The sequence below is a fragment of the Paenibacillus sp. Negev47 genome (assembly GCF_058313655.1).
On the sequence record NZ_CM177754.1, the window covers coordinates 5,419,042 to 5,880,414 of the forward strand.

382 protein-coding genes, 6 rRNA genes, 4 pseudogenes, 3 riboswitches and 1 other annotated feature (2 of these 396 cut by a window edge) are annotated in these 461,373 nt (G+C 47.0%); of the genes and pseudogenes, 103 read left to right on the forward strand and 289 right to left on the reverse strand.

The features are described 5' to 3' along the window. The 3 genes in view from sigJ to AC4G47_RS24500 are tightly spaced (at most 58 nt apart) and all read right to left on the reverse strand, a layout consistent with a single transcriptional unit that may run on beyond the window. On the reverse strand, positions 1–735 hold the 5' portion of the coding sequence (sigJ, locus tag AC4G47_RS24490; RefSeq protein ID WP_491103165.1) for an RNA polymerase sigma factor SigJ. 177 nt of this gene lie to the left of the window's left edge; only the first 735 of its 912 coding nucleotides appear in the window; the start codon lies at positions 733–735; its stop codon lies beyond the left edge, outside the window. Then, positions 725–2,044 carry a phytoene desaturase family protein gene (locus tag AC4G47_RS24495; protein WP_491103166.1) on the reverse strand — a complete coding sequence of 440 codons (1,320 nt, stop codon included), beginning with the start codon at positions 2,042–2,044 and terminating at the stop codon, positions 725–727. The genes sigJ and AC4G47_RS24495 overlap by 11 nt, the downstream gene beginning before the upstream one ends. Positions 2,045–2,102: 58 nt before the next feature. Next, positions 2,103–2,999, reverse strand: coding sequence for a helix-turn-helix transcriptional regulator (locus AC4G47_RS24500; RefSeq protein WP_491103167.1), 897 nt, complete (start codon positions 2,997–2,999; stop codon positions 2,103–2,105). A 127-nt stretch (positions 3,000–3,126) separates the two neighbouring features. Between AC4G47_RS24500 and AC4G47_RS24505 the strand changes: the two genes are divergently transcribed. Both AC4G47_RS24505 and AC4G47_RS24510 read left to right on the forward strand, forming a co-directional pair. Then, positions 3,127–4,014, forward strand: a complete 888-nt coding sequence (locus tag AC4G47_RS24505) for a sugar phosphate isomerase/epimerase family protein (RefSeq protein WP_458125558.1) — start codon at positions 3,127–3,129, stop codon at positions 4,012–4,014. Between the two features lie 59 nt (positions 4,015–4,073). Continuing rightward, positions 4,074–5,129: a Gfo/Idh/MocA family protein gene (locus AC4G47_RS24510; protein WP_491103168.1), complete on the forward strand. Its 1,056-nt coding sequence runs from the start codon at positions 4,074–4,076 to the stop codon at positions 5,127–5,129. 278 nt (positions 5,130–5,407) lie between these two features. Here the strand turns inward: AC4G47_RS24510 and AC4G47_RS24515 are convergent, their stop codons facing one another. Next, a complete protein-coding gene (locus AC4G47_RS24515) occupies positions 5,408–6,727 on the reverse strand; it encodes a glycoside hydrolase family 125 protein (RefSeq protein WP_491103169.1) in 1,320 nt (439 codons plus the stop codon). Positions 6,728–6,956: 229 nt separating this feature from the next. Here AC4G47_RS24515 and AC4G47_RS24520 point away from each other — a divergent pair, with 229 nt between their 5' ends. After that, positions 6,957–8,018, forward strand: coding sequence for a LacI family DNA-binding transcriptional regulator (locus tag AC4G47_RS24520; RefSeq protein WP_491103170.1), 1,062 nt, complete (start codon positions 6,957–6,959; stop codon positions 8,016–8,018). Positions 8,019–8,227: 209 nt separating this feature from the next. On the opposite strand, the gene AC4G47_RS24525 is transcribed toward AC4G47_RS24520, so the two are convergent. The 4 genes from AC4G47_RS24525 to AC4G47_RS24540 form a co-directional block, all read right to left on the reverse strand. Beyond that, positions 8,228–9,838, reverse strand: a complete 1,611-nt coding sequence (locus AC4G47_RS24525) for a hypothetical protein (protein ID WP_491103171.1) — start codon at positions 9,836–9,838, stop codon at positions 8,228–8,230. Beyond that, complete coding sequence (locus tag AC4G47_RS24530) at positions 9,816–10,040, reverse strand: RNA polymerase sigma factor (protein ID WP_491103173.1); 225 nt, start codon at positions 10,038–10,040, stop codon at positions 9,816–9,818. The genes AC4G47_RS24525 and AC4G47_RS24530 overlap by 23 nt, the downstream gene beginning before the upstream one ends. Then, positions 9,974–10,390 (reverse strand): RNA polymerase sigma factor, encoded by a 417-nt coding sequence (locus AC4G47_RS24535; protein WP_491103174.1) that lies wholly within the window; start codon positions 10,388–10,390, stop codon positions 9,974–9,976. The genes AC4G47_RS24530 and AC4G47_RS24535 overlap by 67 nt, the downstream gene beginning before the upstream one ends. Before the next feature lie 201 nt (positions 10,391–10,591). After that, a complete protein-coding gene (locus AC4G47_RS24540; RefSeq protein ID WP_491103175.1) occupies positions 10,592–11,107 on the reverse strand; it encodes a mismatch-specific DNA-glycosylase in 516 nt (171 codons plus the stop codon). 120 nt (positions 11,108–11,227) lie between these two features. Between AC4G47_RS24540 and AC4G47_RS24545 the strand changes: the two genes are divergently transcribed. Beyond that, positions 11,228–12,148, forward strand: a complete 921-nt coding sequence (locus AC4G47_RS24545) for an AEC family transporter (RefSeq protein WP_145320844.1) — start codon at positions 11,228–11,230, stop codon at positions 12,146–12,148. Positions 12,149–12,211: 63 nt separating this feature from the next. Here the strand turns inward: AC4G47_RS24545 and AC4G47_RS24550 are convergent, their stop codons facing one another. After that, the gene (locus AC4G47_RS24550; protein WP_458125551.1) at positions 12,212–12,463 is read right to left on the reverse strand and encodes an RNA-binding protein; all 252 of its coding nucleotides are present in this window, start codon (positions 12,461–12,463) and stop codon (positions 12,212–12,214) included. Positions 12,464–12,740: 277 nt separating this feature from the next. Between AC4G47_RS24550 and AC4G47_RS24555 the strand changes: the two genes are divergently transcribed. Then, positions 12,741–13,133: a RidA family protein gene (locus tag AC4G47_RS24555; RefSeq protein WP_458125550.1), complete on the forward strand. Its 393-nt coding sequence runs from the start codon at positions 12,741–12,743 to the stop codon at positions 13,131–13,133. 124 nt (positions 13,134–13,257) lie between these two features. Here the strand turns inward: AC4G47_RS24555 and AC4G47_RS24560 are convergent, their stop codons facing one another. Both AC4G47_RS24560 and AC4G47_RS24565 read right to left on the reverse strand, forming a co-directional pair. Further along, the gene (locus AC4G47_RS24560; protein WP_491103177.1) at positions 13,258–13,890 is read right to left on the reverse strand and encodes a copper amine oxidase N-terminal domain-containing protein; all 633 of its coding nucleotides are present in this window, start codon (positions 13,888–13,890) and stop codon (positions 13,258–13,260) included. Between the two features lie 154 nt (positions 13,891–14,044). Continuing rightward, positions 14,045–14,854, reverse strand: coding sequence for a nucleotidyltransferase domain-containing protein (locus AC4G47_RS24565; RefSeq protein ID WP_491103179.1), 810 nt, complete (start codon positions 14,852–14,854; stop codon positions 14,045–14,047). A gap of 260 nt (positions 14,855–15,114) precedes the next feature. On the opposite strand from AC4G47_RS24565, the gene AC4G47_RS24570 reads away from it, so the two are divergent. Both AC4G47_RS24570 and AC4G47_RS24575 read left to right on the forward strand, forming a co-directional pair. Beyond that, positions 15,115–16,470: a helix-turn-helix transcriptional regulator gene (locus tag AC4G47_RS24570; protein WP_491103181.1), complete on the forward strand. Its 1,356-nt coding sequence runs from the start codon at positions 15,115–15,117 to the stop codon at positions 16,468–16,470. Further along, positions 16,418–17,302, forward strand: coding sequence for a WYL domain-containing protein (locus AC4G47_RS24575; protein ID WP_491103182.1), 885 nt, complete (start codon positions 16,418–16,420; stop codon positions 17,300–17,302). Before AC4G47_RS24570 ends, AC4G47_RS24575 begins: the two co-directional genes overlap by 53 nt. 132 nt (positions 17,303–17,434) lie before the next feature. Here AC4G47_RS24575 and AC4G47_RS24580 read toward each other — a convergent pair whose 3' ends face one another. The 6 genes from AC4G47_RS24580 to AC4G47_RS24605 form a co-directional block, all read right to left on the reverse strand. Next, positions 17,435–17,935, reverse strand: a complete 501-nt coding sequence (locus tag AC4G47_RS24580; protein WP_458125545.1) for an LURP-one-related/scramblase family protein — start codon at positions 17,933–17,935, stop codon at positions 17,435–17,437. A gap of 178 nt (positions 17,936–18,113) precedes the next feature. Next, positions 18,114–18,848 carry a hypothetical protein gene (locus AC4G47_RS24585; RefSeq protein WP_491103184.1) on the reverse strand — a complete coding sequence of 245 codons (735 nt, stop codon included), beginning with the start codon at positions 18,846–18,848 and terminating at the stop codon, positions 18,114–18,116. Then, on the reverse strand, positions 18,845–19,543 hold the full coding sequence (locus tag AC4G47_RS24590; RefSeq protein ID WP_458125543.1) for an ABC transporter ATP-binding protein: 699 nt from the start codon (positions 19,541–19,543) through the stop codon (positions 18,845–18,847). Before AC4G47_RS24590 ends, AC4G47_RS24585 begins: the two co-directional genes overlap by 4 nt. Then, positions 19,536–19,922, reverse strand: a complete 387-nt coding sequence (locus AC4G47_RS24595; protein ID WP_026081254.1) for a GntR family transcriptional regulator — start codon at positions 19,920–19,922, stop codon at positions 19,536–19,538. The genes AC4G47_RS24590 and AC4G47_RS24595 overlap by 8 nt, the downstream gene beginning before the upstream one ends. A 216-nt stretch (positions 19,923–20,138) precedes the next feature. After that, positions 20,139–21,002, reverse strand: a complete 864-nt coding sequence (locus tag AC4G47_RS24600; protein ID WP_491106783.1) for an aldo/keto reductase — start codon at positions 21,000–21,002, stop codon at positions 20,139–20,141. A gap of 109 nt (positions 21,003–21,111) precedes the next feature. Then, a complete protein-coding gene (locus AC4G47_RS24605; protein ID WP_491103185.1) occupies positions 21,112–21,525 on the reverse strand; it encodes an STM3941 family protein in 414 nt (137 codons plus the stop codon). 3 nt (positions 21,526–21,528) lie between these two features. On the opposite strand from AC4G47_RS24605, the gene AC4G47_RS24610 reads away from it, so the two are divergent. Both AC4G47_RS24610 and AC4G47_RS24615 read left to right on the forward strand, forming a co-directional pair. Then, a complete protein-coding gene (locus AC4G47_RS24610) occupies positions 21,529–23,538 on the forward strand; it encodes a S9 family peptidase (protein WP_491103186.1) in 2,010 nt (669 codons plus the stop codon). 415 nt (positions 23,539–23,953) lie between these two features. Further along, positions 23,954–25,162: a MalY/PatB family protein gene (locus tag AC4G47_RS24615; RefSeq protein ID WP_491103188.1), complete on the forward strand. Its 1,209-nt coding sequence runs from the start codon at positions 23,954–23,956 to the stop codon at positions 25,160–25,162. Positions 25,163–25,301: 139 nt separating this feature from the next. On the opposite strand, the gene AC4G47_RS24620 is transcribed toward AC4G47_RS24615, so the two are convergent. The 11 genes from AC4G47_RS24620 to AC4G47_RS24670 form a co-directional block, all read right to left on the reverse strand. Beyond that, positions 25,302–25,907 (reverse strand): ABC transporter ATP-binding protein, encoded by a 606-nt coding sequence (locus tag AC4G47_RS24620; RefSeq protein WP_491103189.1) that lies wholly within the window; start codon positions 25,905–25,907, stop codon positions 25,302–25,304. Further along, positions 25,897–26,853 carry an ABC transporter ATP-binding protein gene (locus AC4G47_RS24625; protein WP_491103191.1) on the reverse strand — a complete coding sequence of 319 codons (957 nt, stop codon included), beginning with the start codon at positions 26,851–26,853 and terminating at the stop codon, positions 25,897–25,899. The genes AC4G47_RS24620 and AC4G47_RS24625 overlap by 11 nt, the downstream gene beginning before the upstream one ends. Positions 26,854–26,855: 2 nt before the next feature. After that, entirely contained in the window at positions 26,856–27,833 is a 978-nt protein-coding gene (locus AC4G47_RS24630) for an ABC transporter permease (RefSeq protein ID WP_491103192.1), read from the reverse strand. Continuing rightward, positions 27,830–28,825, reverse strand: a complete 996-nt coding sequence (locus AC4G47_RS24635; RefSeq protein WP_491103193.1) for an ABC transporter permease — start codon at positions 28,823–28,825, stop codon at positions 27,830–27,832. The genes AC4G47_RS24630 and AC4G47_RS24635 overlap by 4 nt, the downstream gene beginning before the upstream one ends. A gap of 43 nt (positions 28,826–28,868) precedes the next feature. Then, positions 28,869–30,527 carry an ABC transporter substrate-binding protein gene (locus tag AC4G47_RS24640; protein WP_491103194.1) on the reverse strand — a complete coding sequence of 553 codons (1,659 nt, stop codon included), beginning with the start codon at positions 30,525–30,527 and terminating at the stop codon, positions 28,869–28,871. A 285-nt stretch (positions 30,528–30,812) separates the two neighbouring features. Continuing rightward, the gene (gene nikR / locus AC4G47_RS24645) at positions 30,813–31,283 is read right to left on the reverse strand and encodes a nickel-responsive transcriptional regulator NikR (protein WP_458125534.1); all 471 of its coding nucleotides are present in this window, start codon (positions 31,281–31,283) and stop codon (positions 30,813–30,815) included. A gap of 52 nt (positions 31,284–31,335) precedes the next feature. Beyond that, entirely contained in the window at positions 31,336–32,361 is a 1,026-nt protein-coding gene (locus tag AC4G47_RS24650) for an alpha/beta hydrolase (RefSeq protein ID WP_491103196.1), read from the reverse strand. A gap of 80 nt (positions 32,362–32,441) precedes the next feature. Next, a complete protein-coding gene (locus AC4G47_RS24655; protein ID WP_491103197.1) occupies positions 32,442–33,464 on the reverse strand; it encodes a hypothetical protein in 1,023 nt (340 codons plus the stop codon). 355 nt (positions 33,465–33,819) lie between these two features. Beyond that, complete coding sequence (locus tag AC4G47_RS24660) at positions 33,820–35,844, reverse strand: hypothetical protein (protein WP_491103198.1); 2,025 nt, start codon at positions 35,842–35,844, stop codon at positions 33,820–33,822. After that, positions 35,819–36,721, reverse strand: coding sequence for an ABC transporter ATP-binding protein (locus AC4G47_RS24665; protein ID WP_145320892.1), 903 nt, complete (start codon positions 36,719–36,721; stop codon positions 35,819–35,821). Before AC4G47_RS24665 ends, AC4G47_RS24660 begins: the two co-directional genes overlap by 26 nt. Next, positions 36,714–37,103 (reverse strand): GntR family transcriptional regulator, encoded by a 390-nt coding sequence (locus AC4G47_RS24670; protein WP_036606399.1) that lies wholly within the window; start codon positions 37,101–37,103, stop codon positions 36,714–36,716. The genes AC4G47_RS24665 and AC4G47_RS24670 overlap by 8 nt, the downstream gene beginning before the upstream one ends. A gap of 959 nt (positions 37,104–38,062) precedes the next feature. On the opposite strand from AC4G47_RS24670, the gene AC4G47_RS24675 reads away from it, so the two are divergent. Both AC4G47_RS24675 and AC4G47_RS24680 read left to right on the forward strand, forming a co-directional pair. Beyond that, the gene (locus tag AC4G47_RS24675; protein WP_491106784.1) at positions 38,063–38,857 is read left to right on the forward strand and encodes a futalosine hydrolase; all 795 of its coding nucleotides are present in this window, start codon (positions 38,063–38,065) and stop codon (positions 38,855–38,857) included. Further along, on the forward strand, positions 38,854–39,696 hold the full coding sequence (locus AC4G47_RS24680; protein WP_491103201.1) for a 1,4-dihydroxy-6-naphtoate synthase: 843 nt from the start codon (positions 38,854–38,856) through the stop codon (positions 39,694–39,696). Before AC4G47_RS24675 ends, AC4G47_RS24680 begins: the two co-directional genes overlap by 4 nt. A gap of 522 nt (positions 39,697–40,218) precedes the next feature. Here AC4G47_RS24680 and AC4G47_RS24685 read toward each other — a convergent pair. Both AC4G47_RS24685 and AC4G47_RS24690 read right to left on the reverse strand, forming a co-directional pair. Beyond that, positions 40,219–40,842, reverse strand: a complete 624-nt coding sequence (locus tag AC4G47_RS24685) for a pyroglutamyl-peptidase I (protein WP_491103202.1) — start codon at positions 40,840–40,842, stop codon at positions 40,219–40,221. 21 nt (positions 40,843–40,863) lie between these two features. Continuing rightward, entirely contained in the window at positions 40,864–41,865 is a 1,002-nt protein-coding gene (locus AC4G47_RS24690) for a Gfo/Idh/MocA family protein (protein WP_491103203.1), read from the reverse strand. A 222-nt stretch (positions 41,866–42,087) separates the two neighbouring features. On the opposite strand from AC4G47_RS24690, the gene AC4G47_RS24695 reads away from it, so the two are divergent. The 3 genes from AC4G47_RS24695 (at position 42,088) to AC4G47_RS24705 (ending at position 46,197) form a co-directional block, all read left to right on the forward strand. After that, complete coding sequence (locus tag AC4G47_RS24695) at positions 42,088–42,522, forward strand: MarR family winged helix-turn-helix transcriptional regulator (protein WP_491103205.1); 435 nt, start codon at positions 42,088–42,090, stop codon at positions 42,520–42,522. 65 nt (positions 42,523–42,587) lie between these two features. Then, entirely contained in the window at positions 42,588–44,372 is a 1,785-nt protein-coding gene (locus AC4G47_RS24700; protein ID WP_491103206.1) for an ABC transporter ATP-binding protein, read from the forward strand. Beyond that, complete coding sequence (locus AC4G47_RS24705; protein ID WP_491103207.1) at positions 44,356–46,197, forward strand: ABC transporter ATP-binding protein; 1,842 nt, start codon at positions 44,356–44,358, stop codon at positions 46,195–46,197. The genes AC4G47_RS24700 and AC4G47_RS24705 overlap by 17 nt, the downstream gene beginning before the upstream one ends. Positions 46,198–46,548: 351 nt before the next feature. Here the strand turns inward: AC4G47_RS24705 and AC4G47_RS24710 are convergent, their stop codons facing one another. Beyond that, complete coding sequence (locus AC4G47_RS24710; protein ID WP_491103208.1) at positions 46,549–48,120, reverse strand: ATP-binding protein; 1,572 nt, start codon at positions 48,118–48,120, stop codon at positions 46,549–46,551. A 257-nt stretch (positions 48,121–48,377) separates the two neighbouring features. On the opposite strand from AC4G47_RS24710, the gene AC4G47_RS24715 reads away from it, so the two are divergent. Then, on the forward strand, positions 48,378–48,713 hold the full coding sequence (locus AC4G47_RS24715) for a hypothetical protein (RefSeq protein WP_491103209.1): 336 nt from the start codon (positions 48,378–48,380) through the stop codon (positions 48,711–48,713). A 276-nt stretch (positions 48,714–48,989) separates the two neighbouring features. Here the strand turns inward: AC4G47_RS24715 and mglC are convergent, their stop codons facing one another. The 7 genes from mglC to AC4G47_RS24750 all read right to left on the reverse strand — a co-directional run bounded on the left by mglC (position 48,990) and on the right by AC4G47_RS24750 (position 58,632). After that, positions 48,990–50,009 carry a galactose/methyl galactoside ABC transporter permease MglC gene (gene mglC, locus AC4G47_RS24720; protein WP_491103210.1) on the reverse strand — a complete coding sequence of 340 codons (1,020 nt, stop codon included), beginning with the start codon at positions 50,007–50,009 and terminating at the stop codon, positions 48,990–48,992. 15 nt (positions 50,010–50,024) lie between these two features. Then, complete coding sequence (locus AC4G47_RS24725) at positions 50,025–51,530, reverse strand: sugar ABC transporter ATP-binding protein (protein WP_458125521.1); 1,506 nt, start codon at positions 51,528–51,530, stop codon at positions 50,025–50,027. 75 nt (positions 51,531–51,605) lie between these two features. Further along, complete coding sequence (locus tag AC4G47_RS24730) at positions 51,606–52,667, reverse strand: galactose ABC transporter substrate-binding protein (protein WP_458125520.1); 1,062 nt, start codon at positions 52,665–52,667, stop codon at positions 51,606–51,608. A gap of 150 nt (positions 52,668–52,817) precedes the next feature. Beyond that, positions 52,818–53,990 carry a substrate-binding domain-containing protein gene (locus tag AC4G47_RS24735; protein WP_491103211.1) on the reverse strand — a complete coding sequence of 391 codons (1,173 nt, stop codon included), beginning with the start codon at positions 53,988–53,990 and terminating at the stop codon, positions 52,818–52,820. Beyond that, entirely contained in the window at positions 53,968–55,764 is a 1,797-nt protein-coding gene (locus tag AC4G47_RS24740) for a histidine kinase (RefSeq protein ID WP_491106785.1), read from the reverse strand. Before AC4G47_RS24740 ends, AC4G47_RS24735 begins: the two co-directional genes overlap by 23 nt. 26 nt (positions 55,765–55,790) lie before the next feature. Beyond that, positions 55,791–57,398: a response regulator gene (locus tag AC4G47_RS24745; protein ID WP_491103212.1), complete on the reverse strand. Its 1,608-nt coding sequence runs from the start codon at positions 57,396–57,398 to the stop codon at positions 55,791–55,793. A gap of 343 nt (positions 57,399–57,741) precedes the next feature. After that, the gene (locus AC4G47_RS24750; RefSeq protein ID WP_491103214.1) at positions 57,742–58,632 is read right to left on the reverse strand and encodes a tyrosine-type recombinase/integrase; all 891 of its coding nucleotides are present in this window, start codon (positions 58,630–58,632) and stop codon (positions 57,742–57,744) included. A gap of 168 nt (positions 58,633–58,800) precedes the next feature. Here AC4G47_RS24750 and AC4G47_RS24755 point away from each other — a divergent pair, with 168 nt between their 5' ends. Together AC4G47_RS24755 and AC4G47_RS24760 are read left to right on the forward strand one after the other, a co-directional pair. Beyond that, positions 58,801–59,001, forward strand: coding sequence for a cold-shock protein (locus AC4G47_RS24755; RefSeq protein ID WP_017690333.1), 201 nt, complete (start codon positions 58,801–58,803; stop codon positions 58,999–59,001). A 99-nt stretch (positions 59,002–59,100) separates the two neighbouring features. After that, positions 59,101–59,373, forward strand: a complete 273-nt coding sequence (locus AC4G47_RS24760; RefSeq protein ID WP_036606368.1) for an HU family DNA-binding protein — start codon at positions 59,101–59,103, stop codon at positions 59,371–59,373. A gap of 328 nt (positions 59,374–59,701) precedes the next feature. On the opposite strand, the gene AC4G47_RS24765 is transcribed toward AC4G47_RS24760, so the two are convergent. Together AC4G47_RS24765 and AC4G47_RS24770 are read right to left on the reverse strand one after the other, a co-directional pair. Beyond that, positions 59,702–60,346 (reverse strand): CatB-related O-acetyltransferase, encoded by a 645-nt coding sequence (locus tag AC4G47_RS24765; protein WP_458125516.1) that lies wholly within the window; start codon positions 60,344–60,346, stop codon positions 59,702–59,704. Between the two features lie 34 nt (positions 60,347–60,380). Beyond that, positions 60,381–62,069 (reverse strand): methyl-accepting chemotaxis protein, encoded by a 1,689-nt coding sequence (locus tag AC4G47_RS24770; protein ID WP_491103215.1) that lies wholly within the window; start codon positions 62,067–62,069, stop codon positions 60,381–60,383. Positions 62,070–62,462: 393 nt separating this feature from the next. Here AC4G47_RS24770 and AC4G47_RS24775 point away from each other — a divergent pair, with 393 nt between their 5' ends. Beyond that, a complete protein-coding gene (locus AC4G47_RS24775; RefSeq protein WP_491103217.1) occupies positions 62,463–63,404 on the forward strand; it encodes an NADP-dependent oxidoreductase in 942 nt (313 codons plus the stop codon). A gap of 116 nt (positions 63,405–63,520) precedes the next feature. Here the strand turns inward: AC4G47_RS24775 and AC4G47_RS24780 are convergent, their stop codons facing one another. The 9 genes from AC4G47_RS24780 to AC4G47_RS24820 form a co-directional block, all read right to left on the reverse strand. Next, entirely contained in the window at positions 63,521–67,876 is a 4,356-nt protein-coding gene (locus tag AC4G47_RS24780; RefSeq protein WP_491103218.1) for an alpha/beta hydrolase fold domain-containing protein, read from the reverse strand. A gap of 29 nt (positions 67,877–67,905) precedes the next feature. Next, complete coding sequence (locus tag AC4G47_RS24785) at positions 67,906–69,456, reverse strand: extracellular solute-binding protein (protein WP_491103219.1); 1,551 nt, start codon at positions 69,454–69,456, stop codon at positions 67,906–67,908. A gap of 138 nt (positions 69,457–69,594) precedes the next feature. Further along, entirely contained in the window at positions 69,595–71,964 is a 2,370-nt protein-coding gene (locus AC4G47_RS24790) for a DUF4962 domain-containing protein (protein ID WP_491103220.1), read from the reverse strand. 36 nt (positions 71,965–72,000) lie between these two features. Next, positions 72,001–72,768, reverse strand: coding sequence for a glucose 1-dehydrogenase (locus tag AC4G47_RS24795; protein ID WP_491103221.1), 768 nt, complete (start codon positions 72,766–72,768; stop codon positions 72,001–72,003). A gap of 26 nt (positions 72,769–72,794) precedes the next feature. Beyond that, positions 72,795–74,630, reverse strand: coding sequence for a cache domain-containing sensor histidine kinase (locus tag AC4G47_RS24800; protein ID WP_491103223.1), 1,836 nt, complete (start codon positions 74,628–74,630; stop codon positions 72,795–72,797). Next, a complete protein-coding gene (locus AC4G47_RS24805) occupies positions 74,630–75,667 on the reverse strand; it encodes a response regulator transcription factor (protein WP_491103225.1) in 1,038 nt (345 codons plus the stop codon). The genes AC4G47_RS24800 and AC4G47_RS24805 overlap by 1 nt, the downstream gene beginning before the upstream one ends. A 41-nt stretch (positions 75,668–75,708) precedes the next feature. Further along, positions 75,709–76,587 carry a carbohydrate ABC transporter permease gene (locus tag AC4G47_RS24810; RefSeq protein ID WP_491103227.1) on the reverse strand — a complete coding sequence of 293 codons (879 nt, stop codon included), beginning with the start codon at positions 76,585–76,587 and terminating at the stop codon, positions 75,709–75,711. A gap of 11 nt (positions 76,588–76,598) precedes the next feature. Continuing rightward, positions 76,599–77,579 carry an ABC transporter permease gene (locus tag AC4G47_RS24815; RefSeq protein ID WP_491103228.1) on the reverse strand — a complete coding sequence of 327 codons (981 nt, stop codon included), beginning with the start codon at positions 77,577–77,579 and terminating at the stop codon, positions 76,599–76,601. Then, on the reverse strand, positions 77,576–77,785 hold the full coding sequence (locus tag AC4G47_RS24820) for a tautomerase family protein (protein ID WP_491103230.1): 210 nt from the start codon (positions 77,783–77,785) through the stop codon (positions 77,576–77,578). The genes AC4G47_RS24815 and AC4G47_RS24820 overlap by 4 nt, the downstream gene beginning before the upstream one ends. Positions 77,786–78,344: 559 nt before the next feature. On the opposite strand from AC4G47_RS24820, the gene AC4G47_RS24825 reads away from it, so the two are divergent. Next, positions 78,345–80,081: a methyl-accepting chemotaxis protein gene (locus tag AC4G47_RS24825; protein ID WP_491106786.1), complete on the forward strand. Its 1,737-nt coding sequence runs from the start codon at positions 78,345–78,347 to the stop codon at positions 80,079–80,081. 118 nt (positions 80,082–80,199) lie between these two features. Here the strand turns inward: AC4G47_RS24825 and AC4G47_RS24830 are convergent, their stop codons facing one another. Further along, positions 80,200–80,718 (reverse strand): hypothetical protein, encoded by a 519-nt coding sequence (locus AC4G47_RS24830; protein WP_491103231.1) that lies wholly within the window; start codon positions 80,716–80,718, stop codon positions 80,200–80,202. 105 nt (positions 80,719–80,823) lie between these two features. After that, the gene (locus AC4G47_RS24835; protein WP_491103233.1) at positions 80,824–81,186 is read right to left on the reverse strand and encodes a PIN domain-containing protein; all 363 of its coding nucleotides are present in this window, start codon (positions 81,184–81,186) and stop codon (positions 80,824–80,826) included. A gap of 304 nt (positions 81,187–81,490) precedes the next feature. On the opposite strand from AC4G47_RS24835, the gene AC4G47_RS24840 reads away from it, so the two are divergent. Continuing rightward, on the forward strand, positions 81,491–82,069 hold the full coding sequence (locus AC4G47_RS24840) for a TetR/AcrR family transcriptional regulator (RefSeq protein WP_491103235.1): 579 nt from the start codon (positions 81,491–81,493) through the stop codon (positions 82,067–82,069). A gap of 77 nt (positions 82,070–82,146) precedes the next feature. Further along, entirely contained in the window at positions 82,147–84,333 is a 2,187-nt protein-coding gene (locus AC4G47_RS24845; protein ID WP_491106787.1) for a YhgE/Pip family protein, read from the forward strand. A 209-nt stretch (positions 84,334–84,542) separates the two neighbouring features. On the opposite strand, the gene AC4G47_RS24850 is transcribed toward AC4G47_RS24845, so the two are convergent. From AC4G47_RS24850 to AC4G47_RS24935, 18 genes are all read right to left on the reverse strand, one after another. After that, positions 84,543–84,887, reverse strand: coding sequence for a DUF4190 domain-containing protein (locus AC4G47_RS24850; RefSeq protein ID WP_491103236.1), 345 nt, complete (start codon positions 84,885–84,887; stop codon positions 84,543–84,545). Positions 84,888–85,134: 247 nt separating this feature from the next. Then, positions 85,135–87,243 carry an RICIN domain-containing protein gene (locus tag AC4G47_RS24855; protein ID WP_491103237.1) on the reverse strand — a complete coding sequence of 703 codons (2,109 nt, stop codon included), beginning with the start codon at positions 87,241–87,243 and terminating at the stop codon, positions 85,135–85,137. Positions 87,244–87,658: 415 nt separating this feature from the next. Then, entirely contained in the window at positions 87,659–88,414 is a 756-nt protein-coding gene (locus AC4G47_RS24860) for an amino acid ABC transporter ATP-binding protein (protein WP_491103238.1), read from the reverse strand. Positions 88,415–88,447: 33 nt separating this feature from the next. After that, on the reverse strand, positions 88,448–89,107 hold the full coding sequence (locus AC4G47_RS24865) for an amino acid ABC transporter permease (RefSeq protein WP_491103239.1): 660 nt from the start codon (positions 89,105–89,107) through the stop codon (positions 88,448–88,450). A gap of 112 nt (positions 89,108–89,219) precedes the next feature. Then, entirely contained in the window at positions 89,220–89,990 is a 771-nt protein-coding gene (locus tag AC4G47_RS24870) for an amino acid ABC transporter substrate-binding protein (RefSeq protein ID WP_491103240.1), read from the reverse strand. Positions 89,991–90,122: 132 nt separating this feature from the next. Continuing rightward, positions 90,123–90,680: a DUF4825 domain-containing protein gene (locus tag AC4G47_RS24875; protein WP_491103242.1), complete on the reverse strand. Its 558-nt coding sequence runs from the start codon at positions 90,678–90,680 to the stop codon at positions 90,123–90,125. Next, a complete protein-coding gene (locus AC4G47_RS24880; protein WP_491103244.1) occupies positions 90,677–91,372 on the reverse strand; it encodes a permease prefix domain 1-containing protein in 696 nt (231 codons plus the stop codon). Before AC4G47_RS24880 ends, AC4G47_RS24875 begins: the two co-directional genes overlap by 4 nt. Continuing rightward, a complete protein-coding gene (locus AC4G47_RS24885; protein WP_491103245.1) occupies positions 91,369–91,728 on the reverse strand; it encodes a PadR family transcriptional regulator in 360 nt (119 codons plus the stop codon). Before AC4G47_RS24885 ends, AC4G47_RS24880 begins: the two co-directional genes overlap by 4 nt. A 226-nt stretch (positions 91,729–91,954) precedes the next feature. Further along, positions 91,955–93,460: an alpha-glucosidase/alpha-galactosidase gene (locus AC4G47_RS24890; RefSeq protein WP_491103247.1), complete on the reverse strand. Its 1,506-nt coding sequence runs from the start codon at positions 93,458–93,460 to the stop codon at positions 91,955–91,957. Between the two features lie 195 nt (positions 93,461–93,655). Beyond that, entirely contained in the window at positions 93,656–94,669 is a 1,014-nt protein-coding gene (locus AC4G47_RS24895) for an AraC family transcriptional regulator (RefSeq protein WP_491103249.1), read from the reverse strand. A 368-nt stretch (positions 94,670–95,037) separates the two neighbouring features. Beyond that, positions 95,038–97,374 (reverse strand): rhamnogalacturonan lyase, encoded by a 2,337-nt coding sequence (locus tag AC4G47_RS24900; RefSeq protein ID WP_491106788.1) that lies wholly within the window; start codon positions 97,372–97,374, stop codon positions 95,038–95,040. A gap of 531 nt (positions 97,375–97,905) precedes the next feature. Next, positions 97,906–100,350: a glycoside hydrolase family 6 protein gene (locus AC4G47_RS24905; protein ID WP_491103250.1), complete on the reverse strand. Its 2,445-nt coding sequence runs from the start codon at positions 100,348–100,350 to the stop codon at positions 97,906–97,908. A gap of 520 nt (positions 100,351–100,870) precedes the next feature. Continuing rightward, entirely contained in the window at positions 100,871–101,947 is a 1,077-nt protein-coding gene (locus AC4G47_RS24910) for an efflux RND transporter periplasmic adaptor subunit (RefSeq protein WP_491103252.1), read from the reverse strand. 28 nt (positions 101,948–101,975) lie between these two features. After that, on the reverse strand, positions 101,976–103,346 hold the full coding sequence (locus tag AC4G47_RS24915) for an ABC transporter permease (RefSeq protein WP_491103253.1): 1,371 nt from the start codon (positions 103,344–103,346) through the stop codon (positions 101,976–101,978). 18 nt (positions 103,347–103,364) lie between these two features. Further along, the gene (locus AC4G47_RS24920) at positions 103,365–104,048 is read right to left on the reverse strand and encodes an ABC transporter ATP-binding protein (RefSeq protein ID WP_491103255.1); all 684 of its coding nucleotides are present in this window, start codon (positions 104,046–104,048) and stop codon (positions 103,365–103,367) included. Positions 104,049–104,249: 201 nt separating this feature from the next. Continuing rightward, the gene (locus AC4G47_RS24925) at positions 104,250–105,407 is read right to left on the reverse strand and encodes a hypothetical protein (RefSeq protein ID WP_491103256.1); all 1,158 of its coding nucleotides are present in this window, start codon (positions 105,405–105,407) and stop codon (positions 104,250–104,252) included. After that, positions 105,404–106,870 carry a sensor histidine kinase gene (locus AC4G47_RS24930; protein WP_491103257.1) on the reverse strand — a complete coding sequence of 489 codons (1,467 nt, stop codon included), beginning with the start codon at positions 106,868–106,870 and terminating at the stop codon, positions 105,404–105,406. Before AC4G47_RS24930 ends, AC4G47_RS24925 begins: the two co-directional genes overlap by 4 nt. Continuing rightward, positions 106,867–107,580, reverse strand: coding sequence for a response regulator transcription factor (locus AC4G47_RS24935; protein ID WP_145320987.1), 714 nt, complete (start codon positions 107,578–107,580; stop codon positions 106,867–106,869). Before AC4G47_RS24935 ends, AC4G47_RS24930 begins: the two co-directional genes overlap by 4 nt. Positions 107,581–107,790: 210 nt before the next feature. Between AC4G47_RS24935 and AC4G47_RS24940 the strand changes: the two genes are divergently transcribed. Together AC4G47_RS24940 and AC4G47_RS24945 are read left to right on the forward strand one after the other, a co-directional pair. Beyond that, positions 107,791–108,267 (forward strand): RNA polymerase sigma factor, encoded by a 477-nt coding sequence (locus tag AC4G47_RS24940; protein WP_491103259.1) that lies wholly within the window; start codon positions 107,791–107,793, stop codon positions 108,265–108,267. A 222-nt stretch (positions 108,268–108,489) separates the two neighbouring features. Continuing rightward, positions 108,490–111,276, forward strand: a complete 2,787-nt coding sequence (locus AC4G47_RS24945) for a DUF5689 domain-containing protein (RefSeq protein WP_491106789.1) — start codon at positions 108,490–108,492, stop codon at positions 111,274–111,276. A 97-nt stretch (positions 111,277–111,373) separates the two neighbouring features. Here AC4G47_RS24945 and AC4G47_RS24950 read toward each other — a convergent pair whose 3' ends face one another. The 5 genes from AC4G47_RS24950 to AC4G47_RS24970 all read right to left on the reverse strand — a co-directional run bounded on the left by AC4G47_RS24950 (position 111,374) and on the right by AC4G47_RS24970 (position 115,332). Beyond that, positions 111,374–111,628, reverse strand: coding sequence for a hypothetical protein (locus tag AC4G47_RS24950; protein WP_491103260.1), 255 nt, complete (start codon positions 111,626–111,628; stop codon positions 111,374–111,376). 90 nt (positions 111,629–111,718) lie between these two features. Continuing rightward, complete coding sequence (phnE, locus tag AC4G47_RS24955; protein WP_491103262.1) at positions 111,719–112,525, reverse strand: phosphonate ABC transporter, permease protein PhnE; 807 nt, start codon at positions 112,523–112,525, stop codon at positions 111,719–111,721. Continuing rightward, the gene (gene phnE / locus AC4G47_RS24960) at positions 112,522–113,373 is read right to left on the reverse strand and encodes a phosphonate ABC transporter, permease protein PhnE (RefSeq protein ID WP_458125490.1); all 852 of its coding nucleotides are present in this window, start codon (positions 113,371–113,373) and stop codon (positions 112,522–112,524) included. The genes phnE (AC4G47_RS24955) and phnE (AC4G47_RS24960) overlap by 4 nt, the downstream gene beginning before the upstream one ends. After that, entirely contained in the window at positions 113,370–114,167 is a 798-nt protein-coding gene (gene phnC / locus AC4G47_RS24965) for a phosphonate ABC transporter ATP-binding protein (RefSeq protein WP_458125489.1), read from the reverse strand. Before phnC ends, phnE (AC4G47_RS24960) begins: the two co-directional genes overlap by 4 nt. A gap of 178 nt (positions 114,168–114,345) precedes the next feature. Continuing rightward, positions 114,346–115,332, reverse strand: a complete 987-nt coding sequence (locus AC4G47_RS24970; protein WP_458125488.1) for a phosphate/phosphite/phosphonate ABC transporter substrate-binding protein — start codon at positions 115,330–115,332, stop codon at positions 114,346–114,348. 273 nt (positions 115,333–115,605) lie between these two features. Here AC4G47_RS24970 and AC4G47_RS24975 point away from each other — a divergent pair, with 273 nt between their 5' ends. Next, complete coding sequence (locus AC4G47_RS24975) at positions 115,606–117,213, forward strand: bifunctional metallophosphatase/5'-nucleotidase (protein WP_491103265.1); 1,608 nt, start codon at positions 115,606–115,608, stop codon at positions 117,211–117,213. Positions 117,214–117,787: 574 nt separating this feature from the next. Here AC4G47_RS24975 and AC4G47_RS24980 read toward each other — a convergent pair. Continuing rightward, positions 117,788–119,131 carry a HAMP domain-containing sensor histidine kinase gene (locus AC4G47_RS24980; RefSeq protein WP_458125486.1) on the reverse strand — a complete coding sequence of 448 codons (1,344 nt, stop codon included), beginning with the start codon at positions 119,129–119,131 and terminating at the stop codon, positions 117,788–117,790. Continuing rightward, complete coding sequence (locus AC4G47_RS24985) at positions 119,124–119,816, reverse strand: response regulator transcription factor (protein WP_491103267.1); 693 nt, start codon at positions 119,814–119,816, stop codon at positions 119,124–119,126. Before AC4G47_RS24985 ends, AC4G47_RS24980 begins: the two co-directional genes overlap by 8 nt. A gap of 163 nt (positions 119,817–119,979) precedes the next feature. Here AC4G47_RS24985 and AC4G47_RS24990 point away from each other — a divergent pair, with 163 nt between their 5' ends. Next, on the forward strand, positions 119,980–120,729 hold the full coding sequence (locus AC4G47_RS24990) for a TVP38/TMEM64 family protein (protein ID WP_491103269.1): 750 nt from the start codon (positions 119,980–119,982) through the stop codon (positions 120,727–120,729). Between the two features lie 324 nt (positions 120,730–121,053). On the opposite strand, the gene AC4G47_RS24995 is transcribed toward AC4G47_RS24990, so the two are convergent. The 32 genes from AC4G47_RS24995 to AC4G47_RS25150 form a co-directional block, all read right to left on the reverse strand. After that, positions 121,054–121,314, reverse strand: a complete 261-nt coding sequence (locus AC4G47_RS24995) for a hypothetical protein (RefSeq protein ID WP_491103271.1) — start codon at positions 121,312–121,314, stop codon at positions 121,054–121,056. Positions 121,315–121,361: 47 nt separating this feature from the next. Further along, a complete protein-coding gene (locus tag AC4G47_RS25000) occupies positions 121,362–122,165 on the reverse strand; it encodes an undecaprenyl-diphosphate phosphatase (protein ID WP_491103272.1) in 804 nt (267 codons plus the stop codon). 177 nt (positions 122,166–122,342) lie between these two features. Then, positions 122,343–122,678 (reverse strand): hypothetical protein, encoded by a 336-nt coding sequence (locus tag AC4G47_RS25005; protein WP_458125480.1) that lies wholly within the window; start codon positions 122,676–122,678, stop codon positions 122,343–122,345. A gap of 244 nt (positions 122,679–122,922) precedes the next feature. Further along, entirely contained in the window at positions 122,923–124,761 is a 1,839-nt protein-coding gene (locus AC4G47_RS25010; RefSeq protein ID WP_491103273.1) for an ABC transporter ATP-binding protein, read from the reverse strand. Then, entirely contained in the window at positions 124,742–126,550 is a 1,809-nt protein-coding gene (locus tag AC4G47_RS25015; protein ID WP_491103274.1) for an ABC transporter ATP-binding protein, read from the reverse strand. The genes AC4G47_RS25010 and AC4G47_RS25015 overlap by 20 nt, the downstream gene beginning before the upstream one ends. Before the next feature lie 402 nt (positions 126,551–126,952). Further along, on the reverse strand, positions 126,953–127,519 hold the full coding sequence (locus AC4G47_RS25020; protein WP_491103276.1) for a hypothetical protein: 567 nt from the start codon (positions 127,517–127,519) through the stop codon (positions 126,953–126,955). A gap of 138 nt (positions 127,520–127,657) precedes the next feature. Beyond that, positions 127,658–128,761 (reverse strand): toxic anion resistance protein, encoded by a 1,104-nt coding sequence (locus tag AC4G47_RS25025; RefSeq protein ID WP_215077216.1) that lies wholly within the window; start codon positions 128,759–128,761, stop codon positions 127,658–127,660. A gap of 11 nt (positions 128,762–128,772) precedes the next feature. After that, a complete protein-coding gene (locus AC4G47_RS25030) occupies positions 128,773–129,525 on the reverse strand; it encodes a hypothetical protein (protein ID WP_491103277.1) in 753 nt (250 codons plus the stop codon). 306 nt (positions 129,526–129,831) lie between these two features. Then, on the reverse strand, positions 129,832–130,881 hold the full coding sequence (locus AC4G47_RS25035) for an ATP-grasp domain-containing protein (RefSeq protein WP_491103278.1): 1,050 nt from the start codon (positions 130,879–130,881) through the stop codon (positions 129,832–129,834). Further along, positions 130,881–131,729 carry an HAD family hydrolase gene (locus AC4G47_RS25040; RefSeq protein ID WP_491106790.1) on the reverse strand — a complete coding sequence of 283 codons (849 nt, stop codon included), beginning with the start codon at positions 131,727–131,729 and terminating at the stop codon, positions 130,881–130,883. Before AC4G47_RS25040 ends, AC4G47_RS25035 begins: the two co-directional genes overlap by 1 nt. After that, on the reverse strand, positions 131,729–132,880 hold the full coding sequence (locus AC4G47_RS25045) for a cysteine protease StiP family protein (protein ID WP_491103279.1): 1,152 nt from the start codon (positions 132,878–132,880) through the stop codon (positions 131,729–131,731). Before AC4G47_RS25045 ends, AC4G47_RS25040 begins: the two co-directional genes overlap by 1 nt. After that, complete coding sequence (locus AC4G47_RS25050; protein ID WP_491103280.1) at positions 132,877–134,310, reverse strand: phosphoribosyltransferase family protein; 1,434 nt, start codon at positions 134,308–134,310, stop codon at positions 132,877–132,879. Before AC4G47_RS25050 ends, AC4G47_RS25045 begins: the two co-directional genes overlap by 4 nt. Then, positions 134,240–135,460: an HpcH/HpaI aldolase/citrate lyase family protein gene (locus tag AC4G47_RS25055; RefSeq protein ID WP_491106791.1), complete on the reverse strand. Its 1,221-nt coding sequence runs from the start codon at positions 135,458–135,460 to the stop codon at positions 134,240–134,242. The genes AC4G47_RS25050 and AC4G47_RS25055 overlap by 71 nt, the downstream gene beginning before the upstream one ends. 119 nt (positions 135,461–135,579) lie before the next feature. Further along, positions 135,580–136,836 (reverse strand): TerD family protein, encoded by a 1,257-nt coding sequence (locus AC4G47_RS25060; protein ID WP_491103282.1) that lies wholly within the window; start codon positions 136,834–136,836, stop codon positions 135,580–135,582. Positions 136,837–136,862: 26 nt separating this feature from the next. Further along, a complete protein-coding gene (locus tag AC4G47_RS25065) occupies positions 136,863–137,444 on the reverse strand; it encodes a TerD family protein (protein ID WP_491103283.1) in 582 nt (193 codons plus the stop codon). Positions 137,445–137,537: 93 nt separating this feature from the next. Continuing rightward, positions 137,538–138,113: a TerD family protein gene (locus tag AC4G47_RS25070; RefSeq protein WP_076213449.1), complete on the reverse strand. Its 576-nt coding sequence runs from the start codon at positions 138,111–138,113 to the stop codon at positions 137,538–137,540. Positions 138,114–138,203: 90 nt separating this feature from the next. Then, the gene (locus AC4G47_RS25075; protein WP_491103285.1) at positions 138,204–138,797 is read right to left on the reverse strand and encodes a TerD family protein; all 594 of its coding nucleotides are present in this window, start codon (positions 138,795–138,797) and stop codon (positions 138,204–138,206) included. Between the two features lie 35 nt (positions 138,798–138,832). Continuing rightward, positions 138,833–139,279 (reverse strand): tellurite resistance TerB family protein, encoded by a 447-nt coding sequence (locus tag AC4G47_RS25080; RefSeq protein ID WP_491103286.1) that lies wholly within the window; start codon positions 139,277–139,279, stop codon positions 138,833–138,835. A gap of 326 nt (positions 139,280–139,605) precedes the next feature. Continuing rightward, complete coding sequence (locus AC4G47_RS25085) at positions 139,606–141,261, reverse strand: extracellular solute-binding protein (protein WP_491103288.1); 1,656 nt, start codon at positions 141,259–141,261, stop codon at positions 139,606–139,608. 60 nt (positions 141,262–141,321) lie between these two features. Next, complete coding sequence (locus tag AC4G47_RS25090) at positions 141,322–142,191, reverse strand: carbohydrate ABC transporter permease (protein ID WP_145321031.1); 870 nt, start codon at positions 142,189–142,191, stop codon at positions 141,322–141,324. A 14-nt stretch (positions 142,192–142,205) separates the two neighbouring features. Then, positions 142,206–143,123 (reverse strand): ABC transporter permease, encoded by a 918-nt coding sequence (locus AC4G47_RS25095; protein ID WP_047844113.1) that lies wholly within the window; start codon positions 143,121–143,123, stop codon positions 142,206–142,208. A gap of 278 nt (positions 143,124–143,401) precedes the next feature. Then, positions 143,402–144,466: a response regulator gene (locus AC4G47_RS25100; RefSeq protein ID WP_491103289.1), complete on the reverse strand. Its 1,065-nt coding sequence runs from the start codon at positions 144,464–144,466 to the stop codon at positions 143,402–143,404. Between the two features lie 14 nt (positions 144,467–144,480). Next, positions 144,481–146,289 (reverse strand): cache domain-containing sensor histidine kinase, encoded by a 1,809-nt coding sequence (locus AC4G47_RS25105; protein ID WP_491103290.1) that lies wholly within the window; start codon positions 146,287–146,289, stop codon positions 144,481–144,483. Positions 146,290–146,464: 175 nt separating this feature from the next. Then, positions 146,465–147,355 (reverse strand): hypothetical protein, encoded by an 891-nt coding sequence (locus AC4G47_RS25110; protein ID WP_491103291.1) that lies wholly within the window; start codon positions 147,353–147,355, stop codon positions 146,465–146,467. A gap of 224 nt (positions 147,356–147,579) precedes the next feature. Then, positions 147,580–148,311, reverse strand: coding sequence for a nuclease-related domain-containing protein (locus AC4G47_RS25115; protein ID WP_145146239.1), 732 nt, complete (start codon positions 148,309–148,311; stop codon positions 147,580–147,582). A 276-nt stretch (positions 148,312–148,587) separates the two neighbouring features. Then, on the reverse strand, positions 148,588–149,481 hold the full coding sequence (locus AC4G47_RS25120) for an NAD(P)-dependent oxidoreductase (protein ID WP_458125463.1): 894 nt from the start codon (positions 149,479–149,481) through the stop codon (positions 148,588–148,590). A gap of 113 nt (positions 149,482–149,594) precedes the next feature. Beyond that, positions 149,595–151,928 (reverse strand): helix-turn-helix domain-containing protein, encoded by a 2,334-nt coding sequence (locus AC4G47_RS25125; RefSeq protein ID WP_491103293.1) that lies wholly within the window; start codon positions 151,926–151,928, stop codon positions 149,595–149,597. A 54-nt stretch (positions 151,929–151,982) separates the two neighbouring features. Next, positions 151,983–154,073, reverse strand: a complete 2,091-nt coding sequence (locus AC4G47_RS25130; protein ID WP_491103294.1) for an alpha-amylase family protein — start codon at positions 154,071–154,073, stop codon at positions 151,983–151,985. Positions 154,074–154,083: 10 nt separating this feature from the next. Continuing rightward, complete coding sequence (locus AC4G47_RS25135) at positions 154,084–155,625, reverse strand: extracellular solute-binding protein (RefSeq protein ID WP_491103295.1); 1,542 nt, start codon at positions 155,623–155,625, stop codon at positions 154,084–154,086. A gap of 88 nt (positions 155,626–155,713) precedes the next feature. After that, the gene (locus AC4G47_RS25140; protein ID WP_076332971.1) at positions 155,714–156,595 is read right to left on the reverse strand and encodes a carbohydrate ABC transporter permease; all 882 of its coding nucleotides are present in this window, start codon (positions 156,593–156,595) and stop codon (positions 155,714–155,716) included. 40 nt (positions 156,596–156,635) lie between these two features. Beyond that, positions 156,636–157,589: an ABC transporter permease gene (locus AC4G47_RS25145; RefSeq protein WP_491103296.1), complete on the reverse strand. Its 954-nt coding sequence runs from the start codon at positions 157,587–157,589 to the stop codon at positions 156,636–156,638. Positions 157,590–157,593: 4 nt separating this feature from the next. Then, positions 157,594–159,609, reverse strand: a complete 2,016-nt coding sequence (locus tag AC4G47_RS25150; protein WP_491103297.1) for an alpha-amylase family protein — start codon at positions 159,607–159,609, stop codon at positions 157,594–157,596. Between the two features lie 277 nt (positions 159,610–159,886). Here AC4G47_RS25150 and AC4G47_RS25155 point away from each other — a divergent pair, with 277 nt between their 5' ends. Genes AC4G47_RS25155 through AC4G47_RS25165 form a run of 3 tightly spaced genes read left to right on the forward strand, consistent with a single transcriptional unit; the run spans position 159,887 to position 163,642 of the window. Next, positions 159,887–161,008, forward strand: a complete 1,122-nt coding sequence (locus AC4G47_RS25155; protein WP_491103299.1) for a GerAB/ArcD/ProY family transporter — start codon at positions 159,887–159,889, stop codon at positions 161,006–161,008. Continuing rightward, positions 160,980–162,482, forward strand: a complete 1,503-nt coding sequence (locus tag AC4G47_RS25160) for a spore germination protein (protein WP_491103300.1) — start codon at positions 160,980–160,982, stop codon at positions 162,480–162,482. Before AC4G47_RS25155 ends, AC4G47_RS25160 begins: the two co-directional genes overlap by 29 nt. Then, positions 162,479–163,642, forward strand: coding sequence for a Ger(x)C family spore germination protein (locus tag AC4G47_RS25165; protein WP_491103302.1), 1,164 nt, complete (start codon positions 162,479–162,481; stop codon positions 163,640–163,642). Before AC4G47_RS25160 ends, AC4G47_RS25165 begins: the two co-directional genes overlap by 4 nt. Positions 163,643–163,719: 77 nt before the next feature. Here AC4G47_RS25165 and AC4G47_RS25170 read toward each other — a convergent pair whose 3' ends face one another. Continuing rightward, entirely contained in the window at positions 163,720–164,082 is a 363-nt protein-coding gene (locus AC4G47_RS25170) for a hypothetical protein (protein ID WP_491103303.1), read from the reverse strand. Positions 164,083–164,225: 143 nt separating this feature from the next. Between AC4G47_RS25170 and AC4G47_RS25175 the strand changes: the two genes are divergently transcribed. Then, the gene (locus AC4G47_RS25175) at positions 164,226–164,759 is read left to right on the forward strand and encodes a hypothetical protein (RefSeq protein WP_491103304.1); all 534 of its coding nucleotides are present in this window, start codon (positions 164,226–164,228) and stop codon (positions 164,757–164,759) included. Between the two features lie 92 nt (positions 164,760–164,851). Here AC4G47_RS25175 and AC4G47_RS25180 read toward each other — a convergent pair whose 3' ends face one another. Continuing rightward, on the reverse strand, positions 164,852–165,148 hold the full coding sequence (locus AC4G47_RS25180; protein WP_458125451.1) for a WXG100 family type VII secretion target: 297 nt from the start codon (positions 165,146–165,148) through the stop codon (positions 164,852–164,854). A gap of 39 nt (positions 165,149–165,187) precedes the next feature. Then, on the reverse strand, positions 165,188–166,552 hold the full coding sequence (locus AC4G47_RS25185; RefSeq protein WP_491103305.1) for a lipase family protein: 1,365 nt from the start codon (positions 166,550–166,552) through the stop codon (positions 165,188–165,190). A gap of 148 nt (positions 166,553–166,700) precedes the next feature. On the opposite strand from AC4G47_RS25185, the gene AC4G47_RS25190 reads away from it, so the two are divergent. After that, positions 166,701–166,949, forward strand: coding sequence for a hypothetical protein (locus tag AC4G47_RS25190; protein ID WP_253505894.1), 249 nt, complete (start codon positions 166,701–166,703; stop codon positions 166,947–166,949). Positions 166,950–167,336: 387 nt separating this feature from the next. Here AC4G47_RS25190 and AC4G47_RS25195 read toward each other — a convergent pair whose 3' ends face one another. Both AC4G47_RS25195 and AC4G47_RS25200 read right to left on the reverse strand, forming a co-directional pair. Then, positions 167,337–167,618 (reverse strand): hypothetical protein, encoded by a 282-nt coding sequence (locus AC4G47_RS25195; protein WP_491103306.1) that lies wholly within the window; start codon positions 167,616–167,618, stop codon positions 167,337–167,339. A 165-nt stretch (positions 167,619–167,783) separates the two neighbouring features. Next, positions 167,784–169,082: a galactokinase gene (locus AC4G47_RS25200; protein ID WP_491103307.1), complete on the reverse strand. Its 1,299-nt coding sequence runs from the start codon at positions 169,080–169,082 to the stop codon at positions 167,784–167,786. Between the two features lie 275 nt (positions 169,083–169,357). Here AC4G47_RS25200 and AC4G47_RS25205 point away from each other — a divergent pair, with 275 nt between their 5' ends. The 4 genes from AC4G47_RS25205 to AC4G47_RS25220 are packed head-to-tail and all read left to right on the forward strand — an operon-like array spanning position 169,358 to position 173,069. Further along, on the forward strand, positions 169,358–170,614 hold the full coding sequence (locus AC4G47_RS25205; protein WP_491103308.1) for an MFS transporter: 1,257 nt from the start codon (positions 169,358–169,360) through the stop codon (positions 170,612–170,614). Positions 170,615–170,673: 59 nt separating this feature from the next. Continuing rightward, a complete protein-coding gene (locus AC4G47_RS25210) occupies positions 170,674–171,600 on the forward strand; it encodes a DUF2268 domain-containing putative Zn-dependent protease (RefSeq protein ID WP_491103309.1) in 927 nt (308 codons plus the stop codon). After that, on the forward strand, positions 171,575–172,342 hold the full coding sequence (locus tag AC4G47_RS25215) for a MerR family transcriptional regulator (RefSeq protein WP_491103310.1): 768 nt from the start codon (positions 171,575–171,577) through the stop codon (positions 172,340–172,342). Before AC4G47_RS25210 ends, AC4G47_RS25215 begins: the two co-directional genes overlap by 26 nt. A 55-nt stretch (positions 172,343–172,397) precedes the next feature. Then, positions 172,398–173,069, forward strand: a complete 672-nt coding sequence (locus tag AC4G47_RS25220) for a metal-dependent hydrolase (protein WP_491103311.1) — start codon at positions 172,398–172,400, stop codon at positions 173,067–173,069. Between the two features lie 102 nt (positions 173,070–173,171). Here the strand turns inward: AC4G47_RS25220 and AC4G47_RS25225 are convergent, their stop codons facing one another. From AC4G47_RS25225 to AC4G47_RS25245, 5 genes are all read right to left on the reverse strand, one after another. Then, positions 173,172–175,616, reverse strand: coding sequence for a DEAD/DEAH box helicase family protein (locus tag AC4G47_RS25225; RefSeq protein ID WP_491103312.1), 2,445 nt, complete (start codon positions 175,614–175,616; stop codon positions 173,172–173,174). Then, the gene (locus tag AC4G47_RS25230; RefSeq protein ID WP_491103314.1) at positions 175,600–175,926 is read right to left on the reverse strand and encodes a nucleoside triphosphate pyrophosphohydrolase; all 327 of its coding nucleotides are present in this window, start codon (positions 175,924–175,926) and stop codon (positions 175,600–175,602) included. The genes AC4G47_RS25225 and AC4G47_RS25230 overlap by 17 nt, the downstream gene beginning before the upstream one ends. Positions 175,927–176,112: 186 nt before the next feature. Beyond that, positions 176,113–176,424, reverse strand: a complete 312-nt coding sequence (locus AC4G47_RS25235; protein WP_491103316.1) for a hypothetical protein — start codon at positions 176,422–176,424, stop codon at positions 176,113–176,115. A gap of 12 nt (positions 176,425–176,436) precedes the next feature. Next, on the reverse strand, positions 176,437–177,552 hold the full coding sequence (locus AC4G47_RS25240; RefSeq protein ID WP_491103317.1) for a WXG100 family type VII secretion target: 1,116 nt from the start codon (positions 177,550–177,552) through the stop codon (positions 176,437–176,439). A gap of 171 nt (positions 177,553–177,723) precedes the next feature. Beyond that, positions 177,724–178,245: an SNARE domain-containing protein gene (locus tag AC4G47_RS25245; RefSeq protein WP_491103318.1), complete on the reverse strand. Its 522-nt coding sequence runs from the start codon at positions 178,243–178,245 to the stop codon at positions 177,724–177,726. 141 nt (positions 178,246–178,386) lie between these two features. Between AC4G47_RS25245 and AC4G47_RS25250 the strand changes: the two genes are divergently transcribed. Beyond that, on the forward strand, positions 178,387–178,728 hold the full coding sequence (locus AC4G47_RS25250; RefSeq protein WP_036606225.1) for a helix-turn-helix domain-containing protein: 342 nt from the start codon (positions 178,387–178,389) through the stop codon (positions 178,726–178,728). 74 nt (positions 178,729–178,802) lie between these two features. On the opposite strand, the pseudogene AC4G47_RS25255 reads toward AC4G47_RS25250, so the two are convergent. From AC4G47_RS25255 to AC4G47_RS25290, 8 genes and pseudogenes are all read right to left on the reverse strand, one after another. Continuing rightward, positions 178,803–179,936: pseudogene (locus AC4G47_RS25255) on the reverse strand (DUF2075 domain-containing protein); the annotation flags it as partial. Between the two features lie 16 nt (positions 179,937–179,952). Then, entirely contained in the window at positions 179,953–180,657 is a 705-nt protein-coding gene (locus AC4G47_RS25260; protein ID WP_491103321.1) for a hypothetical protein, read from the reverse strand. A gap of 37 nt (positions 180,658–180,694) precedes the next feature. Then, positions 180,695–181,516 (reverse strand): hypothetical protein, encoded by an 822-nt coding sequence (locus AC4G47_RS25265; RefSeq protein WP_491103323.1) that lies wholly within the window; start codon positions 181,514–181,516, stop codon positions 180,695–180,697. Between the two features lie 56 nt (positions 181,517–181,572). Further along, entirely contained in the window at positions 181,573–184,710 is a 3,138-nt protein-coding gene (locus AC4G47_RS25270) for a DUF3427 domain-containing protein (protein WP_491103324.1), read from the reverse strand. A gap of 262 nt (positions 184,711–184,972) precedes the next feature. After that, entirely contained in the window at positions 184,973–185,452 is a 480-nt protein-coding gene (locus tag AC4G47_RS25275) for a hypothetical protein (protein WP_491103326.1), read from the reverse strand. 82 nt (positions 185,453–185,534) lie between these two features. Then, a complete protein-coding gene (locus tag AC4G47_RS25280; protein ID WP_133386535.1) occupies positions 185,535–186,032 on the reverse strand; it encodes a hypothetical protein in 498 nt (165 codons plus the stop codon). Positions 186,033–186,433: 401 nt separating this feature from the next. Then, on the reverse strand, positions 186,434–186,910 hold the full coding sequence (locus AC4G47_RS25285; RefSeq protein WP_491103327.1) for a hypothetical protein: 477 nt from the start codon (positions 186,908–186,910) through the stop codon (positions 186,434–186,436). Next, entirely contained in the window at positions 186,910–188,100 is a 1,191-nt protein-coding gene (locus AC4G47_RS25290) for a WXG100 family type VII secretion target (protein ID WP_491103328.1), read from the reverse strand. Before AC4G47_RS25290 ends, AC4G47_RS25285 begins: the two co-directional genes overlap by 1 nt. 578 nt (positions 188,101–188,678) lie before the next feature. On the opposite strand from AC4G47_RS25290, the gene AC4G47_RS25295 reads away from it, so the two are divergent. The 3 genes from AC4G47_RS25295 to AC4G47_RS25305 are packed head-to-tail and all read left to right on the forward strand — an operon-like array spanning position 188,679 to position 191,724. Next, complete coding sequence (locus AC4G47_RS25295) at positions 188,679–189,776, forward strand: ABC transporter permease (RefSeq protein WP_491103329.1); 1,098 nt, start codon at positions 188,679–188,681, stop codon at positions 189,774–189,776. 5 nt (positions 189,777–189,781) lie between these two features. Further along, positions 189,782–191,029, forward strand: coding sequence for an FtsX-like permease family protein (locus tag AC4G47_RS25300; protein ID WP_491103331.1), 1,248 nt, complete (start codon positions 189,782–189,784; stop codon positions 191,027–191,029). After that, positions 191,029–191,724 carry an ABC transporter ATP-binding protein gene (locus AC4G47_RS25305; protein WP_491106792.1) on the forward strand — a complete coding sequence of 232 codons (696 nt, stop codon included), beginning with the start codon at positions 191,029–191,031 and terminating at the stop codon, positions 191,722–191,724. Before AC4G47_RS25300 ends, AC4G47_RS25305 begins: the two co-directional genes overlap by 1 nt. Positions 191,725–192,383: 659 nt before the next feature. Here AC4G47_RS25305 and AC4G47_RS25310 read toward each other — a convergent pair. The 3 genes from AC4G47_RS25310 to AC4G47_RS25320 all read right to left on the reverse strand — a co-directional run bounded on the left by AC4G47_RS25310 (position 192,384) and on the right by AC4G47_RS25320 (position 193,752). Then, positions 192,384–192,848, reverse strand: a complete 465-nt coding sequence (locus tag AC4G47_RS25310) for a VOC family protein (RefSeq protein WP_458125422.1) — start codon at positions 192,846–192,848, stop codon at positions 192,384–192,386. 61 nt (positions 192,849–192,909) lie between these two features. After that, a complete protein-coding gene (locus AC4G47_RS25315; protein ID WP_491103333.1) occupies positions 192,910–193,398 on the reverse strand; it encodes a GyrI-like domain-containing protein in 489 nt (162 codons plus the stop codon). After that, positions 193,399–193,752, reverse strand: coding sequence for a VOC family protein (locus AC4G47_RS25320; protein ID WP_491103334.1), 354 nt, complete (start codon positions 193,750–193,752; stop codon positions 193,399–193,401). A gap of 437 nt (positions 193,753–194,189) precedes the next feature. On the opposite strand from AC4G47_RS25320, the gene sstT reads away from it, so the two are divergent. After that, positions 194,190–195,419: a serine/threonine transporter SstT gene (gene sstT, locus AC4G47_RS25325; RefSeq protein ID WP_491103336.1), complete on the forward strand. Its 1,230-nt coding sequence runs from the start codon at positions 194,190–194,192 to the stop codon at positions 195,417–195,419. Between the two features lie 266 nt (positions 195,420–195,685). Here the strand turns inward: sstT and AC4G47_RS25330 are convergent, their stop codons facing one another. The 9 genes from AC4G47_RS25330 to AC4G47_RS25370 form a co-directional block, all read right to left on the reverse strand. Further along, positions 195,686–199,168 carry a glycoside hydrolase family 2 TIM barrel-domain containing protein gene (locus AC4G47_RS25330; protein ID WP_491103338.1) on the reverse strand — a complete coding sequence of 1,161 codons (3,483 nt, stop codon included), beginning with the start codon at positions 199,166–199,168 and terminating at the stop codon, positions 195,686–195,688. Positions 199,169–199,479: 311 nt separating this feature from the next. Further along, positions 199,480–201,450: an IucA/IucC family protein gene (locus AC4G47_RS25335; protein WP_491103340.1), complete on the reverse strand. Its 1,971-nt coding sequence runs from the start codon at positions 201,448–201,450 to the stop codon at positions 199,480–199,482. Next, positions 201,410–202,825 carry a type III PLP-dependent enzyme gene (locus AC4G47_RS25340; RefSeq protein ID WP_491103341.1) on the reverse strand — a complete coding sequence of 472 codons (1,416 nt, stop codon included), beginning with the start codon at positions 202,823–202,825 and terminating at the stop codon, positions 201,410–201,412. The genes AC4G47_RS25335 and AC4G47_RS25340 overlap by 41 nt, the downstream gene beginning before the upstream one ends. Beyond that, a complete protein-coding gene (locus tag AC4G47_RS25345; RefSeq protein ID WP_491103342.1) occupies positions 202,822–203,598 on the reverse strand; it encodes an HpcH/HpaI aldolase family protein in 777 nt (258 codons plus the stop codon). Before AC4G47_RS25345 ends, AC4G47_RS25340 begins: the two co-directional genes overlap by 4 nt. Beyond that, positions 203,595–205,475, reverse strand: coding sequence for an IucA/IucC family protein (locus AC4G47_RS25350; RefSeq protein ID WP_491103343.1), 1,881 nt, complete (start codon positions 205,473–205,475; stop codon positions 203,595–203,597). Before AC4G47_RS25350 ends, AC4G47_RS25345 begins: the two co-directional genes overlap by 4 nt. Next, positions 205,450–207,237, reverse strand: a complete 1,788-nt coding sequence (locus AC4G47_RS25355) for an IucA/IucC family protein (protein WP_491106793.1) — start codon at positions 207,235–207,237, stop codon at positions 205,450–205,452. Before AC4G47_RS25355 ends, AC4G47_RS25350 begins: the two co-directional genes overlap by 26 nt. Continuing rightward, the gene (locus AC4G47_RS25360) at positions 207,215–208,648 is read right to left on the reverse strand and encodes an MFS transporter (protein ID WP_491103345.1); all 1,434 of its coding nucleotides are present in this window, start codon (positions 208,646–208,648) and stop codon (positions 207,215–207,217) included. Before AC4G47_RS25360 ends, AC4G47_RS25355 begins: the two co-directional genes overlap by 23 nt. Continuing rightward, positions 208,642–209,997, reverse strand: coding sequence for a diaminobutyrate--2-oxoglutarate transaminase (locus AC4G47_RS25365; protein WP_491103346.1), 1,356 nt, complete (start codon positions 209,995–209,997; stop codon positions 208,642–208,644). The genes AC4G47_RS25360 and AC4G47_RS25365 overlap by 7 nt, the downstream gene beginning before the upstream one ends. Positions 209,998–210,065: 68 nt before the next feature. Further along, the gene (locus AC4G47_RS25370) at positions 210,066–211,091 is read right to left on the reverse strand and encodes an ATP-grasp domain-containing protein (RefSeq protein WP_458125410.1); all 1,026 of its coding nucleotides are present in this window, start codon (positions 211,089–211,091) and stop codon (positions 210,066–210,068) included. 800 nt (positions 211,092–211,891) lie between these two features. On the opposite strand from AC4G47_RS25370, the gene AC4G47_RS25375 reads away from it, so the two are divergent. Together AC4G47_RS25375 and AC4G47_RS25380 are read left to right on the forward strand one after the other, a co-directional pair. After that, a complete protein-coding gene (locus AC4G47_RS25375) occupies positions 211,892–212,470 on the forward strand; it encodes a hypothetical protein (RefSeq protein WP_491103348.1) in 579 nt (192 codons plus the stop codon). A gap of 265 nt (positions 212,471–212,735) precedes the next feature. Beyond that, complete coding sequence (locus tag AC4G47_RS25380) at positions 212,736–214,508, forward strand: alpha-glycosidase (protein WP_491103349.1); 1,773 nt, start codon at positions 212,736–212,738, stop codon at positions 214,506–214,508. Between the two features lie 83 nt (positions 214,509–214,591). On the opposite strand, the gene AC4G47_RS25385 is transcribed toward AC4G47_RS25380, so the two are convergent. Genes AC4G47_RS25385 through AC4G47_RS25395 form a run of 3 tightly spaced genes read right to left on the reverse strand, consistent with a single transcriptional unit; the run spans position 214,592 to position 218,816 of the window. Continuing rightward, positions 214,592–216,028 (reverse strand): ANL family adenylate-forming protein, encoded by a 1,437-nt coding sequence (locus AC4G47_RS25385; protein ID WP_491103350.1) that lies wholly within the window; start codon positions 216,026–216,028, stop codon positions 214,592–214,594. Further along, positions 216,022–217,440, reverse strand: coding sequence for a cysteine peptidase family C39 domain-containing protein (locus tag AC4G47_RS25390; protein ID WP_491103351.1), 1,419 nt, complete (start codon positions 217,438–217,440; stop codon positions 216,022–216,024). The genes AC4G47_RS25385 and AC4G47_RS25390 overlap by 7 nt, the downstream gene beginning before the upstream one ends. Further along, entirely contained in the window at positions 217,437–218,816 is a 1,380-nt protein-coding gene (locus AC4G47_RS25395; protein ID WP_491103353.1) for an alpha/beta hydrolase, read from the reverse strand. The genes AC4G47_RS25390 and AC4G47_RS25395 overlap by 4 nt, the downstream gene beginning before the upstream one ends. A 449-nt stretch (positions 218,817–219,265) precedes the next feature. Here AC4G47_RS25395 and AC4G47_RS25400 point away from each other — a divergent pair, with 449 nt between their 5' ends. Then, entirely contained in the window at positions 219,266–221,422 is a 2,157-nt protein-coding gene (locus AC4G47_RS25400; protein WP_491103354.1) for an alpha-amylase family glycosyl hydrolase, read from the forward strand. A gap of 94 nt (positions 221,423–221,516) precedes the next feature. On the opposite strand, the gene AC4G47_RS25405 is transcribed toward AC4G47_RS25400, so the two are convergent. From AC4G47_RS25405 to AC4G47_RS25420, 4 genes are all read right to left on the reverse strand, one after another. Further along, complete coding sequence (locus tag AC4G47_RS25405; protein ID WP_491103355.1) at positions 221,517–222,803, reverse strand: MFS transporter; 1,287 nt, start codon at positions 222,801–222,803, stop codon at positions 221,517–221,519. 148 nt (positions 222,804–222,951) lie between these two features. Continuing rightward, positions 222,952–223,788 (reverse strand): sugar ABC transporter permease, encoded by an 837-nt coding sequence (locus AC4G47_RS25410; RefSeq protein WP_458125402.1) that lies wholly within the window; start codon positions 223,786–223,788, stop codon positions 222,952–222,954. Beyond that, a complete protein-coding gene (locus tag AC4G47_RS25415; protein ID WP_491103356.1) occupies positions 223,785–225,140 on the reverse strand; it encodes a sugar ABC transporter permease in 1,356 nt (451 codons plus the stop codon). The genes AC4G47_RS25410 and AC4G47_RS25415 overlap by 4 nt, the downstream gene beginning before the upstream one ends. A 297-nt stretch (positions 225,141–225,437) precedes the next feature. Continuing rightward, the gene (locus tag AC4G47_RS25420) at positions 225,438–226,724 is read right to left on the reverse strand and encodes a sugar ABC transporter substrate-binding protein (RefSeq protein ID WP_458125400.1); all 1,287 of its coding nucleotides are present in this window, start codon (positions 226,722–226,724) and stop codon (positions 225,438–225,440) included. 446 nt (positions 226,725–227,170) lie between these two features. Between AC4G47_RS25420 and AC4G47_RS25425 the strand changes: the two genes are divergently transcribed. After that, entirely contained in the window at positions 227,171–228,205 is a 1,035-nt protein-coding gene (locus AC4G47_RS25425; RefSeq protein WP_491103358.1) for a LacI family DNA-binding transcriptional regulator, read from the forward strand. A gap of 163 nt (positions 228,206–228,368) precedes the next feature. On the opposite strand, the gene AC4G47_RS25430 is transcribed toward AC4G47_RS25425, so the two are convergent. Next, positions 228,369–229,127 (reverse strand): SDR family oxidoreductase, encoded by a 759-nt coding sequence (locus AC4G47_RS25430; RefSeq protein ID WP_491103360.1) that lies wholly within the window; start codon positions 229,125–229,127, stop codon positions 228,369–228,371. Between the two features lie 381 nt (positions 229,128–229,508). Between AC4G47_RS25430 and AC4G47_RS25435 the strand changes: the two genes are divergently transcribed. Further along, positions 229,509–230,108, forward strand: coding sequence for a TetR/AcrR family transcriptional regulator (locus tag AC4G47_RS25435; protein WP_491103362.1), 600 nt, complete (start codon positions 229,509–229,511; stop codon positions 230,106–230,108). Positions 230,109–230,357: 249 nt separating this feature from the next. On the opposite strand, the gene AC4G47_RS25440 is transcribed toward AC4G47_RS25435, so the two are convergent. From AC4G47_RS25440 to AC4G47_RS25465, 6 genes are all read right to left on the reverse strand, one after another. Further along, positions 230,358–231,119 (reverse strand): SH3 domain-containing protein, encoded by a 762-nt coding sequence (locus AC4G47_RS25440; protein ID WP_491103364.1) that lies wholly within the window; start codon positions 231,117–231,119, stop codon positions 230,358–230,360. Between the two features lie 278 nt (positions 231,120–231,397). Next, the gene (locus AC4G47_RS25445) at positions 231,398–232,537 is read right to left on the reverse strand and encodes a toxic anion resistance protein (protein WP_458125395.1); all 1,140 of its coding nucleotides are present in this window, start codon (positions 232,535–232,537) and stop codon (positions 231,398–231,400) included. 19 nt (positions 232,538–232,556) lie between these two features. Continuing rightward, complete coding sequence (locus tag AC4G47_RS25450) at positions 232,557–234,245, reverse strand: vWA domain-containing protein (RefSeq protein ID WP_491103366.1); 1,689 nt, start codon at positions 234,243–234,245, stop codon at positions 232,557–232,559. Between the two features lie 12 nt (positions 234,246–234,257). Beyond that, entirely contained in the window at positions 234,258–234,989 is a 732-nt protein-coding gene (locus AC4G47_RS25455; protein WP_491106794.1) for a hypothetical protein, read from the reverse strand. A 342-nt stretch (positions 234,990–235,331) separates the two neighbouring features. Further along, the gene (locus tag AC4G47_RS25460; protein WP_491103368.1) at positions 235,332–235,898 is read right to left on the reverse strand and encodes a Uma2 family endonuclease; all 567 of its coding nucleotides are present in this window, start codon (positions 235,896–235,898) and stop codon (positions 235,332–235,334) included. Between the two features lie 84 nt (positions 235,899–235,982). Continuing rightward, positions 235,983–238,304, reverse strand: a complete 2,322-nt coding sequence (locus tag AC4G47_RS25465; protein WP_491103370.1) for a beta-L-arabinofuranosidase domain-containing protein — start codon at positions 238,302–238,304, stop codon at positions 235,983–235,985. 367 nt (positions 238,305–238,671) lie between these two features. On the opposite strand from AC4G47_RS25465, the gene AC4G47_RS25470 reads away from it, so the two are divergent. Together AC4G47_RS25470 and AC4G47_RS25475 are read left to right on the forward strand one after the other, a co-directional pair. Next, complete coding sequence (locus AC4G47_RS25470; protein ID WP_491103371.1) at positions 238,672–239,436, forward strand: helix-turn-helix transcriptional regulator; 765 nt, start codon at positions 238,672–238,674, stop codon at positions 239,434–239,436. 279 nt (positions 239,437–239,715) lie between these two features. Beyond that, entirely contained in the window at positions 239,716–240,078 is a 363-nt protein-coding gene (locus AC4G47_RS25475) for a GNAT family N-acetyltransferase (protein WP_491106795.1), read from the forward strand. A 212-nt stretch (positions 240,079–240,290) separates the two neighbouring features. Here AC4G47_RS25475 and AC4G47_RS25480 read toward each other — a convergent pair whose 3' ends face one another. From AC4G47_RS25480 to AC4G47_RS25490, 3 genes are all read right to left on the reverse strand, one after another. Then, positions 240,291–241,643, reverse strand: coding sequence for an amino acid permease (locus AC4G47_RS25480; RefSeq protein WP_491103372.1), 1,353 nt, complete (start codon positions 241,641–241,643; stop codon positions 240,291–240,293). Between the two features lie 155 nt (positions 241,644–241,798). Further along, a complete protein-coding gene (locus AC4G47_RS25485) occupies positions 241,799–242,080 on the reverse strand; it encodes a hypothetical protein (RefSeq protein WP_491103373.1) in 282 nt (93 codons plus the stop codon). 153 nt (positions 242,081–242,233) lie between these two features. Continuing rightward, the gene (locus tag AC4G47_RS25490; protein ID WP_491103374.1) at positions 242,234–242,689 is read right to left on the reverse strand and encodes a GNAT family N-acetyltransferase; all 456 of its coding nucleotides are present in this window, start codon (positions 242,687–242,689) and stop codon (positions 242,234–242,236) included. 174 nt (positions 242,690–242,863) lie between these two features. Between AC4G47_RS25490 and AC4G47_RS25495 the strand changes: the two genes are divergently transcribed. Beyond that, complete coding sequence (locus tag AC4G47_RS25495) at positions 242,864–243,439, forward strand: GNAT family N-acetyltransferase (protein WP_491103375.1); 576 nt, start codon at positions 242,864–242,866, stop codon at positions 243,437–243,439. Further along, positions 243,436–243,783 (forward strand): DUF1801 domain-containing protein, encoded by a 348-nt coding sequence (locus AC4G47_RS25500; RefSeq protein WP_491103376.1) that lies wholly within the window; start codon positions 243,436–243,438, stop codon positions 243,781–243,783. The genes AC4G47_RS25495 and AC4G47_RS25500 overlap by 4 nt, the downstream gene beginning before the upstream one ends. Before the next feature lie 151 nt (positions 243,784–243,934). Here the strand turns inward: AC4G47_RS25500 and AC4G47_RS25505 are convergent, their stop codons facing one another. The 8 genes from AC4G47_RS25505 to AC4G47_RS25540 form a co-directional block, all read right to left on the reverse strand. Beyond that, on the reverse strand, positions 243,935–245,239 hold the full coding sequence (locus AC4G47_RS25505; RefSeq protein ID WP_491103378.1) for a DUF1963 domain-containing protein: 1,305 nt from the start codon (positions 245,237–245,239) through the stop codon (positions 243,935–243,937). A gap of 112 nt (positions 245,240–245,351) precedes the next feature. Continuing rightward, on the reverse strand, positions 245,352–246,530 hold the full coding sequence (locus AC4G47_RS25510) for an alanyl-tRNA editing protein (protein ID WP_491106796.1): 1,179 nt from the start codon (positions 246,528–246,530) through the stop codon (positions 245,352–245,354). 273 nt (positions 246,531–246,803) lie between these two features. Then, complete coding sequence (locus tag AC4G47_RS25515; RefSeq protein ID WP_145321180.1) at positions 246,804–247,556, reverse strand: iron ABC transporter ATP-binding protein; 753 nt, start codon at positions 247,554–247,556, stop codon at positions 246,804–246,806. Next, positions 247,553–248,617, reverse strand: coding sequence for an iron chelate uptake ABC transporter family permease subunit (locus AC4G47_RS25520; RefSeq protein WP_491103380.1), 1,065 nt, complete (start codon positions 248,615–248,617; stop codon positions 247,553–247,555). The genes AC4G47_RS25515 and AC4G47_RS25520 overlap by 4 nt, the downstream gene beginning before the upstream one ends. Next, positions 248,614–249,624 (reverse strand): ABC transporter permease, encoded by a 1,011-nt coding sequence (locus AC4G47_RS25525; protein ID WP_491106797.1) that lies wholly within the window; start codon positions 249,622–249,624, stop codon positions 248,614–248,616. The genes AC4G47_RS25520 and AC4G47_RS25525 overlap by 4 nt, the downstream gene beginning before the upstream one ends. A gap of 30 nt (positions 249,625–249,654) precedes the next feature. Further along, positions 249,655–250,686, reverse strand: coding sequence for a siderophore ABC transporter substrate-binding protein (locus AC4G47_RS25530; protein ID WP_491103382.1), 1,032 nt, complete (start codon positions 250,684–250,686; stop codon positions 249,655–249,657). A gap of 318 nt (positions 250,687–251,004) precedes the next feature. After that, complete coding sequence (gene dhaK / locus AC4G47_RS25535) at positions 251,005–252,774, reverse strand: dihydroxyacetone kinase subunit DhaK (RefSeq protein ID WP_491103384.1); 1,770 nt, start codon at positions 252,772–252,774, stop codon at positions 251,005–251,007. Then, on the reverse strand, positions 252,774–253,916 hold the full coding sequence (locus AC4G47_RS25540) for a glycerol dehydrogenase (RefSeq protein WP_491103386.1): 1,143 nt from the start codon (positions 253,914–253,916) through the stop codon (positions 252,774–252,776). Before AC4G47_RS25540 ends, dhaK begins: the two co-directional genes overlap by 1 nt. Before the next feature lie 305 nt (positions 253,917–254,221). Between AC4G47_RS25540 and AC4G47_RS25545 the strand changes: the two genes are divergently transcribed. Further along, positions 254,222–255,259, forward strand: a complete 1,038-nt coding sequence (locus AC4G47_RS25545; protein ID WP_491103387.1) for a PocR ligand-binding domain-containing protein — start codon at positions 254,222–254,224, stop codon at positions 255,257–255,259. Between the two features lie 86 nt (positions 255,260–255,345). Here the strand turns inward: AC4G47_RS25545 and AC4G47_RS25550 are convergent, their stop codons facing one another. Beyond that, positions 255,346–256,446: a threonine aldolase family protein gene (locus AC4G47_RS25550; RefSeq protein ID WP_491103388.1), complete on the reverse strand. Its 1,101-nt coding sequence runs from the start codon at positions 256,444–256,446 to the stop codon at positions 255,346–255,348. A gap of 53 nt (positions 256,447–256,499) precedes the next feature. Beyond that, on the reverse strand, positions 256,500–257,360 hold the full coding sequence (locus AC4G47_RS25555; protein WP_491103390.1) for a LysR family transcriptional regulator: 861 nt from the start codon (positions 257,358–257,360) through the stop codon (positions 256,500–256,502). A 138-nt stretch (positions 257,361–257,498) separates the two neighbouring features. Between AC4G47_RS25555 and AC4G47_RS25560 the strand changes: the two genes are divergently transcribed. From AC4G47_RS25560 to AC4G47_RS25570, 3 genes are all read left to right on the forward strand, one after another. Further along, positions 257,499–258,488, forward strand: a complete 990-nt coding sequence (locus tag AC4G47_RS25560; RefSeq protein WP_491103391.1) for a quinone oxidoreductase family protein — start codon at positions 257,499–257,501, stop codon at positions 258,486–258,488. Positions 258,489–258,627: 139 nt separating this feature from the next. Then, complete coding sequence (locus AC4G47_RS25565) at positions 258,628–258,810, forward strand: hypothetical protein (protein ID WP_458125377.1); 183 nt, start codon at positions 258,628–258,630, stop codon at positions 258,808–258,810. 190 nt (positions 258,811–259,000) lie between these two features. Then, positions 259,001–259,789, forward strand: a complete 789-nt coding sequence (locus AC4G47_RS25570; RefSeq protein WP_145321215.1) for a formate/nitrite transporter family protein — start codon at positions 259,001–259,003, stop codon at positions 259,787–259,789. 263 nt (positions 259,790–260,052) lie between these two features. Here AC4G47_RS25570 and AC4G47_RS25575 read toward each other — a convergent pair whose 3' ends face one another. The 6 genes and pseudogenes from AC4G47_RS25575 to nirB all read right to left on the reverse strand — a co-directional run bounded on the left by AC4G47_RS25575 (position 260,053) and on the right by nirB (position 271,239). Continuing rightward, positions 260,053–261,039 carry a WXG100 family type VII secretion target gene (locus AC4G47_RS25575; RefSeq protein WP_491103392.1) on the reverse strand — a complete coding sequence of 329 codons (987 nt, stop codon included), beginning with the start codon at positions 261,037–261,039 and terminating at the stop codon, positions 260,053–260,055. Between the two features lie 71 nt (positions 261,040–261,110). Beyond that, positions 261,111–261,394 (reverse strand): annotated as a pseudogene (locus AC4G47_RS25580) (GNAT family protein). 148 nt (positions 261,395–261,542) lie between these two features. Then, positions 261,543–263,108: a glycoside hydrolase family 30 protein gene (locus tag AC4G47_RS25585; RefSeq protein ID WP_491106798.1), complete on the reverse strand. Its 1,566-nt coding sequence runs from the start codon at positions 263,106–263,108 to the stop codon at positions 261,543–261,545. Between the two features lie 147 nt (positions 263,109–263,255). After that, positions 263,256–265,967 (reverse strand): glycoside hydrolase family 3 C-terminal domain-containing protein, encoded by a 2,712-nt coding sequence (locus tag AC4G47_RS25590; protein WP_491103393.1) that lies wholly within the window; start codon positions 265,965–265,967, stop codon positions 263,256–263,258. A gap of 941 nt (positions 265,968–266,908) precedes the next feature. Continuing rightward, on the reverse strand, positions 266,909–269,041 hold the full coding sequence (gene nasC, locus AC4G47_RS25595) for an assimilatory nitrate reductase catalytic subunit NasC (RefSeq protein WP_491103394.1): 2,133 nt from the start codon (positions 269,039–269,041) through the stop codon (positions 266,909–266,911). Between the two features lie 20 nt (positions 269,042–269,061). Next, the gene (gene nirB / locus AC4G47_RS25600) at positions 269,062–271,239 is read right to left on the reverse strand and encodes a nitrite reductase large subunit NirB (RefSeq protein WP_491103395.1); all 2,178 of its coding nucleotides are present in this window, start codon (positions 271,237–271,239) and stop codon (positions 269,062–269,064) included. 427 nt (positions 271,240–271,666) lie between these two features. On the opposite strand from nirB, the gene AC4G47_RS25605 reads away from it, so the two are divergent. Further along, positions 271,667–272,896 (forward strand): nitrate/nitrite transporter, encoded by a 1,230-nt coding sequence (locus AC4G47_RS25605; RefSeq protein WP_491106799.1) that lies wholly within the window; start codon positions 271,667–271,669, stop codon positions 272,894–272,896. Between the two features lie 123 nt (positions 272,897–273,019). Here the strand turns inward: AC4G47_RS25605 and fabF are convergent, their stop codons facing one another. Beyond that, on the reverse strand, positions 273,020–274,258 hold the full coding sequence (gene fabF / locus AC4G47_RS25610; protein WP_458125371.1) for a beta-ketoacyl-ACP synthase II: 1,239 nt from the start codon (positions 274,256–274,258) through the stop codon (positions 273,020–273,022). Positions 274,259–274,396: 138 nt separating this feature from the next. Here fabF and AC4G47_RS25615 point away from each other — a divergent pair, with 138 nt between their 5' ends. Beyond that, the gene (locus AC4G47_RS25615; RefSeq protein ID WP_491106801.1) at positions 274,397–275,260 is read left to right on the forward strand and encodes a helix-turn-helix transcriptional regulator; all 864 of its coding nucleotides are present in this window, start codon (positions 274,397–274,399) and stop codon (positions 275,258–275,260) included. Between the two features lie 774 nt (positions 275,261–276,034). Here AC4G47_RS25615 and AC4G47_RS25620 read toward each other — a convergent pair. The 9 genes from AC4G47_RS25620 to AC4G47_RS25660 all read right to left on the reverse strand — a co-directional run bounded on the left by AC4G47_RS25620 (position 276,035) and on the right by AC4G47_RS25660 (position 286,180). Further along, positions 276,035–276,871 carry a MetQ/NlpA family ABC transporter substrate-binding protein gene (locus AC4G47_RS25620; protein WP_491103397.1) on the reverse strand — a complete coding sequence of 279 codons (837 nt, stop codon included), beginning with the start codon at positions 276,869–276,871 and terminating at the stop codon, positions 276,035–276,037. A gap of 101 nt (positions 276,872–276,972) precedes the next feature. After that, positions 276,973–277,644, reverse strand: coding sequence for a methionine ABC transporter permease (locus AC4G47_RS25625; protein WP_458125368.1), 672 nt, complete (start codon positions 277,642–277,644; stop codon positions 276,973–276,975). Further along, positions 277,641–278,450, reverse strand: a complete 810-nt coding sequence (locus tag AC4G47_RS25630) for a methionine ABC transporter ATP-binding protein (RefSeq protein WP_491103398.1) — start codon at positions 278,448–278,450, stop codon at positions 277,641–277,643. The genes AC4G47_RS25625 and AC4G47_RS25630 overlap by 4 nt, the downstream gene beginning before the upstream one ends. 131 nt (positions 278,451–278,581) lie before the next feature. Next, entirely contained in the window at positions 278,582–280,885 is a 2,304-nt protein-coding gene (locus AC4G47_RS25635; protein ID WP_491103399.1) for an outer membrane protein assembly factor BamB family protein, read from the reverse strand. Positions 280,886–280,985: 100 nt separating this feature from the next. Next, positions 280,986–281,780, reverse strand: coding sequence for an energy-coupling factor transporter transmembrane component T family protein (locus AC4G47_RS25640; RefSeq protein WP_491103400.1), 795 nt, complete (start codon positions 281,778–281,780; stop codon positions 280,986–280,988). Continuing rightward, positions 281,755–283,332: an ABC transporter ATP-binding protein gene (locus AC4G47_RS25645; RefSeq protein ID WP_491103402.1), complete on the reverse strand. Its 1,578-nt coding sequence runs from the start codon at positions 283,330–283,332 to the stop codon at positions 281,755–281,757. Before AC4G47_RS25645 ends, AC4G47_RS25640 begins: the two co-directional genes overlap by 26 nt. After that, the gene (locus AC4G47_RS25650; RefSeq protein ID WP_338591077.1) at positions 283,333–283,926 is read right to left on the reverse strand and encodes an ECF transporter S component; all 594 of its coding nucleotides are present in this window, start codon (positions 283,924–283,926) and stop codon (positions 283,333–283,335) included. It lies immediately after the preceding gene. Positions 283,927–284,310: 384 nt separating this feature from the next. After that, complete coding sequence (locus AC4G47_RS25655) at positions 284,311–284,979, reverse strand: pectate lyase (RefSeq protein WP_458125363.1); 669 nt, start codon at positions 284,977–284,979, stop codon at positions 284,311–284,313. 325 nt (positions 284,980–285,304) lie between these two features. Further along, the gene (locus AC4G47_RS25660; RefSeq protein WP_264935381.1) at positions 285,305–286,180 is read right to left on the reverse strand and encodes a radical SAM/SPASM domain-containing protein; all 876 of its coding nucleotides are present in this window, start codon (positions 286,178–286,180) and stop codon (positions 285,305–285,307) included. A 281-nt stretch (positions 286,181–286,461) separates the two neighbouring features. Further along, positions 286,462–286,564: riboswitch (TPP riboswitch) on the forward strand. Between the two features lie 160 nt (positions 286,565–286,724). Between AC4G47_RS25660 and AC4G47_RS25665 the strand changes: the two genes are divergently transcribed. The 7 genes and pseudogenes from AC4G47_RS25665 (at position 286,725) to AC4G47_RS25695 (ending at position 292,992) form a co-directional block, all read left to right on the forward strand. Then, positions 286,725–287,492: an ABC transporter ATP-binding protein gene (locus tag AC4G47_RS25665; protein WP_491103404.1), complete on the forward strand. Its 768-nt coding sequence runs from the start codon at positions 286,725–286,727 to the stop codon at positions 287,490–287,492. Next, entirely contained in the window at positions 287,479–288,291 is an 813-nt protein-coding gene (locus tag AC4G47_RS25670; protein WP_458125360.1) for an ABC transporter permease, read from the forward strand. Before AC4G47_RS25665 ends, AC4G47_RS25670 begins: the two co-directional genes overlap by 14 nt. 163 nt (positions 288,292–288,454) lie before the next feature. After that, complete coding sequence (locus tag AC4G47_RS25675; protein WP_491103405.1) at positions 288,455–289,528, forward strand: ABC transporter substrate-binding protein; 1,074 nt, start codon at positions 288,455–288,457, stop codon at positions 289,526–289,528. A 114-nt stretch (positions 289,529–289,642) separates the two neighbouring features. Then, positions 289,643–290,464 (forward strand): annotated as a pseudogene (thiM, locus tag AC4G47_RS25680) (hydroxyethylthiazole kinase); the annotation flags it as partial. Continuing rightward, positions 290,461–291,273, forward strand: a complete 813-nt coding sequence (gene thiD / locus AC4G47_RS25685; protein WP_491103406.1) for a bifunctional hydroxymethylpyrimidine kinase/phosphomethylpyrimidine kinase — start codon at positions 290,461–290,463, stop codon at positions 291,271–291,273. The pseudogene thiM and the gene thiD, both read left to right, overlap by 4 nt. Continuing rightward, positions 291,273–291,938 (forward strand): thiamine phosphate synthase, encoded by a 666-nt coding sequence (thiE, locus tag AC4G47_RS25690; protein ID WP_491103408.1) that lies wholly within the window; start codon positions 291,273–291,275, stop codon positions 291,936–291,938. Before thiD ends, thiE begins: the two co-directional genes overlap by 1 nt. Positions 291,939–292,248: 310 nt before the next feature. Further along, positions 292,249–292,992 carry a MerR family transcriptional regulator gene (locus tag AC4G47_RS25695; protein WP_491103409.1) on the forward strand — a complete coding sequence of 248 codons (744 nt, stop codon included), beginning with the start codon at positions 292,249–292,251 and terminating at the stop codon, positions 292,990–292,992. 367 nt (positions 292,993–293,359) lie between these two features. Here AC4G47_RS25695 and AC4G47_RS25700 read toward each other — a convergent pair whose 3' ends face one another. The 9 genes from AC4G47_RS25700 to AC4G47_RS25740 form a co-directional block, all read right to left on the reverse strand. Next, entirely contained in the window at positions 293,360–293,842 is a 483-nt protein-coding gene (locus AC4G47_RS25700; RefSeq protein ID WP_491103410.1) for a hypothetical protein, read from the reverse strand. A 282-nt stretch (positions 293,843–294,124) separates the two neighbouring features. Then, on the reverse strand, positions 294,125–294,781 hold the full coding sequence (locus tag AC4G47_RS25705) for a deoxynucleoside kinase (RefSeq protein ID WP_458125353.1): 657 nt from the start codon (positions 294,779–294,781) through the stop codon (positions 294,125–294,127). Beyond that, a complete protein-coding gene (locus tag AC4G47_RS25710) occupies positions 294,778–295,401 on the reverse strand; it encodes a deoxynucleoside kinase (protein WP_458125352.1) in 624 nt (207 codons plus the stop codon). Before AC4G47_RS25710 ends, AC4G47_RS25705 begins: the two co-directional genes overlap by 4 nt. Positions 295,402–295,651: 250 nt before the next feature. After that, positions 295,652–295,768, reverse strand: a 5S ribosomal RNA gene (rrf, locus tag AC4G47_RS25715). A gap of 80 nt (positions 295,769–295,848) precedes the next feature. Continuing rightward, a 23S ribosomal RNA gene (locus tag AC4G47_RS25720) occupies positions 295,849–298,776 on the reverse strand. Between the two features lie 366 nt (positions 298,777–299,142). After that, positions 299,143–300,695, reverse strand: a 16S ribosomal RNA gene (locus AC4G47_RS25725). Together the 16S, 23S and 5S rRNA genes form the textbook arrangement of a ribosomal RNA operon. A 661-nt stretch (positions 300,696–301,356) precedes the next feature. Next, complete coding sequence (locus AC4G47_RS25730; RefSeq protein WP_491103412.1) at positions 301,357–302,532, reverse strand: YhgE/Pip domain-containing protein; 1,176 nt, start codon at positions 302,530–302,532, stop codon at positions 301,357–301,359. Between the two features lie 80 nt (positions 302,533–302,612). Beyond that, the gene (locus AC4G47_RS25735; protein WP_036605963.1) at positions 302,613–303,044 is read right to left on the reverse strand and encodes a MarR family winged helix-turn-helix transcriptional regulator; all 432 of its coding nucleotides are present in this window, start codon (positions 303,042–303,044) and stop codon (positions 302,613–302,615) included. Positions 303,045–303,209: 165 nt separating this feature from the next. After that, complete coding sequence (locus AC4G47_RS25740; RefSeq protein ID WP_090904771.1) at positions 303,210–303,377, reverse strand: DUF3934 family protein; 168 nt, start codon at positions 303,375–303,377, stop codon at positions 303,210–303,212. Positions 303,378–303,680: 303 nt separating this feature from the next. On the opposite strand from AC4G47_RS25740, the pseudogene AC4G47_RS25745 reads away from it, so the two are divergent. Continuing rightward, positions 303,681–303,809, forward strand: a pseudogene (locus AC4G47_RS25745) (family 1 glycosylhydrolase); the annotation flags it as partial. A gap of 88 nt (positions 303,810–303,897) precedes the next feature. Here the strand turns inward: AC4G47_RS25745 and AC4G47_RS25750 are convergent. The 3 genes from AC4G47_RS25750 to AC4G47_RS25760 all read right to left on the reverse strand — a co-directional run bounded on the left by AC4G47_RS25750 (position 303,898) and on the right by AC4G47_RS25760 (position 306,385). Beyond that, on the reverse strand, positions 303,898–305,118 hold the full coding sequence (locus tag AC4G47_RS25750; protein WP_458125350.1) for an MFS transporter: 1,221 nt from the start codon (positions 305,116–305,118) through the stop codon (positions 303,898–303,900). 32 nt (positions 305,119–305,150) lie between these two features. Next, on the reverse strand, positions 305,151–305,750 hold the full coding sequence (locus AC4G47_RS25755) for a TetR/AcrR family transcriptional regulator (protein ID WP_458127153.1): 600 nt from the start codon (positions 305,748–305,750) through the stop codon (positions 305,151–305,153). Between the two features lie 218 nt (positions 305,751–305,968). Continuing rightward, positions 305,969–306,385, reverse strand: coding sequence for a VOC family protein (locus AC4G47_RS25760; protein WP_491106802.1), 417 nt, complete (start codon positions 306,383–306,385; stop codon positions 305,969–305,971). A gap of 279 nt (positions 306,386–306,664) precedes the next feature. Between AC4G47_RS25760 and AC4G47_RS25765 the strand changes: the two genes are divergently transcribed. Further along, positions 306,665–307,420 carry a class I SAM-dependent methyltransferase gene (locus AC4G47_RS25765; RefSeq protein ID WP_491103413.1) on the forward strand — a complete coding sequence of 252 codons (756 nt, stop codon included), beginning with the start codon at positions 306,665–306,667 and terminating at the stop codon, positions 307,418–307,420. Positions 307,421–307,535: 115 nt separating this feature from the next. Here AC4G47_RS25765 and pbp4 read toward each other — a convergent pair whose 3' ends face one another. Then, positions 307,536–309,623 (reverse strand): penicillin-binding protein PBP4(5), encoded by a 2,088-nt coding sequence (gene pbp4 / locus AC4G47_RS25770; protein ID WP_491103414.1) that lies wholly within the window; start codon positions 309,621–309,623, stop codon positions 307,536–307,538. 177 nt (positions 309,624–309,800) lie between these two features. Here pbp4 and AC4G47_RS25775 point away from each other — a divergent pair, with 177 nt between their 5' ends. Then, on the forward strand, positions 309,801–310,205 hold the full coding sequence (locus AC4G47_RS25775) for a CBS domain-containing protein (protein ID WP_145326300.1): 405 nt from the start codon (positions 309,801–309,803) through the stop codon (positions 310,203–310,205). A gap of 181 nt (positions 310,206–310,386) precedes the next feature. Here the strand turns inward: AC4G47_RS25775 and AC4G47_RS25780 are convergent, their stop codons facing one another. Then, positions 310,387–310,836, reverse strand: coding sequence for a hypothetical protein (locus AC4G47_RS25780; protein WP_491103415.1), 450 nt, complete (start codon positions 310,834–310,836; stop codon positions 310,387–310,389). 268 nt (positions 310,837–311,104) lie between these two features. Here AC4G47_RS25780 and AC4G47_RS25785 point away from each other — a divergent pair, with 268 nt between their 5' ends. Next, a complete protein-coding gene (locus AC4G47_RS25785) occupies positions 311,105–311,707 on the forward strand; it encodes a hypothetical protein (RefSeq protein WP_491103416.1) in 603 nt (200 codons plus the stop codon). A 791-nt stretch (positions 311,708–312,498) separates the two neighbouring features. Here AC4G47_RS25785 and AC4G47_RS25790 read toward each other — a convergent pair. From AC4G47_RS25790 to AC4G47_RS25835, 10 genes are all read right to left on the reverse strand, one after another. Then, positions 312,499–313,071 carry a hypothetical protein gene (locus AC4G47_RS25790; RefSeq protein WP_491103417.1) on the reverse strand — a complete coding sequence of 191 codons (573 nt, stop codon included), beginning with the start codon at positions 313,069–313,071 and terminating at the stop codon, positions 312,499–312,501. Between the two features lie 17 nt (positions 313,072–313,088). Next, positions 313,089–313,853 carry a hypothetical protein gene (locus tag AC4G47_RS25795; RefSeq protein ID WP_491103418.1) on the reverse strand — a complete coding sequence of 255 codons (765 nt, stop codon included), beginning with the start codon at positions 313,851–313,853 and terminating at the stop codon, positions 313,089–313,091. Positions 313,854–313,894: 41 nt separating this feature from the next. Continuing rightward, on the reverse strand, positions 313,895–314,971 hold the full coding sequence (locus AC4G47_RS25800) for an Atu2307/SP_0267 family LLM class monooxygenase (protein WP_491103419.1): 1,077 nt from the start codon (positions 314,969–314,971) through the stop codon (positions 313,895–313,897). 94 nt (positions 314,972–315,065) lie between these two features. Beyond that, complete coding sequence (locus tag AC4G47_RS25805) at positions 315,066–316,019, reverse strand: aldo/keto reductase (RefSeq protein ID WP_491103420.1); 954 nt, start codon at positions 316,017–316,019, stop codon at positions 315,066–315,068. A 70-nt stretch (positions 316,020–316,089) separates the two neighbouring features. After that, entirely contained in the window at positions 316,090–317,286 is a 1,197-nt protein-coding gene (locus AC4G47_RS25810) for an MFS transporter (protein ID WP_491103421.1), read from the reverse strand. Between the two features lie 251 nt (positions 317,287–317,537). Next, positions 317,538–318,209 (reverse strand): TetR family transcriptional regulator, encoded by a 672-nt coding sequence (locus AC4G47_RS25815; RefSeq protein WP_491103422.1) that lies wholly within the window; start codon positions 318,207–318,209, stop codon positions 317,538–317,540. A gap of 101 nt (positions 318,210–318,310) precedes the next feature. Next, entirely contained in the window at positions 318,311–319,219 is a 909-nt protein-coding gene (locus AC4G47_RS25820) for an AAA family ATPase (RefSeq protein ID WP_029515791.1), read from the reverse strand. Positions 319,220–319,659: 440 nt separating this feature from the next. Beyond that, positions 319,660–320,649, reverse strand: a complete 990-nt coding sequence (locus AC4G47_RS25825; protein WP_458125343.1) for a phosphotransferase enzyme family protein — start codon at positions 320,647–320,649, stop codon at positions 319,660–319,662. A 371-nt stretch (positions 320,650–321,020) separates the two neighbouring features. Continuing rightward, complete coding sequence (locus tag AC4G47_RS25830) at positions 321,021–321,155, reverse strand: hypothetical protein (RefSeq protein WP_491103423.1); 135 nt, start codon at positions 321,153–321,155, stop codon at positions 321,021–321,023. A gap of 79 nt (positions 321,156–321,234) precedes the next feature. After that, complete coding sequence (locus AC4G47_RS25835) at positions 321,235–321,438, reverse strand: hypothetical protein (RefSeq protein WP_491103424.1); 204 nt, start codon at positions 321,436–321,438, stop codon at positions 321,235–321,237. Positions 321,439–321,612: 174 nt separating this feature from the next. On the opposite strand from AC4G47_RS25835, the gene AC4G47_RS25840 reads away from it, so the two are divergent. After that, the gene (locus AC4G47_RS25840) at positions 321,613–323,064 is read left to right on the forward strand and encodes a CAP domain-containing protein (RefSeq protein WP_491103425.1); all 1,452 of its coding nucleotides are present in this window, start codon (positions 321,613–321,615) and stop codon (positions 323,062–323,064) included. 146 nt (positions 323,065–323,210) lie between these two features. On the opposite strand, the gene AC4G47_RS25845 is transcribed toward AC4G47_RS25840, so the two are convergent. Both AC4G47_RS25845 and AC4G47_RS25850 read right to left on the reverse strand, forming a co-directional pair. After that, a complete protein-coding gene (locus AC4G47_RS25845; protein ID WP_458125340.1) occupies positions 323,211–323,597 on the reverse strand; it encodes an iron chaperone in 387 nt (128 codons plus the stop codon). A gap of 232 nt (positions 323,598–323,829) precedes the next feature. Continuing rightward, complete coding sequence (locus AC4G47_RS25850) at positions 323,830–324,492, reverse strand: M48 family metallopeptidase (protein WP_491103426.1); 663 nt, start codon at positions 324,490–324,492, stop codon at positions 323,830–323,832. A 152-nt stretch (positions 324,493–324,644) separates the two neighbouring features. On the opposite strand from AC4G47_RS25850, the gene AC4G47_RS25855 reads away from it, so the two are divergent. Then, positions 324,645–325,412 carry a GNAT family N-acetyltransferase gene (locus AC4G47_RS25855; RefSeq protein WP_491103427.1) on the forward strand — a complete coding sequence of 256 codons (768 nt, stop codon included), beginning with the start codon at positions 324,645–324,647 and terminating at the stop codon, positions 325,410–325,412. 112 nt (positions 325,413–325,524) lie between these two features. Here AC4G47_RS25855 and AC4G47_RS25860 read toward each other — a convergent pair whose 3' ends face one another. Further along, on the reverse strand, positions 325,525–327,903 hold the full coding sequence (locus AC4G47_RS25860) for a GH36-type glycosyl hydrolase domain-containing protein (RefSeq protein ID WP_491103428.1): 2,379 nt from the start codon (positions 327,901–327,903) through the stop codon (positions 325,525–325,527). A gap of 129 nt (positions 327,904–328,032) precedes the next feature. Further along, complete coding sequence (locus AC4G47_RS25865; protein ID WP_491103429.1) at positions 328,033–328,452, reverse strand: ester cyclase; 420 nt, start codon at positions 328,450–328,452, stop codon at positions 328,033–328,035. Positions 328,453–328,755: 303 nt separating this feature from the next. Between AC4G47_RS25865 and AC4G47_RS25870 the strand changes: the two genes are divergently transcribed. Further along, on the forward strand, positions 328,756–331,254 hold the full coding sequence (locus tag AC4G47_RS25870; protein ID WP_491103430.1) for a transglutaminase domain-containing protein: 2,499 nt from the start codon (positions 328,756–328,758) through the stop codon (positions 331,252–331,254). Between the two features lie 124 nt (positions 331,255–331,378). Here the strand turns inward: AC4G47_RS25870 and AC4G47_RS25875 are convergent, their stop codons facing one another. Continuing rightward, positions 331,379–332,281 (reverse strand): SDR family oxidoreductase, encoded by a 903-nt coding sequence (locus AC4G47_RS25875; RefSeq protein ID WP_336765351.1) that lies wholly within the window; start codon positions 332,279–332,281, stop codon positions 331,379–331,381. A gap of 214 nt (positions 332,282–332,495) precedes the next feature. Here AC4G47_RS25875 and AC4G47_RS25880 point away from each other — a divergent pair, with 214 nt between their 5' ends. Both AC4G47_RS25880 and AC4G47_RS25885 read left to right on the forward strand, forming a co-directional pair. Next, positions 332,496–332,771, forward strand: coding sequence for a MerR family transcriptional regulator (locus AC4G47_RS25880; RefSeq protein WP_491103431.1), 276 nt, complete (start codon positions 332,496–332,498; stop codon positions 332,769–332,771). Positions 332,772–332,895: 124 nt separating this feature from the next. Then, complete coding sequence (locus AC4G47_RS25885; RefSeq protein WP_491103432.1) at positions 332,896–333,144, forward strand: hypothetical protein; 249 nt, start codon at positions 332,896–332,898, stop codon at positions 333,142–333,144. Positions 333,145–333,466: 322 nt separating this feature from the next. On the opposite strand, the gene AC4G47_RS25890 is transcribed toward AC4G47_RS25885, so the two are convergent. The 4 genes from AC4G47_RS25890 to AC4G47_RS25905 are packed head-to-tail and all read right to left on the reverse strand — an operon-like array spanning position 333,467 to position 335,032. Further along, entirely contained in the window at positions 333,467–334,129 is a 663-nt protein-coding gene (locus AC4G47_RS25890; protein ID WP_491103433.1) for an alpha/beta hydrolase, read from the reverse strand. Between the two features lie 15 nt (positions 334,130–334,144). After that, entirely contained in the window at positions 334,145–334,306 is a 162-nt protein-coding gene (locus AC4G47_RS25895; protein WP_491106803.1) for a hypothetical protein, read from the reverse strand. Then, a complete protein-coding gene (locus AC4G47_RS25900) occupies positions 334,237–334,554 on the reverse strand; it encodes a hypothetical protein (protein ID WP_491103434.1) in 318 nt (105 codons plus the stop codon). The genes AC4G47_RS25895 and AC4G47_RS25900 overlap by 70 nt, the downstream gene beginning before the upstream one ends. Continuing rightward, complete coding sequence (locus AC4G47_RS25905) at positions 334,535–335,032, reverse strand: hypothetical protein (protein WP_491103435.1); 498 nt, start codon at positions 335,030–335,032, stop codon at positions 334,535–334,537. The genes AC4G47_RS25900 and AC4G47_RS25905 overlap by 20 nt, the downstream gene beginning before the upstream one ends. Positions 335,033–335,380: 348 nt before the next feature. On the opposite strand from AC4G47_RS25905, the gene AC4G47_RS25910 reads away from it, so the two are divergent. The 5 genes from AC4G47_RS25910 (at position 335,381) to AC4G47_RS25930 (ending at position 338,546) form a co-directional block, all read left to right on the forward strand. Continuing rightward, on the forward strand, positions 335,381–335,761 hold the full coding sequence (locus AC4G47_RS25910; protein ID WP_491103436.1) for a DUF6713 family protein: 381 nt from the start codon (positions 335,381–335,383) through the stop codon (positions 335,759–335,761). Positions 335,762–335,926: 165 nt separating this feature from the next. Then, positions 335,927–336,322 carry a hypothetical protein gene (locus tag AC4G47_RS25915; protein ID WP_145326262.1) on the forward strand — a complete coding sequence of 132 codons (396 nt, stop codon included), beginning with the start codon at positions 335,927–335,929 and terminating at the stop codon, positions 336,320–336,322. A gap of 237 nt (positions 336,323–336,559) precedes the next feature. Continuing rightward, entirely contained in the window at positions 336,560–337,021 is a 462-nt protein-coding gene (locus AC4G47_RS25920) for a hypothetical protein (protein WP_491103437.1), read from the forward strand. A gap of 138 nt (positions 337,022–337,159) precedes the next feature. Next, on the forward strand, positions 337,160–337,435 hold the full coding sequence (locus tag AC4G47_RS25925) for a hypothetical protein (protein ID WP_491103438.1): 276 nt from the start codon (positions 337,160–337,162) through the stop codon (positions 337,433–337,435). A 118-nt stretch (positions 337,436–337,553) separates the two neighbouring features. Beyond that, complete coding sequence (locus AC4G47_RS25930) at positions 337,554–338,546, forward strand: DUF4003 family protein (RefSeq protein ID WP_491103439.1); 993 nt, start codon at positions 337,554–337,556, stop codon at positions 338,544–338,546. A 192-nt stretch (positions 338,547–338,738) separates the two neighbouring features. Here AC4G47_RS25930 and AC4G47_RS25935 read toward each other — a convergent pair whose 3' ends face one another. From AC4G47_RS25935 to AC4G47_RS25955, 5 genes are all read right to left on the reverse strand, one after another. Then, positions 338,739–339,728 carry a phosphotransferase gene (locus tag AC4G47_RS25935; RefSeq protein WP_491103440.1) on the reverse strand — a complete coding sequence of 330 codons (990 nt, stop codon included), beginning with the start codon at positions 339,726–339,728 and terminating at the stop codon, positions 338,739–338,741. A 162-nt stretch (positions 339,729–339,890) separates the two neighbouring features. Next, positions 339,891–341,666, reverse strand: coding sequence for a SulP family inorganic anion transporter (locus AC4G47_RS25940; RefSeq protein WP_491103441.1), 1,776 nt, complete (start codon positions 341,664–341,666; stop codon positions 339,891–339,893). A gap of 166 nt (positions 341,667–341,832) precedes the next feature. Further along, positions 341,833–342,162: an ArsR/SmtB family transcription factor gene (locus AC4G47_RS25945; RefSeq protein ID WP_062836296.1), complete on the reverse strand. Its 330-nt coding sequence runs from the start codon at positions 342,160–342,162 to the stop codon at positions 341,833–341,835. A gap of 329 nt (positions 342,163–342,491) precedes the next feature. Further along, a complete protein-coding gene (gnpA, locus tag AC4G47_RS25950) occupies positions 342,492–344,672 on the reverse strand; it encodes a 1,3-beta-galactosyl-N-acetylhexosamine phosphorylase (RefSeq protein WP_491103444.1) in 2,181 nt (726 codons plus the stop codon). A gap of 13 nt (positions 344,673–344,685) precedes the next feature. Continuing rightward, the gene (locus AC4G47_RS25955) at positions 344,686–345,705 is read right to left on the reverse strand and encodes a glycoside hydrolase family 88/105 protein (protein WP_491103445.1); all 1,020 of its coding nucleotides are present in this window, start codon (positions 345,703–345,705) and stop codon (positions 344,686–344,688) included. A 170-nt stretch (positions 345,706–345,875) separates the two neighbouring features. Here AC4G47_RS25955 and AC4G47_RS25960 point away from each other — a divergent pair, with 170 nt between their 5' ends. Continuing rightward, on the forward strand, positions 345,876–346,820 hold the full coding sequence (locus tag AC4G47_RS25960; protein WP_491103447.1) for an AraC family transcriptional regulator: 945 nt from the start codon (positions 345,876–345,878) through the stop codon (positions 346,818–346,820). A gap of 166 nt (positions 346,821–346,986) precedes the next feature. Here AC4G47_RS25960 and AC4G47_RS25965 read toward each other — a convergent pair whose 3' ends face one another. The 6 genes from AC4G47_RS25965 to AC4G47_RS25990 all read right to left on the reverse strand — a co-directional run bounded on the left by AC4G47_RS25965 (position 346,987) and on the right by AC4G47_RS25990 (position 352,749). Further along, a complete protein-coding gene (locus AC4G47_RS25965; protein ID WP_491103449.1) occupies positions 346,987–348,159 on the reverse strand; it encodes a DUF4317 domain-containing protein in 1,173 nt (390 codons plus the stop codon). A gap of 221 nt (positions 348,160–348,380) precedes the next feature. Further along, complete coding sequence (locus AC4G47_RS25970) at positions 348,381–349,088, reverse strand: DNA alkylation repair protein (RefSeq protein WP_491103451.1); 708 nt, start codon at positions 349,086–349,088, stop codon at positions 348,381–348,383. Positions 349,089–349,193: 105 nt separating this feature from the next. Further along, positions 349,194–350,390, reverse strand: coding sequence for an Acg family FMN-binding oxidoreductase (locus AC4G47_RS25975; RefSeq protein ID WP_491103453.1), 1,197 nt, complete (start codon positions 350,388–350,390; stop codon positions 349,194–349,196). A 16-nt stretch (positions 350,391–350,406) separates the two neighbouring features. Beyond that, entirely contained in the window at positions 350,407–350,991 is a 585-nt protein-coding gene (locus tag AC4G47_RS25980; protein WP_458125322.1) for a TetR/AcrR family transcriptional regulator, read from the reverse strand. Between the two features lie 149 nt (positions 350,992–351,140). Next, positions 351,141–351,950, reverse strand: coding sequence for a CPBP family intramembrane glutamic endopeptidase (locus tag AC4G47_RS25985; RefSeq protein WP_491103455.1), 810 nt, complete (start codon positions 351,948–351,950; stop codon positions 351,141–351,143). A gap of 229 nt (positions 351,951–352,179) precedes the next feature. After that, positions 352,180–352,749 (reverse strand): SF0329 family protein, encoded by a 570-nt coding sequence (locus tag AC4G47_RS25990; RefSeq protein ID WP_491103456.1) that lies wholly within the window; start codon positions 352,747–352,749, stop codon positions 352,180–352,182. Between the two features lie 307 nt (positions 352,750–353,056). Between AC4G47_RS25990 and AC4G47_RS25995 the strand changes: the two genes are divergently transcribed. Continuing rightward, the gene (locus AC4G47_RS25995) at positions 353,057–354,112 is read left to right on the forward strand and encodes an ankyrin repeat domain-containing protein (protein ID WP_491103458.1); all 1,056 of its coding nucleotides are present in this window, start codon (positions 353,057–353,059) and stop codon (positions 354,110–354,112) included. 103 nt (positions 354,113–354,215) lie between these two features. Here the strand turns inward: AC4G47_RS25995 and AC4G47_RS26000 are convergent, their stop codons facing one another. Further along, positions 354,216–355,208, reverse strand: a complete 993-nt coding sequence (locus tag AC4G47_RS26000; protein WP_491103459.1) for a tRNA dihydrouridine synthase — start codon at positions 355,206–355,208, stop codon at positions 354,216–354,218. 380 nt (positions 355,209–355,588) lie between these two features. Between AC4G47_RS26000 and AC4G47_RS26005 the strand changes: the two genes are divergently transcribed. After that, on the forward strand, positions 355,589–355,795 hold the full coding sequence (locus AC4G47_RS26005; protein WP_491103461.1) for a DUF2536 family protein: 207 nt from the start codon (positions 355,589–355,591) through the stop codon (positions 355,793–355,795). Between the two features lie 88 nt (positions 355,796–355,883). Here AC4G47_RS26005 and AC4G47_RS26010 read toward each other — a convergent pair whose 3' ends face one another. Further along, on the reverse strand, positions 355,884–356,699 hold the full coding sequence (locus AC4G47_RS26010; RefSeq protein ID WP_491103462.1) for a VanW family protein: 816 nt from the start codon (positions 356,697–356,699) through the stop codon (positions 355,884–355,886). 200 nt (positions 356,700–356,899) lie between these two features. Here AC4G47_RS26010 and AC4G47_RS26015 point away from each other — a divergent pair, with 200 nt between their 5' ends. Further along, the gene (locus tag AC4G47_RS26015; RefSeq protein WP_491103463.1) at positions 356,900–358,762 is read left to right on the forward strand and encodes a leucine-rich repeat domain-containing protein; all 1,863 of its coding nucleotides are present in this window, start codon (positions 356,900–356,902) and stop codon (positions 358,760–358,762) included. 117 nt (positions 358,763–358,879) lie between these two features. On the opposite strand, the gene rlmD is transcribed toward AC4G47_RS26015, so the two are convergent. Together rlmD and AC4G47_RS26025 are read right to left on the reverse strand one after the other, a co-directional pair. Further along, complete coding sequence (gene rlmD / locus AC4G47_RS26020) at positions 358,880–360,472, reverse strand: 23S rRNA (uracil(1939)-C(5))-methyltransferase RlmD (RefSeq protein ID WP_491103464.1); 1,593 nt, start codon at positions 360,470–360,472, stop codon at positions 358,880–358,882. A 28-nt stretch (positions 360,473–360,500) separates the two neighbouring features. Continuing rightward, a complete protein-coding gene (locus tag AC4G47_RS26025; RefSeq protein ID WP_017690659.1) occupies positions 360,501–361,382 on the reverse strand; it encodes a diacylglycerol kinase in 882 nt (293 codons plus the stop codon). Positions 361,383–361,899: 517 nt separating this feature from the next. On the opposite strand from AC4G47_RS26025, the gene AC4G47_RS26030 reads away from it, so the two are divergent. Continuing rightward, positions 361,900–362,616 carry an NPP1 family protein gene (locus tag AC4G47_RS26030; protein WP_491103466.1) on the forward strand — a complete coding sequence of 239 codons (717 nt, stop codon included), beginning with the start codon at positions 361,900–361,902 and terminating at the stop codon, positions 362,614–362,616. 116 nt (positions 362,617–362,732) lie between these two features. On the opposite strand, the gene AC4G47_RS26035 is transcribed toward AC4G47_RS26030, so the two are convergent. Next, the gene (locus AC4G47_RS26035) at positions 362,733–363,659 is read right to left on the reverse strand and encodes a ketopantoate reductase family protein (protein ID WP_491103467.1); all 927 of its coding nucleotides are present in this window, start codon (positions 363,657–363,659) and stop codon (positions 362,733–362,735) included. Between the two features lie 180 nt (positions 363,660–363,839). Here AC4G47_RS26035 and AC4G47_RS26040 point away from each other — a divergent pair, with 180 nt between their 5' ends. Further along, positions 363,840–364,406 (forward strand): TetR/AcrR family transcriptional regulator, encoded by a 567-nt coding sequence (locus AC4G47_RS26040; protein WP_491103469.1) that lies wholly within the window; start codon positions 363,840–363,842, stop codon positions 364,404–364,406. Positions 364,407–364,428: 22 nt separating this feature from the next. Here the strand turns inward: AC4G47_RS26040 and bioC are convergent, their stop codons facing one another. The 8 genes from bioC to AC4G47_RS26080 form a co-directional block, all read right to left on the reverse strand. After that, positions 364,429–365,289, reverse strand: a complete 861-nt coding sequence (gene bioC / locus AC4G47_RS26045) for a malonyl-ACP O-methyltransferase BioC (RefSeq protein ID WP_491103470.1) — start codon at positions 365,287–365,289, stop codon at positions 364,429–364,431. Further along, positions 365,276–366,067: an alpha/beta fold hydrolase gene (locus AC4G47_RS26050; protein WP_491103471.1), complete on the reverse strand. Its 792-nt coding sequence runs from the start codon at positions 366,065–366,067 to the stop codon at positions 365,276–365,278. Before AC4G47_RS26050 ends, bioC begins: the two co-directional genes overlap by 14 nt. Before the next feature lie 4 nt (positions 366,068–366,071). Then, positions 366,072–367,241 carry an 8-amino-7-oxononanoate synthase gene (bioF, locus tag AC4G47_RS26055; RefSeq protein WP_491103473.1) on the reverse strand — a complete coding sequence of 390 codons (1,170 nt, stop codon included), beginning with the start codon at positions 367,239–367,241 and terminating at the stop codon, positions 366,072–366,074. A gap of 13 nt (positions 367,242–367,254) precedes the next feature. Then, positions 367,255–368,253 carry a biotin synthase BioB gene (bioB, locus tag AC4G47_RS26060; protein ID WP_491103475.1) on the reverse strand — a complete coding sequence of 333 codons (999 nt, stop codon included), beginning with the start codon at positions 368,251–368,253 and terminating at the stop codon, positions 367,255–367,257. A 6-nt stretch (positions 368,254–368,259) separates the two neighbouring features. After that, entirely contained in the window at positions 368,260–368,991 is a 732-nt protein-coding gene (bioD, locus tag AC4G47_RS26065; protein ID WP_491103476.1) for a dethiobiotin synthase, read from the reverse strand. After that, positions 368,988–370,346, reverse strand: coding sequence for an adenosylmethionine--8-amino-7-oxononanoate transaminase (gene bioA / locus AC4G47_RS26070; protein WP_491103477.1), 1,359 nt, complete (start codon positions 370,344–370,346; stop codon positions 368,988–368,990). Before bioA ends, bioD begins: the two co-directional genes overlap by 4 nt. A gap of 564 nt (positions 370,347–370,910) precedes the next feature. Next, positions 370,911–371,690 carry a sirohydrochlorin chelatase gene (locus tag AC4G47_RS26075; RefSeq protein WP_491103479.1) on the reverse strand — a complete coding sequence of 260 codons (780 nt, stop codon included), beginning with the start codon at positions 371,688–371,690 and terminating at the stop codon, positions 370,911–370,913. 1 nt (position 371,691) lies between these two features. Then, positions 371,692–371,982, reverse strand: coding sequence for a YerC/YecD family TrpR-related protein (locus AC4G47_RS26080; protein WP_017690665.1), 291 nt, complete (start codon positions 371,980–371,982; stop codon positions 371,692–371,694). Between the two features lie 456 nt (positions 371,983–372,438). On the opposite strand from AC4G47_RS26080, the gene AC4G47_RS26085 reads away from it, so the two are divergent. The 4 genes from AC4G47_RS26085 (at position 372,439) to AC4G47_RS26100 (ending at position 375,717) form a co-directional block, all read left to right on the forward strand. Then, the gene (locus AC4G47_RS26085; RefSeq protein ID WP_491103481.1) at positions 372,439–373,077 is read left to right on the forward strand and encodes a tyrosine protein kinase; all 639 of its coding nucleotides are present in this window, start codon (positions 372,439–372,441) and stop codon (positions 373,075–373,077) included. Positions 373,078–373,210: 133 nt separating this feature from the next. After that, on the forward strand, positions 373,211–374,299 hold the full coding sequence (locus AC4G47_RS26090; protein WP_491103482.1) for a DNA alkylation repair protein: 1,089 nt from the start codon (positions 373,211–373,213) through the stop codon (positions 374,297–374,299). A 247-nt stretch (positions 374,300–374,546) separates the two neighbouring features. Continuing rightward, positions 374,547–375,275 (forward strand): SDR family oxidoreductase, encoded by a 729-nt coding sequence (locus tag AC4G47_RS26095; RefSeq protein ID WP_491103483.1) that lies wholly within the window; start codon positions 374,547–374,549, stop codon positions 375,273–375,275. Then, positions 375,247–375,717 carry a MerR family transcriptional regulator gene (locus AC4G47_RS26100; protein ID WP_336765317.1) on the forward strand — a complete coding sequence of 157 codons (471 nt, stop codon included), beginning with the start codon at positions 375,247–375,249 and terminating at the stop codon, positions 375,715–375,717. Before AC4G47_RS26095 ends, AC4G47_RS26100 begins: the two co-directional genes overlap by 29 nt. A gap of 124 nt (positions 375,718–375,841) precedes the next feature. Here AC4G47_RS26100 and corA read toward each other — a convergent pair whose 3' ends face one another. The 4 genes from corA to AC4G47_RS26120 all read right to left on the reverse strand — a co-directional run bounded on the left by corA (position 375,842) and on the right by AC4G47_RS26120 (position 380,130). Continuing rightward, positions 375,842–376,801 carry a magnesium/cobalt transporter CorA gene (gene corA, locus AC4G47_RS26105; protein WP_491103484.1) on the reverse strand — a complete coding sequence of 320 codons (960 nt, stop codon included), beginning with the start codon at positions 376,799–376,801 and terminating at the stop codon, positions 375,842–375,844. 307 nt (positions 376,802–377,108) lie between these two features. Further along, complete coding sequence (locus tag AC4G47_RS26110; protein WP_491103485.1) at positions 377,109–378,098, reverse strand: inorganic phosphate transporter; 990 nt, start codon at positions 378,096–378,098, stop codon at positions 377,109–377,111. A 14-nt stretch (positions 378,099–378,112) separates the two neighbouring features. Then, positions 378,113–378,730, reverse strand: a complete 618-nt coding sequence (locus AC4G47_RS26115; RefSeq protein ID WP_076215091.1) for a DUF47 domain-containing protein — start codon at positions 378,728–378,730, stop codon at positions 378,113–378,115. A 326-nt stretch (positions 378,731–379,056) separates the two neighbouring features. Next, the gene (locus tag AC4G47_RS26120) at positions 379,057–380,130 is read right to left on the reverse strand and encodes a DUF3048 domain-containing protein (RefSeq protein WP_491103487.1); all 1,074 of its coding nucleotides are present in this window, start codon (positions 380,128–380,130) and stop codon (positions 379,057–379,059) included. Between the two features lie 336 nt (positions 380,131–380,466). Between AC4G47_RS26120 and AC4G47_RS26125 the strand changes: the two genes are divergently transcribed. Continuing rightward, positions 380,467–381,006, forward strand: coding sequence for a DoxX family protein (locus AC4G47_RS26125; RefSeq protein ID WP_491103488.1), 540 nt, complete (start codon positions 380,467–380,469; stop codon positions 381,004–381,006). Between the two features lie 157 nt (positions 381,007–381,163). Continuing rightward, positions 381,164–381,376, forward strand: a complete 213-nt coding sequence (locus AC4G47_RS26130; protein ID WP_491103489.1) for a hypothetical protein — start codon at positions 381,164–381,166, stop codon at positions 381,374–381,376. Positions 381,377–381,543: 167 nt separating this feature from the next. Here AC4G47_RS26130 and AC4G47_RS26135 read toward each other — a convergent pair whose 3' ends face one another. The 3 genes from AC4G47_RS26135 to AC4G47_RS26145 form a co-directional block, all read right to left on the reverse strand. Continuing rightward, positions 381,544–382,329 carry a DODA-type extradiol aromatic ring-opening family dioxygenase gene (locus tag AC4G47_RS26135; protein WP_491103490.1) on the reverse strand — a complete coding sequence of 262 codons (786 nt, stop codon included), beginning with the start codon at positions 382,327–382,329 and terminating at the stop codon, positions 381,544–381,546. 102 nt (positions 382,330–382,431) lie between these two features. Continuing rightward, complete coding sequence (locus tag AC4G47_RS26140; RefSeq protein ID WP_458125292.1) at positions 382,432–383,262, reverse strand: alpha/beta hydrolase; 831 nt, start codon at positions 383,260–383,262, stop codon at positions 382,432–382,434. Positions 383,263–383,514: 252 nt separating this feature from the next. Beyond that, positions 383,515–383,748 carry a hypothetical protein gene (locus tag AC4G47_RS26145; protein WP_458125291.1) on the reverse strand — a complete coding sequence of 78 codons (234 nt, stop codon included), beginning with the start codon at positions 383,746–383,748 and terminating at the stop codon, positions 383,515–383,517. A gap of 413 nt (positions 383,749–384,161) precedes the next feature. Between AC4G47_RS26145 and AC4G47_RS26150 the strand changes: the two genes are divergently transcribed. Beyond that, a complete protein-coding gene (locus AC4G47_RS26150) occupies positions 384,162–384,974 on the forward strand; it encodes a hypothetical protein (protein WP_491103493.1) in 813 nt (270 codons plus the stop codon). A gap of 26 nt (positions 384,975–385,000) precedes the next feature. Here the strand turns inward: AC4G47_RS26150 and AC4G47_RS26155 are convergent, their stop codons facing one another. Next, positions 385,001–385,906: an AraC family transcriptional regulator gene (locus tag AC4G47_RS26155; RefSeq protein WP_491103494.1), complete on the reverse strand. Its 906-nt coding sequence runs from the start codon at positions 385,904–385,906 to the stop codon at positions 385,001–385,003. A 314-nt stretch (positions 385,907–386,220) separates the two neighbouring features. Further along, complete coding sequence (locus tag AC4G47_RS26160) at positions 386,221–389,358, reverse strand: stalk domain-containing protein (protein WP_491103495.1); 3,138 nt, start codon at positions 389,356–389,358, stop codon at positions 386,221–386,223. Positions 389,359–389,673: 315 nt separating this feature from the next. Here AC4G47_RS26160 and AC4G47_RS26165 point away from each other — a divergent pair, with 315 nt between their 5' ends. After that, positions 389,674–390,642 carry a hypothetical protein gene (locus AC4G47_RS26165; RefSeq protein WP_491103497.1) on the forward strand — a complete coding sequence of 323 codons (969 nt, stop codon included), beginning with the start codon at positions 389,674–389,676 and terminating at the stop codon, positions 390,640–390,642. A 149-nt stretch (positions 390,643–390,791) separates the two neighbouring features. Here the strand turns inward: AC4G47_RS26165 and AC4G47_RS26170 are convergent, their stop codons facing one another. The 23 genes from AC4G47_RS26170 to AC4G47_RS26280 all read right to left on the reverse strand — a co-directional run bounded on the left by AC4G47_RS26170 (position 390,792) and on the right by AC4G47_RS26280 (position 418,243). Continuing rightward, complete coding sequence (locus AC4G47_RS26170) at positions 390,792–391,394, reverse strand: GNAT family N-acetyltransferase (RefSeq protein ID WP_491103498.1); 603 nt, start codon at positions 391,392–391,394, stop codon at positions 390,792–390,794. Beyond that, complete coding sequence (gene ilvA, locus AC4G47_RS26175; RefSeq protein ID WP_491103499.1) at positions 391,394–392,686, reverse strand: threonine ammonia-lyase IlvA; 1,293 nt, start codon at positions 392,684–392,686, stop codon at positions 391,394–391,396. The genes AC4G47_RS26170 and ilvA overlap by 1 nt, the downstream gene beginning before the upstream one ends. A gap of 292 nt (positions 392,687–392,978) precedes the next feature. Beyond that, a complete protein-coding gene (locus AC4G47_RS26180) occupies positions 392,979–393,869 on the reverse strand; it encodes an alpha/beta fold hydrolase (protein WP_491103501.1) in 891 nt (296 codons plus the stop codon). Positions 393,870–394,141: 272 nt separating this feature from the next. Continuing rightward, entirely contained in the window at positions 394,142–394,747 is a 606-nt protein-coding gene (locus tag AC4G47_RS26185; RefSeq protein WP_491106804.1) for an alpha/beta hydrolase, read from the reverse strand. Between the two features lie 14 nt (positions 394,748–394,761). Then, positions 394,762–395,712 (reverse strand): ring-cleaving dioxygenase, encoded by a 951-nt coding sequence (locus tag AC4G47_RS26190; protein ID WP_458125283.1) that lies wholly within the window; start codon positions 395,710–395,712, stop codon positions 394,762–394,764. A 388-nt stretch (positions 395,713–396,100) separates the two neighbouring features. Next, a complete protein-coding gene (locus AC4G47_RS26195) occupies positions 396,101–397,183 on the reverse strand; it encodes a hemolysin family protein (protein WP_491103502.1) in 1,083 nt (360 codons plus the stop codon). Positions 397,184–397,413: 230 nt separating this feature from the next. Then, a complete protein-coding gene (locus tag AC4G47_RS26200; protein ID WP_458125281.1) occupies positions 397,414–398,751 on the reverse strand; it encodes a hemolysin family protein in 1,338 nt (445 codons plus the stop codon). A 656-nt stretch (positions 398,752–399,407) separates the two neighbouring features. Beyond that, on the reverse strand, positions 399,408–400,673 hold the full coding sequence (gene purD, locus AC4G47_RS26205; protein WP_491103504.1) for a phosphoribosylamine--glycine ligase: 1,266 nt from the start codon (positions 400,671–400,673) through the stop codon (positions 399,408–399,410). 130 nt (positions 400,674–400,803) lie between these two features. Then, positions 400,804–402,351, reverse strand: coding sequence for a bifunctional phosphoribosylaminoimidazolecarboxamide formyltransferase/IMP cyclohydrolase (purH, locus tag AC4G47_RS26210; RefSeq protein WP_169482947.1), 1,548 nt, complete (start codon positions 402,349–402,351; stop codon positions 400,804–400,806). 295 nt (positions 402,352–402,646) lie between these two features. After that, positions 402,647–403,264 carry a phosphoribosylglycinamide formyltransferase gene (gene purN, locus AC4G47_RS26215; RefSeq protein WP_491103505.1) on the reverse strand — a complete coding sequence of 206 codons (618 nt, stop codon included), beginning with the start codon at positions 403,262–403,264 and terminating at the stop codon, positions 402,647–402,649. Next, positions 403,264–404,304 (reverse strand): phosphoribosylformylglycinamidine cyclo-ligase, encoded by a 1,041-nt coding sequence (gene purM / locus AC4G47_RS26220; protein WP_491103506.1) that lies wholly within the window; start codon positions 404,302–404,304, stop codon positions 403,264–403,266. The genes purN and purM overlap by 1 nt, the downstream gene beginning before the upstream one ends. 442 nt (positions 404,305–404,746) lie before the next feature. Beyond that, entirely contained in the window at positions 404,747–406,225 is a 1,479-nt protein-coding gene (gene purF, locus AC4G47_RS26225; RefSeq protein ID WP_145326169.1) for an amidophosphoribosyltransferase, read from the reverse strand. Then, positions 406,210–408,453: a phosphoribosylformylglycinamidine synthase subunit PurL gene (gene purL, locus AC4G47_RS26230; protein WP_491103509.1), complete on the reverse strand. Its 2,244-nt coding sequence runs from the start codon at positions 408,451–408,453 to the stop codon at positions 406,210–406,212. Before purL ends, purF begins: the two co-directional genes overlap by 16 nt. Next, complete coding sequence (gene purQ / locus AC4G47_RS26235; RefSeq protein ID WP_036606071.1) at positions 408,431–409,120, reverse strand: phosphoribosylformylglycinamidine synthase subunit PurQ; 690 nt, start codon at positions 409,118–409,120, stop codon at positions 408,431–408,433. The genes purL and purQ overlap by 23 nt, the downstream gene beginning before the upstream one ends. Before the next feature lie 4 nt (positions 409,121–409,124). After that, complete coding sequence (gene purS / locus AC4G47_RS26240) at positions 409,125–409,370, reverse strand: phosphoribosylformylglycinamidine synthase subunit PurS (protein WP_017690695.1); 246 nt, start codon at positions 409,368–409,370, stop codon at positions 409,125–409,127. Between the two features lie 596 nt (positions 409,371–409,966). Beyond that, complete coding sequence (locus tag AC4G47_RS26245; RefSeq protein WP_491103511.1) at positions 409,967–410,839, reverse strand: phosphoribosylaminoimidazolesuccinocarboxamide synthase; 873 nt, start codon at positions 410,837–410,839, stop codon at positions 409,967–409,969. A 379-nt stretch (positions 410,840–411,218) separates the two neighbouring features. Beyond that, complete coding sequence (gene purB / locus AC4G47_RS26250) at positions 411,219–412,517, reverse strand: adenylosuccinate lyase (protein WP_047840491.1); 1,299 nt, start codon at positions 412,515–412,517, stop codon at positions 411,219–411,221. Beyond that, a complete protein-coding gene (gene purK / locus AC4G47_RS26255; RefSeq protein ID WP_491103514.1) occupies positions 412,514–413,716 on the reverse strand; it encodes a 5-(carboxyamino)imidazole ribonucleotide synthase in 1,203 nt (400 codons plus the stop codon). Before purK ends, purB begins: the two co-directional genes overlap by 4 nt. Then, entirely contained in the window at positions 413,713–414,198 is a 486-nt protein-coding gene (purE, locus tag AC4G47_RS26260; protein ID WP_017690699.1) for a 5-(carboxyamino)imidazole ribonucleotide mutase, read from the reverse strand. Before purE ends, purK begins: the two co-directional genes overlap by 4 nt. 192 nt (positions 414,199–414,390) lie before the next feature. Further along, positions 414,391–414,492, reverse strand: a riboswitch (purine riboswitch). A gap of 271 nt (positions 414,493–414,763) precedes the next feature. Further along, entirely contained in the window at positions 414,764–415,198 is a 435-nt protein-coding gene (locus AC4G47_RS26265) for a universal stress protein (protein WP_105405782.1), read from the reverse strand. A 215-nt stretch (positions 415,199–415,413) separates the two neighbouring features. Next, on the reverse strand, positions 415,414–415,677 hold the full coding sequence (locus AC4G47_RS26270) for a DUF1294 domain-containing protein (protein WP_017690702.1): 264 nt from the start codon (positions 415,675–415,677) through the stop codon (positions 415,414–415,416). Positions 415,678–415,813: 136 nt separating this feature from the next. Beyond that, a complete protein-coding gene (locus AC4G47_RS26275) occupies positions 415,814–415,951 on the reverse strand; it encodes a hypothetical protein (protein ID WP_186327993.1) in 138 nt (45 codons plus the stop codon). Positions 415,952–416,113: 162 nt separating this feature from the next. Further along, positions 416,114–418,243: a DNA topoisomerase III gene (locus tag AC4G47_RS26280; RefSeq protein WP_491103516.1), complete on the reverse strand. Its 2,130-nt coding sequence runs from the start codon at positions 418,241–418,243 to the stop codon at positions 416,114–416,116. A 378-nt stretch (positions 418,244–418,621) separates the two neighbouring features. On the opposite strand from AC4G47_RS26280, the gene AC4G47_RS26285 reads away from it, so the two are divergent. Then, the gene (locus AC4G47_RS26285) at positions 418,622–420,556 is read left to right on the forward strand and encodes an amidase family protein (RefSeq protein ID WP_491103518.1); all 1,935 of its coding nucleotides are present in this window, start codon (positions 418,622–418,624) and stop codon (positions 420,554–420,556) included. 170 nt (positions 420,557–420,726) lie between these two features. Here the strand turns inward: AC4G47_RS26285 and AC4G47_RS26290 are convergent, their stop codons facing one another. From AC4G47_RS26290 to AC4G47_RS26345, 12 genes are all read right to left on the reverse strand, one after another. Further along, positions 420,727–421,728, reverse strand: a complete 1,002-nt coding sequence (locus AC4G47_RS26290) for a ketoacyl-ACP synthase III (RefSeq protein WP_491103519.1) — start codon at positions 421,726–421,728, stop codon at positions 420,727–420,729. Between the two features lie 294 nt (positions 421,729–422,022). Continuing rightward, positions 422,023–423,519, reverse strand: coding sequence for an alpha/beta hydrolase family protein (locus AC4G47_RS26295; RefSeq protein ID WP_491103520.1), 1,497 nt, complete (start codon positions 423,517–423,519; stop codon positions 422,023–422,025). A 384-nt stretch (positions 423,520–423,903) separates the two neighbouring features. Continuing rightward, a 5S ribosomal RNA gene (rrf, locus tag AC4G47_RS26300) occupies positions 423,904–424,020 on the reverse strand. A gap of 79 nt (positions 424,021–424,099) precedes the next feature. Further along, positions 424,100–427,027, reverse strand: a 23S ribosomal RNA gene (locus AC4G47_RS26305). 363 nt (positions 427,028–427,390) lie between these two features. Next, positions 427,391–428,943, reverse strand: a 16S ribosomal RNA gene (locus AC4G47_RS26310). Positions 428,944–429,726: 783 nt separating this feature from the next. Next, complete coding sequence (locus AC4G47_RS26315) at positions 429,727–431,103, reverse strand: NCS2 family permease (protein WP_458125269.1); 1,377 nt, start codon at positions 431,101–431,103, stop codon at positions 429,727–429,729. 173 nt (positions 431,104–431,276) lie between these two features. Beyond that, a riboswitch (purine riboswitch) is annotated at positions 431,277–431,376 on the reverse strand. A 406-nt stretch (positions 431,377–431,782) separates the two neighbouring features. Beyond that, the gene (locus AC4G47_RS26320) at positions 431,783–432,010 is read right to left on the reverse strand and encodes a hypothetical protein (protein WP_491103521.1); all 228 of its coding nucleotides are present in this window, start codon (positions 432,008–432,010) and stop codon (positions 431,783–431,785) included. Between the two features lie 200 nt (positions 432,011–432,210). After that, positions 432,211–433,749 (reverse strand): glutamine-hydrolyzing GMP synthase, encoded by a 1,539-nt coding sequence (gene guaA / locus AC4G47_RS26325; protein WP_458125267.1) that lies wholly within the window; start codon positions 433,747–433,749, stop codon positions 432,211–432,213. Between the two features lie 380 nt (positions 433,750–434,129). Further along, positions 434,130–436,415 carry a transglutaminase-like domain-containing protein gene (locus AC4G47_RS26330; protein WP_491103522.1) on the reverse strand — a complete coding sequence of 762 codons (2,286 nt, stop codon included), beginning with the start codon at positions 436,413–436,415 and terminating at the stop codon, positions 434,130–434,132. Next, the gene (locus AC4G47_RS26335; protein WP_491103524.1) at positions 436,402–437,649 is read right to left on the reverse strand and encodes a DUF58 domain-containing protein; all 1,248 of its coding nucleotides are present in this window, start codon (positions 437,647–437,649) and stop codon (positions 436,402–436,404) included. The genes AC4G47_RS26330 and AC4G47_RS26335 overlap by 14 nt, the downstream gene beginning before the upstream one ends. Next, on the reverse strand, positions 437,646–438,635 hold the full coding sequence (locus tag AC4G47_RS26340) for an AAA family ATPase (RefSeq protein ID WP_491103526.1): 990 nt from the start codon (positions 438,633–438,635) through the stop codon (positions 437,646–437,648). The genes AC4G47_RS26335 and AC4G47_RS26340 overlap by 4 nt, the downstream gene beginning before the upstream one ends. 102 nt (positions 438,636–438,737) lie before the next feature. Further along, positions 438,738–440,039, reverse strand: a complete 1,302-nt coding sequence (locus AC4G47_RS26345) for a polysaccharide deacetylase (protein ID WP_491103528.1) — start codon at positions 440,037–440,039, stop codon at positions 438,738–438,740. Positions 440,040–440,280: 241 nt separating this feature from the next. On the opposite strand from AC4G47_RS26345, the gene AC4G47_RS26350 reads away from it, so the two are divergent. The 6 genes from AC4G47_RS26350 (at position 440,281) to AC4G47_RS26375 (ending at position 446,393) form a co-directional block, all read left to right on the forward strand. Next, positions 440,281–440,925, forward strand: a complete 645-nt coding sequence (locus AC4G47_RS26350; protein ID WP_491103530.1) for a DedA family protein — start codon at positions 440,281–440,283, stop codon at positions 440,923–440,925. Between the two features lie 170 nt (positions 440,926–441,095). Next, positions 441,096–442,610, forward strand: coding sequence for a spore germination protein (locus tag AC4G47_RS26355; protein ID WP_491106805.1), 1,515 nt, complete (start codon positions 441,096–441,098; stop codon positions 442,608–442,610). A gap of 20 nt (positions 442,611–442,630) precedes the next feature. After that, the gene (locus AC4G47_RS26360) at positions 442,631–443,833 is read left to right on the forward strand and encodes a Ger(x)C family spore germination protein (protein WP_491103532.1); all 1,203 of its coding nucleotides are present in this window, start codon (positions 442,631–442,633) and stop codon (positions 443,831–443,833) included. Positions 443,834–443,840: 7 nt separating this feature from the next. After that, the gene (locus AC4G47_RS26365) at positions 443,841–444,077 is read left to right on the forward strand and encodes a hypothetical protein (RefSeq protein ID WP_491103534.1); all 237 of its coding nucleotides are present in this window, start codon (positions 443,841–443,843) and stop codon (positions 444,075–444,077) included. Between the two features lie 21 nt (positions 444,078–444,098). Further along, the gene (locus tag AC4G47_RS26370; protein ID WP_491103536.1) at positions 444,099–445,223 is read left to right on the forward strand and encodes a GerAB/ArcD/ProY family transporter; all 1,125 of its coding nucleotides are present in this window, start codon (positions 444,099–444,101) and stop codon (positions 445,221–445,223) included. A gap of 48 nt (positions 445,224–445,271) precedes the next feature. After that, positions 445,272–446,393, forward strand: a complete 1,122-nt coding sequence (locus tag AC4G47_RS26375) for a GerAB/ArcD/ProY family transporter (protein ID WP_491103537.1) — start codon at positions 445,272–445,274, stop codon at positions 446,391–446,393. 111 nt (positions 446,394–446,504) lie between these two features. On the opposite strand, the gene bcp is transcribed toward AC4G47_RS26375, so the two are convergent. From bcp to AC4G47_RS26395, 4 genes are read right to left on the reverse strand one after another with little or no spacing between them, the layout of a single operon-like run. Then, complete coding sequence (gene bcp, locus AC4G47_RS26380; protein WP_491103539.1) at positions 446,505–446,969, reverse strand: thioredoxin-dependent thiol peroxidase; 465 nt, start codon at positions 446,967–446,969, stop codon at positions 446,505–446,507. Positions 446,970–447,014: 45 nt separating this feature from the next. Further along, on the reverse strand, positions 447,015–447,800 hold the full coding sequence (locus AC4G47_RS26385; RefSeq protein ID WP_458125254.1) for an ABC transporter permease: 786 nt from the start codon (positions 447,798–447,800) through the stop codon (positions 447,015–447,017). Between the two features lie 5 nt (positions 447,801–447,805). After that, positions 447,806–448,600 (reverse strand): ABC transporter permease, encoded by a 795-nt coding sequence (locus AC4G47_RS26390; protein WP_036614077.1) that lies wholly within the window; start codon positions 448,598–448,600, stop codon positions 447,806–447,808. Between the two features lies 1 nt (position 448,601). Next, positions 448,602–449,648, reverse strand: coding sequence for an ABC transporter ATP-binding protein (locus AC4G47_RS26395; protein ID WP_458125253.1), 1,047 nt, complete (start codon positions 449,646–449,648; stop codon positions 448,602–448,604). 215 nt (positions 449,649–449,863) lie between these two features. Here AC4G47_RS26395 and AC4G47_RS26400 point away from each other — a divergent pair, with 215 nt between their 5' ends. Together AC4G47_RS26400 and AC4G47_RS26405 are read left to right on the forward strand one after the other, a co-directional pair. Next, complete coding sequence (locus AC4G47_RS26400; protein ID WP_491103542.1) at positions 449,864–450,907, forward strand: LCP family protein; 1,044 nt, start codon at positions 449,864–449,866, stop codon at positions 450,905–450,907. Between the two features lie 132 nt (positions 450,908–451,039). Further along, the gene (locus AC4G47_RS26405; RefSeq protein WP_491103543.1) at positions 451,040–452,359 is read left to right on the forward strand and encodes a glutamate-1-semialdehyde 2,1-aminomutase; all 1,320 of its coding nucleotides are present in this window, start codon (positions 451,040–451,042) and stop codon (positions 452,357–452,359) included. Between the two features lie 85 nt (positions 452,360–452,444). On the opposite strand, the gene AC4G47_RS26410 is transcribed toward AC4G47_RS26405, so the two are convergent. Further along, positions 452,445–453,845, reverse strand: coding sequence for an aminotransferase-like domain-containing protein (locus AC4G47_RS26410; RefSeq protein WP_491103544.1), 1,401 nt, complete (start codon positions 453,843–453,845; stop codon positions 452,445–452,447). 168 nt (positions 453,846–454,013) lie between these two features. Between AC4G47_RS26410 and AC4G47_RS26415 the strand changes: the two genes are divergently transcribed. The 5 genes from AC4G47_RS26415 to AC4G47_RS26435 all read left to right on the forward strand — a co-directional run bounded on the left by AC4G47_RS26415 (position 454,014) and on the right by AC4G47_RS26435 (position 460,411). Further along, on the forward strand, positions 454,014–454,949 hold the full coding sequence (locus AC4G47_RS26415; protein ID WP_491103545.1) for a DMT family transporter: 936 nt from the start codon (positions 454,014–454,016) through the stop codon (positions 454,947–454,949). Between the two features lie 27 nt (positions 454,950–454,976). Then, positions 454,977–455,291 (forward strand) — a binding site (T-box leader). Between the two features lie 337 nt (positions 455,292–455,628). Further along, entirely contained in the window at positions 455,629–456,624 is a 996-nt protein-coding gene (gene trpS / locus AC4G47_RS26420) for a tryptophan--tRNA ligase (RefSeq protein WP_491103547.1), read from the forward strand. Between the two features lie 73 nt (positions 456,625–456,697). After that, positions 456,698–457,804 carry a GerAB/ArcD/ProY family transporter gene (locus tag AC4G47_RS26425; protein ID WP_491103548.1) on the forward strand — a complete coding sequence of 369 codons (1,107 nt, stop codon included), beginning with the start codon at positions 456,698–456,700 and terminating at the stop codon, positions 457,802–457,804. After that, positions 457,785–459,254 (forward strand): spore germination protein, encoded by a 1,470-nt coding sequence (locus AC4G47_RS26430; protein ID WP_491103549.1) that lies wholly within the window; start codon positions 457,785–457,787, stop codon positions 459,252–459,254. The genes AC4G47_RS26425 and AC4G47_RS26430 overlap by 20 nt, the downstream gene beginning before the upstream one ends. Next, the gene (locus AC4G47_RS26435; protein ID WP_491103550.1) at positions 459,251–460,411 is read left to right on the forward strand and encodes a Ger(x)C family spore germination protein; all 1,161 of its coding nucleotides are present in this window, start codon (positions 459,251–459,253) and stop codon (positions 460,409–460,411) included. The genes AC4G47_RS26430 and AC4G47_RS26435 overlap by 4 nt, the downstream gene beginning before the upstream one ends. Before the next feature lie 82 nt (positions 460,412–460,493). Here the strand turns inward: AC4G47_RS26435 and AC4G47_RS26440 are convergent, their stop codons facing one another. Both AC4G47_RS26440 and AC4G47_RS26445 read right to left on the reverse strand, forming a co-directional pair. Then, positions 460,494–460,910 carry a sensory rhodopsin transducer gene (locus AC4G47_RS26440; RefSeq protein ID WP_458125244.1) on the reverse strand — a complete coding sequence of 139 codons (417 nt, stop codon included), beginning with the start codon at positions 460,908–460,910 and terminating at the stop codon, positions 460,494–460,496. 301 nt (positions 460,911–461,211) lie between these two features. Then, positions 461,212–461,373, reverse strand: the 3' end of a protein-coding gene (locus AC4G47_RS26445) for a rhamnogalacturonan acetylesterase (RefSeq protein WP_491106806.1). Its footprint extends 1,047 nt past the window's final position; only the last 162 of its 1,209 coding nucleotides appear in the window; the start codon falls outside the window, past its right edge; the stop codon is at positions 461,212–461,214.

Consider the following 461,373-nt stretch of genomic DNA (forward strand, 5'->3'; position numbering starts at 1 on the left):
TTTGGATACAAGCCCTTGAATGAACGCAAGAACTCGCTGGCTTGATGTAACCGGTTTAATTGCTGCCATGACTTTACCGCCACCATCACTATACAGCACGATATCGTCCGAAAGCATTCTGAAGAGCCCTTCCATATCACCAGTAGAGGTGGCCTGGAGGAAACGAAGTGCAAGCTGCTCGGACTGTGCGCTGGGGGTCAACTCGATTTCCGGCTCATCTTGGATTTTACGTTTGAGACGACTGTAAATCTTGCGGCATCCCAGCTCCGTCTTGTTCACGAAGTTTGCAATATCGCAATAATCAAATTCGAAGGCTTCTCGTAGAACGAATACCGCGCGCTCAATAGGAGTTAGCCGATCAAGCATGACAAGAAAGGCGTACGAGATCGTATCTTCCAGTTCAATCGTTTGGAGTGGGTCCTGTCCCGCTGCTGAAGCCGATCCTGGAGCGACCATATAGTCTTGCACTAGAGGTTCGGGCAGCCATGGCCCGATATATACCTCTCTTTTTTTACGTGTTGATTTCAAGTAATCTAGACAACGGTTCGTAACCATTTTGCATAAGTACGCTTTTAGGTTACGAACAGGGCCACCCTCTTTATGAATATCCTGCTGTTGTACCGTTATAAATGCATCCTGCACCAAATCCTCAGCATGAGTGACAGATCCTAACATACGATATGCGATGGAAAGAAGAAGAGGTCTGTACGTTCTGTATACCAAGTCAAGCTCCATGATACATCCCTTCCTTATCTTTTTCTCTACCTGCTATTATCATTTGAGCAGCCTCTTTCGCGCTCGCTAAGGATGCGTTAATCAACATCCCCTCAGCTCCTACCCAATCGCCAGCAACATAGAGTCCGGGTCTTCCTTTGACCGCAGGTCCAGGCCTGCCCGGGAGGCCGCCGTTCGCTGCGGTGACAATGCCATGCGAGACAATCATTCGCGGAAGGAAACGCTGCTGAACGACGTGCTTGCGCCACCCCGGCTGAATGAAATCAAGAAAGCCTTTAAGCTCGTGTTCATCCTGCCTGGGGTCCGAATGGATTGAAGCCGACAAATACTTCATGACATGCACAACCTCGTTTGCCGGGTTCTCTGATAAGGAAGCCGCGGCGGAATGGTTGGAGTAGTACCACGGGTAATCGGCGCCTAAAACAAATTTCGTCTTTGGTTGAGGCATCCCCGATACGACGAGATCCAGGCACGCGGCACGAACAGGAGTTAACTTTTTATAGGCTTCCGCTTCCATGGGTGTAAGAGCAGGATTGAGGAGAGCTAACGTATCCATTGGACCGGCAGTGGATATCACGTGACGAGTCGTCAACTGTGATCCATCTTTTAAGGTGACCATCATTTGCGGATAGCTTCCAGCAATGCCCAGTACAACCGAGCTCGTGCGGATTGACACGTTAGCCTGCTGAGCTTGTTCTGTCAGCCGGCTAACGAGGAATTGCCAGCCTTCATCTATATACAGCACCTGGCTCTGTTTGAGCTGTTCGATGACGGCACCGGCACTTAGCTGGTCGGGAGCATCGCAGTACGTGCTCAAACGAACGAGACCAAGCACGACACTGCGCACGCGTGGGCTGGAGATCTGGGCTTCCAAGTGAGCCTGCAGACTAACTTTACTTAGAGCAGATATGTCTGTCTTGCGCAGGGAACTGTAGAACCGAAGGAGTTGGGACTTCTCCTGCCACTTCAAGAACGATCCGAGCAAGAGCTGTGCTAGAGGAATTGCCCTATTCCCGCCGTTTGTTCCTTCGAACACCAATATGCCTGGCGGTTTCGGTACTGCTCCGGTAGGTGTGACACCTACCTCTTGCAGAATGGGAAGCGCACTCTTACTGAGCGCATGGGCTCCCAGGTTTACGCGTGCGGCTGCGATCTCAGTCGAAATTGCCCGACCTCCCGGATGTTTTCCTTTGTCGAGCAACAGTACACTCTGGCCCACCCGTGCCAGATATATCGAGGCAGTTAATCCGGCAATGCCTGCTCCCACGATGACAACATCCCATGTCGGCTTAGTGTGATTCTGTATCATGTATATCAATCCCTTCCGCTTGATGCATACATGACGATGAACGGAGCATTTTTGTGACTCAGCCTTCCTTCTTCAACCGCCCCTGGGAGGGAGTTATCCCCTTGTATTGCTTATACAGTTTCGTAAAATAATTGGCGTTATCACAGCCGACTCTGGCGGCGATCTCCGTAATGGTCAGACTGCTGCCTTGCAGTAGTTTTTCCGCCTCACTCATCCTGCACCCATTCACGTATTCCACGAAGGTACGTCCGGTCAGCTTTTTGAACATTTTGCAGAAATGATACGCATTCAGTCCCACATGACTAGCCGCTTCGGTTACAGACATCTTCCCTGTGGGGTTCGCTTCAATCTGTGCAATCAACTGCTTAAATCGTTCGCGATTGGGAAAATACGATCCGACCGATCTATCTGGCAACTGCTGTGGCATAAAGGTTCGAGCAAGCAGAGTGAACAAAGCATGCAGCTTGGACTTCACGACCAGCTGATAAGCCGGGGGCTGTGATGCCATTTCCTCTACAGCTTCATTCAGCAAAGAATAATAGCCTACACAGGCTACGTTTTCCTCTGCCGGTTTGACCGGAAATCTCACCCTGCCTTCCAGATACGGCGCGACATATTGCTCATGCACGGGATCATGGGTGAAATCATGAAACAGTGCACGGTTAACCACAACGGAATCATAATGCACATCCCCATCATCCAGAGCATATCCGACATGCAACGCACCTCCGGGAATGATGATGACCTCACCCGCTCGGACTACATAAGGTTTGCTATCGATATGAAACAGCGCACTGCCCCTTCGCATGACAATCAGTTCAAAATGTTCATGCCAATGCAAATACAGAATGCATTCTTCCGTTTTCATATCCGAACACCGGTTTCGGAACAACTGAAACGGGTGCGATTTATGATCAATTCGGGTTTTTTCGTGAAGCGCTTTCAGATCCAGCACGACTTCTTCCCCCTCTTCACAAGATCCGACTAATATTACACAAGATTGTTTAGAGCCATCCCGTTAATCCCCGTCTATAATGAGTGTCACGAAGTACTATAAGCCAATATTGGAGTGAATTACAACCATGAAAAATCCATTACGCATCGGTACCCTTGTAGGCGGGCAGGACGCCGTCCGAGTGATCCCGCAGATCATGCAACACGGTTTCGAATCATTCAATCTGACTTTCTGGCAAACGACAGGCGATCTGGATCTGACCGAGACAGCGAAGCGTGTTCGTGAAATCGTGGATGAACAGGGTATTGTCATCTCCGCGGTGAGTGTGTTTGGTAACCCGCTCACGGGAGCTGGGGGCAATGCCGATACACTGGCGAGCTGGGAGCGAGTCATCGACCACGCACAGCTCTTCGGTGCGGATATCGTCTCCGGGTTCACCGGACGTCTGACCGATCAACCCATTAACGAGTCCATCCCCCGTTTCAAGGAAGTATTTGGTGAACTGGCACGCCGGGCAGCAGACCGGGGTGTACGCATTGCTTTTGAAAACTGTGATATGGGTGGAACCTGGCAGACGGGCGACTGGAACATTGCCCATAACCCGACGGCCTGGGAGATGATGTTCGATGCTGTTCCGGATGAAAATGTGGGTCTGGAATGGGAGCCTTGCCATCAAATGTCCAGCCTGATCGATCCTCTTCCACAGCTGCGTAAATGGGCTCACAAAGTGTTCCACGTACATGGTAAAGATGCCACGATTGCCTGGGATATCGTCAAGGAATATGGTGTGCATGGACCACGTGAATTTGTCTGGCACCGCACTCCGGGCTTCGGGGATAGTAACTGGGCAGACATCATCACCATTCTGCGTCAGAACGGCTACCAGGGCACGATAGATATTGAAGGCTGGCATGATCCAGTCTACAAAGATGAACTCGAAATGACCGGACAGGTGCATGCTTTACGATATTTGAAACAATGCCGTGGTGGCGATTTTGTGCCAAACCCAGTGTAGGAAATCTCCCTGAACACCCCTAGTAATATAAACACAATCCATACGAAGGAGATGAGACGATGAGTCATGCTTATCAGGTAATTATCGCTGGCTGTGGCGCCATGGCAAATACGTGGGCAGACTATGCTTTGCGAAGACCGGATACGGAAATCGTTGGACTGGTTGATCTGTATGAACAGACAGCCACTGCTTTCGCTGCAAGACATGGTCTCACCTGTCCTACGTTCACCGATATCCGTGAGGCCATTCAAGCGACCGGTGCGAATATCGTATTCGATGTCACGATTCCGGCGAGTCATTACGGCATTGCCATGACAGCGCTGAAGGAAGGATGTCATGTCTTTGGCGAGAAACCCCTTGCGGAGTCCTTCTCCGAATGCATAGATATTGTGCAAACCGCTCACAGCACAGGACGCATTCAAGCCGTGATGCAAAATCGCCGGTTCGACCCGCGTATCCGCGCCTATCAGCATCTCATTTCCGGCGGAGCTATAGGGCAGGTAGGTTATGCAGGCGCTGACTTCTTCCTCGGACCACACTTCGGCGGATTCCGGGATCTGATGGATAGTCCACTGCTGCTCGATATGGCGATACATACGTTTGATCAGGCACGATACATTCTCGGAGCCAACCCGGTCTCGGTATACTGCCATGAATTCAACCCTCCAGGTTCCTGGTATCAGGGTAATGCAATGGCGTTATGTATATTTGAGATGTCTGACGGGTCCGTGTTCAACTATCGCGGATCATGGTGCGCAGAAGGTGTACCCACATCATGGGAAGCAAGCTGGCGCGTAACGGGTGAAAAAGGAACAGCCATCTGGGATGGTCATGATGACATCTATGCTGAGGTGGTTGCTGCGCAACACCTGGATGCCGACGGCAATCCATCCTTTTTCCAGCCAAGTGAGCGGATTGAAGCGGAACTGCCTGTCATGGACAAAACAGGACACCACGGCTGTCTCGAAGACATGTTCGCTGCGCTGGAATCCGGACGACTTCCTGAAACCGATTGCAGTGACAACCAGTTTAGCATGGCCATGGTCCTCGCATCCCTGGAAAGCGCTCGTACAGGGCAGAAAGTGTTCATCGCCGATCTGCTGAAAAACACATAGCGTAGCACATGTGTTTTTCATATTAAACAAAGCCCAAACTGCAAAAGTTTAGCAGTTTGGGCTTTGTTGTTTTTTTACTGCATCTGCATGTAATGAGACTAATTTTTACACGAAAACGGAGAGTGCAGAACCAATCTGAAGAAACGAAGTGTTCGCCTTTATCACCGGATTTCTACTTTGAAAAAAAGAAGATATGGAAATCCGGGGATAACAGCGATCAAAAGATGGTACTGCAATCGGAGTTCCCGAGTGTAACACGAGTTTTTTTATATATTTTTCTATAGAATTCCTTTTTTCATTGCCTTATACACCAGTTGCGAGAACAGGCTGTTGGACCAAGCAAACCATGGTCTGGTGAACGTGTTGGGATCATCGGCGTGAAAGCCCTCATGCATATATCCGGTACCTGCGTCCGTGTTTTCCAGCAGCTCAATCATGGCCAGCATTTCCTCGTCATTGTCTGCGGTTAAGCCCTGCATGGATAGCGCCATATGCCAGATGTATCCCGGAGGGGTATGCGGACTGCCAATGCCTTTGGCTACCTGCCCTTCATAGTAGAACGGATTCTCCTTGCTCAAAATGAATCGACGTGTGTTCTGATACACCATGTCTTCAATCGAAGCATACTCCATATACGGAATGGACATTAGCCCAGGCGTGCCCGCATCATCCATCAGACAAAAGTTACCGTAACCGTCCGTTTCATAGGTATAGATCTGTCCATACTCTGGATGACGGTAAGTACCGTACAGAGAAATGCCATGCCTTATTTCTTCTTCCAATCGAGCCATTCGACTCACCAGCTGTTCATCCCGGAACACCCACTTTGCGATCTCCCCCATCTGGCGCAAGGTTACCGCAGCGAACATGTTCGCCGGAATATTATAATGAAAATCACAGGCATCATCGCTCGGACGAAAGCCGGACCAGATCATCCCCGTATAATTCACCGGCATACCATGTCCTTCATTACGCAGCGTATCATGGGCTGGACAATTACGACGCATGAACCGGTAAGGTGAACGCTCTGCGTGATGTTGTTCTGTCTCCCATAGATGTAAGATATTCTCCATCACTTTCTTGAAGCGCTCGTCAAATATATCCGTCAGTTCCGTCTCCCGCCAATATGTATAAGCCAGCTTCATGGAGAAACAAAGGGAATCCAGCTCAAACTTTCGCTCCCACACCCAAGGTGACATCTCCGTCTCATCATTGGCATCCCAATGCCATCCATTCGCTGTTTCATTGAATGCATTGGCATAGATATCCATATCAGCGTAGAATGTATGCCGTTTGATCAGCCCTCCAATGATCCGTTGCAACTGTTCGTCTTCCTTTGCCAACGGAACGTAGTGCATCACCTGCTCCACTGAATCACGCAGCCACATTGCCGGGATATCTCCTGTAATCACAAAGGTTGTCCCATCATCGAGCAACTTCGTGGTCGTTTCCAGCGTATTGGGAAAGCAATTTCGAAACTGAGCCAACAATCTCGGCCTATGTTGCAAACGCTCGTCTGCCTCAGTCAGAATATCCTGCACAGCTTGCGGCAATTCCAGATGCGGCATGGGGATTTTCGGTAATCTGAACTGTTCCATGGATGTCATCTCCTTTGAATTGAGGTTTAGCACTATTGTTATTTTTGTTATGATAAATTATAATAACATTATTATTATTTGTAAGTGTACTGTGTCAGAAGATGATCGTCAATTCATAAAGGTCATCTCAATGAAAATCCAATTCACTATTTACATCTGCATTTTGCTTCATTCAATCAAATCGCTCATTGGATTTATGCAAATTGCTTACATACAAAGGAGTAATGATATGTCACGCAAAGTATCCATTCAGACGCTGGCTGACCAGCTCGGATTATCCAAATATGCCGTCTCCCGTGCACTCAGCGGCAAGACGGGCGTCAGTGAAGCGACACGCGCACGGGTACTGGAACTCGCTCGGGCTTTGGGCTATCGCCAAAGCACTCCAGGTGCTAGCAATAGTCCTGCTGCTGCAAACCATGCAGATCCGTCCGATCCACCGTTCGCTCTCATATGCATGAATCAGCTCAACCGTGGTGAACCCCACTACTGGCAGCGTGTTCTGTCAGGCATGATCTCCGCCTGTAATGATCGTGGTTGGCATCATGCGATTGTATCTCCCTCACTCGGAGTGACGGATGAGAACACCTCTCCCGAAAAAGCCATTGCTCCACATTTGGACTGGGAACGTTGTGCCGGCATTATTGTCATGGGCGCTTTTCCTCATACGGTTCTGCAACGACTCTCTCAGACCGGTCGGCCTATTATTCTGGTAGATCATCAGGAGCCACTGCTGAATTGTGATACGATCAGCCATGATAATCTGGAAGCTGGCATCACCGTGGCAAGATATTTAATGTCCATGAATTGCCGACGGATCGGCCTCATCACAGATGATGGTCGTGCTGCCAGCTTCGCGCAGCGGAAGATCGGCATTGAACTGGCTCTGAACCATTTTCATGTGGACACCAGTCACACCACCAGCTTCAGGGAATGGAATATTCCTTATGAGAACGGAGAATGGGTTAACCCATTGGCTACTACAATTCTAAATATGCCAGATGACGAACGTCCCGATGCCTGGATTGGTGTTAATGATGATATTGCCTTGCAGTGGATGCACAAATTACAGGAGATGGGCATCTCCACGCCAAAAGATTGCCTTGTCATCGGTATCGACAATGTACACTCTGCGGTCACGTCCTCCCCGCCCCTAACCACGGTTAATCTGTGCAAAGAGGAACTTGGGCAGCGAGCGGTGGAAGCTTTACAGCGCCGGATTGAACGCCCCGGGACGCCGAAAGAGACGGTTATGTTATCGACTACGTTGATTCCAAGGGAATCGGCTTAACTGGAAAGGATAAAAGCTCTCTTTGGATGGACATATTCATTGGATACTTGCTTTACCCGCTAAATCTAGTGCATACGAAAGAGGCCCCACTGTCATTATGCAGGGCCTTTTTCGTATACTTTATGTCTATCTACACATCCAGAATCCAATCTATTGATCCATACTTATGCCATCCATTCAAGGCTGAGGATTAAAAAAATGTACTAACGCTATTTCAGCCAAGGCAGACTACTGTACGACGGAAGATCCACTTCCCAATTCACATCCCGATACTCTCGATTAACCACCGTTCTTTTCAAAGTGAATTTTGTACCCTTTTCTTCGTTAAAACCCCGAATTTTCAATTGCAGTTCATCTTCAACGTATTCACCGTTATTATCAGGCTGATCCGTATAACCGATCACTTCAACAGGATATTCCTTTCCATCCGAATCTACTGCCACCCAGCGATCACCCATGAAAGCATTTCGGAACGTCCCACTCCCCTTCAGAACTAATGAATACCCTTCCTTTACATCAATCTGCGGAGGATCATACGATTCCATCACTGGCTCGTAATCAAAATCATAAAACAATATTTCATCTCCAAGCTGTTCAAATTGTGCAAAAGTATAAAAATTCGTGTCCTTACGCCTCTTCTCCAGATCAACTTCCACTGATTTCTCTTCCTTCACCGGCAGGGTGTAACCATCCAAAACAAAGCGAATGTTCTTGGCATCTAGCGATACTACAGACGGATCCCATGTATCTGACAATTTCAATGCTCCATCATTTCTCAATTCACGCTGATCATGGAGCCGAAACTTGGGTTCACGTGCACCTGGTCTATAACCGTTGAAAATTCGATATTCATTTGTTTCAGGAATCTCAAGATGGTAGATGATACTCATATAGCTCGCCCAATTCTCATCAACTTTGGCACGAAGCTGATCATCCAAACTCACATCCATATCAAGCCGAGTTCCGTTAGGAGTTCGAACAAGCTGTGTCATATCGAGCTTCATTCCTTCTGGCGTGGTATATGTGTTATTCATGGAATTTTCAACAGCCAATGATTTAGCTTTGGTCATATCAACGCTGAATTTAAAACTCCAATCCACTGTAACGTCTCTTTCCTCATATGACTCTGTCACAAAATTATAGAACAATCCTACTTTTAAATGTCCTAATTCTCCACGCACGAACACCTGATCAGGGATATCTTTGTGAAACTGAAATACAAATTTGTCAAGAGAGCCACTGCTTATTCTGGTATCCCTTGCAAGGGTCGCAACCTCTCTTCCTGTTTCATCAGTGACATGAATTCTTCCCATTTCAGGATATAAAATTGACATTCCGGTTCCATCAGGTGCTGTTTGTTGCAGCCTCATTACAATCTGAGAACGATCCACCAGCACATCTTCAATCTTGAGCTTGTATCCTTGATCTTCAATAAGTAAATTCGGATTCACCACTAGTCCATGGGGTTTAAGACGTTTGTAATCATCAGCCAAACTGGAATAGCGTAGCGCTTCCGGCACGGAAATATTAGGCAGTGGAACAAGATCTACAGCGCTCACTACCGGCTGCTCGGGTGCACCTGTCTGATCCCAAGCCAGCCATGCACCTCCAGAAAGGAGCACAGCCGCAGCCACAATCCCCGTACGGTATATCCATCTTGTCTTGGGTACCTTTCTCGACCATGGACTTTCAGCTTCGTCACGCTCCATGGACACGCCATCCAGCTTCTGCATGACCTTAAGCGTAAAATTCGCATCCGGCTCCTCACGGTACAGGTGATCCTCCCATAACCGATCTTCATCCCTTGAAATAGGCTTCATACGTAGCTAAACCTCCTTTGCGTTCCATTTGCTTCCTCAGCGTCTTTTTCCCCCGATACAGGGCGTTGCGCACTTTTGTTGGACTCATGCCTGTAATATCTGCAATCTCTTCATAGCTCAGTTCGTTCGTGTACTTCAGTAATAACACCAGGCGATACGATTCAGGTAACTGTTCGAGCTGGCGGTATATTTCACGCTGCATCTCTTTATGCAGCACACGTTTTCCGGTGTTTCATTACTGACAGGTTCGATCCCTTGATCGACCGGAGACATGACGGGTTTCTTTTCCCGCATAAAATCCCGCATTCGATTCACCGCAATGGTGTACACCCACGACGAGAAACTGCTTCCCTCCCGCCGCGACGGGAGATAGCGATAGATGCGAATAAACGTATCCTGAGCGAGATCCTGTGCATCCGGATGACTCGCGCCCATTCCGCGTATGATGCCGTAGACTTTATTTTTATATCGATCCACAAGCACGGAGAACAACTGCTTATCCCCTCCAATAATGCGCTGAATGAGCTCCTCCTCCGGTATCTGTTGAGTCATGTAATCCCCCTTCTCTACAGCTTCCATGCATGGTTCTGTACAATATAGACGGAAGAACCTCCCGAAACCTCTCACTTTATCCAAAAAAAAGAATTCGCCCTTATCGGCGAAGCCGAATGGGTGAACTCTGCATACACATATGTTAATTCCGCAGCATGATTCTCTCTATAGATGACCTTGAAGCTGCACTTGTTCTTGCCTTTAATCTTCCCTGTTCTTCTCTGCAACAAAATCAGCAAGCTGTGAATAGATCGCCACAATCTCATCCATGGACATACGCACGAGTCCACTGGACGATGGAGCGACGAACTCCTGGATCTCCTTGACGACCGGGGCGTCCTGGAATCCCCATTTCACTTTGGCACGCTTACTGTACTGGGTGTATACCCCTTTCCCGACAAAACAGGCGATGTCTGGTCGGTATTTCTCCAGCTTTTGCCGTAGAATCTGTCGTCCTTCTGCATACTCTTCCTTCGTAATATCCTCCATGCCTCTGGTGGGCCGGGCTACGATATTAGTAAATCCATATCCCAGCTTCAGCAGTTCGCCGTCCTCCTGTGCATCATATAAACGAGGGGTCAATCCCGACCGTTCAAGAATGCGCCAGAAACGGTTGCCCTTGTAGGCATAGTGGTGTCCGGTTTCACCTGACGTAATGCTCGGATTAAATCCGATAAACAGAATGGATAAACCAACATCCAGATGATCTGGAATCATAATGGGAGACCCCCTTATCTTTTTACTCAATTTACGCTTTCAACTGTGTATAAAATGATATAATAAGCAAAGCATTTTCGAAATCGGATTGAAATTTTCATGAAAAAGGAAGCTGAACTGATGATTGCAGACATCATGCTTGAAGTCGTCCTGCCCGTCTTTCTCCTGATCGCCGTCGGGTCCTGGATGCAAAAGGTGTTCAAGCTGGACTTGTACACACTCGCCAAAATCAATTTCTATTGTATTACCCCCGCAGCCGTCTTTATGAGCATGTATCACTCCGATATGTCGGGCGAACTGCTCGGGACCGTGACACTCTTTTACGCAATATATGTATTGATTCTTTATATTGTAGGTTCTATATTTGCGCGCTCACTTCGGATGAATAAAGGCATGAAGGCTGCCTTCAACAACAGTATTATGCTGGATAACGCAGGCAACTATGGACTGCCCATCAATGCACTGGTATTCCGCGGTGATCCACTGGCCTCTTCCATTCAGGCGCTGGTTATGTCTTTACAGGCATTGCTGACGTTCACCTATGGCGTGTTGTCCATTCAGGGCGCGAAGCTCAAAGGCAATTATCGTGCGGTAATTATTGGATTTCTTAAAATGCCCGTTCCGTATGCGCTCTTGCTGGGGATTCTGTTCCACATGTGGAAGGTTCCCTTGCCTACGTTCCTGTCCATGCCGCTGACCTATGCACAACAAAGTATGGTTGCCGTGGCGCTTCTGACACTCGGAGCACAGATTGTTAAATATCCGATCAGGCTATACCGTCTTGATGTGTATATTAGCACATTTTTGCGCCTTCTGATTGGCCCGGCTATCGGGATTTCGATTGTGCTACTGCTTGGATTGGAAGGTATCGCTGCACAGGCACTCATTATCGCTTCAGGTATGCCTACCGGTGTTAACGCATCCATCCTGGCGGAAGAATACGATAATGAGCCCGATTTTGCAGCCCAGACAGTACTGATCTCAACGTTGCTCAATATCATTACGATTACGGCACTGATCTCTTATGCCAAAACGTTCTGAACAAAAAAACAAGTCCATGACCCATGAACAGGGTTGTGGGCTTGTTTTTTTGAAGTGCTAAAACTATGATTCAAACGTCGTTCGTTCCGGGAACTTGCCGCCTTCCCTGAATAAACATCGTACCAGTCGCTGTGCGGCTCGGTTAAAGAAAAAACTCGGACTGACCCCATCCACCTGGACAGGTTCCAGTTCCCTCACACTTTCCTTGATCTTATTCATCTCAATGAGCCCCATCTTTCGCTCATTCGGTCCGAATCGATAAATAACCTTCTCATCGTCCTCTGTTTGTTTCACCAAAAGAATCATGGATGTCATACAGGTTACCCCCTATCGTTACGTTATGAGATACCAGTAATCGCTTGCCTACTATAATTATTACCCAGATTCTAGTGGAAGGATATAGGACTTAAGTTAGTTATACCAAAATTAAATATCCTGATTTAAAGATTCTCCAGAATGAGCCATAAGGCTTACAAACACCCTGTTTGTACTATCCTCCTGGATAGTCACTGTCATGAAAGTGCGTACTGCCCAAGTTATTTTTCTCCGTTTATACTAACCTTATCTTGAATTCCAAAGGAGAGAAACATCTATGTCTACAACTCAAATCTATAGCCACGGTGTCCCGTGGGAAGAAGCATTCAGTGTGGCTCAGGGATACAGCGTTAACGGTATGATCTACATTGCAGGACAATTTTCGCATGATATGCAGGGAACGTTCATCGGCGTGGATGATATTGAAGCACAAGTTCGCCAGACACTGGATAACTTGGATCGCGTGCTCGCAGCATTCGATGTGACCAAGTCGAACATTGCTGAACTGGAGATTTTCTTGGTTCACCCGCAGGAGCATCTTGAGCCATGTGTTGCTGTGTATAAAGAGTATATTGGTACTCATCGTCCGGCTGTTACGATGGTTGGCACATCGGGACTGGCCTTCCCTCATCAACTGATTGAGATTCGCGCTGTTGCACATACCAACTGATTCGGAAAATCCCTACCGCTCCAGCACAAAGCAAAACGATTTGATAAGGTACTCGCTTTAGCGAAGTTCATACACAAAAAAAAGAAGCAGGGTCGGATAATCTCCGAACCTGCTTCATCATTTATTATTCCTTTACTTTCACCGTTAGCGTATTACCGGATGAAGTGAGGGATGCTCCAAGCCCTTCTACCAAAACTCTGAGCGGAATGTACGTTGTTCCCTTAATTGCTTTGGGTGCTGCCTGTAGGGTGACCTCTTTCCCGTTCACCTTCACCTTTTTGCTGCCCAAGGTAAAAATTAGCTTGTACTTATCTTTGGTAACAGTAATGGTTTGGGTCTTACTGTCCCAAGACGTTTTGGCCTTCAACGCTTTGGCCATCTCACGCAGGGGTACGAGATTTGTGTTATTCATTACAATTGGAGACTCGGTAAAAATAACCTTGGAACCATTCACCTTCACCTGAACAGAAGACGTGATATATTCTGGTTTAGGAGTGGCTTTCTTTTGGGTTGCAGTTGAAGACTTGTTACTTTTCTTGGTACTTCCTGAACTGGATGAACTTGAAGAGGAAGATTTGGAACTTGAAGAAGAACCTCCGTTGTGATAGTGATATTCCCCTTGTTTCAGCCCCCATTTTGCACAGTTGGTGCGACAGGTGTGTCCTCCATTCGCATCTGTTCTTCCCGGATGGGCAGACGCAACAGTAGCAAAAATCATAAAAATGGCAAGCAAACTACTTATTACTTTGAACCGCATATGGATAACCTCCAGCAATTAGTTTCGCCAAAGTATCATACCATAATTAACCATACAATATAGGTGAATACATAAAATTATTTTCACATAACAGAATATAACCGCGTATATACTCGCTCTGACCCCAATGAAAGCTTTATCGCCATGCAACTTGCTACCTCTTATTCACCCAGCCCCATACCTCTTGCAATGCCAATCGAAAAATTCGGTCCAATTCTTCAAATTGAATTATTTGCTCATTCTCCATCTGGCCGGCCAGTCGTTCAAAATGCTCAATCTTCTCCGCCAAAAAAGCCTGTATTGCTGGAAGCTGCGGCTCCAGATCCAGTTCCTCGCCCGCCTTTTTCCGGCGCAGCAATTCATCAATCTCCGTATATAGCGGTGTAGTCGCAGGTACAAGTTCTTGCACCAGTTCTTCGAATGCCATCGGTGGCATCGCATCATAACGTTCGATCCAGCCACAAGCCAGTAAGGGGCGCAGCACGTAAAAATACTTTTTGATCTTCACCTGCTCACCTTGTAAATAATCCCGAAAATTGCCCTTTGCCATATTCAGATAATGATACATGCAGGATTTGGGCGAGAAGGTCAACGGTGACAGCGCACGGATATGCTGTGCCACGCTATACTGTTCATCATACTGAATGGGTGATTGCAGCCACTCCAGCAGTGGTGGATTGGATTTGCGAAACAGCTTCAACGCCTTGCGCAGATCCCAACCATTGATGTCGAGCTGATCACTGATTGGGCGTTCAATGACATCCCTGCGATCCTCAATGGACAAATACCATTCCAGCGGTCTTACATACAAGAAACGCACATCATAATCACTGTCCTGTGAAGGAAACCCCCACGCCCGACTGCCGGATTCACAGGCATAAATAATTCGCACCTGCTCCTCCTGTTCAATCTGCTTCAGCTGTTCTCTAATCGTATCTTTCATTTCTTGATGAATAAAGGTCATGTCCATTACCTCCTTTAGAAACAAATACATTACTTTATGTATCACTGATTCCTATTCCCTTTTCGCATTGTTCACCAGATCGATTAAACGTGTCCCTGCCTTGCTCATACCCTCATTATGACCCACGCATGGTACATACGAACATGGCAGAAGTATGGCGACGAATCAATTTCATCTAAATTATCATTTACCTGCATAAGTTTAAATGAAACCTGCCACTCATCCTGCTACAATGAAGGGATAACAAGGAGTGAACGTTCATGGCAAGAGAGAGTTTTGACAAAGAAATTCAGTTCTTACGCATGTTACCCCTAACAAGCGGTGCGTATAACCGTAAACAGTATGCCGAGCGGCTTGGCATATCCGTACATACCTTTGATAAAACCAATCGCAGATTAAAAGACATCATGCAGAGCGTCACTGATCCGCGTTCAGGTGCTGAAGCAAGCAGGGAAATGGCTGATCTCGTCCGCTTCCAGTACGGAGAATCCGCGGAACCTATGCTGCTCTTCCTCTTCCGCGCCAAGTCGATGAAAGAGACTGAAGTTCAGCGACTTTCTGTCCTTTTGCATACCTTACAAGATAAAGCCCTGACCGCGATGGAACTGCTGGACGCTTGCTGTGCTGATCTGCCGGAAGATCTGGTGTTACCTGACGAGAAAACCATTCGCTCTGATCTGAAGTATCTGGAAGAGGTTGGAGTTATACGAAAAGAACCTGGTGGCAGACCCTATCGGTATGCCTTGCAACAGGACGTCCTTACCGAATTAACGGTGGAGGAACAGCTGGAGTTATATGATTTTGTGGATATGATGGCGAACACTCAGGTTCCATCCGTACAAGGGTACTTATTACGGGATAGTCTGAAGAAAGTCATTACGGCAAGTTATCCGCAAGAAGAAGCTACCGAGCCCTATATCTATAAGTATCACTATTATTCTCGTATCCTGGATGAAGCTCACCTCTACACGCTGCTTGGTGCGATTCGCCAGCGTAAACGTGTGCAGTTCTTGTACTTTTCACCCAAAAAACCATCCAGCTACAGTTCACAGAATACGAATCCGCGCTTTGAACGGGAAGCAGGCGGACGATCCAACCGGATCGTGCCGCTTGAAGTGGTCTATGACCATCAGTATGGTCGTTGGTACGTGGTTGGATATCAGGGTCGCCGCGGCTTTGTGAAATTCCGCATGGAAGGTATCACACAGCTGGAGGAACAAGATTCAGTAGAAGAAGAATATATGCTCGAATTGAAGCAACAATGGACTGACATCAGTCGCTACAGTTGGCTCGTGGATACGGGCAATACCGTGACGGTTCAAGCTCGCTTTTTCCACCCGGAGCGTGGTCAGCGCAATTTCATCCTGGATCGGGTTCGTCTGCAAGGTCAATGGGGCAAGATTATCCCCGAAACAGACCATACCTTTCTCTACGAAATTCAGGTCAATGGTACCACCGAGATCAAACCGTGGTTGCGAAGTTTTGGTTCAAGCTGCGAAATAATCACCCCTCAGAGACTACGCCAGGAGATGATCAAGGAATGGAAGGAGATTGCGGAATATTATGAACCTGTTCGAGAAGATGTTCAATTACCAGATGATGACGCGATTGAATGAAACCGGACTGTTCACCTGGACCTCACAGGAAAGGGCCTGGCTTCGCATGATGCTGGATCACCCTGCTGCGAGAGAAGCGCTGAGCCCTGTAACGTTGGATAAAATGCACAACATGCTGCATGATGAGCAGGACCTGAACCTTCAGGATTACCTGACCGAGAAAGCCAAAAGCGAAGAAAACAGTGTCTCTCATCCACTACTTAGACAGTTACGGCTAATCATCCTCCATCACCAGGGATTTCGACTGATCGGTCGCGTCCGCAATGGACGCACCAGTCAGGATGAATTCGGCTTCCCGTATAAACTGGAGTATTCCATGGTCAAAAAAGAATGGTACGTGCTCTGGTACGCCCCTCGCTTCGACAAACTCATGTCCACCAAGCTGCACAGCATCGTTTCCGTGGAAGCCCAACCGGTTGACCCGGATACCGCTTCTGGCTACACTGCCCGAATTGCTGCGATTACGGAGAAGCGTAAAACGACCATCACCATCGAAGTATTACCCGAGTTCAATCAGGAGCTGTCCCGAATCCTCTATGCCTTCTCCTGCTTCGAGAAGCAGGTCGAGTATATGGAAGCCCAGCAGACGTATCGGATCGAGCTGACCGTCCCGCGGAATGAGATGGACTATGTCTTATCCAAGATGCGTTTTCTGGGTAAACGGGTTCGAATTGCTGACCACACGGTGCTGCGGGAGCGGATGTCCGAGACAGCTGCGAAGGCATTAGCCCGTTATGCGCAAGCTGAACCTGATCAGAATTCTGAACGCATGCGAGGCGTCATACCGCACCAGCATGACGATGAACCTCGCGTGAACGCGGATGGTCATTGATTTTATGAGAGTGCGTTAACCATGCCTATTGGTCAAAAGAAAACCCATCTACGCAAACAAGGTCTGGATGACATCATCCAGACCTTGTTCATCTATTCCTGTGAAACTGCCTGTGAACCCCATGATTCTGTACTACGTTCCACCACTGCTGGCAGCCGAATTCCGTCTTTTATTAATCGCGTGCACGCCCATGACCACTGCAATTAATTCATACGTATCCAGTTGTTCCGACTGGTTGTCTAATACGAATGCCCCGGAACTAAACCAGCCGCTGGTGCGACGGAAACTGGCCACGATGCGGCCACCACTGCCGCTTATATCATATTCCTGCGAAAATGCTGGAGCAGACACATCATACGTTCCGCGTGATCCTGCGTCATATTCATACTTTTTGCTAAAGAAATTGAACCTCGCCCGAAGCACACCCAGATGTCTCCCATCTGCTGCAGTGATGTCCCAACGATTGGTTAACATGCGGAATTTGCCGCTGCAAACCAATCCCGAGTTATCTGATACATCGAGCGAAGAGCCAAAGACACTTTTCAAATCCAGATGCCCTGCCTGTTCCTGATTCGGATTCATAATCTCGGTGTAACCCGCATTAAAAAAGTTATCCCTGAAGTATAATTCCATAACGATTTCTCCTTTCCCATTACATGTTCTTTTCGTTAAACATAACTCTGAATTCGCACTTCTACACCCATTTTATCTATATTTACGTGTAATTAATGGGATTGGATTCAAAAGGTGGATACTTCCAGAATGTAAAAAAACGAGCAACCTAGGCTGCTCGCATCATGTGACCCTTGGATCAGACTTCAACTTTTTTGTTGTTCAGGTAGATGGTTGCCCACACCAAGAGAACGGCTACGATGATTTCAAATATAGTACTTCCCCACATGCCATCTGACCATAATACGCCATTGGCCGTGATGGAGATCCCCGTGCTTTCTTCGGTAAACTGGAACACCTCGTTTGGATTAAAGCGCCCTGTCATAATAATATTCTCCAACCAGCCAATCAGATTAACGAGGACAAAGAATGCAACGATTCCGATCCATGGCCCAGTTTTCCAACGGAAGCTGCCTGCAATCGAGATCGAAAGGAAGATGATAACGGTCATGAATACTAAAACCCATGCACCAAACAGCAACAACGTAAGAACATCCGAAACATGTATGCCTGAAAAATAGGTAGCCAAGTTCAGTCCGAGCTTCATTGAGATATAGATGTAAGCATGAATTGCAGATACAATGACTAGCCCCAACCCGCAGAGGGCTCCAAAGATCAAAGGAGACAACACATGTGACAGGCCTGTTACGGGTAATAAGCGGCGATTATACGAGCGAATATTGGACGAATATGTTTTGATCATTTTCACATAAATAGCCACACCTACTCCAACATAACCCATGATGCCAATCACAAGCCCTGTGACCTCAGACATGAAAAGGGATATTGCCACTTGAGCAATAATCAATATGACTAGCCCCGCCAGCAGTACATTCCAATTTCTTCTAAAGTCATACTTCAATAATGTCATCATTCTGCATAGACCTCCTTGAACATCTCATCCACACTTTTTCCATACTTCAGACGGAGCGTTTCCACTTCTTCCCGCATCACTAATTGACCTTCACGAATGAAGACCACTTCATCAAAAATCCGTTCGATATCATTTACAAGATGCGTGGAGATGATGAGACTGCTGTCTTCATCATAGAATTTGACGATCGCATCCAGAATCTTGCCACGCGCAACCGGGTCTACTCCGCCAATAGGTTCATCCAGCAAATACAGACGAGCCTTACGAGATAGCGCCAGTGTTAGTTGTAGTCGTTCATTCATACCTTTGGACAGATGCCGTACCTGGTCACTCTCGACAAGGTTCATGAAGTCCAGCATTTCCCGTGCCTTCTCTTCATCAAAATCAGCATAGAAATCGCGGTAGTACGCAATCGCATCCCGCACTTTCATCCATTTCTCGGTCAATGGACGATCCGGCATGAATGAAACCAGCGCCTTCGTCTCCAAACCGACAGGCTTGCCTGTGACTTGAATCGTTCCGCTGCTAGGATGCAACAAACCTGCGACCAGCTTCATCAGGGTACTCTTTCCACTGCCATTGCTGCCCAGCAGACCTACGATGCGTCCTGGTGCAATATCCAGCGTAATGTTACTGAGTGCTTTCTTACTGCCATATGTCTTATTAATCTGATTCAGTTCAAGGATGTTACTCATGCGTTGTTCCTCCCTTTCCTTCCGCAACGGCATCGGCTACGATGGATAAGATATCCTGCTCTTCAATCCCCAGTTCCTGCATTCCGGTCAGAAAGCGTTCCAGCAATTCACCGGCCATCTCTTTTTTGATCGTCATAATCTTCCGCTCCTCACTGGTCACGTATCTGCCCAAGCCCCGTTTGGTTTCAACCACTTCTTCCCGCTCAAGCTCCTGAAATGTCCGTTGTACTGTATTGGGATTGATCTGTAGTTCAGCCGCCAGTTCACGAACTGAAGGAATTTTGTCACCTGCCTGAAGTGTTCCGGTCACAATCTGTCTTTTGATGTACTGCATGATCTGCAGATAAATCGGTAAGTTATTATCAAATTCCATAGTCACAAAGCTCTCGCTCCTCTCTGTACTTGTGTGTTAGTTACATAGTACACTAGTGAAATAGCATTGTAAAGCCCATTGTTTAAAAAATATTTGCTTAGGTCATGCGAAAGCTTCAGCGATCTGTTTATTTGAATAACTTTGTATATAAGCATGGACACAAAAAAGAGCAGATCGTGTAGACCTGCTCCGCATGACTTATTATTCGTATTTCGTCTTATTTTACACGATATCTAAAGGTACCTTGGCTTTAGGCGCAGGGAAAGCCTCATCCAATCGGGTTAACTCCTCTTGTGTCAAAACGATATTCACTGCTGCCGCATTGTCTGCCACATGGTTGAGCTGTACTGCCTTGGGAATCGCCAGCACATCTCCGTCCCTGATCACCCAGGCTAATGCGATCTGGGAAGTCGTGACTCCTCGCCCCTGTGCAATCTCCCGAATGACCGGATGCTCCAACAATTCATTTCGAAGTCTGCCACCCTGGGCCAGTGGACAATACGCCATGACCGGAACACGTCGTTCCCGCATCCACGGAAGTAGATCGTGTTCAATACCACGAGAAGCTGCATGGTACAGCACCTGATTCACCATGCAGTTCGAACCTTCCGGCAATCTCCATAACTCCTGCATATCCCTTGTATCCAGGTTTGAGACACCCCAACGCAGGATTTTACCGGATTGCTTCAATTGTTCCAAGGCCTGAACCGTCTCTTCGAGTGGTATTCCTCCACGCCAGTGGAGCAAGTACAGATCCAGACGATTTGTACCAAGACGCGTGAGACTACGCTCACAGGCCGTAATCATCTGCTTGCGATCCGCATGATGGGGATACACTTTGGATACGAGAAATACTTCGTCACGACAGCCCGAGATGGCCTTTCCCGTAACGACTTCCGCCCCGCCTTCTGCGTACATCTCCGCCGTATCAATCACGGTCATTCCCAGTTCAATACCGGAACGCAGTGCCCGTGCTTCTTCTTCCCGACTGGATTGCTTCTCTCCCATGTTCCATGTCCCTTGTCCTATCGCAGGCAGGGCAGTTCCATCTGGAAGCAGAATCGTGCGTGTCTGATCACCATGCATCATCTATATTCCTCCATTCTGAAGATTCTATGGACATTGCGACCTCTCTAACGACGACTATACGAATCATGAATCATGTTATCGCTCACATGTCTCCAGTGACTCATTATCATAATATACAATTGATCCAGTGGCAAAGTGAGACTACTTTGAGCAACACTAATCGTCGCATCGAAATATTGCTGTTGACCGTCATCAACTTGCGTTTCATCCCGTTCTGGCGATCCAAAAAAGCTTTCTCATCCCGCAATTTGATCCCAATCATTTTCTGTCCCATTAATTCATACATAAAAATATTCTCAACGTCTCTCCATGCCACTGCTCCTCCTGCAGTATAAGAAGATGAATCCACAAACCCGCGCTCATCGACTACAAAAGAAGGCTCCTTCTTAATCATCTTTACCAGACTGTAGCAGAAACATAGCCCTCCTTCATTACGCTTATTGTCCTGTCCCTTGCTTTCCGTTAATATAAATGGAAAGGTTAGGGAATTATCTGATTCTAATTCATGGTGGGAGGACAAACAATGAACACTCAGCGCGGCATAACATCGGAAGATCTTTATCAGATTACATGGGTTAACGATCCAACTCCGTCCCCTCTAGGCGGACAACTGGTATATGTAAGCCGGAAAACGAATGAAGCACGTGACGGTTATTGTTCTCACCTTAGACTCCTGCATCTGGACAGTCGAAAGGATAGACCTTTTACCTCTGGTGAGAAGGATCATTCCCCTGCCTGGTCGCCAGATGGGTCCCAGCTTGCCTTTTTAAGAGAGGTTGATGGGAAATCCCAAGTGTGGATCATCGCATCAGATGGCGGAGAAGCACAGCAAATCAGTCACCTGAAACATGGCGTCAGTTCCCTGCTCTGGTCACCAGATGGTCATACCATACTTGTGAAATCATCCGTGGATATGAGCGGACAAGAAGAATTAGAACATACAGATCCTGTAGAGGATAAACCTAAACTGCTGCAAGAACATGTCGTAGATCGGATTCGCATGAAGTCAGATGCCAGTGGATTATGGAACGGTAGACGTTCCCACCTCTTCGCTCTCGCACCGATCGATGCGGAACCACTTCCTATAACTACAGGTCATTATGACGTTGGTGATTACGCCTGGTCACCGGACGGAACATCCATCGCATGGATTGCGCAGATGCCCGAAGAAGGCGAGAATCATAACGATTACACCCTAACCAATCATGTGTACCTTGCCAAGGCAGACGGATCGGATGTGCAGCAGCTGACCCCGGAAGGATATACGTTCAGCCGGCTGGCCTATGCACCAGATGGACAATCTCTGGCACTGCTCGCCAGTGACCGTTCCTATGGAAATGCTACGCTTGTGAAGCTGTACACCCTTCCCATTTCAGGCGGTGAGCTCGTATGTCTGAGCACCGATTGGGACGTACAGTTGAATCACAGCATTGTCGGCGACATGCGATCACATCTGACAACCACAGGGCCTGTATTCAGTCGGGATGGTTCGTCCATCCTGTGTCTAGCAACCATACATGGTAGTGTCCGCATCGCCAGATTCGCACGAGACGGCAGCAATGCCGACTATATATGGCCTGACGAGCGGGAGATTTATCAGTTTGCGGAGTTGGACAACGGGCAAATCGTTGCTGCTGTAGCCGATACGCAAAATCCTGGTGATCTCTATGTATATGAGCAACCAGAAGATTCCGAAGTAGAGCCGATTCAGCTCACCCGCAGCAATCCGCAGCTTGAGGATGAGATCCATCTCAGCACGCCAGAGACCTTCTGGTTCAATTCCTCGGATGGCCTGCGGTTGCAAGGATGGATCATGAAACCTCATGGCATGGTCGACGGGGTCAAAATCCCGACCATTCTGGAGATTCATGGCGGCCCGCACATGATGTATGGTTTTACATTTATGCACGAGTTCCAGATGCTTGCGGCTCAAGGGTACGCTGTCGTTTACATTAATCCACGCGGGGGACTCGGATACGGACAGCAGTTTGTAGATGCCTGTCGTGGAGATTACGGCGGTGGCGATTATCGCGATCTTATGGAAAGTGTAGATCATGCCCTGTCCCAATATGAGTTCATTGATGAATCCAGATTGGGCGTAACCGGAGGCAGCTATGGCGGTTTCATGACCAACTGGATTGTTGGGCACACCGATCGTTTCAAGGCCGCTGTTACCCAGCGTTCCATCTCCAATTGGCTATCCTTCTACGGTGTAAGTGACATTGGATATTTCTTCACGGAAGACCAGATTGGCGGTAACGCGTGGGAAGACACGGAAAAACTGTGGAAGCACTCCCCGCTCGCTTATGTCGGCAACGTGAACACGCCGCTGCTCATTTTACATGGCGAACAGGATCTACGGTGTCCGATTGAACAGGCCGAGCAGTTGTTCATTGCACTGAAAAGACGCAAGCAGACCACAAGGCTCGTTCGTTTCCCAGGCGCCAACCACGAGTTGTCCCGTGGAGGTCACCCTCACTTGAGGGTACGCCGTCTGGAACATATTGCCGGATGGTTTAACGAGTACCTATAATGAACTGTTAGTTCAGAGTATGGAACCAGATATGGATTCAACCCTAAAAGCCGCCCGTTGAAATCTGTTACGATTTCAACGGGCGACTTTTGCTTTTCGCCTGCTATAGGGGTACGAGCCTAATCGGATAACAGTCCGTTGTTCCATCAAATGTTAGCAATATAATAGCATCTGGTGAGAGGTTATAAACGATAAATGGACAAAACAGGACCAGGGGCGTACAAAATTAGTCTTTGTTGTATTCCCGTTGCTCTTTCGCTCGTTAAGTTGTTCTTATATGCATAAAGTCCCGAATTTCGGATCATACATATGAAGCTAATCATGCACGTTCATGAGTTGCTAAATTAACCAATGTATTAGATAATGATTTGTCGATTGTGGTCGAGGAACGGAAATTCAAGGGGGGATTCATACGATGAACAACAACAACAACAACAACAATAACAGTACATTTGACCAGTCTATTAACCGGATTTCTACCGGATCTGAGAAATGGGATGCACTTGAGGATATCTTCGGCGCTGCTGATGCGCTTCCGATGTGGGTTGCCGATATGGATTTCGCTGCTCCACCATCCGTCATTCAGGCCCTGCAAACACGGATGGAGCACGGAATTTTTGGTTACACGGTGCGGACAGGGGCATATCATGCAGCCGTGGCAGGTTGGATGGAACGGCGCCACAACTGGAAAATTAACGATGACTGGATCGTATTCACTCCCGGTATTGTGCCTGCACTCAGCATTGCTGTACAACGGTTCACCGATCCGGGAGATGCCGTGGTTATCCAAACTCCGGTGTATGCTCCCTTCTATGAAGTGGTACGTGGTCAAGGCCGTGAACTGATCACGAACCCTTTGATAGAAAATGATGGTCATTACACGATGGATCTGGAACAACTGGAATCCAGCTTGCAGACGGGTCGGGTCAAAATGCTGATTCTGTGCAGTCCTCATAATCCGGTTGGACGTGTATGGACTCGTGAGGAACTTGAAGGGCTTACGTCACTGTGTCTGCAATATAACGTACTGATGGTTTCAGATGAAATCCATGCTGATCTTGTTCATCAGCGCGGAGCTCATACACCGCTGACCCTGATCTCGGACGCCGTCTCTGACCTAAGCATCATCTGTACGGCTCCAAGCAAAACGTTCAATATTCCTGGCCTCAGCACATCCAATATCATCATCCCTAATGCCAAGTTGCGTGAATCGTTCGCGCAGGGTGTGAAAACGATGGGACTTGCCAGTATCAGTACACTGGGAGCAGTCGCAACCGAAGCCGCATACAACGGTGCCGAGGACTGGCTGGATGAGTGTCTTGCATATATCCGTGGAAATATGGAGTATGTACAGCAGTATGTTGCGGAACACATGCCACAGATTAAAATGCATCTGCCCGAAGCGACCTATCTGCTATGGATGGATTTTCGGGAGCTGAATATCCCACATGCACAACTATGCAACATGCTTCTTCATGAAGCGGGGCTTGCTTTCAATGACGGAAGTTTCTTCGGAACAGAAGGAACAGGATTCATGCGCATTAATGTAGCCTGTCCACGTTCTACGGTTGAAGAGGCGATGCGGAGATTATCTGTGCTGGTGAACAAACTGTCGGACAATTAAGCTATACGTCATATCTATCTACAGTGCTCATGAATAGGAAAAAGTGTGCCCCCATAGTCATATCCATGTTTATATTCATGGTTAATGACTGCAGGGACACCCTTTTTTTTGTATTGAATGACTATATAGACTCAAAAAACTACAGTGACGTGGGCATCGGAATAATTCTGTCACACAGCCTGTCCAGTAAATCCCGATCATGGCTTATGATCAATAGCCCCAGATTACGCTGGCGAGCCACCTCCATCACGGTATGCCAGATCTGTGCCTGAGTGATCGCATCCAGCATCGTCGTCATCTCATCTGCGATCACGTAACGTGTCGCTGTGCCGAGTGCCCGCGCCACACAGAAACGTTGCAGCTCTCCACCGGATAATTCACCCGGCCTGCGGTCCAGCCAGGTTGGCTGGATACCCAAGGCTTCGAGCAAATGCTCATCCTGCACAGACGCCTCCTGGAGCACGCGACGCATTCGCCAGCGTGGGTTCACCGCCTTCTCCGGGTGCTGGAATACCAGCTGAACCGGACATGCTCCCGTGCGGGGGAGTGGTTGACCATCCAGTAGCACTTGTCCTGCCACAGGTTCGGCATATCCTGCAAGGATGCGTCCAAGGCTTGTTTTGCCACAGCCACTAGGTCCCCACAAGCCAACCGCTTCTCCCTGTTGTACCTGCATGTTCATCTGCTCGAATACCCATGATTTCTGATCGTAACGATAACTTGCCTCCCGTGCTTCAAGTGACATGGAAACACCTCACTTCTCCGCCCCGTACCTTACGAAGCTCTGGACGTTCCCGGGTACATGCAGCGGTTGCTGCGTTGCATCGGGGAGCAAATGAACAGCCTGCCGTAATCTCTTGACCCGCCAACGGCTGGGAGCCTGGAAGCGGCTGAAATCCATTCTGTGGCAGTGCATTCCAGAGCGCTTTCGTATATGGATGACGCAGACGTTCTCCATTCCCCGTAAAATCATCAATCTGCGCCGTCTCTACATTGGCCCCCGCGTAAAATACAGCGATGCGATCCGCTGCCGTCAGCGCTGTCGTGATATCATGAGTAATCCACAGAATGCCTGCACCTTGATCTGCGAGTTTGCGAAATTGCTTCATTGTCTCGGCCAGCACTTCAGGATGAATGCCTGGTGTCGGCTCATCAGCAATGATCAGCTTGGGCTGACCCGTGGTCGCTGTCGCCATCAGCACCCGCCTCGCCATACCTCCGGACAACTCAAAGGGGTATTTCCCGGCTGTTCCTTGAGGAAGACGATATCGCTCGGTCAGCTCCTGCTCCGTCTTTTTCAAGTGGGATCGAGTCATGAATCTGCGCTTCCGTCCCGAATCTCGGGTTACCGGCTGAACTTGTCTTCCCACCTTCATCAATGGGTCCAAATAACTGACGGATTGCGGGATTAACACTAGTTCTCCTCCACGCAATTGAAGTTGCCGCTCCATCGTCAAAGGTTTCTCCGCATAGCTAATGCTGCCTTCCATCTTGGCATTGGCAGGCAGAATGCCCATAATGGCCTGTGCCAGCACACTTTTGCCTGATCCGCTTGCACCTACAACAGCCACAATCTCTCCCTCATGTACGGAAAGATCCAGATTCTGAATGACATACGTCTGTTCATGCCCAAACCATCCACGAGCACGCCGAAATGACACCGAAACTCCCTCAATATCAAGCAGAGCCATATTTACCTCACCTCCCTCGAACTACCTGTACCCGTCAAAGTCTTCAGACTATTGCCCAATACATCAAACGCACGAACAACCAGCAACAGCGCGAGTCCCGGGAAAAAGGCAAGCCACCACATGCCAGCAGATAAATATCTCATCGACTCTGACAAAATAATTCCGATGGCCGGTTGTTGCGGGGACAACCCCAGCCCCAGAAACGTAATGGCTGCCTCATGCAGAATCGCATGAGGGAAAATTAACAGCACGCCCACGAACAGCTGCGGAACTAAATGCGGCAGCATATGCTGCATGGCAATGCGTAATCGGGACTGGCCCAACTTATGTGAAATCTGAATATATTCTGCGGATTTCAGTTGAATCATCTCCGCTCGGACAATCCGAGCCAGATTCGGCCAGTGCGTCAGCGCGATCGCTGCCGCCACTCCTGCCAGACCTCCACCGAATACAAAGGCCAGCATGACCAGCGATACCAGATGAGGCACACTCAGGAACAGATCGATGATCCATGAGATCACCCGGTCAGCAACCTTGCTGGAAGCCGCCCCCAGACCCAGCATTAGTGCGATCAGTCCACCACCACACGCTGCAAGCAATCCAACTTGAATGCTGGTTGCCAATCCTTTTAACGTGCGCATGAACATATCTCTTCCGAGCCAGTCAGTGCCAAATGGATGTTCCCAGGCAGGAGCCATATTCCGATCCATTAATGAGGTTAGGGTAGAACCAGCGAAAAGCAGCCTGCCCGTCAACCACACGATGACAATCCAGATCAATGCAAAGCTTCCCCAGATCACAGCCCTTTGGCGAGGATTGCGAAAAGGTTGGTTGCTGATACCCGCATAACCTTTTCTTGTTTGGCTTGTTAGTAACCCCGTATGAATGTTGAACCTTACCTCTTGATTCTCCGTTTTCACTTTCTGTACTTCGGCTGTTTCTGCCGTCTGCTCGGAGGCACGTTCGATCATCTGTTTCATGACATCAGTTCCTCCTTCATCCGTGGATCGATCATACGATACAGAATGTCAGCCACCATATTACCTGTAAAAACAAATACTGCACTGCACATTACAAGTCCGAGCAGCAGTGGAACGTCACCGCGCAACCCCGCCTGGACCGTTGCCTGACCAAGCCCAGGGTACGAGAATACCTGTTCAGCCAGTACGGCTCCCCCGAATAGTTCACTGAACGAAGCAAACTGCAGTGTGATAGCCGGCAAAACAACATGTCTGAATCCATGTCGACGAAACAGCTGAAACCCTCGCTCACCTCGTGCTCTCGCGAACAGAATATAATCCGACTCCAGCACATCCGTAAGCTTCTGCCGGGTATGCAAAGCGATCGAAGCTACCCCGGTCAGGCTGAGGGTCAACGCTGGCAAAATCATATGAACAGCCCGATCTCCCCATGTCACCTGATCAGCCGACATCCCTGCGGGTACTCCAAGGCCAACCGGAAGCCATCCGAGCCAAACCCCAAATACCATGAGCAACAACAACGCAATCCAGAATACCGGCGTGGAGGCCAGCGTATAACAATACCAGCAGATCAGGCGATCCAGCTTCGAATCCCGTCTCATGGCAGCAACTACGCCAAGGGTGAACCCAATGATACCTGACAGTATCCAGGCTACAGCCATAAGCGCTACAGAATTCATGAATCGCTCCTGAATGATATCTGCTACAGGTTGTCTGTAAATCATTGATGTTCCCAAATCTCCCTGAATCAGCGCTTGTCCCCAGGTTAGCAATCGTTCTGTAGGGGAATCATTCAATCCCCACCGTTCTTCGATAAGACTGCGCTGTTCGGCGCTTACCCGGATCATGTCTCCGCCAATGTAAGCCTCGATCGGGTCCACAGGAGAGAATTGCATTAATATAAAAGACAATACACTGACTCCAACCAATAGAGATAAGAGTCTCAACATTTTAAAACCAACAAATCTGGCCCATTCATCCCTGCCTGTCATCCCAATCTCTCCCCAATTCAGGCTAAAGCTACCGCTTCGTTACCTACTTCGTACTGTTATCCCACGACCATTCCTCCAGATTGGTTGTCACCGGCCAGCCGTGACCATGGGGATGGATCTGTTGCTCACCAATATTCAGGCCATTCGTAACCAGATACAGATGATCTATGTTCACGAGCCACGCCCATGGCGCATCCCCCTGATAACTGAAACCTGTTGTTCCATCCCATTCCGCTTTCTGCCAGAACGGCAATGCCTCTTCTTCACTGGTTGCCTGAAGGGCCTTCTCCATCCATGAATCCACGACAGGATTACTGTACAGTCCCACATTGTAATACCCTTCTCCCTTGTGGGTGCTGCTATAGAGGTTATAGGTCTCTATGGGGTCATGACTGCCCCAGCCAAATAATACAGCGTTGGAGTACGCCAACTTTTTCGTGTCTTCACGGCTTTTGCCTTCAACATTGATTTTGATTCCCGCTTGGGCAACCATATCCGCAGCAGCCAGCGCCAGAGATTGTCTTGTTAAATCACCTGCAAAATAAAGCAGATTGAATTCGGCCTTGATGCCGTTTTTCTCAACGATACCGTCACCGTCCGTATCTACCCAGCCGCCAGCCGCCAAAATCCGCTTTGCTTCTTCGAGGTTCGCATCCGTAAATACAGCTTCCGCATTGCTCCAAGGCAGATCATCACTGACGGAATAAGCTGGACGACCGTATCCCTCCAGTACACCCTCAACCAAAGCCTCGCGATCAATCACGTCATTTACCGCTTGGCGAATCGCCAGATCGGACGTCACATCATTTCCTGCGGGAAGACCCTCGCCCGATTTGGCACCAGCAGGCTGCAAGGGAAACATGATGCCCCGGTTATCTACGGTTTTCACGGCCTCCAATGTCATGCCATTCACCTGTTGCTTGCTAAACGCTGCCGGAATAGCAGCGATATCCACCGTACCTGCCTGCGCAGCGGCGTAGGCTGCATCTTCATCCAGATACAGGAACGTGAGTTTGCGGAACATGGACTTGTTTCCGTAATATTCTTCATTGGCCTCAACGATGGCCTGTTGTCCTTTGTCCCACTGAACCAGCTTGTACGGTCCCGAACCGACCGGATGTTCTGCATAATCGGCACCATAGGCGTGCTCAGGCACAATGCCAAGTGTCGTCAGCAGACTTATAAACGTGGACTGCGGCGTCTTCAGTGTAAAAACGACCGTTCTATCATCGGGTGCCTGCACATCAGCCAAATTGGTTAAATCAATCACAGATCCGCTCTTGGCAGCTGTATCAAACGTAAATTCAACATCCTCTGCTGTAAGTGGCTCGCCATCAGAGAACTTCACATCATCTCGAAGCGTAACTGTCCATTCCAGACCATCTTCACTAACAGAATAGGTAGTTGCCAGATCGTTAACCAGTTGCAGCTTGGCATCCCTCTTCAGCAAGGTACTCTGGAAAAGTGGCGAACCATATTGCCCCCATCCGGTTGTCGGATCAAATCCGCCTTCCGGCTCCGTGCCTACAGCAAGTACCAATTCGTCTTTGGTTGGGGTACTCCCCGGTTGCCCATTCTCTGTTGATGACGCTGGTGGCGCTGTCCCCTGTGCACAACCAGATAATCCAATGGAACATATAAGCAGAATGCCTAATCCTGTTATAGCTGTTCGTTTTCTCCATCTCCATGAAAATGTCCCCATTTTCGCCGTTCCCCCTCTACATGTGCACTGCACCTATTCATTTCGTGTTACTTTTTACGAAAATTGTAGCACAAATATCAAAACATATGTCAACAAAGTTAACTTCATAATCCATATATTTTCATATTTCAGATGAAAAACCTGATATTTATATCATTAAGGATTTCGATCATTCTCTAAAGTCAGGTATTATAACAAATAACAAAAAAAAGACGGTTGGTATCTAACCAACCGTCTTTTTTGATTACATTCGCTATTTTTTTGAAAATCGCACTCGTATTTTTCCTAATCTGCATGGCGATGATGATTGTGATTATGAGCATGAGCCAGTTTATTGAGTTCATCCACATAAGTCACGGACAGTTCCGCATACAATACACCTTTTTGCACCTGAATCTGTTGATGAAGATGACGCAGCCTTCCCAGGTTTCCCCGTACAGCAATAACTTCCAGACACTGGTCATGATTCAGATGCACATGCATATTGGAAATGATGTCATGATGCGCCTCATGCTGAAGCTCCATTAAGCGAATGGGAAGATCACTGATATGGTGATCATAGACCATTACAATGGTACCCGCCACATCCTGATCGGATTGCAGTACGGAAGGTTGAAGTAATGTTTTTCGAACAAGGTCACGAAAAGCCTCGGATCGGTTTTTGTATCCCTGTTCCTCAATATACTGGTCAAACTGCTCAATTAGAGGTGTAGGAAACGCTACCCCGAACCGCGTCAAATCTTCTTTATCTGCCATGCTTCTCCTCCTGCGCCCTCATTTGCTTCGAGTGTACCACAGTCTTGTCTGCTCATCGACTATACTGCTGCATAAAACGTACAGCCGAATGCATCGCCTGTTGTCCAGCTTCACTCTCCAGATCAAATTGATAATCATGTCCCAGCTTCTGTGGTGAGGTCGAGAAAAACAAGGTTTCCGCATCGACATCAAGTCGCTTCAAGACTTGTGCCAGTTCAACCGATTGACTGGTCAACGGGTCATCATTGCCTGAGGTAATAAATGCAGGCGGGTACTCTGTTGTGGCTTGAAGCACGGTCGACATTTCATCCAAACGTGGATAGTCTTCAAATGTTTTTATTCCTGTATATGACCAGAGAAAGGCCCGGATGAGCGGAAAACCTGTATTGGTTACGGTACTTAGATTATAGGGACCACAGAATAGAAGGACCCCACGTAACTCTTCCGGCTGGGCGGTTGGCGTTATATTCATCAGCTTAGCCAGAGATGGATTTGTCACCACCGCTGCGGTCTGACTTGCAATCTGGGCACCAGCCGAGTTGCCTGCGAGAAATATGTTTTCCGGGTCACCCTGAAACTCACTGGCATGGTTCTTCACGTAAGTCAAAGCCTGATTCGTCTGAATCACGGGAATGGGATATTTCGTATCCGGTGCGAGCGCATAATTCATACTGACGACAACATAACCCTGTTTGGCTAGTTGTACCGCATAATCTGCAATATCCTCTTTGTCACCCAAGACCCATCCACCGCCATGAACCCACAGCACTACAGGCAGAGGTTCCGATGTTACGGAAGGATAGTAGATATCCAGCGTACTATCATTACGACCTTCGTCTGCATAGGGTACATCCGCAATACGAGTTATCCCTTCCGAGATCCCAGTGTCCTTGCCGTTCGTGTCCGGACTAGCAATCTCAATGAATGATTTTAATAAAAATACCGTTATTTTCGGTGTCCATTGTGTACCAATTCCAATAAAACCTATGATCAAGATTAGTACAACGCTGGGAATCCAGTAACGTTTACGTTTTAAACCTCTCGTCCCCGCACGTTTCTTTTCCAACTTTGGCTGCAATAGCTTCACCTCATTTCATCATCCTTGAAGCGTCTTCACATATAAAGTGGTGTACGTTAGGGAGAGAACCGGGTTTCCTCTTATTTGGGTCTCTTCGCGATTTCCTGTCTGACTTTCACGTATGTAGTGGATACTTTTTGCTCCAGTGTGTGGATATTTTGTTTCGAACCTGCCCACTTCTCCGCTGCAGAAGCCAAGGCGTTCAATGAGCTGAGTACACGTGACGTTTGGCCCTGCTTTGTGCTCTGTTTGAACTGTTGCAGGGCGTTTGAATATCGTTCTTTCGCCAGACTCACCTGTTTTTTAGCCGTTTGAATCTGTTTCTTCAACGTGTCGGCCGCTGCTAGCATAGCGCGTAAACGTTTAACTTCAGCGGTCTTCCGTTTACGTGCTTCGGCAAGCTCCTTTTTCTTGATCCGAATGTCTTCTCTGGCAAGCTGCACAACCGGTTTCAACGTCTCTGCTTGCGTGCGGATGGCTGCACTCCATTCCTTATTTTTGATAGCTTTGGCTGCATCCAGCTGTCTATTGACTGAACTGTACAGGGCGAATAGCGGTTCATATCGGGCTTGGGTCTGCTTTACCTTTTCAGCTAGAGCTGCGACCTTCGCATCATCGGTTTGCCTTATTTCTACACGCAATCGCTCCAATTCCGCCGTATTGGCGGCATGAACTGTCTTTATTTTTTGTTCCCACGCCTGCTCTTGTGTCTTCCAGTTCCCTACTTTCTCGTACGCTTGCTTCAGCGTTAACTTGGTTTGTGCATCAGCCTTGTTCAGAACGGAGTCCCAAGCTTTCTGCGCTGTTACGCCAAGATCAATGCCCGCAGCCTCGGCTGCCGAAGCAAAATACACCGTACCTGCGCTGAACAGAATCACAAGCCCTAGAAGAAAGCGTGACCTCACTATAAGATGGGTGAATGATCGCAATTTGTTTCTTTGGACTTTACTTTGATCCATCTTGTGACTATGGCTGGCTGCTACTGGAGAAGTGGATGAGGATGGGATGAAGTCATGTCCTCCAGCTCGTGCTAATAGGGAAGAATGGCAACATGCTTTTCCCTCCTGATCATTTATCGTTTCCTTCCACACTTCTGTTTGCATGCATTCCTACACCCTTTCTTCAAAATAGTTGGAAGATATTAATTCGTCTGATCCTCTGTGCTGTGCATTTCGAGCAACTCCACCTCCATTTCCTCGCAGCAGAAACAGCCAACGATATTAGTGAACGACAAAAAAGCACCCGCAAGTCAGGCATGTGCCTGCTCTTACGGGTGCTTCCCTTATAAGCCGTTCCAATATGAGATTCGATTGATCTAGTCGCTCGAACCTTCCCTTTTTCTAATATATTCCATTCGCTGAATAAGGTCAAGTAGATCTGGTCTCAATGGTTGAATATCAAACCTTCGATCAACGGGAGAACCCTTCCCGCTTATAGTTAACAGCTTACAGCTCAGCTTTATTGATTGACCAAAATAGCTTTCATCTCCTCGGTCAGATCCTCTTCTTTCAGCATCATGTAGATGTTCTCGCCACGAGTTACATTCAACTTGATCTGATAGATGGTATCTTTCTCTGTTAGATAACCAGACCGTTGACGCTTGAGCAGATCGCTAATGATTTCTTTGTTTTGGGTTGCGACCTGTTTCTTGATACTTAGACTCCCATCGATATATTCTGGCTGCGGAGTCGCCCACTGAAGCGAACCTGGGCTGTTGATCTCCTGCTTCGCAAACTGTGCGGAGACAATTTCGTCTGCCTGAACAAGCAACTGATCGTATAATTTGTTCTCCTTCAGCCAAGCCAATACTCGATCATAGCTAGGTTTGATCTCGAAATTCCACATCTCTTTCGGTTGAAACGGATCTTTTGAAGGCGAATCCTGATTCATTTCCGCGTAGGCAAATGACTGCCACGGAGAGCGCTGTTCTTCATAGGTCTGGTCCAAAATGTCCTGTTTCAAGAGTTCCTTGAATTCACGGACTTGCTCTGGATTGCTAATATACACCTTTCGATAAGAACTAGTGGCAGAGCGTATGCCAAAACTTAATGCATCCTCTTCCAGCTTATACGTCTCAAAGGCGACTCTTTTATAATCTTGGGACTGTTTCAGAGCCATTAATTCCTGATGGAATTCCGCTTCTGGGATGTAGTATTTACGTTTCATCACCTTGCCGTTATCCAGCTTGTAGTTAATAAATACATACTCATCGTTACGCATACCTGGATTGACCGGATCATTCAGTAAAGGAAGATCGGAATCCACGATTTTTTGATGAAGAGCAACTACTGCTCCCATATATTCCGGATCATTAGAATAGAGGTGACCGTCATCCATCTTCTGATTGACACCGTTACTATAGATGTAACGCTCTCCGCCAAGCTTGATACTTTTAACCTTGTTCAATTCAGGCACTCGGGCAGCGTATCCATTCCAGTCGGCAATAGGTACGTACAATACCAGACCAGCGATGATACCATATAAAATCAGCTTGGGTAGCAGCCTGCTGCTCCAGATCAGCCACGTTTTGCGAATAATCATCTCGGCAACGATATAACCTACAACTCCACCAAGAATATATCCGAAGATTCCCCATCCGGCTGATCCTCTTGGAGCAATAATCGTGAAGTAAGCTCCGCCAATCAGAACCAACGTAAACATTAAACCGAATCGGAATATAGGTTTCACAAGAGTAAACGTAACTGCTTGCGTAGCAGATTCAACCTGTCTTCTCGCATAGAGCACATAAGTCAGAGGAATAAACAGGATTGCGAATATCGAATAGATTATAAGTTCTCCATTAGTGATAGGAGAATAACTGATTGAAGCCATGCGAAGAACAAGTGACATTTCCGCATTACGTCCCAATTCATCGTACGGATATCCAAGCAAGTAATGCTGGAGATGAAGTGACATAATGAACCACACAACAACAGGTAACAAGAGGAGCGCGTACACGGTGAGTCCCTGCAATACAGATTGACCAATACACATGCCGACCGCCACAGTTAGCATGAACATAAAGAGCGAGTAGATACTCATGCTCAAGCCCCACATCCAGATTGTACTGCCATCGAACAGAAAAGCCGGTTGATCCAGTACCGCCCACACCCAGCCGGTAATCGCAGTTGTAATCCAGATTGGAATCAGGATCATGGCATATCCGGTCAACAGATTAATCGTTAATAGATGTTTACGACGTAACGGCAAACTATGGAACAGATCCGAAGGTGCACCAGATTGAATGTACCGAAAAAGAAAGATTCCAGCCGCTACGGGCAGTGTGATAGCGAACAAAATCTGCACTTCACCATTGGCCTGAAACAAACTTGTAATCTGCTGTGGCACGTCCCTGTACTCGGTAGCGATATATAACGGAAGTGAGAACAACAATGTGATGAGATATAAAATGCCTATCCATCCATGCTGTCTGAAATTTTGGATCAGGATGCCCCGGTTACAGAACAATCGGTTGAATATCATACCCTGCGTCCTCCATTTCATAGATAAAGATTTCTTCGAGCGTCAGTGGCAAAACATCCAGCAGATACGGATCATGTATACGGAATTGATCCGTTACCTGTTGTCGGTTGCCTTTGACAATGTACAGGGATACGCTTCCCCGTTTCTCTTCATGCAAAATATCAATCTGCTCCTCCATGGCTTTGGCATGGTCCGGATGGCGGAAAGCAACCTGGATTTTATGCGTATCCGCCTTCAGATCATCGAGATCCTTCTCTACAATAATTCGGCCTTTATGCATAATCGCCACATGGTCACACAGATCTTCGATCTCACGCAAATTGTGGGACGAGATGACAATGGTTACTTGACGCTCAGCTGCTTCTTGGAACAGCAAGTTTTTAATCTGCTGGCGCATGACGGGATCAAGGCCATCGATCGGTTCATCCATCAGCAGCACTTCAGGCATACAGCTAAGTCCCAGCCATACGGCTGCCTGACGGCGCATGCCTTTGGACATGCGATGCAGCTTTCGTTTTACATCCAGTTTGAACACGGTAGCCAGTTGCTTGAACCGTTCCTCATTCCAGCGCGGATATACGGAACGATAAAATGCAGCCATCTGAGTAATTGAAGATTGCGGGAAAAAGTAGGGCGAATCTGCCATGAAAATTGTGCGGCCTTTGAGATCCATATTTTCATAAATTTCAGTATCCTCGATACGAACAGTTCCGCTGTCCTGACGGTAAATGCCTGCTATCATTTTGAGCAGCGATGTCTTGCCTGCCCCGTTGGAACCGAGCAAACCATAGATCGATCCCTTATGTATGTGCATCGTTACGCCATCCACTGCCTTCTCCTGTTCAAACGCTTTGACGACTTGATTCAGCTCAATCATGAGGCTCCTCCTTCTCTATACGGGCCATCGCTTCCTCAAACAAAAGCGTCATATCTGCCTTGGTCAAACCGGAATACGAAGCTTCCGCAATCAGCTTCACCAGAGACTCTCTGATCTCATCTCTCATAGCTTCATTCGGATGTTCCACAGACGATGATACGAAGCTCCCTTTTCCCTGCAAAGAATAAATGTAACCTTCACGCTCAAGCTCACGATATGCCTTCTGAATCGTATTCGGATTCACAGTCAGCTGCGTGGATAATGCACGAACGGAAGGAAGCTGCTCATCAGGTTTAAGAATTCCGTATACGATCATTTCTTTGACTTTGTCCACCAGTTGCTCGTAGATCGCCTTACGGCTGCGTACATCTAATTCGAACATCCCGCACCTCCTTTCGAAAAATGTGTTTATGAGTGTAGCCAACGTCAAGGTGTATTAACTGTACTACTATTATTAATACAGCAGAACAAGATTGTCAACAGTTGACTTTGACTTCTGGTTTTATTCGGAGTAGGTTAAAGAGAGACAGAACATATGGTTAATTAGACATATAAAGCTAGTTGGATTAGATATATTTCGGCTAAGGCCGGGGTATGATCAGGGTGGTATTCACATGAGATGTGGCAAAACGGGTTATTTAAAGCAATGCGGTTACTTGAAATGATACGTCTACCCAAAACCTTTGCTTTACCGCGGTTGACAGGATTACACACAAAGGTTGTTCAGGTCTTTCCCCTTCCGTTATGATGGAGATGAACTATTGTTCGATAATCACTGGCTTTAAGTTCGGGTTTGCATAAATGAGCTACTATGTAGGGATCGGGTGTAGACTCGGCCCGTTATTCATTTGGTTTGTTGGTAAAAAATCCGAAGGCCGATATATGATTAGTGTTGATTCGGTCGGGGCAGTCTTCAGCCTTTCCAATCGTTAATCTGTTCGTTTGAAGTGCAAGCTCTTACTGTCCGCACTGAGCATACATATTGTTGATATGTCTTTCAAAGGGTGGACACGGACATGAGAAATCAACTCGGAATTGGTATTCTACATATAGATTGTTTATAACTTTATAGCCATAAACAATCTATATATAGTGTTTTATTTTCTTGGATGGAGATAGCACCTTTTTAGAAAAAGTGTCCACTCTTTGAAAGACAAAATTGCGAGAAACGTCCTTTCCACGAGGACAATATATTCTCGAATTTAATTTATATACGTTTAAGGAGAATCCGAGATGAATGAACATAGACAGGATGCAGAGCAGAATAATAAATCAAACGCATCACTCCACACCAGTGACCAACAGGAAGAATTAAGCAGGGCAACGACTTCAGATACTAGTCTGGTCCAAGCAAGTTCGTCACAACGCGTGTTAATTGTCACCGCGGTTGATGCGGAGAAAGATGCGGTCCTCCGCGGTTTGGGAGATACGGCCGCGGAACGATTTGACGTCATTGCTGCGGGCGTTGGCCCAGCCTCGGCTGCAGCGGGAACAGCCGCTACATTGGCATATGCCGTAGCGGCTGCAAGCACGAGTGCATTGGCGCAGGGTGCCACCGCGCCAAGCACATCCGATGTGGCACAGACATCTGCCACATCTTCAAGGCCGGGGCCCCTTGCAGGAGCCGGATATTCACCAGCCTACATGCTGGTGATCAGTGCCGGCATCGGCGGTGGGTTCCCCGGCCGGGCAGACGTCGGCTCCCTCGTGGTAGCTGACGCCATGATTGCCGCCGATCTGGGCTCGCAGACGCCAGACGGCTTCCTAAGCGTGGACGAGCTCGGATTTGGCTCGTCCATTGTGGCGGCGGACGCGGAGCTTGCCGCTCGCCTGCGCCATGAGCTGCAGCGGGCTGGGCTCGCTGTCAGCGGAGGCACTGCGGTCACCGTATCCACGGCGACCGGAACCGCAGAGACGGCCGCGGAGCTATTGCGCCGCGTGCCGGATGCCGCCGCCGAAGGCATGGAAGGCTTCGGCGTGGCCACGGCTGCCCAGCAGTTCGGCGTGCCAGCACTCGAACTGCGGGCCATATCCAACGCGGTCGGTCCACGCGACCGCGACGCTTGGCGCATCAAGGATGCCCTCGATGCGCTTCAGGCTGCAAGTTCCATTTTACGGGAGGTTATTACATCATGAAAATTGCATTTTCCCCTTGTCCAAATGATACATTTATCTTTCACGCGTGGGTGCACGGATTGATTCCGGGCGCACCTGTGCTGGATGTCCGTTATGCTGATATAGATATTACCAATGGCCTGGCGGCGAATCCGGATGGACCAGATACACCTGAAGTGATGAAAATATCTTATGCAGCACTGCCATATGTGCTGTCTGAATATGCCCTGCTACCTGCTGGAGGTGCACTCGGCAGAGGATGTGGTCCGCTGGTTCTGACCGCTAACGGTACCACGGATCCCAGCTATCTGTCTGGACGGCGGGTTGCTGTGCCTAGCGAACGCTCAACAGCTTATCTATTATTCCGTCTGTGGGCAGCGCAAAACGTTCCTGGCGGCGTAGGCGAAATTGTTATCATGCCATTCGACCAGATCATGCCTGCTGTTCGGGACGGCAAGATCGATGCCGGACTTGTTATCCATGAAGCACGCTTCACGTACCAGAACTATGATCTCAAGCTGATGACAGATCTCGGTAACTGGTGGGAAAGCGATACGGGCCTTCCGATCCCGCTTGGAGCGATCATTGCACGCCGCAACATGGATGCTCACGCCCTCGCCGGATGGGCACGTGCCTCCGTTGAATATGCTTGGGCGCACCCGGATGAGTCGAGAGCATACGTTATGGAACATGCACAAGAAATGGATCCTGATGTAGCTGCACAGCATATCGGCCTGTACGTTAACGAATTCAGCGCCAACCTGGGTGATGATGGTTATGGTGCAATTACTGCTCTGCTTGGGCGTGCCATGAAAGAAGGACTTGTTCCCGAGTTCGATCTTGACCTGTTGCGAATCTAACATTTATTTATCTTTGAGCTATATCTATCTGAAAAACTTAAATCTAACGAACCCTATACACCTTATATAGCCGGATAACATGCTACGAAAATTCTAACGAATCTCAGACACTCTATTCAGCTAGAAATTGGTCATATCGCCGACAAACTCGCTTAACTCCACACAATAACGCTTCTACGATTCGTTAGAAATTGGTATGTGCGTATTTAGAGTCTAATTTTTAACTAGGCGAAATACTTGCATCAAGATACTTACTGCAAACTAGTGGCCTCACTAACCATTTTGGCTACACACGACACACGAAATAGAAAGAGCTGTTCCTAACGTCAGACTTATGACGATGGGACAGCTCTTTTTTACTTTATATTTCAACTTCATATTTATACTCATATCTATCACTTTACCCAACCCAAGATCGAAGCAGAAAGAAACCTATCCTACTGCTCTCCCTTTCACAACTGTGGTCTACGAATCCAACCGTCACCTATTCAGCACAACCTTGCCTACTCTCGCAACCATCCCCTACGAATCAGCCACAACCGTGCGGATCATGATTCGCAGCGCATCCAGCATCATGGGAATAGGCAGCGACGGAACGGAAGGCTGCAGCACAGCCATCTCTGTTGAGGCTGGAAAGTGTACAAATCCGGCACGGATCGGAAGCTGCCCTTCACGAATGTAATCCAGCACCCGGTACATCGTGTTATTGCATATATACGTGCCTGCTGTATTGGATACGGTAGCCGGAATTCCTGCTGCGGACATGTCATTCACCATGGCACGTATGGGCAAGGTGGAGAATAGGCCGTCCGGACTTCCTTCCACAATCGGCTCATCCACCGGGCGCTGTCCCTGGTTATCCGCGTAGGAGCCAGGAGGAATATCTTTGACATTAACGGCAATACGCTCCGGTGTGATGGACGTTCTGCCCTTGGCCAGCCCACAGGCGATGACCACATCGGGCCGATAGGCTTCCATCTCTGCGATCAGCAGATCTGCACATTCATTGAAGTGCACAGGCAACAGTACTGTTTTTAACTCAGCACCCTCCATCACTTCGTTCGCAAGAGCTTCCATTAACGCACCCGTCGGATTCACCGCATCCCCGCCAAACGGTTCAAACCCGGATATCAGAATCTTCACCATCACACGTCCACTCCTGTCTGTTTACTCCGATTTGTAACGCAATCCCCACTGGCCTCGAATCGTGTCCATCAGCTTCATGATTTCCAGGGATTCGTCCAGTTTAATGGTATGGCTCTCCGTCCGGCCTTCCAGGATACAGCGTCCCGCTTCTTCCGCCTCAAAAGCATAGCCAATACACGTTCGATCATCCGTGAATTTCTCGGGCTCATCCTGCCCGTTCACATGCAGATAGGCTTCTTTGCCCGCCAGGAATAAAGGTAAACGTATCTTGCCTTCCGTTCCGTATATGACCGCTTCATTGCTGAGGTTCAGACGAATAGCAGCACTCAGTGATGCAGAACGCCCCTCGGAATAGGACAACAACACCGAAAACTGCTCATCCACGCCCGTTTCACCGATATTTGCTGTACTCCATACATGCTGGGGCTGTTCGCCAAAGATCATCGAAGCAAAGGAGATCGGGTATACCCCTGCATCCAGCAATGCGCCCCCACCCAGATCCGGGTTAAGTAAACGCCCTTCCGGTTCCCAGCCGATACGGAATCCAAAGTCCGCTTGAACCAAACGAACTTCACCAATTCGGCCTTCTTCAATCCACGCTCTGGCTTGGGCAATTGGCGGCAGAAATCGTGTCCACATGCCCTCCATCAGAAATAGCTTGCGCTCCCGCGCAGTCTCCACCAGCTGCTCCAACTGACGCGCATTCATCGTAAATGGCTTCTCACAGAGAACCGCTTTCCCTGCCTCCAGACAAGCCATCACATTCTCTTTATGTACAGGATGAGGTGTTGCCACATAGATAATATCCACCTCAGGGTCTTGCAGCATTTCATCATACGAGCCGTAAGCGCGTGCAAAACCATATTCAGCTGCGAACTTCTCCGCGCTTCCCGCTGTCCGCGAACCTACCGCTGCCTTCTCCGCGTTCCCCGCATGCTCCAAATCCCTTGCGAACTGGGATGCAATCCATCCCGTGCCCATAATGCCCCAACGTACTTTGTTCCGTCCCACTAATTCTGTCATATTAAAGCCTCCCTACTGCTAATTGAGTTAAAAAGGTTATGATTCAGATCAGGCCAACATGGTATCCCCTTTATATTACCAAAAAGAAACGCTTACGTCAGAAAACGATTTCGTTCACATCCGAACAGGTATAAATACATCGTATTCGCTTGACGATATATCCAATCAAACTTATGATTTAGTTAGTCGACTAACTAAATGGATATGAACGGAGTGGAATATATGAACCCAGTCCAGAATGATCGGTTAATGGGACAATTATCCGAACTCGTGAAGCTGAAACGCTACAAGGTTCATGAGAAGCTCGTTAACCACCCCGAGTTATACCCAGGGCAGCCCCCGTTGCTGTTCCAACTAGAACGGGAAGATGGTCAATCCCAGAAAAAACTGGCCGAACAACTTCAGCGCAGTCCTGCAACGGTAACGGTGATGCTCAAGCGCATGGAAACATCCGGTTATGTGAGACGCGAAGCCGACCCGAAGGATCTCCGCAGTCTGCGGGTATACCTGACGGATCAGGGGCGCTCCGCGCTACAAGAATTGAGAGAAGTGGTTCAGGAGCTGGAACAGCAGGCCCAGAAAGATTTTACCCCGGAAGAATCCCGAATCATGTCTGCACTCGCACAGCGTATGCTCCAAAACCTGCGTGAAGCCTGAGGTGATGCAGATTCGCGACATTGCTAACAACAACTTTATGCAATTAAAACTGAGGTGATTTCCTATTGTGGACGTTAAAACGATTCTTGACCCCGTATAAGTCGGCGGCGATCCTCGCCCCGCTGCTCATGGTACTTGAGGTTGCCATGGACCTGCTCCAGCCCAAGCTGATGTCCAGTATTGTGGATGATGGTGTTCTTGCAGGCAACCTATCCCATATCGTAACTACAGGTCTGATCATGCTACTTGTTGCGTTAATCGGCTGGGTCGGCGGCGCAGGCTGTACACTCTATTCAAGCAAGGCTGCCGTTGGATACGGCACGGATCTGCGCCAAGAGCTGTTTGACCACATTCAGACCTTCTCCTTCCGAAATCTCGATACGTTCCAGGAAGGATCTCTGATTACTCGTCTGACCAGTGATATTACCCAGATGCAGACCTTTGTGCAGATGCTGCTGCGGATGTTTATCCGTTCGCCGATGCTGATCATCGGTAGTATCATCATGGCGTTTACGATCAGTGTGAAGCTGGCTTTGATTCTTATTGCGACTGTGCCGGTACTGTTTATTATTTTATTTATCCTGATAAAAGCTTCCTATCCGCTGTTCGCCAGCGTTCAGAGCAAGCTTGATCAGGTCAATGCCGTTCTTCAGGAGAATCTTGCCGGCATCCGTGTCGTCAAGGCATTTGCACGTGCGCGTCTGGAGAAAAAGCGGTTCAAACAATCCAATGAAGATTACACCTCAACCGCCGTGAAAGCCTGGCGTATTGTCACACTGAATGCACCCGTGCTCAGCCTTATGCTGAACGCTACCATTGTAGCGGTGTTATGGTTTGGAGGTTTTCAGGTAGTCGGAGGTGATATTGCCGCCGGGGATCTGATTGCTTTTATCAACTATGTCACGGTTGTACTCTCGTCCCTCACGTCGATTGGCATGATGATGATGAGCTTCTCCCGTGCCAAGGTATCTGCTGCCCGAATCAACGAGGTGCTACATACACAGCCGGATATTCAATCGGGAACGGATAAGTCCGAGAATGTACAGTCACTCCAGATTAACCTTGATCCTTCTCCATACCAACCGTCTCCCCTTCACTCAGACGCCATGGGTCAAGTGGAGTTCAGAGAGGTATATTTCCGTTATGACGGAGAACACACTCTCACCGGAATTAACCTGATCGCTCGTCCCGGTGAAAAAGTGGCTTTGCTCGGTTCAACAGGATCAGGTAAAACATCACTGGTGCAGCTAATTCCACGTTTATATGATGCTTCGCAGGGTGAAGTGCTCGTGAACGGAGTGGACGTCCGCCACTGGAATCTTCAGGATCTTCGCAGTCGTGTATCCATTGTGCTTCAGGAATCGATCCTGTTCAGCGGCAGTATCCGGGATAACATTTGCTTCGGCCGGCCCGGTGCAACGGATGCTGAATTGCGTGTTGCGGCACAAGCTGCGGTGGCGGATGATTTTATTATGAAACTGAAGGATGGCTATGACACGGAGCTGGGTCAGCGAGGGGTCAATCTGTCCGGTGGACAGAAACAGCGTATATCCATTGCACGCGCCCTGCTCATGCGGCCGGAAGTGCTGATTCTGGATGATAGCACCAGTGCGGTCGATCTACGTACGGAAGCCAGCATTCAGAAGGCTTTGCAGTCCTTGATGAAAAACAGCACGACCTTTTTGATTGCACAGCGAATCTCTTCCGTGAGGGATGCCGACTGCATATATGTCATTGATGAAGGGCAGATCGTTGCTAGCGGTACACATGATCATCTCATGGCTCATTCATCACACTATCAAGCCATCTATTATTCGCAGCAACGGAAGGAGGATGTTCAATTTGGATAAACCTGCATCTTCCTCCCCTCAGCAAACCGTCGTGCCTCCGATTGGAAGACCCGGACCAGCGGGCAGAGGACCTGTCCCCAAAGTCAGAGCCAAAAATGCTCGCCATGCCTTAATTCGGGTATGGTCCTACATGGGGCGTCATCGCAAAGGAGTTATTGCTGCATTGGTGCTGACTGCTCTCGGAACACTGCTCAATCTGGCAGGACCTTACCTTCTCGGGCGTGCCGTTAACGAACATATCGTTCCCAAAGTAACAGAGGGCTTGCTGAAGGAATGTCTCCTCTTGCTGAGTGTTTACGTCTTTGGCTCGCTCCTGATGTGGGCTCAATCCTATGTCATGATTGGTGTGTCCCAACTGACCGTCAAGGATCTGCGACATGCATTGTTCTCACGGCTACAAGAGCTGCCTGTCCACTTTTTTGATAAAAATCAAAGCGGGGACCTGATGAGCCGGGCCACCAATGATATCGATAATGTATCCACAACGCTGAATCAAAGTGTAACCCAATTGATGTCGAGTGCCATCCTGCTCGTCGGCTCCTTGTCGATCATGTTTGCGCTCGATGTTCGCCTTACATTGCTGAGTCTGGTGACGGTACCCTTAATCACCATCGCCACTCGCCTGATCGCTTCAAGAACACGCAAACACTTCACCGCCCAGCAGAAGTTACTTGGTGAACTTAATGGATATGCTCAGGAGACCATTGCTGGACAGAAAGTCGTGGCGGCCTATAACCGTCAGGATCAGGCACATCAACATTTTGAGAACTTGAACGAGAAACTGCGCACATCCAGCACACAAGCCCAGACCGTCTCGGGTCTGGTTGGCCCTACAATGAACGTGATGAATAATATCGGGTTTGCCATTCTCGCTTCCGTAGGAGGATGGATGGCTTATCATGATCTGACGTCTATCGGACTAATCGTCAGTTTTCTCGCTTACTCCCGCCAGATTGAACGGCCGCTCAACGATCTGGCCAATCAATACAATTTGATTCAAGCTGCCATTGCAGGTGCGGAACGCGTGTTTCACATTATGGATACACCTGGTGAGTATGGGGAGGAACAGAAGAAACAGTTGGATCAGATTCAGGGTAAAGTCATATTTGAAGACGTCTCCTTCGGGTACAGTGCCGAGAGAGACATTCTGAAGAAGGTCAGCTTTACCGCCAAACCTGGCGAGATGATTGCACTTGTTGGACCGACCGGTGCAGGTAAAACGACCATTATCAACTTGTTACCTCGTTTCTACGAGATTACAGGCGGACGGATCACCATTGATGGATGTGACATCTCGGAACTGGAAAAGGACCCGTTACGGCGGCAACTGGGCATTGTGCTTCAGGATGCCTACCTGTTCTCGGGTACCATTCGCGACAATCTTGCCTACGGCAAGCCGGATGCAACCGATGAACAGATCAGGCAAGCAGCTATACTTGCGAATGCACATTCGTTCATCCGCAAACTGTCACAGGGCTACGATACGCCCATCATTTCCGGGGGAAGCAATCTGAGTCAGGGACAGCGGCAACTGTTAACCATTGCCCGGGCAATTCTGGCTGATCCAGCCATTCTTATTCTGGATGAAGCAACAAGCAGTATCGATACTCGCACGGAGATGCAGATTCAGGAAGCGATGCGCACGTTGATGAAGAACCGTACCAGCTTTGTCATCGCCCACAGGCTTAGCACGATACGAGAAGCCGATCAGATTCTGGTCATTGATGATGGACAGATCGCTGAACGGGGAAGCCATGACGAGTTGATGCAGCAACAAGGATTCTACTATCAGTTACATCAAGGACAGCTAAATAAGTCGAACTAGAGATTCTTTACACAGACACTACGATGACAGAATAACCTTCCAATCGCTGTTATCCCCAGATTTTATCGATTCCCTTTTCACAAGGGGAAAATCCGGGGATAGCGTATGCTTCCGATGTAGCTTTCATCAGAAAGCTTTTAGGCGAACGCTCGCTTTTTCAGGTTTTTTCTGTCCTCTCCCGTTACGTGTAAATGATTAGTTCAACCAAATATAGCTTAATCTTATACGATGTGGATTCTATACTTTAAGTTAATCGAAATACTAAACGCCGCATGGGGTTCTCCAGAACCCATGCGGCGTTTTTTTTGATAAGTGATTTTGTTGCTGCTATTTCTGGGTCTGTTATACGAGTTACATCTCCATTGGCAGATGAAGTGTGAAGGTGGAACCAATCCCCAGTTCACTATGGACAGTAATTTTTCCGTTATGATCTTGGGCGATCTTCTGGCAGAGGGCCAGTCCAAGTCCTGTACCTTCTTCTTTAGTCGTATAAAACGGATTAAAGATCGTAGAAAGCGAATTTTCCGGAATGCCACTTCCCGTGTCTGTAACCGAGATGAGCACTGCGTCCCCGTCCTGTAACAGATCCATACGAACCTCACCGGGGTCTGTCATCGCTTCAAAAGCGTTACGAATCAGATTAATTAATACCTGCACAATCTTATCCCGATCCATATTGACCACGACTAGCTCACTAGTCATTTCGAGCGTAATTCGATGGCCTCGGGATGCCGCATCCGACTCGGTCAGCGACATGACTCGTTCAAGGCAGTGTCCGAGCTTTTCGGGCTTCATATGGTTGGCTTGTGGTTTGGAAAACTGTAAAAATTCAGCCGTCAGATCGGTTACCCTCGTTACCTCGCCCATAATCACTTCATACCAAGGCGCGATATTGTACGCTTGTCCACGTGACAGTTGCAGGAATCCCCGAATGGCGGTGAGGGGGTTCCGAATTTCGTGAGCCATACCAGCGGCCAATTCACCTACGGCCCTTAGCCTTTCGGAACGGAATACTTCTTCTTCATTTTTCAGCCATTTACTCCGCTGCTGTTGAAGCAATCTGTCCTCAGCAACCGTCATGAATTGCTGCAATGTCTCTGACATTTCCGGGTACAACGAGATGCTATAACTTACTTGCAACCCCTGAAGCCGATCTGATAGTAAGGACGTCATACGTTCTTCAATATTTTGTATTTCTGGCAAAACAACCGCAAAACGGTCCCCCGCATACCGGGATATACCATAGGCCTCCGGGAACTGATTGGTAATAATTTTGCCTGTACCCGTGATTACTGAACACCAGGGATCTTCTGACTCTTTCTTAAATCCGCTAAAATTATTGACATTCAAAAGAACAAGCAAAAAGGAACGTTGTTCCTCCACCGTCTTCCGCAGCACCTCCATATAACCTTCATAGTTCAATAGTCCGGTTAGTGGATCATGAAGGGTAAGAAACCGGTTTTTCTCTCGAAGTCTGCGCTTCTCAGCCTCACTGTTAATCAAGGTATGATACAAGAAAATAATCACAACCGTAGTTAACAGATCGAATAACGAAACCAGCAAAGTATATGTATCTATAGGCACGTAGGAGAGCCGAATCACAGTATATTGCAGCATGAACAGTAGTGAGATCGGTAATGTTTGTGCCACACGTTGTTTGTCCTGAATCATTGAAATGATCAGCATATAATACAGCATGTTGCACCAGTTCAGTTGACTGAAGTAATGAAATATTCCGAGAAAAATCCAATGAACATTTCGCAGCACAGGATATCTTTTCTCCCCATAGATACTTGCAACCAACAGGGCACCCGAAATCAACAATAATGCCAGATTAGGGGTAAGCTTTAGAACATAAGAGGACAGAATGACAAGCAGACAGCCCAGCGGGAATATCACCATTTTCATCGTGTAATTTAGCAAATAGCCTCGCCCCCTTTGACAAAACTCACATCTAACAACTTATGTACATGTATTATATCGATTATGATTAGCTGATGTTGTCGATTAATGGAGGTTCGTCAAATTCGCACGAATGTATAATTTATGAAGGCAATAGGACATATGCATGAATTGTAATCGACAAAAGTGAAACAATTCCTCTACGCATGGATCACTATTATGCTACAATACATTTATGGATTAATTTAGGATAAAATCTTGGTTATGGAGGAAGCTGTATGACAACACAACGAAAACCACTGGGCCTCGGAACGCTCTCTCTACTCGTACTGGCGATGGGATTCGCCTTTAACTACGGGTGGGGAAAAGCAGATTTTATGATCAGTCATTACCTATTCAACTTAATAAACATGCCTATTTATAGCAACGGAACTCAAGGACTTCACATTCCTTTTGTGGTAGCAGCCCTCTTCTGGATTCCGACTTTCTTGATCGCTAAAAAATATCGTGCGCACTTTGGTACAAGTGTATCTTATAACGTCGCCGGATTTATGCTGCTCTTATGCATCATTGGACCATTTATCCCCGCTATCGATTGGATGGTCAATGGTTAAACAACTAAAGCCAGCTCTCTATATCCGAGGGCTGGCTTCTTTGCTGCTCTTCCATATAAGATGAACAAATTATTTATACGATAACGTAGAGGACAGAAATAACCTGAAGAAGCGGAGCTAAAAGCTTTCTGAAAGAAAGCTACTTCGGAAGCATACACCTCGCCTTTATCCCCGGATTTTCACTTCTTTAGAAGGAAATCAAAAAAATCTGGGGATAACAGCGATCAGAAGGTTGTTCTGTCATCGGAGTGACTGGTGTAACCTTTTTAGGTCATCTTATTTCTTCGCCATATACTTACGGATATCAAAAGCCACCGCAGCAACAATGATCAATCCTTTGATAATCAGCTGCCAGTATGGACTTACACCGATAAACGTCAGACCATAGTTAATGACCCCGAAGATCAGCACCCCCGCCATAACACCAGGCACCGTTCCAATACCACCAGCCGTTGATACACCACCTACCACACATGCGGCTATGGCATCCAACTCATACATGTTACCGTAATTGTTCGTAGCTCCACCTGTCCGTGCAGCCTCAAGCACACCACCCAGACCATACAACGCACCCGCAATGGCATACAGGGCAACCAGATTACGTGCTACATGAATTCCGGATACATGCGCTGCCTGAATGTTGCCACCAATCGCGTACATGTTTTTGCCGAGACGTGTTTTGTTAAAGATCACCCAGCAGATTAACGCCACCGCAATAGCAATCAGGACGATATAAGGAATGGAATACCCACCGCCCAGATCAATGTATCCAGAACCAATGACGGTGAAGTCTGGTCTCAATCCTCCAATTGGCTGCGACTGATTGGGTTCCGTATCAAAATAAATCGAGTTTAGTCCATACACGGCAACCATCGTACCCAGCGTTGCGATAAAAGGAGGCACATGTAATTTGGCGACAATGAGTCCATTCACCAATCCCACGAACAGGCCAACTGTGATTCCAACCAGAATCGGCAATAACACTGGCAAATGTGGCAGATCAGGGAAGAAACGGTTGGCATACTCGTCAATCTGAAGCATCGATGCCGATACGACAGCCGTCAGCCCGACAACCCGACCAGCAGAGAGATCGACCCCTCCTGTAACCAGGATGAAGGCTGCACCGAGTGCAATAATGGCTCTTGTGGAGGACTGCTGTAATATATCCCGTAGTGTGGAAAAAGCAAGGAAGTTCGGATCAGCGATGGCAATGCCAATGATGAGCAGAATCAGTACGATAAAGATGGCGCGCTGTGTTACATATTGTTTCACTTGATTGATCACCTGTGTGTTCATCTGTTTCCCTCCTGACTAAGCCATCCGCTGCTGCGCGGCCAGCCTCATAATATCCTGCTCTGTTGCCTCGGCTCCGTCCACGATTCCGGTGAGACGCCCTTCGCTCATCACCATGATGCGATCCGACATGCCCAGAAGCTCAGGCATCTCTGAGCTAATCATGATAATGCTTTTGCCCTGACGAGCCAGTTCCGTAATAATGGTGTAAATCTCGAATTTGGCCCCTACATCGATTCCACGCGTCGGTTCATCCAGCAGCAGAATCTCCGGGTTGGTCAGCAACCAGCGGGCCAGTAGAACTTTCTGTTGATTACCACCAGACAGGTTTCGAATTAGCGTGTTAACCGAAGGCGTTTTGGTTCTAAACTTCTGTGTCTGCTCCCTTGCTTCCTCGCGGCCCATTTTCTCATTCAACAAACCTATGCGATTTTTGTAACGCCCAAGACTTGCGATAATTGTATTCTCATACACCGACAACACAGGGAATATCCCTGTCACCCTTCGTTCTTCCGTGAGCAAAGCAATGTTGTAACGCTTTGCGGCAGCGGGAGAATTAATCTTTACTTTGCGTCCATGGATCGAAATCTGACCTGAAGCGAGACCGCGCAGTCCGAACAAAGACTCAATCAATTCTGTCCGCTGTGCTCCAACCAGGCCGCCAATGCCGAGCACTTCGCCTTTTCGCAGCTCAAAGGATACATCCCGAAACGATTTCGACTGATTCGATGTCAGACCCTCTGCCTTCAGTATGACTTCACCGGGTACGTTCGTCCGTTCCGGGAATCGTTCGTCCATGTCACGACCCACCATGCGTGTGATGATCAGATCTGTTGTTAAATCAGCAGCATCCCACGTACCAACAACGAAGCCATCACGCATGATCGTGACTTCATCCGAGATCGTCAGGATCTCCTCCATCTTGTGGGAAATGTAGATAATGGACACGCCGCGACTGCGTAGTTCATTAATAATGGCGAAGAGCTGGTCCACTTCCTTGCCTGTCAGGGAAGAAGTTGGCTCATCCATGACGATGACTTTGGATTGAAAAGAGACCGCCTTGGCGATTTCCATCGATTGAATCTTGGAGACAGACAGTGTTCCGGCTTGAGCCTTCGGATCAATATCCAGGTTCAAGTCCTTGAAAAGAGCCAGTGTATCGGTATACATCCGTTTCTCGTCCACCAGTATTCCCCTCATCGGAAAACGACCCAGCCAGATATTCTCCATCACCGGACGATACGGGACCGGATTCAGCTCCTGATGAATCATGGATATCCCTTGCTGAAGTGCTGCTTTGGAATTGGGAATATCCACGTCCCTTCCTTCGATGCGTATCGTTCCTTCATCTGGTCGATACATGCCGAACAGACATTTCATCAGCGTGGATTTGCCCGCTCCATTCTCTCCCATCAAGGCGTGAACCGTTCCCGGCTTCACCTTCAACGTGACTTGACTTAGTGCCTGCACACCCGGAAACGCTTTGGAAACTCCATTCATCTCCAGCAGGTAAGGTGATTCCATCTTGTATCCTCCCCTTCCATATGACCGGCAAAAAAGGGACGCTACCCGAATGACGGACGTCCCTGTCTACTGCTGTTATTGGGCGTCGGCGATGTTGTCTTTCGTAATTTTTTTGTATGCAATCCAGACGTATTTCCCATCTGTAATATCATATTTGGTATTTTCCTTCGTTGGTGTCTCCCCTTTGGCAAGTACAGAAGCCAGAGCAACCGTGGCTGCACCCTGATTCTTGGCATCATTAAGTACCGTGCCCAGCATCGTACCATCCTGTAGAGCCTGAATGGCAGGGGCTGTTGCATCCACACCTACCACCGGCATTGATTTGCCATCCTTGAAGTATCCGGCTGCTTTCAATGCCTCAATGGCTCCAAGCGCCATGTCATCATTGTTCGCGAGAACGGCTTCGATCTTGTCGCCATGCGAAGCCAGGAACGCTTGCATTTTCTCCTGACCTTTCACGCGGTCCCACATCGCAGTATCTTCCGCCAGTGCTTCCACTTCGATACCGGCATCCTGGATCGCCTGAACCGAATATTTGGTTCGAAGCTCTGCATCCTGGTGGCCCGGTTCCCCTTTCAGCATGACGTATTGCAGTTTGCCATCACCGTTTTTGTCTGCTTCCGGATGTGCTTTCCAGTAATCCACAATCAGCTGTCCGGAGATCGTACCGGACTCTTCCGCTTTTGCTCCTACATAGTACACTTTATCCCATTTGTTCATGTCTTCCGCTACCGGCTCACGGTTGAGAAACACGACTGGAATGTTCGCTGCCTTGGCCTTGTCAATGATGACGCCTGCCGCCGTACGGTCTACCGGATTCACAGCCATTGCGTTATATTTCTTGGATACAAACAGATCGACTTTCTCATTCTGGGTGGGCTGTGCATTCTGACTATCCACGATATCCAGGGTCGCAATACCTTCCGCTGCTGCGTTCATCGCATTACGTACACCCGTCATGAACGTATCATCGAATTTGTAGATAGCGACACCAATCTTCGGTGTTTCCGTCCCGGCTGCTGTCTGACCTCCCGTATCTGTTCCCGTACTGCCACCTGCGCTGTCTCCGCCGCTGCTACAACCCGCCGCCACAACCATACATGCCGTAATCAACAGTGTCATCCACGTTTTCTTCATATCCTAATGACCTCCCCCAAGTTCATTCGGCTTCACCGATGTCTTTATTATGAAAGGGTTTACATTAAATTCGAATACAATATCTTCACCTGTTCTATCGAAATCTTCCTCAAGTTAAGAAATGGCTTCATTTCATCATTCCGCATTCGTTTATTGTACAAAAGGAAACAGCAGCTTCTGGTTATCCATCCAGAACATATTGTCTGTACTAACCAGCTTCGTCTCAAGTAGCACTCTCGCCTGCACCTGTTCATTGTTCAGCCGCGCAACGGCTTGATTCAATCCCAGATAACCTGCACTGTATCCATTCTGGACGATGAGATGCTCAAAGACCCCTTCCTGCAGCTGCTCCAATTGCTGTTGTTCACTGCCGAATCCAACAATCTTAACCTTATCCGCAGACTTGCGTCGATTCAGTTCATCCGCTGCTCCCAGAGAAGCCGGTTCTTGAAGGGCAATGAAGCCATCTACCTGCTGTTGGTCCAGCAGCTGCTTCGCCGCCTGCCAACACCCGTCCCGGGTATTGCATACCGATTTGGGTTCCACTTGGATGTCAGGATACTGTTCCAGGACTTCCATAACACCCTGCTCTCTGTGAATCAGACCGGAATTAAGAGGATCTGGACCCAATAAAGCCACATACCCTCGTCCTTCCAACAGCTCCGCCATGGCCTGCCCTGCTTGCCGTCCAGCCTCTACATTATCCATGGAGATGACGCTGGTGATGCCTTTCACGGGAAATTCATCGTTAAGCACAATGACGGGAACGATGGCTCCATCGGAATTCGTTGCCTGCGCCTCCTGAATAATGTCGCTGAGTGCCGTCTCGCTCAGGGGATCGACTAATAGAGCTGATGCTCCCTGCTTCAGAGCCAAGGCGGCGGCTTCCACCTGAGCCTGCTCCCGCGCACTGCGAGACAACGTTCGGCGGTCTGCATTGGCCTGCTTAAGCTGTATCTGACTGCCAACGGAGTCCGGAATGGAGGGCGTGTACACATTACCGTCGGAAGGGTAGGCTTCCACGGTCATTAGTTCTGCCCCGCTCTCTTTGGCAGCCGCTTCGGCACCAAGCCGGATGGCTTCCGCAAGTTCCCCTGTCCCAGCTGGCGTAATTAGCGCGATACGTGGCGGTAATGTACGATCATCGGGACCCGATATGCCACAGGCCGCGCATAGTAGCAGACAGCAGCTTGCAGCAGTCAGGATTACCAACCGACGTTTCCGAATTCGCCGGAAGCTCGCACCAATCTTTTTCAAAAACGCACGGATGTTCAATCTTTCAACGCTATGGGCATCGTTCCTATTCACTTGATTGACCGTCATCAGACTCGCCCTCCTTCTGCTGCAATTGAATGGGAATCCGCATCCAGACCGTGGTGCCTTCTTCCAACTCACTTGCAAATTCAAGGCCATATGCCTCCCCGTAATAGAGCCGAATTCGATCATGTACGTTGCGGACAGCTACGCCTGATCCTGCACCGCTTTTGACAACCGGACTGCCACTCAATAATCCCGACATCTGTTCTTCCGTCATGCCGACCCCATTATCTGTAATGCGAAACACCAGCTTGTTATCCTCACGATAGACATCGACCTTAATACATCCCTCATCCATGTGGTACTCGATGCCGTGAACAATAGCATTCTCAATCAAGGGCTGGAGCACCAGCTTCAATGTCAGGCAATCCAGAAGTGCATTATCGGCCTTAATCGTAAAGTTGAATTTACGCTTGAACCTCATCTGCTGAATCGTCAAATAATGCTGCGCATGCTCCAGCTCTTCCCTGATCGTTATAATTGTTTTGCCTTGACTCAGACTGATGCGGAACAGGCGCGAGAGTGACGTGATCATCGTAATCACTTCCTCATTACGGCTCATGCCTACCATGCGCACCACAGAATTAAGTGTATTGTATAGAAAATGTGGATTAATCTGAGCCTGCAAAGCCTCCAGCTCCAGACGCCGCTTTTGCTCCTGTTCATGGATGATCTCATCCATTAGGGTTCGGATTTTATTGACCATCAGGTTAAAGCGGCGGGATAGACGTTCCACCTCCAGCGGCCCTTCAATAGGCAACTCCACGTTAAAATCCCCACGCTCCACGGCCTTCATCTTGCGTTCCATTCGCCGGATTGGGCGAGTCAGACTGGAGGATAGAAACAGGGACACGATAATAACCAACACCAGGACAACGACCAGTACACGAATGAGATATCCGTTCACTTCCTGACGGGTGGTCATTATCTCATCCAGATAGGCGACACCAACGATTTTCCACCCAATATTGGCAACGGACTTCACGGTATTCAGCCTTTTCTGCCCATCTGCCTCATCTTCATAACTGCCGGTAGCCACCAAAGCCTGTTCGATATTCTCACTTTTGAGCCCCATATACATCAATTGCTGCTGCGGATGGTATACAATATTGCCTGCGCTCTCATCGATGATATAGACATATCCCCGTTGCCCCAGACTGACTCGGCGGCTCAGTTCATCCATCTGTTTGAAATTGATATCGACCAGCAGGATGACCTGTCGGTCCTGACCATTTTGCCGTATGGTTATGCCTTTGCTCATGGAAACGACCCATTTGTATGGGCCTGTGTACATGTTCTGAATATGAGGTAGCGAGAAACTAAGATGATCTGGCACGCGGAGCGCAGACTGAAACCACCCTTGTTGTGTCACATGGGCACTGGTTTTTAATTCAGCTGTAGGTCTGTTCTTCAGCAATTGCCCCTTGGAATCAAGCAGAGTTATGGAGATGATATCCTCACGACTGCTGAGCAGTGTGTCCAGCTGTTTGTCCACCTGCTCCCCTTCCCATGTCCCGTCACGCAGCATGTGTTCCTCAATGGCACGGTACAGATGAGACATACTGCGGACGTAATCCTCCAGATTATAGCTAACCTGATCCACAATCTGTCTCGTCGTCAGTTCCGCGCTTCGTTCGGCAGCCTGAGTGAACTTGTCATGCAGAAGCAACGCCATGATCGTCAGCACCAAGACGATGAAGACGGAGAAGGACCATGTAATAATAAACCGGATACTGCTGACCCTGGACGAACGCAGACGAGAGCGTAACTGAAGTCCCATAGACTTCACCCATATGACCAATGATCTCATCGGATCGAACCTTCACTTGCTGCCAGAGAAGCCTGTTTACGATATTCTTTGGGCGAGACACCGATATGTTTTTTGAAACAAAAACTGAAATAATTCGGTTCGGCGAAGCCAACCTGCTCCGCAATCTGAAACGACTTCAGCTCTGTCGAGCGAAGCAGTTCCCGGGCTGCCTCCATCCGGATCTGCATCAGGTATTGCAGGAAGGTGAGCTGTACTTCTTTTTTGAAAATGCCACAAAAATAACCAGAGCTGATGTGCAGATGTCCGCACACTTTCTGAATAGACAGGTCCGGGTCAGCATAATGCTCTTTCGTGAAGACTAACGCCTGCTCGACAATATCCTTATATACATGCTGGCGTCCGCTAGCAATGCGATGTTGTACAAGCAGACAGACCTCCCGCACCTTCCTCTGTGCCTCAGTAAGTCCCGGTAGTCGGAACAGATCCGCATATAACTGGAACCCTGCACCGAAGATATCTTCCATCTCTTCTCCTGATGCCTGCGCTGCCTTCCATACCGTCGTTAACACTTCAATCAGATACAGTTGAATATCATTTCGACTATGTTCGACGGTAATTTCCCGGAAAATGATCTCTAGCCCTTCCTCCAGCTCCGCCTGCGTACCTGCCTTCAGACAACGTGTCAGCGTCTGCTGCTTCAACTCATCAAACCGTAGCTTGCCAGCCGTCTGACGCTCCACATCCGCAATATATATAATAGAATCCGTTCCGGGTACAAGCCGGTAATCCAGTGCCAGCATGGCATCTTCATAGGCATGATTCACATCCGCAAGTGTATTCACGATCTGCCCAGATCCTACCGTCGCCGGGATGCGCAAATAGTGGTTGATGCTTCGCATGACATTTTCCAATGCCTTCTGTTGTCGCTTCGCTCCATCTGTACCGCCCCACCGATCCACATAGAGCAGGACGATCGTCTCCTGATGCATAAACGCATGACCAGCGTCGTGTTCCGCCCATACTTCTGCTGCAATGTTAAGTGCAGCAAACCGTTTCAGTTCAGCATCTTCGTCCATGTGCAGTGTCAACACAGATACGCCATAGCGTTCTCCTGTCAGATCCAACCCACATTGTTTGGCTTTACTGTGAATGTATGTGGAGGACTTCTGACGATGGAGCAAGGTCGCCATCAGATCTGCCTGTAATAGCGGCAAGCTGGTATGATAGTGCTCACGCAGCTGCTGTACATCTTCACGCTCGGCTACTTCTGCCGCCATCTGGGCACGCAGCCTTGTCAGCAATTCGGTGAGATGCCCTGCCGAGAATGGCTTCAGCAGATATTCATCCACACTTAGCGAGATGGCTTGCCGGGCATAATCAAATTCATCATATCCGGTCAAAATGACCACCTTCACGAGCGGGTTTCGCTTCCGCAATCTTTGTGCGAGTTCCAGACCATTCATGAACGGCATGCTGATATCGGTCACCACAATGTCCGGCTCTACCCGCTCCGCCATCTCCAATGCTTCCCGCCCATTTTCAGCCAAGCCGACAATCCGCAGATCGAGTGCTTCCCAATCGACCTCCACCACTAACCCTTCACGCACATCTTCTTCATCATCCACCAGCAGTACCCGGTACACGTGCGGATTCCTCCCTTTTATATGACGGGCCCTATCCCGATTAATAATATAGATCTCAGCCTTTTACATCATTTGATATTCATCGCTCATGGGATCTATGCAAAATGCTCATGTTGATACGTTCCAAGGTTGCCATCATAATATACAATATTATCGGGAATATGTAATCGCTTTCTTCATTAGAAGTAAGGCAACCCTGACGGGCAGTGCCTCTGTGACATGTTAAGGATAGTATATGAATGCTAAGGGTAGGTTAAAGTAATACAAACATGGTAAATTTCGAAGTACTTCTAAATAAGAGGAGTTTTGTTTCTACCTAAAATTTTGATCCTTCATTCTGGTTTCAATGATGATTCGCACTTAAGGCTTTAACATAAACCATTGTCGTATCGGGATTGGTGTGTCCCATGATTTCCGCCAGAAGGTGAAGCGGCGTATGCTCTGCCATGGCATAACCAAAACGATGGCGCAGGTCATGTGAACTCAGTCCTTCCAGCCCTGCTGCAATCATGACTTTTTTAATGAGGTGGCGCAGTGCTCTCTCCGTTAAACGATCATTTGTCTTCTCTGAGGGGAACAGGTAAGAACTGTCGTTAGCAAGTCCGGATAAGTACTGAGTCAATATTACGATACACTGCATATTTAAAGGGATCTTTCGTTGTCCATTGCGCTTGTCAGCTCTTACTGTCAGGTGACCACTCCGTTTACCAAGCTCGATATCATAAGGCGTGAGGTTGCATACCTCCATCGTGCGCAAGCCTGTGTGAAACATAAGGGTAAGAATGGTCTGGTCTCGAAGGGAGTTGATGCACTCCACCGCGGAGATGAATGCTTGTTCTTCTTCGACTGTCATTCGGCGTGGACTGACTTTGTCTTCCGGAATGAATTTCAATGCCTTGGAAGGATCACTGCTGAGCCTGGCTTCCAGGACAGCCCATTTGAAAAAACGCTTCAACGTAATCAATCTCCGGTTAATGGTAGCTGGCTTCAAAAGCATAACTTTGTGTGAATCTTCACGATAATTGACTAAAGTGGATGTGTTCACGTCTTCAATTCGCAATGTGAATTCTTCGCCGAGCGTGGTGCTTTCCTTATACCATTCGATAAAGTGCTTCAGATCACTTGCGTATTCCTTCACGGTTTTGGGATGCAAATCTCCCTCATTGGCAAGCACATATATGAATTCCTCTATCGTCGGTTTCCGCTGCACCGATATCACTGATGACTGATTCATTAGAAAATACCTCCAAATCTTGACTTATATTAGCGGACATGGTATTATCATATTAATCGATACATTAGCGGACATCAAGTCTGTGGTTTAAATGCACCAGGTGAGTGTCAATTTTAGTTTATACTCGTCATAATGATCGGCTAAAAACTTATTTTTTGGAGGAATCACATGCAAACAGGTACAGTGAAATGGTTCAACGCGGATAAAGGATTCGGCTTTATCGAAACTGAAGAAGGAACAGACGTATTCGTTCATTTCAGTGCAATTCAAGGTGAAGGTTACAAATCTTTGGACGAAGGTCAACGCGTTCAATTTGAAGTAACTCAAGGCAACCGTGGACCACAAGCTGAGAACGTTACTAAACTTTAATTATATGAAAGCTGCCTTATTAATAAGGCAGCTTTTTATTTACTCATATTTTGCACAGTAAAGATTTCACATCCCAAGAATGAAAGAGAGGTATTCCCCATGGATAAAGAACAATTGATCACAGAAGTAGCTAAGGCTGGTGGTTTCTCCAAAAAGAATGCTGAAAAGGCTGTAACCGTTGTACTGGACTCGATTCTCGAAGCTCTCAAAGAAGGTAAAGAAGTTCAACTGGTTGGATTCGGGAAATTTGAAGTGCAGAAGCGTGAGGCAAGAACCGGAAGAAGCCGGAAAACAGGCAAAGAAATTCAATTACCTGCAGGTAAAGTTCCTGTATTCACAGCAGGCTTAAGCATGAAAGAAGCTTTAAATTAAACAACGCAACAACCCATTGAAAAGAGGTTTTTATTCAAACACACAATGATAATATGGATGTAAATGTCGTCTTTTCTACCGTTGATGATATCATTAACTTTTATTCAGGTAAGCAGACGAACCCGGATCATACAGAAGATCACACTCACTCTAAGTCCCCATCATCAACAAAGTCTGATTGTATCCTACGACCACCCACCCGCTAAACTAACATTTCATCTTGGACAACAAGAGGCCCTGGTCCGCTCAAAACGGTCCAGGGCCTGATTTGCTTGAAAATGGCTCCTTCAGGAACCAGCCATTTTCTTGTCTTCTTTTCACACCTGTGCTACTTGCTGTTCAGAAGTTCGCGCAACGTCTGTGAATCATAGGAAGAGACAAGGCGTTCCAGATAAGTATCCAGCCATACCTCATCCTTCTCCCACCACTTTAGTTCGAGCAGCAGTGCAATTGTTTCTTCGTCAAAGCGCTTTTTGACAGTCTTGGCTGGATTTCCACCAACAATCGTATAAGGTTCAACGTCCTTAACAACGGTCGAATTGGAAGCGACAATGGCGCCATCTCCAATAGTGACACCAGGCATGATCGTCACATGTTGTCCAAGCCAGACATCATTCCCCAGTACCGTATCACCCTTATATGGAAGTTGCTCCAGTGTGGGTGTCACGCGCTCCCATCCTCCACCGAATATGTTGAAAGGATACGTGGTCATGCCCTCCATCCGGTGATTGGCGCCATTCATGATGAATGTCACTCCTTCTGCTATCGCACAGAAATTGCCGATGACCAAACGATCACCAATAAAGTCATAATGATGCTGTATCCTGTCATAGAATTGCTCTGGCGGATTCGTGTTATCGCTATAATACGTATAATCACCGATGTCCACGTTGGAACGAGGCGGCAGGTTTTGTATGTAACATACCGTGCGGATATTCTCGTTCGGGAAAAGTTTTGTTTTATCAGGGGCCATAGGCAGTCCCTCCTTTTCCCTATTGTAACAGATATTAAATTTTAAACGGACTAAGTGAGGTCTGCAGCTCTGTCGACACATCGGACAAAATAGCCGCAGATGCCTTGATCTGTTCTACCGACTTAAGCTGTTCATGGACAGATCCAGCTGCCTGTTGTGAATTGGTACTAGCCGTCTGCGCATGGCGAGCAATCTCATGTACGGAAGCAACGATCTGCTCCACGCCTGCGGACATCTCTTCACTCGTCGCAGCCATGTCCTCAATTTCTGTGGCTATGCGCAGGTTCGTATCCCGGATCAGGCTGAAGTTTTGTTCTGTTTCGCGGGTCAAACGTAGTCCTTCTTGTACTTCGTCCTTCACGCTCGACATGGCCGATAGGGATTGCTTCATGTCTTGTTCCATGGCTTGAACTAATTCTTCAATACGATCCGAAGAGTCTCCAGCTTGTTCAGCAAGCTTACGTACCTCCGTAGACACCACGGCGAATCCTCTGCCATGCTCCCCTGCTCTTGCCGCTTCAATGGATGCATTGAGCGCAAGCAGATTCGTTTGATTCGCGATCTCATGAATCGAGGTAACCATCTGGCTAATCTGTGCCGACTTCCCTTCCAGCATACGAATGACTTCATCCGTTGTGGTAACGGAGGATGCAATTGTAGACATCTGCTGAACGGTCAGCTGTACAGCTTCTCCTCCGGTTTCTGCCTGTTTGCGTGAATACAATGCTGAATCGGAGATGCTCGAGGCCTTGTCTGCCATACGTTGTACGCCTATAGCTACTTCTTCCATCGCCTGCAGATTCTCTTCCGCACTAATCGTCTGACTCTCGGCTCCTTGAGCCACTTGTTCAACGGAAGATGCAATCTGGGCCGATTCATTGGCTGTCTGGTCCGCAATCTTCAGTAGCAGCCCAGTCGAATGCTCTGCTCTCTCCGCAGCCTGAAGTCCACCTTGAATGATGACCTGCAGATTACTTCTCATCTCATTGTATCCCGTGCCCAGCAATCCGATCTCGTCTTGGACGTTGTCCACAACCGGCTGTGTGAAATCGCCCGTACCCGCACGCTTAATCGCCATGGATACCCGTTCGATTCGTACTCTTACCCTGCGAACATACAACAGAATCAGGGTAATCGCGACCAACATCGCGAGCAGGAATACAATCAGGAACGTCTTGAGGAACGAGGAAATAATCACGTCAATTAACGACTGAGAAGCGCCTACATAGAAAATTCCGATTATCTCTCCCGATGCATTCTTGATTGGTTCATAGGCCGTTTGATATTTCTGACCTACAACCACAGCTTCACCAAAGTACCTTTCCCCTTGCTGCAAAACGGTCTGAGCGACCTCTTCAGACACCTTCGTGCCTACAGCACGCTTTCCGTCCACCATGACATTCGTTGCGACACGTTCATCACCTCGGAAGATTGTCACGGTGTCACCAGAAGCTTCTCCAATCTCATCCACCAGTTCGAAGTTGCCTTCCAGCGCGGTATCTCCCTTGAATAATTGCCCGTCCTTAATGGCCCAGTCTCCTGGATACTTATATGAAATGATATGATTCGCCATCGCGAGATCTCGCTTCGCCTTCTCTGTAGCGAACGTCGTAATCCCCTGTCTCATCTCCAGGATTACACTTATCGCCACAGCTGAGGAGAAGACGATAAATATACTGACAACGATCAAACTAATTTTGGTACCGATGCTCATGCTTCGCATGTGTGTGAGCCACCCTTTTCCCTATGTAATTGTGGGGATATTCAAGCCGATTTCGATTCCGTTTCGAATATCACATATAGTCTTATCGGTAGGACAGATCACATAATTTATAATGACGCAGTGACTTTTATCACAAATCAACCCTCTTAAGATCTAATCTTTTACGTTTTCTCCGTAATCATGTGAGAATGTCCTTCGGTTTGGAAATTTATAGTGACAATCCGTATATAAATATCTATATTGTGTTGCCAACCACACAAAATGATGATATATTTTAGTTGCCGACAACATAAGTAAGAAAGTTTGGGCACAGTATGACATCTACAGACGAATAAAGACGAAAAGATATATTCATCTTCAACCTAATTCCTTAACGACTGGAGCGTGTAAATAATGCATACAACTAGTATGAAAGCTATCCAAGTTTATCAATACGGGGGCCCAGAGACATTACAGTTCGAACAGGAAGTCCATATGCCCCATCCAGCTGCCGGAGAAGTTCTGGTACGCATTCAGTATGCAGGAGCCATTCCGCTGGACTGGAAGATTCGTAATGGCTGGTTGCAGAACGTGTTTGTCAAAGAGCTGCCTTATACACCCGGAACGGCCATGTCAGGTATCGTTGAATCCGTGGGGCAAGGTGTCGGTACCTTCCAGCCAGGAGATCACGTCTTCGGTAATGTGAACGGAAGTTATGCTGAATATGGCATTGCTCCTGCTACGGATGTGGTGCATATGCCGGCCGACCTTCGTTTTGAGGATGCTGCAACCATCAAAGGCGGAGCCGAGTCCGCGTGGAAGGTACTGTTCACTGAAGGTGAGCTGGAAGCAGGGCAAACGGTACTGATCCATGCGGCTGCGGGTGGTGTCGGACAATTCGCCGTGCAGCTCGCAAAATGGAAAGGGGCTCATGTGATCGCAACAGCTTCAGGAGCCAATGTTGATTTTGTTGCTTCGCTGGGTGCTGATCAGGTGATCGATTACAAAACATCCGTGTTCGAAGAACTGGTAAGCCATGTTGATCTGGTTGTTGACGCTGTGGGTGGAGAGATCGAAGACCGCTCATGGGGTGTTCTGAAACGCGGAGGTAAATTGGTATCCCTGACTCAATTACCTTCCTCCAAAAAAGCTGAACAGTACGGAGTTACTGCCAAGTTCAATTCGAAATTCCCTACGTCAGAGGATCTGTCTACAATCGCCAAGCTTATGGCTAACGGTACCATCCATTCGGAGATCGACTCGGTCTTCCCTTTAAGTGCAGCGGATCAGGCGCATGCCAAAAGTGAATCCAGACATGGGCGGGGCAGGATTTTGCTGGACGTGCGATCGGTCTGATTGGCCCTCACTGGAATACATGGACGAAATTTAGACGATGGTATGGAACATGTGGGAAAAGCAGAACAAAAAGTAGCCCGTCAGGCCAGACACCTGACAGGCTATTTTTCCGAATGTTACAGTTCGGTTACGGTCACACCCGCCGCCTTGTAATAATCCTCATTCAAGTTGCTCAGTATATTGGCCTTCAGCAAAATGCCGACGCCGGCAAATAGACCGATCCCGTTCGTATTGCCTTCAATTCGGTTATTCTCAATCTGAACGTTCTCGGGGTCACCTTGGCCGACATTGCCCGCTCCGGCATCGCCGTTGTCGTGATCAAGCCGCACGGCCCAGTAACCGCTGGCAGTATTATTGCGGATCACATTGCCACGAATCACCGTGCCAGGTCCGTTCAGCACCTTAATTCCTGCCGCATCCGCGATTGTCGTTGTGTTCTCTATGAGATTATCCTCAATTAATGTATCTGGCGTACCCATGATCACCGAAATCCCGGTTTGGCTGTTCATGATGATATTGTCATGGATATAGTTTCCTTTGCCAGACTTGCTGTGGTTGCTGGGTGCTGAACCTCCTGTATTGCCGAGTCCAATCCCAGCACCTGCAAGTACATCCGTAATCACATTGCCTGAGATTTCATTGAAATATTCCAGTTCGCCATGGAGATCGATGGCATCCAGCTTTGTTCCGTTAAATGTATTGCCACGTAGCACGTTGTTGTGGGCCACAAACTGGATCAGCGCCCCGTGCCTGAGATAAGGACCCTCAAATGTGCTATCCTCCACCACGTTCCATAACGTATCGTTGTCAAAACCGAGCCGGTCCGTTTTGGCCGTCCCCTGAATGGAAATACCATAGCCTGAACCTCCAGGCCCCAGGTCGGTCGCGTTGCGGAACGTTGTATGCTTCACAACGACATCCCGGCTATGTTCAATACGGATAGCCATCCGTTTAAACTTTTCCACAATCACTCCATCAATTGTAATCTCATAGGATGGGGCCTCGCCGTAGTTGGCGATGTGGATCATGCTATCCGGTCCCCCGGCGGAGGGATTATTGGATTTGTGATCGGTTGTGTAACTGCCTGACCAGGATGAAGTAACCGTCATATTGGACACCAGAATGCTATGCTGAGCCGAGGCTTTCAGGACAGCGCTGCCCTTAACCTGATCCAGCGATGTCTTGAGTACGGTTCCTTCGCTGCTCTCTCCTCTAAGGTTTACCCCTGACTTAAGCATCAAGTTAGTGGTCTCATCCGGCCCGGATAACAAATTGTACACACCGTCGGGCAAAAACACTTCATCTCCTTCACTTGCCCCATTGATGGCGGCCTGTATAGCGGGTCGGTCATCGTTTGCATTGTCAGCCGGATCTGCCCCGTAATCCCGTACATCAATCACACGTCCGGTTACGGCATGTGGAGAATGGACCGCATGCGGCGTTCCATCTGCCTCGGTCAGGCCGGGAGCGATAAATGGCACCGTACCCTCCGGCGCTTGCGGCTCGACGTAGGGAATCAGGGCAACAGGGGTTCCGCCTCCTGCAAAGGGTGCATACAGATGGACATCGGTCAAACTTGTATAGATACTGGAATCCGAATTGCCGTGCCCGGTGATCCGGACATGACGTGCAGAAGTATCCAGGATATCAAACGCCTGCATATCTGTGGTATCCCCACTGCTTTCCCCGCTGAACACCTGTGTCCACAGCTCACCGTCAACAGATGTTTCCACCTCAAAGAAGGTCTGCCTCACATCCCCTTTGTAAAAGCCGATGCCAACATATCCGACTTGTTGTTCCTCACCCAGATCAAAGGCGATCCATTGCCCATCTCCGGCAGCTGACCAGCGTGTATAGCTGTTATTGTCGATTGTATTGGTCGCCAGATTGCCGTCGCTGCCGCTGGCCGAGACCGAAACAACCGACAGCGGCGATACGGGACTTGCAAGCGTGGTAAGATCGGTCCTTAACTCACTGCTCACGTTGCCTGCCTTGTCAATCGCCTTTACTTGAAACGTATAGGGCGTTCCGGCTGCAAGTCCGCTGTCCCGGAACGACAGCTTCTCCTGTTCGGCCAGCAACGTGCCATTCCGGTATATCCGGTATGCTTCTACAGCCGTATCGTCGCTTGCAGCATGCCATTTCAGATCCGCAAAATCGGTTCCCCAATTGCGTACCTCCAGCTCGGCTCCCGGCTCCCATTCCGGCGCCTTCGTATCGCTGCCAGCTTCAGTTAAAGCAATGACAGATAACTGTGGACGAGGATTGCTCGTTCCATTAGCTTCCTTGGTATACACGTTTACAGAGACACCTGTACCCGCGGCGTCTCCGAGCAGAAATGCCACCTGCGCGGAATCCGGACGACTCTTCACATAATCGGTCACATCGACTTCATAGACCGCCGGACTACCGCTGCGATCCGCCGTCACCTGGAATGTGCCTAGAAGCGCACTCTCGCTGAGGGTCGTGACGGGGGCATTTGACCAGGTTAACGATGATTCGTTCCAGTCGGTTGCATCCAAACCGTACAGGGACAGTTCCGTGTCTGTATTCGACGTGCCTTTTTTGGCGGCAATTTGCAGTCGGTATCGATCTCCTTCACTCTCATTTCCGGTCATATCGAACTTGAAATACACATATTTCTTGGTGGACGACGTGGAGGAAATGCTGAGCAATCCGGTGCTGGAGCCCGTGGCCTGATTGAAATTAAGATCCGGCTTGCCACTGTCTATTGCTGCATCATCACTTGGCAGCTTGCTGGCTATCACTTTCTCAATCATCGGTGGATCTTCTTCATCTTCTTCCTCGCCAGGTGTAGTGTCTTCCCGATCTCTTTTGAATATAATTGGCTCGGTTACGACCCGGTTCTTCACATGCTCATCAAGAAACGCCCACGCCTCTGCATTGGCAATCTCGGAAGCTGTTCCCGTAAATCCGTGTCCCTGACCGGGTACGATTTTCAGATCCACAACCGGTACACCCGCGGATTGAAGCTGGCTCGCCAATGTAACGCTGTCCGTATAGGGAATGGTGGCGTCGGCATCGCCATGCCGAATCCAGATCGGCGGATCATCTGGTGAAGCGTACGTGCCCGGCATCGCAAGTCTGGCCTGTTCCGGTACATCCAATGCTCTATTTCCGCCAAGCAGGGCAGTAACAGAGCTATAGTTATTGGCAAATGCAGTCGTAAAATCGGCTGGACCATACCAGTCGGCTACCGCCTGCACCTTGTCGGAATACTCAGGCCATCCACCGGAGCCTTCAAGATCAGGTACTTGTACGGTTGCTCCTGTATCCAGCTCCACGGTGTCGTCGGCAACCATGTCCCCTGTTGTTCCGAGCAAAGCAGCCAAATGGCCGCCTGCGGACGACCCCCAAACTCCGATACGGCTCGGGTCCAGATTGTACTGGGCCGCATTCGCCCGCAAATATCGGATGGCGAGCTTCACATCCTGAATCTGCGCAGGAAACGGCGCTTCAGGTGTCAGTCGGTAGTCCAGAGATACGCCGATGTAACCACGTTTGAGCACATAATTGCAGATTGAGCCAAGCGCCTGCTTCCGATCCCCGTGGTTCCAGCCACCACCATGGATGTAGACCATGACTGGCATCGGTTCAGACGCGGGCGTCTCGGGAACGGCAATGGATGAATACATCGCCCGTCCGCCGGCCATGCCAATCTCCACATCCTCATATAAGGTCACCCCCTGTGGAGGCGTAAATTCAATGTTCTCCTCTGCAGGTGGCACAGGAGATGGAGGCGGGGTTATTCCGGGAATCGCCTGACCGAAAATGGCGACATTGTCGATATACATGTTGGCCTGCATGGCATCTCCCGTCCGAAAACGAATTTTAACGGTGCTGTTATTGTTCGCTTCCGAACCCAACAACCAGCTTTTAAGCGTATTGCCTTCCTTGTTTTTCAGATCCGGGGTGCCTGGAGGAAGTTCGAAGGTCTCCAGCGTCGTCCAGGAAGTCCCACCGTCCTTGGACCATTCCATAATGATACTTCCGCTTATATAGGAAGAGGCACGGGTGTAATAGCTCAGCCGGATGTTTCCGTATCCCGTCAGGTCAAGCGGCAGCGCAAGTGCATCCGTTCCATCAATCTTGATCATATTGGGCAGCGATGGTGCGGTTGTCGAGGAAGACGTTTTGGCCTTGCTTCCTCCTTCTCCTTCCTGTATCCATGGAGCCTTCAGCGCAATTCCGCCAGTAGAGCCAAAATTGTCCGGGTCATCGAAGTTTTCCGCGTAAATTTCAAGTTCAGGGCCATCTGGTTCTGCAATATTCCCTACCTGTAGTGCGTTTAAGTTAGAATGAGGAACGGCGTCTTTCATGGCCCGGGCTTCCTGCACCGGAACGGCGGTACTGCTAATGAGTATAAGAGACATGGCAACAAGTACAACCCGCTTCTTCCACGTTTTGAACAAGACCTTCACCTGTATCCCCTCCATATTCACCTGACTCACTTAAACTGTTTCCCGGACACCCCTTGAATCTAGCGTCGGGGTGCGGAGACACCTTCGCCATTTTTGAATTTCTGCGTAGCTTCCTCAATTGCACGATCGCCACCTTTGGCTTTCCATTCCTCAACCACCTTAGGCCAGTCGGAAATCGGCTCTTTACCGTAAACCATCTTGATCATGTGCGTGAGCAGTACCTGGGGAGGTGTATCCGAATTGGGCGCAATATCGGGATTCTGTACAAAGGCTTCCAGACGCGGGTCAAAGGTGATGCCATCCCGGCCCTCTTTGGCCAAAATGGTGTCGTAAATGTTCATCAGCTTCCTGCCTTCCTCCGTCAGCGATAACGAGCCTTTGTTGTACGTTGTGTCCTGTACGAGCCACAAGAATGACTGGCGGTAACGCTCCTCGTCCACACCAGCGGAGTCCGTCGGGGCGGTGTACGCAATCTCGCCATTATCCTCCGTGTAGGTCTCCCCTTCCGTGCCGTACGTGAAAAATTTCTCCGCTTCATCTGATACCATCCAGTTAAAGAAACGGATGATTGAAGCCGGATCAGCCGCATCCTTATTAATAAAGTAGGCACGTGTCACCGGACCATACAGGTAATAACCACCCTTGCCGTCTGGACCGACGGGCGAAGGGATAATCTCGATTTCTGCATCCGGAACCGACGCTTTAATCTGCTTCTCCCACTGGATCAGTTCGTTTGCGTTCATGGACCACATGCCCGCCTTGCCGGAAAGAATCGTATTTTTGAATACCGTTGAATTGATGGTCGCGAACTCTTTGTTGATCAGCCCTTCGTCGTACATCGTCTTGTATACAGTCAGCGCTTGCTGCATATTCTCGTTATCCATGAATTTGGGTACAATCTGATCGCCCTGCTGCTCCATCATGGACAGGAACTGCTGCACGTCATAGGCTCCGAAGAACGTATCTGCATATTTGAAATCTTCGCGCCCCATATAGGGATTCTCCACCCCAAGTTTCTTGAAGGCGCGGAGAACCTCCAGTGTTTCCTCTACCGTTGTGGGCACCGGCAATCCGGTTTTCTCCAGCAAATCCTTGCGAATCCAGGTGGCCCGGCGGGATGGATTGGATAAATATTCAGGGATGGCGTAAATTTGGCCGTCATGGGTCACTTGATCCCAGGCTTCCTTCGGCACGGTCTTGAGCAAGTCTGGCCCATACTGCTTCAGCAGATCATCCAGCGGCTGGAATACACCAGCTTCGACCGAGCCGGCCATCTCCTTGCCGTTGACGCCACCATCGCCCTGTACAACATCAGGAATATCATTGGTGGCAAACATCTGGACCATTTTCTGCTCATATTCCTTATGAGGCACCAGGACGATTTTCAGATCGGTATTGGTCAGATCCTCCAGCTTTTTCACCCATTTATCCTGGTTGATGTCCGGCGACTTCTCCACATACGTATACGCCAGCGTACGTAGTGACATGGAGAATTTCGTTTTGCCGTCTCCCCCACCCTCACCAGATGCCGCTCCGCTCCCCTTGTTGCATCCCGTCATGACGGCTGCCGCCAGCAATAGCGCCATACCTGAGACCATCCACTTTTTCATGCTACCCCTCTTTTCATCCTGATTTAGATTTAGGTACCACTCATTGGTGAAGCGCTTTCAAATAGATGTTAAAACATCCCCACCGCCTGCAACAATGGGGATGTTTTAGATGAGATTGCGTTTTCTTTAGGTAGAGTACTAGTATGCTTTGGATACCTCAATCTTCTTCGTCACACCGTTGTCGGTAAAGTAGAGATGGATGCCATGATCCTGGTCATCAATGAAATAGGGCACATACTTCGGCTCCTCGCTCCGGTACGGCACAAGTAGCGTTACAATCCTGTGGCTTGAGGCAGGCCTTGTTTCCGCGCTCAGATGATAGTGCCTCGCCAGACCTTCGTACTCTACCGGGTCCACGCCTGCGAATTGATCCGTCTGGCTGAGCGACAGCTCGCCGGAGGAAGCGTAGACAAACGTACCCTCCAGCCCCGCCTTGCTTCCGTTTACACGGAAACTCTGTCCTTTCAGCTGTAACGGGTGCAATGCATGGAACAACCACTGAATGCTGTCCGGCTTTTCCAGGTCAATGTGATCCACAATGACAACGTATGACGATTGCAGAAAATGGATTTCTCGCACAACCCGCTGTACATGCGGTACAGTGCTGGCGTAGGCATCGGTCGCTACCGCACGTACATAACCATCGCCGTCCCGCCAATAGGCTTCTTCGATCTGCCCGGTTGCGGCCATGTTCAGCACCTTGTTGTTCTCGGCATACTGCCCTGCTCCGCCGATCAGCACATTGTTTTTGGAGCGTGTCTGCCTTCTCCATTCCCGGTGGAAAGAGCTGCCGTGGGCGATATAATAGCCGGTATCGGCCGCAAGCGGCTCGCCGAACGCATGCAGTGTGAAGCTGTTTTGATCCGCATGGCTATGGCTGATGGAACCATAACGGCTCGACTTGAGCAGCAGCATAATATGCTCTTTTGGATCATCCATCCGGTGATGCATGGCCACCCATCCCACATCCCGGAACCACTTGAGCGGTTCGATACCTTCAGGGGGCTCTTCCTCCACCTGCGGATAATCGTGGCGGTATACCAGATCGTCAAAACGAAAGTCCCACCAGCCGTAGTTATAGAAAGCGCCCTCGGTCCCTGGGTCGTTGCGCCGCACATTTTCAAAGTACCACTGGTACCAACCGTTGCCCGTCACACCGGCGAGCTGGCGGACAAGATAACCGGTTTTCAAGTTTACCGGATCGCCCAGGGTAGACTGATCACCGAAGCTGGCTCGCCGTGCATCAGGTGGGTACACATAGAGCGGAAAATCCCCGGTACGCTGGAAGAACGGACGACGGAAGAAGTCGATACCCGCATAGTTTCGCAACAAATTCATCGCCTCGGTCACATACGCCATGCCTGTCGTCCAGTACATTGGGCCCTCCGCCCAGCCGCCATCACTGCCTCCCCACGGAGAGTATAGACAGGCGTAATAGTCGACGGCATAATCCAGCCATTGCGCTGCTTGCTGTTCCTCATGCAACAAGGCAATACAGCAAGGTACTAGCACGGAGGACAATGAACGCACCGCATGGCTGTCGTAGGGCACATGATGGATCTTGGAGCGGACCATAACGTGCTGTGCCACCTGCTCCGTCCGGCGAAGCAAACTGCGTCTTACCACATCTCGCTCCTCGCTGTTCAACTCGTCATACAGCCAGTCGTAGCCCCAAGCCAGCCCGGCAGCAACCCGAAAGGCTGCCTCGTCGTTATAATCGCGGGATGTCGTTCCCTCTGTATCCCAACCCGCGACATGCAGCAGCCAGCTCTTCCCGGCTTCAAGCAGCCGCTCGTCACCAAGCACTCGTCCGGCGATACTGAGATGCCGAATCGCATATAATACTTCCTGACAGTCCATATACATTTGCCGCCATAACACAGCGACACGTTGGTTATCCGGATAAGGCAGCGGTTCGCTGATCAGTTCGCGGGCTGCCCACGGTTCCACGGAATTCGACATAAATGCATCCCAGCCGCAATACGTGGAGTCGGACGCCACACCTTCCGCAAGTGCCTTTAGCCCAGTCTCTCCAAGCCACAGCCGGGGATGGGTTGTATCTGTGGATGCGTAACGCTGCGACCGTGACGGTAATGGCGTCTCCGGCAAGCCAGCAGGCACCGTGAATCGTCGTACTTCACTCCATGCCGACTTTTCCCTCGGCTTGCCCTCCAAGGCATCAGCTTCAACTTCCGTTCCTTCCTGCACCGGATGCTCCAAAAGCAAGGCATAACGCCAGTAATAGTCCCCCTTTTCAAATACCCGGTCCGGCGTGAAAAAGTTATAGGGGAGTGGCGCAAACGTCATCGTCTCTTCTTCCTGAAAAGAAGGCCCTGCCGACACTTGCAGCATATAAGCATTCTCATCCTCCTGCTGTGCCGCCATCCATGTAAATCTCGGCGGATTCTCTTGCAGAACGGAGTGTTCGTCAGGTGCATAGTCAACATGGAACGGCCCGCTCATCGGTTGGTATAACGGTCTTTCTGCGGGCATCCGCTTAACTTTCATTGTATCGTCCCCTTCCTTTTCGCAAGTGGTGTGGCATCAACGCATATACATTCCGCCATTGATTTCAATCGTTTCTCCGGTTATAAAAGCGCCCAGCTCGGAGCAGAGATACAGCGCCGCCCCCGCCACATCATCCGGATTCCCTTCCCGTCCGAGGGGGATGCTACTTACGGCAGAAGATCGTCCTTCTTCCGAGGTAAACGTAGCATGGAACGCCGTCTGGCCGATGAAGCCCGGCGACAGGGCATTGACCGTAACACCGGCAGGAGCCAGTTCCTTGGCCAGGCCTTTGGTTAACGCAATGATTGCCGCTTTGGAGGCAGCATATATCGCCGCACCCGGACCGCCTCCATTATGAGCCGCTACCGAAGTCAAATTGATAATTCGGCCGCTTCCGCCCGCTTTCATGCCTGGAATGACCGCTTTAGAGACAAATACGGCGCTCTTCAGATTGACATCCATAATACGGCTGTAAAGCTCCTCGCTCATTCTTTCAATCGGGCTTCGCTCCACCAGATGACCTGCATTATTGACCAACAGCTCGATCGGTCCGCCGAAGCGGGAAGTGATATCCCCAATCATCGTTTCAATGGCGGCCGTATCCGTCACATCTGCCCGGAACGCCGCTGCTTCACCCCCGGAAGCACGGATCGCTGCCACGACCTCCTCGGCCCGCTCCATATTATGCAGGCCATTCACGGCCACCTTGGCCCCGCAGCGAGCCAATCCCCCAGCAATGGCAGCGCCAATGCCTCCACTTGAGCCCGTCACCAGCGCAATTTTGTTCTGCAAATTGATATTCATCTTCTATATTCCTCCCTTTAATCGTGTTAGATCCGCTTGCTGTGCTGATCTGCCGGAAGCGCCATCGTAATGGTGGTTCCCATGCCTTCCTCACTCTCAATCATCAAGCCATACGTTTCTCCAAACACAAGCTGAATCCGGCGATGGACATTCATGAGTCCAATACCCCCGCGATGATAGACAAAATCCTGATCCCCGCCTGCAAGGCGATTCAGTTCAAGACGGCGGCGCAGCTTCTCCAGCCGTCCCTCGTTCATGCCCATGCCATTATCCTGTACAATGACAAGAAAACGATCTTGAATCCGCCTTGCATCGATGCGGATGAAGTGGCCGGGCTCCATGCCCTGCGGAAACGCATGTTGGATCACATTTTCTACAAGCGGCTGTAGTGTCAGTCGAACCATTTTTTCAAGCAGCAGATCCGGCGCAATAATCACCTCAACCTCGAGTTCCCGACCCATGCGATGTTTCATGATCGAAAGGTAGGCCAGCACATGTTTCAGCTCATTGGCCACCGTAATTTCTTCCAGATTCGTCTGAATGGAATAACGGAGCATATGCGCCATGGATTCCACCATCTGCGTAATTTCTTCCGAATCCTGTACGACTGCGTAACATTTGATCGTCTCCAGTGTGTTATAGAGAAAATGCGGATTGATCTGCAATTGAAGTGCCTGAAATTCCGCACGGTGCCGTTCCAGCGCCTCCTGCTGAAGCTCGATCTCCGACTTCTGGCGGCGCAGTTCTGACTCGTATACACTCTCAATCATGTCCGACAAGCGGCTGACCATCAGATTATAACTGCGGATCAGCACACCAATTTCATCGCGCCTTTCCTTCATCTCCACCTTGTTCCAGATTCCCTTCTCGGTCTGTCTCATCCCGTTCATCAGCACCCGAATCGGCTCCACTTGAGATGCTCCAATCCGGTAGGCCACGATAAGTGCAGCGAGCAAAGTTCCGGCGCCAACCCATAGCGTAGCCGAGCGGATCGTCGCAATCGGCCGTTGTAACTCCGACAGCGGCACGGAAGCGACAAAGCGCCAGTCCGAATACTCAGAAAGCTCAGAAATGAACAGCCGCTTGGTGCCATCTATATTCAGCTCCAGTGATCCCGCATCCGTATGCATAAGCCTGCTTACGATGCTGGACGGCATGGCTGCCTGTGCCTCTTCCTGTCCGGGTGTGTAGATTACAGTTCCGTTCTGGTCCATCACATACTGATAGCCGCCCTGACCCAGGTCGAGTTCTCCCCAGATGTTGTCAAGTTCAAGCACATTAACCTCCATCGCCAGTACTCCGCTTGGCGTATAGGAGGACAATCCCCTGATCCGGCGGGCGATCGTAATCACATTTGCACTCTGTCCACCGCGAATACTGCGGGTAAGCAGCACCGATTCACCGTTTGCAGGCGTTGCGGACAGCAGTTCCTTATATTGTAGCGGCGCGTCGATATCCGGTATGCCGGCAGAATTTTGGCTGTCATCTACAACAACACGCCCATTTTCCCCGATAATATACAGGAACTTAATCTGCGGATATAACATAAAAACGGGCGGGAACACGTTCTTTTTAATCTGACGGCTGTACTCGTAATAGGCATAACTATCCTCCGGATTCATGTCGAGGAAATGCTTGACGCTTCCGTTCGAGAGAATGGAGTAGGTTGCCCGATCGTAATTTTGCAAATACAGATCTGTCTGGTACGCGGTGTTGCGCATCGTCTGGGCAATATTGTCCGCAAGCTGCTCATTCATCTCCGTAGAGGCGTAGGTATAGGTAAACAATCCAATGGCTGACAACGACAGTGTAATCACCACAGCAAAATGAAAGAACAGGCGGATCGCCAGGCTGCGCTTCATTATTCAATGCCCAACCGATTGCGGTACTCGGACGGCGTCAGTCCGGTGATTTTCTTGAACGTCTTCGTAAAATGGGGATGATCCGCATACCCCACCTCGTAGGAGATATCCGTAATCCGGTTTCCCGGCTGTTCCAGCATTCGCTTGGCCAGTTCCATTTTGCTGCGTATCCGGTATTGAATAAAGGTCTGACCTGTCGTCTGCTTGAACAGTTGGCTGAAATAGGACGGGTTAAGCCCCAGTTTGGCAGCGATCTCGTCCAGTGACACTTCGCGGCGCAAATGCTCCTCCAGATATGCTTTTGCTTCTTCTACCGGATGCTTCCGCTTGCCGCTGCGCCGCTCCTTGATCCTATTCATCAACAAGTCGACGGCACTGACCAGGGCATCGAAACACCTCTCAGGGGAAGCGCTTACAAGTGTGTCGTGAGACAGATTCACCATTCCGCTGCCACGTGCATTCATTCGGACCACAATCAGTTCCAGCAATTCCTGAAAAAGCTCTGCGGTCTGCTCAGGCATCAGGGAAAACGCCGGATACCTTCTTAACCATGCTTCCATCAGTTCCGCCACATCAGACTGTCTTAGCTCCCATATGGCATCTTCCAGACGCATCGCCCAATCATTCAGCTCCCTCACGGGAACAAGCGATACGGTAGGTTTGTCATCCTCCGATGCCCTCAATTTAAGAAGAAGCTCATGAAGCTCCTGTCGCCCTACAGGCTTCAACAGATAACGCTTTACACCATAATCCATACAGGCTCTTGCGTATTCAAAGTCTGAATAACCCGAGACAACAATAATGCGGATTGCACTGCCTTGCTCCGATAAGCGTCGGCACAATTCGATGCCGTCCATCGTGGGCATGCGAATATCCGTAAACAGGATGTGCGGCTGAAATGCCTCCACCACCTGAAGGGCCTCTTCCCCATGTGTAGCCTGCCGGATCTCACAGTCAAACAGTCCCGCTTGCTCGATCATTTTCGCCAGACCCATCCGAATCATCGGCTCATCATCCGTAATCAAGATTCTGAACATCGCCATCCCCCGTTTCCGCCAGATCTGTGTGCTTCTTGTACTTAAGATTTGACGGAACCAACCATGATTCCTTTTACAAAATGCCGTTGCAGGAAAGGGTAAATGATAATGATCGGTAAAGTAGCGATGATGATGGTCGCCATTTTGATGCCTTCCGGCGAGGTGTGTGCAAGAGTGCTGTAGACGGCGGAACCCGGATCGACGGAAATATCGTCGCTCTCAAACAGCTTCTTGAGCGTCACCTGGATCGGCCACCAGGCCGGATCATTCAGATAATAGAGCGCAGTGGAGTAAGCGTTCCAGTGCCCCACCGCATAGAAAATGCCGAGTGATGCCATTGCCGGTTTGGACAGCGGGATCACGATCCGCCAGATGATGCCGAATTCCCCGCAGCCATCGATGCGGGCGGCGTCAATCAATTCCCCCGGCAGCTGTGCGAAGAACGAGCGCATGACGAAAAAGTTAAATGCGTTAATGGCTCCCGGCACAATTAGAACCAGCGGATTGTTGACGAGATGAAGCTCCTTCATCAAGATAAAATTCGGAATCAAGGGTGCCGAGAATACGACGGTCACAAGGACAAACATGACGACCAGGGAGCGCCCTTTGTACTCTGGACGGGAAACCGGATAAGCCAGCGATGCCGTTGCGGCGAGATTGACCAACGTGCCGAACAGCGTCACGCCAACCGATACTGCGAATGCCCGCCAGAATGCTGCATCTCCGAATACATATTCATAGTTGATCCAGGTAAAAGCAACGGGCCAGAAGCTGACCTTACCGCCCATTATCGCTTCCGAGCTGCTGAGCGACTGGGCCAGGACATTAATGAATGGCAGAATCATCGTCAACGAAAGCAGCGTAAGAAACGCGAGATTTCCAATGCGGAATATACGGTAGCGGACACTGGGGGTACGCATGATCTCGCCTCCTAATACAGGCTTTCGCCGGTTGTTTTTTTGCTGATAAAATTACCGAATAAAATAAGCGCCAATCCGACTACAGACTTGAACAACCCGATGGCCGTTGTATAGCTGTACTGCTGCGAGAGCAACCCGGCTTTGTAAATATACGTATCCAGGATTTCACCAGACTCCAGATTGAGTGGATTCAGGAATACAAACACACGCTCAAAGCCCAGATCCAGAAACTTCCCGATGTGCAGCAGCAGCAGGATCATAATCGTTGGCAGCAATGATGGCAGCGTGATCGACCATATTTGCTTCAGACGCCCGGCTCCGTCCACCTCTGCCGCTTCATACAGATCGGGATTGATGCCCGCAATGGCAGCCAGAAAAATGATTGTGCCGTATCCGGAGTCGCGCCAGATCCCGGAACCAATCAAAATGGAACGAATGTACGAGTCTTCTCCAAGAAAGTAGATCGGCTGCATCCCCAAAAATCCGAGCCCCTTGTTCACCACCCCGGCATCCATCGAGAAAATGCCCATGAAGATACCACTAATGACGACCCAGGACAAAAAGTGAGGCATATATACGATCGTTTGCAGCATTCGCTTGAACACAATCATCCGCACTTCATTTAGCAGAATCGCCAGCACGATTGGTACCGGGAATGCAATCACCAGATCATATAGTCCAAGCAGAAGGGTGTTATTGAGAATTCGCAAAAAATCATAATGGCTGAACATCTTCTGGAAATGCTCCAGACCTACCCAATCACTTCCGGTGATGCCTTTAAAAATGTTGTAGTTCTGAAAGGCAATGACTGAACCGAACAGGGGCACGTACTTGAAGAGGAAAAAATACAGTATGCCCGGTACCGAGAGCAGATAAAGTATCCGGTATCGCCACATATAACGCCCCGCATCCCCGAGCCGAGCGCTCAGGCTGGACGAGTGGTGCACTTCGGTTGAGCTCCGGCTTGACGGAACCATGTCCGCGGGCTTCACGTCTTCTCCCCTCCCTGCTTCTGTGATTGCATGATTCTCAAATTATCAGGAACGTTCTCGTCCCATGGGATCTCATTGAAGGAAACGGAAATGTACTCCGGCTCACGGTCGATAATACGCGAGAGCTCGCGCGTGAACACCTCCACTATCTCCTGCTTTTGCTGATCCGTCCTGCCTTCATACAGCCTGATCGTAATTTCTGGCATCCGAGTTAAGCTCCCTTCACCACATAATGTAAACGCTTTAACGTCTTTATCTTATCCTTCCCTCTGAAGGGTAACAATGGACTGTCTTTTCATTCACTTGTGTTTTCTTTAGGTCGAAATAGGGGCTTGAAGATATACAGCAATTCATTGCATGGATAAGCTGGCCTGTCATCCGTTTCGCTGGAGTAAGCTATTGCACCATAAACGAGATAATGAAGGAAAAACGAAAAACCAGCCCAAGGAACCAGTACCTAAGAACCATTTTTAGTTGTAAAGCTAACATTAATATGACTTTATAACGATATATTTTAGGAAGTAACTTACCTGGATTTCCTATGCGTGAAGTAGAAAAACCTTTGTAGAAACATGAAGAAGAATCATGAATCGGAGATATGCCATTCGCAAAAATAGAAGAACCCAACATTTTAGAAACAGAACGATTTCGATTACCCACCATATTGACGTTAGATTACATAGTGTACTCAACGTCCAGGTCAAGTACATTTTCATATTTTAGAAGGAGTGAACAATCTTGTTTAATAAGCTTCGCTGGAGTACCATGCCTTTCTTTGTTAAAAATTTGGTGATCTCGTTCGGTAGCATCACCTTAATTGGTATTATCCTGATTACCGCGGCTTACCAGCTGCAAAAGAACATTCTGGTGGAACAGTTGCATGACCAAGCCACTGTCATCACCCAGAAATCGTATAACGATCTGGACATCGCCAAAGTCGCCCAAGCCGCCAGTGAAAAAAGCTACGCTGGTCCTGTACAGCAGGAGATGAAAGCCTATCTCGATTCCATCCATGAGTTCTATCCAAACATCGCACAAGCGTACATTTTCGGTGCAGAACTGGAGCAAGGAAACGGAACGTCCATCATCGCAATTCCAACCAACCTGCTGGAACCATTCGAGCAAGACAATCTGCCCGCAGGTGCCATGTACCCACTGCCCGAGAATAACGTTGTGGTGCTGGAACAGATGAAGAAGGACGGAAAGCCGGCCTTCAGTGATTTCTACACCGATGACTACGGAACTTGGACTACACTAATCTATCCGATTAATAACGCAGATGGCTCCATGTACGCTGCTCTTTTCTTCGATGTCGATGCAAGTGCCGTTCCAAAAGGTCTGAACAAACTGCTTACGTACGGATTAATGTTCCTTGTCGGTTTCCTGATCCTGTTCATGGTGTTGCAATTCATTTTGCTAAAAAGAACGTTGCTGCCGATTCGCAACCTGATGAAGGGAATCGAGGAAGTCAGCACAGGCAATCTGGATGTCACCATTGATACAGGACGAGATGATCTGGGTGTCATTAATGAGAAGTTCAATACAATGATCGAACGATTCAACACGACGATGTTCAAGGTGCAAGCCACATCTAACCACCTCTCGAACTCATCCAAACAACTATTGGAGATTTCAGCGAAAAATAATGATAATATTCAATCCATCAGCAACAACATTCGTGAAATATCCACCGGCATGGTATCTCAGGACAAAGCCTCGGTGGAGAGTGCTCGCGCGATGACTGAAATGTCAACGGTTGTCCAGACGATTGCCAGCAGTTCAGCTGATGTGGCAGATGAAGCACTAAGCATGGAGCAACGTTCCAGTGCCGGTAATGAAGTGATGCAGCAAGTCATTGAGCAGATGCGCCTCATCTCCGGTGCAGTGCAACATACATCCGAGTCCATTCAGTCTTTGGAAAATAACTCGAACCAAATTAGCAACATTGTCAATCTGATTACGGAGATTGCCGGACAAACCAATTTGCTGGCCCTCAACGCTTCGATCGAGGCCGCCCGCGCAGGTGAAGAAGGAAGAGGATTTGCCGTGGTTGCAGGCGAGGTACGTAATCTGGCAGAGCAATCTCAGGAATCAGCGAAGCAAATTCGACAGTTAATTGAGGAAATTCAGCGCGATATCATTCAGTCTTCCGAGGCCATGCAACTGGGTTCCAAGGAAGTAACCAAAGGCTTGGAAGTCACGCAAGAGACTGGCGTATTCTTCGAGAATATATTGACTGCTACGAATAAAGTGGCGAACCAAATTCAGGATATCTCCAGCTCTACCGAAGAAATCTCGGCAAGCACCCAAGAAATGTCTGCCACGGCCGATGAACTCTCTGCCAATGTCAGCAAGGCAGCCAATAGCAGTAAACAAATTGAGCAGTCCATTGAAGAGCAGGAAGCCTCCATGGCAGCCATTGTGAGTGCCTCCGACGAGCTCTCGGTTGTATCCGAGCAACTGCAAGAACTGATTTCGTTCTTTAAAGTACGAGCAGAATAGAATTAATAGGATACAGATAACAGTCATAGATACAGTAAAAACCAAGGCTCATGAGTAACTGAACTCAAAGCCTTGGTTTTTTTGTTGTTACCAGAGTAAGTTCTGTACTTTCCCGGTATCATTTTTTAAATGACAGTATTTCTTCTGCATTTATCATCATCTTCTTCTCGTCACTGTAGCCGGAATGTTCGGATCGAAATCCGGCATTAAGAACAAGATCGACCTCACCATTCGATATATGTCTAACCTGCTCAGGTGTGAGGGTTATTTCAACTTCTTCCGAACACCAACGACCTTTCGTTAATTCTGTTACCAATTCTTCACTGGTACTCGACCTCGGCGGGAGAATCGTCTTTCCATCCATTTGCAGATCGATATCAAGAAGCTGTTTCGAATGGAAAATATCGTGGTTGGCATCTTGTCCTATATATTTGATTTCCGGTTGAAAAGTGAAGGTATATTCACCTTGTTGTTGGACGTTTAATCGAAGTTCATATTCACCCAGTTGCCTGGTTGCCGTCATCGTCTGTCCTTCTCTTTGAATTCGGTCTGGTGCTGTACCGTTGCTATCCAATGAGGCATCTGAACAACCGAGTAGGACAAAACACATCATAATGATATAGGAGAAATATTTCAATGTCGGCCTCCTTTCATTCTGATTAAGAATTGGGTTCTTCATTTTTGGACGTAGAATCGTACCAACAAGTTACATTGTTCATAAAATATATAGAAAATTCTCCCCTTAAGAGAAAGCATATCTAAACAGCCCATAGTATAAAGGTCCAATCCCGATAACTAATGTTATCAACATCAAAACTCTTCTCATCATAATCGGTAATCCTCCCAAAATTTCTTTCCCTTCGTAATCCTTTAAAAGCATCGCGAATAATAAATCCCATAACAAAGCTGCCACGGTAATAAATTTCCACACTGCAGGATTTAGAATAGCCGTTTCCGTAACATATCCTAGCAGCCCTATCCATGTAATGACGGATACGACAAAATCTATTTTGCTAAGTTTTGACTTGTACTTCCCTTTTAAAAAATACGAGAGTGATGCTGTGCCCAGCAACCCAAGATAGATCGTCCATAAAACGTGTTCCATACATATTCCTCATTCTTTGTTGAGTTTTATATTTCACTGTTTCTTCGCTACCCCTTTGCTATTATAGCTATTCAACTCTATAACTGATATATTCAATATTTTCCACATTATAGTAAATACTCATTCGTACTTCTTCTACTCATTTATTGTTTTCATCTCTCAGCTCACACCATGACAAAGATCACATCCACCTCCCCTCCTCAAGTGCTACAGTTATCAACGACCAACTGACCATAATGGTAAATCGGTCACCAAAGGGTTACCTTACCATTAGCCTTTCAACCTATAAGGAGGTGTATATGTCATGAAAACGATAGATCGAAGGCAACAGGTGATGGATTCTGCCGAGAAATCCTTTGCCCTGTTTGGCTACAAAGCCACAACGATGGAGCAGGTTGCGAGACTTGCCAATGTAGGCAAGGGAACGATCTATACTTTTTTCGAGAATAAGGAAGAATTGTTCAGCGAGATTCTGCGCTCAATCATTGCGGATATGAGACAGATTACGGAGCAAACGGTGAAGGAAGAGAACTCCTTTCTGGATAATGTGCATATGAGTATGGATTCTTTGCTGGAGTACCGGGAGGAACATGAACTGTTGATCAAGCTCTTTCAGGAGGTTAACGAGTTCGGCACGCCGCAAGCCAAGGAAGGTTTGCAGAAAGTGGAGACAGCCATTCTCGAATATCTGGAGCGTCAGGTGAGCCGTGCCATGGAATTAGAGCAGATTCGCAGAGAAAATCCCAAGTTGGTTTCTTTTGTCCTGCTGAAGCTATATGTCACCTTAACTTCGGATTGGAACAAAGCGCATCCTACGCTGCACAAGGATCAGATCAAGGATTTTGTGGGTCTCTTTCTCAAGAATGGCTTATCCCCCACGTAGAGATCGGCGTCCCACTAGATTCAAAACATAATAGAGATAGAACGAACGGATTAGCGTAAGGATAGGGAGAGAACATGATGAAATCATTCCACATATTTGGGCAGGATCTGAAGTCCGCCTTCAAGAAACCAAAAGTATTTATTCCGATTCTCGTCGTACTGTTCATTCCGGTGCTGTATAGTGGCCTGTTCCTGAACGCATTCTGGGACCCCTATGGCAAAATGAATGAGTTACCTGTGGCCGTGGTCAACACGGATCAGGGCGCAGTCTACAACGAAAAATCACTGGAGGTCGGTCAGAATCTGGTCGATGAATTGAAAAAAAGTGATGATTTCAACTGGCAATTCGTCACTCGCGAACAAGCAGAACAAGGTATGGAAGACAACACATATTATATGACGATTGTTATTCCAGAGGACTTTTCCACCAAAGCAACAACCCTGATGGATGAGCACCCTGAGCCGGCAGACCTGATCTATGAACCCAATGAAGGATACAACTTCCTCGCGGGTCAGATCGGCGGCACGGCGGTCAAACAAATTCGTTCCAAAGTCGCTGCCAAAGTCACAGAATCATATACCGAAACGCTATTGGATCAGGTAGAGAAAATTTCAGGTGGTTTGGCGGATGCCGGGAATGGCGCAGGTCAGATTCATGATGGTGCGATCAAGCTGGATGAGGGTGCTGCTACATTAAAAGAGAACCTGTCCAAACTGGCAGCAGGCACCGACAAGCTGGAAATAGGCGTAGTTCCGTTAAAAGAAGGTACGTCTACTCTCGCCCAAGGCATAGGTGATCTTCATACTGGCGCGAGCGCCCTGTCCAGTGGGCTGTCCCAATTGGCAGCAGCAGCCACGAAGCTGAGTGATGGAGCAACTCAGGCTGAGACAGGTAGCAAACAGCTACAGGCTGGGCTTCAATCTGCTCAGGAAGGCGCAACTAGGCTGGATGCAGGACTGGCGGCTTCCGAGGAAGGCAGTGCGAAGCTGACTGCTGGGCTGCAAAACTCTGTCGAGGGCAGTGGCAAAGTAAGCGAAGGTGCCAAAGCGGTTGCACAAGGCCTTGCCCAATTAGCAGAAGCCAGTCCGGAACTAGCCGCAAGTCCGGCTGTACAGCAACTCCTGGCAGCCAGTCAGGCCGTAGCAGCAGGCAGTGAACAGGTGTATCAGGGCGGACAGCAATTGGTCGCAGGCAGTCAAAGCCTGTACGCTGCACAGCAACAACTGCATCAAGGCAGCAGCCAGTTGGTACAGGGTGAACAACAACTGGTACAAGGAGCAACGCAGTTATCGACTGGACAAGAAAAGCTTGCGACTGGTCTACAACAATTCAATTCCAAATTATCCGAAGCAGCCGCTGGAGGAGCCCAACTTGCGGATGGTTCAGATCAATTGAATGCTGGTGCAGACAAGTTGGTTGTCGGTGTAAGCCAGCTTACAGACGGCATCTCAACCCTTGCAAATGGTTCACATAAGCTGGATGACGGTGCTGGTCAGTTAAAAGAAGGTACGCTTAAGCTAACAGACGGCTCTGGCGAACTTGCCACCAAGCTGAATGAAGCGGCTGAGCAGACGGGTAGTGTGAAAAAGACCGATGAACTGGTAACCATGTATGCAGAGCCTGTTCAGGTCGATGAGCATAAATATAATGAGGTACCTAACTACGGTACAGGATTCTCGCCTTACTTCCTGTCACTCGGGCTGTTTGTCGGGGCATTGATTGCCACACTGGTTGTGCCAACACGAGGCAGCACGGTTAGCGAGGCAAGTGGCTGGAATCGTTTTGTAAGTAAAACGTTGGCTTTCACGCTGATGAGTGCTGTACAGTCCCTGCTTGCTTCATGGCTGGTCTTGTACGGCTTGGGTCTGGATGTTCAGAGCGTTCCATTGTTCCTCTTGTTCAGCTTTGTTACCAGTCTAAGCTTCATGTACATCATTCAGGCACTGGTGACTTGGCTGGAGAATCCGGGACGTTTCCTCGCGATTCTGATGCTGATCTTCCAGCTTACTACCAGCGCGGGCACTTTCCCGCTCGAACTAATTCCAAATTGGCTGAAAGTATTCAACCCTTGGCTGCCTATGACCTATTCGGTAACGGGATATAAAGCAGTCATCTCAAGTGGACAGTTCGGCGTAACCTGGAGCCAGATCGGCATTCTGTGTATCTTCGCCGTGATCGGTCTCGGGGGAACCTTAACGTATTTCCTGATGCATCGCACCACGGAGGACGAAAACGTCAGCAGTGAAGTCACACTTCACGCATAATACGGATACAGATAAATTTAAATAAGCAAAGGCATATCCCCTGTCCTGACTCGCTGAATGACAGCAAGTCTGGCGTAAAGGGATATGCCTTTGTTCTTTTGTTAGTTTCGATATTCGGATTAGTCGAGATTCTTCAAAATGTTTTGGTTTATAAATCTACTAAACTCACCTAGTGATTAATAGCATCGATATTATTCCTATTCCTTTTCCTAGTATGTAGAGTACATATCAGAACTCGAGATAGCGAAAGTAAATAACAGCACGAGCGCAATCAGTAATAAGTATAAAGCTACACTGATGATTCCACAGACAAGGCCAGCAATGGCTAATCCTCTCCCCTGCTCCATGCGGTTCTTAATTTCTTTGAGCGATACGGAGGCAATGATGATAGCAACAATACCAATCAATAATCCCACGTATGGAATCATGATGGACAGTATACCCAAGACAAGAGCTGCAATCGATTTGCTATTGGTTTTTGGTGCTACATAAGGTGGTGGTGGCAATGTGTCACTATAATAACGATCTACATTATTAATATCTCGTTGATCCAAAGTAATTCCTCCTTCTTTATTAAGTAACATCATTATAATGTTTCAATAGAAATATTTGTTCCATATTTTTCGAATTAATGAATCTGACTTCGTTATTGACTCTGTAGATATCGTGTAATGGTATCCATAACACCAAAAAAAACACGTAATGAGTATATATACTCAATACGTGTTTCGATCATCCATTTTTTTCAGTTCATCATAATAAATCACAGATTTAGTGCTTGTATCACCTCATCACATGTTCCTATTTGGAACCCCAGATCGATTGATTGTTGGAACCAATCAGTGAGAAAGTCATCACTTCGTTATGGCTAGATAACTCATTCTTCTGTTTGAAGAATATACCTTTGTACGTCACTCCGTTAATGACCATCGTGCAGTAATACGTACCGGCAGTATTCGACCATGTACCGGTTACCGCGCCAGATATCGTTCCGTTAGCATTCAGTGTTACACTTTGGGTGGGAATCATACCTACGTTGCTGGTGGACGCATCCAGCCCCATATTAACGAATTGGTACGTTCCCGTCATATCGGTTGCACTATACCCAGTGGGAGAGATTTTGCTTCCCAAAAATTCGTACACTGCTGTCACCGGCCATTTGTCGACGTTCAGGAATTGCTGATGCGCACGAACCTCATGATACTCAGATCCGTTATTGAATCGGGTATGGTAGATCAGGTACCTCGCCCCATCCGTGTCAACAAATGCGGAGTTGTGCCCTCCAGATTTGTAACCAAGCGGTATACCGGGCAGCGCATAGTTGCCGAACAACTTCACACCCCGAGTTGACTGATTAACCGAAGCAGATTCATATACAGCCTGATTTCCGGCGGCATCGGTATATGTTCCATCAATCGTGGTGGAGCGATACACGCGAAGATGATAACCGCCTTCACTGGACAGCCAGCCGTACGTTACATACAGATAGTAATAACCTGCATCCTTGTCATACACGATATAGGGAGCTTCTCCCGTTTTCCCATAACCTCCTGCAATACGCTTGCCAAAGTAACGGTCCGTATTGCCACTATCCGATCCCGGATATATCGGCTGGCCTGTGTCTGGATTGATTTGAAGGATATAGATTCCCCCTGACCAGGATCCGTAACTCATCCACAGTTTGCCGGAGCTGTCGTAAGTCAAGGTAGGATCGATCGCGTTGGGGAAAAGTGTATTATTAAATCCACCATTGTTCAAGAACCAGCCGCTCCGTGTGCCGGACAGATTCCCTTTGTCGATCAGCTCGGGAATGTTGGTATTCTGAACCCAGGTGTTCACGGTTTTGGTTCCAAGCGACGACGTGGTCGTGATCGGATTGCTTCCACTCGTGAATCCGGAGTAGACGATCGTATCAATGTATTCGTAAGGCCCCTTAACGGATTTGGATACGCCAAAACCGATGGCTGAGCGAATATAGGTGGACGATGTGGAGTAATACAACATATAGGCACCCTTGGAACCGTCCGCCCATGTATATGAAGCATTGTAGATCGGCGATGCTGGCGCCCATACCGCATGACCGCCGGAGCTGTCCTGATCATTATAACCGGCCCACGCGTAGGATACTGCCAGAGCTGATGTCAGCGCAGCCCCCGAACTTCGGGATGCATTGCCGGTGCCACCTGCTTTGACCAGTTCCCATTTCTGCATATCTCCACCCCAGTAATTCCATTGCTGTATACTTGCACCGGCTGTCGTACTGCCGTCAGCCACATCCAACGCACTGCTATATCCGGAAGCCTTGGTTAACAATGCAACCGTTCCGTCATCGTTTTGCTGAATTCGAAATAACTGCATGGTTCCACCCCAATACGCCCATTGCTCAATACTGGCACCGTCGGCTGCTGAACCGCCATTGACGTCGAGAGCGCTGTTGTAGGCCGAATTGGCGGTCAGAAGATAATAGTCCCCGTTGCCGTAGTGCATTATTCTGAACTTCTGCGCGTCCGATCCATTATAGGACCACTGACGAATGCTTGTGCCATCGGCAGACGAGCCATCGGAGACATCCAGATATAGGCCGCTGTTTTTATTTTTAATGTAATAGTAGCCTTCGAAGGTAGATGGTGCGTACAAGGTGCTGTTCGCATACCCTTGTGTTCCCTCGTATGACCAGTTTCTGAGATCTGTGCTGCTGGCCTGAGCCATATGCGAACCGTATATGTAGTACTTGTTCGTGGTTGAATCGTAATAAATGGACGGGTCGTGTACAGATACTCGTGTTGTATTCGAAGTGGTCGATGAACTTGCTGCGCCTAATGCATTTCCACTGCCTACGCTGGCGGCCAAAAGAACAAAAACGAGCAACATCATCCCCAGCTTGTTCCATAACTTGTGCACAATTTGCATGATCGGATCAATCTCCCTTCCTATTGGGTTACTTATATATCAAATTAAAATTATGTTTTGGTATACCAAAACTAGTTAAGCGCTTTCATGAATTAGAATGAATAATCCATCCTAATTCCCAAATTCACTCTTATGGAATGCGCTTTCATTATTTTAGAATGTATATTAGCCTCCTTTCATCGTGATAAGGTGTCTATCGATTAATAGCTTCCAAGCTGTATACACCTCATATTAATGGTATTCCTTTGTCGAAGTAAGGGTTTTTTTGTCGTTTGTAAAAATAAATAAATATGTAAATAACTTCTTTAAATATGAATAAACCCTTCCCATTCCAACTCTAGTTATCACCTCTTGATCCAAAAAAAGATACCCCAAACTTAAATGGGATATCTCTCTTTTTGGTTTCCTTTTCCGTCTATCCTTCCACTTCCACCCGCTGCAAAAATGTCCGAGTGCGTGCAAGCTTTGGATTGCCGAAGATCTGTTCTGGTGGACCTGCCTCTGCGATCTCGCCGTTATCCATGAAGAATACGCGATCCGCAACGTCACGGGCGAAGCCCATCTCATGCGTAACAATTATCATCGTCATATTTTCCTGTGCAAGTTGTTTGATTACGCGTAGTACTTCCCCGGTCAGCTCCGGGTCGAGTGCCGATGTTGGCTCATCGAACAGGAGAATGTCCGGCTGCATCATCAGTGCCCGCGCGATAGCAACACGCTGTTTCTGTCCACCGGACAGATTGGCCGGATAGACATCGGCCTTGTCCGACAGCCCTACTTTGCCGAGTAATTCCAGGCTACGGTACCGAATGACACTTGAGCTTTCTTTTTTCAAAGTCTTCGGTGCGAGTTCCAGATTATCCTGAACGGTCAGATGCGGGAACAAGTTGAAATGCTGGAATACCATACCCATGCGATCCGTCATCTTGCGTATATCCGCAGCACCCGCGTAACGGCCATTATCAACCAACGTCTGATCCTGAATGCGAATCGTTCCGCCCGAAATATCCTCCAGATGAATCAGGCTGCGCAGCATCGTACTTTTCCCCGAACCCGAAGGCCCAATCACCGCAATCACCTCGCCTGGTTCCACGTTGAAGGATACCTGCTTCAGTACATCAAGTGTACCGAATGATTTTCTCAACTGATTTACTTCTATTATATGTGTCATATGCAGACAGTCCTTTGATTGATCAGATTTAATTTATTCAAATGAAAACCGCTTCTCAAGTGCCTTGAACAACAGCGTAAGCACAAGTGTCATGAGCAGATACATCATCGCTGCCACGAAGAAAGGGATCAGCTGCAAGTCGCGATTCACCGCCGCTTGGGCGTAATACAACAGCTCAGGTACAGCCACGGCGTAGAGCAGTGCCGTATCCTTGATGAGCGTAATGGATTCATTGGCCGTTGCAGGCAATACTACACGAATCATCTGAGGAATGATGACTTTGGTCATCGTCTGCCATTTCGTTAGTCCAAGTACCTTTGCTGCCTCATGTTGCCCTTTATCAATGGACAGCAGTCCGCCCCTGAAGATTTCAGCAAAGTACGCCGCATAGTTCAGGATGAACGCAATTCCCGCTGCTACAAAGCGATCAAACACCAGATACTCTCCAATCACCGGAAGCAACGGTAAACCGAAGCAGAAGAATAGAATTTGGAGCAGTAGCGGTGTTCCTCGCATCACATATACATACGTATGGGCAATCCATGCTAGCGGTTTAATCTGGCTTCTCATGGCGAGCGTTACCGCAAATCCAAGCGGTACAGAGAGCACGATGGCGAGCAAGAACATGAAAATCGTGGTCTGTGCACCTTCTAGCATAGGTTTTAAAATGGTCGATAGATAATCCCAACTCATTATTTTGTCTCCTCTAATCTGTTAACCCCGCATTCCTCTGAGGCATAAATCGCTCCAGCATGGAATACGGGGTCCGTTTTGTTTCAAACTATATATCAGGTGTGTAACCTGCCTATTTCAGAACCTTGTCTTCACCCAACCATTGGGTGGAGATTTTAGCTGCTGTTCCATCTGCACTCAGCTCATCAAGTGCCTTTTGCAGCTGATTCAGAAGCTCTTCGTTGCCTTTTTTGATACCAATGCCGTATTGTTCCGGTGCAAGAGATTCATCCAGCAGTTTGAATGTTCCCTCTTCTTTGGACATGTAGTATCTCGCTACCACCTCATCGATGATGACCGCATCCAGACGTTTCGTCTTCAAGTCCGTCAGCGCAAGCACGTTATCCTTGAATTCGGAAGCTTTTACTTTATCCTTCAGGGGACTTGCTGCCAATGCATCTGCCGCTGAGGACAGCGCCTGCAATCCCACATTTTTGCCATCGAGTTCATCCAGCTTCGTAATTGGTGAGTCTGCCAATGTAATGGCTACCTGACTGTTTTCCAGATAAGGCTTCGTGAAGAGCACTTTTTCTTTGCGCTCATCCGTAATGGTGTACCCGTTCCAGATCATATCGATCCGGCCACTGTTCAGCTCTGATTCTTTGGAAGACCAGTCGATCGGTTGGAATGTGACTTCTTTACCCATTTTCTCCGCAGCGGCTCTAGCGTAATCAATATCAAAACCTACAATTTCATTCTGCTCATCCCGGAAGCCCATTGGAGCAAACTTATCATCAATTCCTACAACGATGGTGTTATCATCTTTGCTTGCGGAACTGGAACATCCCGCCACAATCAACACACATATACTAATGAATAATAGTAGAATCGCTTTTTTTCTCATCTCTCGAACCCCTCCATGTCTATAACCAAAACCCAAACGCTTTAGTTCGTTACCACGTTATCAGAGATTTATAATAACATAGCATGGGAGAAGAGTCGAGTGTCTTGCCTATTTCCTTCTATTTCATACAGCTTAATTGTCAACAATCTGTGAAAAAGCTTCTTTCACTTGTTCCGACTCTACTAGTCTATCGCGTACAGTTGAATTCCAAAGATCCGGCTTCTGGAGCTTCTTCAACTCCGTACCCGCCCATTGACGAGCAGCCTGACGAGACAAGGTATGACTAGTATTCTCAAACTGGTAAACGACCTGCTCCAGATTATCGATCATAACAAAGTTCGCAACCGCATTATATACGAGTATCCGTTCAAGTTCCTCTGTATCCATCTCACGAGTATCCAAGCTGTAATTCACTTGAGCCGTGAACGTCTCCGGATACAACTGGTAACCATTCAATCCTTCACGTAAAGGTAAAGCCTGATTCAGATGACTAAGATTCGAATTATCACCCATGTATGGACTACGATATTTCGCTAAAGCGGCAAAATCATGAGTCAGCGGATTCTGCTGCTCTGCCTCGTATTGAGCCTGCTTCGCCTCGATCTTCGGATTAACGATACCCTCAACAATCACTAAGCCAATGATCCCCAACACAACAAGTGTTATAATCCATATGTTTCTAATCCTCATAGCGCATCACTCACTTCATACTTGCTAACGATTCGATACGCCCGGTGCACCACCAAAGGAACAATAATGCTCAGTAACGGGATAGCAAAGGCAATGGCCATCACAGCAAACTGGTAGGGACCATTGACCTCAATCGGGCGATTAAACCAGATGTTGCTCCCGAATCGCAACGCCGCCTGCGTTCCCCACAGCATGATCATGAATGCCGCCCACAACCACCACACTCTGCGATTCCACTGCATTAATACATGGGTTCGAATAACCGTGGTTTTCTCCGAAGTCGCGGGATCGCTTGTCCTATGAGTCAACATATACAATACATACGTTCCACCCACAATGAGACTCACGACCATGAGCAACGTGTTCATGACGGAGCCTTGCATCAGCACTCTCATTGGAATGGTAACGATCCAGGCTATGAGGCTATAAATCAAGGTAGATTGCAACAACGCCGTCCAGTAAGGAATACGCTGTACCTTCCGATGGTCACTCATCACCTGATCCATACCAGCGATATGCTGAATGGCGATCTGGAACGCCTTCTCTTCGCTCATTCCCTGCGAGATATAATCGTCAATCCGCGCAGCGAGATTACTGTGAATCTCTTCTTTTAATTCTCGATTGTCCAATGTATCTTGTGCGTGAGCGAACAACCGATTCACATGACGGGTGATGCGAGCTTCCAATCTCATAGGTCTTCATCTCCTTTTTCTCCAGTGACAATCATGCAATCAATCAGTGCCTTGGCTGCCTGCCAAGCCTGAACCTGCTCTCTATATGCTTCGAGACCTTGCACGGTAATTCGGTAATATTTGCGTCGTCCTCCCTGCGTCTCTTCCCCCCAGTAAGACTCCACATATCCACTCTTCTCTAGCCTTTTCAAACTGGAATAAAGCGTAGGTTCCTTCAGTTCAAACTGTTCTCCGCTCTTGCGATAGATTTCCTTAATAATGCTGTAGCCATAGTTATCGGCTGGTATAAGTACACTTAGAATGATGGGATCAATGTTGCCCCGAATCAGATCACTATTAATCACTTGCGTATCCATCTGCGAGATTCACCGACTTTCTTCCGTCCTGCGTATACTATAAGACATATTACTATGTCTGTAAAGGTAATATGTGTTGTGTGGTAATGATGCATTGCAATGAGCAATATTCCTCTCTCGCTTTTCGTCTGGAAGATTTGGAGTCTGTGTTATCAGTGGTGTCGACGGAAAAATAAAAAAAACAAACAGGGCCCCTCCAATTTTGGAGAAGCCCTTACTCATTTTTCTATTGCTGTACTTTCTCGCGATCTTTCCCTTTATCGGATTCACCCGCATTTTTGTTGGCGGCATCCCGATCCTGCTGCATTTCTTCTACCGTCTTCACTTTGAGACGAGCAGCGCCCTCATATTCCTTCGTAGGAATCAGGTCACCTGCAGCAAGTCTCGCTTCTGCGGCAGCAATGGCTTCACCATACTGCGGTAACCATTGGGCCTGCGCAACCAGCATCTCGTCGACCATCTGCCAGATCTCTCTCGGATTACATACGGCACCCACGAGTGGATCCATCATGAACGCCTGACGAAGCAACTTGTCGTCTCCATGTACCGCTGCTTCAACTGCGAGCCGTTGCACGGAAATGCTCACATTACATACCGCAGCCGGACCAAGTGGCAGATCGCCTACGTGCGGCATGGAGATCCCGTTGCGGTCCACATATCCCGGCGCTTCAATAATCGCATCATCCGGCAGGTTCGAGATTACCCCATTATTAACGGTATTGAAGTGTCCGCGATAGACCCGTCCAGTCTCCAGCCCTTCGATAATATAGGAGCCGTGCTCCTCGCCCCGTTTTTCCGGAACGAATTGCATCGGTTCATCCTTCATCCAGTTCGGAAAATCGGTCTCGAACCAGTTGCGTCCCTCGGTACATACCCGCAAATACCCACCTGTTTCTCCGTTAATCCAATTGCCGAGGTCGATCCAGTCGTTGATCTCTTCCGGACGTTTGCGGTACCACGGCACATATTCACTCAGGTGACCATTCGATTCCGTGCTGTAGTATCCGAAGCGGCGTAGCATATCAATCCGCACTTTCTCGGTGCGGCTGTACTCTGGATGTTTCTCGAAGGCTTCGAGCAGATCACCTGTAAGGTCTTTGCCCTCATGAGACGCTTGAATATACCAAGTCTGATGATTGATGCCTGCACAGATAATATCCACTTCACTCTTTTTCAAGCCAAAAGCTTCCGCAATCTGATGATGACCATGCTGTACACCATGACACAGTCCGATCGTCCGCACACCGCCATACTTATTGCAGGCCCAAGTCAGCATTGCCATCGGATTAGAGTAGTTCAAGAGCAGCACATCCGGTGCACTCTGTTCACGAATATCTTTACAGATATCCAGCATCTCGGCGACTCCGCGTTGTCCATACATAATGCCGCCTGCACACAGCGTATCGCCAACACATTGGTCTACCCCATATTTCAGTGGAATATCCACATCGGTTGCAAATGCTTCCAGTCCCCCGACACGAATCGTACACAATACGTACTTCGCATCTTTCAACGCTTCTTTACGATCCGTGGTCGGCTGAATCTGAATATTTAATCCATTCTCACGGATATCCCGCTGACACAGCTCAGTCACCATGTCCAGATTGTGCTGGCTAATATCGCAGAACGCAATTTCAATGTTGTTAAACTCCGGTACCGTGAGCAAATCCCGTAGTAACCCTCTTGTAAATCCAATACTTCCTGCCCCGATAAACGCCACTTTAAACGACATGCTATATCCTCCCCTAATCCGAATTTCCCCTTCGGTTAATGACTCTCTTCATGAAATCATTGTACCAACGGCAAAAGGGGAAGCGTTATCAAAATCATGACCTGTTCAGCAGGGGGTTGTCAAAAATCCTAACTTTTTTCGCACCTATTCCAATCATTCAATACTCATTTATATTAAAAGAACTGCAATCGAGACTCATTCATCCCGCGGGTATTGACTAACATGTCGTTCCATAGAGGAGCGAAATTCAACCGGAGTCATGCCCGTCGTCTTCTTGAATAACATATGAAAATACTGACGACTGCCTACCCCAACATAATCGGAGATCTCCGAGATCGGAATATTCGTCTGCTGAAGCAACATCTTGGCTTTCTCCATTCGTAGCATCGTCAGGTAGTCGGTAGGTGTCCGCTGCGTATGCTGGCGAAAAATACGATGTAAATAGCCTGGATGCAGATTAACGACTGCTGCGATGTCCTTCATCTGAATGTTGCGATCCATATTGTGATGCATGAATTCAATGGTTCGTTTGACATACAGCTCCGCCTGATCTGGGGCACTCCGGCTCATTTCTCCGCGCAGACGTGCAACACGGACCAGCAATTGGATAAAGAGTGTACGTACCAGCATTCCCTGCTCGGGAGACGACAGATTCCGGGCTTCGCGCTGTTGCGCCCTCTCCTCTGTAGGAATAACTCCTATCGATACAGACGACCTTCCTTGCTCCAGCAGACCACGCTGGTCGAGTTCCAACACCAGACTTTTCATAATGTGATATACATCTTCCGGGTCAGGCAGGACCAGATATGGCGAAGTATTAGTCAGTAAAGCGTGGACTTCTTCCTCTTCCAGCGCGAGCTGGCGGATGGATAGCTGTCCGGGAGACGAGGTGGAGAATCCAAACTCCACATTGAGCATCCGGCAAGGCACGCCATCTTCCACAAGCAAACGATGAGGGACACCTGCATCGAGCATAATGAACTGTCCTTTTTTCAAAACGGCCTGCTCCGAGCTCCCATCCGACATCTGAACATCTACCCGGCACATTCCCGAAATAATGTACATGATCTCCGTGGAATCATGATGGTGATAGGACATACGGTAATCGTCCCATTGCTTGTAATAGTACGCATAGAAACGCGGTCCACAGTCCTCCGTTCGTAGTCCCTCCTGATACAGGCTTCCTGTCCAGCGCTTCATGACACTCATATCCATACCTCCATTCCTACAACGATCGATCCCTCACTTTTCTCCATTGTAGCAATTCTATCGGGTGGATATAAACTGTCCTGACTCAAATGATGATTGTAATATCTAATTAGACAAATGCTACCGAGCATCTAAACTTCAACGATGTAAAAGAATAACGTAACATGGATCGCTGGGAACACGCCAAGCTCGATCCGCAGATCCTAATGTGCAAAAAAGCTCTGAAACCTCCATGTGCCGAGACACATTGGGATTCCAGAGCTTCTAAGCTTCGATGCCAACTCTTAAAAATGACAACGCTGCTTTACATTACAGGTTGATCCGATGTTATGTTATGTTGTTTTGTTACTGTTGCTAACCCGGTCTGCTTACTTCCCGCCCTTACCTGGCGTATAGAACTTCGGCAGCGTTACTTTGGACCAGTCGATATCCGATGCCATGTAGAAGGACGGATAGGAAGGCTGGTTATATCCACTGTTCTGTCCAGCAATGCCCGCACGATACATCGCATCATGCATGAGCGTGTACAACTTGCGATCTGTCTTCTCGGTACTCATATAGATGCGGATAGCCGAACTGTCCGCAGTTCTTACCAGCATCTCTTCTCGCCAATCCCCGAACACATCAGCCACGAGAGCAGGTGTACCTTTGGTATGATTGTTGGTCAATGTGCCTGTCGCCGTCAGCAACGTGCCACGATTCCAATCCTTGATCGTAGGCGTGACGTCGATCGCACCATCTACGATCTGTGTCGTCATATCGGCAGCCCAACGGATATTCATATTCGTTCCCGGCATCTGATCACTGATTTTCTCACCCTTAGCTGTCCACAAGCCTACAGCCCATGCCTCCAGTCCACGACGAGTCGGATCTACATCCCCCACCATGCCGCGACCGGTATCTTTCCCTGTGTACCCACCATAGATTACTTCTCCGGTCTTCGCATCCCGTAGGGAATAGCCATATGGCGCCCAAGGGCCACCCTCGTGAACCATGAAAATCTCAAGTCCCGGACGATCCGGGTCGATATCCGCCACATGAAGAGCATCTCCATGACCCAGACGGGCAATCGTTCCCGGTGCAGCACTCTCGGCAGGCATCAGGTCTGTGGAGCTGTACAGCACACTGCCGTCATGATCAATCGTAGCGGAGCCATAGATGATCTCCTGTTTGCCATCGCCATCCACATCCGCCACACTGAAAGAGTGTGCACCCTGGGTAGTAATTGAGCCATATTGCGGATCAGTACCATCCACGCCGTGCGGTCCGTCATTGAACGGGTTCTTCATTGGCGTCCAGCCGCTGTCCACGTTCCATTCCTTTGTCAGCTTCTTGCCGTCCCAATTGTAGGCAACCATCGTCGAACGTGTGTAGTATCCGCGTGCAAAGATAGCAGACGGTTTCTTGCCGTCCAGATACGCCACGCCTGCCAGGAAACGGTCCACCCGATTGCCCGGTTCAATCCGTGCCATCGCATAATCGCCCCACATCAGGCCATCATCATGACGCTCAGGCTCATATGGAATGGTCTCCAATTCTTTGCCTGATTTGCCTTCAAATACCGTAACATACTCAGGCCCATCCACGATAAAACCTTCAAATTTGCGCAGCTCATTTCGGTTGCTGCGTTCTACCGCATATACGTCAATGAAGTAGTCGGCCAGACTCTCGGCATCCTGCTGAGATAATGGATAGTTATATTTTTTCTCAATCCCAAAAGCCTCTTCCAATGTCGCAGGCCAGTTCCCCTTCACAACTTCATCATGTTTATGCCAGTTCCTGAACATATCCACCACATGATCGTAGTAACCATCAGCACTTAAACGATAATCATCCTCGTTCGAGTACCCTGCCTTGCGATCCTGCTTGGGAAGCGTGATGTATTTCTCGGAGGTCACTTTTCCTTTTTTGTTGTATTGGATAATCTTCGTACCCGGAGCGGTCTTGAACATCATCTCGGCCTTGCCATCCCCGTCAAAATCGTAAACGAGCATCTGTGTATAATGAGCACCCGCCCGGATGTTAACCCCAAGATCGATCCGATACAGCAATTGTCCGTCCAGGGTGTAAGCATCAATGTAGGTTTTACCGGTGTACCCTTTTTGAGATACGTCCTTGGCGTTCGAAGGGTCCCATTTCACGAAAAACTCATACTGGCCATCCCCGTCTACATCGCCCACGCTCATGTCATTGGCGGAATACGTATAGGCTTCTCCCGCTGGCGTCACGCCATCAGCCGGTTTTTGCAATGGAATGTCCACGTAGCCGTTCGCCCAAGGTTTGACGGATGCACTGCGTTTGCTCTCCTTGCCCTTCTTGTTCACCGCTGCCACTTCATACCGAGACGATGATTTGCCTGTGGCATCTACATAGTTGGTGCTGTCGGTGACGGTTGCGATCTTTTTGCCATCACGATAGACATTAAAGTCCGTACCTGTCAGCCCTTTGTCGCTATACCCAGTGGCCTCGTCACCAAGCAATCTCCAACTGAGAAACACCCCTTCAGATGTTGAAGCAGCCACCAGCCCCCGATCCAGATATTCCAGTTGAATCTCTTTCACGTGACTGCCTCCCTTATGTGATTGCAGGCTGGCCTCCGTCGACCCAATACCGTTCAAAGCTGCTGCTCCCGTAACGCCAGCTGTTCCTCCAATGAGCAGAGCTACGCTGAGTGCCGAAGAGAGCACCTTGGCTGCAAGTGGCATACTTGCCTTCCTGCGACCTGATTGCCGACCTGACACCGATCCCTTATGTACCGGCGCTGTTGTTTTTGAGTTCATCCACCTTCACGCTCCTTGAGACAGAATAGGTGACGCATATTCACATCGATGATGATTGGAACTTCGATAATCCACACAGACCTCTTCAACGGAAGATTCCACCCCATAATGATTACGCTTACAAAATAAAAAAAGAGAAATCAGCTTGCCCGACTACCGGAGTGCGGTCCCCCTTCCATTCTCTTTCCAATCCGAGCGAGGCGATCTCGCCCATCGGGTACTATTATAGACATCCTGCCTGTCAGACCCTAGGCAAATATCCGTCTAAAACGATCAATAATCAGTGTTTTTAGGAGTCATTTGGGTAATAAGTACTTGCAGAATCGATTTCGTCCCCTTCACTACGTTCTCAGTTGATCAAGAATTTCAATCGTGAATGACTCTTGTAATGAATAGCAAAAAACCGCAATCCTCTAACATACGGAGGATTGCGGTTAAGACAATTACGAGTAAAGTTTAAGGCTCAATACCCCACACCAGGTTTCCACCTTGATAGAGTGTTACCTTGTTCCAATCCTGATAGGATGTTTTGGTTGGATCGAAGGAGTAGTCATTACTCTCGTCAAAGTTGGACCAGTCTGTTTTGTACATGCGAAGCTGGATGTCCCCAGTCTCTCCGCCAGCTTGAATACTGCCAGCGTCAGATGTGAAGCTCAACTCCACATACGAGTCTGTGAAGGTACGCTGGATATTGGCTCCGCCAACTTGAGCGTAATCGATGGCAGAATCCATCGCAGCCGAGCCTTCTTTAGAGAAGTAATAACGGATCTTCAAGTCACTCAGATTCACAGCGGTACTGCCTAGGTTTTTGATGTTGAAATACGGTTTGATCTGGCTATCCAGAGCATTGGTATCTCCGGCACGGTATTGCAGAACAAGATCACTGGTCGGCACAACGACACTTTGAGGTGTCGCGGAAGCTACAGCGGAATTGGCACTTTGACCTGCTGTATTCACCGCACTTACTACATAATGATACGTTGTTCCGTTCGTCAGGGAAGTGTTCGTGTAGGATGTACCACTCACATTCGCTGCAATCGTTGTGAACGGACCTGATGCACTGAGCGCCCGTTTCACATTATAGCTTGTCGCACCTGCAGAAGCAGTCCACGTCAGACTCACCTGAGCATTGCCTGCGGTTGCTGTAAGAGCAGTCGGTGCAGCTGGTGCAGTTACACCTGCAACCGGCGTAGCTGTTGCTGTTGCAGAGTTGACACTTTCACCTACTGCATTCGTTGCCGTGACCACATAATAATAGGTTGTGCCATTGATCAAGCCTGTATTGCTGTAAGACGTTCCACTCACATTGGCAGCAATCGTTGTGAACGGACCTGATGCACTCAATGCCCGCTTCACACTATAACTCGTTGCTCCTGCGGAAGCAGTCCACGTCAAGGAGACTTGGGCATTACCAGCAGAAGCCGTCACAGCTGCTGGTGCTGCCGGAGCTGTTGTGCCGCCCGGAGGATTACCTCCGCCGTCACTTGCAGGCAGCACAGGGAATGAGTTCTTTACCAATGTCACGAATTGATCATGGAACCAGTGACCCGACACCGGAGCATTAGGCAACGCGCCTGTTAATACGCCATCCCGAGTGGTGAAGGTCGGATCACACATCCGGTCGAAGCCTTTGCCTTCGTTGTTCGGAATTTCGGAGCTGGAGCCATCAGATTCACCCGGAGGTTTCACCCATACATAAGCGTCCAGGTGTGCAGGTCCCGGAGCTGCTTTAGGTGCTTCACCAATACCTGCTCCACTGTTGTTGCACCAGTTGCCACGATGGGCCCGTTTGTCGACCCTGCCAGAATTCACATAGGCATTGATATTACTTCCTGTCGCGGATGTTGGACGGTCTACCCCACCCCATCCATTACGGCTGGTATCGATCAGGAAGCCCGTGCTGCTTGGCCATCCTGCTTGTACAAATCCGGAATAGAGCGCTGCAGTGAAATCCGTCTCGTCAAAGTACGGGTTCCATTCATAATAATCGGAGGATCGGATTGGTTGTCCACCAATATTCAGATCCGGATTAGGCAGATTCGGTTCATGGGTAGGCGTCGTATTTGCAGTATTGGTGATAAAACCATCTGCACTCTGCAAGCCTGCTGCTGTATCATTTACCACGTCAGTATACAGGGCAATCGCACCGCTACGGTTGTTGTCCCATCCGAGCCAGCCGGAGTGGCCGATATCCAGGTAGTTGTACACATTGGGAATGGCATGCAGCTTGTCCAGTGCATACTTGACCCCAGCTTCATAGATGCCTGTTGAGCTGGCTTGAGCACAGGCGGGAGTACTCAGATTGGTCACAAGGTTAGGCAGACTGTCCGGCTCAATAATCGCCACAATGCGAATATCCTGATATTTCGGATCTGCGAAGATATCTGCAATGACATCAATATAATCCGTTTTGTACGTCTGCAGCGCAGCCTGTGTTAGTGGAAGTTCACCATTGGATGCAAGTGCATGACAATCCCGACCTGGCAGGTTATAGATAACGAATGAAGCGGTTATGGGTGTGCCAGGTTTCTTTTGAGCGAGAACGGCATCGAGATGCTGCTCTACGCTTTTGCGACCAGCGTTGTCGGCGCCGCCATAGATCGCAGCAATACGGTCAATCCACACTGCTGTTGGATACGATTTGACCGTCTCCATCTTTGCCTTCAGCGACGTATCATTGGTCAGCGCAATGGACGTATCCACGAGAGCCGAATAGTCCTGGTTCAGATAAGCCGTGGCTCCCACAAATGGATTATCCACATGTGCTTCAGCCGCCTGAGTCAGACCTGGAGACATTCCTGGGAAAATCCCCGCCGCGAGCAGCGTTGCTGCCAGCATTTGCTTTACACCTTTGCGTAGGATCTTCTTACCTCTCGATTTGGTTTTCAATTTAGTCTTCATAGTTCCACCTTTCCTTTAGTTAGATTGGGTTGTACTCATGTCTGATCCTCTGTGTCATTATGATGCTTAGCACGAAGAGAACGTTAGGATGAGTTGGTTGTATCGCCTCCAGGAGAATTGGTTGTGTAGCTGGAATCATGAGTGAACAAACAATGTGTGGGGTCGAACATGTGAGTATAATATGGTGGGTGTGGTTGAACGTGTGTTGGACATGAAGAAGTGTGAAAAAGGATTACGGGATACCCAACTCTCTAACTTGGTAAGCGCTTTCTTTAAGTGGTTTAAAAAAAGGTATTCGCCTACCCATCTACGATCATGATGTTCGGTGTTCACCTCCTTATGTACTGATTATACGACATGTAAATATTACTGTAAATTGAATTATATAAATTTAATTATATTTATTTCCATATTCTAAGCAGGAATCTGAACATCCCTTGCCCAAAACGACACAAAAGGCTCATCCTGGCACAATGCCACAATGAACCTGATGTTGAACAAGGTCGAACTGCCCACTCTTCTAAGGCAGAACAACGATATCTCCCGGTTTTAATCCACGAACCACTTCCGTCTTGTCCCCTGACTCCATTCCGGCTTGAATCGTCAATGGCTCTGTCTGTCCATTCCCTTTGTCCAACAATACATAGGGTTCAGTCTGATCCCGCATGATCGCCAAGCTGGACACAACCGTAACTTTGTCCTTCCGCGTCGTCTCGATATCCCCTTCCAGACTCACGCCTCCGTACATTCTGGCATCCGGCTTCAGATCAATGACCACGTCAAACTGGGAAGCCTGCTTGAGGTCCATATCCGTACTCTTCCGGGCGAATTTGGACACCTTGCTCACCTTCCCGGCGAATAGCAGGTCTTTCTGCGCTGTCATTCGCACCTTAACCGGCATTCCCACCTTGAGCCTGAACATTTCTTCCTCGCCAACAATCGTCATAAATTTCAGTTTGCTGATGTTCGTAATGGACCCCATAAGCTGTCCTTCCGTCACCGCACGTGTCTTACTGTCCTCTTCATTCATCTGAAATATACCGGAAGCCGAAGCATACACAACAGACTTGCTCATCACTGCCTGCTTTTTCTGTATCTCCTTCTCCTTAAGGACCAGCGCTTTTTGATTCAATTCATTCGTCAGGCGTTTGCCCTCCCGGTCTGCAAATGCCTTCTTGCGCTCTTCTTCCGTCACGCCAAGCGACTCGCTCATATTCGCCTGATCCAGGCTAACCTGATTCATCTTATTTTCCAGGTGAGCTTTCTCCAGATCGCTCTGCAACTGCTCTACTTCCGTTTGTAACGCGGACGTGTCGAGGGTAAACAGGACATCGCCTTTGTTCACCTGCTCACCACTTTTCACATGCCATTGCTTGATGTTGGATGCATACGGAGCGAAGATATCGGTCTGATCGGTGTATACGGATTTCCCTTTCACCTGAATCGTTTGAGTCATCGTTTCCTGTGTGACATCAAAGGTAATCGGGGGCGGGATTTCGACAGGTGCCTCCGGTTTTGGCTTGTACTTTTCATATAACCAGTACCCCACACCTGCCAAAAGTACCACCGTAATGATGATTTTAATCCATTTCTTCATGTGCCCATTTTCCCTTTCGCTGATAAAATTACATCGATTTGATCACCGTTAATGCATTGGTCCGGGATGCGCTGATTGCCGGATAGATCCCCGATACAATACCGACCAGCACAGCAAAAACGATGCCCAGCGGCAGAGCGGACTGCTGAATAACCACGGTCATCGGACCATTCACCTGGTCTGCCATCTGACTCGCGAGCAGACTGTTCACCCCGCCGAGGGCAGCAAAGGCAATCCCTACACCCGCCACGCCACCCATCAGTCCAAGCATGGCTGCTTCCGTAATAAACATCTGGCGGATCTGCCACAGATTCGCACCCAGCACCTTCATTACTCCAATTTGCTTACGCCGCTGATGCGTAGACATGATCATTGCCACAATAATGGACAACGAAGCCAGCAACATGATAAAACCACCGATGCCCAATGCTGCTTTTTGGTACATCGCCAGTTGGCCTGCCATCGCTTCCTCCTGGAACAGATTACTCTGTGTGTTTAACGTCAACTTTTGGATCTGTTCTTCAACCTGGGATACATAGCGTTTATCCTCTACCTTGACCAGAGCCGAGTTGAGATGCTTGGCCGCGGTACTGTCTGCCTGTTGTAACCCGAGCTCATCCTGCAAAGCGCGAGCTGTATCGAGCGGCAGATATACTTTTTTGTCACCCTGAGCAGTCATATCATCCATATTGGAAGGCTTCATTAATTCTCCAGATACACGTATGGAGCCGCTCATTTTGGTTTTGCCTGCATTCACAAAGTCTTCATATCGAAACTGAACATGCTGCTGGACGAGCTGATCCTGCTTCGATGCAATCGCCATATACTCTTCCAAAAGCGCATTGTTATATGGATCAGCATTCAATTGTTCGAATAACTTCTGAGTTACTTTGGGGTCTACGAGTCCGAATGCGGTCCCATAACTGGTCACCGCCATACGACCCTCTTCCGCACCACGTCCCTCAGCATACTTGTATCCAAACCCGCCCAGGGTCTCAAGCTGTGTACCAATGACTTCAACATAAGTACTGCGACCATCTGGAAGCACCATTTCCAGCGAATCCAGCTTTAACATGGGAGCCACGGCAGCCACATGGGGAAGCCTTTGGATAATCTGAATCTTTTCCAGCGTCAACGCGCCCCGTTCAAACTTCGATGTCTGACCGCTCCCCTTGCCGTTGCCCGTACGAATGCCTTCATTGGGCGTAATCGTAATCTCATCCATCTTGTAATTATCGTTTAATGTTCTCTCGCTATATGTCTGTACGGACTGCCCCACACTAAGTGCAATGATCATGGCGGCAGAGCCGATCGACAGACCCATCATACACAGCAGTGTGACCATCTTCCTGCGAATGATCTGTCCCCATGCCATACGCGCTACATCCCGTATTCTCACAATTCCTCTCCTTTTACCTCAAACTTCCCTTACAGCCTCTTCAACCAATATTCCATGTTGCAGGGTAAGCACGACCTGCATCTGCTCGGCGACCTCTGCTTCATGTGTCACAATGACGAAGGTTGTATTCATATCCCGGTTAAGCTGCTGCAAAATCGCAATAATCTCTTCCTCCGTCTCGGTATCCAAATTTCCCGTCGGCTCATCTGCGAAGATAACCGAGGGTTCGGTAATGAGCGAGCGTGCAATACTGACACGTTGTTGTTGACCGCCCGACAACTGAGACGGGAACAAGTTTGCTTTTTCACCCAGTCCAACCTGCTCCAACAGCTTTAGTGCTTTTGCTTTGCGTTTCGAAGGGCTTATGCCCATAAACACCAAAGGTAACTCTACATTTTCCCGGATCGTAAGGTTAGACAGCAGCTCATAGGATTGAAAAATAAACCCGATGTGACTGCGCCTGAACTCAGCCAGACGGTTCTCGCTGAAACGTACAATATCTTGTCCCGCGATTAGAATCTTGCCCTGATCCGGTTTCATCAGTCCCGCCATCAGATTCAGCAGTGTGGACTTGCCTGAACCTGAGCTGCCCAAAAGGGCGACCATCATGCCTTCACCTATCGACAGGTTGATATCATGAAGCACTGGAACAGTTCCCTGTGCATTACGGAACGAGTGGGATAATTGTTCAACTTGAAGCATTGCTGCATGTCTTCCTTTCTACTTGCTGAATATGTATAGATTCGCGTAGCTCATTCCCTTTTATTATAGGGTGGAGATGTATCCGGGCTGGCCGGAGTTGTATCCAACTTGTAAAATGTCATAACAAAAAGACCTTGTCCGCAAGTAGCTATCGCCAGCTCTATCCAGACCAAGGTCTTATATTCGTATACCTTTCGCGGCTTACCAAGCTCTGAAACTAAAGCGGTACATCTCACTTTTATCCGTTGTGCTGGCTACAGCAAATAGTTCATCCTCATTCCATTTCAGCTTGATGAAGTTATCCATATTGCGGTAGATTACCGTATCGGACGACAATTTGCCGTCATTCAGGTAAGCGATATGCATTTCATTCTTCTTATTCTCCATCGAGAGAACATAAGCGATCCGGGATTCATCTCCATCCAGGTCAAAGTTCCAGAATGTCCCCTTAACCAGCAGAGTGAGCTGATCTTGCTCGGCACGGTATTGATACAATCCCTGTACATTATCGACTTCTCCCTGAATGATCATATCCCCATTCTTCAGTGGCCTGAATTGCTGTATGTCATTCATCATCATATACGCCTTCACTTCACGATCCTTATCCAGAGATACGCGGTAGATTGCGAATGTGTCCTTCAACATAACCAATATATATACCTGTTTCCGATCCGGACTGACTTCGAACACATCCATAATAATGAACGTGTCGCTCGGATTATTCGCCTTACTTTTACCTGTCACCATGGTCATTAACTCTTTATGTGTGAATAACACACGTCTCTTGCCTGTACTCAGATCCGTCTGCCCGAATGTGAGATCATCCTGACCAATGTATGTGTCATTGCCAACATATTGTTTGTAATATGAGTTATCATTCCCAAGCTTGCGACGTTCTCCACTCTGGATATCATACTCGAACGTGGTCCTCTGTGTCTGACCCGCACGATATTGGGAGTAGATCAGCTTCTTTCGGTCTGGACTCAGCACAACCCCATAATCCGTATTGCCTCCGATATCTTTGACATGATTATCATCCAGATACAGCAGGGACAGTTTCAGGCCAGAATACGAAAGCTCCGGACCATTAACGACAAGCGTATTTCGATCAGCCACGTCAAAGTCATAAATAGCAAAATCATTCGGAATCTTGGTAGCTGACTCGATCTGGATTGTACTGCTCGGTGGCGGCGCCAGACGGCTGTTGAATTGCTCACTTGGCAAAATTACGGTTCGTGGCTTGAGATTTCCGATACTGAACAGGCTGCCAATCCCGAAGAATCCCCCGACAAATGCGATCAACAGCCCTGAAAGTATCAACCTGTCGCGATTATTACGCCAAAATCCAGGATGTCTCATGCGTTCATGTCCCCCGGAAGACTGATATATACTTGTGTCCCTTGACGTATGATACTCTTCATCTCCACTGTTCCTCCGTGACGTTCAACGATGTTCTTCACAATAGACAAGCCCAGTCCAGCACTTCCTTTCTCGGCTCTGTTCATTCCTTTATCCTGGTAAAAAGGTTCGAATACATGTTGGAGTGCATCTTCTCCAATCCCCTCCCCCTGATCACGAATTACGATAGCTATGACATCAGCCAACCGGAAGGATTGTACTTCAATAATCGAATTCACATCACTGTATTTGACCGAGTTGTCCAAGACGTTGAGGAATACCTCCTTAAGCTTGTCACGATCTCCCTGAAGATACAGATAATCTTCCAGCTCATAATGGATGCCTATATTGTACTTGCCTGCCTTAATCGACATGTCCTCACAAGCTTCGCGAATGATGTCCGATACATCTATACGTTCAAATCGGTACGCCTGAATGACCGCAGACGAGACCGACACCTCCAGAATATCCGCAACCATCGTGTTGAGACGCTGGCTTTCTTTGATAATATAATTCATGCCTTTGTCAAAGAAGTCCTGATCGGTAAATCCGTTATCCCGCAAAATCTGGGCATATCCCAGAATCGTCGTTAGTGGTGTCTTCAATTCATGCGTCACATTGTCAAAAAAGGCCTTACTTCGCGCCTGCACTTGCTTCCCTTCATCCCGTTCCCGTTCAATCAGATCAATCTGCTCCCGAACCCGATCAATCATGATAGTGAAGCTTGAAGCCAGTTCACCAATCTCATCCTTCGTTGTAATCTCAATATCTGCATTCAGACTCCCCTGAGCCACTTCCGCAGACCGTTTCGTGAGTACACGAATGGGTTGTGTGATTTTCCGGGAAATAAAGATCGAAGCGATAAACACAAATACGAAAATAGCAGCTGCAAACAGCTTGATCGTATTCTGGAAACGGAGGTTACGCTTGTACAGATCGGTGTAATCCTTCTCCAATTGCACAATGCCAATGAGCTGTTGATCTCTCTGGAGTGGGAAAGACAGACTGGCGGTGACTCGGCCGTTATCTACTACAGTGGTGTACGCAATGCGGGATTGCATGGCTTCTTTTACATCAGGGTTGTCAATTCGCTTAGTGACGTTAACCCCGCTACCAGCTGAGCCGTATGGAGAAGCATCCGGACGATACACCGTAATGTTCCCGCCAACGGCTGAACCAATCTGCTCCGCTAACTCGCGGTTTCCCGCTTCGAGCGAGTCTGTGCTCATACGTTTATTTTGAATCAGGAAGTACTGATTCAGTGCGATATCCAGGTTTTTCTTCGATTGCACCATGTCCTCGTGCACTTCCCGGTACATATTCTCTTGAGCTACCTTATTGGAGAGAATCAGCAGAGCCGAGAATCCGATAAAGACAATAACCGAGAACAGCACCACCATTTTGAACTGGATCGTCCACTTCATGTCTGAACCTGAATATTCAGCTTGTACCCCACACCAAATACGGTTTCGATCATCGAAATGCCTTGCACACCACTATCCAATTTCTTGCGAATCCGTTGTACATGAATGTCCACGGTTCGGGTATCCCCTGCAAAATCAAATCCCCACACCTTGTCCAGCAGTTCAGAACGGGTATGTACCTTACGGTGGTGGGTCACGAGAAATAACAACAGATCATATTCCTTATTTGTGAGTCCTGCCCGTTCCCCGTCCTTCCACACTTCCCGTTCATCCTTGCGGATCTCAATATGTTTGCCGAGCCTTACCACCTCATAGGACTGATTCTCCAGTGTCTCGCTGATGAGATCAATCCGGCGAAAGATAGCCCGAATGCGCGCAACCACCTCACGGATATCAAACGGCTTCGTGATATAGTCATCCGCCCCCAGTTCCATGCCAAGTACTTTATCCAGCATGTCTGACTTGGCGGTGATCATGATGACGGGTATCTTGGAGTTCACAGATAGTTGTCTGCACACATCAAAACCACTCATGTCTGGCAGCATCAGATCCAGCAGGATCAGATCCGGCTTCGAATCCCGAAGCAGATTCAGCCCCTCTTTACCCGTAGCTGCTTCCTTGATCCCGAATCCTTCTTTACGTAACGAATAGGACAAAATATCGCGAATGGACTCCTCGTCCTCAATAATTAAAATTTCTTTTTGTCTCATGATACCCTCGTAATCTCCCTGCTCTATGAATTTCATCTGCCTATATTTTGTATCCCAAGCCGTATGCTTGAATAGAGGGAAGCACGAAATGTTACAACTCCGATACAACTCTGAACCGTTTGGAAACAACCTCCTGATATACTTGGATGATAGAGACTCATACCAGACCGGACCCAAGCCTGATCTGTATCCAAGGGGGATTCACATCATATGAACAGCACACGAATTAATGAAGCTTATATCAACTATAAATCAGAAATCACAAGGTATCTATCCCATATCGTCAAACAACCGCAAGACGCAGAAGATCTGGCTCAGGATTGTTTCATTCGACTAATGAACGTTACCGTGGATATCCCTGAAGATCGGCTTCTCTATTATCTCAAACGCATTGCCCGTAACCTTGCGATGGACAGTTTCCGCAGGCGGACCCGTACACTGAGACGCGACAGTCGTCTGGAGGTACCTACCCATCACTTCGATACACCCCACCTTGAAATTAATGAAGGCATTCATGATCTTGTCTCCCATATTAACAACAGCGAACATCGTAAAATATTAGAGCTGCGTCTCATCGACGGATACTCCATCAAGGAGACAGCAGAGCTGGTAAATCGCAGTGAAGGTATGATTAAATCCTCTGTCTTCCATGCCGTCAATCGAATTCGGGCCAAAGTCATCTCATAAGAGATGGCTTTTTGTTTACGTAAAATCGATATGCGATGGCAGATTAATTAAATGAAGCCAGACCGAAATACCTATGGATATGTCAAAAGACCCCATTTTACAAATATCGAGTTAATTTTTACACATTGTTATGACTATGTGAGATTTTCATGTGGTAGAATATGGACGAACTCATGAATCAACTAATATTTGGGAGGGATTTGGTTGGGTAAATTAACAGGTATGCGAGGAGTATTTTTAAAATCACTCCTGGCATTGTCCATGGCTTTGCCGCTTCAGATCGGATTATGGAATGGAGATGCATCGGTTCATGCGGAAGGGCCGACAGACCCGGCACCGTTCATCCAGGCGAAGGTTGTGAACCAAAATGCAGGGAAGAAAGTACTGTTCGACAACTCTCACGGCCAGACGGCTGGAGCTGCAGACTGGGTCATTGATGGAGGTTTCTCCGACTTTGGTAATGCACTCGCGAATGATGGTTATTACGTCAAAGAACTTCGCAAGACGACACCATTTACCTATGATGATCTGAAAGAGTATAACGTATTCGTTATTGCAGAGCCTCAAATTCCTTTCAAAGCATCCGAACAGGCAGCACTGAAACAATATGTTGAAACTGGCGGCAGTATCTTCTTCGTTGGAGATCACTATAATGCCGACCGTAACAAAAACCGCTGGGATGGCTCTGAAGTCATCAACGGCTTCCGTCGGGGAGCTTTTGAAGATCCGGCCAAAGGTATGAGCACCGATGAGCGTAACTCGGAAGCCATGCAAAATGTAACTAGCACGGACTGGTTGTCCGATAACTTCGGCGTACGATTCCGCTATAACGCACTTGGCGATATCAACGCTAATATCGTCGTACCGGCAGATCAAGCCTTCGGCATCACAGAAGGCGTATCGGCTGTAGCCATGCACGCCGGTTCAACACTCGCGATCACCGATCCGGAAAAAGCAAAAGGCATTGTGTACCTGCCAAAAACCAATGCAAAATGGAATAACGCAGTGGACCAAGGCGTCTACAACGGTGGCGGGATCGAAGAAGGTCCTTACGTAGCCGTATCCAAGCTGGGTGCAGGTAAGGCTGCTTTCATCGGCGACTCCTCTCCAGTAGAAGATGCATCACCAAAATACTTGCGTGAAGAGACTGGCACACGCAAAACGACTTATGACGGTTTTAAAGAAGCCGATGATGCGGTGTTGCTCGTAAATACCGTGAACTGGCTCGCAACGCAAGAGAACTACACAAGCCTGACTGAAGTGAACGGACTTGAACTGGACACAGCTACAGCGCTGTTGCCATTCGAAGAGCCGGCTGCTTCCACAGAACCACAGGCTGAACCTTGGTCCGCACCTGCTGCCGGATACAAGTGGTACGATCGTTCCACGTTCAAAGCTGGTTCTTACGGTGGCCCTGCATCCAGTGCGAACGCTGCCTACAGCTTCGTCAAACAGGATACTCTTCCAAATGCAGAAGACTTCCAGGTTCGTGTGGTTGTGGAAAACATGCCACCCAACACAACCGTATCCGGTTATAGTGCCGGTATCTATCTGACTGGTGGAACACAGGTCGCCATGATCCAGAATGAAAGTGGCACTTGGCCGACTTCGTACGGGTATAGCTCCACATTCAGCGTAACCTCGGACAGCAAAGGTCGCGCGATCAAAGATCTGAACGTCCGCATCAAACCAGGTACAACTGGCGCTGCCAGCTTGCGTCTGCGTCTGAACGGTAGCAACCTGATCACCAATGCCGTGACCGTGGGCAATGTGCCAGCTGAACAGCTTCCGGAAGAAGAAGGCCCGATTCCAGCAGCTATTACCGTTGCTGAAGCACGCACCAAAGCGGTTGGCACTACCGTAACGATCGAAGGTGTTGTGACGACAGAGCCGGGTGCATTTGGTGGACAAGCCTTCTATCTTCAAGATGAAACTGCCGGAATCTACGTGTTCCAGCACACTAGCGGCTTCCATGCTGGTGACAAGGTTAAAGTAACGGCAGCAACAACCATCTATAACAGCGAGTTCGAGCTTACCGATATCGTTGCGATTGAGAAAACAGGTACTGCTTCCGTACCTGCTCCAATCGAAGTTACAGCAATTACAGATGCGAACCAGGGTCAACTGGTTCAATTGAAGGATGTAACGATCGAGAATATCATCAGTGCTTCACCGGTTGGATCATTTGAATTCGACGCGGTAGCAACAGACGGAACGAGCACACATATCCGTGTAGATACACGTACAGGTGTGACAGATACTTCCTTCCCTTATGCTGCAGGGGACAAGATCAGTATCACAGGCATTTCCGCTATTTTCAAAGATGTATATCAATTGAAACCTAGAAGTTTGAATGATTTTGTACCTGCTGAAGATCAAGGTGGAGGCGAAGTGCCTTCCACTCCAGCTGCAGGAGCACCGGGTAAACCGGTGCTTTCTTCTGATAATGGTTATACAACCGGCCTCTTCGAAGGTTCGTATAACGTAAGCATGAACCTCTGGTGGGGCGAAAATGGTTCCGAGTACAAACTGTATGAGAATGGCGTTCTGATTGATACGCAGAAGTTGACTGCGGCTTCACCATCGGCTCAGTCCTCCAAAACCGCCATTACAGGTAAAGCTAACGGCACATATACTTATGTAGCCGAGCTGACCAATGACAAAGGTACAACACGCAGCGACGTGCTGACGGTACAAGTAACCAATGCCGCTCCAGGCAAAGCTACGTTGTCCCAAAACAACTGGGATGGTGACGGTAACTACAACGTTTCCATGAACCTCTGGTGGGGTACGAACGCAACCGAATATCGTCTCTATGAGAATGATGTATTGATTGATACACAAGCGTTGAACGCAGCAACACCAGCTTCTCAAAGCGCTACAACAGACTTGTCGGGTCGGGCTAACGGAACGTACACGTACCGTGCTGAGCTGATCAACGCCGCAGGCGTAACCAGCACCGAGACAATTACGGTTCAAGTGACCAAAGCGTTGCCTTTGGCTAGCTAGGTCTCAGTAAAGAAGCCTAACGTTTAACGAAGCATATAAAAAAACCGAAACCAACATTGCTTGATTCACAGGGCAACATGGTTTCGGTTTTTTTCATTCATTTCAAACGTTCCGGCTCATATCCATTTCTTGCAAATAGAATGCTGTTCCATACAGCAGAATAAGCGGCCACGGCGATGACACTAATGACAAAAATCAAGTTCATCTGTGTAAACGTATAACCGCTTCCCGTGAAAATGATCAGGATTACACTGAGTCCAATATTTTCTCTGTTATGTTTTTTTAAACTTCTGAAAGACCATAAAATAAAATAATTCCATAGGTCACCTTCCTTATCCCTGAATTCAGACACAAAAAAAGACTATCCCTGCCAATATACTGGCACCGAATAGCCCTCTCCTCTTACTCTATCATCTAATATATTTATAGCTCCACATTAACTCTACACCAGCTTCTTACGAATATAACCCGAGATCAGATCGATGATCGTGATCATCACGATTATACCCAGCAGGATTATACCTACTCGCGGCCAGTTCCGTGTACTAAGTGCAAAGATCAGCGGGGTACCAATCCCCCCTGCTCCGATTACACCCAGTATGGTCGCGGAACGTACATTAATCTCGAAACGATACAACGTATAGTTCAGGAAGCCAGGCATAACCTGCGGCAGGATGGCGAACCACAACTGCTGCATACGATTGGCTCCGGAGGCAAGCAGCGCCTCAGATGGGCCATAGTCAATATTTTCAACTTCATCGGCGTACAATTTGCCTAACATGCCGATGGAGTGCAATCCGAGGGCGAGTACCCCTGCGAACGATCCGGGGCCGACTGCCTTGATGAACATCAAAGCCATGATAATCTCAGGAAACGTACGGATGAAACTGAGTACCATTTTACCTGCACCCGAGATGGAACGATGTCCACTCATATTGCGGGCAGACCAGAATGCAAACGGGATACAGAGTACCGCCGAGATTACAGTACCTAGTACGGAGATTGCCAACGTGTCCAGGAGACCTCGCAGCAAGTCTTCTCCCTCAGGCAGATATACAAAATCCCAGTCCGGTGAGAAAATCCCGGCTACAATAGCCTTCATAATCTGAGCGGCGGTTTCCTTGAAACCAGTAAACGGTACACCAGCAAGGGCCCAGGCATACACAAGGATCAGCAGTAACACAATAACCCAGCGTAGCGGGTTCTTCCGTGGTTTTGGCCGCATGCGGCTTGTTTCATTTTTCATCATAGCAATTTCTCCCGCAGCTTAGTACTTACATAATCAATGACCAGAACGATGACGAGGGTAAACAGAATGATTACGCTGGTCTTGTCATACTCCAGGAATCCAAGTGTAGCCTCATAGTAGAGTCCAATCCCTCCGGCTCCCACCAATCCCAGAATGGCAGCAGCACGTATATTAATTTCGAAGGCATACAGCACATAGGATGTGAACTGGGCAGCCAGTTGCGGCACCACGCCATACATAATCAGCTGAATCCGGTTCATACCGACAGCCGTCATCGCTTCCAGCGGCCCCTGATCAATGGTTTCCAGCGTCTCATACGTCAGCTTCGCAATCAGACCTACGGAGAACACAGCCAGTGCCAGGATTCCGGGAATAGGTCCCAGACCAAACACAGCGACGAACAAAGCAGCAAGCAGCAGATCCGGCACGGTCCGAATCAGGTTCAGCAGAAAGCGTGCCGGATAGTAGATCCAGCGACTCGGCATCAAGTTACCGGCACAGATGATCGAGACTGGAATGGCAATAATCGCACCAATGGTAGTCCCAATCAGGGCCATCCGTATCGTTTCCAGCATGCCTTGAACGATATTATCAAAGTAACTCCACCGGGGTGGGAACATATCCTTCAGCAGGTCCAGCATGTTAGGAAAACCTTCAAACAACTCCGTGAAGCTGGCATCGGTCTGCTTCGCACTGGCCCACAGAAGAAGCAGAATGATAACTAAGGTGAGCAGATGTTTCGTACGCCCAGGCGGTTTCGGGCGATTTACAACCTGAGCCGGGCTGGAACCAGGTTCCTTCCTCACTCCGCCTGAATTCTGAAGTGGAACGTTGGACTGCCCCTTCATACCACAACTTCTCCCTGCTCATGCACAGCATGCTTGTCCAGCAATTCGTCAGCCAGAATCGGCCTGCCGTATATTTCTGCAAAGCGCTCATCCGTCGCCTCTTCCACCGGGCCGTCGAAGACCACCTCACCTGCTCGCAATCCGACAATACGGGTCGCATACTCTCTGGCCAGATCAATAAAGTGAAGGTTGACGATGGTCGTAATACCAAGCTCCTGATTAATACGTTTCAGGTCATCCATAACCTGCTTCGTTGTAAGCGGGTCAAGTGAAGCAACCGGTTCGTCGGCCAGAATGATTTTCGCTTCCTGTGCCAGTACACGAGCAATAGCCACACGCTGTTGTTGTCCACCGGACAGCTGATCTGCACGGGAATAGGCTTTCTCGGAGATGTTAACCCGATCTAGCGCAGTGAATGCCAGCTCAATATCCTCTTTTGGAAAACGCCCGAGAATGGTACGCATGGTGGAATGGTACCCAACTCGTCCAGCGAGTACATTACGGAGTACACTGGATCGTTTCACGAGATTGAAGCTCTGGAAGATCATGCCGATGTCACGTCTGATCATGCGCAGCCGTTTGCCCTGCGCCTTCGTTATGGAGCTTCCGTTAATCAGAATCTCGCCCTCACTAATGTCGTGCAGTCGGTTAATGGAGCGCAGGAGGGTTGATTTACCCGCACCGGACAGACCCACTACAGCAATGAATTCACCCTCCTCAAATTTCAGATTAATATTATCCAGGCCCTTGGTGCCGTTAGCGTAAGTTTTGGTAACGTTATGAAGCTCAATCATGGCAATAATCCTTCTTTCATTCTTAATGATCATACATACCTAAGTCCTTGCTATAATGGCACAAGCCAGCGCAGCGTAGATCACGCTGAACTGGCCTGTCCATTGCTACGATTAAGCTGTTCCCATCCAAGAGAGCTACTACAAAGTGAACAGATCCCGAACTACTTTTGGATCTTAATTACTCACCTTTCACTTTTTCGCCATACTGACGAACGATCTCGAACTTGCTATCATCGGACTCTACATAACCTTCATGCGTATAGATTTCTTTGATGATCTGGTGACCTTCAGTATCTTTACCGATATCGATGAAGGCTTGTTTGATCTTCGCAGTCCAATCAGCATTCATGTCTGTACGAACGGCGATGGTATCGTTAGGAATAGGCTCAGTGAACGCCAGTACACGTGTATCTTCAAATACAGTCGGATAGTCTTTAGCTACCGTATTGCGGGCATCTTGGAAAATAGCTGCTGCGTCAACGTCACCATTCAATACAGCGATAACACCTTGGTCATGACCTTTCAACGTTACAGGTGATACATCTTTCAATGGATCAATGCCTCTGTCGAGCAACAGACCTGCTGGCCATACATAACCTGCGGAAGACGTTACGTTTTGGTAAGCAACCTTTTTACCTTTAAGTTCTTCGATGGATTGAATCGGAGAATCTTTTTTCACAATAAACATGGATTTATAAGAATCCGCCAACTCTTCCGTTGGAGCACCTGTCTCATCATTTACACCAAAACGTTGTGCTTGCAAAATAACTTGTGCAGCGCCTTTTTCTTTTGCCAGTACATAAGCTGTCGGAGGCAAGAAACCAACGTCCACTTTGTTGGAAGCCATTGCTTCAATAATCGTGTTGTAGTCGGTGGATACGCTGACTTTTACCGGAATGCCCAGTTTGTCACCAAGCAACTTCTCAAGCGGTTTTGCTTTTGCTTCTAGCGTGTCTGCATTCTGGGAAGGTACGAATTGAACCGTCAGTTCAGTCGGCACATAACCTTCGACAGCTTTCTCTGTCTCTGTCTCTGTCGTAGACGTGCCGGATGCATTAGAACTCGCATTATCCCCGTTACCCGAACCAGTTGTACTACTAGACCCACAAGCACTCAGAAACATAACCAAAATCAACAATGGTAAAAATAAAGCAGACTTCTTCAAACGAACACCCTCCAAAGAGTTTCTATTTTTCAGTACTTATCTACTATAGTTGCCAAATATTAGCGCGATGTGAAACGGAATTTGGAGTTTTGTAAAGTTTCCTGTCAGGCTGTCAGCGCGAATTGTATCTGTTAGAATAGGCTCATTATGGTTGAAGATATAGGGAGAACATCGGAGATAACTGCTTATATTTCGATTCTTCATGCTAATCTGTCTTCTCCGTTTTATAGTAATTCCATATATCTGAACTTATATATTAGAGGAGATTGTAAAATGACATCCATAACCACTCATACGGCAAGCTTCGACATCCTGTTCACCAGTGATCTGCACGGAGCGATCCGGCCCATTCATTACAATACCAATGCATACCGCCCGGCAGGACTTGCCCTGCTCGCTTCCCTGATTCGTAAGGAACGCGAACGTTCACCTGAACTGATCCTGGTGGATAACGGGGATCTTTTGCAAGGATCGCCCTTGGCCTCTTATGCAGCTTCACAAGTTTCCAAAAACGAAGTGCATCCTTTCATAACCGTTCTGAATGAACTGGGATATGATGCTGCCGTGATGGGCAATCATGAGTTTAACTATGGTCAGCATCTGTTACGCGGGGCGGTTGAAGCTTCCAACTTCCCTTGGCTGTCTGCCAACATTGTGAATGATGAGCATCCAGATGTCCCTGCCTTCGGTCCTCCATATCTAATCAAAACCTTATCTTCTGGCGTCAAAATCGCCCTGTTGGGTGCAACTACGCATTACATACCGAACTGGGAGCACCCGAAAAATATTGAGGGCCTACAGTTCCTTGATGCCTTGGAGACCATTCGTACATGGGTTCGCTATATACGCGAGCATGAACAACCAGATGTTATGGTAGTGAGTTATCATGGCGGATTTGAGAGTGATTTGGAGACGGGAGAGCCTACTGAACGGTTAACTGGAGAAAATCAAGGCTTTGCCATCTGCCGGGACATCGAAGGCATCGATGTGCTGCTTACCGGACATCAACATCGTCAGCTTACCGCTAATATTCATGGGGTAACCGTCATCCAGCCGGGATTCAGTGGTAACGGTGCGGGACATGTATCCGTTCAGTTGGAACAATCATCGGGTGGGAAGTGGCAGATTACCGATACGCAGGCTCGGTTGTTACTTCTGGATGAGTATAGTGAAGTCGAGCCTGATGCTACAGTCTTGAAATTTACGGATGAGGTAGAGAATAAGGCACAAGCCTGGCTTGATCAACCCATTGGGGAGGTGTCTGGGGACTTGTCCATCACCAATGCTACGGCCCTGCGACTCAAGTCACATCCATTCATTGCCTTTGTACATCAAGTGCAGATGGAAGCGACCGGGGCTGAGCTGTCTAATACCGCCATGCTAAGTGAAGAGGCTCGGGGATTCGGACGCCATATCACTGTTCGGGACGTGTTATCCAACTTCATCTATCCCAATACGCTTACTGTACTGGAGCTGAGCGGTCAAGACATCCGGGAAGCGCTGGAACAAACGGCTCGTTACTTTGAAGTGAATGCTTCTGGTGAAGTGGCCGTGAATCCTGCCTATATGGAGCCAAAACCTCAGCATTATAATTACGATATGTGGGCTGGCATAGAGTACGAGCTGGATATCTCCCAACCTGTGGGCAGTCGAGTTATGAAGTTGGAACGTGAAGGCAAACCTATGGACATGGATGGCAAGTACTCTGTTGTGATGAACAGCTACCGTGCTGCTGGGGGCGGTGATTATGCGATGTATCCGGGCAAAAAGGTACTGCACGAGGGTGCCACGGATATGGCCACACTGGTGGAGGATTACATCCGCAGACATCAGCCGTTGATGGTTGAGCAGACGAATAATTGGAGAGTTATCGGCAGTTAAATGAGTAAGAGCAGATCCTGATCACAGGATCTGCTCTTTGCGACTTAACCCATAAGTTTTTCATTTGGTAAACTTATGCTTCCAAAAATTTATGGCAACCTCTCGCAACGGTTCAAAATCTTTTGGGTCCAGAAGAGCAGTGAGATCTGGATACCCAAAGCGATAACAGATTTCTCCATGCTCCCTCAAATCGAAAATACTAGGCCGACGTCCTTGTTCGGCTACGTACAGCATTTAGCGAATTGTATCCTCCTGAACGCCATTTATTCCAGGCGAATTACGAGTAGAGTTACTAAATAATTGGAGTAACAGCTAAGCTCATCGATAGGGCCATTAATGTAATACCTTCCCCTTTCTGATGATTCAAGAAACTACTTATAATTTATAAGCTTATTCGAATTTTCTTAAGATGGGGGCCTCATAATTCTTAAGAATTCTTAAGCCAATTAGTGTCTGAAATATATGGGCTGTTTACACTTTATAGACACAAAGAAGCCGCTTCTTAGCGACTTTGGTGGTGTATGTTCTTGCCCTGCGACAAGTTAGGTGCTCAAAGAGAACGTTATTGGATTTATCAATCAAAAGTCTGTACTGTTTTTTTTAAAATGACAGGTAGCGTAACCTGAAGTGAAAAAGTATCTTTTCGTTGCGATACGGTCAACGTCCCGTTGTGCTGCTGTATTATCTTCTGACAACTAACGAGCCCAATTTTGTTGCTATCTTCCGTTTTGCCCACACGTAAAATCTTATTCTCGACCCCAAGATAGACCCATTGTTGCTTCAAGGAAATCTGGATATGAACGGGATGCGTCGGATCAGCATACTTTCGAATATTCGAAAAAATGTTATCGAATACACGGCGTATGGCGACCAGATTGATTTCTAGTAAAAATTCCTCATGATATGCATCTGTCTGGACCTGTACATCAATTTTGTCTAAAACCACCAGTTGCTCATCAATGAGTTGATCGATAAGCGCTCTGCCCTCATAGATTTCAAATTCCACATCCTCTTCTTCAGCGGCAGAGGATACCGTAAAATATTCGAATAGTTTGTCCGATAGCGCTTTGATTTGATAGGCCTTCTCCCGGCTATTGTGAATATACTGCAACAGATCCTCATGCGTCTTATATTTGTTAAGCTCTATGATGTCCATATAACCCAATAGAATCGTGAGTGGAGTGCGCAAATCATGGGAAATTGCCGTGATCAATTCGCGATTAGCCATTCTCACTCTCTCCTCGCTACCGAGTCGCTCAACAAAGGATTTCCTCATCTCATCAATACTTTTGGCCAAAGAAGACAATTCATCCTTTCCCAATATCGTAATTGAATAATCCAAATTTCCACCTTCAAGTATTTTGATCTCTTGTTCAAGCACGCCAATATAAGATGTTTTCTTATTAATCATCAGTAGAAAGGAAACAATGAATATAACAGCTGTTATGAAAACACCAATAATCAGAATGAGATTGTAGTATTGATACTCATAAAAGCCAACCAAGTAGATCTGGGCATCCTGATCCGCAAAATGGATGGTGGTGATGGGTACTTTCGAAGGCACGAATTGAGTTAGAAGCTCTTCATTAATAGCAGGATCAATCTCTGTGTTAGAGGAGAAAATCAACTTGTCTTTTGCAAAAATATACAGATTCAAGTAGCGCTCATGACTGATCCATTCATACAATTTCTCGTGATCACGGGTTGACACGTTCTGGTTATTCACGAATGCTTCGAATCGATCAAGCGCATCTTGCTGCCTATTTTCCACAAAAGTGGATTTGCTTAAATAACTATTGAGTACAGTCTCGCCAATCAGTTGTAAAATGACGAATACACTTATAGAAATGACCAATGAAATTATAACTGCCAGAACCAGTTTGATCTTCAGCTTTTTTCCCATTAGTAATCTATTCAATTTTGTACCCCTTCCCCCAAACGGTTTTCACATATTTAGGGTTCTGTGGATCATCTTCCAGTTTGCTTCTCAAATTACGAATATGAACCATGACCGTGTTATTACACGTATAAATGTAGGGTTGTCCCCAAACACTCTCATATATGTTTTCAGCCGAAAACACCTTACGTCGTTTCTTAACCAGCAGCAGCAAGATCTGGTATTCAATTTCAGTTAATGCGATTTCCTTCGCCCCAACAAATACGGTTTTTGCATCCTGGTGAACCGTAAGATCCTTAACGATAATTTGGTCCGTTTCTTCCGTCTTCTCCTTGCCCCGATAAACATAATACCTCCGCAGTAAAGCCTTCACTCTCGAAACGAGTTCTGTATAGGAAAAAGGCTTGGACAAAAAGTCATCACTGCCTGAGGAGAATGCCAATTGTTTGTCAGAATCCTGCGTTTTCGCGGTAAGAAACAGGATCGGTGCGCTTGTTTTTTCACGAATCTCCAAACACGCCTTCAGTCCAGATTTATTGGGCATCATCATATCCAAAATAATGAGATCCGTCTCTTCACTCACTTTATCAATCGCATCTTGACCATCTATTGCTTCAATCACATCATAATTCTCGCTCTCTAACAAAATCCTTACAATCTCACGAATCTCACTGTTATCGTCAGCAATTAAGATTTGCTTGTTCATCTGATCCCTCCGTCTAATAGCAGTATAATATGCGCTATTAGCAACTACCAGCAAATACAGTCGACTTAAGAATTCTTCAGAAGTTATGTAGGTAACTCTTAATGATTTCATTTTATACTACAAATATGTAGAGGTCATTATACAAAGGAGGGAGTCGTCAGCTATGCCACAACCTTCGAAAAAAGCAGTGATAAACCTATTATTAGGTCTGATATTCATATTGTCCATTGGTTTACTGGTCTATTATTCTCCTGCCCTTATTAAAATTATGTCGTCCATGGACAATTTCAGAGCATATATTCATTCAACAGGGCATTGGGGTCCGGTCATGTTTATTTTATTCCAGATTCTTCAGATCGTAGTTGCGCCTATTCCAGGAGAAGTGGTACAGGTTGCAGGCGGTTATATCTATGGGATTACACTGGGGTCCTTGTATACTACAATAGGCTTGATACTAGGCTCAGGAATTGCTTTTTATTTTACTCGTTTTATCGGCCGCGCTTATATTTCACGGCTGCTGCAAAAGAAAAATTATAAGTGGATGTCTTTTATTCATGATGAGAAGAAGTTCTCTGCCTTTTTATTTATCTTTTTCGTTATTCCCGGATTGCCGAAAGACCTGCTCGTATATGTTGCCGCTCTTACCTCCATGAGTTCGTTAAGATTCTTCACGATACTTATAGTTGGTCGCCTGCCGTGGATCATCGCATCTGCCGCTGTGGGGTCCACCATTCATATGCAGCAATACAGCATCGCAATTATCATATCCGTCATCGCTGTTTTTGGTTTCGTTCTCGGATATATCTATAAAGATAAATTGATAAAGTTGTTTTCAAAAGTGGAGAAAACGAAAGGGAATAGACCTACTGCCAAACCCGTCAAAATTAAAAAATTTGGAGAAGAACCGAAATAAAATAACTAGTTCATATCTGAAGGTAGTACTCTTAGAAACACTAGAATTAAAAGGTGGGATATAGTGATAAAAACAATTGTAATGACAACCCTCTTAGCCTCTCTAATTTTCTTGGTGGTATGTAGTGGAGAAAATCTGCCAACATACTATGCTTCAATACGTCAAAACCACGTTGAGCCTGCTTCCTGAACGAACAAATTCACGAAACTTACTTTTGTCACCGACAGCTCAACAAAAAATGAGTAGCCTGCTAATCTGCAAACTGCTCATGTCTTTTCAACTAACGTTTCCCGTTAGCATAACGAGTTGTACTCTGACTTGTCATTAATCCTTGATAAAATACTCACTTACCAACACTATCAAGCCAATAACAAACAATATAACACCCACAATGAACGGGAAACCCAAAGATAAACTCTCTACTACTTCATTTCCATACTGTTTTGCACCGAAAATTGCATACCATAACTTTGATCCACTCCAAGCAGTAATACTTGGGACATACAAAGCAGCAGCCAGTATAATAGCTAAAGATATCAATGACCCCGTAAACAATAATATTCCACCTATTATTACCTTCTTCATTAAAAACCCTCCATTCGTACTAACTAATCTAGCTCTCCGTAATACAGTTACAGTATGACGATTAAATAGAAAAGGGCTGCTAATACAAAACGGTATAGAGCAAACCACTCCAAGCGAAGTCGCTTGATCAGTCTAATAAACGTTACTACCGCAATCATAGCCACAAGGAAGGAAGTCATAAAGCCAATTAACATTAGATACAAATCGTCTAAACGAAGTAAATCGCGGCTATCGTATAAGTCCAACAAGGTAGCACCAAACATAACAGGTACAGAAATAATGAACGTAAAATCTGCGGCAGCTTTTTGGCTAGTACCGAGCAAAAGTCCACCTGAAATCGTCGAACCCGATCTCGAAAAACCCGGCCACAAAGCCAGACATTGGAATAAGCCAATTCCAAAGGCTTGTTTGTAACTAATCATATCAATTGTATCAACGCTGGTAGTTCTCTTACTCCGTGCTGCGATGATCATTAATAAACCACCAGCAACTAAACCAAATAAGACAGGTGTAGGGCCGAATAATTGGCTTTTTATAGTGTCCTTTAGTAGAAGATATACGATTAATGCTGGTAACATAGCCAAAATCATATGTATTACGTTTAAACCCTTACTTTTTGAAAAATCCATTTTAATTAAGTTTGACCCCATCTCCATGTACCTTTTCCAGTAAAGAATTAGAACTGCCATCACTGCACCCAACTGTATAACAATTTTAAAGGTTATTGCCGCGTCTCCCTCAAAGTTAAGTAAATTGCCTGCTAAAATAAGATGTCCAGTAGACGATACTGGTAAGAATTCAGTTAACCCTTCCACTATGCCAAGTATTATTGCTTTTATTACATCATTCATTAGAAGATATCCCCTTTACAAAAATAAACTCGCTTAACAAGTTCAAGTATAAGGGTGAATGACTATATATCCCCATCGATTAGCATAACAATATTCATTTCAGTGTGACATTATTGTCACTTCATTTAAATGATATACAGATCATATTGATGTATCTTGATAAACTATCCTGTCCCGTTATCCGACATATTGAAGGATTAACTGATATAACGCTATGGAAAATCCTAAAATACTTGCTTTCATCTTAGATGGATGATTTCTTTCGCTGCGAAACAAATAAAAGAAAACCACCATAAACCCTGCAGGGATCCATAGCTCAAACACACCTTTTGTTGTACTTTGAGAATAAATTGGAGTAATGAACGTACTAATCAAAAAGTAAAAGAAAACCGTAAAACGCCTTGTTTCTAATTGCTTGCTCCACCTTACCAGAAAGAAAAGAATAATGATTGCGATAATCGTAATGTGTACAGGGGGTAGAAGAATAGCACCATTTCCAAATCTGAATTCCATTCTGCATTGCCCTCCTCTCTTTTAATGCATCACTTGACTGGCTAAAGACATACGTCTGGCGACCTTCCAAAAACGGACCTATTCCAATATATCCATATTTTAACACACAATCACAGTTCCATTTCCCACGTTTCTTCAATAAAATATGCAAAAAGAGCAAAAATGAGGTGCATCGTGCCCTCATCCCTGCTCTTTTTACATACCTACAAGCTTTCTAATACATGTCACATATTATCCAAAATGACTACTGAGCCTTCTTACGCAGCTGACTGTAATACAGCTCGCTGTAGAAACCGCCTTGTTCCAGCAGGGCATCATGCGAGCCTTGCTCCAGGAGATGACCATCCTTCAGCACCAGAATTCGATCAGCCTGGCGGATCGTGTTGAGCCTGTGGGCAATGACAAAGCTGGTGCGGCCTTGCATGAGACGTTGCAGCCCTTCCTGGATTTTGATCTCTGTGACGGTATCGATGCTGCTGGTTGCCTCATCCAAAACGAGGATGGACGGATCGGCCAGAATTGCCCGGGCAATGGCGAGCAGCTGCTTCTGCCCCTGACTAATGCCGCTTCCGTCGGCTTGGAGCACTTTGTCGTACCCGTCCTTCATCCGCACGATGAAGGAGTGAGCATTTGCCAGCCGGGAGGCTGCTTCCACCTCTTCATCCGTCGCGTCCAGACGACCAAACCGAATATTTTCCCGAATCGTACCTTGAAACAGAAAAGAATCCTGCAGTACAAATGCCATATGGGATCTCAGATTCTCACGCCGAATGGTGGTCATATCCCGTCCATCAACGGTTAACGTGCCACCCGTCGGATCATAGAAACGGGATAACAACTGAATTAGCGTCGTTTTCCCTGCCCCGGTCGGACCGACAAGCGCAATCATCTCACCGGGCTTGGCTTCAAAGCTGATTTCGTGCAAAATATTACGTCCTTCATCGTATCCAAAGGATACTTTGTCAAAACGAACAGCTCCCTCTACCTTATCCAGAGATACCGCTGCCCCTTCATCCTTCGCTTCCTCATCTTCGTCCAATACCTCGAATACACGCTCAGCCCCCGCAATCGCGGACAATAACGTATTCCACTGGTTCGCCAGATCATTCAGCGGACGTGTGAATTGACGGGCATATTCCACAAAGATAATAATCACCCCAACCGTAACCGAACCCTGAATCGCCAGAATACCACCGATGCCCGCAACAATCGCAAAGCTCAGGTTATTCAATCCATTCATCAGTTTCGGGATAAAACCGGAGATCGTCTGTGCCCAGAAACCGGAAATCCGGATGCGGGTATTGCGTTCCTCAAAACCGCGAATCACCCGCTCTTCTTGGGAGAATGCCTTGATGATCCGCTGTCCGGATAACGTCTCTTCGATATAACCGTTGAGTTCACCCAGATTGCGTTGCCGTTCCTTGAAGAGCGGCCCCGTTCTGCGTGTAATCCAGCGCATGCCGATTGCCATCAAAGGCACAACGATAAAGGTAAGCAGGGTCAGTAGTGGGCTGAGCCACAGCATAACGCCAAATGTCCCAAGCAGGGTTAATACACTCGAAAAAATCTGGATCGCCGAACTGTTCAACGTACCGCTGACATTCTCGATATCGTTGGTCACCCGACTCATAATTTCCCCCTGCTGGCGTTTACCGAAGAATGGAATCGGCAATTTGTGCAGATGGGAGAACAAGTCATACCGCATGCGGAAGACAGTTTCCTGTGCGATTTCAATCATCCATATATTCTGGAGCCAGGATGTGAGTGAGAATAAGACATAAACTGCCGTTAATCCAATCAGAAACCGAGTCCAGCTTGAACCGGCTTCGCCCGCGATGAACTCATCCACGGCCACCCCTACCATGTAGGGACCAAGTAAAGCGAGTGCGGAGCTGGCGAACACCATCAACAGTACCATGGACAGCTTGACCTTACGCCGTGCCAGATACGTCCAGATCCGACCTAGCGTACCAGACCAGTTCTTCGCTCTTGCCTTGGGTTTGCGGCCAACACCTGACCGTAACGTCTCAGGATCAATCGGTGGCGGTGGCTGACGGAAAGGCTCAATGAATGCTTTGAACATGCTGTGCACCCTCCCCGTATTGTGATTCATGGATTCGACGATACAGCTCTGACGATTCCATCAGGTCTTCATGTTTTCCCTGTCCAATAAGTTGTCCATCATCGAGCAGCAGAATCAGATCCGCTGAAGTCGTCGAACTGATCTTCTGGGTGATGATAAACGTAGTACACGACAATTCCTCCAGCGCATCCAGCAGTCTGCCTTCCGTAGCCACATCCAGTGCACTTGTGCTATCGTCCAGAATCAGAATTCTTGGTCTTCGTACCAGTGCTCGTGCAATGGAAAGTCGCTGTTTCTGTCCACCGGAGAGATTAACTCCCCGTTGACCCAGCAATGTATCATAACCGTTTGGTAAATTTTCAATGGTTTCATGGATCTGCGCACGCTTCGCGGCTTGCACGATCTCCTCCAATGTCGCATCTTCCCGGCCCCAGGCAATATTCTCCCGTACAGAACCGGTAAACAGGATGACCTCCTGCGGCACATAACCAATCGAACCACGCAGCATGGACAGATCCAGCTCTGCTGCATCGGTACCATCAATCCGTACCTTTCCTTGATCCTCTGTGTATAAGCGCGGAATGAGCTGCACTAGCGAGGATTTGCCTGAGCCTGTTGCTCCCATAATGGCAATACGCTCCCCCGCTTTTGCAGTGAATGTGATGTTATCCAGTACTGTAATATCACTATTCGGATAACTGAAGCCTACACTGCGGAATTCAACCGCTCCCTGCACAGCGCGCTGTTTCTTCGCTGAGTATGAAGATTGCGGAGAATGCGAAGATTTCACAGATCCAGCAGATGGTGCAGACGCAGATAACGCCTTCGTCTGTTCAGTCTCCGACGTGTCCTCCGTATTGAACACTTCATTCAGACGTTGCGCCGAAGCGCTTGCTCTGGAGAAGGTTACCAGAATCCATGACAACGCAGACATGGCACCAATTGTGCGAAGCAGATAGTTAATAACGGCAACCACTTCACCCACAGTTGCATTACCGGAGGCGATGTCAACTCGTCCAAACCATAGCACGGCGATGATACAAACGTTCATCATCAGCAGCATGAACGGCATCGTCGTCTCCGTCAGGCGCAGCGCGGAGATCGTGCCTTTCATCAGCTTGCCGCTGAAACCGGCAAAGCGTTCAATCTCATGGCCCATCCGTACGAAGACACGGATCAGCCGAATGCCTGTCAGATTCTCCTGGATGACTCCGTTGACGGCATCCAGTCTGCGCTGCACATTGCGGAACAGCAGCGCTGCCTTTTTGATCATCCACACCACAACAATGAGCAGTACAGGCACCATGACAACCAGCAGCAGACCCAACCTCGGGTTCACGATCACTGCCATAATCATGCTACCAATCACCACCAGCGGTACACGCGTCATGAAGCGCAGACTCATGAAGACGGTGTCCTGTACCTGGGTCACATCCCCTGTTAATCGCGTAATCAGAGACGACGTTGCGAAACGATTGAATACGGCATAAGAGAACGTTTGCACTTTCTCATATAACTTCTCTCGCAGATCGTATCCGAACCCCAAACTCGCATGAGATGCAAAGAACGAACTTGCAATTCCGGCAGCAAAAGCCACAACAGCACTGCCCACGAGCACGCCGCCCCACAACCAGACGACTGACAGGTCTCCCTGTTGAATGCCGTTATCAATGATCTTGGAGATCAAGTAAGGCTGAGCCAACTCCACCGTCAGCTCAATTAACATCATGACTAAGGCTGCAATTGCGGCAACTCGGTACTTCTTCAGGTGATACAACAGCTTGATCATAAGCATTCCTCCGGCTCGGAGCCCCCTAAACCGATACCATGTTCCAGCTCAGAGTCTCCATTAGACATGTTGATTTCTCCACTTCGTCCAATATCTAATCATTTCTATGTACACATATGGTTATTATAGCGTATTTTACAATCCCGCTCCTATTCTTATTACCCTACTTTTCCCTTTACAATAAACTTGTCAACATTTTGACAGTAAAAAAAGGAAGGTCTCCCTTCCACACGCTAGTTAGGCACTTATAGCTGACCTTCACGAATGTCATTGTGCAACCGATTTACCAAGGGCATAATCCGCTTCTCTGAAAAAGCATTCATGACACCTGCAAATCAGGATGATCTGCCTGACTTCGCAGAAATATGTTATCTGTTTACATACTAAAGCGGGATTTTTTCACTACCATCTTCTGCGTCCACGATCACCCCGATTGTGATCATTCAACTCGCCCAGACGATCGTATGTCTCCTTATATATTCGAATCACAGCCTGAACTTTGATAAAATCGGCATCGTCTGGCCCAAGTCCCTCCATAAACATTCTCTGAATGATCTGTTGGAAGAACTGTACTCTGGCCTCCATCTGTTCTTGCTCAAGCTTCAATACTTCTTCGAAGCTATGGTTCCCTATGTAATCCATCAACTCATCATCATGACTGGAATACTCTGCGTTTCTTCGATCTGCAACCCATTCATCCGGCTCATTGGATTGGAGGTTAACACTGGTACGCAGTTGAGATAAGATGATTTTCTCTTTGGCCAACATGACATGGAAATCTTTGTTACGGAGCAACTCCGATACAATCAGACTACACATTTCACGATTTTGGATCAGTATGCCGTCAAATGGATGCAATGTCCAATCCCCGTTCGCATAATACAGGTTAAAGTTAAAGAACTCACTGCCATATTTGTATTGAATATTAATCTTGGTCTCATCAATAATCTCGAATGAAAAGTCCAGCATGTTCAGCAAGCTCCTTCGCACAACCCCAGATTTTACCTTCATTCTATCAAATAAATGAAACAAAGAGACGCACTCAGCGTCCCTCGTAGAAAATAAATACATGTAGCCATCTCGATACGATATGCAGCGAGTCTTACCCTAATCCAGGAAAGATCCTAATGCACTGGAATCTGGTTTGTTTTTTTCTGGTATGGCAGTAGCCTTCGGCCCTTCCAGACCCAGTCGATCGCTCATTTTGGCGTTAAGTGTCGTCATCTTGTTGGTATAGTCATTACAGCTCTCGATGATCCGGCGATTGGACTGCTCGGACAGATCCAGCGCAGACATCAGATCGCCCATCGCCTGATTGACCGCTTCAAGGGACATGGCCGGTTTGGACAACAGCTCATTCGTTTTCTCTGTCGTTGTCTTCAACAATCTGGCATTCTCCTTGAATTGATCTTCAATCGTCTTATTCGTAGCTTCCACAGCAGAAATGACCTTCTCCTGATCATTGAGTGCCATCGCAATCATGGCCGAAACGGTGATCAGATTCGCTGTTTTATCAATGGCGTTATTCACTGAATCAATCAGCTTGTCATTGTTATCATTAATGATGTCAGTAGCTGCGATCGCCTGATTGTAGAGCATGATCATCTCTGTCATGGATTGGGTACGCGTAACCACTTTGCGCAATCCACGCTCCAGATGTGCTTTACGATTCTCGTTCTCAGGCTTGGCGATCTCGGTTTCAAACAACGCTTTTAACTGATTACCAAAGGAGATTTTCGTCTGCAGGTTGTAGATCTCCTGAATCGAAGAACGTTTCAGCTGACGCATGTTCACGATACTTTCTTCCAGGTTATCCTTACCGTCGCGCAACCCGTTAATGATGGCATCAATGTTCGTGCGAACGGATTGATAACGGTACACGTAGTTTTTCAGTGGGCTTTTACGTAACAACTTCCCGACAAAACTCACATTTTTACTCTGCTGCAGACTCTCACATTCATCACGGAGCTTCAGGATCATGTTCGATACCTCAGCCCGATTCCCCGACATCAGTTCATTGACTGGACGATCAAGCAGCTTGAGGGTCTGTCCTGCTCTCTCTTGTGTTTTCACACCCAACTTGCCGATATCATCCATTAAGGTATCCAGGTGAGCCGGATCACTTTGGGACACTTTCTGAATAAGCTGCGTTGCTTCCTGGTTAATCCGTTGCTCATCTTCCTGCTTCAACTGAGCCCATTCCGTTGCCATGCCAATCCCTCCTATAATTCAGAGCTGTTATACCGTTGATGTATTAGTTCCGCTTTGTTCTGGAGCTCCATTAAGTCTTTATGTTCAATCGTTGATACAATATCCGATATCTTGGAATCCACGTCTCGAAGACCATTCAGAAGCATACGCCGATTGTTGCGTTTGGCTTCTCCGCTCAAACGTAGAAATGGATTAATAAAACCGTTCAGGTCTTTCAAAATCAATCTGCGCACCGTATGGTTGATATCCCCATTGTTCAGCTCCTGAAGGGAAGGAATCACACGCTGCAGACGAGCAAACAACGCCAGTGATTTCTCCACGATCTCATTATCCAGCTCGTTCTTCTGACCTTCGGAGATGATCATATCCTCCAGAACTTCCAGGTACTCAATCACCGGATCAAATACAGGATCTGGTTCAGTCCGGGAAGGCTTCGCTTGTTCTGAGCCTGCATGTTGAGCGGGAGTGGAACTCGAATGGGGCTGTGCCGGGGAAGCTTCTATAGTCCCTGCTGGCACTGCGCTCGGCGCTTGTCCACCGTTCAAGCGAGATGTTTCATTTCCAATGTCTGTAGTAGGCACAGGTGCTGATGACGAACCCTCGACCTGTGTACGTGGCGTGGAACGTGAAGGAATCAGTCCCCCCACCACAGTTGCCAGTGCCGGAATCGCCCACGTGATAACATCCGGTAGAAAGGGACTCGAGATTGCCGCGAGACCATAACCGACCAATGCGCCTATACCTATCTTCGTTTTCCGTAACATTACTTGTCCTCCTGCCTGTAACAACACATAAAGTGCATATTCAAAAAGTCTGGTTTTCAGTACCGAGAAGATGGAATGAAGATAGAAATGGAGTAGCGGAGCGTAGGAAAACTACGTGAGCAACCACAATGTTTCCAAAGGAAACATACTTCGTAAGCCTCCCGCTTATTTCGGCTGAATTTCATATTCGATGCTGATGATGCCGTAAGGCATTATTCGTAATCAAAAGTGGACTTTTTGAATAACCTCTTATCCGTATTGTAAAAAAACCATCCAGAAGGTGTCAATGTTGAGGGAAATTCTCAGCTAGACGTGATGTACTCCGCTTACCTTCTGAACGTCGATTATAAATGGCTGTTCGATGTGACTTCCCAGAAGACCAAACTTCGGATGAAGTGGTCCAATATCATGGCCAAGTGCAGACTTGACTGCCAGATAAGGGAAGTTCACGCCGGACAGACAAGACATGTGCAACCCACCCGACATTCGCGGATTGATCTCAAGCAGCTTCGGTGTATCCTTGCGGTATTTCATCTGAATATTAAAATTATAAGGAATCCGATATACCTCTGCCACATTGCGGGCAATCGCCAGCAATTCCTCGTTTTCTTCGAGTAAGCGTAAGCGTCCTCTTTCTTTTCTACGCGGAATAGCCGTTAATAGTTTCCCATCGCGATCCGAAAGACAATCAATGCTGTACTCGTATCCTTCCAGCACCTCCATCACCATGACATTGGGAAAGGACGGAGCAGAAGAGAACGCACGCAGGGCATCTTCATATGAAATCGAGTTAAGCGCATATCCGAACAACTCCTGCAACGGATCACGTTCATTGTTAATGACCCGGAATCCCATACCACCCTCACCATTACATGGTTTGAAGCATACATCATGTCCACGTGCACGCAGCGCCTCATAGGCTTGCTGGAATTGTGCAGCATTACTGACCGTGAAATAATCCGGAATCTCCATAATGCCCTTCTCACGTACCGATTCATAGAAGCGGTCTTTCTCCATCAATTGTTCCAGCAATTCCGTATCCGAGCATACGATAACCCGTGTACCGATCTCTTCGAACAAGGAGATATGTCTACTGATGTCCAGCATGTTCCAGCGCGGAATAAAGACATCAATCTGATGACGACGGCAAAAGTCGAGGCAAAAATCAACATATTCCCGGCCCGTTACACGCGGTTCAACCTCTGCAACATCACAGCCCTGTAATGCCATGTGTCCCGGATCAGGATGAGTGCCGTATATTTCAAATTCGAACCCATCCTCATTGTCCCGAATCGCATTCATATAATGATACGTTACAGAGAACCAACGGTTGAAGTAAATCTTCTTTTTGTTCATTATACGGTCTCCCTTATCTCGGCATGGTCTATCTGGATCTGTTGATCGTTATGGATACGGTGAACGTAATCGAGAATCTCATCTGCTGCAAAAGCACCGAATTGTTCCGTAAATTGATACGGTACCTGCTCGGGTACACGCTGTCTCTCCACATGCAGCTCTCCGTGAGATGGAGCAATGGCATGCTGCGCAAAGTCCAGCAAACAGCGATCCAGCAAGGAATCGCCCGAAGCAATTACAGGCACATCGCCAATGCGTTGCCTAATGTGCTCCACTGCGGCTCTTTTGTTCACGGCCGAGGGCACCAGATAGAGCTTCCGACCCTGAATTGAGCTCTCCCATCCCAGCGTCTCTAACACCCGGATCTTCTCCGCAATGCGTTCCATTGGAAGCTTGTCACGTTCGATCAATAGTGCATAGAACAGCTCATCACACAATCGCTGATTAATCACCCATTCCGGGCTCAGTACGTCGTCAAATAAATCCAGAATCTCTTCGGGTGTAGCTGCCTGCTGACGAAGCAAAGAACGAATATGCAGGTTCCATTCATCGTCTACCTGACCGTCGACAATGATGTTGCCACCATTGCTCGTTACCGCATATTTCGGAATACATTCGGTCTGAAAAATATGAATGCGTCGGTACTGCTCCACAGTACGTGTCGTCACGGGCATAAATACAATATCTTGTGGCAAAGACTGCAACCGCTCCAGTGCATATGCTGACATAAAAGCGGACAACTTGCCGTTAATCCACTCTGCGGGAACAAGTCCCGGTGTATCTTCGGGAATACGGAGCGCACGACGGGAGTACACCAGCGTCTGGTCCAGATCACTTGCGTAGATCATCATTCTCCTCCACCTCCCAGGGATTGAATAATGCCGCAACAGGAATAGGTTAATCCCGGATATACCTCAACCGGCACATCTCTGTCTCTGGCGAGCATCATGATATGTTGCAAATCCGGATTATCCAGACGGTCCACAAGAATCTTCCAAGGGACCCGGCGCAGCAGCACCCGGGTTGTTTCTCCGATTCCAGGTTTAATCAGATTGATGCTCGCAATGCCAAAGGATTGCTGAATGGACTCAATATCCTGCCAGCCTTTCCAGGTGATTTCCAAAGTACCGATAGCATTGGTGTCCGTACGAAGTTCCGCTTGGTTCATCACCTGTGGAAAATGCTGAGCGATGGTATCCACGTATTGGTTCGACACATCGTCAGAGGACCATTCACGATACCATTTGGCTCCGTGAAAATCTGTCGGCCCAATCAGATCATCCCGAAGCACTGTACGGCTCACAAGTCCCGAGACCGTCGAATTCAGACAAGCGCTAGGAATGAGATAATCTTCCCTTGTCCCAAAGGTGCCTGAACATTGCCCCGGATCGGCCAACACGGCAAGATCATCATCGAGGTTTACGCCATAAGTCCGTTCCATTTGATCACAAGATTCTTTCAGCACTTTGCGAATAGCCCCTTTGCCGGTCCAACCGTCTACAAACTGAATGGCTTTTTCCAGCCCATGCTGCTGTAAAATATATAAAATTGCGTTCTCATCCATACCTTTGCCACGAATAATCGAAATGCTATAATGCGGAATCGTCACCTTGTATTTCAATTCAATATAACGCTTGATCAGGATGCCAATAGGAGTTCCCGCTCGAGCCAGAGATACCAGCACAAGATTCAGGCCCCTGCGCTCCACGATCTTCTCAGCTACAATGGCGGTATGAAGTGCGATTCTTGCGGCGGATTGTTCCAACGTCTGGTGAAACAGCTGGATGTATTCGGCTGTGGGCTGATATTCCACAGGTAACATCTCTGAATAATGAACCCCGGATTGGATCGCCTGCTCCCGTTCACCTGTTCCCTTTTCCAGATCCACATGGCTGATATCCTTCAGTAGGAAAACAACGTCGGATGCAGCATAGCTGCCCATCCGCTCGGGAGACTGAATCTCACGTTGTCTGATTAGCTCCAGTGTAGTTAAGTTCATTGCTCGTTGTCCCCTGTCTTCTCTGGCAAGCCGCAATATACAATATGAATGTGTCCGCATCCCAGCTGCTCCAGTACCTTCACCATCGGTTCCATTCGTTCTTCGGACATCTGTCTCTCCAGCAGAACAAAAATCTCATCATATTGTCCTGGGGCGATGTTGTAGATAAAGTTACGAACAGATGCGTCTTCCGGTGAGGCGTATCCAGAACCACTACGAACAGCATATCCTGGAGCCGGATGGGTATGGATTGGACTGCGAGTAGTGGATTGATACAACACGCCTTCCCCCATCTCGGCAGCAATACGCATCGGAATGTACATGAACTCCCCTGTTCCCATCACCAAAGTCCGTTCTCCCGTACGCTGCGACCGAAGTCGTTCTGCAATCTGGCTAATCTCCTGACGTAATACGCCATTATGCCGGGATTGCATACCAAACCTGCCCGTATGCTGGACGTAGCTCGCTGCGCTACGGTTACCTTCACCATCCTCCGAAGTGGCATGAAGCTGATCGAAGGCATCGGCAACGTTAGATGTCTGAAGCGTCACGGCATGTTGGGGTAGCTGGTCAGTTTGCTGTCTTGCTTCCAACTGTGGAGTACCCACCACATCAATGCGACCCTTCAACAGGCTTAACGGTGTAATGGTAATCCCAAGCTCAACTTCCAGTTCGGCAAATCGATTCTCGTCCGCTTCCGTACGCCAGTCCAGCAGTGAAGCAATCACATATTGCTTCCGAGGATATCGGGCCTGAATATCCCGAATGATATTCAACGTCGTTTTGCCCGTCGTAATCTCATCGTCCACCAGAACAATTGGACCCTCTCCTGCAAAAGCTTCGTGATCCAACGCATAACAGCGATGAGCCATCGCGTGGGAATGTTCTTCTTCAAATTGAATATCCGGACGCATCGCTGGAACATATTCGCGAGTGGTATGAATGTAGGAAGCATGATCAGCAAACATCTCGTACATACTGTGGCCCAGCGCTGTAGCTGTCTCGGCAAAACCAACAAAACGAATCGTTTCTGGCAAACTCAATTTTTCTTGCAACAACATGTTGTACACTTGCCGGGCTTGCTTGGGATCAATCAATCCTTCGACCATTTCCCGTTTCCATTCGATGATCTGATCTTTGGTCTCTTCAGTCTTTTCAGTCAGGTGCTCATATAACAGAACAGCCAATGCAGCGCCGCTCAGAAGCGAGGTATACGGGTTAACCGGGATATGCTTGCCCAGCAGTCTGCTTACAAACAGAAAAGAACGTTTCTTATTGATTCGTGCAGCCATTGAAAATAATGATTCCAGTGGAAGTTGCAGCGGATTATGTGTGACCTGAACGTGCAGACTGAATTGATCAAGAATTGGAAACGTAGTTGTCTTGTTGTTCGTGCTTGGGCAAGAGCCCGACAAAATGCTGCTGTTCATGTAACACCCCATATATTTGTGATCGGATTAGAATTCGATTCGCCCAGCTCAAGTGTGGTTTAATCTCATTCATTTTGTTATAGTAATTACTTTTGAACACACCCAGGCTACCGTCATTACGGGCGATGATGTCTTGGGCATCAGAATATTCCTCATGTGTAACAACGTACATCGCTTGTACCGGCTTGATATGAGAAGGATGAATGATCGTTTTGCCAACAATTCCATTTTCCTTGTCCATCATGACTTCACGCATCAATCCATCCATTGTGTTCGTAATATATTTCATTCTCAGATGAAGCCCTGATTTGCCGAGAGTTTCTTCGAATGGAGTCTGTCGTAATTGAGGCTTGAACACGCGCTCCCGCTGGCTAAAATATTCCCAGACTGGACCCGAAATCACGTACGGCTTGTCCATCCGACCGAACAGATTAATAATATCCGAGATGCAGTCACGGATCGTGGCGATATCGTATATGGTCAGTTCAGGGCTGCGACGTAGTCCAAACAGGCTGGAGAAATCGGTCGCACCAATGCGTACATTGAGCACATATTCATCATTTTCATCGAGGATGTTTCGAATATCCAGCAAAGTCTCCCACCGTGTCTCCCGATAGATTATAGAAGCAGTCTCTAGGATAGGCATTCCATAGAGAACGGGATAATGATCCGGTTTCAGTTGATTATACTTGCGGATCTGTTCGAAATAGGCTCTTCCATTCCCCACACAGAACTTGGGCAAAGCCACGCCTGTTAGCATGGATACCAGTTCTCCCAACGTATCAATCAGACGTTCCAACTGTTGTGGTGAACGTACACGAGCAAACAGAAGAGGCACTCGATCCTGACTGAGCATGCCTGTCTCCATATAAGTCATCAGTTGAGTTAGATGCTGTGCCAGACACTGTTCGGCAAACTCCACTTGGTCGTCACCCACAGCGTCCTCCAGATCAATAATAATGGTCGTCAGACCTTCATGCTTACCATTTATAATGTCGTCCGCGATATGTGTGCGCGTCGCGGGCATATATAAAGCGGCCCCAACAGCATATGCCAGTAAATCTTTGGAAGTCCGGTGATTGAACGAGACGGGCGAAGAGAAAAATAAAGTATCTTCTTCTTCCAGACTCAAAAAATTAAAATATTTCAGGATTGTCTCCTCCTCGCACCTTTGGCAATAGCCAATCTGCATGAATTGATTCAAGCTGTCGGGGCATAAAAACCAATCCCTCCTTAATCTGGAGGGATTGAATGAATACATACGAATAATTATTTTCTTCCAGCAACCCACTGCATTCCCCAATCATGGGCCTCGTCCAACGCCTGATGCCCATTATAGAACTGCACAATTCGTTCAATACTGAATGTCTCATTGTTCACATTACGTAACATCGCAATGCCACACATGCCGAGTGGACTTCCGTATTCATTCATCCGGACAATGATATCGGGACCATCCTTCTGTTGGATGGTTACCACACCGTCTACTTGAGACCAGTTGGCCACGCCGCCATAAATATAGGTAAATACCAGAATCCGCTCAATTTCCGAAATGCGTGCTCCATTAATTCGTAGATTCTCTCCCGTTTTAACCGATCCCGTCCGGTCATCACCATCCAGGGCAATATAAGGAAAACGGTTCAGCGAACCAAATGTTTGTCCCAAGGCCTGGATCACATCCCTTGTACCATCCTTCATCTCGAACAGGCAGCCCAGGTCCAGATCAATACTCTTGTTACGACCAAATAACCCTTTGCCGCCCTGTTGATTCCAGTTCAGGTTAATCAGGATTTCACCAAGTCCCCCTGCATTTTTCTTGAGGTTAATGGTGTCACCTTTCTTCTTCAATTCAATTTTGCTGAAATTGATCGAATTCACAGGAGCAGGCGTCGGCTCAGGTACAGGTACCGGGGGTGGTGGAGTCGGTGCAGCTATCGGGGGAATGGTTGATGTGCTTGGCGCAGAATCTGATCCACCATCCACATCCACACCAAAGTTGGCACATAGTGCATTCAATCCTCCTGCAAAACCCGATCCTATAGCATTAAACTTCCATTCTCCGTTATGACGATACAATTCACCGATGACAATCGCGGTCTCCACTGTAAAACCGCTGCCCAGTTCATATCTCATCACTTCCTGACCTGTAGCTGTATTGGCAAATCGTAGAAAACCATGCTGTACCTGTCCAAAATGATGTCGTCGTGCTTCACCGTCATGAATCGTCAGGCTGAAGGCGATTTTCTCAATTCGGGCAGGGATTTTGCCAAGATCAATGGCGAACTGTTTCTTTTCTCCATCAACCTGCCCACCATCCATATACGTGATGAACGAGGTAGAAGGCTGGTTATAGAAGATAAAATCCTCATCTCCAGCCACTTTATTGTCTGAAGCCAGAAGGAATGCCGATGTGTCCAGCTCCACTCCGGAAGCTGCCTCCCAACCAATGCCTACGGTTAGACGGGACAAGCCCGGATTGGTTTTGGTCAGATCACTCTTTTGGCCTTTCACGACAGAAATCGCCATAGCAGACTCACCTTTCTTATGCCAAGTTATTGTGCATCCAGTCCGTAATGTTTGCATAAAGCAGATAGTCCGCCTGTAAAACCGCTGCCTACCGCCTGGAATTTCCAGTCCATACCTGCACGGTAAAACTCACAGAACACCACAGCTGTTTCCGTGGAGTAGTCTTCTCCCAGGTCAAAACGAAGCACTTCCCGATCGCTTGCAGCATCAACAACACGAACAAAAGCGTTGGAGACTTGTCCAAAATTCTGCCCTCGTCCATCTCCATCATAGATCGTTACCGTAATCCCGATTCGGTGAATGTGCGCAGGGATTTTGCTGAAGTCAACGACAACTTGCTCATCATCGCCGTCACCCTCACCCGTACGATTGTCACCGGTATGTGTTACTGAACCCGCACCACCGCTTGGATTGTTGTAAAAAACAAAATCATCCGTACCTTTGGCTTTTCCATCTTCATACAGCAAAAAAGCCGAAGCGTCCAGGTCAAAATCGACTCCACCACTATATTTGTTCGTATCCCAACCCAAACCAACCACAACACGGGTAAGGCCCGGATTCGTCTTAGTCAGGTCAATACGTTGTCCTTTGGCAAGACTGATCGTCATTTGTTTTTCCACCTTTCCAAGATATGTGATTAAATGAAAAGGAGAACCGTCCAGGAGACGGTTCTTCCCATCCTGTAAGTCTTACTGTACGTCCTATTGCAAACCGTAGTCGCGTGTCAGTCCAACCAATCCATCCTGGTAACCACTACCAATAGCACTGAACTTCCATTCGCCGCTATGACGATACAATTCACCAACAACTACACCCGTTTCAATGGAGAAGTCTTCTCCCAGGTCGAAACGAATCAATTCTTCGTTGTTTGCTTCGTTGACGATTCGCACATAAGCACGGGAGACTTGTCCGAAGTTCTGGCTACGTTCCGTAGCTTCGTAGATCGTAATGGAGAATGCAATTTTCTCTACATTGGCGGGTACGTTAGGCAGGTCGATATTGATCTGCTCATCATCACCATCGCCATCTCCTGTACGGTTGTCACCGGTGTGAACAACAGAACCATTTTCATTTTGTGGATTGTTGAAGAAGATGAAGTTTTTCTCGCCTTCTACTTTACCATTTGCATTGGCACAGAATACCGATACGTCCAGGTCAAAGTCTTTTCCGCCATCATACTTGTTGGTATCCCAGCCCAAACCTACTGTAATTTTGGTTAGACCTGGATTGGTTTTAGTCAGATCGATCTTTTGACCTTTGGAAAGATTAATTGCCATCGTTGATCATCCTCGCTTATTTATAATTTAGTGTAGTTATCGTTACATATGAATATCAGGATTATTGTCGAATTAGAATAAATCTTGTACTTAGGAGTACTTGCGAGCGAGTTCGTTGATATGTACCGCATGGGAACCCTCTCCAATTGCCGAGAATTTCCATTCACTTCCATGACGATACAATTCACCACAGATCAACGCTGTTGAACCTGTGTAATTATCGGATAGATTGAACTTCACCAGCTCACTGGAATTTTTACCATCCAGAATACGAATATAAGCCCTCTCAATCATGCCAAAATCTTGCTTGCGATTGACGCAATCGTAGATATTAACAACGATTAATACTTTATGAACATCAGCAGGAATACGGGACAGATCCATTTTGATCTGTTCGTCGTCACCGTCTCCCTGTCCTGTTAGATTGTCACCTGAATGGATAACCGAACGACATGCACTTTGCTTGTTGTGGAAGCATACCAGGTTGGAGTCTTTCACCAACTTGCCTTCTTCATTCAACATGATCGCCGATGCATCACAATCGATATCCGCTTGTTTTTTTCTTCCGAAGAAACCTTTGGCAGTTACCGGGTCCCAACCGAGACCAGCAATCACCTCAGTAAGTCCTGCATTGCCTTTGGTTAAATCAATCTTCTGTCCTTTGACCAAATTAATGCTTGCCACTGATTTTCACCTCCCTTCATATGTAAAATAGCTACTTAGAGATTGAATTCACCCGGATTCAGTCCAAGCACATTGCATATCTCAGCAACGACTCTTTTCTCCTGATCATCAAAGTTGCCGTCAGCTGAACCAATCGCACTGCACACACCCACAATAACGCGGCCTACATCTGGCTTGGATCTGAATTTCCCAATAGCTTTCAGGGCTTCCTGCTTCCCGATCTCCGGAGAGAACTCAAAGTTCGCCACGTAATGATTGAAGCGTATAATCACTTCTCCCATGTCGAATACTTTCAATTCCTGACTCAGTTTAATATAGCCGGCCATCTTGTTCTTCTCGGCTTCGTCAATGGAACCATCTGCAAAAGCAACCAGTGCACAGCCTGCAACTACGGCGTCCATAAAATCTTTATTTTTAAATTTTTTGACTTGCTCTTCAAGTCCTTGTTTTGTTGAATTTAACCAGCCTTTAAATGAACTCATACTCAACCTCCAATAGTTTCATACATGGTGTTCTTCCCACTTTTTCATGGTTTTCAGTAATTTTCATCCCTACATCATGATTGAATATAAGTTAAATTATTCCTTAACTATACTCTGAAATACGGCAATATTCTACATTAAAAAACAATTAATACCTTATGATACGCATCGTTCTGGATATAGTTTCAAGCAAGATGCAAGAACTTCCTATTCACTTCATTTTTCAGGCAAATATGCACGTAAAAAGGCTCTGATCAGGGGATCAGAGCGCTTATTCCTGCCAACACCAAAATTATAAATCTTATGAATGATTTGAATGCTTGAATTCACTTCGATTTTTCAAAATCAGCCTGTTGCTGTTCATAGATTTCATAGAAATCGTCCCAGACCAGTACATTATCCTTTTCCTTGCTCCACCAGTCTTTGTACCATGCTTCAATCTCCGGGCCACCGCCCTGTTCCCACTTCTGCTCTGCTTCGGCAGCAGCCTGCTCCACCGTATATTTGCTGCCGCCAATGATGGAACGGGTAAAGATATCGTTAATGGCTGTCGTCACATTGGTCAGCTTCACCTGGAGTTCCTTCGGCAACTGCGGCATATGTTCCGAATGGGTAACGCCCTCTCCCACCGGAAGATCCGTCATGTATACCTCACGCGCTTCCTTAAAAAGTCGAAGTCCTTCCTTCTGCGACGGAATCTCTTCGCTGAACAACATTTCAGTGTACCCACATTTGCCTTCCTCCAGGCGACTGTACAGCATGGCGTAATCGCCTGCCCAGCTGATCTCCTGCTTGTATTTCTCCTGATCCGAGATACGCGGACAGCCTTGATCGTTCAACGTATAATGCGTGCCTTCAAATCCATTTTTGAAGGTTCGGCCTGACTCTGTTTTGGTCAGAAAATCGATATATTGCATGACTGCTTCCGGATTTTTGGCTCGCGCATTCACAGCTGCAGTCATCTGAACCGGGTTATTCCACACCATCGTGTGCTGTCCTACGGACGTGGTTGGCAGAGCGATGACCTTTAATTTAGCCTCAGGAACATTTTGCATCAGTGTATCCAGTTCCTTCGCTGCAAACCCGGTATAATCCGAAGTCATGGCCGCGTACATACCGATTTTTCCATTCAGGAAATCCTGCTTCGCCTTGGCCCCATCCTTGTCGGTCAGTAAGTCCTTATCCACCACGCCTGCTTCATACAATGCACGTTTGAATGCTGTGGCTTCCTTCATGTTGTTGGGACCGACTACCATCTCCCCGTCCTCCACATTCACCCAGTTGGCGTTGTACATATAGCGGAATAGACCCGCTGTATCGCCGAACTGAAATCCACCGATGCCGTATGTATCCTTAGCTCCGTTTCCATCGGGATCATTCTCCGTGAAGGCCTTGGCTACCGCGAGCATCTCTTCCTCATTGGTCGGTACCTCCAGATTCAACTTTTCCAGCCAGTCTTCCCGTATGAAAAAGCTCGTCAGTGGAAACACCTCGTTCATACGTCCCACTTCATAGAGCTTACCATCGCTTTTGATGCCGGCCTTCTTGAGCTGGGGATATTTCTCCATCAAGGCTTTGTATTCCACGCTCGAGTTCTCGATCAACTCATCCAGCGGCATCAGCTGTTTCTGATTAAACAGTGTGTTACGGATGGGCGTACCGAATTCAAAAATAATATCCGGTGCACTGCCAGAAGCGAATAAAACGTTAAGTTTGGACTGGGATTCCCAGCGGGGAACTGCTGTATATTTTACATTAGCCGGCCCGTTCTCGTTGATCCACTTGGACCACATGTTATCTTCGATCGTACCCATGCCGCTTGGGACCGCGCCCCGATCATAGATCGTTGACGTGATATTCCCCCTGTTGCCTTCGCCTTCCCCCTGTTCGCTACCGTTATCTCCAGTACATCCCGCCAGCAAACCACCGATCAAGCCCAGAACGAGACCCGACTTCATCCATGCCTTCATCGTTAACGCCATAGATAAGACCCTCTTTCTCTCCTGTAATATGAACCCATGCGGGTTAACCTGCAGCCTGCCTTAACCTTTAATTGATCCAAGCATGACCCCTTTAACGAAGTACTTCTGCAAGAACGGATACACCGCCAAAATGGGTATGACCATCACAATGACAGCCGCTGCCCGGATGCCTTCCGGGGTCAGATTCGATATCATCGTTGGATCGGTAAAATCCTGTACATTCAGATTGGACATAATCATATTCTGGACGAGCACGGTCATGTTGTATTTGGACGTATCATTGATATAAATCATCACACTCATGAACGAATTCCAGTAACCTACGCCGTAAAAGAGGGCAATAGTCGCCAGCAAAGGTTTGGATAATGGCAACACAATTCGGAACAAAAGCCCCAGTTCACCACAACCATCGATGCGCGCGGCCTCGTCTACTTCCCCCGGGAGATTTTCAAAATAAGATCGCATGATCAGCATGTTATACGTGCTCACCAGGCCCGGTAGCCAAAGCGCACCGTAACTGTTCACAAGACCGAGATTTTGCACGACCAAGTACGTTGGAATGAGTCCACCGTTAAAAATCATCGTGAATACCATCGCCATCGTAAAAAAGCGCCGGTGGTAAAAATGTCTGCGTGACAGGGGATATGCCGCCATAATCGTCACCGCCATACTCAGCCCTGTACCGATCAATGTGATCTCCACACTGTTCCAGAATGCATTCAGGATCGGTGTTCCCGTAATTAGGCTGTGGTAGGAGAACCAGGTGAAATCGACGGGCCATAACCCCACTTGACCTGAAACGACCGCTCTCGCATCACTAAATGACAAGGCAACGATGTTCAGTAAGGGCAGGATACAGCTGATGGCAACCAGTGACAACAATACATAATTGATTAGGTAAAAGACTTTTTCTCCTTTGGTTTTTCTCATGCTGTTCTCCCTCCCTACCACAAACCTTCGTTAAATCGACGCGCGATATAATTGGCACTGAAAATGAGGATAAATGCAACCAGGGATTCGAACAATCCCATTGCTGTTGTCAGGCTGAACTGTGCTCCCTGAAGTCCGGTGCGGTAGATATACGTACTGATGACATCCGCTATCTCGTTGACATTGGAATTCTGAAGCATATACACCTGATCGAATCCAACCTCCATCACTCGTCCCATCGACAGGATCAGCAGGAGAATAATGGTGGAGCGTATACCGGGCAGGGTGACATGCCAGATCTGACGCATTTTGCTGGCTCCATCCATCTGTGCAGCCTCATACTGGCTCGGATCAATGGTCGTTAGTGCCGCGAGAAAAATGATGGCATTGAAGCCCATGTCCTTCCAGATCCCTGAGCCGACAAATACTGCAACCCAGGAGCCCTTGTTGTACATGAAGGGATAAGGCGCTCCTGTCCAGGCCTCAACCCAGCGGTTTACGATCCCATTTTCCAAAGAGAAGACCGTCATGATCATCATCGCAATAATAACCCAGGAGAAGAAATGTGGCATATAGACTACCGTCTGTACTGTTCGCTTGAATGCCATGTTTCGCACTTCATTGAGCATGATGGCCAGAATGATCGGAATGGGAAATCCGATAATAATGCTTAAGAGACTGAGGAACAAGGTGTTGCGAATAATCTCCACCGTGCGCGGATCACTGAACAGCGTCTGGAAATGCTGAAAGCCCACCCATGGACTATTCCACAGCCCATCATAGAAGTTATAATCCTTGAAGGCCATGACTAGCCCTCCAATGGGTGCATAACGAAAGGTAAGATAGAACATAATCACCGGCACAAACATCAAGATTAACGGAATATTCATCTTGAATCGTCGCAGTCGCTGCTGCCGAATCCGATGCTTCATCTCACTGCCCGGCGGTTGTAATCCAGACGGCGGACCTGCGGTCAGTTCCCCCTTCACATCCATCACTCCTCTCTGCTGTTGATGTACTATAGTTGTATTTTAGATAAAAATGTAAGCGTAAACATTCGATATTTAACGATCCTTTTATAATTTTCTACGCAAAATAACCCCACATGGTGGGGTTGTCCTTGGAAATGCATAGATATAGAGAGGAAGCTTCTCTGTAACTGTGATCTACAGTAGCAGATCAGGGAATTACCGATGCTAATCCGGGCACTTCACTTGGCTACTTGCTTGCGATATTCGCGGGGCGATACCCCCGTCATCTGTTTGAATACGGTTGTAAAATAACTGGAGTTATCGAACCCGGTCAGTTCCGCTATATCTGCCATGCTCTGCCGAGTGCTGTGCAGCAGCAGCTTAGCCTTATCAATTCGGCGCTTGCTGACATATTGGCTGAAGCCTTGTCCTGTCTCTTTTTTAAACAAATGGCTCAAGTAGTTGGGTGTCACATGAACATGGGCAGCCACGGCCTGCAACGTGCAGGTGCTGGAATAGTTCATTTCAATATACTGCATGACTCGTGTAACGACATGATCCTGCTGTTCCTGAGTTAGTCGCATCAGCATATCCACCCACTCTTCACTCTTGCAACGGGCCCAAGCGATGACTTCAGGAATGGTATGAATCCAGAGTAGTGGATCTGGGGCAGTGGAGTCCATCCCACCGGATTCCTGAGGCTGAAGCTGTTGTACCAGCAAGTCCGCCATGACCTTCATAAGCATATGAATCTCCGCTTTGCCTTGCGACAAGCTCATCCCGGACACTTCTTCCAGCAAAATCTCGATCCGATTCATTATCGCTCCGAATTGATGATGGAGCACCAGCGAAGTCAGTTCCTCTCGCAGTCTCTCGGTACGGTCCACCTGGCTGTATTGTTCCCTGATCCGAATGTCAGACTGTTTCCGGCGATATCGTTCATGTGCCTTTTGCAACACCTGACATGCTTCATCGAGCGAGAACGGCTTCAACAAAAATTCAATCGCCCCATAACGGATGGCACGCTGTGCATATTCGAACTCACGATAACCAGTCAAAATGATAATCATAATGTCCAGTCCACTCTCGTGTATGCGTTCGGCAAGGTCCAGACCATCCATCACAGGCATGTTGATGTCCGTAATGATGAGATCTGGTGTGCAGCTGTGTACAGCCTGCATCGCTTCTTCTCCATCGGCCGCTTCCCCAACGACCTCCCAGCCGAGGGGGTTATTATGAACCAGATGAATCAACCCCTGACGAAATAATAGTTCATCATCCACCACAAGCATACGTCCATTCACAGAACCTACTCCTCTCAGTCACCTGAATTTCCCGGCATGAGTCCCTCACCAATCTGATAAGGCAAACGAAGACGCACCAGCGTACCCTCACCCACAGTCGACTCGATCTGTACACCGTAGGGTTCGCCATGAATCAACTCAATTCTTCGAAGTACACTCCGCATACCAATGTGCTGGCGTTTGTCATCCACATGTGCCACTGGCGTCATAATGTTTTCAATGACCGATGCGTGCATGCCGCAGCCGTTATCTGAGATTTCAATGATGAGCAGATCCGGCTCACCCTCATGTCCGTTTTGCCGCGAGCCACGAATCTCCAGATGGCGGTTGTTCCTTTTGTCCGAGAAGGCATGAACAAAAACATTCTCCACGATGGGCTGAAGCAACAGTCGGATCAACTGACAACGAAGCAATTCAGCAGGAACGTTAATTGTAATCGACAAAGCTTCCTGATACCGAGCCTGCTGAATCTGCAGGTAATGATCCATTTGCTTCATCTCATCCTGCACGATCGTTAGTCGCTGCACGGGCTCCAGCGTATACTGCAGCATCTCCGACAATGCAGTGACCAGGCGAGCCGATTTCTCATCGCCAAGCATATAGAACTTCCAGAAAAACATGCTGAGTGTGTTAAACAGAAAATGGGGATTCAGCTGGGCCTGAATGGCTTTGAGTTCGGCTTCTTTTTCACTGAGTTCCCGTTCATACACTTCATGGATCAGCGTATCAATCCGGGACGCCATTGCATTGAATCGTTCACCGATGAAGCCTAGCTCATCCCGGGACTCAATCCTTACCCGTGTATCGAACTGTCCATCACGGACTCTTTTCATCGCGTTGACCAGACTCGCAAGCGGACGCAACAGTCTGCCGCTAATTACGGTAATGATAAGCCATGAGCATAATACGCTCGCTACCGCAGAGAACACGGCAACTTTTACAATGATCTTTCCCTTGTTCTGAATCTGAGCGAGTGAGACCTTGCTGACCAACGTAAAGCCCGCTTTGTCTGACGTTTGTTTCGTATACAAGTGGGTTGTTCCCTGCTCATCCCTGATCTCGGTCGCCCCTAGGCTTAGTTCGGTAAGCGGTGGTGGATCTGCATCCTGATTATGAAAGGCATATAGAAGCTCACCATCTGCGTCAAACAAGTAGACAGCCACTTCCTCATTCAGTCGCAGATCTTTGAGATAAGATTCGAACAACGAGGTGTTAAACAGAATTAACATGACGCCATAGGTCTCCAGATCAACAGACCGCATTAATCGTCCCGCCAGAATCCAATTGGATTGTACCTCCTGCAAGAAGGCATCCGGCCCCAAACGATTCCAACCATATTCGCCGTCCGTTCCTTCCAGTCTATGAACCATTTCTGCAAGATAGGAAGGGTCCATCTGTTGAAACGAGCCCGCAAAGGCGCCGAGATTAAATATGTTTTCCTTCAGATCATATATGCGGAGCCCCATGATCTCGGGTGCATCCAGCCTTACCTGATACAACTGATCATCCAGTTCATCTTCCAGCTTCATCTGATCATAGGACGAGATGCCTGAGGTCTGTGCTTTGATGGCATTTTTCACGGAGGGATTCAGTGTGATATAATCGGTGACTTTGTACATGTCGTGTACCCGAGAATCCAGACGTGCAAGAATCTGCTCAGCTGTAAGGCTATACTGGCGACTGACCTCTTCATTGAACAGGTCGATATGGATGCGATAGGTGATTAACCCTGTGATTCCCGAGATTAAGACCGTTGCCGCAGATAAAAACAAGATTAGCTTTGTTTTAAATTTAAAGCGTTTACAAAAGTTCATCCACCACATCTTGCACACGCACCTCACCTATTCCGTACATGTCTTACTTCTAAAAACATATCATACCCCTGTTGGAAAAAACCAGAAAAACCCTGACCCCGCTTCAATCGGTAGTCAGAGTTTGAAGGCATTGTGATCCAGACATGTTACCAGGATCCTCCAGGTTAACTCTATCCGGCTATTTTTATTCCCCGTAGATCTCTTTGATCCGTTCTTTCTCATTCGTAGACAACAGAACATTAAGCAATCCCATCGCATTATTGGCATCGGTTCTCGTCGTCTTATACATCTCGGCATATGCTGCTTCATCCTTCTCCGGGTCCATCTCAGCAAGCTTGCCCCACGACGTGCGGGCCTTGTCGTATAGAGTAGTCAATGTGATGTCATAAGGATGCTGTGCAACAGGCGCCATGGATTCAAATTTCGCTGTAATGCTGAAGAAATCTTTGGAATCCTGGAACGATGTACTGCTGTAATCCTTATTTTTCATCGTATCTTCGGTAATCAGCAGACCTTCACGGGCGATAAATAGCGTTTTCACCATGGCACGTTCCAGGTTGGTTGCTTCTTCCCAAGTTACATAAGATTCGTCAGGTGCTTGTACAGTTGTGAAAAAAGGAAAGGCATCATCAATCAACCGCTGCGAATCGGAATGAATTGGTACTCCCGCATTCATGTCCAAAACGGTATCGCTATAGTTAGCCACATTAATATTTTTGGAACCTTCCTCACTGACCCGACGCACCGGATGATCCGCAAGCGGGATACGGATATAACCAAGCTTATCCGCATACTTCTGCTTCAACTCTTCCAGTGTGGAGTCCTTTCCAATCTTGCCGTCGTCAGCTGAAGAAGATTCTTCTGTAGCTGAACCTGTCTGCTCACTACCATTCGAACCGGATGCTGCTGTTTCTGTGACGGTCGTATTGGGACTGCTTGTCTCCGACGAAGTAACTTCTGTACCCGAAGCAGACTCCGACGATAACGCCTCTTTAGCTCCACCACCACAAGCTGTCAAAATAGCTGCCAAACTGAACATGACGGTGAACGTCTTTATCGTATTATTCCATTTCATCGTATGATCTTCCCCTTATCGGTTGTATAACTTACAAGAATATCCTTTCAGATAACATGCTTGATTCACAATTGGACATGGTCTACATTCTATCACAAGTTAAAAATCGGTTGTATACGACGATATACCTGTGTCAAAAGCCTTTTACTATCCGTGTATTGACTACCACCGCAACACAAAAAAACACTGTCGCCCATAAGGACAACAGTGTTCGTGAAGCAAGATTATTTGATACCTTTGGCCTTCTCCATGTGTTCTGATCGAATCTGAGGGTCCGTGGAATTGACCGATGAGAGCAGAGCGTAGATCGCCTGAATATCCTTCTCTTGAAAGACAGTCTCGGGAACTTCAGTCTCAAGTCGTTCCGTCTTGCGCTGAATGGTCTCTACCAATTCATGGTCGTAGATGATCAATTCATCCGAATTCACATACCTCACAGCAGGATCAACACTGATACGGCAACGGTTCGTGAAGGTCACCATGGAGACAAGGCGTACTCTTTTGTAATCTCCGAGGTGTGCATGAATGGCTTCAACATGGGCACGATGCTGCATGAGCGGATTGTACATTTTGACCCGGCTGCTGCTGACCGACCAATTGGCTTCTCTTCGGCCGCCGCGGATCTCACCTGTCGTCAGATTCCGGGTTTCGATGACGAAGATTGCTCGCGGACCGATCACGACATGATCAATCTGCGAATAACCGGAGCGTGACTTTGGATTGGTAACAAGTAAGTCGTTCAGCACTTTATATTCACTTGGGAGACCAATCAGCTGATCTGCTGTACTAGGCTCCTCCGGCTGGCGTGTCCAATCCCCTTCCGCTTTTTTCTTGCGCTTACTACGGACCATACGCGGGGGAATGGTTGTCGTCGATGGTAACGCTGAAGCGGAGGCTGTAATCTGGTTCGCAAGCTCTGGCTGTGTCTTGAACAGAGACAGGATTTTCTTGAACATGGGCAAGCTCCGTTCTATTGTAGTGTGGGTTAAGGGTGACCGTTACAGGAGAATAACATCCTTTGACACATTCATTATGTAAACTTCTATTACTTATGTCGGATAAAGAGGGGGAAAAATAAAGGGAAGGTGACCAAAATCTCTTCATTATGCAAAATACATATGAACATTTAACCAATTCCATGACTTTAGACGCATAAACAAACCTCAAAATTGAAAAAAAACAGCGCAACCTTTCCTGAATAGAAAAAGAATACGCTGCTGTTCTCTTGGATGTTAAGCCTGAAGATAATAGGTGTAGAGTACCTGTGTACCTTTCTCATCCAGACCATTATTCGCTATTTCCTGATACAGGGATTCGGCCAGAGCCAGCCCAGGCGTTTTCATGCCCATCGCTTTTGCAGACTCCAGTGCAATGCCCATGTCTTTGATAAAATGTTTCACATAGAATCCAGGCTCATAATCGCCTGCGATCATGCGCGGACCGAGATTGCTGAGCGACCAGCTTCCGGCTGCACCGGTAGCAATGCTCTTCAGCACGTTCTCCGCGTCCAAACCAGACGTCTTGGCATAGGCAAGTGCTTCGCATACGCCCATCATGCCAGAGGCAATGGCAATCTGGTTGCACATTTTGGTATGCTGCCCGGCTCCTGCCTTGCCTTGCAGCACAATGTTGGTGCCCATCTGCTCAAACAGCGGACGCACGGCATCAAAAGCCTCCGAACTACCCCCAACCATAATGGACAGCTTGGCGTTCTGCGCTCCGATATCACCGCCCGACACAGGCGCATCCAGTGCATGCAGTCCTTTGGCTTCAGCAGCTTCAAAGATTCGTGCAGCCAGTAGCGGACTGGATGTCGTCATATCAATCAGATATGAACCTGGTTTGGCATTGGCTACGAGACCATCCTCACCGAGATAAATTTCCTCTACATCTTTCGGATACCCCACCATCGTGATGATGACATCACACGCGGCAGCCAGTTTGCCTGGTGTGTCATGCCATACGGCACCTTCCTTCACCAACGCTTCCGCTTTGGCAGCGGTTCGCGTGTAGACATGCAGCGGATATCCCGCTTGCTGGATGTGCCCAGCCATGCTTTTCCCCATCACGCCTGTACCAATAAAGCCAACTTTCGTCTCTCCAGGTGCCTTCGTTGTATTTGTCATCGCAGGTTTCCTCCCTATTTCTCTAAGTTTCGTAAGGTGCTTGTTCTGAGATAGATAGCTATATCTGTATGTTAAAGCTTTCGTACCCCGCCGTCTATCTTTTGTCTCCAAATCTAGCGAACTGACATACGGTATTGGTTCGGGGACATTTGAACGAAACGTTGAAACGCACGGTTCAAATTACGTTCAGAATAGCCTACCTTTTCCGCAATTTCTGTAATGGTACAATCGGTGTCCTTTAGCAGTTGTTTTGCTTTTTGCACTTTCATATTCATCAGATATTCGATAAAGGATACTCCCATCTCCTTCTTGAAGAGCCTGCTCAGATAGGATGGGCTAACGTTCACGAGTTCCGCACAATCCGAGAGGGATTGGACACCTTCAGGCTGAAGGTTAAGGTGCTCGCATACACGCTGCACAATATGACGGGATGAATGTGTACGGAGATCTTGACTGATCTCTATGCATAGCGGAAACAACACACCAATAAACCAATCGTGCATCTCTCGTGACGTCTGATTTTCCTGCAACTGATCGAACAGATTCCCACCCAGCCGTTCAAGCATGCCTGGTCCTTTGGTTTCCATATATTGAATAATGGCCGACAAGAGCATGTGGTAGCCCTGGATCATGATCGTATACGATTCGGAACCACGGACCCTTTTGGAAAACCTGTGAAGTACATCTTCAGCTTCAGAAAGGGTGCCATTCCATAATGACTCCATCATCTCCGTCTCCATCTCTCGTGGATACATAAACACCGGATTTCGCTCAATCGCTACAATATCTTCGTAAAACAGGACATTCTCCGCATCGTCAAATAATCGGTATTGCAGCGCCAGCTGTGCTTCCCTGAACGACTCTGCTACAGTTTCAAGTTGAACTGAACGGCCCACCCCAACCGTAGCAGAGAAGGAGAGGTACTGATTCAGTGCGTCATGAATATCCTCTGCATAACGACATACCCTCAGTCGTATATCACCAGAAGACATCGTTGCATCAAAGTGTAATATCGCTACGGAGTCACTATCATTTTTATCCACCACGTATCCTCTAAGATCATCATTCTGACCGAGCAGTTCATCCATTACATTTTTCAAAGCGAAAACAATGACGGGACCTTCACTTGGTAAAAAACGTTTCTTCTTCACCAGATTCTCTACTTTCACCACCAGCACAATGTACTGTCCTTCAGTTGAAACATCGTGTCTGGCGCATTCCTCAGCAAACGGAGTGCCTCTCCATGAACCACTGAATTGCAAGAGCTTCTGAAAGAAACGATCACGCAAATCAGGTTGTATGCCCTCAATATAACGGTTAAGCTTCTCCGTCTGGTCGTTGAGATAACTAAGTGAAGACCTGATGTATTCAATTTCGTTTCCTTGGGGAGCTGACTCCTGCCCATTTCTACGTAGGTGTTCTCCGTAACGCAACAACTGTTGAATTGGATTATAGGCGAGCCGTGAGCTGAACCAGGTAAGCAGTAATCCAACGAACACAAAGATGGACACACAGATCAGGATTAATACGCGAATCCAGTTCAACTGGGCAATCATCTCCCGCTCGGGTAACTGTGACACATAGGTCCTTCCCATTGACGCTTCCACATAGGCCACAAGTTCCTTGCCCTGAGCCCCCTTCAGTACGTCATGCCCCGACCTTTCCCTGCCCTCCTGATACGCAATCTGCTGTAATATGGCATCATCAGACGCAACTTTACCAATTGCCTGGGGTCCGTCTGTATGCAAAATAATTCGTTGATCTGAATTCAAGATCGCCAGGGACTGATCTTCCAGACTAACGGAATAACTTCGTAGCAGACTTCGCAATGCCTGTTCTTTCATCTGCAGAATGATCACACCACTCGGTGGCCCCTGACCCATGATCGGCAGTTGTCTGACATAGGAGATATAACCCGCCTCTCCGGACCCAGGCAGATACATCCATCCTGCCCCTTGGCTTCCTTCAAGCGCGATCTTCATATCCTGCTTCTCTCGGTAATCTACCAACGGGACCAATCCATAATAGTGGGATAAAACCATATCCGTCCTGGTATCAAAATAGATCATTTCTTCAATCAAATTATTGGTGTTTTTGTGAAGTTGAAACAACTCCAGCAGATCCAGATGCAGAAAGTAATCGCTCTCATAATTGGCATTCCCCAGTGCATTACGCATCAAGGGACCGCTGGCGAGCTGCATCGATTCATGCTCAATATTGGTCAGAATGTTCTCGACCCGGTCTTTGAGCAAATTAAGAGAGGCCATGTTGTTATCCTGAAACTGACCGGTCAACTTGATCATGGAGAAATGATAATACGCACTTCCGGCAAGCACCACCGGAATGACCACCGACATGCAGCCCAGCCAGATCAGCCTTTTCAAATACCCATTCGTTGCGAACCAGCGATCCAATATGGATTGGACGGTATGCATGATACGTCTCATGGAATCACCCCCGTGTGCTTCCTTATGCTCATTCCCATCAACTATTAGGGTTCATTATATCAAGAGCGGTATGCGGATACACTCCCAAACATCCAGTCGGGGAACGTTTATTTTCAATTCACCTTCAATCCATTCCGTCTTCAGAAGATTTCCGGTAATTAAGGCTTCCGCTTCTCCTGCCGGACTCCCCTCACCAGAGCCCACCGTAATCTCAATATCGTGAAGCGGTAGGACGGAAGACAATGGTCTGCGCCCTGCTCCGTTGACCAGATGAAGAAGCAGCTCGTCATCTTTGCGAAAAACCGCCAATTGTAGTCCCGGAATGGCTGTCACGGATACCAGTGCCTTTCCATCCAGCAGAAGGTCTACGGCGTTAGCGAAGAGTCTGAAATGTTCCTCCAGCTTAAATTCCTGGATTAGATTGCTAAGCGAAAAGGGGAAATAACACGCTTTCCCTCCTCCAAGTGTACGAAGCAGCGCTAGCGGAAGATCCGTCTGCTTCACAGCCAGTGAAGCCCGTTCAGGAGGTGCGCCCACACTTTCCAAGGGAGAAAATGGAGGCACCAATGTTGCCAACACCTGTACGTCTGTATCGATCGGTTGGCAGTACATTACCTTTCCGCGATGGGGGATAAGTTCGGTTTCTTCCAATTCACGCTGCAATGGGTTCGTACCTTTAGATGTGTCTTTGCCTACAGATGCCGAAGATTCGAAGCGCAAGTAAGAAGCGAATAAATACTCGCTCTCCTGCATTTCCCCGGTAATACCGAACAGATCAGCCAAAAGGGACCTGGTCTGCATTTCTTCCATGGGCAACTGTCCTTCTGCAAGCACAGCCCCTCCCTGACTCACGTATTCATGCAGCGAACTTACAAAATCAGGCGGATATGTGCATCCTTCAGGCAAAAGAATGACCTGGAACCGATGCAGGTCCACATTTGCCAACTGTTCCGGCAGAATTATATCAAACGGGATTTGCTTATGAATCAGCGCTTCAGCCAGACCTTCCGCAGAACGGTCTGCATTCCATAGTAAAGCTACCTGACATACCGGCTGTGCACCGTCCATATAAGTAGCAAGTTTTGAGGCATCCGTGTTGACTTCCCTCACCGTACGCAAGATCCGCTTATCCGTAATCGTATCCGGAATTCCGGTCAGGGAGTGCCAGAGTTGGCCTCCATTGGCCGGGATCTGTGAGAGCCAGAACCGATACTCGGCTGGTGGAAGCCCCGTGTGGCGCCAGTCCATCCCCGGACAGGAATGAATGATGCCGAAGGGATCCGGACGTCCAGGAACGGAGCGCCCTACTTTGATACTGAGCGCGGGCTGCCAGAATTCCGGTATGCGCGTATGTCCCAATGACAGGACATCCTGTGGCTCCGTGCAGAGCATATCCGTAATGGAAACCCTGTTCTCCAGATGATCCCGGTGCAGATTATAATACAGAATCATTGGTACTTCAGGTCGGATCTCCTTGATCTCCTGATACATCCGTCCCAGATTATCATCGAAGCAACGTGAAGCAAAATCAGGCTCGAGTTCGGCAGACGTTCCAGGCAGATCCGCACCATATAGACCTTTGTATTTCTCCTGACATTTGGAGCATTGGCAGAAGACATATCCGGGGGCGTTAAAGAAAACACCGTCAATCTCATAACGTTCCAGCGCCTCCCGAATGACTGGAACAGCCAATTCCTCGTTCCGATAACCCCCGTTAATGCAGGTCGACATGAGAAGCGGCCAAGCACCCGGGCGTGTAGCCCCAATAATATCCGGTTGCCCTCCTTCCTTACGTGCAAACCATTGGGGCCGCTGCAGATAGACGGAGTCCTCTGCTTTGCTGAAATCAAAGCGGGCGATAAATCGAATTCCCCGCTGATGACAACTGTCGATCAACTCCCGCAGCAGATCACTGTCATGAGGCAAATAGTCATTATGCACATGAAATTTCACTTGGGATGAATACCAGGCATAAATCCCAGCGGTATTGAACACCATCGCATTGGCGCCCATCTCCATGATCTGATCCGCAAGCTTTTCGGGATTAATCTTTGCCGTATCCTTGACCTGCATATTGGGCTGGATGATGCGTAGCGGCTGCTGCCACCAAGGACGATGTTCCTGCTCGGTTATTGGGCTCTTCATCGCTTCTCCTCTATTCCGTTATTGTAGGTTGATTGAATTGATCGTACGCTTTGGCCATCTCCTGGTACGCCTGCTTGATGTCAGGTTGATTATTCAATTGGTCTACATAGGCTCTGAGCTGTTCCACACTGGTTTGACCAACAATCGTCCGGGTTAGCATGGAACTGTATTCATCTGCGTATTTAGGCCACGTTTCTCTCCATGCTTCTGAAGTGATGACTCGATAGAAATCAATCTTGCCTATCTCATCAAAGTTTTCGACTTCCTTGATTTTGGCATCATTATAAGCCTTGTCACCAGAAGCACTGATCACCTTACCCCATTTGGCGTAAGCGAGCACACCCGCACCTTTACTGGTCGTATTCACTTCCTTAACTCCCTGTTCCGTCAGAACCTTCTGACCGTCCTGTTCCGTATAATGAACACCTTCAATTCCATAGTAAGAGAAATCCGTCATCTCCTGAGAAGCCGTCATGTCAAAATACTTCAGAAGCTGCTTCACCTTTTCTTCCGGCACCTTTTTCGAAATGTAGAATCCACCAGCTACCCCGGTTTCCAGTCCGACTGCCGCATCTCCATGAGGACCCGTCAGGGACAGATTCAGAATCTTCGCATCCGGTTGGCCCGATTTCTTCATGGCCTGCTCCCATTCGTGATCCCACCAGATTGGACGTCCATAGGAAGCGGCCCGATTGGTCTTGAAGAGTTCCTCAGCCTGGCTCTCTTTCATGACGGCATACTCCTTCGATAACAATCCATCCGCATATAGTTCACGGAACCACTCAATCATCTCGATATACTGAGGTGTTAAGCCTGGGCTCATCAATCCGCCATCATTATCATAGGTAGGATTATAAGCTCCGAATCCCGCCTGGAACATTGCTGGTGGATTGTTGATGAACAATAAGCCGACGGTATCCTTATTCCCGTTGCCGTCCATATCACTATCCACGATCTTTTTCAAGACTTCCCTATACTCTTCGAATGTCTTGGGAATCGGCAGGTTTAGCTTCTTCAGCCAGTCCTCCCGAATCTTCAGTCCGCCGTCAATACGAGAGCGGGAACGCGGAACCGCATAGATTCCTCCATCCACCGTCAGATACTTCAGGGCATCGGGAGCCAAATTCTCTTTGAGATTCGGATATTCGCTGAGATCTCCAAGGAACGGCGTCAAATCCCAGAACGCACCATTCTGAATGGCCGTAATCAGAGTTGGACGAATCTGATTCTGGTAGGCCACCACTTCGGGCAGATCACCCGACGCAAGCAGCAGATCCAGCTTCGTATCCAGATCTCCCGACGGTACCCATTCGATGTCCAACTTGGCGTTGGTACGTTTCTCCCATTCGGTCCAATATTCATTGTCCATATCGGGAATCTCATTGTATAAGCCTGCAAACATCTTGATATTCAGCGTCTGATCTCCCCCAGATTCCCCTGTACCTGGATTATTGGCTTCTCCCGATCCACTGCTCCCGCTGCACCCGGCAAGCATGGAAACCGCCAATAGAATGCAGAGCCATGTCGTCCATCGTTTATTGAGCTTGTTCATTGTTGTTATCCTCCCTTAAGATCCCTTTAGTAAGCGTTTGCAAATCAACCTAATGAACATTTCTACTTATAAACTTAAGCAGCAAGCGTCACCCTTTGACCGAACCAATCATGACTCCTTTGGCAAAATGCTTTTGCAAAAATGGATACACAATCAGGATCGGTACCATCGCCAGTACGATGGAGGCCATTCGAATCGTCTCCTGCGGCACAACACTTTCGTCACTGGCTCCCGCCTGAGCCACGGCGACCGAATTCGAATCGATTACAAGAGTTTTGATGAGCAGCTGAAGTGTCCACTTACTGGAATCGGATAGATAGATGAGTGCATTGAAATAGGCGTTCCAGTGTCCCACCGCGAAGAACAGCGTAAACGTTGCGATGGCTGGCATCGATAACGGGATTATGATGCGGATGAAGGCCGTTAGGTCACTGCATCCGTCAATCTGTGCAGCATCCTCCAACTCGGAGGGCAGCGATTCCAGAAAGCTTTTAATCACAATCAGGCTCCATGCATTCGTCAGTCCAGGCAGAATCATGGACCAATATGAGTTCAACAGCCCCAATTCCTTAACAAGCAGGTAGTTGGGAATAATGCCGGCACTGAACACCAAGGTGAAAATGACCAGCCCCATGATCCACTTATGACCGGGCAACGACTTCTTCGTTAAACCATAGGCCATTGTGAAGGATACGATAATATTCAGTATGGTGCCAACCACCGTAATAAACAACGTGCTTTTGAAAGCGTTCAGGAAGCTATTCGTTGATAAAATGTAACGATACGACTCCAGCGACCATTTTTCCGGAAAAAGATAAAACTTCAGCGGCACATACACTTTTGGATCGGTAAATGATACGCTGAACACGTACAGAAACGGGAAAATGCAGGCTAGCGAGATCAAGGCAACCAGGCTGTAATTGATCCAGTCAAAGAGTGTCAGACCTTTTTTCTGCACAACAAAGCTCATTTCTTATCCTCCTGTCCAAAAAGAACAACGACCCTCCGGGTTAATAGATTCCCTCATGTCCAAGTCTTTTCACAATTTTGTTGGCAGCCACAATCAGGAACAATCCGACCAGCCCTTTGAACAGCCCTACGGTTACTCCGATGCTGATCTTGCCTTGCAAAATGCCATACGTGTAGGAATACGTATCGAATACCTCCCCTACCGAGCGCACCAAGGGGTTCATCATCAGCAGAATCTGTTCAAATCCGGTATCTGCCATGCTTCCAAGGCGCAGAATGAGCAAGATGATAATCGTTGGCCGGATGGCCGGCAAGGTAATATGCCAGATCTGCCGGAAACGTCCGGCGCCATCCACAACCGCAGCTTCGTAACGCTGAGGATCGACCCCCGCCATCGCAGCAAGGAAAATGATCGTCCCCCAGCCCGCTTCCTTCCACATGCTCTGTGCGGTAAGCAGACCCCAGAAATAATTCGGTTCGGATAAAAATGAGATCGTATCTTTCCCACTCTGCGCAATCAGTTTGTTCACAATACCAACGTCGGTGGAGAGCAGGAAAAACGTCATGCTGGCTACAACGACCCATGATAGAAAATGCGGCAAATATACAATGGATTGATTGATGCGTTTGAACGTCTCGTGCCGGATTTCATTCAGCATTAGCGCCATCAGGATCGGCAGTGGGAAATGGAACACCAGCGCGATCAGATTGATGGCGAGTGTATTGCGCAGCATGATATAGAAGTTGGAACTGCCAAACAGTTCATTGAAATGCTTAAATCCCACCCATTCACTGCTCGTAAATCCAAGGAATGGATTGTAATCCTGAAAGGCGAGAAGTAGTCCCCAGAGGGGAACGACTTTGAATAATAAGAAGTACAACAGCCCCGGTAGTATAAGTACATAAATCATCCGGTGTTTGTACATGCGCGATAGCAGACTGCCGGATTCCAACTTGCCACTTGAGCGGTTTATCGACTTTAGCTGGGTGTTCATCGATCTACGTCACCTCTCTCTTCGAGGCATGATCCATGTCAATTACAATGGCCTCATACCGTGCCAACATAGGGAGGCTAATCCTTGTTACATTTCCCTCTTGCCTGATGGGAACAGCCTTGGACGAACACAGGGAGTACGCATGTATGGATGCGCCGATGTTGTTAAGTTCAATTGCAAGGTCGTATAGCGGTAACGCTTCCATATATGTCGTGCCATTGAACCCGGACAAGTTCAATAGCTGAACCAACATGTTGCCATCTTCCATCCGGTTCAGGAACAGCTCCACACTGGCTGGAAGGTCTGTTCTCAATGAGCGTTCTCCAATGAAACGTTCGAGTATATCCGTCACTGCATGTTTGTGATCTTCGAAACCGTGTTTGTAATACAACGCACCTGGATTCCAACCGTAATAGATGCCTGCCCCACGATCTACATATTGGGTGATCCCCAATCCGTAACTCTCTCCCATCTGATGACCATAGGCCCGCTCCGGTGGACCGAAAGAGGCTGGTTCGATATAAGGCATATATCGCTCCGTATCCGACGGATTGAACTGTATTCGCGAAAAACCGCCGCTGACCGTAATCCATTCCCGATCCTTTAGACTGGGAAAGAGATCGTTGTCACCAACATGCAAGTAGGCGGCAGGCAGCATATCTACATCCCCTGAATGGACAGCCCCAAACCATTCCTGCAAACATTCCGCATCATTCTTGAAGGCATTGCCTGTAGCAAGCAGCGCTACTCCCTGACTTTGCACTTCTTTCAATGCTTCTAAAGTTTGTGGTTCAGGACGTTGCAACCCGGGCAAGATGACTACTTTCACTGCGGCGAGTTTATGCGCCATGGCTGCAATCTGTTCTTCCACGATGACATCAAACAGTATATGGGCTTCTTTTAACATTTTGAAAAGTCCAAGATATTCGATTCCCGCCCCAGCCGCTGACGGTTTGATCAAAATGACTTCTGCCATGGAAGCGAGATGTCCATAGATATGTTCATGGTCTGCATGATAGCGGAAGATACGCTGTGCCACGGCAAAGTTCCTTCGATCCGGATATCCCTCAAATGCCCCAATGATACAGAAGTCCAGCCCTGATCCGTTCGCCATATTCTGAAGTAACCGCACTTCAGTCTCATATGGAGAAACACCTGTGAACCGGTAGGTCAGGTCGATGGCATTGATGCTGCAATTGCTGATCAACTTGTTATCCCAACTCTGTACGACAGAAGCTACATTTTCAGAAGCAGAGTACTGCCATAAAGGCAAGGCACGAGTAAGTGATGTGTTGGATTCCTTTCGAATGATATCGACCTGGTGAGGATGGTAGGTGCTGATTGCCACATGAGGCCAGCGGGATTTGACCAAGTCATGGATTTTGCTGAGAATCTCTCTGGAAGTGAACTCCTGAAATTGAAGATACGCTGCATGCAGCTCATGCTCAGAGCCTGTATAGTCCAGTAGCTCACTCTCGCAGATCTCTTTGAAACGACGCTGACAATTGTCACAGTAACAAGGACCATAATAGTTACCGCTGTAATCCCAGTGCTGATAACCAAACATATTGAAGAAAATGCCATCCACCGGATACTTCTCCAATACTTCCGTGATGGTTTCGAGCGATTTTTCCTGCTGATATGCACCGTTCAGACACGTATGCACAATCCCAAAATAATTCACTTCTTGTCCTTCACGGTCACGATAGAACCATTCCGGATGTGCTTCAAAAAGCGATTCATGCGCTTTGCTGAAATCAAAACGGGCAACAAACTTCATATCCAGCTCATGTGCCTTGGCGATGGCTTCCTGTAGCACATCCGCATGAAGATAAGGTGTGACGTATTGGTGCTCCAATGTGGAAGGATAGAAAGCAAAGATGCCTCCCGCATTCATCATCAACACATTGGCATGAAACTCCTGAAGTTCTTTCATCAACAGGTCCACGTTCATCCCCGCATCAATCTCACGGAGATTGTTCTGAATCAGGCGAAGCCGGTTCGAAGACCACCAGTTCATTCGCATCGTCCTCCTCTTGTCTGCGATGTACTTTAACCGTATACCTCGGATGACAGGCACAGTAGGGACATTTTTTGCAGAAATCGGCTAGGAAATATATGTCTGTTCTATGGAGCCAATGAACAGCATGAAGGCATACATGCCAGATATGGCAGACAATAATTGTCCGTTCATTACTTTGATGAGTTTTTTGGTTCAAAAAATATGAAATAGGAATCAACTTCCTATATGCTGTACAACCTAACGGAAACTTCCTTCATTGGAAAGGAGGATTCCCATGAGCCGGAAAAAAGGTCAAATTACCATCTGGTTGTCCTTTTCCATCCTTTTATTAAGTGCTGGTCTCGTCTCTCATGTCTTGTCCGTTCCAGCGATTCTTGAAGCTGCAGGCAGGGATGGATGGTTATCTGTCGTGGCGGCAGGCCCCTTCTTCATGTTGTTTCTATGTATGATGTACATCATTATTCGACGTGTACGTGGACAGCGATTAACCGATTGGATTACGCGAGAATTCGGGGCGGTCCCTTCCTGGATCTTCCGAATCTCCGCCTCCATTCTGCTATTCACGCTTGGCACGCATACGTTATATGAGACAACTAACTGGACCGTGTCCACATATCTTCAATTCACGCCTCCCTATGTTCTGGCCGGTGGAGGAGCACTGGTTGCCGCATGGGCAGCGGCTAAAGGCATACGCTCCATTGCGATGACTTCCAGTCTTCTACTGCCTTTTGTGGTTCTGCTCGGTTATTTTGTAATGTCCGCCAATATGAAATATAAAGACTACAGCCTACTGTTCCCGATCATGGAGAACGGCATGGGGCCCGTCTGGCGGGGCATGATCTATTCTCTTGCCGGACTTATGGAAATCTGGATTCTAATGCTGTTCCAACATGAAGTCAAAGGCAAAATTCGGTGGTGGTATGTCCTGATCCTCGGCGTATTTATGCTTAGTATGGCCATCGGACCAACCATTGGAGCCATTGTGGAATTCGGTCCTGAAGAAGCAGCAAAACAACGAAACAGTCCCTATGAGCAATGGAAACTTGTGAATATCGGCAAGCTGCTGCAGCACGTTGATTTTTTGTCCATCTATCAGTGGCTTAGTGGTTCCTTCGCAAGAGTGGCTATATCCATGTATCTCATCGTGGATCTGCTGAATTTCCGCAGGCCGAAGATACGATATATCGCCATTCTTATCATCACCGTCATCATGAGCTTCATGGCGATGCAATGGTGGCGCATTGATTACGTGGATTATTATGTGGACCATATTCAGTTCCCGGTCATGCTCGCCTATGTCTCAGTCGTTACCGTAATATTGACCATTGCTGCATTAATCCATAAAAAGGACAAGGAGGCTCCCGATCATGCCGATCTCAACCCAGCCCAAGAATAATCCTGCCGTTGAACCTTTCCGGATGAACGAGCATAACCTGACTACCTTTTTTTCCGGATCTGATGATGTGATCATCAATAGTCACATGCTCGGAGAATCTCCAATGCAGATCATTGTAGCCTATTGCAGCGGTATGGTGGACAGTGAAGCGATCTATCATATTATTCTCCCGGAACTCAAACGAACGTACGAGCACACCCATTTTGTCCGTACATCCGATATCGAAAAGTGCATCAGTTTGCAATGGAGTCGAATGGATCTGCAAGACCCGGCATTCGGAACCGAGCTGATGTCTCTCCGTGTTTTTGAAGGTCATATGCTAATCTGTGTTCCTTCCCTTCAAGCCATGTGGAGTATTGATATCTCGAACATCCCCACGCGTACCCCTGAAGAATCCACCACTGAAGTTTCGATTCGCGGGGCGCGAGACGGGTTCATTGAACCCCTTGCCGTCAATGTTGCCTTGATACGCACACGTCTGCGTACGAACCAGCTGGCCTGTAACATTGAACTGATCGGTTCACGTTCTGCAACCAAGGTGGCCCTGATGTATCTCAAGAATATCGCGAACCCGGAGCTGATCGAAGATGTGCAGGATCGGTTACGCAAGATTGAGACCGAACGTATCATGACCGCCAATGAATTAGAAGAATTACTGTCCCCTTCTATGATTACTTTGTTTCCCCTCACTCATTACACGGGAAGACCGGATTTTGCTGCAGAATGTCTCCTGAACGGGCGTTTCATTCTCATTGTGGACGGCAATCCCAGTGCCATTATTGGCCCGGTGAATCTGTTTCTTCTGCTCAAATCGCCGGAAGATGCCAGCTTTCCATTTCTTCCGGTGAATTTGGGCCGAATGCTGCGTTTTCTCGGTTTTATGATAACGGTGTTCCTGCCCGGATTCTATATTGCGCTGACATCGTATCATATGGATCAGCTTCCATTCCCCCTGGTGGCAACGATATCAGTCGGACGGATGGGACTGCCGATGGAATCAGGCGTTGAGATGTTCCTCATCATGCTCCTGATGGAGCTGTTCCGGGAAGCGGGTGTTCGCCTGCCGAGCGCAATCGGTCAGACGTTGACTGTGGTTGGAGGTCTGATTATCGGGGAGTCAGCCATCCGGGCCGGTATAGTCTCTCCACTTATGATCGTTGTTATTGCTCTGACCATTGTTGCCGGAGCAACGATCGTGAATCAGGTGATGACAAGTTCCATCCTGATCCTGCGCTTTCTCTGTTTTGTACTGGGAGCATCGCTCGGCATCTATGGTTTCATTCTGTCCCTGATCCTGTTTCTCATCTACCTGACCGATCTCAAATCATTTGGCATTCCATATCTGGCTCCGTTAACACCGCTCCATTTTAAACAGGCCGTGGCTTCATTATTCAAACTGCCGAAGGGGTTCGGTAAACGCAGACCCGTGTATCTCGAAACCCAGGAGCCCCGCAAGAAAGGTAGCGGACGATGAAACGCTTATTGCGGCGAGCATTACTGGGTTTGTTAAGCCTGGCAATGTGTGTCATGACAAGTGGTTGCTGGAGTGCATTTGAGATCCAACAGGTAGACTACGCGAAAGCGATAGGCATTGATTACAAGGACGGTATGTACCACATTTATGTGCAAACACTTGATTTTGCCAGTGTGGCCAAAAGTGAAAGCTCGACCAAAAGTGCAGATACGCCGCCCGTCTGGGTCGGTCATGCTGAAGGAAAAACGATGAGTCTTGCGGTGAACGAGCTATTTCGTACTGCCCAATTACACATCGCCTGGGGGCACGTTACAGCTATAGTACTGGCTGAAGGCGTATTAACCAGCAAACATATCAAGGAAGTGTTCGATATGCTGGGACGGTTCCCAGAATCCCGTTATACAACCTGGGTGTATGGAACCCGCGAACCACTGGAGAAAATTCTGAGCGCGACGTCCATCTATAATATGTCTCCGCTGGACAGTATTCTTCACAATCCGCTCCCGACTTATATGGAAGAATCGTTGTATCCGCCCGTGCTCAGCTTCAAGCTCATTGCAACACATAATGATCCGGCTACAACGACGTATCTGCCGAGTATTGCATTGAACAATACCCAGTGGTCAGAGAACCAGAAGAAACATGATTTGTTTCTGATCGAAGGGGCTTTTTTTGAAAGGACAAGTGTTGACTTTGAGTTCCTGCCACGCAGTCAGCTTCCCGGTTATCACTGGCTAATTAAGGACATGCGGCGTGCCCCCTTGCTTGTGCAGAAAGACGGAACAATCTATGGGGCACTCAGTGTAGGATTGCCGAAGATCAAAATCAAACCTGTCATTCATGGTGAAGAGGTCAAGTTCAACATTGACGCCAAATATCTAACTGCCCTGTACGAATATCTGGTACCCACCTCTTATGAAGAGATGATCCAGATTAGTGAAGTGAAGTTGCGCGAGCAGATCATGCAGACCTATCGCCATGGCCTTGAGCGTGGTATAGATATCTATGGCCTTCAGGAGAAACTGTATCGTAAAAATCCAAAGCTCTGGCGCAAGTTATCAAACAACGGTACCAAGATGATACTTACCGAAGAATCGATCCAGGATCTGAACATCTATCTCACCATACCCTATACAGGGAAATATAAAAGGAAAGTATAGCAAGAACGTGAAACCCCTTGCCCGTATGAAACGACGGATAAGGGGTTTTGGGTTCATGCTGTTTCTCTAATTCACTTTCACTTTTTATAATATTGCATCACCCGCAACCGAGTAGTCAGAATTAACATCTGAGGAATAAGCACGAAGATAATATACATCACTACAATTAACCATAGATGTGCAGCAAAATGTTCTGCACCGAACGATGGTTTCGGACGTTCAATCCAATACCACCAACACGGGACGGCAACAAACCATGTCAGCCCCGTCGAGAGGAACATGTCTTTTACATCGCTCCACAGTAAGCAGAACAGCGCGACAAACAAGATGGCCATAATCCATGAATCCAATATCGGTCCCCAACTCTGGAAGACAAAGATAATGGCAGGATACAGAAGATTAATGGTCCAGCGGCAGATGTTATTAGTATAAAGATTCATAAAACTTCTCACCCCATACATACCGTTACGATCGTAACTTTAATTATTTGGGTCATTTTCTCCATTCTTATCACAAGAAGAAGCATGATTTTGGATATTATAGCTCATACTACCTTCAGGAAAATTATCGAAGGAGTGACAGCATGAGGTTAAAAAGTATCATCGCCGTTGGAGCCGTGTTAACGTGCTCAACTTTGTTATGGGGATGTGGTAACGGCTCTACGAATAATGCATCCCAGCAGCAGAATGACACCGTACAATCGGAGAGTTGGAGCGATCCCAAACGACTGGAATCTTCCCACCTCGAGGCGCTTGAGCGTATGGAGAAAGATCATATTCACCGGATGGTTTCGCTTAGCGCAAGTATAGATGGAGACAAAGTGATGACCACGCTTGAACGGTCGAGCCAAAAGTTGGAGGAAATGAGACCCCTCGCTGAAATGCTTCAGCACGAAGGGCATCCCGCATTATTACAGCGAATCCAGGAGATGTCCGGTGATATCCAAGGTTCCAAATCCGTCATTGCTGAGATGAAAACTTTGCCTCAGGACGGTAAAATTAAGATCCAGTCTGAGAACTCCGATTCTTTGCATCACATCAGCAGCTTCCGCGATTACCACCAGTTTATCCAAGAGAGAATTCAAACTTTGAACAAGAATAATACTGATACACACTAATCAGTTATAGTACTGCTTACCCAAAGAAGTAAATAGTTAGGTGGGAGGATTACTTCCTATCTGACTATTTACTTATAAGCAGATATAGACAATTACTGTATCCTGCTACGATTTCTTTGATCTTCTCTGTCCGCTTCTTCCATCTTGCGAATGTATCGCTTCAATTCCTCTTTATGAGCTTCTAGTTCACTTAATCTCACAGAAGCTCCTTCAACAAAAGACTGCATCTTGAAAGTTAGCACCGATGCTGATGTCCCTACCCAATCCTGCTGCAACCTTCCATGAATCGTACGCATCTTCTGTTCCTGTTGTATGAGCCGTTGCTGCAATTGTTCGCATTGTTGAACAGCTCTTCGTAAATCCGACAAGGATACGGATATTCTGCCCATGTCCACTTTCCTCCTGTTAATCCATCTATATAAATTCCATTATTGTTGTTCCTGATCAGCTATTACGAAATTTTCTCTCTTTCTTTCAATATAATCCGCAATCTCACTTATGGATTCCTGGTACCAACGGTTAATTTGTTGCAAAGTAGCTGTTGCATTATAAGCAATAGGTGTAAAAGACTGGCTTTCGCTTGTAGCTATATGGGTCTGGAACATCTGAATAGAAGCTTTTGCATCGTTGGAAAATCCGCTCAAACTCAGTCTCATTTCCCGAGCAGACTGCGCTAATTCTTCCGGTGTTAATTGAATCTTACCGCTACCAGAACTACCTACTGTGGATATAAACGAAGCAACTGCACCAGACATCACATGAGAGAACACAGCCATTGCTTTCTGATGTGCAGTCCATCTTGGAGAAATATCAAGCGTCTCTCCCGTACTCCGATCGATTAACGGGCCAATTAAGTTTCCATCCTTATCAAACTCATATTGCTTCATGGAATGGTACCCCTTGCCTTCGTCCTTCGAAAAGGAATCCAATAATCTAACGATATTTCCAATGTACAGCTTATCCAGATCTACATCTATTCCAACATCATGAACCAACATTGGCGAGCCTGCACCGAGAGGTTGAAAAGGGACCTTTAACTGTAATTGAAACTTCCAGTTTTGATACATCGCATTAGCGGTGTCATAATCCTGTCCCTTGTACACCGTAAGTCCAACGTGCCTGTCATATTCACTTATTCCACCGGCCCCTACAGAATCACTCGGATGAACCACATTAACCATTTTGTTGTCAAAGTGACCTTCATTCACCTTAGCCAGACTTACATCATCCAGCAGATTCATTACACTTGGAGCACTGTACGTCATACCAGATACATCATGACGAGCAGCTACATATTGAGCTAAACCACCGCCAAGAGAATGGCCTGTTAGCGAAATATCTGAATTAGGATAAGCCTTCTGTACAGCCTCATACAATTCTTCAGCTTGATGAAACTGATTGTTTTCCCAACTTGAATTATCCATCATGAGTTTGAATGGACTATTTTTGAAGATATTATGACGCTCAGGGTCGGTTACGGCATCTTCAAGCCTTTTTGTTCTGCCCCCTACGACATCCAAAGCGTCCGTCTCCCAGTCCGCGATTTTATCCGTCAACTTCCCTTCCGGCTCAGTTCCGCGATATCCGATAATCACTTGGTTTGTTTTGGGATTCTCAAGAACAACTGCATCAAATCCAGAATATTTTCTGTGCAGTTCCGCTCCGTCTGGTTCAACTGTTCTCCAATCTTTATACTCTTCCTTGTCCAGAATATTACTTCTCCCTACGGGAACATCAGTATAAGCAAGTTCCGAAATTTTCATATATAATTCATCCGTTTTGTACGCGTTCATAGGGACACCCTTTCTTCTATTTAGCAAAAGTTGTATAATGCACAATATCTAAACGACAACATTAGGAATATGAGGTGATAAATTGAAAAAACCAGCTATACTTTTTATACTAATGATCTGCGCGATCACACTCACTTTAGGAGGTTGTATGTCGAACGAGCAAAAAGAAATTGTACAAAAAGCCGAGATCGCAAGCCTAGCTTATTTTAAAGAAACCTATGGAATTGATGTTGAGTTTACAGGCCACAAGTTCATTCCGTCTGACTTGTCTCATACGGTGTCACTGACAGGGTACGTAAAAGGAAATAAGACCCAAGAAATATTCTCAATGGTGGATTATGATACTTATGAAGTCAAAACAGGCTCAGTGCCCGAAGACATCAAACCTCTTAAGTAGTTTATAAGAAATATTAACTTTTAAAACTTTAGGGCCTTGTACAGATACATGGCTCTTTTATATGTAATAATAGGGATTCCACAGCCTAATCTCATCCTCTTTTTTCCAAAGAAGTAGAATCATTATAGTCCATCTTCTGTGAATCGTGTATACAACTTATAAGAAATGAGCACAAAGTCTTTATAAATTTCAGGCATTAAATCTTACACATTAATAAGTTATAGGACGTTGTTACCAGAATAAATTCAGTGATTTGCATAAATATGTGAAGTTGACTTATAATTTATAATTTTTTCAGGCAGCGACGCATTTATATACTCTTCACACTCGTCACTGCCTCTAGACTAACATCGCTCCGGCTTCTTCCCTAATCTCTGCATCATCTCTTCATTCCACCCACAACGACACCCAGATGAACATGCTAAACAACAAGACTGGTGCAAGTGCACCTGTGGCTAATATGATCCAAAGTGTCGCGGGTTTGATCTTTTGACAGTATGCATCAACCTTGCGCATTCGATCTTTGCGCCACTTGGCAAACCTGAGCTGTCTGACCATCCGACTCAGAACTATTTGCCGCTGCTCGCCCTCTTCGAATTCATCGATCGCACGCCGCAACTCCTCGTATAATTGAGCCTCTTCCTGCCCAGCCGCTGTAGGTGTAGTCATCTGATCCTTCCTCCCTTGAGAACATTATTGAGATACAGCCACTATTTAAATAACACAGCAAGGACCTTCAAAGTTTGGAGTTTTATCGAAAATGAACAACCCAAAAAGCCCGGGCATAGCCCGGACTTCGTTGAATCATGCTAGAACTATTTATCTAAGTGCTTTTTAGCTCGCGTTAGCGATCAATTCATTCAAGCATACCGCACCCTGTGCACGCACATTAACGACAATGATTGGCGTTTCCAACATGTCATGCATCCAGGACATATACTCTTCTACTTTTTCGTTCGGAAGGATCGTCAGAATAACCCCTGCGAATCCGCCACCATGAATCCGACAAGCGCCATCACCCAGGTTTTGCAGATAATTCTCCGTCACAGCCAGCGCGATGCCAATCTCCTGTTCCTTCACAGCACCACTCTGATATACATTCTGCAGCCACTTCCATGACGAGTTACCGGACGCTGTAATCAGTTTCAGGAAATCAGCAAAACGTCCATCACGCAACGCCTGCACCTGACCATCGACACGATTGTTTTCCTCCAGGAAATGAAGCGCACGCAGCACGGCACGATCCCCAGCCGCATCACGAACCTTCTTGAGGTTGGCATAGATTGCGTCAGCTGTAATTTCCCGAACATACTCACTGCCCAGCGCCTGAGCAACCGCTCTCATCTCATATGGCACAGCAGCGTAATCTTCCGTCAGATCAGCGTGGTTACCACCTGTATTCACAATGACCAATGAGTAGCCGTTTTGTTGGAAATCCCATTGAACAGGCTCGATAACCGGCTGTGCAGGATTCTCAAAATCAATGGCAATGAGTCCGCCGTACGCACAAGCCATCTGATCCAGCAGACCGGAAGGTTTGTTCCAATAGTGATTCTCCGCATACTGACCGATTTTGGCCATAGTCACTACATCTAACGCTCCACTATTATAGAAGTGATTCAAAATCGTACAGATCAGCATCTCGAATGACGCCGATGAACTGAGGCCTGATGCCGAGAATACGTTACTGGAGATGTACGCTTGGAAGCCGCCAACCGGGTGTCCAAACTCTCCGAATCCCGCGGCCATACCGCGAATCAATGCTGTTGTGCCATCGTCTTCCGTATTTGGCGTAAGATTCGTGAGATCGATTACATATTTCTTGTCATAGCCTTCTGAGTAAAACGTAATAACCGACTCCGCAGTTGGTGCTGCCACTGCAATCGTATCCAGCGTAATGCTGCCTGCCAGCACTTTACCATGGTTATGATCCGTGTGATTGCCACCAATCTCGCTGCGTCCTGCAGCGCTGAACAACTTGCTTCCTTCTTGCGCGCCAAAGTGCTCTTCGAACGTTGCGTTCAGCTTTGTGTACCGTGCAGTCTGTTCCTCTACTTGTGATTGTCCATACATCTGGGCAAGCAACGCTTGGCCCTCCGTGGATTGGATCAGATTCAATGGTTGTGTCGTCATTCATAATCCTCCTATGGATATGCAGCTTTTATTTTTAGACTGTTGGTGAACATGGTTGTCGCTCTATTTCATGCCTTATTCCTCTCCCATTATCTCAGCTTCGTAGCGGAAAAGGTAGGGTAGAATTGAAAGTTTGTAAGCGTTTTGTGAAGTTATTTGTTGTAAAAATAGGATTGAAAACCATTTTACAATAACTTAAATTTGGTTTAAGTGAATACACATTATTTTCCAACCTCAATGTTGCCATGCTTTACATCTTATTGGTGGAGGAAACGATGAAGATTAAATCGAACTATACCAAGTTATTCGGTGCATTTTCACTTACATTTTTGGGTGATGGACTTACACTTGCTGCGGTTCCTTGGCTCATATCAACACTTACGAGCGATACACTGTATGCCTCCATCACCATGACGGCACTTCGTTTACCGTGGCTTCTCTTCAGTCTACCTGTGGGTGTTCTCATCGACCGATACTCACGCAAACATATGCTGATTGGGGCAGGCTTTACGCGAATGATGCTTCTACTTGGACTGACGTTATGTATCTGGGGTGGATGGGTAAGCATTCCGATCCTGGCTCTGTTCATGTTTGGAATTGGTCTTAGCCGAGTTGTATTCGACAGTACGGTGCAGACGGTCATCCCTCAACTGGTAGATGAAAGTAAATTGGAGAAAGCGAATGGGCAGTTCACCGCCGGACAGTTAATCACAAGTGATATTCTAGGCGTTGCACTGGGAGGGTTTATCATCACCCTGCATATTGTTTTTCCTTTTGCCATAGACGCCGTAACGGCTGTTATTGCTCTGCTCTTTTTGATCAGTTTGAAGGGAAACTTCTACCCAGGGGATACGGAAACAACCAAGAAGGAAGTTCGCCCGATGAAGAATTGGAAACGTGAGATGTGGTCCGGTATTCAATATGTCTATCGTGATCGTTTTCTCCGTGGTTTGGCGATTCTGTCTGTCACCATTACCCTGATGTATTCGATCATCCTGGCTACTCAGATCTTCTTTGTACGAGATGTGCTTCAGTTGGATGCTTTTGCATTCGGTATCCTCATCTCCATTGCAACGATCGGCAGCATTGTGGGGAGCCAAGCTGTTGCTTATATGCGCAAGAAATGGAGTACAAAACAATTGATTATCTCTTCCATTTTGTGCATGGGAATCATCTACGGTGTGGTGGGTCTAACTACAAATGCGTATATGGTAGGTAGTCTGTATTTCTGTGCTGCTTTTTTCATTATTGTCTACAATGTTACCCGTTCCTCCATCCTGCAACGTTCCGTTCCTAATGAGATGCTCGGCAGGGTCGGAAGCGTGTTTCGCTTTCTATCCTTTGGCATTAGTGCCATCGGTACGCTTCTCGGCGGATTATTGGTGCGAGTTAGTGAAACGACTTTCGATCGCGTATTCTCGCTGCAACTCCCTTATCTCTTGTTAAGCCTGATCTATATCCTGTCTGCTCTGATATTCGCGATGAAGATGCAGAATCATTCAGAGAGCCAGCAGCGTAACATCAACGCTTGACTGTTACGTTAGGTCATACTTGATAATGATCTCAAGCTTACACGAAGGAGAGATTAAGGATGAAGATTACCGCGTTACGTTCAGATAAAATCTATGAGGAGATCATCCAGGCTGCACCCGATGAGAAATTGGAGTTATACCGCGAGCTTATGATGAGTCCATTCATGAACAAATGGAACATTCAACAGATCCCGTTTCGCTCTCATGAACCTCACGGCTTCGACGTGATCATGATGAATAATTTGATGAATATCGCTCCCTCAGATATCACACCTGAGATTAACGAATCGTTAGTAGCGATTTCGTCTGAAGCATTCTGGCAACAGTGTCATGAAGCTGTTCGTACGAGTCTATCGACCTTTACAGATCACGGGATTGAGCTATCGGTCTCGGAATATCTATATACGATTTTATTAGGCGATAAGAACAGTCCCTCACTCACCATGAACGAAGGCATCAGCGGAGATGGTGGAATCCCGGGTTACATTATTGCGAACCTGATCCCCAATAGGTATACTCTACCTCGTATCCAATCCGTGTTGGCTCATGAATGCAATCATAACGTGAGGTATCAATATATCCAGTGGAATCCACAGATTACGCTTGGGGAAATGGTTGTTAGCGAGGGGTTGGCCGAGAGCTTTGCGACATCCCTGTATGGAGAAAAGTTGCTAGGCCCCTGGGTAGCCAAAACGGATATGGAGACTTTGAATACCTTAATTAAACCAAAGATGAAAGACCAGCTGCATGTCACCGGTTTTGACCAGATTAATCCGTATCTATACGGCGATGAACTTGCCATACTGCAAAATTTCACGCCCGTAGGTATGCCCTATGCGGCTGGCTATGCCTGCGGTTATCACTTAATTCAATATTATCTGAACAAAACAGGTACACCGATTACCGAAGCAACCATCACTCCGGCAAGTGTCATACTTGCTGAAACAAAGGACTTTTGGAATGAAGACACCCTATTTCACCGTTAAAGATATCATTCAGATTACAGGCATCACCAAGCGCGCATTACATTATTACGATAAAACAGATCTCCTAAAACCGAGCAAAGTCGAGGACAATGGCTATCGGTATTACGATCAAGAGGCACTGGGGAATCTGCAAATGATTCTGTTGTTCAAAGAAATGAATTTCTCATTGAAAGACATTGCAGTCACGATGCAACTCTCCAAAGAAGAACAGAAAGATATTCTAAGAGAGCACCGTAGCACACTCGTTCAACGCAAACAAAAGCTCGAAACCATCATCGACCAGTTGGACGAGTATGTGGATGGAACGGATCTCTCTCATCTTCATCTGTTTGACGACTCTTCCATCCTGTCCATTCAAGAACAATATGAATTCGAGGCGAAGTTCATCTACGGGGATACCGAGAAATATCAGGAATTCGAAGCCAATGTGGGCCAGCTGTCTGTGGAAGAGCAAGAACAAGTTTACCAGCAGTTCTCGGTCAACATGGAGCAGGTATTTCGGGAATTGGCGAAAAATCAGGAGCTGTCCCCTGCTTCTGGTGAGGTGCAATCGTTAGTGCGTAAATGGAAAAGTTGTCTGGAACAGTTTATGGTCTGTGATGCTGAGATTTTGGCTTGTATCGCTGAAGCATATACGACGGATCATCGCTATGCGGGTTATTTTGATCAGTTTGGCGATGAGGAATTTTTGAGGTTTTTGTATCAAGCGATTATGGTTTTTGTAGAGGGTAAGGAAAAGTGATTTTGGGTGAAGTGAGAATACATAAATGTATGAACTAAGTTCAGGAGGTAACTTGATGCAAATGTTTCTTCATATGGCTATACACTTAATTACGGGCGGAACGATTCTATTACTTTTTCTAAATAAGCGCTTATCTCTTACTAAAGACTATATAATTACTATTGTTTTGGGTTCTATTATTGCTATCACTCCTGACATCACTAAGTACTTTGGTGATATATTGTTACATTCTCTTACTATGGTTCCCTTAATTGGAGCTGCATATGGCTGGATCATCTATAAAACCTTAAACGTTCGGTTCTTCTGGGCATGGATAAGTACGATGGCCACATTATTCATCGGCCATCTTCTTATAGACCTTCTTGGTAATGGAATTAATTTGTTCTATCCTTTTACGAACCAAGAACAGAATTTCGCGATCTTGGGATCAAATAATGAACTCATCATTTCTGCTTTGTTAGCCATTGCCACTACAATCACATTAATTTATAAAAAAGTTAAACCGCTTGCAGTAGTTTCATTAGTACTAGCGGCTTCATTTGTTGTAAGCTTAGGAATTTCTAATGCAATAATAAGTTATTCTTTGCAACAAAGTTATTCCTATAATGATCCTCAATATATTATCGTCTATCCGGATAACACCCCATTTCACTGGAACTATTATGTAAGAATTGATGAACTAACTATTATTTCCGGAAAGGGAAGCTATTTCACAGTGACAGAATAACCACAACAATTATTAATGAAAATCTCAAGACTCCATTTGAAGGTCTAAATGTAATTAAAAAAAGCTGCAGCGATTCAAATTGGAATCGCCGCAGCTTCTTTTCTACTTCCCTGTCCCCCGCTCAAAATATGCATGCAACCGATACAAACAAATTTCTTTCGTCCAGCGATATAGCAGCGCCCGTTCCTCTGCATTCTCCACCTGCACATTCAGCGAGAACACGCCACTCTCGAAACGCGTCATACTCCCCTTCGCCCCGCCCCACTTGGACATCGGCATTTCGATTATCAACTTTTCAATCTCCGTTGCCGTCCTCTCGTTCCATTCCCAGAGCGCAAGCTTGTCCTTGTCTGAAAAGTCTTTCCGTTTCCGGTATTCCTTCTCCGTCAGATAGGTATGGAAAAACCTTGCCATCTCACCCGGCGTGATTGGGTCCATCCAGTGCGCTTCGCCTCGCTCCAGCATGTACAGCAGCACGATCATCTTGTAGCTTTTGTTCATGACGGTCTTCTCCACATCACGCAGCCACGCCTCATGTCGGACGTACACCTCTCCCTCAGCCGGGGACAGCAGCTCCGCCCAATAGAGAAATCCAACATAGGAGCCAAATTCGTTCCGGTACCCGATACTTTTCGAACGCCCCATAAGATGCAGCTCCAGATACGTCGGAATACGCCCCAGCTCTCGCTTCACATCCAGAAAATCCTGATGCAACTTCTCGCGGCGCGGCAACCGTTTGCGGCTTAGCTCCCGAAGCAGATTCACCACTCGGGTCTCCAGATGAATACCGCAATTGTCCGGAACTTCCGGCACAGCCGAATCCATCGCTTTTCCGCTTCGTTCCTCGTCTCCGCGCACGTCCAGAAGACTCAGCTTCACATCCGCATTTCGGTAGTTTCCGATCAGGTCGATAATGACACAATGCGATTTGCCCTCAGCCAGCCTTAGACCACGCCCCACCTGCTGGGTGAACACCGTAAGCGACTCCGTTGGACGCACAAAAAGCAACGTATCCACACGTGGAATATCCGTTCCTTCATTGAACAGATCCACCGTCAACACAACCTCCAGTTCACCCACATCAAGCTGACGAATCGCTTCCTCCCGCGACATCTCCGATGTGCGCGAATGCAGACTGAGCACCTTCACGCCCTGACTGCGGAAATAGGCAGCTAAATAGTCCGCCTGGCGGATCGATGAGCAAAAGCCAATCGTTCTCGTCTGCTTGTGCCGCACCCAGGCCGCAAAGATCGTCTCCACATGCTCCTCTTGCAACTGAACGGCCATGAGCTGTTCTTCATCATACTTTGTCCCGATCCAGCGGATCTGCGAATAGTCCGTATCATCGAATACTCCGTAATATTGAAATGGCGCCAGCCAACCTCGCCGGATCGCTTCAATAAAATGCATCTGGTACGCTACATTCCCATCACAGAGCGCATACACATCCTTGCCATCCAGTCGATCCGGGGTAGCGGTGATACCCAGCAGAAACTTCGGCTGAAAATGCTCAATCACCAACATGTACGTCTTCGCCGCCGCATGATGGAACTCATCCACCACGATCAGATCAAAGGCATCCACCGCAAACCCATCCCGGTGCTTCTGCATACTCAACGTAAAGATCGAAGCATAGACACAATCCGCCGCTCCATCTTTATACTGTCCGTTATAGATCCCATGACTGCGCTCGGGCATGATCCGCTGAAAAGATTTCTTCGCCTGGAACAAAATCTCTTCCCGATGCGCCACAAACAACACCCGCTGGAACCGCTGCGCGAAGAAGCCCGCCAGATATGTTTTACCAAGCCCGGTCGCCATGACGACCATCGCTTTGTCATACTGCTCCTCCATCGTGCCATGGAGTGCTTCAAGAGCATCCAATTGCGCAAAGCGCGGCTGGATCGGTAAGAGTGATAACTCGGTGGCATCTTCCTCTGTTTCCTCCGGCAGCCTCGTCCCGAATTCCGCTTCTTCCATCTCCGTGATCCGCTGAATCATCTCCGGGTTCTTCTGGTGATATTTGCGATACTCTTCCTCATACAGCGCAATCGAATCCAGGTTCACCGGCAAGGTTGTCTCGTGGTAGAAGCTCTGCATGAATTTGTCCAAAGCTGACTGGAACGTATACGGCTCCGCCTCCGCATTCATCGCCAGATTCCATTCATACCCCGTCTTCAACGCAGTGAACGAAAAGTTCGACGAACCGACGATCAACAATCCTTCCCCGTTGTCGTGATCGAACAGATACGCTTTCGGGTGAAAAGAAGTCCCCATACTTCGCCACAGCCGTGTCTCGATTCGTGGATCAACCTCACACAGCGCCCGCAATCCTTCTGGCTGTGTTATGTACAGATAATCTCCTGCGAGCATCCGTACTTCTGCCCCACGCTCAGCCGCCCGCTTTAAGTGCGGGGCCAGCAGTTTCACCCCGGACTGCATAATAAAGGACGTCATAATATAAATCCCGGATGCATGCTGCATCCGGGCAATCAGTTCGTCTGCCAAGTTATCTGTAATGAGTTTAACGTTAAGCTTCGTCGACATCGATCAGATACACCCGTTCCTGGAATCCACCACGCTCCTCGGCTTTGTCTGCCCGAAGCTTATCCAACTGGGCCGCATTCGCACCATGTACCTCCGCCAGCGCCCGTATGACCTCCAGCATGTCGGCTAGTTCTTCCAAAGCTTCCTGATCACTCGCTGCATTTACGTACTCACCCGATTCTTCTTGCAACTTCGTTCTTAACTCTTGCTTATACTCCTCCGGGTCCAGAATACGTGTGCGGCATTCCTTACCACTGGATGTGATAATATGCGGAATCTTGTCCCGTACCAATTTGTTGTATGTAGGCATGTGGTATAACATCCTTTCTACTTTGGAGATTTTCCAGCTTTGCGCCAGAAGCTCCCTTTTTGCCATTATACCATTTGCTATGGGGAGGGATGGGGTGATTTTGTAAAGTAGTGGATTGGATTGAGGAGATAAAAATAGCCCATGACTACTCCGTACAGGAGTTGAAATAGGCTTATTTTTTTCGCATTATTCCTCAATGGATTGAATGGCATATTCTATATCCTGCTCCATATCCAGATCAGGATACTTCTTTTGCAATTGAAGAAGACAATCTATAAATGCTCGACTTTGGAATTCAGAAGATAGATCTTCGAATATCTCACTCAGCCAATATAAATCTTTTTCTCCACATTGATTTAGAAATGATATGGCACTCTGCTCATTCTCTTTTAGAATGTCTACCATCTCATTCCATATCGTTTGAATAGCTGGATCGTCGGGGTGTAAATCTTTTCTCTTCTTTATTAATGAGATAACTTTTTCACTGTAGTCTACCATGGTTTGCTCTCCTCACGGTTGTCTTGAGTTATCTGGAGTAATTGTTCCGATCTGACCATCGTTCTTGATCACTCCTACTCTAACGTTATTATAGTTTCCAAACATCCATTCACCGTCACCCTTAACTCTATTCTCAGGCAGATTTGCTACATGCTCACCTGACTTTTTGATATCTTCCGATGTCCACTCCTTAGGGAACCATGCTTGGCCCTCACCACTTCGCTTTGCTTTATTTTTGTGATTAGGTATATTACCGACTCGTACACCGTTTTCATATTCTTTAGTAATGTTAAATGCGATCTTATTTTTAAGTAAGTAATTAATATTATCTTGACCGTGACCACCATTGATCAATCTATTTTTAGAATTAAAATCTCCAAGCGAAGCATGGTGAATTCTTTCATTACTTACTGAAATTCTTCCACCAATCATACCTTTTGGGAATCCTAATCCTTCTTTCGGAACCTTATAACCCTTATTATACGTTCCACTAAAAGCCAATACGAGCTTAGCAGTCTGTAGACCTCCTATAGAAACTGCTGCTTGCCATGCAGGTATGGATTCTCCAGTTACGGGATGATAACCTTCCTTAAATGCACTGATCTGTTCATCATATATATCCCCGCCACTAAACACCGGTTGCTTCGGTCCAGCTCTCATTTCTTCATAACTGCCACCATTTTCCCAATACTTAACAAACTCTTTTTGTCCTGGCATCCCATCCTCTGCTTCACTGGCAGGCATGTTAACTCCAAACAAAGGATTATATACCATTCGTCTTTGTTCTTCTGTGTTACCTGTATTATGGTTCATCATTGTATGGGCAGCAATCTGTCCAGCAACGGCTCCCAAGCTCACCTGTTCCTGATCTGCTTGGTCGAATCTCTCGGCAATCGCCATTAAATCCTGAGAGGACTTCACCATACTTTCCAGGGCTCGATCCAGTACAGGACGTGACTGCTGAAAATCATAGAAAAACCGTTCCTGCGTTGCTCCCGCCCACTGAGACTGGATGAATCCGATCCGTGCAGTCAGGTCATTACTTATACCCTCCAACTGTTGCCTACCCTGTTCGATCTGTCTGGATATATGCATCAGTTGCTCAGGTGTCACTTTAATTGTATTCATATCATTCTCCGCCGTTAAAATTAGGATTTTACAATGTTAGCAGAAGTTTGTTGCAAATACATCCACCTATTATCCTGATTTTTTTTCTTCAAATGAGTACCTTTCGATACTTATAATTCTCCAGTCCCATTCCTGTGAAAGGAACCTCCAGATCATCATGGCACGCTTATATCAGAAAAACTCCGATGAGTTATCATTTAATCGAGTGGCTAACTCCTCCAATATGTCTTCTGTTCGTTGAAGGAGCTTTTCGATGTTATCAAGGTCTAAATATCGATCCTCATGGCGTTCCTCTAAAGATGACATATGTTGCATCGTGCCGATGAACAAGGCAATATCTAGTCCGGGTTCAGTGTCCGTATGCACTAAAGGCAAGATTTCATTCATGGTGAGTTCTTTGGGTGTATGAACTGAATGATACTTATGGATATAAAGCGCCTTAATCATGGAGGCTAGAGCCCAATCACATAGAATTAGACAGGCTTTAAACTGATTGTGATTACACATGATGGCGGCAAGTTTGAGATGATACTTAGCATGTTGGTGATAGGCTATTATTGTGGTACGTAGCATATGGTAAGCAGGAATGTGTTTGGACCTAGGTTGTGTGGAGATATCATGGTTTTGCAAACGTGGGGTAAAATCTACTTGGTGATTACAATGTGCTTCAGTTATGGACCAATTTCTTGCCATTGTCATCCCTCCAAAGAGTTAATACCAGTATTATACAATAAATTGATACATATAGTAATCAAATAAATTATTTGTATTCTTCGTTTGGTGTTTACCTTAAGGAAACTTGTCTACACTTTTGAACATAGAGAGGTGAATACCATGAACGAGGACAGAGAAGTTTTGAAGCTGGTCGGAGCCAGAATTCGTGCACTACGCAAAGAAAGAGGGTATTCACAGGAATCCCTCGGAGAAAAAGGTGGATTTCATTTTTCATACATAGGACAGATCGAACGTGGAGAAAAGAATGTTTCTTTGGTAAACTTGGCAAAGATCGCTGAGTCACTGGATGTTAATTTGATTCAATTATTTGCTTATATAGAAGAAGAGTTCGAGGTAACTGAAGATGAGAAACAAATCAAAGAAATTGTACAACTGCTAAGAGATTCTTCTCCTGATAATATTCGTGTTGCCAAAAATGTTATTAAAGGAATATTGATGTGAAAACAGTAAACCCTATCCGTCCATTTTATGGATTGATAGGGTTTCTCTCTACTTTGCACAGTCTATGGTGCACATTATTTTGAATTTGCTCTGCTGCATAAATAATTCATCAATTCTTTATCCCGACAGTAAACATAACAACCTTTCATACCCCGAGACATCAAGATTTTATAAATATTTTTGATAAGTTTTGTTAGTTCCTCATTTTTAAACTTAAGTCCTCGTTTTCCCATTCTATCTTTGTACTCCTCATAATCTGAATAAAGTTCCATTTTATCCGAATCATATTTTAGATCATTCCCTATAATTACGCCTACATAATCAAACTCAAGACCTTGAGACGTATGAACACATCCAATCTGGTCTATACCACTTTCATGGATAGCCCAAGTACTTGATATTGAACGAGCATTCCAAGGCATAGCAAAACGATGTTCTTCAATAGTTACATCCGGAATTTCCCCATTGCGATTACCTTCTTTATCAGCTGTCCAATTCCAAGCAAAACCTGCCAACATCCTCGCCTTATACCCCTGATCGTTTTTACTTTTGATTAGATCGTATACTTCGTTAGGCGTGTCTACTAATTTAAATTCAAAAGAATCTTGATCCCAACCATCGAAATTAGCGGTGGGACAAATCTGTAAGGCATCATCAACCCAATTCAAAAATCCTTCTGCTCCAGAACAACGGAACTGTGCTGCTAGTGAATATTCATGCACTTCCGAATCATATAGGACAGCTAAACGTTTAATCTCGTCTATAGAACCTATATCTTCAGGACGAATACGTTGAAAATCATCTATGAAAAACACATTCACTTTAGATGCCTTTATGATATCTTCGATCTGATTCTCCCCAAGATATTGATATGCTCCTTTACCTTTTAATCGATGCGCCTCATCCACAACAAGAACGTCGTACATATTAGCTGGCTCTTTGTAAAACTGACTTGATCCCGTAAATAACATCTTTGTCCTAGTCTTGTTTCTAGCTTGTCGCTGGGTCAAGGTCTCTACCATCACCGTTCGAAATGAAGCATTCGGGGCAATAAATTTCACATTCAATTTATTTTTAAGCAAGCCACCAAGTGCATTCATAGATATTACTGATTTGCCTGTTCCAGGCCCACCTTGCACAATAATGGTTCTTTTTACATCTGTTTGTTTGGCAAGGCTCATAATGGCCTCATACGCAACCTTCTGCTCATCAAGTAAAACAAAATCAGAGTTTCCTTAACCCATCAATATGATCGATTAGCTTCTTGGAAGGACGAATCTTACCGTTCTCAATTAAATAAAGTAAATTAACTCCATTCCCTTGACCTACATGCCTTTTCAGAAAATCTTGAAGTTTAGATGAATCATCAGCTAGAAACAAAGGAGCTTCACGGATGATATCCTGATATTGATTATATTGGAGAGGGTCAGGCTGAACTTTTCTGTAATTATGTAGATATGCACATGAGTATCCGTTAATATCTTTAGAGTATACAGCCTCATTCATATCACTCAGATACTGTTTGTATGACCATGCTTGATATGAAGGATGCGGTGTCTCTCTTGTTCTACCTCCAATAAAGGCCCTTACAACATCCTCACGATCCATAGCCTCTACTGCATCCCATTGTTTTAACTCAACGATCACAAAGTTATCATTCCTCTGTTCATCCTTACCTGCAATGATAAAATCTATTCGTTTACTCGTAGAAGGAATGTTGTACTCAATTAATATCCCGCAGTCATCTGCTACCTTCGAATTACGGATGATTTTCTCCATAAACTGCATAGAGTTGTTCCAAGCTCGTACTTCCCCTTGATTGGGTCTTTTTCCCATACCTTTAATAAATGCTTCTTCAATCTGAACTGTAATTTGATTGTTATCAACCGATTCTCGAAAAGCTAATGCGTTACTGCTGTAGATAATCATGATGCACCGCCTGTAATAGAATTAATTCATCTAATTTTTATATGTGATATTCTATTGATTCTTCTCCGTTTCTCAATAATCTTAAAAAATAAATTTTTTCAGAGAGTATCTCTGATCGTTGTTTTGTTCGGAATACTGTCGCTTCCTCAATATGCAACTCATTTCCAAGTAAAAAATACTCATTATCAATAGGATAATAGATATACCATGTTATATTGTCCTGAGCCTTAATGTAAAAACACTCCTCAGAGTATTTATTATATTTCTTCAATAGTTGCGTTGCTGTCTGAATTGTCAAAGCAACAAAACAAATATTCACGAAGGTAATGGTTAAAAGAATAGCTATAATAGAATCTAACAACTGTTCAATTATATTAAAGTTTATAGACAATTGACTTTCTAAAATTGTCGCAACTAAAAAACCAGGTATAAATGAGAACAAACATCCAATATGAAAAATAAAGATTATGGATACCACGATAAATTTATTGGCTTTTGGAAGTAATCTATCAAAAACATCTATCTTAAAATAAGATATATAAATTAGAACAACATAACTAGTAATAGTTCCCCAAAGAATACAGTAGACGATGGACGAACTAATTTTAATTTCGTAAAAGAAAACAATTATAAGGCAACTACACAAAACAGAAAAAATAAAATTCATGAAAAATTTAAACATTCTAACATATAACTTCTTTTCTTTAGTGAAGAATAATTGCTCGATTTTAGTAGACGTTACAGTAGTTATTAGTTGATTTTTTCTTATAAAAGCAACTAAAGTTCCAATGAAAACAATTATACTGCCCAGACCACTAATTTTTGATATTATTGACCATTCCCCAATTTGACTCCACACTTTCTTACAGCTCCATTCCAACTTATAATAATATAACTTATATTTTCAAAAAATCTTCAAACAATACACTTATTCGCCACCGCAACCATCTTCGCAGGCATCTCTTCCCGCAGTCGCCATACAAAGCTCATAGGTTTGTTTCCTTCATGACTCACATAATCCGCTTCGCCCAGAAACACAAATGGAGACGTATAGCCATGCTCTTCCTTATACTCCCGCACGAACAGTACGATCCGGTTGCCTGTCTCGCGGTGATGGATATACCGCTGCGCGGTAGCCGTATGCTCTGACACCCGGCTCTGAGTCTGCCAATGGAATAAACGCTCGTTAATCGCATAATCCTCGTACAGTGTGGATGGTGAGAAATCTTTGTCCGATTTGTTCAGTGTAATGAAGAAGATATCCGTCTGTTCATCTGCAAAATACTTCACGCCTTCACGGAAGGCAGGTGATTGCTGGGCATTCCAGTAACCGAAGGCGGCAAGCACTTGGTCGATGGAGTACATACAGTGGATATCCAGTGGACAAGTGTACGGGAACGAGTTGCTTTTATCCACAAATCGCAGATGAGCCAGATTATATTTAAAAATATCCACAAGCTCTGCTCGGAATACCCCACAAGACAGCACACGCTGCACACCCTCTTCAATGCTGCTCAGTCCTAGTTTCTCAGGCGCGGCCCGATGGAAGGTGTAATAGAACTTAATCAACATGCGCCGTTCATCGGCGGTCGTTGGTTCTTTACCTTTTTCAATGTAGTCAATTAGGAACGTCAGCCAGCTTCGGGAGTTGATCGTCAGCACAGACGGCAGTCTGCGGATGTACTCTTCGTGTTCACCTTCAATGAGGGCTGTTAATCCAGCTTCGGCCAACATGCCACGGAAATACCTTTTACCTGTACGTCCACCATACAATTCATATAGTGCCATCCCGTGATGCTCTACAAAATGAGCCAAGGTCAGCGGCAGTCCGGTGTCTTGCTGGAACGTTTGTAGCTTCTGGATCAACGCTCTGCGATTACGGCTCATTTGCTTCAAGTTGCGCATGATGTATTCCTTCGCTTGCTTTTCCAATTGAATGAACGTGCCGCGAGGCAGGTTCGAGAAGCCGTTCTCGACGTAGTGCGAGATGGAATGTTTGGTAGCGCCGATCAGAGCACGGAACTTATCCTGGAACCTGTACTCCTGATGCGCTTGCCCGATGAAGTCGAGCACGGTCAGGCACTCTTTGCCATCCGCCATCCGTAGTCCACGTCCCAACTGTTGCAGGAATACAGTCAGACTCTCGGTAGGGCGCAGGAACAGGATGGTGTTCACCTCAGGGATATCCACGCCCTCATTGTACAGATCAACGACAAAGATCATGCGCAGTTCCCCGTTCACCAGCTGTCCTTTCGCAGAATGACGTTCCTGTTCGCTCGACCCGCCATGCAGGGCTATGGATGGAATGCCGGCATCGATAAATATTTTTGCCATATACAACGCATGATCCACCCCTACGCAGAAACCAAGCCCCCTCACATCGTCCAGATCGGTTACGTATTTGTTCAGACTTTGGATGATCTGGTTGGCACGGATTTTGTTATGAGTGTAGATCTTTTCCAGTTCGTTCAAGTCATAGCCTTTACGCGACCACTTCACCTGAGATAGATCGACAGTATCGGTGACGCCAAAATATTGAAACGGACTCAGCAGCTTCCGGTCAATTGCATCGGTTAGACGGATCTCGGCGGCAATCGTATGATCAAAGTAGGCGCTAATGTCTTTGCCATCCATACGTTCCGGCGTTGCAGTGAGTCCTAGCAAAATCTTAGGTTCATAATGGGATAACAGCTTCTGGTACGAAGGAGCAGCGGCATGGTGGAATTCATCCACAATGATGTAATCGTAATAGTCTGAGCTGGTGATCTCCGTCAGCTTCATGGAGTTAAGACTCTGAATACTAACAAACAGGTGATCCAGCGCCTCCGCTCGGTGATTCCCGACATGCAGCTCACCAAAGTTCATATCCTTCAGGATATACCGGAATGTGTCCCGGCTTTGCTTCAAAATTTCTTCCCGGTGGGCAACAAAAAGCAACTTGGTTCCCGCATGGCTGGCCCGGAACCGCTTGTAGTCAAAAGCAGAGATAACGGTTTTACCAACGCCTGTGGCGGCAACGATCAGGTTGCGGGTTCGTCCATACAGCGTACGCTCGGCGTCCAGCTGTTCCAGCACTTCCTTTTGATAATCGTAAGGCTGGATGTCGAGGTGAAAGTGGTTTGACGAATCTTTTTTGCGATTCAGAGCCGCCTTCAACTGCGCCTCATGCCCTTCATCCTCAGCTACATATCGCGTAAATTCGCGGTCATTCCAGTAACTCTCGAAGGTCGCTTCAATCTTGCGCAGCACGTCGAGTGAATCCTTCTCCGTCACCTTGAGGTTCCACTCCATACCACTGGTCAGCGCCGGGTTGGACAGGTTAGAGGAGCCGACATAGGCTGTCGTGAATCCAGTATCACGGTGGAAAATGTACGTTTTGGCGTGCAGCCGAGTCACTTTGGTATCATACGAAATCTGGATTTCCGTGTTAGGTAATTTGCTAAGTTCAGTAATGGCCTTAAGGTCGGTTGCTTCCATGTATGTAGTTGTGATGATCCGCAGCTTTCCACCGCCCGCGGTAAATTGCTGAAGCTGTTCAAGAAGCAAGCGAAGCCCGCTGAACTTGATAAATGACACCAACCAGTCGATCCGATCGGCGGTCACGATCTCCTTTTGCAGCTCCAGTAACATACTCGGTTCGGACTTCGCACCTGTGAATAAAGAGCTTTGGGAGATCGGCGTATCTGGACGAACGATTTTGGTATCCCGGACCGCACGAATGCTGTTCAGCTTGGAATACACATGGGTCAGCACTTCCCCCTGCTCATCCAGTTGCAATTCGTTGTATTCTTCTTCCCCAAGCGTGCCTTTCAGGGTAGCAATAATCTCATTACACGTTCTGATCTGCGCCAACACTGCTGTCTTATCCTCCGTTTGTTCCCGTACAATCTTAAGCGCTCGCCGTGTCACCGCCGCCAAATACGTGGACAGCAGCTTACGTGCTTCCTCTACATCCAGCTTCTCAGTCCCAATGTTGTACACATCTGGGTCCAGCGCCGAAATCTCCTGTCTGGTGATAGTGTTAATAAGCTGTTCATATATGCCTTGTTTCATGAATGTACCTCGTGTGGGTGTAGGATGGTTGTGGATCGTTCTCTATGTATATGGTGAGCTAAAAATTACTTCTTCTATATTATCGACCAACCTGTGGAAGATTTCATTAGTTGTTTTGATTTCATAGGAAAAAGCACCTCTACTTGTGGTCTGGTAGAAGTGCTTAATGATATGACTTTAAATCATGCATAGATATGTGCAACTCATACCATCTTTTCACTTTATCAATTAGGATTATAAGTTAGTATGACAGTCTTCTCTCTTAAATTGAAAATAAGGTTATCATCTTATCTTTAATAGAGATTGATAAGTAATTGCTTGTTTTTTGAGTTTGAATATCAACACACAGACTAGTTATCTCCTTTTGAAGTACCAAAAGCGCGGCTGGCATAACAAAAATATTCATCTTCTTTATATTCTGATCCTCATCATCAATTTCAATCTCAATTCTCTTTATATCGTCGTCAGAACGCAAAATATCACCTAGATAATAGACAATATTGTCTTCTCTAGCCTCCTTAACTACTTTTTCTCCTATTAACCCTAAGAGAACTTGATAATTCGGATCGCCGTCTTTAAATATATTAATTAACTCAATGATTAGGTCATTCAGAGAAATGTTTCTTAATTTCTCTTCCATCCTCTCTCTTGAATCATCTAGAAACCACGATTCGAGGTCCACTGGTGTATCATCTATTATCCCCGGAACATAGGGCTTAGTGTAAAGAAAATCTTTATTCATGTTTAACCTACCTTTTAGTTCAAGCAACTCTACTTTTCGTCTGGTAGAAATGACTATATAACTTTAATCTTAACTTTGTTTGTTACGTTTCATTTGAATCAAGCTTTGGGTTCTTATAGCACCAATCTGGGTGATACGGTAACGATTTTAATTTCTTCATATCTTCCCAACTGTAGACCCAATCATAATCTGTGACCCAAAAATAATCTTCGGGGTTTAGCTTGAGATATTCGTAAATAAAATTAAAAATAAGTTCTTGAACGCCGTATATTTCCTCAATGCAACCAACTTTGCAAATTTTTCTATTTTGTTCTAATCCAACATCCTCATTATAGTAAAATTCTATACTCGGATTATCTGTTGCATCTACGTAATATATAAATGAACATCCGTTTTCTTTAACCAATTTATGACTAATATTCATTGTAGTAGATAGAAATTGACCATCCATTGAATAATTTTTACTGTTGTAAAAGTTGAGCATTGCATCAGCATTAAATGCTGCAACTATTGAATCAGCCAATAGTTTTTCAGTTGTATATTTTCTGTGATCCATTAAGATATATGCTGAAGTTCCCATTAATTTATTATCCCCTTTAGCTCTTCTAATGAGTTAACAATTGTTACTCCTTGCTTTCTAATGTCTTCTAGCATCTTGGCATTCTCTGGTCTCAAATTTATCAATGGTTTATCAATGTAAAGGACTACCTTCTTTTGTTCTGGATAAAAAAAGAAATCGTGGTTTTCATTTATTATATTGGATACGCTTCCTGTGCTTGTTTTCCTTATATAGTCGCAATTCAGGTGTATCACCGTCTATCATAGTTAATGAAATATTCACTGTGTTCAGAGTAACCCCAAAATTAAATTCACCAAACATATTTTTTCTCCTTTTTAAGGTTTTAATGTTGTTTTGGTTTCATAGAAAAAGCACTTCTACTTATAGTCTGGTAGAAGTGCCTGAATCTTAATTATTGTGTTTCACTTAAATGTTTTTGGATCTATATAGCACCAATCATTATCGTAGGATGCTTTTATCTTTTTCATATCATCCAAGTTATAAAACCAATCTTCCTCAATCCATACTTTTGCATCCGGAAATTCATTCAAGAATAAAAAAAGGAATTTAAATAACAAATCTTCATTATCATCAAAATCACCAGATACTACTGTTTTGAAGTAATCTATTTCTGGAGAGCCCCATTCAAAATTAACAAGTTTATATGGGTATGGTTCATCCGCTATCCCAAAACATAGTTGTCTGTCATAGCTATCTTTTAAGGGAATATCACTAATGCAAAACTCGCAATATTTTAATTTCAAGTCATCATCGATCTTTTTCAAGTCATGACTATGAAATAATCCTTCCCTGTTACATAACTCATCTAGACGGTGTATTAATTTATTTATTTCAACACTTTCTCCACTTCTAAATACAATAGCTGCTGATGTCCCCATTATTTCAATACTCCTCCTAATTCATCTAATGAATTTACAACAATAACACCTGAATCTTTCAGAGAATCTATATTCTCTTTTACGTATTTATTCGTCAAATCAATTGGCTTGTCAATGTAAACAATAACTTCTTTCATATCATGATTGAAAAACTTAGCATTGCCTGAATTAATATACTTATCTATCTGTTCCATGTCTAAGGCAGCTGTAGACTTTTTCACTTCAATAATTTGTTTACTAGTAACAACATCTAAATCTCCTGCAACCTCATTCTTTGTAATATTGTTTGCTTTCAATGCAAATCCAAGCACTTCAATTCTTTGTTGAACATACTCCCCTACCCTTCCCTCAAGGGCTCTACCTGGATTAGGACTTTTTAACGAACTTTCGATTGCGTTTGGTATATTTTTAGGATTTTGTTCAATCCAACTAATCCTATTTCCTGATGGATTAGTGAACTCAACTTCTATCCCTTTATTTGTTCTAATCTTTACAGGTTCATTGAGTGTGGAAGCTCCCTCTCTTTTACCACCAGACCCACCCGACCCAATGTCGTCCTTCGAACGAAAAGCTTTGCCAAACAAAACATACGCCAGGGCCTGCCCCGTCATCGCTCCACCATAATAACCCATTCCATCCTGATCGATCTGTTTCTTCTGCTCATCCACAAATTGCTCTATATCAGACCTCGCCGTTCCCGTGCCCCAGGCGGTATCCCATGCAAACTGAATTCCACGCCCAACGTCAACAACTTTGCCCACTGTCATGGCATATGCAAGACTGGTTACCGTACTGAACGGTTGATAGATGAGAGCCTCAGCCGTCTGTCCCATTCCAGTGATCGTTTCTCCAACGGATGTATTGAGCAGTCCAACTAGGAAGCCTCGTTTCAGCTCTTCCGGAATCTGTAGAGCAACCTCGCCTGAGCCATCCGTTGTTCTGAAGTTCATTGCAATAAACGTAAACTCTTTCTGGATTTCGTCCAATAGCCCGAGTGTAGTCGGGAACACTTCTTTTACCTGCATAAAATCCCAGAAGAAACGCTCTCCTGTCACACCAGACCAATCGGATTGCAACATATAGATGGATTTCTCCAGTTCTCTGACCATTCGATCGAGTTCCAATTTCTTCTGCTGGACCAATCGAGCTTTTTCGTCCAACACATCGGGATGTACCTGAATACGTTGCATTCGATCTTCACCGCCAACCTGACCATAGTAGTTATACCTAAATTTTAACAAGTGAAGAAGTCGATTGGAATCAACCGGAGGATTCATTTTCTCGTTAAAGATTCAGTAAGCAGGAAACATTCATTAGCCAGATATTTTGCGTGTTCGTGCACTTTAAATTCGATGGATGTACATCACATATAGACCAGCAAGTAAGACGTATATCACCCTCTATGAGTGTTCATCAAATTCAATAAGGAAAATGGGACTCTTACTTCTCCCCTTGTCCGAAACTGCTTGTAGTCAAAAGTTTCGATCCAAACCTCATCCTCGGATACATAATTGTAAAATTTATGTAAAATTATTGTTTTTATCCTTCTATGGAGTTATCATTTGTGGATGCGGTCAAGTAACTCTTCTCATGACTACTGATGGAGCTGCAACTAGCGGTACTTCTTGGCATGATTGGGTTAGCGCAGTGGATGAAGCAAACCGCACTAAAAGCATTAATTCCCGCTGATCCTTCTTTATTTTAATCATATCCGAAACGTGAATAAGGCTGATACCTTATTCACGTTTTCCTTACTCTGGAGGAAAATATGCGACTCATCTTTAACGAAATCTGGATTAACAAAAAGATTTTTGCAATGCTGTTTCTCGGATTTGTATTAACCATATTACCGATCCTCATTGCTCTTTCCACTCAAGAATACTATGACAAGATTTTCTACTATTCCAAGAACGGAAAATACGAACATTACTACTCAGTAACTTTGACAAATATGACTCAAGTGAACTATAGCTCACTACAAGCTATCGCCAAATCAAGCAAGCCAGATACAAGTGTGATCACCCAAAACATGTCCATATTTCATCCTGAGTTAGGTAATGTTCAAGTCGTTGGAATGTTGAATCATAACTGGTCACCTCCATTATTAGAAGGTACCAAGATATCTTCCGATACAGCCAATGAGGTAATGACAGGAAGTATGATATCGAAACAACCTGGCACCCTAGAGCTATTCGATAAAACATACAATATCACGGGAATTGCAGGAGACAACGCTGGAAAAGAGTCCATATCGGTATTCAACTATACGATATTCACATCTCTTGAGGGATTGCCGGAAGGTATAAAACGCGAAATAGAACAACAGAAATCAATTGGACTTCTTTTCAGATCAGATCAAGACCCCACAAAAGAGATTCAGCAGTTTATTACAAAGGCACAGAGCATTACTCCTGAGGTTAGAGCAACGATTGAGGATATAACCAAATCTTACGAAGAAGACAAAAAATCAAGGGCGGGCGTAAACGAAGTATTAAGTTATCCTTATAAACTTTTTATCATTTCGCTCATTAACTGTATAAATATAAGCTATCTGTGGATTTACTTGAAGCGAAAAGAAATCGCTTTGCGTAAAGCTTTGGGAGCTAGCCATTTGCAACTGATGATGCACCTTTTCAGTCAACTACTTATGTGCGCATTAGTCGCATCCGGCTTCTCATTTTTGATTCAATGGGCTCTCAGTCTTATCAGTCTCGCTATCATTGATGCCACAAGTTACGATGTGCAATTGAATTTCATGCATATTATTCTTGGCACATTCATCACCCTTATTACAGCAGTCATTACTGCAATAATTCCGCTTCTGCTCATTCTTAGAACAGAACCTGCGCAAGCCTTAAAGGAGTAGACCCAATGTATAGAATCAGAGATGCGCTCAGAGCTTTGAAAAACAGATGGGTGATATCCATACTTTTGCTAATCCAGTTTACATATGGTTTGTCCACCATCACCGGAAGCAGCAATATCTATTTGAATCTGTATGACATGAACTTCAATTCTCTGTTAGATCTCAAAAGCACCTATATCGTTGTACCTGCAAAAGGAAGTGCTACTGCTGAAAAGCTATCCGAGGAACAAGTAGAGAAAATATATCATCAATTGGAACAGCATTCTAACGTCATCTCACTAGGCACATATGTTGAAGATATTTTACTACTGGACACGTCCCTGAATCCTGACCGAAAATTAGTTGATCAGCTGATTAGAAGCTCTATGACATCGGGATTGAACGAACCCTTTATTACTGGAATCATGATTGATGAGCAATATAACGAACTGCTCAATCATCAATTTTCAGCCAGCACGGGCTTCACTTCGCAGGATTTCGAAAAATTTAGTCAAGAGCACATGCCGATATTGGTCGGTTCCTTCTTCAAGTCGTATTATAACCTCGGCGACCTCATCAATGGTAAATACAAAATTGTCGGCTTCTTGCCTGACAAATACCTGGTGCATAACAACACGTCCAACGTCTACTTGAAGCTGGACAAAGCATTCATAATGCCTATGCCTGTAGATCGTTACCATAGTAATGACGCCATCGCATCGAGATTACAGCAGACCACCATCCTCACATTGAAACCTGATTCCAATGTAGAGGAATTAAGTAACATCTTCAGTTCTAACCAAGTTAATCTGACTCTGAAGAATTTGGGTGCATCGGTGCAACAAAGTATCGAACAAAATATTTACCTCGAAACATTTCAGACTGTGCTTGGAATAGCTTTTGTTATGTTCTCCATCACTGGAATCGCGGTAACTACGATCGTCTCGCTGATGATTCGCAAAAGAGAATTTGGCATCAAACTCGCTTTGGGTGAACGTCCTTTAGGCATATTAGGTCAGATTACGATTGAAAATATCCTGATCGGGGTTATTGGCTTCGGGTTGTCTCTAATCCATTTTCAATGGAAATATAGAGAACTGCTCCAGATCTCCAAAGAGATCAATATGCTTAGTCCGTTAGACTTCAAATTAGATGGTTCCATTCTGTTCATCATTTTTATCATCTTTAGTTTCATTATCGCCGTTTCCAGTTTCATCATCTATTTATATATTCGAAAACAGGATGTAAAATCACTCATCGGAGGCATGGAATGATGGAACTTATTCAATTAAAAAACATCACCAAAGCGTATCGCCGCCAATCCCCTGACGCCCCTGCCCTGGAAGATATCAATCTTACTATACACCGCGGGGAGTTGATTGCCATCATGGGACCCTCAGGCTCGGGTAAAAGTACCTTACTTAATATACTGGGGTTTATGGATCAACCTACCGAAGGAGAATATCTTTTTGACGCTCAACCTCTGCAACGGATCTCGTCTCGTCATATTCATAGGACAAGAAATCAAATGGTTGGATTTGTTTTTCAACATTTTGCCCTGCTCAAAGATTACACAGTTCAGGATAATGTTATACTGCCGCTGACCTTTCGAAAAGGAAAACATAAAGACAGAGTAGCCAAAGCCACACATTATCTTGAAAAAGTCGGGTTAGCATCGCATCGACTCAAGAAGGCAAATGAACTATCTGGGGGCCAGCAACAGAGGGTAGCCATCGCCAGAGCCTTGGTGGGAGACCCTGAATTGATCCTGGCCGATGAGCCCACTGGAAATTTGGATCGAAGAACCGGTGAAGAAATAATGGACCTCCTGCAACAATTACACCATGAAGGCAGAACGATTATCATCGTGACGCATGATGATGAGGTTGCCAAGCGATGCGACCGAATCATTAAATTAGTTGACGGAAAAATCCTTACTGACCAGAATAAGTGCCCACACCAGTCTTAAAACGAATGATGGGCCGAATACAATCGGAGAATTACCATTAGAGTTCAATTGTTCCATAACGGTTTACATTAAATATTTACGCCAATCGCATCAAGAACAAAATACTAAAAAGAGCCGTTAACCCACAAACTACATATCATAGCGAGTGGTTAAACGGCTCATTGGTGCGTTGTCTCTTATTGATCAAAAGCTCATTTGTCGAGATATATGACTCTGAACTAAAAATGTATCATTATCTCTCAATTGTTAGTTTCTTTTACATGTGCCTAGGATCTACATAGCACCAATCATTATTGTAGGATGCCTTTATCTTTTTCTATATCTTCCAAATTGTAGAACCACTCATCTTCAATCCATACTCTTGCATCGGGAATTCACTCAGAAACGCAAAAAGGAATTTAAATAATTAATCCTCATTTTCATCAAAGTCATCAGAAACAATATCTTTTTTCAAATCTTTAAATCTCCAAGGTATATCAGATCCTAAGGAATCACTTATCATACTGGCGAACTCTAGTGTCTTTTCCTCGTTAATATCCAATACAACCATATTAAATTCATACATATAAAGCGTTATCTGTAATTCAGTTGAAAGTATGCGTCTGATGCAATTCAAGGGTTACGTTTAGATTAGGGATGCTTAGTCTGCTTAGCTTCGCCTATCTATTCACATTGCGATCTCTCATTGCACCCAAAACAATGTTGTAATGATCTGGATCTTGGATATATACGTTGATGAATTCCCAATCACCATGAGACTCACTGATTGGTTGGAACGGGATTATCCCGCCCTTGCTCCGTATGTCTTCAACGAGTTCATCGAGATCATCCCAACGTACATGAATATACGTATCCCATCCATAATCAGGGCCTTCCCACTCCGTTGGGTAATCTGTATGTTTCATCGAGGGTTTATTTGGACGTACATCTTCAGGAGATTTGGCTTGCTGAAGAATAACGATCATCCCATCCCGTTCTGCATGACCCCAACCATCGACCTTGCATCCAAGAACATCACGATAGTATTCCTTTGACCTCTCCAAGTTAGAAACCAGTCGAACCTGAATCGTTTTACCAAGCTCCAATTGACGTTCATCGATACTGCTGGCTAGCAGATTATCCAAACCTCATCCCTCCAACTATTCAAATATTGGATTAATCACTTGAATCCCCATCTTGAACGAATCACCTTTTTCTAATGGGAAAATGCAACTTGAAGTCGGCTGTCCTTCTCTCCAATCCGAAGTATAGCCCGTTGTACAGCTCAAATCCATAGGATCCTGATAGTTCATATTCGGATTGGTTAATCCAATTAAACAGGATGTCGTAAGCCTCGCCAGCTTGGTCGATATCCCCTTTATACTCGTACGCAGCATATAGTCCTGCCGGAATATCATAACTGACCAGATCACCTGTTGAGCTTTGGTCTTGCCTTACTTCCACCCCAGCGATCCATTTGAATAAATCCGTATCCGGTTTGTAGTTGGGTGGATCAATAAATACGCCATAAGTCATTGGCAAGCCTATGGGATCAGGCACTTCATTTTTTCTTTCATTGAATGACTGTTGTAACTTCGGAATGATCATTTGTTCTTTTGTATCCTTAAGAAGCGTCTCCACCATTAGCCCGATAATTCTAGTTTTTTTTCTGTGTATGATCTCTACAGAAATCATCTACTTACATACCATTAAAACATTTCCATAGGGATCTCTGATATTAAACCAATGATTATTTTGAATTGCGGTGATGACTTCCACATTTTGAGCTTGTAGAAGTTCATATGATTTCTCGATGTCGTCTGATGCCAGTTGGATCACAGGAACGTTATGTATGCTTTCCGATGAATAAATCTTGCTGTCGAGTATAATATTCGTTCCTCCTTCCATTGGCAGGACGTAGATATGCCCGAAGAAAATCTCGCCATCAGATGGCAACCCGAGCAATTGACAATACCAATCCCTTGCAGTTTCGATGTTACTTACCGGAATAAATACGCCTCTAACCTGGTTCAGCACTGACTTTACCATGCACTTTTGTCTCCATTCCATTTAGGATTTCGATTTTACAACCGGGGCCCCCTTTGAAAACTGCAGCTTGAAAAAAGGGGACATTTGAGGGTTAATAACATTCAAATATATTCCAATACTGGGGTATACCCATATCTTACCTCCTCTTGTCCATGAGCACAAGTGTTCTTATCAAAACAATGAAGGAAGAATATCTTTCCTTCCCACAAAGCTGGGTTCATGCGCATCGCCTCGGGTCAATTCACCCCCGGGATATTCTTTTCGCCATTGATTATGCCACTTTTCCTTTAGCATGAAGGGCAGAGGTATGGAAACAGACAGTAAGATATTCCCATATCACACAAGAGACAAATTCCGTGATAAACTAACGCTATGCTCCATTACAGCACCGATGCGTTGCTTGATAAGAATTTATATTGAAACTCGGAGGAATATGGATGAGAACGGCATTAATGAAATGGAACCGAATGAGTCTTATTAAACGAATTTTACTAGGAATTGTCTTGGGGGTTGTCTTGGCCCTGATCGTGCCCGGTGCAACAGGAATTGCACTTTTCGGTTCCTTATTTGTCTCAGCATTGAAGGCGGTTGCCCCAATCTTGGTGTTACTTTTGGTAATGGCCGCTATATCCAATCATCGAAAAGGTGTCCAAACCAATATGAAAAGGATTATCGTCCTTTACGTTATTAGTACCTTGCTGGCTGGGCTGCTCGCGGTTGCGGCAAGTTTCCTGTTTCCAGTTACATTGACTTTGGTATCAGGCGTGCAAGAATTGACTCCACCTGATGGCATTGTTGAGGTCCTGAAGAGCTTGTTATTGAAGTTGGTTGATAATCCGGTAAGTGCACTGATGAACGCTAATTATATCGGTATTCTGGCTTGGGCGGTACTGCTTGGTGTTGCTCTCAAAAGCTCCAGTGATAGCACCAAAAACCTGATTACTCAATTCTCGGAAGCTGTATCGAAGATTGTGAACTGGGTAATCCAGTTTGCACCGTTCGGGATTATGGGTCTTATTTTTGACTCCATTACAACAAGCGGACTTTCGTCTTTGTTGGGTTACGGCAAATTACTTTCTGTTCTTGTTGGATGTATGGTGTTTACCGCGCTTGTTATGAATCCACTAATCGTGTATCTGAATATTCGTAAGAACCCGTACCCTCTCGTCATGCAGTGCTTAAGAGAAAGCGGGATTACGGCATTCTTTACACGAAGTTCTGCGGCGAACATTCCAGTCAATATGAGATTGTGTGAAAAGTTAGGATTGAACAAGGATACATATTCGGTATCCATCCCGTTGGGCGCTACGATTAATATGGCGGGGGCAGCCGTTACCGTATCGGTCTTATCCCTTGCGGCCGTTCATACGATGGGCATTCAAGTGGATTTTGGAACAGCGTTGATTCTCAGCGTGTTGTCCGCTGTAGCCGCTACAGGCGCCTCGGGTGTGGCAGGTGGCTCTCTTCTTCTTATTCCTATGGCATGCAGCTTGTTCGGCATATCGAATGATATTGCGATGCAGGTTGTTGGGGTTGGCTTCATCATCGGAGTGTTGCAAGACTCATTTGAAACGTCCCTGAATTCATCCTCGGATGTCTTGTTTACCGCTACAGCAGAATACGCTAAGAAACGTAAAGAAGGTAAGAAAACAGCAGTTCAGCTTTAAACCAACAGCAGTTGGCCTACCATATCCCCTCCTGGTTACAGTGAAAAAAGATCGCATGATAATATGTGATCAACACCGTAGACCCGAGGGGATTTCTTCATTACAACGTAAAATGGAACAATAACTTCTGCAACATTTTTCTCCATAGAAGAAAGGCATGAGCGCTCCGTTTTCTTGCATCAGCGATACACATTATTAAAAATCCCCATCAAGTAACCACATGTTCTGAACGAACACCGTTTACTTGAAGGGGATTGATCTGTACTCTACTTCTCGAATCGGAACCAGCCGAAATCAAACTGACTGCCCGGCAGGAAGATAAAGCTTACTTTCTGTACATCTGTCACTTGCTCAAGCTCAAACACCCGTTCCTCATATCCACCCGACTGCGTGAACTCAACTAGTTGATTGCTCTGTCCGTCCGCACCTGCAAAGCGAATATGAATCGTATTCTTATCAATCGGTGAATGGCCGTAGATCACGAGCTTCGATGTGCCTTCTGCCGTAAAGTCCATGTTTTCAAACTCTAGCGACACATTGTTCCCGATACCTTCAACACGGTCACCCTCAATTTTGAACGTATCTCCATAGAGATGGTCACAGGATGCAGCAGCGTTCTGTTCAAAGGCGCGGCTCTGGCGCTCGAAGGAGAAGCCTTTAATATGAATCTTCTGCTTCAGCACAAAACAGATCGAAGTGATCCCGCTAAGACGTTTGGACAATTGGTATGTCTCTTCCTGGTACACATTCCAAATGGACTCTTTGTCATACACTACATCTGCGATCATCGTACTTCCTTCTTCATCCGGCATACCTTCCCAGATCTGAATGAAGTAGTCCTCCGTGGACAACGTAAAGATTGGAATGGTAATCGTATCGGAGCCATACGGCCCAAAGTCAATATTGCGGAAGCCTACGTGCGTCTCTCCGTCGCGACTTGTCGCTACCCCACGCTCATTGCCGTTACCAACCTCACCTTTGGTGTAATCGTACAGTCCGCCCGTGATGAACCCGTATGGATCTTTGTAAGCTGTGCCGAGACCGTCCGCCTTGAATTCCAGCTGGGAGATGAGTTTCGTTTTATCCGTACCGTTGGTACTGGTTGCGCGAAGCCGGAACTCCCCGTCTCCAATAGCTGATACCTTCACCGTATGTTGATGTTCACTGTTGTCGCCCGTTTCTGCTTGAACAGCTTCCACTTTAGCAATGTTAGACTCGATCCCAGCATCATTCACAACAGCCCACTCGATATCGCGGTAAGAAGTGTTCTCCGGATACAGCTTGGCGGTTACGACCAACTCTGGGTTGGACGGATCGAGCAACTGTCCTGCTTTACTGATGATCTCAATTTTCCGCAAAGGAATCTCCTGAGCATTCCCCGTTAGCACCGGACGTTCTTCATTGTTCATGAAGACAGGTTGTACTTGTTTCTCATCATTAAGTTCAGCCGCCACAACTAGAGATTCAAATTCAGCCGTAGCTCCTTCCAACCCTTCGGAAGAAACTTCAATCCGCACCGTTCCAGGTTCATTTGTCGCTCCGATAATGGCCATCAGCTTACCGCTGAACAGTCTTCTGCTCAATCCTTTGTATGGATCATAGTCCGTGCTGTCCCCGTTATCCAGACCCAGCAATCGTCCTGCACCACTCACCTGAACTTGCACGCGGTTGTTCGCATTGTGCACCGGATTACCCGCTTCATCTTCCACATCAATTTCTACAAAAATGAGGTCTGTACCATTCGCTTGTAGTTGCTCCCGATCCGCTTGCAGACGAATTTTCTTTGCATCGGTATAGGATCTTTGCACATCAGTTGCAATGATCTGCCCGTGCTCATCGTAAGCGATCGCTTTCAGCTCGCCCTCTTCGTATGGCACTTTCCACCAGCCAGACAGCTGTGTTCCATTGGCATGATCGATATCGTACGTACCAATGGTTTTACCATTGAGTTGCAGTTCAATCTTCGGCGCGTTGCTGCAAACGCGTACATCAATGATCTGACCCGGGCTGAAATCCCAATAAGGGAACAGGTGCACCATCGGACTTTTCTTATAATCCGTCCAAGCCGCTTGGTAGATGTAATAGGAGTCTTTCGGGAACGTTGCGGTATCCAGCTGTCCAAAATACGAATTCTTCGTATGATACGGTGTCGGCTCTCCAATATAATCGAATCCAGTCCACAGGAACTGACCCAGCGAATACGGTGTATCCCGCTCTGCCAAAATACAGTATTCTGCCGACTTCGCGCCCCAACTGGTCGTACTGTTACCCAAAGCCGAACACTGCTCATCATCATCTGCCAGAATCGGCTGTTCGAATGGGAAGTGATAGACACCACGACTCTGTACCACAGAAGACGTTTCACTACCATAGATGATCCAGTCTGGATGCTCCTCATGATGTTTGTCGTAATACTTTTCCGCGTAGTTGTAGCCTGCCAGCTTCACGATATCCGCGCATTTTTGTGCATTTTCCCATGGCATGTAGTTCGAACCAATCGTCACGCCCGCATTGCCTTTCGGATCAAATTCCAGCACATAATCCATCAGCATCCGGGTTACTTCCTGTCCACGCTCATCCGCATGCGTATCGTAGATTTCGTTCCCGATACTCCACATGATCAGACTGGCATGGTTACGGTCGCGCTTCACCCAACTCTTCACATCCGTATGCACCCACTCCGGGAAAAATCTCGCATAATCGTATGGCGTTTTCGCACGTTCCCACATATCGAAGGCTTCAGATACAACCAGCATACCCATCTCATCCGCAAGTTCCATGAACTCTTTGGCAGGCATATTATGCGCGGTGCGGATGGCGTTAACGCCCATTTCTTTGAGCAAAACGAATCTTCTACGCAGTGCCGTCAGGTTAAATGCCGCTCCCAGCGCCCCAAGATCGTGGTGTTCACACACACCGTTCAGCTTCATCTTGACCCCGTTCAGGTGGAACCCTTCATTGGCATCCAGCTTGATATCCCGGAATCCAATGCGCTGTGATACCGACTCCACTGTCCGATGTTCCTGATCATCCGAGGTCAATCGCAGCTCTGTCACCAGTTCATACAGATGCGGTGCATCCGGGCTCCACAGGTTAGGATTCACAACAATAAGCTGTTGGCTATCTGTCGCTACGACCGCATTTTCAACCACCGAAGCCGTAACATTCGCTTGGCTGGATGCCACCACCTGACCTTCATACAAGATCGTATGCACCAGCTCTGCCTGCTGATTCTGTTCCAGGTTTAGCTCGGTATCCACTTCCACCTGCCAGCCATCCGGCTGTTGCTGAATAGATACATACGTTCCATCCGTAACAATATGGTTACGGTCTCTCGTTTTCAGCCAAACATGGCGATAGATTCCGGCTCCGGAATACCATCTGCTGTTCGGACTCTGATGCACTACTTTGACCACAATCTCATTGTCGCCTTCCACCAGTGCATTCGTGATCTCATGTTCAAAAGCAGAATATCCATACTTCCACTCCCCAACCAGCTGCCCGTTCACATACACCGAAGAGTCCATGTATACACCATCAAAACAGAGCAAAAGCTGCTGCTCATCCTTCGTGTAGTGGAACGTCTTGCGGTACCATCCAATGCTGTCTTCATACAGTTCAAGCGTATTATATATCAGCCAATCATGGGGAAGTTCCACAGGTTCATATACCAGACCCGCAGGTTCCGTAACATCCAGCTTGCTTTTCGCAAATTGCCATCCATCATTAAAAAGCCTCTTCTGATTCATGGTAGATTCTCACTTTCTTCAAGTAAATTATGATTACGGTTACAACCTAAATATCACTTTTTACGAAAACCTTTTCGGAAATAATCAAGTACCACTGTAACACATAACCCGATTATACCACCAGTCTCTTCCCTGTACCTCCATTTCATAAGATTTTTTAGCCATAATGATGAACATTTTATTCCACCAAGCATCGGACGCTCGATAACAACAAACCAAAAAGGCAACCCGCTAAATGGGCCACCTTCTATATTTGTCCTATAGCACGCCACTTCTTCTCTCTACACTTCTACACCAATCATACCCAACCTCTATCCCTTGTAAAAAGGGTTCCACCCTATGCCTTTGCCCGATGGCATCGCGCCAGGCACCCCATCCGCTTCAAGCAGCGGACGGACAACTAACTTCACGGGCCACTCCTTGCTCTCAAATATCGCATGAGCAAGCGTGGCCCGATCGGATTCGGGAAGCTGCACATGTTGCAGCGCTTCCTTCCAAGCCTGCTCCGTGATCTCCCATAACTTCGTTTCCGGGATGTGATACACTTCGCTCAGTGCCTCCATGATCGCAGCCAGATTCACCTGCGTCCCCAAAGACTGCACATAGAAGATCAGCTTCTGAACCGTCTCATTATACAGGCTGTTCGAGTAGCCCGGACGAATATGATAGGCAGGGTCGGCAATGCCATGCTTGTCTAAATAAGGCTGATGTAAACGCACGGAATCATGATCGCGGAGCAAAAGACCCTTTACCTGATTATCTCGTAACACCAAACAGCAGTTCTGACCATGAATCTCAGGTACAACGCCCACCTTGAACAGACGCATCACGATATCATAGAACGTAGTAGCTATACTATTGTAGAAATGGAGCACGTCCTCACTACTCAGATCATTCCCCAGAATTTCCGTTAATAGATGATGCCCTTCCAGGTTCACACCCAGTGCGGCCATCGGGATCACTTTATATGCTTCATCCAATAGCTCTGGGGGATACACACGAATCTGTGCAGCCAGATGGCGTGGATGATCATCGAACAGTCCCATGGATTCTGGCATGAAGCCCCACCAGTTCTGCTCTTCACACATATACACCTTGTCCTTCAACGTCTCGTCACAAGCCACAGCCTGTCGTAGCATCCGTTCTCCAGCAAGACCATTCAGCAGCTTCACTACCGGAAGATAACGAGCAGCACCCAGTGACAGCACGCTAACCGGAAGCTTGAGCATTCGAGTGGACTCGTTTGACGGAGCCATCGAGCGCAGAGAGGATGTTGCCTGTACGTCTCCCACTTCCACATCCAATACAATAATGCTGTCTTCTTCGATCTCTCCAGTGAAGCGAGGCAGAATCACATGCTGCAGTTGCCACGGATGAACAGGCATCGGCAGATATTCGTCCAACGTGATCCCTTTGCGGGCAAACTCGGCTTCCAACACTCCGCGCTGAACATCGTCTAACACGTCCAAAATGGATAATCCATCTTCGCAACCTTGCTGTACGGCATCCAGTCGTATAGCCACCCAGCGTAGCGAAATCGCCTTCCCGAATTCCGCTGCATACTGTGTGACATCTTCTGCGTTGAACCCCACCTTGGCTTTGGACGATGGGTGAAATGGACGATCCCGCAATGCCGCAACGCGCTCACCTTTGATAAACCACTCATAAGCAGACGCCGGGACGTTGGTGGAAAGATACTGGACTTGTTCCCAGCCCAAAGCATACTGATCCACAGCAATGTCCAGACTAGCCAGGAACTCCGCCACTCCGCGCTGCGCATAGGCCTCATCCGACAAAGCCTTCTGTAACACGGCACGTCCAACCTCTCCCGGAGAATCAAGGAGAACCCAGCTTCCATCTGGTTTCTCCTCATAGATCGGTGAACCCTGAACCCACTGAATTGCCTGTCTAATTCCTGTTTCAACCAGACACAGCACGCCTTGCGTATGCAATCTAAAATGAGAAGTTACATCCTGATCATGCTGGCTTCCCTTTTTCTCACTTGTATTGCCGGAATCATTCGTTTCGGACAGCTCGTCCACCCTGAAGACAGACTCGTTCCCATCATCTAAAGTTGCTAAAGCTGTTCTTCCCTTGTCTTTCCTGCCTTCGCTGTCATATTCCTTGTACAATCGACGGAATGGTGCAGGTGCCGAGGCAAAATCAATGAACGGATAATCCTCCAGTGGAAGCAATTGCTCCCCCAAGAAAGCATTCATCAGATCCGCCATAATCCGGCGTTCAGCGGCTTGCAGACTGGAACGCTTCATCAGTGTTGACATGATTATTGTCCTCCGTTAGATAATGGAATGCCGGGTGCGGATGCCCCAGAAAATCATGATGCGAGATGGTCCAGCAATAAGCTCCAGACTTTTCAAACAAAACAATGTCTCCCACGCGTAGCAGCGCTACTTCCGCATCGGAATGCATGCGGTCCTTGGGTGTGCATAGCTCACCTACCACATGAACTCGTCCATCCCTTACCTCAGGTCGAGCAAACGAGTGTTTCCATCGATCCGTCGCCATAATCTGAAACGGATGGTTATGCCCCCATGAAGCAGCCAGCCGATTGTGATGCGTACCTCCTCTTAACACGGCAAAATGCTGACCATGAGAAGTTTTGATATCTGTAACCTCTGCTGCGTAATATCCGTGGTCTGCCACCAGCAGTCGACCCGATTCAAAATACAGCTGACCCCCGCGTGAAACAAGGCGCTGTCTGGCTTCACTATGCTCCAGCAGAGAAGTGAATAATGGCCAGTCGAATCCGGGGCTACCGTCGTAAGTCACGCCGAATCCGCCTCCTGCATTCACTACTTCCACAGGTAGATCATACTTGTACTGCCACTGCTCCACCTTTTGCAAATACAGCTCAATCATCTCGGCATGCAGCCTGGCGTCCATATTGTTGGACAAGGAGTGAAAATGGAACCCGCTTAACCGAACCACACCCGCGCCTTCCACACGAATGAGTTCAATGGCTTCTTCCACTGTCTCTTCATCGATGCCAAAAGGACTTGGTCCACCGCCCATAACGATCTTCGTCCGAGGCAACGTACTGCTCCGCAGATTGATTCGGAGCAGTATGCGCACTTCCTGCGCTTGCTTCAGTTGTTGCTTGTGTTCCGGATCATGTTCTTGATTCTGGCCTTGCATCAGTTCCTCGCCATACTCTTGCGCACATCTCTGCTCCGGTTTCTGCTCCCACTCTTGCTTCCGCCTACTCCCATGCATCTGCACCTGCCCATGCTCTTGTTCCTTCTCTCGCTCTTTCGCAATCGCAATGATGCGCCGCAGCTCCAGCAGACTCTCCACATGGATGTAGCTCACGCCATGCTCCATCGCCAGCCGCAATTCGCTCTCCTTTTTACCCGGACCTCCAAACAGAATCGGAACCTCTCGACTTACATCTCTAACCTTCAGCAGCTCTCCAATTGACGCCACTTCAAAGCCCTTCACGAATGGAAGCAACGCCTCAATGATCCGCGGATCTGGATTCGCCTTGATGGCGTAGAACAATTGTGTGTTCCGGGGCATGCTGTCCAGCATCTGACGTACCTGTCCCTGAATGCCAGCCAGATCATAGACATACGCACATACCGGGTCTTCCATCCCGCGTTGCAGTTCATCAATCGCATGCCATATATTAGGTTTCATATCTGCCCACCCGCATTCCTGTAGTCATTCCGTTTTTGGGCGTACGCCCGAAACGCCGTATTCCGATCATCACCAAGCACGTATATATGTACTCCCCGCTCAGCCCAGAGCGACATATCTTCCACACCTCTGGTGACCGTTGCGTAAGGTACTCCACACTGCTGTGCCGTTCCATACAATTCATCCAGCGCATGTCTCACATCCGTGTGCTCTGTCTGCCATGGCACGCCGAGGGATTGCGACAGATCCGCCGCTCCTTCCAATACAAAACTCACCTGAGGGTGAGACAGAATCTGTGCACTTTGCCGAACGCCCTCCACACTTTCGATCATGGGTACAACCATCACCTGTTCGTTCGCTTCCCCAATGTATCCCGTGAGCGGATATTTCCCGAATACACCGGGACGACCGCTATTCAAGCTCCGCATGCCAACCGGATGATAGTAGGCGTGGCGAACCGCTTCCTCCACCTGCTCCAAGTGCTCAACATGCGGAATGACGATACCCTGCGCACCACAGTCCAGCACCTTCAGGATCTCCGCTCGCTCCACCTTCGAGATGCGTACCAACGGGGTCAGGCCGACCAGTTCAGCAGCACGAACCAACTCTTCCACCGATTCCATCGATGTTGCGGCATGTTCCAGATCAATAATGACAAAGTCATATTCCGCATGTCCGATCATCTCAATGATCACCGGGTGTGGTATGGACACAAAAAGACCGTAGACTGGCTGTTTGCGTGCAATTTTTTCCTTCAGCGTGTTGATTCTCATTCGACGATTTCCTTTAATTCGGGCGTTCCATTTGATTGTAGTGCATCCTTCGATACCTTGAGCGGATTGCTCGCTTTGCGGAAATATAACTCCCCATCCCCATACAGACGGCGCTTCGTCATCTCTTCAATCAGTGCATCTTCGGCAAAAAGGTCAAATGCAGCGAATCGCTCCTCGTACTCCGGGTTCTCTCGCTGATAATCCACAATCACACCTGCGCACAGCTGCCAGAACGCTTCTTCGGACAACCCAAACTTCTGAAAGGCCAATGCAATATCTGTCATGCAGATAAAAAAGAATGCATCATACGTATAGTCACGAACTTCCGACACATCTCCGGCATAGATGAAGGAATACCGATTGAACTTGCGATGAGTTTCCGGTTCTGGGTTCAGCTTCGGTGCTCTTTCCGGGTACAATAGTTGATCGGGCACATAGCGAACACCATCATGAAGATCCTTGATAATAATTCGTTTGGGCAGGTCATCTTCCAGCACCAAAATGATATTCTGGGCATGAGATTCCAGCGCAATCCCGTGCGCATAGAGCAAATGAATAATCGGTAGCGTAACCGTGCGGACAAGGGCCTCGCTCCACTTTTTCACACCATGTCGTTCTACAGCATCCTGGATAAACGGAACACCATCCGGTTGTATCAACATCAGCGCATTCAGCGGCCATGCCGTCTCGCCTTCCTTCAGATGAACCGATACATTCTCCCGCCAGATCGCACCAAGTGTGCCGTAGGCCCGTCCATATTGGGTTGCAGGCAACTGCTCATACCGGAATGACAGTCCCATGATTTCTTTCAAAATGGCAAACTGCGTCAGCTGCAACAGCTCATCTTCACGAATGAGTTCTTCCAGCCAGTCGCTGATTAGCGGTGCGTTCTGGGTCGTATGCTGTGCCAGAATACGTGTGCTCGACGTGTTGGTGATGCTAAGGGCCAGCTTGATGTAAGGGGCTTCCGAGTTCACCCGGTTCGACAGCGAACGGATCGACTGCTGTGCACGATAGGGCGAAGACGATGGACCGAGATACACGATGTCTCCATCCATGCGCTGACGGGCAAATACCGATTCCAACTGGTGCTCCCACTGCCATGGATGAACTGGAATGAACACATATCGATCATCCGCGTCAGAACCTATTTCCCCATCAACCTTGCTGCCTTTGCTGCCAACGCTAGAGCCTATTAAGCTATCTTGTTGCAGGATCTGATGAAATCGCTGTACGTCCTCCGCGGTAAGATGCTGCCCTACCAATTCTTCAGAGCTATACCCCGCGGATACAGCGGTCTGAGCCAAATCTTTTTTCACAGCAACCCAGACTAATGCAACCTCCGTGTTAAACTCAGGGCCATAAGCCAGGTTGTCTTTCATGGAAAATCCCAACCTCGACTTATAGCTCGGGTGGTACAGATGACCGTCGGTCATGTGACTTTCGAGCGCATCATAATGACGATCTTCACTCGGAATGTTCAAGGGCAATATAGCCCGGCATTGACTGTCCTTGGCCATCGTTTCGAGTAGTTCCTGGATAAAAGCCGTCACATTCGCACCCTTCAATGAGTTCAGCACGATTTCCTCCAAAAACAGATCCAGATCGGTGCAGGCACTGCCATCCCTTTGAATCGAACCCTTCTTCACCTTCACCCGGCCAAATGAAAACTTCCGCTCGGCTTCACACGTGTACGCCACAGGTTTTCCTGACGATGTAAGTCCCTCGGTTCGCCATTCGCTCCCACTTACATGACTGTCCAGAATGCCTTCGAACCACATCGCCTCCAGCGTCTGCCGCATGATCCGTTCCTGTACACCCACGTAGACTGCTTCTGTCCTGCCGCCTGCTTCAGCCCTGTATCCCACGACTCCCACGTACTTCACTCCCTATTCGTTTCATTACATTGCTCACCGGCACGTAGGCCGGGGTCTGGCTGATCCCTTTTAGACAACTCACCAAATTTTGTTTGGCCAGAAATGCATCCGTCGTCAGCAGATGTCGCACATAATCATTGCCCGTTCGTTCCAGTTCATCCACAAGTACCTCACGTACCTGCTTCCAGAAATACTCCTCGGATACGTTCACATCTCGTGCCATTGCATGAATCAGTGATCCTAGATGGTTGACGATAAAATAGTAAGATGTCCGCGCCCAGGCTTTCTCTCGCGAATAAAACAGTAAATCGGACACGACGCGATCTTTCTCACGGATAAGTTCCTCATCCACACTGACCCCTTCCAGATCGCGAACGGTAAAAGCGACAGGCATGCCATCCTTTAAGGTCACAAGGGTATTCTGCAGATGAGCTTCAAAATGAATGCCTTTCTCACCCGCCACCCGTACAATCGGCAGCAAAGAACATGCCAGATAACGATCCAGCCAGCGCTCCGCTATATCACGTCCACCACCCAGCATTGTCATCAGTCGCGATCGCATCCCAGGAAGCGGTGCTTCAACCAGACTGGATAAGACATACGTATTCTCGACATCAAACTCAATGGGCCGATAAGCTATCGTAAACAGACTGGTTAACTCTTCATCATCAAAGGCACATGTCGCTACGCCTGTCTCATACGCAATATGCGTGTTCGGTTCAGCACCGAAACAGTCATGCTGCCTGACGTATCTGGAGGCATCCAGTGTTCTGCGCATCTGCTCTGAGCTATTGGTACGAATCATGTTGGTGATCTGCATATTCAGTGACAGCTTGATATTGCAGTTCCATTCGGGAACATAAACCGTACGAACCGAAGAGGTTGGATAGACGGTAGGCCCCGCACTACCAAGCAGAATTAATTTTTCATCTCGAAGATAAGACTGTACCTCGGTCAACTGTGATATGTACGCGTATTGCCAAGGATGGACGGGCAGCAGCCCATACATTCCACTCTTTTCTTGTAAAATAGGCACCACATGGCTCCGCAGGAGATCATGCAAATCCATTGCCGCCTCGTCATCCACCCATTCCTGCACGTAGACATCCTGCCTCACGGCGATATAACAGAGTTGAAACGATGTCCGCAACTCCGGACTGTACTGCTGTACATCCTGCTCGCTGAAACCTTTGGAGTTCTTCGGAAACGGATGGAACGGATGACCATACAACAGTGACTGTTCAGATGTGCGATAATCGTGGATGTCGAGACCGGCTGCTTGTTCGATATACAACGTAAGGTTACGCACACTGTTATCTACCTTTTGTGCAAAATCTCTGGCATACGCCGCCTCTACGCGATTCGTATTCTCATCAACTGGATGTACATTCTCCAACTCAAGTGAACTCTTCATCTCCATTGCACGCTTCATCATTCCATGTTGATCCGAGCGAGCATCTTGTTCCCCATTCCCGCTTAGCTCACATGTGATCCAGCGAACCAGTTCGCGATAATGCACCGCTTCTCCGCCAGATTCCATGCTGAGGTATTCATGCTCCCCCATGGCCGAATAGTAGGATAGCTGCCCTGTCACCGTCACCCCGCTGGCTTGAAAAGCAACAGCGTACGTCTGCGCAGTCGGATTGATCCGAATATCGCTTTTCTTCTCTAGCGCAAGCTCACGGATGTAACAGTTCAGCAGCAGCTTGCACGAATGTTCATGAGCCTGCTGCTCAGCTTCAGACCGGAGCTTGTTTTCCATCTCGAACAATGATGCCAACCTTCTTTCGGGTTATAAGTAAGACTAAGGGAAGTGTAAGCAGTATGGCGCAGCCAAGGCCGATACAGATCTCTTTGAGTGCTCCCCATTTTGCCATCTCCATGGACGTTCCTGCCCCGGCAAGCCATTGCCAGCGCATATCGTAATACAAGGTCATGCCCATCACCGCAAATGAAGAAGCCAGCCGCTCAATTGTGGTCGATAACACCGAGCCTTCATGCATGTCTTCCTCCGGTAAAGCCTGCAAACCAATAGCAGAGATACTCATGCCTGATAAGCCAACGCCAATTCCCCGGCAAGCCATAAGCATACCAATGATCCAGATCGATGCTCCCATGGGTAGAACCGCAAACGACAAAATGGATATCGACACCAGCAACGTGCCCCATGCAATAAAATGTATGGACCGACCTCGGTCCAGCAAGCTGCCGCCAATCCACATGAACAGACTTGTGCAGATGGATAAGGGAATGAACAGCGCACCGGACATGGCTGGTGACAAGTGAAAGACATCCTGGAACAACAACGGCAATGCAAAGATCACGCCAAACATCACACAATCCTGAATCGTCGAGATCAGCACGGTCAGTGGAAATACAGCATTACGCCGCAGCAACTGGTACCGAATCAGCGGTTCCTTCCGACCGTTCTCTGTCTGGACAAAACGAATGAGTAATACCACACCCAGTGCAATCAGCATCCAAGGTACCCATAACACCACGACAGGACTCGCGTACAACTGTAACCCCAGACTAAGAGCACCCACAGCACTGATCAGCATCATCACACTGGATGGATGCCATTTTTTCCTGCGGGCAGGGATATAGGTCTGAATGACTCGACCGCACCCGATGAACGAGAACACAGCCAGTGGCACATTGAGCCAGAACAACATTTCAAGCCGTCCGTACTGAATGATGAATCCACCCAGCGTAGGCCCGGCAGCCGGAGCCAGCATAAGCAGCAAGCCCCAGGCTCCAGTAATTCGCCCTCGCACCTCCGGTCCGTATACATCAAACAGCAGCACAAGTGATAACGGAATCATCAGCCCGGCGGCAACGCCATGCATGAAACGAACCAGCAAGAGTACTTCGATGGAGTGATAAAACAACGCACCTGCCACCGAGAACAGTCCATAGATACTGATGCCCAGCATGTATGTCTGCTTACGTCCCAGTCGGTCCACGATCAGGGAAGCCAGCGGCATCGTTAACGTCATGGCGAGCATGTACAGCGCGATGATCCATCCTCCTGCTGTCGTAGAGATCTGATAGTACTCCACAAAATAAGGTAGCAGCAGGTTAAATGCACTGTTGGTCAGCACCAGCGAAAAGGCACCGAGCAGAATCGCGAATAATACCGCATGCCTCTTCATCAGGGACAGTTTCAGCATGCCGCCGTTGCCAAGGCAATGGCTTCAGCCACCGATTTCTCAAAGATCGCAAGGATCGCGCTCGATTCCTGCTCTGTAATATTCAAGGGCGGCAGAAAACGAACAACAGCTGAATGACGCCCACCCAGTTCTACAATCAATCCATTCTTAAAGCATTCACGTTGAATAGACTCGGCCAGCACTCCGTTTGGTAGATAATGTCCCAGACGATCCTTGCGTCCTGTTGGATCAACCACCTCAACGCCAATCATCAGTCCTCTGCCTCGTACGTCACCAATCTCTGCATATCGCTCTTTCAATGCATTCAGTTGATTCATGAATTGCTCGCTGCGCAGATGCACGTTGTGCAGAACATCCTGCTCCCGGATATACCGAATTGTCGCAAGTCCCGCTGCCATGGCAAGCTGATTGCCACGGAACGTGCCTGTGTGCGCTCCGGGCTGCCATTGATCCAGCTCTTCTTGGTAGATGACGACAGACATGGGCAGACTTCCACCAACCGCTTTGGAGCAGATGATCACATCGGGTATGATTTCGGCATGTTCAAATGAAAACATTCGCCCTGTCCGTCCGATACCCGTCTGCACTTCGTCAATAATGAGCGGAATGCTTCGCTCTGATGTGATTCGGCGTAACTCCTTGAGCCATTCGATATCCGCCGGAATCGCTCCACCTTCTCCCTGCACCGTCTCCACAATGACCCCGCACGGTGCCGCAATACCGCTCTCGCAATCATCGAGCAAGTTCTCGATATACTGTGCACTTAACCGGGCCGTCATGCCTTCACCAACACCAAATGGGCAGCGGTACTCGTAAGGAAACGGCAGGAAATGTACATCGGGCAGCAGGCTTTGCAGATGTTGTTTCTTGCTCAGGTTGCCACTCATCGACATCGTCGCTTGGGTTGAACCGTGATAACCGCCTTGAAAGGCAAGAATGGATTTGCCACCTGTAGCATGTTTGACCAGCTTAATGGCAGCTTCTACCGCATCGGCCCCGGTTGGACCACAGAACTGAATCTTGGCTTTATCTCGCATCTCTTCCGGAAGAATAGAGAATAGTTCTTGCATATATGAAAGCTTCAGCGGTGTTGCCAAATCCAGTGTATGTAGCGGAATCTGCTGATCCAGGACATCGCGAATGGCGTTGATCACCGTGTCATGGTTATGTCCCAGCGCCAATGTTCCTGCACCAGCCAGGCAGTCGTAGAATACGCGGCCTTCCGTATCGGTAATCTTCACCCCATGCGCCTTGCTAATGACTAGCGGGAAATGTCTGGGGTACGATCTTGCATTGGATTCCTTCTCATTTTGCAGCTTCAGATATTCCGTCTGTACCTCTACTGACATAGCCCTCTAACGCTCCTTATAATCGATTCAGGCTGAACCAGCTGCCTGTGACTCTTGTTATGCATCTTTTAGCCGTTGTTATACGTCTTATATTCGAGTTGCTCCTGACACAGGTATTCCAGGTATAACCGAACCACATCACGTGTTGTTCCACCATGGGGAAAGACGTGGTGGGTCAGATCTGGCAAAGCGTTGACTTCCAGAATGCCCCCCTGTTCACCCGAGATGGGAGTTCGGATATCACGACAACGAACATCGATGCCTGCTACATCAATCTGAAGCGTTTTGGCCGCTTGAATGATCATTCGCGTATTCTCGGGATGAATGAATTCGGTACAATCCCTGTAGAACTCACTGATTTTTCCGGCGGCTGAATTACGGAGATCATATAGCTCGATTTCTTTTCCGGCGGCAGGTACCTCATCCATTGTTGTCCCTTGTGCACGCAATACCTCCAGCAGACATTCAGCTTCTGCATTAACCTCGGGAAATGCTTCATACTCGCCAATGGACGTCATCTCAATTCGATCCTGATTCAACTGTTTGATCAACGCCCGAACGGTTGAAGTCCCGTCACCCTCGACATAGACAGGCCGATACTCATTCACAGCTGCCACTTCACCGTTGATGATCAGCACTCTGTAATCAATTCCGGTCACATATTGCTGCAACATAATGCTGCTGCCATGGACACTTGCAAGACGAATGGCTGCCTCCAGTTCAGCTTGGGTTCGAACATCCAGTGTCACGCCCAAGCTGCTGCTCGCATCCAGCGGTTTCACCACAATGGAGCCGTATCTATTCAGAAAAGCTGCTGCATCGCTCCCCATCTCCGGGATCACGATAAATGATGGTACAGGCATCCCCTGCTCATGCAGCAACATATTGCATGCCTGCTTGTTCTTCGCGAGCAGTCCAGCGATTAACGGTAGACGATGAGATCTGGTTTTGTTAATGATGATCTGCTTGTCCCCTACAGACAGCTTCAGGAAATCTTCGCATCCTTCGACAAGGGGCTCACAAGTGATGCCCATTTCCGTTGCTTTTCTTATAATGAGTCGGTTTTGCAGATTATGAATCCCTTTCGGAAACACTGAAAATCCTCCTCGATCGAATGAAAGTATTCGCTCCTATATAAGTTGAAAAACTGCTTTTACACGAAACCACTGCGCGGTCAGAACCATCTTCCGATCGCTGTTATCACCAGATTTTTTGAATCCCTTATACAAAGGGGAATTCCGGTGATAAAGGCGAAGCTTATGCTTACGATGCAGCTTTCTTGCAGAAAGCTTGTAGCTCCGCTTCTTCAGATCTGTTCTGCCCCCTCCGTTAACGTGTGAAATTTGAATTAAACTTATATTGCTCATACTCTCATCAATTTTTTGTAATTTTATATTGATAATGATTATCAATATCATACAAATTCTATTTTATGGCAATTCGAGATAGGTTGTCAATAATAAACTTTTAAGGAATAATGGTGCACCTACTCCGGCGGTGAATACCCGTGAGGGAACGTCAAGCGGTAGAAAGGCCGTGCGGGCAATATTGTGGAGCGATCAGGCCTCAGCCAGATATACACCTTGTTGAACCCTGTAACTTCTGAAAACAACATTACATAAAGACATATTAGCTAAACACATATAATATTCATGAATACAATCCATTTTCCAGAAACCATATATGTAAATTTTTTTCTACAACTTAACATGCAAATTTCTCTTCTTACTTCTAGCTTCATCTAATACATGTCTTTTTTGCTGGTGAATCATTATTCAGTAACATGCATCTAATCAAGATACCTACTGTAAAACAATTCCTGTAATTTCTTGTCGTACTATGTTAGATTATCCATTGGAATAAAATCACATCTATAGATAGGGGAAATTGTAACGTGAAAAAGTCTTGGGTTTTATCATTTATTATGAGTTTTGTCTTGCTTGGCGGGGTATTCGCACCTGTAGGGTCCTATGCCGCCGCTGCAGATGATTCAACCACTACATATTCGGAAGACGAATACTATGAAGTTGACACGACAGAAGAAGAACCGGAACTTACAGCAGAGGAAGCAGAATTCCTGGACTATCTGGATGCATTGACTACTCCTGCCGTTTACGAGAAGAAAGCATTGGATGCAGTAGGTGGCAGTACGTACATTACATCTTCCAATCGCAAATCCTTCTATCTGAAACTGAACAATACAGCCATCCCTAACTACACCAAGTATGTTTCCATGCTGAAACAGATCAAACCGGAGAACGCTGAACTGAAAAAAATCCATGCCAAACTGATCAAAGGAAGCTATGCTCAGCTTGAAGGATATCAATTGTTCAAAAAGTCTGTTGCCAAAACAAAAGTAAACAGCAAGCTCCTTAAACAAGGTAATGACAAGATTGCAACGGGGATCAAAAGCATTCAACAATATCATGCCGAAATCAGAGCCTATGGCGAAAAACTGGGCTACCAAATGTAAAACAGCCACACATGTGTAGCGTTAGAATGCACTATTCTGGCGTTCACCGTGTGGAATGGAATCATCGCTTTATCCTTTTTAAATAATTTTGAAATTTAAGGAAAAAAAGTGTTTTCTTTTGCTGAGTTAGTTCGTATAATAGCACTATAATCAAAAGGCTATGCTGCCGAAAGGTACAACCTCGTGAACAATTGAGGTTGTGCCTTTTTTTGCGTTTAATGGCCACATTTATCTGAATTTCATCATCTAATGAGGAGTGATTCACATGATTCTTGAAGCCGTTTACCATCGCCCAAAACTCAATTGGTCTTATGCTTATGACCGCTCGACCATGCACCTCCGACTTCGGTCCAAACGTGGGGACCTGGATGCGGTGATTGCCATTACCGGAGACAAATATGCCTGGGATCGGACGATCACGCACATCCCCATGCATATCTTTGCTCAAGATGAAATGTTCGATTATTGGGAAGCCGAGACCTCACCTCCCTATCGCAGATTACGGTATGGATTCCAATTGATTCAGGGAGAGGAATCAGTCTGGATGACGGAGCGCGGATTCGAGCAGGCGCTGCCTGATCATCCACTCGAATTCTTTGATTTTCCATTTATGAACCCAGTCGACATTTTTGAACCGCCTGCCTGGGTTAAGGACGCTGTGTTTTATCAGATTTTCCCTGAACGTTATGCCAATGGCGATCCATCCATCAGTCCAAACCATGCAGAACCCTGGGGAGGGGAACCCACACCAGTGAACTTCTTTGGTGGAGATCTGCAAGGTGTGCTGGATCATCTGGATCATATAAGCAAGCTTGGCATCAATGCCATCTACTTCTGTCCGCTGTTCGAGGCCACTACGAATCACAAATACAATACAGGCGATTACATGAAGGTTGATCCCCACTTTGGAACCAATGAACAGTTCAAGTCCTTTGTAGAGGCCTGTCATCAGCGCGGTATACGCGTCGTTCTGGATGCGGTGTTCAATCATTCCGGCAGAGAGTTCCCTCCTTTTGTCGATGTCATGAAGAATGGAGCCTCTTCCCCCTACGCAGACTGGTTCTATATCAAAGACTGGCCGCCGCGTGTCGAGGATGGCATTCCAACGTACGATACCTTTGCCTTTGAACCGCTTATGCCGAAGCTAAATACGGAACACCCTGAAGTGAAGGCATATCTGCTGGAGGTAGGACGTTTCTGGATTGAGGAGATGGACATTGACGGATGGAGGCTCGATGTGGCCAACGAGGTGGATCATCAATTCTGGCGCGAATTCCGTCAGACGGTAAAAGCCATCAAGCCCGACGCCTACCTGCTTGGTGAGATCTGGCATGATTCGCTCATGTGGCTTCAGGGAGACCAGTTCGATGCCGTGATGAATTATCCGTTTACCAATTCGGTATTGGACTATACGGTGCATGGCAAGCTCGATGGACTTGGCTTCGCGAATGAGATCGGCAAACTTCTCGCAGCTTATTCACAGCCTGTCACGGAAGCCGCCTTCAATCTGCTCGGAAGTCATGATACACCCAGACTGCTGACCTTGTGTGATGGAGATGAGCGCAAGATGAAGCTTGCGGTTACGTTGCTACTTACGTACCCAGGCGTGCCATGTATCTATTATGGAGACGAAGTGGGACTTGATGGGGGATATGATCCGGGTTGTCGCAAGTGTATGGAGTGGGATGAGGCCAAGCAGAACCGTGAGCTTCTGGAATTCTTCACCCGTACCATTGCCCTTCGTAAAGAGCACCCTGCTCTACGCAGCACGGAACTGAAGATCGTATATGCGAAAGCCGGAGATCCCTGTCTTGCCATCGAACGATTGGATTCGATTTCAGGTGAGCGTATGCTTCTTGTGCTTAATGCTGGTGATGAACCGTGTACCCTTGAACTCCCCTTGGGAGATCGTAACATCTGGCGAAATCTGTTCACATCCAACGCCGTGCAAGCTCGGCAAAATAAACTAACACTCGATCTGGAAGCATACGGATTCTCCTTACTGCAAATGGAGATCAAACAACCTGCGAAAGCCTGATATGAATACGGCTAACAAGGGAATATAACTCTAATAGGCTGTCCCTGGTCATATTGATGACCAGGGACAGCCTATTTGGAGTCCTAAAAGTATGGATGCGGTTCTCTACTCTCCGCCTGATATTGAGTGGTGGCCGCGACCTCTTCCCCAGACGAGGCGATAGGCACCGGAATCATCGGTTTTCGTATTTTCTTCATTCTCGAACTTACGAGCACCTCTTGCGTAATCACGATTTTCTGCGGAATTTTGTATGAAGGCAGCTTGTCCCGACAATATGCCCAGATAGACCGCCGCAGATCTGTAAGAGTACACTCTGTAGCCAGTCGTACGGTCACCTTCACCCTCTGACCAGTGATACCGCTCTGTTCTCCCGAAACTACGGCTGCTTCTATACATTCCATCTGTTCCAGAACACCCTCAACTTCGGCAGGATACACTTTCCGTCCGCCTATATTAATGATCTCGGAACGACGTCCCAGAATGCGAATGTACCCCTGCTCCAACACAGCTTCATCGCCTGTTCGCAGCCACCCGTCCTCGGTAAAGGGGGATGGTGCATTCAGATATCCGATCATCGCGGTTTCTGTATAGATCTGCAATTCTCCTTCCACGACCCGGCACTTGACCCCTTCATCTTGAATGGAGAATAGCAATGAGCCTGGCTCTTTGGAGCGGGTTGGCAGAATGCCAAGTTCAGACATGCCATAGGCTTGGATCGTCCGTAGTTGTGGAAACTTCCGGTTCCAGGCTGTCAGAACAGCTTCTGGCATCACTTCCGATCCGTACGACACCACTTCGAGACTGGACAGATCGTACCCCTCATCATTTCTGCCCAACAATAACAGATTCATGAATGTTGGGGAGACTGGCAGGGCCTGCACACGAAATTTCTCAATCGTCCGGCACACTTCTTCAGGTGATCGATCCGCAATGATACACAGACAACCCCCACTGGACAGGGTCTGTAGCATTGTATTCACACCGCCGATATGATCAAACATCATGAATGGAATCGTTCGCAAGGGCCGAACCTGTCGCCGAAAACCCTGTAATAGCCGGTCTGCACGATGAACAGTCGCCTTGCTTACTCCGGTTGATCCAGATGAAAAGAGTACCAGTCCCCCAACGCCTTCCTGTTCAAGTGACGATAACAACAAAGGAACCTCTCCAGAGTAGTCACATGTTTGCCGAATGCACAACTTGCCTTCTTCAACACCCAAACGCCTCTCCACTTGTGCCAGCAGGATATATTCCTGTCGTTTGACTTCAACCAGATGCCGATCCATCGGAAGCACGATACAACCTTGTCCGAGCAAAGCAATCAATGCTGCCGCTGCATAAGGGGAATAGTCTTCCTCCAGCGTGACGAGTTGCCCTGTCAGCCCTTCTGCCGTAATCCACGCACTCATGATGCCAACCTGTTCCAGCAGCCACCGATAGCTGTACTCCTGATCCTTCCAGATCAGCGCAGGATGCTCTCCCTGTTCTGCGAATCGCTCAAGCAAGAATTGGTTCACCATTCTGCATCCTCCTCACGGGCAGGTGACCATTGCTGTGCGAGATAATCAACCAGGGAACCTACGGTCTGATAGGGGCTTTCCGGCAAAGAGGCAGCTGCCATCTCCGCCAGAGCGGCTCCCATACCCGTACCCCATCGATCTTCGATTCCCTGCTCTACCACTGCAAGCAATGACACGAGTTCCAGCGAATCCAGTTGCCCACTTCGTCCGTACAGCGGAGCGTTACCACCCTCACCCAGTGGAATCGATGTATTATGGTATGCATTCAACTCCTGGCAACTATCCAACACGATACGGAGCAGAGCCTCCCTGTGTTCTTGTCCAATCATCGGCACGGTCTGACGTTGGAAGCAATCTGCTTGAGGTATGGACTGTCGAAGTGACTCATACCATTGCCATTCATCGGTAACCAACATTTTAATTACACCTGTTAGCTGTACTTTCCACTGCTCACGCTGCTTCATCCGACTGACCTGAAGCCTATTGTATGCCTTCTCCCACCGGACGATAATTTCGCTAAATTCTCTCGCATATTGATCAAGTGGAGAACCTAGCCATAAGACTGACTCCTGAAGCAAATCCCGCAGAAAATACCGGCTCCATCGCATATCAAACAGCAGACCGGATATCAGCATTTCATTGGCCTGCTTCCCTTCATCCTCCGCATACAATGCATCTATCAGTTGCAGAGACACCGCATGTCCAAAATAATAATTGCGCTCTCCTTGTGTAATCGTCCTGCCTGTCAGAAATTCTTCAATCTGTGTTGTCAGCGCCTGGGTCAACATATGGCGATAACCCGCAGAGTCCAGTTTCACAGTCGCCCGAATGTCCATGGTGCCATACGTTCGAAGTTCTTCTTTGCGCTTGGCTTGCGCAAGCTCGGGTATGCTTTGGTTACCTTTCCAGAAGTCATGAAAGGCTGCTTGAGCAACCTTCCCCATATACTTGGAGGGAACGGGATCATAGACATGAACATACTCATCTTCCATACCATACACGGCAATCCAATGGTCTACCAGATGCAGTCGGGAGCCTTGCTTCACGTGTTTGCGAATGTACTCGGGATTCTGATAATCCTCACAATAAGGCAGATGATAACTGGTTCCTGTAGCCAAAAAAAGCTCACCCTCGCTGATATGCTGCCGGATCAGCGTCTTCCCCTCCTCGAAGCTTCCCAGCTCGCGCTGACCATACATCTCCCAGATCGGTTCTACATAATCCAGCTTGTGAAAATAAGGCTTCACCAGTCCGTTATCCCCGCATGAAGGAAGGCTATACAACCGACTTGCCGCCAGCAGCGCAAGACTTGTGATGGATCCTTGACGATGGAGCACTTCATGAATCAGAGGAAAATTGCAGGGATAATAATAGGGAATGTCCAGCACCGGAGCGAATGAGTGAATGATCATTTTTTGCCTCCTGTTCCCATTTTGGCAGACGTACTGCCCCATGACTGGATTTGGTAATGCACAGACATATCCTCTGTTGCTCGAAATACCCGATTGGCAATAGGCTTGCCGTCCATATTAGTCTCAAAACGCCGGAAACCACGTGTAAACCGGAAGGAGAACCCACTATCGCGCGGGACTTGGTAACAACCTTCATATCGACCTTTACCGGAACGAACCAGCTTCATGCCCATGCCACCATATATCGTTTCCTCCGAATCTTCGTCGGGAGCTACCTCTGCACGAATGCAGACCTCTACGTGCGTAGACAATTCAGGAATGACCGTATAGATGCGTGTAGTAGACAGTTCCCCCACAGTCAGAGTGATGGATGCACTCCCAATACCGATAGGAATTAGCTCTCCACTCGCACGAACCTGAAGTACATCCGGAGCACTCGATGAATAGTTCCCTTGCAACAGACTCTGGACGAATCCGCTTTCGTAGTGCATTCGTCCATTGATGCAGACATTCATTCCACCCCGTAGCCCGATGACATCCCTGCCAAGCAGTTCGAGTGAAGATGGCTTACCCACGTGACCGAACATGTACAGTAACGGAAGGTGAACGCGTGCTCCCCAGTCGCCTTCCTGGTGACAAGCATCCGGCTGTTCCAGAAATGCCAACTCCTCACCCGAGCTGACTCCCCGTTCAAGCAGTTGATGAGCTACCCTTCTGACCTGGGAGGGCAGAAACAAACCTTCCGTATCTCCAATATCCATCCACATTCGAACGACGGGCAACTCCTCTGGCAAGCGGTACATGTCTTCTTCCAACAGTCCGCTTTCCGATGATTCGTCCAATTGCACATCCACATAGAATGGCGACATCATGATCAATTTTCCGAAAACATCCGGATTTCGCATCCCCATGTGCAATGTACAAAGTGCCGCGGCAGATGAACCCATCAGCCCGGTATTCGACTTGTCCGGCAGTGTACGGTAACGATGATCAATGAGCGGCTTGAGCTCATGAATGATGAAATGCTCATAGGCGATGCCTGAGCACCCCACACTCACGGCCTCTCTCTCAGGAGCAATGAAGTGGTAGAATTCGTTGTGCGTGACTGGACGGACATGTGCAATACCGACAATAATCAGTGATTCAATCTGCCCGGAGGCAATCAGACCGTCCGCTGCCTGATCCATATTCCACGTTTCATTGCCTGATCCAGATGGGCCAAACGCCCGTTGCCCTGCATGTATGTACAGCACAGGATACTGCCGGTCTGTCTGCCCATGATAACCGGGCGGGAGATACACATAAATATTGCGGATATTGCCGAGCTGCGAGGCCTGAACGCCTTCCAAACATTCGATAACAGAATGGGTACTCAACTGATCATCAACCGCCTTTCTTCTCCCGATTCGACTGCATCATAGACAAATAACCCCGCCTCAGAAGAGACGGGGTTGTCCCAGAACACGTGAATGTCCCTGGAATACATAGCCCTTATATTGTGAATCTGCGAATAGTTTAAATCCCCGGACATGCTTTTGTAAACATAAAAATAGAAAATAAATGCTCTCAAAAAAGTTATTGACATAAGATCCAATATTTCTTACGATAGCGTTGTGATCATAACTCGAGGGCCATGCTTTTAAACCAGAGTGGTTTAGGACAACCCCGGTAACTCCCGAAGGAGATGCCGGGGTTGTTGGCGTGTCAAAAGGGGGGAAGTCTTCAATCCGCTGCGTATCATTCCGTTGTATTGAAAGCGCTATTATTCAAAAGCCAGGTTGGTTGTTTATCTAAACTACTACATTCACGAGAAGGGTGGATTACTATGTTTCAAATGGCCAAACGCGTACTCCTCAGCACAACACTGACACTCAGTTTACTTGCAGGGGGCGCACTTCCCTATCTGCCTGCTTCCGCGATCTATGCCGATGCGGATACCGCGGTTACCAACAAGCAGAACTTCAGCACAGACGTCATCTATCAGATTTTTACGGATCGCTTCCTGGACGGCAATCCTTCCAACAATCCCACCGGAGCTGCCTACGATGCCACTTGTAGCAACCTGAAGCTGTATTGTGGCGGCGACTGGCAGGGTTTGATCAACAAAATCAACGATAACTATTTCAGCGATCTGGGCGTTACGGCACTGTGGATCTCCCAGCCGGTCGAAAATATCTTCGCTACGATCAACTACGGCGGCGTGATCAACACAGCGTATCATGGCTACTGGGCACGTGACTTCAAGAAGACCAATCCGTATTTCGGAACGATGGCTGACTTTCAAAATCTGATTACAACCGCTCATGCCAAAGGTATCAAGATCGTAGTTGACTTTGCACCAAACCATACGTCTCCTGCCATGGAAACCGATACGTCCTTTGCTGAGAATGGCAAGTTGTACGATAACGGTAATCTTGTTGGCGGATACACGAATGATACGAATGGATATTTCCATCACAACGGCGGCTCCGATTTTTCCTCCCTGGAGAATGGTATCTACAAAAACCTCTATGACCTGGCTGACCTGAATCACAATAACAGTACCATTGATCAATATTTCAAAGACGCGATCAAGCTATGGCTTGATATGGGCGTGGACGGCATTCGCGTTGATGCGGTGAAACATATGCCTCTCGGCTGGCAAAAGAGCTGGATGTCCTCCATCTATGCACATAAACCTGTATTCACCTTCGGTGAATGGTTCCTCGGATCTGCTGCATCGGATGCGGATAACACGGAATTTGCCAATGAATCCGGGATGAGCCTGCTTGATTTCCGCTTTAACTCTGCTGTACGTGACGTCTTCCGGGATAACACATCCAACATGTATGCTCTGGATTCGATGATTACGGGCACAGCAGCAGATTACAATCAGGTGAATGATCAAGTTACGTTCATCGACAACCATGATATGGATCGGTTCAAAACAAGTGCCGTGAACAATCGTCGTCTGGAACAGGCGCTGGCCTTCACGCTGACTTCACGCGGCGTACCTGCTATCTATTATGGTACCGAGCAGTATCTGACGGGTAACGGGGATCCTGATAATCGGGCCAAAATGCCATCCTTCTCCAAAACAACCACTGCCTTCAACGTGATCAGCAAGCTGGCACCTCTGCGCAAATCGAATCCGGCTATCGCGTATGGATCTACCCAGCAGCGCTGGATCAGCAATGATGTGTACGTCTATGAACGCAAATTCGGTAACAGCGTAGCCGTGGTTGCAGTGAATCGTAATCTCTCCAATTCAACAAGTATCACGAATCTGAGCACTTCACTTCCAACAGGCAACTACACCGATGTACTGGGCGGCGCACTGAACGGTAATAACATCACTTCCACCAATGGCACCGTCTCTTCATTCACGCTGGCTGCCGGAGCAACCGCAGTCTGGCAGTATACCACGAGCGAAACGACACCAACTATCGGACATGTGGGTCCTGTCATGGGCAAGCCGGGTAATGTCGTTACGATTAGTGGACGTGGATTCGGTTCCACCAAAGGTACGGTATACTTCGGTACATCAGCCGTTACCGGTGCAGCCATTACATCATGGGAGGATACACAGATCAAAGTTACCATTCCAGCTGTTGCAGCAGGCAATTACGCTGTAAAAGTAGCTGCGAATGGCATCAACAGCAATGCGTATAACAACTTCACTATCCTTACCGGTGATCAGGTTACTGTACGATTTGTCATTAACAACGCTTCCACTACACTGGGTCAGAACATCTATCTGACAGGTAACGTGGCAGAACTCGGTAACTGGAGTACGGGTGCAACAGCTATTGGGCCTGCTTTCAATCAGGTTATCCATGCCTACCCAACCTGGTACTATGATGTGAGCGTGCCTGCCGGGAAACAACTGGAGTTCAAATTCTTCAAGAAAAATGGCGCTACCATTACGTGGGAAGGTGGTTCCAACCACACGTTCACCACACCAACCAGCGGTACAGCCACAGTCAATGTAAACTGGCAATAAGATAATCCGTCTACAAGCTAACCCGGAGTTACGCTAACACAGCGTATGCTCCGGGTTTTGCTATTGGATTATGCTATATAATTTCCTCACATTTCTAATGATAGGTTCGGATGGACTTCAATGTGGTGGCTGCCAGAATACCTGTCGCCAGCAGCAATATGCCGACCCCTTGTAGCACAGAAGCTGCCCCCCATTGATCTGCCAATACGGAGACCACCGTCAATCCCAGAATGGGTGCCGTACTGGTAATGGTGCCGACTACGCCATAGACCCTTCCTTGCAGTTCGTCCGGAACCGCTGTCCTGAGCATAATCTGGGTGAGCATTGTGCAACAGGCGAACATCGCACCTCCGCCCACAATTAACGGCAGCGCCATCATTGGCGAGGATATGTTCGATAAAAGAATATATATCGGTCCCAAGACAATCAGCCCGATAAACACCCATCTCCCTCTTCGCTTCAATCGTTTTCCCGAAGCAATCAGCAGTGCAGAGCCAATTATGTATCCCAGCGGGATACATGTCTCAATCAATCCAAACTGCACCGGATTCGCCTCCCATACCTTGACCGCCATCACTTGAACCAGCATCATCGCCGACATGAAAAACAAAATCAGGACGGGATTGAGTAATACAATGGATCGGATCAGACGATTCCGATAGATGTAGCCAAATGAACTGCGCCACTCCTGAGCAAACGTGGTCACCTGACTAACGGATCGCTGTACCTCTGGAAAGCGGCCCGCCATCAGTACACAGACTGCGGACAACAGGAAGGTTGCCCCTGTAATTAATATGGCAACGAATCCGCCAAATGCAGCAACAGCCACTCCCGCTGCGGCTAGTCCACTGATCCGGGCAAGATTATCCACCATATGAATGGTTCCGGTTGCTTGTTGAATATGTTCCCTGCCTACCATACTTGCTACAGATGCGTGGAATGCAGGTGCCTGAAAAAGACTTGAAAACATGGAGAGTGAGAGCAACAGCAGCACCACCGGGAACGGCGCATGCCAACCGAACAAGCTAATCGCAATCAGTACAGCCATTACGCCCCGAAATACATCCGAGGCCAGCATCAGTTTCCTGCGATCCAATCGGTCCGCGACCGTACCCGCCACCGATCCAAACAGAAAGCTGACGGCCATATTGCAGATCTGTACAGCCGCCATGCTCTTCGCACTCCCAGTGGTCTGTAGCACCCACAGGCTGATCGCAATCCCATTGAAGCAATCCCCAAAGACCGAAATGCCGTAGCCGTACAATATCCTGCGGAAAGTGACATTATGCCATAGTGTTCGCGGAGCTTTGGTATTATGCAACGCAGCTTGTCCATCTTGGTATCCCGTAATCTCGGGCTCACTGGACGGGTTCATGCCCATACATCACGTTCCTCCCTAATCATGATTCGAGCCCATACAGAACCAGGCACTTCCGCAGCAGTGCCAGTCGACAAAGACATGACATCACGGAAGTGCCTGGTTGGAGTGCCGCAGGTATCGCGGCTGACTATGCTGTTATGGCACGGTATTACCCTTTGGAAGCTCCTGCCGTCAGACCCTGAACAAGGAATCGTTGCAGGAAAACGAACAGCAGTGTAATTGGAATGGCGATCAGAACTGCACCCGCAGCGAACATCGTAAAGTTACTGTCCTGGTACCGGTTGACCAGATCCCACATGCCTACTGCAAGCGTCCAGTTCTCCTTCGTTCGCAGCACCAGCCGGGCGAAGATAAAGTCCATCCACGCACCCGTGAAGCTGGTCAGCGCCACATAAGTTAGCATTGGCTTGGATAAGGGCAGGATGATGCTGGTGAATACCCGCAGGTGACTCGCACCATCCATGCGCGCCGCTTCGTCCAGGCTGCGCGGGATGGTGTCAAAGAAACCTTTGACGATAAATCCGCCCAGTACCGCTCCTGAAGAATAGACCAGGATGAGCGCAGCATGGGTGTCGAGCAATTTAATTTGCAGCAAAATGATATAGATTGCAATCATGCTCATGAAGCTCGGGAACATGCCGAGGATCAGCATGGTGGAGAGAATCGTTTTACGTCCACGGAAGCGGAAGCGGGACAAGGCATACATCCCGAGTGTCACCATCAACGTGGAGAAGATCATTGTGAAAAAGGCGATTTTCAGCGTATTCATGTACCATCTGCCGTACATAAAGGACGGGTTATTGAACAGCTCGCCGTAATGGGTCAGCGTGAAAGCTTCCGGCCATAACCGTTCACTGAACAATGCCGCGCCGGGTCTCAGGGAAGAGAGAAAGATCCAGAGTACCGGATAGATGGAGACGACGGCGATGATCAGCAACAGCACATAACTCAGGCCCAAACGTAGCGGATTATTACGTGTCTTCATTGAATCATGTCCTCCTCCTTGAATGATTTGGAGCGGCGGAAGTTCCAGATGGAGAATGAAGCGATAATGAGGAAGATGATAATGCCTACCGCTGAAGCCATGTTGAATTTGTTATTGTCGAGCGTGAGCTTGTAGAGCCAGGTCACCAGCAGGTCCGTTGCCCCCGCGTACTGGTAGTCTCCCCGCAGCGGATTCCCGTTGGTCAGCAGGAAGATGACATTGAAGTTGTTGAAATTTCCGGCGAACTGCATGATGAGTACCGGGGTTGTGGCAAAAAGAATGAACGGCATGGTAATGATACGGAACTTCTGGAATGCCGATGCACCATCCACTTCGGCAGCCTCGTAGAGATCACGAGGGATGGCTGTCAATACACCCAGAATCAGCACCATACTGACCGGAATACCGATCCACATGTTCACGACAATGACGGTGACCTTAGCCCAGAACGGATCTGTCAGCCAGGGTAATCCCTCCAGCCCAAACGCTCTCATGTACGTATTGATCGGACCAAACTGACCATTGAACAGATTACGCATGAGCAGCAAGGAGATGATCTGTGGGATCGCATAAGGCAAAATAAAGATCGTCCGCCACAGCTTCTTGAAGCGTATGCCCCGCTGTTCAATCAACAGTGCTACTAGCACACCGCCAAAATAGGTGGTGACTGTCGCCAGGATGGCCCAGATGACCGTCCAGGTCAGCACGCCGTAGAATGTCTGACTCCAGGATTTCAGCTGGATCAGATCACTGAACGTCTTGAAGCCTACCCAGTCTACGAGTTTTGCTGGCGGAATATGATCCGGGGCTGAATAATTGGTAAACGCGATCGTGATCGTAAAAAGGATGGGCATAACGGTGAAGAAAAGAATGCCCAGGGCCGGGATGGACAGGAATAGATACGGAAAGTTTTTGTCCATCATGTTCCGAAGCGATGCCGCTGCGCCCAGGGTCTGCTTGCCTTCCTCCCTCGCGAGCCCCGTGACATACGCATCCCGAATATTCAGGATGTAGATCAGGATAAACACAAAAAACACCAGCAATACGATAATGCCATCAAGCAGCAAAAAGATGGAATGGTCTCCCCTTTGAAGTACAGTGGACCCATTCACTTTGACAAAACGCTGTGTATTTTCCCCCAGTGTCCATATGCCCCATACGGCTTGTGACAGGCGAGGAAGCAGGTACGCAAGCCCTGCTCCCTCCAGTAACAGTAGACAAATCCCCTTAATCCATTGTCGATTGTACAGCTGTCCAAGACCTTGCAGTATGATGGAGCATATAACCGCTGTCATCCGATGCTGTCTTTCCCTGTTCGGTCCAACAGGCACCGTGACATGCTGCTGTTGCATTCGCTCTCTCCTCCCCGCCTATTGCTAACCTGTATACATTGATCAAAAGTGTATTTACACTGACCACTCCGATGACAGAATAAGCTTCCGATCGCTGTTATCCCCCGATTTTTTTCGATCCCTTTTCCAAAAGGGAAAATCCGGTGATAAAGGCGAGCATATGCTTCCGAAGTAGCTTTCTTTCAGAAAGCTTATAGCTTCACTTCTTCAGCTTCCTTCTGTCCTCTCCGTTTTTGTGTAAATATGAAGTTCAATCTATGCAGCTCTTATGCATATCTTCGCATTCGTCGTTCGTCCTCATTGGACGGTTGCAAGGCTTTCCTGGATCTGTTTCACAGCGTTATCCAGCGACGCCTTCACGTCCTTATCGGTATCCCATATATCCGTAATGGCCGAAGTGATCGGTCCCCATACGCTGTCCATGGCAGGAAGCGAAGGCATCGGTGTCGAGTTGTTGAACTGTTCCAGGAATGCCTTATTGATTGGGTCCTCCTGCAGCTTCGGATCAGCAGCTACGTTCTTGTTTGCAGGAAGTGTACCGTTCAGGTCAAAGTTCTCCATCTGTGCCTCTTCATTGGAAAGGTAAGCCGCCAGAAGTTTGGAAGCATTCGGATATTGCGTAAATGCATTCACATAATAGGCTTTAACGCCTGAGAAGGATGTCATCGGTTTGCCATCGATTGCAGGAAGCGGAGCAACGCCAAAATCAATACCTGCATTGCGATAATCGGCAATGGTCCACGGACCGTTAATGTCCATAGCCAGCTTGCCGCTGGAGAATAATCCTTTTTTGATATCATAGTTCACGTCCCCCATCTTGAGCGGCAGCACTTCCGACTTCAGCGTCTGCAAGAACTGTCCACCCTTCTGGGCTCCTTCATTATTCAGACCGAGATCTGCACTGTCCATCCCGTTGTCCCCAAAAATATAACCGCCCTGCGAAGCCAGGAACGCATAATTATAGTAAAATTGCTGCAATTCCCACATCAGCGCATACTGATTGGACTTCACATTATTGAACGTCTTGGCGAAACTGATAATCTCATCGAAGTTTTTCGGAGCTTCCGGATAGAGTGCCTTGTTATAGAAAAGGGCATAGGTCTCCACGCTGTACGGATAGCCGTACAGGATATCCTTGAACGTCACTGCCTTCAGTGCGTTGTCGCTGGTGTTCTCTACGGTCTCTGCTTCAAATATGTCATTGGGCAGAATAAGTCCCGCCTCTGAAGCGCTACCAATCTTATCATGCGGGAAAACGACGACATCTGCCGCGAGACCCGCCGGGCCATCCGTGGTCAGCTTGGTTACCTGATCGGTTGGAGGCAACTCCTCCATTTTGACCGTTACCCCATACTTCTCTTCGAATTTTTTGGCTCTTTGCTCAATAAAGCTGCTTTGATTTTTGTCCTCCCAGATCACCAGGGTTGCGCCTTCTTCAGGCTGCAGGTTCTCGGCTGTCAGCTGTACAGCTTCCTCCGGATTCTCACCTGCCGTAGTTGGAGATGTGCTTCCACCTCCCGTAGAGCACGCAGCCAGCGTAAACGCCATCATAACGGACAATGTTGCCCCTTGCCATTTTCTCATGTAAAATGTCCCCTTCCCTCTGCTTGGTCCAACAAAGTTCGCGCTTTTCACCCTTTTGTCTGCGTAAGTTGTCAGGTTTTGCATTCCATGTTCGCGGTTGTACAAACGTTTGCTCAAATGGAAGACAAGATTACCTATCCGTTCAATATGTAGGGAGAAACAAGTCAATAAGCATGTAATTGCATCGATGTAAGCGCTACAATAACAATCACATCATACAATACTGTACTTTCTTTGCACAAACGTTTGCACAAGCCATATTCGTTCAATTTTAACCATTTTCCTTCTTCTACCTACAGTAATTTCCTGTTTCCTTGTTCTGACTCTTTCTTCCTTAATTTCACTTCGCGTACATCCCTTACTCGGCAGTTAGCAATTGATTTCTCGTATCCTTTGGATTACCATAGGAGAATATTTATACGATTGTTCAGAAGGGATTTTTTTACATGATTACGATCAAGGATATTGCCAAATTGGCGGGTGTTTCCCCTTCTACAGTGTCACGGGTGATTTCCAACCATCCCAGAATCAGCACCGAGACGTCTCTCAAAGTGAAGCAAATCATGAAAGAATTGAACTACCATCCCAACATCATGGCGAAGAGCCTCGTTTCCAAAACTACGAATACCCTTGGGATTATGCTTCCGCGTCCTGCAGAAGAGTTGTTTCAGAATTACTTTTTCGGAGAACTGCTTCGAGGTATTATAACGCATGCCACCCGTATGAATTATGAATTGCTGCTAACAACCGAGACATCATCAGACAATGAATTGCATGCGATATCCCGCCTTGTGCACGGCCGTAGGGTGGATGGCATTCTGCTGCTCGGGTCCAAACGGGACGATCCCATCATTTCATTTTTGGAAGCGGAAAAGTTTCCTTTTGTGTTAATCGGGCGCAGTGAAGCTCATCCAAATGCCCCCATGGTGGATAACGATAATGTGCAGACCGCATATGATGCGACTCATCATCTGATCGCTCAAGGGCATACTCGAATCGGATTTGTCAGCGGCCCACCGGACATTACGTTATCGCATGATCGCATGCTAGGATACCAAAAAGCGCTTGCTCAAGCCGGGCTGGATGCGAATAGTGATTGGATTGTAGAAGGCGAATTCCTGCAGGAAAGTGGTTTCAGAGCGATGTCGCTGTTCATGTCCTTACCGGACAGACCCACCGCAATTGTTGTCATTGATGACAACGTGGCATTCGGGGTACTGAGAGCACTTGCCGAGCTTCATTATCTGGTGCCTGAAGATATTAGTGTCGTCAGTTTTAACAATATTGCTTTATCGGAACTGGCTTCACCCCCACTAAGCTCTATAGATATCGGAACCTATCAGCTTGGTTACACAGCCGTTCAGGTGTTGTTGAAAATTCTAAGCGGGGAATCACAGCCTCATAATCCGGTCATTATTCCCCATCGTCTGATCGTGCGTGAATCCTCACTCTATTCCAAGCCAAAACCACCCTCAAGTTGATTCATTTCGAGCATCCGTGTAGTAATGCAAACGTTTGTCCTACACGGGCTATGATGCTGTTATCTACAATACGTAGGTGCAAAAAAGAAGCCGCATATACACATGCGGCTTCCTGACTTTACATACTATTTCTGTACTCCATGCTCGGCTGCGCTTGAATGGATTAGTAAGAGCTCCAGCCAGCATCTGCTGTAACGACCGTCCCGTTCACGAAGCTGGACTCGTCAGATCCAAGGAACAAAGCCACTTTGGCGATCTCTTCGCTCGTTCCGATGCGTGGGTTGATTGCCATGCCAAGCTGTTGCCGCCCTGCACCGAAATGGCTAATACCTGCCATGGAGGCGCTGATGTTGGTTGCCACAGCGCCTGGAGCGATCGCATTACAGCGAATGCCTTGCTCAGCATACATGTACCCTGTATTTTTGGTGAAGCCCACGACCGCATGTTTGGAAGCCGTATAGGCTGCTCCTGCACGTCCGCCGTGTAAGCCACCTGCCGAAGCGATGTTCACGATGACGCCCTTTTGTTTTTCCAGGAAGATCGGCAATACTTTACGCGTTGTCCGCATCACACTGGTCGTGTTCACAGCGAACAATCTCTCCCACTTCTCATCCGTTACATCCGCTGCTGGCTCCATGCCATCCATAATTCCCGCATTGTTAACCAGAATATCTACTGTACCGTATGTGCTCACCGTCGTATCAATCAGATTTTGCACATCTTCTTCTTTGGCTACATTGGCCAGAACGACAATCGCTTCTCCGCCCTTTGCCTTAATATCATTGACTACCGCTTGTGCGGACTCTTCGTTAATATCCGATACGACTACTTTCGCACCTTCTAGAGCATACAACGTAGCAATTGCTTTCCCCATACCTGATCCAGCACCTGTAACAACTGCAACCTTATCTTGAAGTTTCATTTCATGTATCCTCCTCTGTGTATTCGTTTACAATAAGTTAACAAACAAATGTTCATTAACTCCTATCCTTAGTATAATAAGTCATAGCGTTCTACTTCAATCAGTAAAAGCTTGTCCAGTTGTACGTTAAACAACACTTATAAGCCTAAATGTACTTTAACTATTAAAGTAAACTATATAAATTGAACTAAACATTTACACGAAACGGAGAGGACAGAAATAACTTGAAGAAGCGCAAGCGTTCGCCTTTATCCCCGGATTTACCATTTATAAATGAATCAAAAAAATCTGGGGATAACAGCGATCGGAAGGTTGTTCTGTCATCGAAGTGGCCAGTGTAAATATTCTTTAGTTCAACTTATATAGCGAGGAGGAAAATAGATGTCTGAAACTCTAAGTTCAATGGACCGAAGAATTAAAAAATCAAAAGCTGCACTGAAGGATGCACTCATCCATTTGATGCAAAAACATCCCTTTAAAGAAATATCGATTACGGATATTGTGCAGCGAGCCGACCTGAATCGAGGTACTTTCTACCGACATTATCAGTACAAGGAAGACCTGTTCAACGAGATCATTGATGATGTGATTCAGGATCTGGTGACTTCTTTTCGCAAACCCTATCAAGGGTTGAAAGTGTTCGAGGTTGGTCTGATGCCCTCTTCGGCAATCACCATATTTGAACATGTGCACCAGCACGCACAATTCTACACACTGGTTGTGCAATCCGAGGCTTCTTCCAACTTCCAGCGCATGATCTGTGATGTTCTTCGCGATCTCGCCTTACAGGATCTGAATCACATCTTCCCTCAACACATCAACCCTGAACTGCTGGCAAGTTACCAGTCTCATGCGATATTCGGCATGATCATGGAGTGGATCAGACAAGATTTCAAGCACAGCCCCGCCTACATGGCCGAGGAGTTATTCAAGATCATTCATTACAGGCCTGACAATGTTTTAGAGCGTCCCCCTGTATAGAAGTCTCCTTCTTAGCCGTTGATCCATATTGTCAAAATAAAAAAGAACGGTTGAATCGGCAGGTTACCCTGTATTCAACCGTAAGTTCTCGAATGTATCTTCCATGTACGTATTTCGCATATCCCAGTGAGTAAATTCAACAAGAAGCTGGTGCTCCTCAAGCTCTGGCCCGTTTATACTATGTGAATGTAGCAAAATGCTAATATGTATCTCTTGTAAAGTTGGTATATAAAAATCCTAGTCTCCCGTCTACCAAGTGATTACTTTGCCACTAATCCATCCGTACTTCCCATTACTTGTCCATACTTCGTACCACGTACGACCATCCGAGGGATCGTAAACGGAACCGCCCCAGTGTTCCAATTGATCTCCTTTGTCCACAACGGCAACAGCAGATCCGTTGATCGAAGGTATATCGCGCATATTGGCATGGGCCACCGATACGGACACGAACTGCGCTTTAGATGTGGAATACGCATTTCCTTCGTAATAACGACCATCCGATTGCTTGACCACTTTACTGCTCACCCATCCGATACTTCCATCCGAAATACTTACCTGATACCAGGTGCGACCGTCCGAGGGATCAAAATTTTTGCGGTGCAAATATACAGCTTCATCGTCTTGGTATAGGATACCTACTGATCTTGCATTGATACTAGGTGCAACACGTAGATTTATTTCTGAAGACGTTGGCTTCAGATAATCAATACTTTGTTCTGCTGACGTCTCAGCCACAGCGTAGCTTGCTTCTTCCTTAGGCTTCTCTACTGCTATTTCCTGAGCCGTATCTTCTTGAACCTTGTTAACTGTTTGAGCTCCACTCTTTGAGTCAACCGCTATCTCTACCTGCTCTCCGCCTTGAACTACGTCTGACTGTACAACCGGTTTGGTTGTCTCCTGTAATTCTTGACTCTTCCCTTCTTCCTTAATGGTAATCTCAATCCCGCCACAACCGCTCAATACAACAGACGCTCCCAGCAGTATGGCAAACACCTTCTGACCCTTCATCGTATCCCTCTATTTCCTGTATATAGTTAGTCCAACTCCCCGACTACAAGCCTCTTTAATTTTAATTCAATTGGCTATAATTGTATATGAAGATTCCATCAATGGTTAGATTAAAACACTAAGCAGCTCCCCATCAGCAAGAGGTAGATCGGAATGATTCTGTTCGTCGAAATTCGGTACCCGGGAGCAATACCATGAATTATGCAAAGCTGATAACAAAAAAAGACTCCCGAGGGAGTCTCTTTCAGCAGTTTATGTTTTCGCCCTTAACCTGCTCATTACAGCCCCAACTTCTGCCCTTTCTCCAACCGCTGAATCTGCTGCTCTCCGGTATCCGCAAGTTCACGGAACTGGTTAATCGTCTCGCGCATTCTTGGTAGAGCTTCCTGCTTATAAAGACTGATGGAGTCAAGCGCAGACAACACATCGGTGAACGCCTGTTTCATCGTATCCACGGAGATGCTGGCTTCATACGCTTGCTTTTGGATGGCAATCCCCTGATCCTTGAGCATCTTGGAAGTACCTGCAATCAGATCATTGGTCGTCTGGTTCAGCAATTCAATCTTCTGCAATACAATCTTCTGATTATACAGAGCACTCGCTACAGTAACGGCAATTTTCAGTGCCGAGATGGTTACATTCTTCGCCCGGTCTACCCCTCGGATCAGTTCCTTGTTATTGCGGATGACTACTTCAATCGCCATGATACCCTGCTGGTTCACAACCAACATCTGCTGCAGATCCATGACCCGTTGGCGGAGCGGGAACAGCACTTCTTCCGTGATGAAACGAACTTTCTCGGGGTCCTCATTGCGGACCTTCGCCGCTTCAATCTGGGCGTCGATGGATTCATCCATAAGCACACCAAGCTGGATTTCCTTTTGTAGTCGCTTGGTGAGCTCTCTCAGATTCTGTTGCTCAATCTCCAGCGTTGTATTATCGTTTCGGAGTGTGGATCTGCCCTTATCCAAGGAGGTTACGATGTCAGCGATGACTGTATCAGCCTTCTGATATTTCAGGAAATAAGCGCGAAGCGGATTGAACAATTTCCCGAGGAAACCGGTCTTGGCGAAATCGACCACGCTCGGGTCGAGATCCTTCAGTTGCATATGCAGCTCGGTCAAGCCTTTGGCGACCTGACCGCCCTCGTCTCCCGTCTTGGACAGATGTCCAACAGAGACTTGAAGCAAGGCGTTTTTCTCAGAAGAGGATCTCATCGTGTTCATGCCAAAGCCGTCAATGGATTGCAGAATCTCTTTGCGCTTCTCCAGGGATTCAAGGTCCAGTGTCATGATCATCTCTACGTTGGCATTCGCCACTTGTTGAAGCTCCGCGACCTCGGCGGGTACGGGTTTCACTTCTTCCTCAATGACCTTCTGAATTTCCTTCTGGCTCGGTATTTCCATTGAAAATGACATCTGTAGTTCCCCCTTTAGATTACATCTGTACGTTAAACAGGTTACCGATCTTGTACACGACATCGTCGGTATCGGCATTGATGCTTGCCGCTTCGTTAATGCTGGAGATGCTCTCCAAAGCTTTGATGTCCGCGTTGTATCCAATCGTATAGATCGGCACTTTGTACGTCTCGACCAGATCCCGGATATCCTTGAGGGTATGACCTTCGTTGGTCTCGCCATCACTCAGGACAAAGATCAACGGCTTCACGTTCGGATCAGCAGCCATATAATCTTCCAGCATCTTCATGGCCACTACGATCCCATCAAAAGTTGCCGTACCCCCGCCAGCTTGCAGACTATCGACGGTTCCGACAAACATGGACTGCTGGTTCGTATCATACTTGGCAATCGGCAGATTCACAGTTACCCCGCTGGAGTAAGAAACCAGGCCAATACTGTTCTCTGTGCCCAGGTACTTCTGACCTTTACGCAAGGACTCCTTCAGTCGGTTAAGCGGTTCGCCGTCCATGCTTCCGGATACGTCCGTCACGAACACGGCGGCAATGGGTTTGCTGCCGTTCTTCTTCTCTTTCCATACTTTCTGTGCGGACAGCAACGTTCCGCCATCCACGGTAGCCAGCTCGGATTTGTAATCCTGTAACCCGTTGAAACCGAACTCTTCCGCCGATTGTTGGTACTTCGCCTGAGTTACGAATTCCGCGAATTTCTGGATAATCTCCTGTTTGTTCTGTGGCAGTTGTCCCAATGCATACAGCGGGCTGTCATGTCTCACGCCAAATGGTGTAAAGACGTAACCACTCTTCAGATCAGCGGTATTCATATACGTCTGGTATTCGAGTACAAAGGCATCCAGTCTGCCTGACTTGGCAGCTTCCCGCATCTGAATCGTTGTTGAAGCGGTAAACGGCACATTGGTCTGGAACTTTTCGAACCCTTCAATGGCCTTCTCGCCAAGTGGATTGGTACTGTCATACGTATTCAGTGCGGTCACCAGGAAGTTAAGTCCTGTAGAACTGGCAAACGGATCGGTATATCCCATCGCGAGTTCATTGTTCGCAATCGCTTCGGTTACGGTTTTTACATTAACGGAGCCGTACGTATCAACCAGTGCGTCATATTTGGCTTTGGAAATAACAATTCCCGGAACATTCCCGACCAGTCGCTCGGACACCATCTCGGTCTTCACCCCACTGGCCTCAACCATCTCGCCCCACAGTTCGTTGGAGGGTGTAAATGCATCAGGTATATACTTGCCAGACTTGATATAATCGGTAGCCGTACCGGAGGCAATATTGCGAATTTTGACCGATACCTGTGTGCCACCAACGGTAATATTGGCCTTGTTGAACTCCTCACCCACCTCGGTTAACCAGCCGTCTACCCCACTGCCCGACTTCTCTGTGGAAGAGAAGATTTCGACATAATCATTCGTTGTATTCTCTACAGCAATCGGAAATTTCGAGATATCTGGCAGTGATTCTGCCACATCAACCGGGTCGAGATCAATCTGCCCTTTGACGGGTTCCGCCGTTGCCGGCGCAATATCCGAGTACAATTTACCAAGCGTTTTACCTGCATTCTCTGTGCTCACCTGTGTAGTCGACTTGCCAAAGTTCGATGTTAAAGTAATTCCTGCATAGACCAGACCAAATACGAGTACCAGCATTACAATCGATATGAAAAAAAACTTTCCCTTCTTCGCCATACGAGCAACCCCTCACTGTCTGTATAATTTGGTGTGCTTGATTAACTGATCAATCTCCTGCATACAAGGCATCTGTTCGATATCTCCGGCTTCAAAGCTGTCGAGGCGTGAAATCTCCAATAACAACTGATCGAGCTTGAGCAAAATTTCCTCATTGGTGTGGAGTGCATTCTTCACATAAGACAGATAATCGTTGTATACCTTTGTTTTTTCCTGAAAAAGCTTCTGGGGAAGTGTGGAGGACTTGGCTTTCATCATGTTGGCATAGTCGGCTTCATCGAATACATTCAACCGGTTCAGCACACTGCGGATATTCAGGTATAACAGCTTCTCCACTTCCAATGTGACCGAAGCGAATTTCTTGTAACTCAGTTCCCCTGGATCAAAGCGTTGATGAAGCACGTTCAGGAGAGTTTCTTTTTTCTTTTTCATCCGGCTCAGTTGGGACAGTCCCAGCGTGATATCTTCTTCGAGGATTTTGATGCGTCTATAAAAAGATAGTGCTTCCACATATTCTTCATGTGTTTCGATATGCTTCACGGGCAGAACTACCGGCTGTCTGAACAGCAAGGTGTAACTGCCATATAAGAGTGCCATTGCACTGCCGAACAGAAGGGTAACGGATAGCGCAGTTGTGAATGCACCCTCCTCGAAATTCAGCCCGATAAAGCCGGGTGAGAATGCCAGAACATTCACAGCCACAATACCGAAGATTAACCCCAACCATTTTATGTACTTGATCATGTTCAATCATCCGACCTCCTTTCATGTTATATTTTGGTGCTTCATGTCGTTATTTTCCTAATCAACTTATTCTTATTGTACATGATGTTAACGCTCTCAGGTGGATAACATTGGATATTTGGATACTCATAATATACGTGGTTTGGGCTTATCCCATTTCATATTTTTAGGGACAACGTGGAACTTGGCAGGAAATTTTGTGGAAAAAGAAATGTTATCAGGTAATACGTGGAAAATAGCTACGCGTGTCATTTTTTATATAAGACTTGTCTGAAAAAAGAGCAAAATAAATACCCCGGCTATGGAGCCGGGGTAACACGTACAGCTGGCTGACACCGTGCACTACCGAAGCTTAAACAACGAATCCAGCGGAATGTGCAAGTCAGGATACACGACGGATTGAATTGTTTCCTGTTCTGTATACAGATGACGGGTCTGGTAACTGCCACCCTCCAGCGTGTACACATGGACGGTCTGATTGCCAGGATCAACGATCCAGTATTCATTCACGCCATATTTCTGATACAGGTTAAATTTTTCGTTAAAATCCTTTAACGCAGTTGAAGGCGATAACACCTCTATAATTAAAGAAGGCGCACCGTGGCAGCCACTTTTGGATATCTGGTCTTTGGTGCACACCACAGATAGATCAGGTTGTACAACTTGATCTGGTACGTCGTATTGTTCATTTTCGCTAAAATACACATCGAAAGGGGCTACAAACACGAAACATTCTCGGTTCTGAAAAAAAGTCCGTAAGGAGAAGTGCAGCTCACCCACAATAAACTGGTGCAATGAGGTGGGCGCTGTAGACATATTAAAAGCTTTGCCATTAATTAATTCCCATGACCCCTCCCATGTTAACCAATTCTGAAAGCTATGAGTACCTTTATTATCTGGTTTGGCCACACTTCCAACCTCCTCTTTTACCTAATCCGTATTTTTGCTTTCATTATACCATTGTGTTTGCGCCTTTTCACACAACGCCTCTTTTCACGAAAAGATGGATTCCGGTTTGCTTCGCGTGGTGCGTACCTCTACGACTTTCCCAGCACAGCCATTGTCACCCAACGCTTGGAACACCACTGTAACGCTATCTTTACCCGCTGTAACGGTATCAGGAATATCATAGGTCACATAAAATACGTCGCCGATTTTGTTCATATGAATTCGCTGCTCTCCGATAACAATTCCATCCACGGTAATGCTGAATCGTCTATCATATAACGTACCTACCCTTTCAAATGGGGAATGATCTCCGCCCCAATAGGCCACACATAGATAATTGGATGCCGTTCGATCCACTGCCAGTTGGTAACTAAAATAAGCCCCACTGACACCAAAAGCCTCCCGCCACATATGCAGCTTGTTACGACTGTCCGTATACGACCCGTTGTGATGCTCCCCACGGCAGTTGCTATCCAGTTGATGTCCGATCTCATCCTGCTGACCATCCGCCTGAACCCTGTCGATCGTAATATCATTTAATTCTTTCTCAAGTGCATCACCCTCATCGTTAAACGGCCAATACACCGTATAGAACTCATGATGCACATCATAGAACGGAACAAGCTTCACGGCTTCGCCCGTGGAAGTGACATCCTTGCTAAGTTCAAATGTTAACGTGCCTGCATCCACGACCTTGATCCACTCTCGTACATCCTTCTGCTTCGTCCAGATCACAGGTACGGGTGCGGTCTTGGGGTTCAGAGCCGTTTCGTCCACGATGGTGTCCTCGGGCAGACCCTCGCTTCCGAGTGCACCGGCGAGTACAATCGGGCCGTACAGGAAGGCTACTTTGTGCGCATCATCCCGGGAAGTGTACTGGTGGAGTGACATCGGCAGTGTGATGGTAATGACATCGCCTGCTGTCCAGGTGCGGTCGATGGAAAGATAGCCGGGTTCCATTCGTGTATACGGATGTTCCGCATCCCCGTTGACGTTTGCTGTCATTGGCTCTTGCAGCCATGAGGGCACGCGTAGTCTTAGATGGGCCGAGGCGCTGCCTCCGGTGATCGTCAGGGTTACCTTTTCCGAATAAGGAAAGTCGGTTTCGAGCTTCAGGGATATTCCCTGAGACGTCCAATCCAGCTGGGAAGCGATATACAGGTTGACGTACATGTCCTGTTCGTCTTCGAAATAGATGGCCTCGGCATATTTGCCCGGGTTCTCCATGCCTGATCCTGTACAGCACCACCAGGCCGTATCGTGTGTACCATAGATTTTGTAGTGACCTTGCAGCGTTGAGGCAAAATACGTCTTGTTCCCGGTATCCGGGTCCTGCGTGCCCAGGATGTGATTGTAGATGGCGTTTTCATAATAGTCCATGTAGGCGCTATCGTGATTCCAGACGAAAAGTTGTTTCGTCAGATGCATCATGTTGTGGGTACAGCAGCTCTCTCCTGTCTTGATCCCGAGACTCTCCATACCCTTCGCTTCATAATGCTCCGATATGCTCGTCGCGCCAAAGACGTAGGAACGATGATGAATGGTTGTATCCCAGAAAAATTCTGCCGCTGTCCGGTAACTCTCGCGGGAGTGATCCTGATTGTAGATTTCGGCTGCACCAATCACTTTGGGAATCTGGGTATTGGCGTGTCTGCCTTGAAGATCATCCTGCTTGTGTTCCAATGGTCTAAGGATCAATTGATGAGTGAATTTATTAGCGATCTCAAGGTATAAGGCTTTGCCCGTGATCCCATACAAATGTGCAAATACTTCATTCATGCCCCCGTGTTCACTTTGAAGCATCGTCTGCATCTGTTCTTCTGTCATCGGAAGCAAGCCTTCTACTGCCCAATCTGCAAATCGAGTAACCACCTCAAGTGCCTGTCCGTTGCCAGTCAGTTTATAGGCGTCAATCAGACCACGATAGATTTTGTGCACACTATACCAGGGAACCCAGTATTCACCGATGTTGAATCCACCAATATGTTCGGCGCGGAATGCGATGTGGAATGCTTCTTCGGACAAACCGCCGATATATCCGCTCCCCGTAGTCTGCTGGATTCTCGCCAGTTCGGTAACGGCATAATCCAACGTTTCTTTTAATGTGATATTCCCGGTCGCCTGATACGTTACAGCCAGCGCCGACAGATAATGTCCGAGGGAATGCCCGCTGATGGTGCGTGCCTCCCATCCCGCGTAGCGTTCTTTTCGGGCTGGTAACCCATGGGCTTCGAAGCACGGAGCCAGAAATCGATCAATATCCAGCGATAACAGGTAACGCTCCCCAACCTCTTGTGATGTTTGAAAAACACCATTTAACAGATCTACATGTTCCGGTCCCAGAAATCCTTTTTTCGTATCAATCATTACATTCACTCCTTCTCGGGATGTAATATATAAGTTGAACTAAAGATTATTTACACTGACACTACGATGACAGAATAACCTTTACCCCCAGATTTTTTGATTCCCTTTTCCGAAGGGGAAAATCCGGGGATAAAGGCGAACGCTCCGCTTTTTCAGGTTTTTTCTGTCCTCTCCGTTATCATGTAAATGATTAGTTCATCTTATATAGATATAGATATCCATTCATTCTTGAGGGGTAAAATCCGTGTTCTGTTCCATATGACTAATACTCATCAATCTACTGCAGAGCTTGAATATCCTCATATTATCAAATAAAATACAATTACATCAGACTCATAATCCAAGAAAAGGTGGATAAATCCGTCCTATGCAAAAGCCCCTGGAACATTACCTGTGCGGCAAGTTCATATCCGAAGGGAACTGGAGCCACATGAGACGCAGCATGCCTGTTCACGAGATCATTTTGATGCTGGAAGGTGAGATGTACATCGCGGAAGAAGAGGAACAATATGTGGTTCGTGCCAACGATCTGTTGTTTCTGCGCGCTGGTCGCACCCACTATGGCTACCGGATCAGCGACGCACCTGTTAGCTTTTACTGGGTTCACTATGATGCCTTGCAGGCTGAATTCAATCGCTTTAGGACACATGCCACCATTCAGGTGCCTTCCATGGCCAATCAGTTATTTAAGCAATTGCTGCATGTGTCCTCCTTTTCACCGGAGGAAGCAGACGCAGCTTTGCTATTGTTGTTCAGAGAGCTGGAGCGTAATATAGAGGCGGATTATCGCCCCCACAATGCGATTGTGGACCATATCTGCAAGTGGGTCGATATTCATCTGCATACGAACATTACGGTGAGTCAGATTGCGGAAAATTTTAATTTTAACAAAGACTATATCTCCAAAATGGTGAAACGCGAGAAAGGTACTGGACTTAAAACCTATATCCTCACAGAACGAATTCGTCGGGCGAAACAGTTGCTGCTGAATACCAATGCCAGTGTAAAAGAAATTGCCGGACAATGCGGTTTCTCCGATTACAAGCTGTTCCTGCGCATGTTCAAGCAATACGAAGGCAATACGCCAACCGAATATCGCAATCACCTGTATTCTACACAGCTCAATCGTTGAGTCGCTTTGATCTATAGAAATGACTGAGTTAACTATAGAAAATTTGAATTAATCGGTTTGAGTCAATTGTGTTAGAATGCAAGAAAACTATATTCCATACTTAACCTATAAGAAAAGAGGAATTATACGATGACAACGGCTGCCGTTACAATTCAACCTGCCACAGAGACTGACCATCCAGAGATTGTTGATATCCTTGTTGCAAGTTACGCCGAGTACCGGGAAACATTTGAACAAAATGATCGATAGGAAGCATACCTGAAAGACATTAGAGAGTCTCTGGACAACCCTCATCTCAAACAATTGTGGATTGCCAAGATTGAGGATCACATTGTTGGGACCGTTCAATTATTCGAAACCGCGCACAAGGCTTATCCAACCTTTGAACTGCCAATTGATTATCCGTTTATTCGGCTGTTGGGTGTGGATCCACAATGGAGAGGCCACGGAATCGGCAGAGAATTACTTCAGCAATGCGTAGATTCTGCCAAAGAGATGGGCAAAAATACGGTGTACTTATATACGGGCGGTCAGATGGTTAACGCCATCCGGTTATATGAACGTTTCGGTTTTGTAGAAGATGCGGAATTCAGCTCTGAGGGTACTGGAGGAAAGGCCATCTGCTATCGGTATGATTCCTAGTGGAGTGTAACAGCGCACCGCGATCAGCGAGTGGAGAATGAAACGTAAAACAGACCGCTCATCAATATGAACGGTCTGTTTTATGTTTATAAATGTCAACTATATAAGTTGCACTAATCATTTATACGATAACGGAGAGGTTATTCTGTCATCGTAGTGTCAGTGTAAATAATCTTTAGTTCAACTTATATAGCATTTGAATGTCAGCAATACTACACTGTTCGTCCATTCGTCTTCCTGAATCGAATCAGGGACCAGATCATCAGCAATGCGAGCACGGCAAGACAGATGCTAATGCTGAACCGATTACCTGCATCAAACACAAACATGACCGCAATGACACTGAGACACAACACGACGACTCCGGTTATATAAGGAAATCCCCAGACTTTGAATGTCGGTTGAACCGGATATCTCTTCCGCAGTTTTAGCTGCGATGAGGCAATACAGATCCACACAAGGATTACCACAAACCCCGGAACCGCAAGCAATATGCGGAACAGTTGATCCTGCGCGAACAGGCCAAGCAAGGAACCTCCAAGCAGGACGACCGAGCACACCAGAAGTGTGTTAACAGGGCTGCCGTTGCGATTCGTCTGTGACAATGCCTTCGGAGCTTCCCCGCCTACAGCCATGGAGTGCATCATCCGGGATGCACCGTAGATCCCTGAGTTTGCTGCAGATAGGACCGCCGTCACCAAAATAAAGTTCATAATATGTGCCGCTCCCGGCAGTCCCGTGGAGGCGAGCACCTGTACAAACGGGCTGCTCTCCGGCCCAATCTCATTCCATGGAATGAGACCACAGATGATGAGAATCGGCAAGGTGAAGAACAGAATAATTCTGAGCATGAAATTGCCTACGATTTTGGGCATGACTTTTTCTGCATTTTCCGTCTCGGTCAGGGTCAGACCAATCAGCTCCGATCCCCCATAAGAGAACATGACCACAAGCAGTGCCGAGAAGATCGATGACCATCCATTCGGGAAGAACCCGCCTGCTTGCGTGTAATTCTGTAGATATGGCGTGTTATCACTTGGAATAATGCCAAAGATCAGTCCTGCGCCCAGAAAAATAAAAATAATGATCATGGCGATTTTGATCCCTGCCAGCCAAAATTCAAATTCACCGAACACACCCACACTGAGCAGATTAACCAGTATAATGAACGCCGCACAAGCCAGACTCAGCATCCACAGCGGTACTTCACTGAACCAATACTGCAAAAAGCTCCCGGCCGCAATCACCTCAATGACACACACCGATAACCATAGAAAGCAGTACATCCATCCCATAACAAAGGACACTCTGCTACCGAATGCTTCTTGTACGAAGTCTTTCATATTTTTGTTCTTGTACACCGTAGCCATCTCCGCCATCGCGGCCATAACAACCAGCAGCAATAATCCGGCAAAAATGTACGTGACGATCACGCCCGGACCTGCGAGTCCGATCGTCTCTGCACTGCCTTTGAAAATTCCCGTTCCAATGACACCACCCATAGCCATAAAACTGATGTGTCTTGGTTTAAGCTTCTTCTGTAGTGTTCCTTCTGTCTGAGCCAATTCAAGTCCTCCTGATGTAAAAAACGTCTGTAATGCTGTCTTGTTTCATATTTTTGCACAATCTCATAAACATAATGTCCAGTATACCCTATTGTCCATCAATCAGCCCAGAAGTTCCTTATGGCCAATTCATCCCAAACGTATAAGGACATAACCTATGTTTTATACCCCACAATGGCATCAAGCAATCTATGTACAATCCAGCTGATCAAACTGTACACTGCCCCATAGATGAACCAAGCGCCTATGTTACTACCCCATGTTGAAAGATCACTCGCGATATACAACAAAGGCAGCATAAAAGATATAACCAGCGCTACCCAGAGTCTAAACCAATTGGCAAAATAACTGCATACTCCAAGCACCACAGCAATTATAGGACATAAAACTAAGACGGCAAACAGCGGATTCATCTGATCAAACCACCAATATATCATACACGACTCCCTCCACCCTTTTCATAGCATGGTCCAGGTTTCATCATTGAGTTTATTTTACTCTTTTTCCAAACTTCAATATGTGTGATATGTTGCAAATAAAAAAACCAGCATTCTGTAACAACAGAATACCGGTTTCTCATGCGAATCCATTTAGATTGTCTTTGTCATAAACGCGCTGTTCGGGTCCAAAATATAATCTGCGAATGGTTCGCAATATTCGAATCCGAAGTCTTCATACAACTTCCGTGCCGGGATGAATGAATCCATTGAGCCCGTCTCCAGACTGATTCGCTTATAACCACGTTCTACTGCAACGTTCATAATATGGGACAAAATCTTCCTCGCTACACCTTTTCTCAAGTGAGCCGAAGCGGTACGCATCGACTTCAACTCTGCATGCTCTGGATCAAGTTCTTTGATAGCCCCACATCCGAGCAGGTCGTCCCCTTCCCATGCACACCAGAATGTAATTTCAGGCTTCTTGAGTCCATCCAGATTCAACGCATGAATACTCTCTGGAGGCGAATCCGCTGCCATCCCTTGCAAGTGCTCTGCAATTAACGCTTTGACCTGTATTCCACTCAAATCATCCACTTTGATCTCCAAAACGTATCACTCCTGCCGACATTTTTAGTCATTGAATGTATATCGATTATTTCATATTACTACCATGTCAGGTTTCATGACAAGAGGCTACTTGTATCCACTGAAATACGCTATTGTGATTCACCTATAATTTCCAGATGATGGGGCTATTCATAACAACAAAGGGAGACTCCTATGACACTAACAACGGATAACCTGTTCTATAGCACACGATTGAAAATGACGCCACCACGTCCTGAAGACGTGCAAACGATGCTGCTCTGGAACGAAGACCCGGAATACCTTCGGAATGTGGATACCGATATGGCCATCCCCTATTCGGAGAAACAGTTGGAAGATGAGGGAGATACGAAGAACAAGGAAGTGTACTTCAGACTTCGCACGCATGAAGACGATACCCTGATTGGTTTTGTTGTCATTCACAGCATTGAGTGGAATAACCGCTGCGGGCAGCTTGCCATTGGCATCGGACTTGCCGAACATCGTAACAAGGGATATGGCACCGAAGCGTTGAATCTTATTTTACGATATGCATTCCATGAGATGAACCTGGACCGGGTTGGCCTTGATGTCATCGCCTACAATGCCAAAGCAATCCGTTCCTATGAGAAGGCTGGTTTTCAGTTGGAAGGTCGGGCACGCTCAGCTGTATACCGTGATGGTAAGCGTTACGACCGCCTGATGATGGGAATTCTAAGACCAGAATGGGAAGCACACAATCAGATCCATACGGAGGGTGAACCAAGATGACCAAGAATGCAGAAGTCACTGAGTTTATTGAACAGATTCAGATTCCCTGGCAAGTTCAAGTCGCTGATCAATTGCGGCAGCTGGTACATGATTCCATCCCTGATGTGCAGGAACGGGTGCAATACAAGAAACCTCATTTTCTGAAAAATGGGAAGTACGCTGCGGTCATCTCGCCATCCAAACAGGCCGTCTCCTTCACCATCTTCCATGCAACCGGACTCGATCTACCCGATGGGATATTTGAAGGCCCGGAAGAGCGTAAAACGATCAAGATCAAGGAAAAGGATACGCCCGATTATGAATGGCTGGGCGGTCTGCTGACGCAGGCATCTGCAGAATTGTAGGAAAATCTGACGTACATTAAAGAGGCATCCCATGAAGTTCAAGAACTTACGGGATGCCTCTTTATGTCATAGTCTGTATACTACTGTCATTACAACCTAATTGGTCTTGTAGTACTATAGATAAGTTAATGGCTTATCATAGCTTCCACCATCAAGATTGTTGATAGGTTACGGCGGTCATCTGGCATGGCTCGCATATGAACATGTAGTACATTCCTTCACCGTATTCCTCGACCTCGCCCCAATCCAGTTGTGCGACAGCCTTCAATCGAGTAGAACAGCGTGGACATGTTGGGTACTCCGCATCCTGAACCCATCCCGGATGGCCGCCGACCTGAGATAGAGATGGCTCCATCGCCCACTCACTGGCATGGAATGCATGACGTGGTGCGTTCGCAATCCGAAACTGTCGGCCCGTATCCAGTGTAAGCTGAATATAATCGTCCGGGTCAATGTCGTCCGCTCCCACGGGCATGACATTATGTGAACTCCATAACGGTTCCCCCGCTGCATCCATCTCCATGTAAACCACACCGTAACTGCTGCATATCACGCAAGTCTGTATCTGAAGTCGCGGGGTATGCCAAGACACGTCCTGCAGAGCTGGATGCTTAACATCCAGATTAATTAAGGTCGTTAACGTACCACCACACCATGGACAGCAATTCGTGCTCGGAGTCAGCATTGAGATTGAATCTCCGGTGATTGCCGCTTTATTTGCTTCACTCTCTTTTACTTTATAGAGTGAATAACTTGGGGTGGTGAATAATTCCCTGCGTTGCCCTTCTTTTGTGAGTTCCCAACCAGCTTCCGTGGTGTATTGCTCCGGGGCCACGTACAACTCACTCGCCCAAGAGGGCGGAGATTGTCTCCATTGCTGGAACTGCTGCTCAACAACACCATCCCCGATATGGGCCAGCATGAGCAATATGTGGTTGCGATTCTCGTCATCGGTGTTCACCTGCTGCAAAAGATGATTCCGCACTTCTGCCGAGGCACTTTTATATAAAATCGCCGGATAATAGATCTCCTGTTCCAACAACTCAGGAATTTCGGCGGTCAACGATACATCATGATAACGGACCAGATACAGCAGAATATCTTTGCCGGTATCTTCATCGCCTGTACGAATCCGTTGCATCGCATAATCCTTCATCTCATCTTGTTGTTCAACTGACAAAGACAGATACACCCGTTCCTTGGATTGTTCATATGGCACATAGCGAATTAATGGATCGCGAACCTGAGGTTCGTGCATGATTTTCAAAACTTCAACCGGGTCTGTGATGCCCGCATACAAGTTTACGTCACGCCGATTCGCTTCAATGTATCTCTGACGCTCTTCACGCTCCAACTCCTGCTTGCAAGGCATGCAATACCCACCTGTTCTAGCAGCCGTTGTTGGCAAAATGGTATTTGCACACCCTTCCCGTATACACAGAATTCGTTCTGTCATCCCTCCACCTCCTCTACGGTCTGATCGCTTGATCATGAAAAACACGCCACAACGTGGCGTGCTTGTCTCATGATCGTACACTAGTTACCCGTCTCTTATCTTAATAAGGAGATCAGTGATGTCCCAGCTGGTCCTTGGTGAACTCATAAAAGGCAAGCGCATCTTCACTGCTCGCAAAGCCTGCCTGAGCCATTTTTTCACTGCCCCCACCTTTGCCCTGGTAGGCTCCAAGATTGCCTTTGAAGAAAGGTCCACAAGCCCATTCAGGCGGTTGTCCATTCTGTGCGAGAACAACTTTGGCCTCCGAGATACTGGCGAACAGTACAAGCCCTTCATGTTCTGCTGTCAGCTTGGTAGCCAGGCTCTGCATATCCTTGAGCGATTTGTCTTCAAAGACCTGAGCAATAACCAGCCCTTGCCGAGCAGCCAGCAGTTCCTCCGCATAATAGGCATCATTGGTTGTTTTCACTGCATTCAGCTCGGTTTGCAGCTGTTTTTGCTCCATTTCCATTTTCTCAATGCGCTCCAATAACTCGTCCTTACCGGTCTTTAATTTAACCATGATGCTATTGAGCACATTTTGTGTGGATGTGAATTCATTCAGCGCCCTTGTTCCACATTTGAAATAAATGCGGGTGCCGCCCTTCACTTTTTCGGTTTTCAACAGTTTGATGATACCGATCTCGCCTGTCGCCGACACATGGGTGCCGCCGCAAGCATTATACTCCACACCCTCGATCTCGACGATGCGAATGTCTTCCGTTACCGTAGGCTGCTTCACCAGTGGCAATTGTGCGGCCTCTTCTGCTGTAACCCATGAAGTGTTGATACGAGCGTTACGATAGATCTGGCGATTCACCTCTTGTTCAATGGCAGTCAATTGATCCGCTCCGAGGTCAGCCGCAGCCACATCAATCGTGTCATACTCCGCTCCGAGGTGAAAACTGAGCGTCATCGCTTCCGTCAGCTTGAGCGTGATTGCCGATAACAAATGCTGTCCGGTATGCTGCTGCATATGATCGAATCTTCGCTCCCAGTCAAGCTCACAATGTACTTCAGTCTGTTCAGGCGCGCGTTCCAGCTTATGCCACACGTCACCATCTTCAATGTTCACATCCAGAACAGTGATGCCACCAATTTGTCCCAGATCACAAGGTTGTCCACCCCCATGCGGGTAAAAAGCAGTCTCCGCCAGTGTGACATATACGCCGTCTTCCTTGTCCACTCTGCCTGTAATATGTGTATTCCACTCCCGTGTGTAAGCAGAGTCATAATAGATTTTTTGCGTCATTAATGATCCCAATCCCTTCTCGTTCATATGGATTATCATAATCTCCAGATTACACTATCTGGAACCCTCAATCCAGTTTATGGAATACAAGATCGCACTTCATATCCAAAAGAACGCTCTGTGAGCGAAAATACCTTCTGATCAAGAATGAAACGTTGCAGGGGGATGCTTCTGGTCGGGGTATGCTCGACTTTTATCAAAAAAAAGTAGAGTGAAATGATCACTCTACTTTCGAAAACCGTTTTAACTAACAACTTCTTATTGCGCCTGTAACTAATAGATCGCTATCGGTCCATAGGGCCCATCAATAATCTCAATTTTCGTTTCAAAAATATCTGTTAAAATTTCTGGGTCCATCACTTCTTTTACTGTTCCAAAAGCGGCGATTTGCCCATCTTTCATAGCACATATTCGATCTGAATATTTGGCGGCAAAATTGATATCATGCATAACCGTCAGAATAGTTCTGCCAAATTCATTAGCGGCATATCTCAAATGCTCCATCATCCGAACAGAACGAGCAACATCCAGATTGTTTAGAGGCTCGTCCAAAAGTACGTATTCCGTCTCTTGGCACAACACCATTGCGACATAGGCTCTTTGCCTTTGACCACCAGAAAGCTCATCTAGATATCTATTTTCCAGAGCAGTTAAGTCTAGAAAATCAATATATTTAGATATAATAGCTTCATCCTCATCCGTTAATCTTCCCTTAGAATAAGGAAAACGTCCAAACCCAGCAAGTTGTCTAACGGTAAGCCTTGTAACAAAATGATTTTCTTGTCGTAAAACCGTTACAATTTTGGCCAAGTCTTTTGACTTGGTCGTGGAAACATCCATATTGGCAACCTTAATTTGACCTTCATCCAAATCCAAAAGTCTTCCGATCATCAGAAGTGTCGTTGACTTCCCCGCACCGTTGGGTCCAATTAAAGAAGTAAGACCGGCTTTGGGTATATGAATATTCAAAGGACCTATCTCTACCTCGGCTGCATAGGACTTTTTGACATTATTGATCTGTATCATAAAGAACCCTTCCTTAAAATCACAATTAAAAATGTTAGTCCGCCAACCAATTCTATAATGATGGAAACAACACCTTGGGCATTGAAGACATGATTCATAATAAAGTATGCACCGGTTAAGATCACAAATCCTATCGCAAGTGCCATTGGGAATACATATCTGTGATCATAGGTTTGCGCTGCCTGATAACTCAAAATCGCAACTAAAAATCCATAGAATGTAAGTGGTCCAACCAAAGCTGTCGAAATGGCCATCAAAATGGAAACCAGGACCAGCGTATAAATCACACTACTTTGATGTTTAGTTCCCAAGGAAGTGGAGACATCCTTACCAAGCGACAGTACATTTAACCTCTTGGCATTAGCAAGTAGGAGGATTGCTGCAATGATGACGATAGGAATCGCAATCGGGAAATAGGCAGAATCCGCATTATTCACGGAAGCAAACATTCTTGCCTGCAAAATATCAAATTCGGACGGTGCAAGAAGTCTTCTCATAAAAGAGGATACAGACCTCAGACCGGTCCCGATAATAATACCGACCAGAAGCAGAAGTTGTAAATTGCCGTACTTTCCGGAAAGCAACCATCCATAAAGGATTAAACACATGATGACCATTGCAGCAACTTGATATAAAAAGGAATCAACACCGCTAAAATTCACAAATACCGTCGCACCAAGGAAAAATATAGTGCTCGTATGAATGGTTGAATAAATAGCATCAAAACCTAAAAGGGACGGAGTTATAATTTTGTTATTCGTAATCGATTGAAAAGCAACCGTAGATAAACTTTGGCAAATTGCAGCGATAAGCATTGAAACCAGAGCGACTACTCTTCTTGTAACGACAGGTATGAAAGAAGGAGAAGATACCGGGACCGGATTCTTATAAACCAGTAGTCCAATCGATGCAAAAACGCCCAGAACAATCAATGTTATCAGCAAAATCCAATAACGCTTTTCTTCTTTCTTGGTACGGAAGGCTCTAGCTGATCTTTTTTTAGGACGACGGCTAGAATCGATTTCGATATTTAGTGGATTTCTACTTGCTAAGTCGCTCATCTTACCCTCCTTGTTGACCTCCTTTGTCTTAACAAAATGACAATAAATACGACGGCTCCCACTGTTCCAAGGATCATCGAGACAGGTATTTCAAAAGGCATGATAATGACTCGAGACAGGATATCACACACAATGATGCTGCCCATCCCTAATAAGCACACCCATGGCAGATTGCTCCTGAGATCGTCACCTCTAAACATGGAAACGATATTGGGGACAATTAACCCTAGAAAAGGCAGGTTCCCAATGACAGCTGCAACGATTCCAACGGCTAGTGAAATAAGCGCAGTCCCCATAAGAATGATCCTGTCATAATTTACGCCAAGACTGGTAGCCACATCTTCCCCTAGTCCGGCTAAAGTCAACCGATCAGCAAAAATAAAAATAAGAATAGTCACCAATACAATGAGCCATAGATATTCATACCTGCCAATTTGCACAGATGAAAAGGAGCCTGCAAACCAGCTTTCGATATTTTGAGTCATTTGGAATACAAGCCCAACGAAAGTTGAAAATGCAGAAATGACTGCTCCAAGCATCATCCCAATAATGGGGACAACTAAAGACGAGCGGAGTTTAACTTTCTTTAGAAACATAAAAAAAATCATCGTTCCTATAAAAGAAAAAATGATTGCGCCGGTCATTCTTAGTGTTAAACTCGGGGCAGGAAAGACCAGATAAATAAACATGATCCCCAGACCTGACCATTCCATTGTTCCTGTTGTGGTCGGTTCCACCAAGCGATTCTGTGTAATAAGCTGCATGACCAGGCCTGCCATGGCCATTGCGGCACCGGTAAGCATTAATGCAACAGTTCTTGGGACACGAGTGATGAAAAACATCTCCATTCCATCCGCTTGTCCCCGTATGTCATAGACTCCAATAAGCAGTGATGTAATGCCTAAAACAATAGTGGCTATAATTGCAATGATAAAAGGCAGGGTCCATAACCTTTTGTGATTATGACGCTGGGGTTGAGAATTCTCAACCCCGGCTATTTTTGGTATTAAATTTTTCAGCACTGCAGTATGCTCCTTTTACTGTTTAGCTAAAGCTTTCGTAAGGTTGTTAATCAACTCCAAGAAAGTTTCGATAGATTCATTAGTGTACGTATCGTTTGGAGCATAGACCAGTTGCTTTTTAGTAATAGCAGTGGTGTTTTGCAGAGCAGGTGAGTTATCAATAACGTCCTGAGCCGGAACCGAACCTTCTTCAGCAGATACAGCTGCATCACGATCCAGTACGAAAATCCAATCCGGATTACTTTGGGCGATCGCTTCAACAGAAATATCATCACCTTGATGATCAGAAGAAGATTTGTCCACTTCTAGTGCCGGAACCCAGCCGAAAATGTCATACAATGGTCCCCACACGCGTCCAGTAAGAGGAGCCGAGAAACCAATGTTTCCACCAGATACGACAACACTCATAATTTTATCTTCACCGTTATAAGCGGCCTTAGCTTCTTCAATAGCCTTATCAAAATCAGCAATCAATTGGGCAGCTTCTTCTTGCTTCTCGAAAATTTTACCTAGATTGGTTGTTGCATCTTTAAGACCATTAACAAAGTTTTCTCCAGGTGATGCAGTTTCTTCAAGCTCAATATTAAGGTCAATTACTGCTGCATTAGGCACTAATTTTTTGATGTCTTCATAAAAGCCAGCAAATCTTTGACCAACAATGACAAGGTCAGGTTGTATAGATGCCAATAGTTCAAGATTTGGTTCGCGATGATTTCCAATATTTTGTACCGATTCATCGGCCACATATGGTGAATCTGCTGGCATTACATCCTTCGGCGCTGCTGCTAGTTTGACTCCCCAATTGGACAGAGTCTCAAATGTTCTGTTATCCAGAGCAACGACCTTCGTTGGATTTACAGGTACAGTTACTTTTCCATGAGCATCCGTAATTTCAACGGTTGTAGCTGTAGTAGCAGCATCGGAAGTTGCAGCCTCTGTATTAGCACTACCAGAAGTAGCAGGTTCATTACTTGAACATGCTGCCAACACCAAAGTTAAAGCTGCAACCATGATAAACATTAATTTTGAAGAAATAGACTTTTTCATTTCATTTATATCCCCCTAGAATTTAGAAAATTTCGGCCAAATGCAGCCTATTGTATTTGGATAAAATCAGTATCATATACCTCCTCAGCAACGAATGATAGTGATTATCAATATCAATAGTTTACATTATAACAAGTTAGCAGGCATTTTCAATACCTAATCGTTAATTTCATGGTAAAATTATGAAACAAATATTAAATTTTATGTATTTAGATGCATAAAAACCGACATTTCAACACAAAAAAGAAGTATCACTATGGGATACTTCTTTGGCATTAAGAACACTTTATAAATTTATATTTCTCATCGAGAACACTATTATTTCATCGACTCAGACAGTTCTGTGAAAATAACGCCCAGCGCATACGCGCCAGCGTCAGGGTAGCCCAGACTACGATCGCCGACGGTACCTGCACGGCCCATACGTGCCACAATATCTTCAGTTTTCTTCGCACCTTCAACAGCTGCTGCTGCACCTTTGGCAAAGGCGGTTTTGAAGTCATCTCCAGACTCCGCACTTTGCGTCCAGGAATCGGCACATGGAACGAGTGCATCGATCAAGGTTTTGTCGCCTACAACGGCACCACGTCCGAAGGAACGCTCTCCAGTAGACTGAATCCCTTGCACAGCTGCATGGATCATCTCCGCAAATTCAGCAACGTTCAATTGCTGTTTATCTCCTACAGCTTTGCCAGCCGAACGGAATGCCGAACCCCAGATTGGGCCGGATGCCCCGCCACAATATTCCATGATGACCAGTGAGCATGCATCGAGGAATGAACCGATATCTTTTTTATCTTCGTTAATGATGTGATTCCATTCGCGTTTCAACTGGCGGAAGCCTTTTGCCACACTCATACCGAAATCGCCATCACCCGCATGGGAGTCCAGTTCACAGAATGGTACTTCATTCTTGATGATGATCTCGCCCATTTTATCGATCAGATAAACGATGTTGTCCAACGAGAATTGATTGTTGCTAATCACCGCAGATGTTGCAGGCGTCTCCACTTCGTAGGATACCGGAGCGTCTTCACCCACGACAGCTTCAAGAGCCTCGGAATACGCCACTTGTGCCACTGGAGGACCGGATACTTTAAACGCAGGTGTATCACTTTCCTTGAACAACAGGGTTTTCAGCTCATCATCCAGTTTCAGGATCGTAACCGACGCACCCGCCATATCGATGCTTGTCATGTAGTTGCCGACAAACGTTGTAGCGACCTTCAGACCTGTATGTCCGGCAAGCTCACGCTGAACGGAATTGTTGAGCAGGTACAGTTCTTGCAAAGGTGTTGCGCCAAAACCATTCACAAGCACGGCAATCTCAGCAGAAGCATCCGTATCCAGCTTCATATCTGCGAGCAACGCCTCTACCATACGCCCTGCCAATTCATCCGCAGAAACGATCTTCTCCCGGCGAATTCCTGGCTCGCCATGTATCCCTACGCCGAATTCCATTTCATCTTCAGCAATCTCGAATGTAGGCGTGCCTTTGGCGGGTACGGTACAGGATGTGAATCCAAAACCAATACTGCGAACGTTCTGAGCTGCTTTCTCAGCAGCGGATTTCACATCGGCCAGACTGCGACCTTCTTCCGCTGCTGCTCCGGCTATCTTGTGAACCAGTACAGTTCCAGCAACGCCGCGACGTCCAACGGTATACAAGCTGTCTTGGACAGCGATGTCATCCTCAACACGCACATACTGTACGTCGATGCCATCTTCTTCAGCCAGATGCGCTGCATTCTTGAAGTTCATCATGTCGCCGCTGTAGTTCTTGATGATCAAGAGTGTTCCCTTGTTGCTGGCTGTTGCCTTGATCGCTTGGTACACCTGGATTTGGGAAGGAGATGCGAACACATCTCCACATACCGCTGCATCCAACATGCCTCTCCCCACATAACCTGCGTGAGCCGGTTCATGTCCACTGCCGCCGCCACTGATCAGGCTGACTTTATCGGCCTGAATCTCTCTGCGCTTGATAACTTTATATTTTTTCAGGAATTCCAGCTCCGGGTGCGCGAGCGCAATTCCGTTGCACATTTCCATAACAACATGTTCTGCTTGGTTAATAATTTTCTTCATTATTTTGCCTCCCGGCGAGTTGCTTTGTACTCACGGCCCATGCGGTCAGCCGCTGCAATGGCAGCAGCCACTTCAGGAACGGTGATCGGGAACGGCATCGCGTGAATGGATTCTTCCGGAATACAAGCGATCTCTGCAACTTTCAACAGCTCTTCCTGACTAATGGTGTCTACACCAATGTCCGCCAAGCTGATAGGCAGTCCCACTTCGAGACAGAAGTCCATGACTTCGTGCAGCTCTTCGGTTGGTGCATTTTCGAGCACGAGTTGTGCAATCGTACCGAAGGATACTTTTTCACCATGGAAGAAGTGATGTGTTCCCTCCAGAACAGTCAAACCGTTGTGGATTGCATGTGCTGCGGCCAGACCGCCACTTTCGAATCCAAGACCAGACAACAGAATGTTGGTCTCAACGATGTTTTCCAGCGCTTGTGTCACGACGTTGCTGTCACTCGCAACTTTCGCTTTCGCACCGTCAGTCAGCAGCATTTCATAACACAGTTTTGCCAGTGCAAGTGCCACATTCGTCCCTACTGCAGATGGGGTATATCCTTCGCGGGAACCCATTGGCAGACTTGCGTTTACACGGGAGTAGGATTTCGCTGTTGCTCTTGCTTCGAAGTATGTAGAGAGCGCATCTCCCATACCGGATACGAGGAAACGTGTTGGTGCATTGGCGATTACCGTTGTATCGACAAGAACCACACTTGGGCTTTGTTTGAAGTAAGCATAGTCATCAAAAGCACCTTCCGGTGTGTACAATACAGCAGAGTGACTTGTCGGTGCATCCGTTGCTGCAATGGTTGGGCAGATGATAAGTGCTTCGCCTTCAGCTACACATTTGGCAGCATCGATCGCTTTACCGCCACCTAGACCAATGGTAGAGTGACATCCTTTTTCCTTAGCAATCTCTTGCAAACGCGCAACTTCCTCACGGGAACATTCCCCTTTAAAACCGCTTTCAACAAACGTAATATTGAATTTCTCAGCAGTTGCATCGAGCTTCGCTTTTACACGCTGTACATCATCCGGATGTGCAATCAGTAAGGCTGATTCTCCGAAGGATTTGACAAAGTACCCCAGGTTCAACAACTCATCTTCGCCTTGTACATATTTGGTTGGGCTGATAAATGCTTTTCTCATATTAATATATGCCTCCTAAGGATATGGAATGGTGTAGTAAATACATTAAATTTTAATTTCTTGCAATTGACCTTAATATAACGCATGGGCAGCAGCTTTACAGTGGACTTTGATAACAAATTATTATAATTTACAATCGTAATTTTTTGCTTTTTAGTGCAATCATGGTATGTTATTGTCATGAGATGGTTGAATTTTGACCTCCCATAATACATTACCCGTCATCATTACATCTTAATATGTACAACTTGCTAACTTTTAATGGCCTAAATCATGAATCAGGTTAGCTATGGAGGTCTCGTCCAATGATTAAAGAATATCTGCATATCAATAAAATTCTCGACCTTAATAAATGGAAGCGTCTACAAGATTCTCTTGCTACAGTAACCAAACTGGCGATCCTCACCGTTGATTATAAAGGCATTCCCGTAACCAGTCACAGCAGCTGTCAGGCCTTCTGCCAGAATGTACGCAAAGACCCCGAGCTTCTCCCCTACTGCCAAAAATGTGATTCGCGTGGTGGTCTGGAAGCCGTTCGGTTAAATGAGCCCTATGTGTATCTATGCCATTTCAATATTATTGATATCGCCATTCCGATTACGATCGATGGCAAATATATCGGTGCCGTAATGGCAGGACAAGTAAAACTGGCCGACCCGGACAAGGGTAGTGATCTGGAGCAGATTGTCACGTCCAAGAACGTACCCATGCATGCAGCCAAGCTGGAGGAATTAAAAGACGATTACGCCCAGCTGCCTGTGATGACCTATGAAGAGATTGTGAAAATCTCCAACATGTTATCCCTGCTCTGCAACTACATTGTAGAAGAAGCGCTCAACAAAAATCTGTTAGTTGAAATGTTCGAGAAAGCTTCAGGTCATCAGGAGTCACTGAACCTCTCCACCATTCTGCCGGGATACTCCATTCGTAATATCGAGTCGATCAAAAAAGAGATGACGAATGCGATTGCGGACGCCTATCTCAAAAATAGCCCAAGTGACACGGAAAGCTCCAGCCCAGTCCTTCAGCCTGCTTTTGAATACATTCACAGTCACAAAAGCGAACAAGTTTCGCTCAAACAAATGGCCGACCTATGCCACCTGAGTCCGAGTTATTTCAGCAGGCTCTTTGCCAAGGAAACCGGTGAGAACTTCACAACCTACCTGGCACGGCTCAAAATCAAGTGGGCCAAGCAATTGCTGGAGGTCACCGACATGCCTGTCTCACAGATCAGTGATGAGCTGGGATTCAATGAATCGGGATATTTTATCAAAATATTCAAAAAGTTCGAGGAGATTACGCCCGCACTCTATCGCAAATACATCCAGGAGAATATTCACTGACGTGCACAAAATACCCTGTCCAGCATGTGGACAAGGCAGGTATACATCTTTTCGTTTATTTCGTACATCATTTCTCTCTTAGCTTATTATCTCACCTGTTTACGCAACTCGTGATCTAGCCATACCAATGCTGCACGCAGTTTGTCTTGAGGAACTTGCTCATACCGATCGCCCGCAGAAAATTCAAAGGCGCAGCTGTTCCCACTCGTCTTGTTCAGATATGAAGTCATTCCTATGCCATACTGCTGAGACATTTGCACCAGAATTGGTTCAACTTCGGCAGCAGCGAGCGCAAAGTGCACATGGAACATATTCGATACCGGTATCTCGGGCAAGGTATGTATCCCATGACACACATTTAATAAGGCGGCCAGTTCTAGAGTCTGCTCGTAATAACGCTCCATTTTGCCAATCCGTTCATTGAAGTAATACTGGGAACTCAGAATATACGGATACAAACCGATCAGATCGCCCCCGTGCCGACGTTTCCATACTTTCGATTCCTGCATCACATCCGGATCACCCGCCAATATAGCACCCGCAATGCCTCCGATTCCTTTGTAAAAGGAAACATACACGCTATCAAAGAGACTGCAGATCTCCGCAGGTGTCTTCTGATAATAGGGAGTAATCTCAAACAGGCGCGCCCCGTCCAAATGCAGCTTAATCCCGCGCTCACGGCAATAGGCCGAGATCGCTTCCAGTTCTTCATATGCTGGCAATTGCCCGCCAATCTCGCGTTGCGGAAGTTCCAACAGCAGGCAGGCAATGTCCTGATCGAGCGCCTGTATATCTTCCAATCGAATCAAGCGTTCCTTGTCCGCAAGTAAAATCGATTCAATCTGGTGAAGCTCTTTCAGTCCGTCTTCCTCATGGATTTCCAGATGGCATAGAGGGTGGTAAGCTACTCGCTTTACCCCTTTGCGGTCACACCAGATCCGTAATGCAATCTGCTGTGCCATCGTTCCACTCGGGAAAAATACAGCCGATTCCTTTCCCAGAACGTCAGCCATTTGTTGCTGAAATTCTTCAATGATGGGGCCGTTACCGTAGTGGTCACTGAACATCTCCCCATCGATCTGCTCCAGTACGTCCTGAAGCACCTTCACTTTGCGACTGCCATGACCCCCTACAATAAATTCTGCCTGATTAAAGGCATCAGCCAACGTTAACGCAGTTTCTTTCAAGATCACTCACTCCCTTATAGTGCATGTTCATAAACGGACTTTTGAACAACCTCTTATAGTTCTGGTTCTGTAATGATCTCCACCAAAGCGCTGAGCGCACTAGATATATGTTCACCACGGGAATACACAAATCCTACTTCCAAGCGGCAATAGGGATCAGGCAAAGACATCACTGCAATCTCACCTCTTGATTCTGCTTTGGTAACTGAAGACCGTGGCAGCAATGATACGCCTAGCCCGGCAGATACACCATTCAGAATCGTGTCCAGTGTTCCATATTCCATGATGTTAAGTGCGTGGATACCCTGATCTTTCAAAAAGGATTCTGCTTGATCGCGATGTGTGCATCCGATCTCAAAGAACAACATCGGTCTGGACAATAACGTGTATAATTGATGTACTCCAGGTTCGGCGATCAGCACCATTTCTTCGTCATACATCTTCATATAGTTCAGCTCAGGATGATCAATCGGGCCATATATTAAGGCACCATGCAATTCATGTTGAATGACCTTCTGGTTCAGTTCATGGGTCCCACCCGTGACAAGCGAATGCTGTACTGCCGGGTAGCATGAACTGTATTCAGCCAAGAGCGGCGTCAGAAAAGTGGAAGCTGCTGTCTCTATGGCACCCAGACGTAGCATGCCAGCTGGTGGGTTACCCACTTGCGTGGCCTGCTCTGCTTCATATAATAATTCCAATATTCTATCCGCATACCCAAGCAGGTTCTCGCCCGCTGGTGTGAGCGACATTCCTCGATTGGAACGATGAAAGAGCGGTACTTGCAGTTGAGTCTCCAACTGTTTAATCCGTGTTGTTACATTGGACTGCACATAATTGAGTGAGAGCGCAGCTTTACTGATGCTACCTTCGCGGGCAACCGCCTGAAATATTTTCAAATCACCTGCATCCATACCCTGATCACCTGCTTGATATCTATGATTTTATATGATACTGACATTCATTTTTGTTCATTTTACGTGAATCTGTCCGATCTGTACAATGAGGCTCAGTAGTGAAGTACGGCTACATAGACAGGAGGAATATTGATCATGAAAGCTATCGTCCATTCAGGCCAGAGCGGCCTTGGAAGTCTTCGATATACAGAGTCGACATCTCGTAAACCAGAGGCAGGGGAAGTGCAAATCCAACTGAAAACTGCTGGAATTAACCATCGGGATCTGTTCATCATGGCAGGACGCACCAGTCAGGATGCCCCGCTCATTCCCGGTTCTGATGGGGCAGGTATCATCGTTGACATTGGCGAAGGCGTAAGAGAATTCACAATAGGAGATGAAGTCATTATCCACCCTACGCTCGGTTGGAACTACGCATCTGATGTACCTCTCGTGCCCGATATTGTGGGTGGTCCTACGGATGGAACGCTCGCACAATATATTACGTTGCCTGCTGAAAATGCTCTGCCTAAGCCAGCCCATCTATCCTGGGAGGAAGCAGGTGTGTTATCGCTTTCAGCGTTGACTGCCTACCGCGCTTTGTTCACTCGCGGCGAACTGAAACAAGGCGAACATATCCTCATTCCCGGCATTGGCGGCGGTGTAGCGACCTATGCCCTGCTCATGGCCGTAGCCGCTGGTGCACAGGTTACCGTCACCTCCAGAAGTGAAGCCAAAAGAAAAGAGGCGCTGCGCCTGGGTGCTTCCCATGCGTTGGATAGTCATGGCAATTGGAGCATGCAGAACGATTTGGAATCTGTGGACATGATCTTGGACAGCATCGGACAAGCCATGTTCCCAAAATATTTTGATATAATCAGACCAGGTGGACGTATCGTGATGTATGGTGCAAGCTCAGGGGATGATCTAACCGTTCCGATTCGCTCTATCTTCTTCCCACAGGTCAGTCTGATCGGGACCTCTATGGGCAGCCGTGAGGAGTTTATCCAGATGCTGCAATGGGTGGAGCAACATGATATACATCCTGTAATTGATGGCGTATATCCATTGCAAGACGTAGCAAAAGCATTCGAACGCATGGAAAAAGGCAAGCAGTTTGGCAATCTGGCTATAATTATGGAGTAACATCTGTTTCAGATGAATGGGGTGAATCTATCTGATCCGTATCGTTAAACGTATACTCATTGTTCTTGTCGCTATTATGCTTTTGGCCCAGATTCCTATATTGAAAGAAACCTTTGCCCGAGGAGTAACTACGTTATATGTGAAGATAAAGTATCCCGAACGTTCCTTTCAATTCCAGGATTTCATCTACGAATCTCATTTCGGAAGCTATATCATTTCTTATGCAGATCAAGACGGAACACCCATTCACCTGATGCTTGAACCAAAATTATTGCCTATTATGGTTACATATGATCCATTAGATCAGCCCATGAAAGACTAATCATTCTAAGACACTACGTGGCCTGTACACCTTACCCAAGGTGAAATCAATGCATTGCAAAAAGTCATTCTGTTCCTCAAGTTTGAATCCGAGGAGACTCATTCCCTGCTCTATGCGGAAGTTCCCTCTGCCCAATTTCCATAATTTCGTTATAATGGTAAGCAAGACATCATGCTATTGGAGGAGAATCATGGAAACGGAAGCTTTGCGCAACGTGGAACAGTTGGCTCTGAAGAAACACAAGATTTACAAACAAAGCTTAATCAGGTACCTTGCACGCTCCATGCTGGCCAGTATGTTTATCGGATTCGGCGTCATCGTGGCGTTTAAGACAGGTAACTTCTTTTATATGGAGCAGTCCCCTTTCACCTATCCTATGGCAGCAATTACGTTTGGGGCGGCCATCATTCTGATCGCGTACGGTGGCGGTGACCTGTTCACAGGCAATACGTTCTATTATACGTATGCGGCGCTGCGGAAGAAACTTCGCTGGTTCGAAGTGGTCAAGCTGTGGATTGCGAGTTATAGCGGTAACCTGATGGGCGCAGCCGTATTTGCCCTGTTAATCTACCTAACGGGATTGTTCGACTCGTCTGAGGTGAATGGTTTTCTGTTAAGCGTGGTGGAGCACAAGATGGAAGTTCCGACCATGCAGCTCTTTTTCCGGGGGATATTGTGTAACTGGCTCGTATGTATGGCGTTCTTTGTGCCGATGTTCATGAAGGAGAATGGCGCGAAAATGTTCGCCATGATGCTCTTTGTGTTCTGCTTCTTCATCTCGGGATATGAGCACAGCATCGCCAATATGTGTACGTTCGCGATTGCGCTCGTGCTGAACCATCCGGGGACGATCTCATTTGAAGGCGTCATTCACAACCTGGTTCCCGTGACTTTGGGTAATCTGGTGGGCGGTGTGCTGCTGATGGGCTTTATGTATTATGCCGTGAACAAACCGTTTCTGGATGAAGAGACGCATTAATCTCTGGCAAAAAAATGAGCTCCTTACGGCCCGGTCCATCGACCATGGCTGCTCGGTAAGCGAAACCATAAACACCCCGGTAATCTTCCCGTCTCAGGGAAAGTTGCCGGGGTGTTTATGTATGGACAGGCTCACGGATAAGCAGCCTGCCCTCCTTGCTATTAGCCATGTGTCACATTAACCACATGGCTCCATACTGTGGGTCTTCAAGCAGGCAGCAATCAGATAGCCCTGCGTTGCCCGCTTGTCGACCCATCCGCGGCTTAGTAGTAATCCCGCCACGGAGTATATTCAATATCGTTGTCGCCACGCGTGACCACGATCATATTTTCCATTTTGCCCGTTTCCTTATTGGTACGGTAGATCATCGTACGCGTCTCGCCTTCCTCCGGCACAGAGAACAGGAATTTGTCCGCGACGAAGGATGAACCGAGTCCTGTCGCATGTTCCGTGAAGGCAGAGCCCGTCTTGCTTGTGAGCAGCAGACCAATGCCGTAGGCTGTAGCCGTTTGTGCCACTTTGCCAAAGAGATGCTCGCCTTGACTAGTCGTGTGCGTCTGCTCCGAATACTTATACTTTTCCGTATCTTTGCTATAGTCCACCACATTGCCCTGTTTATCCAGACTGATGCTGGTCGTTTCGCCCTTGTCGCTTTTCACCTGATACGTACCCACGATGGAATCCTCGGTAATTTTCACCGTCTTGCCCGTATTGGGGTCAGTCTGATAAATTACATCTTCATACTGAAGCCGAATGATATTCATGCTGGCCTGAATCTGCTGCGCCAGTTGTTCGTCGCCCATCTCTTCGGCTTTCTTCAGCATTTCTTCATAGTTTTGGTATTTCTCGGCATCCTTCTCATCCCATTCCTCCATGTTCTTTGGTGGGCCTGACGTTTTGTCTAGACCTTCACCTTTATTTTTGCCCATGGTGGATAGCGCCCGCGCTGCGGTCAGCGCCGTCATGATTGCCTGGCTCACCGCCTCTTCATCTGTCGTGCGGAAACGCTCGGCAATTTTCTTTAGCTCTGATTGGATGGACAGAACCAGTTCCAGAACAGATTTCATTGTGCCTTGAGCCGTTGAATAATCGCTGTAAAAACGCTCCCGCTCCATGCCATCCCAGTTGCTGCGCATGACACTCATCTTGCTGTCCAATGTGGACATGAATCCCGATAATTGCTGATGTGCCTGAGCGAACTGCCCACTGACCGTCTCCAGTTGTTCCGGTGTCACCTTAATTTGTGTCATCCTGCACGCTCCTCATCCTGGTCATTTATAACTCATGGTCTATCAATTACCGACGATCTCTCGGCCTGTTCCTACTTGATCTCCAGATGCAATAGCGGAAACGGATTACCGGAACTATCCAACTCGGACCGTCCTATCTGTACAAATCCCATCTTTTGATAGAATCGGGCTGCTCCACTATTCTGCTCATTAACATCTACCTTGAGGTGACGACCTTTGATTTTGAAGGGCTCACCACTTGTTGATAGAACAGAATGTGATGCTCTTCCAAAAACGTATGTGTTGCCCGCACAGCACTCTCCCAGATTCCAACCAACTTGTCATGATCCTGTTCCCGATATGCAACGATTAACATGTCCAATGTATTCTCCCTTTTCTAGTAAAAGGCTATGTAAAAACCCGATCCTGAGATCGGACTTATTTAACACATCAAATTTGAATTAACTCTACGTATATTTTACCATGTCCATTATTCAATCTGTATCCATAATTTCAATCTTGAGTCAACGCTCTACCCCCGTTTTCGTATTCCAGCGGAAGGTTGCTGCCGATTGGGAAGGCAGTACATATCGAAACGAATCTCCATCCATGACTACATCAAAGGAAACTTCTGCCTCACCCGTGTTAGCCGCAACCAGCACCATCGTTCCATCCGGATTGCGGAAGGCTACGTTCTCAATCTGACCCTGTTCTTGCGTGGAATCCACTCTTACAGCTCCTGGACGCACATAACGGCTGATGTGACCTAACGCATAATACTCTACATTTCTAGTGATTTCATTATCCTCCGGGTCAATCGTCACAACCCCACGGCAGTTCTCACAGCCGCCGTTCGTGGGTCCACCTTGCGGATCGAGTGCGATGTTCCAGAGCAGCACATTCTTCGCCCAGTTGCGAGGTGCACCTATGATGAGATTGGACATCTGCCAGCTCAGATTCTCGCCAAAATCAGGACTCCACTCCCCACCACTACATTCGGTAAAATAGATATTTTTGTCCGGGAAGCGCTCATGCACTTCCGACATGGCAGATGGATCACCTGCATAACAGTGAAAAGCAGATCCATCGATATAGGCAGCAGCCTGCTCATCACCAAGCACCTTGCTGGTATATTCGACCGCCTGATCCCAGTTATGGTCATACGCGATGATTCGCGTATCCAGTCCCGCGTCCTGTAGCGCTGGGCCGAGATAATCCCGAATGAACATGGCTTGTTCTTCGGCTCCCATACTCATACTCGGATATTTATCCGAGGTGAACTCCGGTTCATTTTGCAACGTCATCCCGTAGATGGGAATGCCCTTCGCCTGATAAGCTTCGATATATTTCACAAAATATCTCGCGTACGCTTCATACACCTGGGGATCGTTGTAATCCAGATACCAGCCGTTAGTCGTCTTCTCCCCATATTTCATCCATGCAGGGGCTGTCCACGGGGTACCCAACACTTTAAGATCTGGTTTCAGCCCTGTCACACGCTCCAGCATATTCACAACTTCCTGATCCTTTTCAATCGAAAAGTGTTCCATGTCATAATCCGTGCCGGACTCGATATCATTATAGGTATAACTTGAAGCCGCGCCTGATTCATCTACCGAATAATCGGAGGCACCAATCGTATGACGTACCATGTCCATATTTACCCCTTCCGTCGAGAACAGTTCCTTTAGTAGTTGTTCTTGCTGTTCCTCCGGAAGCTGGTTGATCAGATGCGCAGATGAACCCGTCATCGCTGCGCCGAAACCATCCATGGTCTGATAGGTCTTGTCCGGATCAATCTGTATGCTAAACCCCGACGGGGAAGGTTCAGGCTCCTGCGTTGTAGAATCTGAAGAGCTTGTGTCTGTATCATGATGATCTGCAATTGGAATGGGGTTCTGTGGTGTAAGCAGACTTTTCTGATCTCCCGTTGTTAACCAGACTTCGGCCGCTCTCTGCTTGTCCGCAACCTGTGGCGGAACGGGTTGTTCATCTCGGTTGAGGATCAGCCAGATTCCTACACCGACACAACAAACAGCGATTAACAGGATGATCCATCGTTTGGAATGCTCTCGCCAGCCTATGTTCATCACGCTTCACTCTCCTTCCATTGTGGAAAAAGCCGCGGCCACTAGGCCACGACTCATTTTCACTATATATATGAATTAGAACAAACTGCATTTCACACCGATGAATTCAATGGGGAGAACCACTTTTCGATCTCCTTTATTGCACTTTTATTTACCGGATTTGCTTCCAATATTCACACTACCTGTCAGACGAATATCATCGGATGCACTGCCGACATACACTTGAACTTTACCCTTAGGCATTACCCATTCATGCGATGCTTCATCCCAATAGGACAGTGCGCTGCGATCCAGTTGAATGTTGACCCGTTGCTGCTTGCCTGCTTTGAGATCGACTTTCGCCCAACCAGCAAGTTGTTTCTTCGGAGTCTCGATTTTGGTTGGCAGATTGCCGACATAGACCTGTACGACTTCTGCACCGTCAACTTTACCGGTATTACGCAGGTTGAGGGATACTTCTACGGTTTCCTTATCGCCTTTACCTGTATTTTTCACATGCAGATTACGATAATTAAAATCGGTATACGACAGCCCGTGTCCAAAGGCAAACGCTGGTGTCATACCTTCTTTGTCATATCCTTTATACCCTACAAAGATACCTTCGGAATAGGTGCCCACCCCATTCACACCCGGGAATTGTTCCGCAGTGGATACCGGGGTCTGGGAATCATCTGATGGGAACGTCACCGGCAACTTACCGGATGGATTCACATCACCGAACAGCACACGTGCCACTGCATTACCTTGTTCCTGACCTGCATACCAAGCCTGAACGATGGATGGCACTTCTTTTTGCCAGGAATCCATTTCAACAGCACGACCACTCATTTGCACCACGATCGTTTTTGGATTGGCTGCCGCTACTTTACGGATCAGCTGTTCCTGGTTATTTGGCAGTTCCAGATCGGAACGGTCCACGTAACCTTCACTGTCATACGTACGTGTCACGACAACCGCGACATCTGATTTTTTGGCCAGATCGACTGCTTTTTGCATTTTGGCATCCACAGCATCTTCAGGAGCTTCCCAGCCGAAACGAACTTGGGCTCCCATGTCATTACTGGATTGTACCGGGAAATCTGTACGATATTCAATCCGAATGTTGTGAGACTCGCCTTCTTTAAGTGTAATTTCTTTCTTTGTAGTGCTCAGTGTCGTACCTTGATTGTCTACCAGCAGCTGGTCATCCACGTATAGTTTTGCAGAACCCAGACTGGTCAGAGACAGTTTGTAATCACCTGTTTTCGGTGCCTTAATGGAACCTGTCCAGCGGGCGGACATTTTGCCATTGAACTCCGTAGGCGTCGTTGGAAGCTTGGAAGATTGTGCGTTAAAACCTTCATAGTTGTAAAATCCAAGATTCATGTTGACCTGATTATCTGTACGAACCAGAGAAGGATTGCCTTCCATATCTTTGTTTGTCCAGTATTCGGCACGCAGGCCATATTCGGCACGGTCTGTACCATAGTCTCTTTCACTTTCCTGAGCATCCCCAGGCGATAAAAGAGTCGAAGGTACAGCCGATGGTCCATTAAATGCATCTCCTGCGGAGATTGGATCCGTTCCGGCTGCATATTTTACATCCACATCATTACCGGCACGATCACGAATGCCTTGCAGTGGACTTACGGTATACGTTGGATTAACCAGACTGCTACCTCCACCAGCAGCCGATGCGTTATCAGCATCCGGTCCGATGACAGCGATGGATTTCACGTTTTTATTGGACAGCGGTAGCGTATTATCGTTGTTTTGCAAAAGAACCATGCTCTCTTCTGCAATTTCACGTGCTTGTTTGCCGTCTTTCTTAGCATTGATTTGTGTATTCGTTACAGGGTTATCGAACAGCCCTTTATCGAACATTTGAAGCAAAATCCGTCTGACCTTTTCATCAATGGTTTGTTCGCTGACTTCACCTTTGTTTACGGCTTCAAGCAGCTTGCTTCCCCATTTGCCATATGGTTCACCCGGTGTTTCCAGATCGAGACCCGCGTTCGCGGATTCCACTGTACTGAAGTTGGCACCGTAGTCACTCATGACGAACCCTTCGAAGCCGAACTGGTCCTTAAGGACATCGGTCAGCATCTCCTTGTTCTCACAAGCATATGTACCGTTCACCTGGTTAAATGAACACATCGCGGAACCGAGATCCGCTTTTTCAACCATGGCTTGGAATGGACGCGCATAGACTTCCTGAATGGCACGCTCACTGGCTGTAGCATTGGTGGTGAAACGCTCTGTTTCCTGATTGTTCAAGATGTAGTGTTTCGCCGTTGCAATCACCGGGTTGCTTTGAATCCCGTTGACATACGCTGCACCCATGCCGGAAGCCAGCAGCGGATCTTCACCCAGGGATTCGAAGTTACGGGAACCCCACGGCGTACGTGCAATATCCAGTCCAGGACCCAGAACTACATTATGTGTTGTATCATGTGCTTCCTGACCGATCAGATCGCCATATTTCTCGGCAAGATCAGTATCCCAGGATGCTGCCAGCGCGATGGGTGCAGGCAGTGCCGTGGACTTTTTGTCCTGTACATCCGGGTTCGCAACCCGCACCCCTGCTGGTCCATCCGCCATCTGTAATGCCGGAATGCCGAGGCGCTCCAATCCATCATTATAGAAACCATAATAGTTATTTACTTTACCAGTTACGAATCCAACTTTCTCCTCCAGCGTCATCTCCTTGAGCAGCAGCTCGGTGCGTTCTTCCGCAGATAGAGATGTGTTCATCCATGGCCGATCGGCCCCGGATTCCGCCTCCGCGGCGAAGGCGTGTAGCGGCATAGCCGCAACCGCCACGATGATTAATAGCATAAACCATCGTTTGAGGAAAATCAGATTGAGTCTTCTGTTCATGTTGTAAGCTCTCCTTCTCTCTTGATCATTTTTCTCGCATACATCCTGAATACATGTATACAAGGGAATGCATACTGGTTGATCCCAGCCTTTCAAGCATTCAGGTCGTCCTGCACATGGCTTCTGAAACCGCAGCCTGCAAGCAAGTCAGCAGATTTCGCTTCCTAACGATAGCCGACCTGTTCATGAATTACATCCCCTTAAATTTGGTAAAAGCTTGATTGGAACGAGCCTAGTCCTTTGGAATCATCTCTATTTGAATTCAGATAACAGAATAAGAAAACGAATTATTTACATTTCCGTAACTACTTTAGAACAGATTCTTTACTTTTAAAAACAGTCAGTTCGACCCACTCCCGATCAACCAGTTAATGCAATTAATTATCAGATTAAGGAATATATTGAGATGCTTTGGGTCCTAAGACTTTTCTAAATCGGTTTCAGATTCACTCCACGAGATAAACGAAAATAAAAAAGCAACTGAAGTCCCCTTTAACAGGTTCTTCAGTTGCCTTTTATGATCCAAACTATAGTGATTAACCTTCAAGTTATACGCCGCCCTTAATAGGGCGATTCAATCGCTTCCTAGTTCTGTAATTGAGCCAGAATCTGCGGATCCTTGATCTTCTTATCTTCGGCGATCTCTGCAACATAGCCTGCCAACTCAAGCTGCACCCCTGTTAACGACTCGGCTCTTTCCAGCAATCCATCCATATACACCTGTACTCGAAAGGGCAGTCTGCATCAAAATAAAATAAAAAATACGTACATATGTACCCCTAATGAACATCATAACTAAAATTCAATCCATATCCATGAGCCAATCCTCATGTTTACGTGGAACCACGGAACTATGGCCTACTTGCGTACATATACGCAAAAAACCGCACAGTCTCATATAAATATGGACTGTGCAGCTGCTAAGTTACCATTAGAACAGCTCATTTGGCTAATCGCAACGGTCGAATGGTTACGGCCGCTGTCTTGAACCCAGGCATACGGCAGAACGGGTCCAGTTCCGGTCGGGTTGCCCGATTCACATTCTGAACGCCGCCCCAATGCATCGGCACGAACAAGGTATCCTCCCGTATGGAATCCTTGATTCGCGAACGAACCGTGAAGCTTCCATACACCGATTGAATCTCTACCCACTCCCCATCGTGAATGCGATGACGAGCAGCGGTAGCCGGATGAAGCTCAACGAAGTTCTCCAATTCACGGGCTGCGAGTGCCGGGCTACGATGTGTCTGCACCCCAGTAAGATAATGAGGAAGCACACGGCCATTGGTCAGAATCAAGGGGAATTCCGGAGATATATCATTCCATCCCGGACTGGATTCGAATGTGAATGCCGCTTTGCCATCCGGGTGGGCGAATCGTTCCCCAAACAGCAGCCCTTCTCCCTTCTCTTCCGGGGCAGAACACGGCCAGTACACACCTTTCTCGTTACGCAAACGCTCATAGGTAATGCCATAGTAATCCGCAACTCCACCACGGCTCGCCACACGAAGCTCATTAAAGATATCCTCAGCAGTGTCATATTGAAAGTAAGAGGCTTTGCCCACTTTTGCAGCAATTCGGCATAATATATCCCAATCATCGAGCGTTTCTCCTGGCGCAGGTCGCCCCTGTTCACGGAGTAGAACACGCCCCTCCAGATTGGTGAGTGTGCCTTCATTCTCCATATAAGATGTGACCGGCAGAACCAGATCGGCCATGCGCGCTGTCTCGGACAGGAACATATCTGCCACGATCAGAAAGTCCAGCTTGCGCAGACCTTCTTCCACCAAACGCACATTGGGATTGGATACGACCGGGTTGGAGCCCATTACGAGCAACGCCCGTATCTCCTGATCATGGACCTTCTCCATCATCTCATAGGCCGATACCCCTTTGCCTGGCAAACTTGCAGGGTCCACACCCCAGACGGATGCCACATAGGCACGATCGGCTTCATTTTCAATGGATCGATATCCTGGCAGCTGGTCAGCCTTCTGCCCATGCTCCCTTCCGCCTTGCCCATTCCCCTGACCTGTGATGGCGCCATATCCGCAGCCTTCTCTGCCGATTTTTCCAGTCGCCAGTACCAGATTCAGAAAGTGCCTCACGGCCATATGCCCATCCGTCTGCTGCTCCACACCACGTGCTGTCATGATCATGCCTGTCTTTGCCTCACCGTAAGCCATCGCCGCCTGACGAATCAGCGCCAGATCAACCCCGCACGCTTGTGCCGCCAGTTCGAGTTGCAGATCAGCCAACCCTTGTATTAATTGCTCGTAACCATACGTTCGTTCGCCTATAAAATGAGGGTCCACCAATCCGGCATCCATAATCACTTTCAACATGGTATCCGCCAGCAGAGCATCCATGCCGGGCTTCACCTGCAAGTGAAGGTCGGCAATGGCTGCGGTTGCCGTCTTGCGTGGATCAATAACAATAATGAAGGCTCCGTTCTCCTTCGCCTGATTAAAGTACGGCAGAAGGGTAGGTTGACATTCTGCAATATTGGTACCTGCGAGTACAATGCAGCCTGCCTTGGGAATATCAGACAGTCGGAACGTCAATCCGCGGTCCATCCCGAATACTTTACTTCCGGCAGAAGCCGCAGCTGACATACAGAACCGTCCATTATAATCGATATATTTCGTCCCCAACGCAACCCTCGTGAACTTGCCCAGCAGGTAGGCTGTCTCATTCGTCAACGATCCGCCTCCGTACACCCCGACCGTATCTGCTCCATAAGAGTCTTTCAAGTCCTGAAACCGCTCTGCGATGGTCTGAATGGCTTCTTCCCAGGAACAGGGTTCAAGCTCGCCATCGCTACGAATCAGCGGATGCATTAATCGTTGACCACTGAGCGCATGCTGATGAGCATTCATACCCTTGATACACAGTCTGCCCTGAGAGGCTTCATTCGGAACGCCCTGGACCGTGTACTCACCACGACGCTGGCCTGCAACAGGTGCAGCCAGTTCTTCAACAGTCATTTTGCATTGCACACTGCAATACGGACACTGGGTCTCCTTTACATAGAGCTTGGAGGCTGTTGGTTCTGAACTCACGGATAATCCCATCTTCCATCCCTGCCTTTCATCTATATATCAGCTTGAAGTGTAGCTGCAAGTTCCTTCTGCAACTGATCATCCAGCAGCGTTTCCCGAATCGACATGAATCCCAATCGCTCTGTCCATGCCCATAACGGCTCATCATACCAAGCCGTTTGGCGATACCACTGAAGACAGGCTGTTGCAAGCATATCCGCTTGCCACTCCGTTTCAGCCACTCCAAGCAAGCCACCTTCCTTGACCGGATGCTCTGCATGACCGCCTGCATAGATCTCCCACCCAGCTGGTGAAGCCAGCAAGCCGATACCCTGCACCAGTGCGCTCACCAAGGACCCCGGTCCTGATGCGACGCCTATATTCACGGGTGCTGGCATCGCTGCACCGATCCAACGCGTACGAAGCTGTACAGCCAAGCTCCCTGCAGGCCTTGCATAGGATGAAAGCGGGATATGATCATCCCAGTGCACCTGAACCTCTGAGTGGCCTTCGATCTCATCATCCCTTGAAAGTTCAGCCTGATTTCCATTTTGTTCAACTAAACGATATCCCGTATTCATGATCTCTCTGTCATTAATCGATCGATTGGATACCTGTAAGTAATAATGGATTACGGGGCGACATACCGCGCAGCCTTGTTCCGACCCCCAATCCATTTTCTGCAGAATCAAAGGTATGTCTGGTAGGTCAATCTCCATACCAACGATGTCGTCCAGCATTTCCTTTAGTTCTGCATGCCCCAGCTCCGTACAACTGCAGACCGGCATTGAAGCAGGTTTATCCGGTGTAGCCACTGCACCACCGCTTTTTTTCAGGTTATGCGTATGTTTCAGCAGAGCAGCCACCATCGGGCGACAGCCACCGCATGAACCAGAAGCCTTCGTCTGTTCCTTCACCTGATCTGTCGTCTCGAGGCCCTGTTCCTGAATAGCCTTCATAATGGCAGCCTTGGTCACATTGTTGCAGGCACATACGGTCTCCTGAGCAGGTAATGCCGCAGCAGCCATCTCAGCCGGGTCCGGGGCCCCTTCACGCGGAGCCAATTCCGCTACATCCGCACCTCGTTGCACCAGTCCAAGCAATGCCGTTCCTTCAGCTGTATCTCCAAATAAAATGGCGCCGCGTACTTTGCCAGCCTGCATCAGTACTTTTTTGTATGTGCCTCGAATGCCATCCAGATGTTGAATTGCAGTCTGCATGCCTTCCCCGTTAATCTCACCCGCCGAGAAAACATCAACTCCCGATACCTTCAGTTGTGAGTAAGGAATTGAACCTTTGTATTCAGGCGTTTCCTGTCCACAGAGCTTACGTGCGAGCACTTTCCCCTGCTCGTATAAAGGGGCCACCAGCCCATAACTGATTCCCCGATGTTCGGCACATTCCCCAACTGCGTAGATATCCGGTACACTAGTGCGCATATAATCATCCACCATGATTGCCCGATTCGTAGCGATTCCGCTTCGTCTGGCCAGGTCCACATTCGGCCGAATCCCAACAGCGACAATGACAACCTGAGCTTCAAGCTTGGAACCATCTGTGAACAGCAGCCCTTGGGCCTGCGATCGCCCGGTAATTTTCTGCGTATTTTTGGCCAAAAGAAAGGACATGCCCTGCCCTTCGAGTTCCTGTTGAAGCATCGCGGCAGCCTTCTGATCCAACTGCCGATTCATAATGTAAGGGGCGTTATGGACCACCACAGCTTCCATGCCCAGATGCAGTAACCCACGCGCAGCCTCTAGTCCAAGCAATCCACCACCAATAACGGCGGCCTTGCGATATGCTTTGGAATAATCAGACATGCGCGTACAATCATCAATCGTTCGGAAGGACATGACCCGCTCTTTATCAATTCCCGGAATCGGTGGGATAAACGGTGAAGACCCTGTCGCCAGAATCAGAACATCATAGGTTTCTTTTATTCCGGATTCCGTCTCTATATATTTTCCACGGGTATCAATGCGGTGCACCGTCTCACCTGTACATAGCCGTATATGATGCTCGGCATACCAGGTCCAATCATTGATAATGATATCCTGTAACGAATGCTCACCCTGCAATACTTTCGATAGCATGATTCGATTGTAATTGGGACGGGGTTCATTACCGTAGATTACAATCTCATACGTATTAGGCTCCAGTGCGATGATCTCTTCAACACACTTCACTCCAGCCATGCCATTCCCGATAATCACCAGTTTGCTTCTGCTCATGGGCTGCCCCCTATCTCTCTCACTCCTGAAAATAAACAGAAAAATCCCTTCTCCATGATTCGGAAAAGGGCACCGTTGCCTCCGGAATCCACACGCCATTGTGTGGATTCATATTAGATTCAGATTAAGGGAATCTCAATCATATGTCAACATAATTAACACGACAGTCCCGAAACATGCTTCAAAAATGCATTATTTAAAATCGTGTGTAATTTTTGTTGACATCTCTATTTTCTCTTGATTATAATTTGAATCAAAATCACAGTGCTGTGATCAACTCAGATGCGGGAACACAATGACGTGTACCGCCTGTCGGCAACGGGGCCGCAAATCGTTCATATCTGGACGAATTGCGGCCTTTTTCTGCCTCAACACGCACATAGACAAATCACGAAGATCTCAATTGGATGAGGAGCGATGATGGATGATGGAGAGCAAAAGTTTTTGGAAAAGCGGGCATAAGCCCACCCTCTTCGGGGCGTTTATGTATTTTGACATCAGTTTTATGATATGGGGGATGCTTGGTCCACTCGCAGTTGTCATAGCATTGGACTATCCGATGACTCCGCTGGAAAAGGCTAATCTGGTCGCGTTGCCTATCCTTGGTGGTTCCATCCTGCGGCTTGTGCTTGGCTTCATGTCTGATTATATGGGTCCGAAACTGACCGCACAGATCGGGATGCTCGTCACGCTGGTTCCTTTATTACTCGGCTGGTTATGGGTTGATTCTTTAAGCCAACTATACGTGGTAGCACTCTTGCTGGGTGTGGCAGGTGCCTCCTTTGCCGCTGCGCTACCTCTGGCGGGTCAATGGTATGGCAAGGAGCATCAGGGTCTGGCCATGGGTATTGCCGGGGCGGGTAACAGCGGAACCGTACTCGCGACGTTGTTTGCCAATCGCTTGGCTACGCATTTTGGCAGCTGGGAAGTTGTGTTCGGACTTGCTATTATACCAATTGCAATCGTATTTGTTCTATTTTCTCTCTTTGCCAAGAATAGCCCTAACCGGCCTGAACCCAAGAAATTGTCCCAATACGGAAGTCTGCTCAAACAAAAAGATGCCTGGGTATTCTGTGCCTTCTATTGTGTAACCTTTGGCGGCTTCGTTGGATTATGTAACTATCTCACCATCTTCTTCAACACCCAGTACGGGCTCTCTCCTGTTCGTGCGGCAGACATTACCACCTTCTGTGTGATCGCAGGCAGTTTCTTCCGGCCTGTCGGGGGTTACCTGGCGGACAAAATTGGCGGAACACGTATGCTGACTTTCCTGTACACAGGAGCCTGTATCATGCTAATCGGTGTATCCTTCATGCCACCGCTTCCTGTTGTAGTCGTCATGTTGTTCCTCGGCATGATGTGTCTGGGAGCTGGAAATGGCTCCGTGTTCCAACTCGTACCCCAACGCTTTGGCAACGAGATCGGTCTGATGACAGGCATTGTAGGTGCCGCTGGCGGATTGGGCGGATACGCACTGCCGCTAATTCTCGGTCAACTGTATAGCAGCTATCAATCCTACACACCAGGCTTTGTTATTCTTAGCCTGATTGCAGCAGCTTCCCTGATCCTTGTGCTCTTCATGCAATCCCGCTGGCGTGTGAGCTGGTTGAGTCGAGGCAGCAAAGGCATGGCAGAATCGACGTCCCTCTCTTCGTGACGCATACAACAACTCGGCTGTTAACCACGGTACAGTGTTTGCGGGTGATCCATAAGTAACTAAAGGAACAGCGCAGCCCCGTCGGGGCAGCGCTGTTCCTTTGGTTACGGCTGTTCTTTCCACTTAAGATAAATACTTTTGAAGAACAATAACGGCATTATGGCCTCCGAATCCAAAGGAGTTAGACATCCCAATCCGTAGCTCTGCTTTTCTTGCCTTGTTAGGTACGTAATCCAGATCACATTCGGGGTCCCTCTGCTCTTGATTGATAGTTGGAGGAATGATGCCATGCCGCAGGCTTTGAATAAGGGAGATAGCCTCCGCACCACCCGCTGCACCAAGCATATGTCCCGTCATGGATTTGTTGGCCGTGACCGGTATGTCATAGGCAGCTGTCCCGAAAAGTTGTTTGATTGCCCTCGTCTCGGACAGATCACCCGCCTCTGTACTGGTGGCATGAGCATTAATCACATCGATGTCTTCTGGTCCAATCTGAGCCTCTCTAAGTGATGCCTTCATCGCCAGATATGCACCCCGGCCTTCCGGATGGGTAGCTACCATATGATACGCATCTGAACTGGCACCATATCCAATCACTTCAGCAAGAATATTAGCCCCTCTTGCCCGTGCATGAGACAGGGATTCGACGACCAGAATTCCAGCGCCCTCCGCCATGACAAAACCGTCTCTCCCCGCATCAAATGGACGGCTTGCTGCTTGGAATGCTTCATTTCGTGTAGACAACGCTGTCGCATTACCAAAGCTCGCCAGTGACACTTCTGTAACAGCCGCTTCTGTCCCTCCAGCAATAATAACATCTGCTCCGCCATGACGGATTAACCGGAAAGCCTCTCCTATGGCTGTATTGCCAATGGAACAAGCCGTTACTGGCGACAATGTCGGCCCCCAGCAGCCAAACCTCATACTGACCATAGCCGCAGCCATATTGGAGATCATCATGGGTACCAGGGTTGGGCTGACTCGGGTGGGTCCCCGATCGGACAGAACCTTGCCTTGTTCCATCAATGTCTGGATGCCGCCTATGCCCGAACCAATATATACCCCTACGCGTTCGCGGTCCAGTTCGTCCATCACGAGGCCTGATTGCGATACAGCCTGATCCGCAGCAGCAACAGCAAATTGAACGAATCGATCCATGCGCCTTGCTTCCTTGCGTCCAAAACGCTCTTCACCATCAAAGTCACGGACCACACCAGCGATTTTCGTTTTGTACGAAGCTGTATCAAAATGTTCTATATGCGATATCCCTGACTTGCCCTTAATCAATCCGTTCCAGAATGTATCTACATCATTTCCCAAAGGAGAGATAACTCCCATCCCCGTAATCACGACTCGTTCCATGTCCATCCTCCTTCAGTGCTGTTGTCTACCTTACGCTTACGCTCTGCTACTAATAGTGCACTTTCGAATATCCTATTACAAGTTGTCAATTATAATAGTATAATGACTACCATGATAACGAGGATCGAAGGTGATGGATTGAACTATGATGTCAGGTTACAAGCCCTGTCCACTTTTCTGAAAACACAGCGTTCCAAAATTTCTCCGGAATCAGTGGGTTTACCCACAGGAAGTCGGCGCAGAACGCCTGGTCTGAGGAGAGAAGAGGTCTCCCAATTGGCAGGGGTGAGCACAACATGGTACACCTGGCTTGAGCAAGGTCGGGATATTCAGGTATCCCATTCCGTATTGGATAACATTGCTTCAGCACTAAGGCTTACTGCGGATGAGCGAAAGTATCTGTTTTCGCTCGCCATGGAACATCACTCGGAACTGCCGACACTGGAAGAAGAACCTGTTCAACTTCCCCCTTCCTTACAGAAAATTTTGCAAGAACTTCATCACTGTCCTACCGTGATCTCGGATCGACGTTGTTACATCGTCGGCTGGAATGACGCAGCCAGACATGTTTTTATGGATTTTGAACAGATTCCCCCCGAACAGCGGAATATGATCAGTCTGTTATTTGATCGAAAGGAATTTCGCAGGCTCGCGGTGAACTGGGAGGATTTTGTTAGTGGATTTTTAGCAATTTTCCGAGCCTATTATGGTCAGTATGTCGATGATGAATGGTATAATTTATTTCTGGATGACATGATGAACAAACATTCTGATTTTCATACGCTCTGGAAACAAAGCAGTGTCAGCAGTGCACCGGATGTATTAATCGAATTCAGACATTCCAAAGCAGGCAAAATGTTGTTTGATCTGACTTCGTTGCAGGTTCAAGGCAGCTCCGATCTGCGTTGCAGTGTCTACACCCCGGCACCAGAAACTGCTACCGAACGCAAACTGATGCGCCTGATCGAGCGTGAAGCTGATTCACATCTTGGCAAGCATTAGAATCTCCCCCCGCTTGTCCAAGTCATGTTGGAACTTGGTATCCTTTTGTTGCAAGTTTTAATAATCAGGGTATACATTAAACAGGTATATTACGTTAACACATGGATCGTAGACCTTCTACACGAAATGGATTCAGAAAGGAATATCATGAACAAAGTGCTTATCATTGAGGAAGCAGGATATCAGGCCGCGCTTGAAGCTGTAGAAGACCATCTCTTACGTTATCGACGCGGATAACATCATACCCCTCACCCTGCAAATACAGGGATAATGTATCTCCTAACATGTTATCGTCGCATACGAAGCATTTCGAGCATCTCCTGATCCCTTTGAATGACCAGGTGCCTGTATCGTTGATTTTGATTCAAATAGTACAGAAATAGGACAACCACAAAGAGGCAAATACACTGAAACAGCATAATTATCCCCATAATTGAAAGGGAAGGAGAATATGTCTTCACCACAATCGACTCATAAACAGTAATTAGCAGCAACGCTCCCAATACCCATTTGAGTATAAATCCCCTAATATAGTTAAAACTCAAGCTTATTGCGACAACAAACATCAGCTCTAACAATGCATACTGCCAATTCTCAAACAAGGGGTTAACCCCCATGTTCAATCCTGAAAACCCACATGCCTGCAAAAGTAGCAAATATGACCAAATTGTTAACTTTCTAAACACTTGTTAATAGCCTGCGGATTCCATAAAAAAAGATCCAAGCGTTATCGCTCAGATCTTCAAATCTGTTCACATTAGGACTACATATTCACTATTCAAATGCCGGGATAGCAATATCTGCATATTTCTCTTCAAAGAAAGCTTTGACCTCTGGACCCGCCATACGCTTAGCCAACTTCTGAATGGCTTCAGAGTCCTTGTTATCCTCACGGGCAACCATGGTGATCGCAAAATGTGAATCATCCTTCTCGGTTAACAGTGCATCCTTCTTCGGTGTAAGACCGAGCGGACTGGCATATGCCGGAGTCATGGCTACCAGATCAGCATCATCCATCATGCGAGCCAGCATCAGCAAGTCCACTTCCTCGAACTTGAAGTTCTTCGTATTCTCGGTGATATCTGCCTGTGTGGCGTTAAAAGCTGCGCCGTCTTTCAGCTTAATTAATCCGTTTTGCTCCAGCATCACAAGAGAGCGACCAATGTTGGAAGGATCGTTCGCAATCGCAATGGTTGCACCTTCTGGCAATTCCTCAATGGATTTGTACTTCTTGGAGTAGCCTCCGTAGATGGCGTTATAGATGGGTTGTACTGCCACCAGATTCGCATTGTTTGCTTCATTATATTGGGTCATGTAGGGAACATGCTGGAAGAAGTTTGCGTCTACTTCCTTGTTCGCCAGTGCCGTATTCGGCTGAACGTTATCGGACAGTACAACAACTTCCAGATTGACGCTATCTTCCTTCAACAACGGTTTTACAATGTCCAGTACGTCTGTCATCGGTGGAATCAAAGTTGCTACTTTCAACGTAACTTCTTGTCCTGCCTGATCTTCCTTTGTTCCTTCTGCCGCAGGTGTTTCTTCTTTTTGTCCACAAGCAGCTACAACCAGCATCACTGCGAGCAACATAAGCATCATTTTTGCTTTCATTTCATGTCTACCCCTCATCGTATAATCTGTATTGGTTATTCTTAGTCTTGCTGAGTCTTGCTACCGACTACTGTACTTAGCCTGATTGGATTCAACCCTGTTCAGGATCTGCGATCCAGCCAGTGGGACAGTCTGCTACCTGTGAATTGGATCATCTGTACCAGGATAATCATAATGACGATCGTAAATACCATAATCTCCGTTTCGAAGCGCTGATAACCGTAGCGAATGGCAAAATCGCCAACCCCGCCGCCACCTACAATGCCCATCACCGTCGAGTAAGAGATGAAGCTGATGGTCGCTGTCGTAAGTCCAAGTACAAGGCCAGATCGTGCCTCCACATATAGGAATTTCACGACAAGCTGCATCGTCGATGCCCCCATGGATGAGGCGGCTTCAACCACTCCCTTGGGTACATCGAGCAACGCTTGCTCCACCAGTCTGGCGTAGTAAGCAATCGCAATGACCGAGAGTGGAACGGTTGCCGCCAGTGTACCGATGGACGTTCCCACGACGATTCGTGTGAATGGAATCATGAATACAACCAGCAGTAAGAACGGAAACGAACGAACGATGTTGACGACACTGCCGAGGATAAAGGACAGCGTTTGATTCTGATACCGTTGTCCTCTACGGAATAGGTACAGCAGTGTACCCAGAGGTAACCCGATCAGAACCGCTGCCGCAATGGAGATGCCCACCATGACAAAAGTCTCCCCAATCGCCTGCCATATCTCATGCTGATACTTCAGCACAGACTCAGGTAACCTCATGGCTTGTCCTCCTGTTCTGCCGGACGTGATAGAGTCGAACCTGTCATCCCGTATTTGTCACCCGCAAGTAAGGAGGTCAGCAGATCAGGCTGCGGGGCGGGGATACTGCTCACTTCCGCCTTAGACAATGTTCGAACGAGTCGCCCATCCTTCATCACGGATATCCTGTGACATAGTCTGCGAGCCACTTCCATTTCATGTGTCACTACGACAATGGTCACGCCCAGCGTTTCATTGATATGACGCAGCACATCCAGTATGCCGTTCGTAGTCTGTGGATCAAGCGAAGACGTCGGTTCATCACAGAGCAGCACATCCGGACGACTGGCGAGCGCTCGTGCAATGGCCACACGCTGCTTCTGTCCACCACTAAGCTGTGCAGGATATTGATCTGCCTTGTCTTCCAGTCCAACAAACCTCAGCACCTCAAGGCCACGTTCGACTCGCTGCGCACGGGATATACCCGCGAGTTCCAATGGCATGCAGACATTGCCACTCACCGTTCGGTTACTGACAAGGTTGAAGTGTTGAAAGATCATGCCAATGGACCTCCGTGCCTGACGCAGACTCCGCTCATTCATCTGGGTCAGGTGCTGCCCATTCACAACAACCTCACCATCATCCGGCTTTTCCAATCCGTTGAGCATCCGCAGAAGCGTGGATTTGCCTGCACCACTCGATCCTATAATGCCATGTATTTCTCCTTGTCCTACTTCGAGGGACACCGAGCTTAATGCTTCGAATCCCTGATCTGCACGAGAACCGCGCTCGTTATAACGTTTGCTTACACCATATAATGAGATCATGGAGAGTCCTCCCGTGAATGATCATGCATGGTTCTTCAAGAACACATGAAGAAAGCCCGCACAGCCGATAACCGGAGCGCGAGCAAGCCTGTTCATTTATAATAAATCAACATTCCATACGAAACAAGCTTTTAAGGTGAGATTGCCTCCTGCAGATGGCTAGCTTCATACAGACGAAAACGTCCGTTGGACGACCCCACATACACTTCATTTCCGATTCGGTTGATCATTCCATTCTTCGCATCCCGATCCCTGTGCTCCGGGCTTCCGATCACAACGTCATGTACACGACCCAGCAGCGCTCCATTCTTTTTGTTCAATACGAGCAGATTCTCATCCATAGGCAGCAGCAACTGATCACCAATGACCAGATAACTTCCCTGATTCGTTGGATACCTCAGAGTTGAAATTGTATCTTTGGCATTCCAGCGGGTCTTACCTGTCTTATAGTCCAAAGCTGCCGGGTAACCGTTTTTAATTACATATAATTGATCGTCCTCCACAAGTCCCCGTTCAATCTTGTTGTTTAACGTCCAACGTTTTTCCCCACTCTTGGCATCGTACAGGGTGGTTGTAAAGTCTTCATATTTTCCGTAATGATCGCTGTTTTTGTTCTCACGGATCAACAGCATGCCATCATTCAGCTCTTCAAATCTCTGTCCTGCCCGAGCAGGAAATTGTGCAAGCTTCTTGCCCGTGTTCAGATCAAGCAGTTGCCACTGATTATCTAGCGACAGCCATCTTTCCGTATTCGCGGTGGCAAATGGATCAAGGCGTTCAATTCCATCAAAATATGCATCATTCACAATTTGTTCTACCGTGGATCGTTTGGCCTTCAAGCTCCACACCGTTCGCCCTGTTCGAGGATCAGCTGCAACCAGTTTATTCTTTTCCCAGTACAGCACATAAAGGTCATCTGCACTCTTGTTCAATAATTCATAACCCGTAGCCAATTTTCGCGTCCACAATGTTTTTCCGTTTGCACTGTCCAGAACCGTCAACCAGCTGTTGCTTGAACCCTCAACAACCGGGCTATCCACAACCACAACGTTCTTCGCAGCGGTGATGCCATTCAGTCTGAATTTCTGCTTAGGATTATACGTCCACATAACCTGTCCGTTCTTCAAGTTCAGATGACGAATACGATCCACGTATTTTTTCTTGTCAGAATCATAATCGGTGTAGATTGTAACGTATTGGCGTCCTGTATCCATCTCTGCCTGCTGTCTTCCAACCCCCCCGTTAATCCCCCATAATTTCTGGCCGGAATGTCGGTCAAGGGCATATATAGAACCTTCGTAGTAACCCCCGCTAAATCCACCGTCATCCCCTTTCATCAGGAGAACATCATCCGTGGCTGCTTGTAAAAAAGTGTAGTTAATATCCCCCCGGTTGGTCCATACCGGTCTCCAGGGGATGGTCATTGGCAGCGTTGTGCCATAGATTTTTGTCGTGAAATTATATTCATCTGCCCGACTGATGTTCCCATCGGAAACGACAGCATTTCGATCATTCTGTGGTAGATTCCAGCGTGTTCTGACCAGCTTGCCATTCTTATTGAATGTGACCAGATACTGCGCATCTTCCCGCTCATATCTCCAGGTCTGGCCGATACTCATCGCATAACCCGTGTCATTCAAATTGGCCGAACTCTCTTTCCAATCCGGTTCACCAAGCCATTGTTCGACTTGTTTGGAGGCGATTCCTGGATTTAACTTGATATCCGTCAAATGACGAAGAACCGAAGTCGGCAACGATGCATCCTGTTGGAACCAACCATCATTCACATTCATCTGCTGTTCTACAGCCTGTGCCTTGATCCAGAAGAGTCCTGGCCGATACGTGGAGGATTCCTTATTCCAGATTCGCGGGGCAATGGAGACCCCATACCATCCTTTCCACTTCGCAACAATAACAGCCTTATCTGTTAGCGCTTTCTCAAAAGGCCAGGTTGTAGATCTTTCTGGAGCCAGATACAACTTACTGCCTGATTGGAGCGTGAAGCTCTGGGGAGCCATTTTCGTCATACTTCTGCTCTCCTTCAGCGCATACCACCTTGGCAGCCAGAAGTCTCCATGATCAGATGACTTGAGCTGTACCCACTCGCCACGATCCGATGCCAACGTATACTTTTCGCTTTTCGTCGTATAGTATTCAATCCTCATCTGGTCAGCAGCCACACTGCCGTCCCTTCTGTTTTTGAACAGAGGGATGTCATTCATGAGCGTAACGGTATCTCCTTGTCTGTAGGCCAACTTTGCAGTTAAGGCTTGGGAACTTGCCCCCAACGCTTGTGGCGTTGTAGCCGAAGCTTGTCCTCCAAGGGCGACCATTTTGGAATCCAGCAGCATCCATCCCGTCAACAGCACAGCAGATACTCCAGTCAAGGTAATCCATTTGTAGCCTATTCTCTGCCAGTCAGGAACCGTCTTCACGCTCGTTCATCCCCATCCATTAGAATTTATTTCCATATAGACGTCGCAAACAGGAAAAAGTTACCTTTCACCTCAATATATTTCTCGCTATCTTCCAGTATTACCTTACATCCAACATCGTAGCATGATAAGGAAAGGTGACCCCCATGTAATAAGCAGCTGTTAAGGTGAGGATATAATAAAATACGAACCACAGATCTGCCCGGGAATAGCCGATCTGAATGTAATATGTTCGACGCGCGCCATCCGCGAACCCCTTCGCTTCCATCGCTACCGCCATTCGTTGTGCACGGCGAATACTCTGTGCCAGCAGCGGAATAGCATAACGCTTGAGTGTACCATACACGTTCCAGCGTGAGCCGCGTTGCCTTGTTCCACGAATACGAATGGCGTAACGGAGCGTCTGGAATTCATCCAGCAGAATCGGGATCATACGCATCGCGGCCAAAAAGCTATAGGCATATTTGGCGGGAAGCTTCCACTGCTGCATTAGGGAATAAAATAGTCTAACCGGCTTGGTTGTCAGTCCGAACAGCAAGCCAGCCGCTGCCATGCTCAGCGAGCGAAATCCCAAGTGCAGTCCGCGATAGAAGCTCTCTTCTGTAATATGAATCAGTCCCCACTTATACCACGTGGTCTCTCCCTTACCAAACATCATCATACCTGTAGATGTGGAGATAAATACCAGAATGAATGGTGATGCATACAGCATCAATCTGTACCACGGGTGACCAGTCCAGCACAGTAACAGCATCATAGCCACAGCAACATTGGCCATTACATTCAGGTTATGAATGAGGATAACGATGACAAACATCATCGTCAGAATAATCATTTTCAGTCCGGGATTGACGGTATGAAGCCAGGTCTCACGATGAGGAAACGACAGCTGCATCAGATAACCTCCCCTCATCTACCGTCCAGATTCGGGTGCAATATCTTTTTACAATCTCACGGTCATGGGTAACCATCACAATGGCTGTTCCTTCACGCCGCAATTGCTCCAGTTGTGCTAACATGGCGAACGTATTGCGGGCATCCTGCCCAAATGTAGGCTCATCCAGCAGCAGAATTCGCTGCTCTCTGACCAGTGCGGAAGCCACGCTCAAACGCCGTTTCTGTCCCATGGATAATTGGTAGGGATGACGCTCGGACAGGTCGATTAGTCCAAATTGCTTCAGCATGTGATCCGTTTTGATACGTCTTTCTTCCGCTGTAAGCCTGCCTCCAAGCAGGGAGAATCCCACTTCTTCCGCGACGGTGTTGGTCACAAATTGAAATTCAGGATTCTGAAATACAAACGCAATTCGATCTGCAAGTTGTTCCGTCCTGCCGGAGGGCTGACCATCAACCTGGTAATCACCTGTCGTTTTCAGAATATTCATCAGGGATAATAACAACGAACTTTTACCAGCTCCATTGGCTCCGACAATCCCAATCCAATCCCCATGCCATACCTTGGCCTGTTCCACCTGGATGAAGGGCGTTTTCCCACGCCATCCAGTGAACTGGTGTAAGTCCAGTGCAGGCTGATGTGGCGGTGATACAGGCGATAGGGATGATACGTGAGATATCGGGGATATACCCGTTGTTTCGGATAAACCAGATGCTCGCTGTCTTTCCAAGCTCCCAAAGCCCTGATCCGCACAGGCCCGGAGTTCTCCAGCAATACTTCCCTCTTCCTCCTTTGTTGCCTGCTCCTGTTCCCGCTCTTCCCACACGCCTGGATACCAAATTCCATAAGCCTTCAATTTTTCCCTTTCCTCCGTAAATACCTGTTGCGAGGGGCCATCCGCCACGATCTCTCCCTCTGGAGATAACACAATAATCCGATCAACCATATCCACAATCTCATTAATTTTGTGTTCAACAATGATTAACGTTTTGTCACTGGCAATCCGTTTGACGGTATCCCACACCTGGGAAGTCCCTTCATCATCCAGTAATGCGGTGGGCTCATCCAGAAACAGCACCTCCGGGTCCATCGCCAACATCGATGCAATTGCAAGACGCTGCTTCATGCCCTGAGACATGGATTGGATCCATGTCCGATTCTGTTCAAAGGATAATCCGACCTGGTTCAGATAATATTCAATCAGATCCGCCATTTCTTCACGCGGTATATTTCGGTTTTCCAGCACAAATGCGATCTCTTCATCCGAATAGGACATACAGAACTGGGTGTCCGGGTCTTGAAAGACTACTCCGGCTTTGGCAGGAATCTGAATATCATCACATTTCATCGGGATCTCAACCGAACGTGGTATCAGACCGCTCAGTATTTGCAACAACGTCGATTTACCGGAGCCGCTCGGACCAAGCAACAATACTTTCTCCCCTTGACGCACAGAGAGAGACAAGCCCTGAAATACCAAGGCTTTCTCTCCCGGGAACTTGCATCTTAGATTCGTTACACTTACCGCTTGCGAATTCCCTTCCCCGTTCATCTAATCCAGAGCCTCATAATCCTGTTTGGATACCGGTCTGAGTGAGCGTGTTACACCTGTCAGTTCCAATGCTTTGGCGAGATAATAAGCGAACACTCCGGCAATCAGGATACTTCCAATGAAGCGGAAGCCGATAAATAACGTATAGTTCCATGCCGAGAGTGAATCAATATACCCGTACTGGTAATCCAGCACAAGCGAAGCCGCCGCCGCACCTATGGCTGCAAGACAGGTGACGAACAGATTGGTTTTTCGATACAGAAATGCGGCGAAGAATATCTCGGCTCCCAATCCTTGCAACAGACCATACACCAATGTGGACATGCCCCATTCACTGCCCAGAAAAGCACTCACCGTTGAAGCTGCAACCTCAGCAAGAATCGCCACACCCGGCTTACGAATGATGACAAAAGCAAACGTGCCGGCCATAAACCACATGCCGTAGATCATCTGCTCTGCATGAACGCCGAATGGTTTCATCAGGTCATATGTAGGTCCCCATATCTTATAAATCACGCCAAACACCACTGCGATCACGATGGTTACCAGAATATCTGTTAGTTTCAATCGCTTGTTGCCTGCTGTTGTTGCCATCTTCTCTACTTCCTTCCTCTGCTCCCCGTCGGGTTTATTAAAGTAAACAAAAAAAGCCTCCCCGGTTCCGGGCAGGCCTTACGTACAGTGTACAATTCTCACAATCATGTATTGGATGGTTGACGCAAAGACGGAATATCAATCCTTCTCCTGTTGTAGCAAAAAGTTCACCACAGCCGAAAGAAGTCCTGTTGTTATCCCACGTTAATTTTGCACAATTCACCCTTACACATTGTAAATCCATGTTCTCTACGCTGGCATTACCCAGATCAGATGTACGGTCAGCGGCACAAGGCCACTCTCTCAGCCCAACTTCATTGAGCTCCCGGTTCACTTTATTTCATTGCTTCTAATGTACATCAGATGGGTATTTGTGGCAATGCCTTAATATTGCGTATTCCCGGACTGACTCGTTTTTCCTGAAGCGAAACCCTTGAACAACGTTGGTACTTTGGAATACCGTGTATTCGTGATTTTTCCTTGTGATGTACTGCTGTCTGTACGCATAATTGCATCTTTCACATTGGAAATGTTGGAGTTATCCAGGGTCATGTTAACTGCGAAGGAAGTTCCACCATTTTGGCGAACCAGCTTGCCAATATCATCTGCACGGAAATTTTTGATGTTAATCGTTCCGGCTGCATTCATCTGGAACACTTTATCATAGGCCTTGTACGCTGCTCCGCCGGTAATATTGACCGTTCCGGCCGACTTCAATGTTAGTGCATCCTCGCCCACGTCCTGCCAAACCACATTCGATATATTACAGTTTCCATAACAGTGAACACCATCGGCAGCAGGTGATCCGATATTTACATTTTTGAGCGTGGCCCCTGCCTCCAGGCGAAAGACTGGCTTTTGACCCTCTGCTTGAGATCCGTCGCCCAGTGTGGAAGGATTGGCTACAAAGGTTTTGCCTTGACCGTCATAGGTCGTATTCTTTGGAACAATAATAGTTGAATTTACAACCGTAGGTGCAGCCGCAGCCGGAACTGCACCAAATATGGAAGCAACCAAACCAGCGGACAGCAACAACGTCAACATTTTTTTCATAACTTTATTCCTCCCTTATTCTCGTTTTTTGGTAGTACTAGCCTGAGCTTGTACTGGAATTTCGCCAGAGGTGCACCTCTGTCTGAAATACAACCTAATCCTACCAAATAAGGAAGGGGACAAGAATAATCATTAGATCACTTTTACACTTCCCAGCATAGAACCTGATGTTTCAGCATGCTTTGTGGTCCCGTGTTTACTTGTTATGTACCGATATCAACTTCGGATATGCTCTATTTACAACCTCAATATACACAACAAAGACCACATCATCTGTTACAGACAACGTGATCTTATGAAAACATGATTGTATTCACTTTATATTCTAGGCTCCAAACCGCTGACGATACCCGCACTTCCGGCACAACTCTTCCACTGCTTCCCGCTTGGAAAAACCATACACCAGATTGTTGGCTCGCTCACCCTCAATAATCTCCGAGAATGACTTCTCGTGCACGTTACCGAGGTTAATGACACCCTCACCATCAAGACAGCATGGAACCACCGTTCCATCCACTAGCACAGCCGCCTGACCGCGTAGTGCATGGCAAAATCCTTTCCCGTCATCTTCCGGTGCATCCAGACTCGGCCACTGGAACTCATGATCCTGGTTCAGGTATACATTTGGGGCGATTTTGACCCCGCTGCCTGGAACCACTTTTTCTTCAATACGAAAGTCCAGATTGAACTCACGTTCCAGCACTTCAAGGGTCTCCCGATTTCGATTCATCTGAGCATTCGTAAAGTTATCCTGCGTCAGATTCCATAGCCGGAATGAGATGATAACATTGTGCTTCACCGCTTCATGTACAAAAGACAGGATGTTGCTCAGGTACCCGTCACGATCAGTTGAACCTTCATGCCCATCGAAGCTGTGCAGAGAGAAGTTCATCTGTCGCAGCGCCGGTTTGCCGAGCAATTTATGCTGAGTCTTGGGCAGCAGCGTACCATTCGTTGTAATGTTCACCTTGAGTCCCTTCGCATGTGCGGAATCAAGCAGCAGATCTATTTTGGGATGCAACAAGGGTTCACCTTTGACATGTAAATAAATATGGTTGGTATGTGGTTTAACTTGATCCAGTATATTGTTGAAGACTTCAGGGTCAATGAATCCTTTGGCACGCTGTGTCTGCGGACAGAAGCTGCATGCCAGATTGCAGATACTTGTGATCTCAATATATACTTTTTTGAACGTTTTCAACTCGGGTCCCCATTCTGCTTAGGAGGGAGAAATCCCACCTGCATTTGTGATCCGGCCAATATGCGCCATCCCTATTATATCGGGTTCTTGAGCCGAGGTAAATTGTTCGATTGTTCTAAGCACAACGAGGGACAAAAGAAATTCATTCCAACTGAAATTTGTATGATTACAACCTCGCTCCTCGGATCTGACTCCAATTCACCTCAACAATTCCATCATGCTGCCTCTTTACAGTTCATGTTCAAGTGATATATGCTGAACACACAACTGCATATCTTGTACATTTGCACTAGGGGAGCCCTGCGGCTGAGACGAATATGACTATTCGGACCCTTTGAACCTGATCTGGATCATACCAGCGGAGGGAAGTGGAGCGGCCTTTTAGTAAGCGGAATTTTATCATGTATATGTGAAGATAAATTGCGGATCTAACTTACAGACCCACTCATTTCTCCGGAAATGGGTGGGTCTTTTTTGTTTCTTTTGCAGAGCACAGGATGTCGTTGTTATTTCACCAGTCTGACATTAAGGGGGTGAGGATCAGATGGCCAACCATGTAACCATTCACAACGTAAGCTTCGCTTTTCCCGAAAAAAAAGATTCACCCGTACTCTCCAATGTGTCGCTTCAGGTTCAACAGAGAGAATTTGTCTCACTCATTGGCTCCAGCGGATCAGGTAAAAGCACGCTCTTCAAGCTGCTCGCAGGCTTGCATGAGCCAACCGTCGGCACCATCGACATTGCCGATGTACCGCAAGGACAACGGCTCGGACGAGTCGCCTATATGCCGCAGAAAGATCTCCTGTTGTCTTGGCGGACCGTCTTGGAGAACTGCATGCTACCTGCTGAGTTGGCACCAGGTCGACAGAACAAGGACAAGCTGCGGGCCGACATCATGGCTGGATTAGCCAGGTTCGGCCTGTCAGGTTATGAACATTCCTATCCGGATGAGTTATCCGGTGGCATGCGGCAGCGGGTAGCACTGCTTCGTACTTTGCTTACAGGCGGACAGCTCATGTTGCTGGATGAACCCTTCGGTGCGCTCGACGCCTTAACCAAACGAGAAATGCATCGCTGGTTGTTGGAGCTGTGGGAGGGCTTTGGCCAAACCGTCCTGTTTATTACACATGACATTGAAGAAGCATTGCTTTTAAGTGATCGTATTATTCTACTAACTCCAGGCGGACAAGGTCAGCAACTGTGGGAAATGACGGTTCCTTTGCCACGTCCAAGGCATTCGGACCTGATCTACGAACCGGCTCTCGTGCAGATGAGACGACAACTGGAGGAACAATTGCATGCGAAGCGATAAGGTTAGCGTCCAGACGTGGCTCTCGAAGTGGTTTTCCCAATATGGTTTGTTCATTCTGCTCATGCTCTTTTTACTGGCGATCTGGGAAACGATTGTACGTATGGGATGGGTGCCTTCCTTCATCATTCCTGCACCCACGGCCATCGCAGGCTCACTGGTTGAGCATCGTCGTCTGCTGCTGACCATACATCTGCCTGCTACCTTTATGGAGGTTGCTGTTGGTTTTGGCTTGTCCATAGTGACCGGAATTGCGCTGGCGACAGGCATGCATATGAATCGCTCGATTGAAAAGGCCTTATATCCCTTCATCGTGATCAGTCAGACGATCCCGCTGATTGCCCTGTCCCCCGTATTCATCCTGTGGTTCGGCTACACGCTGTGGAGTAAAGTCGCCGTGGTGTTCCTGATCGCGTTCTTCCCCATTGTGGTCAGTACCTACGATGGACTCCGCCAAGGCGACCCAGAACAGCGTGAACTACTACTCACCATGGGCGCCAGCAAATGGGATATTTTTCGCAAACTCCAGGTTCCGCTGGCACTCCCTTCATTTTTCTCGGGGCTAAAGATGTCTGTGGTGTACTGCGTGGTTGGGGCAACGATTGGCGAATGGCTCGGTGGCAGTAAAGGGCTCGGCTACTTCAGCCGCCGCATGTCCAGCAATATGAATACGGATGCGATGTTCGCCGCTATTGTGCTGTTATCCTTGCTGGGAATCATTTTGTTTGCACTGATTGCTTGGCTGGAGAAACGGTTTAGCTTACGGCGTCATCGTCATGGAGCCAAAAGGAAAGTTGGATAGAACTTAGACAGAAATTAGATGTAAATACAGGAGTTACGATTTTCAAAATATACCTTATGCACAATTTCAGCAGTATCTTCAATCAGTACATTGTCACATTGTCCGTTAACATGCTGCTGTCCATTTTCTACAAATCAAAACGATGAAATGAGGAACTTCATTTATGAATAACAAAGGCATATATTCCCTGCTTCCCATCATGCTCATAAGCCTGTTGCTGATTGTTAGTGGATGCAGCACCACGGGTACTAACAAAAACACAACAACAACAGATTCGGCAACCAACGCAGAGCAAACAGACTCGTCTGTAACAGAACCAGCATCAGACGCCAAAGATAAACTGTCCATCATGCTCGACTGGTACCCGAATGCAGTACATTCCTTCATCTACGTTGCTCAAGAAAAAGGATACTTTGCAGATCAAGGTCTCGATGTCGATATTCAGATGCCTGCGGATACCAATGATTCACTCAAACTTGTTGCTGCCGGGAAAATCGATCTGGCTCTAAGCTACCAACCCCAAATATTGCTCGCGCGTGGCGAGAACATTCCTGTACGTTCCATTGCTGCTGTCGTTCGGCATCCGCTGGTGCATCTGTTGACCGAAGCGAATGGCAACGTGAATTCACCCAAAGATCTTGAAAGAAAGACTGTCGGTTATTCCTCCATTCCTCTGTATGAAGCGATGGTGCATACGATGATTAGCCACGATGGCGGCAACCCCGACAACATGAATCTGGTCGACGTCGGGTTCGATCTGATTCCTTCGCTGGCTTCTGGACAGGCGGATGCGATAATGGGTGGTTTTATTAACCATGAGCAATTGATTCTGGAGAAAGAAGGACATGCCATGAGATCGATTAACCCCGTCGATTATGGTGTGCCTGATTATTATGAATTGGTTCTGACCGCAAGTGAAGCTGGCATTGAAGCGAAAAAGGACCAGCTTACCCGGTTCGTCAAAGCGATCCAGGAGGGCCAGACATATGTAACGGAGCACCCAGAGGAAGCCTTGAATATTCTGCTGGCTCATGAGAATGAAACATCTCCGCTAGACGCCGAGATCGAAACCAAAAGTCTGGCTATTTTACTGCCACTTATGAATGAAGAAGGTCAAGCGTTTGGTCGGCAGGAAATGGAGTCGTGGGAGAATGTACGTGCATGGCTCGTTGAAAACGAATTGATTCCTGAAACAGTGAAAGCCGAGGATGCTTTTACTAATTTGCACGGAGAGTAAGTAAAATTTGAAGCGATCTCAGAAATCTAAGGAACCTGAGCCATGCTATATCGGAATAAACAACCGTTTGTAGCTTTTTAGTCAGAGGATTCTGGAAAGCATACAAAACAAGGAGGAAATTATATGTCTTATCTGGAACGTGTTCGTACGCAAAACCCGTTGGTACACAATATCACTAACCTTGTCGTGGCTCCCTTTACAGCCAACGGTCTGCTTGCACTTGGTGCGTCCCCTTTTATGGCCTATGCTCATGAGGAAGTTGCCGATGTCGCCAAGATGTCAGGAGCCGTGGTACTTAACATTGGTACACTCGATGACAAAGTCATTCAGGCGATCCGATTGGCTGGTCAATCAGCTAATGCGCATCACGTGCCTGTTGTACTCGATCCCGTCGGTGCAGGTGCAACCACCTATCGTACAGAAACCGTTCAGATGCTCGTTCGTGAACTCCGCCTCACGGTCTTGCGCGGCAATGTGGCCGAAATCGCCAATGTCATCGGTGAGAGCTGGAGCATCAAAGGTGTGGACGCAGGATCAGGTGAGGGTGACCGGATCGGCATTGCGGAGCGGGCAGCACATAAGCTCGGCTGTGTCGTGGTCATTACGGGGAAAGAAGATATCATTACCGATGGACAATCCACCTTCCTGACGAGTAATGGACATGCCCTGCTCACTCAGGTGACGGGTGCTGGCTGTCTGCTAAGTTCAGTGATTGGCGCTTTTACAGCCATAGCGGAATTAGAAGTCGATCTTCTACGCAGTGTTGTTGAAGCGCTCGCTTTTTATGGCGTGGCGGCTGAACTAGCGGCAGAGCACACCGCACATCTGGGGCCGGGCAGCTTCCAGATTGAGTTGTTGAATCAACTGGCACAAGTGACACCTGAACTCTTGGCAGAGCACGCACAGATACGTCAGATCCGTGGAGGTGCAGTATGAACATTGCTCAAGCGCTAACCATTGCAGGCTCTGATAACGGGGGCGGCGCAGGAATTCAGGCTGATCTGAAAACGTTCCAGGAGCTTGGGGTATATGGCATGACCGTCATCACCGCTATTGCTGCTCAAAATACAACAGGTGTGCAGGGTGTCTTCCCCATCCCTTACGATGGTATCAAACAGCAACTGGACTCGACAGGTGAAGACTTTCAACCAACTGCAGCGAAGACCGGCATGTTATATAGTGCTGAGATTATTCGGCTAGTCGCTGAAAAATGGCAGCAATACCGTTGGTCTAATCTGGTCATCGACCCCGTGATGGTCGCTAAAGGTGGTGCTCCTCTACTTCAGCAGGAAGCTGTACAGGCGCTGGTCACGGAGCTATTGCCTCATGCCCTGATCACAACACCCAATATTCCGGAAGCAGAACTGCTCACTGGAATGTCCATTACGAATCTGAGCGCCCGGGAAGAAGCCGCAAAGCAGATCGTACAGATGGGCTCGACGTATGCTTTGCTCAAAGGAGGCCATGATGAGGGTAGCGGTATGATTATTGATGTGCTCTACGATGGACAGACTTTTCACTATCTGGAGAATATTCGTGTGATCACACGCCATACGCATGGAACGGGGTGCACGTACTCTGCTGCCATCACCGCAGAGTTAGCTAAGGGTTCCTCGGTTCTGGCTGCCGTCACGACCGCGCGAGCATTCATTCAGGCAGCCATCGAAGATGAGCTGGGGATTGGGGCCGGACATGGGCCGACGAATCATTTTGCGTATCAGCGCAGACAGCGGGGGGAGCAGTGATGCGCCTTTGGGATGCAGAAGCCGTGCGACGCGCGATGCAGGTGTATTTGGTGATGGGCAGCGTCAATACGACGCAAGACCCGGTGGAAGTGCTGCGCCAGGCCATTGCTGGCGGCATCACGCTGTTCCAGTTCCGCGAAAAGAGAACTGGCGCCCTGGTTGGCGAAGCTCGCATCACGCTTGCGATGCAGCTTCGCGAGGTGTGCAGCCAGCACGGGGTCCCGTTCATCGTGAACGATGATGTGGAGCTGGCTGTAGCGGTGGAGGCCGACGGCGTGCATGTCGGCCAAGGAGATGCGGACGCGGCGCTGGTACGCGCCCGCATTGGAGAAGGGCGGATGCTTGGCGTATCCGCCCACTCTGTGGATGAGGCGCGCCGTGCGGTGCAGGCGGGCGCCGACTATCTTGGCGTCGGGCCACTGTACCCGACGCGCTCCAAAGCGGATGCCCACGCTGTGCTGGGCCCCGCAGGGGTAGCGGAACTGCGCGCCGCAGGCATCGCAGTTCCGGTGGTGGGTATCGGCGGCATTACGCCCGATACCACGGCCGCCGTGATGGCGGCTGGAGCCGACGGCGTAGCCGTCATCTCCGCCATCGCGGGCGCGGCTGACGTGCGCGCAGCGGCTTCGCAGTTCGCTGCGGCAGTGCGCGGGATGCAGGCGTAGCCATGCTCTCCCTGCACTGCCAGCCCGTGGGCTGCACCGAATGCATATGTGCAGCCCACACAACTGCTCGCTCTCCTCTCCATAACAGAGGAGCCTCACAAGCCTCCGCCGGTGCGGCAGTCTATGTCTTCGACTCAGAAGCGCATCCGCTCCCCTTAAAGTGACTAATAGAATAATCTAGTCACATCTAGTCACCAATCCATGATCAAGATGCAGCCTCCATGCTTGCATCTTGTTTTTTTTCATTTTCAACTGTTGACTCTCACGTAACGTGACACTGTACAATCGGTGTTGTAAGGAGGTTTCACACATGGCCATGAAGGTAAAAGAAGTTGCCGAACTCGCCTCGATCAGTGTGCGCACACTGCATCACTATGATGAGATCGGACTATTAACCCCGGACGAAGTAACTTCTGCCGGATATCGATTATATTCAGATGCCAATCTGGAACGGTTGCAGCAGATTTTGTTTTTCAAGGAACTCGACTTCTCTCTGAAGGAGATCAAAGACATTATAAACAACCCCTCCTTCGATCCGGAGGAAGCGCTAAATATGCATCGACTAATTCTTGTGGAGAAGCGCCAACGCTTGGACCAGATGATTGCCACCATTGATAAAACAGTTTTACATGTGAGAGGAGAAATTAAAATGACAGCCATAGAACAATTCGAAGGATTTGATTTTAGCCAGAATCCGTACGAACAGGAAGCGCGGGAGCGCTGGGGAGATCATGCCGTTGATCAGGCAAACCAGAAGCTGCACAGTCAGTCGGGCGAGAAGCAGAAGGCTCTATCCGATCAAATGAACGAAATCTACAGACATCTGGCTGCACTTCGTCACACAGAACCAGCATCTGCGGAGGCACAGGCCGGCATCAAAGAGTGGTACACTTGGCTGAACCAAATGGGAAACTACTCACCTGAAGCCTTTAGAGGACTCGGTCAGATGTACGTGGACGATGAACGCTTCACACGCAATATTGATCAATTTGGCGATGGTTTGGCAGTATTTATGAGAGATGCCATGGCTGTATTTGCGGACCAAAACAAATAATGTAGACCTGTCTGCGCCCATTGCAGTATTAATCATCACTATTTCCATATGCAACGCCATTGTCATCAAGGGAGACATCTGATTCATGCTGTTTCAATAATCATGGACACGATATCGATATTGCCAATACTGTCGCCCATATACAAAAGGGACGTACGCCCTCAGGCGTCACGTCCCTTTATGTATCCAAGTAACTCAGCCGCAATGTGAACAACTCATATTGGTGTTCACTCTGAGCACTTTCTGAATATCTGCGATTGTTACCTTTACGAGTTCTCCGTGGTTTTGCCAACGGCAAGTGCAACATAAAGTAGATTGCTCTTTACTACGTTTTTTCTTCCACTTCCTGCGTCCACCGTCTATCGAATTATGCTCTTGGTGCGTGATCCGATGACGACGCGTCCGAAGCCGGGCTGGTTCTCGCCATCCGGCCAGGAATCTGCCATGCAGACACAATCGCAAGCACAATGAATAACAAATCAATCGGTTGACTGAAATACTCCTGGAAGGTTTCCACAAACGCACTGATCATCTCGCTATCAAACACGAGTTCCATCACGCTTACATCACCAAACAGTTCCGAAGTAAAGTATACCACCGTCAGATATTTACCCAGCAAAATGCCTACGAGAGCAAAAAGTACAGCTATGATCTTATGTACTGTCGCAATTTGTTTGTTCGAGAACAATACAACTGCGTAGCCCGTGAGCGCTCCAATCAAAATGGCAATGAGCCCTACCTCATACTCGGTCATTGCAGCAATAGCTGCCCATACAATGCCTCCCAGAATGGCTGCAATTAAGCCACCAATGATCGGCATACCGATTTTAATTCCTTGTTTCTCTTCCACGTTGTCTTTCCCTCCTGAGTCATGCTTATGCTTATTTTCCAGAATTCACCTTTCCTATGAAACCACAAAAAGACCTATTTTTCAACAACTTTCTACTTTTAGTGACCATGTATCCATTATGTTAGAATAGATATATTGGGTGTCCATTTCCATATTCCCTTAGAAAAATGATGTTGCATTTGTTCAAAATGTATCCCAGGCACTCTCATGATACGAAAAAACATCCCTTTTAGCAGCCTAATAGCCGTAAAAGGGATGTTTGCCTTTGTTTGCATCTTATCTTTATATTTGAGCTTCCTTGGAAGGCTGAATGACAGCCGCAATCTGTGCCAAAATGGCATCCACCGATGCCGGATCATGCACATCATACTCATCAATGTTCAGGCGTAACACAGGGCAGGCCGTAAACTGGTTAATCCATACCGAATAGCGCTCATGCATGTGCTCCCAGTACGAACGATCCGTTTGAATTTCCATCTCGCGTCCGCGTTCGGTAATACGGCTCAAAATCGACGGCAGACTGCCTTCCAGATAGATCAGTACATCTGGATGTGGGAAATACGGTGTCATCACCATCGCTTCAAACAAACTGCTGTATGTCTCGAAATCTGTAGCAGACATGGTTCCTTGATCCGCATGCATCTGTGCAAAAATGCCCGTATCTTCATAGATGGATCGATCCTGTACGAATCCTCCACCCAGTTCAAAAATCTTCTTCTGTTCCTTAAAGCGCTCCGCCAGGAAATAAATCTGCAAATGAAAGCTCCAACGCTCGAAATCATGATAGAACTTCTCCAAATAAGGATTGTGATCGACTTGCTCCAGAGAGGTCTTAAAATTCAAACGCTGTGCAAGTGCAGCTGTTAACGTGGATTTACCCACCCCAACCGTACCTGCTACCGTAATTAATGCATTCGTTGGAATGCCATAGTTATTCATATGATATACTCCTTTACCTGATTAACAATCTGCCTGAAGTGCTCAGGATGTTCTACAAAATCGAGTTGCTCCGCGTTGACTTTAATGATTACTGGCGGATTCGAGCTTTTGGCCAAATAGTCCATGCCAGTTTTGTAATCGACGATCAGTTGTTCCATATATGCCGGGTCCATGTCCTGCTCAAATGAGCGTCCACGTTTATTAATGCGGTACATCAACGTTTCGAGTTCAGCTTCTATATAGAGCACCAGATTGGGCTTCGGCAGATCATCCGTTAACAGATGATAGATTTGACGGTATTTATCCCGTTTCGTTCCCTTTAAGGTACGATCGGCAAAAATCATATTTTTATAGATATGGTAGTCCGAAATGACAGGGGTATTCTGCTCTACGTAGTGAGCGCCCGTGTCTTCCAGTTGTTTAAACCGATTACACAGAAAAAACATTTCCAATTGGAAACTCCACTCGTCGATATCCTGATAAAAGGAAGCCAGAAATGGGTTCTCTTCTACGATTTCTTTAACCAGCGGAAGGTTCAATTCATGGGAAAGCATCGTTGCCAGCGTTGTTTTCCCCGCTCCGATCGGACCTTCCACGGCAATAAACGGGGCTGATTTCATCGTGTTCACTGTTCCTCCTCGTACTTATGCGTGTTTCCGTTTCTATATAGACCTCACCTATTGTATCACAGCTTTAAGGATTGGGACGCCAGTATTTTATGTATATAACAAGTCAAATCGGAACCAATACGATGCAAACCTTCTGTCACATACGTAATTAGTTCTCTATCTATTAAAATAACACGTTGTACACAATGTAATAAAAATAAAAAAAGACACACTCGAAATCATTCAAGTGTGTCTCTGTGTTGCTTGGCGGCGTCCTACTCTCCCAGGACCCTGCGGTCCAAGTACCATCGGCGCTAGAGGGCTTAACGGTCGTGTTCGGGATGGGTACGTGTGGAACCCCTCCGCCATCGCCACCAAACGCATAGCTTAGCTTACATTTCAGAGATCATTCTCTGAAAACTAGATTCGAAACGAAACATGCGAATTCAAACTTGCAAATTGGATAAGCCCTCGACCGATTAGTACTGGTCAGCTCCATGCATTGCTGCACTTCCACCCCCAGCCTATCTACCTCGTCGTCTTCAAGGGGTCTTACATACTGGGAAATCTCATCTTGAGGGGGGCTTCACGCTTAGATGCTTTCAGCGTTTATCCCTTCCGTACATAGCTACCCAGCGGTGCTCCTGGCGGAACAACTGGTACACCAGCGGTACGTCCATCCCGGTCCTCTCGTACTAAGGACAGCTCCTCTCAAATTTCCTACGCCCACGACAGATAGGGACCGAACTGTCTCACGACGTTCTGAACCCAGCTCGCGTACCGCTTTAATGGGCGAACAGCCCAACCCTTGGGACCTACTTCAGCCCCAGGATGCGATGAGCCGACATCGAGGTGCCAAACCTCCCCGTCGATGTGGACTCTTGGGGGAGATAAGCCTGTTATCCCCAGGGTAGCTTTTATCCGTTGAGCGATGGCCCTTCCATGCGGTACCACCGGATCACTAAGCCCGACTTTCGTCCCTGCTCGACTTGTAGGTCTCGCAGTCAAGCTCCCTTATGCCTTTGCACTCTTCGAATGATTTCCAACCATTCTGAGGGAACCTTTGGGCGCCTCCGTTACTCTTTAGGAGGCGACCGCCCCAGTCAAACTGCCCACCTGACACTGTCCCCGCACCGGATTACGGTACCAGGTTAGAACCTAGATACGATCAGGGTGGTATCCCAACGTTGCCTCCATGCAAGCTGGCGCTCACACTTCAAAGGCTCCCACCTATCCTGTACAGATCGTACCCAAATTCAATATCAAGCTGCAGTAAAGCTCCATGGGGTCTTTCCGTCTTGTCGCGGGTAACCTGCATCTTCACAGGTATTAAAATTTCACCGGATCTCTCGTTGAGACAGCGCCCAAGTCGTTACGCCATTCGTGCGGGTCAGAATTTACCTGACAAGGAATTTCGCTACCTTAGGACCGTTATAGTTACGGCCGCCGTTTACTGGGGCTTCGGTTCACAGCTTCGGGATTACTCCCTAACCACTCCCCTTAACCTTCCAGCACCGGGCAGGCGTCAGCCCGTATACTTCGCCTTACGGCTTCGCACAGACCTGTGTTTTTGCTAAACAGTCGCTTGGGCCTTTTCACTGCGGCCCCCTCGTGCTATTCACACTACCGGGGCACCCCTTCTCCCGAAGTTACGGGGTCATTTTGCCGAGTTCCTTAACGAGAGTTCTTCCGCGCGCCTTAGAATACTCTTCTCGCCTACCTGTGTCGGTTTGCGGTACGGGCACCATCACCTGGCTAGAGGCTTTTCTTGGCAGTGTGAGATCATGACCTTCGCTACTGTAATTTTCACTCCCCATCACAGCTCAGCCTTACAATGTGCGGATTTGCCTACACATCAGCCTTACTGCTTAGACGGACATCCATCAGTCCGCGTCACTACCCTACTGCGTCCCCCCATTGCTCATAACGGCTTACGGTGGTACAGGAATTTCGACCTGTTGTCCTTCGACTACGCCTTTCGGCCTCGCCTTAGGTCCCGACTTACCCTGAGCGGACGAGCCTTCCTCAGGAACCCTTAGGCTTTCGGCGGATCAGATTCTCACTGATCTTTTCGTTACTCATACCGGCATTCTCACTTGTATAATGTCCAGCGCTCCTTACGGTACACCTTCAACCCTTATACAACGCTCCCCTACCCCTGATGCAAAGCATCAAGCCATAGCTTCGGTGGTGTGTTTAGCCCCGTTACATTTTCGGCGCAGAGTCACTCGACCAGTGAGCTATTACGCACTCTTTAAATGATGGCTGCTTCTAAGCCAACATCCTGGTTGTCTGTGCAACTCCACATCCTTTCCCACTTAACACACACTTGGGGACCTTAGCTGATGGTCTGGGCTGTTTCCCTTTTGACAATGGATCTTAGCACTCACTGTCTGACTCCCGGAAGTAAGTCTATGGCATTCGGAGTTTGACTGAGCTTGGTAACCCTTGCGGGCCCCGCACCCAATCAGTGCTCTACCTCCACGACTCTGTTTTCCGAGGCTAGCCCTAAAGCTATTTCGGGGAGAACCAGCTATCTCCGAGTTCGATTGGAATTTCTCCGCTACCCCCACCTCATCCCCGCATTTTTCAACATGCGTGGGTTCGGGCCTCCAGTGCGTGTTACCGCACCTTCACCCTGGACAGGGGTAGATCACCCGGTTTCGGGTCTACGTCCACGTACTATGTCGCCCTATTCAGACTCGCTTTCGCTGCGGCTCCGGCTCTTCACCTTAACCTTGCACGGGAACGTAACTCGCCGGTTCATTCTACAAAAGGCACGCCATCACCCCTAAAACGGGCTCTGACTTTTTGTAAGCACACGGTTTCAGGTTCTATTTCACTCCCCTTCCGGGGTGCTTTTCACCTTTCCCTCACGGTACTGCTTCACTATCGGTCGCTAGGAAGTATTTAGCCTTGGCAGATGGTCCTGCCGGATTCATACGGGGTTTCACGTGCCCCGCACTACTCGGGATCCGTCTCGGAGGGAACAGACTTTCAATTACAGGGCTTTTACCTTCTTTGGCGGGCCTTTCCAGACCTCTTCGCTTAACCGGTTCCTTTGTAACTCCATGTGAGACGTCCCACAACCCCAAAGAGCAAGCTCTCTGGTTTGGGCTTCTCCGCGTTCGCTCGCCGCTACTGACGGAATCACTATTGTTTTCTCTTCCTCAGGGTACTTAGATGTTTCAGTTCCCCTGGTATGCCTCTGCACAACCTATGTATTCAGTTGTGAGTAACTGGAAATTACCCCAGCTGGGTTTCCCCATTCGGACACCCCCGGATCAAAGCTTGCTTACAGCTCCCCGAGGCAGTTTCGTTGTTCGCCACGTCCTTCATCGGCTCCTAGCGCCTAGGCATCCTCCGTGTGCTCTTAGTAGCTTAACCATATTGCTCCGGTTTTGACTGCTCGCTTCCCTTGTTTTGCTTGCGCAAAGCCAAAAGTCACTCCGATTCAATACCATCGCAAAAGCAATTAACTACCGTTTTTATTGAAACTTGTTTGCACAAGTTCAGCTAAAAAGGAATGTTCTAATTCGCATTTACTTTCGTTTCGATATCTAGTTTTCAAAGAACAAGCTCCATGCAAAAGCAAGCTGTTTGAGAGTTTGAGCTCTCAAAACTGAGCAACGAGTGAGTGTTTTTGCTCTTCATTTCATCCACACCAAGGTGAAGGACCGAAATGAATCGCTGTCGCAGGTTCTAAGAACCTGCTTATTTGAATGTTTCCACGCGGGAAACGATTCTCCATAGAAAGGAGGTGATCCAGCCGCACCTTCCGATACGGCTACCTTGTTACGACTTCACCCCAATCATCTATCCCACCTTCGGCGGCTGGCTCCTTGCGGTTACCCCACCGACTTCGGGTGTTATAAACTCTCGTGGTGTGACGGGCGGTGTGTACAAGACCCGGGAACGTATTCACCGCGGCATGCTGATCCGCGATTACTAGCAATTCCGACTTCATGCAGGCGAGTTGCAGCCTGCAATCCGAACTGAGACCGGCTTTGTTGGGATTGGCTCCATCTCGCGATTTCGCAGCCCGTTGTACCGGCCATTGTAGTACGTGTGTAGCCCAGGTCATAAGGGGCATGATGATTTGACGTCATCCCCACCTTCCTCCGGTTTGTCACCGGCAGTCTATCTAGAGTGCCCACCCGAAGTGCTGGCAACTAAATATAAGGGTTGCGCTCGTTGCGGGACTTAACCCAACATCTCACGACACGAGCTGACGACAACCATGCACCACCTGTCTCCTCTGTCCCGAAGGAAAGGTACATCTCTGTACTGATCAGAGGGATGTCAAGACCTGGTAAGGTTCTTCGCGTTGCTTCGAATTAAACCACATACTCCACTGCTTGTGCGGGTCCCCGTCAATTCCTTTGAGTTTCAGTCTTGCGACCGTACTCCCCAGGCGGAGTGCTTAATGTGTTAACTTCGGCACCAAGGGTATCGAAACCCCTAACACCTAGCACTCATCGTTTACGGCGTGGACTACCAGGGTATCTAATCCTGTTTGCTCCCCACGCTTTCGCGCCTCAGCGTCAGTTACAGCCCAGAGAGTCGCCTTCGCCACTGGTGTTCCTCCACATATCTACGCATTTCACCGCTACACGTGGAATTCCACTCTCCTCTTCTGCACTCAAGTCACCCAGTTTCCAGTGCGATCCGGGGTTGAGCCCCGGGATTAAACACCAGACTTAAATGACCGCCTGCGCGCGCTTTACGCCCAATAATTCCGGACAACGCTTGCCCCCTACGTATTACCGCGGCTGCTGGCACGTAGTTAGCCGGGGCTTTCTTCTCAGGTACCGTCACCTTGAGAGCAGTTACTCTCCCAAGCGTTCTTCCCTGGCAACAGAGCTTTACGATCCGAAAACCTTCATCACTCACGCGGCATTGCTCCGTCAGGCTTTCGCCCATTGCGGAAGATTCCCTACTGCTGCCTCCCGTAGGAGTCTGGGCCGTGTCTCAGTCCCAGTGTGGCCGATCACCCTCTCAGGTCGGCTACGCATCGTCGCCTTGGTGAGCCGTTACCTCACCAACTAGCTAATGCGCCGCAGGCCCATCCCCAAGTGACAGATTGCTCCGTCTTTCCAGTTTCCTTCAGGCGAAGAAAACAACTATTCGGTATTAGCTACCGTTTCCGGTAGTTGTCCCAAACTTGAGGGCAGGTTGCCTACGTGTTACTCACCCGTCCGCCGCTAACCATCAGAGAAGCAAGCTTCTCTTCAAGTCCGCTCGACTTGCATGTATTAGGCATGCCGCCAGCGTTCGTCCTGAGCCAGGATCAAACTCTCCAATAAAGATGAATCCCAGTAGCGCGGTTAAACGCTATGAAAATCATCTCAAATATTTGAAAAGAGCGATAAGCTCATTTTGAATCTGACGAGATTAAAAATCTCATTTGTGCTCCAGTCGATTCAAGCCAAGGCTTGTCTCAAACTTTCGCGTTCATTCTGCAAGCAGAATGTTTACTCACTCGTTGTTCAGTTTTCAAAGATCAAACTTGTTTCGTTACCGAACGTTGTTCTCTTCAGCAACTCTTATATATTACCATGTCCGAACCAACTTTGCAAGCTCTTTTTTTAAGTTTCTTTCGAAGCTTATTTTATTCGCTTGCCGCACCGTGTAAACCGTGTTTTCTTGGCCGGATTAATAATATATCACGTATAGATATTAATTACAACACTTAATTTAATTAAATTCAATTTTGAAAATTGACTACCTTTTACTGTGTTGATCTCCATTTAGATTTATTAGGACTAAATCTCCTCTGATATATTTTAGCTTCATTAATAAGCTCAATTAAGCTTATCCTTTTATCAACGTCATACAAGATTACAGGAGTACACTGAGTTACCACGTGTATAAATAGCAGTATTATAGAAGATAAGCAAAAAAAGTGATGCACGCATATAACTATACGTGAACCACTTTTTTGTGTGTTATTACATTATATACCCTTTAATGCTGTGCCTGTGCTGTTGCTGGAGGCGTCATCGTCATTTGTCCATTACCTGCTTTTTGCATGCCAACTCTCAGCAATGTAATTCCCCACGTTATAATCGAGATCAACAGAAGATGAACCACGTATCCACCCACAGCTTCTCCACTATAGATCAAACGCATAAATCCCTGTACCCCATTGGAAGCGGGCAGGAAGTTTCCAATATAACGGTAGAATGGAGCCAGCATCTCGGCTGGAATGATATTTCCTGCTGTCATCAACTGGAGCGGAACCATCGCTACATTAAATAGAGGGCCTGCATTGCCAAACAGGGCAAAACTCATTTGTGTAAAACAGATACAAGCCAGACTTACAAGCACATGATACAAATACAACGCGCCGAAGGAGCTCGCAACATCCGTGAACTGAAGAGCTACTGTATCCACAATTAGGGGAACGATCACCGCTATACACAATAACAGCATTTGCCGTCCCCAGAAGATTTCCCATTTGGAATGGTTACGCTTCATGATATTCGACGTAATATTGAACTGAATATTCATGGTCATTGAAGCAATGTAGGTGATAAAACCCAGAATCATGGGCAGCATCGATGTTGCAAAATCACTCACACTGTTCGTTTTATTAATTTCAGCCTTCACAGGCCCTTCATTCATCTTCGCCATCGCTTGTCCAATGGCTGCACTTAAATCGTCGCTGTTTATACTATCGTTATTGAGCGTCACTTGAACCTTGGATTCCAGAATCCCTTGACCCATTTGTGTAGTCATTCCGGTCGCAGCATGTTCCACAATGGATTTGGCTACATCCGCATTGCCCTGATTGATATAAAAGGACAAGCTCGCCTCTGTACCGCTACCAATCTGGTCAGCGAACCCTTCCGGAATCACAATAACCATCGCATAGTTACCCGCATTCATCTGTTGCTCGGCTTCCTTCGCAGAATCCAGCACATGTACCTGGAACGGGGCGAGCGTCTCAATCTGCTTCTGCACTTCTGTTCCCTGTGTCCCATCTTCGTTCACCAGCGCTACTTGAAGCTGATCTACTCTCTCCGTAGCTTGATGATAACCCGTCATCCAGATCACAACAAATAACAACGGAACAATTAGTGCAAAAACCAATCCTATTTTCGTCTGTGGTACTTTCAAAAATTCTTTGAAGCTTTTCATTCGTTCACGACTCCCAATGGTTAAAATTAAAATAATTGCACTACATATATATGCACATGCACATATTTGGCCAAAAAAATTTATTTCATCTTCTCATAGATTCGATTCATCACATTCATGAATGCTTCAAGCTCTTCAGGGGAACATTCGGCGAGTGCCTCTTGCTCTTGTTGTTTTGCCTTGGGTGTCAGAACGTTATTCATTTCCAGTCCTTCCGCCGTCAAACAAAGCAAAACCGCTCGGCGATCCTGCGGATCTTCTTCTCTGGTCACCAGACCTTTACGAATCAACTTGTCTATAATTTTCCCCACAGTTGTCTGGTCCCGAACGGTTAATTCGGCCAGTTTCTTCTGTGATATATGACTCCCCGCCTTGCTCAATTCATTCAAAACTGCAAATTGTTCCGGCGTAATATCCTGTTCACTCAGATTTCTGGTTGTTGTTTTTTTATATGCCAGATACGTACGTGACAAAATCAGCCCAAGTGGATTTTCATCCATATTTACAGGCATGCTGATGCTCCTTTCTCCATATAGTAGCACTACCATCTAATTTGCGTAAGATCTATATTATTACCAGATCTACAATACTGTCAATTTAATTTTTTATAATTCCAAACAAAAAGAGACCCACCCGATAGTCAGGCAGCTCTCTCCTCTGGCATCGTCAAGCCACACTTACTCGGGCTTGCCACTTGAAGTTTCGGTATCATCCTTCTTCTTCGTGCCTTTACTTTTATAAGGCTTCGGGGCACTTTTCGCCCGGTTAGCAGCTGCTTGCCAACGGTTCCAGCCTTTTTTGCCAGTACCGCGGCCGGTGCCGCCTTTTCCTTTTGCTTTGCTCATGTTATCACTCCATTAATCCTGTATATGCTTAAAAATGACCGTCCTCGGTAACTTATTATGCAACCCAGCCCATCTAATTCACTTCCAGCAATCTTATTATACCAAAAATCCACGTCTTTACGTCCATTTCCAGAAATCAATGTATTGTTATTCTGCTATGAAAGCGGTATAGTGGACATAATTGAAAGAGGAAGCTGTGTCTTCTTCGGGATTGTTACTGGTTAGCAGGCGATACCCAAACCAAGGCTGTTTATTAAGCCTTAGTTTGGGTTTTTTTGTTATTATTATGACCAATTGAGGTGATCAAGCAAACGTTATGGATTCATCTATGTGGACCGTGAGGAATTCGATATCAAGGAATTGAGACGTATCCGCAAACAGAGCTTCCACTGGTATCAAAAACTGATTGAAACGAATGGAGAAATCCGTTAATACCGTAATATCAAAAAAGTCGACTGCACATGTTTTTCCAAGTGTAGTCTACTTCTTTGGTTAATGCATTTATTTCCCAAAATGAAAATTACATTTCAGCCTTCGGTTGTTTTACCGTTTTGACCCCTCTGAGTACCCGTAAGGATAAAAGGAAACAGATTGCCAGAACGGCAGCTGCCGAAACGTAAGGATAGTTAATATTGACATCAAATAGTGCTCCAGCTACGATTGGACCTGCGATATTCCCCAAACTGGTGTACGCCGAGTTCAGTCCGGCCACAAAGCCCTGTTGTTCTTGTGCCAATTTGGACATCTGCGTACTGATTGCCGGACGCAAAATATCCATACCCAGAAACACGATGAAGGTTACGACAAGAATGAGCCAGTACGTATGCACGAACAAGGTCAACAGTACAAATACCGCTACAAATAACAGACAGACCGAAATGACCATCTTTTCACCAAACCGGTTGAGCAACCAACCGATCAATGATACTTGCACAACCGCGCCCGCGATGGAACCAAATGTAATAATGAATGCAATGTCTTTCGTCGTGAAACCAAACTTGTGATCCACAAACAGTGAAAATACCGTCTCATAGTTCGCCAGACCAAATGCCATAACAAACACGATAATCAAGCTGAAAAAGTACGGTTCACGGTACGAATTCAGCAATTGTGTTACCATACCCGGACCTTTAACCTTCGCTGCGCCAGCCACAGGTTTACTTTGCTCTCCTGTGCTTCGTGCCGATTCAGGCAAAATAATCATTGTAATGATCGCTGCCAATAAACCGGCAACCCCTGCAGCATAGAATGGAATTCGAATGCCAAAGTCTGCAATGTATCCACCAATTCCTGGACCAATGATAAATCCGGTTGTAATGGCTGCATTAATCAATCCCATACCTTTGCCGCGTTCTTCCTCTGTCGTAATATCCGCGGTGTAGGCCATAACTGCCGGGAAGATCATCGCGGCTCCAATACCCCCCAGCATACGGGCTGCGAAGAGCAACACCGGTGCATTAACTGCACCAAACATGAACTCCGATACAGCAAAGATCAGCATGCCGCCAACTATAATTTTCTTACGTCCCCAGGTATCCGACCAACGTCCTGCAAGAGGCGAGAACAGAAACTGGGTGAAGGAGAACGCCGCTACTAGCAAACCAACCGTGAACCCCGTGATATGCAGTAGATCCATATATGCAGGCATGATCGGTACAACCAGACCAATACCCGTAAAAACGAGAAAAATATTAAACATTAACAGCAGCAATGCGCCCCTGTTCCGTGTTAGTAATGCCATGATTCCATCCTCCGTAGTTGTCAGAATGTTGCTTAATCTTTATCTTTTGCAATGCCGTGCAAAAATACACTGGCAGCTTGACGGTACAAAGCGAGGGCCTGGTCAGACTCCATACCCCGTGACATCTGACTAAGACCAATAATGGTACTTTCTAAAATCAGTGCGAGATGATCTACATTGTCTGGTTTGAACTCACCGCTCTCAATCCCTTGTTCTATCATTTGTTTGTTAAATTGAAGATGCCGCTTGAACATCAAGGCAATTCGTTCCTCGATATCATTCTCTTTCTTCTCCCCGGTGAAGAACTCATCTGCTGCTTTGGTCAAAGGATGATTCATGTCATCCAGTATCAATTGTTCCGCCAAGCCGTAAATCTTCTCCGTGGAGGTGCGATAAAGATGCTCTTTAGCGGCCCAACTCTCTTCCCACTCCCGATCCCACTCATCGATTAGATAGAGGAACAGACCTTCTTTACTTTTAAAATGGTAATATATATTGCCCTTGCTGCTGCCCGTTGCAGCTACAATATCCTCAATGGACGTTGCTTTATAGCCTTTTTGTACAAAAAGGGCTTTGGAAGCATCCGCAAGTTTTTTCTTGGTCTGCTCAGTCTGAAGTTGTTTTTTATTCATATTCATTCGTTTCACTCCGTTCCATCCATACTGAACATTCGTTCTGTATTTTAACAGATACACTCAATATATGCAATCAAATAAAGGAGAATTAGCCATAGGCCAAATCTCCTTCAGCGTCTGATGGAACGGTAACGATAACTTTTCATATTTGAACCAGTCATCGTGGATGCAAAAGAACCTTCCTATTAAAGGAAGGCTCTACTCATTTCATTTTTTCACTCTGAAGGAAAAGCACTTAGATCCATATAGGAGACTTCCCATAGGTGATCATCCAGATCCTGAAAACTCCATCCATACATGAATCCGTGATCCTGCGGTTCGTTGTATGGCTTCGCTCCTGCATCTAGGGCAGCTTGTACAATCACATCCACCTGCTCACGGCTATCCACAGACAGGGCAACGATGACTTCGGTTGTATCGGCAGCATTGGAGATTTTTTTCGAGATGAAGGATTGAAAACGCTCCTCCACCAGAAGCATGGCGTAAATGTTATCTCCGATGATCATACAGGTAGCGGACTCATCCGTAAAATTGGCGTCAAACTCAAAACCCACCTTAGTAAAAAAATCAACGGATTTCTTCAAATCTTGGACAGGTAAATTGACAAAAATCTGCTTAGCACGAATAGTCACCATCGATCACCTCGAACTTATAGAATAGATTCCACCTCAAAATAACATCTCGCGTATACGCTGTCAATTGAATATAATTAGTGATATTCCAACCTGTGAGGTGACTCGGATGTTGTTCCGAATTGTTCGAAGTAAGTAGTCGTCGGGCTGGGTCAAAACGCGTACCAGCTATCAAGGGACACGTCTGTCCTTTTGATCCTGTTCGACCATCTACACTAGAATGATAACGCACAACACTCCTGTCCTGTTCAAAAAAACTCACATTGGAGGAATACTAAAATGAAGAACAAAATAAACTATGCTGATTTTTATGAACGAGTAGGTCGCAAGAATGGCTGGAACTTCAGCTCTATGAACGTGGTCTCGGAAAATGTCGGATGGAACTTCTATGAGGAAGTTGTTCGCCATACGCGATCGTCCGATCTATTGTTGGATATTGGGACGGGTGGTGGAGAAGCTATTCTCTCCATTGCCAAAGAAGCCTTGTTATTAGTGGGAATCGATCTCTCTCAAGGAATGATTGAAACGGCACAGCATAATCTTCAGGCTGCGGGCCCTCATCCCAATGTACGCTTTGTGCATATGGATGCAGAGAAACTGGCATTTCCCCAAAACTTTTTTAATGTGGTCTCCTCCAGACACTCCGGATTCTCTGCTTCAGAAGTCTTCAGAGTTCTTGCTGAGGGTGGGATATTTCTAACCCAGCAGGTCAGTGAACACGATAAATCCAACATTTCAGAAGCTTTTGGCCGTGGACAAAGCCTTGGCATTCGACCTGGCACATTGATGGAACGGTACAAGCGTGAACTTCAAAAAGCAGGTTTCCATGACATTCAAGCCCGTGAATATAATGTAGTGGAACATTACGCTACACCCGAAGATTTGATGTTTCTCCTGACCCATGCACCAATTATTCCTAATTTCGGAGAAATTGAAACTGACTTGGAGCGCTTCCAGCAGTTTGTGGAAGAAAACCACGACGAGAAGGGCATCCGCACCAATTCGGCACGCTTTATGATTACTGCAAGAAAATAAATGATTTCATATCTATAAAATAATATAAAAAGCCCGGTCACATGTGAGAACCATAACATGATGGTGACCGGGCTGTTTATTATAATTGCACAACTATTCTATTGATTGCATCAGACTACTGCCTAATCTCCAACTTTTCCAGAAAAGGCTTCAATTTATCCACGACATAATGGCTTCCGCCCCGGCCGTTCACTTCTTCAATCACAGCGGATAACAGGAAGTCCCGTGACTCGGTATCAAACACCACGAAAAATCCGTTCTCTTGCCCCTTCTCGCCTTTCTTCGCTTTCAGTTCGGCTGTTCCTGTCTTACCGGCGAGTCCTCCAGGTATTGAGTTTAAGATATGTGCCGTGCCTCCCTGTCGGGAGACAACTTCTCCCAAAGCATCCTTAACCGTATTCGCAACTTCGGGAGTAATAACCACCTCTGGGTCAGAAGTTTCTTTTCCCTCGATCAGGACAGGTCTCACCAATTTTCCTTCATTAATAAAAGGTGTAAATGACGACGCCAGATGAATCGGCGACATCAACATTTCTCCTTGTCCGTAGGACGTGTCAGCGAGCAACACCTCGGATGACAGATCCAGATTCGCTTCGTTAGCATACTGGCTCGGCTTCAGGTACAGTTCATCCAGTCCAAAGTTATCGCCAAAACCAAACTTCTGGATCCCCTCAATAAACTTGGTGCTGCCCATCTCTATGGCTTCCATTGCAAAGTAAATATTGTCCGAATACACCAGTGCATCGACCATATTCACCGGGGATAAACTCTTCACACGCTTGACATAATAACCGCCCCAACTATCGTCTTTACGCCATTGCAAGCCAGAGATATCATGTGTTTTGTCCGCTGTGGTCACCTTTTCCATTAGTCCCGCTGCGGCTGTAATCGCTTTGAAGGTTGATCCTGGTGCATACCGGGTAGTGACTCTGTTGATAAAAGGAAGCTTCTCATTCGCCGAGTAAGCATCCCACTCTGCCTGTGTAAGTCCTGTAACCATCTTGTTCGGATTATAGGAAGGCGCACTGACCAACGCCAGCAGGTTGCCGTCCGTCGGATTCATCAGAACCATCGCTCCAGCGTCTCCTCCGCTGGATAATGTCTGATACAATTTCTTTTGCTGCTTGGAGCTAATGGTCAGTTGAACATTCTGTCCATCTACAGCATCTTTTCGAATAAGCTCAGAAAGTGAGTTACCGGATTCATCGGTGATTTCAATCAGACCACCACGCTCACCGCGCAGCTGCTTCTCCATGGACTGCTCCAAACCTGCTTTGCCGATCCAATCTTCTGCACGATAATATCCTTCCGTATCCTTATCCAGATCTTCCTTGGTGGCTTTACGTACGTAACCAATCAGATGCGCCGCTGCCTCGCCGAGTGGATAATAACGGATTTCCTTGCTTTGCATTGTAACCCCACTTAAAGACGCCGGCACGTCAAACTCCTCTGTGGATGCAATCGGGACAAAATATTCCGGCTTCACCCATGTCTGCGCAAGCGCCTTGTGAATGGCATCTTCCGAAACCTGATAATGGCTCGCGATTCGGGCAATCATCTGATCCGGGTTATCACCGAGTTTCTCGGGTACAATGCCCCATTCATTCATCGTGCCCTTGGTAGCCAGCGGCAAACCATCACGATCCACAATGTTTCCACGATCCGGGAACAGTGTCCTCACTCGTACCTTACTCCCCTTAATCATGTCACTCAGGATCAGCGAAGGCTGCCAGTTAATTTGCCAGTTTTTTCCCCCATCCTCAAGCTCTTGTCGGACCAGTTTCAGTGTATGCGTCTCGCTGACTTCTCCCAAAAAAGTTGTCAGTTGCAGGTTATAGTCCACCTCATACGTATCCGTGTTTTTATCCTCAGCATCTGTCTTACTGCCATCGGCGGCCGTTTCGGTAACTTCCACAGGCTTAACCTCCGCCTTGATGGTGGATACTTCCATACCCGAATAGATCGCATTGTATTTCTCAACAAATTGTTCTTTGTTCATGCCCGACTCTTGCAGTGAAGCAGGTGTCATCAAGGTATATAGCTGATCGAACTCTTTTTTCTGCAGATGCTCTATGTACTGATTCACGGTAGTCTGGGGCTTCGCTTCTGCTTCTTTGTTATTCTGCATGTATAGATACATTCCGATGCCACCTGCAAATAATATGGGTAGTAGTCCGTACATTAACTTACGTTTGGATTTCATGGTTACATCACCTCTAATATACACTATAGATTTCCAGAGCCATTTAAACAATGAAACAAATCTGACGAATTTATCATTAAAAATAGCCGAAAGCTCACATAATATGTTTAAATAAGAAGAGTGAGATTACATACTAAAGCTTTTTTGCTATGCAAAAGGCTGAAAAGGAGCCCGATGATGGAAATCAGCTATTTTTTACTCCCCAAAGCCGAAGTGGCCTATATCAAGTCTACCGCTTCCATGAAAGATGCTATTGAGCAATTGGAATCGCAGCACTACACCGCCATTCCCGTGATTGACCAGGATGGAAAATATGTTGCTACTCTGTCCGAAGGCGATTTGTTATGGAAAATGCGAAATACACCCGGCTTGACTTTCGATAATATGGATCAGGTTCAAGTCCATGAGATTAACAATCGGGTATATAATGAATGTGTCTACATTGAGGCTGAAATGGAGGATATGCTGACACTTGCAGCAGACCAAAATTTTGTACCCGTGGTAGATGTCGATCGTGTCTTCCTGGGTATTATCCGTCGTAAGGATATTATTGAATATTATACGCGCAACATTTCGGATTAGATTCAAGCGGACATCCCGTAATAAACGAATATTCAACTCAAAAGGGTACGCCTATGGTCAATGATTGGCCAACTGGGGTACCCTTTTCGTTTCATGCTATGGTCAAAATCACTCTACTTGCGCTTAGCCCGCTCTCCCTTGTAATAACTCAACACGTCTCTTGGGCTTGGTGTTAGATCTTTCATTGCACCGTCTCCTCCTCCAGAACGAAGTACCACTCCAGAAAAGCATTGAAATCAGCCCACTGCGGCTTACTCTCGCCATTGAGAAACCGTTCGATGGACTCACCCAGTTCCACCAGCACCACTTCTTCCGTCTGACGGTTGTAGAAAAATCCACCTTCACCTTCAAAACTGTCCATAGGAATATACGCCTCGGGTAGCCCCAATGTGAGCTGTGCTACATTCACGTCTTCCATATATACGGTGTTCTCCATAAACCAGCAGATCTGATACAACTCCTGATGTCTGCTGTAAAAGGTTGGTCCATCCTCTGCATGTAAATAAAATTGTGCAAAATCCGACTGAAGATCAATCTCAAGCTTTCGCAGTGCTTCTTCGTATGCTGCGGGAACATCTTCATGCCACCAGCCTTGCTCCTGGCAATGATCAATCACTTTATTGGATAACATTGTAGGCCTCCTAATTCAATTTTACGGGTATCCAGACTTGGGGGGTGCGCCATGACCTCCGTACACTTCAAGTTCCGGAATCCCTGCATGCTGATATGAAGTGGAAGGAAACCACTCAAAAAGGTGTGCTCTTCTGCACGCGCATTGTCCTACAGATACTGTATCAAAAGGGCAAGACGATTGGAAATACAACTCCATCTCCTAATTCTGGTGCAACTTTCTCCATAGTCATTCGTCTAACTACTGATTAAATCTAAAGGAGATGACTATGCGAATAACTTGCAGCCCCGGTTTCCCAGGAAGCATGATTGGATCGATTGATCTCCAACCATCGAAGTATTACACCGCACCCTCCATGAACAGCAAGATCACAGATCATGTTCATCCTGAACTCGTTACCATTCCCTATGTGGAAGATCCGGAATTGGGATCACACTTTGACAGCATGAAGGTCATGAAGGGGACGTATAAAAATGAAATGCATGTGAGCTATGATGTGGAGTTTACGATTGATGTGGACAAAAAAGGGTACATAACGCAATTTGAGCATACGTTTCAGCTGGAACGTTATCTGGATCTGATCCGCACACAGTCCTATAAAGTAATTAAGACGAACTGGCGTGGACAAGCCTTTCACGTGATGACATATAGCTATCTGGAGGAAGTCATTAATCCGAAGAATGTTCTTTTTAAATGTAATCGCGCGGAGGATGTGTTTGTGGTAGCTGAGCTTGTCTCCAATCGCTCCGATGGAAATATGGCAGAGCACGATATCAGGGATCTTCACTTCCGTGCATTAATCTCATCCCGAGATGATCTGTATCCTATTGATTATATGTGTGAACCTGACTTCGATCTCAGTCTCGACTGAATATAATATATACATGCCAGTTTTTTTCATTTTATAAAATTAGAAAGCATAGTATCCACTCCAGTTAATGTGATTAGTCGAATAAAGCCCCTGATCCTGTTGATCAGCGGCCTCCCTTGGTTTTATAACTATTGTTTCCCGTTAGTTGAATGACAGGTCGTCAGAATATTGCATGCTAAGCGTTCCATTGATTCTTATCGCCAGATTCTTGTACTCCTAACAAGCAGTAGAAATAGGGGTACACCTTGTAATATTTCTATAACTCGGGAGATCCAACATCATCGAAAACCATTAAGGAAAGAAGCTGTGTATATCTCCGCTTGAATGTTTGTCCTGTATAAGTCATGAAAAATGCACCCCATAGAATTTCATCGGATAACCTAAGGAGGTTTTTCCAATGTCTATTCTAAGGAATGCACTTCATAGTTTGAACCGTGGGTTTAAAATTCGATTTTCTGGAGTATTCATCGACGTATTTTTGTAATTACTTATTTTCGTTTTTTCTGGAATTTCATAAATTAATATCGCTATCTTTTGTGGGTGATTGAAACGAAATAAGTGCCCATTGCCCCTCATACACTTTCAATCACACCGTTCATTTAAGAAGCCGAACATTCACAAAATCCTTGCGATCACCTCCGAATGTCAGGATGCAGGTTGTAAGAAAATCGATCGAGGCAAGCCCAATTCGGCAAAGCGTAGTGTGCCCCTTTGAGCCTAGCTGAGCGCTTAGAGGGCGGAAACGACGAGTGAACAACTTCCCCCACTGTCAATCTCTTTGGCATAGGAAATTAACTGCTCAAAGTATCATTTATAGTATAAACCCCACCTTGTCCCTCTTCTACTAAATAAACATCAAAGTCATTTGATCCCAACATGACAAATCTAAATTCCTTGCCCCGAGGAGCTCTCAAATGCACGGTTTTAAAAGGGTTGGCTGTATCGCTTAATTTGCCAAGTAAGGAAACTGTACGGTCTGCACCTGCTAATAGTAAACCTTTATCCAAACTTTCGGTATCGTTATAGAAATGAAGGATATGATGCGTATCAGCAGTATTGTCCGAAACGGCTCTGACGGATACACCACCATCCACCGTGTTAGCAATGGTGAATTTTTTGCCATCCTTCAGTTCCAAGTAGTGTTCATGCTCGGAAACATATCTTTCTACACGACCGCTTTCGAGGTTGTAAAATAAATCGGCTGATAGTGTATTGGGCCACATCCCATTAACCTCGGAACCATCCGCTAAAGTCGCCTTCATGAAAAATAAAATCGTGGTTTCGCTGGGCATTCTCCTTGTAGGTGCCAGCTTTGAGGTAACATCGCTAATCCAGTTTTTTAATACGCTGTCGTTTAGTTTCAAGTCCTCTGACCCCCACCCTAAACGAAGCAAAGCGATCTGAGCTTGAGATAAAGCATAGTACATTCCAAGCTGAGGAATGATACGTTCAAATACGTTATCGTTTTGTCCATGGCTGTAACCGTCTCGGATGCACCTACTGCCGTATTTCCGTACGTAGAACCCACTTCTGCTTTGAAATGAGAATCAAGGAACATAAGTGAGCCTTCATTCTTATTAAATGTAACTTTCAGTGTTGAGTGTGCAGTTCCTTCATTAACAATCCCTAAAGCCCTGTTAAAGGCATAAGACTCTCTATACTTACCTGTATCGGAAATTATACCGAATCGTCTCGTCAATAAAGCATTTAAATTTTCAAGCAAAAGATCTTTATTAACTTCATTGCTTATTGAAGCGGCGTCAAGACCCAATAGTCTGACAATCCCCTCAGGCTGGAAAGGGTCAACAGGATAGTTGATCGTTTTAGCAAAATGTTCTTTAAGTCGTTCAGATAATAATATCAGTTCTGACTTCAGCAGCAAATTGCAAAGAGATAACACATCCTCGTTCAAATACATATATACGAAACTTCCATTTGCAATAATCGTTTCCAGAATATCCGCAAGAAACATATCACCTACCAGAAAATCAGACCCTACTCGCACAGTAAGATGACCATCATCTGAAAATCCGGCTCTAATAGGAGGAAGAGGAAGTTCAAAATGATGATCTAATCTCAAAACGATTCCAGGTTCCTTTGACGTATCATCATTTTCTTCAATCGCTGACTTTAGGATCATACTCATCTTAACTCCTTTATACATGACTCCTTCGTAAGGAAGGCTATTTAAATGGTTGTTTGCTTGCTCTCGCGAGCAATCTCTTTTCGAACGATCGGTGCGACGCGGGTGCCAAACAAATCGATGGCGCGCAAGACTTCGCGATGCGGCAATGTGCCGATGTTGAGATGTAAGAAGAAACGGTTCGTCCCTAGATTTTTGCGGACGAGAAGAATCTTCTCAGCGACATATTCAGGATCGCCTACATAAAGGGCTCCATTAATACTACGCGCAGCATCGTAAGATGTACGGCTGTATGGCGGCCATCCTAACACTTTGCCGAGTTCATTCATTTGAACCGAAGTGTAAGGATAGTGTAGCTCGGCAGCCTGTTTCGTTGTTTCTCCAACGAAACCGTGTGAGTGTGTCGCAATTCTGAGCTTATTCACATCGTGACCAGCCTTGGCGGCAGCTTGTTTATACAATTCGACTAAAGGAGCAAATCTTTCCGGCATTCCGCCAATGATGGCGAAGACGATGGGCAGCCCCAGCTCTCCTGCTCGAATGGCCGATTCAGGGCGCCCACCAGTTCCGACCCACACCGGAAGTGGGTCTTGGACGGATCGCGGATAAATGCCAAGATTTTGGATCGCGGGGCGATGACTACCTCGCCATGTGACTATTTCCGAAGCTCTAATCTTTAGAAGCAACTCAAGGTGTTCTTCAAACAATTCGCTGTAGTCATTCAAGCTATAGCCAAACAATGGGAACGAATCAATAAAGGATCCTCGGCCTACCATAATTTCTGCCCTACCATTACTGATGCTGTCCAACGTGGAAAAAGATTGGTATACACGAACCGGATCATCCGAGGAAAGAACGGTAACGGCACTCGTGATCCGAATTCGCTTGGTTAAAGCTGCAGCCGCTGCAAGCACCACGGCTGGCGATTCAGAGGCGTAATCAAACCGCTGATGCTCTCCGATTCCAAACACATCAAGGCCGACTTGATCGGCAATAACGATCTCTTCGATCCCGTTCCGGATCCGCTCGGGATGGCTCATCCTCTTGCCCGTTACGGGATCCGGTGAGTTCTCTAGAAAAGTATTGATGCCTATTTCAAAGTTGTCTGTAAATTCAGCCATCGTTGATCCTCCTTCATTTCCTGCTGCTAACACCTTAAATGGATTAATTTCTACTTGATAGTAAAAACTGCAGTTGATCGCAGGCAAAAATATATTAACGATGACCTGCAGCAACGTTCTTTGGCGCTACTTCATGGATACGTTTAAGATCCGATTCCGTAAGCTCAACCTGCAGGGCGCCTATATTCTCTTCTAAATATTTTCTTCTTTTCGTTCCCGGAATAGGCACGATATCGCTGCCTTGCATCAATATCCATTTCAACGCCAGTTGAGGGGCAGTGCATTCCTTTTCAGCAGCCATCTCTTGAATACGGGCGACGAATTGAAGGTTTTTCTGTAAGTTTTGTCCTTGAAATCTGGGGAAATTACGTCTAATATCGTCGTACCCCAAATCATCGTATCGTTGAATTGTACCGGTTAGGAACCCACGTCCTAGCGGACTGTAGGCTACAAAACCGATGCCTAGCTCTCTAAGGGTAGGAAGAACTTCGTCTTCAATGTCTCGGGACCATAAGGAATATTCCGTTTGCACTGCCGATAATGGGTGAACTGCATGTGCTCTGCGTATCATATCTGGCGAGGCTTCTGAAAGGCCGATAAACCGAACCTTCCCTTCCTTCACCAGATCAGCCATCGCCCCCACAGTCTCCTCGATTGGTGTATAGGGATCGATACGATGCAGATAATACAGGTCGATGTGGTCAACGCCTAATCTGCGCAAGCTTGCTTCGGCGGCAGCTTTAACATATTCCGCTCTTCCGTTATATTCCCACATCGGCCCTCTGTCGCGTACTACCCCAAACTTGGTAGCCAAGGTGACCTCATGACGTCGATCTTTGATCGCTTTTCCCACCAATCTTTCATTTTCGCCGACCCCATACATATCCGAGGTATCCAAGAAGCCCACGCTAAGTTCTAATGAACGATGAATCGTCCGTATGGATTCTTGTTCATCCCGGTCGCTGCTGTAAAAGTCGGACATGGTCATGCAGCCTAGTCCAAGAGCTGATACTTCCAGCCCACTTGATCCAAGTGCTCTTTTTTCCATTAAAAAGTCACTCCTTATGTTCAATGTTGCAAAACAATACAGTATGTTTTGCATATTCGATATTTTTTTCTTATACGCTTTTGAGTTGTTCCGCTACATTCTGTTTATTTTTCAAAGCAATCGAAATCACTGCAAATACAGTTGCAAGCAATACGATTAGCCCTCCGACCCAACCAATCGATGATAGGGAGAGGTGTTCGACAACCACACCACCTAGAACTACCCCCAAGGCGACACCAAGATGGAATGCAGAGGAATTCAAACTCAATATAATATCAGTGGATTGAGGAGCCATTGTAACCAAACTAAACTGCTGTGCTGGGGCCGTTGTCCAAGCTCCAAGCATCCAAAGAGCTAGTATGAACAAGGCACCTGCAAAGGTAACGGCAGCAATCGGGAGAAAAAACAGGGCAACCACATGAAGGAGCAGACTTGCAATCAGTGTACGAGCAATTCCCCATTTATCGGCTCCGTAACCGCCTACACGCGATCCTGCAACAGCCATTAGTCCCATGCCGAGCAAGACAAAGCTGATTGTATTGGAGTTAAGACCTGCGTTTTCGCGCAGCAATGGAGCTAGATACGTAGAAACAACAGAATAACCTGTAATAAAGAACAAAGAAGTTAACAAGCCACTTATTACTTTGAATTCTTTGAGTACGGCCAGTTGTTTAGATAGCGGAATCGCTTCTTGACCGGATAACTTAGGAACGGATTTCACGATGGCAACAGTCATTATTATGGTAATTACGCCAAGTATAGCGAAGATCCAGCGCCATCCCATATACTCCCCGATCAAAGTGCCTACAGGAAGTCCGATGACGAGTGAAAGACTTGTTCCCATTAAGACAGTACCGATCGCACTTCCTCTTTTCTCTGGCGGAGCTATTTGTGCAGCTACACCCAAGGCAACAACGGCAAAAACGCCTGCGCTTACTCCCAAGACAGCCCGGGAAATCATTAGTAATGCGTAATTAGGACTTAGAACAGCAATGATATTGCCGATAACGAAAATAAATAATGCTGCCAATAATAGCTTTTTTCGATCTAATTTTGATGTGAATGCAATTATAATCGGCGTACCCACTGCGTAGGCAATGGAATACACAGTAACTAATTGTCCGGCAAGACTTATTGATACATTTATATCAGAGGCAAGCATGTCAAGAATTCCAGTAATAATCGATTCGGCCGTACCGACCACGGTCGCACCTAGTGCAAGAAAATAAATAATCAATTTGTAGCTCTGCATGTTGTAGTCCTTCATAAATGCTTCATTTCCCCCGTTTTCCTAATATAAAATGGATATTGAATCTAAATGAATAAAAATAATTCTTCAGCAGGCATTCCTATGCATCAGGAGGACCTTGACCTTTGTTAGAAAGCAACGGCATCCACCTCCTTTCAATCGAACGATCGATCAATTTACTTCAAAAAAATATATATCGAATGTTCGATCGGTATATCTCAAAATTTTTATCGAATGATCGATCAAATTACATCAAAAAAATGGGCTGTTTATGCTTTTATAGCATCCCAGCTCATTTGAATCATTTTATCGATATTAGCAGAACTGAATTCATATTCGCCATTTATATACTCTTTCCCCATTTGGACAAATGGCAGACAAGAGTAGGTAACTAAAAGATTGGTCTCCGAATCCTTGAATAGTCCTTCTCTGATCCCCCTCTCAAATAGAGCATACATCGGCTTGAACACACCACCGTTTTGATCCTTACAACTTTTGCGTATAAACGGAGAGTCAAGAAACTGTTCCATTAACAGAAAATTAGCTTTATTATTCACAATATAATTGGAATAATTACGCAAGACCGTGTCAAAACCATCCTTGACTGACATATCCGCCGTTACACCTCTAAACATCATCTGATGCATTTGATCCTTGAGATTAAAATATAGTTTAATTAGCAAGTCTTCTTTACTTTCAAAATAAAAGTAAATGGATGATGAAGAGATGCTTGCCCTCTTCGCAATTTTGGACATGGATATATCGGATAGCCCTATTTCATTAAGAAGTGCAATGGTTGTCTGATAGATAAGTTCCATTTTGTTTTCGGATTTGTTTTTCATGAACCGATTATAATCGATCGATCGTTCAAAATCAAACTGTTTTTCGAGAACGGTAAGCAATTCTTGCAATGCAAGTCGGAAATGATTCGGTTCCAGCACCGCGCTATCGTTTCTACGTTAGCGTAATCAGCGATAAATAAATAAGCTCCAATTTTTTTTAATATACGCGGCGGATATATTTTTGTTCAAATCTTGTTTCTCTACTTATTGTGTAGAAACAGCCCTTTATGCTTATTGAAAAAATCAAAGTACACTTTTGGGTTTTCTAATTCCCACCATTGCTTTATGTCGACTGGATTAGCTTCTAAATCATATATTTTTGTAAACTCCATCGCCAGTAAAAACGGTGAGTGCGTTGCAATGATAAATTGACATCCGCAATAGTGAGCCATTTCCTCTATCATTTTGACAAGTTCAAGCTGCATTTTAGGAGATAGACTGTTCTCCGGTTCATCCAAACAATATAATGTGTCATTTTTAAATTTGGAATTAAAATAACTCAGGGCTGTCTCCCCATTGCTGTTCAGTTTAATTTCGGTGCCGGCGACTCTGCGAATAAACTCCCTGCGTGAAATTGATTTTTTTCTTGAGAGCACCTGTAACCTCAATGCTTCATAATCATCCATGCTATTCATTTTCACTGTATTGCCGAATTTCAGATTTCCCCATTCCGATCTTATATCTTCTGTGCTATCCACGATTTCATCGTTGTTTGTGCGGACTGTAAGCATATAATCAAAAATATCATCACTTGTAATTATCCTGCTTCCATTTGGAATTCGATGTTTAAATCCCTCGTCGTCAAGTCCAAGTTCAAATTTACAATGTTCAACATATGAACTGAACAATTCACTTGAATTGAATGGTGCAATACGATTTAGTTCCAATTTATTCGCTATGAGATTTAGAAGTGTGCTTTTCCCCGAGCCGTTTCCTCCATATAAAATTGTGATTTTTGAAAAGCTCAATTCGGAAAACCGATTTTTTGAGAAAATGCCACATGGGTAAGTTTCGTCGACATATCCAAACCTACCGCCATTGTATGCCATTCTTTGTTCTATCAATGAGGATTCCTCATCTATAGGCAATATGAATTTATCTAAATACATTTTCATTCCTCCGTAATTCATCTAACCTGCTCTTATGTTTTCTCTTCCGTTTCAATTTGAAGTTTTCAAATAGTAAACCTCCCTCAATAATGTGGGAGCTTCCTCTTCTAAAAGCATTGATTGCTCAATCCCCTTCCATTCATAGTCGATGTAGGTATTATAGCAGACGAAATCTACTTATCTTATATTGGTTGTGCTAACCTGCCCGTTAGTTCAATGAAAAAGACAGCCGATTACTTGCCGGCTGTCTAAATTTAATTATCATAAGTCGTCCTAATGGGACTCACTGCAACTTTATGCTTACAATTTCGACTTATGGCAAACTTATGCTTTCAAATACATTTAAAATATAACGAAAACACCAAAATTCTAAGAATTTTCTGACATTATGGGTAAATATCTGATCCCTTTATGGCTTAAGTCTCAATCTGCACTAGAAATTAAATCGGATGACCGAATTGCTCCGCCCTTTCTGTCATTTTTCTCTCCAACCTCGCTCTTAGTCCGCTCATCCACTCCGGCTCATTTGACCACTGCTCTGCAACAGACCGAAGCACACGCACATAACCGTACAAGTCGGCAAAACGACGACATGCGGGGAACAACCTCTCCAGATCATAACGTTCTCCTGCCTTGGACCAATACCCGTTCAGGAAAAGTTGCTTCTTCTGCTCCCATTGCTCAGGCTCGATCTCCTCACGTAAACTATCCAGACTCTGCTCTACATCCATCGCGTACCAGTGATACATCGAGTCATCAAAATCAATGGCATAACAAGCCTGGCTCCCTTCGTCATAGAAGACATTGTCCAGTTCAAAATCGTAGTGGATGAGTCCGAAATTATGCTGGGTTATCGGCCAAGTCTGAAAGTACGTTCGGAGAAACTCTACTTCGTTCAGAGCAGCCGTCTCTGTTGGAAAATCCTTCAGGTTCTCCTGCATCCAATTCAATACATCCATGTAACTCCAGCGCCGCTTCTCCTCCTGCTCAGGCGTGAAAGTACGCGATAGCTGGTGCAGCTCGCCCAATGCCTGACCATAGCTGTACAGGATGGCATCATTCAACTCTATGCCTCCTAACTGTGATCCGGGTACTCGCTTGAAGACGGAAGCATAGTACGTTCCCCATGGCGTGTGGGCCTCTACGAGTTCTGTTCCAGAATGGGAAGGCACAGCCTCCATCGCTCCATAATGATTCATTCGAAGATATCGGAGGAACTCCAGTTCCGCGCTAAGATTGATTTGATTTTTTTCCTCTACCGGGGCAAAACGAAGCAATCGAACTTCCCCCTGATCTCTGAACGGATACACAGCATTGGAGGATATACGATAATACTGAAACATGTCCAACGACTCGGGATCGTAACTCCAATTCTTCAGAATCATCTCGGCAAGATCGTTATTTTGAAATAAATATTTTAATGTTAACATGGGCATTTCTCCTTTTTGATCGTTCATGTGCATTCCTTGTAGCCTTCGAATACCTATTTTTGCGCGCAAAAAGCCACAGGCTATGCCTGCGGCTTTAAAAAATTCTGAGTGTATGAGAAATTTGCACAAGCAAATAAACCTCGCATACGCCAGAAAAAATGAGCAGTTATATCCCTATATCGGCAGATCTCAGATCGACTGGGAAACTGGATGTGTTCCACCCTGCATCTGATGGTCTGCCGGAATTATTCAGTTCGTTCTTACCTTCATTGTAGTAATAGAACATACCATCTTAGACCGTCGTTTCATGACGCTCACTCCCTTCAAAAAACAGCTGTTTCCATAATAACCCATAGTCCGAATGTAAGCAATTACAAAATGACAATATTCCCAGCATCTTTTACTGGACAACCACCATCCGTTCGACCGTCTCGGTGTTGTCCTATTTCCATTCCGGTATTCTTCCATTCCCTGCTCGGAGATAACTCTACCTGTAATGTCGGCATTCATCACTCCCTGCATCATATCCGGTCTGCCTGTACGGTCATTCATGCTGGCGGCGCCTCTTTCACCTCTAGGGAGTAGTCAACAGAGCATACAGTCCGACACTTGAACCAAGAAGCAAAGAATGACCGGGAGAAAAACGCTCCACTGCTGCATACCCAAAATGGGATTGTCCCCATACAAGGCATAGTTGTACTGTGCCCGAACCAACAAGGACGAAACAATAAACACCGCAACAAACACGAGCAGAATGAGATAAAACGATTTTTGCAGCATCTTAGACATGCCAATACTCCTTTTCAAATACAGGATTCCGTGAGTATTATAATGGCTCTGGCTGAAAAATCGCTGAATTCAAACAAACTATTCAATTCGAAAACTAACGAATTATCCCTATAATGTCGATAAAATACATTGGATACATAATATTAATATTTTTAACTAAAAGGAGATCAGAACATGGTTATTCAAAAAAGGTACATCCGCTCGTTACTCTCTCTTCCTCTGGCAGGCCTATTATTCATGCTGCTCGGGACCCAGCAGATCACTGCAGCCCCTGTCGACAGTCTGCTGCCTGAGCGAAGTGAGCAAGAAATTAGTCAGAAATGGACGCAATGGATGAGTGGTAAGGACCAGACAGCCACCTTCACACAGAACCCCTCGACCAAGGCACCTTACGTTGCTGGTGTAGTAAGTGATTCCACATTGGAACAGGCTCTAGGCGCAGCGAACTTTTATCGTTATCTTTCCGGGCTAGAGGGCGATCTTGTTCTGGACGCTACGCTCAATCGTCAAGCCCAACATGGAGCGGTTGTTGTTTCTACCGGAGAATTAACTCACTTCCCGGCTCGTCCGGCAGATATGCCGAAGGACTTTTTTGATCTGGGTGCCAAGTCGACTTCCAGTTCCAATCTGTACGCTTCTTATACTGCTACCGGCAACCTTGCTGTCAAAAGCGTTGAAGCTTATATGGATGATTCGGATGCCAGCAACATTGCTGCCCTCGGCCATCGCCGCTGGATTTTGAGTCCGCAACTGAAGAAGGTCGGTTTCGGGATTGCATCCCGGGACAACAAAAACTATGCAAGCCATTTCAGCACCATGCAAGTTATGGATACAAGCCGCTCAGGAAACCTCAATTACAATTACAACTTGTATCCGAACAAAGGGGCATTCCCTGTTGAAGCATTCCATGTGTCGCAAGCCTGGTCTGCACAGCTGAACCCGGACGTCTTTGCAAAACCTACCAATTCCGAGGTACAGGTGGAGATCGTCCGTTCATCGGATCAGAAAACTTGGGTATTGGGATCTAAAACCCCGGTTAGCAGTGATCCTGCCAAAGCATTTTTCAACGTAAATACTGATGGTTATGGATATAACTATGCTGTCATTTTCCGCCCAGATAACTTGAAATCCCTGAAGGCAGGCGATACGTTCAACGTTCGCATTACCGGTTTGAAAAAGAAAGACGGGTCCAAAGCAGAAATTTCATACCAGACTCAATTCTTCTCGGTTAGCAACCCTTCTCAGGAGCCTGTGACCGATCCACAGAATCCCGGAACAGAACCACAAGACCCTGGAACACAGCCACAAGAACCGGATACGGGGTACGAGGATTACCTGGATAATCATCTGATGCAGTTCGAATATACAGCGGATCGTACACTGAAAGTACGGGGAACACTCGCGGCTTATGCGAATAAAACGTTCTCTTTCCAAATCCACGGTCCTTCACCTGATGAAAAACATATTCGTACCGAAACGGTGAAGCTGGATGCTAACGGTCGATTCAGTCTGACCGTCCGCAATCTGGGTGTGTCTGATCTGACTATTTACTTGCAAGTAGACCCAAGCTTCATGTATTTCATCCCTACTGCCAGCAATTCAAACGTCACGTATTCCTTTGAATAGAAGTGAAGCAAGAGAATTGGAATAGAACAAAGTAAAATGAAGTACCGACCACAATAAAACCTAAAATCTAAAAACAAAAACAGTCGGAATGCATAGGCATCCGACTGTTTTTATTGGTTTATGATATGAGTTTTAGTTGTAGGAGCTCAGTTCTTACGTTTCTTTTCCAGCACGATCTCCACATTTTCTTTCACCCGAAACTCCACAATCCGGCGGATGAGATCCTCAGGCAATGGCTGATCCAGCGGAAACTGTACAGATCCTTTCGCTCCTTTATACTTGGAGAGTTCTTCCTTGAACGCCAGGATTCCACTGGGAGCAGGGTAAAACCCAATATGATGCTGGTATGCGGCGAAATGAACCAGATTCCCATGCTGCGCATACGTGGGCATCTTGTAACTGATCTTCTCCTCGGCGTGTGGAGCCGACTCCCGAATAATCTGTCTTAGCGCCTGTAATCTCACCTGTACATCGGGGGCAAATTCCGAGATATACTCATCTACCAACACAGAATAATGGTTACTCTCAGCCATCTGGGGCTCCTTCCACCACGGGCACATCCACTGATTCGTGGTACGGGTATATTTGCTTATATTGTACTCTAAATGTACAAACAGAACAGCTATTGCGGAGAAAAATCCCACTCATCGACGTAACTTGCTGGACTGAGGTGTTCAATCAAGCGTTCCGTACAGTAGAGCAGGAAGAACTTCATGCCCTGTACTCGTAAAGTATCTACCTATGCACTCGTCGGATTGGTCAAAACTATAGTGTCATGGCTCGACCATTGCACATCAGATAATCTTCTTTCGTTTTGTAATCCGGCATGATGCTGCCGATCCGCCGCCAGAAAGAGCGATCATGATTCATGTGGTGAATATGACACAGTTCATGAATGATGACATAATCAATCACTTCCAGTGGCGCCATCGCCAGGCGATAATTGAACGTAAGCTTTTTGTCCCAGCTGCAACTGCCCCACTTGGTGGGAGAATCTACGATCTCTACTGACTTCGGCTTCACCTTCAACTCCTGCTGATAGCGTCCGATGCGCTCCCCAATCATGCGTTTACACTCGGCAAAATAAAACTTCTTCAGATTCGCTCGCAGCTCTTCTTCTGTAAGCCCCTCTACAGGAATTAATTCATGCAGTGCATGCTCCTTGCCAAAAAGCAGAAACTTCCCCTTGCCCTCATCTTCGTATTCCTTGGCTTGAGGACCATCAAGCGCCCGCTGCATCAGAGCGGATTTCTTCAAAATCACATCCCCATGTTGCTCCACAAGTTGCCGGAGCATGTCTTCACTGGTACCATTGGGTGCTTTGATCGTGACCATGTAAGGCAAATCCATCGTGATGGAAACTTTTTTTCGTTTGCCGTATTCAACATGACAGTTAATACTGTGATTATTTAATTCTATAGTTAGCATAATGCGCTCCACTTCTAAAGTTATTCATTCAACCAAACAAATTGTATACTATCTCCGGCTATAATGCATACTGTTCGGCGATATGTATGTTCACATTGTATTTTTATACATTAATGTGTATTATTATTTAATTATGAAATCGGAGGTTTGATATGACGCAAACAATAGATACAGAACACAAAACCATTGAAGAACTATCGCTTAACCACTGGCAACCCTTGTCCACCTTACTATATGACGGCTGGGTACTGCGTTTTGCCAAAGGATATACCAAACGTGCCAACTCCGTTCAACCGATCCACTACTCCACGCTGGATGTGCATGAAAAGATTGAGGAATGTGAGCGTATCTATGCTTCCAATCAGTTAAATACCATATTCAAAATCACGCCGTTTATTCAGCCGGATCATCTCGACCAACTTTTGCAAGACAAAGGGTATGCTGTTGTGGATCTCACCCACCTCCAGACTCGGAGTCTGGAACATATCAAAGAGCCTGAGCACCATGCTGTACAGATTGAAGAACAGTTAACCGGAGAGTGGCTGGATCACTTTTGCAGGTTAAATCAAGTGAATGATCTGCAACGGGAAACGACAGAACTAATGTTACATAACATCCGCACACAGGCAGGTTTCATCTCGCTGTTGATTGACGGCCAATTCGTCGCGTGCGGGTTCGGTGTAATCGAACGTGGTTATATTGGATTGTATGACATCATTACAGATACTAACTTCCGGAATCGGGGACTTGCTGAGCAGATGATCCTGCATCTATTGCATTGGGCAAAAAAACAGGGTGCCACGGCCAGTTATCTACAGGTAGTAGCCAATAATGCACCTGCATTAAGGCTCTACGCCAAGTTGGGTTATTCGGAGATTTATAGCTATTGGTACAGAGTCAAAGAAATGAGTCAGTCCTGATCAAACTGAAACCAAAAACTGCCCTCCTCCTATAAAGGAAAGGCAGTTTTTAATTTGCTCCGTGATTCTGAATAACTCTTCACACCGTTCAGTAGTTACTCCGTGCGCTTTTCTACAATGGCAGCTTCACCAGCACCTCATATTTCACGCCCGCCTGTATATTCTTGATGATGTCGCCTTCAATTCGTTGACCATCAACATGCACTTCAACCGTCTGGACAGTTGCATCCTTCTTCATGTTCACGTTCAGCTCAGCCCCGCGGAACAACCGCGTAACCGATGCCTCGTTCCAATCTTCGGGCAACTGCGGACGCACTTGAAGTCCTTGTGCATGACCTTGCAGTCCGAACAGGCCATCGATCAAGCAACGATACACCCAGGGCACCGTGCCGGTGTTGAACAGATGACTGGAGCGTCCAGCTGTACGTGGGAATTGACGATAAGCTCCGCGATAATAATTCGGGATAAATACAGGTAGCTGACCCCGCTGGAGAATATCCTCGGCATCGGGCCCCGGAATCATTTTACGCAGCAAACGATACGCCTTCTCCTTCTCCCCTACCAGGTACAACGCATAAATATAGAAAGCCGCCGCGTGATTGTACACTGCACCATTCTCTGCACTTCCCGGATGTTTCTGCGTAACACGACCTACATCCTCCCGCATGGCTGTGAAGGACGGCGCGAGCTTCTCGACACCATATGGCGTCTCCAATTGCTCCTCTACCGAGCGGATTAACTTCTCCTGTTTCTCCTGATTCGCAGCACCGCTCATAAGTGCCCAGCTCTGAGGATTGATATAGATGCGTCCTTCCACGTCTTTGCTTACACCAAACACGACGTTATCATCCGTAATGCCGCGTGCATACCAGTTCCCATCCCATAGATACTCATTCGCTACCGCATTGGTCTGGTTGGCTTCCTGACGGAATTCCTCTGCAACTTCGGCATGCCCTGCCTGTTCACCAATATCTGCCCACACATTAAATGCATATGCCGTCGCAATGGTTAACCAGCCAGATACGCCTTTGCCTTTGTATCCCACCATGTTCATCGGATCACACCAGTCACCCTGATTGATATAATTCAACCCGCGCGCATCACGCTCATGGATCAACCAGCGCATCGCAAGATTCATATGCTCGAGTACAGTAACCTTCTGTTCACTGTCTGTAAAAGGTACCAGTTCCTCCAGAATGCTATAGTCATTCGTTTCATCCAAATAGGTCTTCATACAGACCGGAAGCCAGATACAATGATCGGTATGAGGAACCTGGTTGATATATTTCAGTTCTGCGTCCGGGTGTAAAATAATACCGTCTGGCATGGCGCCGCTTATATGCTGTTGAGACAGAGCAGTCAAGAACGCAGCCCGCGCAATCTGTGGCTGTATGTAACTCATGCCCATGTTGTCCTGCAAATAATTCCGCGTCTGCGGATCGGTTGTGAGACGATTGGTTTTGCCATGATAGTACATCTGGCGAGGTAGCCAGTGATTCACGACATTATCTAGCCAGCTGTCCGGTGTCTCAATCTGGATGTTCCCTTGCCCTTCTGCAATATAACCAGCATATTCCTGCTCGGCTCTTGCGAAACCATCCTGTCCATCCTTATTCTGTTTCACAAAGTAATGCTGACGAATGCTCTCAATTTCTGTCTCATCATGAGCCGGGCCAAAGATAAATCGATACGCCTGCTCAGCTCCCGCTTCCAGCTCTATTCTGTATTGCAATGCAGCCACAGGTGTCTCATATCGCGCATCTCCACCAGCGAGTGTCTCCGACTGAAGTCCGGAAGGATTATGAAGTCCTCCTTCGCCTTCAAAGCTCTCATGATTCACTTCCCACGCGGTCGGTTGGTGATCTGCAAGCAGATAGGTTTTGTCACTGTAATTTTTGATTTTGCTATAATCCTGATATTTCTGATACGGCGTAATCGCTGAACAGACAATGCCCTGCAAATCTTCCACATATGAACCGGATTGGTTCATCCAGGACATATAACCGACCGTATAATACGGGTAGATACTCAGCTTGCGTTTTCTCGAAGACAGATTGGTCACCTTCACACGCCACAGCTCCATCACATCTTCCTTCGGCAGACGCAGGGACATCTCGACGCAAATGTCGTTCTGAATCACTTTCCAGTGAATATCGTGTTTACCGACAGCGAACGTATAGCTATCCGCCTGCTTGCGAACTGGTTCATACGGGGCGGAGAAGAGTTCGCCATTTTCTTCATCTTTAATGTACACAAATCGTCCCGGATGGTGGGCATAGTATGGCTGCTCTGGTTGCATAAAGGTCTTCGCTTCCAGGTTGGGCGCATACGAGTATTTGGCAGGTTCGGGCTGCATGAATTGGGCCACAGCGTACCCCCGGCAATTCACATGAATCATCATCTTTTCATTCCAAAGGAATCCGGATGCCTTCGGTAAACTTGTCGGGCTGGTCAGTTCAACATATTGATTATCTTCCGTTGCTTTAATCATCACTGAACCTCGCTTTCAGATTTTGGAGTCAAAAGACAGAAAACGTTTTAGGTAACTTGTATACAACTTTGTCCATTATAACACGGGAACGCTTACAAAGGGCTGAAAACTAAAAAAGAGCTGAGAAACTCAGCTCCGATTACGTTCCAATTGTTTTTCGATACCCAACCTGTCGATCTGTATCCAATACTCTGCAATTCGTTCGTCCTCTACTCGGTATACTGCGCTCGCAATTTCAATAACCGGGAGGTTCGTTGGACTGTATCCGTTCACTTCGCCAACATGGGTACCCGTTTGTCTCCAGCGCACATAGACTTTATCGCCTTGCGTCAGCAACTCCTGAATTTCGAGTGAAAATCCCCCGTAAGCTTCGATCATTTCTCGCACATGATCCGCATAATCGGAAGGTGTTCGGGTCACCGTGACCTCTTCTTCAGATATCACTTGATGAGCCAGTACCTGTTCCGCCATCACGCTGCTTGCATAATCAGGATTTCGGCCTGATCGGACCTCTTCAAAAAAGGTTCTGACAATCTGTTCTGCTGTCATACGCCACCCCAGCCTCCCCAAATTATTCTTTTATATATATAAATATGTAGTAACTCTTCTATTTTACCATTGAACTCAAGCTACGGAATTACAACTGTTCTATTGTTCTACAGGACTTAAAACCTATCCTCTCACCTTGACAATGAGTCAATATGACCATAAACTAGCAAAGGATGTCAGGAAATTAATAGGAGGTTTGACCGTTAAGAGGTTCGAGTATGGGTTTTAACCATATCTGATAATCTTTCGGTGTGTAGAACGTAGCCATTAGAGCAACCCAGAAAAACAAGAAAGCGGTGTATCATGAAACGTCTATTTTTCATTATGTTTGCGCTCACCCTGTTACTGGCTGGATGCCAGAGTAATGAACAGGAAAGCAGTCCGTCCGAGAATAACCCTACAGAAGTAGTAGAAGGTTCTACCATTTTAAGTTTGAAGCAGAAATACGGCTCCGAATCGGAACAAGCGATCATGCCGATGTACAACGTAGCTCAGGATGAAGAATTTACGTTCAAGTTTAAAGCAGATTTACGTAAAAATAACCTGTCAGCTAGTGACATTATTAGTGTACATACCGATATTAAAGCACTCAAAGCAAGCGATGTATATGCCATTCCCGAGACAAACGACAATAGTGTTTCCATTAAACCTCTTGGGTGGGGCGTATTGAGTTCTGACTCAATGAAGGCTACTGGACAAAGTTCTTGGGGCGGTGCTCCAATCTACTACATTCGCCTGAATTATGATCCGGATGCTGAGAACCTAACACTGCTCGATCAACCCATCATTATTCCGTTTACAGTGAAATCGGAGTTACCTGCGCCCAACCTACGATACGAGATTGATAAAGACAGACGGTTAAAGTTGGTCTGGGACAAGGTTGAGGGTGCAACCGAATATAAAATTTATAAACGTTCTGACCTAACCAACTTCGATACAAATGTACCTCTAACTGGCGCAGAGGACGCTTTCAGTAATAGTCTGCCTTTAGATATTGCGGTAACGACAGAGACGTCCTTCAATGATTTTTTGAGAGACGGAAAAGGCGGGCTCGGCACTTATAATGATCTGATAACTACTCATCAGAACCATGGTATACGAGGAGAATATTACGTCACTGCAATCGGTGGAGGCAAAGAATCCAATTTTAGCAGAGGTGTCCCTACAGCTCCGCTTGCTTCCCAGTTACCAACAGCTTTGAAAGAACAATTGTATAGGGAGAAATTAAAGAATATAGATGTACTTCCTCAGAAAACAACAGTTGAGTACAATGACGGCTCTCTAGCCCGTGAAACCATTGTCTATGATACCGCTAACGTAGAGATTTCAGAGTTCAATGAAACGAATATTCCATTTCACGTTAAAGGAACAGCTCTGAAAAGTTATGTACGCGTAGAGAATGTGACTCAAGCAGACCTGGACAAACTTGCTCAGCAAACCGTAGCCGAGTCCAGTAACGGACTGGTGGAACCGAAGAATGACACACCTTACGTTCCTGCACCTGACGTGCCAACGATCATCAACAATCATGATGCACCTGAGTCTGCAACGGAAACAGAAGAAGCACCGGCTTCGGAAACTCCAACTACAGAGTCCGCAACCGATACTGAGACTACAGAAGATGCAGCTGATCCTGTATCCACTGAGGCTTCTGATAAGGCTTCCGAAGAAGTCTCCAATGGAGCTCCTACACCAGCTCCTGAAGCTGAAGAAGACAACCTGGTAGATGAACAGAAGTCCAATACACAACAAAATGTAGAACAAGGTAATCAGGAAGCCGTGCCTCAGCCTGCTACAGGCGATGCAATGATCAATGCAGATTCCGCATTGGAAGAAGTTTTAGCCAAGAACATGATTGCGGCACAAGATAAAATTTCGTTAAAAGCTTTCCCCGAGGCTCAAAATTTCACGACACTCTCGGATGTTGTCTTGAAAGTGATGTACCAGAATCCATTAATTCTTGGTGTGGAAGGTTTTGAATATAACTATGGTACGCTTACCCTTACGATTCATTACAATGAATCGGCTAGTGGTATTCAGAAGAAACAGGATGAGATTATTGCCAAAGCGAACGAAGTCGTGGCTTCTATCATTAAAGATGGTATGAACGAAGACGAGAAACGAAAAGCCATCTACGATTATCTGAACGATAACGCGAAGTATGATGATGCAGCGCTGGAAAATGCCGAGCAGAACAACTTCAAAAATGTCGATCCGCAGTTCAATGACTCGTTTACCACATACGGTATTCTGGTCAAAGGTGTTGGGGTATGTGCCAGCTATGCCTCCGTCTACAAATTGCTCTCCGATCTCTCGGGACTGGAAAGTATCGTCGTAACGGGAGCTTCGAGCGGCGTTCCACATGCATGGAACAAGGTCAAAATCGGGAACGAATGGTTCCATGTAGATGCCACCAACAACCTGACGAACTCCGGCATCCCATACTTCCTGTACAATGCCAACGATGAGACTGCTGCAAGTCAGAAAACGATAGCGGATAAGGATTACTGGCTTGATTCCGAGCTCGCGATGTTCAATGGCGAGAGCGATGCCAATGATTATTATGTGCAGAATGATCTCGAAGTCGCATCCATAAATGAGTACAAAACTAAGGCTGAGACTGAACTCAAAAAAGGAGAGAACCGGGTCATTCTCCGTTTCGCCTCACCTGTTGACTCTGATGAGCTCATGACAGCTGCTGGCGAAGCCCTTGCTGCAGTGGATGAAGCCCTTCTGAATACAGCACAATTAGCCACGCTCGGCAGTTATGCCATTTTGGAACCGAAACCGGATCAGAAGTAAATCCATAATCACAAAAAATAACATAACCACAAAGAACTCCATTCACCTTCATCGGGAATGGAGTTCTTTGTTTAACTGGCCTATAATCGCTGGTGAGGATCCATAGGCCTTTTAAATTCAACGTTTACGGACTAACTGTACCGCCGTTAGCATTCAGTGTCTCGCCACTCACATAGCTGGATTCCTGGCTCGCCAGGAACACAAAGGCTGGAGCCATCTCGGCAGGTTGTCCTGCACGGCCAAGTGGTGTATTGGAGCCAAACTCAGCCAGCTTCTCAACTGGTTGTCCACCCACGACCTGAAGCGGTGTCCAAACTGGACCTGGAGCAACAACGTTGACACGAATTCCTTTGCTACCCACCTGTTGAGCCAATGCTTTGCTGAACGTATTGATCGACGCCTTCGTAGTAGCATAATCCAAGAGGATTGGGGAAGGACTATACGCTTGAATGGAAGACGTGTTGATAATGGAGCTGCCCGGCTTCATGTGTTTTACAGCTGCTTTGCAGAGCCAGAACATGGAATAAACATTCGTTTTGAACGTCGCATCGAATTGCTCAGTGGTCAGATCCGCAATCTGCTCCACAAACTGCTGCTTACCCGCCACGTTAGCGAGGATATCAATCCCGCCAAGCTCTTTTACCGCAGATTCAATGAGTTCCTCGCAGTATTTCTCATCCTTCAGGTCACCTGGCATTTTGATCGCTTTACGCCCAGCTTCCTCAATCAGCTTCACGACTTCCTGCGCATCTGCTTCCTCTTCCGGAAGATATGCCAGAACAACATCTGCACCTTCACGGGCAAAAGCAATCGCTGCCGCCCGGCCAATTCCGCTGTCGGCTCCGGTCACAACCGCTTTGCGTCCTGTTAGACGTCCGCTGCCTTTATAACTTTTCTCACCCGCATCGGGAACAGGAGTCATCTCACGCTGGAGCCCCGGCTCATCCTGTTGCTGTTTCCATTCTGGTGTAGCCTTCGGATATTGAGTCGTTGGATCTTGCATGGTGTGCTGGTCTTGATTCGCCATGATCAATTTCCTCCTCTGTTATTTACACGATACCCACCGTATAAACGTCTTTTTATTATTTGTTCTGAATTTCATTTACGTAAAAGTTGCACTCTTTCCTTTGTAACCGAGATGGGTGGAATTTAAACTGGACCTGCTACATTTCCTTGGCAACTATTCCGGCATTGAATCTCCCCTGACTGGAGATTGTATAATAGAACATGAGGTGATCTCGTTGAATACTAACAAAGTATCCATCGGTGAAACAACCAAACTGATTGGCTCCACGGTGAAAACGATCCGTTATTATGATGAGATTGAACTCTTACAACCCTCCAGTCATAAGGAAGGCGGGCATCGACTCTATACAACACAAGACCTATGGCAACTCGAACTGATTACAACACTTCGTTATTTGAATTTCAGCATACCGGATATTCGAACGCTCATGTCTGGTGAACTGGCAGTAGCACAGGCACTGGATCTGCAGATTGAAGCTTTGGAAACCTAGATCGGCACAATGAATTCCATGCTCTCCATCTTGCAACAAGCGAAGCAGCATGAAGAAGAAACCTCACTGCATTCAGAACAGTCTCTCACCTATATCTCCAGTCTGGTAGAATCCCTAACGGCCAATGCGAGTAGACGGAAACCGAAAACAATTCGTTGCTACCAAGGTGGATGAATCTCATCTACTGGACAGCATTCCACAGGTTTGGAGAGTCTCGTTCCTGCACTTTTTCGACAAATACATGATGAAAGATACGAGACTGACGGTCCAACAGACACTGGCCTGGGAGGAAATTCAGGAACTAATCAATGATCCGGCCTATTGGGCCGATCTGGCTCGGTTGGAGGTTCCCTTCTTCATCATGGCGAATTAGCCACAAGTCGAAAAAGACGTCTGGGTGAAAAAAAATGGAGGCAATTCGCATTCGTACTACCGAAGCTCTGGACAAGCGTTGGGACATCAATAGCCCTGCTGTGCAAAGCATGGGGGGACTTTGTGTTGATGTATGCCAGTACTGAGTATGCCGAAGCACCTGAAGTATTTTTTCGCAAACAGGCTCAATATATGCTGGACTCCGTGACGGATCGCATTCTGCGTTTAACAAGCTGTGTAAGGTGATGAATCCCGAATGGAGCCAGATTGTAGATGGCATTAACCTGTTGCAGGAGGGGATGCGATTACGCTTAAAACAAATGTTAGAAGACTGAACTCCAGTCTCCTCCCATTTTACGTTTAGCCTTTTTTAACGAATAGGATTCGTGCTCTCCCACTTCCTTATCCATATGGAGCGGTTGCCCTTTCAAGTAGTGGTTGAAGAAATCAATCGTCGTATCGTTGACCAACTGTTGCGTCCCCCGCGCATCTACACCCTGCGTCCATTCGAGCAGTGGAGAGATCAGGTAGATATCCGAGAAACTCAGATGTTTGGTGTTGTTCAGCTCCATCCAATAGTTCCCACCTGCGGTTACCGATTCATAGCGATCGTACACTTCCTCATAATACTTCTCGGCTTCCAGACGGGTCGTGCCCATCGCAGCAATCTCTTCGTCACTCATGACACTTGTCCCTGCAACGGTTGAGTCTGCACTCATCATCAGCAACGGCTTGCCCACACCTTCGGCAGGAATACGCTTCTCACCAAATAATACGCCGTCCATATTCATGCCTGCTTTCACACGCGGATCATCCATTAACATCTGTACTGTCGTTGCTCCGCCAAATGAATGCCCAAACATGCCGATGTTGTCCAGATCCTTATGTCCGGTAAAGCGTCCACTTGGGGCTCCCTCAGCCAACTTCTCCACCCCATCCAGTACAAACTGTGCATCCTTTACCCATGTCTCATTCAACTTGTCCATGTAACTGAACTGCAGCTACTCAAAGCCTTCTTTCCCTTCGGATTCAAACTGCGCCACACGTCCATCCGGGAATACGGACACCAGACTGCTATACGTGTGATTGATGCCTACAACAATGTAACCTTGACTGACCAGTTGCTCGACCTGGAACGTATTCTGATTTTCATAGCCATGCAGACCATGGGAGAAAAGAATAACCGGATATTGGCCTCCGCATCAGATAATTGTGCTTCCTGAATCGCATGCGTTTCAACCTGACTCAGACTGGAAAATAACAACTTTGGCAGTTTCAGCACTTCATTGAAGGCTGTCCCATAGATATCCGGCTTATTAACATAAGGGGCTGTAGCGCCCTCTGCGTCTGGATTCGTTGGATACCAGATCTGTACCATCAGCTCCCGTTGGTCACCGGCAATACTCGTCAATAAATTCCTCCCGGCTGTTATCTGTCCAGGCGTAGGATACCGTTCCGATTCCATAGGGACCTGCTGGCTTGGCAAACGAAAAAATCGGGAACAGTAGCGGCAAGCCAATGCTTACAACAGCGTATACCAACACCAGGAGAGACTTTGCGATGATTCGAACACGTCCGAATTTCCCCACCACAGTCGATCTGGAAGTGGATACCTCGGAACGTTGACTGTTCAGTGAGGTTACACCGGACTGTTGCTGGCGTCTTGCCTTTGTAAATAACACTACAAGTGGAACCAACGTGAGTAGATACGCTGGAATCATCGACCAACGTAGTCCTTCGACCACACCATGGATGATCAGCAGCACACCCGATATGGCGAATCCGCCCCATACCATTATCCGAAACTTATGATTCTCTCTCCCGATCCCGATTACCCCTACGAACATAAGCAGGTTGAAAATAAGATAAATCCATTCTACTGTCCTCATATGCTTAAAGCCTCCCTTTCTGCCGCGAAAAGAATTGGAATGATACTATTGTGCGGCAGCTCTTCTACCTTCAATCTTAAAACCTCCAGTTACAGGAGATTCAAGCATGAATTTTGCGGATAAAAAAATGCACTCCCTAAATGACGCTGAATCACCCGCAGGTTCTCCATTGTATTCAAGGAATGCATGTATGATATTACGATATAAGTTGAATAGGAAATACGAGACTAGCGATCCTCGACGCCATCTATACGTGGTCTTTATCCGATACCAAATGCAAAATATCCGGCCACCACTAATTAGGTTTAGTAAGATGGAAAAAAATTATATTGAAGTAGGAGAAGAGACATGCCTGACTTTTTACTCGTCTTATTTTTGTTTAATTTATCTTTATTTCTGCTTCATGAAATGGATGCCATCAGGCGATCCGAATGGAAATTGTTTATTGTGTTAAAAGATATGGAAGATGATAAAGCCTACAGGTATTTCACTTGGATTCATTTACCTATGTACACGATCATTCTTTCTCTACTTTTTAGCTCGTATCAGACCATTACATTTTGGGTGATAGATAACTTTTTCGTCATACATACCGTGTTGCACTTCTTTTTCGAGAAGCATCCTCGAAATGAATTTAAGAATGGCTTCTCCAGATCGTTGATCTACCCTATAGGAATGATCGCTTTAATTCATTTGATACTCCTGACGATCAGATCAGATCTGATCTGATCCACTATTTACATCTGTATTTTATTGGTATATAGTATAGCCGTTAGGAATGTTAGCGCTAACATAAACTGAATAAGGAGGGGCTCCAATCCGTTTCGAAAAGGTTTTTGGTTTACATCGAGTTAAACTATAAAAACACTTCATTTTTGAGAGGATGGGCATTCTATGAAAAAACGCATTAGCACATTTTTTGCACTTATTCTAGGTATCTCCCTACTGTTTAGCCTGACCGCTTCCGCTAATCCCGCCATCGTAAGCTATGGTGGCAGTTATTCCAATGCGCTCTCTGCCGGACAAGGATACGCCTACATTCTTCCTAATGCCAAAACGACGGGGACCAGCGTGAAAGTCACAACAAATGCAGCCAATACCCTTCAACTGCACTATTACTGGAGCTACAATAATACGACACTGGACCTCGGTACAGCCATCGTAAACAAAAACATTTACTTCGGCGGTTCAGCCTACTACAACCCAGGAACGTTGATCACTGTAGTGGAACGTGTTCCAGGTTCGACGGCGGCATACCCTAACGTAGCCTACTCGATTTCTTTCAATTAGTTCAGACCTATATCACTGATCAATCTAACCTACGACCGCTAATAGCGGTCTTTTTATATTCAACAACTAGACTCTCTTGTCTGTGGAAGTGACACACCTTGAATTAAAGGGTAATGAAGATACAATAACCTATTATATCTATTTTTTAAATGGAGGTAGTAACGTGGATTACGCCAAATCAAAATATGCCATCGTAGACGAAGCAGCTTCATACATAGAGAGTCATCTCAAGTATAAATGGTTTACCCACCCGGTTCCGTCTATGATCTGGAAACCCTGGTTCTTCAGGATATCAAATCCATTACCACGTTTGAGCCGTTAAAGGAATTTACGAAGCTGAAAAGCCTGACTTTTGGCGTTTCCAATAGCCGGATGACCATCCCCGACCTGATTGGCCTGGACCATGCCACAAGTCTGGAAAGTCTGGCGTTCTCAAGCAAAACGAAGATCAAGAAATATGTAGAAATCATTTCACAGATGAAAAATCTGAAATCTTTGCAGTTGTTCAATGTAGAGCAGACCCTACCGGATCATCTGTTATCTCCTTTGCATTCATTGCAAAACATCAGTTTCTCCAAAATAATTACACGAGTCAGAGCGTTCTCCCGGATCGCTTGGAGCATATCACTATGCCATTTAATGATGTTGAAGTTATACCCGACTTCGCCCCTGTATCCAGTGTACGCAAGGTTTCGCTAGGTTCTCAAACCTGCCAATTACAAACACTGGATTCTTTCAAAGCCTTTCCTGATGTAGAAGAAATCCACTTAATCGCACCCAAGAAACATCCGTGACCAATTCCCGCAACTGGAGGTCCTCTGGATCTGGGAAACTAAAGTGAAGGATCTGCATCATCTGGCGGATATGCAAACATTGAAAAACCTTGATGTGACAAAGCTTAAACCCAAGTCATGGGATTTCATCTCGACACTAGCAGGTCTGGAGATATTGGATTTATGTAAAACATCGTTCTCCGATCCTAGTCTGCTCCTGAATCTACCTAACTTGAAGAAAGTACGATTGTCTGGCAGCGAGGTAGACTCCGAATCCAGCAGCTTCAAGGCATTGGAGGAACTGATGTTGCAGCGTGAAGGTAATCTGATCATGAAATAGAGCTCTAGAAAATAATAATGAATAAAGTTGATGTATAAGCGGTACTGAAAACCACTCTTTTTGAACATTCACTTATATAGTAAACTGTTAAAAATGTCTATATTCAGGAGGTCGACTTATGCAGCAGCATCATGCAGAACGAGTTGAATTATTCGTTTCCAATACCCAGATCATCAAGAAGTCGTTCAAATGGCAACATTCGATGATGCATCGTCTGGTCGCCTTGCTCTATGCAACGGAGAATAAAGTTGCTGATGGGGAAGCCATTCGTCACAGCCATGAGTTGATTAAGCAAAACACGAAACTCTTCTCTGCATTCAGAGGTAATTCTTCCATCAGCATTGCTGCCATGCTCTCTCTTACCACAGATGAAGACACGAAGCTGGCAGACACCTTACATGTCTATGACTTAATGAAAGAGATCAAATTCCGCAACTCTGATTATCTGGTTATTGCTGCCTATCAGATCGCTACTCAGGCATCACCTGACCAGTTTCAGCATATGGTGGAGCGGGCCAAATCGTTTTACGACGGCATGAAAGCGGAGCATCGTTTCCTTACTGGACAGGATGACTACATTTTTGCTGCCATGTTAGCCCTTTCCGATCTCGACGTGGATTCCGGTGTGGTACGCATGGAACAACTTTATCACGAATTAAAACCCGAATTCTCCTCCAGAAACAGTGTGCAGGCGTTAACACAGGTGTTGGTTCTTGGAGATGACAGCCCGGATGCAAGCGCTCGTGTGATTGCTTTAAATGAAGCTTTTCGCAAAAGGAATCTCCGAATGGACAAAACGTACACGTTACCCTCTCTCGGAATACTCTCCCTGTTGCCTTCTGACAGAGATTCATTAGTGGATCAAATTGTCGAAACACAGGACTGGTTACGGACACAAAAGGGCTTCGGTGCCTGGTCGATCGACAAACAGGAATTGCTCCTGTTCTCCTCTGCATTGATAGCCATTCAATATGTGGAGAATCTGCGAAACGGTGTTCTCACTTCGGCGATCTCAACCAGTATCACGAATATTATCATCGCCCAGCAGGCCGCCATGGCAGCAGCTGCCGCAGCATCGGCTGCAGCCGCTTCTTCATCATCATCGAACTAACCGAATAGAACTAACTAACGACTTGATAATCATTTCTCTGCAGTAGTAATGTTCATCTGAAACTCATAGCTCAGGTCGGCAATGCGATGTCCAGCCTGAATTTGTCCTGAATGGTATAATTTCTATTCAAACCGAAAAAAGCCGCCATATTGGCGGCATGATGATGACTTTATTCTATTTTTCTTTGAATGATTAACCAACGAGACCTGCATCTCGGAACTCTTCCACGAAACTATCCAGCCAATCCGAACCATAGTCCAGCGCACCCATATCACTCTCAATAAAAGCAACATCCAGACCCATCACCCAGAATCTGCGAGCGATAATAAAGAGATCAACCGCCTGCTCATCTTCCGAAGAGAAACCTCTGACTGAACGATATCCCGCCATCAGTGCTTTCCATAACACTTCTTTTTGCTTACCGGACTGCCTCTTTCGAGCTTTCACTTGAGCTAAATCATAGGCACGCCAGCTATTGGCTGCCCACTCGAAGTCATAATAGATGAACTGATGTTCCTGTTGAAACGCATTGTTATTCCCATGCATATCGCCATGACACAAGCCGAAGTCGAGACCTTGATTAGAGACGGCAACAATGCGCTCTTTTAATGTTCTCGCAAACGTTTGAAGAAATGCTGCTGCTTCATTGTTCTCACCGATATAGTTGATAATTCGCTCAAGAGGTTCGTCTATAAGAAACTTCAGATCCAACTCATATCGTGACAACTCCACGGTCACCTGATCCATGGCCATATGCAATTCAGCGGCAGATTGACCAAAAGCGTAACAGGACTCTTCATCCTCCAGATTATTTTCCGTACCCTCAATGTACCTAAACATCACACCCACCCGCTTGCCTTCCGCAGCCTCTAGCACAGTATATCCAGTGTCATCTTTCTTCTCGATGTATTCCCCAATGTCGGTGTGTTCCGCAGAAGCTAGAGTGTCCTTCAGTTGAGACAATAATGACAGCTCGTACTGAACATCTGCCTCCGTAATTTCAGTACGGTAGATTCGTAGAATATACAAACCTTTCGATGTGCGTACGCGATATGTATCATTCAATCCTCTGAGCCAAAATAAACATTCTTCCCACGTTCCAATGTCATACTGATCCCTCAATGCAGACTCCAGGTACCTGGGGTTAAGCACTGAACGTAAAGCAGTCGGTTGAGTGGACATATATATACTCCTTCAGTTTAATATACTATTTCTTTTTTGAGGAACGATGACACCTATTCACCGCCCAACCTATAACATAGTATATTTTTAATCTATTTTCCAGAATATATATTTTAATCTCACAAAATGCTATACTCCTATAACTCTTCTCTATTCATCCGATTAAACAGGGGTATTTGCACGGACTCGATTTCCAGATTTGAGAGCCCTCTTTGACTCTGAATCGGCATCAGCGTTCGACAAAGCAGCACATTCACGAAAGGCAAAATGTTTGCATCCCCTGCATTTCTGATCATCCAGATGCTTTAATGCAAAATGGATAGCTTCACCCGTGTGCTCAAACATATGATGCGTACCGATTTTTTCAACCAATCCCGTTCTCTTCAGCATCTCCAGAGGTTGCGTCTGAATGCCTGAAAGTAGAACCCTTCCCCCAAATCTCTCCATATGTTTGACAACATGGGCCAGATTGGACTCACCTGTCGTATCCATAAAGGGTACCTTGCCCATTCGCAACAGCAAAATACCTGGTCGCCGATGAATCGAATCCATGACCGACTTCTCAAACCTATCCGCTGCACCAAAGAATAACGGCCCTTCAACCGTATACAGGTTTATTTGCGGACAATCATGTCCTTCGTGGACCATGTGGGCCATGACTTTCTCATGTTTATGATTGGGATCGGGCAGCACTTTGGCAACCTTCATCATCTCACTCATCCGCTTAACAAATAAAAGGACGGCCATTATCAACCCAACCTCTACAGCCGTCGTTAAACTCGTGAATACGGTGAGTAAAAAGGTGGTGATCAGAACAAGCGAGTCGCTCGTTTTGGTTTTCATAACATACATGAACGACCTCCGTTCACTCATATTCCAGGCAACCATCATCAGGACTGGAGCCATACTGGCAAGTGGAATATGGGAAGCATATGGTGCGAACAGAAGAAGTACCAGTAGAACCACGATGCCATGAATAATCCCCGACAATGGTGATACAGCTCCGGATTTAATATTCGTAGCTGTACGTGCAATCGCTCCTGTTGCAGGAATACCACCGAATAGCGGGGCTACCACATTAGCGATCCCCTGCCCAATTAACTCTCGATTACTGTTATGTCGACTTCCAGTCATGCCATCAGCAACAACAGCAGACAGTAACGATTCAATTCCGCCCAACATGGCGATAACAAAAGCCGGTTGCAGCAAGCTCACAATTCGCTCCCAAGTGATCTCTGGCACCTGAAACTGAGGCAAGGAGTTAGGTATGGCGCCAAAGGATGATCCGATCGTCGCCACCTGCCCTTCAAAAAACAAAGCTGCAACAACTGTCGATAGAACCAACCCGACCAGCGACGCAGGCACCTTCGGCGCAAACCTCGGCACAAGCAGAATAACAGCCAGACAACTGCCTGCTGTCAGCAAACTATATATATTAATGGTTGAGATATGCATCCCGATTTCTTTCATATTAGACCAAAAATCTTCATGCTTCTCAATCCCGCGTAGTCCCAGAAAATTAGCAATCTGCCCACTGAAAATAATGACGGCAATACCCGCCGTAAATCCAATGGTCACGGGTCGTGGGATAAATTTAATCAACACCCCAAGTTTAAACAGCCCCATACATACAAGTATCAATCCGGCCATGATTCCAGCAATCAATAAATTCTCATATCCATACTGCATCACAATGGCGAAGAGGATCGGAATGAATGCCCCCGTCGGCCCGCCAATCTGGAACTTCGACCCACCCAGCAAGGAAATGAGAATCCCAGCGATTACCGTTGTGTACAAGCCATACTCCGGTTTGACGCCGGATGCGATAGCAAACGCCATACCGAGTGGAATCGCAATGATACCTACAATTAGTCCCGATAACAGATCCTTACGAAAAGCAGAACCATTATATCCTGCATATCTCCCCGACCATTTCATCTGACTTAACCTTCTTTTCTTTATATATTTGAATATTTGAATATAATAAGAAGACTACGCCCCTGCGAGCACTCTGTCAATCGTAATGCTCACACCTGAGGCGTTGATTACATGCAAAAAGACAAGAAGTTACCTGAATATTTCCGGTTCCTCTTGTTTAGCATGTTTATGTTTCTTTTCGGATATCTTCCAACATGGAAATGGCATCGACCAGATGATTGTCAAAGATCTGTTTGGCAACCTCCAGCAAGTCTTTAATCAAAGGGTCCCGCAGAGAGTATATGACCGTAGTCCCTTCTTTCAGTCCCTGCACAACATTTTTGCTGCGTAATACAGCTAACTGTTGCGAAACGGCGGAACCTTCTGACCCCAGGATACTTTGCAACTCGTTGACGTTCTTCGCCCCTTCACTCAGCAACTCCAGAATCTGAATCCGCATGGGGTGAGCCAAGGCTTTGAAAAAATCCGCTTTAAACTGTTGTATGCTCTGATTCATACGTTATACCCCTTCATTCAAACTTTTGAATATATAAAGATCATACCATAGTTGTGATCAAAAATTTCATTCTATGGATTACTATAGGCGCTGTATCATAGGAATAGACAGGAATCAGCCTTGACCTTTAAGTATACTTCAACCTTTATACTACACATATAAATTAGCCAAAGACGCTAAGCGCAAAATCATTGACATTATCTCCAAATGAAAAGATGTCGGAGGGAAGCGACATCGACACTTGTCATAGCAATAAGCCCACGTCTCGGCTAAATCACCACAGACCTGGGCTTATTATAAATATACCAATGGTAGGAGCTCTGACTGTCCTACACTAATTTCAAATCTCCAATCTTGGTAATCACCGTATCATATGGATCTAATTCCACAGTTTGTTTCCCATGCTCCGTATCAATCGACGTGGATTGAACCTGATCGCTATTATTGATCACGACCAATATGTTGCTCTCAGGGTAATAGGCACACTCGGTATATAAATTATCCGTGATATACTTCTCGTCACCGACTTCATTACCAGCAAAACGAATGAGATTATGCAGCAATCTTGTATTTTCCCAATTGAATTCGAACGAAGACAGGTAGATTCCTTGGCCTTTTCCGAAGGCGTGTGTGGTCAACGTAATGTTGCCATCTGTCTCGTGCAATACCTTGGCTGTACCATCCGTAAGATATATGCTACCTGTACCTTTTGACGCGATATTTGCAGCTTCCGGCACCAAACCATGCTCATCGTGAGCCTCATACGACCACTTTCCATGAACAACTCTTGCACCTGTATCCTCATCTACTCCAAGCACATGCGCCATTCTGAAAAAGTTGTCGTACCCTTCAACTGCTGAAGGCTGGTTAATGCCCATGAAGGTACCACCTTCGTACACCCACTGGGTCAGGATGTCTACACATTGGTGGTCCTTCCAGTGCTCTCCACCACTCCAAGCAGATCCAGCGGAACCGGCATTAATGACAACATCCACATCCTTCAATGCGCCCTGACGAATATCTTCAAAATCAATGAACTTAACCTCGATCGGTAAACCGGATAACGCCTCATTCACATGAATCAGATCATGCATATGTGTTTCATGAAAATGACCGGACAAGGTCCACGATCTTAACTTGCCCCAGCTATGCAGAACGGCCACCTTCGTCTTGATCTGATAAGGCTTTCCAGCCTGATGCAGCTCTTTCATTTCCCTGAATTCATGGGCAATCTTCTCGATGTAATCCACAAAGTCCGGGTAAGGTTCAACCAGATGCAAGTATCCACCCAGTCCAATCCGGTCAATCGACTCACGCAGCAGCGCACGTCGGATATTAATCCAATATTTCTTCGCATCCAGTGTAGGATCTCCGCCCTCTTTGAAGGTAGGAAGCCCGCCTAAACCAACTGGGAACAAGTATGGATGTAATCGAATCTCATGGGTTTCCACCTTAACGCCTGAGCACATTCTTGCCTCATAACCGGAAAACACACATTTGATCATGCCGTCGAATCCAAATTCCTCAAAGCGATCATTGTACGGCTCCATGCCTACCCAGCTGTCATCATAGAAGACATACGCCAGCTTGTCATGTTTGTGCACAATATCAATCAACTTTTTACCGAATTCAATCACAAAATCATTGATAAATGCCATCCAGTCCAGTTTGCGCTGATCCGCAGGCATATGAGTGACCTGATATTTACCGCCATTCACAAAGTCTTCGGCAGAGAGCGAGTATCCATATTTCTGAGCAAACAGATCCAGCGCTCTCGAACTTACCGTGAAATCGTATGAACCCCAATCCGAGAACAGATGGCGATTCCGCTCATCACTGCCCCAGATCCAGGCGAAATTATAAAATAGAGACGTAAAACGTACAACCGTTGTTTCCGGATGATCTTGACACCACTTTTCCATCCAATCCAGCAGATAGGTTTGTGTGTCCGTATAGATCGGGTCAATCTGCATCAGGTGCTCTTTGTCCCAGTTATTGGTCGTATGATTGTACATGGAAATCTCTTCCCATATCCGATAAACCATGAAACTCACCGTGTATTTATGCCAAGGAGCAACCCCAGTAATGACAACATTGCCAGATTCCCTTTCATAATTCCACTGTCCTCTAGGAACTTCTTCCCCAGTCGTTCGATCATAAACTTGCCAATATTTAAACGCTTCTTTGGAATCATTCACTCTGAATTGTTCAGCGAAGAAGTCCTCCATCAGATAGATGGATACATAATCTTGCACAGCGACCTTGGGATTCGTAATGAGAAAACATTGCTGCAGCTTATCCAGATTACGGGATGCCCACTCATTATGATCCCGAATAATGCAGATGGTTGAATAGATACCATATCCGGCATTGATAATCTCATCCGATAATTTTGTACCGTCACTGTCTCGAATCACATCGGCTCCCCAGCGATCGGCAAGTTCCAGCGTCAGTGCCTCATATCCGGATTCTCCCGGTAGTGTAAAGGAGCCTTTGGTTGGTTTGGACATTTTGGTTCCCTCCCTATCTCAACATATCGGACAGAAAAGCGAGTGCCAGGCCCTGACCCCAGCCCTGAATCCAGTCTTTTGGAATATTGCGATAGCCATCCCGATCCTTCATCACTGCTGTACCGCCAGAAACACCAAGCACGCGTCCATCTTCGCTAATGTTGCTCAGGATGCCTTCCAATGCCTTTTGCACATATTTGGTATGCAGTGGATTGCCATTATTGATCATGGCTGCTGCAATGCCAGCGGAAGCCGATACCTCTTCATACGAATCTTCGTCATCCAGAACCGTACGCCACAAGCCATTCTCGGTTTGCACCAGCTTGAGAGCCGCCAATTGATCGCGAAGTGCACACTCTACATCCATACACTGCGGATACAAATACCAGTCGTTCAGTTGCGGTTTCACTTGAGACATCGTATAGGCTCCCCAAGCGTTCGCTCTTCCCCAGTAAAAGCCGGACATGTGGTCCTTGTTGATATTGTTATAGCCGTGATACCACAGACTGCTGCTCGGATCTTGCAGGTATTTGATATGCCAGTAATACTGATTCAGCGCATCCTGAATCATGGCTTCGTCTTTTAATTTACTACCTACGCGGAGCAGGAAAAATGCCGCCATAAACAGGGTGTCCGCCCAAGCCTGTTCCGGAAAATCATTGGAAACGGATACCGTATGCTGAAGCACATGGTCGCCAAAGCGAAGCGCATGATTCTGGAGATAATCGACTTTGCTGAGGACAATATCCCAATATTTCTGATCCCCGGTTTCTTCATATAAAGTGATGAGCACATGGCCCATGGCACATGTATTTACCGTCCAACTCGGCAGCCCCAGCTCGATATATTCGTCTGCCCATTTCACCAGCCTGTCCAGAATCTCTTGGTTGCCTGTCGTTTGATAGGCTCTGGATACTCCATAATAAGCCACACCGCCGGGCCAATCCCATGTCAGATCCATATCCAGTGTTTTCTTGGTAACGTTCTCGATTACGTGTAGAATCTGTTCCCTGTCATATTTCACTTGAAGCATTGTTATTCCCCTCTCCCTCCGCACACGCCCCCAAGTGCGCCCTGAGAGGTGTCCGTCCATTTTTGTAAACGCTTTACTTATTCCATTGTACGCAGTAAAATAGTCTCAATCTAAGCATATTCACAACAAAACTGCGCAATTTCAATCATTTATGAATGGGAGTACCGAATATGCCCAAAAAAAAGAAGCCTGTCATTGAATATCGGCACTATAGTCTGCCGATGAATTTTCCTATCCTGTTGTTAAGCGGAGAGCGTTGGAAAATTTCCGATATCAAAAGCGAACATCTTCATTTTCATAACCTTCTGGAGATTGGTGTCTGTCATTCGGATAGCGGCATCATGGAGATTAAGGGTGAATCCGTCCCCTTTCAAGCAGGTGATGTGACTTTTATTCCCAGATATATGCCTCATACGACGTACAGTTCACCTAATACAGCCAGCCTGTGGTCCTATATCTTTTTTTCGCCAGACGACCTCTTTCAGCATACATTCAAAAGTACATATAGCGACTTCGAGCCAAATTTGCTGGCAGTAACGGGATCTAACTGTATCTTGAACAAGGAACAACATCCCAAGGTATACGCCCTTGCCGCATCAATCATTGCAGAATTGGAACAACAAGATTCGTATTATCAGGAAAGTGCCTATGGACTATTATTGTCCCTTTATATCGAACTGCTTCGGATCCATTCAAAGAAGGAAAATAGGATTGGTTCCGAACCCGAATCAGAAGGCGTAAACGGGGATCTTGTGATTTCCCCGGCTCTGGAGCATATCAACAAACACTATATGACAACCATATCCATCCATTCTCTGGCGAATTTATGCCATTTGAGTACCACTCATTTTCGCAGAAAATTCCATGAAATCATGGGTACAACTCCTCTCGATTTTCTCAACAGCACCCGAATTGAGGAGGCTTGTAAGCAATTAAAAAGCACAGATGCTTCTATACTTTCGATCTCCGAACAGGTCGGTTTTCATTCCATTTCCAGCTTCAACCGTTGTTTCAATAAACTCATGGGGATGTCTCCCAAAGTATGGCGCAAAGGTGCACAATCCGAAGTGCAATCCGCGAAAGCGTCGATATTAGAATTTACGGGGTGGGTGTAGCGTATGGAAACTATCTTCATGCAATTGCTATTGACTTACTTTTGAACTGCCTGGATTGACAAAAAAACAGACCACAATCCAACGGAGGGATTACAGTCTGTTCCATTCTTCTTGTTGTTTTGCAAAACATCATTGCAGAGTTGTCCTTGGATTGAACGTATTTAACTCAAAGCGTCTCCGTAGTGAGTGTAAAGCCTTCAATCACGACATCTTCGTCCACTTCAATCATGATGCACCGTCTGCCTTGATGATTCACCTGCTTCACATACCTCAGATCTTGCGGGCTAACCGTAATCGTGGCAACCTTGGTTTCAATCTTGATGGACTTGGACGTAAACTTCGGCATAACGCTGGTTGCTTTCATTTCATAATTCTTGTTGTCCACGATGGTCTCGAATGCACGTTCCACTTTCTCTGTCGTCAGATCCTCTACACCGCTTGCGGTCAGTACACGCTCCAGATCTTTATAATCCAGCTTCGGAGGTTCTTCCTCATGGGACTCTTCGTTAATTTCGATGACTCGGTTAATCTCCTCGTATACATGTGCAATGGTGGCTGAATCGAGCTGTTCACCAGCCACTTCCTTCACGATATCTTCGAAGATCGCCCGCTCTTCCAGTGCGGTCACGGATCTTTCTCCATTCAATACATTTTCAACGAAATGCGAATCCGGGAAATTGGATTTTCCTGTGCAATATAGTACACGATTCACATCGGAGTAGTTGTCCGTCACGCTAGGGTACAGGAATCCTTGCTCTGGCGTGCTTAATTTGATAATCGGATCGACAATAACGTTGTATTTGAATTCTCTCTCCACGTAATCAAACAAGAGCGTTTTTCGCTGCTTCTCCGTGGAGTTTACACTGCACAGGATGAATGGATGGGCGAACACTTCATTCTTCTCGCTCTCTTCCGTAGCTTCGTTTCTAGCCTTCGTCGGCAGATAGTACTGTCCACGCACGAACGTGGCCACCATGTCCCGCTCATACTTCGCATCCACCAACATTCGATCCACGATCAGCAGCATCAGATCCTGCCATTCATCCGGATCACCTGTTACCAGAGCCTGGTGAAGCAGCACCTGCGCCGGGTCCTCCGCCGCTTCCTGGAACTTCAACTCAAACAACTTCTGATCCAATTCACCCATCAGCAATTTTTTGAAATTGCCCATGTAGAGCTCCTGCTTCTCTCTGTCCACCAGTTCGAACGGGTGACGCTCCCAGTGATAGACCTCATTCGTTTCCTTCGTAATGTACACGTTGAGAATATCGTAAATATTCAGTAGATCATGATCCAGTTTAAACTGCTTGCGTATATGCGCGACTTCTTTTTTATTCATATTGGATTCGGCAACTCCTTAGATATGTTTCTGGCTTTATTAGTATAAAGGATCGACAGAGAATTTGTTGACTAACTTGTTGCTTGACGGTTACTATATTTGGGTTACCCAAGTACGTGATATTCACAACAACACAAAAAGGGAGACACTCTCTACATATACGAGCACCTCCTGTATGTGTTACATCTCCTGAAGTTCGAATCTATTGCAGCAATTACTATTTAACACCTTACATATTTGCGTTTGAAACCCGTCCGCCCTTTATCCACTGCCTTTTGGATATTCTCAGAGGCATTCAGCAGCTTGCTCTTGGGCTTGTCCTTGTTCACTTCGACAGGGCCAACAGCCTTGGCTATCTCCACCGCCTGATCATGCAACGGTTGATAGGATGTTGCAACGGTAAACAGGAAGTTGTTCATCGAATATTTCGTTCGTTCCGGAGATTCATGAATTGTCTTTTTCACCTGTTCGAGCATCGCCATAATTTTATTTTCGGAAAACTCAGCATCCTTCCGGCTTCCGAGCAGCCAACAGTAACAGCTCCATCCCGCTGACATCCTCAGCTCGTCACCACTTGCAATCCACGCATCGGCTACCTCTTGCGCAATGTCTGTCTCGGATAACGTCACAGCAACGATGTAGTCGGAGATCATGTGAAAATAAGCGGCATCGATCCAGCGATCAAAATCGGCTGGCGTCATCACTTTGGGATCGGCAATTACACCTGCAAAGTACATCGCATCATAATTCCCCGTCGCGTATAGTTGCTCGGCCAAGGGTTGATCCTTTTTGATCCGCTTCGCGATTGGTTTCATCGCACCGGTTGCCACGCCAAAGAGCGGCTCATGCGCACCGTTGGAGATGTAGATTTTTTTCATTCGTTCTTTACCCAACGCTTCAAGCTCTTGCATAACCTCTTCCAAATTCATTTTAGCTGGCCCCTTTCTTTTGTTACTTTCCGTTACTACTGATCTAGCATCAAATTGTCTTCATTGTATCACAGCCAGTAGTCATACTATACTTCCAAATCCTCACTATAAGATTACTTCACGTATAGATCTTCTTGGACTAGGGTGTGTTTCTTTTAACGGGTAACCACATCTAAAAATAAATAATCCTCCCCATGAAGGATCGCCAGCAACCTTTTTGAACTCCGTTCTGAAAGGTGCCGGTCCACCAAGTTTTGTTTCACGGTCAATCATCTCATTTAATTGATTTAGTGGTTGCATGGCTAGCCCGAGATTTGTCCCGTATAGGTGAATCCTTTGCCATGCTCTACCTGCTCTTGCACGTTGTTCATTATCATTCATGTTTCTTACTGAGATTAATCCATAGGCTGTGGCTGTAGCTGTATGCGTATTTTTAGTTGATGATAACCAAAATTGATTATTTCTTTCATGTGACATGGGGGGTAATATTTTACCGAGTGCCCTTATCAAAAAGGAGCTGCCTTGTGCATCTAAAGTAATACCATCTCGTTCATCTTGTATGTCTTTCCAATTCTCTTTAAACCATTTATTACTTTCTACACTCATTTCCTCATCAGCTATAATGGCTTCGGTTGCTTGGACAATTAAATTTCCTATCCTTTTCTTTTCTTCAGAGGTGGAGAACCACGAGATTTTCACCGTTTCCTCATCGGCAATTAGATCTATTATATCTGTAAGTATTGATTTAGAAATCAATTGGTTAGGGTCATATTCTCCTCGGTGTGTATGTCTATGGGGAATGGCTTGATATAAGGGAGAGTCATATTTGGTCCCTTGAATAAGGTCAATACGAGCAATACAGTAGGGCTCAAGCTTGTTTGGTGAATAGGTCAATTTTGGATCATACCCATGTGCATTTGCAGATAATAGAAGATTCTCAATGGCACATCCGAGACCAATAAACATTTCCCTCCTCAACGGATCAAACGCTCCAAGATTTCTGCTCTCGTCTGCATATAATTCGATATACGTATCCGTTACTTTAAAGAGCCATGGTTGCGTGTTGTGTGGATTAGAAGCTAAGATTGCATCACTTACCAGGGCAAGTGGACCTTCTTTTACTTTTTCTTCACTCCTATTCCAGGGTTCATAGGCAGGACCTTTTCCGGTGCTAAAGACACCTTGGTCAAACATCCTCCACGTTAACCCTGCAAATGAAATGACGAATACGGCTCCCCCTAATTTCTTTAAAAAAGATCTCCGAGTAACTTTTTCAGATTCAGCTTTCTCTGTACTGCTCATCTGATCTCCTCCAATCTCATTTTATGTATGGACCAATTACCGTCATAATGAGTTGAATACCCTGTTCCATTTGCTCTTTAGAGACAGTTTCATTATTGGTTTCAAGAAAAGCAAGCCAGTAGTTACTTATAATCCAGCATATGGTTAATAACGAATCCATCTGTGATGGGTCTTCAGGTAAGCGCAGAACACCAACTTCTATAAAAAGTTGAATAAATTCTTTTTGTTCATCCATGCGTTGTCCTTGTATTCGTTGATGTCTGTCTTTCAGGAGCGGATCCATCTTCATCAACACAATCAGTTCTCGATAGAAAAATCGGTATTTCCACTGTAATTGAAAGGTATATCTAATGATTGATTTCAGGTCCTCCAAGGTAGGCTGCCAATTCGAAACGGGAACCTGCCAAACCATATCCCATTCTTGAATCATTTTTTCTAATATAGCCCTAATAATTTCTTCTTTATTTTTGAAATGATAGTATAAATTCCCTGTGCTAATTCCCAATTCCTTTGCGATATGGTTTGTCGATACAGAACTAGTGCCTTCTAGATTAAACATGGCAATAGCTGTCTCCATAACTTTTTCTTTCGTCTTATTCAACTAACTCTCCCCCACCACAAAAATAGAGTAAATACTCTAATGTTAAATTTAGAGTATTTACTCTATTTTGTCAATTGAAAACGAATTAAGTGTGCGTTTTGAGTATTTCACTTCACATACATAGCAGCCTATGAATTAATTAACTTTTGTTACATTGAAGATAATTTTCTACTCCAATTGTGGTTGGGGTAAACAAATGACAATACTGTCGCTCCAACAACACTTGGTAGTAAAATAAATGCAAAGAATCGAAGCGTAAAAACTCCACTCACATCGAAGTGTCCGTGAATGGTGCCTAAAATTTGTGTTGCAGTCATAATTGCAACATGAAATCCAATTGATGTCCATACATTTCCCGATATCGCCCTAAACACTCCTAGAATAATTGCAAAGCCAGGAATAAATTGAAGCTGTTCCACTGAATACATCGCCCCTATAAAATAGGCAAATATTGAGAAAATCAGTGATTGTAAAATGATTACGCCCCAATGAGGGACTAATTCATTTAAGTAACGATATATATATCCTCTAAATATATATTCTTCAGGTAATGCTTCTAATAAAAATATAGTGATGAATAAAATCAAAATACTTAGCAATAGGTGATTCCAATCTGTATTTACTTTTATTTCAACCCACCCAAGTATTAAACAAAAAAATAATCCAATCGATGCGGGAACCGTCCAGAGAAAGAAACCTAGACAAAATGAAAAGAGGTTCGTTCTAACATCTGCTTGCCCAAGTTGTTTCCACGGAATTTTGTCAATGTTCAGTCCCACTTGTATAAGAATAACGGTTAAAACAGTCGTGATTACAGCAATTAGAAAGTGCTTTAGAGGACTATATTCTTGCCCAATAAATGTGTCACTGAGATATGTTGTAAAATTCCAGATACTGATACCTAAAATCAGTACAGCAACAACTCTTATTAATATGTCTTTCATTTTTAAAACCTTCAATCTATATCCTCCTTTAGATTTTAATTTCCTAATTATAGTTGGTGTCCACCATTCATTCTATGAAATTCTTCAATAAAAAAGAGCCTTTCAATTGCTTAGAAAGGCTTTAAACTCACTGCTAGATCATTTATTTCCCATAATACATTAGTTGTTACAGCACTCCACATGTGTCGAAAGCTCAATGAGATTATCCCTGACACGATACGCTGTGAATGAAAGTGATTGAACTTCACAACGTACTTCGCCGTAATTCATAGAAATACTGCACAGCTGGATGCTTTAACTTCACCTGCTCGGACATGTTCAGAATTCGCTTTTTGCCAACTCGTCTATCCATTAAAGCCAGAATATTAAACAAGATATCCTTGCTCTCCAGATTATCTTCTATAGAAGTAGATAAAAACGTTGTAGCGACCACGGTAAAATTAGTTTTACTTAATGCGGTCTGTGCCAACAAAAGCTCTTTAGCATGTACGGAGATTTTTCTGCTTCTTGCTATGACTTCAAGACGATCCTCGGGAACGGGTCCTTTGACCTCTTTTCGTATAGCTTCAATCTCTTCATTGTTGACAGGAATCATGATCTCAGGATCGTTCTTGATCTCCTGCTCCGTCTGATACCATCGGATTGGGGTAGTTGCATCGCTCATATTGAGAACATTTTTTTTATCTACAGTAATATAACAATTGCCTGATTTATCAAGTGAATACCGATAGCTGGTTGCACGGTACTCTACTCTCCCAATTAACGCCGGACTAAGGAAACTCTCCAGTTGTTGCTTCAATTTGCTCCAGGACATAGATCCTCCTATTTTCAAAAGCCTACCGCACGAATTGCGGCGATCATTTCAAGTATCTTTTTTTCAACCCATCCCCAATATGGACACTCATCTAAAATTATAACACAGCCAAACTGAGCTACTCTCATGTTGATTTGGAAGCAGACCCTTTGCTCACTTTGTTCGTTTAATAATACCGTTGAATCCAGTTATTGGTTTTAAATTCCCCCATGTGATAAACTTGCAACAAATTATCTGCTTTCTATCAATCTATCATTGCCCATCATTACGAAAATATGATGTTATTCAGAAGGAGAGGGATATTTTAGTGGCTAAGAAAAAGACAACCTTACCTGCCCATATGGAGCAACTTATTAAAAATAATGATATTTCTGCTGTAAAAGAGGTCTTTGAGCAATGTGAATGGAATGCCTCCGGGGGCTACAGTAAAGGTACAGCTCTCAGCTTTCGGCAAATTTCGGATGAATTGGTCCGCTGGCTGGTGGAGCAAGGGGCCGATATCAACGCACGGGACAAATATAAACGCACGCCATTACACGCCCATGCCTCACACTGGTCAGGAAATGTACCCCTGTTCCTTGAATTAGGTGCGGATCTGGACGCTGTGGATTACCAAAATGAAACACCGTTACATGCAGCGGTCAATGGGTATAGAACCAAAGTGGTTCAAGAGTTGGTAAACCAAGGCGCTACTATTAACGTAGAAAATAAACAGGGAAATACGCCATTAGCTAAGGGGTTAGTCAATTGCAGGAATAGCGATATAGTCAGTATGTCGAAAATTTCAGCGATTCTGCTGGATGCTGGCGCAGCAGTCACCCCGGAAATGAAAGAGTCTGTGAAGCGGATCGGTAAGGATTTTCAATTCGTCCGTGAAAAGTTCAATAAGGACAAGGTAGATGAAGTTTCAGACGCGCTGAACAAACTGTACCAGTTATTTGATGTCGAGCCGGTAGCGAATCGGATCATGCACGATGGGACTGCACCCATTCAGGTAAAGGCAACCACTTGGCCTAAGCAACACCAAGAGTTGTGGGAATATCTCATCCCGGCCCAGGGACATGCGCAAACAGTGCAGGGAGAGGTCATCCGCATCACAGGGCGCGTATCCCATGAAATATTGGATAATGGCGGTGGAAACTGGGATGCGGAATATCGCAAGATGCTGGATGCACTGATTCGTCACCTGGGTACTGGCGCGCCACTATCTCCTGCACTTCTCCAAGAGGCAACAGACTTGGTCAGCAGGCTTCGCAATGGATCAGATTTTGATGCACCTGCCAGATTATCCGAGTTGGCAGTATTATGGGTGCTTGCCAATCCTCAGCCCGTGGCAATGGCACAGCCGGAGTATACGCGATAAATTCTAACCAAACATAAGTACAATAGCTAAAAAAGAAGCGGAATCGTTCCCGCTTCTTTCTTTGTAATTTTCCAACATCTCAATTATTAACCAACTTGGCAAATTAGTTCCCGCGTTCCTCCGCCACATCATGATCCTTACTCCCAAATTCATTAAGTAACGTACGTACTTCACTTGTCGACTTGGCGTTCATTAAGCTGTTTCTGAGCTCACTTGCCCCTCGAAATCCACGAACATAGATTTTAAAGAAACGGGCAAGCGCGCTGAACGAACGTGGCGCCTGTCCTGAATATTGATCATGGAGATCCAGATGCAGCCTTAGCAGATCAAGCAACTCCTCACTGCTGTGTTCCTTCGGCTCCTTCTCAAAAGCAAACGGATTCTGGAAAATACCGCGTCCAATCATAATCCCATCCACACCATATTGCTCCACGAGTCTGAGGCCTGTCTCACGGTCAGGAATATCCCCATTAATCGTCAGCAGTGTATTGGGCGCTATCTCATCACGAAGCTTCTTAATCTCCGGGATCAGTTCCCAGTGAGCGTCTACTTTGCTCATTTCTTCTCTCGTCCGCAAGTGAATAGACAGATTCACAATGTCTTGTTGCAAGATATGAGTTAACCAGTCGCGCCATTCGTCTACAGCTGTGAAACCGAGCCTTGTTTTTACACTGACAGGTAGTCCCCCAGCTTTCGCTGCTTGAATAATATCGGCTGCAATTTCGGGACGGCAGATCAATCCGCTTCCTTTTCCATTCTCCGCTACATTCGCTACAGGGCACCCCATATTGATATCTATCCCTTTAAATCCTTCTTTTGCCATACCGATACTCATCTCACGAAAGAATTCAGGCTTATCTCCCCAGATATGAGCCACAATCGGCTGTTCATCCGCCGTAAATGTCAACCGCCCTCGCACACTATGGTGCCCCTCCGGGTGACAATAACTCTCTGTGTTCGCAAACTCCGTAAAAAATACATCCGGTCTGCCCGCTTCACTTACGACATGCCGAAACACAACATCCGTCACATCTTCCATCGGTGCCAGTATAAAAAATGGGCGTGGCAATTCACGCCAAAAGTTTTCCTTTGTCATATCCAAAACTCCTCTATACATACCAGGACAGTCTATGTCCTCATTAATAGTAAAAAATCGTAACTCATGCCTCTGCATGCTTACCATCTACATTAGAATTATCAGTTTCGTTGCAATTGACATTATGGTGTCCTAGCTTCTTCTTCACTTATACCATGCAAATGTAACTTTGTTCAAACAGCAGTATCTGTTATTACTTCCATTAGATCTTCAGATTATTGAACGTTCGATGATTTCGAAATTGCCCTTTCCCGATTTTATCACGTCTTTATTAGATTTTCAGCCCGATTGCTCTTGCCGAACTGGAAAAGCTCCTCTAAAATGAAGCTCGGCAGGCTTTTAACCTGTAAATCGTAATTTGGAGGAGGCCTGGATTATATATGGAAATTTCACTGGATATGATTAAAGACAAAGTCGAATGCTTGCAGGCTTATGACTTCCGTGAACTGGAACGAGCGATCGAAGAACGAATCGGAATGAACAAGGCGCTGCTGCTTCGGGTGAAGCAAGTTCAGCATCAAGTGACGTTGGACCCTTTTCGCAACAAAATGTTATATAGTGCAGTCGTACATTTTGCCGTAGATTGATGGACTAGAGTAGGGAATATGCGATTTCGCAAAAAGGAAATGGGCAGGTTATCCAATGGATAACCTGTCCAGCCAAACCAACGTGTAGCTAATCAATGCTCGCTGTTTCAGTTAATAAGGGGGAATACATCATGAGTGCATTGTTCTCTGTGATGAATTCATCTCTAATCAGTTCGCCCTCCTGATTGAAAATCTGCCGATGAATCACATTTCTCCTCACGTAACCTCCCCAATGCTGCTGCTCAATGCGGTGCTGCTTCTCATAGATTTCATAAGAATGCAGTGCTTTCTCGTCTGCACGCCATTCTCCTCGCAGCACATGATCTTTCAATTCCAGATGAAGCTGGTAACATGTTGTCGTCGGATTCGAGATCATCAGATCCAGATAATTATAAGCACACGTTGCCCCGCTTCCAAACGGTTGTGTGCGGTTAGAATCCGGGAATACATCATAACTGTGCCGATGACGCTCAACAACCGCGAGCGGTGTGTGCAGCGTCATCCAATAGATCAGGTTAGAAAGCTGACAGAGTCCTCCGCCAACCCCAGGTTTGAAGCCGCCATAAAATAATACCATGCCCGGAACGTAACCTTTGCGTGCTGTAGTTTTACCAATCAGCTTCCAGTAGGACATCGTTTCACCAGGCTGAAGGAGAAGTCCATTCAGACGTGTAATTGCAATTGACAGATTGATTTCTTTGTTATGCTGAAGCCACATATCCACGTCCTTCAATTTTCGAAGGGTTGGTGTGTCATGCTGAAATACAACATACGGGAGCTTTTCCTGCGAGAACGATTTAGCGAATGAAGTGCCGTCAACCAGCCATTTGGCATACCTTCGCCAAGTATAGTATGTTTTTCCCAACATCAGCCGCAGCTTGGATCTCGGAATGGGTTTCTTCATTACTTCATCAATCCTTCCTTCATATTCTTACACCATCTATCTCTTATATGACGTTCTACTTTTCACCTCTGGTTATGACAAACTTACAAATCCGAAGTATTTTTTTACATAGAGAAGCTTTCATAGGAATAGACCGGGTATAATGAAGTCAAATGACAGTTCAGCATGATCTTTATTATCATAATGAAGGAGGAGCATCCGTGGCATTTATTCCGTTAAACTGCCCCAATTGTAACGGAAGAATTGAATACAAGGAGGATGAAGTTTTAAAGTGTCCCTATTGTGAAACAGAGCTTTTATTGAAACAAAATCATGTCTACTATGTGGATCAGACCATTAACCATTACCACGGAACGCCTCCCAAGGCACCGCCGGAGCAGACCGTCTCCGTAAAGCTAATGCTAATACTGATGTTAGTCCTAACTGGCGCCATCGGTACTTATTTTTATTATAGCAACAGCTCCACTCATCCAAAAACAGAGGCCAATCTGCCTGTACGGAAAATGCCTGAAAGCGAGGTTCTGCTCTCCTTTTTGCGGGATATCTTCGATAAAGGATCTGCCTTGCCGACAGAAGAGGAATTGGCTCGTCTGTGCTATTTGATCGTAGAGTATTCGGATAATGACCAATGGCAGTTTACCTACAGCTTCTCCGATCCCTTCAGCGATGAGCAGGCCGAGAAGATCACTTATATTACTCAGGACAAGAAACTGAATACCCAGAAGATCGATCAGAAAGATTTTGAAGCCTTTACGGGACTGACGGCATTGGATCTGAGCGGAACCTACGAAATCTCGCAATCGAATCAAACCACTTTCGCCCATATATCCGGTTTAAAAAGCTATGGGGGTGCTTTTAACGAATCCTTTAGCAGTTTTTCTGGCTTCTTTGGTGACAAGTCTACAATTACGGAGCTTTCCACTCAACTTCGCAGCAATCAGGAATTGGCCACGTTGCTGGAATTTCCTAATCTGAGTTCTTTATCCATTACCTATGTGGATGAGTCCGTAACGGATTTTTTTCTGTTAAACAAGCTGCCGCTTAAGTCTCTGTCACTCACCTATGTCAATGAACTGGGATGGTTGTCGTCCATGACCGGGCTGTCATCTTTGTCTATACATTACAGTGAAGCTACAGACCTACAGCCGCTGTATGCCTTAACCCAGCTTCAGGAGCTTCAGCTTTCCTATTTAACCAACGTAAAGTCCATCGACTTTGTGCAAAATATGCCTGCTCTACAAACGCTAGACATTGAAAATGTAAACTTTTCCAGTCTGGAGCACTTGGCCGATAAAAACTCCATTACTACACTACGCCTGGCTTCTCTAAGTCTTAGCTCGGTAAAGTCCATAAATAGTCTGCCCTCTCTGCGGGATTTAACGTTGTCCGGTTACTACGAGAAAGCAGAAGCGCTGACATTGCCTAATGTAGAGCGGATAGAAATCCCAGGCTCCTTTCTCCCCGGGCTGAAGGCGTCTGCCGTAACCAGCCTGACGATCCGGGGCGGAAGCGGAGAGTTAAATTTGGCGGCGCTAGGGAAATTTCCGAAGCTGAAGCAGCTTTCCCTCTGGGAGATCAGTGAAATAACTCATCTTGACACCCTGGACAGTTTGCCACACCTACAGACCCTAAACATTTATGACTCTTCACTGTACAAGGAGAGCGATGCCTTATTTCGTTTAAAGCAGGTTAAATCTCTGATGTGCTCCGAGTGTAGGCTGAACTTTGAACAAAAGGCGGCCGCGGAGAACAGCGTGCTTGAACATCTGACCTTAGAGCAGCCATATTTCAGCATAAACAACAACTCTGTTACTGAAGTTGACCAAATGATGCCTTACTTTGCCAAAATGTCCGCTCTACGTTCCTTCACTCTGCAAGACAGCAATTTGGCTTCTCTTGAATTTATGAGTAACTGGCAGGCCATAGAAGAGCTTCATCTCGAGAACAATGCCATTTCCAATATCGAGACCCTAAGCCGACTTCCTAATCTGCAAAAGGTATTTCTAGCCGGAAATTCCGTACAAAACAAATCTGTGGTTGGTACGGGTGTGCGCGTATATTAATTACCGCCTGGGATGATGGGGAGTTTTAGACTATTTTAGTTAATGGATGGTATTAAAACAAAGACAAGAAGGGGTTCGAGAATCATGTATAAATTCTCGAACCCCTTCTGTTTATGTTTAGCTTCTCACCAACATCGCAACCGACTCCACATGCACGGTATGCGGGAACATATCAACCGGCGTGAGCTCAACCGTACGATACCCGCCATCCTCCAGCACACGCAGATCACGTGCCAATGTGCTTGGATTACAGCTCACATATACCACACGCTCAGGCTTCATCTCCAGAATCGTATCCAGCAAACGTGGATCGCAGCCCTTACGCGGTGGATCGACAACGATCACGTCGGCTTCGATGCCTTGTTCTTTCCAGCGCGGAATAACGTCCTCGGATGCACCAACTTCAAACTTCACGTTCTTCATGTCGTTCAACATCGCATTGCTGCGGGCATCTTCAATGGCTTCAGGCACAATCTCTACCCCGTACACCTGATCCGCATGTTGCGCGAGGAAAAGAGAAATCGTACCGATGCCGCAATAGGCATCAATGACAGTCTCTTTACCACTCAACCCTGCGTACTCTACCGTTTTCCCATACAGTACTTCCGTCTGCACCGGATTCACCTGATAGAACGAACGTGCTGAGATGGCAAACTGCACATCACCGATATAATCGTAGATCACATCACGGCCCCACAGAACGCGGGTCTCATCGCCAAAGATGACGTTGGTCTGCTTCTTGTTCACGTTCTGACAGATGCTCGCCACATGCGGAATCGCTTCGCGGATACTGCCAATCCATTCATCCTTGTACGGAATATCTCGGCCATTGGTGACCAATACGAGCATCATCTCGCCTGTACGGAACGCCTTCTTCACGACTACGTGGCGCAACAAGCCGCGACCTGTCTCTTCGTTATATGCGCTGATTCCAAAATGACTGCCGATCTCCTTAACCTTCGCAACCACTTCGTCATTGTGCTCATGCTGAATGAGACAGCTCTCCATATCAATGATCCGGTGACTTCCTTTAGCGTAAAATCCACCTACCAAACCGCCCTCGGTCACACCAATCGGTACCTGTGCCTTGTTGCGATAGCGCCATGGCTCGTCCATGCCCATCGTAGGAAGGACGCGAATGCCCTGCTCCGCATCCTCCACCATCACGTTCAATTTGCCAATCCGCTGCAAATTATCTACCACCAACTGGCGTTTCCACGCAAGCTGTCCGGCATAGCTCATATGCTGGATCTGGCAGCCGCCGCACTGATCGTAGATCGGGCAAGGCGCAGACACACGATCCGGGCTTGCCTTCACGATCTCCAGCAGTTTGGCGTAACCATACTGCTTCTTGGTTTTCATTACGCGCACGCGAACCGTTTCACCTGGAAGCGCACCCTGCACGAAGAGCGTGTATCCACTCGCACGGCCTACTCCCTCACCGTCATGGTTCATGCCAATGATGTCGATGACGGTCTCTTCATTTTTGCTAACGGGTAGTCCTTCGACTGATGCAGATTCACGCGCTCTCCCCTTTGGACGAACGCCAGAAAGAGATGCGCCTTGTGGCCGCACCTCTTTTCCTTGCTGACGTGGTGATGGACGAGATGATTGACTTGGCTGACGGGACGCTGAAGCGTTCCCTTGCCCCTGAGAGGCAGCCGAATTCCGGCGGTTTTTTCCACGACCGCTGCGGTTCGTATTAGACAACGTACATTCACTTCTTTCTTTTTAGTATTTAACGATACAGCATCAAATGATGACGCAAATTTGTAAACGTAGCTGGCAGCGTGCCACCCAGTTCTCCATCGAGGTTCAACTGCACATAACCCGGCGACGTAACTTCCATATGACTCGTCTGGAAATGAACCACTTTCTTGTCGTTCAGATGCTCCCCACGTAGCGCGAGCGTTACAAGGCGGATCATATCGGCCAGATTACATTTGCGCACACCGATCACATCGAACAGACCATCATCAATGGTTGCACCCGGAGCCAGCTTCTCGAAGCCCCCAACCGAATTGGTATTGGCGATGAGGAATAACATGAATTCATCATGGATCTCCTCCTGACCATCGGCGCGGATAATCAGCTCCTGTGGAGACAGGCTTGCCATTTTCTCAATACCCTTCATATAATAGGCCAGTTGCCCAATCATCGTTTTCAGACGACTCGGTACCTCATAGGTAAGTTCAGTCAATGATCCGCCACCGGCGATGTTGATAAAATATTTATCATTCGCTTTGCCCAGATCGAGCGGACGAAGCTGCTGGTTAATGACCAGATCCACGTAATCTTCCCACTGTCTAGGAATGCCAAGTGCACGTGCAAAATCATTCGTCGTTCCCAAAGGAAACACACCCAGCGGAGGACGATTCTCCCGCTCGGCCATACCGTTAATGACTTCGTACAATGTACCATCGCCGCCAGCAGCAATAATCATGTCATATCCGCGCTCAATTGCGAGTTCGGCTTCCCGGGTTGCGTCACCTTCACCCGTTGTTGCGTGACATGAAGCTTCAATACCACCTTGATCCAAACGCTGCAAAATATCAGCCAGACGTTTCTTCATTTCTTCCCGGCCTGAGGTCGGATTATATATTAAGCGAGCTTTTTTCATCTCATACGCCACCTATTCCACATTATCCATGAGTCTGAACGACCTCATAATCTTACGTTGCACGAGTCCACAGAAGGGCATATTTTTTACACCATCATGATCTTCCGTTAATTCTGCTCGAACCTTTCGTCTTACCTATATCTATGCATTAGGAATTCCGTCTCATTCCAAAGCCTTTATCTCCTATCATATCATCAAATGTAAAGATGTCCTAGCCTGTAATATATAAGTATATTTTTTCATATCCGTGCCTACTATTCCGTCCATTACCCAATAAACCTCTCGCACCTATCTTGAATCTGTCCCACTTACTTTTCTGTAAAATAGTCTCATTAATCAACCATTCTGCCCGCTTGGGCAGGAATTAGTCTTCGGTAACCTCATATTATTATGACATAAATATGCTACAAATTTACAAATCTTAAGATGAAAAGATAAATAAAACAAATCATTTTCCAATATAGTCTTATTGAACCTCAACCCAGTACCACATCATACCCGTGAAGGAGAAGTGTAAATGAAAAAAATCGTGTTAATGTTCATGGTTTCGCTTATGGCCTGTATTCCTTGGGTCACCGTTATTGAAGCGGCAGAAATTAATCATGATCAGGTTGTCGGATTCCAGGAAGTTACGCCTGTCACCGTAACGCAACAAGCAGCCAAGCGTTTTCAGCCTTTTCTGAAAGTCTATCATGGTTGCGTGCCTTTCCCCGCAGTGGATCAACAGGGCAATACCAGTGCTGGCTTGAACACATCCGGGTCATCCAATGGAAACTGTAGCTCAAGTACAGGCCAGGTCTACTCCCGTTCCACCTGGCACAATGGGGTATGGGCCATTATGTATTCGTGGTATTTCCCTAAAGACTCCCCTTCCACTGGACTCGGCCACCGTCATGATTGGGAAGGAATCGTCGTGTGGGTAGATAATCCGGCAGCGGCCAATCCTCAAATCCTCTCCATCGCGTATTCCGGTCACGGACAGTTCACTAACGTCACACCGAGCAATACCAACACACAAGGCAATAATCCGTTGATATCCTATAATAGTACCTGGCCACTGAACCATCAGCTTGGCGTTACCAGCGCTGTAGGTGGAACACAGCCTTTAATCGGGTGGGATGACCTGACACCCGCAGCCCGTAATGCGCTCAACACCACGGACTTTGGCAGTGCCAACGTGCCCATGAACGATAGCAATTTTACGAACAATTTAAACAAGGCCTGGTTTAGGTAAAAAAGGGAAAAATCCCCTTCAAGCAGACACGGAGCTTGGAGGGGATCTCGTATGGATTGCTTTACCCAGATTCGTTCGAACCTGCTATTTCGCAGTCACACTGCGGGGACTTCAACTTATTTTAGAGCAGAAACTGCCTTTTTAAGCTCATCCCAATGAGGTGTGGGCCTTTGGGTTGCCTTTTTCCAATCGGTAAATGCATCATTTAAAGCTTCTATTTCGCCAAAAGAACCCGCCATCAGCTTATACATCGGAAGCATGCTATAGATTTTCAATATCAGATACAGCATCCGCTTATGCTTGCGGATCAGCTTGGCCTGTGCTTTCGGGATCATGGCGATGCCCATCGCCTCCAGTACAGCCATTCCCTCGTTCATGGCCCCAATCATGTGCAGGAGCTGTTTTTTGTTACCCTCCGGCTTCTTCAACTCTCGCTCTTCATTAAAACTCACCGCATTCAGCATCAAAATCGGGATGAGATGGCTTTTCAGCCAAGCATCGATATCTTCATTCACATCCAGCTTGTATTTTGCATTAACAAATGCCTGATCCAGCAGAGGTTGAAAAGGAATCTCACCGTCCAACGCGCCGATCACCATCAGTCCCTTTCCCACGCCTATGGATAGCATCCGATTGCCGTTCCGCTTCCCACCGCTAACGTGAAAACCAAACGCCACTCGCTTTTCCACCCGGCTATTCTCTTCCAGAAACGTCTGCATGCTTCGCGCATCCGCGTTGTTGCCTACAATCACAATGTTGTTACTCTTATTTTCAGCGAGAATGGGTAACACCAATGGAAAATCATTATATTTCATGACGACGAAAATAAGATCATAGATATCATCCTCTTTTAATTCTCTTGTTACACGAACCGGATCGACTGTTGTTTTAAACTGAAACACATGACGAATGACGATGCCATCCCTCTCCAACTCTTCAGCCCGTTTCCCTCTAGCCAGAACCGTAACGTCATTTCCTCCACGTACCAGAACGTGGGCCAGTTGACTGCCCAACACACCTGCGCCATATACTAAAATTTTCATTCGATATCCCTCTATTTCGAATTTTATGAATAATCGTTGCTTTATGAACATTTGTTGATAAAATAAGATTAACAAAGCACCTGTTGTGCTTCAATCGTTAAAATATCTGTTTCTGTTGAATAATCAACGAAATGCACATTATTGTTGAAAAGTATTATAGAAATATGAGTAGGAGGGGCCATGGACAGACGCGTATTCAAGACAAGAAAGGCCATTATGGAGGCTTTGGTGGGGCTACTGGAAGAGAAGGATTTCGAGCAGATTACGATCAATGACATTGCTGACCGTGCCAATGTCAACCGTGGCACCATTTATTTACACTACACGGATAAGTTTGATCTACTGGACCGATGCATTGAGACGTATTTGCAGCAATTGGTGGATACCTGTCTCAACGATAGTCCTACATCTCCGGTTACCGCCAAAGATGCGCTGCTGCGCACCTTCCGCTACCTTGAAGAGCATGCGGCAATTTATACCACACTTCTAACGAAAAAGGGGATTCCCGCATTCCGAAGCAAGCTGATGACACTTATGGTCCAGGGAGTCGAAGAACAAATGCACGCATGTGGCATCCAGCAGGGCATGAAAATGGAGATTACCGTGCAATTCCTGGCTTCAGCCGCCGTGGGCCTGCTGGAATGGTGGATCATGCATTCCATGCCTTATCCCGCGGAGGAAATGGTTGAGCAATTAATATCTTTGCTGGAGCTTCATCTGAGTCTGCATGCTCCGGTAAAGGGTTAATATCGCTTTAATTCCATGATTATTAAGGAGCCTCGGATTGAATGAATAGGAGATCATAAGTTGCAGAGACTCCCCCCTGTATGCTGAACTTATCTTCGTACTCCTTATACATATTGATGAACAAACGTCGTAAACTGTGCCCAGATATCGATACTGCTTCTGAAGCGCTAGCTCCCATTCCTTTAACCGAATATAGAAAATCTCTTGCGGAAGCATACTTTTCCATATGAATCGAACGCTCACAAGCGAAACTAGAATATCCGGTTTCCTGAAGCATGATTTCCCATTGAACAGGCGATTGAAACGAAAGTCCATGCCGCTGTGCTTCCATTCCATTGGCTCGATAAACTTCATTAAATGCCTCATGCATCTCACGAAATGTATCAGGCCCAAATGTCGTAAATATCAGCAAGCCCCCAGGGCGTAGCATTCGCCGAAGGTGACCCAGTGTTTCCTGCGGAGAACTTAGCCATTGAAAACAGGCGTTGGAAACAATGATATCCACTGAGCACTCCGGGGCATTTACTGCCCACATTTCGATATCTGCTTGTAGAAGACGTAAACGATCCGTTGTACAATTCCCAGCACCTGGATGCTGCGCTGATAGGAACCGTTTTGAAGCCACATCGATCATCTCGGGTGCAATGTCAAGTGCAGTAATATTCGCACTAGGCCATTCATTTACTACGATTTGAGTCAAAGCCCCCGTGCCACAACCGATCTCAAGAATGCTCGGATCACTTATGAACCCTTTGTTTTTCCATCCTGCGAGAGATCTTGCTAGCTGATCAGCCATAGAACGCTGAACATGAGCATGTGCATCATAAGAAATGGCACTACGGTTAAATTGGCGTTGAACAGCCCTACTTCTACGAATGGTCATGCCACCATCTCCTCCATTCATCAGCTATGTGTACTTCCTTTCCCAAAAAGGGCGCATGTCCGCAGGCGGTTAATGTAACTAACTTAGCTTGAGGTAATTGAGTCATAAGCTCCAATCCAGCACCGTAAGGACAAATCACATCTTCATTCCCGTGAATGAGAAGAACCGGACAATCGATATTTGACAGTTGAGACAAGCATTCCTCGCTTCGTAAAATCTGAAGACCTGCTAATAGTGCTCGAGTTGTCCAGCTACCCATTTGAGGTAGACGTTCAGCAAGGCCTGTCTCCCATTCTTGCTCCGTAAACATGATCTTTCGAAATTTGGTTTCAACTGCATATCGATCCTTTAAGATCCCTTTGATCATCTGCCTAACGTATGCATCTGCCAAGCCGCGGTCAAACTCTTCTTCTGAGCGGGTAAAACGAGCCGTTGCACCGAACAGTACAAGGCCATCCACGTAACCTTTAGCCGCTAGTCTGAGCGCCAGTAAACCTCCGAGCGACCAACCTGATATCAGAAGCGGACGGTGAAACATTCTTTCCCTGCAAGCTGATCCTTCAATAAATAACATATTCCTAACTGCTGTTTCAGTTAAGCCCAGCATTTCCTCTGGAGAATTGACAGCACTGTAATCTACAGAAATATGGCGAAAATCAGGCAATAACAGGCGAAGACGGTCAAACACCACATCTGGCATACTCCATCCCGTCAGCCATAATATGGTTCCGCTTGACTCTTCGTCAATTTGCAACGAATTATTATCTGAAGCATTCATGAGCTCAGCACCCTAACTGAAGCCCGATTTTGCAGATTAGTGCGCTGGCATCATTCAGTTCCTCAGGGGTATGGTCGGCTGATAAGGAGAAGCGAATTCGCGCGGTGCCATCAGGAACGGTAGGCGGCCGGATGGCGACCCCAGCAATACCGCCTGCTTCAAGTGCCTCACTGAAACGAAGAGCCCTTTCGTTATCACCGACCATTAGCGGTACAATAGGAGAGTCCCCGGTTCCAACGTTAAACCCGGCATCATAAAGCGAAGAACGAAATAATCTACTTGCCGAGTGGAGGCGTTCGCGACGCCAATGATCCGCCTGTACCAAAGTTAACGCTGTTGAAATACCAGCTACGAGAGAAGGCGGCAATGCCGTTGAATAGATGAGCGGCCTGGCTTTGTTGATGAGAAAGCGGATTAATATTCGGCTGCCGCAGATATAAGCTCCATATAAACCGAATGATTTGCTAAACGTCCCCATATGCACATCTACATCATTTTGCAGACCAAGCTTAAAGCAAAGTCCTTCGCCCCGTTTCCCGTAGATGCCCCCGCTGTGCGCCTCATCCACCATCAGAATTGCCCCGTACTCATGTTTGAGGGCAACGAGTTCAAGCAAGTGTGCTTGATCACCATCCATTGAAAAGACGGCATCCGTAACAATCAGCTTACGTGGTTTATCCCGATGTTTGTTCAATAACACCTTCAGATGCTCTATATCATTATGTCGATACCGAGCATGTTCTGCACGGCTCAGCACAATACCGTCCACTATGCTGGCATGGTTTAATTGATCACTAAAAACCACATCACCCCGGCCTACAAGTGCACGAATGACACCAGAATTAGCCATATAGCCATTTGCAAAAACAAGCGCGGCTTCACTATGCTGCCAAGTGGCCAGTGCTTCTTCCAAGTGACCATAATGCGGCCGATTTCCAGTAACAAGACGAGATGCCCCCGAGCCTCCTCCTTCGGTGAGAAGCATCTCGCGAATCGTATCAATGATCGCGGGATGTCGTGCAAGTCCTAGATAGTCATTGGAGGCCAGGTTGAGGAGCACTCGGTCTCCCCTCAACGTATAACCAGGACAATCTGGAACCGCGGCACTGTCACGCAAGTAACGTTCATTGGAGGCATCAGCCAATAACCCAAGTTCTTTTTCCATCCAGTTCATATTCCGTACCGCCCTAAAGTGCATTTAACTCAATCTCAAAACCCAAATCTTCAATCATTTGATAATCGTTCGATATTTCTTGACCTGCAGTTGTTAAATAATCACCTACAAAGAGTGAATTTGCAGCATACAGTGACAAAGGTTGCAGCGTACGGAGGTTGATTTCGCGTCCACCCGCAACACGAATCTCTTTAGATGGACAGATGAACCGAAATAGTGCCAGTACCTTTAGCGCCTTCATAGCCGGAGTGCGTTCTTTTCCTTCCAGAGGGGTCCCTGGTATCGCATTCAGGAAATTAATCGGAATCGAATCCGCATCAAGCTTACGGAGCGCGAAAGCCATCTCGACAATTTCCTGATTACTTTCTCCCATACCGATAATGACACCGGAGCAGGGGGACATGCCGTATGCTTTTACCTGTTCCACTGTTTCAATTCGCTGATCATAGGTATGAGTTGTGGTGATCAACGGATAATTGGTCTTGCTTGTGTTCAAGTTGTGGTTGTATCGGTGCACACCTGCTACCGCCAAACGTTCTGCTTGGCCTTCCTTCAAGATTCCTAGACAAGCACAGATTTTAAGTGGCATCGTTTCACGGATTTCTTTTACCGCGTCTACAACTTGATCCAGCTCCTTATTCGTGGGACCTTTTCCTGAAGCTACAATGCAATAGGTTCCTGCTTTACGCGCCATAGCTTCGTGTGCTCCTGCAAGCAACGTTTCTTTGTCGAGCAAGCTATATTTTTGGATGGGTGCGGTGGATACGATGGATTGTGAGCAATAACCGCAATCTTCGGGACAAAAACCGCTTTTGGCGTTGATGATCATATTCAGCTTCACTTTTTTGCCGTAAAAATATTGTCTCACATGAAAAGCAGCTTGCATCAGCGGCAATACCTCATCGTCATTTGCTTCAAGCACGGCAAGCCCCTCTTCAATGGTTAAACATCCACCATTCAACGATCGATTCGCAATCGACAACCATTCTAGATTACTTACCGTTGTTTTCATATTTATTCATCCTCCCATGGATTGAACTGTTATTGCCTGTCTGATTGGTGTTAAACGGATCTTTTCTCGAATCACTTGGATCAACAATTCCGTATTTATTTCGTCCATTAAGCGGGGAATGCGTCCAAGAAAGGATATGCCGCAATAACGTTCAATCAGATCCGCGTTCGTTGCGATGCTTGAGTCGTTATATATCTCATCAGATTCACCGTCGTTCAGAATAAAACCTACGATCGGAATCCCATGCTGCTGCAGGTATGACACAGTAAGAAGTGTGTGGTTAATCGTACCTAGACCCGTCCGCGCAACGATCAAAGCCGGTGTCCGAAGCTTCGAGATCAAATCCACTACAAGAGAGTCTTCGGTCAGTGGAACAGCGACGCCGCCTGCCCCTTCGATGAGTACCCATTCGTATCGATCTGCCAACGACTGACCAGCGCTGATTATCTCCTGCAACGTAATAGCAACCCCATCCTGCTTGGCAGCGAGCATCGGGGTAAGAGGAGCTTTGAATGTAAATGTCGCAACATCCTCGGCACGCTCATGAATTCCGGTGTATTGCAAAAGACGTTCCGCATCGGTTTCTCCGCTGCCAAGAAGTCCACCGGACTGCACGGGCTTCCAGACGCCTATATTCCGCTTTTCAGCACGAAGGGCGGCGACAAGAGCACCTGTAACGATTGTTTTCCCAACACCAGTGTCCGTACCTGTTACGAATAATCCGCGAATTACATTCATGTTTCCGAACCACCTTCGGTGACGTCAAAAATTGATTTCATTAAGATATCGATCATTGCATCAAGCTCTGCCTCTGTGCTAGCAAGAGGAGGAATGAACACAACAACATTACCAAGCGGTCTTGTAAGCATGCCAAGCTCTCTGGCCCGCCCGGTTACACGAACGCCGATACGTTCGGCCCAATCGTACGGTTCCCGAGTAGCTTTATCCCGCACAAGCTCAATTCCTAACATCAGTCCCTTTTGCCTGATATCACCGACGTGCGGAGAATCTTTAAGCGCTGAGAGCTTGTACTCTACAAAAGACGCCTTTGCTCTTACACCTTCTAACATGTTGCGCTCTTCAAACCGTTTCAAGCTAGCCAAAGCAACGGCGCAGCCGAGCGGGTTACCTGTAAAGGAATGACCATGGAAAAATGTTTTTTGCTCTTCATAATCGGCATAAAATGCGTTGTACACCTCATCTGTTGCCAGTGTCGCTGCCACAGGTAAATAGCCGCCTGTAAGGCCCTTGCCTATCACCATCAAATCAGGTGATACCTCTTCGAGATCACAAGCAAACATAGCGCCTGTCCTACCGAAGCCTGTCGCCACCTCATCGGCTATGAACAGTACGCCATAAGTACGGCAAAGTGCCACCATCTCGCGTAGGCAACCCTCGGGCATAATAAGGATGCCACTAGCCCCTTGCACAATCGGCTCCACGATGATAGCCGCGATTTCATCTGCACTGGTTTCAAGTAAATTACGTAATGCGATTAACGTAGCTTCCATTGCTTCCAGTTCGCCGTCCTCATGTCGATATTCGTAAGGATATGGAATGACATAAGTAGGAAACATCATGGGACGGAACACAGCATGGTACAACGGAATTGCACCGACACTAACCGCACCAATCGTATCTCCATGATAGGCTTGATTCATCGTAATAAACTTCGTTTTACCGGTTTCTCCTCGGTTCTTCCAGTATTGAAACGCCATTTTCACTGCGATCTCAACACCGGTTGCTCCCGAATCGGAATAAAATACTTTATTTAATCCTTCTGGGGAAATCTCTACTAGTTTCTCTGCAAGCTCAATAGCGGGCACATTAGCCATTCCGAGTAGAGTAGAATGTGCGACACGTTCCAACTGATCCGTTATTGCTTGGTTCAGCTCCGGTACGTTATGTCCGTGAACATTAAGCCAAACCGAGGAGAAGCCATCATAATAGGCACGTCCTTGGACGTCATACAGCATGATGCCTTCGCCTCGTTCAATAATGAGAGGATCGGAGTTATTGTAATCTTTCATCTGCGTAAAGGGGTTCCATAAATGAGCCTTATTTATAGCTGCAAGCCGTTCATAATGCGTCACAAGATATCACCTTCCGTTAGATCTTTTCAATTGTTAACCAAATTACTTATTTAGGTTAACAATTGAATGTTGACATCTTATCAGACAAAAACGTACCTGTAAAGAGAATCATTTCAGGATTTGTTTTGATTTATCCCCCCTAAAATTTACTAGATGAAACCTACGTGAGTGCGGACTGGCGGACTTCGAGAGATAGATTCAGACGATAATATTCCTCCATTAGAACCCTGATCCTTCACTCTCTCTGCGCGGATTGAACCCGGAATTTCGCCTCGTAGAGGGTTTTGCCAAACACAAAAAAAACACGCCTGATTCGGCGTGTTTTTTTGTGTTTGGCAGAGATTGAGCAGGAGGTACGAATCCTGATTATATAACTTAGGAGAATATTCGAGGACTATGATATAAGCCGTATCTCTTGACTGATTTCGCAGCCTTCATACTGAGCACTCCACATGTCTAAAGTGCAACAAAAACAAAAAAAACGGCATCTCTGCCGTTTGTGTTTAAGCTGTTGTTAAAGCTGCAGGGAATAATAACCGCTGGCAGCGACCTGTTTTCCCTAAACTAAACCTTGACCTCATTACATCTCTCCAGCAAAATCTGGATCTGGCGCTCCAGCCACTGTCCAAGCAATGGATGCGGCAACAGCGTCTCACCACTGTACACATAGTCCAATTCCTGCAGTCGATCCGGAATTACATTCCTTGTGAAGTAACCAGCACTCAAAAACAGCGGCGCCACAATGACTCGGTTCCCCCGCTCTTCGCTCCAGTACTTCACTTTGTCGTGCACGCTCTCTGGATTAAGCAACGCATAATCGGTATGAGCTACACTACTCAACTCCTGTACGCGCTGTGCCAGGGAAGAAATCCCGGCTTCCCAGCGCTCGCGAAATCCATCATGAATACTCCCGTGCCCAACCAGCAGAATCGTCTCCTGCTCAGGCAGTTGTGAGAGTAACTTGACCTTGTCCCACACCATCACCGCGATATCCGGATCGTTATCCACTGGATAACCGAAGTGAACCCGAGCCTTTACATCAAATGGTTCAAGATCCGTTTCCCGCTCCGCTGCTTCCTTTGCGCCAATCGCAAATTCAATTTCATCCACATGTGTACTGCCAGACGAAACGAACAGAGGTACAACCAGAATATCGGTTACACCTTGCGCTTCCAGTCGGTCGATACCGTCCTGGATCAGGCGTCCTTCCACAAGTTCAAGAAATCCCGCTTCAACTGGCAACGGGCTGGGCAGACTCAACCGGGAGATCGCGTCATCGACGGATTCCACCCAGGTCTGCTCCTGAGAACCGTGACTGATGATGAGTACACCCGGCTTCTTCATATTAACGTCCCAGGCGTTCCAGCGTCATTTTATAACCATCATTGCCGTAATTCAGGCAGCGTTTCACACGTGAAATCGTGGCTGTACTCGCGCCTGTCTCTGCTTCAATCTGGTTATACGTATTGCCTTTACCCAACATACGTGCCACTTCCAGCCGCTGGGACATGGATTGGATCTCGTTTACCGTGCAGAGGTCATCGAAAAAAACATAACACTCTTCAATATCTTTTAGAGTCAAAATAGCCTCAAATAGTTGTTCAATGCTTTTATCATTTAGCTTTTTCAGCTGCATTTCATCATCATCCCCTAGCGGTTACTGTGTACCTACATTGTACTCACCCTGAGTTGGTATTTCAAGCGTTACCGATTTCACGCACTACAGAATAAAAATACATGTTACCGCTTACAAAAGGTACTATTGTCCTCCCCTCGCGGACATCCAGCGAGATTATAGCGCTATATCCCAGTTTTCACCTGTATATTTCCGATTACTTATGTAGGAGTTCGACCACCCCAAATGTTACAAATTTGTGTCTAAACTTCATTTTCCTGTATGGAAACCTGCCAGCATGTCTACGCGCCCAAATCCGCAAATATCCCGTTTTCCGGGATACTCGCCTACGCCGTCTCTCCGCGAATGACATACAGTATAGCAAAAGGGAGTTCCACTAGGGTCTATGATGTACATCTGTCATGCAACTCATGGAACGCAATTCCGAAATCCAACATAGAAGGAACGTGATCGTTCATGCCACAGCATTATTATCACCGCCAGCCAGCACCAGGGCAGCGTCCGTCTTCTCATGCTCATCGGCAGGCGCATACTTCTGCCTATATGCCACACGGTGTGGTCCCGCGGTCTTTGAATGAAACTCAGATCCAACCGATGTATCCTGGCGTTGATCCACAATACCCGAATTTTGGCGAAGTCGAAGCATCTGCAATCGTACCGTATGGGCAAGGGGCTTCCGGCGGGAACTTTTATGGAGGGGGAGCTCAGGTGGTACCCCCAGTTCCGGTACAGGCGCCTGCTGCTTCAAGCAGTTCCGGATTTTCATTAGCCAACATCGGTGAGTTAAAAGGAATGATCGACCGCTTCGGCGGAATTGACGGAATCATGAGCGGAATAGGCAAAATGCAAAAGGTCGTCGGTGGCATCCAGCAGATGGCTCCGATGATGAAGCTCGTTATGGGCATTCTGCCTTTTGGAAAAGGAAAAACGAATAAAAGCGCGGCCGATGCAGACTATGAAGAATATACGCCGCCACGAAAACGTACGCGCAAGCGTCGGAACAAACCAACAAGTCCCCCACGTCGCCGCAATACGACTCCAACCCGTCGCAAATCCAATTCCACGAAGCGCCGTCCCAAAAGTCGCAAAGGTTAAAAAAATCCAGGCACCCCCTTATAGAAGGCGGGTGCCTTAACGCCGTTTATCCATATGCATAGAAAAATTCAGGAACTTACGTTCTTATTCCTGTGAATTGAGGTATACTGGATAATAACGAAGGAGGCGGACCATGGAACTTTTCAAAGACAAATACACTCCCGCATTAATCGATCGGACCGGTGAACTGTTACGTCAATTCTATCCTAAGCTGGATACACAGCAATTTCGTGAATTGGTTTTCGCTGAAGGCTGGGGACAGTTGGAGTTCAAAGCAAGGATTCGCCGAATCACACTGGCCTTGACCGAAGTGCTGCCCGACAATTATGAAGAAGCATTACATATTATCGAACAAGCAGCTCCCCATATGAGAGGTGTTGAATATCTGTTTGTACCGGATTATATCGAAGTAAACGGACTTGATCCCGAGGACTACGAGCTATCCATGAAGTATCTGACCGTCTTCACACCTTATTCCAGCTCCGAGTTCGCGGTACGCCCGTTTATTGAACGTTATCCCATCCAAACCATGAAGCACATGATGGCGTGGGCAGATAGCGACAACGAACATATCCGTAGACTTGCCAGTGAGGGTAGTCGGCCCCGTTTGCCATGGGGTGCCAAACTTCAGGGATTCATCACCGACCCCACACCGGTACTTCCAATTCTGCATGCGTTGAAAGCGGACGAGTCCCTGTATGTTCGCAAAAGTGTGGCCAATCACCTGAATGATATCTCCAAGGATCACCCTGAACTCGTCATGGATCTGGCCACGACCTGGTACGGACAACATACACACACAGACTGGATTGTCCGGCATGCAAGTAGATCATTACTGAAGAAAGGACATCGCAAAGCGCTTAGTCTTTTTGGTTACAATGAGCAGGATTCCATTCACATAGAGCAGCTTCAGCTTGCTCACGATACAGTCGCTATTGGCGAGGATCTTCATTTTTCGTTTGATGTGGTCAACGAGAGTGGCGAGTCACAGATGCTCAGAATTGAGTACGAGATGGGCTATATGAAGGCAAACGGCAAACAGGCCCCTAAACGATTCAAATGTTCCGATAAAATGTACCCGATAGGCAGAACCAAGGTAGCCACTAAACAATCTTTCAAAGTCATTACAACGAGAAAATATTATGCCGGCCTGCATACGCTAACCATTCTTGTGAATGGTAAAGAGGCAGCAACGACTTCTTTTGTTCTTGAAATGGAATAACAGGAAGACATCGCAAGTTATACACAGCTGCTTGTAGCGGAATAGTTATTCACATGTGGATATCATTAAAAACATATTTAACCGAATGCAAAAGTCTGATACAGACGGGTATTCGGTTATTTGTGCGCTCCCGTCCCGATTGCTTCTTCCAAATTCCCCTGTTGACTTGGAGCACACTCCAAGTTGTACCATTCGGAGATCACCACCCCACATGCTTATACATTACTCATGAAAAGAGGAATAACAGATGCAAACGAAAAGGTACGCTCTAATTACTGGAGCCAACAAAGGAATCGGATTTGAAACCGCTCTGCAGTTAGGAAAAATGGGATATGTCATTCTCCTGGGAGCGAGAAATGAACGAAAAGGCGAGGAAGCAGCTCAACTCCTGGTTAACAAAAATATCGAGGCTCATGCAATCGTGCTTGATGTAACCCGCCAAGCTACCATTGAGGCAGCTGTCCGTCAGATTAAGCAAAAGTTTGGCTCCCTGGACGTGCTGATTAATAATGCAGGAATCTCTGTTGGAGGGGCCACTCCGCCCAGTCAGATCTCTCTGGAGGACATTCGGAAAACCTACGACACCAATTTCTTCGGTATGATCTCCGTTACTCAGACGATGCTGCCTTTATTACAGCAATCCTCTGCAGGCCGAATCGTCAACCTGACAAGTGGCCTCGGCTCACTTGCATATAATAGCAATCCCGAGCACGAACATGCCCAATTTAACCTACTCGCTTACAACAGCAGTAAAGCAGCCGTTAACATGTTCACCGTTACGCTTGCCAAAGAATTCAGAAACACACCGCTCAAGATCAATTCTGCTGATCCCGGCTTTACAGCAACCGACCTGAACGGCTTCACAGGATTAGGCACCGTGAAGCAAGCAGCTGCTATAGTTGTTAAGTTAGCTGTCCTGGATGAAAATGGTCCCTCAGGAGGATTCCATGGAAACGATGGAGAACTACCTTGGTAATTCCAATACTAAGGAGTCTGATCTCATGCAGAACATTCCAGACATCGTTACTTCCATCCGGGAAGCAGCCAATCTAACCGGTTTAACTGAAGATACCATCCGATATTATGAAAAAGTTGGCCTACTACCTTATGCAGAGAGAAAAGCGAACGGGCATCGACAATATAGCAAGGATCATATCCTTGGCATTATTTTTTTGACAAGACTCAAGGCCACCGGGATGACCATAGAACAAATGAAGCACTATCGAGAGCTATCTGAACAGGGACCTGAAACTCTGTCTACGAGATACTCCATCCTTGAAGAGCATCAGCGTAAAATTCAGCAGGAGATATCGAGACTGCATGAAACCTCAGACATTATAACGTATAAGCTCCAGCATTACCGGGAGATTTCAGAACATCCCAATCTTGATGACCCTCACTGTGACGCTAAATTCTAGAACATCCAGCGGCCTGCTGGAATTTTGGAGACCATAAGCGATGATCTTTTTTTGTGCATCCACATGTGCCAAAAAGATCATCGCTTGTTACATTATATACATTTTGATAACTGACACATTTGCCCTACTTAAACCAACCGCGCCTTACAAACCAGGCCACCATGCTGCCACCAAGCACAAACATCAACAGCAGCACCGCCCCGTACCCGAACTTCCACTGAAGCTCAGGCATATAGGCAAAGTTCATGCCATAGATTCCGGCGACCAGTGTGAGCGGCATAAATACAGTCGTTATTACCGTGAGTGTCTTCATGATCTGATTCATCCGGTTGGAGTTCAGGGAAATGTAACTGTCGCGCAGATCAGCCGTCATCTCCCGATCGGCTTCGATCATGTCCGTCAGCTTCAATAAATGGTCATAGATATCGGTAAAATAAGCCGTATGTTCCCCTGTTCGCTGCACATGCTGGGAGTTTACCACCCGATAGAGCAGATCCCGCATCGGTACTACTGTTCGTCTGAGCTTTAGCAATCGCGTGCGCAAGTCAAACACCTGGTTCATTAAGTCTTCAACCGACTCTTGTCCACCCCGGTTCTCCAGTTCAGCCAGTTCATCCTCAATGGCAAATAAAGATGGAAAATAATGATCGACCAACTTGTCCATCACCGTATAAGCTGCCGCCACCGGACCTCGCGCCCAGATGGTTCGTTCATGTGCATGGTGCAACAACCGTTCCCACGCTTCATCCACTTCTTCCAATACACCATGATGAAAAGAAACAAGGAAGTTCGCTCCGAGAAACAAGTCCACCTCCTCGGCTTCCAATGTGGATGGATTCAGTGCATGCAGCACAAGAAACTGCAAATGTTCATAATAATCGAGCTTAGGCCGTTGCAACACATGCAGACAATCCTCTATAGCTAAGGGGTGAAAATGAAAATATGTATCCAGCAAACGGCTTTCCTCTTCCGTTGGCTGGTTAAAATCTGCCCATACCCAGGCGTAATCGTTCAGGTCCAGCTGTGTAAGCGGAACGTTAACGAAGACTTGATGTTCTCGTGTAATGGCGAGTGTACGAATCATAAATTAGACCACGTCCTTGTCCTGTATCTTTACGTTATTGTACACAGGTACCTTCAAACTCGACAACAAAAAAAGCCAACCCTGTTGGCTTCTCTCATTTCCCTATCCACAGTTCCCTGTATCCACAGGAATATCTTCTTTTGGTTTATCATTCCACGGATGGCTATCCACATATCCAGCCTGTCCACACGTTCATGCACAGGCGTCTCTTGATTTTGGTTGTATAATTGTCCACATATCCCGATATTCACACAGTTATGAACAGATTGTCTGGTAACCCCGAATTCGTTCGGGATAACTTCTGTATTTAGAAAATAATCCAGTAGAGCAATCCTGCCAGTCCCGCAGTAATCGGAATCGTAATGAACCATGTAATAATGATACGTCCAGCAAGTCCCCATTTCACAGCAGAGAATCGTTTCGCGGAACCTACACCCAGAATAGCGGATGTGATCGCGTGCGTTGTACTCACTGGAAGGTGAAGCAACGTTGCTGAGAAAATAACGGATGCAGCTGACAGATCCGCGGCAAATCCGTTGATCGGTTCAATTTTAAAGATTTTGGTACCCATCGTTTTGATGATTTTCCAACCACCAATGGATGTACCCAAAGCCATCGCGGTTGCTGCTGAGATTTTAACCCACAGCGGAACATCCAGATTATCCTGCACACCTGCTGCAACCAGAGCAAAGGTAATAATCCCCATCGCTTTCTGTGCATCATTCGTACCATGCGTGAATGCTTGCAGTGCTGCCGTGAAAATCTGTACCGTACGGAAACCTTTGTTCACGTTATGCGGACTGCGTTTGGCGAAAATATATTTGAGAACCGTCATGACCACATAACCGATCGCGAATGCAATCAGAGGCGATAACAACAACCCTCCGACAATATCCGTAAATCCGCTCCACTTCAGCTTATCCGATCCGGCACCTACGAATACCGCTCCTGCCAGGGCTCCAATAAGTGCATGTGACGAGGAAGACGGAATACCAAACCACCATGTAACCAGGTTCCAGATAATCGCTGCGATCAAGGTGACGATGACGACCTCGATCCCGTTATCCAGCGTGGTGGGGTCGGTCACACTCCCCCCAATCGTCTTCGCAACGCCTGTAAACATCATCGCACCGACAAAGTTCATCACCGCTGCCAGAAGGATCGCACGACGTGGCGTTAGTGCCCGTGTCGAGACCGAAGTGGCAATGGCATTGGCTGTGTCGTGAAAACCGTTGATGAAGTCAAACGCCAGTGCAAGGAAGACGACTATACCTAATACCCAAATCGTTGTTTCCATTATTCTCTGGCTCCTTAAGAATTACGCATAATGATGGATTCGAGCACATTCGCCACGTCTTCACAAGCATCCGTTGTCGTCTCAAGACGTTCGTAAATTTCCTTACGCTTGATCAGTTCAATCGGATCAGACACGGTAGCGAAGAGATGTTTGATACACATGCGCAGCACTTCGTCGCCCTGGTTTTCCAGATCATTCAAACGAATGGTGTACTCACGGATGGCCAGCAATTTTTTCTGTGACAGCAAATGAATCGCCTTCTGAATTTCGTAAGCCGATTGGCGCAAAATTTCAGAAAACTGAACGATAAATTCGTCCGGATCCGTCAGTTGGTACATATAGAAACGGGAAGCCGTTGCTTCGAGCCCGTCCAATACGTCATCAAGAGTTGTTGTCAGCTCCATAATATCATCGCGTTCGATCGGCGTGATAAATGTTTTGTTGAGTTCTGTAATGATCGTATGCACGTAATCATCACATTTCGACTCGTACTTCTTCATTTCATTGGCAAAAAGAGTCACATCCTGAAGGTTGGAAACATGCTGGGAGAAATAATCTGCCGCTTGAACAACCGTATCTGCCATGTTCTCCAGTGTCTCAAAAAATATATCCTTCTTCTTCTTAAGCTTCATTACTCTATCCCCTTTACGAGAAATTGCCGATAACCGATGAAACATGAAATGACAACCTTTGATATCTTATCATATTTGTTTCATGGTTTGTACAAAAGGTGCGATCCTTTTTTATATTCTTATCACATTAATCTGAAATGAATCTTAATTATTTGGAATAATGGCAAATTCAAGTCAAAAATTTTACACTGCGTTTACAATTCGACACCAAAATTCAGATCGACACCATTCTGCTTTTCACGCAAAGGTAGAATTTAATGCCTTTTTGACGACAAAATGGATCCTTCTTTCATCGTTTTCTTTCATTGCATTCGACTTTATTGAACTTATTGAACCGCCAACTTTACATGACTCGCAAACTCAGGTTGATTCGGAACAATGCTGATAAAGGTTTTGCCTGGCACAAGAGCCACTTCACTGCCACCCTGAACAAAACGGATAATGTCCCCCTGCTTCTTTACCCACTGTCCACGGATCATTTTGCCCTTCTGAAACAGCATGGCCTCACCGCCCTGTTCCAGATTGACGGACAACCTGCCTACGCTGTCGAGCACCTTATGATCTGCACCTGCCACTATAATGTTCGCTGCACCAAGCGGATTCCCGTTATCGAGATCCTGATCTGCTTTACCATTTACCATTCTCATATATCGTCCGCTAACTTCATCATAATCATACGTCACTCGATAACTATCCAATAAATAATGGATATCGAATTGCTTCACCGTCTCACCTGCGGACGTCGCGCCTTCTTCGTTATAGATGTATACCGGGGACTTGAAGTCATGGCTGTATCCCTTGATATCTGACCCTTCTCTTAGCTTGTCCGCTGAAGTATACAGATTATGTGGAGCTTTACGATCAGAGGAACGCCAGAAATATGGTCCACCATTCGAGATCTCGTCCATATGCTGTTTCTGCTGCCTTTGCAAAATGGAATACGCCTCCGGACTGCCTCCGGCATGAACAAGTACTCCATCGTAACTCTCACCCAATTCAATCAGATACGGACGTATGCTGCGTACAGGTCCAACCGTCTCAGCACCACCTTCACTCTGGAAGATGGCTATGAAACGGGTAATGCCTCCCTCTGCGAGGACTTCCAGAATGATATCCGCTGAACTCAGACCCGATTGGGGACGAGCTGCAGGGGCATTATTAATCATCACGGCGAGTGGACGCCGCGTAATGGCTTCATCTACAGGTAGACCAGTTAGAGGTGCTGTGAAAAGAGACGTGCTGGGTTCCTCTACAGTCTGTTCTTCTTGCACAGGTGCAGGTGTCGGTTCTGGCTGAAGTGGCATCTGGGTCGCCTCTTGATTTTGGCAGGCAACAAGACTCAATGAGAGAATAAACAGCGATGCAGCCGATGTTGCTTTGTTCCATTTAAAAAGCTTCAATATAGGACCTCCTGAACGATATGGCCTAGTTCTAAGTTGTGATATATGTCTCATGTAGGCAACCATTTCACGTATTTCTTTCCATTTAATCACACACGATCTGATTTGTCTGCGCCCAGAAGGCCTTGATACATCATGTAATTCATATTTGAAACAGCATATCGCGGGGAAAATATGTCCTAAATGTGAACTTCTTAAACCTTACTTAAAATTTGAACTAGATTGTGATTTTAATCACAAACAAAACGACTTTTGAACTATACAATAAAGACATCAAAGGTGATCACTTAGAAAAACAAAAAAACACACACTAGATTCCATGAAGGAGTGGTTCATATGTTCAGCTTCAACCAATGGCTTAGAGAAAACAAAGTGGCAATGTGGATTTTGACAGTACTTCGGGTATACATCGGGTATGATTGGATGACTCACGGATGGAGCAAATTGACTGGCGGATTCCAAGCTGGCGGGTTCCTCGCCGGAGCAGTCGGCAAAGCAACCGGTGAAAACCCTACAGTTCAAGCATGGTGGGGAACATTCCTTGAGAAATTCGCTGTACCGAATGCAGGATTGTTCGACTTCATCATCCCGCTCGGTGAATTCCTTGTAGGTGTAGGACTCTTACTCGGCTGCTTTACAACACTGGCTGCCCTGATGGCTCTCGTGATGAACTTCGCGTTCCTCTTCTCGGGTACAGTAAGCACGAATGCTCAACTGGTTCTGATGCAAATCTTCCTGGTTGTTGCTGGTGCAAATGCAGGTAAAATCGGTCTGGATCACTGGGTACTGCCTTACCTTCGCGGATTGATCACTCGCAACAAAGGCAATCATTCTAAAGACACACCAACCATTAGCCCAGCTCAAAAAACAGCTTAAGCAATCATTCATAGCATTCTCGGCCCTGCTCCCAATCCCCCTGGAGAGCAGGGCTTTTTGCTTTCCAAGATCATCCTGAATGCCCTGCCTGACTTGCCCATCCATAGAAAACCGTATTATGATGAACGTAAAGTTGAATATCAAAGGAGTACACGATATGCCGACACAGCGACGTCTTGAGACTGATGCGGACTTTCAGGAAGCCATGAATATGAAGTATAAGGTTCGCGTTTTCAAAGATAATCACCAGATTGATTCCGGTGGCATCATTATCCGTTTTGACAGCAACACCGTAGTTGTACAATCCAGTGTCAGTGAACTCGCTTATCACTCGCGTACCGACTGTGAATTGTTCGAAATCCGCGAATAAGGACCCATTGCATAAATAAGGCTTCGTATCGAAAAAAAGGTTCCTGTAACCCATCCAGTGGGTACAGAAACCTTCTTTTGTTTATTTATTATAATCGTATACTTTAAAACACGTTATCCTTACACACCTATCTTGTTAGCCATAATCAGGCTGTTGTCTGTTCCAAGTTACACGCCGTCTCCAAACTGCCAGCAGTTCAAACTGAGCGTTCCATAAGGGTAAGACTGGAATAGACGCTTCGCTGATCGGGACATATCCGCTGTGCCCATGGCGTAGAACAAAGGCGCAAGATGTTCAGTACCATACGATGGAACTGCCGTACGTGCATGAGGGGCTTTTTTCTCATATTGAAACAGCTCTCTCGTGTTCCACTGCTCCAAGCGCTCCCCGATCCAGTTATCAAATTCCACTGCCCACTCTTGCGGTTCATCATTATTGCCAAGCAATCGTAAATTGTGAACCGTTCCACCGCTACCGATAATCAGGACATTATCATGACGTAGCTGTTCCAGCATACGGCCAATATCATACTGTTCCTGCGGCGTACGCAACGAATCGACCGATACGGCGATCACAGGGATATTAGCCTCGGGGTACATATGCAGCAGGGGTACCCATACGCCGTGGTCCAAGCCCCGGCCTCGAATGGGCTGATGCGCCAGATTGCTGCGGGTGAACAACGCACATATCTCGTTCGCCAGATCCGGCTGACCAGATGCTCCGTACTCCATGGTATACATCGTAGAGGGAAATCCGTAAAAATCATGCAGGGTCTGATGTGTATCATCCATCGTCACAGACGGTTCGGGACAATCCCAATGCGCCGTAAATACGACAATGGCTTTTGGAGCCGGCAGCCTGCCTCCAAGCTGGTTCAGAAAATGAGTGTAGTCATTGCTCTCCACCGCCAGAGCGGGAGAACCATGCGCAATGAAAAGTGCGGGTAATGTCATTGCTGCCAACCTCCAGACACGGATAGAATGCTTACTCTTCTATTTTACCCTTAAGAAGGCGCTTTTCCAAGCTGACATCCCCAAACAGTTGCAATCCTTCACTTATATCATCCAGTGCTGCCAATCCTGCTCGATCTTCTGGCGCTCGCCCAGCCACTCTCTGGTACGCGTAATCAGCTGTTCCCGCTCTTTACCTGAAGAGAAGGTGTGATCGCCCTGGAAGATGATCTCCTTGTCGCAGCGGCCCTCCTGGCGCATCCAGAATACCTTTTGATACAGGAATGCGTAGTCTACAGGGATAATCTCATCTGACGTACCGTGCACGACGAGTACATCGCCGCTAAACTTGACTGCTTCCTGGAATGGCTGTTGTTCAGCGAGAGACTCGAAGAAGGTCGGTGTGAATTTGTATCCGAGATAATCAGCCGCACCCAATTTCACACCTTGATCGTATACTTCCCGCCCCGTAATCTTCACGATATCATTAAATGGATAACCTACGGAGGACCACATAACCAGGTTCTTGACACGTTTGTCACGCACAGCAGTTAGTAATGCAACAGCACCACCCAGACTATGACCAATTAGTGTGACACGAGTCGGATCCACATCACTGCAATTGACTGCGTAATCTAGCACCGAACGGGTCTGTAGCACCATGGACTCCAGTCCCTCCGCTCCATACTCACCACTGCTCTCTCCGCAACCGATATAGTCGAAACGCAGAACCAGATAACCGTCTTCAGCCAATTCACGGGCAGTCTTCACAAACAGACGATCCACGCCGATGCGGCTACCAACAAAGCCATGGCAAATGACCGCCAGAGGTACTCGTTGCTGGCTCTTCTCCTCCTTGATGTCTTTCACGACCGGATAATGAATCGTGGCTGTTAATTCTTCCTGTCCATGACGGATACTGATCTGACGTTCCATGCCGATTTCCCCTTTCCATTCGTTGCTTGTCTATGTTCAAATTGTTAATTATATATAATCCGATAAGTTTAGTGTGTATTAAGATTGTATTCATATATTATCATTCCGTAACCTGCAAGTCAACGTAAGTAGGAATCCTTTATAAATCTATTGCTAGTCTACATTTTATCGGTTAATGAGCGCAAAAAAATGAGCCGAGCTGATTACAGCTGGCCCATATGTTTGGACTTTAACCCACTTGGTAAAGGGTCTCTATTCGTAGCTTCTACGGAACATCTCGTGAGTTTCCACCCGTCCATTCCATTCATGCTCATGACCGGATTCACTGTTATCCCAAAAGCTTCTTCCTTGCAGATTACCGTCGGTCAGTTCTTCTGAGTATTCGGTATCCTCCAAGTTCTCCTCCAGAGGCACAACCTCGTCCAGCACTCCACGGGAGTTGCTGTTTAGCAGCAGCTTACGCGTCAAATCTGTTTGTTTATCCATAACAAGCACACTCCAATCTCGGATTTCTGTTGGAAATGCTACTATTGTGATGGAATCGGCTGCTCTTTATGCATACTTCACACAATCGTTAGAACTGGAAGGCGTGAGGGTATTTTTTTACATGAACCGGGGAAAATAACCATAAACAATGCAGGCAGCATATGCCTCGGAATCCTTCCGCCGAAAGGAATGAATTCATGGAACATCTACTGGAGTGGATTCAACATCACGGAAAACTGGTGCTGTTGTGCACCTGTGTCATCCTGGCCTGTGTGTGGATATGGGCTCACCATGAACAGCTTTTTTATAAGGAATGACTTTGCGAAACGAGAGCCCTTCCCGTATACTAAAATACCGTCAGGGTCTTCGGACTTTTGGAAGATCAGAACGTGTGTAGACAGGGGGAGCAGTCATTGGGGATTTCCTATAAGAAGCTTAAAGAAATACAGAATCGGCAAATTACCGAGATGAGTCGGATGACACCTGAAAATGTGAAACTGTATGACCAGATCAGCACGATTGCGCGCCATGCGCCAGCAGACGAGAGAGTACAGGAAGAGTGGATTCTCTCCGCAGGAAGAGCGATCGTACAGGCTCAGAAAGATAACAAGCCCGCTCGTGAGCTATATGGAGCTGATCTGGAGCAAGACATCCATACACAGCTCGGGGTAACAGGTACAGCACCCGAGAAGACGGTTGTCGTTGAGATGGGTAAACCGGGTCCATCCCGTAGTACAAGCTCATCAACTTCAGCGAAAAAGAAAGCCAACGTTGCAGAACCGCAACCAACTGAGAATCCAGCACCAGTGAAACGGACACCGAAATGGTATGCCATGATCGCGTGGGCAGCGTTGTCTTTTGTCATGCTGATCCAGGGAGGTGTCGGACTGTTCGTAGGCTGGACTGGCGGAGATACCGAACCTTTCCAACATATTAGCCTATTCTCACTGATCGTTGCCGCTATAGGCGGGATTGCTCTGGTTGAGATGCTTCGTCGGCTTGCAGAGCGACCGGATGATGAAGGAGCGGACAAGAACACCATACCTAAGGTTAACCTTAAGGGAATCATCATCTATATCGTCATCGTGGTACTTGTGCTGTTTGTAGGGTATCCACTCCGTGATAAACTTCCGGTATTTGCGCTGGCTCCATGGGTGAGCACTGTAATCGGAGTTGTGGGACTGGCAACGTTACGTCCGTTCTTTGGAGAGAAGAAAAAAGCATAACATGGTATATGATCGATTCAGGGGCTTCACGAATTCGTGAGGTCTTTTTCCATTTGGAGCTGATTGCGATGCTTGATTCCTTGGCCTGGCGTCTCTCCAAACTCTCGCTTGTACATCCGAATGAAATAGTTCACTTCCATGCCTACGGTCTCTGCCGCCTCCCGTACACTGGCTCGTGGATGCTTGTCCAGCCAGTCCGAAGCCTTCTGCAAACGCAATCGCTGCATATACTGATGTCCTGTCACACCATAATGCTGGTGAAATAATCGGTTGAGATGCTGCACCGAATAACCCACTGCGTCAGCAACATGTTTCAATAACAAGTCGTCCTGGTAGTGCGTATGCATCAATGCTACTGCTCGGATGAGCGCCTCCTTGCCAGAATCGGACTCCTGATTAGAACGTGTTACAGCCACATCCTCGGCCATAGATGATCCAATACCTACGATACCAACATCAGAGGGGATTTTGGATTGTGCTATATCCAAAATAAGCTGGTAGATTAGGGCTGATGTGTTCCACATCTCCGTTGCTCCTTGATCCAGTGCATGCCATAGATCTGTCATGCGTGACCAGATGATTTCAAAACCGGAAATGTGACAAGGCTCGATCTGAAGCAAACCCGCGGATTGAAGTACCGATCCCGCCGATGCACCGCCAATACCGATATAACCCAGTTCACCACTTGTTTTGGCATGTGGCACATACTCATGCGCAACCCCAGGTTCCATAACGAACAACTGTCCGGCTCCCATAGTCCATGCTCCTTTTCCAGGTAGCCTGAACTGCCCTTCGATGCCGCGTGACAAAAACAGCTGATACACCGGAAACCCATCCGGTCTGTGCCGTACTTTCTCTTCCTGCGTGCCCACACAATACAGGTATAGCGGCAACCGGGAATCCGGCAGGCCCGTCAAACGAAATGCAAGCATTCCATCATTCCTTTCGCCTCATAGGCTTCTACATAAAGTGAACTAAAGATATTTACACTATCCACTCCGTTTCGTGCACATGTTTAGTTCGATCTATATAGCCATTTTCCCTTTATTATCCATTATTTGTTCCCGAAGTAACAATGGTCTAAGGAACCTTTTTGGCGACAAGATTTTCATGAATCAGGTGTCGTAGTTATGCCAAGATCGTTGTTCCAAGGCAGTTTGTTCCAAGATGATAAAAACTCCCTTTCCGTATGGAAAGGGAGTTTCTTCTTTTATTAAAATAGTGTTAACTCTGTACTGGTGTACCTTTACTGCACTGGAGGAATGGATGCCGGATTTTGAGCTGGCGCGCCAGTCTGGGCTACTAATTCAAGCTTAACCGTATCTGACGGGCCTGAAAGAGCATGTTTGTTCGTTGTTGGATTTGCAGCAACTGACAGAATATATACCTTGTACTCGGCTCCTTCCACAAGGTTGGCTCCGCTTGAATCTTTAGCTGCTGTAGTTAAAGTAACTTCAACCGCTTTAGGATTTCCAATTTGGTAGCTAGTGTTAAAGCTTGCTGTAGTCACATCCAAACTATCTGTTCCTTTAACAATAAAGAGTCGGTATGCAGAAATTCCAGTTTCAGAAGATGGTTTAGTAAAGGTAAGCTTATAACTTGCCTCCGTTACTGTACTGGTATTTAGCAAATCTGTAATAGTAGCAGCCTGAACGAATTCTTGTTGTGAATAGATATTAAATTCATTGGATGCCGGTGATAGATTGGACGCGCGAGAAGTACTGTTGGACAAGGACATAACAAACACTCTGTATTTCTGTCCAATAGAAAGTGGGCCGTTGTTAATATCACGGTATCCACTGTTCAATACGATTGAAGTGCCCGCACTACTTGTATCCAAGTCAGTATAGTAATTAATACCAAGTGCTGTACTTGTAGTGAACCCACTTACCTGATTCGCGGGCACGATGAAGATGCGATATTTAGCAATTCCCGTTTCATTCGATGCTTTGGCAAAATTGATAGTTACATCGGAAGGGTTACTTGCCTGTTGTCCCTGATCTTTGACGGTCACATTCACATTACTCACTGCTGCCACGGCAGACGTTGTGGTTAATTTGATTATGCCTGACGCTGAAGACAGCGCGTTTGCCAGAGATGAATTATTATTCACCGCCATTACGAACACTCGATAATCCGTGTCATTCACAATGGCACTTCCATCCGTTGTTCTAGCGTTATTCGGTAAAGTAATCGTCTGGTTACTTCCAGTTCTACTTACATACGTATAATTGGAGCTATTCACTGCATTGGCTACGTTCAGATTGAAACTGCCTACATTTGCATTTTTCACCACAAACACCCGATAGTGATTCACATTTGTCTCATCTGCGGATTTATTAAACGTCACACGCAGATCACTACCATTTCCAGCATCCCCAATATCAGATGGCACCACATTGCTCGGAGCGGTTACAGCAGCGTTTGCCCACAATGTAATCTGTGAAGAGTAAGAAGACAATGCGTTCTGACTGGAGTTTCCGCTATTACTCACAGAAAGAACAAACACACGATACGCATTACCATTAGAGATTCTATACCCATTCGTATCTACCGCATAGTTCGGAAGCGTAACTGACAGGTTACCGCCCGTTTTGTTCACTTGCGTGTAGTTGTTCGATGCATTTGCTGCGCTCAGCGTAAAGTTGCCCACATTACCGGAGCGTACAACGTATACTCGATATCCAGAGATTCTGGATTCGTCGGCTGCTTTGTTGAAAGAAACCCGCAGATCGCGCCCATCACCGTAGTCGCTGATATCTGCAACAGCCAAGTTGCTAATGACTCCCGCATTACCGTTCGTTGTCAGTCTCAGCACTGTGGAGGAAGCTGACAGCGCATTGGTATATCCATTCTGCTGGTTGCCCACCGCCATCACGAAGATGCGATAATCTTGCAGATTCGTTACGTTATAACCACTCGTGTCTTTCATGGATGAAGGCAATGTTGTTGTAATGTTGTTGCCTGTTTTGTTCACCGTATAGTACAGACTGGAGGACAGGTTACTTGCCGTCGTCAAGTTAAAGCTGCTGGCAACCGAGTTGCGCACCACGAAGACCCGGTAGTTCGCCACCTTGGACTCATCCGATGAACGGTTGAAGCTCACCTGAATATCACGGCCATCTCCATAATCCGAGTTATCTCTCACCTGTGTAATCACTGGAGACGTTGCTGTGTTCACCGACAGCGTAAGTGAAGATGATGCTGCGGACAGCTTGCTGTCTGTCGTTGTATTTGTGCTTACCGACAGGATGTAGACGACATACGCTGTACCGCTTTTAATCAATTCGCCGGACGTATCCCGTGTCGAAGAAGTCAGCTTGCTTTTGACTGCAGAAGTGTTGCCTTTGTATATGATAGTGGAGTTCGCACTGGACACTTTGTTCGCTGCAGCCAGATTGAATGCGGAAGAGTCCTTCGCTTTAACAACAAATGCACGATAATACGTAATGTTCGATGTCGTGCTCGGCTGGGTGAAATTAATCTCCAGATCGCGTCCATCGCCATAGTCGCTAACATCTGCAGCACGCAGGCTTGTAACCGCCTGTACTGTGGATTTCACATTATTGAGCTTCAATGCTTGGGAAGACCAGTTCAATGCATTTTTATAGTTATTGCTGCTGTTTCCAACAGTCAGTACATACAAGCGATACGTTTCATTGCTATTGAGCAAATCCCCGTTCACGTCACGTGTCTGTGCATTGAGCGTCAGTTTCGGGTTGTTGCCATTCGGTGTAACCGATGTATAGTTCGCAGAAGGTACGGCAGACGCTGCCGACTCCGTAAAGCTATTCACATCGCGAGTTTTCACCAGCATAATCCGGTAAGCAGATACAGCCTTCTCTGAAGTTGGACGTGTGAAGCTCACGGTCAGGTCACGACCATCTCCATTACTTCCAGATACCGAACCGTAGATGTTCCATGCAGCATATTGTGTCTCATCCACTGGAGGCGTTGCCGTTGTCTTGATATCTACACGCTGATTGCGCGAGTTCCAGAACACTTTCTCTCCAAAAGCTTCACTGACAAAACGAATTGGAACCATTGTGTTACCCTTAATCGTGTTCGCAGGTACATCCAGCGGGATCGCTTCCCCGTTGATGTATGCCGTTTTGGAACCAAGTTTCAAAGTAACTTCCTGATCATCGCGAGTTGCAACAATCGTTTTGGTTCTGTTGGTGTACGATACCTTCGCGTCCAATCCTTCAAAAATCGACCGAAGTGGAACCAGTACCCGTCCACCTTTCATAACAGGTGCCTGAGCAGATGATAACTCTGCATCATTAATATATATACTGATTCTCGCAGCTGCATCCATAACCGACGTTGGAAGTGCGGACATCAGCATGGCCGATACAGCCAGCGCTGACATTACCTTCTTCACTTGTTTTCCTCCCGGTTTCCTCATGTCCCATATCCCCATTCTCGCATTAGTTAACATCGAAATAGATTCGCTGTTCATTTCATTAATTCCTGTATTTTCCTATGCACAACTAAGACGTTCCGATCAGCTCAAAAGTTTCCAGTTGTACAAAAAATATTTTCGCAGAAACATTCCTCTATCTTCCACCCTCCAAAAGTTAAAAATAACAGAAGAATTTGTCACCATTCCGCAACCACATCCTGCCCCAATTGGGTTAATGTAAAGTAACTAGTGAACAACGCCTATCATTTTCTCAACTACGGGAGGTTCATATCTATGACATCATCGTTCCAATCTGCCAAACGTAAAGGCATACGCACCTTCATTACAGCTACCGCCATCGTCTTGCTGCTCCATACGGCTGTCTCTCCATTATCTGGAGTCGCTGCTGCCGCTTCTTCCAGTACAGATACCAAAGTCACAACTGCCAGTTCAACGACGATATATAAAACATTTCAATCCATGCTCTACAAAAAGAACGGCTTGCCTGCCGCGGATACCTATCTCGAATCTCATATCAATCAAGTCACCACTCATCATGCAACCCTGATGGTCTTACAACTGGAGAATGCTCGCAATAAGGCGCTGACAGCCATGACGGACCGCTTACTCGTACCTAATGTTCAGGACAAGATGATCAAGGCCTACAAGTGGAATGACAGCTTCACCCAACTCATGTCTCGCACCAAAGACACCAGTCTGCGTGCACTACTTCAACATGCACGGGATAGCGGCTATCGCCTGGTCATGCTGGAAGGTTCTCTTTATCCAATCATGAACTATATGTCTTTTCAGAAATATATCTCGTACGTGAAGCCAGACATCAAACAATACATTAATATCATGGCGGTCGAAACCAGTAACCTTGCCGCCGACGATGGTGCACTGGTTATTGGCTACCAGGAAATACTCAATCGCGCTTTGAATCAGGAACGATTCCTGAACGAATATCCCAAGTCCAATCGGGTACAACAGGTGAAAAACCTGATGAATAACTATACCTTGTATACGTTTTATGGCCTGAACAACACGCCTCTATTTGACTATGAAACGAACAAAATGACTGCTAATGCCCAGAAAGGTTACAAAGCTGTCTTACAACGTAACTCATCCGAAGAAAGTACCTTGCTGACCAAGCTCGATAAGTTCATGGACATCGTAACCGAAGCCCAATTCGAGAAAACGGCTGCTGTCGAGAAATGGCTGGAGCAGAATGTACCGGTTAGCAACTATGCGAATTATTGAGTTAATCCGTTCCCAGGATTAACATCCGGGCCAAAATACAGCTAAGTTCCAAACAGATAACCACGACAAAAACCGCCACAGGATTCGCTCCTGTGGCGGTTTCTTCTTGCTTCTATCGTCAAAACTGCTTAACACTTCAGCGCTCCGCACTATTGAATCGGTTTGACCATATGATTATACTCATGTCCCGCGATGACAATCACATCGTCTTTGACATATCCCTGCCGTTCGTACAGCATTAGCGCACGGCCGTTGTCCCGTTCTACAATCAGGGATACCTGCGAGTGACCCAGGTCTCTGCCCTGCTGCTCAAAAGCAGCCATCAGTGCCCTGCCGATACCCTGCCCCTGATAAGCTTCACTTACCGAGAGAGTATCCAGATAATACTCCCCCGGACGGGTTTCTTTGACCAAGGCATACTTCTCTTCCCGACTTCGTCCAGTTCGATTCAGAATCGGCTGATCCAGACGATCTGCTTCACCGCCATCATAGGCTACCAAAATCCCCGCAATCAGCCCATCCTGCTCCATCACTGTCACATGACGATAGCTAATCCGATTGTCTTCCTGCACATAGAACTCCTGCAAAATTTGCATCGCCTTCTCATGATCCGCCTCACCCGCAAGCGCGTATGCAATGTCCCCTATCGCCTGATACAACAATGGAATGACCTGATCTGCATCTTCTATGCACGCAGGTCTGATCAGAGGAGATGTTTCGTGGTGATCTGATTGCATCTTGGAATCATTCATCAGATTAACATGTTGAACAGATTCAGATTTTTGTTCAGCTCGGTATAGGCGATACCTTTGCGGTTCATGCGTTCAATGAGCGGGTGGTAATCTTCCTTGTACATCAGCTCGATGCCCACCAAGGCAGGGCCATTTTCCTTATCATGCTTTTTCGTATATTCAAACCGGGTAATATCATCATTCTTTCCTAGAACTTCCTCCAGGAATTCACGTAAAGCTCCTGCACGCTGCGGGAAATTAACCATGAAATAATACTTCAGACCTTCATAGATGAGGGAACGTTCCTTGATCTCCTGCATCCGGTCAATATCGTTGTTTCCGCCGCTAATCACGCAGACTACCGTCTTGCCCACAATTTGCTCACGATATTGCTCAAGCGCCGCAACAGCCAAGGAACCGGCAGGCTCGACTACAATTGCATTTTCATTATATAGCTCCAGAATGGTCGTGCAGGCTTTGCCTTCTGGTACTTTCACAATATCATCCAGTGCACTGCTGCAGATCTCAAAGGTCAGATCACCAACCCGTTTCACCGCGGCACCATCCACGAATTTATCAATATCATCCAACGTAACCACATGTTTGCGGAACATCGCCTCACTCATGGAAGCTGCCCCAAGTGGCTCCACACCAATGATGCGCGTCTCCGGACTCACGGTCTTCATGTAGGTTCCCACGCCGGCTGCCAGCCCTCCGCCGCCAATCGTCACGAACACATAGTCGGCATTCTCGTCGAGACTTTCCATGATTTCCATCGCTACCGTACCATTACCTGCAATAATTTTGGGTTGATCAAAAGGATGGATGAACGTCATGCCCTGTTCGTCACATGCACGCATAGCTTCTGCGTATGCATCGTCATAGGTATCCCCGATCAGCACCACTTCAACGTTGTTTCCGCCAAAGCGACGTACCTGCTTCACCTTTTGATTCGGCGTTGTACTCGGCATGAAGATTTTGCCGTTAATTCCGAGCGCATTACAGCTAAAAGCAACACCTTGAGCATGGTTGCCTGCACTCGCACAGACAATACCTTTCTCCATCTCGGCTGGTGTCAGACTGCGAATCATATTATAAGCGCCCCGAATTTTGAACGAGCGCACCACTTGAAGGTCTTCCCTTTTCAGATACACATTACAGTTATATTTGGCCGACAATACAGCATCCCGCTGCAACGGCGTTCTTACAATGACCTCACGCAGCACATGATGTGCGCGCACGATATCTTCCATGCCAACACTGGCACGACCGGGACTTGTGGTTCCCGTTGGTTCTTGTTCAACTGGTTTCATGTTGTCTCCACACTCCGCTTTTATGGTCTATATAAGTTGAACTAAAGTTTAATTACACTGACACTACAATGACAGAATAACCCTCCAATCGCTGTTATCCCCAGTTTTTTTCGATTCCCTTTTTCCAAGGGAAAAATCCGGTGATAGCGTATGCTTCCGATGCAGCTTTCTTTCAGAAAGCTTTTAGGCGAACGCTTCGCTTTTTCAGGTTCTTTCTGTCCTCTCCGTTATCGTGTAAATCATTAATTCAACTTATCTAGCAATGTCGCGCACTGCTTTTCTTTGTATTGTATCACTTTTGTTCTGTTCTTGCGCCTGAGCTCTTATCATTTATCATTCTTAAAATTTCATCAATAATGACCTGTGGGTCTGTATATATAACCATATGACCGGACTGATCGGCTGCAATCCATCTCGCATTGGACAACTGGCTCACTGTATGGCGATGCGCCGTGATGAGGGCCGGTCTGATTTTCCCCTCTCCCTTGCCCGGTTTCGTACCCGAGATCACGCTGACTTCCAGATCACCCAGAGCCGGAGGATGTTCCAGCAATACTGCCATGTCATTCAGAAATGTTTTGCTTTCCGCAAGCATCGTGCTGGCTGCCCGTACAGTGAAATCCTCCTTGAGGTGATCCGCCGCCACATCGTCAGGCTGCACACGTCCAGCTTTGCTGCCGAGCAACCGGTATAAGCCCGTTCGCGCCATGATTGGAATGAGGAAACCATTGATGGCAAAACTCTTTTTGGCCGTGTTCGAAAAATACAATTCACAATGCTCGTCTGATGGATCCACCAGAATAATGCCTCGTAATCGAGACCGATGTACAGCCGCAGCAGCCCGTACGATCGGACCTCCCCAGCTATGTCCAACCAGAATGAATGGACCCGAACCAAGAGCCGTCAGCAGATCCCCAAGATCCCCTGCAATGCGTTCAAGGCTGCGCGGAGCCGAGTCGACATCACTTCGTCCCGCCCCTGCCCTGTCATACACGACTGCGCGTACATGCTCAGCAATGGCTGGTGCAACCAGTCCCCAGTTCGATCTGGAGGCGCCCATACCGGACTCAAACACCACCGTCAGATCGCCTGTTCCCCTGGACATATAATGTAGTTTGCGACCATCGCGGGTCTGAACAAACGCACTTGAACCAAACGTATGTGAACTAGGGTTAGGATTCATGTTCCCCTCCTGATTACATGCATAGTCATCTTTCACCGAATCTAATTGAAAATGATTATCAATTACTTCATTATAGAATAATCCATGCCTTACGACAACCATGTTGCTCAGCAAGTTACAGCCGTCCTGTCGCTACTATCACGTTTCAAGGATCATTCCCCTCTCCACCGTTCTGCTAGCCTCCTTTTTCCTTGTGAAAAAGAAAACCCGATCCATGATTGGATCGGGTAACTGTACCAGCCGCATAGTGGCTGGAGCTCACATAAACATTCTTACACCTGTGTCTTGAACCAAGCTGCCGCGGCTTCTGCCTCGGTACGAGTCAACTGATGACCCTGACGCTCCCAGTGCATGTTTACCTCTGCACCTGCACCGCTGAGCAGCGAAGCAAGTTCCTCGGTTTCACGTCTTGGTACAATCGGATCGTTCTCGCCCGCACCAATGAACACAGGCAGACCTTTCATGTCCGGCAATTCCAGTCCGCGCAGCGGTACCATCGGATGATGCAATATTGCACCTTTGAATACATCTGCTTGATGGAAGATCAGGCTTGCCGCAATATTGGCACCGTTAGAGTAACCCAGTGCATACACGTTGGACCGATCGAAGTCGTATTCCACCGCAGCTGCATCGACAAAAGATCCCAGCTCAGCCGTACGAGCAATCAGATCCTCTTCATCAAAAATACCTTCGGCCAAGCGGCGGAAGAAACGGGGCATCCCGTTCTCCGATACGTTCCCCCGTACCCCAAGTATGCCAGCTCCTGGTGCGATCATCTCCGCCAGACCAACCAGATCATTCTCGGTTCCACCTGTGCCGTGAAGCAACAGGATTGTTGGCGCATCCGGCTGAGCACCTGCTTTATAGATATGTTTCATTGTATTGGTTGTGGTCATGATTTAGACTCTCCTTTCCATTCACGTACTTCAATTCGTGGCAACAATTGTTCGATCTGTTCGCGCTGTGGTTCATACCATTCAGGCAGCATCAGTTTCTGGCCCATGCTCTCTTTTGGTTCATCCCGTGCAAATCCCGGAGGATCCGTCGCCAGCTCGAACAGTATACCTCCCGGCTCCCGGAAATACACAGCGTTGAAGTATTGACGGTCAATGACCGGCGTTGGATGATATCCCGATTGTTCAAGATCCTGCTGAATTTGTTCATGCTCCGCGTAATCTTTCGCACGCCATGCGATATGGTGGACCGTTCCGGCTCCGCCAATCCCGCGTTGGATGCCTGTAGACTGAATATCGATGATCTGACCAATATCGCCGCTTGCCTGAAGACGAAAAAGTCCGTTCTCTTCACCGACCTGCTCCAGACCCAGTTTGCTCACCAAGACGTCCATGGTTTTCTCAGGGACGTGACTGAACAATACGGCACCGCCAAATCCTTTGATGGCATGCTCGGGTGTCACACCGTTGAAAGTCCAGCTGCTTGGCTGACCACCTTCGCGCTCAACCAGTTCAAGCAGCAGACCGCCTTTGTCGAAGAAACGAATGTACTGCTCACCGAATCTGGTTTTATTTTCATATGGAATATCGAAGGAAGCAAGACGTTCTTTCCAGAAAGGCAGGCTTCCTACAGGAACCGCATATACGGTAACTCCAGTCTGACCGGAACCAATGACACCTCTTCTTGAATTTTGCTGTGGGAAAAAGGTAATGATTGTGCCCGGTGCACCCTGCTCATTCCCGTAATACAAGTGATACACGTCTGGTGCATCAAAGTTAATTGTTTTTTTCACCAGTCTGAGCGCCAATACACCTGCATAAAAATCAACATTTTTCTGTGCATCGTCTACAAACGCTGTAATGTGATGAATTCCTGAAGTTCTGAACATAATCTCCACTCCCTTGGTTTATTTACACAGACACTACGATGACAGAATAACCTTCCAATCGCTGTTATCCCCAGATTTTTTTGATTTCTTTTCCTAAGGGAAAATCCGGGGATAAAGGCGACCGCTTCGCTTTTTCAGGTTTTTTCTGTCCTCTTCGTACGTTTAAGTTCGACTTATTTCGCTTCTTTTATTTATTGCTTTTCTTATTTATCTTTAAATTAAGATTCTTTAAATTTATATTAGTCCATTAAACCACAATATGCAAGCTTTTATTTTAAAATTAAGGTTTAATACAAAAAAACAGGCCCCGATCACATCGGGAACCTGCTTAGCGTTAGAACGATTACGTTGTTTCGTGATTCTTGTATTACATTTGTCTCACTGCTTCTTAAACCAATTTCATTCTTTTTGGTGGATTCACCAAATCTTTGTGCTCATATTCATCCTTAATATCTCCGACAATCTCTTCAAGGATATCCTCCATCGTAACCATACCTACCGTAGCACCTGCCTCGTTTTTCACGGTTGCAATGTGTACACGGCTTTGCTGCATCTGGATCAGTACATCCTTGATTGGAGAACGTTCGGAGAAACTCGGCGTATTGTGAACAAATGTCTCCATATTGAAGTCTCTGCCCGCAGCCACACTCGTCAGCATTTCTTTCGTGTTAATGAAGCCAACAAAATGAGCCTGATCCCCATTCGCAATAACAGGGTATCTCGTGTATTCGTGTCGATTCAGCATCTCAATGATCTGATCAAGCGGCATTTCTTTATTCAAGGTAACGATTTTATCTCTTGGAATCATAATTTCCTGAAGCAGACGCTCATCAAAAGCAAAAATGTTTTTGAGGTAGTCCAGCTCCGTCTGGTTGATCTCGCCACTCTCATAGCTCTGTGCCATAATCAGCTTCAGCTCTTCTTCCGAGTGAACGGTATCATGCCCGGCAGGTTTTACACCGAATATGCCAAGCAACAGACGAGCAGCTCCATTCAATGCATAGATGAACGGATTCATGATTTTACCGAACCAGTACAGTGGTGGTGCCAGCAACAACGTCATTCTCTCTGCAAACTGGATCGCCAGGGTTTTCGGTGCCAATTCACCAATAACCACGTGCAGGAACGTAATGATTGCCAGAGCGATACCGTAGGAAAGCACGGTAGACAACGCAGCCGGTACTTCCATTCGCTCAAACAGCGGATGCAGCATTTTCTCAACGGTAGGTTCACCCAAGGCTCCCAATACCAACGCCGTGATGGTAATCCCCAATTGACACGCAGATAGATAATAATCCAGGTTGTGCGCCACTTTTTTGGCCAGTACTGCCTTTTTGTTCCCTTCCGAGATCAATTGATCGATTCGGGACATCCGTACTTTAAGAATTGCAAATTCGGCTCCAACGAAAAAGGCTGTCAGACCTATAAATACGGCTACTAAAAATAAATTCAAGGCTATTATTCCGTCCAATGATTTCCCTCAGGTTGAGGGATTCACCTCCAAGTAAAATTTATATTAAGGTTGCTCAGAACACTCCGATGACAGAATAACCTTCCGACCGCTGTTATCCCCAGATTTTTTTATTCCTTATATAAAAGGGGAAAATCCGGTGATAAAGGCGGACGCTTCGCTTCTTCAGTCTATTCTGTCCTCTCCGTTATCGCAAAAACATTTAAAGTTTCAAGAGATTTCCGAGCAGATCACGCCAGATCGCTTGTAGCTTCCTCAACCTGCGCACCGCTCACTCGTTCCAGAAGAACTTGTTTGATGTGATAATTTTCGGTGTCCACAACGGTCCAGACATAATCACCATGTTCTACCGTGTCGCCTTTTTCCACACCTACACCCTTCTGGTACTGAATCCATCCGGCCACGGTGTCCATCTCTTCATTACCTTCGAAGATAAGTCCGAACTGCCGCTCCACTTCATCCAAAAGTACCCGGCCGTTGATGAGATATTGATTCTCTCCAGTCTCCTGGATATCGGCCACCTCATCGGCGTCGAATTCATCGCGAATCTCACCGACAAGCTCCTCCAGAATATCCTCCATTGTAATGATTCCCGAGGTACCGCCGTATTCATCCACGACCACGGCCATGTGTACACGTTCCTGCTGCATTTTTATCATCGCATCCTGGATACTTGTAACTTCGGAAACGAACGGGATCTCGCGAACGAATTCACTTAGTTGATACGATCTTGCAGCAACCATGTCAGGCAAAATCTTTTTCACATTCACGACGCCGACAATACGATCCTTGTCCCCATCCTCGATGACAGGGTAGCGTGAATAGTTATGTTCATCCAATATAGGAATAATATCGTCATAGGTCATATCCTGACTTAATGTCACCAGTTCCGTTCGCGGGACCATGATATCTTTAGCATCACGTTCATCGAACACAAATACATTTTCCAGATATGAAAGCTTGGTCTTGTTGTTCTCGTCACCTTCATAACTCTGGTTCATAATGATTCTGATCTCGTCCTCCGAGTAAGCTTGATCATGTTCCGCAGGTTTCACACCGAATCCCCGCAGAAGAACACGTGAGGCTCCATTCAGCGCCCAAATGAATGGGTACATGATTTTACCAAACCAGTATAATGATGGGGAGAGCATCAATGTCAGTTTTTCCGAAAACTGAATTGCCAGCGTTTTGGGCGCCATCTCACCTACAACCACATGCAAGAACGTGACGAGTATAAAGGCGATCGCATAAGAAGCAATCGACGAGACTGAAGCAGGTACGTCTAAATAATTGAATACCGGATATAACAATCTCTCAACCGTCGGTTTTCCGAGTGCACCCAGTCCCAATGCGGTGACCGTAATACCGAGCTGACAGGCTGACAGATAATAATCCAGGTCCGAGACAACTTTTTTGGCGAGTACTGCCTTTTTATTGCCTTCCGCAACCAGTTGATCCACTCTTGATGTACGAATTTTGACTACAGCAAACTCTGATGCTACGAAAAATGCAGTCAATGCAATCAAGATAATAAGTAATGCGATATTCAATATGGTAATTATGTCCAATGATTTCCCCGGTTCTCAGGGATTCACCTCCAGAGATAGTTACAGCGTGATCCGTTAACTACGTTAACCATTCATCCGCTGTTTGTCGTTCATCATGGCTTATAGCTTATGCCTTATATGAAATCGAATAATGATCATATTTGTAAATGTCGTACGGTTTGACCTTGTAAAATACAAAACAGGAATTCAAGATGAAGTCAATGACTTGCAGAAACTTCTCCATTCAAATCGGGTTACCCCTCATGCTGTCAATTGTTCCTCGCTTAACTCCACCTAGATTCGCCATTTGGACAATTTACAATATCGCCTACCCAATAGATATCCACCTCCCCTCATACTCATTCCTGTTTCCGAAAAGTATACCACGATTCCAGCACAACCATCCAGTTGCACGTTATGGTTTGGCACAAGCTTACAGTTTAATGTTCACAAATTAGTCTTTATGTATGTTATGTGCTTTATATAATATGTTTAGTATTACCTTATAATGTGATATTCTTCACATAATTAGTATAGTCCAATTTATAAAAATACTACCCTTTACTTTGGGTCATTAAACATGTGTGTTTACATAGCATACATCTATATACGCAACAAAGAGCCCGCAGGATGCAACAACCTTACGGTGCACATCTTTACGGGCTCTTCTATTTATCCTACACCAGTGCTTTAGCAGCAATATCCGTCCGCTGATGTTTGCCATCAAAACGGATACGTTCTGCCTGTGCATAGGCTTTGTTTCTAGCTTCAGCAATATCCGCGCCAAGGCCAACTACGCCCAGGATTCGTCCACCATTGGTGACCCAGTCTCCTGCTTCACTACGCGCTGTACCTGCGTGGAATACCACGGCATCATGTACTTGATCCAGTCCTTCAATGACTACACCTTTGGCATAAGGACCCGGATAACCTCCTGAAGCAAGCACCACACATACTGCGGCTTCATCGCTCCATTCAATTTCAATGTCAGCCAGCTTGCCATGAACGGTGGCCCAGAAGATATCGAACAAGTCACTCTTCAACCGTGGCAAAACAACCTGTGTCTCGGGATCACCGAAACGTGCGTTGAACTCAATCGTTTTGGGTTTACCATCTGGTGATATCATCAGCCCGGCAAACAACACGCCTTGGAATGGGCGCCCTTCGGATACCATGGCCTTGGCTGTTGGTTTGATGATTGTCTCCACGGCTTCTTCAATAATGGATGCAGAGATATGTGGCAATGGTGAATATGTCCCCATACCGCCTGTGTTTGGCCCCTGGTCATTATCGAATACAGGTTTGTGATCCTGTGCTGCAGCCATTGGACGAACCGTCTCACCATCGACAAAAGCCAGAATCGACATTTCCTGTCCTGCGAGGAATTCCTCGATAATCACTTTGGCTCCTGCTTCACCAAATACTTTCTCCACCATGATACTGCGAAGTGCCTGATCAGCCTCTTCACGGGAATAAGCTACCGTCACACCTTTGCCCGCTGCCAATCCATCTGCCTTGATGACAACCGGAATCGCTTGCTCATTCAGGTAAGCCTGTGCCTGTTCGTAATTATCGAATTTCTCATAGGCTGCGGTTGGAATATTGTATTTGTGCAGTAGATCCTTCATGAACGTCTTGCTACCTTCGATCTCTGCTGCATTACGACGTGGACCAAATACCGGAATACCTGTCGAATCAAATGCATCCACGATCCCATCCGCCAGCGGATCATCCGGACCAATAACCACCAGACCCACTTTAAGCTCTACAGCAAGAGCCTTTAGTTTATCGAATTCATTCACCGCAATGGCATGACACTCAGCGAGCTGAGCAATGCCTGCATTTCCCGGTGCACAGTGAATCTTGCCTGTCTTTGGACTCTTCGCCAGCGCCCAGATGATTGCATGTTCCCGGCCACCGCCGCCTATTACCAGAATATCCATTCGCTCTGTTCCCCCTCCGTGCATAACTGGATTTGTTATATTATTACGTGTTGAAATAGTCTAAAAAAGAAGGGGTGTACCATAAGTCATTAGCATGACAGGCGACACCCCTTATTAAACCTTTTTCGCTCTAGTGTTTGAAGTGACGCACGCCTGTGAAGACCATGGCAATTCCATATTCATTCGCTACTTTAATGGATTCTTCATCCTTGATCGAACCACCAGGTTGAATCACTGCTGTAATTCCGGCTTTTGCTGCCAGTTCCAGCGTATCCCCCATTGGGAAGAACGCATCGGATGCCAGAATAGCACCTTTTGCTTGCTCGCCAGCTTGCTCAATCGCAATTTTGGCTGCACCCACACGATTCATTTGTCCAGCGCCCACACCTACCGTCATATCATTCGCAGCAAGTACAATTGCGTTGGATTTCACATGTTTAACTACTTTCCAGCCAAACAACAGCTGTTTCAGTTCTTCTTCCGATGGCGCACGATCGGTTACCACGTTCAGCTCGCTCGCTTCAATGGAGTGCACATCGGACTGTTGCACGATCATACCGCCGTCGATGGACGTTACCACGAATTGGCTCTCCCGTTTACGAGCAGCATTCAGTTCGCCCGTTTTGAGCAAACGAATGTTTTTCTTCTTCGTCAGGATATCGAGAGCCTCTTGCGTAAAGTCAGGAGCAAGTACGATTTCCAGGAAAATCTCGCTCAATTTGCCTGCTGTATCGCTATCGATAATGCGGTTCGCTGCCACAATGCCACCAAAGATAGACGTTGGATCTGCAGCATATGCTTTGCTGTAAGCTTCATAGATACTTACGCCAATGCCCACGCCGCATGGGTTCATATGTTTAACCGCGACAACGGCCGGTTCTTCAAATTCCTTGACGATCTGCAGAGCTGCATTCGCATCGTTGATGTTATTGTAAGACAACTCTTTGCCATGCAATTGCTCGGCTGTTGTCAACGTATCTTGAGCAGCTAGCGGTTTGCGGTAGAACGCCGCCTGCTGGTGTGGATTTTCACCGTAACGCAAATCCTGGAGTTTTTCGTAAGTAACCGTCAGACGCTCTGGCAGTGGATCGCCATTTACGTTGGACAGGTAGTCGGAGATGAGTGCATCGTAAGCCGCCGTATGACGGAACACTTTTGCCGCAAGCCGTTTGCGAGTTTCGAGAGTGGTATCTCCATCGTTGCGCACTTCCTCCAACACTTGGCTGTAATCAGATGCGTCTACAACGACACTGACAAAGGCATGGTTTTTGGCTGCCGAGCGAAGCATCGTTGGACCGCCAATATCGATGTTCTCGATGGCATCTTCGTAAGCTACGTCCGGTTTCGCAATAGTCTCTTGGAATGGATACAGGTTCACGACAACCAGATCGATATAGCCAAGACCTAGTTCTTCCATCTGGCGTGTGTGCTCTTCGTTATCACGCACAGCCAACAACCCACTATGAACTGCCGGATGTAATGTTTTGACACGTCCGTCCATGATTTCCGGAAATCCGGTCACATCCGAAATTCCGATGACAGGTACGCCTTCCTTCGACAACAGGCTGCTTGTACCTCCTGTCGAAATAATCTCCACACCCATTTGCGACAGCTCGCGGCAAAAGTCCACGATGCCTGTTTTATCCGATACGCTGACCAGCGCTCTTTTGATACTCACAATATGCTCCTCCTTTAATGTCCCATTGGCTTCGCGTTTCATGACGAAACACAGCCGATTTATTTCCCGAGAAATATCACAAAATGCGTACCAATATTCGACTTCTGTTATATAAGTGGAACCAAGATGTTTACACGGGACACTCCGATGACAGAACAACCTTCCAATCGCTGTTATCCCCAGATTTTTTGATTCCCTTTTCTTAAAGGGAAAATCCGGTGATAAAGGCGAACGCTTCGCTTTTTCAGGTTTTTTCTGTCCTCTCCGTTAATGTGTAAAAAAATTTCAACTTATATTAAACCGGTTTCTGTACTGTGACGTGACGTCCGTCTAACTGAACCAGACCTTGAGCGAACCAGGATACCACTTCAGGGTATAACTGCTGTTCGGCCGCATGAATGGAACGGCTGATTGATTCAGCAGTATCCTCTGGTAAAATGGGAACGGGATGCTGGGCAATAATAGGTCCTGTATCCATGCCACCGTCCACAAAGTGCACGGTCACACCTGTAACTTTCACGCCATAGTCGAGAGCCTGTCCAATCGCATCCTTGCCTGCAAATGCCGGTAGCAAGGACGGATGAATGTTAATCAATTGCCCTGCGTAACGATCCACTACAACCGAAGTCAGCAATCTCATATATCCCGCAAGAACGACCAAGTCGATCTTTTTGGATTCAAGTACTTCCACGATCTCTGCCTCATAGGCTTCACGAGAAGCATAATTTTTCGGAGTAAACAGATGACAATCCACGCCTGCATCCTGTGCCCGCTGCACAACACGTGCATCCGGTTTATCACACACGAGCAGATCAACGGATGCATTCAGCCCACCGTTTCGTACTGCATCGACCAATGACTGAAAGTTGGACCCTTCACCCGACGCAAATACAGCTATGCGGTAGTTCGCCATTAAACATCCGCTCCCGTGAAGGTTACTCGCGCATCTCCTTCAGTAACACGTCCAATGATGTACGCTTCTTCACCAGATGATTTCAGTTGTTGCAGCGCTTCCGCTGCATCTGCTTCGTTAACAACCAGTACAAGCCCGACACCCATATTAAATGTGGTGAACATGTCACGGTTCGAGACAGCTCCCTTTTCCTGTAACAGGTTGAAGATCGGCAGGATCGGCCAAGAGCCGTAGTCAATATCCACATTCACGTTGCTTGGCAACATACGTGGGATATTCTCGATGAAGCCGCCACCTGTAATGTGAGCCATACCTTTTACTCTTACCTTTTCCAGTAGGGACAACAGAGGTTTAACATAGATCTTCGTAGGTTCCAGCAGGGAATCACCCAGCTTACCGCCCAGTTCTGCTACTTCATCATGCAGATCAAGTCCCGCATCTTCCAACAACAGTCTGCGCACCAGCGAGAATCCGTTACTATGCACACCGCTGGAGGCCAATCCAATCACTGTGTCGCCAGGGGCGATGGTTGTGCCGTTGATGATCTTCGCTTTGTCCACGATGCCCACCGTGAATCCGGCAATATCGTATTCGCCTTCACTGTACATGCCCGGCATCTCCGCCGTTTCGCCACCGATCAACGCACAGCCCGACTGATGACAGCCTTCAGCGATTCCCGCAACAATGGCTTCGATCTTCTCTGGAATGACTTTGTCACATGCCAGATAGTCAAGGAAGAAGAGTGGTTCTGCACCCTGTACCACAATGTCGTTCACACACATCGCTACCGCGTCGATTCCGATGGTATCGTGACGGTCCATGGCAAATGCAATTTTCAGCTTGGTGCCTACGCCGTCTGTACCGGATACAAGCACAGGCTCATCGTATTTATCTTTGTTCAAACCGAACAGGGCACCGAATCCACCCAGATCTGTCATCACTTCCGGACGGAAGGTACGCTTCACGTGTTTTTTCATCCGTTCAACCGCTTCATTACCTGCCGCGATATCGACGCCGGCCTTTTTATATGCTTCAGACAAGTGGAATCATCTCCTTTTTTTCGCCCCTCCTAAATCCTCCCGCCTGGGAGGACCCCCTAGGACCTTGGCAGGCCCTCTGGACACCCGCCAAACAAGCGGTGCAGGGGTGGCTGGTGTGGTCTTGCTATGGTTGATTCGTACGTGTGCTCGCGGAGTTGTTCGCTGACCGATGGCCGCAGGCCATCGGTCAGCGAACCCCGCGCGGCTGCGTCGCGAGGCAAGCCCGCAGGGCAGCTGCTTCACCTGGCTGCCCTGGCCCCTGTTGCTCCGCAAGGCGGGGCTTAAGGGCTCGGGCTATGCCCGGGGGCAGCTGCTTCGCGCGGCTGCCCTGGGGCCCCTGTTGCTCCGCAAGGCGGGGCTTAAGGGCTCGGGCTATGCCCGGGGGCAGCTGCTTCGCCTGGCTGCCCTTGCCCCTGTTGCTCCGCAAGGCGGGGCTTAAGGGCTAACAGCTGCAGCCGAATTTTTCCTCGCCGCCAAAGTCGAGGCGGGTTGGGTAATCATTATCAAAACATGCGAGGCAAAGCCCGCCCTTGGGATCATTCTGATTATCTCCCTGTATCGATGCAATCAGTCCATCCGGACTGAGGAACGACAGGGAATCGGCATTAATTTCACGGCAGATTTCTTCCACCGACAGCTGTGAGGCGATCAATTCGCGGCTGTCAGGCGTATCAATGCCATAGAAACACGGGTTTTTGAAAGGTGGTGATGTAATGCGCACATGGACCTCGGTTGCTCCTGCATCACGTAGCATGTTCACGATCCGCCGGGAAGTTGTTCCCCGTACAATGGAGTCGTCAATCATGACCACACGTTTGCCTTCCACCACGCGACGCACAGCGCTCAGCTTCATCTTCACGCCTTGTTCCCGCAGTTCCTGGCTCGGCTGGATAAACGTACGTCCAGTGTATTTGTTCTTGATCATACCCATTTCGTAAGGAATACCCGTTTGCTCCGCATAACCTATTGCCGCGGAAATACTGGAGTCCGGTACACCTGTGACCAGATCCGCATCCACAAATGCCTCAATCGCCATCCGGCTTCCCATCCGTTTACGGGCAGCATGCTGGTTCGCACCATTCATATCACTATCCGGACGGGCAAAATAGATATACTCCATTGCACACAGCGCCTTGCGGTGTTTGTGATGATCGAAGCGATCCTCGTGCAGACCATCGGCATCCAGCACAAGCAATTCACCTGGTTCAATGTCACGGATCAATTCTGCCCCGATCGTTTCGAGTGCACAGGTCTCGGATGCAAACAGATACGCATCACCCAGCTTACCCATCGTGAGCGGACGAAGTCCGTGTGGATCAGAAGCAACAAGCAGCTTGTCATTGGTCATGATCAGAAATGCATAACCGCCCACAATGCGCTGGAATGCCTCTTTTGCCGCTTCCACAAGCCCTTTGGAGGATCGTGCAATTAGATGCGCAATGACCTCGGTATCACTTGTTGTTTGGAAAATGGAACCACTCTGCTCCAGCTCACGCCGGATCGTTGGTGCATTTACAATGTTTCCGTTCGTCGCTACCGCGAGATCACCATCACGGTATTTGAATACCAATGGCTGTGCGTTCGTCAATTTACTGTCACCACTTGTTGAATACCGGACATGTCCAATGGATATATCGCCGGTCAACGTTTGCATCAGGTCTTTGGTGAACACTTCTTTCACCAGACCCATGCCGCGATGATAATTAAACTGGCTTCCATCACTCACACACATGCCTGCACTTTCTTCGCCCCGATGTTGAAGCGCATGCAGTCCATAATAGGAGAGCGAGGCCGCATCAGGGTGTCTGAACACCCCGAACACGCCGCATTCTTCCTTCAATTTGTCGAGTCCTTCCTTGCCGGACCCTTCATTATAATAATCGCCTGTCCACAACGGTCCTGTCGTCAGTTCATGAGACATGGAATCGCATCCTCCCAGACCTGAGCCAAACCTCCTACAGGTTCGCTCACGGCTGATGTTCCGTTCAATTCAATCGTCAGGTTACTTCCTTCTACACGTCCAATCACAGCTACAGGTACACCGCGCTCACGTACAAATGCTTCAAGTTTCCCCGCTTGCTCTGGCGTAGCCGACAACAAGATACGGGATTGGCTCTCACTGAACAGAGCGTGATCTCCACGCAACGTCGTCTCCACATTTACCTGTGCTCCTACGTTACCGCTGATACAAGACTCTGCGAGTGCAACAGCCAAACCGCCTTCAGACAAGTCATGTGCCGAACGAACGAGACCGGATTGAATAGCTTCCAGCACCGTGCTGAGCAACGCTTTTTCCGTTTGCAAATTCAGCTCTGGCGGACGGCCTTCCGTTTGTCCATGAACCGCGTATTGCAGCTCGCTGCCACCCAGTTCAGCTTTCGTTTCACCGAGTAGGATGATGACATCGCCTTCGGATTTGAATGCTTGTGTCGTGATATGATCCGTATCATGAACGAGACCTACCATACCGACAACTGGCGTTGGATAGATGGAGCCTTTGGCATTTTCGTTATACAGACTTACGTTACCACCGATAACCGGCGTATCCAGCACACGACAAGCTTCTGCCATACCGTCTACCGCTTTCTCCATTTGCCAGAAAATATCCGGCTTCTCCGGGTTACCGAAGTTCAGGTTATCCGTGATCGCCAGCGGCTCTGCACCGGAACATACAATGTTACGCGCTGCTTCACTCACAGCAATTCGTCCACCAACTTCAGGATCAAGGTACACATAACGTCCATTACAGTCCGTTGTCATCGCGAGACCTTTGCGTGTTCCACGAATCGTAACTACGGCTGCATCCGAACCTGGACGAACGGCTGTGCTTGTACGCACCATGTAGTCATATTGATCATACACCCATTTTTTACTTGCTACCGTTGGTGAAGCCAGCACTTGTTTCAAAGCCCCGCCGAGATCCGACACTTCGTCGTAACGAAGCGTGTCGATGGAAGCACTTTGCTCGTAGTATGCAGGTACAGAAGAAGGTTTGTCATACACTGGACATTCGTCAACCAATGCCGTTACTGGCATATCTCCGACCACTTCGCCGTGGTGGATCAATTTCAGGCGACCGTCATCCGTTACTTTACCGACTTTGGCACAGATTACGCCCCAACGTTCAAAGATTTCCATCGCCTGCGCCTCATCCTTCGGCTCAACGACGAACAGCATCCGTTCTTGTGACTCGGACAACATCATCTCGTAAGGCGTCATGCCTTCTTCACGCTGTGGCACCTGATCCAGATACAATTCCAGACCATTACCCGCTTTACTTGCCATCTCTGCACTCGAACATGTCAGACCCGCAGCACCCATATCCTGAATACCGAGCACGATGCCCGTGTCGATCAATTCCAGACAGGATTCCATGACGAGTTTTTCCATAAACGGGTCACCGACCTGAACCGCTGTTCGTTGGGACTCGGATTCTTCCGTCAGTTCAACCGATGCAAAGGTTGCTCCATGAATACCATCTCGGCCTGTTGGCGGCCCCACATAGTAAACTGGGTTTCCCACACCTTTAGCTACACCGCGCTGGATCTTGTCATGATCAATCAGACCCACACACATAGCGTTAACCAGCGGATTGCCTTCGTAGCTCTCATCAAACATCACTTCGCCACCAACGGTAGGAATACCGATACAGTTACCGTATCCAGCAATACCGGCTACAACATGTTCGAACAAATATTTAACGCGATCGCTCTCCAGCTTGCCGAAACGAAGGGAGTTCAACAACGCTACCGGTCTAGCGCCCATGGAGAAAATATCACGGATAATGCCGCCCACACCTGTTGCCGCACCTTGATAAGGCTCAACCGCGGAAGGATGGTTATGGCTTTCAATTTTGAATACAACGGCCTGGTTATCACCGATATCCACGATACCGGCACCTTCACCAGGTCCCATCAGGACACGTGGTCCAGTGGTTGGGAAACGGCGCAGCAATGGCTTGGAGTTTTTATAAGCACAATGCTCGGACCACATAACACTGAACACACCAATTTCCGTGTAGTTTGGCTTGCGCCCCATGAACTCACAGATCAGCTCATACTCGCTGTCAGATACGCCCATTTGTGCGTAAAGTTTATGTTCTGCGACCTGTTCTGCTGTCGGTTCCTTAGCGGATAGCTGCTGCGTCATGCCGATCCCTCCATGCTTTCAAAATAGATGTAAACATACGTTTGCCGTCTTCCGAACCAAACAGTGAATCCACTGCACGCTCTGGATGCGGCATCATGCCGACCACGTTTCCAGCTTCGTTACAGACTCCTGCAATATCACCCAGGGAACCGTTCGGGTTGGTACCATACGTAAATACGATCTGGTTGTTCGCTTGCAGACTCGCGAGCGTCTCCTCGTCGCAATAATAGTTGCCTTCACCGTGAGCAATCGGGATGATAATCTCTTCGCCCGGTGCATAGTCACGTGTAAAAGGAGTATCCGCGTTCGCCACTTTCAATACCGTATCGTGACAACGGAATTTTAGGGAGGTGTTGCGGATCAATGCACCTGGAAGCAATCCCGCTTCCGTCAGGATCTGGAATCCGTTGCAAATACCCAGAATATATTTACCTTGTTCAGCAGCTTTCGCTACCTCGTTCATTACCGGTGCAAAGCGGGAAATCGCTCCGCAGCGCAGGTAGTCACCATAAGAGAAACCACCCGGAACTAAAATACAATCATAAGCCGATAGATCTGTAGCCGTGTGCCATACATAATCAACCTCTTGCCCAATAGCATCTTCTACTGCCTTGTAACAGTCGATGTCGCAGTTGGAGCCAGGGAACACAAGAACTGCAAATTTCATGAGATTAACCCTCCAATTCGTAGCGGTAATCTTCAACAACGGTGTTGGCCAGCAGCTTTTCACACATGACTTTCAATCGTTTCTCCGCTTCCGCACGATCTGTTGTATCCAGGTTCAGTTCCATGACTTTACCGATCCGTACACTTTCCACTTCGTTGAATCCCATTGAATGCAGGGCTCCTTGAACAGCTACGCCTTGCGGGTCGAGTACGCTTTGCTTAATAGTGACATATACGGTTGCTTTGATCATGATCCTTATGTTCCTCCTCAGTAATGAACGGGATAAATGCTTTACGCTGTTAAAAAAGTGACTCTGGAGCTTGCTCCGGGGCGGATTGTTCTTCCGGTCGCTTGTTGTCCCCAGGTTTTTGGATTGTTTTGAACCGCTGTGCGGTCAAAACCCGGGGACAAAGGCGAACGCTAACGCTCCTTTAAGAACAATTCCGCCCCTCCGCTAGTCCATGCGACGTTTTTTAAAGGCCCAAACCTTTTACGTTGCACGGTGTGTAATGGTAGAGACTGACCATTACGTGAAAGCAGCTAATGGTCTTTACGTTACATGAGTGTCCAATGAAATTGAATCTCGCAATCTTTCAGGCTTCCCTACCTATGGGAAGCTACCGCTCTTAATTGCCTCATCCCCCAGTTTGACACTGGCGGAGGGAAAGATTTGAGCTAGAGAAGCGTAAGCGTTCGCCTTTGCAACCGGAATGTTTCCTTTTGAAAAAAGGATCCAATCAAAACATTCCGGGGGCAACAGCGATCGAAAGCCAAACTTTCTCGTAGCACGCTCAAACGCTAGTCTCCTCAAACTTTCCCGAAGCTCACCTCAAACGTTAAACTTTATTATCTTGTTAAACGTTTATAAATATCGACGTATCTTGCGGTTGTTGCTTCAACCACCTCTTGTGGGAGTGGATCAGGTTTACTGTTCTTGTCCCAATCGGTTCCGGCAAGAAAGGTGCGCACTGGCTCTTTATCCATGCTGTCGATCTCGATATCCAGCTCATAGTTCTCTTTAGCCCAGAAGCGTGAAGCATCTGGAGTGAAGATTTCGTCAATCAGGATGACCTTGCCATCCACGATGCCGAACTCGAATTTGCAGTCTGCTAGAATAATGCCACGCTGATCGCAATAGTCACGGGCGAATTCGTACAGGCGCAAGCTTTTTTCCTGAAGCTCCATTGCGAGTGCGTCTCCCACCAGTTCTTTCATGCGATCCATTGGAATGTCCTCGTCGTGACCTACATCATTTTTGGCTGCCGGTGTGAAAATGGGAACTTCGAGCTTGGCGTTCTTGCGAAGTCCATCAGGCAGCTGAATGCCATTCACTTCACCGCTTGTCTCATATTGTCTCCATCCACCACCAGTGATGTATCCACGCACGACACATTCAATATCAATGCGTTCCGCTTTGCGGGTTACCATGATGCGGTCTTTGAGCAATTTAGGGTTTGTGATGAGATCACCCAGTTGATTCACATCGGTATGCACCACGTGGTTCTCCATCATGTCACCCGTTAGTTCGAACCAGAAGCTGCTAAGTTTATTCAGTACGTTTCCTTTCTCAGGAACCGCCGGGTCCAACACGTAATCGAATGCCGAGATTCGGTCGGTAACCACGATCAGAAAATGTTCACCCAGGTCGTACAATTCACGTACTTTTCCTTTATATAACAGAGGTGCTTTAACGAGATCTGCCGCAGTGGACAGTGCCATGGGCTCACCTTCTTTCAGGAGATGTAAAGTATACGTCCAATTCCCCTCATCACGCAGGGCCACTCCGAATGCAGAAGAACCTTCCGATCGCTGTTATCCCCGGATTTTTCTGATCCCCTTTCTCAAGGGGAAAATCCTGTGATAAAGGCGAGCGCTTTGCTTCTTCAGGTTTTTTCTGCCTTCTCCGTTCCAGCGTGAACACATAATCAACCTATACTTTAGTTAGTAAAACTTGTTCTAAATTTGATAAAGGCGCAGCGTATGCTTCCGAAGTAGCTTTCTTTCAGAAAGCTTTTAGCTTAGCTTCTTCAGCTTATTTCTGTCCTCTGCGCTCTAGTGCTGAACCATCATTCTGCGCTATAGCCTATGGGAGTATATATTAATCGTTCAAGCCGAGCTTTTTGAAGATCGTATCCACGTGCTTCAGGTGCCATGACGGGTTGAACGCATCTGCGATTTCTTCTTCGTTCAGCACTTCCGTGATTTCCGGCGTGGATTTCACGATATCCTGGAACTGACGTTGTTCTTCCCATGCTTGCATCGCACGTGGTTGAACGGTATCGTATGCTTGCTCGCGGCTGAAACCTTTGTCGATCAGCTTCGTCATGATGCGACCGGAGAATGGTACCCCGTAGGTACGCTCCATGTTGCGTTTCATGTTCTCAGGGAATACCGTCAGGTTCTTCACGATGTTACCAAAACGGTTCAGCATGTAGTTCAGCAACATCGTTGCATCCGGCAGAATGATACGTTCTACGGAAGAATGTGAGATGTCGCGCTCATGCCAGAGCGTTACGTTCTCGTATGCGGATACCATGTGTCCGCGAATGACGCGGGACAGACCTGAGATGTTTTCACTCCCAATTGGATTACGCTTATGCGGCATTGCAGAAGATCCTTTTTGACCTTTAGCAAAAGCTTCTTCCACTTCACGGAACTCACTCTTCTGCAGTGCACGTACCTCAGTAGCGAACTTGTCCAGGGACGTTGCGATCAACGCCAGTGTAGCCATATATTCCGCGTGCCGGTCACGTTGCAATGTTTGAGTCGAGATCGGCGCAGGCTTCGTGCCCAGCTTCTCGCAGACAAACTCTTCGACAAACGGATCAATGTTCGCATACGTTCCAACTGCGCCTGAGATTTTTCCGTATTGTACATTGTCTGCTGCATGACGGAAACGCTCCAGGTTCCGTTTCATCTCTTCGTGCCACAACGCCATTTTCAGTCCAAATGTTGTTGGCTCTGCATGTACCCCGTGTGTACGTCCCATCATTGGTGTGTGCTGATAAGCCAGTGCTTTTTCACGAAGAATTTCAATGAAATTCACGATATCCTTTTCCAGAATCTCATTGGCTTGACGCAGTACATAACCCAGAGCTGTATCCACGACATCTGTGGAAGTCAGTCCGTAATGCACCCATTTCCGCTCTGCTCCCAGACTTTCAGATACCGTACGCGTAAATGCGATAACGTCATGACGTGTTTCCTGTTCAATCTCATAGATTCGGTCGATGTCAAAAGATGCGTTCTGACGAAGCAATGCCGCTTCTTCCTTAGGGATTACACCCAGTTCGGCCCATGCCTCACATGCACAAATTTCAACTTCCAGCCACGATTGGAATTTGTTTTCTTCTGTCCAGATGGCTCTCATTTCGGGTCTGCTATAACGTTCAATCATGAATTTGTATTCCTCCAGAGATTAGTTTGTTCAATCCATTGTAATCCTTCTTCAACATCCTGACAGAGCAGATTCACATGCCCCATCTTCCGTCCTGTTTTCGCTTCGGTTTTACCATATATGTGAAACTTGGGAATCACACCGAGTTCTATCGCTTCCGCATCAGGTTGCCCTGTTCTTGCGATAATGCCTTCCAGATGTTCTCCAAGCACATTGACCATAACGACCGGACTCAATAACGAAGTGTCACCCAGCGGTAGTCCGCAGATCGCACGGATATGTTGTTCGAACTGTGATGTTGCACAGGCTTCCATCGTATAGTGTCCCGAATTGTGAGGTCTTGGTGCCAACTCGTTGACGTACAGCCTTCCATCCGCCGCTACAAACAATTCCACAGCCAGCAGTCCAACAGCCTTCATCGATTCTGCCACTGCCGCTGCCAGTTTCTGTGCTTCAATCTGGATGTCTGCTGCGACTCTAGCCGGCACGATTGACGCATGCAAAATGTTGTTCACATGAATGTTCTCCGCTGGCGGGAACGTCTTGATCTCCCCATTTGTGCTACGCGCTACAACGACCGAAATCTCGCATTCAAACTTGATGAATTGCTCCAACACCAATTCCGCACCAGTAGCTGCAAGTTCTTCGTATGCCGCAACAGCCTGACTCGCTTCCCGGATGACCCGTTGGCCTTTGCCATCGTAGCCTCCAGTCACCGTCTTCAGTACACATGGAACGCCAAGTTCGCTTACAGCTGCAATCATTGTATCCGCACTTGTGATTTCCCGATAAGGCGCGACTCTTACTCCAGCCGCTTCAATCGCTCGTTTTTCACGCAACCGATGTTGTGTGGAGTACAATAACGCACTTCCTTGCGGAACGTAGGACTCACGTTCGAGTAACGCAGCGACTTCTGCATCTACATTTTCGAACTCATACGTAATGACATCGCATTGCCGAGCTAGCTCAAGCGCAGCTTTGGCATCGTCATATCCTGCTTCGATCTGACGAGCGATTTGACCACAAGGTGCATCCGAGGCGGGATCAAGGGTAACAAATCGATAACCCATTGCCGTGCCTGCGAGCGTCATCATGCGTCCGAGCTGTCCGCCTCCAAGAATGCCAATGGTTGTTTTCCCGGGCAGCAGGACTTGCTGTAGTTCTCCTGCTATACCGGATTGGTTCCCGGCTCTACTCATAGTTCTTCACTGCTTTCGAGTACTTCTTGTTTGATGCGCTCTCTTCGAGCTTCAGAGCGACGTTGGACATCCGGGTCAAATGCACCGATCATCTGAGCTGCGAGCAGCCCTGCATTGGTAGCTCCCGCCTTACCGATTGCAACGGTTGCAACGGGAATTCCGCCAGGCATCTGAACAATGGACAACAAGGAATCGAGACCATTCAATGCTTTGGACTGAACCGGAACGCCAATGACTGGAAGCATCGTTTTGGCTGCTACCATCCCTGGTAGATGTGCTGCCCCGCCTGCACCTGCAATGATCACCTTGAATCCCCGATCAATCGCTTGCTCTGCGTATTCAAACATCAAATCCGGTGTACGATGGGCGGAGACCACCTTTTTCTCATACCCAATCTCCAGCTCGTCCAGCACCTCGCATGCATGTTTCATCGTTTCCCAATCCGACTTGCTGCCCATAATTACAGCGACTTGCAGTGACATGAATACATCCAACTCCCGTCTGAGCTTTTTTGATTACATCTGGTATTAATGAATTCATTTTACATGTGAAATGAAAAAATCCGCTACCCGCGAAAACATCACATTTTCTCCGGACACCGGACTCCAAGAAATACGTATCCCTCATTTGGGCATGCCAAAAGGGGCTTGCTGTCCGCATCTAATTGCATGCGACTCTCAGCCGTATCTCCTCGTAGTCCGGAAATTTACGGTTCCCGGGTAGATACTTCCGGGCCCTATTCCCGGCGTTATACGAGCAAATATCTATTCAAACCAGCTTGATTCGTTTTGTTATATCTTATTACACATTTCGTTCCTACTCGACCTTATTCTTACCTGATCGACACATCTAACATTCTAACAATCCCCTACAGCTAATGTCAACTTAAAGACGAACATTTAACATATTGACAAATATAATGTTCGGGAATTGCTTCATTAAATTCACTTAGTCATCCATTTCATCCCATAAAAGAAAGCCGGCTCCTCTTCAATCTCTCGAAGACAACCGGCTTCCTGCTTTTAGTGTGTTCACACACTTCATCTATTATTTTACGATTAGTACTGGAACCTGAGCATGCTGAACTACATTGTGACTGACACTACCCAGGACAAATTCCCGAATTCCACCCAGTCCGCGGCTACCAATAATAATGATATCAGAATCATTTTCTTTGGCAAAATCAAGCAGCACTTCTGCAGCAGCCCCTTGAATCAGGTCTACGTTGGCCGTTACACCAGCAGCCTGGATTCGCTCTTTCGCTTCATCCGTCGTCTGTACCGCCAGATTGTAATAATCATTATTAAGTGAAGGTGGCAGCGGGGCCAACCCCTCACCAATGAATATACGCGGGAAATCAAAAGCATGAATGACATCCAATACAGCGTCCGGGGACACTTTGGCTAGCTCAATCGCACGATCAAGTGCTTTATTTGAAGCTTTGGAACCATCATAAGCCACTAATATTTTGGAAAATAACATGTGAATCCCGTCCCTTCCTTTATATGTAGAACACGCGAAGCAAGCTTCGGTCTGACATCCAATAAACTAACAGATAAATAACAGGAACCATATAACTCCTTAAACGTTCGGGAGCTATTATGAACCATTCATACTAATAAATTTACATATCAGACCAAGCAACGATACACCTTTCACTCAGCTGGAAGGAATGGTTACGCATGTGCTCCATGTGTTCATTGAATAAAGTAACCATAGATTACTGCATTCAGGAACAACAACAACGGAATACCAATGGTGAAGCTGGGATGTTTGGTTTTGTGCCTCTTTCGATACATCGCGATCCAGACTCCCAGAGCTCCGCCTATAAATGCAAGCAAGAATAACGTCCGTTCAGGTGTACGATCACGACGTTGCTGTGCACGCCTCTTATCATCCGACATCACCAGATAACCAACTACATTAATAAATAGAAACCACAATATAAGTCCAGTTTGCATAAAATTCTAGCGGTCCCCCTATCCCGGGACATCTCCCTGTCTCCATTATAGTCCTCAGCAGAGACATGTTCAACGCGGGCAGGGAACCGCATCATTTTGAAGAGACACGCTTGTTAGATCGACAGTTTAGATAATTTTAGGACTCCTGCTTGGGAATACCATTCAGACTTGGCACTCTTTTGGCTGCTTTGGCTGGACGAACAGCGATGTTCTCTTCCCGAATGCTATCTTTGTTCTGCTGGTTATGGATCTTTTCAGGTTTGTTATGCGGCATATGGGTATCACCTCCTTGGCTTACGTTGCCTGAAAACAGAGGATCTTATACCGCATCACATTGTATGATTAGGGATACGCACAGCAATCACTCTCCATAACGTCAGTTATTCGCAACTAGCGTGAAATGCATGATACGATCCCCACTACCTCAGAGCTTGCTCTACTTTCCCTTTTTCTCCATAGCCGCCTTCAGCAGATCTCCAAGGTTAGACCCAATGGACTCCTGTTTCGCATATTGTTTCACCAGCTTTTGCTGATCCCGCTTATTCACATGCTGTTTGTCCTTATCCAATGTTTCTGTAATACCGCATGGTAGACATTGCACGTATAGCCCCGCCTTGCCTTCTTTGATTTCCATCTTTTTGTGGCACTGCGCACAACGACGATTGGACATTCTTTTCTCTGCCGAACGACGATAACCGCAGTCCTCGGTAGGACATACAAGGAATTTGCCACGCTTGCCCTTCTTCTCCAGTAATCGTGCATTACAGTCCGGGCAATGGCTATTCGACACATTATGTGGCTTATACTCCGCTTTGCTTCCTTTCACCGTAGACACAAGCTCTTTCGCCATTGAACGGATACTATCCAGGAATGGTCCTGGTTGCCCTTGCCCACGAGCGATGCGTTCCAATTCAGCTTCCCAGCGGGCCGTTAGATCCGGTGTACGCAGCTGCGGAGCAGCCAGTTCAATCAACTGTTTTCCTTTGCCGGTTGGATGCATGCTGTTGCCTTGACGATCTATGGTATCGGAACTAACCAGCTTCTCAATAATATCCGCTCGTGTCGCCGGAGTACCCAGCCCATACTTCTCCATTTGGGAAAGTAAAGCAGCTTCGGTATACCGTTTGGGCGGCATCGTCCGGCCACTTTTAATATGACAACGCTGAACTGTCACGGACTGTCCCTGCTGCACATCTGGCAAAAGCGCACGCTCATGGTCGGATGTATCATCAGCCCGGTCATCGTCATCATCGCTGTAATCACCGCCGTAGACTTCACGCCATCCACTTTCTTTCACCGTTGTGCCTTTGGCATGAAATGAGTCGTTCCCCACCTGAACCGTGATCGCAACCGAATCATACTTCGCTGCCGGATAGAACAGGCTGATAAAACGGCGTACGATCAGATCGTACAATTTCCGTTCCTCGGGGTTCAATTGATTCAGAAGCACCGTCTGCTCCGTTGGGATAATCGCATGGTGATCGGTCACTTTGCTGTCATCTACAATACGTTTGGTGATATTCAGATTTTTGCGCAGCAAAGGACGTGCGAGCGATGCGTAAGGTCCAATGGCTACACTGTCCAGCCGTTCCTTCAACGTTGCTGTCATATCCGAAGTCAGGTACCGACTGTCCGTACGCGGATATGTCACAAGCTTGTGTTGTTCATACAAACGTTGCAGGACATTTGATGTTTGCTTCGCCGAGAAACCGTATTTCCGGTTGGCATCCCGTTGCAGTTCCGTCAGGTCATATGCCAGTGGATGTGGTTCTACCTTCTCGCTTTTCTTCACTTGAGCAATCGTGCCCTTACGCCCGTCTACCCGTTTCTTTAATTCCTGAGTTTCTTGAGGGTCGAAGATTCGCGAATCTCCTCCAGCCGCCCGCCACACAGCCTGAAAACCTCCCAGATCTGCCGTCAATGTCTCATACTCCTGCGAGCGGAAACCGTTAATTTCATTTTCCCTGTCCATAATCATGCCCAAGGTTGGCGTCTGAACCCGCCCAGCAGATAACTGTGCATTAAAACGAACGGTTAGTGCCCGTGTCACATTAAGTCCAATCATCCAGTCGGCTTCCGCCCGGCAACGTGCTGATTCGTAGAGACGGTCGAACTGACTGCCTGGCTTCAGCGATGCAAATCCGTCTTTGATCGACTTATCCGTCTGGGATGAAATCCACAGGCGCTTGAAAGGTTTTTTCCACCCCGCCATCTGCATGATCCAACGGGCCAACAATTCTCCCTCACGGGCCGCATCCGTCGCAATGACTAGCTCACCTACATCCTGACGCTTCATCAGCTGTTGGACCGCTTTATATTGATGGTTGGTCTCTTTGAGTACCTTCAGTTTCGTACGGTCTGGCAAAATTGGTAAGTCCTCCAGATTCCATGTTGCATACTTCTTATCGTAATCCTCCGGCTCAGCTAATCCAACCAGATGCCCAAGCGCCCAGGTAACGATATATTTCGGGCCTTCCATATAACTTTTATGTTTATCACGCGCACCCATGACTCTGGCTATTTCGCGTGCTACCGATGGTTTTTCTGCGAGTACTAATGTCTTCACTTCATATCTCTTCCTCTCTGATCAAACCTTATGTCACTTTTATTCTATCTTTTCATTATATCATTTCGTGGTAAAGGTATGCTCTGTCTCCGTTCTTGCCTGTCTATTTCAGCATCTAGCCTCATCAAGTGTAACATACATGTTATATTTAGTAACCCATACGACTTTAATAGTTTTCCTGAGTACACGTAATCGGAAGCATCCATAAGAATTAATACTATAAAGTATTGATGTATACGTTTTTTTGGATAAATATAAACATTGTAAGATTACCTAACATAACTATAGAATGTGTCAAAAGCATATAAACCAGATTAACGAACACACACATCAATGGGACACACACATCAATGGGACACACGAAGGGAGCGTGGATGCATGACTTATCATGGATCTGTATTGAAAAAAAGTGGGGCTTTGTTATTGGCGGGAGCTGTTGTTGCCACAACATGGGGAGGAACAGTTCCATCGGCATCCGCCGCAACGGCAACGCCTACGAGCAAAACTACGGTTGCAGCTGTAACCTCAGGTAAAGCGCCTGCGACTGCCGCAGCATTTGCTAAGGCCATGGAAGAAGCCGCAACACTTGCAGGTGTTCCTTTTACCATGGACAAGCTCTCTGGCTCAAGCGTGCAACGTAAAGATGCTGCGGTCGCCTTGCAACAATGGCTCGAACTTGATTCTACTGCGGAATCATTCAAAGATGTTCCAGATCAAGCTTCCTACGCGGGTGCTGTCGGTGCATTGAATACCGCAGGTTTAATGAGAGGTTATACCGAATCCCTCTTCCTTCCAAACGCTGTGCTTACGGAGAATGATCTATCTGTACTGAAAGACCGAATTTATAATTACATAAAACCGTTTGTCCTGGAGGAAGCAACCATCATGGATCTCCAGGCCGCTATGACGCAAGGGAAACTGACATCGAAAGAGCTGGTTCAGAAATATCTGGACCGCATTGAAAAATACGATGATCAAGGTGTAAGCATAAACGCCGTATTAACATTGAACCCGGATGCACTCCAAATTGCGGAGCAGTTGGATGAAGAACGTGCAGCTCAAGGTGCTCGTGGACCTCTGCATGGCGTTCCGATTCTGGTCAAAGATAACTTCGATACCAACGATATGCCGACAACCGCAGGCTGTATCTGTCTGAAAGATTCCATTCCTGCTCACGATGCTGAACAAGTGAAGAAACTCAAAGCAGCTGGCGCCATTATTTTGGGTAAAACCAACCTGCATGAATTCGCATTTGGCATCACGACATCCAGCTCATTGGGTGGACAAACATTGAACCCTTACGCCCTGGACCACTATCCAGGTGGCTCAAGCGGTGGAACAGGTGCTGCCATTGCATCTAACTTTGCTGCAGCTGGCATGGGTACAGACACTGGCGGTTCGATCCGAATCCCGTCCAGCTTCAACAGCCTTGTGGGTATCCGTCCAACCATCGGACTGTCCAGCCGTGAAGGCATTATCCCATTGGCTTTGACACAGGATGTAGGTGGACCTATGGCTCGTACGGTTAGTGATGCTGCAATCATGTTGGATGCTACAGCCGGATATGATAAAAAGGATGTGGCTACAGCTTACGCAGTTGGAAAAATCCCTACCAGCTATACAGACTTCTTGGATGTAAACGGGTTGAAAGGTGCACGCATAGGTGTGGCCACAGAACTCATCCCAAGTACCAAAGCTGAAGAAAAAGCCGTAGCTGACGTGATCAACACAGCTGTGGAAGAGCTGAAGTCACTAGGTGCTACCGCAGTTCCTATTTCCATCCCCAACTTGGCTGAGATCAACAAATACCCAAGTCTCAGCGGATATGAATTCAAATTCCAACTGAATGACTATCTGGACTTATTGGGTGCAGATGCTCCATATCACAGTCTGTCCGAGATCATCGCTTCCGGAGAGTTCGACAGATCTCAGGAGCAATCCATGAAGACGCGGGATGCTCGCCAAACGTTGGAGACTACCGAATATAAGGATATTGTTCTGAAGCGTACCCAAGTTACACGTGAGTCCCTGCTTAAAGTTATGGCAGACAACAACCTGGATGCTATCATTTATCCTACGTCTACACAGGCTGCTGGTGTTATTGGTGAAGGGCAATCATCAGGTGGTAATAACCGACTGAGTCCTTTCTCCGGCTTCCCGGCGATCACGGTCCCTGCTGGTTTCACAACCGATGGTTTGCCTGTAGGTATGGAATTCCTTGGCCGCGCCTTTGATGAAGGAACCTTGATCAAGCTGGCTTACAGCTACGAACAAGGAACTCATCACCGCCAAGCCCCTAAGCTTACGCCATAAAGCATTTATGGTATTAAGCAATTCGTGTTAACTCAAAAAGAAACATAGCCATAATCGCATTCCTTCAAACGAACTACCTCACAAAAGAGACCACCTTCTTCATGTCTACATGAAGTCCGGTGGTCTTATATTTTTTCTATTTATCTTTGTTACATATTGTTTAAGTCATTCTAACCCCTATCCGGCACGCCCCATTTGAGCACCAGACCTGCGTAAGTCAAGCCACCGCCAAAGCCAAAGAGGGCTACGCTCTGTCCTTCTTTCAACTTCCCTTCATCTACTGCAAGTTGCAGCGCCAGCGGAATGGAAGCGGCAGATGTATTCCCACGATACTCGACACTGGTTAACGTACGTTCCAAGGGAACAGGTCCACGTTCGCAAACAGCCTCAATCATTCTCATGTTGGCACTATGCGGGACAAACCAGTCAATCTGCTCAGGACTTAATCCAGCTTTCGTTATAAGGTTACCCAATTGCTCTGGAATCGTCCGTACAGCCCACTTATAAATCTCTCGGCCATTCTGAACTAAACAACCTTCACCCTGTAATGGTACACCATTCATCTCTGAAGACAGGCCACTCTTATAGAGATGTACACCACCATCTCCATGCGTACCTGATATGGCTGCCATAAAGTCACCTTCTCCAGCCGCCGATCTCTCCACCAGAAAGGCTCCCGCTCCGTCACCAAACAATACGCAGGTCGTGCGGTCCGTGTAATCCGTAATTTTGGATAAAGTCTCTGCTCCAATAACCAGTACTTTACGGTACATTCCACTGGTCACCAGACTATCGGCTAGCTGTAGCCCGTAGGTAAAACCAGCGCATGCAGCATTTAAATCCAGTACGCCCGTGTGTGGGATTTTAAGGTTAGCTTGTACCCTGGATGCTGTACTTGGAAAAGCATATTCAGGTGTGCTGGTAGCCACAAGGATCATGTCCACATCTTCTACACTTACTTGGTAACGGTGTATCATGTCTTCCACAGCCTTCGTAGCCAGGTCAGATACATATTGATCCTCAGCTGCAATTCTCCGTTCTCTCATGCCTGTACGCTGTACGATCCATTCGTCACTTGTCTCGACCAATTTCTCCAGATCAGCATTCGTTAATATTCGATCCGGTACATACGTCCCCATTGCCGTGATGGTTGCCTTTGATTGATGATTCATACCGGTACTCACCTCATTTGTTTTTTATTATTATAGCACTAAGTCTTAGAACTTGGTACTAATTTATGAAAAGACAGCTCAGAGTCAATCTTGCCTTCAAGTAAAATACAAGATACATCTGCTTGTGGAAGGATGGAAGCATCGTTCAAGAGCGTTCAACACTAACTTGTGCCCGACTGCTGGACTGTGGTTGTGTCCTGGCATATTGGGCAGCCATGCTTGAGGAAACGGATACGATATCACATAGAGAACAGGCTATCGCAGAATCGGCAGCCTGTTCTCTAATTATAATAGCTAGTTTACGAACTTCACCTCCGGAAAGCGGCTATCCGGTCCTTTCATTAAGTTTCCGCCTTGATTTTTCAGATACATATCGAAGAAATCCAGCATATAGGCATTGATAACGGAGTTCGCTCTTTCGGGTGCAATCTTTCCTGTAATGCCCAGCATGTTGAAAATCGGAGAAATGAACTGTACATCGGCAAAATTCAAATGCTCCGTATTATCGATATAGAGGACTTGTCCCCCTTCGTCGACCGTTTCGCGCATCCGTTCAAGCTCTAACTTTTTATCTTCCGTTACTTGATCCTCCCACTCTCTTGTCGAGCCCATACGGTTAAGCTCTGCATCTGTGTAGACCCGGTTATCCACCACCCTTTTTAATTTTTCGGAATAGCTTTCCGAGTTGATGAACAAAAACGGCTTTCGCAGTCCCTCTCTTTCACGCAGTCGATAAAGCCCTCCATCTAAGTCTATTCCAACCGTGATTCTCGGATCGTAAGAAGCGTCATAAGCCGTCGCTCCGCCTATGGAATGACCGAACACCCCGACATGACCGAGATCGATCCTCCCTTTTAGATGACTTGGAATTTGCCCCGATTGAATGAGCTCGAATTGGTCCAGCGCAAATGCCACATCTTCGGTTAAAACTTTTCCCAACTTGTCTCGAACTCCCCTTCCCGTCCGGTAATCATGATCGGGCGAGAATAAGTTGTCGGTTGTGCTGGTCGTGATTCGACCGTCCGGAAACTTGGTCGCAAATGTATTGTAGGTGTGGTCGATCACAGCCACGATATATCCGTGACTCGCGAGATTTTCGGCTTGCGACGTGTGGAGGAACCTGGAAGAGACATTTCCAGGATTTGAAAGGATCAACGGGTATAAGGCCTGTTCCGAGGAGACTTCGCCCCCCGAATATGAATGACTGGATACATACTTCAGGTGTTGAAAAGTAAATGCAGGAAGACCAAAGTTCTCCCCCATATAAGATAAAATCCGGATATCAGGGATAAAGGGAGCGTACTCCCCAGTGCCGGCTTCAGTCGGATACCATACCTGAACCATCAATTCTCTCTTGCCCGTCGCGGTTTTTCCAAATGTCTCCTCCCGGTTAGGATCGACGAAATGGAAGACTTGCGTACCTACCTTCAACTTGCCGGTTGGCGCCGGAAGGTCGAATACGGGAAACACATAGTTAAGGCACGCTGTTGCGATTAACCCAATCACAATTAAAAGGGGACCCAGCACTCTACGGATTCGCGAGGTAGTCCGTACGGCTTTCTGCGTTATGAAAACATCTATAATTGAAAGCATAAGCATCAGGATCGTAAATCCGTATAAAAATAAAAGCTGAACCCTGTATCCTTCGACAAGAAGATGTATCACTAAAAAAAAGGAGCCTGCTCCGCTTGTCAGGAGCAAAGCAGATCTCCTGATACGTTGATTGAAAATAAATGGAATTACCAACAAAAAAACACTTGAAAAGAACAGCAGAATTTCAAAAAGCCTCACGCCAACTCCCCCTAAAAATTAATCCCATCAATGGATAGGATTAATATACAGGAGCAACAAGATTGATACCTATTGATCTAGATTACAATCGCCTTACACTCTTGTAAGATTGTTGTAAGTTGCCTACAATGGGGCAGAAAACAGCATGTTATGTGCTGGCTTCTTCCTTTCGGCAAAATTAGTTGTTTGTTTGTTTGTTTGTTTGTTTGTTTGTTTGTTCATCTATCAAGTATGTATCCAGGTTGCTGATTAAGTGCACACCTGGATATTTGAGGTGAATGGGTAGTAAAAAACAGCCCATTAAATTTGAGCTGTTCCTAATTTCATAGATCAAATTAGACAAAAAGAAAAACCACCACCGAATAACATCGGCAGTGGTTCTTTGCTTGGCGGCGTCCTACTCTCCCAGGACCCTGCGGTCCAAGTACCATCGGCGCTAGAGGGCTTAACGGTCGTGTTCGGGATGGGTACGTGTGGAACCCCTCCGCCATCGCCACCAAACGCATAGCTTAGCTTACATTCAGAGATCGTTCTCTGAAAACTAGATTCGAAACGAAACATGCGAATTCAAACTTGCAAATTGGATAAGCCCTCGACCGATTAGTACTGGTCAGCTCCATGCATTGCTGCACTTCCACCCCCAGCCTATCTACCTCGTCGTCTTCAAGGGGTCTTACATACTGGGAAATCTCATCTTGAGGGGGGCTTCACGCTTAGATGCTTTCAGCGTTTATCCCTTCCGTACATAGCTACCCAGCGGTGCTCCTGGCGGAACAACTGGTACACCAGCGGTACGTCCATCCCGGTCCTCTCGTACTAAGGACAGCTCCTCTCAAATTTCCTACGCCCACGACAGATAGGGACCGAACTGTCTCACGACGTTCTGAACCCAGCTCGCGTACCGCTTTAATGGGCGAACAGCCCAACCCTTGGGACCTACTTCAGCCCCAGGATGCGATGAGCCGACATCGAGGTGCCAAACCTCCCCGTCGATGTGGACTCTTGGGGGAGATAAGCCTGTTATCCCCAGGGTAGCTTTTATCCGTTGAGCGATGGCCCTTCCATGCGGTACCACCGGATCACTAAGCCCGACTTTCGTCCCTGCTCGACTTGTAGGTCTCGCAGTCAAGCTCCCTTATGCCTTTGCACTCTTCGAATGATTTCCAACCATTCTGAGGGAACCTTTGGGCGCCTCCGTTACTCTTTAGGAGGCGACCGCCCCAGTCAAACTGCCCACCTGACACTGTCCCCGCACCGGATTACGGTACCAGGTTAGAACCTAGATACGATCAGGGTGGTATCCCAACGTTGCCTCCACGCAAGCTGGCGCTCACGCTTCAAAGGCTCCCACCTATCCTGTACAGATCGTACCCAAATTCAATATCAAGCTGCAGTAAAGCTCCATGGGGTCTTTCCGTCTTGTCGCGGGTAACCTGCATCTTCACAGGTATTAAAATTTCACCGGATCTCTCGTTGAGACAGCGCCCAAGTCGTTACGCCATTCGTGCGGGTCAGAATTTACCTGACAAGGAATTTCGCTACCTTAGGACCGTTATAGTTACGGCCGCCGTTTACTGGGGCTTCGGTTCACAGCTTCGGGATTGCTCCCTAACCACTCCCCTTAACCTTCCAGCACCGGGCAGGCGTCAGCCCGTATACTTCGCCTTACGGCTTCGCACAGACCTGTGTTTTTGCTAAACAGTCGCTTGGGCCTTTTCACTGCGGCCCCCTCGTGCTATTCACACTACCGGGGCACCCCTTCTCCCGAAGTTACGGGGTCATTTTGCCGAGTTCCTTAACGAGAGTTCTTCCGCGCGCCTTAGAATACTCTTCTCGCCTACCTGTGTCGGTTTGCGGTACGGGCACCATCACCTGGCTAGAGGCTTTTCTTGGCAGTGTGAGATCATGACCTTCGCTACTGTAATTTTCACTCCCCATCACAGCTCAGCCTTACGATGTGCGGATTTGCCTACACATCAGCCTTACTGCTTAGACGGACATCCATCAGTCCGCGTCACTACCCTACTGCGTCCCCCCATTGCTCATAACGGCTTACGGTGGTACAGGAATTTCGACCTGTTGTCCTTCGACTACGCCTTTCGGCCTCGCCTTAGGTCCCGACTTACCCTGAGCGGACGAGCCTTCCTCAGGAACCCTTAGGCTTTCGGCGGATCAGATTCTCACTGATCTTTTCGTTACTCATACCGGCATTCTCACTTGTATAATGTCCAGCGCTCCTTACGGTACACCTTCAACCCTTATACAACGCTCCCCTACCCCTGATGCAAAGCATCAAGCCATAGCTTCGGTGGTGTGTTTAGCCCCGTTACATTTTCGGCGCAGAGTCACTCGACCAGTGAGCTATTACGCACTCTTTAAATGATGGCTGCTTCTAAGCCAACATCCTGGTTGTCTGTGCAACTCCACATCCTTTCCCACTTAACACACACTTGGGGACCTTAGCTGATGGTCTGGGCTGTTTCCCTTTTGACAATGGATCTTAGCACTCACTGTCTGACTCCCGGAAGTAAGTCTATGGCATTCGGAGTTTGACTGAGCTTGGTAACCCTTGCGGGCCCCGCACCCAATCAGTGCTCTACCTCCACGACTCTGTTTTCCGAGGCTAGCCCTAAAGCTATTTCGGGGAGAACCAGCTATCTCCGAGTTCGATTGGAATTTCTCCGCTACCCCCACCTCATCCCCGCATTTTTCAACATGCGTGGGTTCGGGCCTCCAGTGCGTGTTACCGCACCTTCACCCTGGACAGGGGTAGATCACCCGGTTTCGGGTCTACGTCCACGTACTAATTCGCCCTATTCAGACTCGCTTTCGCTGCGGCTCCGGCTCTTCACCTTAACCTTGCACGGGAACGTAACTCGCCGGTTCATTCTACAAAAGGCACGCCATCACCCCTAAAACGGGCTCTGACTTTTTGTAAGCACACGGTTTCAGGTTCTATTTCACTCCCCTTCCGGGGTGCTTTTCACCTTTCCCTCACGGTACTGCTTCACTATCGGTCGCTAGGAAGTATTTAGCCTTGGCAGATGGTCCTGCCGGATTCATACGGGGTTTCACGTGCCCCGCACTACTCGGGATCCGTCTCGGAGGGAACCAACTTTCAACTACAGGGCTTTTACCTTCTTTGGCGGGCCTTTCCAGACCTCTTCGCTTAACCGGTTCCTTTGTAACTCCATGTGAGACGTCCCACAACCCCAAAGAGCAAGCTCTCTGGTTTGGGCTTCTCCGCGTTCGCTCGCCGCTACTGACGGAATCACTATTGTTTTCTCTTCCTCAGGGTACTTAGATGTTTCAGTTCCCCTGGTATGCCTCTGCACAACCTATGTATTCAGTTGTGAGTAACTGGAAATTACCCCAGCTGGGTTTCCCCATTCGGACACCCCCGGATCAAAGCTTGCTTACAGCTCCCCGAGGCAGTTTCGTTGTTCGCCACGTCCTTCATCGGCTCCTAGCGCCTAGGCATCCTCCGTGTGCTCTTAGTAGCTTAACCTCGTGCTCCGGTATTGGCCGCTCGCTTCCCTTGTTTTGCTTACGCAAAGCCAAAAGTCACTCCCACCCAAAACCATCGTACGTGCAATCTACCGTTTTTATTGAAACTTGTTTTAACACAAGTTCAGCTAAAAAGGAATGTTCTAATTCGCATTTACTTTCGTTTCGATATCTAGTTTTCAAAGAACAAGCTCCATGCAAAAGCAAGCTGTTTGAGAGTTTGAGCTCTCAAAACTGAGCAACGAGTGAGTGTTTTGCTCTTCATTTCATCCACACCAAGGTGAAGGACCGAAATGAATTGCGGTCGCAGGTTCTAAGAACCTGCTTATTTGAATGTTTCCACGCGGGAAACGATTCTCCATAGAAAGGAGGTGATCCAGCCGCACCTTCCGATACGGCTACCTTGTTACGACTTCACCCCAATCATCTATCCCACCTTCGGCGGCTGGCTCCTTGCGGTTACCCCACCGACTTCGGGTGTTATAAACTCTCGTGGTGTGACGGGCGGTGTGTACAAGACCCGGGAACGTATTCACCGCGGCATGCTGATCCGCGATTACTAGCAATTCCGACTTCATGCAGGCGAGTTGCAGCCTGCAATCCGAACTGAGACCGGCTTTGTTGGGATTGGCTCCATCTCGCGATTTCGCAGCCCGTTGTACCGGCCATTGTAGTACGTGTGTAGCCCAGGTCATAAGGGGCATGATGATTTGACGTCATCCCCACCTTCCTCCGGTTTGTCACCGGCAGTCTATCTAGAGTGCCCACCCGAAGTGCTGGCAACTAAATATAAGGGTTGCGCTCGTTGCGGGACTTAACCCAACATCTCACGACACGAGCTGACGACAACCATGCACCACCTGTCTCCTCTGTCCCGAAGGAAAGGTACATCTCTGTACCGGTCAGAGGGATGTCAAGACCTGGTAAGGTTCTTCGCGTTGCTTCGAATTAAACCACATACTCCACTGCTTGTGCGGGTCCCCGTCAATTCCTTTGAGTTTCAGTCTTGCGACCGTACTCCCCAGGCGGAGTGCTTAATGTGTTAACTTCGGCACCAAGGGTATCGAAACCCCTAACACCTAGCACTCATCGTTTACGGCGTGGACTACCAGGGTATCTAATCCTGTTTGCTCCCCACGCTTTCGCGCCTCAGCGTCAGTTACAGCCCAGAGAGTCGCCTTCGCCACTGGTGTTCCTCCACATATCTACGCATTTCACCGCTACACGTGGAATTCCACTCTCCTCTTCTGCACTCAAGTCACCCAGTTTCCAGTGCGATCCGGGGTTGAGCCCCGGGATTAAACACCAGACTTAAATGACCGCCTGCGCGCGCTTTACGCCCAATAATTCCGGACAACGCTTGCCCCCTACGTATTACCGCGGCTGCTGGCACGTAGTTAGCCGGGGCTTTCTTCTCAGGTACCGTCACCTTGAGAGCAGTTACTCTCCCAAGCGTTCTTCCCTGGCAACAGAGCTTTACGATCCGAAAACCTTCATCACTCACGCGGCATTGCTCCGTCAGGCTTTCGCCCATTGCGGAAGATTCCCTACTGCTGCCTCCCGTAGGAGTCTGGGCCGTGTCTCAGTCCCAGTGTGGCCGATCACCCTCTCAGGTCGGCTACGCATCGTCGCCTTGGTGAGCCGTTACCTCACCAACTAGCTAATGCGCCGCAGGCCCATCCCCAAGTGACAGATTGCTCCGTCTTTCCAGTTCTCTTCAGGCGAAGAAAACAATTATTCGGTATTAGCTACCGTTTCCGGTAGTTGTCCCAAACTTGAGGGCAGGTTGCCTACGTGTTACTCACCCGTCCGCCGCTAACCATCAGAGAAGCAAGCTTCTCTTCAAGTCCGCTCGACTTGCATGTATTAGGCATGCCGCCAGCGTTCGTCCTGAGCCAGGATCAAACTCTCCAATAAAGTATTGAAAAGAGCGATAAGCTCATTTTGAATCTGACGAGATTAAAAATCTCATTTGTGCTCCAGTCGATCCAAGCCAAGGCTTGTTTCAAACTTTCGCATTCATTCTGCAAGCAGAATGTTTACTCACTCGTTGTTCAGTTTTCAAAGATCAAACTTGTTTCGTTACCGAACATTGTTCTCTTCAGCAACTCTTATATATTATCATGTCCGAACCAACTTTGCAAGCTCTTTTTTTAAGTTTCTTTCGAAGCTTATTTTATTCGCTTGCCACACCGTGAATCTCGTGTTTTTTTGGCCGGAAATAGAATATACCATGTACAGTTATGGAACGCAAGTCTTTTTTTCGAAAATATTAATCTTCAGAAAATAAGCACCCTATAATCCTTTTAACAAGTATCTCCTTATTATCGGCCAAATGATACTTTGCGCACAGCCTTTAATGAATCGGAATAATCAACAACCTTGTACAGAGGGCGTCCCTTAGAATGCCCGCTCTGTAACATCCGTCATTAAAGGAAGAACAGTATGGAGTCTTCATAATTATAGAAACTTATTAACCGATGATTTAAGTGGTTAAACGACCAAGAAATCATAGATCATTTTACGCGTTCCTTCTATTATAGAAGGAAACCATTTTTGAAATTCATTTTTTCCCATGAAAAGAATACAAAAAAAAAAAAAAAAAAGCGAAAGCTTCGGGTTTGAACCCCGTGGCTTCCGCTTCTTTCGTTTATAAGATAAAAAACTTATCTCAGCATTCTTCATAAAACTAACTTTAGTTTATTCCCCGCCAATAAATACGTATCGGCAGACTACAATGAGCGCCAAGATCCACATGAGCCAGTGAATTTTCACTTTGCGTTCTGTAACCAAGTTACTGAATACCGCCAGAATCACATAAGATACGATACCTGCAGAGATTCCGTTCGCGATTCCGCCTGTGAAAGGCATCAATACAATAGTAAGGAACGCGGGGAAAGCTTGCAGGAAATCATCCCACTCGATGCTGCGGACTTGACTCATCATAAGTACACCCACGATGATCAATGCCGGAGCAGTGGCAGCAGACGGGACAACCAGCGCAAGCGGCGCGATAAACAGGGCCAAAATGAACAGCAAACCTGTCGTTACGGAAGTCAGTCCTGTACGTCCACCCGCTTCAACGCCTGAAGCACTTTCAACGTATGCCGTAATGGTACTTGTACCCAGTGCAGCACCTGCGCTGACACCAACTGCATCGACGAGCATCGCTTTACCGATGGTTTTCTCGCCTTTTTTCTTATCCTTCATAATGCCCATACGTGTTGCCGTACCTACCATCGTACCGAACGTATCGAACAATTCAACGAAGGTAAAGATAAAGATGATCTCGAACAATCCCAGACTGATAGCACCTTTCAAATCCAGTTGTCCAACCGCCAGATCGCTGAAGTTAGGCAACCAGCTTGCGCCCGAAAGACCACTCAGATTCGTAACACCCATCGGAATACCAATCAGCGTTGTTGCTACAATTCCGATCAGCAGAGCGCCTTTAACACGCATAACCATCAGAATAGCAATAAGGAGCAAACCGATCAGTGCAAGCAATGCATCATGGTGCGTTATAAAGTTACCCAATGATAGATTGAAGCTACTGCCTGGAATCGGCTGACTCAGATCTGCGTCTGGCGCAACATTAACCGTTACTGCCACAAGATTAGCAAGTTTGAAACCAATAATCGTAATAAAGAGACCGATACCAACCGTAATGGCCATTTTGATCGACTGCGGAACTGCAACAAGCAACATTTGCCGAACTTTGGTCACGGTCAGAATAATGAACACGATACCTGAAAGGAATACCGCTCCGAGAGCAGCTTGCCAAGTAATCGCCCCATTCGAACTTAGAACGACAGTCATGAAGTATGCATTCAATCCCATACCTGGTGCGAGCGCAATCGGAATATTCACGAACAATCCCATAATAATAGTCATTAACCCGGCGCCGACGGCTGTTGCAAAAAATACGGCATTATCCGACATACCCGCCCCGGCTTGACCCAAGAACAACGTATTCACAAAAAGAATGTAAGCCATTGTCATAAAGGTAGTGAGACCCGCAACAATCTCCGTTCTAACGTTTGTTCCGTTTTCTTTTAGTTTAAAGAAACGATCCATAATTCACTAACTCCCCCTTAGAGATGTTGAAGCCATATTGAAAAACGACAAATGACCCTGAAGATGATTCTTCCCCCAGGGCTCAGCTGATAAGGAGTGGCACTACGGCCTTTACTAAGAACAAAAAAAATTCTAATGTGCGTGATGTCCCCGCAATCATGTAGAATTCCTGTGCTCAGCCTTCTCCTCTTCGTAGCCAGATCATTAGGGTGATCTCGTAGAGACTCCCGGGCCAATTCCCGGGATTATACGAATTAGTATGCGCTATTTGTTTGTTTCCCATCACTATTTTAGGAGGGGAGTATCTGTTTTGTCAATGAGAAAAACGAATGTTAATCTCGTTGACCTTACATATCGTTCGTATTATTTAACAAAAGGAACCAGTTCAGCGGTTTACTATCCAATTAAATATGCTATACTCGGCAGATTTCCCACAGCCTATGTTCATTATGTCAGGATGGGATTCCTGCAGATTAATATAAAAAAGCTACCCTGATCAAGGAGGCTGTGAAGCACTCTGATCAGGGTAGCTCATGTGTCTGATGCGTTTTAGCAATCAGGTGAATGATGATATAGGAATAACGATGTCTCGTATTCCGAAGGCGTTTACTCATTAGGTATATCGAGCACTTTGCGACATGTTCCAGTTCTCATTTTCACTGGATCAGTCCTATGTCAATTATATCTCTTGTTGTTCCAGATCTGTGTTCGTTGTTAAGTCAGAGGATAACTCCTGGTTTCTAGTCTGATCGGAAGAAGCATCCGCTGCCTCTAAGTTCACAAATGGAAATTCTCCCGAACCGGAGGCCAAGTCTTGCATTTCTGAACCGTATCCTGCCAGCATCACCATCAGAAACGCACTTCCAATGCCCATCTTCCATTTGCTCATATAGTCGGTTTTACGCATACATTCAATTCTCCCTTCAGTAGCCACATAGCTCTTAGTATGTACTTATTGTACAGGCCCGACCTGAAAGGATCATGAAGTGAACTTTAAAATGGGATGAAATTTTAAATAGAACCCTGTCATAAAAAAACTCCCTTCTATTTGCGAAATGCCGCAGATAAAAGAGAGCTTTTTTCAAAATATTGTTACGGGTGTATATCCTACTCCCACTCGATCGTTGCAGGTGGTTTGGATGTTACGTCATAGACGATACGGTTTACGTTATCGACTTCGTTAACGATCCGTACAGAGATTTTCTCCAGCACATCCCAAGGGATACGTGCCCAGTCCGCAGTCATACCGTCGATGGATGTTACAGCACGGATACCTACGGTGTAGGAATACGTACGCGCATCACCCATAACGCCCACACTCTTCATGTTCGGCAGAGCTGTGAAGTACTGCCAGATCTCGCGATCGAGACCGGCTTTGATAATTTCTTCACGCAGGATGTAATCCGAATCACGAACGATTTTGAGCTTGTCCTCGGTTACTTCGCCAAGTACACGAATCGCAAGACCCGGACCTGGGAACGGCTGACGCCATACGATAGCTTCAGGCAGACCGCACTCTTCGCCGACTTTACGCACTTCGTCCTTGAACAGGGCACTCAGTGGCTCGATCAGTTTGAAGTTCATGTCTTCAGGCAAACCGCCCACATTGTGGTGGGATTTGATGGTCTGTGCAGTCGCTGTGCCACTTTCCACGATATCCGTGTACAGTGTACCTTGTGCCAGGAATTCGAAATCATCAAACTGCTTGGATTCTTCGTCAAATACGTAAATAAACTCGTTACCAATGATTTTACGTTTTTGTTCCGGATCATCTACGCCTGCCAGTTTGGACAGGAAGCGCTCCTGTGCATCGATTTTAACCACTTTCATGTCGAATTTGCCGACAAACGTCTCCATTACGCTTTCTGCTTCGCCTTTGCGCAGCAGACCATGGTCGATAAACATACATGTCAGTTGGTCACCAATGGCTTTGTGAAGCAGCGCAGCAACAACAGAAGAATCCACGCCACCACTCAGTGCGCACAGTACTTTACCATCGCCCACTTTTTCACGAATATCTTTGATTGTATCATCAATGAATGTCTCCATGCTCCAGTTGCCTTCGCAACCACAGATTTCGAACAGGAAGTTACGAATCATATCGTTACCACGAACAGAGTGACGTACTTCCGGGTGGAACTGAACAGCATACAATTTGCGCTCTTCGTTACTCATTGCAGCGATTGGCGCACTTTCCGTGCCTGCATCCAGTTTGAAACCCGGAGGAAGTGTAACCACATGGTCACCGTGACTCATCCATACCGTGTGCTCACCGTCGATACCTTGTGCGAGAGCAGCACCTGCTGCGAACTCGATGTCGGCTTTACCATATTCACGCTTCTCGGAACGTTCTACTTTACCTTCAAGCTGTTGGGCCATAAGTTGCATCCCGTAACAGATTCCGAAGATGGGAAGTCCAAGATCATAGATAGCCGGGTCCACATGTGGTGCATTTTCTGCGTACACACTGGATGGTCCGCCAGAGAAAATGATTCCTCGTGGTGACATTTCTGCGATCTTCTCTGCCGGTGTGTTATACGGCAAAAGCTCGCTGTATACGCCGAGATCCCGAATTCTTCTGGCGATTAACTGGTTGTATTGGCCCCCGAAGTCAAGGACAACCACTATTTCATTTGGCTTATTCATTACCGTGCCTCCCTCAATTCAATGAAACTAATTATACGCAACGACAAAACATACCGTCAAGGAAAGGCGAAACTCCTTTTTTCGACATTTCAAAACAAGGGATATCGTATACCTCCGATTATGAAGTTTCGAATAGAAAGCTTGGCAGCAAGATGATGGTTCAAGTGTATGATCGTGGAAAGACGCCTCGTTCTCAGCATAGCGAGAAAGGCGCCTTATGTATGGCTTGCAACGATAAACCAAACGCTGCATTTAAAAACAGTGCGCCAGCCAATGGTGATCTTCATCTGCCCACAAATCGCCAAGCTCTATTGGAAAGCGATAGCGTTTGGTACCGCAGGTGCTTCGCATCTTTGGTGTAACGTTGTAACACCCTTGTGTTACAACGCCTGCAACCGCTGAGCCAGACGAAGTGCACGGCGCAGGAAGTCCAGACTGTCGGCGCGCAGCGGACGGTCTGGCCCGTACAGCAGCCGTTCCCAGTCGGCTGCAAACCGCGCGATGTCCGCGCCGTCCGCGCCTGCGGCCAGAGCCGGTGATGCTGCATATTCACGCAGCGTCATGCCCTGTGGCCGCGAGCCGTACCGACGCGCGAGCGCGGCCCAGACCGGAGCGGCGGCACGCAGTAGCCGCTCGCGGTCCGGAAAGCTGCTGCGCGGCCACGCCAGCAGCAGCCTGATCCGCAGCGCGGGGCGCAGCCGCCGCATGCGAACCAGAGCAGCGGCGCCCAGCAGAGCCGCTGCCACAAGGGCTGCCGCGAGCCATGGCTCCGCGGCAATGGCCCGTGCGCGGGCGAGCAGCCACGCGCCCGCGTAAGCCACTCCGCCGCTTATATACGGCGGAGTCTCCGCAACAGGTTGCGCCCCGGCGAGTGCTGCGACATCTTCGCCCACGCCTTGCGCCATGGTGAAGCCCGGCGTGGCCTCAAACGGCATCCAGCCTGCACCGGGAAAATACACCTCTACCCAGGAATGTGCATCTCCCTGGGAAATCATATACTGACCGGGTACATCCGGGTCAGCAACTCCAGGGCCAAAGCCTTTAACCCAGCGTGCGGGGATTCCTTCTGCACGCAGCAACACAATCATGGCTGTGGAGAAATGATTGCAATACCCCTGCCGTGTGACGAATAGAAAATCGTCCACAAAATCTGTTCCGCGCGGCGGCATACGGGTATCCAACGTGTATTCGGCATGATCAGCCAGGTAAGTTTTCACAGCTTGTACAGCATCATAACGGGTCTCACTGCCCTGAATGATTTCCTTGGCAAGAGTCTGCACCCGATCGGGAAGTGTCGTGGGCAATTGCAGATATGTCCTTCGAATGTCTGCCGGATCTTTCCCTTTATTCGTTTCCCCAAGCAGACGTAACTGTTCCGGGGATGCCACAGGAATCATGACGTCTGCCGAATAATTTTTAACCACCTTATCGCTTCCAGAGCCTGCGAGCCACAATGTTGCCGAATCGCGATTAGACATCAAAGAAAGCATGTTTTCCTGGTTATCCTTGTTCTTATCCTGGAACGATACGTTGACCGGTATGCCCCCGGTAAAGAGCGGATTCGGTCCTTTCCACTCTCGCTGCATCGTAACGGTTTGGCGAATGCGACTCCAATAGGTTGGATTCTCCCATCCATCTGTTCGCAGCAACCCGGATGAACTCGCCGTTTCGAAGCTTTGACCAGGATCACTCCAAGTACTACCGTTATAATATGAACGGGTCTCCCCTCGCCAATACGTCACTTCCGGACTCTTCGCTATAAAAAAAATGGAGTTCCCCTGTACCAACGGTGCTCCCATCGGCGCATCCGCTGTGCTATATCCTGTGACTGCCGTTGCAGCAGGGATACTACTGTGCTGTGTATAACCCGCCCAGCGAGCTAAGCGTTCACCAATCTGCTCCAAGGATATGCGTTCCGGTTGAGGAATGGAAGCAAACTGACCAGGTAACGATGAGAAAAGTACCATACCTGCGGAAGCAACGATAGTTACTGCGCTCCAACGACCATAGGGACTGCCTCGATAACTCGGAGTAGTGACTCCTCCGTTAAGGCGGAGTAACTGAAGCAGGGCCTGAATAAGAAGAATCCATAATACAGAACGTATCACTGAAGCATACACATCCAGCCCCGCAAAGGATTCAAGCAGAAGCAGATAGAGCAGCGTTGCACTGCCAAACAGCATAACGCTTCGACGGTGCAATACAAGGGATTGTACCGAAGCCATGAGCATGCTCCAGCCGCACATCATGAGCAAACCTCTCGTTTCTGTGCTCATGGCGTGAAATCTCCAGTTGTTTATAAAAGTGTCCATGTCCGCTGAAAGTATTCCCGGATAAGCGGCCGCCCATCCGACAGGATCAATCCCTCCGTACATCAGACATAGTGCAGCAAGAGCAATGAATAATCGGATCAGTACTCCCGTGATCCAACCTGTACGAATCAACCCCGCCAGCAACAGAGCTCCCGTTAATCCCGCCATCACAGACAAGAACCGTTCACTGCCCTGCTGACCTGATGATGTAACAGGATATATCCATTCCAGAGACAGTATGAGTAAAATGAATGAGATAAAGATTTTGTACAGGACAGGTACTATTACATATCCCTCATCCTTCGTGTCCGCCACGGTGGAATTCGGTTGCTGGTTACCATTACGCTCCCACATCCGTTACCTCCGCCTTTCCCATTGAAGATAACGCACTGTCTGTAACCGAATGAATCGGCACCCCGCTGTGACGAAGCTGCTCCAAACTATCATATCCCAATCCATTCATCGATCTATCCGTTGATCCTAACTGGGTCGCCTCAGTCAGTTGCACCTCTACGCTATAACCCGATCCGATTGCAGACAGGATCCAATCGGCCAGAACCTGATCCATTTTACCTGTGAGAACTACAATCCGTGACCCATTCGCCAGTCTATCCAGCATCTCCGTGCGGAGCGAAACAGGGACAGATGGGACCTTGGATATCCGTGCTCCCGCGAGCTTGTCCAGGCCATGGCTTTCTGCATGCAATGGCCCCTGTTGCCATTGATCCTGTGCATCATAGCTCTTATCGCCGCCTTCCATCCAGAGATGATAAGGAATTTCATCCCGTTCTGCGGTATGAATCCAGCGGGCAGCCGCACGAACCACACGTTCAAAGGCAGCGGTATCTATGATCTCCGTCGGTTTCACGTTATAACCCGAAGCCCCTTCATAGACAAGAATGCCTAGCGAAGCTAAATCAGAGGTGTCCGGCAAAAAGGTCTGAAGTCTTCCCGTTTTGGCTGTACTTTTCCAATGGACACGTCCAAGTGGGTCCCCCTGCTGATATTCACGAAACTCAGGGCTACGGTTACCTTGGCTGGTTCTTCGCTCAGAAAGAGCCCCTTCCATCATCGCTGCGAATCCTAAAGACTCACCATTCCCTAAAGCCGTTGCTTGAGGAACAACAATTAGGGGTGTATCACCTGCGGTCTCTGCGGAGAGCGTATTCCAGCCAAACATATCACCCCAGTACAATCTGCCCGTATCCCACCTGTAGACCCCTCTGCGTAAACCGGAACATTCATATTGATAGGTGAATTGACGCCGTATTCCCGGAAAAATCAATTTGCGATGTACACCAGCAGGTGTGTTCTCACACAGGATGATCCATAACAATGGAACTCGGCACTTGAATTCCAACTCCACCACTACCTGTATTCCCTCGCCCGCCTCAATCCGGTTCGTGTGCATCTTTCGACGAATGTTAATTTGGCGTGGTCTGAACCAATGGAGAAGCAGACCTCCCGTGAACATCAAGAAAGCCATAATGGATAGGAACAACGCTGCTCTGCCTCCATGCCACTGGTACAAAGAAGCGAAGGCCACCACCAAGACAGCACTCAAAATTCGTTGTCCCAGTGCAGTCATTGCCTCCGTCCCCTTCCCTGTGATGCCATTTGTACAGGTACCGGGACAGATGACAATGCTTCTTCAATGACTTGTACTTGCCCCCAAATCTCCGCTCTGTTCTGGGCCTTCAATTGAATACGATGAGAAAGGACAGGCACTGCCACCTCTTTCACATCATCCGGTATGACATAACTGCGTCCCTGAAGGTAGGCAAATGACTGCGCGGCTGCCATCCAGGCCAGTGTTCCGCGCGGACTGATGCCCAGCCTTACTGCCGGAAGGCTGCGAGATGCCACAGCAACTGCCACCAGATACTGTTTGACGACAGGATCAACATGTACCTGTTTGACTTCACGCTGCATGGCTACGACCTCTTCAGCAAGCAGGACAGGGCGAAGTACTTCAAGTACTTCCCTGCTTTGCATGCGGGTTAACAATTCCAGTTCCTGCTCTGGATCTGGATACCCCAGTCCAATCCTCATGATAAATCGATCTAGTTGTGCCTCAGGCAGACGGTACGTACCCTCGAATTGTAACGGATTCTGTGTCGCCAGCAGAAAGAAAGGGCGTGGCAAGGCGTAGGTTGTGCCATCGACCGTAATACGTCGTTCCTCCATTGCCTCCAGAAGGGCAGACTGAGTGCGGGGTGAAGCGCGATTTATTTCATCGGCCAGGACGATGTTGGACATGACAGGTCCGGGCCGAAACTTGAATTCAGCTGTATGCGGTTGATAGATCGAAGTACCCGTAACGTCTGCTGGCATCACATCGGACGTGAACTGAATCCGGCCCATGGAGCAATCCAGTGCAGAAGCAACAGCACGAACCAGCATCGTTTTCCCCGTACCCGGCACATCTTCCAGTAATATATGACCTCCACTGAGCATTGCAGTGAGGACATAACGAATCTCTTGTTTTTTACCGATAATCACACTTTCTACTCGCTTCATGACCCTGTTTAGCAATTCGACCGCATGTTCATGTTCCATTCGAATATAAGACATTTCTCCTGATCTCCTTCCGTTCATCAGCATTTCTGAGCATAGTAATCTATGATTCAGTGTTGCCCGGAAGTAGAGAGAATAGTCCTGCAAGAATGACTTTCTTTAGATCATTTTATACATAAATATGCTGTTCATCGCCGAAATAGATATCGATGGGCCTGCTTTCACAGTCCACTCTGTTTCATTGGTGTTTAATCCGTGCACCCTTAATCCCATCTGCTCTAGTAATTCACGTAACGGCACCCAGGTGGTCCCCCCTTGACTCTGTACTGCTCCCGGTTCACTTAACCCTTTCGTTGTTAGTGTTCCGCTCACAGCGTCTGCATGAATCGTTCTTTCCTTCCACACAGCTGTAGCTGTCCTTGATTCAGGGTCCCAGCGAGTGCTGCCCCCGAATTTTTTCATAAAGGTACGCAAAGGCACCATGATTCGTTGATCCTCCATGCGGAATTCGCCCGACTGTAGGGTAGCCGCAGCCAATCCCACCTCTACCTTCAGCTTCTTGCTCCCGAGCCACAACGTTGCATTCGCTTCTACATGCTCTGCAATCCAGGCTTTTCCTGGCACCTTGCGCCCTTTATACTTATCATCTGGATGTACACGGAATTGAACCGGCTGATCCGAACTCTTCATGATGTCAAAACGATATCCGTGATCACGATAATACTTGATGATACCCGGGAGTGCTTTCACCGTTTCAGCATGCGCACCTCCATCATGCATAAGCACAATGACAGAACGTGCTCCCGCAGGAACTTTGGTCGAATTTTTAAGGATTTCTTTAGCCGGAACACCTTTGCGCTTGGAATCCCCGCTGTCGACGTTCCAGTCCATGACCGTGTATCCGCCCAATTGCAGCAAATCAAAATAGCTTTGGTCAAAATGTCCGTAGGTTCCTCCTGGTGCTCGCACCAGATTCGGGCGGAAGCCAGTTATACGCTCCAGCACTTCCTCTGTCTGCTTAATCTGCTTCCAGAACACTTTGAAATCACGATACAGCTGTTCGTATTGATGATTGAACGTATGATTGCCCAGAGCATGTCCGTCCTCCACAAGAGCCCGAATTAACTCGGGATAACGTTCTGCCTGTTCACCCAGCACAAAAAATGTAGCCGGAACTTGCTCCTTGCGTAAAATATCCAATACGTCACGGGTATGGTTACCCGGTCCGTCGTCAAAACTCAGATAGACTACCTTGTCTTGGGCATTCTTTTCTGCGGAGATAGGCTCATCCGAGCCGGAAGCAGAAGACGCGTAAGCTACGCCTGCATAGGCAGCAAATGCACATAGCAAGATCGCAATTCGCAAGAGAATGCCAGACCATTGTCCAGATAAAAACGTATGTATGGATGTTACGGAGACTTCCCCTTTTTCCTTGGTTCTGAATTCCGGTCTCTGTACCATTTACGAATCGACCTCCACCGTCTCTAGTAATTTGCTGATAGACTTCAGCAGATTTGTTAGAATTATATGGAGGCTTCATCGAAAAAAGACGCGATTTTGTTTAATATTTTTTCACAATTTGCTATGTAGCATGATTGATTCTTCGCTTCGGATTAGGTAGCATAATGGACAGGCAGAACGTATTCAAAACACTATGGAGAGGAATTATGCTCCCACCCCGTTTTCAGGAGAGTGAAATCTATTGGAATTGCTTGAGAAGATCCAACATTTGTTTGGGTCCTACGGATACAGCGTATTGTTTTTTGGCTTGTTGCTTGAATTCATCGCACTCCCCTTTCCGGGTGAAACGACGATGGCTTACGCCGGATTTCTCTCCTACAAAGGACATCTCGATTTCGGAATCCTCACCATACTGGCTTTTCTGGGAACGACGATTGGCATGACAATTACTTATTTTATTGGAGCCAAAGCAGGTCTGCCCTTCATCACTCGGTACGGAAAATGGTTTCTGTTGAAGCAGGACAAGCTCGATAAAACACAAAAGTGGTTTGGCAAGTATGGGAATGCCTTGATCTTCATCGGTTATTTCATTCCGGGGGTAAGGCATTTCACTGGATATTTCGCGGGCATAGCCGCGGTTCCTTTTCGCAAATTCGCCCTCTACGCCTATTCAGGCGCGCTGTTCTGGGTTGTGCTATTTCTGGGCATTGGCAAAATATTTGGCCCCCAGTGGAATGCCGTATTCCATCTGGCTCATCAATATGCAGCATATATCGTGGGAGGAATAGGCCTATTACTCATCGGGGCTGTGCTCTACCGTTACCGCAAAGCATGGGCAGCAAGATCCGTATCCAAGCCTGCCCCTGTTCGACAAAGACAAAAGTAAATTCCGAATGAACGTCTATCTTTAATTTCAAGTAAGGAGCCGCATGTCATCGCGGCTCCTTTTTGGTGTTATCCAAACGGAGGGAGAACCTTTCATTCTTTTTTGTGATAATCCGAATTCATCCAGGTCATACTAACTTGCAAATATAGGATGTATAAGGAGGATACATGATGAGTGCATCGGTACAGGACGGCCAAGATCTGAAGAAAATCTCTCCAAATCTGAATGAAAATACAACGTACTGCAAGCAAGTGATGGGACACAGCAACGACTTAATGATTCGTCCTCTGCAATGTTTGCATAAATGGCCTGCTGTCATGCTGTTTATCGATGGAATGGTGGATGTACAAATTCTGAATCACTCCATCATGGAATCCTTATTACATAAACGTGATCTTCCTGATTTTTCAGCGGATGATGAACATCTGAGTTACCTCCAAAATGATGTTCTGATCGCAAGTGATGTCCTGATCGTCAATGATATGGATGAAGTGCTGAATGCCCTGCTGTCGGGATCAGCCGTACTTCTGCTTGAAGGTTCTGTACGAGGGCTGAAAATCGGTGCAGCCGGTTGGGAAGACCGGTCCATCGGGGAACCAGTCTCCCAGACTGTCGTTCGGGGTCCGATGGAAGGCTTTAATGAGAATCTGCGTACCAACACTTCATTAATTCGAAAACGAATCCGAGATCCACATCTCTGGATCGAAGAAAGAGAGATCGGTCGAGTTACCAAGACCCGAGTTGCTGTGCTCTATCTGGAACATGTCGTGGATCAGGAGATTGTGCAGGAACTAAGGCGAAGACTGGATGAGATTGATATCGATAGCATTCTCGAGGGAGGATACATTGAAGAGCTGGTTCAGGATAAGACAGGGACCATTTTCCCAACAGTATATAATAGCGAACGACCCGATACCGTGTCCGCAGCACTGCTGGAAGGCCGGGTTGCAATCATTGTCGACGGGACACCCTTTGTTTTAGTTGTTCCCGCCTTGTTTGTTCATTTCTTTCAGTCACCTGAGGATTATTATCAGCGAGCTGATATCAGTACACTGATCCGATTGATCCGATATCTGGCCTTTTTTATCGCCTTGCTCTCTCCCTCCTTTTATATTGCCATTACCACTTTCCATCAGGAGATGCTTCCTACCAACCTTCTAATCAGTTTGGCGGCTCAGCGAGAAGGCGTACCTTTCCCCGCTTTTATTGAAGCCCTACTGATGGAGCTAACCTATGAGATTCTGCGAGAAGCGGGCATTCGGATACCGAAGACGGTCGGTCAGGCTGTGTCCATTGTGGGTACGCTTGTTATTGGTCAAGCCGCGGTAGATGCTGGGGTTGTATCCGCTGCAATGGTCATTATCGTATCCATCACTGCGATATCCAGTTATGTCATTCCGGAAAATGGGCTCTCCATCTCGGTACGCATGTTGCGGTTCGTTCTGATGATCTTGGCCGCTGCCTTCGGATTCTATGGCATCCTGATTGTACTGTTAATTACTGTAACCCACCTTTGCAGCTTGCGTTCTTTCGGGGTACCATATATGTCTCCTTTGGCACCCTTTATTCAGAAAGACCTCAAAGATACGATCTTTCGTGTACCCTGGTCCCATATGAAAACTCGTCCGCTTTCTACCAGCACAACAAATGAAGTTAGACAGTCCACCAAAAAAACGAAGCGTTAATTCGGTAAGGAGCGCACACCATGTATAGATGCTTACGCTTAATATTATCCTGTGCCATTCTGCTTCCTCTCCTTACCGGATGCTGGGATCGGCAGGAACTGAATGAACTGGGCATTATGCTTGGTCTCGGTGTGGACAAAGATGGAGATATGATTAAAGTCAGTGCTCAGGTCGTAGTTCCAAATGAGGTATCTTCCAAGGCGGGGGGAGGGAAAGGTACACCCGTTACACAGTACGAAGCATCCGCTACAACCTTGTTCGAAGCCATTCAGAAATTAACGGAAATCAGCCCGCGCAGAATCTTCCTTGCACATATCCGGGTTCTGGTATTTGGCGAAGAATATGCACGCAAGGACGGAATATATGATGTTATTGAGGCGTTAATGCGTGAGCCTACAGCAAGACCTGATTATTACGTCTTGGTTGCCAAAAATACTACTGCTTCCCAGCTGCTTGACGTGCTTACCCCTTTAGATAATACTCCAGCTGAAAAAATGTTTAACTCTCTCGATATATCTTCCAAGACCTGGTCTCCCACTACCACGGTAACCGGGGATGAATTACTGGGGTTCATGATATCGCCTGGCATCCAACCCGTAATTACGGGGGTAGAGATCCTCGGTCCCAAAGGCCAAAGTGGGAATAAAGAGAACATATCCACCATCCGGTCGCCAGCTCGCCTCAACACGACGGGACTGAGTGTATTCAAGAAAGACAAGCTAATCGGCTGGTTAACGGAGGATGAATCCAAAGGATACAACTATATCCGTGACAATGTAGTATCAACGGTCAGCCATATGCCTTGTCGCAAGAAGGGCAACGTGACGTTTAAGGAACTACGCACAACAACAAAAAGAAAAGCGGAAATCGTAAATGGTAAACCTGTAATCCACATTGATCTCAAGAATGTCTCGTCCATCGGTGCAGTTGAATGTGGAATCAAGATTGGTTCGATGAAAGTTCTCAAAGAACTTGAAGCCGATAGTGAAGAACGGTTAATTGAACTGATGCAGAACTCTGTCAATTCAGTAAAACGCAAATTCAATGTCGATATATTTGGTTTTGGACAGGAAGTGTACCATGCAGATCCCAAGTTCTTCAAGAAGATAGAAAATGAGTGGGACAAGCATTTTGAAGAACTGGATATCAAATACAAAGCCAACGTGCAAATAAAACGTGTAGGTACACTGGATGATTCATTCAGAAATGAAATGAAGGAGTGAGGGAAGCGTGCTGATTACACTTGCAGTTATCGTCGTAGCAGCTATGATTGGCTGGATTGATCTTCCAGATCTCATTCACCGGAAAGAGTGGCGAGAAACGGCCGTATACAGTGTAATGCTTCTCACCGCAACGGCGTTCGGCGTTATAGCTTCCAATCTGTGGGAGTTCCCTAGTCCACTCTATATCATCATGTGGATCTACGACCCAGTGAACCATATATTAGCACGACTGACTGGAACTTAGGAGATAAAGGAGGGGCATATCATGCTTGAAAAGGGAAGGATCGGAACAAGACAATTATCCACCCTTACATTTATGTTGGTGGTTGGAGATATGATGCTGATCTACCCTTCCGTTATCACGTCCTATGCCAAGCAGGATGCCTGGATCTGTGCTCTTATTGGCGTTCCAATCGGTATGGCTCTCATGGCTATGATTATGAAATTGGGCAGTATGCATCAAGGGGAAAATCTGGTACAGATTTCCCGAAGTATTTTGGGTTTTTGGCCAGGCACCCTGTTATCCTGTTTCTACTTGTTCTTCTTCATGATTGGTACATCTACACATACCCGGGAAGTCGGGGATTTCATGACTTCCCAAATCTTTCAGCACACCCCTATTCGTGTGATCATCCTTATATTTGTTATTGCTATAGGATGGGGCGTATATCATGGCTTGGAAACGTTCGCAAGAACCAGTGAATTGCTTATGCCCATCATTATACTGTTCATCGTGATACTTGCCATATGTCTCCTTCCTCAAGTAGAAACCAGTAACCTCAAGCCAGTAACGGACACTGGCGTTGTCTCCATAGCGCAAGGTATTCTGGTGAGTATCATCTATCCAATTGGCGAGACCATTCCCATTTTGATGATCCTGCCCTACGTCGAGAGAAGCACTCACCGCATGCGTGATATTATCATTACAGCAGGGATCGGCAATCTGATCCTTGCCGTTCTGGTTACCATATCCATGCTCGTGCTCGGCCCTTTTCTAACCCAACATAATATATACGCTTCTTTTATTCTGTCTCAGAAGATTAGCATCGCCGGATTCTTCGAACGAATCGAGGTGATCATGGCTTGCTCATGGCTTATCTCTACCTATTTCAAAGCAATGATTTACTTATACGCCTTTATAGTCGGGTGCGCAGAACTCTTCAAGCTAAAGCATTTTAAAATGCTCATTCTGCCATCGACACTGCTCGTTTACGGAATGGCCAATCTCGTCGCGCCCAGTCTGACTTTTATCATCATTACCATCGTTCCGTACTGGGTAGATTGGGACACCACGCTAGGCATCATTCTTCCGGGTATCCTGATTCTAATCGCGTTAGTGAAATCCCGCAGAAAATCCAATGCGCAAGCTCAACCAACCACAGAAGGATAATTTTGGAGGGAGCTGTAGGCATAAATCCAAAGGAAGGGGCAGAACGACATGTTGATGAAGGAAAAACTCACAATTCGGCAGTTCACCCTGCTCACCTTCCTGGTTATGATGGGAGATATGGTTCTAATCTACCCTTCTCTCGTTACCGCAGTAAGCAAACAGGACGCATGGTTCTGTTCTCTCGTTGGTTTGCCAATCGGTCTTGGTATCATGTGGGTTCTATATAAACTGCATCGAACACATCCACAGTTGTCCCTTTTTGAAATATGTAACAAGTTACTTGGGACCTGGGTTGGTTCCGTACTTTCAGTTGCCTATCTATTTTATTTCGCTATAGGCGCAGCCATATGTGTCCGTGAGGTCGGTGACTTCATGACAACCCAGATCTATCTAAAGACCCCTATCCGTGTCATTATTCTGATGATCATATGTTCTCTAGCCTGGGGGCTAATTCATGGTTTTCGTACGATAGGGTTAAGCTCCGAACTGTTAGCCCCCATCGTTGTGGTATTTATAGCTTTTCTCTTCCTGGGGCTTCTTCCTCAAGCCAAAAGTGCTAATCTTCAGCCATACTTTGACATTCCCTGGATACATCTTGTAGAGTCAATGATTCGCGGAGCGTTTACCTCTTTTGGCGAACTTATCGTTCTATCCGTGTTTCTCCCTTATGTAAATCCGGGGCCTCATTTCAAACGGGATTTCTTGCTCGCTACTCTCTTTGGAGGATTACTGTTAAGCTTGCTATTGCTCCTCTCGCTTATGGTGATGGGACCTACATTGACGCAGCACAGCATCTATATCTCATACGCCCTTTCACAGAAAATTAATATCGGTAATTTCTTCGAACGAATTGAAGCATTCATGGCTATCGCCTGGTTGATCTCTACCTATTTCAAAAGTCTGCTGTATCTATTTGCCTTTGTGCTGGGAACAGCACAATTATTTCGATTAAAGACGTATAAGCCTCTCATTCTGCCTTCGTCCCTGCTGTTATTTGCCCTGGGTGTCCTGATTGCTCCGAATGTTATTTTCTATACGGATACGATCATGCCTGTATGGGTAGACTGGAATATCACCGTCAGCTTCATCATTCCTTTGTTCCTCTTGCTGGTATATCGCATTCGTTCACGCAAAAGCAAACCATCACCCTCGGATCGCATACTTTCTTAAGCAAAAGCAGCATTTTTGAAGTACTCGGAATGCGGATATGCAAAAGGCTGTGTTCACGGCAACTTCCGCGAGCACAGCCTTTTAATGGTTTGTGAATATTTAACTGGCAGCCTATATGGCCTTCACAGCCTCAAGTGCAGCCTCAATATGTCCTTTGACCCGAACTTTGGACCAATCCTTGATCAAAGTCCCCTCTTCATCAATCAAGAAAGTGGAGCGTACGATGCCCATGTACTCCTTGCCATACATTTTCTTGAGCTGCCATACATCGTATTGCTCAGCTACGACGTGCTCTTCATCGGATAATAAAGTGAACGGCAGTCCATATTTGGCAATAAACTTATCATGCTGTTTCATCGGATCTGTACTGATCCCGAGAATGACCGTGTTCAGTCCCTCAAATTCAGCATGTCGATCCCGGAAATCACAAGCCTGTTGCGTACAGGACGACGTCATATCCTTGGGGTAAAAATAAAGCACTACCCGCTGTCCGCGGTAATCTGAAAGCTTTACCGGTTCTCCCGTACTGGACGGAAGCACAAAATCCGGTGCCAATTGGCCTACAGTTAACGTCATGTCAGTTCCCCCTAGTCTCGTCCCTGAATTATTATTAGAGCGTTATTATGATCCTGCTCCGCGATACCGCTTCACGCCATAATTCCATAGAAGTAAGCCCATGGAGCCAAACACCAACCCCATTACAGGTGTAAGCAGCGCCATACGATGCATCTCGGACCTCTCCAGAAACAATGCTGCAGGATAGATTCCCACAAAGGCAAACGGAATGATCCAGGTTAACAGCACCTGAATGGCACGGTTATAGATCGTTACCGGGTAACGTCCATACCCCTGAATGTTATACATCAACGGCAGGATACCTGTCGGCGCGTCCGAATAAAAGGACAGTGAAGTTAATGTGGTGTAGATGCCGGCATAGATCATTACAGAGCTGAGTGCCAAAATAATCAAGGCAGGAATATGCCACCACTCCAGCATCAGACCCATCTCTGCTCCGCTGAAGATCATGATGATCAAGCCGATAAGGGAGCCCACGAGTGCAGGCGGGTCTACATTTTCAAGCAAGATCTGGAACAGGTTATGTGCAGGGCGTGTCAAGATCCGATCCATCTCGCCTTTGACGATATATCGCTCACTGAATCCCCACAGATTGATAAAACAACTAAAGATGCCATAGGGCACCATAAAATATCCATATACAAAGAGTACTTCGCTCTCACTCCAGCCGCCGAGGTTATCCGTATGACGGAAGACCACAAAAATAAAGATCAGGTTGGTCGCCTGAAACAGCAGATCCGATAGGATCTCCACCCAGAAGTCGGCACGGTACGTAAGTCGTGTTTTCATGTAGTTCTTCAAATATTCCCAGATCAAACCCATATAGTACATATCTGTTATCCCCCTTGCACGAACAGACGCTTGCGCGCCTTACGCCAGATCAGTACCATCGGAAGCAGCAGCACGGCAAACCAGAACACCTGAATACCGAGCACACTCCAGATGGCTGTACCTTCCACTCTTCCAGTGAACACGGAACCGGGCAGATACGTAATGGCCTGAAAAGGCAATACTTTCATCACCGCAGACATCCAGCCTGGATATAAGCTGATCGGGATGATCAGACCGGAGAACAAATCGACCACGACGCGTTTCATGCGCATCATGCCTTCATTATTTTCCACAAAGAATGCCGCCAGTCCCGTTATCACATTAATCTGGGAATTAATGAGGAAACTGAAGAACAGCATGACGAGAAAGCCAATCCACGCTGATGGTGCCGTAGGCAGTTCAACCGGGAACAGCAGAATGGCAATGAGCATCCCCGGAATCATGAGGAGCAGAAAGCGGAAAATGCCTTCGCCAAGACCTTGCATCATTTTGACCATAACGTAGTTGATCGGTCTTATGAATTGAATCGCAATCGAGCCATCACGAATGTCTGCGGCAATCTCGCGATCCAGGTTGTTGAAGTAAAAGGCACGTGCCATCCAGGATACGGCGATATATGTGGTCATCTGCGCTGCCGTGAAGCCACCAAGTTCACCACTGCTACCGTAAATGGCTTGCCAGGTAAAGTAATACACGCCGATATTCAGCGTATATATCAAAATGCCGGAGTAATAATTCACCCGGTATGCCAGCATCGTTAGAAAACGGATGCGCATAAAATCAATAAATGCACTATTCATCTCAGGATACACCCACCGCTTCTTTCCCTGCTCCCACAATCTCAGGGCGCTCGGCGGAACCGGATTGGTAAATACTGCGCACAATCTCATCCGTGTTAATCTCAATAATCTGAATATCAGTAATATCGGCCTGTCCAACGACACGTCCAAGTACATCCGAAACATTCAGTTCCAGTGGAATCCATACGGATGCAGACAATTCATTCTCTACTGTCCAACGCACAGGCAACGCAGCAGTCCACTCCTGCATCTGACTGATGTTGTGACCCGAGCCGAACTTGAAGCGGATTTCCCGTTCCTTGCCCCACTGGGACTTCAGATGATCCAGACCTCCATCATAGATGATGTTGCCTGCATCTAGCATAATGACCCGGGAACATAGCGCTTCAATGTCCTGTAAATCGTGGGTTGTGAGCAAAATGGTTGTCCCATGCTCTTTGTTCATGTCTTTCAGGAACTCCCGAATCTCCGACTTCACGACAATATCCAGACCAATGGTTGGCTCGTCCAGAAAAACAATACTCGGGTTATGCAACAAGGCTGCTACCAACTCACAGCGCATGCGCTGACCGAGACTGAGCTTCCGTACCGGACGGCTTAACAGATCCTGAAGCTGCAACCTCTCAACCAATTCATCCAACCGTTTGCGGAAGTCGGTCTCTCCTACACGATATACTTTGCGCAATAAATGGAAGGATTCGATAACGCCAATATCCCACCACAATTGACTGCGCTGACCAAAAACAACACCAATATTCTGTACAAACTTCTCCCGTTCCTGATACGGAACATATCCACCAACCGATATTTGCCCGGAAGTAGGCACCAAAATGCCGGTCAACATCTTGATTGTTGTTGATTTACCGGCACCGTTCTCCCCAATATATCCGCATATTTCGCCTTGCGGAATCTGAAATGAAATATCATTTACAGCCAATACCTCCTGGTATTGACGTGCAAACAGGTCCTGGAACGCGCCCTTAAGCCCACCTCGGCTTTTCTGGACGCTAAACGACTTGCGCAAATCTTTGACATCAATCGCCAGCATGATTATACCTCACTTGGATTTTGTTGAAATTGCTTGTAGCCCAAAAAGAAATTATAATGGTATCAGTCAAAATTCAGCAAGCTTTAAAAATAGTCTGGAGCCGCGTCCTGTGCCTGATGACGATGGAGACGTGAGCGGAAGGCTTCGGCTAGATTATACCAGAAACAACTTTGGACTTATTTTATATTTTATCTCAAATACAAAGGAGAGCTAGCATGACCAGAAAGACGAAGAGAACCATCTGGATTTCTCTTGCCGCCTTCGTGTTAATTATCGGTGGGGCAGCGGCATATTATTTCGGTTCTATTCTCAATCAGTTGGACGGTTTGGCAAAAGACGGTGATGAATCACCATTCGCAGGTATCGAAAATGTGGAGAAAGTAAATACTCCTGACCCTCCAAAATGGGAAGGCACAGAAACGGTAAATATTCTCGTTATGGGTGTCGATGCGCGCGGATTGAATAAAGGTGAAGTTCCCCGCTCCGACAGTATGATGGTTGTATCGCTTGACCCACTCACCAAAAAAATTAATCTGTTCTCCATTCTGCGCGACACATACGTCGATATTGACGGTTACGGTAAGGAGCGGATCAACACCGCGATTACTCATGGACCTAACGCAGCGATGCAAGCTGCCGGTGACCTGCTTGGTATTCCTGTACAGTATTATGTGTATACGGATTTCCAGGGATTCATCAAATTGGTGGATGCCGTTGGCGGCGTGGATTTTGATGTGGAGAAGGACATGCATTATACAAGTAAAGCAGACAATAATGAATACGATATTGATCTCAAAAAAGGTTATCAGCATCTGGATGGCGAAACGGCCCTCATGTACGTTCGTTTCCGTCATGATGCGATGTCGGATTTCGCTCGTTCCGAGCGTCAGCGAGAATTACTGAAAGCTGTGACGGCGAAAATGCAGTCCACAACAACCATTGCCAAGCTGCCTTCCATTCTGGAACAGGTTAATCCTTACGTGGATACGAATCTGACGCTCTCCGATATGTGGAAGCTGGGTGGCCTCGGTTACCAGAGCAGCATGAACGGTAGTGAGCAAATCCCGCCAATGAACCTGCTGAAAGAAGAACGGACAGCTGGTGGAGCACAGGTATTGACGGTTACGAATGAAGAGAAACTGAAGCAGCATATTCAGGATATTATTCATCCACCTGCTACAACGGATGATAGTACGACCAGCACCGAAGACAAAACAGCCAGTGGTGACGATCAAAAGTCAGAGCAACCGGCTCAGTAATGTAAAACATGCAGAGGGCAGCCATCACGCTGCCCTCTCGTTGTGCCCGGCTATATCATTATGAGAAAATCATCATATCTTTCTATGGCTTGTTACTTTATTATATTTTGAATCACGAAAGGAAGTTATCTTATGAATACATCACGTTCCCGTTCCGAACTTTTATACGCAGAAGCACTTGAACATATTGTAGGAGGTGTGAACAGTCCATCCCGCTCGTTCAAAGCCGTGGGTGGCGGTGCACCTGTATTTATGAAAAAAGCCCAAGGGGCCCACTTCTGGGATGTCGATGACAACCGTTATATTGATTATCTGGCCGCTTACGGACCGATTGTTACGGGACATGCCCACCCGCATATTACACAGGCGATTACGGAAGCAGCAGCAAATGGCGTTCTGTACGGTACTCCGACTGAACTTGAGATCAAACTTGCCAAAATGCTGAAGGAAGCTATCCCTTCCATGGACAAAGTACGTTTTGTAAACTCGGGTACGGAAGCGGTTATGACCACGATTCGGGTAGCTCGTGCCTATACCAAGCGCAACAAGATCGTAAAATTCGCTGGATGCTACCACGGTCACTCTGATCTCGTACTTGTGGCTGCCGGTTCTGGCCCGTCCACGCTGGGTATACCGGATAGTGCAGGCATTCCAACCAGTATTGCACAAGAAGTCATTACCGTGCCTTACAATGATCTGGATGCCCTCAAAGCTGCACTGGAGCACTGGGGTGACGATGTTGCTGCAGTCATGGTTGAACCGATCGTTGGTAACTTCGGTATGGTTATGCCGGAACCTGGCTTCCTGGAAGGCCTCTGTGCCATGACACGGGCTAACGGCTCACTGGTTATCTATGATGAAGTCATTACGGCTTTTCGTTTCCATTACGGTTCTACGCAGACGTACGCCGGGCTCGATAACCATGCAGAGATCGAACCAGATCTTACGGCTCTTGGTAAAATTATCGGCGGCGGCCTACCAATCGGTGCGTATGGCGGACGCAAACACGTTATGGAGCAGGTTGCTCCGCTCGGCCCTGCTTATCAGGCAGGAACGATGGCTGGTAACCCTGCATCCATCTCGGCTGGTATCGCATGTCTAGAGGTCCTGCAAGGTGCGGGTGTATACGAAGAGATGGAACGTCTGGCTATAGACCTGACCGCAGGTCTGGAAGCTTCAGCTGACCGTCATGGGATTGCATTGACGATCAACCGGATTCGCGGTGCATTCTCCACCCATTTCTGTGACCACCCAGTTACAAACTACGATCATGCTCAAGATACGGACGGAGAACGTTTTGCTTCCTTCTTCCGTCACATGCTGGACCGTGGCATTAACTTGGCTCCGTCCAAATATGAAGCCTGGTTCCTGACAACTGCTCATACAGACGAGGATGTTCAAGCTACATTGGAAGCGGCAGAAGCTTCTTTCAAGGCGATGGCTCAGGAATAAATCGAATGAATTCTATCAACAATTTAGCGTACAAGCTGGTTGGTTGATGGTTAGCAATTCACCGAAAAAGGCGTCCAACAAGTGATCAACTTGTGTGGGCGCCTTTTGTTGTTCTTTGCAGTTTTAAAATCTCCTCCCGGATCTTCAGCATCCCTTCTTCAATTCGCTGCTTGGGCACATTGGAGATGTTCAATCGAAGCATTTGATCCTGGTGCATCTGATATGTTGCCTCCGGATAATACCGTTCTGTCGTATCTACGATGACTCCGCGCTGTTGGAGCCGGGACACCAGAACACGAACTGGCATATCACCCGCCAAAGGTAGCACTGTGTGCTCTCCTCCTGTACGAGGGGCGTTCATAAATGGAGTAAAGTCTGGATATGCCTCCAGTTGCCCATGCACCGTGTGCATCCGGGCAGCATAGCGGTTACGAATCACTTTCCTGTGATGAGCAAACATTCCGCTGTGAACATAAATCTCCAGAGCAGCTTGAGACAGGACGGAAGTGTCGATATCGAGCATTTTTTTATAAGCACCGAAGGACTGGATTAGAGGTGAGGGCAGAACAGCTACGCCAATACGCAGGCCTGGAAACAGAATTTTGGAGTAACTTTTCAGATAGATTACCCTACCTTCTGTATCATAGGACCATAGCGGGTCCTGTTTCGTGTTGTCCTCCAGATCAGCCAGATAATCATCCTCCACCAGATAGACATCATACCGCTGTGCAAGCCGGATCAGTCTCTTCTTCTCAGCAACAGTCAATGAAGTCCCTATTGGATTGTGAAACCGCGGCATGACATAGAAAAACTTGATATCTCCTTCAGCGAACTGACGTTCAAGCGATGCCCAATCCAGCCCATCAAGAGCACGTCTCACACCTGCTATCGGCACATTCAATCCACTCAGTAGGGAGGGCATATTGTGATAGGTCGGTAGTTCCAGCAGCACTTTTTTCTTACCATTGGGAAAAGGCATCAACGCCAGTACAGCCAGTGCCTGTTGTACACCTGATGTGATGAAAAACTGCTCCGATCTGGCAAATACCTGATAATCCGCAAACTGCTTCTGTAATAGCAGAATAAGCGAAGGTAATCCCTGATCTGTGCCGTACATGAACAGCTCCGCCTGCTTCTTCTCCATCGCCTGATCTACACAGTGACGAAAGTCAGCATAAGGAAATACCCTTGGATCGGGAGCAGCGGAAGCAAAGTCCAACGCCCCCTGCCAATCCATATCCTGAGCACCTGTCCCATTCTGTACGGCATAATAGCCGGATTGAGGTATGGCATACACCAAATGCCGCTGTTCCAGCCACTCATATGCACGAATCGCTGTACTTACACTGCATTGATACTGTTCTGCTACAACTCGAACGGCTGGAAGTCGAATGCCCTTGTCTGTCCACTGCCGACGATCTTGCTGCAACATTTGTTCCTGAATCCACTGCTTTAATGTTTCGGCAATCACTTCGTATTTTCTCACTGCACTCGCCCCTCTTCCACAATTGTACCGTTACAATTTATACTTTTATCTATTGTAGCACGATGCACCCGGCAGTATATTAAATAAGGCCAGCACGTGCCTCGAACCTGATATGTTTCAGGACAATCAAAGATAAAACGGTATGACTACTGTATTGGAGGAGCATTCATGAACACAGCACACACTCGGGGATACGCTTATATCGCAGCTGTACTGTACGCAGCCATAATCGGCCTTTCCTTTTTATTTGTTAAAATGACCGTTACTGTAGCACATCCGATTGATGTGCTTGCCCACCGATTCGCCCTGTCGCTGATCGTTGTCAGCATTCCTGTAATATTCGGTTGGATCAAGATTCGGCTTAGCTTTCGTGATCTGTGGCGAATCATTCCACTGGGCCTACTGTCTCCTGTCTTATTTTTTGCCTTTCAAGCCTTTGGACTTGTGTCGTCGAACTCATCGGAGGCGGGAATTATTCAGGCCATGGCCCCTGTATTTACACTCGTTCTCGCTTCGATCTTCTTGAAAGAACGCACATCCACCATGCAGAAGATGTTCCTGCTTCTGTCTGTCGCTGGGGTGGTCTTTATTTTCATGATGCAAGGAAGCGGCGTATCTGTAAGCAACCTGAAGGGCATTGCATTATTGCTGCTATCCACGGTCTGCTTTGCCGGTTATGGTGTGCTTGCGAGACCACTGACCCAGAAGTATAAACCGATGGAATTAACATGGGTCACACTGATGGTTGGCTCTATTGTGTTTAACGCTGCTTCCCTGATCCGACATGCTGCCAGCGGCTCCATGATGGACTATATCCAACCACTTGGAGACGTATCCTATCTCGGTGCACTCGCTTACCTCGCGATCCTCTCCACCATGATCTCCACCCTTCTCGCGAGCTATGCCCTAACCCATCTGGAGGCATCCCAGATGAGCGTATTCAGCAATCTGTCCACACTCATCTCCATCGTAGGCGGAGCTTGGATACTGCATGAGCCGGTTGGTGGCTACCACTATATCGGGGCATTGCTAATCATCGCTGGTGTACTCGGCACCAATATGAGCGGCCGGAAACATAGGCTGGTCAGTGGGATCAAAGCGTGATATAATTCTGGAAATTGTAAATTATTGTTATTCGCGATGATGAAGAGAAGTACACATGTCAGGGTGTCACAGAGAGCCGGCGGTTGGTGGAAGCCGGTGCATCGGATGTGTGGAAATGGGCTTCGGAGTTCCGAGTTGAACAGAGTCTGTATCCTGTACCAGGAAAACAAACTTTCAGTAGGCGAGGCGGCATGTCCAGCCGTTATCCATGGACAGGATATCGATAGGCAAAGGCGCTCGTAAACGCGCTTCTGGTAGATGCCTTAATCCGTATCCCTCAAGTGGGCCGCAACAGAGCGGCCAATGAAGGTGGCACCGCGAGGCATAAGCTTCGTCCTTTATTCTGTTCCCTGCCGGGAACGGGATAAAGGACGAAGCTTTTTTTATTCCAATACCTATATAAGTTAACCAAACATTTACACGAGAACGTAGAGGGCAGAAATAACCTGAAGAAGCGGAGCGTTCGCCTTTATCCCCAGATTTTCACCTTTGTAAAATTGAATCAAAAAATCGGGGGATAACAGCGATCGGAAGGTTGTTCTGTCATCGGAGTGGCAAGTGTAAATAGCCTTTAGTTCAACTTATAAAGATTCAGGCTGAAAGGAGGTGATGGTCGTGGAAGATGGCTGGTGGCGACAGCTCAACGTTGACAAATCACACAACCAAAGGAGAATAAACCATGAACAAAAACAACGATATTATTTTGACAGGGGATCGGACTACCGGACAGCTTCATCTCGGCCATTACGTAGGCAGTCTGCGCAGTCGGGTGCAATTGCAGGAAGAGTACAAAACGTATATTTTACTGGCAGATGTTCAGGCTCTCACCACCCATTATGATCAACCTGGGTTGATTGCGGATAGTGTACATCAAGTCACGTTGGATTACCTGGCCGTAGGCATTAATCCGAACAAGGCTACCCTGTTCATTCAATCCATGATTCCGGAAATTGCGGAATTAACCGTGATCTTCTCAATGTTTGTTACCGTCAATACACTTCGACATAATCCTACCATCAAGAGCGAAGCGCGTGATCGTGGATATACGGATCTATACTACGGATTTCTGGGGTATCCGGTCAGTCAGGCTGCAGATATTGCATTCTGCAAAGCAACCCTTGTTCCGGCAGGAGAAGATCAGATTCCTCATATTGAGACAGCTCGGAAGTTGGTCCGTCGATTCAACGAGCTATACGCTCCCATTCTGCCTGAACCCCGCATTCTGACCGGAGAGCGGCTTGGTGGGCTGGATGGCGTCGGTAAAATGAGCAAAAGCATGGGTAATGCGATCTCATTAAATGCAAGTCCAGCAGATGTAAAAGCCAAATTGACCAAGGCCAAAACGGATCCTGCCCGCATCCATCGTTCTGACCCAGGACATCCGGATATCTGCCCTGTTTTCGCCTATCATCAGCTTTTCCGCAAGGAGAACGCAGACGAAATACATGCCTGTTGCAGCCTAGGGAAGATTGGATGTAAAGATTGTAAACAGATGGCAGGTGAAGCCATCAATGATCTGCTTGCTCCTTTTCGTGAACGACGGAATTATTATGAACAGCGAAATGATCAAGTGAAAGAGATTCTTATCGAAGGGACCCGAAAAGCCAGGAATGCTGCCCGGGAAACGATGCTGGAGGTACGAGAAGCCATGGGCATTCAGTATTTTAAGCTTTAAGTGTCTGTATGAAGGGCTTCAATCACGTTAACACTGCTGAGGACAGTCTATTGGGAAAAGGGGACTCCTCAGCATGAAACGTACACAGCCATCTTTTTTGCAAGCCATGATGTTAATCATGCTATCCGTTGGTCTAATCTGCCACGTTCTGATTATTCCTGCCCTCTTGTCTGCGGCTAAAAGGGATTCCTGGATCTCTGTTCTTTTGTCTACAGGACCCTACCTTGTATTTGCGCTCATGCTTGCCTATGTTTCTCGTTTTCTCCAGCACCAAACGCTGCATGATTGGCTGACTTCCCATCTGGGTAAGCCTCTTGGCTTGCTATTACGGATTGGAAACAGCCTCTTTTTTCTGTCCATCATCTATTTCACTTTACACGATACCACCACCTGGGCAAAAACCAGTTACCTGACGGAAACACCTGTATTGGTTACAAGCATTGCCCTGATGTCTCTCTGTGCCTATGCGGCTTATAAAGGGATACGTTCTCTAGCATTTACAGCAGGATTAATCCTGCCACTTGTGGTGGTGCTTGGCTTCTATGTCGCAATCGTGAATACCCAATACAAGGATTACAGCCGTCTCCTCCCTGTGCTTGAACATGGATGGCATTCCGTTCTTCATGGCATGGTATACAGTCTATCGGGCATGTTTGAACTATTGTTCCTCTGGTACATACAGCCTCACCTGACCAAACGTATACGTGTATGGCAGTACCTGATGCTCGCACTCATTATTGTCGGACTGACCGTCGGCCCACTCATTGGTGCAATTGTGGAATTCAATCCTTATGAGGCTGCCAAAATGCGATATCCCGCTTTTGAAGAATGGCGAATTGCTTCTTTGGGAAAATACATCGCTCAGACCGACTTTTTTTCCATCTATCAATGGCTCGCTGGATCTTTCACTCGAATTAGTCTTGCGATGTATATTGTGGTAGAAATATGGAATATTAAGAGCGCCACCCGAAAGCTCATCAGCTGTATCTCATTAGGTGTCTTATTTATTGTCACCATGTTATACCGTCTGGATGATTTAACATTTGAGAACCTGCTTGTCCATTACATATTCCCATTCAATCTCTTGTATCTGAGCGGACTGGCGGTTATTGCAACGATTGTGGCATTCATCAGTTCACGCCATCAGAGGAGGAAACATCATGGAGCACCAAAAGATTGACACCACGTCCCATGAAACACTGCTCGCCTCTTTGAAAGAGCAATTCAATCCCTGCGCCGATGTTGTTATTCAGACTTTTCCAGCCAAAGATGATACGGTGCTTCCAGTGATATTGCTGTATTGCGACGGTTTGGTCGATGCCAAACAAATCAATCAGTTCATTATCCCTCGGCTGGAACAGCATTCCTTGCTTATGGAAGAATCACGTCCTAAAGAAACGGAACTAACACTGAATCCGGTGAAAGACCTTAATAATGTCGATAATCTAAATCTTTTGATTTTTAGTGGGCAATTGTTGATATTTTTGGGGAGTGGGGGCCCGTCTTTCAGTATGGATATTGCGAGCATACCCGGTCGTAGTCCCGAGGAATCTGCCCTTGAGTCTTCAGTAAAAGGGCCACGTGATGGATTTACCGAAGAGCTATCCGTGAATATTGCTCTCATTCGCAAACGAATGAAAACATCCTCAATGTGTTATGAAAAATACGTAAAAGGCGGTCGTACACAGACAGCCATTGGTCTGCTATATATCAAAGATATTATTAATCCAGAAATCCTGAAAGAAGCAAGACACAATCTTGATCAGATTGAGATTGATGGCATTCTGGGCACCTCAATCATGGAACGGGCTGTTATGGGAGGGGTTCGCAGTATCTTTCCACTCACAGATAACACCGAACGCCCTGATTTTGTCGTTGATTCTCTATTAAACGGTCGTTTTGCTGTTTTGATCGAAGGTTCTCCTGTAGCGGTCATCGCGCCAACTACACTTTTCAATCAATTGAAGTCTCCGGAGGACGAGAGTACACCCTTTTTCATCGTTACTTTTGAACGGATTTTACGTATTTCCGGACTGCTGATCGCCTGTTTCTTTCCTGCCTTCTATATTGGCCTGACCAGCTTCAATGTGGAACAGATTCCCCTGCCTCTTCTGGCAACGATTGCTGGTACTCGAATGGGCCTGCCCATGCCGGTGACACTGGAAGCGTTCCTGATGATTTTTATGTTCGAGCTATTTAACGAAGCAGGGCGTAGGTTACCACGTGCGTTAGGGCAGACGGTCAGCGTCGTCGGCGGGCTTATTATTGGGGATGCTGCCATTCGCGCCGGGATTACGTCCCCTACCATTATTGTCACGGTAGCGATCTCAGTCATCTCTAGCTATATTCTCGTGAATACTGTGCTAAGCGGGGCTACTGCCCATATCCGGATCGGGATGCTACTCATCTCTTCCATTCTTGGATTATTCGGATTTATGATCGGACTATTCGCCCTGTTGGTGCATCTCGTATCCTTGGAATGTTATGGAGTTTCTTACTTGACGCCTGTTTCTCCCTACATTCCCGGAGACTTCACCCAGGCTGTATCCATGCCCCCTTCCATGAAAAGAACCCAGCGTCCAGCTGCACTTCATACACAGGATTCCACCCGCCGGAGGAAACGTCCGTGAAAAGATGGATATCCATAAGCGGCCTTCTTCTAAGCTGCTTAATCCTGCTAACGGGGTGCTGGGATTCCAAAGAGGTGCAAAGTATAAACTTCATTACGGCGATAGGAATTGACTATGTGGACAACCAGTATATTGCTTATGCCCAACTGATTGACTTCTCCAGTATTGCAAAACAGGAAACGCCAACTTCCCGGGAGACAAAGGATATATGGACTGGACGAGGCAAGGGTAGAACACTGAGTATGGCTATTAACGACTTGTATGAAACGTCACAGCAGCAAACGCTCTGGACTCATGTTAAAGCTATTGTTTTATCCAAAAAAGTGCTGGAAGGTCGACTGGAGGATATCTTTAACACACTTCTTCATTCAGGCCAATTAAGATATACACCCTGGATCTATGCTACAGAGCATAACATTCCGGATATACTCTCTCCCTCTGCATTGTTGAACCAATCCGCCCAGACCATTGAATTATTTGAGCCCATGAGGCTATACAAACAGCATTCCGGTTACGAACCTATCCGGCTCCATCAGCTTCTCGATGGATTACGGGAACCGGCTTCCGTCGTTCTTTTACCCTCGGTTTCAACGAGGAACGAGACCTGGTTCAACGGCGATAAAACGCCACCCCTTGTTAGAATGGATGGATTTTATGTGATATCCAAAGGCACAAGTCAGGGTAGAGTTGCAGGAGCAGACGCAGATGGTACACGATTAGTAAATTATGAGCGTGTGTATCAGTATCCATTGTATGTTTATGGGAACGGTGAGAAGACTCCAGACTTGACGCTGATGCTTCAAAATCCCAAGACTAGAATCAAGGCGAGGAAACAAGGAGAAGGCATCACATTCGATCTGTTTACCTCGGTCAAAACCGCCATCACCGAAGATCATGGGGCTCCTCGGTCTCCAGATGCCATGGAACAAGAAGCCGAGAAACAGATCGAATCCCAAATCCGAGATACGTTCGAAAAAACCAAGTCACGCATGATTGATTCCTATGGTCTTGTGGAACACTTATATCGCCACAACCTTCCCTTATGGAAACAGGAAGTCTACAACCGGGCGGATCCACTCAAACGTTTTAAACTTGGTAAAGTGGAGGTCCACGTGGATATCCTGAATGCGAGCACGTATAAATACAGCGAAAAATGAAGAAAAAGAAGCCCCGTACCTGCATTGGATGCAAGGTTACGGGGCTTCTTACCATCTCCAGCTATGCTGTCGATTGGCGAAGTTATCCTGATGGGTACGCCATGACACTCATCAAAGCCAATTCAGGCTGGGTCGTGTCCAAACGGCTGTACTGAATGATAACAGGGATGCTGCTCGAAACCGTAATCGCATAAGGCACGCCTGGCGGAATAGACTGCTCCCCGGATCGTAGCGATGCAGTGCGAATATGCTTCGTCCTTCTCGCTGGCACGTCAGCAACAATATCTTCAAGTGGCTCTCTGTCTTCAAAGTAAATCGTGATGCTCAGCTCTGCATCCGTTGCACTGGTGTTCAGGACACAGATACTCTCATGACTCTCAAGTGTACCTCGGCTCTCTGGGGGAATGTAGCCATCCGGAATAACCCAGTAGGTGTGACCTGTAGGTGCTGAAGCGTTCTTACGGGCAGACGTGCCTGCATCTGTCTGGTCAGGTGTCATTGAATACATCCTCCTCTTTTGCGATTGCAATCTGGTTAAAAATGTGAGGGCTCGCGGGGCAGTCGCTTCGACGGGTGGATCGGGCTGTGGGCCACTGTTGGCTCGGGATTTCTATTCATTCCCCCTCAGCAGGGGAAATCCCGCTCCAAAGGCGGACGCTCCGCTCCCTCTACCCGATTCCGCCCTTCTTCGCTGCTACGCTCGCCGGACTGATTTAAAAAATTATTGCCTTCGCTCTTTCGCTGGGCAACTTTACTGGCTCGTTATTTAATTAACTCGCTTAATTATTAAGGGCATGAACCTACCGCAGATACATCTGCAGCGGTTGCAATTGCAACTCACGGATGGCTTCTGCCACCTGATGGGCAAGGCGACGGGCGCCACGTTCCTGAAAGTGCGTGTTATCCTCCACGCCTGACGGGAAGTTCACATACTCGCCTGGCAGCACCCACATAAAGTCTTC

Coding starts and splice junctions, on each gene's coding strand:
- AC4G47_RS24495 (WP_491103166.1), bottom strand. CDS start 2,044: ATGATACAGAATCACACTAAGCCGACATGGGATGTTGTCATCGTGGGA.
- AC4G47_RS24505 (WP_458125558.1), top strand. CDS start 3,127: ATGAAAAATCCATTACGCATCGGTACCCTTGTAGGCGGGCAGGACGCC.
- AC4G47_RS24510 (WP_491103168.1), top strand. CDS start 4,074: ATGAGTCATGCTTATCAGGTAATTATCGCTGGCTGTGGCGCCATGGCA.
- AC4G47_RS24515 (WP_491103169.1), bottom strand. CDS start 6,727: ATGGAACAGTTCAGATTACCGAAAATCCCCATGCCGCATCTGGAATTG.
- AC4G47_RS24520 (WP_491103170.1), top strand. CDS start 6,957: ATGTCACGCAAAGTATCCATTCAGACGCTGGCTGACCAGCTCGGATTA.
- AC4G47_RS24525 (WP_491103171.1), bottom strand. CDS start 9,838: ATGAAGCCTATTTCAAGGGATGAAGATCGGTTATGGGAGGATCACCTG.
- AC4G47_RS24530 (WP_491103173.1), bottom strand. CDS start 10,040: ATGCAGCGTGAAATATACCGCCAGCTCGAACAGTTACCTGAATCGTAT.
- AC4G47_RS24535 (WP_491103174.1), bottom strand. CDS start 10,390: ATGACTCAACAGATACCGGAGGAGGAGCTCATTCAGCGCATTATTGGA.
- AC4G47_RS24540 (WP_491103175.1), bottom strand. CDS start 11,107: ATGATTCCAGATCATCTGGATGTTGGTTTATCCATTCTGTTTATCGGA.
- AC4G47_RS24545 (WP_145320844.1), top strand. CDS start 11,228: ATGATTGCAGACATCATGCTTGAAGTCGTCCTGCCCGTCTTTCTCCTG.
- AC4G47_RS24550 (WP_458125551.1), bottom strand. CDS start 12,463: ATGACATCCATGATTCTTTTGGTGAAACAAACAGAGGACGATGAGAAG.
- AC4G47_RS24555 (WP_458125550.1), top strand. CDS start 12,741: ATGTCTACAACTCAAATCTATAGCCACGGTGTCCCGTGGGAAGAAGCA.
- AC4G47_RS24560 (WP_491103177.1), bottom strand. CDS start 13,890: ATGCGGTTCAAAGTAATAAGTAGTTTGCTTGCCATTTTTATGATTTTT.
- AC4G47_RS24565 (WP_491103179.1), bottom strand. CDS start 14,854: ATGACCTTTATTCATCAAGAAATGAAAGATACGATTAGAGAACAGCTG.
- AC4G47_RS24570 (WP_491103181.1), top strand. CDS start 15,115: ATGGCAAGAGAGAGTTTTGACAAAGAAATTCAGTTCTTACGCATGTTA.
- AC4G47_RS24575 (WP_491103182.1), top strand. CDS start 16,418: ATGAACCTGTTCGAGAAGATGTTCAATTACCAGATGATGACGCGATTG.
- AC4G47_RS24580 (WP_458125545.1), bottom strand. CDS start 17,935: ATGGAATTATACTTCAGGGATAACTTTTTTAATGCGGGTTACACCGAG.
- AC4G47_RS24585 (WP_491103184.1), bottom strand. CDS start 18,848: ATGATGACATTATTGAAGTATGACTTTAGAAGAAATTGGAATGTACTG.
- AC4G47_RS24590 (WP_458125543.1), bottom strand. CDS start 19,543: ATGAGTAACATCCTTGAACTGAATCAGATTAATAAGACATATGGCAGT.
- AC4G47_RS24600 (WP_491106783.1), bottom strand. CDS start 21,002: ATGCATGGTGATCAGACACGCACGATTCTGCTTCCAGATGGAACTGCC.
- AC4G47_RS24610 (WP_491103186.1), top strand. CDS start 21,529: ATGAACACTCAGCGCGGCATAACATCGGAAGATCTTTATCAGATTACA.
- AC4G47_RS24615 (WP_491103188.1), top strand. CDS start 23,954: ATGAACAACAACAACAACAACAACAATAACAGTACATTTGACCAGTCT.
- AC4G47_RS24620 (WP_491103189.1), bottom strand. CDS start 25,907: ATGTCACTTGAAGCACGGGAGGCAAGTTATCGTTACGATCAGAAATCA.
- AC4G47_RS24625 (WP_491103191.1), bottom strand. CDS start 26,853: ATGGCTCTGCTTGATATTGAGGGAGTTTCGGTGTCATTTCGGCGTGCT.
- AC4G47_RS24630 (WP_491103192.1), bottom strand. CDS start 27,833: ATGAAACAGATGATCGAACGTGCCTCCGAGCAGACGGCAGAAACAGCC.
- AC4G47_RS24635 (WP_491103193.1), bottom strand. CDS start 28,825: ATGACAGGCAGGGATGAATGGGCCAGATTTGTTGGTTTTAAAATGTTG.
- AC4G47_RS24640 (WP_491103194.1), bottom strand. CDS start 30,527: ATGGGGACATTTTCATGGAGATGGAGAAAACGAACAGCTATAACAGGA.
- nikR (WP_458125534.1), bottom strand. CDS start 31,283: ATGGCAGATAAAGAAGATTTGACGCGGTTCGGGGTAGCGTTTCCTACA.
- AC4G47_RS24655 (WP_491103197.1), bottom strand. CDS start 33,464: ATGCAAACAGAAGTGTGGAAGGAAACGATAAATGATCAGGAGGGAAAA.
- AC4G47_RS24660 (WP_491103198.1), bottom strand. CDS start 35,844: ATGATATTCAACCGATTGTTCTGTAACCGGGGCATCCTGATCCAAAAT.
- AC4G47_RS24665 (WP_145320892.1), bottom strand. CDS start 36,721: ATGATTGAGCTGAATCAAGTCGTCAAAGCGTTTGAACAGGAGAAGGCA.
- AC4G47_RS24670 (WP_036606399.1), bottom strand. CDS start 37,103: ATGTTCGAATTAGATGTACGCAGCCGTAAGGCGATCTACGAGCAACTG.
- AC4G47_RS24680 (WP_491103201.1), top strand. CDS start 38,854: ATGAAAATTGCATTTTCCCCTTGTCCAAATGATACATTTATCTTTCAC.
- AC4G47_RS24685 (WP_491103202.1), bottom strand. CDS start 40,842: ATGGTGAAGATTCTGATATCCGGGTTTGAACCGTTTGGCGGGGATGCG.
- AC4G47_RS24690 (WP_491103203.1), bottom strand. CDS start 41,865: ATGACAGAATTAGTGGGACGGAACAAAGTACGTTGGGGCATTATGGGC.
- AC4G47_RS24695 (WP_491103205.1), top strand. CDS start 42,088: ATGAACCCAGTCCAGAATGATCGGTTAATGGGACAATTATCCGAACTC.
- AC4G47_RS24705 (WP_491103207.1), top strand. CDS start 44,356: ATGTTCAATTTGGATAAACCTGCATCTTCCTCCCCTCAGCAAACCGTC.
- AC4G47_RS24715 (WP_491103209.1), top strand. CDS start 48,378: ATGACAACACAACGAAAACCACTGGGCCTCGGAACGCTCTCTCTACTC.
- mglC (WP_491103210.1), bottom strand. CDS start 50,009: ATGAACACACAGGTGATCAATCAAGTGAAACAATATGTAACACAGCGC.
- AC4G47_RS24725 (WP_458125521.1), bottom strand. CDS start 51,530: ATGGAATCACCTTACCTGCTGGAGATGAATGGAGTTTCCAAAGCGTTT.
- AC4G47_RS24730 (WP_458125520.1), bottom strand. CDS start 52,667: ATGAAGAAAACGTGGATGACACTGTTGATTACGGCATGTATGGTTGTG.
- AC4G47_RS24735 (WP_491103211.1), bottom strand. CDS start 53,990: ATGACGGTCAATCAAGTGAATAGGAACGATGCCCATAGCGTTGAAAGA.
- AC4G47_RS24740 (WP_491106785.1), bottom strand. CDS start 55,764: ATGGGACTTCAGTTACGCTCTCGTCTGCGTTCGTCCAGGGTCAGCAGT.
- AC4G47_RS24750 (WP_491103214.1), bottom strand. CDS start 58,632: ATGAATCAGTCATCAGTGATATCGGTGCAGCGGAAACCGACGATAGAG.
- AC4G47_RS24755 (WP_017690333.1), top strand. CDS start 58,801: ATGCAAACAGGTACAGTGAAATGGTTCAACGCGGATAAAGGATTCGGC.
- AC4G47_RS24760 (WP_036606368.1), top strand. CDS start 59,101: ATGGATAAAGAACAATTGATCACAGAAGTAGCTAAGGCTGGTGGTTTC.
- AC4G47_RS24765 (WP_458125516.1), bottom strand. CDS start 60,346: ATGGCCCCTGATAAAACAAAACTTTTCCCGAACGAGAATATCCGCACG.
- AC4G47_RS24770 (WP_491103215.1), bottom strand. CDS start 62,069: ATGCGAAGCATGAGCATCGGTACCAAAATTAGTTTGATCGTTGTCAGT.
- AC4G47_RS24775 (WP_491103217.1), top strand. CDS start 62,463: ATGCATACAACTAGTATGAAAGCTATCCAAGTTTATCAATACGGGGGC.
- AC4G47_RS24785 (WP_491103219.1), bottom strand. CDS start 69,456: ATGAAAAAGTGGATGGTCTCAGGTATGGCGCTATTGCTGGCGGCAGCC.
- AC4G47_RS24790 (WP_491103220.1), bottom strand. CDS start 71,964: ATGAAAGTTAAGCGGATGCCCGCAGAAAGACCGTTATACCAACCGATG.
- AC4G47_RS24795 (WP_491103221.1), bottom strand. CDS start 72,768: ATGAATATCAATTTGCAGAACAAAATTGCGCTGGTGACGGGCTCAAGT.
- AC4G47_RS24800 (WP_491103223.1), bottom strand. CDS start 74,630: ATGAAGCGCAGCCTGGCGATCCGCCTGTTCTTTCATTTTGCTGTGGTG.
- AC4G47_RS24805 (WP_491103225.1), bottom strand. CDS start 75,667: ATGTTCAGAATCTTGATTACGGATGATGAGCCGATGATTCGGATGGGT.
- AC4G47_RS24810 (WP_491103227.1), bottom strand. CDS start 76,587: ATGCGTACCCCCAGTGTCCGCTACCGTATATTCCGCATTGGAAATCTC.
- AC4G47_RS24820 (WP_491103230.1), bottom strand. CDS start 77,785: ATGCCAGAAATTACGATCAGGCTGTATGAAGGCAGGACGGATCAGCAA.
- AC4G47_RS24825 (WP_491106786.1), top strand. CDS start 78,345: ATGCCTTTCTTTGTTAAAAATTTGGTGATCTCGTTCGGTAGCATCACC.
- AC4G47_RS24835 (WP_491103233.1), bottom strand. CDS start 81,186: ATGGAACACGTTTTATGGACGATCTATCTTGGGTTGCTGGGCACAGCA.
- AC4G47_RS24840 (WP_491103235.1), top strand. CDS start 81,491: ATGAAAACGATAGATCGAAGGCAACAGGTGATGGATTCTGCCGAGAAA.
- AC4G47_RS24845 (WP_491106787.1), top strand. CDS start 82,147: ATGAAATCATTCCACATATTTGGGCAGGATCTGAAGTCCGCCTTCAAG.
- AC4G47_RS24855 (WP_491103237.1), bottom strand. CDS start 87,243: ATGCAAATTGTGCACAAGTTATGGAACAAGCTGGGGATGATGTTGCTC.
- AC4G47_RS24860 (WP_491103238.1), bottom strand. CDS start 88,414: ATGACACATATAATAGAAGTAAATCAGTTGAGAAAATCATTCGGTACA.
- AC4G47_RS24865 (WP_491103239.1), bottom strand. CDS start 89,107: ATGAGTTGGGATTATCTATCGACCATTTTAAAACCTATGCTAGAAGGT.
- AC4G47_RS24870 (WP_491103240.1), bottom strand. CDS start 89,990: ATGAGAAAAAAAGCGATTCTACTATTATTCATTAGTATATGTGTGTTG.
- AC4G47_RS24875 (WP_491103242.1), bottom strand. CDS start 90,680: ATGAGGATTAGAAACATATGGATTATAACACTTGTTGTGTTGGGGATC.
- AC4G47_RS24880 (WP_491103244.1), bottom strand. CDS start 91,372: ATGAGATTGGAAGCTCGCATCACCCGTCATGTGAATCGGTTGTTCGCT.
- AC4G47_RS24885 (WP_491103245.1), bottom strand. CDS start 91,728: ATGGATACGCAAGTGATTAATAGTGATCTGATTCGGGGCAACATTGAT.
- AC4G47_RS24890 (WP_491103247.1), bottom strand. CDS start 93,460: ATGTCGTTTAAAGTGGCGTTTATCGGGGCAGGAAGTATTGGATTTACA.
- AC4G47_RS24895 (WP_491103249.1), bottom strand. CDS start 94,669: ATGAGTGTCATGAAGCGCTGGACAGGAAGCCTGTATCAGGAGGGACTA.
- AC4G47_RS24900 (WP_491106788.1), bottom strand. CDS start 97,374: ATGCCACTTGCAGCCAAGGTGCTCTCTTCGGCACTCAGCGTAGCTCTG.
- AC4G47_RS24905 (WP_491103250.1), bottom strand. CDS start 100,350: ATGAAGACTAAATTGAAAACCAAATCGAGAGGTAAGAAGATCCTACGC.
- AC4G47_RS24910 (WP_491103252.1), bottom strand. CDS start 101,947: ATGAAGAAATGGATTAAAATCATCATTACGGTGGTACTTTTGGCAGGT.
- AC4G47_RS24920 (WP_491103255.1), bottom strand. CDS start 104,048: ATGCTTCAAGTTGAACAATTATCCCACTCGTTCCGTAATGCACAGGGA.
- AC4G47_RS24925 (WP_491103256.1), bottom strand. CDS start 105,407: ATGAGACATCCTGGATTTTGGCGTAATAATCGCGACAGGTTGATACTT.
- AC4G47_RS24930 (WP_491103257.1), bottom strand. CDS start 106,870: ATGAAGTGGACGATCCAGTTCAAAATGGTGGTGCTGTTCTCGGTTATT.
- AC4G47_RS24935 (WP_145320987.1), bottom strand. CDS start 107,580: ATGAGACAAAAAGAAATTTTAATTATTGAGGACGAGGAGTCCATTCGC.
- AC4G47_RS24940 (WP_491103259.1), top strand. CDS start 107,791: ATGAACAGCACACGAATTAATGAAGCTTATATCAACTATAAATCAGAA.
- AC4G47_RS24945 (WP_491106789.1), top strand. CDS start 108,490: ATGCGAGGAGTATTTTTAAAATCACTCCTGGCATTGTCCATGGCTTTG.
- phnE (WP_491103262.1), bottom strand. CDS start 112,525: ATGATGAAAAATGAAACAAGCCGCATGCGGCCAAAACCACGGAAGAAC.
- phnE (WP_458125490.1), bottom strand. CDS start 113,373: ATGAAGGGGCAGTCCAACGTTCCACTTCAGAATTCAGGCGGAGTGAGG.
- phnC (WP_458125489.1), bottom strand. CDS start 114,167: ATGATTGAGCTTCATAACGTTACCAAAACTTACGCTAACGGCACCAAG.
- AC4G47_RS24975 (WP_491103265.1), top strand. CDS start 115,606: ATGACATCCATAACCACTCATACGGCAAGCTTCGACATCCTGTTCACC.
- AC4G47_RS24985 (WP_491103267.1), bottom strand. CDS start 119,816: ATGAACAAGCAAATCTTAATTGCTGACGATAACAGTGAGATTCGTGAG.
- AC4G47_RS24990 (WP_491103269.1), top strand. CDS start 119,980: ATGCCACAACCTTCGAAAAAAGCAGTGATAAACCTATTATTAGGTCTG.
- AC4G47_RS24995 (WP_491103271.1), bottom strand. CDS start 121,314: ATGAAGAAGGTAATAATAGGTGGAATATTATTGTTTACGGGGTCATTG.
- AC4G47_RS25000 (WP_491103272.1), bottom strand. CDS start 122,165: ATGAATGATGTAATAAAAGCAATAATACTTGGCATAGTGGAAGGGTTA.
- AC4G47_RS25005 (WP_458125480.1), bottom strand. CDS start 122,678: ATGGAATTCAGATTTGGAAATGGTGCTATTCTTCTACCCCCTGTACAC.
- AC4G47_RS25010 (WP_491103273.1), bottom strand. CDS start 124,761: ATGTTCAAAGCATTCATTGAGCCTTTCCGTCAGCCACCGCCACCGATT.
- AC4G47_RS25015 (WP_491103274.1), bottom strand. CDS start 126,550: ATGATCAAGCTGTTGTATCACCTGAAGAAGTACCGAGTTGCCGCAATT.
- AC4G47_RS25020 (WP_491103276.1), bottom strand. CDS start 127,519: ATGCTGGACTTTTCATTCGAGATTATTGATGAGACCAAGATTAATATT.
- AC4G47_RS25025 (WP_215077216.1), bottom strand. CDS start 128,761: ATGGCAACGGAATGGGCTCAGTTGAAGCAGGAAGATGAGCAACGGATT.
- AC4G47_RS25030 (WP_491103277.1), bottom strand. CDS start 129,525: ATGTTACGGAAAACGAAGATAGGTATAGGCGCATTGGTCGGTTATGGT.
- AC4G47_RS25035 (WP_491103278.1), bottom strand. CDS start 130,881: ATGAACAAAAAGAAGATTTACTTCAACCGTTGGTTCTCTGTAACGTAT.
- AC4G47_RS25040 (WP_491106790.1), bottom strand. CDS start 131,729: ATGATCTACGCAAGTGATCTGGACCAGACGCTGGTGTACTCCCGTCGT.
- AC4G47_RS25045 (WP_491103279.1), bottom strand. CDS start 132,880: ATGAACTTAACTACACTGGAGCTAATCAGACAACGTGAGATTCAGTCT.
- AC4G47_RS25050 (WP_491103280.1), bottom strand. CDS start 134,310: ATGAACAGCAGCATTTTGTCGGGCTCTTGCCCAAGCACGAACAACAAG.
- AC4G47_RS25060 (WP_491103282.1), bottom strand. CDS start 136,836: ATGGCGATTTCTGTCGTGAAAGGCCAAAAGAGTGATCTGACCAAAACC.
- AC4G47_RS25065 (WP_491103283.1), bottom strand. CDS start 137,444: ATGACGATCAGTCTTGCCAAAGGACAACGTATTGACCTGACTAAGACG.
- AC4G47_RS25070 (WP_076213449.1), bottom strand. CDS start 138,113: ATGGCAATTAATCTTTCCAAAGGTCAAAAGATCGATCTGACTAAAACC.
- AC4G47_RS25080 (WP_491103286.1), bottom strand. CDS start 139,279: ATGAGTTCATTTAAAGGCTGGTTAAATTCAACAAAACAAGGACTTGAA.
- AC4G47_RS25085 (WP_491103288.1), bottom strand. CDS start 141,261: ATGGCGTTAACGATGAAGGCATGGATGAAGTCGGGTCTCGTTCTGGGC.
- AC4G47_RS25090 (WP_145321031.1), bottom strand. CDS start 142,191: ATGAGAAAAACCAAAGGAGAAAAAGTCTTTTACCTAATCAATTATGTA.
- AC4G47_RS25095 (WP_047844113.1), bottom strand. CDS start 143,123: ATGAAGCATCGGATTCGGCAGCAGCGACTGCGACGATTCAAGATGAAT.
- AC4G47_RS25105 (WP_491103290.1), bottom strand. CDS start 146,289: ATGTGGTGGATGAACTTTTGTAAACGCTTTAAATTTAAAACAAAGCTA.
- AC4G47_RS25110 (WP_491103291.1), bottom strand. CDS start 147,355: ATGAAATGGAATAATACGATAAAGACGTTCACCGTCATGTTCAGTTTG.
- AC4G47_RS25115 (WP_145146239.1), bottom strand. CDS start 148,311: ATGTTCAAGAAAATCCTGTCTCTGTTCAAGACACAGCCAGAGCTTGCG.
- AC4G47_RS25120 (WP_458125463.1), bottom strand. CDS start 149,481: ATGACAAATACAACGAAGGCACCTGGAGAGACGAAAGTTGGCTTTATT.
- AC4G47_RS25125 (WP_491103293.1), bottom strand. CDS start 151,928: ATGAGACGTATCATGCATACCGTCCAATCCATATTGGATCGCTGGTTC.
- AC4G47_RS25130 (WP_491103294.1), bottom strand. CDS start 154,073: ATGAAGAGCCCAATAACCGAGCAGGAACATCGTCCTTGGTGGCAGCAG.
- AC4G47_RS25135 (WP_491103295.1), bottom strand. CDS start 155,625: ATGAACAAGCTCAATAAACGATGGACGACATGGCTCTGCATTCTATTG.
- AC4G47_RS25140 (WP_076332971.1), bottom strand. CDS start 156,595: ATGAGCTTTGTTGTGCAGAAAAAAGGTCTGACACTCTTTGACTGGATC.
- AC4G47_RS25145 (WP_491103296.1), bottom strand. CDS start 157,589: ATGAACACCCAGCTAAAGTCGATAAACCGCTCAAGTGGCAAGTTGGAA.
- AC4G47_RS25150 (WP_491103297.1), bottom strand. CDS start 159,609: ATGAACTGGTGGTCTTCGAACCGGCTTCGCCTGATTCAGAACAATCTC.
- AC4G47_RS25155 (WP_491103299.1), top strand. CDS start 159,887: ATGAGCCGGAAAAAAGGTCAAATTACCATCTGGTTGTCCTTTTCCATC.
- AC4G47_RS25160 (WP_491103300.1), top strand. CDS start 160,980: ATGCCGATCTCAACCCAGCCCAAGAATAATCCTGCCGTTGAACCTTTC.
- AC4G47_RS25165 (WP_491103302.1), top strand. CDS start 162,479: ATGAAACGCTTATTGCGGCGAGCATTACTGGGTTTGTTAAGCCTGGCA.
- AC4G47_RS25170 (WP_491103303.1), bottom strand. CDS start 164,082: ATGAATCTTTATACTAATAACATCTGCCGCTGGACCATTAATCTTCTG.
- AC4G47_RS25175 (WP_491103304.1), top strand. CDS start 164,226: ATGAGGTTAAAAAGTATCATCGCCGTTGGAGCCGTGTTAACGTGCTCA.
- AC4G47_RS25180 (WP_458125451.1), bottom strand. CDS start 165,148: ATGGGCAGAATATCCGTATCCTTGTCGGATTTACGAAGAGCTGTTCAA.
- AC4G47_RS25185 (WP_491103305.1), bottom strand. CDS start 166,552: ATGAACGCGTACAAAACGGATGAATTATATATGAAAATTTCGGAACTT.
- AC4G47_RS25190 (WP_253505894.1), top strand. CDS start 166,701: ATGTCGAACGAGCAAAAAGAAATTGTACAAAAAGCCGAGATCGCAAGC.
- AC4G47_RS25195 (WP_491103306.1), bottom strand. CDS start 167,618: ATGACTACACCTACAGCGGCTGGGCAGGAAGAGGCTCAATTATACGAG.
- AC4G47_RS25200 (WP_491103307.1), bottom strand. CDS start 169,082: ATGACGACACAACCATTGAATCTGATCCAATCCACGGAGGGCCAAGCG.
- AC4G47_RS25205 (WP_491103308.1), top strand. CDS start 169,358: ATGAAGATTAAATCGAACTATACCAAGTTATTCGGTGCATTTTCACTT.
- AC4G47_RS25210 (WP_491103309.1), top strand. CDS start 170,674: ATGAAGATTACCGCGTTACGTTCAGATAAAATCTATGAGGAGATCATC.
- AC4G47_RS25215 (WP_491103310.1), top strand. CDS start 171,575: ATGAAGACACCCTATTTCACCGTTAAAGATATCATTCAGATTACAGGC.
- AC4G47_RS25220 (WP_491103311.1), top strand. CDS start 172,398: ATGCAAATGTTTCTTCATATGGCTATACACTTAATTACGGGCGGAACG.
- AC4G47_RS25225 (WP_491103312.1), bottom strand. CDS start 175,616: ATGTCGACGAAGCTTAACGTTAAACTCATTACAGATAACTTGGCAGAC.
- AC4G47_RS25230 (WP_491103314.1), bottom strand. CDS start 175,926: ATGCCTACATACAACAAATTGGTACGGGACAAGATTCCGCATATTATC.
- AC4G47_RS25235 (WP_491103316.1), bottom strand. CDS start 176,424: ATGGTAGACTACAGTGAAAAAGTTATCTCATTAATAAAGAAGAGAAAA.
- AC4G47_RS25240 (WP_491103317.1), bottom strand. CDS start 177,552: ATGAATACAATTAAAGTGACACCTGAGCAACTGATGCATATATCCAGA.
- AC4G47_RS25245 (WP_491103318.1), bottom strand. CDS start 178,245: ATGGCAAGAAATTGGTCCATAACTGAAGCACATTGTAATCACCAAGTA.
- AC4G47_RS25250 (WP_036606225.1), top strand. CDS start 178,387: ATGAACGAGGACAGAGAAGTTTTGAAGCTGGTCGGAGCCAGAATTCGT.
- AC4G47_RS25260 (WP_491103321.1), bottom strand. CDS start 180,657: ATGATTATCTACAGCAGTAACGCATTAGCTTTTCGAGAATCGGTTGAT.
- AC4G47_RS25270 (WP_491103324.1), bottom strand. CDS start 184,710: ATGAAACAAGGCATATATGAACAGCTTATTAACACTATCACCAGACAG.
- AC4G47_RS25275 (WP_491103326.1), bottom strand. CDS start 185,452: ATGAATAAAGATTTTCTTTACACTAAGCCCTATGTTCCGGGGATAATA.
- AC4G47_RS25280 (WP_133386535.1), bottom strand. CDS start 186,032: ATGGGAACTTCAGCATATATCTTAATGGATCACAGAAAATATACAACT.
- AC4G47_RS25285 (WP_491103327.1), bottom strand. CDS start 186,910: ATGGGGACATCAGCAGCTATTGTATTTAGAAGTGGAGAAAGTGTTGAA.
- AC4G47_RS25290 (WP_491103328.1), bottom strand. CDS start 188,100: ATGCAACGTATTCAGGTACATCCCGATGTGTTGGACGAAAAAGCTCGA.
- AC4G47_RS25295 (WP_491103329.1), top strand. CDS start 188,679: ATGCGACTCATCTTTAACGAAATCTGGATTAACAAAAAGATTTTTGCA.
- AC4G47_RS25300 (WP_491103331.1), top strand. CDS start 189,782: ATGTATAGAATCAGAGATGCGCTCAGAGCTTTGAAAAACAGATGGGTG.
- AC4G47_RS25305 (WP_491106792.1), top strand. CDS start 191,029: ATGGAACTTATTCAATTAAAAAACATCACCAAAGCGTATCGCCGCCAA.
- AC4G47_RS25315 (WP_491103333.1), bottom strand. CDS start 193,398: ATGATTTCTGTAGAGATCATACACAGAAAAAAAACTAGAATTATCGGG.
- AC4G47_RS25320 (WP_491103334.1), bottom strand. CDS start 193,752: ATGGTAAAGTCAGTGCTGAACCAGGTTAGAGGCGTATTTATTCCGGTA.
- sstT (WP_491103336.1), top strand. CDS start 194,190: ATGAGAACGGCATTAATGAAATGGAACCGAATGAGTCTTATTAAACGA.
- AC4G47_RS25330 (WP_491103338.1), bottom strand. CDS start 199,168: ATGAATCAGAAGAGGCTTTTTAATGATGGATGGCAATTTGCGAAAAGC.
- AC4G47_RS25335 (WP_491103340.1), bottom strand. CDS start 201,450: ATGTCAACACTGATGAAGCGTTCCAGTCTGCAAGCCGCTGAACGCCGG.
- AC4G47_RS25340 (WP_491103341.1), bottom strand. CDS start 202,825: ATGAAACCTAATATATGGCATGCGATTGATGAACTGCAACGCGGGATG.
- AC4G47_RS25345 (WP_491103342.1), bottom strand. CDS start 203,598: ATGAGAATCAACACGCTGAAGGAAAAAATTGCACGCAAACAGCCAGTC.
- AC4G47_RS25355 (WP_491106793.1), bottom strand. CDS start 207,237: ATGGAAAACAAGCTCCGGTCTGAAGCTGAGCAGCAGGCTCATGAACAT.
- AC4G47_RS25360 (WP_491103345.1), bottom strand. CDS start 208,648: ATGCTGAAACTGTCCCTGATGAAGAGGCATGCGGTATTATTCGCGATT.
- AC4G47_RS25365 (WP_491103346.1), bottom strand. CDS start 209,997: ATGTCAGTAGAGGTACAGACGGAATATCTGAAGCTGCAAAATGAGAAG.
- AC4G47_RS25380 (WP_491103349.1), top strand. CDS start 212,736: ATGATTCTTGAAGCCGTTTACCATCGCCCAAAACTCAATTGGTCTTAT.
- AC4G47_RS25385 (WP_491103350.1), bottom strand. CDS start 216,028: ATGGTGAACCAATTCTTGCTTGAGCGATTCGCAGAACAGGGAGAGCAT.
- AC4G47_RS25390 (WP_491103351.1), bottom strand. CDS start 217,440: ATGATCATTCACTCATTCGCTCCGGTGCTGGACATTCCCTATTATTAT.
- AC4G47_RS25400 (WP_491103354.1), top strand. CDS start 219,266: ATGTTTCAAATGGCCAAACGCGTACTCCTCAGCACAACACTGACACTC.
- AC4G47_RS25405 (WP_491103355.1), bottom strand. CDS start 222,803: ATGGGCATGAACCCGTCCAGTGAGCCCGAGATTACGGGATACCAAGAT.
- AC4G47_RS25410 (WP_458125402.1), bottom strand. CDS start 223,788: ATGAAGACACGTAATAATCCGCTACGTTTGGGCCTGAGTTATGTGCTG.
- AC4G47_RS25415 (WP_491103356.1), bottom strand. CDS start 225,140: ATGCAACAGCAGCATGTCACGGTGCCTGTTGGACCGAACAGGGAAAGA.
- AC4G47_RS25420 (WP_458125400.1), bottom strand. CDS start 226,724: ATGAGAAAATGGCAAGGGGCAACATTGTCCGTTATGATGGCGTTTACG.
- AC4G47_RS25425 (WP_491103358.1), top strand. CDS start 227,171: ATGATTACGATCAAGGATATTGCCAAATTGGCGGGTGTTTCCCCTTCT.
- AC4G47_RS25430 (WP_491103360.1), bottom strand. CDS start 229,127: ATGAAACTTCAAGATAAGGTTGCAGTTGTTACAGGTGCTGGATCAGGT.
- AC4G47_RS25435 (WP_491103362.1), top strand. CDS start 229,509: ATGTCTGAAACTCTAAGTTCAATGGACCGAAGAATTAAAAAATCAAAA.
- AC4G47_RS25440 (WP_491103364.1), bottom strand. CDS start 231,119: ATGAAGGGTCAGAAGGTGTTTGCCATACTGCTGGGAGCGTCTGTTGTA.
- AC4G47_RS25445 (WP_458125395.1), bottom strand. CDS start 232,537: ATGTCATTTTCAATGGAAATACCGAGCCAGAAGGAAATTCAGAAGGTC.
- AC4G47_RS25450 (WP_491103366.1), bottom strand. CDS start 234,245: ATGGCGAAGAAGGGAAAGTTTTTTTTCATATCGATTGTAATGCTGGTA.
- AC4G47_RS25455 (WP_491106794.1), bottom strand. CDS start 234,989: ATGATCAAGTACATAAAATGGTTGGGGTTAATCTTCGGTATTGTGGCT.
- AC4G47_RS25465 (WP_491103370.1), bottom strand. CDS start 238,304: ATGATTGATACGAAAAAAGGATTTCTGGGACCGGAACATGTAGATCTG.
- AC4G47_RS25470 (WP_491103371.1), top strand. CDS start 238,672: ATGCAAAAGCCCCTGGAACATTACCTGTGCGGCAAGTTCATATCCGAA.
- AC4G47_RS25485 (WP_491103373.1), bottom strand. CDS start 242,080: ATGATATATTGGTGGTTTGATCAGATGAATCCGCTGTTTGCCGTCTTA.
- AC4G47_RS25495 (WP_491103375.1), top strand. CDS start 242,864: ATGACACTAACAACGGATAACCTGTTCTATAGCACACGATTGAAAATG.
- AC4G47_RS25500 (WP_491103376.1), top strand. CDS start 243,436: ATGACCAAGAATGCAGAAGTCACTGAGTTTATTGAACAGATTCAGATT.
- AC4G47_RS25505 (WP_491103378.1), bottom strand. CDS start 245,239: ATGACAGAACGAATTCTGTGTATACGGGAAGGGTGTGCAAATACCATT.
- AC4G47_RS25510 (WP_491106796.1), bottom strand. CDS start 246,530: ATGACGCAAAAAATCTATTATGACTCTGCTTACACACGGGAGTGGAAT.
- AC4G47_RS25515 (WP_145321180.1), bottom strand. CDS start 247,556: ATGATACAGATCAATAATGTCAAAAAGTCCTATGCAGCCGAGGTAGAG.
- AC4G47_RS25520 (WP_491103380.1), bottom strand. CDS start 248,617: ATGAGCGACTTAGCAAGTAGAAATCCACTAAATATCGAAATCGATTCT.
- AC4G47_RS25530 (WP_491103382.1), bottom strand. CDS start 250,686: ATGAAAAAGTCTATTTCTTCAAAATTAATGTTTATCATGGTTGCAGCT.
- dhaK (WP_491103384.1), bottom strand. CDS start 252,774: ATGAAGAAAATTATTAACCAAGCAGAACATGTTGTTATGGAAATGTGC.
- AC4G47_RS25540 (WP_491103386.1), bottom strand. CDS start 253,916: ATGAGAAAAGCATTTATCAGCCCAACCAAATATGTACAAGGCGAAGAT.
- AC4G47_RS25545 (WP_491103387.1), top strand. CDS start 254,222: ATGATTAAAGAATATCTGCATATCAATAAAATTCTCGACCTTAATAAA.
- AC4G47_RS25555 (WP_491103390.1), bottom strand. CDS start 257,360: ATGGATGCAGGTGATTTGAAAATATTTCAGGCGGTTGCCCGCGAAGGT.
- AC4G47_RS25560 (WP_491103391.1), top strand. CDS start 257,499: ATGAAAGCTATCGTCCATTCAGGCCAGAGCGGCCTTGGAAGTCTTCGA.
- AC4G47_RS25570 (WP_145321215.1), top strand. CDS start 259,001: ATGGAAACGGAAGCTTTGCGCAACGTGGAACAGTTGGCTCTGAAGAAA.
- AC4G47_RS25575 (WP_491103392.1), bottom strand. CDS start 261,039: ATGACACAAATTAAGGTGACACCGGAACAACTGGAGACGGTCAGTGGG.
- AC4G47_RS25585 (WP_491106798.1), bottom strand. CDS start 263,108: ATGAACATAGGCTGGCGAGAGCATTCCAAACGATGGATCATCCTGTTA.
- AC4G47_RS25590 (WP_491103393.1), bottom strand. CDS start 265,967: ATGAACAGAAGACTCAATCTGATTTTCCTCAAACGATGGTTTATGCTA.
- nasC (WP_491103394.1), bottom strand. CDS start 269,041: ATGGGATTATCCGTGAGTTCAGAACCAACAGCCTCCAAGCTCTATGTA.
- nirB (WP_491103395.1), bottom strand. CDS start 271,239: ATGAGCAGAAGCAAACTGGTGATTATCGGGAATGGCATGGCTGGAGTG.
- AC4G47_RS25605 (WP_491106799.1), top strand. CDS start 271,667: ATGGAGAGCAAAAGTTTTTGGAAAAGCGGGCATAAGCCCACCCTCTTC.
- fabF (WP_458125371.1), bottom strand. CDS start 274,258: ATGGAACGAGTCGTGATTACGGGGATGGGAGTTATCTCTCCTTTGGGA.
- AC4G47_RS25620 (WP_491103397.1), bottom strand. CDS start 276,871: ATGAAAGCAAAAATGATGCTTATGTTGCTCGCAGTGATGCTGGTTGTA.
- AC4G47_RS25625 (WP_458125368.1), bottom strand. CDS start 277,644: ATGAGGTTACCTGAGTCTGTGCTGAAGTATCAGCATGAGATATGGCAG.
- AC4G47_RS25630 (WP_491103398.1), bottom strand. CDS start 278,450: ATGATCTCATTATATGGTGTAAGCAAACGTTATAACGAGCGCGGTTCT.
- AC4G47_RS25640 (WP_491103400.1), bottom strand. CDS start 281,780: ATGCAGCTGTCGTTTCCTCATCGTGAGACCTGGCTTCATACCGTCAAT.
- AC4G47_RS25645 (WP_491103402.1), bottom strand. CDS start 283,332: ATGAACGGGGAAGGGAATTCGCAAGCGGTAAGTGTAACGAATCTAAGA.
- AC4G47_RS25650 (WP_338591077.1), bottom strand. CDS start 283,926: ATGGCAACAACAGCAGGCAACAAGCGATTGAAACTAACAGATATTCTG.
- AC4G47_RS25655 (WP_458125363.1), bottom strand. CDS start 284,979: ATGAAAAAAATGTTGACGTTGTTGCTGTCCGCTGGTTTGGTTGCTTCC.
- AC4G47_RS25665 (WP_491103404.1), top strand. CDS start 286,725: ATGGCCAACCATGTAACCATTCACAACGTAAGCTTCGCTTTTCCCGAA.
- AC4G47_RS25670 (WP_458125360.1), top strand. CDS start 287,479: ATGCGAAGCGATAAGGTTAGCGTCCAGACGTGGCTCTCGAAGTGGTTT.
- AC4G47_RS25675 (WP_491103405.1), top strand. CDS start 288,455: ATGAATAACAAAGGCATATATTCCCTGCTTCCCATCATGCTCATAAGC.
- thiD (WP_491103406.1), top strand. CDS start 290,461: ATGAACATTGCTCAAGCGCTAACCATTGCAGGCTCTGATAACGGGGGC.
- thiE (WP_491103408.1), top strand. CDS start 291,273: ATGCGCCTTTGGGATGCAGAAGCCGTGCGACGCGCGATGCAGGTGTAT.
- AC4G47_RS25695 (WP_491103409.1), top strand. CDS start 292,249: ATGGCCATGAAGGTAAAAGAAGTTGCCGAACTCGCCTCGATCAGTGTG.
- AC4G47_RS25705 (WP_458125353.1), bottom strand. CDS start 294,781: ATGAATAACTATGGCATTCCAACGAATGCATTAATTACGGTAGCAGGT.
- AC4G47_RS25710 (WP_458125352.1), bottom strand. CDS start 295,401: ATGAAATCAGCCCCGTTTATTGCCGTGGAAGGTCCGATCGGAGCGGGG.
- AC4G47_RS25730 (WP_491103412.1), bottom strand. CDS start 302,532: ATGAAAAGCTTCAAAGAATTTTTGAAAGTACCACAGACGAAAATAGGA.
- AC4G47_RS25735 (WP_036605963.1), bottom strand. CDS start 303,044: ATGCCTGTAAATATGGATGAAAATCCACTTGGGCTGATTTTGTCACGT.
- AC4G47_RS25740 (WP_090904771.1), bottom strand. CDS start 303,377: ATGAGCAAAGCAAAAGGAAAAGGCGGCACCGGCCGCGGTACTGGCAAA.
- AC4G47_RS25750 (WP_458125350.1), bottom strand. CDS start 305,118: ATGGCATTACTAACACGGAACAGGGGCGCATTGCTGCTGTTAATGTTT.
- AC4G47_RS25755 (WP_458127153.1), bottom strand. CDS start 305,750: ATGAATAAAAAACAACTTCAGACTGAGCAGACCAAGAAAAAACTTGCG.
- AC4G47_RS25765 (WP_491103413.1), top strand. CDS start 306,665: ATGAAGAACAAAATAAACTATGCTGATTTTTATGAACGAGTAGGTCGC.
- pbp4 (WP_491103414.1), bottom strand. CDS start 309,623: ATGAAATCCAAACGTAAGTTAATGTACGGACTACTACCCATATTATTT.
- AC4G47_RS25775 (WP_145326300.1), top strand. CDS start 309,801: ATGGAAATCAGCTATTTTTTACTCCCCAAAGCCGAAGTGGCCTATATC.
- AC4G47_RS25780 (WP_491103415.1), bottom strand. CDS start 310,836: ATGTTATCCAATAAAGTGATTGATCATTGCCAGGAGCAAGGCTGGTGG.
- AC4G47_RS25785 (WP_491103416.1), top strand. CDS start 311,105: ATGCGAATAACTTGCAGCCCCGGTTTCCCAGGAAGCATGATTGGATCG.
- AC4G47_RS25795 (WP_491103418.1), bottom strand. CDS start 313,853: ATGAGTATGATCCTAAAGTCAGCGATTGAAGAAAATGATGATACGTCA.
- AC4G47_RS25800 (WP_491103419.1), bottom strand. CDS start 314,971: ATGGCTGAATTTACAGACAACTTTGAAATAGGCATCAATACTTTTCTA.
- AC4G47_RS25805 (WP_491103420.1), bottom strand. CDS start 316,019: ATGGAAAAAAGAGCACTTGGATCAAGTGGGCTGGAAGTATCAGCTCTT.
- AC4G47_RS25810 (WP_491103421.1), bottom strand. CDS start 317,286: ATGAAGGACTACAACATGCAGAGCTACAAATTGATTATTTATTTTCTT.
- AC4G47_RS25820 (WP_029515791.1), bottom strand. CDS start 319,219: ATGTATTTAGATAAATTCATATTGCCTATAGATGAGGAATCCTCATTG.
- AC4G47_RS25825 (WP_458125343.1), bottom strand. CDS start 320,649: ATGTTAACATTAAAATATTTATTTCAAAATAACGATCTTGCCGAGATG.
- AC4G47_RS25830 (WP_491103423.1), bottom strand. CDS start 321,155: ATGCCGACATTACAGGTAGAGTTATCTCCGAGCAGGGAATGGAAGAAT.
- AC4G47_RS25835 (WP_491103424.1), bottom strand. CDS start 321,438: ATGTCTAAGATGCTGCAAAAATCGTTTTATCTCATTCTGCTCGTGTTT.
- AC4G47_RS25840 (WP_491103425.1), top strand. CDS start 321,613: ATGGTTATTCAAAAAAGGTACATCCGCTCGTTACTCTCTCTTCCTCTG.
- AC4G47_RS25845 (WP_458125340.1), bottom strand. CDS start 323,597: ATGGCTGAGAGTAACCATTATTCTGTGTTGGTAGATGAGTATATCTCG.
- AC4G47_RS25850 (WP_491103426.1), bottom strand. CDS start 324,492: ATGCTAACTATAGAATTAAATAATCACAGTATTAACTGTCATGTTGAA.
- AC4G47_RS25855 (WP_491103427.1), top strand. CDS start 324,645: ATGACGCAAACAATAGATACAGAACACAAAACCATTGAAGAACTATCG.
- AC4G47_RS25860 (WP_491103428.1), bottom strand. CDS start 327,903: ATGATTAAAGCAACGGAAGATAATCAATATGTTGAACTGACCAGCCCG.
- AC4G47_RS25865 (WP_491103429.1), bottom strand. CDS start 328,452: ATGACAGCAGAACAGATTGTCAGAACCTTTTTTGAAGAGGTCCGATCA.
- AC4G47_RS25870 (WP_491103430.1), top strand. CDS start 328,756: ATGAAACGTCTATTTTTCATTATGTTTGCGCTCACCCTGTTACTGGCT.
- AC4G47_RS25875 (WP_336765351.1), bottom strand. CDS start 332,281: ATGGCGAATCAAGACCAGCACACCATGCAAGATCCAACGACTCAATAT.
- AC4G47_RS25885 (WP_491103432.1), top strand. CDS start 332,896: ATGCGAGTAGACGGAAACCGAAAACAATTCGTTGCTACCAAGGTGGAT.
- AC4G47_RS25890 (WP_491103433.1), bottom strand. CDS start 334,129: ATGGACAAGTTGAATGAGACATGGGTAAAGGATGCACAGTTTGTACTG.
- AC4G47_RS25905 (WP_491103435.1), bottom strand. CDS start 335,032: ATGAGGACAGTAGAATGGATTTATCTTATTTTCAACCTGCTTATGTTC.
- AC4G47_RS25910 (WP_491103436.1), top strand. CDS start 335,381: ATGCCTGACTTTTTACTCGTCTTATTTTTGTTTAATTTATCTTTATTT.
- AC4G47_RS25915 (WP_145326262.1), top strand. CDS start 335,927: ATGAAAAAACGCATTAGCACATTTTTTGCACTTATTCTAGGTATCTCC.
- AC4G47_RS25920 (WP_491103437.1), top strand. CDS start 336,560: ATGGTTTACCCACCCGGTTCCGTCTATGATCTGGAAACCCTGGTTCTT.
- AC4G47_RS25930 (WP_491103439.1), top strand. CDS start 337,554: ATGCAGCAGCATCATGCAGAACGAGTTGAATTATTCGTTTCCAATACC.
- AC4G47_RS25935 (WP_491103440.1), bottom strand. CDS start 339,728: ATGTCCACTCAACCGACTGCTTTACGTTCAGTGCTTAACCCCAGGTAC.
- AC4G47_RS25940 (WP_491103441.1), bottom strand. CDS start 341,666: ATGAAATGGTCGGGGAGATATGCAGGATATAATGGTTCTGCTTTTCGT.
- AC4G47_RS25945 (WP_062836296.1), bottom strand. CDS start 342,162: ATGAATCAGAGCATACAACAGTTTAAAGCGGATTTTTTCAAAGCCTTG.
- gnpA (WP_491103444.1), bottom strand. CDS start 344,672: ATGTCCAAACCAACCAAAGGCTCCTTTACACTACCGGGAGAATCCGGA.
- AC4G47_RS25955 (WP_491103445.1), bottom strand. CDS start 345,705: ATGCTTCAAGTGAAATATGACAGGGAACAGATTCTACACGTAATCGAG.
- AC4G47_RS25960 (WP_491103447.1), top strand. CDS start 345,876: ATGCCCAAAAAAAAGAAGCCTGTCATTGAATATCGGCACTATAGTCTG.
- AC4G47_RS25965 (WP_491103449.1), bottom strand. CDS start 348,159: ATGAATAAAAAAGAAGTCGCGCATATACGCAAGCAGTTTAAACTGGAT.
- AC4G47_RS25970 (WP_491103451.1), bottom strand. CDS start 349,088: ATGAATTTGGAAGAGGTTATGCAAGAGCTTGAAGCGTTGGGTAAAGAA.
- AC4G47_RS25975 (WP_491103453.1), bottom strand. CDS start 350,390: ATGAGCAGTACAGAGAAAGCTGAATCTGAAAAAGTTACTCGGAGATCT.
- AC4G47_RS25990 (WP_491103456.1), bottom strand. CDS start 352,749: ATGTCCTGGAGCAAATTGAAGCAACAACTGGAGAGTTTCCTTAGTCCG.
- AC4G47_RS26000 (WP_491103459.1), bottom strand. CDS start 355,208: ATGACAAAGGAAAACTTTTGGCGTGAATTGCCACGCCCATTTTTTATA.
- AC4G47_RS26005 (WP_491103461.1), top strand. CDS start 355,589: ATGGAAATTTCACTGGATATGATTAAAGACAAAGTCGAATGCTTGCAG.
- AC4G47_RS26010 (WP_491103462.1), bottom strand. CDS start 356,699: ATGAAGAAACCCATTCCGAGATCCAAGCTGCGGCTGATGTTGGGAAAA.
- AC4G47_RS26025 (WP_017690659.1), bottom strand. CDS start 361,382: ATGAAAAAAGCTCGCTTAATATATAATCCGACCTCAGGCCGGGAAGAA.
- AC4G47_RS26030 (WP_491103466.1), top strand. CDS start 361,900: ATGAAAAAAATCGTGTTAATGTTCATGGTTTCGCTTATGGCCTGTATT.
- AC4G47_RS26035 (WP_491103467.1), bottom strand. CDS start 363,659: ATGAAAATTTTAGTATATGGCGCAGGTGTGTTGGGCAGTCAACTGGCC.
- AC4G47_RS26040 (WP_491103469.1), top strand. CDS start 363,840: ATGGACAGACGCGTATTCAAGACAAGAAAGGCCATTATGGAGGCTTTG.
- bioC (WP_491103470.1), bottom strand. CDS start 365,289: ATGACCATTCGTAGAAGTAGGGCTGTTCAACGCCAATTTAACCGTAGT.
- AC4G47_RS26050 (WP_491103471.1), bottom strand. CDS start 366,067: ATGAATGCTTCAGATAATAATTCGTTGCAAATTGACGAAGAGTCAAGC.
- bioF (WP_491103473.1), bottom strand. CDS start 367,241: ATGAACTGGATGGAAAAAGAACTTGGGTTATTGGCTGATGCCTCCAAT.
- bioB (WP_491103475.1), bottom strand. CDS start 368,253: ATGAAAACAACGGTAAGTAATCTAGAATGGTTGTCGATTGCGAATCGA.
- bioD (WP_491103476.1), bottom strand. CDS start 368,991: ATGAATGTAATTCGCGGATTATTCGTAACAGGTACGGACACTGGTGTT.
- AC4G47_RS26075 (WP_491103479.1), bottom strand. CDS start 371,690: ATGAAGAAGCCGGGTGTACTCATCATCAGTCACGGTTCTCAGGAGCAG.
- AC4G47_RS26080 (WP_017690665.1), bottom strand. CDS start 371,982: ATGCAGCTGAAAAAGCTAAATGATAAAAGCATTGAACAACTATTTGAG.
- AC4G47_RS26085 (WP_491103481.1), top strand. CDS start 372,439: ATGCCACAGCATTATTATCACCGCCAGCCAGCACCAGGGCAGCGTCCG.
- AC4G47_RS26090 (WP_491103482.1), top strand. CDS start 373,211: ATGGAACTTTTCAAAGACAAATACACTCCCGCATTAATCGATCGGACC.
- AC4G47_RS26095 (WP_491103483.1), top strand. CDS start 374,547: ATGCAAACGAAAAGGTACGCTCTAATTACTGGAGCCAACAAAGGAATC.
- AC4G47_RS26100 (WP_336765317.1), top strand. CDS start 375,247: ATGGAAACGATGGAGAACTACCTTGGTAATTCCAATACTAAGGAGTCT.
- corA (WP_491103484.1), bottom strand. CDS start 376,801: ATGATTCGTACACTCGCCATTACACGAGAACATCAAGTCTTCGTTAAC.
- AC4G47_RS26110 (WP_491103485.1), bottom strand. CDS start 378,098: ATGGAAACAACGATTTGGGTATTAGGTATAGTCGTCTTCCTTGCACTG.
- AC4G47_RS26115 (WP_076215091.1), bottom strand. CDS start 378,730: ATGAAGCTTAAGAAGAAGAAGGATATATTTTTTGAGACACTGGAGAAC.
- AC4G47_RS26125 (WP_491103488.1), top strand. CDS start 380,467: ATGTTCAGCTTCAACCAATGGCTTAGAGAAAACAAAGTGGCAATGTGG.
- AC4G47_RS26130 (WP_491103489.1), top strand. CDS start 381,164: ATGCCGACACAGCGACGTCTTGAGACTGATGCGGACTTTCAGGAAGCC.
- AC4G47_RS26135 (WP_491103490.1), bottom strand. CDS start 382,329: ATGACATTACCCGCACTTTTCATTGCGCATGGTTCTCCCGCTCTGGCG.
- AC4G47_RS26140 (WP_458125292.1), bottom strand. CDS start 383,262: ATGGAACGTCAGATCAGTATCCGTCATGGACAGGAAGAATTAACAGCC.
- AC4G47_RS26145 (WP_458125291.1), bottom strand. CDS start 383,748: ATGGATAAACAAACAGATTTGACGCGTAAGCTGCTGCTAAACAGCAAC.
- AC4G47_RS26155 (WP_491103494.1), bottom strand. CDS start 385,906: ATGCTTGCATTTCGTTTGACGGGCCTGCCGGATTCCCGGTTGCCGCTA.
- AC4G47_RS26165 (WP_491103497.1), top strand. CDS start 389,674: ATGACATCATCGTTCCAATCTGCCAAACGTAAAGGCATACGCACCTTC.
- AC4G47_RS26170 (WP_491103498.1), bottom strand. CDS start 391,394: ATGAATGATTCCAAGATGCAATCAGATCACCACGAAACATCTCCTCTG.
- ilvA (WP_491103499.1), bottom strand. CDS start 392,686: ATGAAACCAGTTGAACAAGAACCAACGGGAACCACAAGTCCCGGTCGT.
- AC4G47_RS26180 (WP_491103501.1), bottom strand. CDS start 393,869: ATGAATCCTAACCCTAGTTCACATACGTTTGGTTCAAGTGCGTTTGTT.
- AC4G47_RS26185 (WP_491106804.1), bottom strand. CDS start 394,747: ATGAAACATATCTATAAAGCAGGTGCTCAGCCGGATGCGCCAACAATC.
- AC4G47_RS26190 (WP_458125283.1), bottom strand. CDS start 395,712: ATGTTCAGAACTTCAGGAATTCATCACATTACAGCGTTTGTAGACGAT.
- purD (WP_491103504.1), bottom strand. CDS start 400,673: ATGGATATTCTGGTAATAGGCGGCGGTGGCCGGGAACATGCAATCATC.
- purN (WP_491103505.1), bottom strand. CDS start 403,264: ATGGCGAACTACCGCATAGCTGTATTTGCGTCGGGTGAAGGGTCCAAC.
- purF (WP_145326169.1), bottom strand. CDS start 406,225: ATGTCTCATGAACTGACGACAGGACCGTTGTGGACAGGCGATTATTAT.
- purL (WP_491103509.1), bottom strand. CDS start 408,453: ATGACGCAGCAGCTATCCGCTAAGGAACCGACAGCAGAACAGGTCGCA.
- purQ (WP_036606071.1), bottom strand. CDS start 409,120: ATGAAATTTGCAGTTCTTGTGTTCCCTGGCTCCAACTGCGACATCGAC.
- purS (WP_017690695.1), bottom strand. CDS start 409,370: ATGATCAAAGCAACCGTATATGTCACTATTAAGCAAAGCGTACTCGAC.
- AC4G47_RS26245 (WP_491103511.1), bottom strand. CDS start 410,839: ATGGCACTGTCCACTGCGGCAGATCTCGTTAAAGCACCTCTGTTATAT.
- purB (WP_047840491.1), bottom strand. CDS start 412,517: ATGATTGAACGTTATAGCAGACCCGAAATGAGAGCCATCTGGACAGAA.
- purK (WP_491103514.1), bottom strand. CDS start 413,716: ATGAGTAGAGCCGGGAACCAATCCGGTATAGCAGGAGAACTACAGCAA.
- purE (WP_017690699.1), bottom strand. CDS start 414,198: ATGTCACTGCAAGTCGCTGTAATTATGGGCAGCAAGTCGGATTGGGAA.
- AC4G47_RS26265 (WP_105405782.1), bottom strand. CDS start 415,198: ATGTTATTTTCCAAAATATTAGTGGCTTATGATGGTTCCAAAGCTTCA.
- AC4G47_RS26270 (WP_017690702.1), bottom strand. CDS start 415,677: ATGCAAACTGGACTTATATTGTGGTTTCTATTTATTAATGTAGTTGGT.
- AC4G47_RS26275 (WP_186327993.1), bottom strand. CDS start 415,951: ATGCCGCATAACAAACCTGAAAAGATCCATAACCAGCAGAACAAAGAT.
- AC4G47_RS26285 (WP_491103518.1), top strand. CDS start 418,622: ATGACTTATCATGGATCTGTATTGAAAAAAAGTGGGGCTTTGTTATTG.
- AC4G47_RS26290 (WP_491103519.1), bottom strand. CDS start 421,728: ATGAATCATCAATCAAAGGCAACCATCACGGCAATGGGGACGTATGTA.
- AC4G47_RS26315 (WP_458125269.1), bottom strand. CDS start 431,103: ATGGATCGTTTCTTTAAACTAAAAGAAAACGGAACAAACGTTAGAACG.
- AC4G47_RS26320 (WP_491103521.1), bottom strand. CDS start 432,010: ATGCGTAAAACCGACTATATGAGCAAATGGAAGATGGGCATTGGAAGT.
- guaA (WP_458125267.1), bottom strand. CDS start 433,749: ATGAATAAGCCAAATGAAATAGTGGTTGTCCTTGACTTCGGGGGCCAA.
- AC4G47_RS26330 (WP_491103522.1), bottom strand. CDS start 436,415: ATGTGGGAGCGTAATGGTAACCAGCAACCGAATTCCACCGTGGCGGAC.
- AC4G47_RS26335 (WP_491103524.1), bottom strand. CDS start 437,649: ATGACTGCACTGGGACAACGAATTTTGAGTGCTGTCTTGGTGGTGGCC.
- AC4G47_RS26340 (WP_491103526.1), bottom strand. CDS start 438,635: ATGTCTTATATTCGAATGGAACATGAACATGCGGTCGAATTGCTAAAC.
- AC4G47_RS26345 (WP_491103528.1), bottom strand. CDS start 440,039: ATGGTACAGAGACCGGAATTCAGAACCAAGGAAAAAGGGGAAGTCTCC.
- AC4G47_RS26355 (WP_491106805.1), top strand. CDS start 441,096: ATGAGTGCATCGGTACAGGACGGCCAAGATCTGAAGAAAATCTCTCCA.
- AC4G47_RS26360 (WP_491103532.1), top strand. CDS start 442,631: ATGTATAGATGCTTACGCTTAATATTATCCTGTGCCATTCTGCTTCCT.
- AC4G47_RS26370 (WP_491103536.1), top strand. CDS start 444,099: ATGCTTGAAAAGGGAAGGATCGGAACAAGACAATTATCCACCCTTACA.
- AC4G47_RS26375 (WP_491103537.1), top strand. CDS start 445,272: ATGTTGATGAAGGAAAAACTCACAATTCGGCAGTTCACCCTGCTCACC.
- bcp (WP_491103539.1), bottom strand. CDS start 446,969: ATGACGTTAACTGTAGGCCAATTGGCACCGGATTTTGTGCTTCCGTCC.
- AC4G47_RS26385 (WP_458125254.1), bottom strand. CDS start 447,800: ATGTACTATATGGGTTTGATCTGGGAATATTTGAAGAACTACATGAAA.
- AC4G47_RS26390 (WP_036614077.1), bottom strand. CDS start 448,600: ATGAATAGTGCATTTATTGATTTTATGCGCATCCGTTTTCTAACGATG.
- AC4G47_RS26395 (WP_458125253.1), bottom strand. CDS start 449,648: ATGCTGGCGATTGATGTCAAAGATTTGCGCAAGTCGTTTAGCGTCCAG.
- AC4G47_RS26400 (WP_491103542.1), top strand. CDS start 449,864: ATGACCAGAAAGACGAAGAGAACCATCTGGATTTCTCTTGCCGCCTTC.
- AC4G47_RS26405 (WP_491103543.1), top strand. CDS start 451,040: ATGAATACATCACGTTCCCGTTCCGAACTTTTATACGCAGAAGCACTT.
- AC4G47_RS26415 (WP_491103545.1), top strand. CDS start 454,014: ATGAACACAGCACACACTCGGGGATACGCTTATATCGCAGCTGTACTG.
- trpS (WP_491103547.1), top strand. CDS start 455,629: ATGAACAAAAACAACGATATTATTTTGACAGGGGATCGGACTACCGGA.
- AC4G47_RS26425 (WP_491103548.1), top strand. CDS start 456,698: ATGAAACGTACACAGCCATCTTTTTTGCAAGCCATGATGTTAATCATG.
- AC4G47_RS26430 (WP_491103549.1), top strand. CDS start 457,785: ATGGAGCACCAAAAGATTGACACCACGTCCCATGAAACACTGCTCGCC.
- AC4G47_RS26440 (WP_458125244.1), bottom strand. CDS start 460,910: ATGACACCTGACCAGACAGATGCAGGCACGTCTGCCCGTAAGAACGCT.